The 461,373-nt window shown below is 29.6% G+C and carries 435 protein-coding genes, 10 tRNA genes, 2 other RNA genes, 1 pseudogene, 1 riboswitch and 2 other annotated features (2 of these 451 only partly in view); of the genes and pseudogenes, 138 read left to right on the top strand and 310 right to left on the bottom strand.

Going from position 1 to position 461,373, the window contains the following annotated elements; all coding sequences use genetic code 11:
* The 7 genes in view from LN42_RS09650 to LN42_RS09620 are tightly spaced (at most 45 nt apart) and all read right to left on the bottom strand, a layout consistent with a single transcriptional unit that may run on beyond the window.
* Positions 1 to 101, bottom strand: partial view of a hypothetical protein gene (locus LN42_RS09650; protein WP_014297326.1) — the beginning only. The gene continues 1,192 nt to the left of window position 1, outside the view; only the first 101 of its 1,293 coding nucleotides appear in the window; its start codon is at positions 99 to 101; the stop codon falls past the left edge of the window.
* Complete coding sequence (locus tag LN42_RS09645) at positions 77 to 2,617, bottom strand: hypothetical protein (protein WP_014297325.1); 2,541 nt, start codon at positions 2,615 to 2,617, stop codon at positions 77 to 79. The genes LN42_RS09650 and LN42_RS09645 overlap by 25 nt, the downstream gene beginning before the upstream one ends.
* Positions 2,618 to 2,619: 2 nt before the next feature.
* Complete coding sequence (locus tag LN42_RS09640) at positions 2,620 to 3,471, bottom strand: polyprenyl synthetase family protein (protein ID WP_198029612.1); 852 nt, start codon at positions 3,469 to 3,471, stop codon at positions 2,620 to 2,622.
* Positions 3,461 to 4,009, bottom strand: coding sequence for a bifunctional nuclease family protein (locus tag LN42_RS09635; protein ID WP_014297323.1), 549 nt, complete (start codon positions 4,007 to 4,009; stop codon positions 3,461 to 3,463). Before LN42_RS09635 ends, LN42_RS09640 begins: the two co-directional genes overlap by 11 nt.
* Positions 4,009 to 4,782, bottom strand: coding sequence for a 1-acyl-sn-glycerol-3-phosphate acyltransferase (locus tag LN42_RS09630; RefSeq protein ID WP_083635693.1), 774 nt, complete (start codon positions 4,780 to 4,782; stop codon positions 4,009 to 4,011). The genes LN42_RS09635 and LN42_RS09630 overlap by 1 nt, the downstream gene beginning before the upstream one ends.
* Complete coding sequence (gene thiI, locus LN42_RS09625; protein WP_014297321.1) at positions 4,779 to 6,002, bottom strand: tRNA uracil 4-sulfurtransferase ThiI; 1,224 nt, start codon at positions 6,000 to 6,002, stop codon at positions 4,779 to 4,781. Before thiI ends, LN42_RS09630 begins: the two co-directional genes overlap by 4 nt.
* A gap of 45 nt (positions 6,003 to 6,047) precedes the next feature.
* Positions 6,048 to 6,896, bottom strand: a complete 849-nt coding sequence (locus tag LN42_RS09620; RefSeq protein ID WP_014297320.1) for a YitT family protein — start codon at positions 6,894 to 6,896, stop codon at positions 6,048 to 6,050.
* A gap of 149 nt (positions 6,897 to 7,045) precedes the next feature.
* On the opposite strand from LN42_RS09620, the gene LN42_RS09615 reads away from it, so the two are divergent.
* From LN42_RS09615 to ileS, 3 genes are read left to right on the top strand one after another with little or no spacing between them, the layout of a single operon-like run.
* A complete protein-coding gene (locus LN42_RS09615; protein ID WP_014297319.1) occupies positions 7,046 to 9,799 on the top strand; it encodes an ATP-binding protein in 2,754 nt (917 codons plus the stop codon).
* Between the two features lie 15 nt (positions 9,800 to 9,814).
* Positions 9,815 to 10,171, top strand: a complete 357-nt coding sequence (locus LN42_RS09610; protein WP_014297318.1) for a response regulator — start codon at positions 9,815 to 9,817, stop codon at positions 10,169 to 10,171.
* Positions 10,172 to 10,186: 15 nt separating this feature from the next.
* Entirely contained in the window at positions 10,187 to 12,940 is a 2,754-nt protein-coding gene (gene ileS, locus LN42_RS09605) for an isoleucine--tRNA ligase (RefSeq protein ID WP_075780742.1), read from the top strand.
* A 41-nt stretch (positions 12,941 to 12,981) separates the two neighbouring features.
* Here the strand turns inward: ileS and LN42_RS09600 are convergent, their stop codons facing one another.
* The 9 genes from LN42_RS09600 to LN42_RS09560 form a co-directional block, all read right to left on the bottom strand.
* Positions 12,982 to 13,713, bottom strand: coding sequence for an SDR family oxidoreductase (locus tag LN42_RS09600; protein ID WP_014297316.1), 732 nt, complete (start codon positions 13,711 to 13,713; stop codon positions 12,982 to 12,984).
* A 36-nt stretch (positions 13,714 to 13,749) separates the two neighbouring features.
* The gene (locus tag LN42_RS09595) at positions 13,750 to 14,082 is read right to left on the bottom strand and encodes a hypothetical protein (RefSeq protein WP_014297315.1); all 333 of its coding nucleotides are present in this window, start codon (positions 14,080 to 14,082) and stop codon (positions 13,750 to 13,752) included.
* Positions 14,083 to 14,157: 75 nt separating this feature from the next.
* Positions 14,158 to 14,574: a biotin/lipoyl-containing protein gene (locus tag LN42_RS09590; protein WP_014297314.1), complete on the bottom strand. Its 417-nt coding sequence runs from the start codon at positions 14,572 to 14,574 to the stop codon at positions 14,158 to 14,160.
* Between the two features lie 7 nt (positions 14,575 to 14,581).
* Positions 14,582 to 14,956 (bottom strand): OadG family transporter subunit, encoded by a 375-nt coding sequence (locus LN42_RS09585; RefSeq protein WP_050899166.1) that lies wholly within the window; start codon positions 14,954 to 14,956, stop codon positions 14,582 to 14,584.
* A gap of 12 nt (positions 14,957 to 14,968) precedes the next feature.
* Complete coding sequence (locus LN42_RS09580) at positions 14,969 to 16,519, bottom strand: acyl-CoA carboxylase subunit beta (protein WP_014297312.1); 1,551 nt, start codon at positions 16,517 to 16,519, stop codon at positions 14,969 to 14,971.
* A 24-nt stretch (positions 16,520 to 16,543) separates the two neighbouring features.
* Positions 16,544 to 16,948, bottom strand: coding sequence for a methylmalonyl-CoA epimerase (gene mce / locus LN42_RS09575; RefSeq protein WP_041638618.1), 405 nt, complete (start codon positions 16,946 to 16,948; stop codon positions 16,544 to 16,546).
* Positions 16,929 to 17,861 carry a methylmalonyl Co-A mutase-associated GTPase MeaB gene (gene meaB, locus LN42_RS09570; RefSeq protein WP_014297310.1) on the bottom strand — a complete coding sequence of 311 codons (933 nt, stop codon included), beginning with the start codon at positions 17,859 to 17,861 and terminating at the stop codon, positions 16,929 to 16,931. The genes mce and meaB overlap by 20 nt, the downstream gene beginning before the upstream one ends.
* Positions 17,839 to 18,237 (bottom strand): cobalamin B12-binding domain-containing protein, encoded by a 399-nt coding sequence (locus LN42_RS09565; RefSeq protein ID WP_014297309.1) that lies wholly within the window; start codon positions 18,235 to 18,237, stop codon positions 17,839 to 17,841. The genes meaB and LN42_RS09565 overlap by 23 nt, the downstream gene beginning before the upstream one ends.
* Before the next feature lie 31 nt (positions 18,238 to 18,268).
* Complete coding sequence (locus LN42_RS09560) at positions 18,269 to 19,951, bottom strand: methylmalonyl-CoA mutase (RefSeq protein WP_014297308.1); 1,683 nt, start codon at positions 19,949 to 19,951, stop codon at positions 18,269 to 18,271.
* Between the two features lie 222 nt (positions 19,952 to 20,173).
* Here LN42_RS09560 and LN42_RS09555 point away from each other — a divergent pair, with 222 nt between their 5' ends.
* From LN42_RS09555 to LN42_RS09535, 5 genes are read left to right on the top strand one after another with little or no spacing between them, the layout of a single operon-like run.
* Complete coding sequence (locus LN42_RS09555; protein ID WP_014297307.1) at positions 20,174 to 20,785, top strand: septum site-determining protein MinC; 612 nt, start codon at positions 20,174 to 20,176, stop codon at positions 20,783 to 20,785.
* 12 nt (positions 20,786 to 20,797) lie between these two features.
* Entirely contained in the window at positions 20,798 to 21,832 is a 1,035-nt protein-coding gene (locus LN42_RS09550; RefSeq protein ID WP_014297306.1) for a M20/M25/M40 family metallo-hydrolase, read from the top strand.
* On the top strand, positions 21,825 to 22,859 hold the full coding sequence (locus tag LN42_RS09545; protein ID WP_014297305.1) for a M42 family metallopeptidase: 1,035 nt from the start codon (positions 21,825 to 21,827) through the stop codon (positions 22,857 to 22,859). Before LN42_RS09550 ends, LN42_RS09545 begins: the two co-directional genes overlap by 8 nt.
* Positions 22,859 to 23,863 carry a M42 family metallopeptidase gene (locus LN42_RS09540; protein WP_014297304.1) on the top strand — a complete coding sequence of 335 codons (1,005 nt, stop codon included), beginning with the start codon at positions 22,859 to 22,861 and terminating at the stop codon, positions 23,861 to 23,863. The genes LN42_RS09545 and LN42_RS09540 overlap by 1 nt, the downstream gene beginning before the upstream one ends.
* A 25-nt stretch (positions 23,864 to 23,888) precedes the next feature.
* Entirely contained in the window at positions 23,889 to 25,589 is a 1,701-nt protein-coding gene (locus LN42_RS09535; protein ID WP_014297303.1) for a cache domain-containing protein, read from the top strand.
* A gap of 43 nt (positions 25,590 to 25,632) precedes the next feature.
* Here the strand turns inward: LN42_RS09535 and eno are convergent, their stop codons facing one another.
* From eno to LN42_RS09495, 8 genes are all read right to left on the bottom strand, one after another.
* Positions 25,633 to 26,925, bottom strand: a complete 1,293-nt coding sequence (gene eno, locus LN42_RS09530; RefSeq protein WP_014297302.1) for a phosphopyruvate hydratase — start codon at positions 26,923 to 26,925, stop codon at positions 25,633 to 25,635.
* A gap of 41 nt (positions 26,926 to 26,966) precedes the next feature.
* Positions 26,967 to 27,665 carry a UMP kinase gene (gene pyrH / locus LN42_RS09525; protein ID WP_014297301.1) on the bottom strand — a complete coding sequence of 233 codons (699 nt, stop codon included), beginning with the start codon at positions 27,663 to 27,665 and terminating at the stop codon, positions 26,967 to 26,969.
* Between the two features lie 53 nt (positions 27,666 to 27,718).
* Entirely contained in the window at positions 27,719 to 28,318 is a 600-nt protein-coding gene (tsf, locus tag LN42_RS09520; protein ID WP_014297300.1) for a translation elongation factor Ts, read from the bottom strand.
* A gap of 64 nt (positions 28,319 to 28,382) precedes the next feature.
* On the bottom strand, positions 28,383 to 28,871 hold the full coding sequence (gene coaD, locus LN42_RS09515) for a pantetheine-phosphate adenylyltransferase (RefSeq protein WP_014297299.1): 489 nt from the start codon (positions 28,869 to 28,871) through the stop codon (positions 28,383 to 28,385).
* Between the two features lies 1 nt (position 28,872).
* Positions 28,873 to 29,964 carry a tRNA 2-thiouridine(34) synthase MnmA gene (gene mnmA, locus LN42_RS09510; RefSeq protein ID WP_014297298.1) on the bottom strand — a complete coding sequence of 364 codons (1,092 nt, stop codon included), beginning with the start codon at positions 29,962 to 29,964 and terminating at the stop codon, positions 28,873 to 28,875.
* Positions 29,924 to 30,403, bottom strand: coding sequence for an Rrf2 family transcriptional regulator (locus LN42_RS09505; RefSeq protein ID WP_014297297.1), 480 nt, complete (start codon positions 30,401 to 30,403; stop codon positions 29,924 to 29,926). Before LN42_RS09505 ends, mnmA begins: the two co-directional genes overlap by 41 nt.
* A gap of 4 nt (positions 30,404 to 30,407) precedes the next feature.
* Positions 30,408 to 32,495 carry a LysM peptidoglycan-binding domain-containing protein gene (locus LN42_RS09500; protein WP_014297296.1) on the bottom strand — a complete coding sequence of 696 codons (2,088 nt, stop codon included), beginning with the start codon at positions 32,493 to 32,495 and terminating at the stop codon, positions 30,408 to 30,410.
* On the bottom strand, positions 32,495 to 33,151 hold the full coding sequence (locus LN42_RS09495; protein ID WP_014297295.1) for a DUF2225 domain-containing protein: 657 nt from the start codon (positions 33,149 to 33,151) through the stop codon (positions 32,495 to 32,497). The genes LN42_RS09500 and LN42_RS09495 overlap by 1 nt, the downstream gene beginning before the upstream one ends.
* A 149-nt stretch (positions 33,152 to 33,300) precedes the next feature.
* Here LN42_RS09495 and ftsY point away from each other — a divergent pair, with 149 nt between their 5' ends.
* A complete protein-coding gene (gene ftsY / locus LN42_RS09490; RefSeq protein WP_014297294.1) occupies positions 33,301 to 34,209 on the top strand; it encodes a signal recognition particle-docking protein FtsY in 909 nt (302 codons plus the stop codon).
* 28 nt (positions 34,210 to 34,237) lie between these two features.
* Here ftsY and LN42_RS09485 read toward each other — a convergent pair whose 3' ends face one another.
* Genes LN42_RS09485 through aroQ form a run of 4 tightly spaced genes read right to left on the bottom strand, consistent with a single transcriptional unit; the run spans position 34,238 to position 37,946 of the window.
* Positions 34,238 to 35,455 (bottom strand): U32 family peptidase, encoded by a 1,218-nt coding sequence (locus tag LN42_RS09485; RefSeq protein ID WP_014297293.1) that lies wholly within the window; start codon positions 35,453 to 35,455, stop codon positions 34,238 to 34,240.
* A gap of 29 nt (positions 35,456 to 35,484) precedes the next feature.
* Positions 35,485 to 35,910, bottom strand: a complete 426-nt coding sequence (locus tag LN42_RS09480) for a peptidylprolyl isomerase (protein ID WP_014297292.1) — start codon at positions 35,908 to 35,910, stop codon at positions 35,485 to 35,487.
* A gap of 2 nt (positions 35,911 to 35,912) precedes the next feature.
* Entirely contained in the window at positions 35,913 to 37,514 is a 1,602-nt protein-coding gene (locus LN42_RS09475) for a DEAD/DEAH box helicase (RefSeq protein ID WP_014297291.1), read from the bottom strand.
* Between the two features lie 3 nt (positions 37,515 to 37,517).
* A complete protein-coding gene (gene aroQ / locus LN42_RS09470; RefSeq protein WP_014297290.1) occupies positions 37,518 to 37,946 on the bottom strand; it encodes a type II 3-dehydroquinate dehydratase in 429 nt (142 codons plus the stop codon).
* Between the two features lie 290 nt (positions 37,947 to 38,236).
* On the opposite strand from aroQ, the gene LN42_RS09465 reads away from it, so the two are divergent.
* Positions 38,237 to 40,201, top strand: a complete 1,965-nt coding sequence (locus LN42_RS09465; protein ID WP_014297289.1) for a methyl-accepting chemotaxis protein — start codon at positions 38,237 to 38,239, stop codon at positions 40,199 to 40,201.
* Between the two features lie 120 nt (positions 40,202 to 40,321).
* Positions 40,322 to 41,011, top strand: a complete 690-nt coding sequence (locus LN42_RS09460) for a hypothetical protein (RefSeq protein WP_014297288.1) — start codon at positions 40,322 to 40,324, stop codon at positions 41,009 to 41,011.
* Between the two features lie 11 nt (positions 41,012 to 41,022).
* Here LN42_RS09460 and LN42_RS09455 read toward each other — a convergent pair whose 3' ends face one another.
* The 3 genes from LN42_RS09455 to LN42_RS09445 all read right to left on the bottom strand — a co-directional run bounded on the left by LN42_RS09455 (position 41,023) and on the right by LN42_RS09445 (position 43,595).
* Positions 41,023 to 41,391: a hypothetical protein gene (locus LN42_RS09455; protein WP_014297287.1), complete on the bottom strand. Its 369-nt coding sequence runs from the start codon at positions 41,389 to 41,391 to the stop codon at positions 41,023 to 41,025.
* 108 nt (positions 41,392 to 41,499) lie between these two features.
* Entirely contained in the window at positions 41,500 to 41,895 is a 396-nt protein-coding gene (locus LN42_RS09450) for a hypothetical protein (RefSeq protein ID WP_014297286.1), read from the bottom strand.
* 113 nt (positions 41,896 to 42,008) lie between these two features.
* Positions 42,009 to 43,595 (bottom strand): DUF4350 domain-containing protein, encoded by a 1,587-nt coding sequence (locus LN42_RS09445; protein ID WP_075780741.1) that lies wholly within the window; start codon positions 43,593 to 43,595, stop codon positions 42,009 to 42,011.
* A gap of 109 nt (positions 43,596 to 43,704) precedes the next feature.
* Between LN42_RS09445 and LN42_RS09440 the strand changes: the two genes are divergently transcribed.
* The 3 genes from LN42_RS09440 (at position 43,705) to LN42_RS09430 (ending at position 46,321) form a co-directional block, all read left to right on the top strand.
* Positions 43,705 to 44,481, top strand: a complete 777-nt coding sequence (locus LN42_RS09440; RefSeq protein ID WP_083635690.1) for a DUF368 domain-containing protein — start codon at positions 43,705 to 43,707, stop codon at positions 44,479 to 44,481.
* Between the two features lie 618 nt (positions 44,482 to 45,099).
* On the top strand, positions 45,100 to 45,846 hold the full coding sequence (locus tag LN42_RS09435; protein WP_014297283.1) for an undecaprenyl-diphosphate phosphatase: 747 nt from the start codon (positions 45,100 to 45,102) through the stop codon (positions 45,844 to 45,846).
* A 34-nt stretch (positions 45,847 to 45,880) separates the two neighbouring features.
* Positions 45,881 to 46,321, top strand: a complete 441-nt coding sequence (locus LN42_RS09430; protein ID WP_075780740.1) for a nucleoside-triphosphatase — start codon at positions 45,881 to 45,883, stop codon at positions 46,319 to 46,321.
* Positions 46,322 to 46,345: 24 nt separating this feature from the next.
* Here the strand turns inward: LN42_RS09430 and LN42_RS09425 are convergent, their stop codons facing one another.
* The 19 genes from LN42_RS09425 to LN42_RS09335 form a co-directional block, all read right to left on the bottom strand.
* Entirely contained in the window at positions 46,346 to 47,263 is a 918-nt protein-coding gene (locus LN42_RS09425) for an MJ1477/TM1410 family putative glycoside hydrolase (protein ID WP_075780739.1), read from the bottom strand.
* Positions 47,256 to 48,044, bottom strand: coding sequence for a nitrilase-related carbon-nitrogen hydrolase (locus LN42_RS09420; protein WP_014297280.1), 789 nt, complete (start codon positions 48,042 to 48,044; stop codon positions 47,256 to 47,258). Before LN42_RS09420 ends, LN42_RS09425 begins: the two co-directional genes overlap by 8 nt.
* A gap of 4 nt (positions 48,045 to 48,048) precedes the next feature.
* Positions 48,049 to 48,588, bottom strand: a complete 540-nt coding sequence (locus tag LN42_RS09415; protein WP_075780738.1) for a 5-formyltetrahydrofolate cyclo-ligase — start codon at positions 48,586 to 48,588, stop codon at positions 48,049 to 48,051.
* Complete coding sequence (locus LN42_RS09410; RefSeq protein ID WP_075780737.1) at positions 48,554 to 50,890, bottom strand: DUF2194 domain-containing protein; 2,337 nt, start codon at positions 50,888 to 50,890, stop codon at positions 48,554 to 48,556. Before LN42_RS09410 ends, LN42_RS09415 begins: the two co-directional genes overlap by 35 nt.
* A gap of 1 nt (position 50,891) precedes the next feature.
* Entirely contained in the window at positions 50,892 to 52,304 is a 1,413-nt protein-coding gene (gene pelG, locus LN42_RS09405; RefSeq protein ID WP_075780736.1) for an exopolysaccharide Pel transporter PelG, read from the bottom strand.
* Complete coding sequence (pelF, locus tag LN42_RS09400; protein WP_014297276.1) at positions 52,304 to 53,710, bottom strand: GT4 family glycosyltransferase PelF; 1,407 nt, start codon at positions 53,708 to 53,710, stop codon at positions 52,304 to 52,306. The genes pelG and pelF overlap by 1 nt, the downstream gene beginning before the upstream one ends.
* A 14-nt stretch (positions 53,711 to 53,724) precedes the next feature.
* Positions 53,725 to 54,228, bottom strand: a complete 504-nt coding sequence (locus tag LN42_RS09395; RefSeq protein WP_014297275.1) for a hypothetical protein — start codon at positions 54,226 to 54,228, stop codon at positions 53,725 to 53,727.
* Positions 54,229 to 54,234: 6 nt separating this feature from the next.
* On the bottom strand, positions 54,235 to 55,173 hold the full coding sequence (locus LN42_RS09390) for a hypothetical protein (protein ID WP_075780735.1): 939 nt from the start codon (positions 55,171 to 55,173) through the stop codon (positions 54,235 to 54,237).
* Positions 55,170 to 56,384 carry a hypothetical protein gene (locus tag LN42_RS09385; protein ID WP_014297273.1) on the bottom strand — a complete coding sequence of 405 codons (1,215 nt, stop codon included), beginning with the start codon at positions 56,382 to 56,384 and terminating at the stop codon, positions 55,170 to 55,172. The genes LN42_RS09390 and LN42_RS09385 overlap by 4 nt, the downstream gene beginning before the upstream one ends.
* A 2-nt stretch (positions 56,385 to 56,386) precedes the next feature.
* The gene (locus tag LN42_RS09380) at positions 56,387 to 57,058 is read right to left on the bottom strand and encodes a flagellar brake protein (RefSeq protein ID WP_075780734.1); all 672 of its coding nucleotides are present in this window, start codon (positions 57,056 to 57,058) and stop codon (positions 56,387 to 56,389) included.
* 169 nt (positions 57,059 to 57,227) lie between these two features.
* Positions 57,228 to 57,422, bottom strand: coding sequence for a 50S ribosomal protein L28 (gene rpmB / locus LN42_RS09375; protein ID WP_014297271.1), 195 nt, complete (start codon positions 57,420 to 57,422; stop codon positions 57,228 to 57,230).
* A 106-nt stretch (positions 57,423 to 57,528) separates the two neighbouring features.
* Positions 57,529 to 59,043 (bottom strand): lysine--tRNA ligase, encoded by a 1,515-nt coding sequence (gene lysS, locus LN42_RS09370; protein ID WP_041638612.1) that lies wholly within the window; start codon positions 59,041 to 59,043, stop codon positions 57,529 to 57,531.
* Positions 59,030 to 59,530, bottom strand: a complete 501-nt coding sequence (gene greA, locus LN42_RS09365; protein ID WP_014297269.1) for a transcription elongation factor GreA — start codon at positions 59,528 to 59,530, stop codon at positions 59,030 to 59,032. The genes lysS and greA overlap by 14 nt, the downstream gene beginning before the upstream one ends.
* A 16-nt stretch (positions 59,531 to 59,546) precedes the next feature.
* Positions 59,547 to 60,011 carry a transcriptional regulator NrdR gene (nrdR, locus tag LN42_RS09360; RefSeq protein ID WP_014297268.1) on the bottom strand — a complete coding sequence of 155 codons (465 nt, stop codon included), beginning with the start codon at positions 60,009 to 60,011 and terminating at the stop codon, positions 59,547 to 59,549.
* Positions 60,008 to 60,901, bottom strand: coding sequence for a DNA-binding protein WhiA (whiA, locus tag LN42_RS09355; protein WP_014297267.1), 894 nt, complete (start codon positions 60,899 to 60,901; stop codon positions 60,008 to 60,010). The genes nrdR and whiA overlap by 4 nt, the downstream gene beginning before the upstream one ends.
* 32 nt (positions 60,902 to 60,933) lie before the next feature.
* Positions 60,934 to 61,803, bottom strand: coding sequence for an RNase adapter RapZ (rapZ, locus tag LN42_RS09350; RefSeq protein WP_014297266.1), 870 nt, complete (start codon positions 61,801 to 61,803; stop codon positions 60,934 to 60,936).
* On the bottom strand, positions 61,800 to 62,579 hold the full coding sequence (murI, locus tag LN42_RS09345) for a glutamate racemase (RefSeq protein ID WP_075780732.1): 780 nt from the start codon (positions 62,577 to 62,579) through the stop codon (positions 61,800 to 61,802). Before murI ends, rapZ begins: the two co-directional genes overlap by 4 nt.
* Before the next feature lie 13 nt (positions 62,580 to 62,592).
* The gene (locus LN42_RS09340) at positions 62,593 to 62,862 is read right to left on the bottom strand and encodes a hypothetical protein (protein WP_014297264.1); all 270 of its coding nucleotides are present in this window, start codon (positions 62,860 to 62,862) and stop codon (positions 62,593 to 62,595) included.
* A 20-nt stretch (positions 62,863 to 62,882) separates the two neighbouring features.
* The gene (locus LN42_RS09335) at positions 62,883 to 63,221 is read right to left on the bottom strand and encodes a hypothetical protein (RefSeq protein ID WP_014297263.1); all 339 of its coding nucleotides are present in this window, start codon (positions 63,219 to 63,221) and stop codon (positions 62,883 to 62,885) included.
* Positions 63,222 to 63,367: 146 nt separating this feature from the next.
* Here LN42_RS09335 and yajC point away from each other — a divergent pair, with 146 nt between their 5' ends.
* From yajC to secF, 3 genes are read left to right on the top strand one after another with little or no spacing between them, the layout of a single operon-like run.
* Positions 63,368 to 63,751 carry a preprotein translocase subunit YajC gene (gene yajC, locus LN42_RS09330; RefSeq protein WP_014297262.1) on the top strand — a complete coding sequence of 128 codons (384 nt, stop codon included), beginning with the start codon at positions 63,368 to 63,370 and terminating at the stop codon, positions 63,749 to 63,751.
* Between the two features lie 18 nt (positions 63,752 to 63,769).
* Positions 63,770 to 65,179 (top strand): protein translocase subunit SecD, encoded by a 1,410-nt coding sequence (secD, locus tag LN42_RS09325; protein WP_075780731.1) that lies wholly within the window; start codon positions 63,770 to 63,772, stop codon positions 65,177 to 65,179.
* Complete coding sequence (secF, locus tag LN42_RS09320; protein WP_014297260.1) at positions 65,179 to 66,087, top strand: protein translocase subunit SecF; 909 nt, start codon at positions 65,179 to 65,181, stop codon at positions 66,085 to 66,087. The genes secD and secF overlap by 1 nt, the downstream gene beginning before the upstream one ends.
* Positions 66,088 to 66,204: 117 nt before the next feature.
* On the opposite strand, the gene LN42_RS09315 is transcribed toward secF, so the two are convergent.
* Positions 66,205 to 67,389 (bottom strand): flagellin, encoded by a 1,185-nt coding sequence (locus tag LN42_RS09315; protein ID WP_075780730.1) that lies wholly within the window; start codon positions 67,387 to 67,389, stop codon positions 66,205 to 66,207.
* A 128-nt stretch (positions 67,390 to 67,517) separates the two neighbouring features.
* On the bottom strand, positions 67,518 to 68,702 hold the full coding sequence (locus tag LN42_RS11200) for a flagellin (RefSeq protein ID WP_075780729.1): 1,185 nt from the start codon (positions 68,700 to 68,702) through the stop codon (positions 67,518 to 67,520).
* Between the two features lie 252 nt (positions 68,703 to 68,954).
* Here LN42_RS11200 and LN42_RS09305 point away from each other — a divergent pair, with 252 nt between their 5' ends.
* A complete protein-coding gene (locus LN42_RS09305) occupies positions 68,955 to 69,728 on the top strand; it encodes a carboxylesterase (RefSeq protein ID WP_014297257.1) in 774 nt (257 codons plus the stop codon).
* 15 nt (positions 69,729 to 69,743) lie between these two features.
* Here the strand turns inward: LN42_RS09305 and LN42_RS09300 are convergent, their stop codons facing one another.
* Together LN42_RS09300 and LN42_RS09295 are read right to left on the bottom strand one after the other, a co-directional pair.
* The gene (locus LN42_RS09300) at positions 69,744 to 70,619 is read right to left on the bottom strand and encodes a hypothetical protein (RefSeq protein WP_014297256.1); all 876 of its coding nucleotides are present in this window, start codon (positions 70,617 to 70,619) and stop codon (positions 69,744 to 69,746) included.
* Positions 70,620 to 70,632: 13 nt separating this feature from the next.
* Positions 70,633 to 72,048: an Rne/Rng family ribonuclease gene (locus LN42_RS09295; RefSeq protein WP_014297255.1), complete on the bottom strand. Its 1,416-nt coding sequence runs from the start codon at positions 72,046 to 72,048 to the stop codon at positions 70,633 to 70,635.
* Between the two features lie 140 nt (positions 72,049 to 72,188).
* Here LN42_RS09295 and LN42_RS09290 point away from each other — a divergent pair, with 140 nt between their 5' ends.
* From LN42_RS09290 to LN42_RS09225, 13 genes are all read left to right on the top strand, one after another.
* The gene (locus LN42_RS09290; RefSeq protein WP_014297254.1) at positions 72,189 to 73,070 is read left to right on the top strand and encodes a hypothetical protein; all 882 of its coding nucleotides are present in this window, start codon (positions 72,189 to 72,191) and stop codon (positions 73,068 to 73,070) included.
* Between the two features lie 91 nt (positions 73,071 to 73,161).
* Positions 73,162 to 73,821, top strand: a complete 660-nt coding sequence (gene fsa / locus LN42_RS09285; protein ID WP_014297253.1) for a fructose-6-phosphate aldolase — start codon at positions 73,162 to 73,164, stop codon at positions 73,819 to 73,821.
* A gap of 23 nt (positions 73,822 to 73,844) precedes the next feature.
* Entirely contained in the window at positions 73,845 to 74,432 is a 588-nt protein-coding gene (locus tag LN42_RS09280) for a hypothetical protein (protein WP_075780728.1), read from the top strand.
* A 2-nt stretch (positions 74,433 to 74,434) separates the two neighbouring features.
* Positions 74,435 to 75,262 (top strand): hypothetical protein, encoded by an 828-nt coding sequence (locus LN42_RS11005; protein WP_014297251.1) that lies wholly within the window; start codon positions 74,435 to 74,437, stop codon positions 75,260 to 75,262.
* Between the two features lie 141 nt (positions 75,263 to 75,403).
* On the top strand, positions 75,404 to 75,730 hold the full coding sequence (locus LN42_RS10880; protein ID WP_075780727.1) for a hypothetical protein: 327 nt from the start codon (positions 75,404 to 75,406) through the stop codon (positions 75,728 to 75,730).
* A 24-nt stretch (positions 75,731 to 75,754) separates the two neighbouring features.
* On the top strand, positions 75,755 to 76,777 hold the full coding sequence (locus LN42_RS09265) for a phenylalanine--tRNA ligase subunit alpha (RefSeq protein WP_075780726.1): 1,023 nt from the start codon (positions 75,755 to 75,757) through the stop codon (positions 76,775 to 76,777).
* A gap of 13 nt (positions 76,778 to 76,790) precedes the next feature.
* Entirely contained in the window at positions 76,791 to 79,151 is a 2,361-nt protein-coding gene (gene pheT, locus LN42_RS09260; protein WP_075780725.1) for a phenylalanine--tRNA ligase subunit beta, read from the top strand.
* A gap of 70 nt (positions 79,152 to 79,221) precedes the next feature.
* A complete protein-coding gene (gene flgM, locus LN42_RS09255; protein WP_014297247.1) occupies positions 79,222 to 79,509 on the top strand; it encodes a flagellar biosynthesis anti-sigma factor FlgM in 288 nt (95 codons plus the stop codon).
* A 1-nt stretch (position 79,510) separates the two neighbouring features.
* Complete coding sequence (gene flgN / locus LN42_RS09250) at positions 79,511 to 79,993, top strand: flagellar export chaperone FlgN (RefSeq protein WP_075780724.1); 483 nt, start codon at positions 79,511 to 79,513, stop codon at positions 79,991 to 79,993.
* A 10-nt stretch (positions 79,994 to 80,003) separates the two neighbouring features.
* Positions 80,004 to 82,928 (top strand): flagellar hook-associated protein FlgK, encoded by a 2,925-nt coding sequence (flgK, locus tag LN42_RS09245; RefSeq protein WP_014297245.1) that lies wholly within the window; start codon positions 80,004 to 80,006, stop codon positions 82,926 to 82,928.
* A gap of 17 nt (positions 82,929 to 82,945) precedes the next feature.
* Positions 82,946 to 83,851 (top strand): flagellar hook-associated protein FlgL, encoded by a 906-nt coding sequence (flgL, locus tag LN42_RS09240; protein WP_014297244.1) that lies wholly within the window; start codon positions 82,946 to 82,948, stop codon positions 83,849 to 83,851.
* A 14-nt stretch (positions 83,852 to 83,865) separates the two neighbouring features.
* Positions 83,866 to 84,846: a flagellar assembly protein FliW gene (gene fliW / locus LN42_RS11075; protein ID WP_014297243.1), complete on the top strand. Its 981-nt coding sequence runs from the start codon at positions 83,866 to 83,868 to the stop codon at positions 84,844 to 84,846.
* 1 nt (position 84,847) lies between these two features.
* A complete protein-coding gene (locus tag LN42_RS09225; protein WP_041638606.1) occupies positions 84,848 to 85,087 on the top strand; it encodes a carbon storage regulator in 240 nt (79 codons plus the stop codon).
* A gap of 29 nt (positions 85,088 to 85,116) precedes the next feature.
* On the opposite strand, the gene LN42_RS09220 is transcribed toward LN42_RS09225, so the two are convergent.
* From LN42_RS09220 to LN42_RS09170, 10 genes are all read right to left on the bottom strand, one after another.
* Positions 85,117 to 87,291 (bottom strand): methyl-accepting chemotaxis protein, encoded by a 2,175-nt coding sequence (locus LN42_RS09220; RefSeq protein WP_075780723.1) that lies wholly within the window; start codon positions 87,289 to 87,291, stop codon positions 85,117 to 85,119.
* A gap of 177 nt (positions 87,292 to 87,468) precedes the next feature.
* Positions 87,469 to 87,822: a PadR family transcriptional regulator gene (locus LN42_RS09215; RefSeq protein WP_014297240.1), complete on the bottom strand. Its 354-nt coding sequence runs from the start codon at positions 87,820 to 87,822 to the stop codon at positions 87,469 to 87,471.
* Positions 87,823 to 87,941: 119 nt separating this feature from the next.
* Positions 87,942 to 89,597 (bottom strand): nucleoside kinase, encoded by a 1,656-nt coding sequence (locus tag LN42_RS09210; protein ID WP_014297239.1) that lies wholly within the window; start codon positions 89,595 to 89,597, stop codon positions 87,942 to 87,944.
* Positions 89,598 to 90,356: 759 nt separating this feature from the next.
* On the bottom strand, positions 90,357 to 90,596 hold the full coding sequence (locus tag LN42_RS09200; RefSeq protein ID WP_014297238.1) for a glutaredoxin family protein: 240 nt from the start codon (positions 90,594 to 90,596) through the stop codon (positions 90,357 to 90,359).
* A gap of 141 nt (positions 90,597 to 90,737) precedes the next feature.
* Positions 90,738 to 91,052 (bottom strand): STAS domain-containing protein, encoded by a 315-nt coding sequence (locus LN42_RS09195; RefSeq protein ID WP_014297237.1) that lies wholly within the window; start codon positions 91,050 to 91,052, stop codon positions 90,738 to 90,740.
* 49 nt (positions 91,053 to 91,101) lie between these two features.
* Positions 91,102 to 93,096 carry a glycoside hydrolase family 13 protein gene (locus LN42_RS09190; RefSeq protein ID WP_014297236.1) on the bottom strand — a complete coding sequence of 665 codons (1,995 nt, stop codon included), beginning with the start codon at positions 93,094 to 93,096 and terminating at the stop codon, positions 91,102 to 91,104.
* Between the two features lie 4 nt (positions 93,097 to 93,100).
* The gene (gene abc-f / locus LN42_RS09185) at positions 93,101 to 94,897 is read right to left on the bottom strand and encodes a ribosomal protection-like ABC-F family protein (protein ID WP_014297235.1); all 1,797 of its coding nucleotides are present in this window, start codon (positions 94,895 to 94,897) and stop codon (positions 93,101 to 93,103) included.
* 2 nt (positions 94,898 to 94,899) lie between these two features.
* Positions 94,900 to 96,972 carry a sensor domain-containing diguanylate cyclase gene (locus LN42_RS09180; protein ID WP_075780721.1) on the bottom strand — a complete coding sequence of 691 codons (2,073 nt, stop codon included), beginning with the start codon at positions 96,970 to 96,972 and terminating at the stop codon, positions 94,900 to 94,902.
* A 79-nt stretch (positions 96,973 to 97,051) separates the two neighbouring features.
* Positions 97,052 to 98,062, bottom strand: a complete 1,011-nt coding sequence (locus LN42_RS09175; RefSeq protein ID WP_014297233.1) for a 6-phosphofructokinase — start codon at positions 98,060 to 98,062, stop codon at positions 97,052 to 97,054.
* A 17-nt stretch (positions 98,063 to 98,079) separates the two neighbouring features.
* Positions 98,080 to 100,059 (bottom strand): sodium-translocating pyrophosphatase, encoded by a 1,980-nt coding sequence (locus LN42_RS09170; RefSeq protein WP_014297232.1) that lies wholly within the window; start codon positions 100,057 to 100,059, stop codon positions 98,080 to 98,082.
* Between the two features lie 132 nt (positions 100,060 to 100,191).
* On the opposite strand from LN42_RS09170, the gene LN42_RS09165 reads away from it, so the two are divergent.
* Complete coding sequence (locus LN42_RS09165) at positions 100,192 to 100,542, top strand: STAS domain-containing protein (RefSeq protein ID WP_014297231.1); 351 nt, start codon at positions 100,192 to 100,194, stop codon at positions 100,540 to 100,542.
* Between the two features lie 52 nt (positions 100,543 to 100,594).
* Here LN42_RS09165 and LN42_RS09160 read toward each other — a convergent pair whose 3' ends face one another.
* From LN42_RS09160 to LN42_RS09125, 8 genes are read right to left on the bottom strand one after another with little or no spacing between them, the layout of a single operon-like run.
* A complete protein-coding gene (locus LN42_RS09160) occupies positions 100,595 to 101,029 on the bottom strand; it encodes a hypothetical protein (protein ID WP_075780720.1) in 435 nt (144 codons plus the stop codon).
* A gap of 1 nt (position 101,030) precedes the next feature.
* Complete coding sequence (pth, locus tag LN42_RS09155; protein ID WP_014297229.1) at positions 101,031 to 101,606, bottom strand: aminoacyl-tRNA hydrolase; 576 nt, start codon at positions 101,604 to 101,606, stop codon at positions 101,031 to 101,033.
* A gap of 7 nt (positions 101,607 to 101,613) precedes the next feature.
* Positions 101,614 to 102,237 (bottom strand): 50S ribosomal protein L25, encoded by a 624-nt coding sequence (locus LN42_RS09150; protein WP_014297228.1) that lies wholly within the window; start codon positions 102,235 to 102,237, stop codon positions 101,614 to 101,616.
* A gap of 29 nt (positions 102,238 to 102,266) precedes the next feature.
* On the bottom strand, positions 102,267 to 103,223 hold the full coding sequence (locus LN42_RS09145) for a ribose-phosphate pyrophosphokinase (protein ID WP_075780719.1): 957 nt from the start codon (positions 103,221 to 103,223) through the stop codon (positions 102,267 to 102,269).
* 5 nt (positions 103,224 to 103,228) lie between these two features.
* Complete coding sequence (gene glmU / locus LN42_RS09140) at positions 103,229 to 104,578, bottom strand: bifunctional UDP-N-acetylglucosamine diphosphorylase/glucosamine-1-phosphate N-acetyltransferase GlmU (RefSeq protein ID WP_075780718.1); 1,350 nt, start codon at positions 104,576 to 104,578, stop codon at positions 103,229 to 103,231.
* A 60-nt stretch (positions 104,579 to 104,638) separates the two neighbouring features.
* Positions 104,639 to 105,196 carry a Holliday junction branch migration protein RuvA gene (gene ruvA, locus LN42_RS09135; protein WP_014297225.1) on the bottom strand — a complete coding sequence of 186 codons (558 nt, stop codon included), beginning with the start codon at positions 105,194 to 105,196 and terminating at the stop codon, positions 104,639 to 104,641.
* The gene (locus LN42_RS09130; protein ID WP_014297224.1) at positions 105,196 to 106,512 is read right to left on the bottom strand and encodes a folylpolyglutamate synthase/dihydrofolate synthase family protein; all 1,317 of its coding nucleotides are present in this window, start codon (positions 106,510 to 106,512) and stop codon (positions 105,196 to 105,198) included. Before LN42_RS09130 ends, ruvA begins: the two co-directional genes overlap by 1 nt.
* On the bottom strand, positions 106,513 to 109,131 hold the full coding sequence (locus LN42_RS09125) for a valine--tRNA ligase (protein ID WP_014297223.1): 2,619 nt from the start codon (positions 109,129 to 109,131) through the stop codon (positions 106,513 to 106,515).
* A 202-nt stretch (positions 109,132 to 109,333) separates the two neighbouring features.
* Here LN42_RS09125 and LN42_RS09120 point away from each other — a divergent pair, with 202 nt between their 5' ends.
* Entirely contained in the window at positions 109,334 to 109,687 is a 354-nt protein-coding gene (locus LN42_RS09120; RefSeq protein ID WP_198029611.1) for a hypothetical protein, read from the top strand.
* A 40-nt stretch (positions 109,688 to 109,727) separates the two neighbouring features.
* Here LN42_RS09120 and rplT read toward each other — a convergent pair whose 3' ends face one another.
* From rplT to LN42_RS09055, 13 genes are all read right to left on the bottom strand, one after another.
* A complete protein-coding gene (gene rplT / locus LN42_RS09115; protein WP_014297222.1) occupies positions 109,728 to 110,084 on the bottom strand; it encodes a 50S ribosomal protein L20 in 357 nt (118 codons plus the stop codon).
* A gap of 25 nt (positions 110,085 to 110,109) precedes the next feature.
* Positions 110,110 to 110,304, bottom strand: a complete 195-nt coding sequence (locus LN42_RS09110; protein ID WP_014297221.1) for a 50S ribosomal protein L35 — start codon at positions 110,302 to 110,304, stop codon at positions 110,110 to 110,112.
* 22 nt (positions 110,305 to 110,326) lie between these two features.
* A complete protein-coding gene (gene infC, locus LN42_RS09105) occupies positions 110,327 to 110,851 on the bottom strand; it encodes a translation initiation factor IF-3 (protein ID WP_014297220.1) in 525 nt (174 codons plus the stop codon).
* 29 nt (positions 110,852 to 110,880) lie between these two features.
* Positions 110,881 to 111,013, bottom strand: a sequence feature (ribosomal protein L20 leader region).
* A gap of 19 nt (positions 111,014 to 111,032) precedes the next feature.
* Positions 111,033 to 111,108, bottom strand: a tRNA-Lys gene (locus LN42_RS09100).
* An 8-nt stretch (positions 111,109 to 111,116) separates the two neighbouring features.
* Positions 111,117 to 111,192 (bottom strand) — tRNA-Trp (locus LN42_RS09095).
* Positions 111,193 to 111,211: 19 nt separating this feature from the next.
* Positions 111,212 to 111,285: transfer RNA gene (locus LN42_RS09090), tRNA-Gln, on the bottom strand.
* 52 nt (positions 111,286 to 111,337) lie between these two features.
* The gene (locus tag LN42_RS09085) at positions 111,338 to 112,138 is read right to left on the bottom strand and encodes an ATP-binding cassette domain-containing protein (RefSeq protein WP_014297219.1); all 801 of its coding nucleotides are present in this window, start codon (positions 112,136 to 112,138) and stop codon (positions 111,338 to 111,340) included.
* Positions 112,129 to 112,908, bottom strand: a complete 780-nt coding sequence (locus LN42_RS09080; protein ID WP_075780716.1) for an energy-coupling factor ABC transporter ATP-binding protein — start codon at positions 112,906 to 112,908, stop codon at positions 112,129 to 112,131. Before LN42_RS09080 ends, LN42_RS09085 begins: the two co-directional genes overlap by 10 nt.
* Entirely contained in the window at positions 112,905 to 113,627 is a 723-nt protein-coding gene (locus LN42_RS09075) for a class I SAM-dependent methyltransferase (RefSeq protein WP_014297217.1), read from the bottom strand. Before LN42_RS09075 ends, LN42_RS09080 begins: the two co-directional genes overlap by 4 nt.
* Before the next feature lie 4 nt (positions 113,628 to 113,631).
* On the bottom strand, positions 113,632 to 114,312 hold the full coding sequence (locus LN42_RS09070) for a hypothetical protein (protein ID WP_075780715.1): 681 nt from the start codon (positions 114,310 to 114,312) through the stop codon (positions 113,632 to 113,634).
* Between the two features lie 22 nt (positions 114,313 to 114,334).
* Positions 114,335 to 114,434: signal recognition particle sRNA small type (ffs, locus tag LN42_RS09065), an RNA gene on the bottom strand.
* Positions 114,435 to 114,478: 44 nt separating this feature from the next.
* On the bottom strand, positions 114,479 to 115,804 hold the full coding sequence (glnA, locus tag LN42_RS09060; RefSeq protein WP_014297215.1) for a type I glutamate--ammonia ligase: 1,326 nt from the start codon (positions 115,802 to 115,804) through the stop codon (positions 114,479 to 114,481).
* A 92-nt stretch (positions 115,805 to 115,896) separates the two neighbouring features.
* Positions 115,897 to 118,215, bottom strand: a complete 2,319-nt coding sequence (locus LN42_RS09055) for a methyl-accepting chemotaxis protein (RefSeq protein ID WP_075780714.1) — start codon at positions 118,213 to 118,215, stop codon at positions 115,897 to 115,899.
* A gap of 245 nt (positions 118,216 to 118,460) precedes the next feature.
* Here LN42_RS09055 and LN42_RS09050 point away from each other — a divergent pair, with 245 nt between their 5' ends.
* Positions 118,461 to 120,149 (top strand): hypothetical protein, encoded by a 1,689-nt coding sequence (locus LN42_RS09050; protein WP_014297213.1) that lies wholly within the window; start codon positions 118,461 to 118,463, stop codon positions 120,147 to 120,149.
* 44 nt (positions 120,150 to 120,193) lie between these two features.
* Here LN42_RS09050 and rd read toward each other — a convergent pair whose 3' ends face one another.
* The 3 genes from rd to LN42_RS09035 all read right to left on the bottom strand — a co-directional run bounded on the left by rd (position 120,194) and on the right by LN42_RS09035 (position 122,847).
* Positions 120,194 to 120,355 (bottom strand): rubredoxin, encoded by a 162-nt coding sequence (rd, locus tag LN42_RS09045; protein ID WP_014297212.1) that lies wholly within the window; start codon positions 120,353 to 120,355, stop codon positions 120,194 to 120,196.
* Between the two features lie 112 nt (positions 120,356 to 120,467).
* Complete coding sequence (locus LN42_RS09040; RefSeq protein WP_014297211.1) at positions 120,468 to 121,499, bottom strand: L-Ala-D/L-Glu epimerase; 1,032 nt, start codon at positions 121,497 to 121,499, stop codon at positions 120,468 to 120,470.
* Positions 121,492 to 122,847 carry a transglutaminase-like domain-containing protein gene (locus tag LN42_RS09035; RefSeq protein WP_014297210.1) on the bottom strand — a complete coding sequence of 452 codons (1,356 nt, stop codon included), beginning with the start codon at positions 122,845 to 122,847 and terminating at the stop codon, positions 121,492 to 121,494. Before LN42_RS09035 ends, LN42_RS09040 begins: the two co-directional genes overlap by 8 nt.
* Positions 122,848 to 123,051: 204 nt before the next feature.
* Here LN42_RS09035 and LN42_RS09030 point away from each other — a divergent pair, with 204 nt between their 5' ends.
* Positions 123,052 to 123,954 carry a deacetylase gene (locus LN42_RS09030; RefSeq protein WP_014297209.1) on the top strand — a complete coding sequence of 301 codons (903 nt, stop codon included), beginning with the start codon at positions 123,052 to 123,054 and terminating at the stop codon, positions 123,952 to 123,954.
* A 21-nt stretch (positions 123,955 to 123,975) separates the two neighbouring features.
* Here the strand turns inward: LN42_RS09030 and LN42_RS09025 are convergent, their stop codons facing one another.
* The 6 genes from LN42_RS09025 to LN42_RS09000 all read right to left on the bottom strand — a co-directional run bounded on the left by LN42_RS09025 (position 123,976) and on the right by LN42_RS09000 (position 132,653).
* The gene (locus LN42_RS09025; protein WP_014297208.1) at positions 123,976 to 124,344 is read right to left on the bottom strand and encodes a response regulator; all 369 of its coding nucleotides are present in this window, start codon (positions 124,342 to 124,344) and stop codon (positions 123,976 to 123,978) included.
* 14 nt (positions 124,345 to 124,358) lie between these two features.
* On the bottom strand, positions 124,359 to 128,594 hold the full coding sequence (locus tag LN42_RS09020) for a PolC-type DNA polymerase III (RefSeq protein WP_014297207.1): 4,236 nt from the start codon (positions 128,592 to 128,594) through the stop codon (positions 124,359 to 124,361).
* A 30-nt stretch (positions 128,595 to 128,624) separates the two neighbouring features.
* Entirely contained in the window at positions 128,625 to 129,974 is a 1,350-nt protein-coding gene (locus tag LN42_RS09015; RefSeq protein ID WP_014297206.1) for an FAD-dependent oxidoreductase, read from the bottom strand.
* Between the two features lie 41 nt (positions 129,975 to 130,015).
* A complete protein-coding gene (locus LN42_RS09010; protein ID WP_014297205.1) occupies positions 130,016 to 130,612 on the bottom strand; it encodes a hypothetical protein in 597 nt (198 codons plus the stop codon).
* 24 nt (positions 130,613 to 130,636) lie between these two features.
* Positions 130,637 to 131,182 carry a macro domain-containing protein gene (locus tag LN42_RS09005; RefSeq protein ID WP_014297204.1) on the bottom strand — a complete coding sequence of 182 codons (546 nt, stop codon included), beginning with the start codon at positions 131,180 to 131,182 and terminating at the stop codon, positions 130,637 to 130,639.
* Positions 131,183 to 131,381: 199 nt separating this feature from the next.
* Positions 131,382 to 132,653, bottom strand: coding sequence for an SLC13 family permease (locus LN42_RS09000; protein ID WP_014297203.1), 1,272 nt, complete (start codon positions 132,651 to 132,653; stop codon positions 131,382 to 131,384).
* Between the two features lie 237 nt (positions 132,654 to 132,890).
* Between LN42_RS09000 and LN42_RS08995 the strand changes: the two genes are divergently transcribed.
* The 6 genes from LN42_RS08995 to LN42_RS08970 are packed head-to-tail and all read left to right on the top strand — an operon-like array spanning position 132,891 to position 139,919.
* Entirely contained in the window at positions 132,891 to 135,389 is a 2,499-nt protein-coding gene (locus LN42_RS08995; protein ID WP_014297202.1) for an ATP-dependent Clp protease ATP-binding subunit, read from the top strand.
* Positions 135,389 to 136,744: a DNA repair protein RadA gene (gene radA / locus LN42_RS08990; protein WP_014297201.1), complete on the top strand. Its 1,356-nt coding sequence runs from the start codon at positions 135,389 to 135,391 to the stop codon at positions 136,742 to 136,744. Before LN42_RS08995 ends, radA begins: the two co-directional genes overlap by 1 nt.
* Before the next feature lie 13 nt (positions 136,745 to 136,757).
* Positions 136,758 to 137,855 (top strand): DNA integrity scanning diadenylate cyclase DisA, encoded by a 1,098-nt coding sequence (disA, locus tag LN42_RS08985; protein WP_014297200.1) that lies wholly within the window; start codon positions 136,758 to 136,760, stop codon positions 137,853 to 137,855.
* Positions 137,852 to 138,301 (top strand): SsrA-binding protein SmpB, encoded by a 450-nt coding sequence (smpB, locus tag LN42_RS08980; RefSeq protein ID WP_014297199.1) that lies wholly within the window; start codon positions 137,852 to 137,854, stop codon positions 138,299 to 138,301. The genes disA and smpB overlap by 4 nt, the downstream gene beginning before the upstream one ends.
* Positions 138,302 to 138,312: 11 nt before the next feature.
* Positions 138,313 to 139,242 (top strand): ABC transporter ATP-binding protein, encoded by a 930-nt coding sequence (locus tag LN42_RS08975; protein ID WP_014297198.1) that lies wholly within the window; start codon positions 138,313 to 138,315, stop codon positions 139,240 to 139,242.
* Entirely contained in the window at positions 139,242 to 139,919 is a 678-nt protein-coding gene (locus tag LN42_RS08970; RefSeq protein ID WP_014297197.1) for a pseudouridine synthase, read from the top strand. Before LN42_RS08975 ends, LN42_RS08970 begins: the two co-directional genes overlap by 1 nt.
* Here LN42_RS08970 and LN42_RS08965 read toward each other — a convergent pair.
* Together LN42_RS08965 and LN42_RS08960 are read right to left on the bottom strand one after the other, a co-directional pair.
* Positions 139,875 to 140,375, bottom strand: a complete 501-nt coding sequence (locus tag LN42_RS08965; RefSeq protein ID WP_156865427.1) for a prepilin peptidase — start codon at positions 140,373 to 140,375, stop codon at positions 139,875 to 139,877. The two genes, LN42_RS08970 and LN42_RS08965, sit on opposite strands and share 45 nt — an antisense overlap.
* Positions 140,350 to 141,423, bottom strand: a complete 1,074-nt coding sequence (locus tag LN42_RS08960) for a lipopolysaccharide assembly protein LapB (protein ID WP_075780712.1) — start codon at positions 141,421 to 141,423, stop codon at positions 140,350 to 140,352. The genes LN42_RS08965 and LN42_RS08960 overlap by 26 nt, the downstream gene beginning before the upstream one ends.
* 166 nt (positions 141,424 to 141,589) lie before the next feature.
* On the opposite strand from LN42_RS08960, the gene LN42_RS08955 reads away from it, so the two are divergent.
* The 3 genes from LN42_RS08955 (at position 141,590) to LN42_RS08945 (ending at position 143,103) form a co-directional block, all read left to right on the top strand.
* The gene (locus tag LN42_RS08955; RefSeq protein ID WP_014297194.1) at positions 141,590 to 142,354 is read left to right on the top strand and encodes a metallophosphoesterase; all 765 of its coding nucleotides are present in this window, start codon (positions 141,590 to 141,592) and stop codon (positions 142,352 to 142,354) included.
* A gap of 106 nt (positions 142,355 to 142,460) precedes the next feature.
* Positions 142,461 to 142,676 carry a 50S ribosomal protein L31 gene (gene rpmE, locus LN42_RS08950; protein ID WP_014297193.1) on the top strand — a complete coding sequence of 72 codons (216 nt, stop codon included), beginning with the start codon at positions 142,461 to 142,463 and terminating at the stop codon, positions 142,674 to 142,676.
* Positions 142,677 to 142,722: 46 nt separating this feature from the next.
* Entirely contained in the window at positions 142,723 to 143,103 is a 381-nt protein-coding gene (locus tag LN42_RS08945; protein ID WP_050899165.1) for a S1 RNA-binding domain-containing protein, read from the top strand.
* 60 nt (positions 143,104 to 143,163) lie between these two features.
* On the opposite strand, the gene LN42_RS08940 is transcribed toward LN42_RS08945, so the two are convergent.
* On the bottom strand, positions 143,164 to 143,391 hold the full coding sequence (locus LN42_RS08940) for an FmdB family zinc ribbon protein (RefSeq protein WP_014297191.1): 228 nt from the start codon (positions 143,389 to 143,391) through the stop codon (positions 143,164 to 143,166).
* Positions 143,392 to 143,610: 219 nt separating this feature from the next.
* On the opposite strand from LN42_RS08940, the gene secG reads away from it, so the two are divergent.
* The 4 genes from secG (at position 143,611) to LN42_RS08920 (ending at position 147,708) form a co-directional block, all read left to right on the top strand.
* Positions 143,611 to 143,850, top strand: a complete 240-nt coding sequence (secG, locus tag LN42_RS08935) for a preprotein translocase subunit SecG (RefSeq protein WP_014297190.1) — start codon at positions 143,611 to 143,613, stop codon at positions 143,848 to 143,850.
* A gap of 7 nt (positions 143,851 to 143,857) precedes the next feature.
* Entirely contained in the window at positions 143,858 to 145,048 is a 1,191-nt protein-coding gene (gene tyrS, locus LN42_RS08930) for a tyrosine--tRNA ligase (protein WP_014297189.1), read from the top strand.
* 87 nt (positions 145,049 to 145,135) lie between these two features.
* Positions 145,136 to 145,999 (top strand): S-layer homology domain-containing protein, encoded by an 864-nt coding sequence (locus LN42_RS08925; protein ID WP_075780711.1) that lies wholly within the window; start codon positions 145,136 to 145,138, stop codon positions 145,997 to 145,999.
* 119 nt (positions 146,000 to 146,118) lie between these two features.
* Positions 146,119 to 147,708, top strand: a complete 1,590-nt coding sequence (locus LN42_RS08920; RefSeq protein ID WP_014297187.1) for a hypothetical protein — start codon at positions 146,119 to 146,121, stop codon at positions 147,706 to 147,708.
* 95 nt (positions 147,709 to 147,803) lie between these two features.
* Here the strand turns inward: LN42_RS08920 and LN42_RS08915 are convergent, their stop codons facing one another.
* The 3 genes from LN42_RS08915 to LN42_RS08905 are packed head-to-tail and all read right to left on the bottom strand — an operon-like array spanning position 147,804 to position 150,654.
* Positions 147,804 to 148,469 (bottom strand): HesA/MoeB/ThiF family protein, encoded by a 666-nt coding sequence (locus LN42_RS08915; RefSeq protein ID WP_075780710.1) that lies wholly within the window; start codon positions 148,467 to 148,469, stop codon positions 147,804 to 147,806.
* 14 nt (positions 148,470 to 148,483) lie between these two features.
* Complete coding sequence (locus tag LN42_RS08910; RefSeq protein ID WP_075780709.1) at positions 148,484 to 149,797, bottom strand: hypothetical protein; 1,314 nt, start codon at positions 149,795 to 149,797, stop codon at positions 148,484 to 148,486.
* On the bottom strand, positions 149,794 to 150,654 hold the full coding sequence (locus LN42_RS08905; protein ID WP_075780708.1) for a DMT family transporter: 861 nt from the start codon (positions 150,652 to 150,654) through the stop codon (positions 149,794 to 149,796). Before LN42_RS08905 ends, LN42_RS08910 begins: the two co-directional genes overlap by 4 nt.
* Positions 150,655 to 150,816: 162 nt before the next feature.
* Here LN42_RS08905 and LN42_RS08900 point away from each other — a divergent pair, with 162 nt between their 5' ends.
* From LN42_RS08900 to LN42_RS08890, 3 genes are all read left to right on the top strand, one after another.
* A complete protein-coding gene (locus LN42_RS08900; RefSeq protein WP_014297183.1) occupies positions 150,817 to 151,623 on the top strand; it encodes a type I phosphomannose isomerase catalytic subunit in 807 nt (268 codons plus the stop codon).
* The gene (locus LN42_RS08895; protein ID WP_075780707.1) at positions 151,620 to 152,243 is read left to right on the top strand and encodes a CoA pyrophosphatase; all 624 of its coding nucleotides are present in this window, start codon (positions 151,620 to 151,622) and stop codon (positions 152,241 to 152,243) included. The genes LN42_RS08900 and LN42_RS08895 overlap by 4 nt, the downstream gene beginning before the upstream one ends.
* A 63-nt stretch (positions 152,244 to 152,306) precedes the next feature.
* Complete coding sequence (locus LN42_RS08890) at positions 152,307 to 153,536, top strand: HAMP domain-containing sensor histidine kinase (RefSeq protein WP_075780706.1); 1,230 nt, start codon at positions 152,307 to 152,309, stop codon at positions 153,534 to 153,536.
* Between the two features lie 23 nt (positions 153,537 to 153,559).
* On the opposite strand, the gene LN42_RS08885 is transcribed toward LN42_RS08890, so the two are convergent.
* Both LN42_RS08885 and LN42_RS08880 read right to left on the bottom strand, forming a co-directional pair.
* The gene (locus tag LN42_RS08885) at positions 153,560 to 155,005 is read right to left on the bottom strand and encodes a radical SAM protein (protein WP_014297180.1); all 1,446 of its coding nucleotides are present in this window, start codon (positions 155,003 to 155,005) and stop codon (positions 153,560 to 153,562) included.
* A gap of 12 nt (positions 155,006 to 155,017) precedes the next feature.
* Positions 155,018 to 155,593, bottom strand: a complete 576-nt coding sequence (locus tag LN42_RS08880; protein ID WP_014297179.1) for a TetR/AcrR family transcriptional regulator — start codon at positions 155,591 to 155,593, stop codon at positions 155,018 to 155,020.
* A 271-nt stretch (positions 155,594 to 155,864) separates the two neighbouring features.
* Positions 155,865 to 155,975, top strand: a riboswitch (TPP riboswitch).
* Between the two features lie 73 nt (positions 155,976 to 156,048).
* Between LN42_RS08880 and LN42_RS08875 the strand changes: the two genes are divergently transcribed.
* On the top strand, positions 156,049 to 157,020 hold the full coding sequence (locus LN42_RS08875; RefSeq protein WP_075780818.1) for a thiamine ABC transporter substrate binding subunit: 972 nt from the start codon (positions 156,049 to 156,051) through the stop codon (positions 157,018 to 157,020).
* A gap of 44 nt (positions 157,021 to 157,064) precedes the next feature.
* Here the strand turns inward: LN42_RS08875 and LN42_RS08870 are convergent, their stop codons facing one another.
* From LN42_RS08870 to LN42_RS08800, 15 genes and pseudogenes are all read right to left on the bottom strand, one after another.
* Positions 157,065 to 161,801 (bottom strand): DNA-directed RNA polymerase subunit beta', encoded by a 4,737-nt coding sequence (locus LN42_RS08870; RefSeq protein WP_014297177.1) that lies wholly within the window; start codon positions 161,799 to 161,801, stop codon positions 157,065 to 157,067.
* 23 nt (positions 161,802 to 161,824) lie between these two features.
* On the bottom strand, positions 161,825 to 165,433 hold the full coding sequence (locus LN42_RS08865) for a DNA-directed RNA polymerase subunit beta (RefSeq protein WP_014297176.1): 3,609 nt from the start codon (positions 165,431 to 165,433) through the stop codon (positions 161,825 to 161,827).
* 110 nt (positions 165,434 to 165,543) lie between these two features.
* Positions 165,544 to 165,927 (bottom strand): 50S ribosomal protein L7/L12, encoded by a 384-nt coding sequence (rplL, locus tag LN42_RS08860; protein WP_014297175.1) that lies wholly within the window; start codon positions 165,925 to 165,927, stop codon positions 165,544 to 165,546.
* Positions 165,928 to 165,955: 28 nt separating this feature from the next.
* Entirely contained in the window at positions 165,956 to 166,504 is a 549-nt protein-coding gene (rplJ, locus tag LN42_RS08855; protein ID WP_014297174.1) for a 50S ribosomal protein L10, read from the bottom strand.
* 9 nt (positions 166,505 to 166,513) lie between these two features.
* Positions 166,514 to 166,657, bottom strand: a sequence feature (ribosomal protein L10 leader region).
* A gap of 19 nt (positions 166,658 to 166,676) precedes the next feature.
* A complete protein-coding gene (gene rplA, locus LN42_RS08850) occupies positions 166,677 to 167,378 on the bottom strand; it encodes a 50S ribosomal protein L1 (protein WP_014297173.1) in 702 nt (233 codons plus the stop codon).
* Positions 167,379 to 167,392: 14 nt separating this feature from the next.
* Positions 167,393 to 167,821, bottom strand: coding sequence for a 50S ribosomal protein L11 (gene rplK / locus LN42_RS08845; protein WP_014297172.1), 429 nt, complete (start codon positions 167,819 to 167,821; stop codon positions 167,393 to 167,395).
* Positions 167,822 to 167,866: 45 nt separating this feature from the next.
* Positions 167,867 to 168,925 carry a transcription termination/antitermination NusG family protein gene (locus LN42_RS08840; RefSeq protein WP_014297171.1) on the bottom strand — a complete coding sequence of 353 codons (1,059 nt, stop codon included), beginning with the start codon at positions 168,923 to 168,925 and terminating at the stop codon, positions 167,867 to 167,869.
* A gap of 21 nt (positions 168,926 to 168,946) precedes the next feature.
* The gene (secE, locus tag LN42_RS08835; protein WP_014297170.1) at positions 168,947 to 169,174 is read right to left on the bottom strand and encodes a preprotein translocase subunit SecE; all 228 of its coding nucleotides are present in this window, start codon (positions 169,172 to 169,174) and stop codon (positions 168,947 to 168,949) included.
* Positions 169,175 to 169,244: 70 nt separating this feature from the next.
* Entirely contained in the window at positions 169,245 to 169,409 is a 165-nt protein-coding gene (gene rpmG / locus LN42_RS08830; RefSeq protein WP_014297169.1) for a 50S ribosomal protein L33, read from the bottom strand.
* 36 nt (positions 169,410 to 169,445) lie between these two features.
* Positions 169,446 to 169,532: transfer RNA gene (locus LN42_RS08825), tRNA-Tyr, on the bottom strand.
* A 24-nt stretch (positions 169,533 to 169,556) separates the two neighbouring features.
* Positions 169,557 to 169,632 (bottom strand) — tRNA-Thr (locus tag LN42_RS08820).
* 120 nt (positions 169,633 to 169,752) lie between these two features.
* Positions 169,753 to 172,719: a DEAD/DEAH box helicase gene (locus tag LN42_RS08815; protein ID WP_075780705.1), complete on the bottom strand. Its 2,967-nt coding sequence runs from the start codon at positions 172,717 to 172,719 to the stop codon at positions 169,753 to 169,755.
* 18 nt (positions 172,720 to 172,737) lie between these two features.
* A pseudogene (locus LN42_RS08810) lies at positions 172,738 to 174,324 on the bottom strand (AAA family ATPase).
* 84 nt (positions 174,325 to 174,408) lie between these two features.
* Positions 174,409 to 175,080 carry a thioredoxin fold domain-containing protein gene (locus LN42_RS08805; protein WP_075780704.1) on the bottom strand — a complete coding sequence of 224 codons (672 nt, stop codon included), beginning with the start codon at positions 175,078 to 175,080 and terminating at the stop codon, positions 174,409 to 174,411.
* A gap of 5 nt (positions 175,081 to 175,085) precedes the next feature.
* The gene (locus LN42_RS08800) at positions 175,086 to 175,772 is read right to left on the bottom strand and encodes a cytochrome c biogenesis CcdA family protein (RefSeq protein WP_014297166.1); all 687 of its coding nucleotides are present in this window, start codon (positions 175,770 to 175,772) and stop codon (positions 175,086 to 175,088) included.
* Between the two features lie 208 nt (positions 175,773 to 175,980).
* Between LN42_RS08800 and LN42_RS08795 the strand changes: the two genes are divergently transcribed.
* The 4 genes from LN42_RS08795 to LN42_RS08780 all read left to right on the top strand — a co-directional run bounded on the left by LN42_RS08795 (position 175,981) and on the right by LN42_RS08780 (position 180,873).
* On the top strand, positions 175,981 to 177,192 hold the full coding sequence (locus tag LN42_RS08795) for a YgeY family selenium metabolism-linked hydrolase (protein WP_041638591.1): 1,212 nt from the start codon (positions 175,981 to 175,983) through the stop codon (positions 177,190 to 177,192).
* A 64-nt stretch (positions 177,193 to 177,256) separates the two neighbouring features.
* Positions 177,257 to 178,252, top strand: coding sequence for an ornithine carbamoyltransferase (locus LN42_RS08790; RefSeq protein WP_014297164.1), 996 nt, complete (start codon positions 177,257 to 177,259; stop codon positions 178,250 to 178,252).
* A gap of 24 nt (positions 178,253 to 178,276) precedes the next feature.
* The gene (locus LN42_RS08785) at positions 178,277 to 179,590 is read left to right on the top strand and encodes a dihydroorotase family protein (RefSeq protein WP_075780703.1); all 1,314 of its coding nucleotides are present in this window, start codon (positions 178,277 to 178,279) and stop codon (positions 179,588 to 179,590) included.
* Entirely contained in the window at positions 179,584 to 180,873 is a 1,290-nt protein-coding gene (locus LN42_RS08780) for an amidohydrolase family protein (RefSeq protein ID WP_075780702.1), read from the top strand. The genes LN42_RS08785 and LN42_RS08780 overlap by 7 nt, the downstream gene beginning before the upstream one ends.
* 31 nt (positions 180,874 to 180,904) lie before the next feature.
* Here the strand turns inward: LN42_RS08780 and rpsO are convergent, their stop codons facing one another.
* From rpsO to LN42_RS08735, 9 genes are all read right to left on the bottom strand, one after another.
* Positions 180,905 to 181,180, bottom strand: coding sequence for a 30S ribosomal protein S15 (gene rpsO / locus LN42_RS08775; protein WP_014297161.1), 276 nt, complete (start codon positions 181,178 to 181,180; stop codon positions 180,905 to 180,907).
* A 114-nt stretch (positions 181,181 to 181,294) separates the two neighbouring features.
* Positions 181,295 to 182,179 (bottom strand): DUF1385 domain-containing protein, encoded by an 885-nt coding sequence (locus LN42_RS08770; RefSeq protein ID WP_014297160.1) that lies wholly within the window; start codon positions 182,177 to 182,179, stop codon positions 181,295 to 181,297.
* Complete coding sequence (locus LN42_RS08765) at positions 182,157 to 182,411, bottom strand: hypothetical protein (protein WP_014297159.1); 255 nt, start codon at positions 182,409 to 182,411, stop codon at positions 182,157 to 182,159. The genes LN42_RS08770 and LN42_RS08765 overlap by 23 nt, the downstream gene beginning before the upstream one ends.
* A 17-nt stretch (positions 182,412 to 182,428) precedes the next feature.
* A complete protein-coding gene (locus tag LN42_RS08760) occupies positions 182,429 to 182,725 on the bottom strand; it encodes a stage V sporulation protein S (protein ID WP_014297158.1) in 297 nt (98 codons plus the stop codon).
* 134 nt (positions 182,726 to 182,859) lie between these two features.
* The gene (locus LN42_RS08755; protein ID WP_014297157.1) at positions 182,860 to 184,020 is read right to left on the bottom strand and encodes a 2-oxoacid:acceptor oxidoreductase subunit alpha; all 1,161 of its coding nucleotides are present in this window, start codon (positions 184,018 to 184,020) and stop codon (positions 182,860 to 182,862) included.
* On the bottom strand, positions 184,013 to 184,234 hold the full coding sequence (locus tag LN42_RS08750; protein ID WP_014297156.1) for a ferredoxin family protein: 222 nt from the start codon (positions 184,232 to 184,234) through the stop codon (positions 184,013 to 184,015). The genes LN42_RS08755 and LN42_RS08750 overlap by 8 nt, the downstream gene beginning before the upstream one ends.
* 28 nt (positions 184,235 to 184,262) lie before the next feature.
* Positions 184,263 to 185,399, bottom strand: coding sequence for a sodium ion-translocating decarboxylase subunit beta (locus tag LN42_RS08745; RefSeq protein ID WP_014297155.1), 1,137 nt, complete (start codon positions 185,397 to 185,399; stop codon positions 184,263 to 184,265).
* Positions 185,400 to 185,568: 169 nt separating this feature from the next.
* Entirely contained in the window at positions 185,569 to 186,792 is a 1,224-nt protein-coding gene (gene pepT, locus LN42_RS08740) for a peptidase T (protein ID WP_014297154.1), read from the bottom strand.
* A 30-nt stretch (positions 186,793 to 186,822) separates the two neighbouring features.
* The gene (locus LN42_RS08735) at positions 186,823 to 187,812 is read right to left on the bottom strand and encodes a hypothetical protein (protein WP_075780701.1); all 990 of its coding nucleotides are present in this window, start codon (positions 187,810 to 187,812) and stop codon (positions 186,823 to 186,825) included.
* Positions 187,813 to 187,860: 48 nt separating this feature from the next.
* On the opposite strand from LN42_RS08735, the gene LN42_RS08730 reads away from it, so the two are divergent.
* The 7 genes from LN42_RS08730 to trxB all read left to right on the top strand — a co-directional run bounded on the left by LN42_RS08730 (position 187,861) and on the right by trxB (position 196,140).
* The gene (locus LN42_RS08730; protein WP_198029610.1) at positions 187,861 to 188,844 is read left to right on the top strand and encodes an alpha/beta hydrolase; all 984 of its coding nucleotides are present in this window, start codon (positions 187,861 to 187,863) and stop codon (positions 188,842 to 188,844) included.
* On the top strand, positions 188,834 to 189,850 hold the full coding sequence (locus LN42_RS08725; protein WP_014297151.1) for an alpha/beta hydrolase: 1,017 nt from the start codon (positions 188,834 to 188,836) through the stop codon (positions 189,848 to 189,850). The genes LN42_RS08730 and LN42_RS08725 overlap by 11 nt, the downstream gene beginning before the upstream one ends.
* Positions 189,851 to 189,860: 10 nt before the next feature.
* Positions 189,861 to 191,519 (top strand): GGDEF domain-containing protein, encoded by a 1,659-nt coding sequence (locus LN42_RS08720; protein WP_014297150.1) that lies wholly within the window; start codon positions 189,861 to 189,863, stop codon positions 191,517 to 191,519.
* A 12-nt stretch (positions 191,520 to 191,531) separates the two neighbouring features.
* Entirely contained in the window at positions 191,532 to 193,964 is a 2,433-nt protein-coding gene (locus LN42_RS10875; RefSeq protein ID WP_014297149.1) for an HD domain-containing phosphohydrolase, read from the top strand.
* 158 nt (positions 193,965 to 194,122) lie between these two features.
* Entirely contained in the window at positions 194,123 to 194,482 is a 360-nt protein-coding gene (locus LN42_RS08695; protein WP_014297148.1) for a PadR family transcriptional regulator, read from the top strand.
* A gap of 20 nt (positions 194,483 to 194,502) precedes the next feature.
* The gene (locus tag LN42_RS08690; RefSeq protein ID WP_014297147.1) at positions 194,503 to 195,183 is read left to right on the top strand and encodes a thioredoxin family protein; all 681 of its coding nucleotides are present in this window, start codon (positions 194,503 to 194,505) and stop codon (positions 195,181 to 195,183) included.
* A gap of 3 nt (positions 195,184 to 195,186) precedes the next feature.
* Entirely contained in the window at positions 195,187 to 196,140 is a 954-nt protein-coding gene (trxB, locus tag LN42_RS08685) for a thioredoxin-disulfide reductase (RefSeq protein ID WP_014297146.1), read from the top strand.
* Between the two features lie 110 nt (positions 196,141 to 196,250).
* On the opposite strand, the gene LN42_RS08680 is transcribed toward trxB, so the two are convergent.
* The 10 genes from LN42_RS08680 to LN42_RS08635 all read right to left on the bottom strand — a co-directional run bounded on the left by LN42_RS08680 (position 196,251) and on the right by LN42_RS08635 (position 209,216).
* Entirely contained in the window at positions 196,251 to 196,973 is a 723-nt protein-coding gene (locus LN42_RS08680) for an N-acetyltransferase (protein ID WP_014297145.1), read from the bottom strand.
* A gap of 66 nt (positions 196,974 to 197,039) precedes the next feature.
* Positions 197,040 to 197,834, bottom strand: a complete 795-nt coding sequence (locus LN42_RS08675; RefSeq protein ID WP_014297144.1) for a cyclase family protein — start codon at positions 197,832 to 197,834, stop codon at positions 197,040 to 197,042.
* A gap of 12 nt (positions 197,835 to 197,846) precedes the next feature.
* A complete protein-coding gene (locus LN42_RS08670) occupies positions 197,847 to 199,250 on the bottom strand; it encodes a DUF1116 domain-containing protein (protein WP_014297143.1) in 1,404 nt (467 codons plus the stop codon).
* Positions 199,247 to 200,788: an acyl-CoA synthetase FdrA gene (fdrA, locus tag LN42_RS08665; protein WP_014297142.1), complete on the bottom strand. Its 1,542-nt coding sequence runs from the start codon at positions 200,786 to 200,788 to the stop codon at positions 199,247 to 199,249. The genes LN42_RS08670 and fdrA overlap by 4 nt, the downstream gene beginning before the upstream one ends.
* On the bottom strand, positions 200,751 to 201,482 hold the full coding sequence (locus LN42_RS08660) for a DUF2877 domain-containing protein (RefSeq protein WP_075780700.1): 732 nt from the start codon (positions 201,480 to 201,482) through the stop codon (positions 200,751 to 200,753). The genes fdrA and LN42_RS08660 overlap by 38 nt, the downstream gene beginning before the upstream one ends.
* Positions 201,475 to 202,776, bottom strand: a complete 1,302-nt coding sequence (locus tag LN42_RS08655; protein ID WP_014297140.1) for a uracil-xanthine permease family protein — start codon at positions 202,774 to 202,776, stop codon at positions 201,475 to 201,477. Before LN42_RS08655 ends, LN42_RS08660 begins: the two co-directional genes overlap by 8 nt.
* A gap of 45 nt (positions 202,777 to 202,821) precedes the next feature.
* Positions 202,822 to 205,170, bottom strand: a complete 2,349-nt coding sequence (locus LN42_RS08650) for a xanthine dehydrogenase family protein molybdopterin-binding subunit (protein WP_075780699.1) — start codon at positions 205,168 to 205,170, stop codon at positions 202,822 to 202,824.
* The gene (locus tag LN42_RS08645; RefSeq protein WP_014297138.1) at positions 205,170 to 205,640 is read right to left on the bottom strand and encodes a (2Fe-2S)-binding protein; all 471 of its coding nucleotides are present in this window, start codon (positions 205,638 to 205,640) and stop codon (positions 205,170 to 205,172) included. The genes LN42_RS08650 and LN42_RS08645 overlap by 1 nt, the downstream gene beginning before the upstream one ends.
* A 1-nt stretch (position 205,641) precedes the next feature.
* Complete coding sequence (locus LN42_RS08640; protein WP_014297137.1) at positions 205,642 to 206,508, bottom strand: xanthine dehydrogenase family protein subunit M; 867 nt, start codon at positions 206,506 to 206,508, stop codon at positions 205,642 to 205,644.
* A 287-nt stretch (positions 206,509 to 206,795) separates the two neighbouring features.
* Complete coding sequence (locus LN42_RS08635) at positions 206,796 to 209,216, bottom strand: hypothetical protein (protein ID WP_014297136.1); 2,421 nt, start codon at positions 209,214 to 209,216, stop codon at positions 206,796 to 206,798.
* 299 nt (positions 209,217 to 209,515) lie between these two features.
* On the opposite strand from LN42_RS08635, the gene arcA reads away from it, so the two are divergent.
* A complete protein-coding gene (gene arcA / locus LN42_RS08630) occupies positions 209,516 to 210,724 on the top strand; it encodes an arginine deiminase (RefSeq protein ID WP_014297135.1) in 1,209 nt (402 codons plus the stop codon).
* Between the two features lie 28 nt (positions 210,725 to 210,752).
* Positions 210,753 to 212,162, top strand: coding sequence for a basic amino acid/polyamine antiporter (locus LN42_RS08625; protein WP_075780698.1), 1,410 nt, complete (start codon positions 210,753 to 210,755; stop codon positions 212,160 to 212,162).
* Between the two features lie 42 nt (positions 212,163 to 212,204).
* On the opposite strand, the gene LN42_RS08620 is transcribed toward LN42_RS08625, so the two are convergent.
* From LN42_RS08620 to rplU, 9 genes are all read right to left on the bottom strand, one after another.
* Complete coding sequence (locus LN42_RS08620) at positions 212,205 to 214,181, bottom strand: ATP-dependent helicase (protein WP_075780697.1); 1,977 nt, start codon at positions 214,179 to 214,181, stop codon at positions 212,205 to 212,207.
* A gap of 12 nt (positions 214,182 to 214,193) precedes the next feature.
* Positions 214,194 to 215,435 carry an RNA polymerase sigma factor RpoD gene (rpoD, locus tag LN42_RS08615; RefSeq protein ID WP_083635711.1) on the bottom strand — a complete coding sequence of 414 codons (1,242 nt, stop codon included), beginning with the start codon at positions 215,433 to 215,435 and terminating at the stop codon, positions 214,194 to 214,196.
* Between the two features lie 17 nt (positions 215,436 to 215,452).
* Complete coding sequence (gene dnaG / locus LN42_RS08610; protein WP_075780696.1) at positions 215,453 to 217,177, bottom strand: DNA primase; 1,725 nt, start codon at positions 217,175 to 217,177, stop codon at positions 215,453 to 215,455.
* Between the two features lie 88 nt (positions 217,178 to 217,265).
* Positions 217,266 to 217,673, bottom strand: coding sequence for a 30S ribosomal protein S9 (rpsI, locus tag LN42_RS08605; protein WP_014297130.1), 408 nt, complete (start codon positions 217,671 to 217,673; stop codon positions 217,266 to 217,268).
* Between the two features lie 14 nt (positions 217,674 to 217,687).
* Positions 217,688 to 218,134, bottom strand: a complete 447-nt coding sequence (rplM, locus tag LN42_RS08600) for a 50S ribosomal protein L13 (RefSeq protein ID WP_014297129.1) — start codon at positions 218,132 to 218,134, stop codon at positions 217,688 to 217,690.
* 17 nt (positions 218,135 to 218,151) lie between these two features.
* Positions 218,152 to 218,682, bottom strand: coding sequence for an ECF transporter S component (locus LN42_RS08595; RefSeq protein ID WP_041638581.1), 531 nt, complete (start codon positions 218,680 to 218,682; stop codon positions 218,152 to 218,154).
* Between the two features lie 12 nt (positions 218,683 to 218,694).
* Positions 218,695 to 218,970 (bottom strand): 50S ribosomal protein L27, encoded by a 276-nt coding sequence (gene rpmA, locus LN42_RS08590; RefSeq protein ID WP_014297127.1) that lies wholly within the window; start codon positions 218,968 to 218,970, stop codon positions 218,695 to 218,697.
* Entirely contained in the window at positions 218,967 to 219,263 is a 297-nt protein-coding gene (locus LN42_RS08585; protein ID WP_014297126.1) for a ribosomal-processing cysteine protease Prp, read from the bottom strand. Before LN42_RS08585 ends, rpmA begins: the two co-directional genes overlap by 4 nt.
* 8 nt (positions 219,264 to 219,271) lie before the next feature.
* On the bottom strand, positions 219,272 to 219,583 hold the full coding sequence (gene rplU, locus LN42_RS08580) for a 50S ribosomal protein L21 (RefSeq protein ID WP_014297125.1): 312 nt from the start codon (positions 219,581 to 219,583) through the stop codon (positions 219,272 to 219,274).
* Positions 219,584 to 219,885: 302 nt separating this feature from the next.
* Between rplU and LN42_RS08575 the strand changes: the two genes are divergently transcribed.
* Complete coding sequence (locus LN42_RS08575; RefSeq protein ID WP_075780695.1) at positions 219,886 to 221,757, top strand: DUF1858 domain-containing protein; 1,872 nt, start codon at positions 219,886 to 219,888, stop codon at positions 221,755 to 221,757.
* Positions 221,758 to 221,936: 179 nt separating this feature from the next.
* On the opposite strand, the gene LN42_RS08570 is transcribed toward LN42_RS08575, so the two are convergent.
* The 6 genes from LN42_RS08570 to LN42_RS11190 all read right to left on the bottom strand — a co-directional run bounded on the left by LN42_RS08570 (position 221,937) and on the right by LN42_RS11190 (position 226,043).
* On the bottom strand, positions 221,937 to 222,659 hold the full coding sequence (locus LN42_RS08570) for an ABC transporter ATP-binding protein (protein ID WP_083635682.1): 723 nt from the start codon (positions 222,657 to 222,659) through the stop codon (positions 221,937 to 221,939).
* Between the two features lie 11 nt (positions 222,660 to 222,670).
* Positions 222,671 to 223,483 (bottom strand): ABC transporter permease, encoded by an 813-nt coding sequence (locus LN42_RS08565; RefSeq protein ID WP_014297122.1) that lies wholly within the window; start codon positions 223,481 to 223,483, stop codon positions 222,671 to 222,673.
* 163 nt (positions 223,484 to 223,646) lie between these two features.
* A complete protein-coding gene (locus tag LN42_RS11000) occupies positions 223,647 to 223,796 on the bottom strand; it encodes a hypothetical protein (protein ID WP_014297121.1) in 150 nt (49 codons plus the stop codon).
* A 13-nt stretch (positions 223,797 to 223,809) separates the two neighbouring features.
* Positions 223,810 to 225,138, bottom strand: a complete 1,329-nt coding sequence (locus tag LN42_RS08560) for a radical SAM protein (RefSeq protein ID WP_014297120.1) — start codon at positions 225,136 to 225,138, stop codon at positions 223,810 to 223,812.
* Positions 225,139 to 225,676: 538 nt separating this feature from the next.
* Positions 225,677 to 225,820 carry a hypothetical protein gene (locus LN42_RS10995; RefSeq protein WP_014297119.1) on the bottom strand — a complete coding sequence of 48 codons (144 nt, stop codon included), beginning with the start codon at positions 225,818 to 225,820 and terminating at the stop codon, positions 225,677 to 225,679.
* Between the two features lie 91 nt (positions 225,821 to 225,911).
* Positions 225,912 to 226,043 carry a hypothetical protein gene (locus LN42_RS11190; protein WP_255370588.1) on the bottom strand — a complete coding sequence of 44 codons (132 nt, stop codon included), beginning with the start codon at positions 226,041 to 226,043 and terminating at the stop codon, positions 225,912 to 225,914.
* A gap of 296 nt (positions 226,044 to 226,339) precedes the next feature.
* Between LN42_RS11190 and LN42_RS08555 the strand changes: the two genes are divergently transcribed.
* Positions 226,340 to 227,779 carry a hypothetical protein gene (locus LN42_RS08555; RefSeq protein ID WP_075780694.1) on the top strand — a complete coding sequence of 480 codons (1,440 nt, stop codon included), beginning with the start codon at positions 226,340 to 226,342 and terminating at the stop codon, positions 227,777 to 227,779.
* 47 nt (positions 227,780 to 227,826) lie between these two features.
* On the opposite strand, the gene LN42_RS08550 is transcribed toward LN42_RS08555, so the two are convergent.
* The 26 genes from LN42_RS08550 to LN42_RS08425 all read right to left on the bottom strand — a co-directional run bounded on the left by LN42_RS08550 (position 227,827) and on the right by LN42_RS08425 (position 248,744).
* Positions 227,827 to 229,434, bottom strand: a complete 1,608-nt coding sequence (locus LN42_RS08550) for a hypothetical protein (protein ID WP_075780693.1) — start codon at positions 229,432 to 229,434, stop codon at positions 227,827 to 227,829.
* 12 nt (positions 229,435 to 229,446) lie between these two features.
* On the bottom strand, positions 229,447 to 230,199 hold the full coding sequence (locus tag LN42_RS08545; RefSeq protein WP_014297115.1) for an ABC transporter ATP-binding protein: 753 nt from the start codon (positions 230,197 to 230,199) through the stop codon (positions 229,447 to 229,449).
* Between the two features lie 21 nt (positions 230,200 to 230,220).
* Positions 230,221 to 230,967: a LytTR family DNA-binding domain-containing protein gene (locus LN42_RS08540; RefSeq protein ID WP_014297114.1), complete on the bottom strand. Its 747-nt coding sequence runs from the start codon at positions 230,965 to 230,967 to the stop codon at positions 230,221 to 230,223.
* A complete protein-coding gene (locus LN42_RS08535) occupies positions 230,964 to 231,986 on the bottom strand; it encodes a sensor histidine kinase (protein WP_075780692.1) in 1,023 nt (340 codons plus the stop codon). The genes LN42_RS08540 and LN42_RS08535 overlap by 4 nt, the downstream gene beginning before the upstream one ends.
* On the bottom strand, positions 231,976 to 232,620 hold the full coding sequence (locus tag LN42_RS08530) for a hypothetical protein (protein ID WP_014297112.1): 645 nt from the start codon (positions 232,618 to 232,620) through the stop codon (positions 231,976 to 231,978). Before LN42_RS08530 ends, LN42_RS08535 begins: the two co-directional genes overlap by 11 nt.
* 14 nt (positions 232,621 to 232,634) lie before the next feature.
* A complete protein-coding gene (locus LN42_RS08525; RefSeq protein ID WP_014297111.1) occupies positions 232,635 to 233,276 on the bottom strand; it encodes a hypothetical protein in 642 nt (213 codons plus the stop codon).
* A gap of 13 nt (positions 233,277 to 233,289) precedes the next feature.
* On the bottom strand, positions 233,290 to 234,120 hold the full coding sequence (locus LN42_RS08520) for a hypothetical protein (protein ID WP_014297110.1): 831 nt from the start codon (positions 234,118 to 234,120) through the stop codon (positions 233,290 to 233,292).
* 12 nt (positions 234,121 to 234,132) lie between these two features.
* Positions 234,133 to 234,771, bottom strand: a complete 639-nt coding sequence (locus LN42_RS08515; RefSeq protein ID WP_075780691.1) for a hypothetical protein — start codon at positions 234,769 to 234,771, stop codon at positions 234,133 to 234,135.
* 158 nt (positions 234,772 to 234,929) lie between these two features.
* Entirely contained in the window at positions 234,930 to 235,658 is a 729-nt protein-coding gene (locus LN42_RS08510) for an AIR synthase related protein (protein WP_075780690.1), read from the bottom strand.
* Positions 235,655 to 236,206 carry an alpha-ribazole phosphatase gene (gene cobC / locus LN42_RS08505; protein WP_075780689.1) on the bottom strand — a complete coding sequence of 184 codons (552 nt, stop codon included), beginning with the start codon at positions 236,204 to 236,206 and terminating at the stop codon, positions 235,655 to 235,657. Before cobC ends, LN42_RS08510 begins: the two co-directional genes overlap by 4 nt.
* The gene (gene cobS / locus LN42_RS08500) at positions 236,206 to 236,946 is read right to left on the bottom strand and encodes an adenosylcobinamide-GDP ribazoletransferase (protein ID WP_083635680.1); all 741 of its coding nucleotides are present in this window, start codon (positions 236,944 to 236,946) and stop codon (positions 236,206 to 236,208) included. Before cobS ends, cobC begins: the two co-directional genes overlap by 1 nt.
* 10 nt (positions 236,947 to 236,956) lie before the next feature.
* Positions 236,957 to 237,517: a bifunctional adenosylcobinamide kinase/adenosylcobinamide-phosphate guanylyltransferase gene (gene cobU, locus LN42_RS08495; RefSeq protein ID WP_014297105.1), complete on the bottom strand. Its 561-nt coding sequence runs from the start codon at positions 237,515 to 237,517 to the stop codon at positions 236,957 to 236,959.
* Between the two features lie 141 nt (positions 237,518 to 237,658).
* Positions 237,659 to 238,465 (bottom strand): 30S ribosomal protein S2, encoded by an 807-nt coding sequence (gene rpsB, locus LN42_RS08490; protein WP_014297104.1) that lies wholly within the window; start codon positions 238,463 to 238,465, stop codon positions 237,659 to 237,661.
* Between the two features lie 96 nt (positions 238,466 to 238,561).
* Entirely contained in the window at positions 238,562 to 238,921 is a 360-nt protein-coding gene (gene rsfS / locus LN42_RS08485; protein WP_014297103.1) for a ribosome silencing factor, read from the bottom strand.
* 15 nt (positions 238,922 to 238,936) lie between these two features.
* Complete coding sequence (gene glmS / locus LN42_RS08480; protein WP_014297102.1) at positions 238,937 to 240,763, bottom strand: glutamine--fructose-6-phosphate transaminase (isomerizing); 1,827 nt, start codon at positions 240,761 to 240,763, stop codon at positions 238,937 to 238,939.
* Between the two features lie 12 nt (positions 240,764 to 240,775).
* Positions 240,776 to 241,768 carry a phosphate acyltransferase PlsX gene (gene plsX, locus LN42_RS08475; protein ID WP_075780688.1) on the bottom strand — a complete coding sequence of 331 codons (993 nt, stop codon included), beginning with the start codon at positions 241,766 to 241,768 and terminating at the stop codon, positions 240,776 to 240,778.
* Positions 241,769 to 241,770: 2 nt separating this feature from the next.
* Positions 241,771 to 241,956 carry a 50S ribosomal protein L32 gene (rpmF, locus tag LN42_RS08470; protein WP_014297100.1) on the bottom strand — a complete coding sequence of 62 codons (186 nt, stop codon included), beginning with the start codon at positions 241,954 to 241,956 and terminating at the stop codon, positions 241,771 to 241,773.
* A gap of 32 nt (positions 241,957 to 241,988) precedes the next feature.
* Positions 241,989 to 242,543, bottom strand: a complete 555-nt coding sequence (locus LN42_RS08465) for a DUF177 domain-containing protein (protein ID WP_014297099.1) — start codon at positions 242,541 to 242,543, stop codon at positions 241,989 to 241,991.
* Positions 242,544 to 242,613: 70 nt separating this feature from the next.
* Positions 242,614 to 243,537, bottom strand: a complete 924-nt coding sequence (locus LN42_RS08460; RefSeq protein WP_014297098.1) for an RluA family pseudouridine synthase — start codon at positions 243,535 to 243,537, stop codon at positions 242,614 to 242,616.
* Positions 243,516 to 243,974, bottom strand: a complete 459-nt coding sequence (gene lspA, locus LN42_RS08455; RefSeq protein ID WP_014297097.1) for a signal peptidase II — start codon at positions 243,972 to 243,974, stop codon at positions 243,516 to 243,518. Before lspA ends, LN42_RS08460 begins: the two co-directional genes overlap by 22 nt.
* A gap of 2 nt (positions 243,975 to 243,976) precedes the next feature.
* Positions 243,977 to 244,795 (bottom strand): protein-glutamate O-methyltransferase CheR, encoded by an 819-nt coding sequence (locus tag LN42_RS08450; RefSeq protein WP_014297096.1) that lies wholly within the window; start codon positions 244,793 to 244,795, stop codon positions 243,977 to 243,979.
* A gap of 11 nt (positions 244,796 to 244,806) precedes the next feature.
* Entirely contained in the window at positions 244,807 to 245,595 is a 789-nt protein-coding gene (locus LN42_RS08445) for a hypothetical protein (RefSeq protein ID WP_075780687.1), read from the bottom strand.
* 63 nt (positions 245,596 to 245,658) lie between these two features.
* Positions 245,659 to 246,411 (bottom strand): YebC/PmpR family DNA-binding transcriptional regulator, encoded by a 753-nt coding sequence (locus LN42_RS08440; protein WP_014297094.1) that lies wholly within the window; start codon positions 246,409 to 246,411, stop codon positions 245,659 to 245,661.
* A 12-nt stretch (positions 246,412 to 246,423) separates the two neighbouring features.
* Entirely contained in the window at positions 246,424 to 247,836 is a 1,413-nt protein-coding gene (locus LN42_RS08435) for a PP2C family protein-serine/threonine phosphatase (protein WP_014297093.1), read from the bottom strand.
* The gene (locus LN42_RS08430; RefSeq protein WP_014297092.1) at positions 247,829 to 248,197 is read right to left on the bottom strand and encodes a response regulator transcription factor; all 369 of its coding nucleotides are present in this window, start codon (positions 248,195 to 248,197) and stop codon (positions 247,829 to 247,831) included. The genes LN42_RS08435 and LN42_RS08430 overlap by 8 nt, the downstream gene beginning before the upstream one ends.
* Entirely contained in the window at positions 248,190 to 248,744 is a 555-nt protein-coding gene (locus LN42_RS08425; protein WP_075780686.1) for a TIGR03936 family radical SAM-associated protein, read from the bottom strand. The genes LN42_RS08430 and LN42_RS08425 overlap by 8 nt, the downstream gene beginning before the upstream one ends.
* An 89-nt stretch (positions 248,745 to 248,833) precedes the next feature.
* Here LN42_RS08425 and LN42_RS08420 point away from each other — a divergent pair, with 89 nt between their 5' ends.
* The 5 genes from LN42_RS08420 to LN42_RS08400 all read left to right on the top strand — a co-directional run bounded on the left by LN42_RS08420 (position 248,834) and on the right by LN42_RS08400 (position 254,536).
* Entirely contained in the window at positions 248,834 to 250,822 is a 1,989-nt protein-coding gene (locus LN42_RS08420) for a transglycosylase domain-containing protein (RefSeq protein ID WP_075780685.1), read from the top strand.
* Between the two features lie 4 nt (positions 250,823 to 250,826).
* Positions 250,827 to 251,663 (top strand): cyclic nucleotide-binding domain-containing protein, encoded by an 837-nt coding sequence (locus LN42_RS08415; RefSeq protein ID WP_014297089.1) that lies wholly within the window; start codon positions 250,827 to 250,829, stop codon positions 251,661 to 251,663.
* 2 nt (positions 251,664 to 251,665) lie between these two features.
* The gene (locus LN42_RS08410; RefSeq protein ID WP_014297088.1) at positions 251,666 to 252,160 is read left to right on the top strand and encodes a hypothetical protein; all 495 of its coding nucleotides are present in this window, start codon (positions 251,666 to 251,668) and stop codon (positions 252,158 to 252,160) included.
* A 141-nt stretch (positions 252,161 to 252,301) separates the two neighbouring features.
* Positions 252,302 to 253,339, top strand: coding sequence for an L-threonine 3-dehydrogenase (tdh, locus tag LN42_RS08405; protein WP_014297087.1), 1,038 nt, complete (start codon positions 252,302 to 252,304; stop codon positions 253,337 to 253,339).
* 12 nt (positions 253,340 to 253,351) lie between these two features.
* The gene (locus LN42_RS08400) at positions 253,352 to 254,536 is read left to right on the top strand and encodes a glycine C-acetyltransferase (RefSeq protein ID WP_014297086.1); all 1,185 of its coding nucleotides are present in this window, start codon (positions 253,352 to 253,354) and stop codon (positions 254,534 to 254,536) included.
* Positions 254,537 to 254,582: 46 nt separating this feature from the next.
* Here LN42_RS08400 and LN42_RS08395 read toward each other — a convergent pair whose 3' ends face one another.
* Positions 254,583 to 255,758, bottom strand: coding sequence for an ABC transporter permease (locus tag LN42_RS08395; protein WP_014297085.1), 1,176 nt, complete (start codon positions 255,756 to 255,758; stop codon positions 254,583 to 254,585).
* A 116-nt stretch (positions 255,759 to 255,874) separates the two neighbouring features.
* Between LN42_RS08395 and upp the strand changes: the two genes are divergently transcribed.
* Positions 255,875 to 256,510 carry a uracil phosphoribosyltransferase gene (gene upp / locus LN42_RS08390; RefSeq protein WP_014297084.1) on the top strand — a complete coding sequence of 212 codons (636 nt, stop codon included), beginning with the start codon at positions 255,875 to 255,877 and terminating at the stop codon, positions 256,508 to 256,510.
* Positions 256,511 to 256,543: 33 nt separating this feature from the next.
* On the opposite strand, the gene LN42_RS08385 is transcribed toward upp, so the two are convergent.
* The 3 genes from LN42_RS08385 to LN42_RS08375 are packed head-to-tail and all read right to left on the bottom strand — an operon-like array spanning position 256,544 to position 260,216.
* Positions 256,544 to 257,641 (bottom strand): extracellular solute-binding protein, encoded by a 1,098-nt coding sequence (locus LN42_RS08385; protein WP_014297083.1) that lies wholly within the window; start codon positions 257,639 to 257,641, stop codon positions 256,544 to 256,546.
* The gene (locus LN42_RS08380) at positions 257,638 to 259,098 is read right to left on the bottom strand and encodes an HD-GYP domain-containing protein (protein WP_014297082.1); all 1,461 of its coding nucleotides are present in this window, start codon (positions 259,096 to 259,098) and stop codon (positions 257,638 to 257,640) included. Before LN42_RS08380 ends, LN42_RS08385 begins: the two co-directional genes overlap by 4 nt.
* Positions 259,099 to 259,100: 2 nt before the next feature.
* Positions 259,101 to 260,216 carry a class I SAM-dependent RNA methyltransferase gene (locus LN42_RS08375; protein WP_014297081.1) on the bottom strand — a complete coding sequence of 372 codons (1,116 nt, stop codon included), beginning with the start codon at positions 260,214 to 260,216 and terminating at the stop codon, positions 259,101 to 259,103.
* 148 nt (positions 260,217 to 260,364) lie between these two features.
* Here LN42_RS08375 and LN42_RS08370 point away from each other — a divergent pair, with 148 nt between their 5' ends.
* Both LN42_RS08370 and LN42_RS08365 read left to right on the top strand, forming a co-directional pair.
* Complete coding sequence (locus LN42_RS08370) at positions 260,365 to 262,146, top strand: ABC transporter permease subunit (RefSeq protein ID WP_075780684.1); 1,782 nt, start codon at positions 260,365 to 260,367, stop codon at positions 262,144 to 262,146.
* A complete protein-coding gene (locus LN42_RS08365) occupies positions 262,146 to 264,755 on the top strand; it encodes a sugar ABC transporter permease (protein ID WP_075780683.1) in 2,610 nt (869 codons plus the stop codon). Before LN42_RS08370 ends, LN42_RS08365 begins: the two co-directional genes overlap by 1 nt.
* Before the next feature lie 62 nt (positions 264,756 to 264,817).
* Here the strand turns inward: LN42_RS08365 and LN42_RS08360 are convergent, their stop codons facing one another.
* The 9 genes from LN42_RS08360 to LN42_RS08320 all read right to left on the bottom strand — a co-directional run bounded on the left by LN42_RS08360 (position 264,818) and on the right by LN42_RS08320 (position 275,102).
* On the bottom strand, positions 264,818 to 266,461 hold the full coding sequence (locus LN42_RS08360; protein ID WP_075780682.1) for an ABC transporter ATP-binding protein: 1,644 nt from the start codon (positions 266,459 to 266,461) through the stop codon (positions 264,818 to 264,820).
* A gap of 4 nt (positions 266,462 to 266,465) precedes the next feature.
* Complete coding sequence (locus tag LN42_RS08355) at positions 266,466 to 268,022, bottom strand: ABC transporter ATP-binding protein (RefSeq protein WP_075780681.1); 1,557 nt, start codon at positions 268,020 to 268,022, stop codon at positions 266,466 to 266,468.
* A gap of 325 nt (positions 268,023 to 268,347) precedes the next feature.
* Complete coding sequence (locus LN42_RS08350; RefSeq protein ID WP_232223895.1) at positions 268,348 to 268,647, bottom strand: AAA family ATPase; 300 nt, start codon at positions 268,645 to 268,647, stop codon at positions 268,348 to 268,350.
* Positions 268,648 to 268,818: 171 nt separating this feature from the next.
* The gene (locus tag LN42_RS08345; protein ID WP_075780680.1) at positions 268,819 to 269,403 is read right to left on the bottom strand and encodes a hypothetical protein; all 585 of its coding nucleotides are present in this window, start codon (positions 269,401 to 269,403) and stop codon (positions 268,819 to 268,821) included.
* Complete coding sequence (locus tag LN42_RS08340; RefSeq protein ID WP_075780679.1) at positions 269,381 to 270,409, bottom strand: hypothetical protein; 1,029 nt, start codon at positions 270,407 to 270,409, stop codon at positions 269,381 to 269,383. Before LN42_RS08340 ends, LN42_RS08345 begins: the two co-directional genes overlap by 23 nt.
* Positions 270,410 to 270,982: 573 nt before the next feature.
* Positions 270,983 to 271,726 (bottom strand): hypothetical protein, encoded by a 744-nt coding sequence (locus LN42_RS08335; RefSeq protein WP_075780678.1) that lies wholly within the window; start codon positions 271,724 to 271,726, stop codon positions 270,983 to 270,985.
* Complete coding sequence (locus LN42_RS08330) at positions 271,719 to 272,564, bottom strand: ABC transporter ATP-binding protein (protein ID WP_014297535.1); 846 nt, start codon at positions 272,562 to 272,564, stop codon at positions 271,719 to 271,721. The genes LN42_RS08335 and LN42_RS08330 overlap by 8 nt, the downstream gene beginning before the upstream one ends.
* A gap of 17 nt (positions 272,565 to 272,581) precedes the next feature.
* Positions 272,582 to 273,868 (bottom strand): hypothetical protein, encoded by a 1,287-nt coding sequence (locus LN42_RS08325; protein WP_075780677.1) that lies wholly within the window; start codon positions 273,866 to 273,868, stop codon positions 272,582 to 272,584.
* 4 nt (positions 273,869 to 273,872) lie between these two features.
* A complete protein-coding gene (locus tag LN42_RS08320) occupies positions 273,873 to 275,102 on the bottom strand; it encodes a radical SAM protein (RefSeq protein WP_075780676.1) in 1,230 nt (409 codons plus the stop codon).
* A 517-nt stretch (positions 275,103 to 275,619) separates the two neighbouring features.
* Here LN42_RS08320 and LN42_RS08315 point away from each other — a divergent pair.
* A complete protein-coding gene (locus LN42_RS08315) occupies positions 275,620 to 277,218 on the top strand; it encodes a hypothetical protein (RefSeq protein WP_075780675.1) in 1,599 nt (532 codons plus the stop codon).
* Positions 277,219 to 277,260: 42 nt separating this feature from the next.
* On the opposite strand, the gene LN42_RS08310 is transcribed toward LN42_RS08315, so the two are convergent.
* Positions 277,261 to 278,787 carry an AAA-like domain-containing protein gene (locus LN42_RS08310; RefSeq protein ID WP_075780674.1) on the bottom strand — a complete coding sequence of 509 codons (1,527 nt, stop codon included), beginning with the start codon at positions 278,785 to 278,787 and terminating at the stop codon, positions 277,261 to 277,263.
* Between the two features lie 178 nt (positions 278,788 to 278,965).
* On the opposite strand from LN42_RS08310, the gene LN42_RS08305 reads away from it, so the two are divergent.
* Positions 278,966 to 279,703: a hypothetical protein gene (locus LN42_RS08305; RefSeq protein ID WP_014297073.1), complete on the top strand. Its 738-nt coding sequence runs from the start codon at positions 278,966 to 278,968 to the stop codon at positions 279,701 to 279,703.
* Between the two features lie 36 nt (positions 279,704 to 279,739).
* Positions 279,740 to 280,351: a hypothetical protein gene (locus tag LN42_RS08300; protein ID WP_075780673.1), complete on the top strand. Its 612-nt coding sequence runs from the start codon at positions 279,740 to 279,742 to the stop codon at positions 280,349 to 280,351.
* Positions 280,352 to 280,392: 41 nt separating this feature from the next.
* Here LN42_RS08300 and ssrA read toward each other — a convergent pair.
* From ssrA to LN42_RS08280, 4 genes are all read right to left on the bottom strand, one after another.
* Positions 280,393 to 280,753: a transfer-messenger RNA gene (gene ssrA, locus LN42_RS08295) on the bottom strand.
* A 31-nt stretch (positions 280,754 to 280,784) separates the two neighbouring features.
* Complete coding sequence (gene mtnA, locus LN42_RS08290; protein ID WP_014297071.1) at positions 280,785 to 281,822, bottom strand: S-methyl-5-thioribose-1-phosphate isomerase; 1,038 nt, start codon at positions 281,820 to 281,822, stop codon at positions 280,785 to 280,787.
* Positions 281,819 to 282,640, bottom strand: coding sequence for an Mrp/NBP35 family ATP-binding protein (locus LN42_RS08285; RefSeq protein WP_075780672.1), 822 nt, complete (start codon positions 282,638 to 282,640; stop codon positions 281,819 to 281,821). The genes mtnA and LN42_RS08285 overlap by 4 nt, the downstream gene beginning before the upstream one ends.
* A 1-nt stretch (position 282,641) precedes the next feature.
* Positions 282,642 to 283,058, bottom strand: a complete 417-nt coding sequence (locus tag LN42_RS08280; protein WP_014297069.1) for an OsmC family protein — start codon at positions 283,056 to 283,058, stop codon at positions 282,642 to 282,644.
* Between the two features lie 187 nt (positions 283,059 to 283,245).
* Between LN42_RS08280 and LN42_RS08275 the strand changes: the two genes are divergently transcribed.
* Positions 283,246 to 284,292 (top strand): hypothetical protein, encoded by a 1,047-nt coding sequence (locus tag LN42_RS08275; RefSeq protein WP_075780671.1) that lies wholly within the window; start codon positions 283,246 to 283,248, stop codon positions 284,290 to 284,292.
* Here LN42_RS08275 and LN42_RS08270 read toward each other — a convergent pair.
* Positions 284,276 to 285,289, bottom strand: a complete 1,014-nt coding sequence (locus LN42_RS08270) for a polysaccharide pyruvyl transferase family protein (RefSeq protein ID WP_014297067.1) — start codon at positions 285,287 to 285,289, stop codon at positions 284,276 to 284,278. The two genes, LN42_RS08275 and LN42_RS08270, sit on opposite strands and share 17 nt — an antisense overlap.
* A gap of 62 nt (positions 285,290 to 285,351) precedes the next feature.
* On the opposite strand from LN42_RS08270, the gene flgB reads away from it, so the two are divergent.
* Genes flgB through LN42_RS11065 form a run of 4 tightly spaced genes read left to right on the top strand, consistent with a single transcriptional unit; the run spans position 285,352 to position 287,011 of the window.
* Positions 285,352 to 285,756, top strand: coding sequence for a flagellar basal body rod protein FlgB (gene flgB / locus LN42_RS08265; RefSeq protein WP_014297066.1), 405 nt, complete (start codon positions 285,352 to 285,354; stop codon positions 285,754 to 285,756).
* Between the two features lie 5 nt (positions 285,757 to 285,761).
* Positions 285,762 to 286,187, top strand: coding sequence for a flagellar basal body rod protein FlgC (gene flgC, locus LN42_RS08260; protein WP_041639029.1), 426 nt, complete (start codon positions 285,762 to 285,764; stop codon positions 286,185 to 286,187).
* 16 nt (positions 286,188 to 286,203) lie between these two features.
* On the top strand, positions 286,204 to 286,512 hold the full coding sequence (gene fliE / locus LN42_RS08255; protein ID WP_014297064.1) for a flagellar hook-basal body complex protein FliE: 309 nt from the start codon (positions 286,204 to 286,206) through the stop codon (positions 286,510 to 286,512).
* Between the two features lie 16 nt (positions 286,513 to 286,528).
* On the top strand, positions 286,529 to 287,011 hold the full coding sequence (locus tag LN42_RS11065; RefSeq protein WP_014297063.1) for a cupin domain-containing protein: 483 nt from the start codon (positions 286,529 to 286,531) through the stop codon (positions 287,009 to 287,011).
* A gap of 32 nt (positions 287,012 to 287,043) precedes the next feature.
* Here the strand turns inward: LN42_RS11065 and LN42_RS08245 are convergent, their stop codons facing one another.
* Both LN42_RS08245 and tig read right to left on the bottom strand, forming a co-directional pair.
* Entirely contained in the window at positions 287,044 to 289,197 is a 2,154-nt protein-coding gene (locus LN42_RS08245) for a Tex family protein (protein WP_014297062.1), read from the bottom strand.
* An 81-nt stretch (positions 289,198 to 289,278) separates the two neighbouring features.
* A complete protein-coding gene (gene tig / locus LN42_RS08240; RefSeq protein ID WP_014297061.1) occupies positions 289,279 to 290,565 on the bottom strand; it encodes a trigger factor in 1,287 nt (428 codons plus the stop codon).
* Positions 290,566 to 290,861: 296 nt separating this feature from the next.
* Here tig and LN42_RS08235 point away from each other — a divergent pair, with 296 nt between their 5' ends.
* Genes LN42_RS08235 through purB form a run of 3 tightly spaced genes read left to right on the top strand, consistent with a single transcriptional unit; the run spans position 290,862 to position 294,462 of the window.
* Complete coding sequence (locus tag LN42_RS08235; RefSeq protein ID WP_041638575.1) at positions 290,862 to 292,460, top strand: GGDEF domain-containing protein; 1,599 nt, start codon at positions 290,862 to 290,864, stop codon at positions 292,458 to 292,460.
* A gap of 46 nt (positions 292,461 to 292,506) precedes the next feature.
* Complete coding sequence (locus tag LN42_RS08230) at positions 292,507 to 293,166, top strand: MBL fold metallo-hydrolase (RefSeq protein ID WP_014297059.1); 660 nt, start codon at positions 292,507 to 292,509, stop codon at positions 293,164 to 293,166.
* Between the two features lie 3 nt (positions 293,167 to 293,169).
* Positions 293,170 to 294,462 (top strand): adenylosuccinate lyase, encoded by a 1,293-nt coding sequence (purB, locus tag LN42_RS08225; protein ID WP_075780670.1) that lies wholly within the window; start codon positions 293,170 to 293,172, stop codon positions 294,460 to 294,462.
* A gap of 35 nt (positions 294,463 to 294,497) precedes the next feature.
* Here purB and atpC read toward each other — a convergent pair whose 3' ends face one another.
* From atpC to LN42_RS08170, 11 genes are read right to left on the bottom strand one after another with little or no spacing between them, the layout of a single operon-like run.
* Positions 294,498 to 294,893 carry an ATP synthase F1 subunit epsilon gene (gene atpC, locus LN42_RS08220; RefSeq protein ID WP_014297057.1) on the bottom strand — a complete coding sequence of 132 codons (396 nt, stop codon included), beginning with the start codon at positions 294,891 to 294,893 and terminating at the stop codon, positions 294,498 to 294,500.
* 12 nt (positions 294,894 to 294,905) lie between these two features.
* Positions 294,906 to 296,315 (bottom strand): F0F1 ATP synthase subunit beta, encoded by a 1,410-nt coding sequence (atpD, locus tag LN42_RS08215; protein ID WP_014297056.1) that lies wholly within the window; start codon positions 296,313 to 296,315, stop codon positions 294,906 to 294,908.
* Between the two features lie 24 nt (positions 296,316 to 296,339).
* Positions 296,340 to 297,176, bottom strand: a complete 837-nt coding sequence (gene atpG, locus LN42_RS08210) for an ATP synthase F1 subunit gamma (RefSeq protein ID WP_014297055.1) — start codon at positions 297,174 to 297,176, stop codon at positions 296,340 to 296,342.
* A 14-nt stretch (positions 297,177 to 297,190) separates the two neighbouring features.
* A complete protein-coding gene (gene atpA, locus LN42_RS08205) occupies positions 297,191 to 298,708 on the bottom strand; it encodes a F0F1 ATP synthase subunit alpha (RefSeq protein ID WP_014297054.1) in 1,518 nt (505 codons plus the stop codon).
* 6 nt (positions 298,709 to 298,714) lie between these two features.
* On the bottom strand, positions 298,715 to 299,269 hold the full coding sequence (atpH, locus tag LN42_RS08200) for an ATP synthase F1 subunit delta (RefSeq protein WP_014297053.1): 555 nt from the start codon (positions 299,267 to 299,269) through the stop codon (positions 298,715 to 298,717).
* Positions 299,266 to 299,757: a F0F1 ATP synthase subunit B gene (gene atpF, locus LN42_RS08195; RefSeq protein WP_014297052.1), complete on the bottom strand. Its 492-nt coding sequence runs from the start codon at positions 299,755 to 299,757 to the stop codon at positions 299,266 to 299,268. The genes atpH and atpF overlap by 4 nt, the downstream gene beginning before the upstream one ends.
* 44 nt (positions 299,758 to 299,801) lie before the next feature.
* Positions 299,802 to 300,098 (bottom strand): F0F1 ATP synthase subunit C, encoded by a 297-nt coding sequence (locus LN42_RS08190; protein ID WP_014297051.1) that lies wholly within the window; start codon positions 300,096 to 300,098, stop codon positions 299,802 to 299,804.
* 42 nt (positions 300,099 to 300,140) lie between these two features.
* Entirely contained in the window at positions 300,141 to 300,965 is an 825-nt protein-coding gene (gene atpB, locus LN42_RS08185) for a F0F1 ATP synthase subunit A (protein ID WP_014297050.1), read from the bottom strand.
* 16 nt (positions 300,966 to 300,981) lie between these two features.
* Positions 300,982 to 301,341 (bottom strand): hypothetical protein, encoded by a 360-nt coding sequence (locus tag LN42_RS08180; protein WP_148265164.1) that lies wholly within the window; start codon positions 301,339 to 301,341, stop codon positions 300,982 to 300,984.
* A complete protein-coding gene (locus LN42_RS08175; protein WP_014297048.1) occupies positions 301,277 to 301,576 on the bottom strand; it encodes an AtpZ/AtpI family protein in 300 nt (99 codons plus the stop codon). Before LN42_RS08175 ends, LN42_RS08180 begins: the two co-directional genes overlap by 65 nt.
* Positions 301,573 to 302,043, bottom strand: a complete 471-nt coding sequence (locus tag LN42_RS08170; protein WP_014297047.1) for a chemotaxis protein CheX — start codon at positions 302,041 to 302,043, stop codon at positions 301,573 to 301,575. The genes LN42_RS08175 and LN42_RS08170 overlap by 4 nt, the downstream gene beginning before the upstream one ends.
* Before the next feature lie 209 nt (positions 302,044 to 302,252).
* Here LN42_RS08170 and LN42_RS08165 point away from each other — a divergent pair, with 209 nt between their 5' ends.
* The 4 genes from LN42_RS08165 (at position 302,253) to LN42_RS08150 (ending at position 306,137) form a co-directional block, all read left to right on the top strand.
* Complete coding sequence (locus LN42_RS08165; RefSeq protein ID WP_014297046.1) at positions 302,253 to 303,275, top strand: 6-phosphofructokinase; 1,023 nt, start codon at positions 302,253 to 302,255, stop codon at positions 303,273 to 303,275.
* 31 nt (positions 303,276 to 303,306) lie between these two features.
* Entirely contained in the window at positions 303,307 to 304,203 is an 897-nt protein-coding gene (gene ribF / locus LN42_RS08160) for a riboflavin biosynthesis protein RibF (protein WP_014297045.1), read from the top strand.
* A gap of 146 nt (positions 304,204 to 304,349) precedes the next feature.
* Positions 304,350 to 304,952 (top strand): hypothetical protein, encoded by a 603-nt coding sequence (locus LN42_RS08155; protein ID WP_014297044.1) that lies wholly within the window; start codon positions 304,350 to 304,352, stop codon positions 304,950 to 304,952.
* 21 nt (positions 304,953 to 304,973) lie between these two features.
* The gene (locus tag LN42_RS08150; protein ID WP_014297043.1) at positions 304,974 to 306,137 is read left to right on the top strand and encodes a S41 family peptidase; all 1,164 of its coding nucleotides are present in this window, start codon (positions 304,974 to 304,976) and stop codon (positions 306,135 to 306,137) included.
* Between the two features lie 11 nt (positions 306,138 to 306,148).
* Here LN42_RS08150 and lepA read toward each other — a convergent pair whose 3' ends face one another.
* On the bottom strand, positions 306,149 to 307,969 hold the full coding sequence (gene lepA, locus LN42_RS08145) for a translation elongation factor 4 (protein WP_014297042.1): 1,821 nt from the start codon (positions 307,967 to 307,969) through the stop codon (positions 306,149 to 306,151).
* 145 nt (positions 307,970 to 308,114) lie between these two features.
* Between lepA and LN42_RS08140 the strand changes: the two genes are divergently transcribed.
* Genes LN42_RS08140 through LN42_RS08100 form a run of 9 tightly spaced genes read left to right on the top strand, consistent with a single transcriptional unit; the run spans position 308,115 to position 315,716 of the window.
* Positions 308,115 to 308,954 carry a hypothetical protein gene (locus LN42_RS08140; RefSeq protein ID WP_075780669.1) on the top strand — a complete coding sequence of 280 codons (840 nt, stop codon included), beginning with the start codon at positions 308,115 to 308,117 and terminating at the stop codon, positions 308,952 to 308,954.
* Complete coding sequence (gene hemW, locus LN42_RS08135; RefSeq protein ID WP_171814213.1) at positions 308,944 to 310,080, top strand: radical SAM family heme chaperone HemW; 1,137 nt, start codon at positions 308,944 to 308,946, stop codon at positions 310,078 to 310,080. The genes LN42_RS08140 and hemW overlap by 11 nt, the downstream gene beginning before the upstream one ends.
* A complete protein-coding gene (locus tag LN42_RS08130; protein ID WP_014297039.1) occupies positions 310,077 to 310,598 on the top strand; it encodes a dCMP deaminase family protein in 522 nt (173 codons plus the stop codon). Before hemW ends, LN42_RS08130 begins: the two co-directional genes overlap by 4 nt.
* 14 nt (positions 310,599 to 310,612) lie before the next feature.
* Positions 310,613 to 311,440: a 2-oxoacid:ferredoxin oxidoreductase subunit beta gene (locus tag LN42_RS08125; RefSeq protein WP_014297038.1), complete on the top strand. Its 828-nt coding sequence runs from the start codon at positions 310,613 to 310,615 to the stop codon at positions 311,438 to 311,440.
* A complete protein-coding gene (locus LN42_RS08120) occupies positions 311,437 to 312,033 on the top strand; it encodes a 2-oxoacid:acceptor oxidoreductase family protein (protein ID WP_014297037.1) in 597 nt (198 codons plus the stop codon). The genes LN42_RS08125 and LN42_RS08120 overlap by 4 nt, the downstream gene beginning before the upstream one ends.
* Positions 312,033 to 312,476, top strand: coding sequence for a diacylglycerol kinase family protein (locus tag LN42_RS08115; protein WP_014297036.1), 444 nt, complete (start codon positions 312,033 to 312,035; stop codon positions 312,474 to 312,476). The genes LN42_RS08120 and LN42_RS08115 overlap by 1 nt, the downstream gene beginning before the upstream one ends.
* Positions 312,469 to 313,515, top strand: coding sequence for a chemotaxis response regulator protein-glutamate methylesterase (locus LN42_RS08110; RefSeq protein WP_014297035.1), 1,047 nt, complete (start codon positions 312,469 to 312,471; stop codon positions 313,513 to 313,515). The genes LN42_RS08115 and LN42_RS08110 overlap by 8 nt, the downstream gene beginning before the upstream one ends.
* Complete coding sequence (locus tag LN42_RS08105) at positions 313,515 to 314,339, top strand: M23 family metallopeptidase (protein WP_014297034.1); 825 nt, start codon at positions 313,515 to 313,517, stop codon at positions 314,337 to 314,339. Before LN42_RS08110 ends, LN42_RS08105 begins: the two co-directional genes overlap by 1 nt.
* Positions 314,340 to 314,342: 3 nt before the next feature.
* Entirely contained in the window at positions 314,343 to 315,716 is a 1,374-nt protein-coding gene (locus tag LN42_RS08100) for an N-acetylmuramoyl-L-alanine amidase (RefSeq protein ID WP_014297033.1), read from the top strand.
* A 128-nt stretch (positions 315,717 to 315,844) separates the two neighbouring features.
* Here the strand turns inward: LN42_RS08100 and pgl are convergent, their stop codons facing one another.
* Positions 315,845 to 316,537, bottom strand: a complete 693-nt coding sequence (gene pgl, locus LN42_RS08095; protein WP_014297032.1) for a 6-phosphogluconolactonase — start codon at positions 316,535 to 316,537, stop codon at positions 315,845 to 315,847.
* 202 nt (positions 316,538 to 316,739) lie between these two features.
* Between pgl and LN42_RS08090 the strand changes: the two genes are divergently transcribed.
* Both LN42_RS08090 and LN42_RS08085 read left to right on the top strand, forming a co-directional pair.
* Positions 316,740 to 317,309, top strand: coding sequence for a methionine synthase (locus tag LN42_RS08090; RefSeq protein WP_014297031.1), 570 nt, complete (start codon positions 316,740 to 316,742; stop codon positions 317,307 to 317,309).
* Positions 317,310 to 317,313: 4 nt separating this feature from the next.
* The gene (locus LN42_RS08085; RefSeq protein WP_014297030.1) at positions 317,314 to 319,662 is read left to right on the top strand and encodes a homocysteine S-methyltransferase family protein; all 2,349 of its coding nucleotides are present in this window, start codon (positions 317,314 to 317,316) and stop codon (positions 319,660 to 319,662) included.
* Between the two features lie 16 nt (positions 319,663 to 319,678).
* On the opposite strand, the gene LN42_RS08080 is transcribed toward LN42_RS08085, so the two are convergent.
* From LN42_RS08080 to LN42_RS07995, 18 genes are all read right to left on the bottom strand, one after another.
* Positions 319,679 to 321,646: a peptidylprolyl isomerase gene (locus tag LN42_RS08080; protein WP_014297029.1), complete on the bottom strand. Its 1,968-nt coding sequence runs from the start codon at positions 321,644 to 321,646 to the stop codon at positions 319,679 to 319,681.
* 83 nt (positions 321,647 to 321,729) lie between these two features.
* Positions 321,730 to 322,704, bottom strand: coding sequence for a thiamine pyrophosphate-dependent enzyme (locus tag LN42_RS08075; protein WP_014297028.1), 975 nt, complete (start codon positions 322,702 to 322,704; stop codon positions 321,730 to 321,732).
* Between the two features lie 15 nt (positions 322,705 to 322,719).
* Positions 322,720 to 323,889, bottom strand: a complete 1,170-nt coding sequence (porA, locus tag LN42_RS08070) for a 2-ketoisovalerate ferredoxin oxidoreductase subunit alpha (protein ID WP_014297027.1) — start codon at positions 323,887 to 323,889, stop codon at positions 322,720 to 322,722.
* A 15-nt stretch (positions 323,890 to 323,904) separates the two neighbouring features.
* A complete protein-coding gene (locus LN42_RS08065) occupies positions 323,905 to 324,213 on the bottom strand; it encodes a 4Fe-4S binding protein (protein WP_014297026.1) in 309 nt (102 codons plus the stop codon).
* Positions 324,206 to 324,781 carry a 2-oxoacid:acceptor oxidoreductase family protein gene (locus LN42_RS08060; protein ID WP_014297025.1) on the bottom strand — a complete coding sequence of 192 codons (576 nt, stop codon included), beginning with the start codon at positions 324,779 to 324,781 and terminating at the stop codon, positions 324,206 to 324,208. The genes LN42_RS08065 and LN42_RS08060 overlap by 8 nt, the downstream gene beginning before the upstream one ends.
* 24 nt (positions 324,782 to 324,805) lie before the next feature.
* Complete coding sequence (locus LN42_RS08055; RefSeq protein ID WP_014297024.1) at positions 324,806 to 326,392, bottom strand: glycoside hydrolase family 57 protein; 1,587 nt, start codon at positions 326,390 to 326,392, stop codon at positions 324,806 to 324,808.
* Positions 326,389 to 327,183, bottom strand: coding sequence for a DUF4912 domain-containing protein (locus LN42_RS08050; RefSeq protein WP_014297023.1), 795 nt, complete (start codon positions 327,181 to 327,183; stop codon positions 326,389 to 326,391). Before LN42_RS08050 ends, LN42_RS08055 begins: the two co-directional genes overlap by 4 nt.
* A 140-nt stretch (positions 327,184 to 327,323) precedes the next feature.
* Entirely contained in the window at positions 327,324 to 327,779 is a 456-nt protein-coding gene (locus tag LN42_RS08045) for a ComF family protein (protein ID WP_148265163.1), read from the bottom strand.
* A 148-nt stretch (positions 327,780 to 327,927) separates the two neighbouring features.
* The gene (locus LN42_RS08040) at positions 327,928 to 329,202 is read right to left on the bottom strand and encodes a HEAT repeat domain-containing protein (protein WP_014297021.1); all 1,275 of its coding nucleotides are present in this window, start codon (positions 329,200 to 329,202) and stop codon (positions 327,928 to 327,930) included.
* A gap of 1 nt (position 329,203) precedes the next feature.
* Positions 329,204 to 329,644, bottom strand: coding sequence for a type II secretion system protein (locus tag LN42_RS08035; RefSeq protein WP_014297020.1), 441 nt, complete (start codon positions 329,642 to 329,644; stop codon positions 329,204 to 329,206).
* The gene (locus LN42_RS08030; RefSeq protein WP_014297019.1) at positions 329,641 to 330,183 is read right to left on the bottom strand and encodes a hypothetical protein; all 543 of its coding nucleotides are present in this window, start codon (positions 330,181 to 330,183) and stop codon (positions 329,641 to 329,643) included. The genes LN42_RS08035 and LN42_RS08030 overlap by 4 nt, the downstream gene beginning before the upstream one ends.
* The gene (locus tag LN42_RS08025) at positions 330,183 to 330,425 is read right to left on the bottom strand and encodes a DNA-directed RNA polymerase subunit omega (RefSeq protein ID WP_014297018.1); all 243 of its coding nucleotides are present in this window, start codon (positions 330,423 to 330,425) and stop codon (positions 330,183 to 330,185) included. The genes LN42_RS08030 and LN42_RS08025 overlap by 1 nt, the downstream gene beginning before the upstream one ends.
* Before the next feature lie 2 nt (positions 330,426 to 330,427).
* Positions 330,428 to 331,051, bottom strand: coding sequence for a guanylate kinase (gene gmk, locus LN42_RS08020; RefSeq protein WP_014297017.1), 624 nt, complete (start codon positions 331,049 to 331,051; stop codon positions 330,428 to 330,430).
* Positions 331,048 to 331,341, bottom strand: coding sequence for a DUF370 domain-containing protein (locus LN42_RS08015; protein WP_014297016.1), 294 nt, complete (start codon positions 331,339 to 331,341; stop codon positions 331,048 to 331,050). The genes gmk and LN42_RS08015 overlap by 4 nt, the downstream gene beginning before the upstream one ends.
* Before the next feature lie 29 nt (positions 331,342 to 331,370).
* On the bottom strand, positions 331,371 to 332,246 hold the full coding sequence (locus LN42_RS08010) for a YicC/YloC family endoribonuclease (protein ID WP_014297015.1): 876 nt from the start codon (positions 332,244 to 332,246) through the stop codon (positions 331,371 to 331,373).
* A gap of 52 nt (positions 332,247 to 332,298) precedes the next feature.
* Entirely contained in the window at positions 332,299 to 333,633 is a 1,335-nt protein-coding gene (locus tag LN42_RS08005; protein WP_041638569.1) for a cell wall metabolism sensor histidine kinase WalK, read from the bottom strand.
* Complete coding sequence (locus LN42_RS08000; protein ID WP_014297013.1) at positions 333,608 to 334,270, bottom strand: response regulator transcription factor; 663 nt, start codon at positions 334,268 to 334,270, stop codon at positions 333,608 to 333,610. The genes LN42_RS08005 and LN42_RS08000 overlap by 26 nt, the downstream gene beginning before the upstream one ends.
* 10 nt (positions 334,271 to 334,280) lie before the next feature.
* Positions 334,281 to 334,730: a hypothetical protein gene (locus LN42_RS07995; protein ID WP_075780668.1), complete on the bottom strand. Its 450-nt coding sequence runs from the start codon at positions 334,728 to 334,730 to the stop codon at positions 334,281 to 334,283.
* Positions 334,731 to 334,850: 120 nt separating this feature from the next.
* Between LN42_RS07995 and hslV the strand changes: the two genes are divergently transcribed.
* Genes hslV through ispE form a run of 3 tightly spaced genes read left to right on the top strand, consistent with a single transcriptional unit; the run spans position 334,851 to position 336,732 of the window.
* On the top strand, positions 334,851 to 335,384 hold the full coding sequence (gene hslV, locus LN42_RS07990; RefSeq protein ID WP_014297011.1) for an ATP-dependent protease subunit HslV: 534 nt from the start codon (positions 334,851 to 334,853) through the stop codon (positions 335,382 to 335,384).
* A complete protein-coding gene (locus tag LN42_RS07985) occupies positions 335,381 to 335,965 on the top strand; it encodes an NUDIX domain-containing protein (RefSeq protein WP_014297010.1) in 585 nt (194 codons plus the stop codon). Before hslV ends, LN42_RS07985 begins: the two co-directional genes overlap by 4 nt.
* Positions 335,965 to 336,732 (top strand): 4-(cytidine 5'-diphospho)-2-C-methyl-D-erythritol kinase, encoded by a 768-nt coding sequence (gene ispE / locus LN42_RS07980; RefSeq protein WP_014297009.1) that lies wholly within the window; start codon positions 335,965 to 335,967, stop codon positions 336,730 to 336,732. Before LN42_RS07985 ends, ispE begins: the two co-directional genes overlap by 1 nt.
* A 10-nt stretch (positions 336,733 to 336,742) precedes the next feature.
* Here the strand turns inward: ispE and LN42_RS07975 are convergent, their stop codons facing one another.
* Positions 336,743 to 337,273, bottom strand: a complete 531-nt coding sequence (locus LN42_RS07975; protein ID WP_014297008.1) for a GNAT family N-acetyltransferase — start codon at positions 337,271 to 337,273, stop codon at positions 336,743 to 336,745.
* A 406-nt stretch (positions 337,274 to 337,679) separates the two neighbouring features.
* Between LN42_RS07975 and mnmE the strand changes: the two genes are divergently transcribed.
* From mnmE to LN42_RS10990, 9 genes are all read left to right on the top strand, one after another.
* On the top strand, positions 337,680 to 339,023 hold the full coding sequence (gene mnmE / locus LN42_RS07970; protein ID WP_014297007.1) for a tRNA uridine-5-carboxymethylaminomethyl(34) synthesis GTPase MnmE: 1,344 nt from the start codon (positions 337,680 to 337,682) through the stop codon (positions 339,021 to 339,023).
* 11 nt (positions 339,024 to 339,034) lie between these two features.
* Positions 339,035 to 339,742, top strand: a complete 708-nt coding sequence (locus LN42_RS07965) for a hypothetical protein (protein ID WP_014297006.1) — start codon at positions 339,035 to 339,037, stop codon at positions 339,740 to 339,742.
* 92 nt (positions 339,743 to 339,834) lie between these two features.
* Positions 339,835 to 339,910: transfer RNA gene (locus tag LN42_RS07960), tRNA-Pro, on the top strand.
* A 20-nt stretch (positions 339,911 to 339,930) separates the two neighbouring features.
* Positions 339,931 to 340,006: transfer RNA gene (locus LN42_RS07955), tRNA-Gly, on the top strand.
* Positions 340,007 to 340,083, top strand: a tRNA-Arg gene (locus tag LN42_RS07950).
* A 20-nt stretch (positions 340,084 to 340,103) separates the two neighbouring features.
* Positions 340,104 to 340,178 (top strand) — tRNA-His (locus LN42_RS07945).
* Between the two features lie 253 nt (positions 340,179 to 340,431).
* Positions 340,432 to 341,016, top strand: coding sequence for a CPBP family intramembrane glutamic endopeptidase (locus LN42_RS07940; protein WP_014297005.1), 585 nt, complete (start codon positions 340,432 to 340,434; stop codon positions 341,014 to 341,016).
* A 99-nt stretch (positions 341,017 to 341,115) separates the two neighbouring features.
* Positions 341,116 to 341,733, top strand: a complete 618-nt coding sequence (locus LN42_RS07935; RefSeq protein WP_014297004.1) for a hypothetical protein — start codon at positions 341,116 to 341,118, stop codon at positions 341,731 to 341,733.
* Between the two features lie 11 nt (positions 341,734 to 341,744).
* Positions 341,745 to 341,888 carry a hypothetical protein gene (locus LN42_RS10990; RefSeq protein ID WP_014297003.1) on the top strand — a complete coding sequence of 48 codons (144 nt, stop codon included), beginning with the start codon at positions 341,745 to 341,747 and terminating at the stop codon, positions 341,886 to 341,888.
* A gap of 63 nt (positions 341,889 to 341,951) precedes the next feature.
* Here LN42_RS10990 and oraE read toward each other — a convergent pair whose 3' ends face one another.
* From oraE to lon, 7 genes are all read right to left on the bottom strand, one after another.
* A complete protein-coding gene (oraE, locus tag LN42_RS07930; RefSeq protein WP_014297002.1) occupies positions 341,952 to 344,150 on the bottom strand; it encodes a D-ornithine 4,5-aminomutase subunit OraE in 2,199 nt (732 codons plus the stop codon).
* Positions 344,147 to 344,518 (bottom strand): ornithine aminomutase subunit alpha, encoded by a 372-nt coding sequence (locus tag LN42_RS07925; RefSeq protein WP_014297001.1) that lies wholly within the window; start codon positions 344,516 to 344,518, stop codon positions 344,147 to 344,149. Before LN42_RS07925 ends, oraE begins: the two co-directional genes overlap by 4 nt.
* Positions 344,518 to 345,930, bottom strand: a complete 1,413-nt coding sequence (gene ortB / locus LN42_RS07920) for a 2-amino-4-oxopentanoate thiolase subunit OrtB (RefSeq protein WP_014297000.1) — start codon at positions 345,928 to 345,930, stop codon at positions 344,518 to 344,520. Before ortB ends, LN42_RS07925 begins: the two co-directional genes overlap by 1 nt.
* On the bottom strand, positions 345,927 to 346,232 hold the full coding sequence (gene ortA, locus LN42_RS07915) for a 2-amino-4-oxopentanoate thiolase subunit OrtA (RefSeq protein ID WP_014296999.1): 306 nt from the start codon (positions 346,230 to 346,232) through the stop codon (positions 345,927 to 345,929). Before ortA ends, ortB begins: the two co-directional genes overlap by 4 nt.
* Before the next feature lie 20 nt (positions 346,233 to 346,252).
* The gene (gene ord, locus LN42_RS07910) at positions 346,253 to 347,266 is read right to left on the bottom strand and encodes a 2,4-diaminopentanoate dehydrogenase (RefSeq protein ID WP_014296998.1); all 1,014 of its coding nucleotides are present in this window, start codon (positions 347,264 to 347,266) and stop codon (positions 346,253 to 346,255) included.
* Between the two features lie 241 nt (positions 347,267 to 347,507).
* Entirely contained in the window at positions 347,508 to 348,086 is a 579-nt protein-coding gene (gene yihA, locus LN42_RS07905; RefSeq protein WP_075780667.1) for a ribosome biogenesis GTP-binding protein YihA/YsxC, read from the bottom strand.
* Positions 348,087 to 348,088: 2 nt separating this feature from the next.
* The gene (lon, locus tag LN42_RS07900) at positions 348,089 to 350,449 is read right to left on the bottom strand and encodes an endopeptidase La (protein ID WP_014296996.1); all 2,361 of its coding nucleotides are present in this window, start codon (positions 350,447 to 350,449) and stop codon (positions 348,089 to 348,091) included.
* Between the two features lie 199 nt (positions 350,450 to 350,648).
* On the opposite strand from lon, the gene LN42_RS07895 reads away from it, so the two are divergent.
* Entirely contained in the window at positions 350,649 to 351,383 is a 735-nt protein-coding gene (locus LN42_RS07895) for a WecB/TagA/CpsF family glycosyltransferase (protein WP_041639012.1), read from the top strand.
* A 35-nt stretch (positions 351,384 to 351,418) separates the two neighbouring features.
* Here LN42_RS07895 and LN42_RS07890 read toward each other — a convergent pair whose 3' ends face one another.
* Positions 351,419 to 353,506 (bottom strand): methyl-accepting chemotaxis protein, encoded by a 2,088-nt coding sequence (locus LN42_RS07890; RefSeq protein ID WP_014296994.1) that lies wholly within the window; start codon positions 353,504 to 353,506, stop codon positions 351,419 to 351,421.
* Between the two features lie 211 nt (positions 353,507 to 353,717).
* On the opposite strand from LN42_RS07890, the gene LN42_RS07885 reads away from it, so the two are divergent.
* Positions 353,718 to 355,853: a hypothetical protein gene (locus LN42_RS07885; RefSeq protein ID WP_014296993.1), complete on the top strand. Its 2,136-nt coding sequence runs from the start codon at positions 353,718 to 353,720 to the stop codon at positions 355,851 to 355,853.
* 40 nt (positions 355,854 to 355,893) lie between these two features.
* Complete coding sequence (locus tag LN42_RS07880; protein WP_014296992.1) at positions 355,894 to 357,096, top strand: flagellin; 1,203 nt, start codon at positions 355,894 to 355,896, stop codon at positions 357,094 to 357,096.
* Positions 357,097 to 357,138: 42 nt separating this feature from the next.
* Here LN42_RS07880 and LN42_RS07875 read toward each other — a convergent pair whose 3' ends face one another.
* Positions 357,139 to 359,262, bottom strand: a complete 2,124-nt coding sequence (locus tag LN42_RS07875; RefSeq protein ID WP_014296991.1) for an RND family transporter — start codon at positions 359,260 to 359,262, stop codon at positions 357,139 to 357,141.
* Positions 359,263 to 359,275: 13 nt separating this feature from the next.
* Complete coding sequence (locus LN42_RS07870; protein ID WP_014296990.1) at positions 359,276 to 359,872, bottom strand: TetR/AcrR family transcriptional regulator; 597 nt, start codon at positions 359,870 to 359,872, stop codon at positions 359,276 to 359,278.
* 184 nt (positions 359,873 to 360,056) lie between these two features.
* On the opposite strand from LN42_RS07870, the gene LN42_RS07865 reads away from it, so the two are divergent.
* Positions 360,057 to 362,579 carry an adenosylcobalamin-dependent ribonucleoside-diphosphate reductase gene (locus LN42_RS07865; RefSeq protein ID WP_014296989.1) on the top strand — a complete coding sequence of 841 codons (2,523 nt, stop codon included), beginning with the start codon at positions 360,057 to 360,059 and terminating at the stop codon, positions 362,577 to 362,579.
* A 22-nt stretch (positions 362,580 to 362,601) separates the two neighbouring features.
* Here LN42_RS07865 and LN42_RS07860 read toward each other — a convergent pair whose 3' ends face one another.
* The 18 genes from LN42_RS07860 to LN42_RS11185 form a co-directional block, all read right to left on the bottom strand.
* Positions 362,602 to 362,829, bottom strand: coding sequence for a hypothetical protein (locus tag LN42_RS07860; protein WP_014296988.1), 228 nt, complete (start codon positions 362,827 to 362,829; stop codon positions 362,602 to 362,604).
* Positions 362,830 to 362,995: 166 nt separating this feature from the next.
* Positions 362,996 to 365,203 (bottom strand): methyl-accepting chemotaxis protein, encoded by a 2,208-nt coding sequence (locus LN42_RS07855; RefSeq protein ID WP_014296987.1) that lies wholly within the window; start codon positions 365,201 to 365,203, stop codon positions 362,996 to 362,998.
* Between the two features lie 62 nt (positions 365,204 to 365,265).
* Positions 365,266 to 367,998, bottom strand: a complete 2,733-nt coding sequence (locus tag LN42_RS07850) for a hypothetical protein (protein WP_014296986.1) — start codon at positions 367,996 to 367,998, stop codon at positions 365,266 to 365,268.
* Positions 367,995 to 369,137 carry an Ig-like domain-containing protein gene (locus tag LN42_RS07845; protein WP_014296985.1) on the bottom strand — a complete coding sequence of 381 codons (1,143 nt, stop codon included), beginning with the start codon at positions 369,135 to 369,137 and terminating at the stop codon, positions 367,995 to 367,997. Before LN42_RS07845 ends, LN42_RS07850 begins: the two co-directional genes overlap by 4 nt.
* A gap of 28 nt (positions 369,138 to 369,165) precedes the next feature.
* Positions 369,166 to 370,932 carry a lipopolysaccharide assembly protein LapB gene (locus LN42_RS07840; protein WP_014296984.1) on the bottom strand — a complete coding sequence of 589 codons (1,767 nt, stop codon included), beginning with the start codon at positions 370,930 to 370,932 and terminating at the stop codon, positions 369,166 to 369,168.
* Positions 370,929 to 371,198: an EscU/YscU/HrcU family type III secretion system export apparatus switch protein gene (locus LN42_RS07835; RefSeq protein WP_014296983.1), complete on the bottom strand. Its 270-nt coding sequence runs from the start codon at positions 371,196 to 371,198 to the stop codon at positions 370,929 to 370,931. The genes LN42_RS07840 and LN42_RS07835 overlap by 4 nt, the downstream gene beginning before the upstream one ends.
* A complete protein-coding gene (locus LN42_RS07830) occupies positions 371,191 to 372,363 on the bottom strand; it encodes a hypothetical protein (protein WP_014296982.1) in 1,173 nt (390 codons plus the stop codon). The genes LN42_RS07835 and LN42_RS07830 overlap by 8 nt, the downstream gene beginning before the upstream one ends.
* 54 nt (positions 372,364 to 372,417) lie before the next feature.
* Positions 372,418 to 373,242, bottom strand: coding sequence for a ribosome biogenesis GTPase YlqF (gene ylqF / locus LN42_RS07825; protein ID WP_014296981.1), 825 nt, complete (start codon positions 373,240 to 373,242; stop codon positions 372,418 to 372,420).
* A gap of 54 nt (positions 373,243 to 373,296) precedes the next feature.
* Positions 373,297 to 373,371, bottom strand: a tRNA-Arg gene (locus tag LN42_RS07820).
* A gap of 214 nt (positions 373,372 to 373,585) precedes the next feature.
* On the bottom strand, positions 373,586 to 374,308 hold the full coding sequence (locus tag LN42_RS07815; protein ID WP_014296980.1) for an ABC transporter ATP-binding protein: 723 nt from the start codon (positions 374,306 to 374,308) through the stop codon (positions 373,586 to 373,588).
* Positions 374,309 to 374,319: 11 nt separating this feature from the next.
* The gene (locus LN42_RS07810; RefSeq protein ID WP_014296979.1) at positions 374,320 to 375,132 is read right to left on the bottom strand and encodes an ABC transporter permease; all 813 of its coding nucleotides are present in this window, start codon (positions 375,130 to 375,132) and stop codon (positions 374,320 to 374,322) included.
* A gap of 2 nt (positions 375,133 to 375,134) precedes the next feature.
* Positions 375,135 to 375,296 carry a hypothetical protein gene (locus LN42_RS10985; protein ID WP_156865423.1) on the bottom strand — a complete coding sequence of 54 codons (162 nt, stop codon included), beginning with the start codon at positions 375,294 to 375,296 and terminating at the stop codon, positions 375,135 to 375,137.
* Positions 375,280 to 376,620, bottom strand: a complete 1,341-nt coding sequence (locus tag LN42_RS07805) for a radical SAM protein (protein WP_014296978.1) — start codon at positions 376,618 to 376,620, stop codon at positions 375,280 to 375,282. The genes LN42_RS10985 and LN42_RS07805 overlap by 17 nt, the downstream gene beginning before the upstream one ends.
* On the bottom strand, positions 376,617 to 377,912 hold the full coding sequence (locus tag LN42_RS07800; RefSeq protein ID WP_041638561.1) for a radical SAM protein: 1,296 nt from the start codon (positions 377,910 to 377,912) through the stop codon (positions 376,617 to 376,619). The genes LN42_RS07805 and LN42_RS07800 overlap by 4 nt, the downstream gene beginning before the upstream one ends.
* Positions 377,913 to 378,565: 653 nt before the next feature.
* Positions 378,566 to 379,834, bottom strand: a complete 1,269-nt coding sequence (locus LN42_RS07795; protein ID WP_014296976.1) for a radical SAM protein — start codon at positions 379,832 to 379,834, stop codon at positions 378,566 to 378,568.
* A gap of 11 nt (positions 379,835 to 379,845) precedes the next feature.
* Positions 379,846 to 380,577 (bottom strand): GNAT family N-acetyltransferase, encoded by a 732-nt coding sequence (locus tag LN42_RS07790; protein ID WP_014296975.1) that lies wholly within the window; start codon positions 380,575 to 380,577, stop codon positions 379,846 to 379,848.
* A gap of 60 nt (positions 380,578 to 380,637) precedes the next feature.
* A complete protein-coding gene (locus tag LN42_RS10980; RefSeq protein WP_014296974.1) occupies positions 380,638 to 380,781 on the bottom strand; it encodes a hypothetical protein in 144 nt (47 codons plus the stop codon).
* Between the two features lie 201 nt (positions 380,782 to 380,982).
* A complete protein-coding gene (locus tag LN42_RS11185; RefSeq protein WP_014296973.1) occupies positions 380,983 to 381,114 on the bottom strand; it encodes a hypothetical protein in 132 nt (43 codons plus the stop codon).
* Between the two features lie 299 nt (positions 381,115 to 381,413).
* On the opposite strand from LN42_RS11185, the gene LN42_RS07785 reads away from it, so the two are divergent.
* On the top strand, positions 381,414 to 382,856 hold the full coding sequence (locus tag LN42_RS07785; protein ID WP_075780666.1) for a hypothetical protein: 1,443 nt from the start codon (positions 381,414 to 381,416) through the stop codon (positions 382,854 to 382,856).
* Between the two features lie 12 nt (positions 382,857 to 382,868).
* On the opposite strand, the gene LN42_RS07780 is transcribed toward LN42_RS07785, so the two are convergent.
* Positions 382,869 to 383,735 (bottom strand): VIT1/CCC1 transporter family protein, encoded by an 867-nt coding sequence (locus LN42_RS07780; RefSeq protein WP_014296971.1) that lies wholly within the window; start codon positions 383,733 to 383,735, stop codon positions 382,869 to 382,871.
* A gap of 627 nt (positions 383,736 to 384,362) precedes the next feature.
* Between LN42_RS07780 and LN42_RS07775 the strand changes: the two genes are divergently transcribed.
* Together LN42_RS07775 and LN42_RS07770 are read left to right on the top strand one after the other, a co-directional pair.
* Positions 384,363 to 385,439 (top strand): chorismate synthase, encoded by a 1,077-nt coding sequence (locus LN42_RS07775; protein ID WP_014296970.1) that lies wholly within the window; start codon positions 384,363 to 384,365, stop codon positions 385,437 to 385,439.
* Entirely contained in the window at positions 385,387 to 386,850 is a 1,464-nt protein-coding gene (locus LN42_RS07770; protein WP_014296969.1) for a shikimate kinase, read from the top strand. The genes LN42_RS07775 and LN42_RS07770 overlap by 53 nt, the downstream gene beginning before the upstream one ends.
* Positions 386,851 to 386,873: 23 nt before the next feature.
* Here the strand turns inward: LN42_RS07770 and LN42_RS07765 are convergent, their stop codons facing one another.
* From LN42_RS07765 to panC, 13 genes are all read right to left on the bottom strand, one after another.
* A complete protein-coding gene (locus LN42_RS07765) occupies positions 386,874 to 387,965 on the bottom strand; it encodes a tungsten cofactor oxidoreductase radical SAM maturase (protein WP_014296968.1) in 1,092 nt (363 codons plus the stop codon).
* A gap of 670 nt (positions 387,966 to 388,635) precedes the next feature.
* Positions 388,636 to 389,901 carry an IS256 family transposase gene (locus LN42_RS07760; RefSeq protein ID WP_075780256.1) on the bottom strand — a complete coding sequence of 422 codons (1,266 nt, stop codon included), beginning with the start codon at positions 389,899 to 389,901 and terminating at the stop codon, positions 388,636 to 388,638.
* A 220-nt stretch (positions 389,902 to 390,121) separates the two neighbouring features.
* On the bottom strand, positions 390,122 to 391,351 hold the full coding sequence (gene glp / locus LN42_RS07755) for a gephyrin-like molybdotransferase Glp (protein ID WP_014296967.1): 1,230 nt from the start codon (positions 391,349 to 391,351) through the stop codon (positions 390,122 to 390,124).
* 4 nt (positions 391,352 to 391,355) lie between these two features.
* The gene (locus tag LN42_RS07750) at positions 391,356 to 391,844 is read right to left on the bottom strand and encodes a molybdenum cofactor biosynthesis protein B (protein ID WP_014296966.1); all 489 of its coding nucleotides are present in this window, start codon (positions 391,842 to 391,844) and stop codon (positions 391,356 to 391,358) included.
* Positions 391,841 to 392,323, bottom strand: coding sequence for a cyclic pyranopterin monophosphate synthase MoaC (moaC, locus tag LN42_RS07745; RefSeq protein ID WP_014296965.1), 483 nt, complete (start codon positions 392,321 to 392,323; stop codon positions 391,841 to 391,843). The genes LN42_RS07750 and moaC overlap by 4 nt, the downstream gene beginning before the upstream one ends.
* A 4-nt stretch (positions 392,324 to 392,327) precedes the next feature.
* Positions 392,328 to 393,272, bottom strand: a complete 945-nt coding sequence (moaA, locus tag LN42_RS07740) for a GTP 3',8-cyclase MoaA (RefSeq protein ID WP_014296964.1) — start codon at positions 393,270 to 393,272, stop codon at positions 392,328 to 392,330.
* Between the two features lie 5 nt (positions 393,273 to 393,277).
* Positions 393,278 to 394,054: an ABC transporter permease gene (locus tag LN42_RS07735; RefSeq protein ID WP_014296963.1), complete on the bottom strand. Its 777-nt coding sequence runs from the start codon at positions 394,052 to 394,054 to the stop codon at positions 393,278 to 393,280.
* Entirely contained in the window at positions 394,026 to 394,688 is a 663-nt protein-coding gene (locus tag LN42_RS07730) for an ATP-binding cassette domain-containing protein (RefSeq protein WP_050899164.1), read from the bottom strand. Before LN42_RS07730 ends, LN42_RS07735 begins: the two co-directional genes overlap by 29 nt.
* A 2-nt stretch (positions 394,689 to 394,690) precedes the next feature.
* On the bottom strand, positions 394,691 to 395,611 hold the full coding sequence (locus tag LN42_RS07725) for an extracellular solute-binding protein (protein WP_014296961.1): 921 nt from the start codon (positions 395,609 to 395,611) through the stop codon (positions 394,691 to 394,693).
* Between the two features lie 21 nt (positions 395,612 to 395,632).
* Positions 395,633 to 396,076 (bottom strand): MOSC domain-containing protein, encoded by a 444-nt coding sequence (locus tag LN42_RS07720; RefSeq protein WP_014296960.1) that lies wholly within the window; start codon positions 396,074 to 396,076, stop codon positions 395,633 to 395,635.
* Positions 396,077 to 396,212: 136 nt separating this feature from the next.
* Positions 396,213 to 396,677, bottom strand: coding sequence for a chemotaxis protein CheW (locus LN42_RS07715; protein WP_014296959.1), 465 nt, complete (start codon positions 396,675 to 396,677; stop codon positions 396,213 to 396,215).
* Positions 396,655 to 398,541 (bottom strand): methyl-accepting chemotaxis protein, encoded by a 1,887-nt coding sequence (locus LN42_RS07710; RefSeq protein WP_014296958.1) that lies wholly within the window; start codon positions 398,539 to 398,541, stop codon positions 396,655 to 396,657. Before LN42_RS07710 ends, LN42_RS07715 begins: the two co-directional genes overlap by 23 nt.
* An 11-nt stretch (positions 398,542 to 398,552) precedes the next feature.
* Positions 398,553 to 399,395: a pantoate--beta-alanine ligase gene (gene panC / locus LN42_RS07705; RefSeq protein WP_014296957.1), complete on the bottom strand. Its 843-nt coding sequence runs from the start codon at positions 399,393 to 399,395 to the stop codon at positions 398,553 to 398,555.
* Between the two features lie 211 nt (positions 399,396 to 399,606).
* Between panC and LN42_RS07700 the strand changes: the two genes are divergently transcribed.
* Positions 399,607 to 403,377 carry a glucodextranase DOMON-like domain-containing protein gene (locus tag LN42_RS07700; RefSeq protein ID WP_014296956.1) on the top strand — a complete coding sequence of 1,257 codons (3,771 nt, stop codon included), beginning with the start codon at positions 399,607 to 399,609 and terminating at the stop codon, positions 403,375 to 403,377.
* A gap of 65 nt (positions 403,378 to 403,442) precedes the next feature.
* On the opposite strand, the gene LN42_RS07695 is transcribed toward LN42_RS07700, so the two are convergent.
* The 5 genes from LN42_RS07695 to LN42_RS07675 form a co-directional block, all read right to left on the bottom strand.
* Positions 403,443 to 405,119, bottom strand: a complete 1,677-nt coding sequence (locus LN42_RS07695; protein ID WP_014296955.1) for an ABC transporter permease — start codon at positions 405,117 to 405,119, stop codon at positions 403,443 to 403,445.
* Positions 405,120 to 405,132: 13 nt separating this feature from the next.
* Entirely contained in the window at positions 405,133 to 406,110 is a 978-nt protein-coding gene (locus LN42_RS07690; RefSeq protein ID WP_014296954.1) for an ABC transporter permease, read from the bottom strand.
* A 117-nt stretch (positions 406,111 to 406,227) separates the two neighbouring features.
* Positions 406,228 to 407,970, bottom strand: a complete 1,743-nt coding sequence (locus LN42_RS07685; RefSeq protein WP_014296953.1) for an ABC transporter substrate-binding protein — start codon at positions 407,968 to 407,970, stop codon at positions 406,228 to 406,230.
* Between the two features lie 20 nt (positions 407,971 to 407,990).
* Positions 407,991 to 409,154 (bottom strand): ABC transporter ATP-binding protein, encoded by a 1,164-nt coding sequence (locus LN42_RS07680; protein ID WP_014296952.1) that lies wholly within the window; start codon positions 409,152 to 409,154, stop codon positions 407,991 to 407,993.
* Positions 409,154 to 410,179, bottom strand: a complete 1,026-nt coding sequence (locus LN42_RS07675; RefSeq protein ID WP_014296951.1) for an ABC transporter ATP-binding protein — start codon at positions 410,177 to 410,179, stop codon at positions 409,154 to 409,156. Before LN42_RS07675 ends, LN42_RS07680 begins: the two co-directional genes overlap by 1 nt.
* Positions 410,180 to 410,305: 126 nt before the next feature.
* Between LN42_RS07675 and LN42_RS07670 the strand changes: the two genes are divergently transcribed.
* A complete protein-coding gene (locus LN42_RS07670) occupies positions 410,306 to 410,542 on the top strand; it encodes a S4 domain-containing protein (RefSeq protein ID WP_014296950.1) in 237 nt (78 codons plus the stop codon).
* On the opposite strand, the gene LN42_RS07665 is transcribed toward LN42_RS07670, so the two are convergent.
* Both LN42_RS07665 and LN42_RS07660 read right to left on the bottom strand, forming a co-directional pair.
* Complete coding sequence (locus LN42_RS07665) at positions 410,539 to 411,765, bottom strand: replication-associated recombination protein A (RefSeq protein ID WP_014296949.1); 1,227 nt, start codon at positions 411,763 to 411,765, stop codon at positions 410,539 to 410,541. The two genes, LN42_RS07670 and LN42_RS07665, sit on opposite strands and share 4 nt — an antisense overlap.
* 17 nt (positions 411,766 to 411,782) lie before the next feature.
* Positions 411,783 to 412,661, bottom strand: a complete 879-nt coding sequence (locus LN42_RS07660; RefSeq protein ID WP_075780664.1) for a DegV family protein — start codon at positions 412,659 to 412,661, stop codon at positions 411,783 to 411,785.
* Positions 412,662 to 412,774: 113 nt separating this feature from the next.
* Between LN42_RS07660 and LN42_RS07655 the strand changes: the two genes are divergently transcribed.
* The 6 genes from LN42_RS07655 to LN42_RS07630 all read left to right on the top strand — a co-directional run bounded on the left by LN42_RS07655 (position 412,775) and on the right by LN42_RS07630 (position 418,964).
* Positions 412,775 to 413,383: a CBS domain-containing protein gene (locus tag LN42_RS07655; protein WP_014296947.1), complete on the top strand. Its 609-nt coding sequence runs from the start codon at positions 412,775 to 412,777 to the stop codon at positions 413,381 to 413,383.
* Positions 413,384 to 413,402: 19 nt separating this feature from the next.
* Entirely contained in the window at positions 413,403 to 414,017 is a 615-nt protein-coding gene (locus LN42_RS07650; RefSeq protein WP_075780663.1) for an MBL fold metallo-hydrolase, read from the top strand.
* 31 nt (positions 414,018 to 414,048) lie between these two features.
* Positions 414,049 to 415,506, top strand: coding sequence for a glycogen synthase (locus LN42_RS07645; RefSeq protein WP_075780662.1), 1,458 nt, complete (start codon positions 414,049 to 414,051; stop codon positions 415,504 to 415,506).
* A gap of 14 nt (positions 415,507 to 415,520) precedes the next feature.
* Entirely contained in the window at positions 415,521 to 416,525 is a 1,005-nt protein-coding gene (gene galT, locus LN42_RS07640; protein WP_014296944.1) for a galactose-1-phosphate uridylyltransferase, read from the top strand.
* 5 nt (positions 416,526 to 416,530) lie between these two features.
* Positions 416,531 to 417,730: a hypothetical protein gene (locus LN42_RS07635; RefSeq protein ID WP_075780661.1), complete on the top strand. Its 1,200-nt coding sequence runs from the start codon at positions 416,531 to 416,533 to the stop codon at positions 417,728 to 417,730.
* Positions 417,731 to 417,797: 67 nt separating this feature from the next.
* The gene (locus LN42_RS07630; protein WP_014296942.1) at positions 417,798 to 418,964 is read left to right on the top strand and encodes a MalY/PatB family protein; all 1,167 of its coding nucleotides are present in this window, start codon (positions 417,798 to 417,800) and stop codon (positions 418,962 to 418,964) included.
* A 20-nt stretch (positions 418,965 to 418,984) separates the two neighbouring features.
* Here LN42_RS07630 and LN42_RS07625 read toward each other — a convergent pair whose 3' ends face one another.
* From LN42_RS07625 to LN42_RS07585, 9 genes are all read right to left on the bottom strand, one after another.
* Entirely contained in the window at positions 418,985 to 420,259 is a 1,275-nt protein-coding gene (locus tag LN42_RS07625) for an SLC13 family permease (protein ID WP_014296941.1), read from the bottom strand.
* 153 nt (positions 420,260 to 420,412) lie between these two features.
* Positions 420,413 to 420,913 (bottom strand): biotin transporter BioY, encoded by a 501-nt coding sequence (locus LN42_RS07620; RefSeq protein WP_075780660.1) that lies wholly within the window; start codon positions 420,911 to 420,913, stop codon positions 420,413 to 420,415.
* Between the two features lie 30 nt (positions 420,914 to 420,943).
* Positions 420,944 to 421,867: an ABC transporter permease gene (locus LN42_RS07615; RefSeq protein ID WP_014296939.1), complete on the bottom strand. Its 924-nt coding sequence runs from the start codon at positions 421,865 to 421,867 to the stop codon at positions 420,944 to 420,946.
* Positions 421,864 to 423,009, bottom strand: a complete 1,146-nt coding sequence (locus tag LN42_RS07610) for an ABC transporter permease (protein WP_198029609.1) — start codon at positions 423,007 to 423,009, stop codon at positions 421,864 to 421,866. The genes LN42_RS07615 and LN42_RS07610 overlap by 4 nt, the downstream gene beginning before the upstream one ends.
* Positions 423,010 to 423,014: 5 nt before the next feature.
* The gene (locus LN42_RS07605; RefSeq protein ID WP_014296937.1) at positions 423,015 to 424,565 is read right to left on the bottom strand and encodes an ABC transporter ATP-binding protein; all 1,551 of its coding nucleotides are present in this window, start codon (positions 424,563 to 424,565) and stop codon (positions 423,015 to 423,017) included.
* Between the two features lie 93 nt (positions 424,566 to 424,658).
* A complete protein-coding gene (locus tag LN42_RS07600) occupies positions 424,659 to 425,738 on the bottom strand; it encodes a BMP family ABC transporter substrate-binding protein (RefSeq protein WP_014296936.1) in 1,080 nt (359 codons plus the stop codon).
* Between the two features lie 72 nt (positions 425,739 to 425,810).
* On the bottom strand, positions 425,811 to 427,532 hold the full coding sequence (ade, locus tag LN42_RS07595; protein WP_014296935.1) for an adenine deaminase: 1,722 nt from the start codon (positions 427,530 to 427,532) through the stop codon (positions 425,811 to 425,813).
* A 23-nt stretch (positions 427,533 to 427,555) separates the two neighbouring features.
* A complete protein-coding gene (locus LN42_RS07590; protein ID WP_075780659.1) occupies positions 427,556 to 429,499 on the bottom strand; it encodes an ABC transporter permease subunit in 1,944 nt (647 codons plus the stop codon).
* Positions 429,489 to 430,706: an extracellular solute-binding protein gene (locus LN42_RS07585; RefSeq protein WP_075780658.1), complete on the bottom strand. Its 1,218-nt coding sequence runs from the start codon at positions 430,704 to 430,706 to the stop codon at positions 429,489 to 429,491. Before LN42_RS07585 ends, LN42_RS07590 begins: the two co-directional genes overlap by 11 nt.
* A gap of 66 nt (positions 430,707 to 430,772) precedes the next feature.
* On the opposite strand from LN42_RS07585, the gene LN42_RS07580 reads away from it, so the two are divergent.
* Both LN42_RS07580 and hpf read left to right on the top strand, forming a co-directional pair.
* Complete coding sequence (locus tag LN42_RS07580) at positions 430,773 to 431,330, top strand: NTP transferase domain-containing protein (RefSeq protein ID WP_075780657.1); 558 nt, start codon at positions 430,773 to 430,775, stop codon at positions 431,328 to 431,330.
* Between the two features lie 106 nt (positions 431,331 to 431,436).
* Complete coding sequence (gene hpf / locus LN42_RS07575; RefSeq protein ID WP_014296931.1) at positions 431,437 to 431,982, top strand: ribosome hibernation-promoting factor, HPF/YfiA family; 546 nt, start codon at positions 431,437 to 431,439, stop codon at positions 431,980 to 431,982.
* A gap of 51 nt (positions 431,983 to 432,033) precedes the next feature.
* Here the strand turns inward: hpf and LN42_RS07570 are convergent, their stop codons facing one another.
* From LN42_RS07570 to LN42_RS07555, 5 genes are all read right to left on the bottom strand, one after another.
* Positions 432,034 to 433,107 (bottom strand): Gfo/Idh/MocA family protein, encoded by a 1,074-nt coding sequence (locus LN42_RS07570; RefSeq protein ID WP_014296930.1) that lies wholly within the window; start codon positions 433,105 to 433,107, stop codon positions 432,034 to 432,036.
* The gene (locus LN42_RS07565) at positions 433,104 to 434,408 is read right to left on the bottom strand and encodes a nucleotide sugar dehydrogenase (RefSeq protein WP_014296929.1); all 1,305 of its coding nucleotides are present in this window, start codon (positions 434,406 to 434,408) and stop codon (positions 433,104 to 433,106) included. The genes LN42_RS07570 and LN42_RS07565 overlap by 4 nt, the downstream gene beginning before the upstream one ends.
* A gap of 130 nt (positions 434,409 to 434,538) precedes the next feature.
* The gene (locus LN42_RS10975) at positions 434,539 to 434,715 is read right to left on the bottom strand and encodes a hypothetical protein (protein ID WP_014296928.1); all 177 of its coding nucleotides are present in this window, start codon (positions 434,713 to 434,715) and stop codon (positions 434,539 to 434,541) included.
* 79 nt (positions 434,716 to 434,794) lie between these two features.
* The gene (locus LN42_RS07560; RefSeq protein ID WP_014296927.1) at positions 434,795 to 435,931 is read right to left on the bottom strand and encodes a DegT/DnrJ/EryC1/StrS aminotransferase family protein; all 1,137 of its coding nucleotides are present in this window, start codon (positions 435,929 to 435,931) and stop codon (positions 434,795 to 434,797) included.
* Positions 435,932 to 435,934: 3 nt separating this feature from the next.
* A complete protein-coding gene (locus LN42_RS07555; protein ID WP_014296926.1) occupies positions 435,935 to 436,585 on the bottom strand; it encodes a MarR family winged helix-turn-helix transcriptional regulator in 651 nt (216 codons plus the stop codon).
* A 131-nt stretch (positions 436,586 to 436,716) separates the two neighbouring features.
* Between LN42_RS07555 and LN42_RS07550 the strand changes: the two genes are divergently transcribed.
* Positions 436,717 to 437,463 (top strand): hypothetical protein, encoded by a 747-nt coding sequence (locus tag LN42_RS07550; protein WP_014296925.1) that lies wholly within the window; start codon positions 436,717 to 436,719, stop codon positions 437,461 to 437,463.
* 19 nt (positions 437,464 to 437,482) lie between these two features.
* Positions 437,483 to 438,541 (top strand): hypothetical protein, encoded by a 1,059-nt coding sequence (locus tag LN42_RS07545; RefSeq protein WP_014296924.1) that lies wholly within the window; start codon positions 437,483 to 437,485, stop codon positions 438,539 to 438,541.
* Here LN42_RS07545 and LN42_RS07540 read toward each other — a convergent pair.
* The 6 genes from LN42_RS07540 to LN42_RS07515 form a co-directional block, all read right to left on the bottom strand.
* Positions 438,538 to 439,626 carry an HD-GYP domain-containing protein gene (locus LN42_RS07540; RefSeq protein WP_014296923.1) on the bottom strand — a complete coding sequence of 363 codons (1,089 nt, stop codon included), beginning with the start codon at positions 439,624 to 439,626 and terminating at the stop codon, positions 438,538 to 438,540. The two genes, LN42_RS07545 and LN42_RS07540, sit on opposite strands and share 4 nt — an antisense overlap.
* Before the next feature lie 11 nt (positions 439,627 to 439,637).
* Positions 439,638 to 440,711 (bottom strand): HD-GYP domain-containing protein, encoded by a 1,074-nt coding sequence (locus LN42_RS07535; RefSeq protein ID WP_014296922.1) that lies wholly within the window; start codon positions 440,709 to 440,711, stop codon positions 439,638 to 439,640.
* Entirely contained in the window at positions 440,708 to 441,727 is a 1,020-nt protein-coding gene (locus tag LN42_RS07530) for an HD-GYP domain-containing protein (RefSeq protein WP_041638557.1), read from the bottom strand. Before LN42_RS07530 ends, LN42_RS07535 begins: the two co-directional genes overlap by 4 nt.
* A gap of 32 nt (positions 441,728 to 441,759) precedes the next feature.
* Entirely contained in the window at positions 441,760 to 442,983 is a 1,224-nt protein-coding gene (locus LN42_RS07525; RefSeq protein ID WP_014296920.1) for a pitrilysin family protein, read from the bottom strand.
* Positions 442,976 to 445,138, bottom strand: coding sequence for a polyribonucleotide nucleotidyltransferase (pnp, locus tag LN42_RS07520; RefSeq protein WP_014296919.1), 2,163 nt, complete (start codon positions 445,136 to 445,138; stop codon positions 442,976 to 442,978). Before pnp ends, LN42_RS07525 begins: the two co-directional genes overlap by 8 nt.
* A 154-nt stretch (positions 445,139 to 445,292) precedes the next feature.
* Complete coding sequence (locus LN42_RS07515) at positions 445,293 to 447,479, bottom strand: methyl-accepting chemotaxis protein (protein ID WP_075780656.1); 2,187 nt, start codon at positions 447,477 to 447,479, stop codon at positions 445,293 to 445,295.
* A 174-nt stretch (positions 447,480 to 447,653) separates the two neighbouring features.
* Between LN42_RS07515 and LN42_RS07510 the strand changes: the two genes are divergently transcribed.
* Both LN42_RS07510 and LN42_RS07505 read left to right on the top strand, forming a co-directional pair.
* A complete protein-coding gene (locus LN42_RS07510; RefSeq protein ID WP_014296917.1) occupies positions 447,654 to 448,811 on the top strand; it encodes a TrkA family potassium uptake protein in 1,158 nt (385 codons plus the stop codon).
* Between the two features lie 8 nt (positions 448,812 to 448,819).
* Positions 448,820 to 449,332: a cyclic nucleotide-binding domain-containing protein gene (locus LN42_RS07505; RefSeq protein WP_014296916.1), complete on the top strand. Its 513-nt coding sequence runs from the start codon at positions 448,820 to 448,822 to the stop codon at positions 449,330 to 449,332.
* Between the two features lie 28 nt (positions 449,333 to 449,360).
* Here LN42_RS07505 and udk read toward each other — a convergent pair whose 3' ends face one another.
* Together udk and LN42_RS07495 are read right to left on the bottom strand one after the other, a co-directional pair.
* Entirely contained in the window at positions 449,361 to 449,966 is a 606-nt protein-coding gene (udk, locus tag LN42_RS07500) for a uridine kinase (protein WP_014296915.1), read from the bottom strand.
* Between the two features lie 5 nt (positions 449,967 to 449,971).
* Positions 449,972 to 450,691, bottom strand: a complete 720-nt coding sequence (locus LN42_RS07495; protein ID WP_075780655.1) for a hypothetical protein — start codon at positions 450,689 to 450,691, stop codon at positions 449,972 to 449,974.
* Positions 450,692 to 451,585: 894 nt separating this feature from the next.
* Here LN42_RS07495 and LN42_RS07490 point away from each other — a divergent pair.
* Positions 451,586 to 452,041: an Hsp20/alpha crystallin family protein gene (locus tag LN42_RS07490; RefSeq protein ID WP_014296912.1), complete on the top strand. Its 456-nt coding sequence runs from the start codon at positions 451,586 to 451,588 to the stop codon at positions 452,039 to 452,041.
* Positions 452,042 to 452,103: 62 nt separating this feature from the next.
* On the opposite strand, the gene yfcE is transcribed toward LN42_RS07490, so the two are convergent.
* Positions 452,104 to 452,652 (bottom strand): phosphodiesterase, encoded by a 549-nt coding sequence (gene yfcE, locus LN42_RS07485; protein WP_075780654.1) that lies wholly within the window; start codon positions 452,650 to 452,652, stop codon positions 452,104 to 452,106.
* Positions 452,653 to 452,768: 116 nt separating this feature from the next.
* On the opposite strand from yfcE, the gene LN42_RS07480 reads away from it, so the two are divergent.
* Positions 452,769 to 453,593 (top strand): MBL fold metallo-hydrolase, encoded by an 825-nt coding sequence (locus tag LN42_RS07480; RefSeq protein WP_075780653.1) that lies wholly within the window; start codon positions 452,769 to 452,771, stop codon positions 453,591 to 453,593.
* 40 nt (positions 453,594 to 453,633) lie between these two features.
* On the opposite strand, the gene malE is transcribed toward LN42_RS07480, so the two are convergent.
* The 7 genes from malE to LN42_RS07440 form a co-directional block, all read right to left on the bottom strand.
* Complete coding sequence (gene malE, locus LN42_RS07475) at positions 453,634 to 454,839, bottom strand: maltose/maltodextrin ABC transporter substrate-binding protein MalE (RefSeq protein WP_014296909.1); 1,206 nt, start codon at positions 454,837 to 454,839, stop codon at positions 453,634 to 453,636.
* A gap of 154 nt (positions 454,840 to 454,993) precedes the next feature.
* Positions 454,994 to 456,076 carry a hypothetical protein gene (locus LN42_RS07470; RefSeq protein ID WP_014296908.1) on the bottom strand — a complete coding sequence of 361 codons (1,083 nt, stop codon included), beginning with the start codon at positions 456,074 to 456,076 and terminating at the stop codon, positions 454,994 to 454,996.
* A 5-nt stretch (positions 456,077 to 456,081) separates the two neighbouring features.
* Positions 456,082 to 457,062, bottom strand: a complete 981-nt coding sequence (gene dprA, locus LN42_RS07465) for a DNA-processing protein DprA (RefSeq protein WP_014296907.1) — start codon at positions 457,060 to 457,062, stop codon at positions 456,082 to 456,084.
* Positions 457,049 to 457,408 (bottom strand): DUF1622 domain-containing protein, encoded by a 360-nt coding sequence (locus tag LN42_RS07460; RefSeq protein ID WP_014296906.1) that lies wholly within the window; start codon positions 457,406 to 457,408, stop codon positions 457,049 to 457,051. The genes dprA and LN42_RS07460 overlap by 14 nt, the downstream gene beginning before the upstream one ends.
* A gap of 449 nt (positions 457,409 to 457,857) precedes the next feature.
* On the bottom strand, positions 457,858 to 458,739 hold the full coding sequence (gene speE, locus LN42_RS07450) for a polyamine aminopropyltransferase (RefSeq protein WP_014296905.1): 882 nt from the start codon (positions 458,737 to 458,739) through the stop codon (positions 457,858 to 457,860).
* 13 nt (positions 458,740 to 458,752) lie between these two features.
* On the bottom strand, positions 458,753 to 459,148 hold the full coding sequence (gene speD, locus LN42_RS07445; RefSeq protein WP_014296904.1) for an adenosylmethionine decarboxylase: 396 nt from the start codon (positions 459,146 to 459,148) through the stop codon (positions 458,753 to 458,755).
* Positions 459,149 to 459,184: 36 nt separating this feature from the next.
* Positions 459,185 to 459,718, bottom strand: a complete 534-nt coding sequence (locus tag LN42_RS07440) for a cupin domain-containing protein (RefSeq protein WP_075780815.1) — start codon at positions 459,716 to 459,718, stop codon at positions 459,185 to 459,187.
* Between the two features lie 351 nt (positions 459,719 to 460,069).
* On the opposite strand from LN42_RS07440, the gene LN42_RS07435 reads away from it, so the two are divergent.
* Together LN42_RS07435 and fliS are read left to right on the top strand one after the other, a co-directional pair.
* Entirely contained in the window at positions 460,070 to 460,678 is a 609-nt protein-coding gene (locus tag LN42_RS07435; protein WP_014296902.1) for a hypothetical protein, read from the top strand.
* A gap of 9 nt (positions 460,679 to 460,687) precedes the next feature.
* Positions 460,688 to 461,146 (top strand): flagellar export chaperone FliS, encoded by a 459-nt coding sequence (gene fliS / locus LN42_RS07430; protein WP_075780651.1) that lies wholly within the window; start codon positions 460,688 to 460,690, stop codon positions 461,144 to 461,146.
* Between the two features lie 56 nt (positions 461,147 to 461,202).
* Here fliS and LN42_RS07425 read toward each other — a convergent pair whose 3' ends face one another.
* Positions 461,203 to 461,373, bottom strand: partial view of a hypothetical protein gene (locus LN42_RS07425; protein ID WP_014296900.1) — the final stretch only. The gene runs 423 nt beyond the window's last position; only the last 171 of its 594 coding nucleotides appear in the window; its start codon lies beyond the right edge, outside the window; its stop codon occupies positions 461,203 to 461,205.

The following is a 461,373-nucleotide window of genomic DNA, read 5'->3' as shown; positions in this document are numbered from 1 at the left end:
AAATAATACACTTCAGCCTTTTCAAGAAGTGTCTGGGAAAAAATCACTATATTCAAAATTATAAAAATTAATAATATTAAAACTTTACTTTTGCTTTCCATAATTCAAATCCCCCGTCTTTTTTTATAAGAAGCAAAAACGTATCTTTTTCTATTCCTATTATATCTATAATTTCAAAATCTGTAATTGAATCATAAACACCTGGAAACACCTTGTTTTTTAAATCTATATATGTTGCAAAATTTCTATCAAATATCCATAATCTATTGTTATTTTCAAGTAACTTCATCTTGCCTACATCGCCATCTCCAACAAATTGAACTTTTGAGTTTTTAGTATCATATACCACCAATCTATAATCAGATGTAAGCAGGAAAATATAATATGATCTTGAATAATAATCAATTATATTACCTATAGGTTTTCTTGTTAAATCTTCTATACCAGCTCTGGTAACTACTGTAACCCATTTATCTTCTTTTCTTTTTAAGACCTTATTTCCTAAAATTATATAAAAGTCATTATTTATTACTTTTATAGAGTCAAAAGGGGTCTTTTCAGATATAAGTTCATTATTTTCATATACTTTTGCAAGACCATCCTGATAATCAACATATATATATTTCCTGATTTCCGGAAGGTAATAAACGTTATTATGGACTTCAAAATCTATATTTTTTATTTTCATAAATTCATTTGAACTGGCATCTATAGCATAAACCCCATCTATTGTAGTTACATATAAACGTTTTTTATATTCTATGCTTCCAAGTATTTTTTTATTTAATATATTCCTTCCATCAAGATCATATACCCCATTATCTGAAACCACAAAGGCATTATCTCCAAGCATATATATTTTTCCATAAGTTAATTTAGAAATATATAACAATTGTTCTTCTAAATCTATCATGTGAAGTTTCATATAGGAGCTGGATTTTACAAATATATTTGCCAGTGATTCTTTTTCTGTTTTTAATTCCATTTCTTTTTTCTTTTCTTCTAACTCTTTTTGTGATTCAACAAAATCATCGTCTTTTATTTGAGGGATTTTTACCGTTTTTATATCTTTTGACAATAATTTTTGAACAGTTTTTAAAACATTGTTGTCAGAATATAGTTTGTCATAGGATAAATCAAATGTAAACATCCTGGCGTTTTTTAATTCGGCACTTTTTAATGTAACAAGCCCATCTCCTATACCATCAATTAATTCTGGATAAAAATCTTTTAACTTTGAATTTTTTAAATAAGCATTTAAATCTGGTTTTGTTCCCATTATTACATAATAGTCAATATCTTTTCTTGTTTTCATATTATTTAATTTTCTTATAAACTTTGAATCCGGAAGCAAATCTTTATAATATGATGCATACATTTCGATTTTGGAGCTAATATTTAAAAATAATGAATTATAATCCTCTTTGTTTATACCATAAGAGAGCTCCATAACCTCAGGATTCTTCTTGTATATGATGTTGTAATATATAGGATTAACTATATTCATTCCTTTATTTGGTGGTGAAAATAAGGTTAAAGTTCTAACATTTTTTATTTCAGGATGTGTTTCTAATGCATATCTTACAATTAATGCTCCTATCCCCTGAGCAATAATATCAAATTGTTTATTCTGTTTTGCTTTTAATTCTGCGGCAAATCTTTCTGCTTCAAACTCTAAAAAACTATTACTTCCAGTTCTTATATAAAATCCAAAATATGAATCCATATAATTTTTTGGTTTGGATTCAAGAATTGGGTATTTATAATACCATATTGTTCTATTTGGGAAATACAAGCTCCATACATTTTCACCATAAAGGTTATTAATAGTTTGTGTGTTTGGAATATATCCAAGAAAATCATTGTCAACTCCAGGCACCAGCAAAAGATCAGGTTCCAATGATGGCGGTTTTTCTATTAATGTTTTTATACCATATGAAACCTCTTTTGGATTTGAATCTACATACAATCCAAATTTTGAAAAATGGAATACATTTGCCTGAACTATATATTGCCCAAGACTTTCGTCTTTAAATATTTCGCATCCTGGTAATTTTTTTATTATTGGCGGATCATCATTTGAGGCATACATAATCGCAAAATTATTAAAATTATCTCCATAATATAAATCCAATGGTATTCTATATTTTATTTTTATGGGTTTTAACGAAGATTCTTCTTTATTATCATCTGGTATTATTTCATATATTGGACCATAAAAATTACCAAAGGTTTTAAGATTCTGATATTCTGCAGAATTTTCCTTCAATGCCTTTATAGTAAAGGTTTTTCTATATTGAAATGCTCCAGGCGGAACATATAAAAAGAGATTGGATACAGATGCAGACTTAGCTTCATCTTCAACCTGTAATTTTTTTGTTCTAAATGTTGGAATTAAGATTAAAGAGATTATAAATATAATAAAAACCAAAAAACCTCCAAGCAACGTGATTTTCTTCTTTTTAGGTAGTTGCTTGAAGTTTTTTATATCTGCTATTAATTGTTTTATATTTATTTTTTTTATTATTCCAGTTATCTTGGAAAAATCTATTTTTTTCTTTTTTCCTTCCTTTTTTTCTTCCTTTTCTTCCTTTTTTTTCTTCTCTTTTTTGGCCATTTTTACTTCCTTTCAATTAGCTGTTTTATTTTTAATATCTCATTTGAAAAATCTTTAAAACCTAATTTCAATAATATATCATTTGCCTCTTTGAAAAGAAATTCAGCATAATTTTTAGCTTTTTCGTCTGAATATAGTGCTATTAAAGTAATTTTGTTTTCGTCATTATTTAAATCTTTTCCAACCTCTTCGAATTTGCCATATTTATCTTTTAAATCATCATATATTTGAAATGCAAGTCCAAAGTTTTTACCTGCTTTTTTCATTAATTGATATTCCTCTTTAAGATCCTTTAAATAAGGAATTACACCAAACGAAAATTCAAATAACGCCGATGTTTTTTTTCTATACATTTCTTCAACAGATTTTTGCGATGGTAATATCATGCCTCTTTCAAATGCTACATCAAGAGCTTCTCCTTGTATAAGATCTAACATAATTTCACTGAAAAATCCTGTTAATTTATATGATTCATCTATAGAAAAATTATTGGAAAACACCTTAAATGGAATAACAAATCCTGCATCCCCTGTAAGTATGGCCTGCCATTCTGAAAATTGCTTGTGATTGGTTAATTTTCCACGCCTATAATTACTATTATCTATTGCCGGTAAATCATCATGAATTAACGATGCAGTATGTAATATTTCTACAGCAAAACCTATTCTAAGCAATTTTTCCTCTTCTATATTATAATATCGTCCAATATTATATATTATCCATGGCCTTAATCTTTTTCCTCCAGCAAAAAAAGAATATTTAAAAGGTTTTTCTATTTCTTCAAGCAAATTTAGTTCAGAAAAAATCTCTTCTGCCTTTTTTTCAAAAATCTCTTTAAACTCTTTAATCTCCATCTTCTTTCTTCCCTTCATCAAAGAAATGTTTTTTTATCATATCAATATCAAAATTCTCTATAAATTCTTTAAATTCCTTTCTTTTTTCTCTCTCTTCATCTGTTTCTTCATCATCACGTTCACCAATTGGAATAAAGGATATATCTATGCCATTTTCTATGATTATAGAATCTTTAATATATATTGGAACTCTCGTTTTTACAGCCATTATTATTGCATCTGAAGGTCTTGAATCATATATTAATTCATCACCATCTTTTTCAAAAACTATATTGGCATAATATATGTCTTTCTCCATATTTATTATTTCTACTCTTTCAACTGTATATCCCTCATTCTCTAAAAATTTTAAAAATAAATCATGTGTAAGCGGTCTTGGCGTTTTTTGCTCGTTTATAGATAATGCAAGATAAGTTGCTTCACAGGCTCCTATCCATATTGGAATTCCTATATTTGTATTTTCTATTCTTAAAAAGATTACCGGAGAGTTGGATACTTTATCTAACCCCATTGTAATTACATCTACCTTTTTAAACATTAAACCACTTCCTCAAATTCTTCCTTTTTATTCACTTTTGAGGCAATTAATTTATATATATAATCCCTTAATTCAGCTTCGCTACCAAATTCTTCAGGATTTACAGGCTTAAATATAGTGATGTTTATTGGGTGTGGTGTAATATATAAACGTCCCTTTTTAGCAATTTCATAGGCTCCATCAATTGCAACAGGTAATATTTTTACCTTATATCTGTATGGAATCATCAATGAGCCACGTTTAAATGGCTTAACTTCACCATCTAAGGTTCTTGTCCCTTCTGGAAATAAAACAAGTTTCTGGCCATCTATTAATTTTTTTCGCAGTTCTCTTAATGCTTTTGCACTTTGAGTTGCATTCCCTCTTTCAATAAATACAGATCCCAATGCCTCAATAAAAAATGAAACAATAGGAACTTTAGAAAGCTCTTTCTTTGCTATAAACGCTGTTGGGAATACATATCCTATTATAAGAGGAATATCAAGTAAACTTTGATGATTTGCCACTATCATATACGCTTCATCGCCCATTTGAGACAGATCAAATTCACTTTCTACATATACCTTAACTCCCATTAACTTAAATGCATTTTTCCCAAATTTTTTTAAAACATTTATAATATATTCTTCTGCCTTTTCTTTTCCTTTTGTTTTTTCTATGATTTTAGATCTGATTATAACCCAGGTACCATAAATTCCAACATACCATATTAATCCCAGATAAAACCATATTGTTAATAAAATCCTTTTAAAAAACAGCACTATTTTATTCACTTATCCACCACCTCTCTCTCATGAAAGATGTATTTTTCCTCTACTTCCCCGTTTTTAATAACATATACAATGCTATTTTTTATTGCTTCTTCTTCTAAAATTTCAAGATTTTCTATTCTTTCTTCGTATTTTTTCATTTTGTCCGGAAATGATTTTGTAGCTGGTTTTTTAGGTAAAAATGCCACACAGCTATCATTATATGGCCATATAGAAATGTCATAAGTTCCAATTTCCTTTGATTTATTAACAATATCAAGCTTCTCAAAAGCCAATAATGGCCTTAAAATCAACATATCAGTTGCGTCTGAAATGGATATCATATTTTCCAGTGTTTGTGAAGCCACCTGACCTATATTTTCACCTGTAATTAATGCCTGAGAACCACTTTTTTTAGCAATAATTGTTGCAATTCTCATCATTGATCTTCTCTGCAAAATCAACGAATATGATTCAACGTTAATATTCTTTATAGCCTTTTGAACTTCAGTGAAAGGAATTATATAATGATAGAATTTAAATGGATAATACGTACTTAAAACTTTACTCAACTCCACTAATTTCATAACAGTTTTTTCACTATTATTAGGCGGACTATAGAAAGAAATAGCATTCATCTTCATTCCACGTTTCATCATCATCCATGCAGCCACAGGACTATCAATACCACCAGATAATAAAATACTTGCTTTTCCTCCTGCACCTACAGGATATCCAGCATGACATTCAAGATTTTCAAAATACACAAATGCCATTTCATGTCTTATTTCAATTCTTATTAAATAATCAGGATTATGAACATCAACCTTCATCCCAGGAAATTTTTCAAGTATTTCTGCACCAATATCTTTATTTAAATCAAAGCTTCTAATAGGAAACATTTTATCAACACGTCTCGTATCAACCTTAAATGTACCTGATTCTATATTTTTTTCTTTTAATAAACTTATTATTTTATTTTTTATATCTTCATAATCCTTTTCAACCTTTACAGCTGGAGATATTGACTTTATACCAAAAACCTTTTTTATTCTATTTAACATTTCATCATTTATTTTTTTATTATCCTTTGGAATAATTATGATTCTACCATAAATCTTCTTTGCATTTACTTCATGATTCAATTGAAGTACTATATTATTCATTAATTTATTCTCAAACACATTTCTATTTTTCCCTTTCGTTCCTATTTCACTATATTTTATAACAACAAAATCGTACATTAAAATATTCCTCCTTAATTTTATTTCATATTAATTATATCATATTTAAACTCTCAATTTTTCAAATCCAAAACCATAAACACCTGTTGCAGAAGTCATGGAAACAAATGCATTTTTATCGTTATTTTTTATTATTTTTAATACAGTTGGCAATTCGCGTCTTCTTACTATTGTAAGAATAACATTTTTATTTTCTTTTGTATACCAACCCATGCCAGGTAAGATTGTTACCCCTCTTCCAAGAGTTGATGTAATTTCATCTGCTATAGCTTTATAATTATTGCTGAATATGAAGAGCTGAACAGAAGATTTTTCACCTTCAAGCACAAGATCTGTTGCATACCCAGCAATAGCCATCGTCACATAACCATATATAATTTTTTCAAATGAACCAAATACAAAAAATGAACTACCTATAATCAATACATCAAATAAAAATAGTGTTCGTCCTGGACTGAGATTTTTATATTTATTTATAATCATAATAATAATTTCTGTTCCACCAGTGGTTCCTCCTGCAAGAAAAACTATACCTACACCACTTCCAAGTAGTATTCCGCCAATAACCACTGATAAAAATTGATCATTTATAATAGGAGAATGAAAATAGTTCTGCAGCAAGGTAATGAAAAATGAAGAAGCAGCAATTCCATATATAGTTTTAAAACCAAAGGATTTGCCTATAATTCTCATTGCAATGAAAATAAGAATTACGTTCATGGCGAGATAACTTAAACCAACTGGAATACCGGTAATGTAATAAATCATTGTACCAACACCATTTAATCCCCCACCAACTATTTTCCAGGGAATTAGAAACAATGTCCAACCAAGAGCATTTATAAATGTACCTATTGTTATTAACAATACCTCTTTTAAAACTTCTTTTTTCACTAAAATCACCTCCAATAAAAAATACAATTAATTATATCAAAATAATTTTAATTTATGATTTTTATTGTTAAAAAATTGCTTTTTTTATAGTATAATAAAGACAGAGAGTTTAATTTGTCCCTTAATTTATAAAATCCGGGAGTGATTATATGCTTAATAACTTACTCAGAAGTTTTTCAAATGAACCTCCTACTAAACTTTTAAAAACCATATTGAATAATACTGCAAAAAGTCTGGCTGAAAAGTTCAATACAGATATTTTTATATTTATCCATGAACCGCCAAGAAATCTAATAAAACTTCTTGGTGCATCAAATGATTGTCAGGCAATTGAAAAATTTAAAATTTATTTTTCTGATAATAAGGGATTATATGAGTCTCTTTTAAAAAATCAGATTTTTAAAATAACTGTAGGTGATTTTGAAGAATTGCATTGTTTAAAATATAATGAAATTTTTTTAATTCCTATTAATATAAATGATTCTTTAATAGGTGCTTTCGGTGTCCCAAAGCACTTTTCAGAAAAAGAATTGGAAAAATTTCACGAAGAAACTATAAGCTATAGCGTTATTCTGAAAATGACCATGGAGTTTCTTGTACTTGAAGAAACAAGAAACAGACTTGATTACGTGGAAAAAATAACTGATTTATTTGAAAATATCCTTGATGAAAAAAAATTAATGAAAGAAATATTAAAAACAATTCAAGATATGCTTCATGCTGAAGGTGTTATTTTCTGGAAATATGAGGGAAATAAACTTATATTAAAAGAATATACTGGATTTAAAGAAGAAGTTATTTCAGATATGATGCTTGATACCGAATCTTCTCTTGAAGGAATGGCAATAAAAAATAAAAAACCTTTTCTTGTTGTTGGAAGAAAAAGATTTAAAGAGTTTAAAATTCCTATAGCTAAAGAGTTACTTTCAGCATTATACGCTCCTATATTAATTGATAACATTGAATATGGAGTGATAAGTGTATATAATCGTGAGGAAGGATACGGATTCAGACCTTATAAACATTTTGATGAATTTGATTTATCTTCATTAAGAAATATCACAAGACGTCTTGGTCTGGCTTTAAGCAGGATATATTTATATGATAAATTAAAAGACGAAATAGAAAAACTTATTACATTAAAACAAAATCATGAAAATCTTATAAAAGTGCAACGAGACCATCTTGATAAACTTAATTCACTTCATAAAATCAGTCAGGCTGTTAGAACAACTTTCGATAAGACTAATGCTATAAAAATTATGCTTATGGGGTTAACAAGCGTTAGAGGTTTAAAATTTAATAGGGCTTTATATTTAGAAAGAGATAGAGTTCGAGGAATTTTAATACCTAAAATATGGATTGGTCCCGCAGATGATGACGATGTTGAAGCAATATGGAAAAACGCCAATAAAAGAGCTTTAAAATATGGTGATATTGTTCAATATTTAAGAGAAGAGGCAATACAATTACCGACTAATAATAAATTAACCGAAAGTGTTAAAAATAAGGTTATTGTTTATAAGGGACAGACAATTTTAGAAAGAGCCGTAACCAAAAAACATATTATTCATGTTGTTCCGCAAATGCTAAAATTTAAAAAAGATGAATTGCAATACTTATATGATATTATTCAGTATGATGAATTTGTTATTATTCCAATTACAGGAAAATGGGAAACAAAAGGTATTGTTATTGCAGATAATAAATTCACAGGACAGGAAATTTCTGCTACGGATATTGAAATTTTAAGATTATTCCAGGATAGTATAGGGTTATCTATAGAAACCATTGAAAATTACGAAGAATTAAAGGAAAAAACAAAGTCACTTGAAGAACAAAAAAATCTTATAGATTTTTATAGACGTTTTAATGAAAATATACTCCAAAATCTCGCCATGGCTGTTATTGTTATTGACAGAAAAGGTAAAATATTAGAATGGAATAAAAAGGCAGAAGTTTTTTTTGATAAGCCTCGCGAGCATGTAATAGGAGAGACAACTGATATTTTATATGAAAAACTTGGAGCAGATGTTGTTAATTCAATTGAAAGCATTTTTTTCACCCGTGAAGAAATGAAAATGCCAAAATATATAATCTCCACAGGCGATGAAGAAAAAGTTTTCGATATTCAACTTTCACCTTTATGGAACAGAGATTTAGATGTAATCGAAGGAGTTATTGTTACTTTTGATGATGTTACTGAAAATTATAAAATGGAAAAGGAAATTGCAAGAAGAGAAAAATTAGCGGCAATTGGTGAAATGACAGCAAGAGTGGCTCATGAAATAAAAAATCCTTTGACTATTATAGGCGGTTTTGTAAATAGGATGATGAAAAAACTGGATAACCCTGAAAAAATAAAACAGTATTCAAATATTATAAAAGATGAGTTAGAGCGTCTTGAAAGCATTGTTTCTGAAATTTTAGAATTTAGTAGAGGTAGTAGAATACCGACATTTGAAATTGTTGATATGAATGAAATGATAGATGAAATAATAATAATGTACCATGATTTTTTAAGTCAAAAAAATTTAGATTTGAAATTTGAGAAAATGTTTGATAAAATAGAGGTAAAATGTGATAGAAGCAGAGTAAAACAGGTACTTATTAATTTAATAAAAAATGCCATAGAGGCCACTAATGATGGTGATTATATTAAAATAAAAACAGGATATGAAAACAATTACGCATTTTTTGAAATTGAAAATAATGGTGATCCAATACCAGAAGATGTACAACAAAAGATATTCTCTCCGTTTTTTACCACAAAAGTTCAGGGAACAGGTTTAGGATTGCCTATATGTAAAAAGATAATAGAAGAAGAACATAAAGGTAAACTTTATTTAGTAAAATCAGATGAACAATCTACTGTATTTAGATTTGAAATTCCTTTAAATTAAAAGGGAGGGGTTAAAATGGCAAGAATTTTAATCGTTGACGACGAAGATAATATAAGATTATTATTAAAGGAAGAATTGGAAGATTCCGGTTTTGAAGTTGTAGAGGCAAATGGCGCAAAAAAAGCTCTTGAAATTCTTTCAAATGATCAGAATTTCGATGTTATATCTCTTGATATTGAAATGCCAGAAATGAATGGCCTTGAACTTGCAAGCGAAATTAGAAAAAAATACCCGGATAAAAAGATCGTTTTAATGACAGCTTATAGTCATTACAAAAGCGATATGGCTTCATGGGCTGCAGATGCATATGTTGTAAAATCACTTGATCTTACTGAATTTAAAGAAACAATAAATAGACTTTTAAATATGTGATGGAGGTGTGTTAAATTGGATTATAAGGATACTTTGAACTTACCAAAAACGCCTTTTAGTATGAAGGCAAACTTAAAAAAGAAAGAACCAGAAACATTAAAAAAATGGGAAGAAATGGATCTCGAACATTATGTAAGAAAAGAAAGAGAAAAGGCTCCTGTGTATATTTTGCACGATGGACCTCCATATGCAAATGGTCATATTCATATTGGACACGTATTAAATAAGATTTTAAAGGATATAATTATTAAATATAAAACTATGCAGGGGTTTAATGCTCCTTATGTCCCTGGCTGGGATACTCATGGATTACCAATAGAACATAAGGTTACAACAGAACTTGGCGACAAAGCAAAACAAATGTCAAAATTAGAAATAAGAAAATTATGTGAAAAATACGCTCTTGATTTCGTAAAAATTCAAAAAGAAGAATTTAAAAGATTGGGAGTTAGAGGAGATTGGGAACACCCTTATGTAACTCTTGAACCTGCTTATGAAGCAAAAGTACTTGGAATAGTAAAAAAACTTACTGAAGACGGAAATATTTTTAGAAGCAAAAAACCTATATATTGGTGTCCAAGTTGTGAAACAGCATTAGCCGAAGCAGAAATAGAATATCATGACCATACATCCCCATCAATATATGTAAAGTTTGAAATGGAAGATGAACCAGGTACATATATTGTAATCTGGACAACAACACCATGGACATTACCTGCTAATGTTGCAATTGCCCTTCACCCTGAATATGATTATGTAAAAATCTCTGTTGGTGAAGAAAAATGGATTCTTGCAGAAGCATTAGTGGAAAATTTAATGAAGGTTGCAGGTATTGAAAAATATGAAGTACTTGAAAAATTCAAGGGAAAAGATCTCGAATACAAAAAGGCTAAACATCCATTTATGGATAGAGAATCATTAATTGTATTGGCTGATTATGTAACTCTTGAAGATGGTACAGGGTGTGTTCATACAGCTCCTGGACATGGTGCTGATGACTATCAAACTGGTTTAAGATACAAACTTCCTGTATTGTCTCCAGTAAACCATGAAGGCGTATTTACAAATGAAGCTGGCAAATATGCTGGCTTACATATATGGAAAGCAAATAAGATTATTATTGAAGATTTAAAAGAATCTGGTCATTTAATTGCAAGAGCAGATATTACTCACTCTTATCCACATTGTTGGAGATGTAAAAACCCTGTTATCTTCAGAGCTACAGAACAATGGTTCATCTCTGTAGACTCTAATAATCTCAGACAAAAAGCTCTCGATGAAATTAAAAATGTAGAATGGATTCCAGAATGGGGAGAAAATAGAATCACCGCCATGGTTCAGGACAGACCTGATTGGTGTATTTCAAGACAGAGAGCATGGGGTATTCCAATACCTGCATTATACTGTGAAGATTGTGGTGAAACATTCCTCGATCCAGAAGTATTGGATAAAGTAATAGAAATAGTTGAAAAAGAAGGTACAAATGCATGGTATGAAAGACCTGTAGAGGATTTCTTACCAGAAGGCTATAAATGTCCAAAATGCGGAGGAACACATTTCAAAAAAGAAGAAGATATTCTTGATGTATGGATCGACTCAGGTTCATCATGGGATGCTGTAGTAAATGTAAGGGAAGACCTTGGTAAATATCCTGTTGATCTTTATCTTGAAGGTACAGACCAGCATAGAGGTTGGTTCCAGAGTTCATTATTCCTTTCAGTTGCAAAAAATGGCAAAGCACCATTTAAAGCTGTATTAACTCATGGTTTTATAAAGGATAAAGATGGAAGAAAGATGTCAAAATCCCTCGGTAATGTTATAAGCCCATTTGATGTTATAGATAAATATGGTGCAGACATTTTAAGACTCTGGGTTGCTTCAAGTGATTACAGAGGAGATATAAAGGTTTCATTTGAAATCTTAAAACAGCAAACAGAAGTATACAGAAAATATAGAAATACAATAAGGTTCTTATTAGGAAATACATCTGACTTTGATCCTGAAGTAGATGCTGTTCCATACGAAGAAATGGAAGAATTGGATAAATGGGCAATGATGAAGATTCATCAGTTAATTAAAAAGGTAACCGAAGCCTATGAAAATTATGAATTCTTCAGGGTTCATCATTTAATTAATAATTTCTGTACAGTAGAAATGAGTTCTATGTACCTTGATATAATTAAAGACAGAATTTATACAGAATTACCAAAATCAAGATTAAGAAGATCTGCACAAACTGTAATGTATGAAGCTCTTGTAGCTTTAACAAAATTAATGGTTCCATTACTTGCATTTACAACAGAAGAAATATATTCTTATTTACCAACTAAAAAATATGAAACTGTTCAGCTTGAAGAATGGCCAGAAGTAAACGAAAAATACTTTGATAAAGAACTTGAAGAAAAATGGAATAAAATATTCCAGTTGAGAGAAGACGTAACAAAAGCACTTGAAGAAAAGAGAAGAGAAAAATTCATTGGACATCCACTTGATGCCAAAATCATTGTTGAACCAAAATCAGAAGAATTAAAAGAAATTTTGGCTTCTTACGATCCATACTTTGTCGCTGATCTATTTATTACTTCACAATTTGAATTGGGAAGTGTTGATGAAGGTTATGAAGGTGAATTTGCAAAAGTTAAAGTTGTAAAAGCAGAAGGAAAGAAATGTGAAAGATGTTGGAAAATACATCCAGAAGTTGGAAATAACGAAAAGTACCCTGACGCTTGTCCAAGATGTATTGCTGTTTTAGAAGAATTAAATAAATAATAAAATAAAAAATGCTGGTCTTCTTGACCAGCATTTTTATTTTATAATGGAAACTTTGCCAATCCACCATCAACTAATAATGTTTGACCATTTATATAAGATGCTTTTTCTGAGGAAAGGAAGATTACTGCATTTGCAATTTCTTCAGGTTCTGCCATTCTTTTTAAAGGTATGTTATTTGCTATTTGAATTTCCTTTTCCTTGTTTACCAATTCCTTTACCCTTTCTGTTTTTGTCCAACCTGGTGCAACAGCATTAAAGGTTATATTATACTTTCCGTATTCTAATGATAATGTCTTCATTAAACCTGTTATTCCCAATCTAATACTATTTGAAACATACAGATTTTCTATAGGTGTTTTTACAGATAACGAAGTTAAAAAAACAACTCTTCCCCAATTTTTTTCTTTCATTTTAGGCAAAAAATAATTCAATATTCTCACAGTACTCATAAAATTTTGTTCAAATGCATAATACCATTCCTTTTCTGAAGTTTCCTCAAAATATCCGGATTTTGGACCTCCGGCATTTAAAAATATTACATCAGGAACACCATATTTTTCTTCAAATTCCTTCATCATAAAATCTATTTCTTCTTTTTTGGATAAATCACATTTTATATAAGGTAATCCTGTATTTTTTAATTTTTCTTCATTTCTTGATACTACAACCGGTTTAGCATTTTCCAATTCAAATCCTTTTGCTACTGCTTTTCCTATGCCAGAACTCCCTGCTGTAACCAACACTATTTTATCTTTTAATCCTAAATCCATATTGTTCCCCCCTTATTTTGATAAAAAAGAGCGAGATTATAAAAGTTCTCGCTCTTTTTTTAATAATTCATCTGTATTTACTCTTGTCCCAAATTTTATAATTCTCGTATTGTTATTACATTTTGGACACGGAATAGAACTACTTATATCTATCTTTTCTAAATATTCACCACTTTCACACTTTGGACATACAGGATTATACTTTTCCACAGAACCTGTCCAATAACTTGACTTTACCTTAAAAGAAAATATTTCTCTACATCTTTTGCATTTATAATGCGAAAACTCTTCCTCTGCATGTTGCTCTTCCTGTTCCAGTGTAAATTCATATCCACAAAGATCGCATTTATATGTAAAGAAGACGCTCACTTATTTACATCCCCCTTTCTTTTTGCGAAAACTACTTTAATTGTAATAGAAAGGGGTTAACAAAAGTTTAAAATCTTATGAAATAATTATTAAATCCTGATCTCCTTCTATGCTATCTCCTTTTTTAACAAGTATGCTTTCAACAACTCCATCATAATCACTTAATATTTCGTTTTCCATTTTCATTGCTTCAATAACCAATAACTTTTGCCCTTTTGTAACCCTTGCACCTTCTGCAACATTTATATCAACAACAACTCCTGGTAATGGAGCTTTAACTACATTTTTACCAGCTGGTGCTGTTGAAGCAGGTTTTGATGGTGCTGGCTGTGGAGCTGGTTGTGGTTTAGGTGCTGGAGCAGGTGCTGTTGCTGGTTTTGGTGCTGGAGCTACTGGTTGTGAAACTGTCTGTGATGAGCTTTCTACTCCTAATTCTTCAACTTCAACCTCGTATGATTTTCCATTTACCTTTACATTGAATTTTCTAATCATCTCTATTCTACCTCCCGATCTTTTTTACTCGCCAAACTGTAGCGGCTGGTAATTTTCCCCACATGCTTACGGTTCTTGATTTTAAATTATTTTTATTTACTTTAATATTATTTATTTTAAATCTATTATGCCCTAACATGGCTGTAATAGCTCCCATAATAGCTGCAACTACTTCTTCATCTTCATCAAATTCTTCAGACTTTATTGCTGCTGGAGCTGTTACAGGTTTTGGATTTGTATGTGGTATATTAATTTCACGTTTTACTTCTCTATTGTTCCCTTTAGAAAAATATTTAAATAGAATAAAGAAACCACTCAGGATTGCAAGAACTAAAAATACTATAATAATGCCCACTATTGTTATTCCCAATACATCACTCATAATATCACCAACTTATAATGGAATATTTCCATGTTTTTTATTCGGTCTTGCTTCTGCCTTGGTTTCTGCAACAAACAATGATTGAATTAATATTTTTCTTGTATCTTTTGGATCTATTACATCTTCAATATAACCTCTTGATGCTGCTACATATGGATTTGCAAATTCTTTTTTATATTCTTCAATCTTTTCTTTTCTTACCTGTTCAGGATTTTCTGCATTCTGTATATCTTTCCTGAAGATAATATTTGCAGCACCTTCAGATCCCATAACGGCTATTTCTGCTGTTGGCCATGCATAGACAAAGTCTGAACCTATATGCTGTGAAGCCATTGCAATATATGCTCCACCATATGCTTTTCTTAAGATAACTGTTAATTTTGGCACTGTTGCTTCACTATATGCATATAATAATTTAGCTCCATGTCTGATTATTCCACCGTGTTCCTGACTTACCCCTGGCAAGAATCCCGGAGTATCAACAAATGTTACAATTGGAATATTAAATGCGTCACAGAATCTAATAAATCTTGCAGCTTTATCTGATGAGTTTATATCCAATGAACCTGCAAGAACCTTAGGCTGATTTGCTATAATTCCTACACTTTTTCCACCTAATCTTGCAAACCCAACTACAATATTCGGTGCAAAGTATTTGTGTACTTCAAAAAATGTTCCTTCATCCATTACTAAATTTATTATATCCCTTACATCATATCCTTTTTTAGGATTAGGAGAAACAATATCATATATTTTTTCAGGTAGTTCCACGCTGTCAAAATCTGTTTCCTCTGGTGTTTCAAGATTATTTGAAGGTATATATGATAGTAGTTTTTTTATTATTTCTGTTGCTTCCTGATCTGAAGAAGCTACAAAGTGTGCTACACCACTTTTTGCATTGTGAGTCATAGCCCCACCCAATGCTTCTTTATCAACACTTTCTCCTGTTACCGCTTTTATTACCTGAGGACCTGTAATAAACATCTGCGATGTGTTTTCAACCATAATTATAAAATCTGTTATTGCTGGTGAATATACTGCACCACCTGCACATGGACCGGCAATAACAGTAATCTGTGGTATTACACCAGATGCAAGTGTATTTCTATAAAATATTCCACCATAACCATATAAAGAATCTACACCTTCCTGAATTCTTGCTCCTCCGGAATCATTAATACCTATTATTGGCATTCCATATTTCATTGCCATATCCTGGAGTTTCATTATTTTCTTGGCATGCATTTCACCAAGAGAACCACCCTGAACTGTAAAATCCTGTGAATAAATAGCAACTTTTTTACCGTTTATTGTTCCAATTCCTGTTACAACACCATCATATGGAAATGACTTTTTATCCAATCCAAAATTTGTACTTCTATGTTTTACAAATAAATCTGTTTCTACAAATGAACCTTCATCTACTAGTAACTCGATTCTCTCTCTGGCGGTTAATTTACCCAATTTATGTTGTTTCTCGATTCTTTCTTTTCCGCCACCTTCGTAGAGCTTTTCTCTTCTTTTCAGGAATTCTTCGTAAATTTCCTGGAATTTTTCGTCCATTAAACAACACTCCTTTCGAGGTAATTATCTATGTTCAACTAATTCTGTAAGCACTCCATTGGTTGTTTTTGGATGTAAAAATGCAACCTTTGTATTGTGTGCTCCATCTTTTGGCTCATCGCTAAGCGGTTTTATTCCCAACTCTTTTGATTTATTTATCATTTCCTGAACATTATCAACAGCATATGCTATATGATGAATACCTTCTCCTCTTTTAGCAAGAAATCCAGAAATTTCAGAGTTTTCATTTAATGGTTCTAACAATTCAATTCTTGTCTCACCAACCTGAACAAAAACCACTCTAAGCCCTCTATCTTCTAAAACTTCTTCACCAGTAACTTCTAATTCAAGAAGATTTTTATAGAGATTTAATGCTTTATCAATTGATTTTACAGCTATACCAATATGATCAATCTTTTTCATTTTCATCCACCTCACAGATAGATTTTAGTATTTCTTTTTTTAATTCTACCATATTTTCAAAATTAAAACTATAGTTTTCTATCATATTGTCAATATTTCTTATTATTGAACTCCTTACTCTTCTTTTCATTCTTCTTTTTTTTCTATATTCGTATTCTCCAGAGAGTTTTAACTCTTCAAAGTGTTTATTTATCCAGCTAATGCTCTCCTTTATTCCTTCATTTCTGATAGAACTTACAGGAAGTATTGTTCTTGATTTCGACTCATTTTCAAGAGCAAGTGTATTTTTTAATTGTATCATAAATTTATTTGATTCTGGCAAATCCATTTTATTTATTACATATGCATCTGCTATTTCCATTATTCCTGCTTTAAACATCTGTATTTCATCGCCAGTATTTGGAGATAATACCAGCATTATGGTATCTGCAACGAATATTATCTCTATTTCTGACTGCCCTGCACCAACTGTTTCTATGATTATTTTGTCAAAACCAAATGATTTCATTACATCAACTATATCATAAACTGAATCACAAAGTCCTCCAACACTGCCTCTTGAAGCAACACTTCGAATATAAACATTTTCCTTGCTTGAAATATTTCTCATTCTTATTCTGTCGCCAAGAAAGGCTCCACCTGTAAAAGGACTCGAAGGATCTATTGCCAGAACTCCTACCTTTAATCCTTCTTTTGCCCATTCATTAACAAGTTTGGAAACATATGTGCTTTTTCCTGCACCTGGACTTCCCGTTATTCCAATAATTTGAGTATCCTTTGAAGGTTCTGGTAATTGTTCTATTATTTCCCAGGCGTAATTTATATTATTTTCAACAAGTGAAATTATCTTTGCAAGCGCATATTTCTCACCATTTTTAAAGTTTTCAATCAGGTTTTCAAGCTTTTTTTGAATTTGCAATTTCCCTCACCTTGCTAATAATTACTTCTAATGATGTACCTGGACCAAACACTTCTTTTATTCCCATTTCTTTTAATGCCGGTATATCGTCTTCAGGAATAATTCCTCCAAGAAATACCGGTATATCTGCATTTTTTTCTTTTAATAAGTTTAAGACCTTTTCACATAATTTCATGTGCGCTCCAGATAAAATAGAAAGACCTATAATATCAACATCTTCTTCCATTGCTGTATTTACTATATCTTCAGGTGTTTGTCTTATACCTGTATATATTACTTCCATACCTGCATCTCTTAAAGCTCTTGCAACTACTTTTGCACCTCTATCATGACCATCTAATCCTGGTTTTCCTACCAAAACCCTGATTTTTTCCATTTTTATGTCCTCCTCTTATTATTTATATAAATTATAATATTACAGCTTCATGATATTCGCCATATACTTCTCTTAAAACATCTGTAATTTCCCCAAGTGTAGCATATGATTTTACTGCTTCTAAAATATATGGCATAACATTTTCTTTGCTTTCTGCTGCATTTCTGAGCTTTTCAAGATTCTTTTTAACTGCTTCATTATCTCTTTCTTTTCTTAATTTCTTTAATTTTTCTTTTTGTCTTTCTTCAACTTCTGGATCAACTTTTAATATTGCTTCGTTTTTACCTGTTTCTTCAACAGTAAATTTATTTACACCAACTATTACCTGATCACCATTTTCTACAGCTAATTGTGATTCATATGCTGAATTTAATATTTCTTTCTGTATATATCCTTCTTCTACTGCTCTTACCATACCGCCCATTTTTTCAATTCTATCTATATATTCCATTGCTCTCTTTTCTATATCGCTTGTAAGAGCTTCTATCACATAAGAACCTGCAAACGGATCTATTGTTTCTGTAACTCCAGATTCATACGCAATAATCTGTTGAGTTCTTAATGCAATTGTTGCTGATAATTCTGTAGGTAATCCCAACGCTTCATCATATGAATTTGTATGTAATGACTGAGTACCGCCAAGCACAGCTGATAGCGCCTGTAATGTAACCCTAATTATGTTGTTTAATGGTTGCTGTGCTGTTAATGTTGAACCAGCAGTTTGAGTGTGGAATTTAAGCCTTAATGCTGCAGGGTTGGTTACTCCAAATTTATTTTTCATCAATTTTGCCCATAATCTTCTTGCTGCTCTAAACTTAGCAATTTCTTCTATGAAATTATTGTGAGCATTGAAGAAGAATGAGAGGTTTTTACCAAATACATTTGGATCAAGCCCTGCTTTTATAGCCGCTTCAACATATGCAAGACCATCTGCAAGTGTAAATGCAACTTCCTGCACAGCATTTGCACCTGCTTCTCTTATATGATAACCACTTATACTGATTAAATTAAACTTTGGAAGATTTTTTGAACCGTATTCAAATATATCTACAATAATCTTCATTGAAGGTTCTGGTGGAAATACATATGTTCCCCTTGCAATATATTCTTTTAAAATATCGTTTTGAATTGTACCTCTGAGTTTTTCCTGAGGAACTCCCTGCTTTTCTGCAACAGCTATTAACATTGATAATAATATTGAAGCTGTTGAATTAATTGTCATTGAAACACTAACTTTATCAAGCGGAATTCCATCAAAGAGAATTTCCATATCTTTTAATGAATCTATTGCAACACCAACTTTACCAACTTCTCCTTCTGACATAGAATGATCAGAATCATATCCTATTTGTGTTGGCAAATCAAAAGCTACTGATAATCCTGTCTGTCCCTGTTCCAATAAATATTTATATCTCTTATTTGATTCTTCAGCAGTAGCAAATCCTGCATACTGTCTCATTGTCCAGAATCTTCCTCTGTACATTGTTGGTTGAACACCACGTGTAAAAGGATATTCTCCTGGAAATCCTATATCTTCAAGGTAATCTATATCCTTAATGTCTTCAGGAGTATAAAGGCGTTTTAATTCTTCACCATAAGTTGTTTTAAATTGTTCCTTCCTTTCTGGAAATTTTTCAAGCGTCTTTTTTAACGTTGTTTCTTCCCAGTCTGTTTTTTTCTCGTTAATTTTCTTCAAATATTCCTCTGAGTACATAATGCACCTCCAATGGATTAATGAATTTATTTTTCAGAAACCATAATATATTTTACAATATTTTTCACTATTTTTCTAATAAAAAAATCAGCAATAAAAGCTAAATTCAGGCAATAATTAAGGATTATCAATCTTATATTAAGAATAATAAATTGGAATTAGCTTCATTTATATGTTATTATAGTATATAGAGATTAATTATTTTTTACGGGAGGTTTTTATATGACGTCAAATAAAGAGTTTGTCTATCCTAAGTTTATCGATGGAGACATCATTTTTTTCATGGAATCAAACGTTACTCAAAAGCAACTTCTAGAAGAACTTTCTGTTAACTTGGATAAATTAAGCAATTTTTTCTCAGAAGGTGACGGTTTTTATGTATTAATTAAAAATCCAGAAATGTATTCTATTGTTCCTAAAATAGGTAAAATCGCAAAAGAAAAAAAGCTACAATTATTAGGTGCATATTTTGAAGACCTTCCCGAGGTAAAAAAGAAGAAGAAAGAATTTAGATTAAGTGCTACAAATATTTATAAAAAACATGTACGTTCAGGACAGATTTTAGATAATCCCGGTGATATAATAATATTTGGCAATGTAAATCAGGGGGCAGAAATTAGAGCCGGGGGAAGCGTTATTGTATTCGGAAAGGTAAAAGGCACTGTTAGAGTGGGTATGACTCAAAAAAAGAATACCTTTATTGTAGCAGCAGAAATGGATTCTCCACTTGTTGAAATATCAGGAATAGTTTTAAATAATTATGCCTGGCCTCAGGGTCCGGTTTCTATACATTACGATGATGATCAAATTAGTGTGGAACCTATTGAATTATAATGGAGGGATAAAATGAAAACAGGAGAGATTTTAAAGGATTTGAGCAACGCTTTCGGGGTATCCATGTATGAGAATCCTGTTAAGGAAAAAATTATAGAATATGCAAAAAAAATCTCTACAGATGTAGAGATTTTTGATGCAGGAAAGGGTTCTCTTGGTTTAAAGCTTGGTAATGGAGAAAAAAGATTTGCATTATTTGCACACATGGACGAAATTGGTATCGTTATTACCAAAATTGTCGATGAGCAATTTGCAATGGTTCACACTATTGGAGGTGTGGATCCAAGAACATTAATTTCAAAACGCGTAAAATTCAAAACAGAAAATGGAGAAAAAATTGGTGTCGTTGGAATGTTAGCTCCGCATCTTCAAAAACCTCAACATCGTTCTTCTTCGCCAGATTTTGATAATATCTATATAGATTTTTCGATTTCTGGTGGAACCAAAGACATTGAGGTTGGAGATATTGGAACTGTAGATATTGAAGCTATAGAATTAAACGGAAAAATTTCCGGTAAAGCTTTAGATAACAGAGTTGGATGTGTTGTATTATTAAAAACACTTGAAGAATTAAAGAAATTTAATCTTGAAGGAAAAAGCATATATTTCCTCTTTAATCAGGGTGAAGAAATTGGTTTGAAAGGAGCAAAAAGAACTGCTGAGGATATTGCTCCTGAAATTGGAATAGTTATAGACGTTACCTTTGGTAGCGATATACCTCCATATTATGAAAAGGTTGAAATGGGCAAAGGTCCAGCTATCGCGCTTGGCCCAAGTATGCATAATGAAGAGACTCAAAAAATGATTGATACAGCAAAGAAATATGGAATTAATCATCAACTTGAACCTGCTCCAATGAGAAGTGGAACAGAATCTGATATTGTACAGATAGTAAAAGAAGGAGTTAAAACTATTCTTATTTCAATACCAATATTAAATATGCATTCTTCCGCAGAGGTTGTAGATCCTTCTGATATAGATACGTCAGCTATATTAATAGCAAATTATATTGCTAATTATTTAGAAGAAGGTGAAAATAATGAATGAACTTCTAAAATATCTTCCAGAAATAACTGAATTACCAGGAATTTCCGGAAAAGAAGATAAAGTAAGAGAATATATAATCGAAAAAATTAAAGATAAAGTTGATGAATATCATATAGATGTTATGGGAAATCTTATAGCTAAGGTTTCCGGCAAGGATTCTTCAAAAAAGATTATGGTTCTTGCTCATATGGATGAAGTTGGTTTTATGGTTACAAAGGTTAATGATGATGGAACTTTTCATATTTCTCCGGTAGGTGGAGTTGACCCAAGAGTTGTATTTTCACAAAGATTGTTGGTTAATGGCGAAATACCTGGAGTAATACAGGTAAAACCCATACATCTTCAGAAGCCTGAAGAAAGAAAAGCAAAACCTGACTATTCACAATTTAAGGTTTATACTGGTTTAAGCAAAGAAGAAGCAAAGAAAAAAATAAAGGTTGGAGATATGGTAACTTTTGATACAAAATTTTATATAGAAGGAGACAGAGCTGTTTCAAAGGCTTTTGATGACAGAGCAGGTTGTGCGTTAATGTTAAACCTTATTGATAAGATTGAAAAAGAAGGAAAACCTCAATATGATACATATTTCGCTTTTGTTGTTCAGGAAGAGGTTGGACTCAGGGGAAGCGGTGTTGCAGCTTATCAGATAAAACCTGATGTTGCTCTTGTTCTTGAAGGTACAACGGCAGGGGATTTTCCATTGCTCGATGAGGATAAATGGGCTACTCATCTTGGAAATGGACCTGCTACATTCTTTATGCATTCTGGAGTTGTTTTATCAAAAGAAATATTTGAAAAGATTGTTTCTCTGGCAAAAGAAAATAATATAAAGTTACAATTTAAGATGAGGACTGCTGGTGGAACAGACGCAAGAAGACTTGCCACTACATTGGATGGTATTCCTTCTGGTATATTGGCTGTTCCTTCAAGATATATTCACTCGCCAAATACAATCATAGATGTAAATGATTATATAAATGCTTATAAACTTGTTGAACTTTTAATCTTTGAAGGGAGGATTATTTAATGAAAGAATTAATAAAAAAATTAACTGAAATAACTTCACCAAGTGGAAGAGAAGATAAAATAAGAGAAGCTATTATTGAAGAAATAAAGGATTATGTAGATGAAATAGATGTTGACAAACTTGGAAATTTAATTGCTATAAAAAAGGGAACAGGAGATAAAACAATTTTATTTGATGCACATATGGATGAAATAGGACTTGTTGTTACTCATATTACAGATGATGGTTTCTTAAGGATAGAACCTGTTGGCGGGGTAAATCCAAGGGTATTAATTGGAGCAATGGTTCAGTTTAACGGTTATGTGGGTGTTGTTGGATTTGAAGGAGAAACTGTTGAAGAATATTCAAAAAATCAAACAAATCTCACTTTTGATGTATTATATGTTGATCTTGGCTTTAAATCAAGAGAAGAGGCTGAAGAAAAAACACCAATTGGAACATTTGGAACATATTATGCACATTTTAATGATCTTGGAGATAAGGTAGTTTCAAAATCTCTTGATGATAGAATTGGTTGTGTAGCATTAATTGAAACTATTAAAAAGCTTGATAAACCAGAAAATAATGTAATATTTGTATTTTCAGTTCAGGAAGAAGTGGGATTAATTGGAGCTTCTGTTGCTGGATTTAATTATGATGTGGATATGGCAATTGCTGTTGATGTTACAGCATCTTCTGATACACCAAAGTACTTTAAAAGAATTTCTATGAAGCTGGACGAAGGTCCAACAATAAAGGTTAAAGATTCTGCTACAGTAAGTGACAGAGTGGTAGTTGAACACCTTAAGAAAATAGCTAAAAAGGAAAATATTAAACATCAGATGGAAGTTTTAATTTTTGGGGGAACAAATGCTGCCGGTTATCAATTAACAAAATCAGGAATTCCATCAGGTACAATTTCAATTCCTACAAGATATATACATACACCTCATGAAATGGTTTCAATGTTTGATGTTGAAGAAACAGTAAAATTCCTTGTTGCATTGGCTAATAATAGTTTGTAAAAATACTCTTAAATCTGGTGATTAAATGGAAGATTCAAAACTTTTTAAAAACTTTTTTATAGTAAGTTTAATATTTTTTGCAGCAACATATTTAATAATATTATATTCAAATATTCAGTTTATAAATAGAACGGTTGAAAACATCGTCAACCGTTCTTCTGTTATTGGTATAAATTTTATAAAAGAATATAAAAACAGATATATAAATTTCATAAATACATTTAAAAATGATATAAAAATAAGTAGTTACGCAAAAATACTCTCAAATATGAAATCAAATGAAATTATTATCGATTATGAAAACTACTCAAGATTATACAAAAATCTTGATCTATATATTAAAGAGAAAAAAAGTATAATAAATTTTACAGGTAATATCTATATTACAGATTTTAATAAAAACTTTATTTTCCAGGAAACAAAAAGTATTTCAAACTATACCGCTTTTAATAATTCGCTTGAAAAACTTGAAAAAACCTCTTCTGATTTTGTTTTTTCAAATCTATTTGAGAAAAACGGAAAATTAAAATTTTATATCTCCTCTATATTATATGATACATCTCAAACACCCATTGGATATATTATTTTTGAATTTAATTTTGATTTTTCTTTGTTAAATACATTAATCGAAAATACAGAAGAAATGGATATGATAATTGTTGATTCAGAAACAAATCTTATGTATCCTTCAAAAAAACTTCCATATTTTATATACTCTAAGATTTTTCTGGGAAAAAATTTAGAAAATATAGTCTTAAATTACAATGGTATTGCCTATTTTATTAAAAATGTAGATTTTTCAAATTCAACATATTTAATCACTGTATATAACAAATCCAGATTTTTTACATTCTCAATTATATATGTTATGGCTATTACTATATTTTTTGTTGCTATTTTAAATGTATGGCTTAAATCATATTTTAGATATAGTCAATATATTTCAAAAGAATTATTAAATCTTACAGAGATTTTAGAGTTAAATTCTTATAATGAATTAATGCCGACTCTTAATAATATTAAAAAATTAGAAGGTTTATTATTTAAAGAAATATATTATCCAAAGGATATATCAGATATAATTTATAAAATTTCTGACATATATGGCGATATTATCTTTATTTCATTATTTAAAAAATCTGCATTTAATATAAATTATCTTTCATGGATTTTATTTAATTCGCCAAATTATACTATAAGCAATGAATCAATCTCTCTAATCATGGAATCAAAAAATACTTATATATATGAATTTAATCGAAAATTCGTTGATACCGATGGATTTATAATCATAAAAGAAAATCCCATGAGTCAATTGGAATATAATCTCTTTAAAGACGGTATCATTTTTATGTTAAATTCACTTGAGAAAAAAATAGGAAAGATTTATGATTTTGAAAGTTTTTATGATTATTATCTTTCATATGAATTTTCTTCTATTTTAATTGCAAAATTCCAGAATGAATATATTTACCTAAAAGATCCTCTATTTTTCAGGAGTTATATATTTAAATACAAAAATAATCTAATTTTCTTAAATACTTTTGATTTTAATTATAACAAAGAATTAATAGATTATCTAACAATAATCGGGGAATTCAATGAAAACTTTCCAAAATTCATGTATTCAAAACTTTCAAAATATCCAAGCAGAAAAAAGAAACTTTTTTCTGAGATTGAACTTATTTTAAATACTGAATGGGAAGATTTTAAAGATATGTATTAAATGAAAAAGGCAGCCTTAACAGGCTGCCTTGATTTTTAATAAATTACTTTTTTATTGAATAAAATGATTTTAATCCTCTGTATTCTGCAACTTCTCCTAATTCTTCTTCAATTCTTAATAATTGATTGTATTTTGCAATTCTTTCACTTCTTGATAATGAACCTGTTTTTATAAATCCAGCATTCATTGCAACTGCTAAATCAGCAATAAATGTATCTTCACTTTCACCTGATCTGTGTGATACAACATTTGTCATATTGTTTTTCATTGCTAATTCCATAGCATCTAATGTTTCTGTTACTGATCCAATTTGATTTAATTTGATCAAAATTGAATTTGATGCTTTCATATCAATACCTTTTTGTAATCTCTTTACGTTTGTAACATAAAGGTCGTCTCCAACAATCTGTACTTTCTTTCCAACCTTTTCTGTAAACTTCTGATAAGCTTCCCAATCTTCCTGATCAAATGGATCTTCTATTGAAACAATTGGATATTTATCAACTAACATTTCATAGTATTCCATAGCTTCATCAGCAGTTAATTCTTTTCCATCAATATTATATACTTTCTTTTCTTCATCGTAGTATTCAGAAGCTGCACAATCTAATGCAATAAATACATGTTCTCCTGCTTTGTATCCAGCATCTTCAATAGCTTTAATAATAAACTGAATTGCTTCTTCGTTTGAATTGAGATTTGGTGCAAATCCACCTTCATCACCAACTGCTGTTACATGTCCTTCTTTCTTTAACAATGATTTTAATGAATGGAACACTTCTGCACCAGCTCTTAATGCATCAGAGAATTTTTCAAAACCTGCTGGAACAATCATGAATTCCTGAATATCAAGATTGTTATCAGCGTGTTCTCCTCCATTGATTATATTCATTAAAGGTACAGGTAATACCTTTGCATTTGGTCCTCCAAGATATTTATAAAGTGGAAGTCCCAATGAATCTGCTGCTGCTCTTGCCACAGCCATTGAAACAGCAAGAATAGCATTTGCACCAAGACCAGATTTATTTTCTGTTCCATCTAATTCAAGCATTACTTTGTCAATTAATGGCTGGTCAAATGCATTTAAACCCACTAATTCTTTTGAGATTTTTTCATTTATATTTTTAACAGCAGTTAAAACACCTTTTCCTTTAAATCTTGATTTGTCTCCATCTCTTAATTCTAATGCTTCAAATTTTCCTGTTGAAGCACCTGATGGAACAATAGCCTTTCCTTCTGCACCACTTGCTAATTCTACTACTGCTTCTACTGTTGGGTTACCCCTTGAATCCAATACTTCTCTTGCATAAACGGAAACGATTTCATCATACCACATGTTTCTCTCCCTCCTTCAATTATAAAAAATGCATTTATTTATCAGGGTTTGACAAATGTGCCAACTCTATTGTTTGATAATGCTTCAAGTAAATTACCTTCTTTAAAGAAATTTAATACTATTATAGGCATATGATATCTTTTACATATGGAAAACGCCTCTGTATCCATTATTTTAAGCCCAAGATTTATTGCATCATCATAAGTAATTCTACTATATTTTTTCGCATCTTTAAACTTTTTAGGATCTCTATCATAAATACCATCAACCTTTGTAGCCTTTATCAAAACATCTGCTTTCATTTCAACTGCTCTTAATGCAGCTGCGGTATCTGTTGTAAAGAATGGATTTGATGTTCCACCTGCAAAAATTACCACATATCCAGCATTAAAGTATAATTCTATATCGTCATAATGTATAATTCTTACAGATGGAAGATTAACAATTTGAGATACAACTACAGTTTTAATTCCTTTTTTCTCAAAGTAATCTTTTAAATAAAGGGCATTTATTACTGTCCCTAACATTCCAATATGGTCACCTATACTATTAGTTACATCCTGCAACTCTCTTCCTCTAAATAAATTTCCTGCTCCAATTACCATTCCAAGCTTAATTCCATGTTGAACAACCTTTTTTATTTCATTAGAAAGATACTCAAGCGCCTTTTCATCAAAACCTTTTTTATCCTCACCGGATAACACTTCACCACTGAGCTTTAATAATATTCGCTTATACATACTCCTTCCCCCTTTTTCTCAAAAAAAAGGGTGGACAAAGACCACCCTATATATTATTCACCTATTTCGTATCTTACAAATCTTGATACTTTTATGTTTTCTCCTATTTTTGCAATTGCATTTGTAATGAGGTCTTTAATCTTTGTACCTTTTTCATCTGCAAATACAAATTCCTGTTCTAATAAACAATTTGTTTCGAAGAATTTATTTAATTTGTTTTCAACGATTTTTTCAATTACATGTTCTGGTTTTCCTGAATTTTTCATTTCTTCTGCATAAATTTCCTTTTCTTTTGCAATTATTTCTTCAGGAACATCTTCTTTCTTTAACCATTTTGGATTCATTGAAGCAATCTGTAATGAAATCTGTTTTGCTAATTCATGGAATTCATCAGTTCTTGCAACAAAATCTGTTTCACAGTTCAATTCTAATAATACACCAATTCTTTCATTGTGGTGAATGTATGAATAAATAATTCCTTCACCTGTTGATCTTCCTGCTTTTTTAGCAGCTTTTGCAGCACCCTTTTTTCTTAAGATTTCAACTGCTTTGTCAAAATCTCCATTAGCTTCTTCTAAAGCTTTTTTACAATCCATCATACCTGCGCCTGTAGCATCTCTTAATTTTTTTACTTCTGCAGCACTTATAGCCATTTATATTCCCTCCCAGTATTATCTTATTTTCCTGAACTATTTTAACACAATTATTTTTCTTTTTTTAAACATTGTTATTACTAATTTTTTTAAATATTGCTTCTTCAACATTTTTAGGTACCCACTGAGAGATATTTCCATTAAATCTCGCAACCTCTTTTACAATTGTTGAAGATACAAATGAGTATTCTGTATCTGTCATTAAAAAAAGGATTTCTATATCTTTATTCAAAGAACGGTTTGAATTTGCCAATTGCAATTCAAATTCAAAATCCGAAACTGCTCTTAATCCTCTTATAATAACATTTATATTTTTCTGTTTTGCATAATCTACTAATAGTCCTTCATAACATTCAACCTTTATATTTTTATAATCTTTTAATGATTCTCGTGTTAATTGCATTCTCTCTTCACAATCAAAAAAATATTTTTTATTTATATTATGCATAACCACAACATATAATTCATCAAATATTTTCGCTGCTCTTTGTATTATATTTATATGACCATATGTAATGGGATCAAAACTTCCAGGATATATAGCTTTCAACATTTCATACCTCCAGATATTGTTCTATTTTACCTGCTCCTAAAATCACTCCTTCATTATCATAAACAACGGCAAATTGGCCAGGAGTTACAGCAAAAATAGGTTCTTTAAATATAACTTCCACTTTATTTTCGCCTATTTTTCTTATATATGCATCTTTTTCCTCATTTCTTTTTCTTATTCTACATCTTGCTTCAATTTCGTTAAAATCAACCAAAAATTCAAAATCCGTACTAATAAGCCCTTTAAAGTAAACCTTTTCTGTTGGAGCTACTATTATTTGATTTTTTTCTGGAATTATTTTATACACATGCATTTTTATATTTGGATTTTTGAAATATTTTATTCCTGTTCTTTGACCTATAGTATAATTGGTATAACCAGTATGTTCTCCTATTATATTCCCTTCCAAATCAAGCACTTCACCTGTTGATACATTTATTCCATTTTCTCTTAAAAATCTTCTATAATCGTTATCTGGAATAAAGCACAATTCCTGACTATCAACTTTTTTAGCTATATTTATATCTAATTTTTCTGCTATCTTTCTTATCTCATCTTTTGTATAAGTTCCATTCGGAAAAATAATATGTGGTATTGCTTCTTTTTTCATATATGCAAGAAAATAAGATTGATCCTTGGACACATCGATCCCTTTTTTTATTACCTCTGTATTGTATTTTTCAGAAAATTCTCTAATTGCATAATGCCCTGAAGCAATATAATCTGCATCATATTCTTTTAATATATCAATTGCCAATCCAAACTTAAAATATTTATTACATAGCATACATGGATTAGGAGTTCTTCCTGCTTTATATTCTTTTATAAAATAATCTATTATTTTTTCCTTAAATTCCTCATATATTTTTATTACCTTTAATTCAAACCCCAATTTATCAGCAATTCTCATTGCATCATAGGTATCAGATGGACTACAACATATTTTCTTTTTTTCAGGAATCTTTATAAATACTTCATCTGGTATTGTTTTAAAATGAATTCCTATTACTTCATAACCCATCTCTTTCGCAAGATATGCAGCAACAGAACTATCAACCCCGCCGCTCATCAGCATTATTAATTTTTTCTTCAACTGTATTTCCTCCCATTAATTCCAGTTTTTCTCCTATTTTTAATAAATCTGCAAGTGTAATCTTTGAAAGTTCGCTCATAAGAATTGTATTTATTTTTTTCCAGACATATCCCACTGCGCATTCAGAACCAAGTGTTTCACATTTTCCGGTAACAACGCACTCATATGATTGAAATGGTCTATCTAAAATATAAATTACTTCACTTAATTTTAAATCTTCTGGTTTTCTACTTAAAGCATATCCTCCGTATCTTCCGCGCACCGAATCAACAATTTTATATTCCCTTAATTCACTGAATATTTTTTCCAGAAAATCCTTCGGTATTTTTTGCTTTGCCGATAATTCATTTATAGAAACTCTTTTCACTCCATTTTTATGAAATAAAGCAAGTTCATACAACGCTCTTAATGCATAACTGCTTTTTACTGTTAGTCCCATTTTATTACCTCCTGGCCTTTTTCCCTACTACATAAACACTAACTTCCTGTGTATTTTGCGCAAGTCTTACATCATTAATATATATATCCAATCTATTTCCAACAATTTTCGAACCAATATCTTCCACTTCAAAAAATCCCATATTAGGGGTATTTCTAAATTCTGGAATATATACCACAGTTCCAAGAGGTAAATACTTCGGATCAGCAGCTACTGTTACCCATGGTCTTGGAACATTTCCAGACTTTGTTAATCTAAATGCTGGATAATATATAATTTTATCATCCCATTCTGTGTAAAAAGTTGCTCTGAAATTCCCTGCAAATTTAAAGAATAATTTCATAGGATCTCGCGGCTCACCATTTTTCCAGATTTCAAAATTAAACAACTTATCCTTTTTCACCTTTCCCATTAACGTTTCTGTATCCACCCATTTTCCTTCTTTAATAGAAGGATCAATATTATAAATATTGGAATAAACTGTCATTACCCCATTCCCATGATCTATCTTTACATATTTACTCTCATTAACAGCCTTTCCTATTTCAACAACTCTTCCAGGCAATGTAGGCCTTACATATTCATCTTTTAATGGTAATATTCCCAATCCAACTGATACACCCGTTGAAATTCTATCTCCAAACCTTACAACTATTCTATCGTAATCAGAAGGTTTTGTATATGTAAGAGGCCATGTTAAAAACTCTTCTATATTGTTAACAGGAATTATTATTTTTTGTCCTACTCTTATACTCCTTGGATCATCAATGTTATTCGCAACTTTTATTAAATCTACTCCATTATACCCCAATCCAAAAGCCAATGCTATTTGGCTTAAAGTATCACCTGGTTTTACCTGATAAATTATTTGGTCTGTTGAACCAAAAAGATCTTTTATTTCAGCTTTTGAAAAACTTATTAATGCATTTGTTAATTTTCTTTCCAGTTCATCCAGCTGTGTTTTGTATTTTTCATCAAATGTACTAATAGGTCGTGATGTTATCATTTCAAATGAATTTTCAAGATTTTTTATATTCTTCTCAAGCTGCGCCATCTGATTTTCAAGACCTTTTATTTTTAATAGTTCATCACTTTTGGTTTTATAAAACAACTTTGCAACTTCTCTCTGTGTTTCTGCAGAAACGGATTCATATACGTATTTTTTCAAATTTTCCTCATCTATAATTGCTCCAACTTTTCCTTTAAATGAGTTATAATCATTTTTTAAATTATCAAAATCCTTTTCTAATGTTTCAAAATTAATCTGCCACACCTTATCTAAAGAATTAACAGTTTTCAACAATTCGTCTATATTATTTTTAACAGCAACATCTATGTTGTTTTTTATTTCAGTTGAAGATAATGTTATACCCGCAAGGGTTTTTTCTATATTATTTATTTTTCCTTCCAATATTAATCCTTTATTTTGCATATTTTTTAGAGATACTTCTATATTTGTAATAGAAGAAGAAGTTGTATGTATCTCTCTTTTTAAATCATCTATTCTTTTTTCTTCATTTGTTATTTTGATATTTAATGCTTCAAACTTTTGCTGTAATTCTGTTGAGTCTCTGGTTATAAATTCATTCTTTAGTGTATTTAAATCGGAAATCCTTACAGCTTCATTATTTAATATTTTTATGTTATTTTCAATATTTGTGATCCTTTGATTAATATCAGACAATAAATTTGAATATACACCTTCATTATCAATATTCTGAATATCTCCAATCTTTTTTTGAAGATTATTTAATGTATTTTGATATAAAATAAGCTCACTTTTATATTTATTTAACTCATTTGCAATTTCTGCATTAGAAGCAGATAATGTATCTTCTATTTTTTTTATTTTCGCTCCTAAATTTGTTATATTTCTATTCAAATCTTCTATTCTACTATTGTATGTTTCTACAGTTTCCTTATAATAATTTAATTCAGATTCATAATTTGTCAATTTTAATTTCAATGTTGAAACTTCTGTTTCTAAATCATTCAATCTTTCGTTGTCTGATGCAACTCCCTGTAATAACGAACAGGATGAAAAAAACTGTACTAAAATTATTAATAGAACTATGTAACTCAATCTTTTCATCACAGATCCCCTTTCAACTTTTCTGCCTGTTTTACATATGGATTCTTTGAATTTTTATATCTTCCAACCAATTTATTAAAAAATTCTTTGGCTTCTTTTTTCTTTCCTATCCTATAATTTGTATATCCTTTAAAGAAGTAATACATTATTAAATCCTCATCAGAATTTAAATCCTTAAAATTCTTTTCAAGGATTTCAACTGCAGAAACCAGCATCTTTAATTCTGCCATTTCTTTTCCTTCTTCTCTGAATATCCATGCTAAACGTATAAACGTTCTCGCTATTCTTCCAGGATTATTTACTATTTTATACACAATTCCAGCAAGTGCATACTGTTTTTTCAAAAAATCTATACTTTTATTCTTACTATTATCTATTTTCCCCATTTTATCTCTAACTCTTTTTAAATATTCTTTTAAATCTTTTTTTGTATCCTTACCTATTCTCTTAAACAGGTCATCATCACCATTAAAGTAAGTAAATCCACATTTAGGACATGTTAAAATTGAAAAATGAAGAGGATTAGGACCTCTATACGTCGGCTTTAAATCATCATCGTACTTTTCAATTCTAATACTATCAATTTTTATTTTTGTATATGGAAACGCTTTGCCGCACAACGGACAGGATGTGGTATCTTCCCAGAAGTCACCCATAGTATTATCTCCTTCTTATTTTTTTTAATACTCTCATAATCATATTTTACCATAATAGTCATAAAATTCAAACTATAATGTTTGCAAAATTATTATCTTAATGGTAAAATATATCCGAAGTTAACAAATTAGATGTAGGAGGATAAAGCATGGGATTCTTTAATAAAATTGCAGAAGGACTTAAAAAAACAAGAGATAAATTTTTTGGAAATATTAAAACACTCTTTGCTGGAAGAAAACTTGACGATGAAGTCTTAGAAGAATTGGAAGAAATTATGATTCTTTCAGACATGGGAGTCGAAGCAACAGAAGATATTCTTAAAGAATTAAAAGAACGATATAAAAAAGAAAACTCAGACGATCCTTTATTACTATTAAGAGATATTATGGTTGAACATTTAAAAGATGAACCTTTGTCATTTAATCCAGATAAAAAACCGTTTGTAATACTTGTTGTCGGTGTAAACGGAACAGGAAAAACCACTACCATTGCAAAACTTGGAAAATTATACAAAGACAAAGGACATGATGTGGTATTTGCTGCAGGTGATACATTTAGGGCAGCTGCTATTGAACAATTAAAGGAATGGGGTAATAGATTAGGTATTGATGTAATAGCCCATACACATGGTGCTGACGCTGCTGCTGTAGCTTTCGATGCATTAAATCATGCTGTCGCTAAAGGAAGAGATATAGTAATAATAGATACTGCCGGAAGATTGCATACAAAACAGAATCTTATGGAAGAGTTAAAGAAAATAAAAAGGGTTATTCAAAAGGTTATTCCAGATGCTCCACATGAAACCTTACTTGTACTCGATGGAACTACCGGCCAAAACGGTATTATTCAGGCAAAGGTGTTTAAAGAAACAACTGATTTAACCGGAATTGTGGTTACAAAATTAGACGGAACAGCAAAAGGCGGTATTGCTTTTGCTATTAATCAGGAATTGGATATTCCTATTAAATTAATAGGCGTCGGAGAAAAAGCCGATGACCTTCAAATTTTTGATCCAAAAACATATTGTAATGCTCTCTTAGGAATTGAAGAAAAATAATAATAGAAAAAAATAAAAGCTCCAGAATTTATTTCTGGAGCTTTTTTCTTAATATATCCATTTCTTCTAGATCAAGATCGACTTTTACTATTACATTTGGATTAGCTATTTCTATTTTTCCTTCTTCCTGGCCCTTTCTCATTTTAATCATTTCCGGCATTTTTATTTTTATTGGATCGCCAACTGGTTTTATAATTTCAACTTCTTCGCCTACTGCAATCTTACTTCTAATTTCAAGTATTGATTTACCATCTCGGCTTTTACCAAGGACCTTTGCAACAATTTCATGTGTTTTATTATATGATGAAGAATCATAATTTTGACCTTCTGCTCCAGGATTGCCAAAGAAGAATCCTTTTGTATATTTTCTGTTACTTACAGAATTTAAATACTCCATCCATTTAGGATCATATTTAAAATTACCTTCATAATATTTATCTATTGCTTCTCTATATACTTTTGTTACTATTGCACCGTAGTATATTCCCTTCATTCTTCCTTCTATCTTTAAACTATCAATACCAGTATCCAAAATCTGATCAATAAACTCTATTGTACAAAGATCCCTGGAATTCATTATAAATGTTCCTCTTTCATCTTCATAAATAGGATAGTATTCACCTGGTCTGTTCTCTTCAACAAGATGATACTTCCATCTGCAAGGTTGAGCACATGCTCCTCTATTGGCATCTCTTCCTGTTAAATAATTACTCAACAAACATCTTCCTGAAATAGACATACACATTGCACCATGTATAAAAACTTCCAACTCAACATCAGGTACTTTTTCCCTTATTTCGCGAATTTCTTTTAATGATAATTCACGAGCTAAAATAATTCTTTTTGCTCCCATTTCATGCCACACTTTTACGCTCATCCAGTTGGTATTACTTGCCTGAGTACTTACATTTATTTCAAGATCTGTATTGTCCCTAACTATTTTAAAAACACCTAAATCTGCAACTATAACAGCATCTACACCAGCAGATTCGAGAAATTTAGCATAATCTGCAACCTTTTCAATTTCATTATTATGAGCTATTATATTTAAAGTAACATATATCTTTTTCCCAAGAGAATGAGCATATTTTACAGCTTCTACTATCTCTTCATTTGAGAAGTTTCCAGCCAGAGCTCTTAAATTGAAAAATTTTCCGCCAAGGTAAGCTGCATCAGCACCATAGCGGAAAACCATTTTTAATTTTTCCATATTTCCGGCTGGAGAAAGAAGTTCAACCTTTTTCATACTTTCTCCTCCAGTGATTTTAATTATTTTTAGTTAATTTCTACAATTTCAATTTCAAAGGTTAAATCCTTACCTGCAAGAGGATGATTTGTATCCATTTTTACCATTTCATCTGTAACTTCAAGGATTTTAGCAAGGAATACATTTCCTGATTGATCTGCAAGTTGTACTGTTTGGCCAACTGCTTCATCTATATTAGGTGGAAAACTCTGTCTTGGTAATTCAAATACTTTTTCTTCAGAATATTCTCCATATGCCTCTTCAGCAGGAATAGTGAATGTCTTTTTTTCTCCAACTTCCATATCCATAACAGCTTTATCAAATCCTGGAATTACCTGTCCTGCACCTGCTGTAAATTCTAATGGTTCTCTTCCTTCTGATGAATCAAAAACAGTTCCGTCATTTAATGTCCCTTTGTAGTGTAACTTTACAGTATTTCCTTTCTGTACTTTCATAATTATTCCGCCTTTCTGCTTTTTTCTTTTGCTTTCGCAATTATTGGTTTTCTTCCTCTTCTTTTCTTTTTAAAAGATTCAAGTATAATCTCTGCATCTTCAAAAGACACAGTAATAAAAGAAAATTTATCGAGTATCCTTACATCTCTTAATCTAACATTATCAAGTTTTGTATAATCTTTTATTAATTTTAATATTTTTTCCTTTGTGATTCCGTCATCTTTACCAAGGGCTACAAATAATCTTGTTTTACCTTTCTTATCAACAAATGATTTTCCTTTAACTTCTCTAATTTCATTATAATTTCTTTCATCAAGTTCATCCTGAAAAGCATATTTTAATACTGCTGCAAGTACTTCATTTGCATTTCTATTTTCGAGCATTTCATTTGCTAATTCAAGATAGTTTTCATATGTTTCGCTTTCAAGGATATTATTTATTTCTGTTTTTATTCTATTTTTCTTTGATTCTATAACATCCTTTATTTTAGGAATTCTCTTTTTCTTTATATCGCTTTTTGAAATTCTTTTTATAAACAATAACTTTCTATATTCTTCTGGTGTAACAAAAGTAATAGCTGTTCCTTCTTTTCCTGCCCTTCCTGTTCTTCCAATTCTATGAACATACGATTCAGGATTTTGAGGCAATGAATAATTTATTACATGTGTCAAATCTGAAATATCAATACCTCTTGCTGCAACATCTGTTGCTACAAGAATATTTGCTCTCTTTGTTTTGAATTTCCTTAAAATTCTTTCTCTTTGATATTGGGATAAATCTCCATGTAATGCCTCTGCACTATATCCCCTATCAATAAGTCTGTTTGAAACAGTATCAACATCTACCTTTGTTCTACAGAATACAAGACCGTAAAACTCTGGTTCTATATCTATAATTCTACATAACGCCTCAAATTTATCTGATTCATTAACCTCAAAATATATCTGCTCTGTTAATTCCGTTGTTAATTGTTCTGGTTTTACAGAAATTATCTTGTAATTGCTCATATATTTTTTTGCAAGCTTTAAAATTCTTGATGGCATTGTAGCTGAGAATAAAAGTATTTGCTTTTTTTCTGGTGTATTTGAAAGTATTTCCTCTACATCATCTATAAATCCCATATCAAGCATCTCATCTGCTTCATCAAGAATTACATAAGAAACATGTTTTAAATCCAATGTTTTTCTTCTAATATGATCCAATATTCTTCCCGGTGTTCCAACTACGATATCAATACCTTTTTTAAGTCTTGAAATTTGGTTTTCTATTGATTGTCCACCATAAATAGGAAGAATATTTAACTTTTTTCTTCCTTTTAAAGAATTAATCTCCTCTGCAACCTGAATAGCCAATTCCCTTGTAGGAGTTAAAATTAAAGCCTTTACCTTTTTTGAAGGTTCTAATTTTTCAATTAACGGTAATCCAAATGCTGCTGTTTTACCTGTTCCAGTCTGCGCCTGACCAATTACATCAATACCTTCCTGTAAAAGAATTGGTATAACCTTTTCCTGAATTGGTGTTGGTTCCTCAAACCCCTTTTTCTTTAACGCCTTTAATGTACTTTCTGATAATCCTAAATCCTCAAACTTTACTAGCTTTTCCATTTTCTACCTCTTTCCTATGATTTTTTTCAGGTATTCCAATGCCAGGATATACCCATCGAGTCCTAACCCTGTAATCTGTCCATCGCATACAGGGGCTATTACACTTTTCTTTCTAAATTCTTCTCTTTTATATATATTAGAAATATGCAATTCGATTTTAGGAACATCAATTATTTCCAGAGCATCCTTAATTGCATAACTATAGTGTGTATAAGCACCTGCATTAATTATAAGCCCATCAAAATCCATTTTCTGAAGTCTGTTAATAATTTCTCCTTCAAAATTTGACTGAAAAACTTCTGTTTTTATTTTGTTCTTTTCAGACCAATCTTCGATCAATTTCAAAAGATCCTGATATGAAAAATTACCATATATTTCTTTTGGGCGTTTGCCTAACATATTAAGGTTAGGACCATTAACTATTAATATCATACCATAATTCCTCCATAAAAAAATTTTATATTTCCATTCTTAACTCAACCTTTCCAATATTGTTACTGCAACTCTTTAAAAACTCATAACATAGTATTATATCATAATAATCTTTCAATTAAAGACAAATCCTTCCAAATCCAGAACACCCGTTAAACTTATTAATATAACATTAATAATAAATAATGGATATTTAATATTAATATATTTTTTTTGAAATTTTTTATCATATATTTTATGATATAATTTCCTTGCAAAAATTCGAATTTTTAACAATCGGAGGTGTAATTGTGAATTCTATTAGAAGAAAAATACTTATAGTATTCTCAACAATTATAATTTCTGCTGGAGCTTTTGTTGGATTTTTTCTGTATTTTTATTTATCAGCATCACTTGAAAGTCTAATTGAAGAAAATTCATTTTCCATTTTAGAACAACAGGCATCACAGGTAGAAATGTTCTTTAATTCGTTAATTCATGAAATGACACTTATCTCAAACAAAAAAATCTTTAAAAATATGAACATGACTGATTCAATTGCAATCTTAAAAAAAGATAATGAAATTTTAGATGATTACAGCATGTTATTTATAGCAGATAAAGATGGAAATGCCTACACAACAACAAATGTAAAAACCAATATTGCTGATAGAGATTACTTTAAAAAAATAATGAACGGAAACGATATTGCTATAAGCGACGTTTTAATATCAAAAGCCGACGGAACATCTATAATAGTTATTGCACATTCGATTAGAGATGAAAATAATAAAACCATAGGTTTAGTTGGTGGTACAATTTCTCTTGAAAAATTTCTGAATTTTGTTAGCACTTCAGCAGAAGGTAATTATAGTTTTATCTTAGATTCACACGGAACAATGATTGCACATACAATAAAGAAATTTATAGGAAGCAGTGTTTTTAATTTAAATTATAAAGGTTTAAGTGAAATTGCGCAAAAGATGATCAATGGTGAAAAAGGTTATGGTGAAATTACTGTTGAAAACAATCAAAAAAGAATATTAATCTATGCACCTATAAAATCAATGAATTGGTCTGTTGCAGTTTCAATTCCAAAAAGCGCTTTACTTGCAAAACTAAGAGGTATTGTTAATTTCTTTGTATTAATTGTAATTTTAGCTGCTTCAGTTGCAGTTATTGTTTCAATACTACTTGGAAATTCTATTGCTAAACCTCTTGAAAAACTCTCAAATGATGTTAAAAAATTTGGCGAAGGTGATTTAACCATTAAATTTAGCGCAAGAGGTAAAGATGAAATTGCAAGAATTGCAGAATCATTAAATTACATGGCAAATAATCTCAGAAATTATTTAATTAGTGTAAGAAAATCTGCTTCTGATCTGGAAGAATCAGCCGTAGAACTTGAAGAAAATGCAAGAATTCAGTCAACACAAATGGCAAAAATTACAGAAAAGACTGAAGATATGGATAAAAGCTCAAATTTAGTTTCTTCTTCCATTGAAGAAATGAATTCCGGAGTAGAAGAAATTTCCGCTTCAGCACAAAATATATCAGAAAATTCACAGAACTTATATGAAGAAGCAAAAGATGTTTCTCAAACTGCTACTGAAGGTAGCGAATCAATTTCAAAAATAATTACAACAATAACAAATGCTGTTAAACAGTCTGATATTACAATAAATACCGTTCAAAATCTCGCAAACAAAGCACAAAATATTGAACAGATAGTAGAAACAATAGAAAATATCACAGAACAAACTAATCTCCTTGCTTTAAACGCTGCAATAGAAGCAGCAAGGGCTGGAGAAGCCGGGAAAGGATTTGCTGTTGTTGCTGATGAAATAAGAAAATTAGCAGAAGAAAGTAAGAGGGCTACAGAACAAATTGCTGAAATATTAGGAGAAATAAAAGACGGTGCAGACGATGCAAGCGATGCTACATCAAAAACAGGTGAAATCATAAAAGATGTAGAAGCTGAGGCTAATATTGTTGCAGAGAAATTCTCAAATATTACTCAAAAAATCCAGAATATCACCGTAAATATAGAAAATCTCAGTGCAAGTGCTGAACAACAGGGTTCATCTACAGAAGAAATTGCAATGGGAATGGATAGGATTACACGGGAAATTATAAATATCTCAGATGAAATCACAGAAATTGCCGATTCAATTGAAAATCAAAATATAAGCTTGCAAAAATTAGAAGATATTACTGAAAGACTTTCTGAAAAAGCTCAAATCCTTGTAGATGGTTTAAAGAAATTTAAGATTTAACCCTTTTAATCAAGTCTCAAAAATGAATCTCCCTGATTTTCAGGGAGATTTTTTATTTATTATGATATAATATTAATATAACAGTAAAAATAGACGAATTATATAAAGGAGGTGATTCTGATGAGAATAAACGGAGAAAATTTTAATTATTTTAAGTACACTGAAATAACAAAATTAGAAAACACAAAGGAATTTGAAGAAAAAAATAAATCAAAAAACAATGAAAACAATAAATCTGCAAATAAATCCCCTAAAGGCGATGTTTATGTAAAGACAGAAATAGAGTATATGAAAGCTACTTATTCCAGCGTAGTTGGAAAAAAGATTGAAATTGATCCTTCAAAATGGAAGGATATGAAGGAAGAATCTCAACAGATGTATGATAAGTTTAAAGCATGGGTTGAAGATAAAATAAAAAAGCAATTAGGTATTACAGAAGATGAAAGAGCAGAGATGAAAAAAGAACTTGAAGGTGATGGGTATTGGAGTCCTGAGTCTGTTTCAGATAGGCTTATTGAATTTGCAAAATCCATATCTGGTGGTGATAAATCAAAAATCGATTTATTGAGAAATGCCGTAAAAGAGGGATTTCAGAGCGTTAGAGATATGTTAGGAGGAAAACTTCCAGAAGTTAGCGAAAAGACTTATGATCTGGTTATGAAAAAATTTGAATTGTGGGAAAAAGGTGAAGACGAGAATATGGAAATAACAACAGAAAGCGGAGGAGTCGAATACATAAAGGTTAATCAGGAAGTTATAATTGAAAACAACAATGAAAATAAGGATAATAATTTACCAGAAAATAAATAAAGAAAAGCTGCCTACGCAGCTTTTCTTTTATAGTTAATGAATTTTTTTGAAATATAAAACACCAAAATAATTGATAAAATACCAAGATAACTTGCAAAAGAATCATATAATGAAAATTGCCTGTATGGAGAAAGCGCTTGAATATACTCACTTGCAACTGGAAGCGTTAATATTAATCCTATTGAAGGTATAATATACCATTTTTTGTTAATCAATCCTTTTAAAAATAAAAACATCCCTCCAGCATATGCAAGAAAATGCCATATTTTATCTTCTCCATAAAATCTCGAATAATTAAACGGTGGTTTTGGAGTTACTGAAAAATATATTAATACTAACAGATATAATACAAATAATATATTCCATATAATCTTTTTCATAACCAAAACCTCCAGAATATTTTTTATATATTATAACATGTTAATATTTCAAATAATTAAAAAATATAATAAATAAAAAAAGCTCCCGAAGGAGCTTTTAGTTTTTTATCAATAATAAACATCCAAATCAATTGAAGTATCATCAGGATTTACCCATTCAGAATCAAATGCTTGATCGTCATCAGAATATTTTTTGTCTCCATCTTTATCCTGATATACAAAAACTGTTGCATTTCCTCCAGCTGGTACCGATACTTCTATGCTATATTCAGATTCATCTGGAGTTATTTCTTTTAAATTAGTAACACCTTCTTTTGGAATATTATCTAATGTTGTACTGAATGTTCCTACTACATACGCGAGATAATAAGTGCTATCATCTGTATAATAACTTCTATCATCCCAATTAATTTTTACAGTTGCATTTACCTTTGCTGGCCCCAAACAACTTGTTAAACTCAAAGCAAGAATTAAAATACCTAAAAATACCAATGTTTTTTTCATAAAAACCACTCCTTATAAATTTAAAGTAGATATGTATTAATATTACTCTAAAATTATTAAGGAGTGATGTCTTTTTGGTTAATTTTAAAGATAGTTAATCTTTTTTTAAAAAATTAATAAATAAAATATTTGATTACATTTATTGCTAACTTAGCATCATCGCCCCATTGCCAGCCATTATGCAATAAATCACCAGAAGCTCCTGTTCCATCATCAAAAGGCGAGCTATCTCCTATTGCAACAACCTTACCTTTGCCATAATTAGTTACTATCATATATGGTTTATTTTCAGAATTAGCAATTAATACTTTAATATTATCATTTAATAGTTTAATTGATGAACCATTCCATACTCCTATTTTTCCAATTCCTTCTGTAATTGGATGATTGTAAATATGTGCAAGTGGTGCTTCTTCAAGGTCATCGCCTGTAAATTTAAATCCAAAATTTTCTACAAATGTATTAAATATCTTAGGTGAATCCCAACCATTGCCATTTCTATCAGAACCACCATGATCAGATATAATAAATAATGATCCGCCATTTTTTACAAAATTCAAAATTGCTTTAATTTCTGTTTCCTTAAATGGTTTATTTGGTTCTGGAATTACAAGCACATTATACATATTTAATATTTCTTCTGTTATATCCTCTTTTATTTCATTAACCTTTAATCCCATATTTCTTATTACATCTGCAAAATCCGAATATCCCCCATCAATAACCCAGTCGGCATTTCCAGCAGTTTGGCCATGATTATTATCAAATAACACTCTATTTTTATATGAATCCTTTTTAAGATCTAATTTTATTATCTTCATACCCATTTTATTATTGTTTTTATCCGCTACTGATCTCAATACAAGCTTTGTAGCTTTATTTATGTCTTCCACTTCTAATTTCAATATTTTTTGTGTTTTGTCCAATTTATAATCTTTTATATTGGTTTTTAATATTCTAATGGTTTTATTCAATACAACTGATTTTTCACTTATTGGTTCATTGAATTCAACATAGATATAATTTCCTTTTATTGCATAATCCTTTACTTCAGGCGGGAAAACATCATCAACAACTATATCGTTTATATCCCTTGGCCATAATTCATATGCTGACATATATTGTCCAAGGACACCTATAACTTCCATTGTAATTCCAACTTTATAGTAAGCAGGATTAATTCCTGTATTTTCTCTTATAAATACCATTCCTTTACCGCTTCCATCGTCAATGTATATCTTCCTCATATCAAATTTGTCAATTTCTACAATTTTTCCTTTTGTTTTAAGATATAATCCTTCATACTTTTCATTATTGATATCTGCAGTTTTTATAATCAATGGTTCTGGCAATGGATTATTATGAGATATTATTTTATAATAGTGTGAAGGATTATCACTTTCAAGAATTAATTCTTTATTATTTTTATGAGTCCACAGATATCCTTTTGCTTCAACTAAATCCCCTCTTTTTACATCTTTAAACTGACCACCTCTATAATATAGATTAATTCCTCCTGTTTTATCCTGCAAGAAAATTATATTAACATCAAAAGGTCCTGGTTCAACTGTTACAACACCTCTAACAACAACTGTTTTTAAATCTTTTAAATCGCGAGCATCAGAAATACTGGTAATAGCAGAAAATGCAAAAATACCTATAAATAAAAACACAACTAACATTACTATACTTCTTTTCATTCTTAATCCTCCCTTTTTAAATTTTTAAATTTAACATAACATTATATCATAAAAATAGCTGAATAATAATGTATAATAAATAAGAAATATTTTGATTGGAGGGATATTATTGAAGGATTTTATTTTAGGGATTTTAATGGGAATTGCAAATTTATTACCTGGTATAAGTGGTGGAACTATTGCTGCTATTTCTGGAAGATATGAAATAATTTTAAAAGCTGCTTCTGATATAATTTCTTTTAAATGGAATAAAGAAGCATTTAAGATTTTGACCTCATTAATTGTAGGTATGGGCGTTTCAATAATATTCCTTTCAAAAATTTTATCTTTTTTGTTTGAAAAATATCCTGAATATTCATATGGAATATTTATAGGACTAATTATTGGAGGCCTTTTTTACCTTATTTCACAGATAGAAATTAAACAAAAATCTAATATATCAATAATAACTATATCTTTTGTTTTAACATACTTTTTATTAAGATTTGCCGAGAATCTGGAAACATCAAACGGAAATGTTAGTATGTGGTATTTATTTATAGGAGGCATAATAGGCGCTGCAACAATGGTACTTCCTGGAATAAGTGGCTCTTCAATGTTGTTGATTATGGGAATATACAAACCTATTATTGATGCTATATCTAATATGAACTTTTCTATTTTAATTCCTTTTGCATTTGGTGTTGGTGGAGGATTGATTTTTGTTATACTTGTTCTTGAAAAATTGCTTGAAAGGTTCAGGGATCAGGTTTTATCTTTTTTAATTGGTCTAACAATAGCGGGAATGGTGATTATCTTCCCAATAACCTCAAAATTATTGACTTATGTATTTTTAATTGTGGGTATTTTTCTTTCAAAATATCTTGAGAGGATTCTTAATGAGTAGAAAAGTTGCAATTGAAAAAATAAAAGTTCTTTAAAAATATCGTTATAGAAAACTTCATAAAAAGATTCATTCAAGCAGGTGAAATTTCTTATAATTGTGAAAAATAAAAACTCATTCAGACAACTCGAACGCTAATCCTCAAAAATTCTCGTTCCCGCCGGTCGTTACAGACTCACGTCCATGTTCGTCCTTTTGTGTTGTTGATTGAGAAAAATAATATGAGCGAAGACTAAGAATTTCCCGCAGCGGGGATTAAAGATAGTTGGAAAAAATAAAAGCGAGTGAAGGCTCGCAGAGTGCCTGAGAAAATTGCGAGTGGAAGGGGTCAAAATCACACGGATGTGATTTTGAGTGAAGACGAACATGGATGTGAGTCTGCAACGACCCCTGAGAACGAGCAATTTTCGAAGATTAGCACTCAAGTCGCCTGAAAGAGCTTTTATTTTTTCCAACACAAAAATTTTTCAAGGATTAGAAATTCTTGCCGTCTGAGAGAATATTATTTTTCTACTTTCAAAAAAAATTTTCGAGGATTAGCAACCAGCTTGTTTGAGGGAGTTTTTATTTTTCTCAATTATCAACAAAAATAACAATTATATAAAAAGAGAGGTGGAGGATGTGCAGGAAATTATTTTGGGTATAATTCAGGGATTAACGGAGTTTTTGCCAGTTTCAAGTTCAGGACATCTTGCTTTATTTTCAAAACTCATTAACTTTAATCCCGACGTTTCTTTTTTCGCTTTTTTACATTTAATGACATTTTTCGCAGTTTTATTGTTTGTTTATAAAGAAGTGTGGTTTATTTTAAAAGGTATGTTTACAATGGATAAAAGTGCCTGGAATCTTGCTTTGAAAATTATTGTTTCTTCAGTGCCAGCTGCAATAATTGGTATTTTATTTGAAGATCAGATTTCTGAGGCATTTTCTTCGCTTAGACTGGTTGGATTATTCTTTTTATTTACATCTGTTGCAATGATTCTATCCGATAGATTTGATGGGAAAAAGGAATTAATGGATATTTCATATATAGATGCTATTATAATTGGTTTATTTCAAGCAGCTGCTATTTTTCCTGGTATTTCAAGAAGTGGATTTACCTTATTCGGTGCTTTGCTTTTAAATACAAAAAAAGAAGCAGCTTTAAAATATTCCTTTTTAATGAGCCTTCCTGTAACCTTTGGTGCTGGATTACTTGAAATAAATGACGTTACATTTACAGCACCTGTAATATATTCAGGAATATTTACCTTTATTTTTGGCGTTATAGGATTGTTTATTTTAAAGAAAACCGTTATAAATGGAAAGCTTAAATATTTTGGTTACTATACTGCTCTCGCAGCAATAGTAAGTTTTATTGTTGGATAATTTTTAATTATTAATAAAAAAAGGGGGGCTGGTTTTGAAGGTATTACTAACTGGAAAAATGGGGGTTGGAAAAAGTACTATATTAAATAATGCAATAAAAAAATATAATATAGAACATGGGATTTTCACCAGAAAAATAGACGATTATGTTTATGCCTGGTTTTTGAATAATGAAAATCAAAGATTTATTATAGGCGAAAAAAGTATATATGGAATGAAATCCGTTGATAAAGGTTTTGAATCTTTAATAAAGCAAATGAAGAATATCAATAAACCAGATTTTTTTGTAATTGATGAAATTGGTTATATTGAATTATCTCAACAAAAATATCTTGAAGAGCTAAAAAGAATTATCGATGAAAGCCAGAATTTTATAGGCGTTATAAGATTATTCTTTATTGAACGATATGAGTTTTTAAAAGATTTAGAGATTATTGAAATTACAGAAGAAAATCGAAATAATATTATTATATAAAAATAGAGAAGGAATTTTCCTTCTCTATTTATTTTGATTAAAATATTTTATTCCTGGCGATATAGTATATAATTTTTGGTCTTTTGTTGCAGGATAGGCTAAAAATCCATATTCTTCACATAAGGAAATAAAATCTTTTACTTTCTCTATATCTGACTCTTTTTCATTATAAATATAATCTATCACTATAATTGTTTTATTATGCTCTTTAAACTTCGTTATATAATTTAATCTATAATCTATTTGTTTTTCTTTCCGTTTTTTCCCTTTTATATAAAACAAACTCTCAATTCCCAATCCATCTATAGATTCCATATATTTTCCGTTATAATCATAATCAATTATGGATTCCGCATTTTGAACAAATATTTTAAAATTTTTCCTTTTACTCTTTGCATATTCTGATAAATCTGCTATAAGGTTTATCATCTCTTCTGCTGTTGCATATATATCATAACCATGGTCAGCCCAATATAAATATGAATCAACAAGATCTATATAAACTCCATCAAATCCCTGATCTATTATTTTATCTATATATTGGTGCATAATTTCCTTCCATTCCCAATGCCAGTATTTTACCTTATAATTACCAGGCCACTTTGAATTCTCTTCACCTATAAAATCTGGAGGATTATTATTCCACCATTTTTCCCAATAAAACCTGTAGTCTTCTGCTTCTCCTACGCTGAGATAAGACAAAACTGTACTTCCATTTGTTTGTAACTTTCGTATTTCATATCTGGAAAATTTGTTTTTTTCACTACCATCATGTGAATAATCAATTATTATATATTCTGGTTTGTAATATAATGTAATTTCATTTATATCAACATTACCAAGCTGATAGATAACAGGAACTTCCTGTTTTTCAATAAATAGCGGCATTAAAAAAGGAATCGTGAGTACCGAAATTAAAAGTACTATAAATATTCTATCCATTGAAATAAAATTCCGGCCTCCTGTCTTCGAAGATATTATTCAATTTATTTAATTGCTTGTTATTAGCTTCTTCAGGATTAATTTCAATAGCTTTCACCATATCTCCTTTTTCCGGAAATCTAATTATTACTTCTCCTTTTGGATTGGTTATCTGACTCATACCAGTAAAATTATTTGTATTTAATGCATTTATCTCTTCGCCCCATCTGTTTGAGGTTACTATAAACACATGATTTTCAAGAGAGCGGAATTTATTTGCTTCCTGACAATATGGCATAACAAGATTGGCACTATGCGCTATAACCTGTGCACCTTTTAATGCAAGCGTTCTAAATGATTCTGGATAAAACCAATCAAAACATATTGCAAGTCCTACTTTTACTCCATTAACTTCCTCTACCCAAAACCCTGTATCCCCTTTTTCAAAAAACACCTTCTCTTCATAGAATAAATGTGTTTTTCTATAAATTCTTGTTTCTCCTGTACTTTTTATTAAAACAGAAGAATTATACAATTTACCCTCGTCTTTTTCAACAAATCCAAAAACTATATTGGTATTTTTTTCCTTAGCTATTTTCTTAAATGTTGTGATAGAATAACCATTTTTATCTTCAGCAACCCATTCAACTTCTGTATGTGTATTAAATGTATAACCTGTAAATGTCAGTTCCGGAAATACAAACAAGTCTGCTTCTTTATTTTCTATTAACTTTATCGCTCTTTCTATATTATCTTTTACCTGAAATAATTCCGGTTTAAATTGCACAAGCCCTATTTTCATATCTTTATCCTCCTAAAATTCGTTTTTCAGTTATCACAAGATTCATCTGTATATCATGGTCATCAACAGGCAATTTTTCTAATATCTGGAAGTCAAATCCAACTCCTATTAACTGAGTTTTTTTGTGTACTGAAAAATATCTGTCAAAAAATCCTCCACCATATCCTAATCTATATAAATCAAGGTCAAATGCCACTCCTGGAACAATATAAATATCTATATCTTCAGTATATTCCGTCCCTTCTGGTTCCATTATTCCAAACTTTCCTTTTTTCAGTTTATTAATATCATTAACAGGAATAAAAATCATTTTTTCATCGCTTATTACTTTGGGAAAAAGGAATATCTTATCTTTGAATAATTCCATTAAATTTAATACGTTTACCTCTTTCCTGTATGGATAATAAATCGCTATTGTTTTGAAATTTTTGGATTTTAAATAATTATATATTTTTTCAACGATTATTTTATTATTTGATTCATATTCTAATTTAGAAAGATTTTTCCTTTTAGCGATTATTTCCTTTCTTATTCTGCCCTTCATAATAACTATCATCTCCACTGAATTTTATATTCATAATGTTATCATCCATTTCAATAACATATAATTTTGATTCTGGATAATAGTCAATTATTTTTCCGTTTATAATATCATCAATACCACTCTGGGATTTTACATAAAAATACTTTGGAAATATGGAAGAATCAGGAATTACAACTGTTAAATTATTTCCATTCCATTTATATTTTACATTTTGTGTTAAATAATCAAAATATATTTGATATGCTTCTGAAGCTGTATGATTTCTTAACCATGGGAATTTTTTCTTAATAGTTAAATAGAATGTCCTTAAACTGCTGTACATCTCCATCCATGTTTTATTTTCCGGATTTCGACCTTTATCAAATAAATCATCAGGATGAATAAAATGCTGAAATGCACCAAAATTTGCAAGTATATTTATTGTAGCTATATATATTCTTTTTAAAGGATAATATCCATATGTAGACCTCGGAATTACAAGTGTAAAATTATTTATAATCTTATACTCAGAAAATTCATCTTTTGCTTCATATGATGTACCTATTGTTTTTATTTCCGGAATTGCTTTTAAAAGCTGATTTGCCCCAAAATCATCTATTATGTTATTAGGAGCAACATAACTTGATAATTCTATTGGATGTCCCAATATTTTTTCTATAAATGTTTTTGCTGCTCTTAAACTGAGTAATATATTGTTTGGATTTGGCCATCTGTCTTTTGTTAATGAATTATGATTATAACCATGTAATCCTAATTCAAACTCTGATTTATCTATTTCTCTAAGTGCTTTTAACGGAGAATTGGTATTACTCATTAAAAATTCCGAAAATTCAAATGGTGGATTGCTTGAACCATTATAACTTAGAGGTGTAACAAAGGTATATTTAATATTGAATTCTTTGGAAAATTTCTTTATAGACGGCCACCAGATTGTATAGTAATATTCATCATCTGTGATGTCTTTCCCATTAATCTTTGCACGAACAACATTGTATGATGGCAATGGAAAATCATCTATATAGAACATAAATGAATTCAAAAATCCACTTATGCTATTTTTTTGCATTGACATTATTGACTGAAAAATCAATCCTCTTATATTCTTTAAATATACATCTGGATTTATATAACTTCTATATCCCTTTCCTTCTTTTTGATACCATATCACCGGAACACTTTTTCCATCTCCACAGAAAAATGCCAGAGGTTTTATATTTCCCGGTAAGTCTATATGATAATTTAATTCAAAATACATATTTATATATGATTCTGTTGCTGTATTAGTTAAAGGGAATAAGTCTTTTGTAAATGAAATTTTGTTTATATTGATATTATCTTCTTTTACATAGCTGCTCCATGGCGTATTAAATAATTGTGTGGAATATATAAATGTTCCCCCACTATTTATAAATTTCTTTATTGTTCTTGTTTCAACATATTTTGCATCTGTATTCCATATTATATATTTATATGGAATAAGGTCAAAGAAAGAGAGTTTATAAAATTGTTCTACGCTTATCACATCAAAATTTTGTTTTGCATATAATAATATCTTTTTTATTTCATATTGAGAATCCAGGTATTTTTGATTGTCGTATTTTGTATTGACTATGAGAAATTTATTTAATGTTCCAACTTCATGATTTATAAATCTATGTATAAGTTTATTAATATTGATTATGAGATTTCCATTTTTATCAACAAAACTATTGAATATTGCAGCACCACCATTATCTGTCAGAAATATCATTGGATACTCTTCATTGTCAATTTTATAGGTTAATATATTTTCCATATGATTGTCAAAGGTAATATACTTTTCAACAGGAACTTTATATTCACTATCCGGTTTTTTTAAAAAATAGTCTGAAATACATTCAATTGTATAATCTTCTAATTCTCTATATCCATATTTATACTGAACACCAATTTTATTTAATAAATTATTCATTTCCGAAATATCTGCACTTGCACCTATATTGTTAAAAAAGAAGTATATTCCTCCATTTTCAACAAATGTTGCCAGTTGCCTTAAATATAATTCGGGCTTAGCCATCTCAGAAGAATAATACCATGTAATTACTCCAAAATACTTTTCATTTGTTATCTTATAATAATTCATCTCTTCAACATTCTTTAATTCGTATCTAATATTATTTTTTTCCAGAATAGGAATAATATGATATTTAAACATCATTTCACCATAGTTTTCTGATTGTTTATATAGCAATAAAAGTTCCTTTTGAGAAAAGGATAAAACCGCAATAATAATTAATATTAATAATAAAATTTTCTTTTTCATATTATTCCTCCATTAAATATTTTATATCTTTAAAATGCATATAAAAACCATCTTCAACTCCTATTTCCTGTCTAAAATATTCTATTCTTATTATATCATCAACTTTTTTTATTAATATTTTATATCCTATAAAAGTTCCAAGAGTAAAAGCTATAGAATATCCTGCTCCAAGAGAATAATATCCAATTTTATCAACAAATATAAAACTTAATATTATATTTGAAAATAGAGTAAATAGATTTAATTTCAGGGCATCATCTCTAAAATCAAAATATAATAATAATAGCATTATCATTAAATAAAAAGAATTCATCATTGCACCTATGAATCCAAGCCTTAAAATAGGTTTGGATATTTCACTTACAAATGGTAATAAGTTTAATTCATTAAACATTAATAGAATGGATGTAATTACAACCTGAACTTTTATTGTAAGGGATATGTTCAATTTTAATTCCTTAAACATTTCTTTTTTTCTTAATTCTATTTCTGAATAATTATAACCATTTATCAACGAATCATAGAATAATTTGTATTTTTTATAAAATCTTGTCTCTAAAATTAAAATAAACATAGTAGCAGTTGGAATTATCGTTAAATATGCAAGAAACATAGGATAATCATATATATATGAAAAATGAAATCCTTTTAATGGTTCTTCACCATAAATAGGAGATGTCCATGTAATAAAATCATCTGCCCATAATGCCAGATAATATGTAACTCCAATAAATATATTCTGCCAGTATTTTCTTAAATCATGTATCCATTCAACAGAAATTTCTATATTTGTTCCAAAATGAAATATAATAATTAAATAATGAATAAAACTACCTATATTAACACCAAACGCAAATCCCATTAAATACCCTATTTGATTATTTTCATCTCCAAGAATTTTAGATAATATAATAGATGAAAATCCCATAACTATATATGCAAGAATATACCAGTTTACAGCATCTGTTGAAATAGAAGCTATGGAAATTATCCATAATATTAATAAAGAAATAGTTAAATAAGAAAAAGAAAAAATAAACCACCATTCATGAGGATTAATAAGAAAAAATATAGCCAATAATATTATCGTAAAAAGAGATGCATAAAGGATAATTCCAAATACTTCAGGCAATATTTTTTTATATTCTTTTAAATATATTAAATCCGATAATCTTCGTGATTCAAACATAACAACAAGACCGGATATTATTATGGAAAACACAAAAGAATATACTATTCCTATATTAAAGTACATGCTGTTAATATTCATTATATTGAGTATTATCCATAAAGATGTTGTTGTGATTATCCATGGTCCGGAAGATACCACAACGGAATAGGCTATTGCAAGTAAATCTGTTGATACTCCTCCTTTATGAAACATCTTTGTAAGTCTAAAACCTACACCAGCCATTATTTCACCGCCGATATGTATAATTTTTTATAGTTCTTTATCATTTGATCAAGTCTATATCGTCTTTTAACCCGTTCTCTTGCAATTTTTGAAGCATTTAATCTAAACTCATCATCTTCATATAGTTTCATAATTCCTTCAGCTAATCCTACAAAATCCTTAGGTTTTACAACAACTCCTGCATCACCTATTATATCTTCTTTAGATCCATATATCATTTCTGAACATGCACCAACATCTGTTGTAACAACTGGAATTCCAGCTGCAAATGCCTCTAAAATTACAAGCGGCTGTCCTTCACTAACGCTTGATAATAATAATACATTTAATTTAGGATAATAATCAAGAACATTTACTTTACCTGTAAACTCTATAGTATCTTCCAATTTAAACAATCTAATCATCTGTTTACATTCTTCATAGTATTCTTTCTCTTCATCTGTTGGACCTATTATATACAATTTAAAATTTTTTATTTTTTCCTTGACCATTTTGGCTGCTTTTATCGCCGTTTTTATATCTTTTATTTCAACTACTCTCCCAACAAGTCCTACAATAAACGGATCTTTTTCTTCTCTATATTTTAATTTTGAAAATCTATCGTAATCTATGCCATTTGGGATTACCTGCATTTTGGATTCATCTTCACATAATTCCTTTTCAAACATTTGATTTTTGCTAAATAATGTTGTTATCTGTTTTGATCCTTTATATACCAGAGAACTAATAGTATTAAATAATTTTATCCATGCTGTTCTATATTCATCCTTTATCCAATTTGCCTTTAATACTTCTAATTGCCTTTCCCTGTGATATATACCATGTTCTGTCAAAATCACAGGAATATTGTATTTCAAACCATTCATAATTGCACTAATTCCAGCATAACCAGTAGTAATTGTATGATAAACATCGCATTTTGGAAGATCTACTGTCATGGAGTTTAAAAAAGGAAGCAACATTGATTGCAATGTCCAGTAATAATTTGTAAAGTTTTCATATGGAATATATGATTTATAGAAGTTTAGCATTGTTTCCCAATAATATTTTGTCTTTAAGATAGAAGTAAAATCATAATCGGAATAATCCTTAAACAAATTATACAATTTCTGAGCCATAACCCTTTCGTCAAAGGGATAAATAATAATCTTTCCCAATTTATTTAAAAAATCATCAGGAATTTTTTTCTTTTTGGAAAAATCATATTTGGCAAATAAAAAGTATTCAAAATAGTCTACAACATTTTCTGGAAATTTATATTTTGGATATCGTAATTTAGGAACATCCCCAATTTGTATTACACAAAAATCAACGTCTTTCATTGATTTCATTAAAGTATTTCCCCAGCTGGATACCCCACCTGTAACATATGGATATGTTCCTTCAAATATTATTCCTACTTTCATATTTTCCCCTCAATTCAATGTTCTGTTAATACTTCGAGAATTTTAGAAAATTTTATTTTTTCAAATTCATTTGATTTTTCTATTATGTAATTCATTAACCTTTCATCCTTTGTTAAAAGATACAGAGAAACCTTTTCATTAAAGGATAAATCATCTATATACTCATAATTTTTTGAATCTTCCAATAATTGTTTTATATGGCTCAAAAGATATTTTATTTTTAGATCATGTGCATATTCAAGAGTTTTATTATCCTCAAGGTTTTTTGATATCAATATAAGCTGATTAATATAAGTTAATACATTTTCATCATTTAAAGATATATGTTTTAATTTTGATAATAATTCAAGTTGTTTTATATACACACTTCTTTTATTCCACGGAAAATCATTTATTTGCCTGGAACTTAAAGATGTATTGGCATTTTTATTTATTATTATTACAAGAAATATCAATCCCAGAACTACTGCAAATAAAAGATTATATGCGCTAAATATCTTTTTAAGATTTTCTTTCATTTTAATTTATCCTCCCAATAAGAATTTTAATGCTTCACTTTCAGGTTTAAAACCCAATAATATATAATCAGACACCAATCTTTGAACATTCTTTGGCTTTTTTCGTTTTATATAATAAAATATAGCATATTCCATTATTTTTTGTGCTTTGAAGTTTTTTATTTTATCTTCAAGTACCTCTTCCAGTTCATTATATTCCTCTAATAATTCCAGCGTTTTTAAAAGATATAATATTAGTTCCGGACTTTCTGGAAACACATGAACTGCTGTTCTGAGTATTAAAGCACTTTGCCATAAGATTTCCTGTTTATGTTCTCCTGCTAAAAATCCAGATTTTGCATAGTAATATGAAAATTTACCAAAATTTATATAATCCTCCAGCGTATTTAAATTTTCATAATAATATGATATCTTCTCAATAAGAAAATTCTCAAGATTTGTAATTGCATCAGATGCATATAACACTACATCAGGATGTTCATCTATTTTTATTGCTTCATTTAATAAATGAATCCCTGTAGAAAAATCTATAGCTTCATTTTTTATTGCATCATACACCAATCTTACAACAAATTTTCTTTGTTCAGGATCACCGTATTTTAAAACTATCATAAACGGTGCAAGATCCACCGAAGAAAAATTTACCCTTTCGCTTTCCTCTTCTTTTTTTTCTGATATTTCAACTGGTTTATATCTGGATTCTATTTTAATATTCTGCAAATATTGAATAAAAGGAAAAAACGGAAAGAAAAGAACAAAAAAAGGAAGTTTTTTAAAAATATCAGAATATCTTTTTTTATATGAATACGAAATAATTATTGCTAAAAGAAAATATATGGCTATAAATAAATAGCCATATTTGTTATTTTTTATTATAAAAATTAACCCTAAAGTTCCAGATAATATAGAAAGGATAAGTATTATAATTTCTTTTCGCATTTTCATTCTTTTGAATAAGCCTCCAAAACCTTTATGCTTTTTATTTTTTCAATATTTTCGAGAACTCTTTTTAATCCTGTTTTACCACATGATGTTAAAATAATAGCGCCTTTTTTATCTTCTGGATCATAAAAAACAAAGTCTGTATCTCTAATTATCTTTCTATATTTTTCTATTTCAACATTTTGAGTAACTGTAAAATAAATTATAGAATAAGGAATTTCAAAACGTTTTCTCCTCTCTTCTATGTATTTAAGGGTAATTTCAAACTCCTCATATGGTTTTATAAACATTTCCTCATCTGATTCTGCCAATTCTTTAGATGCCATTAACAACGTGCTAAGCCAGTCTGATAATATCTTTAAATATGTTTCTGTATTTTTATTAACCTTTTCTGGATCAATAAGTTCAATAATAACAAAACCGAGAATATTCTTTCCAGCTGAAATAGATACAGCCATTGCCGGTTCAAACTCAAAGTTATACTCCATTTCTGTAAGATAAAGAACATTTACATTTGCAGCACCAAATTCTTTTGCCATTGAGATAACGACAGATTTTTCAATATCAAATGAATTTGGAAGATACTGTGGCCCTTTTCTAACTCTCATTCTTAAAAAATTATTTTTACTTAACGTGTAAATTGAAACTGTCGTAGCTTCAATAAAATCAAAGATAAGGTCTATGGATTCGTTAAATATATCTTCTGCACTTTCATAATCTATTTCCTTTAATCTTTCAACTAATAGTGAAACTCCCTTTCTTTCAAGAACAAGCTTTTTCTCAAGATCTACAGTAACGTTTTTATATTTTCTAATTTCATTTTCAAGATCTTTTACCTTTTCATTTAAAACCTTTATTCTTTCATCTCTATTTTCAATTTCCTGTATATACATATCTCTAAAAAAACCTATTATAAAACTCAATGAAAATGTAAAAAGCGGTATTTTTAAAATTTGCCAGCTAACTATAAGCCCCGTAAAATTTTCCTTTGCCTGAATATATAATGAAAAAAAGAGATATGCTGTACTTAAAAAACCTGAAACCAGCGCAAGGTTAATACCATATCTTATAGCTATAAACAAAGAAAAAATAAAATACGGATTTGGATCAATAAACGCATATCCAAAATATTTTCCATATATGTCAACGATTAATATTAATGTATATATAATAAATAATTCTATATAACCATAATAACCTTTCTTCTTCGCCATTATTATTCCCCCACAGCACCATGTCTTGCTTTTATCGAATATAAATTAGCAAATCTTACTATTTTCTTCTCCAGTTTATAATTAACATTTAAAAATTTCATTCCATATATATTTTCTTTATATAAATTCTGCCCTAAACTTCTAACAACCATCGTTTCAATATCCTCTAGTATTAAATCATCTGTTATTGTCAGGTTTTTTAATATATATCTTTTATCTTTTTCCAGCGTACTTTTTGTTATAATTTGCATTCCACCAGCACTAAAATCCCTTGTCTCAAATCTAATTTTTTTATTATTTTCTTCATCAAGTAATATCCCCTCTCTTATTATGGAAACTCTAAAAAACATTCTTTTTTGAATTCTATACGCAATACGTGGAAGATAGATAATAATACCTTCCATACTATTTTTTAAAATATGAGATTTAAATAAAACACTCGCTGAAAAATCATAAAATCTAATTATTATTTTTTCCCTGCTATATGTTTCTATCTTTCGATTTTTATGATAAGGTGGAAGTATTACTGCGATCCTTTTCTGAAAACTCATATCAAGTATTCTGCTATTTGCTACAATATGTTGTTCGGGAAATTCAACATCTATTAAATCCCCAGGATACAGTAATTTTCTTAGATTAACTTTTTCGATAAATACATTTTCGTTGTAAGTCATTCTATCCCGCCTTTTTGTAATTATATCATTTTAATGTTAATCATAGTTCTCCAATTATACATACTAATATATTTTTCTATTTAAATCATACTCTATCCTTTTATTAATCGTAGATTTTAATCTATATATTTAATAAAAAAATGCCCCAAAAGGGGCATTATTATTTTTGTTATATTGCTCTTTTTACTTTACCAGCCTTTAAACAGCTTGTACATACATTCATTCTCTTAATTGTTCCATCTTCTAAAACAACTTTAACCTTTTGAATATTTGGTTTCCACCATCTTCTTGTGGTTACCTTTGAATGAGCAACATAGTTTCCAGCTGTTGGTCTTTTTCCACACACTTCACATACTCTTGCCATTTTCATCAGCCTCCTGTTTATGTTATTTTATTTTATTATTTTTTGAAAATTATACCGTATATATTATATACAAAAAGATGAAATTAATATTTAAATAAAGTTAATTTTATTCGTCGGATTCCATTAATTTTTCTTCATCTTCAAATTTCATTGGTCTAACAATTGGATACGGGATAACATCCCTGATTGTTTCAGCACCTGTTAAGAACATAATAAATCTGTCTATACCTATTCCCAATCCACCTGTTGGAGGTAATCCATATTCAAGCGCTCTAATGAAATCAAGATCCATCATTTGTGCTTCTTCATCACCTTTTTCCTTCATTTCAACCTGTTTTTTAAATCTCTGAAGCTGATCAACTGGATCATTTAATTCACTAAATGCATTTGCAAGTTCTCTTCCATATATTATTAATTCAAATCTTTCTGTAACCCTTGGATCTTCCCTATGTCTTTTTGCAAGAGGTGAAATTTCAACAGGATGTTCTAAAACAAATGTTGGTTGTACAATTTTATCCTCTACCAATGACCATAATTCATCTATATAATGTGCTTTATCTTCAAATTCCACTTCCACTCCATGATCCTTTAATACCTGAGACAACTTTTCATCTGGATCTTCTAATATATCAACACCAAGATGTTCTTTTATAAAATCTCTCATTTTTACTCTTTTAAACGGAGGTTTAAAATCAATCTCTACACCATCATATACAATCTTTGTTGTTCCGTGGATTTTTTCAACAACATATGATAATACTTCTTCTGTTATTCTCATCATATCTGTATAATCAGCATAAGCCTGATACAATTCCATCATTGTAAACTCAGGATTATGCTTATATGAAACACCTTCATTTCTAAAATTCTTACCAATTTCAAAAATCTTTTCCATTCCACCAACTACTAATCTCTTTAAATATAATTCTGGTGCAATTCTTAAATACATATCAACATCATAAACATTTAAATGTGTTACAAATGGTCTTGCATTTGCACCACCAAGTATTGGATGTAATGTAGGTGTTTCAACTTCTGTAAACCCTTTCGAATATAAGAATTCCCTGATATACCTAATTGCTTTAAATCTTGTAACAAAAGTTTTTAAACTTTCATCATTTGCTATCATATCTACATATCTCTGTCTATATCTAACTTCTCTATCCTTTAAACCATGCCATTTTTCCGGTAATGGTCTTAATGCTTTTGATAAAATTTCAAAATCAAGAACAAGTATTGTTAACTCACCTGTATGAGTTTTAAATGGGAATCCTTCTACTCCAACCCAATCTCCAATATCCATATATTTCTTAAATTCATTGAATTTTTCTTCTCCAACTTTATCTTTTCTAATATACGCCTGAATTCTTCCTGTATCGTCTTTTAAAACCAAAAATGCTGATTTACCGTGTTTTCTAATTGACATTACTCTTCCGGCAAATTTAAAAACTTCCTCTTCTTTTAATTCACCAGATTCAATATTTCCATACTTTTCTTTAATTTCTTCAACCTTCATTTCTTTATCGAATCTGTAAGGGTAAGGATTCTTCCCTTCTTTTCTAATTTCTTCAATTAATTCTAATCTCTGTTTTCTTACGTCGCTCAAATCAAGCACCTCCATATTTCAATATAGCAATAATTTCAAGTTCCTTTATCTTATTAGATGGAGTTTTGAACTTTACCTTATCTCCTATCCTCTTTTTCAACAATGCCTTACCTAATGGTGAATCTGAACTGATCTTTTTTGGTTCTGAAAAAATGTCTGCTTCCTGAGAATTAACTATTTTATATGTTTCTTCTATATTCTTTGATAAATCTCTAACTATAACAGTATTCCCAAGATTTATCTCTTCAGTGTTACTTTCTGACTCATCAATTATTTCAGCATTTTCAAGTATATAATCAATTTCTTTAATTCTTGAATCTATTTTACCCTGTTCATTCTTTGCTTCTTCATATTCACTATTTTCTGAAAGGTCTCCCAATTCCCTTGCTTCTTTAATTCTTTCTGCAATTTCTGTCATCAATTTATTTTTCAACTCTTCTTTTTCTTTAACAAGACTTTCATAACCTTCTCTGGTTAATTGTATTTTTTCTCCTGGAACCATATTTGAACCTCCTTAATTAATTATTTTCTTCTTTTTTTCTTAAATCATTGATTATTTTAACGAAATGATCTAAATCTCCAAATTCCTTATATACCGATGCAAATCTTACATATGCAACATGATCCAATTCTTTTAACCTTTTCATCACAAGATCTCCTATTTTAGCGCTTTCTATCTCAGAAGTTCCCATCTTTCTAATTTCTTCTTCTATCTGACCTGCAACATTTTCCAATTGTTCATAACTTATTGAACGTTTATGACATGCTTTGATTAATCCATCTAAAATTTTCTGTCTATCAAACAATTCTCTTTCTCCATTTTTCTTTATAACAAAAACCTTATGCATTTCATATCGTTCATATGTGGTAAATCTACTATTACATTTTAAACATTCTCTACGCCTTCTTGTAACAGTTCCATCTGCAATTGTTCTGGAATCAAGCACTCTTGTTTCATCATGTCCACAGTAAGGGCATTTCATTCTATTTCACCCCTTTTTATTTTCGAAGCAATTTTTGATATTTTCTTCATTTTATAATAAAGCGTAGATTTTGAAATGTTCAAACTTTCTGCCATTTCACTTAAACTTTCGCTTTCATTATCCAATCTATAAAGAGCTATTTCTCTTAAATCATCAGGAAGATTTTCCAGCCCCATCTTTTCAGCTATTATTTCTATATCTTCAATCTGTTTAGAAGCGCTTTCTGCTGTTTTTGTCGCATTTGCTGAAATAAAGTTAAAGGTTCGCGAGACATTGCTTTTTAATTCGCGAACTTTTATTGTATTTGATATCTTTTCCACTGATTTGTGGGCTCCAAGTAATTCAAGTGTATTCAATATATCCTTAGACGATTTCACGTATATCTTTATTTTATTATTTTTTGTTATATAATTGGCTTTGATTCCAATAAGATTTTGTAAATTTTCTATTATAATTTGCGCAAACTCCTCAGAAAAATCTGAATAAAACTCAAGATGATAATTTTTTGTAATGGAAACCGAACCACAACTTAAAAATAATCCCTTTAAAAATATACCAAAAATATATGGATCATCTGATATATATTCAGGCACTTTATCTGAAAATAAATCTATCCCCTTTTCTTCAAAAATCATTTTAGCATGCATCAAATTAAAAATCAATTCCCCCATTCGTCCAATATGTAAGCGTTTTTCATTCTTTATATAAGTTGTTATCCATTCACCAAATATTTCTTTGGAAATTTTATATAATCTTTTTAAAGTATTCATTGAAGAAATTGATATTTTTAAATATCTGTTATTTTCCTCAATAACAAAACTTCCTTTTCCTTTTATAAATCCATATAATTCAACTTCAGGATATTCTATTTTCGACATTATCAATTCCATTTTTACCTCTTCAGAAAAAACAGACATTTTTATCACCTATTAATATCTCTATGTTCAATAGAAGCTTTTACACCTTTTTTAATTAATGCTGAGTATAATCTTTCTGCAATATATACAGAACGATGTTTTCCACCTGTACATGCTATTCCAACATTAATTGAAACACGTCCAGTTGAAGAATACCATTCCTGAACCTTTGAAATAAAATCAAATATTTTTTCAAAAGTTTCATTGGTTTCTGGGAAATGTTCCAGAAACTCCTGTATTTCCTTATCCTTCCCGGTTAAAACATACAATTCTTTTATATAATACGGATTCGATAAAAATCTAACATCAAATAAATAATCCAGATCATTTGGAACTCCATATTTAAAACCAAAACTTATTATCTTTACAGCTGTGGAATATTTCTGTTTCTTTTGCTCTATTAATTCAAGAACCTTTTCTCTAAAATCTTTGGGTTCAAGATTGGTAGTATCTATAATAATATCAGAAATTTCCTTTATTGGTGTCATTAATTCAATTTCTTTTTCTATTGCTTTTTCAAGTGATGGTTGTAAATCCTGCAAAGGATGCTTCCTTCTTGATTTTTTAAATCTTATTTTTATTGTTTCAGGTGATGAATCAAGAAAAATTACCCTGAAATCTATATTTTTATTTTTTTTCTTTTGAAGCTTTAATACTGCTTTTTTCAATTCATCAGGTGCATTCCAGCGAATATCACTAACAAAAGCTATATTTTCTATATCGGTACTTCCCAAAATCATGTTCATAAATTCTTCAATTAGATGTGGTGGAACATTATCAACTGTATAGAATTTTATATCTTCAAGTATCTTTAAAATAGTTGTTTTGCCTGCCCCGGACAAACCGGTAATCAACAATACATTTCTCTGTTTCATATTTCCACCCCCATCTCCCCAAAAACTTTATGAATATATGAAATTTTATAATTATTCTTCCCTAAAATTCTTTCAACATTGTATTTAAATTTATTAATATATCCCGAAACATAAAAAGTAATTTGCGGTATATCATTAAAATACGGAATATCATTTCTTACATAATCAACTATATAATCAGCTGGGTCAATTATTTCTCCTATTACTGCTTTTTTTATGTGTTTTTCCAATATTGGATAATGGGTACATCCTAACAAAATTTTACTAAATTTTTTTTGATTTTTCAAATAAAAATTTACTATAGACTCTGCTATGGGTCCATGCCAGATCCCTTCTTCTATTAATGGTACAAATAAAGGACATGGAATCTCTTTAAGCTTTTTTACATCTTTTGACAATATTAATTCTCTATATGTTCCCGTATTAATAGTATTTTCAGTTGCCAGCAATAAAACTTCATCATTTTTTTTAATTGACCTTACTGCATTTTTTAATATGCTAATATACTTAAAATTATATTTATTCATATTCATATATCCACGAGTGATTAAAGAATCCGATGTATTACATGCAGCAATAACAATATCCAGGTTGTTTGAATCGTAGAATTCAAACAACTCCTCTAATACAGATATTATTTTATTTACAGGTTTTGAACCATAAGGAACATTTAATGTATCTCCAAAATAAAAATACTGGTGGCCTCCAAAATTCCCGACCACCTTTTTTAATACGGTTAATCCGCCTATTCCAGAATCAAAAAAACCTATTTTCATTGTTTACACCCCATTATTCCTTTTTGCGGGAGACATCAGAGGCTTTGGAAATTAATTTTTTTAATCCTTTCTTTAATTCTATCTTTTCAAGATGCTCATTTAATAGCAGGTAAAGCAATATGTGCACAGGCTCCATATTGCTTGCTTGACTGTATATATTTTCAACATCTTTTTTTATATTATCAAGAATTTCATTTACAATTTCTTCCGGTTCATCAGTAAGAAATTCATATGTTTGTCCAAGGAAATCAAAATGTATTTTTTTCAGCCTCTTATCTCCCACAAATGTCACCGCCTAAAATTTTACCATTTCTGTTCTTCATATCCCTGATTTTCGTGAGATTCTGCAGAAGGATTTTCAACAGTTTCTTCAACAACCTCATTTACAACCTCTTCCACTTCATCACCAATAATTTCCTTTAACTTATAATTAATTTCCTGAATATACTTTTCTGTTTCTTCTTCTTTTCTTTTTAATTCTTCAAGTTGTGATTTCAATTCATCTCTTTCTCTTGATAATTTTTCATATTCAGCATATAATTCATCATTTTCCTTTTTTAAGGCTTCTTTTTCTTCTTTTACCTTTTTATATTTTTCTGCGAGATTTTCAATAACCTTTTCTAATTCTTTTAAAAGTTCCATAATAATCAACCCCCTTAATTTTTTCGTCATTAAATTTTTCTATATTTTTTTAAGAAATCCTGGTAGAATTATACCACAAAAATTTTCAGAAATCATAATTCTGTGTTATAATATTGTAGAAAAAATATATCGGAGGTGAAGTTTTCATGAATTTTAATAGCATAAAAGAAATTTTATTATTTGGTCCACCAGAAGCAGCTGCGGCTCCACAAACCGCAACAACAGCGCAAACAGGAAGTATTTGGGGGTTACTATTCCCATTATTACTTATGTTTGGTTTAATGTATTTCTTAATTATAATGCCACAGAAAAAACAGGAAAAGAAACACAAAGAAATGATCTCAAAGTTAAAAAAGGATGATAAAATCCTTACACAATCAGGTATCATTGGTAAAATTGTAAACATAAACAACGATTTCATAAGAATTAGAACTGCAGATAGAACAGAACTTGATATTACAAAAAATTCTGTAGTAGCAGTTTTATCAAAATCCAACAAAGAAGATAATAAAGAAAACAGCAAAAAATAGTCAAGGGGGTAGATTTTCTTGAAAGCACACAAAGTTAGAGTAACCGTTTCAGTACTTGTTTTTGTAGCAGCTTTATTGATGTTTTTCTGGCCAACAGGCACTAACAACAACGAAGAAGGTATTTTAAAGTATTTTTCAAATATCAAGCTCGGGCTTGATATTAAAGGCGGAAGTATGCTTGAATATGATATGAAGCTGGATGAAGGAACAGATCCTAACGAAATTATTGACAACGTTATCCTCGTATTAAGAAAAAGATTGGATGCAGCTGGATATACAGAAGCAGTTGTTTCAAAAGTTGTTAGTGGAAACAAAATAAGGGTTAGGGTGGAAATCCCCGGTATTACAGACATAGAAACAGCAGAAAAATTAATTGGTAGTAGAGGTAAATTATATTTTGCCGAAGTTATTGATGTTCAAACCTCAGATGCAAAACCTGAAATTAGAAGAAATAGATATGTAACCATAAATGGAAAAGATGAACCTTTATATGATTATGTAAGAGATATGTATGATGAAACAACATGGTATAAAGTACAGAAGATATTTACATTTGGTAAAGAACCATTTGAATTTACAGGAACAGATGTTGTTGATGCAAATGCAGATATCAACACAAGAGAAAAAGGTTTTCTTGTTAACTTAAAATTCAGTTCACAGGGAAGCAAAAAATTCGAATTAATTACAGGTAATCTCGTAGGAAAAAGATTGGCTATTATTCTTGATAACAGAGTTATAATTGCTCCAGTTGTTAACCAGAAAATAACAAGCAGTTCTGCTGTTATTGAAGGAATTCAGACTATTGACGAAGCAAGAAATGTTGCTGCTTTAATTAAAGCTGGAAATCTTCCTGTAGATCTTGTTAAATTCCAGGAAAGAACAACTGGACCAACATTGGGTAAAGATGTTGTTGAAACAATAGTAAAAGCAGGTTTATTAGGGCTTGCAGTTGTTATGGTTTATATGATTGTATTCTATGGTTGGATGGGTGTAGTTGCAGATATTGCTTTAATATTCAACTCTGTATTATTACTCGGTGTTTTAGCCGGAACACACGCAATTCTTACATTACCTGGTCTTGCTGGTATTATCTTAACTTTTGGTACAACAGTTGATGGTAATGTTATTATTTATGAAAGAATTAAAGAAGAATTAAGACACGGAAGACCTCCTCTAACAGCCGTTAGATTTGGTTTTGATAAGGCTTTCTGGACATTATTTGATGCTAACTTAACCACAGTATTAGCCGGTGTTGTATTATACTACTTTGCAACTGGTACAGTAAGAGGATTTGCTATTACTTTAATTATTGGTGTTCTTGGTAGTATGTTTACAAACCTCGTTGTATCAAGGTCTATTCTTGAAACAACAAGTCATCTAATCAACGTGAAGAAGTACCAGAAAACGGCTGTAAAGGAGGGAAACTAATGATTGATTTCGTTGGAAAAAGAAAACTATTTATAACACTCTCTCTATTATTAATATTGGCAAGTTTAATTTTTGTATTTACAAAAGGTTTTAATCTCGGTGTTGATTTTGCCGGTGGAACAGAATTTGTTATTTCAGCTGACAAAGAATTAAAAATAGATGAAATAAGAAATGTATTAACAGATATAAATTCTAACTACGCAACAGCAAAGATAGTAAAACTCAAAAACCTAAATGTTGAAAATGCAAGTTTATTTCAATATTCAATTGTTTTAAAAGAATCATTATCAGGTTCCACAGCATTAAAGGAAAACTTAATAAAAACAATGAAAAATTCATTTAAAGAAAAAGGCATAACAATAGATTTTCTTGAATTCAACGATGTTTCAGGTTATGCTGCAGAAGAAATTAAGTCATATGCATGGTATGCTGTTATTATTTCTTTAGTATTATTATTGGCTTACATCACATTAAGATTTAAATTCTCATTTGGTGTAGGTGCTATTATTGCTCTTGCACATGATATAATAATTACTCTTGGTTTTTATTCATTATTCGGCATTGAAATTAATGTAGCAGCCATTGCAGCATTCTTAACACTTGCAGGTTATTCATTAAACGATACTATTGTTGTATATGATAAAATCAGAGAAAATATGAAGAAATTAAGAGGTAAAAAAGATATAGAAGAAATAGTTAATATTAGTATAAACGAAGTTATTGTTAGATCATTAAATACATCTATTACAACATTCCTTGTTGTATTGCCAATTCTTCTCTGGGGCGGAAAGGCAATTGCTCCATTTGCATTTGGTCTTGCAATAGGTGTTATAGTTGGTACATATTCATCACTTTACATTGCAAGTCCTATTGTTATTAACTGGATCAAAAAATCAAAGGTATATTGATATTTATTACAAAAACCCTCCTATTGGAGGGTTATTTTATTTTTATTATATAAAGAAAAAGGGCGAATCCCTTCGCCCTTTTATTACGCCTGGATTGAATTATTAAATTAAATATTATTATCTCAATAATTGTAAAGCCTGTTGTGGTAATTGATTTGCCTGTGATAACATTGCTGTTCCACTCTGCAACAAGATCTGCTGTCTTGTATAATCTGCCATTACCTTTGCAACATCTGCGTCTCTGATACGTGATTCTGCTGCTGTTAAGTTTTCTGATGCTACTCCTAAGTTCTTAATTGTATGTTCAAGTCTGTTTTGAGCTGCACCAAGTTTTGCCCTGAATGCTGATACTTTATATATTGAAGCATCTATAGCACTTATTGCAAATTCTGCATCGCTCTGTGTATCAATCTTTAAATGTGTTGTAATTCCTATATCATCTGCTTTCATACTTTCAAATCCAAGGTTTATTACCTGTCCTTCATTTGCTCCTATATGATAATTTAATGGATTTACTCCTGTTGCTCCTGCTGTTACCTGTCCATATACTGCAACTGCTCCTCCATCTACCTTTGTTCCTTTTGCAAGTGTTCCTCCAAAATCATCAATAGATGCTATTTGTGTTTTATCCCATGTAATACTTACCTGAGCACTTCCAACTGTTATTGCTATGCTTCCTGCCTGAACATTTGTTGTTACTGTTTTTGTTCCTCCTGCTGTAACAAGAGTTGCTTTAACTTCTAATGTACTGGTTGCAGTTCCTGAGAATTGTCCAACTTCTAAAACTATATTTCCATCGATTAATGTTGTTCCTGTTGTTCCTACTTCAAAGTGTGCTGAACCTGGTGATACTAATTTTGCATATGCATCTCTTGTTTCTCTTAATGATCCATCTAATAAATTCTTTGTGTTGAACTGTGTTGTTTTTGCTATTCTATTGATTTCGTCTCTTAATTCTGTAAATTCATTCTGTAGCTGTACCCTATCTGCATCTGTGTTTGTATCTGTTGATGCCTGTACTGCTAGTTCTCTCATTCTCTTAAGAATTGAATGAACTTCATCTAATCCACCTTCTGCTGTTTGAATCATTGAAATGGCATCCTGTGCATTTCTTACTGCTGTGTCTAAACCCTTTATCTGGTTTCTCATCTTTTCAGAGATTGCCAATCCTGCTGCATCATCTGCTGCTCTGTTGATTCTTAAACCAGATGATAGCTTTTCCAATGATTTTCCCATGTTTGTCTTTACATTACTCAATGTTCTCCAGGCGTTTAAAGCCTCAATGTTGTGATAAATTCTCATAATTCCACCTCCGTGTGAAATGTTTTGATTTGGGAATCCTCCCTAAATTATTAATCGACGGTAATATATAAAACTTTAGTCTATGCAGAAAATCGGGCGAAAGATTCCGCCCGAAATTATATTATTTATTATCTCAATAATTGTAATGCCTGTTGTGGTAACTGATTTGCCTGTGATAACATTGCTGTTCCACTCTGCAACAAGATCTGCTGTCTTGTGTACTCTGCCATTACCTTTGCAACATCTGCATCTCTGATACGTGATTCTGCTGCTGTTAAGTTTTCTGATGCTACTCCTAAGTTCTTAATTGTATGTTCAAGTCTGTTTTGAGCTGCACCAAGTTTTGATCTAAATGCTGATACTTTATATATTGAAGCATCTATAGCACTTATTGCAAATTCTGCATCGCTCTGTGTATCAATCTTTAAATGTGTTGTAATTCCTATATCATCTGCTTTCATACTTTCAAATCCAAGGTTTATTACCTGTCCTTCATTTGCTCCTATATGATAATTTAATGGATTTACTCCTGTTGCTCCTGCTGTTACCTGTCCATATACTGCAACTGCTCCTCCATCTACCTTTGTTCCTTTTGCAAGTGTTCCTCCAAAATCATCAATAGATGCTATTTGTGTTTTATCCCATGTAATACTTACCTGAGCACTTCCAACTGTTATTGCTATGCTTCCTGCCTGAACATTTGTTGTTACTGTTTTTGTTCCTCCTGCTGTAACAAGAGTTGCTCTAACTTCTAATGTACTGGTTGCAGTTCCTGAGAATTGTCCAACTTCTAAAACTATATTTCCATCGATTAATGTTGTTCCTGTTGTTCCTACTTCAAAGTGTGCTGAACCTGGTGCTACCAATTTTGCATATGCGTCTCTTGTTTCTCTTAATGATCCATCTAATAAATTCTTTGTGTTGAACTGTGTTGTTTTTGCTATTCTATTGATTTCGTCTCTTAATTCTGTAAATTCATTCTGTAGCTGTACCCTATCTGCATCTGTGTTTGTATCTGTTGATGCCTGTACTGCTAGTTCTCTCATTCTCTTAAGAATTGAATGAACTTCATCTAATCCACCTTCTGCTGTTTGAATCATTGAAATGGCATCCTGTGCGTTTCTAATTGCTGTATCTAAACCCTTTATCTGGTTTCTCATCTTTTCAGAGATTGCCAATCCTGCTGCATCATCTGCTGCTCTGTTGATTCTTAAACCAGATGATAGCTTTTCCAATGATTTTCCCATTTCTGTTTTTACATTACTCATAGTCCTCCATGTGTTTAATGCCTCTACGTTATGATAAATTCTCATAATTCCACCTCCGTGTGAAATTTATTTAATTTTTTATTTTCATCTCAATTTGTGTTCACAATATATTTCGTCGGAAATTTTTTTTACTTTAGTTTTTCTTTAAAAAATTTTTTAATTAAGTCTAAAAACTGATATTTTCGTTGTTTTATATGTCTTCATATTATATTTCGTCATTTTTTCTGGGGACTTTAATAAATTTTATAAAATATTCTGTGATATAATAAAATCAGATAATCAAAGGAGAGTGATATTATGTTTTTTGATAATATTCCAGAAAATTCCCATATACTTTATGAAAATTCTCAACCTTTGTTTTTAGAAGGTGGAAAAACTGCTGTTTTAATTATACACGGATATACTGGCACTCCACATGAAATGTATTATCTTGCTCATAGACTAAATGAGGAAGGATTTACTGTATATGTACCAAGATTACCAGGCCACGGAACAAATTTTGAAGATTTTTTAAGTACTTCATGGAAAGACTGGTTAAGAAGAGTTACTGATGCATATATCGAATTGAATTCAAAGTATGAAAAGGTTTACATCACCGGACTTTCTATGGGAGGAGTATTAACATTAATACTTGCATCTAAATTTAATCCTGAAAAGATTGCACTTGCAGCACCTGCCATAGAAGCGAGCGATTGGAGATTAAAATTCACCCCCGTATTAAAATTCTTTACAAAAAAAATAAAAAGAAAAAAGGTTGAGCATTTTGAAGAAGAAGGATTAAATAAAATTGCTAAAGAATATTGGAGCTATGATTGTCCTCCAAAAGCTGCTGATTTATATTTCTTACAAAAAATGGCAAAGCGTAGGCTTATGAGTGTAAAAAGCGATACATTAATTATTGTTTCAAAAAAGGATAAAGCTGTACCAATGAGTGTAGCCAGTACTATAAAAAATAAAATCTCTTCAAAGGTTATAGAAACAGTGGTATTAGAAGAAAGTCCTCATGTTGTTACTAATGATATTGAAAAGGAAAAGGTTGCTGATGAAATTATAAAGTTCTTTAAAAAATAAAAAGATGGAAATGGTTCAACCATTTCCATCTTTTCTTTTATAAAATTCTTCATATAATAAGTTTCTTGATATTTGTTTTCCTTTATTTTCAACAGCATATGAATAGGCTATATTTCCAAGAAGTAGTGAATCTTTTAAATTTTTCCCATCTAACAATGAATTAATAATTATACTTTTAAATGCAGATTTTGCTTCAAAAATATACTCTTTTTTTTCAGAAAAAGGTATTATTTCTTCTTTTATGTCATCAAATTCAAAAACAATATTTCCATTTTTCATAAATGTTATTTTATATAGATATTTTACATTTTTCAATTCCAGTTCTTCATTTATAAAGATGAAATCTCCAAATATTTCAGAATCTTCAGGGAAATTTATTGTTTCTTCAAAATCCAAAAAGATAAATTTGCCCAATAATTTTAGATTCCTTATTAATTTTGTATTCCAGTTGCTTAAAATAATATATACGCTTTTTACTTCATTTATTATTTCTGAAAGATTGTTTAATATAAATGTATAGTCAATATTTTCTATGTTTCTATAATCTTTATAGACTTTATTGAACCCATCACCATATAGCTTTAAAATTCTTCTGGTTCCATATGGCTGTCTTGACCAGAAAAATAATATCTCCTTTTTTTCAAAATAGCTATTTATTAATTCATTAAATTCATCATTGCCAATATAATCAAATAACACAGGACTTATTCCTATTTTTCTTAAATGAGTGGCTATTCTCGTTCCTATTCCATCAACAGCTAATTCAATATGTGGAAGCGTTAAATCAGATTTTATAACTATCTCCACACCCCCAACAATTAAAACATCTGCCTTTCTTTTCATTTCATATACAGAAAACATCTGTTCCTGTATCTGGTAATGGATTCTCATATACATCCCTCTTTTACTTTCTATATCTTATATTATATGAATTAGGATCGGGCCAATTGAAATCAAGATCTAATTTTACATCAAATTTTTCTTCTATTTCTTTTTTCTTCTCTTTGGTGAAATAACCTGAAAGATTATGATATACACTTGTATATACTTCTTTAATATTATGCCCTCTCTTTAAGTCCTCCAAAGATTCTTCTAACTCTTTTATAACCCTTCTAAAAACAATCCTTGGCGATGCTATTTTTCCTGTCCCCTGACAAATTGGACATTGTGTAAATAACAAAGCATCAATTGAAGGAGTTGTTCTTTTTCTTGATAATTCCAATAACCCTAATTTTGTAAATCCAGAAATTGATATTTTCGCTTTATCTTTTTTTGATTCTTCTCTAAAAAGATTTATTATTTCTTCTTTATGTTTTGCATCTTTCATATCTATAAAATCTATTAATATAATTCCCGCTATATTTCTCAGCCTTAATTGTCTTGCAATTTCAACCGTTGCTTCTAAATTTGTTTTGTACGAAGTGTCTTCAACATTTTCTCCAAGCACATTACCTGCAGAATCTATATCAAAAACAGTAAGCGCCTCTGTTTTATCTATTGTTATAACCCCTCCACCTGGAAGTTCTATTTTCCTTGCAAACATATCGTCCATCTGTTCATATACATTAGTCCATGAAAATGCATCTATATCGACTTTTCTTATTTTCACATTTTCATTTATTTCCTTTATCTCTTTATTAAATCTCTTAAAAAGCTCTTTATCATCTGTTATAATCTCATTTACCGAATGATCAAATCGTTCCCTTAATATATAATCAACAAAATTTTCGTCTTCATATAAAAGTGCCGGTTTATTTGAATTTTTAGCTTTTTCCTTTATATTCTCCCAGATTTCCTTTAATTGAAAAAATTCTTCTTTTAAACTTTCAAAATCAACATTTTCGCTGTTCGTTCTAAAGATTATACCTTCTTCTTCGTTTTCTATTAACATTTCCCCAATTTCCCTCAGTCTATCTTTTTCGGATAATGACATAATTTTTTTTGAAATTCCTATGCTATTTTCGCCAAATGGCATATATACCATATACTTTCCGGGAATATTAATATGCATGGTAAGCTGTGGCCCTTTTCTGACATCGCCATCTTTTTTTACCTGCACAATTATAAATGATCCTCTTCTTAATGTATCAGGATCTATAGTTGTATCTTTAAATCGCAGAAAACCGTTTTTTTTCGCTCCAATATTTACAAAAAAGGATTCAAGAGCCGGAACAACATTTTCTATTCTTCCGTAAAATATTTTTCCTGTTAATTTTCCAACTTCCAGATCTTCAAAAAAGATTTCCATTAATTTTTCATTTTCAAGTAGTGCTACGCGCATTTCGTCTGAATGATTGCTAAATACAAGAGTCTTTTTCATCTGTATCACCTACTCAATATTTTTCCTTATTATTATAACATCAAATTTCGTATTTTTAAAATTAAAAGTATTAAAAAAATCCGCCGATATATAATTCGGGAAAATATTATTTAATTATATCTTTCAAGGAGGAGGATATTATGAGGAAAGGATTTCTGTTTGTTGTTCTGATTTTATTAGGAACTATGGTATTTCCAGAAACATATTATGTTATTGGAAATACTGTTTTTAGAGGCTCTTTACTGGATTCATCAAATCAATATGAAGTTACCGTTGTATCGCCAGAAAATGATTTAACAGGTTTTTCTGATAAAAGAATCATAGTTATCGATGATAATGTAAAAGAGCTGTTAAATCAATATTATCTTGTAAATGGAAACGATATGGCAAAACAAGCTGTAAAAAAAGGAGATATAACTGTAAATGGAAATATTGTTCCAGAATCTGCAAATATGAATTTAAAAACCATTTATCATGAATTTAAATTCTTCATGCCAAAAGATTATTCATTATGGAAAATTGGCGGAAGAAGAGAAGATGAAAATAAAAATGAATTATCTTCTTTAAATAACACGGTATGGTATAGAATCCATAAAAATGGTTTTTCTGAAAATAATTTATATAAAGATTTTGAGTTACCTTATTGCGAAGATACACATGTAGAATTTTATGCAGAAATTGCAGGATTGGTCACAAAAGGAAAAAATCTTGATCAAAAAGCTTATAGCGTTGCAGGGATTATTTTTGCATTTTTAGATGAAAACAAAAATACTCTTGATAAAATTGCTTTTGTGTGGAGTTCTTCAGATTATCCGTTTAAAGAATACTTATGGATTAACCCAATGCCTTTAAAAAATTCTACTGATTTTAGAGTAAAATTTAATGTTAATGATCTTGCATATAAAAAACAGATTAAATATTTAAGAGTTATTTTCTGGACTTTTGGAAGCTCTCATTCTAAAACATTAAACGCCGATTTATGGATTAGAAATATAAGATTAGTTGTTGCAAAAGAAAAATAATTTTAATACTATAAAATATAAGGGTTCGCATTTGCGAACCCTTATATTTGTGATATAATAAATATATACAAACTATTGCGGAGGTGGCAATATGAAGATTTTTCTGGATACTGCAAATATTGAACAGATTAAAATAGCAAAGGATTGGGGCATTATTGATGGAGTAACCACAAATCCAACACTTGTTGCAAAAGAAGGAAATATTGATTTCGAAACAAGAGTAAAGGAAATTTGCGATGTTGTTCAGGGACCGGTAAGTGCTGAGGTTGTATCAATGGACTATGAAAATATGGTAAAAGAAGCAAGGGAATTAGCTAAAATAAGTGAACATGTTGTTATAAAAATTCCCATGACAAAAGATGGAATAAAAGCTGTAAAAACTCTCTCTTCCGAAGGAATAAAGACAAATGTTACTCTTGTCTTTAGTCCTTTACAGGCTCTATTAGCCGCAAAAGCCGGTGCTACATATGTAAGTCCGTTTATAGGTAGAGTTGATGATATTGGAAACCAGGGACTTGAATTAATAGAAGAAATTTTACAGATTTTCTATAATTATGGCTTTGAAACTGAAGTTATTGCCGCAAGTGTAAGACACCCATATCATGTTGTTGAAGTTGCAAAGATGGGATGCGATGTTGCTACAATACCATTTAGTGTTTTAGAAAAACTTTTTATGCATCCATTAACAGATAGAGGTATAGAAAGATTTTCAAAAGACTGGGAAGAATATTTAAAATTAAAAAACAAATAATAAAATAGTATGAGGAATGATAAATGGAAGAACTTTTATTAAAAATTTCAAATACATCTATAGAATTTCCTGATATAGAATTAAATACAGGAGAAAGGTTAGGGATTTTGACAAAAAATCCCTCTTTTCTCTTTGAAAAATTATTTAAGATAATTATTTCTCCAAAAAAATATACCGAAGAATATCTTTTAGAAGGAATAGATGCTGAAAATCTTTCTTTTTTTAGCCATAGAATTTTTCATATTATTTCAAAAGAATTATGGAACACAACAGATTTTATAAAAATATTAAAAAATAAAACAAAATTCAGAAAGATTATAGTTTTAATATTAGATGAAACAGATGTGGAAATCGAGCAATTAATCGTCTTAAAAAACTTCTTTGAAGAAAAAAATAATCTAAGTGTAATAGTTATTACAGATTCTAAATTAGCAATAGAAGCAATATGTAATAAAGCTATTGATGAATCTGGAACTTCTTTGGAATTTAATGAAAAGCTGTTATTTGAAGATATAATTTCCGGCGAAATCTTTGAAAATTTTGAAGAAATAAATAATAATTTTGCTCTGGGCATTTTAAAGAAAAGAAGCATTTCTGAGGGGCGAATATAAATATGCATTTAAAAAAAGAATGGGTTACTTTTATAATTATGCTATTATCTTTTACTGGAATCATGCTACTGTCGAATATGATATTTGATCACATATTCCAAAAAGAACCATATTTGTATTATGGTTCTTTGCCTATTGAAAGTAAAAATTTAAAATATACAAAAACATTTCCCAAAAAAGCAAAGGCAGTTTTAAGCCTGGAAGATAATATTATGAAAATATATATTCCCAAAAATACCAGATATTTTGATAATATTTTTAAAGATATAAAGGTTTTTTTATACGATGCATCGTTGAAGAAAAATACAATTGTAAAACCATATTTTATAGATTCTCCATTATTAAAACCACCAGATATATATAATCGATATATTAAAATACTGGGAATAATAATATTTGTGTTTATTTCATTGAGTGGATACATATTTTCCTTTTTCAACAAAAATAATCTAAGATTATTGTTATTACATTATTATCCAGAAATTCTAAAAAGGTTTCTTATATTTATCGCTATTACTTTTAGTTACATTGGAATACTTTTTATACTCAGAAATGACTTAAATCTCTTTCTATTATATATTGTGATGGCATTTGTAGCAATATTATTAACCACAATTTCTAACAAATCTTTCTTAAATTTAATTATCTATGTAGCTGTGTATAATAGCCTATATTTCTTTGAATTTTATAATCCAAACATTAAAGCTTTGACAGCAATTTTAATTGTTGCTCTTGTTATAAATATATCTCTAAACTATTTTCAAATAATAAAAACAAATAATAAGCCAAACAACAAACTTAATAAGGGGGATGCAAATGGGATATTATGATCAACTATTCAAGGAAATATTTCGAAAAAAGAAAAAGAAAAGTTTGGTGAATACATAAACGGAATAATAAAAGTATTGGTAAAACGAGAAAAGATAATAGACACGGATATAGAATTTGAGGAAATTAAGGAGGTGAATTATATGTTTGAAAATTTTGTAAGAACTGTTGAGGAAGCAATAAAAGAAAGTAAAGAAAAAGCTAAAATAGAAGGTTTAGAAGAAGGTAGAAGAGAAGGTTTGGAAGAAGGTAGAAAAGAAGGTAGAAAAGAAGGTAGAAAAGAAGGTAAAGAAGAGAGTAGAAGAGAGATAGCTAAAAAATTATTATTGAAAAAATTTGGAAATAAAATCGAATCTATAATCTATAAATTGGATTACGCCGATAATGATATTATTGAAAAAATTATTGATAACATTTTTGATATTGAATTTCAGGATATAGAAAAAATTCTAAAAAAAATAGAAAATTAATTATTAGTAAGGAGGAAAAGCACATTGAATGATATAAGAGAAAGGATTATTGAATCATTAAAAGGGGAAATTGATAAAATTAAAAATATTCAGGAATTTCAGGTTCTAAAATCAAAATATGTCGGTAAAAAAGGCGAAATATCAAAATTAATGAAAGAAATTGGAAAAATCGAACCTGAAAAGAGAAAGGAATTTGGTGCCTTTGTAAATAACTTAAAAAAAGAGGCAGAAGCAATACTTGAGGAAGGTCTGGAAAAGGTTAAACAACACTTAAAGGAAATGGAAGAAAAGAAAAGTTGGGTTGATATAACCTTACCAGGTGCTAAAAGAAAAATTGGGTATGAACATATATTAAAACAAACAATAAGAGATGTATATGAAATATTTTCAAGTATGGGATATAAAATTGTTGAAGGTCCAGAAATTGAAACAACATGGCATAACTTTGATGCATTAAATACGCCAGAATGGCATCCAGCAAGAGATATGCAGGATACATTTTATATAGAAGGAAAGGATAATATAATCCTGAGAACACACACATCACCTGTTCAGGTTCGTACTATGTTAAACACCGAACCTCCATTGGCTATTATCTCACCTGGAAGAGTTTATAGAAAAGATGAACCAGATGCCACACATTCACCTGCTTTTAATCAATTTGAAGGTTTATATATAGATAAAAATGTAACTGTTGGTCATTTAAAAGCAACTCTTGAACAATTTTTAACTATGTATTTTGGCGGTTCAAGAAAGGTATTATTAAGACCAAGTTATTTCCCATTTGTTGAACCGGGTTATGAAGTTGATGTTGATTGTATGTTCTGTGGCGGAAAAGGTTGTAATGTATGTAAAGGGACTGGTTGGATAGAAATACTCGGTGCAGGTCTTGTTCATCCAAATGTGTTGAAAAATGTTGGATACGATCCAGAAAAATGGCAGGGATTTGCTTTTGGAACAGGAATAGAAAGAATAGCTATGTTAAAATATGGAATTTCAGATATGAGAGAATTTTATAGGAACGATATGAGATTTTTAGGGCTTTAAAGGAGGAATTCTGGTGAATATATCAAGAAATTGGATCTCAGATTATATAGATTTAAAGGTTGATACTGGAACACTTATTGATAAAATAAAAAAACATTCAACTAATGTGGAAGGTGTGGAATATTCCGGCAGAAATCTAAAAGGTGTAATTGTAGGCCGTGTTGAAGAAATAACGGATCATCCTGATGCAGATAGAATCATAATATGTAAAATCAACGTCGGAGATAAATATTTACAAATCTTAACTGCTGATAAATCGGTAAAGGTTAATGACCTTGTACCAGTTGCAGTTGATGGTGCTGTATTACATGGAAACTTTAAAATAAAGGCGAGAAAAATGAGAGGAATTCTTTCAGAAGGAATGCTATGTTCTCTTGAAGAGCTTGGACTTGAAGAAAAATCAGAATTTGTCTATAGAATTCCTGAGGAAGTTGCACCGGGAACAGATTTTATTGAATATTTAAAATTAAAAGATGATATAATTGATATAGAGATATTCCCAAACAGGCCTGATCTCTTATCCTATTTAGGTGTAGCAAGGGAATTTATAGTTATAGATGCAGCAGAAAATTTAAAATTACCTTTAATTGAAAAAATTGAAAAAGGTAACGGATTTCCTGTTAAAATCGAATATGAAGGTTGTAAAAGATATGCAGCTTTAGTTATAGAAGATGTTGAAGTAAAACCTTCACCTTCATGGCTTGTAAAGAGACTAGCTACTGCTGGAATAAGAAGTATAAATAATATTGTAGATATCACAAATTATGTATTGCTCGAAACTGGACATCCTGTTCATGCTTTTGATCTTGATCTAATTGGAAACGAAATTGTTGTAAAAAAAGCTGTTGCAGGTGAAAAAGTATTATTATTAGACGGAAATGAATACGAATTAAACGGAACAGAAACCTTAATTACAGATGGCAATAAATTCCTTGCACTTGGTGGAATTATGGGTGGAGAAGAATCAGGCATAAACGAAAATACAAAAAGAGTATTATTGGAAGTAGCTTATTTTGATCCTGTAAATATCAGAAAAAGCGCAAGATATCATAAAATCTCAACAGATTCATCATATAGATTTGAAAGAGGCGTTGACCCAAATGATACAGAATTTGTAATGGGACGTTTAGCCTACTTAATTAAAGAACTGGCAAATGGAAAAATCAGTGGTCCTATGACAGATGCATATCCAGAATATATAGAACCAAAGAAAATCTTTGTAAGATCTTCTTATGTTTCAAACAGATTGGGAATTGAAATTTCAGAAAATGATATAGAAAACTCTTTATCAAAACTCGATTTTACATTTGAAAAGAAAGAAAACGGATATGAAGTTACTGTTCCTACAAGAAGACCTGATATTTTTGAAGAAATAGATCTTGTAGAAGAAATTGGAAGAATTTATGGTTATCATAATATACCTTCTGTATTGCCTTCCCATAACCTTGTAGGAGGTATTTCAAAATACATTAAATTCAGGGAAAAACTTTCTGAGTTAATGAGATTAAATGGTTATAACGAAGCTTTCACTTTTGCTTTTATGGACAATTCAAGAATGTGGTTAAAAAAAGGAGAAGTATTCCTTGAAAATCCTATTTCATCAGAATTAGGTACAATGAGACCTTTACTTGTATACGGAATTCTTGAATCTGCATCATATAACTTTAGAAATCAGAGTAGAAATATTAAATTATTTGAAATTGGAAAAACATTTTTAAATGACGAAAAATCAGAAACCTCTGTAAAAGAAATAGAAAAACTGGCCTTTGTCGCTGTTGGTGAAGAAAATCCATATGACTACACAGATAAAAGAAATGTTTCATTCTATACATTTAAAGGCGCTTTAGATAATTTATTCGATTATTTAAATATTGATGTAGAATATAAAAGAGAAAATATTGAAGGATTATCCTTTGCGCAAAGCGCAAAAATTTATTCTGGTAAAGAAGAAATTGGTTTCTTTGGAAAAATAGAAAATGAAATTGCTGAAAATGTGTATAGCATAAATCAACCTGTATTCATAGCAGAAATAGATATTGAAAAATTATTTGAGTTATATTCTGGAACAAGAAAGTATTCTGTTGTAAATGCTGAATATCCTTCGATGAGAAGAGATTACTCATTACTGGTTGATGATAAAATAACCTTCTATGAAATAAAAGACGCTATTTTAAAAGCAGGAAAAAAACTTGTAGAAGAAATAAAGGTTTTTGACGTATATAAAGGAAAAAATATAGAAGAAGGCAAAACAAGCATCACAATAACTGTTACATATAGAGCTAAAGATAGAACCTTAACAGACGATGAAATAAATAGAATAGCAGAAAAAACTATAAATTTATTTGAAAAAATGGGAATATCTATAAGACATTAATATCCGATGCATTTTAGACGATATATAGTATGACCGGGATTCGAACCGAACCGTTACTGGAGGTGTAATTATGGATATAAACAGATTAGGCGGAGCTTATCAGCAATATGTAAAAAATGAATCATTAAAAAATGAAAAGGTTGGGAAAAACCATAATTCAAATAGAATAATTAATCAGGATACAGCTCCTGTAAAGTTGTCAGTTGACGGTTCTTCTAAAAAATATATAGAAATGGCCAAAAATGAAATCCCTGATATCAGGGAGAACCTCGTGGAGGAGATGAAAGAGGCCATAGACCAAGGACTATACAAAATAGATGCTGACAAGATTGCAGAAAAACTTCTTGGAGGTTTCTAAAATGCATCAGGATATTGATATAAAGAAAATAATCCACGAGGAGTTGTCTATCCTCGTGGATATTTTTTATTATATGGAAAGTTTAAAGGACAAAATTTTAAAAAGCGAAAAGATTGAAAAATTAAACAGGGATATTTCCCAAATTAGCAAATTGGCTCTCCAGCTTTCAAAAGTTGAAAAGGAGAGGATTTTATTATTTGACAATTTTGCTAAAGAAAAAGGTATTAAAGACTCTTTAGATGATTTTATTGAATATTTTAAAGAAGATAAAGAAATGACAGACATACTTTTAGATCTAAAAGATAAATTAGTTGATGTTTCAACGATTTCTGAAGTATTAAAGGAATTATTAAAGGCAAGAATGGAATACAACGATATATTAATAAAGCTATTTATGGAACCTGCAAAACCTGCTCCTACATATAACAAAAACGGAATATATAAAAATGTGGGGCAGTCCAATAAAATTAACTGGCAGGGTTGAGGTGATTTAAATGTCATTATTCGGAACGCTTCACACAGGAATGTCTGGGATATTTACAAACAAAACAGCTATGAATGCAATATCTCAAAATATTGCAAATGCCAATAATCCAGAATACTCCAGAAGAGAAATAAATATTACCACCAATGTTACAGTAACCCAGGGTGGTCTTGAACTTGGAACCGGTTCAAAGATTGAATCCATAAAAAGGGTAAGAGATAAATTTCTTGATGTTCAATATAGAAAATATAACAGTGAATATGGATATTGGAAAACAATGAATTCCAATTTAAATTATGTGCAATCACTTTATAACGAACCATCAGAAGACGGAATAAGAAAGTCTTTTGATGAATTCTGGGGTTCTATCCATAAAATTTTATCTGAACCAACAGTTCCTGAAAATAAAAGGGAATTAATATACAAGGCTCAAAATTTAGCTAAAAATTTAAAGAGTCTATATGTTGATATTGAAGGAGTAAAAGATAACCTGAATTCTGATATAGAATCAATGGTAAAGGATATAAATTCAAAATTAGCAGAAATTTCCGGATTAAACAAACAGATTAAAGAATTAACTTCTGTTGGTATGACTGCCAATGATTTAATGGACAAAAGAGATGCCATATTAGATGATCTCTCTGAAAAATTTGGATTTACCGTAAAAGAAAAAAATGACGGTCAAATTAGCATAATGCTCAAAAATTATGAAATACTAAATGGTGAATATTACACAAAAATGAGCGTAAAAAATATTGACGGAAAAAACTATGTATATATTAATAGTGGACTATTGGAAATAAAAGATGGGGCATTAGGAGCCACCTTCGAATTAAGAGATAATGTTTTAAACGATCAATTAAGTAGATTAGATGAATTGGCTGCAACATTTTATGACACGTTAAATTTAATTCACGAAGAAGGATACGATTTAACAGGAACAATTAGAGGAATGAACTTCTTTAATGAAATACCAGAAGGTAATCTTGCCACAGATAAATTAAGAAGAATTGCTGGAAATATAATGTTAAGTGGACAACCTAAAAACTATATAGATAGCTATTTAAAATTTAATCAAAATACAATAGATGACATAAAAGTTAATTTCGATCTTGGTTCTGCAGAGTTAATAAGTGTGGAAGATGGCTTTGAAGATACTTCTGATTATGTAGCAACAATAAATTCTGGAAACTCTCTTGATACATTAAATACCGGTTCAAAATTCAGAGCCAATTTTAATTATAAATACAGCGCTCAAAATGGAGGATTGCTTACCTTTGCAAATGAAGGTGGTTCAGCTTTTAGTGATCGTCTAATAATAGACTTTAATAGAAATCTCTTTAAACAATTGGGAATTCCAAGTAAGGATATAAACGCCTTAAAATGGACAAAAATTCCTCCTCAGGAAATGCAGGGAATTATGACATTTAAAGGTCCGGGAAATTATACAGAAACCTTAAATCTTGATGGAGTTACATCTTTAAATGATATAGCAAATAGAATTAACACAGATGCTGATGGTGACGGAACAAAAGACGGAGGATTAAAACTTGTAAGAGCTTTTGTAAGAAATGGAGAATTATATGTAGTACCTACAAGCTCTGCATATTCAGATATGAATAACGTTGTAATAGACGATCCAAATGGAATGTTACATGAAATGAATTCATCAAATGTAAATTTATCTGTTTTAGACACTTCGGAAAACTCATTAAAAAATGCTCTTGGATTATATGCATATAAAACAAAAAGCATTGATTTATCAAAATATTCAAATTCAGATACTGTTAGTTTTACAATAAATTATAAAGACTCCACCCCTTCTTATTCTGGAAGTATTACAAAAGGGGCATTAAATGGTTCAACAATTGGTACAAATAATGAATTTCAAATTGTGCAAAATGGAGATGAATTTGAAATATTACCTGGCGCTGATGGTTCGACTTTCAGCTGGGCAAATGTAGATAGCATACAAATAAATATTGGAACAGATACAATAAAAATAGAAAACTTTTATTATGATGAAGACTCTGCTGCAAGAAAAATCGTTTCACAGGGTTGGGCAGCAAATACAACTGCCGCTAAATTAACCTTAAAATCAGATGATGACCTTAAATGGAGAATGGACTTCCTTGATTTTGGCGCATTTATGTCCATTCAGGGGAAAAAGGTCCAAATTGATTTTCATAGAGATACTCTTGATTCATTGGTTAATAAAATCAACGAAACAAATACCGGACTTATCGCTTTTTACACTCCAGGAGGAAGACTTGCGCTTAAAGCAGATAAAACTTTAAATTATGATTTAAAAAATGTAGAAATAAAAGGACCTGAGAGATTGTTTGAATTATTAGGATTATGGAAACACGATGATCCATCACAACCATATTCGGAACATTTTTCATTAATTGATAAAACTATGGATATATCAGATTTAGCAGAAAGATTAAAATATACATCTAAATTTATTTTATCAGATGATACCAGCGTTGCAAAAAATCTAAGTGTAAAGGATTATCTACTTAATAACCCGGATATGCTTGCAATGGACCTTGGAAAAATGGTGGATACAGATTATGACGGAGATATTGACAGCATTATACCTTCCGGGGAACATTCATCGACATTATGGGAAGATGGTTATTTGCTTAAATCTACAAAATTATTATCAGATGGACGCCATGATTTTGAAGATTATCTTTCAGATATAATTACTGATGTTGGTATTTCAGGAGAAAAAGCAAAAAGAATGGAAATAAATAGTGATAGTTTAAAAACGGAATTTTATAATCAAAGAGAAAGCGTAAAGGGCGTGTCGCTTGATGAAGAAATGACAAATCTTATAAAATATCAACAGGCATTTAATGCCGCTGCCAAAGTTATCAATGTTGTGGACAATATGTTAGACAGAATTATCAACGGGCTTATGCGATAGAAAAGAGGTGAGTTAATATGAGAATAACTCAATCAATGATAGCTAACAGAGCTTTAAACGATATAAGGAATTCTATGCTTAAAAGAGAAGAATTAAGTGAGCAACTTTCCACTGGAAAAAGGGTAAGAAAACCTTCTGATGATCCTGTGGCAGCTGGAAAAAGCAGTTATCTTATGGGAAGAAACAGAGTATTAAATGAATACATAAACAATATAAAAAATACACGTTCAGTACTTGTCTATTATGACACTGCTTTACAGGAAATGCAGGATGTCAATCATAGAATAAAAGAATTAACTGTAAAAGCTGCAAATGATACTCAAACACTGGAAGATAGGCAGCATATAGCTGAAGAATTAAAGCAATTAAAGGATCATTTATATAAAATCGCAAATACACAAATTAATGGAAAATATATCTTTGGTGGAGCTAAAACAGATTTACCTCCAGTAAGAAAAGATAACAATAAAATTATTATAAATACTCCACGAGAAGCAAATGTTCGTGCAAAACTTCCATTAGAACATGTGGAAATAGAATACGGAGTCACCGTTTATGATGTTTTTAGAACAGATTCAGGCGAAACGGTATTTGGAATTTTAGACAGATTAATTGACTCTGTTGAAAATGCCGATAAAAATAGCGATGAAAATATAGAAAGAGATCTTGGATCTCTTGATGAAATATTAAACAAAGTAAATGCAAACCTTGCAAGAGTTGGTAGTACCGATAACATGCTCGAATCAATGGAAAAAAGGTTTGAAAGAGTTGTTGATAACAATACAGATATAATAAATGAACTTATTGGAACAGATATGACAAAAGCATTTAGTGATTTTACTTTAGAACAAAATATATTACAGGCAGCATTAAAAACTACAGCACAAATACTTCCACAATCCCTTGTGGATTTCATTAGATAAGGGGGAAAGACAAAGTGGCATTAAAAATGTATAAAACACGTATAGGAGAAATTGAAGTAGATGATAGCGAAGTAATAGTTTTTGATAAAGGTATTCCTGGATTTGAAAATTTAAAAAAATTCGTTATATTAACTGCAGAGGATACTTATCCAATAATGTGGCTATTATCACTGGAAGATGAACTTGTTGCATTTCCTATTATAGATCCAAAATTAATAAAGGTTGATTATGTTGCAAAGATTCCTGAAAATGTTGTAAAAACACTTGGAATAGACTCACCAGAAGATGCTGCATTATTTGCCATTATGACTATACCTCAGGAAAATCCTGAAAATGCAACTGTAAATTTAAAAGCTCCTCTGGTAATATCCAAAAAAACAAATAAAGGTTTACAGTATATATTAGACGATGAAAATCTTTCAGTAAAACATAGCGTTAATGATGAGATATTATTAAGCCAGAAAATGCTTGAAAGGCAGATAAAAGAAGTTTCAAAATTCACTGAAAAAAAGAAAAAATACAATACAAGATTTGGAGAATTGGAAATTGCAGATGAAGATGTAATTACATTTGAATTTGGAATTCCCGGATTTGAAAACCTCAAAAAGTTTTATATACACTTTTCAAAAGATACATTCCCTATACAATGGCTTTTATCACTTGAAGATGAAGCTATTTCATTCCCTGTAATTGATCCGGTACTTGTACGTGTGGATTACACATTTGATTTACCAAAAGACATGGTTGAATATCTCGAGATTTCCAAACCAGAAGATGCTCAGATATTTGCAATTATGACCATTCCTCAGGGCGATCCAGACAATATAACAGTCAATTTAAAAGCTCCTCTTATTATCTCAAAAATAAATAAAAAAGGTGTCCAGTTAATTTTAGACAATGATGAATATCATTTAAAACACAATGTAAAAGAAGAAATAGAAAGAAGCGACAAAATACTTAAAAATCAGGCACCTGATAATGAAAGGGGTGCGTGATATGTTAGTCTTATCAAGAAAAATAGATGAAGGTATAACAATAATGATAGACAATAAAATTTTAAAATTAAAGGTATTATCTGTTGAAGGGAATGCAATAAAATTGGGATTTGATGGTCCAAAAGACTTTAAGATCTACCGTGAAGAGGTTTATGATAGCATTATGAAAGAAAATATTTCTGCTACACGTGTAGAGGATATTTCAGGTTTAAAAAATATTTTCGATAAAAGCAAAAAATAAAATGGGGCTATCATAAATGCCCCATTTTTTTATATCCTGAATTTCTTTGTAATAGAATGTAATTGTTCAGCTAATTCACTTAATACCTGACTTTCCTTTGCGACTTCTTCTGCTCCATCACGTTCTTCTTCAATTGCCTGAACTATATGTTTTATCTTTTCTGTTATTTCAGCAATACTCTTACTTACATTTGTAACAGCGCTTGCCATTTCTTCTGTTGATGCACTCTGTTCTTCAGAAGCTGCAGTAATATTTTCTGATAATTGTTTAACCACATCTATCTTTTCTGCAATTTCATGGAACTGTTTATTTGCCACTTCAATAATTTCATTGGTTTTTTCAACCTCTTTCTTAGCCTTTTGAGTGGCTTCATTTGCTGTATTAGCACTTTCCTGAATTTCTTTTAAAATATCTGCTATTTTATCTGTTGCATTTCTACTTTCTTCTGCAAGCTTTCTAATTTCATCAGCAACTACAGCAAAACCTTTTCCTGCTTCTCCAGCCCTTGCAGCCTCTATTGCAGCATTTAATGCCAATAAATTTGTTTGTTCTGTAATGCTACCAATTGTTTCAACAATTTCACCAATATTCTGAGCTTTTCCTGCTAAATCAGAAACTATCTTTGCTACATTAGATGTTTCTTCCGAAACACCTTCCATACTTTTAACAACATCATTCATACTCTTTTGCCCTATATGAGCAAATTCTGTAGTTTCTTCTGCACTCTGACTCATTTCCTGTGTTGATTCAGAAATATTCTGTGAACTTGTTGCTATTTCTTCTATTCCTGAAGATACCTCTTCAACTGCTGAAGAAAGATTTTCTGTATTCTCGCCAATAACCTCTGCCTGAGATGAAATTTCCTGAACATTTGCGCTGTTTTCTTCTGAAACTGCTGCTAAATCAGTTGAAGAAGAATTTAATTTCGTAGAAATATTAATAAGCTCTTTCATTGTATCATTAAGATTTTTAACCATTGAATTTAAACTTCTTCCCAATTCAGCAATCTCATCATTACCTTTTACATCAATTTTAACTGTAAGATCACCTTTAGCAATTTCCGCAAAAGCTCCAACAGCCATTTTTAATGGTTTTAATAAATTTTTTGTAAATACATAACTAACCACTATACTTATAACAATTATTATCACAAGAGTTATAATACTTATTCTAATTAATGCTTTAGCATCTGCTGTACTTTCATCATAATCAATTTCACCAATTAACGCCCAGTTTAATTCTGCATGTTTAAAAGGCATATAAGCACTTATTACCTTTATCCCTCTATAATCTTTAATTATATTCCAGCCTTCTTCACCATTTAAAGCCTTTTGAACAGAAACAGTGTCAACCATTTGCTTTAATATTGTTCCTTCTTTAAACCTTGAATCACTTCGCATTAATTTATCAGGTCCCACAACATATGTTTCTCCGCTTTCTCCCATACCAGCTGATTCATGCAAGACCTTATTTATTTTATTAATTGGCAATTGAACCACAAGATATCCAATTGTGTTTCCCTTACTGTCTTTAATAGAAATACCTGCAAACCCTGCTGGTATCCCATTTGAAGGAGCATAAGATGCAAAATCAACATAGTGCACATTATTATCGTCTTTTTCTTTTAATAATCTCACAAGACTTCCTAAATTTGTATCCTTCCATTTGCCTTCAAGTATATTAGTTGCAAAATCTCTTTCCTTATAATATGTATACGGAATATCCCCATCAGCACTAATTAAGAATAAATCATAAAAGCCATATGTATCTATCATATTTTTGACTATTGGATGTAAAACCTTATGTATTTCATTATATTCCTTTAACTCCTGAGCATGAACCCCCGATAATTCTGTCAATTTGTATTTTTCACCAACAGGATAAGGATTATCATCAATAAAAGCTTTTTGTAATATCTCACTTACTTCTCCATGTTCTTTTTCAAGTTCATGGAAAATTTCTTCAAACATTACTACATTTTTTATAAACAAATTTCGTTTAGAATTTAATCTTAAAAAATCATCTACCTGACCAAAATACATGTTTAGTTCATTTGACGATTTTTCTGAAACAGCTATTAATTTTTCTGCACTGGAATTTGTCATTGAATTAACAGACGATTTAACTGTAAAAAAAGTCAGAGAAATCAGGGAAAGTATTGTTATCCCCAAAACCATAGTGAGAACTTTGCCAGTTAATTTCATACTCTCTCCCTCCTTTTAATCCTTTCATTAAAAATTATAACATATTTTCATCTTTTTGAAACACTTTAATTTTTAACCCGGAGTTGCAATACGGTAAATAAATAAATAAATAAATAAATAAATAAATAAATATGATAAAAAAATAAAAAATAAGGGCTTAAGCCCTTATTTTTTATTTTACAACCTCTCCACTCTATCAATAAACACATCAATTATATGTTTAAACTCTATAAAATCCTTTTTTGAATTTTCAAGGAATAACATTCCATCATGTGTAATTTTATAAATCTTTTTTGATGGGCCTGGTTCTGAGGTATCCCAATCTGTAACAACAAGTCCCATCTCTTCCAGTTTTGCAAGGGTTCTATATAAATTACCCATTTGCCCTATACCGTTGAGCATAACACCAAATTCAGAGAGTTTATTTGCTATTTCATAGCCATGAGATGGCTTTTCAGCTATTATTAATAATACAAAGGATTCTATCCAGCCTCTTCTAAACCTTCCCTGTCCTCTACCTCTTCCCGGCATTTAATTACCTCCTACTGAAAAAATTAATACAAAATATTAATTAGCAATTTGAAATAACTTTTATTTACCCAATCATAAAAACTTCATTTTTATTATATCATAAAATTTTTTCAGTAATATTAATATTCAAATGTGCTATCGCCTATAAACTCCCTTAAAACTGAGATATTTGGTACATGTTTTATTGCTGGAAGAGGAAGGAAATAATCTAAGAATCTTAGCAATCTTTTTGCTTCTGTATATTCAGGTAAAGTATTGTCTATTTCAAGCAATAATGGTTCTGCATATAATTTTAGTATTGGCAATTCATATATTAAATATGAATTGAACATAATATCTGCTTCTTCCTGATATGGAAAGATATTTGCTTCTTCACCTTTTCTTACTTCTGGCCATAATTGTAAAGTTCTTAATGCTGTTGCGCCTCTAAAATTATAATCTCTAACTATTCTTCTTATTAATCTTGTGTCTGTTGTAGGTATTCTATTCATTTCATCAAGATTCATCTGTATTAAAGCGCTAACATATACCTTGAATTTTTGATCTCTTGGTATGCTTTCTGTGAGTTTTTCATTTAGACCATGAATTCCTTCAATAATAATAGGTTGATTTTTCCCTGCTTTTACTTTCTTTCCTGTCCACTCTCTTTTTCCAGTTACAAAGTTATATCTTGGTAATTCAACTTCTTTACCTTCAATTAAATCCTTAAGATTTCTATTTAATAGATCAAGATCCAGCGCCTCTATTGATTCAAGATCTTTTTTCCCTTCTGGAGTCAAAGGTATTTTTTCATAATCCATATAATAGTCATCAAGAGATATTTGCAATGGTTCTTTACCGTTTACCTTTAATTGTAAAGCTATTCTTTTTGCACTTGTTGTTTTACCAGAAGAGGACGGACCTGCAAGACATATTAATCTTACATGTTTTCTTTTCATAATTTGATCTGCTATATTTGCATATTTTTTTTCATGAAGGGCTTCTGCTATTCTTATTAATTCTCCACTTTTATTTACACCTTTTGCAATTAATGAATTTAATTCTCCAACATTTTGTATATTTAATATATCAAGCCATTTTTTATATTCAATAAAGGTTGCTGAGAGTTTTGGCAAAGGTTTAAATTCCGGAATCTTATCTGGTGATGATTGATTTGGATGCAATAATACAAATCCTTTGTCATATGCAATAACATCAAATAATTCTATATACCCTGTTGAAGGCGGCATGTATTCATAGAAATAATTTATATACTCGCCACATTTATAAACCTTTACTGTTGTTTTTTTTCTGTATTTAAATAAAATAGCCTTATCCTTTTCGTCATTTTCATCAAAATATTTTATGGCATCGAATTTGCTTAATGTTATTTTTTCAAATAACAAATCCTCTTCTATTATCTTTTTCATTTCAGCTTTTAATTTCTCAATATTTTTTTCTGAATTTTTTACTCCTTTTATTTCAAAATACAATCCGCTACCAATAGAATGATGTACAACAAGTTTTGATTTTTTAAATTTTCTTTTTAATGCAATATATATAATAAATAATAAAGCCCTTCTATATATCCTCATGCCTTCTGTTGAAGTTACATCAACTGGTTCAGCATATCCGCTTCCATGAACCTTTTTCCATAATTCTTTAATTTCATTGTTGAATTTTACTGCAAGTACAGTATATTTATTTTTCTTTTGCAATTCTTCAGCTATCTTAAAAAACTGCTCTCCTTTTTTTATTTTAAATTCCCCGTTTTTAGTTTTTACTATATAACTCATCTTATCCCTCCCTAATAATGATTTTATTTATATAAATTGAAAAATTTAGCTTAAAAAATAAAAATGAACGAAGACAAAAATTTCCCACAACGAGGATTTATAAAGAATATAGTCAAGAAAACTTCTTAAAAAGATTCATTTATGCTATTAAATATTTGTATATCAAAAACTTTTTTCGAAAATAGAAATAATAATAATCGCTCAAACGGTAGAAAATTCTAATCCTCAAAAATTCTCGTTCCCGCCGGTCGTTGCAGACTCACATCCATGTTCGTCCTTTTGTGTTGTTGATTAAGAAAAATAAAAACTCCCTCAAACAACTTGGTTGCTGATCCTCGAAAATCACTCATTCCCGGCTGTCGCTTAGATTCTGCATCCCTGCAGAAGCTGCGCTCAAAAAAACATCCTGTTTTTTTGACAGCCTCCATTCGTGATTTTCTCGGGCAACCTGCGAGTTTTCGTTCGTTTTTATTTTTCTCAATCATAGTTGTTTCTCTTCGGAATTTTCAAGTTTTCGCTCATATTATTATTTCTATTTTCTTATTTCTTATTATATTTTATTATATAAGTTAAACATAAAAAACACGAGTAAAAAGGTGAATGAAGGCTTGAAATTTCACCGCCTGAATGAACCTTATCACAAACTTTTATAAAAAAAGGTGACATTAATTATACTACAAAATTTCTTCAATGTCAAAACCTAAAACAAAAGAAGTCCGCTTCACCAAAATTAGTGAAGCGGACTTCTTTTGTTTTAACTTATATTCCAAGCAATCTTTCAATTTTTGCTTTGTCAAATCCTACAATTGTCTGATTTCCTATTTCAATTACAGGAACACCCATTTGCCCTGTTTTTCTCACCATTCTTTCAGCTGCCTTTTGATCCTTTTCAACATTATATTCTTTAAAAGGAATACCCAATTGCTTGAAATAATTTTTTGCTTTTCTACACCATGGACATCTGGATGTTGTGTATATTGCTATTTTTACATGTGGCATTATTATACCCCTCCTTTATATACAATTTGTATATATTTACAGATAATTTATGCCATATTTGGGTTAAATCTAAAAGTCTATTTATGTAAAATTTTTATAAAAATAAAAAAAGCTGCTTTAAAGCAGCTTTAGAATTCAAATTTATTCAACATCATATTCTCTTACAGGGATGATTTTATCTAATTTTACTATTTCAATTACTTTTTTCACATTTTCATTTCTTACATTATGCAATTCCATTGAACCACCTTTTTTCTTGTAGTTCATAAAGAAATATAATATTCTACCCAATCCACTACTATCTATATAGTCAAGTTTTGACATATCAATAAATATTCTTTTTATTCCGTTTTCTGCTAATTCGTTTAGTTCATCCCTTAATTCTTCTGAATTAGTTATATCAATTCTGCCTTGAAGAAATATTGTTGCACTGTTTCCATAAATTTCTTTTTTCATGTTTTTTCCTCCTCTCATTTTCCTTTATACATATTATAACACATTTTTATTATTTTCCAAGAAAAATAATAAAACTTTTTTTGTTTATTGTACCTTTTATACTCCCGTTTTCTACATTTATTTCATCAATTTCATTATTTTTTATTGATATGCCTTTTTTCATTTTCTTTTCTTTTACTTCGCATAACCATACTGGAATTTCAAAGTCTTTATCTTTATCTGATATATTCACAATTACAACAATTTTTTCGTCATTATTCCATATTCCATAAGAAACAAAATCCTTTTCCCATTTTAAAAATTCTATTGAACCATTTCTCAAAACCGGGTGTTTTTTATAAAAATCAATTACTTCTTTAAAAAAATTCAGTTTTTCCTGCGATTCTTTTTCCTTTAATTTATCCCATGGAAATGTTCTTCTATTGTCAGGATCTGTCCAGCCTGGCAATCCTATTTCATCACCATAATATATTCCCGGAGAACCCGGCAATGTAAATAACATTATAATTCCAATTTTAAAGATATCCCAATCTATACCTTTTTCAGCTTCCTCTGGACCTAAGGAATAACTCCTTCCTACTTTTTTAGTAGTTCTTGTTGCCCATCTTGAATGATCGTGATTGCTCAATTGATTCATGGACAAATATTTTGAATTCATTGGCATTTGACTCCATGCCCAACGCAATTGTTCAATAAACCATTCAGAATTTCCCAACAATTCTGGCTTGTAATCATCATTATGTTTTTCCATACCGGTTAAAAAGTAACTTATAGGATCCATAGCTCCAATATAATTCATTATACCATCCCATGATAAATTCTCAATCCATTCTTTAGGAGATTCATAATCTTCAGCAAATATTATGCTTTCAGGATTTTTCCTTTTTACAATTGTTCTGAAATATTTCCAGAAATTTTTATTGACCTGTTTTGTTTTTCCTAAATCTCTTGCAACATCTAATCTCCAACCGTCAGCATTATACGGATATGAAACCCATTTTTCCCCGATTTGAGATATGTATTTCCATAGTAATAATGTTTTGTCGTAATTTAACTTCGGAAGTGATTTATATCCCCACCAGCCTTCATATTCATTATTTTTGTCCCAATAAAAGTATTCGCTTTCTGGCACTTCTTTGTTATTTGCAACGCCAACATCTTCACCATATATTTTATATTCATTTACCCATTTATGATATGAACCACAATGATTAAATACACCATCAAGAATTATTTTTATATTTCTTTTATGAGCTTCTTCAACTAATTTAGCAAACAGTTTATCACTGGCTTCAAGATTTTTTTTAGATGTTGTTCTTATTTTGTATTTTTCTGTTAAATCCTCTGTATCTTCTACTATTACTCCTAAATGGGGATCTATATGTTCATAATCCTGTGTATCGTATTTATGAGGACTTGGAGATACAAATATTGGATTTAAATATATTACTTCTATTCCTAATTCCTTCAAATAGTCCAGTTTATCTATTATTCCCTGTATATCCCCACCATAAAATTCTGTGTGTCCTTTTGTAGGATGTGGATATTCATTCCATTCTTTTTTTCTTATTTTTTCACCATCATATATATATTCGCCATCTACTGGATCATTTGTTTTGTCTCCGTTGTTAAATCTATCCGGGAATATTTGATAGTAAATTGCTCCTATTGACCATTCTGGCACTTCAAAATTTGGAATTATAATAAAATCTTCTACGTGCCTGTGCTCAACTATTCCTCTCGAATCGTATTTTATTGTTCTGTTATCGTTTTCAAAATGTATTTCAAAATGATAGCGTATAATCCTTTCTGTTAATTTAAACTTTGTACTGAAATATTTAAAGTATTCATCTTCTTTTTCAAGGTGCATTACTGTATGTTTGTATTTATTATGATGCTTTTGAACAAGAAAATTTAATCTCCCCTTTACTTTACCATATTTTTTTGGTATTCTTATTTTTATTGTTATTTCGTCACCAACTTTGGGATTTACTGGCATTAAAAAGTTTTCGCTTTGATCGGAATATATTCCGAAATAATTCATGCAATCATCCTCCAATTTTTACTAATTCTTTTAGTTCTTTATTTATTTCATCTTCTTCTAAGGTTATTTCATCCATTCTTTTTTCAAGTTGTTGTTTTTCATTTTCAAGTTCCATTAATTTTTGATAGTTTTGAGAATATTTTACCATTTCATTTTCAATTTTTTCAATCTTTTCTATTAATTCTTCAAATTCTTTTTCAAGATTTATTTTTTTTCTTTCCAGTGTTTTTATTCTATTTTTTATCCTTTTGGCTTCTTTATATTCAAGATTCTCAGAAGAGGATTTTTTTATTTTAAATGTTTCATTTTGCTGTTCGTTTATTATATCTTCAAATTTACTATACTCTTTAATATACCCGTTTTTTATTACAAAAAATCTATCTGTTATGTTTTTTATTAGTTTCTCATCATGCGAAACCATAATAATTGAACCTTTAAATTCTTTTAATGTTTCTTCAAGGGTTTGAACTGTAAAAATATCAAGATGATTGGTAGGTTCATCAAGTATAAGCACATTTGGTTTTTGAAGTATTACTTTTGCTAGCGCAAGTCTGGTTAATTCCCCACCACTGAGATTTTTAATACTTTTAAATACATTATCTCCCGAAAAGCCGAATCTTCCAAGATATTTTCTTACTTCAAAATCCTGCCACTCAGGTACATCTTCCCATATTACACTCATAATATCCTTTTCTTTTCCCAAAGAAGAAATAACCTGATCAAGATATCCGATTTTTATGTTATATCCCCAATTTATTTTCCCTTTTTCAGTTTTTAATTTTCCCATTAATAATTTTAATAATGTTGATTTTCCAGAACCGTTTTTTCCTATTATTGTTATTTTTTCTTTTTCATTTATTTCAAAGGATATATTGTTTAAAATTGTTTTTTTATCATATGAAAACTCAAGATTTTTAACTTCCAATACTTTATATCCCGTTCTTTTTGGTTCAGGAATCTTTATTTTTATTACCTGTTCTTCTTTTAAGGAATCTATTTCTTCATATTCTTTAAGTAATTTATCTCTTAACATTTCCCTGAACTTGGCCTGTTTCATCATTTTTTCGGTTCCCCATTTTCGGAAACGCTCTATCATTCTGTTTAATCTTTCTATTTCCTTTTCCAGATTTTTCTTTCTATTTTCTATGTTTATAAGCATATTTTCCCTTAATTTTAAATATTCTTCATATTTTCCATGAAAATCCCATAATTTAAAATTATTTATTTCAAAAAAGCGATTTGCTAATTCTTTTATGAATTTTCTGTCATGAGAAACAAATATCATTGCACCTTTGTAATTTTTTAAATAATTTATCAGCCAATTAATAGAATAAATATCAAGATGGTTTGTTGGCTCATCTAAAATTAAAAGATTATAATCTCCAGCCAATACTCTTCCTAAGGCTAAACGCGTTAATTCTCCACCACTTAATGTGCTGATTTTTCTATTCCACTCTTCTTCCTCAAATCCCATTCCTTTTAATACAGAACGAACTATTTTATTTTTCATTTCTTCTTTTATATTTGATTCAATTTCTTTTAAAACGTATTCATATAGATTTAAATCCATTTCGTCTGCTCTAAATTGTTTTAAAAATCCTATTTTTAGATTTTTGTTTTTTATTATATTTCCTTCTAATGGCTCTAATTCATCATTTAATATTCTTAATAATGTTGTTTTTCCTGAACCATTTGGACCTATTAAAGCTATTCTATCGTGCTCATAAATTGAAAATGAAACATCGTAAAAAAGATCTTGAGTACCAAAATTATACGATATATCCTCAACTTTTAGTAGCATATTTATTCCTCCGGCTTTTTTCTTTTATTTATATACATTCTTTTATCAGCAATATCAAGTAAAATATCAATGTTTTTTCCTTCATCTGGATATATACTATATCCAATACTTGAACTTATATTTATTTTTATATCCTCAAAAATAAACGGTTTTTCTTTGAAAACTTTTTTCATTCGTGAAATAAATGATTCTATTCCCTCTTTATCTGTATCCATTAAAGCGACGGTAAATTCATCTCCGCCTATTCTTCCAAATAAATCGCTTTCTCTAATCATTGAGGAAACCTGTTTTACAAAGAATTTTAAAACTTCATCTCCTACTTTATGTCCATATGTATCGTTAATATGTTTAAATTTATCTATGTCTATATACAACAATCCCATTCTACTGCTGTTGTGTCTTGACAGGTATGACATCATCATTTTCACTCTTGAAAAGAATGCCTGCCTGTTGTATATCCCGGTTAAATAATCAAGTTCTGCTGATTTTTTCAGCTGTAATTCAAGGAATACTTTTAAAATTAGATATTCAAGATTACTTTTTATTATATTGGCAAAATTAAGATCTATATCTGAAAATTTCTTTTTTTCATCAAAGATATCCAGTGTAAGTAAGCCATATAATTTTCCTCTTAAATAAAAAGGTATGATTAAACTCTGTTTTATCTCTTTTAATCTTCCGTATTTTATAAGTAATTCATATTCGTATTTTGGTGGAATATATATATCATCCCAATCATCTATAATTATTGGCTTTTTTATGCTTAGCGGTAATTCCGGGTACTTTATTTCTTTTAATTTTTCAAAGTTATACCCCTGAACAGCTTTATATGTGAATATTCTTTGATTTTCCTCTATTGTAAGTAAACTACCTGCTTCTGCAGATGGGATAATATCTATTACCGTATCCAATATTAATTGATACATACTTTCATTCCATGGTTTTGTCAGAATTTCATTGTTTAGATTAAGAAATTTTGTTGCGAATTTTGCATTGTATTTTAGTGTCTCAAGATATTTCTTTTCTGCTGTTATATCAAGCCCTGAGCTAAATGTCTTATCTATATTTCCATCTTCATCAAGTAAATATGTATTATGCCATGATATATTTAATATTTCACCATCTTTTGTTATTATTTCGTTTTCAAAATACTCTACTCCCTCAAGCTCACCGGACATTATTTTATTAAAAACTTCTTTTACTTCATCTCTAATATTTTCCGGTATAAAATTTTCAAACCAATTTTCTCCTATAACCTCTTCTTTTTTTACTTTTAATATTTCACAGGCTTTGAGATTTAAGTCTTCTATATTTCCATTTTTATCAAGAATAACATACATTACCTGTGCATATTCAAAATACATTCTGAATTTTTCTTTTTCTCTATATAATTGTTCTTCAAGTTTTTTTCTGTCAGTTATTTCATGATCAATTTCCTGGAAATAATATTCACCATTTCCTTCCTGAACATTTATTGCATGAACTTCAACCCATTTTATTTCTCCATTTAATGTTTTATATTTCCTTTCATACGGTTCAATTTCTTCTTTATTATCCAAAAGTTTTTTTATTTTATTTACATGTTCATAATCTTCCTTAAAGACGTGTTTTTCAACTTCTATCCCAACCATTTCTTCAGGTGAATTATATCCCAATAATTTTGCTGCTCTTGGATTGGCTTTTATTAATTTTTTGTCTTTACCCCAGAAAAATATGGCCTCGTTTGAACGCTTAAATATTCCGTTGAATGTTTTTTCTAATTCAAAATATTTTTTATAGAATTTATACAATCCAAACATCAAAAATACTGTTCCATATATAATTAAAATATTTTGCCAGAAAAAGATATTAAAAGGTTTAAATTCATTTATAATTTCAAGGGTGTTTTCTACTAAAAACATTATTATTCCGGCGGTAAAAAATTTATTTACATATTTTACAGAAAATGCTGCTAAAAAAACAAGTAATATGGAAGTTAAACCTTCCATTATATAATAAGCATAATTAATATTAATAAAAGATATTATACTTATTATTAACAGAAATAGAAGAAAATAAAAATGTGGTTTTTTCATTTTATCACCGCCTTCTATCCATATTATACCATAAAAAAATATTGGACAGCTGTTAAGCTGCCCAATATTTTTTACTTAATTAAAAGAATATTTTAGCCATATCATATATTTTTGGTTCAATATCTTTATTTTCTAACAATTCTTTTGAGAACGGTACATCTGTAATTTCAAATCCTTTTAAAGATAAAGCTACATTAACTTTTCCTTTTTTAACATATTCTATTGCCGCTGTTGAGAACATTGTAGCAATAAGCCTATCAAATGAAACAGGTGCTCCACCTCTTTGCATGTATCCAAGGTTTACATTTCTACATTCCACTGTTGGTAATTTTTCTTTTATATATTTTGAAATTATGTCTGAAGGGGTTGAACCTTCTGGCAACTTTTCTTTTATATCCTTTAATTTTTCGTCAAGAGGGCATTTTTCTTCAACTACTACTATTGAGAATTTTTTTCCTTCATCGTATCTTTTCTTTATGTTTTTTAATAAATTTTCCGGATTAAATTCAATTTCTGGTATAAGTATATAATCAGCTCCTCCTGTTAACCCTCCTATTGTTGCAAGCCATCCTGCTTCATCACCTGCAACTTCAACAACAATAACTCTATGTCCTGCACTTGCTGTTGAATGAAGTGCATCCAATGTTTTAGTAACAGTTTCCAATGCTGTAAAGAAACCTATGCTAAAATCTGTCCATGGAAGATCATTGTCTATTGTTGCTGGAATAACTACAGATGGCATACCTTCTTCAGAAAGCTTTAAAGCTATTGATGTTCCTGTATGCCCACTCATAATAACAAAAGCTGTAATCTGGTATTTTTCAAAATTATCTTTCAATTTTTTAAAGTCTTCAGGATTTTTTGTGGGATCGAATTTTGAAGAACCTAAAATAGTTCCTCCTCTTTCCAGGATACCCGAAACGTGTTCTTTTGTCATTATAAATACCCTATCTTCAATAAATCCCTTAAACCCATCATATACTCCAAGTACTTCAATATCTTCAATTGCAGATTTTCTTACTAAAGCTCTAATTGCAGAATTTAATCCCGGACAATCTCCACCTACATTCAAAACAGCTATTCTTTTCATCTTAATCCCCCTTTCATTTATTGAAAGATTTTTATTAATATAGGAATAACAACAATAGAAACTATAGACATTAATTTAATAAGTATGTTAATAGCAGGGCCTGCGGTATCTTTAAATGGATCTCCTACAGTATCTCCAATAACTGCTGCCTTATGTGCAAATGAACCTTTACCGCCAAATTCGCCTGTTTCAATATATTTTTTTGCATTGTCCCATGCACCACCAGAATTTGCCATGAATATTGCAAGCATTACACCTGATACTGTTGTTCCAACTAACATACCGGCTACTGCCTCTTTTCCAAGTATAAAGAACATTATTATTGGCATAAATACAGCTAATAATGAAGGTAATACCATTTTTTTCAAAGCGCCTTTTGTTGCTATGGCAACACATGATGAATAATCAGGATCAGCTTTTCCTTCCATTAATCCTACAATTTCTCTAAATTGTCTTCTTACTTCTTCAACCATTATTTCTGCAGCATCACCAACAGCTTTCATTGCCATTGATGAAAAAAGAAATGGTAACATTCCACCAACTAATGCACCTATAAATACCTGCGATTTTGCAAGATCTATTATTTCAAGGTTTACAACCTTTGTATATGAAGCAAATAATGCTAAAGCAGTTAATGCAGCTGAACCTATTGCAAATCCTTTACCTATTGCAGCTGTTGTATTTCCAACTGCATCTAAAGCATCGGTTCTTTCTCTTACATATGGTTCAAGTTCTGCCATTTGTGCAATACCACCTGCATTATCGGCAATAGGGCCATATGCATCTATTGCTAAAGTAATTCCAAGTGTTGCAAGCATTCCTACACCTGCAAGCGCTATTCCAAATAATCCAAGAAGATTATACGATACTATTGTTGCCAGAGATATTAATATTACAGGAATAGCTGTAGATTCCATACCAACAGCCATACCATTTATTAGTAATGGCGCAGCTCCGCTTACTGCACTTTTAGCAAGATGTTTTACAGGTTCTTTTGCTGTATAGTATTCTGTTATTGAACCTATTAACATTCCCACTACCATCCCCAGAAATATAACATAAAAAGGTTTTAATGTCTTTAAGAATATTAATGATAGAAAAAATACTCCTATTAATGTGAGTATATTTGCTATATACATTCCAAAATGTAAAGCTTTTGAAGGATCTACATTTTCTTTGTCTTTTAGATTAAAATTAAACACCAAAATTCCTATAATTGCAGATATTATACCTATTGATACTACAATAAATGGAAATGTTGCACCTTTTTCGCTGAATAATATAACCCCTAATGCAGAAGCAGAGAATATTGAACCTACAAATGATTCATATAAATCTGCTCCCATTCCAGCAACGTCACCAACATTATCACCAACATTATCAGCAATAACAGCTGGATTTCTTGGGTCGTCTTCTGGAATTCCTGCTTCTGTCTTTCCTACAAGGTCTGCACCAACATCTGCAGCTTTTGTAAATATACCTCCTCCAACTCTTGCAAATAACGCTACCAATGAAGCTCCCATTGCATAGCCACTCATTGATATGGTATCGCCATTTGTGAGATAAAAAACGAGTCCTAAACCAAATAATCCCAATGAAGCTACTGTCATTCCCATTATAGCTCCACCATTAAATGCTATTTTTAATCCATTACTCAAAGAATGAATTGCTCCCTGAGCTGTTCTGGTATTTGTTTTTGTAGCAATACTCATACCAAAGAAACCTGATAAAACTGATAAGGTTGCACCCAGGAAAAATGCAAGCGCCATCATCCAGCCATTGGTAAGTCCCAATAATATAAATATTATTCCAACAATTACATAAAGGATTTTATATTCTGAAATCAAAAATGCTCTTGCACCTGTCTGAATGGCACCAGAAATTTTTTGCATTTTTTCGTTTCCCGGTGAATTTTCAAGTACTTTAAAGGTTAAAAAGATTGTAAATACAATCCCCACAAGACCAAATACAATTCCGCTTAGATTTAGTATTGTCATTTTGCCCCTCCTTTTCATTTTGTTATTTTTTATAGAAATATTATATCATAAATTATATAATTATTTCACTTTTTTTGTTTATTAAAGCAACTGATTTTATAGACGATATATTTAATGTCGGAGGTGATGGAAATGAAGAAATATTGTGATATAGAAAAATTTAATAATTATTATCTTTTAAAATTTAATGATAATTTGAATATAGAAAATGGAAAATTTGTAAAAAAACAATTAGAGGAAATTTTAGATATAAAGGATAGTAATATTATTGTGGATTTTTCAAATGTATATTATATGGATAGTAACGGACTTGGAATAATTATTACTTTAATTCAAAAAGCCAGACATTTTAATAATAAATTGATTTTTATAAATATAAATTCTATGATTAAAAATATCTTAAAAATTACCAAGGTTATTAATCTTATGCTTATTTTAGATACAATAGAAGAAGCTAAACGTTATAGTAAAACTGCTATTTAAATTTAATATTTATAAATCCCCTCTATCTGGTTTTCCAAATAGAGGGGATTTTTTATTTAAGCATTCTTTTTAATTTTTTTATAATCTTTTCTATTGCTTCCATTTTATCTATATCGTTGTTTTTTCTGGCTGCCTCATATTCTTTAGATAAATAATATAATGTTCTTTCAATTACTGTTTGCGTATCTCGTATTTTTGAGTTTTCATCTTCTTTAAATATTAAACGCTTTGAATGTATAGGCCCTTCTGATAATACCCATGTTTTTACCCCGCTAATTTCAACCGAGGATTCCATAAAATTTGAATGGTTTTTGAAAAAAAGTTTTGTAGTAAAGAATTTTATCGTTGTTTCATTTACTGGAGAAAGATGAAATCTCATAATTTCCTTCATACATTTCTGACAATATCCAATTTCAGTCATTATTCCGTCATAATCAAATTTCTGGACTATTTCCGCTTCATTGGTTTTGCATAATTGACATTTCAATTTAATCATCTCCAGTTAAATCACGATTGTTATATTTGTTCATTGCATCTGTTATTTTTCCTCCGAGAATAATGTTTATTGCATCTACTGTTTTATCTATTACTTTGTATAATTTATACATTTCTTCATTTGTAAACTCACTTAATACATAATCTGCAAGGTCTATTCCTTCTGGTTTTGGCCCTATTCCAACGCGTATCCTTGGAAAGTCTTTTGTACCAAGTACGGAGATAATGGATTTTAATCCATTATGGCCTCCAGCAGAACCATTTGGTCTTATTCTAATCTTCCCAAGATCAATGGATATATCATCATATATTACCAGTATATTCTCCGGTGATATTTCTTCTATATAATTTTTCAGTTCAAAAAACACCTTTCCGCTTAAATTCATATATGTAAGCGGTTTTATTAATATTATATCATCATTTATATATCCTTCAAAGGTGTTTTTTTCAATTTTTTTGAATATCTGCTTATTTAACTCATAATATCTATCGATAACCAAAAACCCCACGTTATGCTTTGTAAAGACATAACGTGGGCCTGGATTACCTAATCCTATTATTATTTTCATAGTTTAATTAAGCTTCTTCTCCTTCTGCTTCTTCTGTTTCTTCTTCACCTGTTGTTTCAGCTGCTCTTGGTTCTGTAACAGCTATAACAACTTCTTCTGGGTCAAGTAATACATCTATTTCTTCAGATATGTTGAGGTCTTTTACTGTAATATGATCTCCAAGATCTAATTCTGAAATATCTACTACGAATTTTTCTACAATATCTTTTGGTAATATTTCAACTGGTAATTCGTGGTAGTGGATTTCTAACATACCGCCTCTTGATAATCCTTTTGCTTCACCTGTAAATTCAATAGGAATGTTAAGGTGCATTTTATGTCCTGCTGATGGAACATAGAAATCAATGTGAATTGGTTTATCTGATACTTTGTGTCTCTGTAATGTCTTTAAGAATGTTGTTACTGAATATGTTTCACCATTTTCCTTTTCAATGTTTAATTGAATAGGTGTTGTTTCTTCAATTTTTTCAATCATTAAGAATGCATCAACAGAAGAAACCTTTAAAGCAATATTTCCGCCTTCTAAACCAGGTCCATAGACTATAGCGGGAATAAAACCTTCTTTTTTGATGTGATTTGCTTTTTCTCCTTCTTTTCTTTCAATAGCTTTTAGCTGGTATACTTTTGCCATTTTAATCCCTCCTATGTTAATAAATTATTTTATTTAAAGAGTATACTTACTGATAAATTATTTTTGATCCTTGCAATTGTTTCACCGAGAATTGAAGATACGCTTAATACTTCAAATTTGTCCGGCAAATCATTATGATATATTGTATCTGTAACATATATTTTTTCAATTACTGAATTTTGTAACTTTTCCTTTGCATTTTTGGAAAGAACTCCATGAGTTGCACACGCTATAACCTTTTTAGCGCCATTTTTTACGAGCATTTCTGCTGCTCCAACTAACGATCCTCCTGTATCTATTATATCATCAAATATTATAGCTACTTTATCATTTACATCACCAATTATATTGACTATCTCTGCTACATTATCTTTTGGTCTTCTTTTATCGAGTATTGCAAGTGGTAAATTCATTTTTTCTGCAAATTTCCTTGCTCTTTTTACTCCACCAACATCTGGTGAAACAACAACGGAATTTTCTTCATCAAAATCTTCGCATTCATTTCTAAAATAATTTACAAATACAGGAAATCCCATAAGATTATCAACAGGTATATCAAAGAATCCCTGAATCTGTTCCGCATGCAAGTCTATTGTTACTATTCTTGTTGCTCCTGCAACAGTCAATAGATTGGCTACAAGTTTTGCTGATATTGGATCTCTACCTCTTGCTTTTCTATCCTGACGCGCATAACCAAAATATGGAATTACAACAGCTATTGAATTTGCTGATGCTCTTTTTAATGCATCAATCATTACAAGTAATTCCATTAAGCTTTCATTTACAGGTGAAGAGGTTGACTGAATAACAAATGTATCAAGTCCTCTAACTGTTTCACCAATTCGAAGATTTACTTCACCATCAGCAAATCTTCCAAGTTCTACTTCACTTAATCTTGTTCCAAGATACTGAACAATTTTTTCAGCTAATGGCTGATTAGCTGAACCGGAAAATATTTTAATTTCGTGGGCCATTGAAAAAGGCATAATTTTTACTCTCCTTTCTCCCTCTTATTAAATACCCAATTTTCTTTTGTTACCTGCCTTGCTCTTCCAAGTGCAAGTGAACCTTCAGGTATATCTTCTGTTATTGTTGAACCAGCACCTATTAAAACATCATTTTCTATTTTTACTGGAGCTACCAATGCTGTATTGCTACCTACAAAAACTCTATCTCCAATAAATGTTTTATGTTTATTTTTTCCATCATAATTACATGTAATTGTTCCAGCACCTATATTTACATCTTCACCTATTGTTGCATCACCAAGATAGGTTAAATGTTGTGCTTTTGAACCTTTACCCACTATTGTTTTTTTCGTTTCAACATAATTTCCTATTTTTACCTTTTCATTTAATACTGTTCCGGTTCTTAATCTGGAGTATGGCCCAACGGATACATTATCTTTCACTATAGCATCTTCACATTCTGAACGCAATATTTTCACGTTATTTCCTATTTGACAATTATTTATTCGTGTCATAGGACCTATTTCGCAATCTTCACCTATTTCTGTTTTTCCATATATAAATGTCATTGGATAAATTATTGTATCCTGCCCTATTTTTACGTCAGGACCTATATATACTGTATCGGGATCTGTTATTGTAACTCCGTTTAGCATTAAATTTTCAAGTATTCTTTTTCTTAATATTTTTTCAGCATTTGCCAGCTGAATTCTATTATTAATTCCCAACGCTTCTGAAAAATCTTCTAAAACATATGTTTCCACATTTTCTAGCATTTTAGGAACATCTGTTAGATAATATTCACCTTGATTATTATTTGGTTTTAACTCTTTTAATGCATTTTTTAGCTTATCTCCCTTAAATATAACGAAACCTGAATTTATTTCTTTTATTTTCTTTTCTTCTTCTGATGCATCAGCATCTTCTACAATATTTATGAACTTTCCATTTTCATCTTTTACTATTCTACCATATCCAGCAGGATTATCTAAAATTGCGGTTAGAATTGTAGCATCTGCATTTGTATTTTTATGTTTATCAATTAACTTCGACAATGTCGAAGCGGTAATTAATGGTGTATCTCCATATAATATTAATATATCTTCGTCATTTAAAAATTCTTCAGCTGACATTACAGCATGACCAGTTCCCAATTGTTCTTTTTGATAATATATTTTTATTCCTTCTGGAAGTATTTTTTCAACAAGTTCTCCTTTATATCCAAGAACAACTCCTATTTCTGTAGGATTTAATTCTTTCGCAGTATCTATTACCCAATTTACCAATTCTTTTTCAAGAATTTTGTGCATTACCTTTGGATATTTTGATTTCATCCTTTTTCCAAGACCAGCTGCCAGAATTAATACTTTCATAGCACACCCCCGACATTTTATATTTTAACATTATTTTCATTAATTAAAATTAAGATATTATCACAATTTCTTCAAAGCTTGTGTAATTATATTCTCAAGCGTCAATTTTTCTATATCTATTTCCTTTAATACATTAAATACTTTGTTTTTTTCAAATCCCAGAGCTTCAAGAGCTTCAAGAGCATCTTTTAATTTTGTACTTTCTCCACTTACAGGTAAGGTTTCAAGATTTTCACCCAATTCGTTGATTATTCTTTCTGCTGTTTTTTTACCTATTCCAGGAAGTTTAGATAATCCCTTTACATCCTGAGAAGCTATCATATTTATTAATTGTTCTACATCTATTTTTTGAAGAATTTTCAATGCACTTTTCCCACCAAGTTTTGAAACCTTTTTTAAATTAAGAAATATATTTCTTTCAATATCATCATAAAACATATAAAAAGCTATGTTCCATTCTGATATTTCAAGATGTGTTTCAAACACATATTCTTTTCCTATTTCACATCTTTCTAAAATCCTGTATGTTGGAATACTTTCAAAAAACATATTTCCAGATTCTATTATTATTTCGTCTGGAGTTAATTTTTCCACTTTTCCTCTTACTTTTCTAATCATTATATTTCCTCCAGATTTAACATATATCCTCTTATTTTTCCAACCAAATAAAGAGAACCTGTAACAAAATAATAATCATACGGAATGGTAAGTAAATAATCAAAGGCTTTTATTGGATCCTGAATATATGTAACGTTTCTTGAGTATTTTTTAAATGCTTTATATACTGCTTCTGGATTTGAAGATCGTTTATTTGGAACCTGAGTAACTATTATATAATCAAAGTTATCTGCCATTAACTTTACCATTCCTTCAAAATCTTTATCATCTAATATTCCAATTAAAGCTGCTTTTTTGAAGTTTTTTGTGTATATTTTAATTGAATTTTTTAATGCCAAAGCTCCAGAAATATTGTGCGCTCCTTCTAATATAACCTTTTTATCATTATATTCTATTAATTCAAAACGCCCTTCCCATAAAAAGTTTTTTAATCCTTTTTTTGTTTTTTCAATATCAAATTTTAACTCTTTTTTTTCCATATATGCCTCTACTGCCATAACAGCTGTGGATACATTATATGGTTGATATGTTCCATTTGCTTTGAATACAAGCCCGGGAATTTCTGTATATATGCTCTTATAATCAATTGAATTCCAATTCAATGAATATATGGGATTTTTAAAATTATAGTCCTTTTCAAATTCAAATACTTTTCTTATTCCAACTTCATTGGCTCTTTCAAATATTACCTCTTTTGAAGATTCATTTATATTCCCTAATACTAAATAATTATCAGGTTTTATTATTCCGGCTTTTTCATAGGCTATTTGTTCTAATGTATCTCCAAGTAAACTTGTATGATCATATTGTACTGTTGTAATAACAGAAACTTCAGAATTCACAACATTAGTAGCATCAAGTCTTCCTCCAAGTCCTACTTCAAGTACAGCTACATCAACATTTTGTTCTGAAAAATATTTTAATGCCAATGCGGTAATAATTTCAAAAAATGATGGTGACATATCTTCTGACATGGCATCCATTTTTTCAATTGGAATAATCATATCATTAAGAATTGAAACAAATTCCTTTTCTGTTATGGATTTTCCGTTTATTTTTATTCTCTCTTTTATATTGGTTAAATGCGGAGAGGTAAATATTCCTGTTTTTAACCCATGAGCTTTTAATATCTCATGTATAGCTTTTGATGTACTTCCCTTACCATTTGTTCCTGTTACATGAATAACAGGGAAATCCCTTTGAGGATTCCCCAATAATTCACATAATTTGTTTATTCTATCTAAACCATACTTTATTCTTGTGCCACCACGCCTATCGTATATATACTCTACAGCCTTTCGAAGTGACTCTATCATTTAATCTAACTCCCTTAATAATTTTTCTAATTTTTCAATCTGGCTTTTTACCATTTCAAATTTTTCTTTTGTTTCTTCTATTACTTCTTCAGGAGCTCTTTCAATAAAGTTTTTGTTATTTAATTTTTTATCGTATTTCTGGAATTCTTTATTGAGTTTTTCAAGCTTTTTGTTTAATCTTTCTTTTTCAGCTTCTATATCAATAAGTTCCCCAAGCTTTACGTATGCTTCAACATCTTCATCAACATATGATGTTGCAGATTTTTCAGGTTTTTCTGAAACTATTTCTATATTTGTTACAAATGCCAATTCTTTAACTGTCTTTTCATTTCTCTTTATCCAGTCATTATCGCTTAAAGTTTTATATGCTATTTCAACCTTTGTTATCTGTGGAATATTTATATCAGCTTTTACATTTCTTATACCTCTAATAAATGCTTTTATCTTTTCAAATTCTGCTTCTTCATTTTCAAATACGAAGTTTTCATTATACTCTGGCCATTTTGCAGTTACAAGATACTTTTCATCTGTAATCTTTGGTAAATTCTGCCATAATTCTTCTGTTAAAAATGGCATAAATGGATGCAATAATCTTAACGAAGAGTCTAAAACACGAACCAATACATTTTGTGCAAGTTTTTTATCTTCTGATTTTAATCTATTTTTCACAGCTTCTATATACCAATCACAGTATTCATTCCAGAAGAAATCGTATAATGCTCTTGCTGCAATGTTAAACTCGTATTTTTCTATTGCTTCTGTAACTTCTTTTATTGTTTTATTCAATCTTGTAAGCATCCATTTGTCTTCAAGGGTTAAGTCTTCCGGTTTTAATTCCATCTTTTCAAAATCATCCATATTCAACAATACAAACCTTGTAGCATTCCATATTTTATTTGCAAATTTTGAATATGAATCAATTATTTGAAGATCTAATTTTATGTCCCTTCCCTGTGCCGCGAGAATTGCCAGTGCAAATCTCATTGGATCAGCACCATATTTTTCAATAACTTCAAGTGGGTCAATACCGTTTCCAAGGGATTTTGACATTTTTCGTCCATGTTTATCCCTTACAAGTTGATGAATATATACATCTGAGAATGGTTTATCTCCCATGAATTTTTCTCCCATTACAATCATTCTTGCTACCCAGAAAAAGATTATGTCAAAACCTGTCATTAACAGATCAGTTGGATAGTATTTTTTGAGATCTTCTGTTTCTTCTGGCCAACCCAATGTTGAAAATGGCCATAATGCAGAGCTAAACCATGTATCAAGTACATCTTCATCCTGCCTTAGATTTGTGGATCCACATTTTTCACATTTATGTACATCTTCTTCAGAAACATTTATATGTCCACAATCTTCACAATACCATACAGGTATTCTATGTCCCCACCATAATTGTCTTGAAATACACCAATCCCTTATTTCATTCATCCAGTTAAGGTATACCTTTTTCCATCTTTCGGGATAGAATTTTATGTCTCCGTCTTCTACAGCTTCTATTGCTTTTTCTGCAAGTGGTTTCATCTTTACAAACCATTGATCTAAAAGGAATGGTTCAACTACAGTATCACATCTGTAACAATGACCAACTGAATGTTCTAATTCTTCTATTTTTAATAAATATCCTTCTTTTTCAAGATCTTCAACTACAGCCTTTCTTGCTTCTTCTCTTGTCATTCCGGCATATTTTCCACCATTTTCATTTATCTTTGCATATTCATCCATTATTTGAACTGATTCAAGATTATGTCTCTGACCAAGTAAATAGTCATTTGGATCATGTGCAGGCGTAACCTTTAAAGCACCTGTTCCAAATGATGGATCAACATATTTATCTGCAATTATTGGTATTTCCCTTCCTACTAATGGTAATATAGCTACTTTTCCAACATAATCCTTATATCTTTCGTCTGATGGATGTACAGCTATTGCTGTATCTCCTAACATTGTTTCTGGCCTTGTTGTTGCAATTATTATATAATTATCCTCACCTTTTATTGGATATTTTATATGATATAATGCACCTTTTTCATCTTTATGTTCAACCTCTTCATCTGATAAAACTGTGCCACAGCTTGGACACCAGTTTACTATATATTTTCCTTTATATATATATCCTTCATTGTATAATTCAACAAATACCTTTCTTACAGCTTTATTTAAACCTTCATCAAGTGTAAACCTTTCCCTTGACCAGTCAACAGATGCACCTATTGCCATTATTTGCTTTTTTATATGTTCTCTATATTCATTTGCCCAATTCCATACTCTTTTTATAAATTCTTCCCTGCCATAATCTTCTTTTCTTTTTCCTTCGCTTTGCATAAGGAACTTTTCTACAACATGCTGAGTCGCAATACCTGCATGGTCTTCACCAGGTAACCATAATGTATCCTTACCCTGCATCCTTTTAAATCTTGTCACTATATCCTGAAGGGAAATATTCAAAGCATGTCCCATATGAATTTTTCCAGTAATGTTAGGAGGAGGTATCACAACAGAAAATTTACCATTACCTTCACCTTTTGCTTTAAACAATTCTTCGTCAAGCCAAACTTTGTACCACTTTGTTTCTATTTCATTTGGAGTATATCTTTTTCCAATATCCATATTTCTCCCTCCCAGTTCTCGAAAATTGATTATTACCTATATTATACTTTAATGTTGTTAAGAATTCAAGGGAATTTTTTATACAATATAGAATTAATTATCAGGGGGTGATATTATCAAATCAAATTTTTTGAAGAATATAATTATTATTATTTCTGCTTCATTTATAACCGTCACAATTACGCTATTTATAATGTATAACGTGTTTCTAAAAGATCTTTTAAATAATACAAATTTAACTGACAATGAATGTATTAAAATAATTAAAAATAGTAATTTCTATGGATTTCCCGATAAAAAAATCGGACCATATTTTAATGCTTTTTTCTCTAATCCAGAATGGAAATGCGTTAGAAAACCCGGAAAATTATATGTAATCTTTCAGGGTGATGCTTATTATTTTGGAAAATATGTGAGGTTTAAAATTACTTTTGATGTAAATAAAACAATAAAAACAAAAACCATTCAACCAATTTCTTATTATGCAGGTGATGAGAAAATATTATATACCGATTTTCTCAATCTCATTAATACTATATTTATGAGAACACAATAAATATAAAATATAAGCCACCTTTTATAGGTGGCTTTTTATATTACCTGGATATAGCTTCTTTAGCAATTGTTACATATTCTTTGAATGCTTCGTAATCATTTACAGCAAGTTCTGATAACATCTTTCTGTTGATATTAACACCTGCTAATTTTAAACCATGAATTAATTCGTTATATTTTAATCCTTCATTTCTTGCAGCTGCATTAATTCTTGTAATCCATAATCTTCTGAAATCTCTCTTTTTCTGTTTTCTACCTGCATATGCATATTTTCCTGATCTGAAGAATTGCTGTTTTGCTAATACATATCTTCTGCTTAAAGCTCCTCTGTAACCCTTAGCAGCTTTAAGATATTTTTTTCTCTTTTTTCTTGCATGAACTGCTCTTTTAACTCTCATTTATGTTCTCTCCTTTCTATTTTTATTATTTTAAACCGAGTAATCTTTCTACTTTTTCATTTAATCCTGCTGGAACATCTTTATAGTTGTGTAACCTTCTCATTCTCTTTTTTCCTCTAATTCTTGTGTTATGTCCAACATTTGATCTTCTCATTCTGATTTTTCCTGATCCTGTAACCTTAAATCTTTTGCTTGATGCTGAATGTCTTTTAACTTTCATAATTATTCCTCCTTTTTAAACATTATTTTTTTGTTTTCGGAGATAAAATCATATCCATATCTCGCCCTGCCATTTTTGGCGCTCGAGTTACTTCTGCAATATCTTCAACCTTTTCGATAACCCTATCTAATATTTCTTTACCTTTGTCGGTAAACATTATATCCCTACCAAGGAACATTACAACAGCTCTAACTTTATTACCAGCTTCGAGAAAATCTCTAATTCTTTTTACTTTTGTATTAAAATCATGTTCATCGATTCTCAATCTGAACTTCATTTCTTTTAATTGCTGTTTTTTCTGCTTCTTTTTAGCTTCCTTTTCTCTCTTTTCCTTTTCGTATTTGTATTTTCCATAATCCATAATTTTGGCAACAGGTGGATTGGAATTAGGTGCAACCAATACTAAATCGAGTCCTTCCTGATAAGCTAACTGTAATGCTTTTTTTGTTTCCATTATTCCCAGTTGACTTCCATCACTTCCAATAACCCTTAATTCCTTCGCCTTAATGTCTTCGTTTCTAATCGTTGTATCTTTCGATTTTTTAATACTTATCCCTCCTGTTCGTTTGTATTAAAAAAAATAAACAAAAATGGGTGGATAGAATCCACCCATATATTTCCCAGATATATTATTATACGCTAAATAATAAACCCCTGACGGCTTATTTGCCCGAGGTGGGAAGCATATGGGTGGCTTCCGCTTTACACTTTGACTTTAATAAATAAAATGGTGGGCCATGCGGGATTCGAACCCACGGCCTACTGATTAAGAGTCAGCCGCTCTACCAGCTGAGCTAATGGCCCACTTTTTTTGGCACGCCCGGAGGGACTTGAACCCCCAGCCTGCGATTTTGGAGACCGCCGCTCTACCAATTGAGCTACAGGCGTGTACCTAAAATTAGGTGAATGGCTGGGAGGGGAGGACTCGAACCTCCACCGGCGGATCCAGAGTCCGCTGTCCTGCCATTAGACGACCTCCCAAGACTGATAGTATTATAACATGATTTTTCTAATTAGTCAACGTCTATTCTTTTCAATATTGAAATAATTTTTCTAACGTTATATTATTTTTTAATGAACAATAGTATAATTTCAATTTTTCTGATAGTGAGATACTTCTTTTTTTCAATTCTTCTTCACCAAGCATTATAAAATCATTAAATTCACCTTTAAAGCTTATTTCTCTATTTTGAATGTGTAAAACTTTCGGCTTAAATGAAATTAAATCATCTATCCAATGTGTAACAATTATTATTGTTTTACCTGCTTTTCTTAAATTTTCAATAATCTGCCATATTTTTTTTCTACCATTATAATCAAGCCCGACAGTAGGTTCATCAAATACAATATATTTAGGATTATACGCAAGGACAGAAGCTATTGCCACTCTTCTCATTTCGCCACCTGAAAGACTAAAAGGATTTCTGGTTAAAAATTCTGGAGTTAATCCTACTATTTTTAAAATTTCCAGCAATTCATTTTTTGAAATTTCTATTCCAAAATTTTTCGGCGCATATAAAATTTCCTCTAATACTGTTGGTAAGAAAAATTGATTTTCTGGATATTGAAATACTATTCCTACATTTTTTCTTATATCCTTTATATTAACGTTTTTATCTGATGTTTTTAATCCGTCTACTATAACTTCACCATTTTTGGGTATTAATAAACCATTAATATTTTGAATAAGTGTGGTTTTACCCGAACCTGTTTTTCCAAGTAATAACCACATTTCTCCTTCATTTATTTTCCAGTTTATATTTTTTAATGCAATGCTTTCAAATGGTGTCCCTTCTGCATATGTATAGTTTAAATCCCTGATTTCTATTGACATATTTTTCTCTCCATGTCTTCATATGTTCGTCCTGTATATTTTTTGACTATATTTTCAAAAGGTATTTCAACATTAAACCTTTTGCTTTCAGACCAGTTATAAAATCGTTCTCTATCACCATTAAATGCTATCTTTCCTTTTTCAAGAGCTATAATTTTTTTGACAACCTTTAAATCACTTGCATGATGAGAAGCTATTATTACAGTTTTCCCTATTGAAATCAGATTTTTTATTACTTTATATATTTCTTTTCTTCCTTCTGGATCAAGCATGGTTGTTGGTTCGTCCATTAATATATATTCAGGTTGCATGGCAACTATCGAAGCTATTGCCAATCGCTGTTTTTGACCTCCGGAAAGCGTATTTGGATCCTTTTTTTCAAGGCCTATTAATTCTGTTACTTCAAGTACCCATTTTATTCTTTTTTTCATTTCTTCTCTTTCAAGACCAAGATTTTCCAATCCAAAAGCTATGTCTTCTTCTACTGTAACTCCAACTATTTGATTTTCTGGATTTTGAAATATATATCCAACATTTCTTTTTAAAAACAAAAGAGAATTTATATCATTATGATTTATTTTTGTGTTGTTATAATATATTTCACCTTTTTGTGGAATTAAAATACCACACATCATTCTTAGTAATGTAGACTTACCGCTTCCATTTGCACCAACTAACCCCACGGGAACCCGTGGTTCAAAAGAGAGAGTAAAATTATTAAATATTGTTTTATTTTCATATCCAAAAAAAAGATTTTTTACTTCTATCATTTTTCTTTCACCGATTTGTATACTCTAATTCCGCCTTTTTTGGTTAATTCAATTACATTTCCAAATACCTTTTTCATATATTCTTTTATTCTACTTCCACCTTTATTGTGAAAAGCAACAAGTTGCAATGAACCTTCATTATTTAAATGTTCATATGCTCCATCAATTAATGCCATCCATACTTTTTTCCCGGCTACAATTGGCGGATTGGAAATTATTTGATCAAATTTCTCATTCTCCCACGGCTCATATAAATATCCCTGCCTTATATCGGCAAAAACATTATTATTTTTTGCATTTATCTTTGAAAATTCAACTGCTCTTTTGTTTATATCGCTCATGTATATTTCAATATCAGGATATTCTTTTTTTAATGTAATGCCAATTACTCCATAGCCACATCCTATATCCAGTATTTTTTTTCCTTCTATTTCTGCATATTCAAGTAATACCTTTGTAGCTTTGTCTATGTCTTTTTTTCCATAAACACCTGTAGGTGCTTTAAATATATATGTGTGTCCATTTTTTAAATTGAGTTCCAATTCTTTTACCCTTAACTCAGATTCTGGATTTTCCACATAATAATGTTGAAAGGTTGTTGGTTTTTTCTTTTCAACTTTCTTTTTTTTATTTGTTTCACCATATAATTTTATTACCTGTTCCGGCGTTAAATCCCTTAAATCTTCAGGTCCAAAAATCCTCTCATTTTTTTCACGCATTAAATTATTCCTCCCGATTCTCAGTGTTAATGATTTCATTTAAATCAACTAACACTCCAAAATTGTATTTCTTTTGAAATTGATATAATGTCAACCCATTTGGAAAACTTATATAACTGCTTCCAAAATTGAAAAATATAATTATATTATTTGCATTTATCTGTACTTTATATTTTATTCCAAAAGTTATTAACAACGTATCTTCAAATGTTCCTCTAATTGCAGGTAATGTGGTAATTATATCTCCTGTTTTTATCCAGTTTAATGTTTTTAAGTTTAACTGTAAATATGCAGATACCGGATAACTATCAAGAAGAATTCCTGAATAAGCCATTATATTACCTATATTTGCCGTAGCGGTGGAATCTCGCGAAGATATTTCATTAAATGTATTGCTTATTCCTGAATAAATGTTTAAATTGTTTGTTTTTATTCCAAATGTTGCAGAGACATAATTATTTAACTGCGGATTATCGAGATTAAAATCTGCTGTAATATCAAATGTTGTTAACGATGTATTTGTAAAATACGATACACCAAAAGTGGGATATCCTCCCTTTACTTTAACGTTATTGTATGTTTCTTCAAGAAATATTCCATCTGAATATATCCCAAGATTTAACGAAAACAGATAAACAGGTATAAAGATTATAAAAAAAAGAAAAAACTTTTTATTTATATTCATAAAAATCCCCCTTATAAATAAAGATGGCTGGGCACCCCCGCGGCACACAGGAAGTACCGCTTATGGCTGCTCCCTTCCGGGCCTGACCAGGTTCGCGGGTTCCCGTTGCGCGGGACCCAGCCGATTGTAGGTCCCTAAAACCATATTATATTATAATAGAAAAATGTTACATAATCCATAAGTATTTATTAATTTCCCAATCAGTCACATTAATTGAAAATTCTTTCCACTCATGTTCCTTCATTTCAATATATTTTTCAAATATATGCTCTCCTAATACTTCTTTCATTAATTCATCTTTTTTCAATTCTTCAATTGCTTCTTTTAAATTGCCAGGAAGATGGTCTATTCCTATTTTATCCCTCTCTTCAGGTGTCATATGGTAAATATTCGATATTACAGGTTTTGGTGGTTCCAATTTTTCCTGAATACCTTCAAAACCAGCTGCAAATAAAGCTGCTAATAATAAGTATGAGTTTGCTGTTGGATCAGGGCTCCTTACTTCAATTCTGGTTCCTTTTCCTCTTGCTGCTGGAACTCTAATTAACGCACTTCTATTGCTTGGTGACCAGGCTATATTTACAGGAGCTTCATATCCCGGAACAAGACGTTTATAACTGTTAATTGTAGGATTGGCTATAGCGGTTATCGCTTTTATATGTTTTAATACACCGGCTACAAAGTATTTTAATTCATCGCTTAATTCATAATCATTTTCAGGATCAAAGAATATATTTTTTCCATCTTTAAATAAACTGAGATGTGTATGCATTCCTGAACCATTGACGCCGAAGAATGGCTTTGGCATAAATGTTGCATGTAATCCCCTTAATAATGCTATTGTTTTTACAACTAATTTAAATGTCTGTATATTATCTGCTGTTTTTAGCGCTTCATCATATGTAAAATCAATTTCATGTTGAGAAGGGGCAACCTCATGATGGGAAGCTTCAACATTTATTCCCATATCTTCCAGGGCAAGAACTATATCTTTTCTCGTTTCTTCACCCTGATCAATAGGAAGAAGATCAAAGTAACCTCCATTATCGAGGAATTGAAGGATAGGTTTATGTGTCTGAGGATCTTTGGGAAGAAGGAAGAACTCTGGTTCTGGTCCAACAAAACCTTCATATCCATGTTCTTTTAATCTGGATAATACTTTTTTTAATCGATATCTCGGATCCCCTTCAAACGGTTTTCCATCAGCTGTATAAACGTCACATATAATTCTGGCAGATTTATACCCCTTGTCTGTCCATGGATAGATTGCAAATGTTTCCGGGTCCGGTTTTAAATACATGTCTGATTCTTCGATTCTTACAAAACCTTCAATAGATGAGCCATCAAACATCGTTCCTTTTTCAAAGGAATTTTTTAGTTCATCCCAAGGTATTTCTACATTTTTCAGCAGACCATTAATATCTGTAATCTGCAATCTGATAAACTTCACCTTTTCAGCTTCGACAATCCTTAACACATCTTCATGATTCATAAAAAAACACCCCCTATACATATTGTATAGAGGGATTATATCATAAATTTAGATTTTTTTCAATAATCAACTTTAAATTCTTTTAACCAAGTTTAATCGACTTTGAAAAATGAAATTATAGATGTAAGCTTTTCTGAACTTTTTTGTAATCTTTCTGATTGGGCTATCAGAGTATTTATTATTTGAGTTTCATTGTTTATTACTTCAGAAAATCCTAATATTTCTTTTTTCGAACTTTCAACAAAATTGTTTAAATCATTTTTTCTTGAATCAAATGAGTTTAATATTTGATTCTGGTCTTCTATTATACTCTTTAATACATCAAATACTTTATCAAGTTCATTGGTTAATTCATTTATTTCTTTCATTCCATTTTCAAATTTCAACATTGTATTTTCAAGTGAAACAACATTTTCTTTTGATGACTGAACTTCTTCAAGTAATTTTTTCATATCTTCTGTTATTACTTTTACCTGATTCGCAATATCTATTGCTGTATCATTGGTTTCTTCAGATAAACTTCTTATTTCATCTGCAACTACAGCAAATCCTTTACCAGCTTCCCCTGCTCTTGCTGCTTCTATTGCCGCATTTAATGCAAGAAGATTTGTTTGTTTTGCTATATCAGTAATTTTTACAACAAAATCTGAAATTTGATTTACCTTCACTGTAAATTCATTGAAATTCTCTGCAAGATTTAAAATTAAATTATTTATCACATTTGTTGTTTCTTTTGTATCAGAGGTTAGTTTTTCTGTTACTGTATTAAATTCACTTAATTTATCAATTGTAGCTTCAATTGTATTTGCTTCGTTTGAAAGGTTTCCGCTATTTTCAAATAATACTTCTATGCTATTTTCAAGAGAATCTATAAAATCTTCGAGATTACTCATAAGGGATTGAACGCTATTTACTATGTTTTCTATTGATTCTTTTGTATGTTCAAGTTTTTCAGAGGATTCATCTATTTCATCTGAAGCTTTATTTAAGCTCTGTACATTTTCATTTAAATCCTTAAACATTTTAATTAGAAAATCCAGAGTTTCATGTATTTTATTCATCATTAACCCTATTTCATCGTTTTTCTTTTTGTGTAATTGTTTTATATTATTAAGATTCCCTTTTGAGATATTATCAAGATTATCTGCCACAAGAGATAAATCCCGAGAAAGTCTATTTCCTATTGCTATAGATGTAATTATTGAAATTACTATTATTATTAATATAATTACTGCAATAAGCTGTAAAACGTTGCTCATGTCTATTTTCAAATTGAGATCTATATTTTCTGTTTTAAATGGTGGTAATTCAAAGTCGCTTTTTAAATTAATATTGATATCTGTCTTTGTATCTATTAAATTCTTTGATATTTGAATATACATATCAGGAAGAATTTTTGATTGTGTATAATAACTTCTTGCCTTCTTTTTCAATAATGTTTCTGTAATAAACTTATTGGAATTTGAAGGGTTAAATTTTAATCCTGATGTTGGAATATTTCCAAATAACGGATTCCCACTTTTATCATATACAACTATATATGCATTTATTAGATTTCCAAGAGAAACTATATCATTATAATCAAAAGCTCTTAATCCAACCAATATTCCAACTATTTTTTGAGTTGAAACAGGATCATAAACAGGTACTATTGATACATAATACGGTTTATTTTCAATGGTAATAATTTCATTTTTCCCAAACGAGATATTGTTTTCTATAATATTTTTACTTTCTTCTTTTACAATATTTGTTATATTTAATTTTTTTAATGTATCTTTACCCGGAGAATAGCTTTCTGCTTTTCTTTGAATTTTATATGTTGTATCTTTTATATTTATTGTAAATGCATTCTTTCTGGTAAAGACTTTTGGATTAACGAGCCACAGTTGCAATCCATCGAATTTATTTAATTCAACATATGGTTGTAAAATTTTATATCTTTCTATTATCGATATACTTCTCGAAGCTGCTTTTTCTTTTATTTTTTCACTTCTGGAAATTGCATTTAGAAAATCGCCAAGGTTTTGCGTATTTTCTTTTATTTTATTTTCAAAAACAGAAAACAATGTAGCTAATGTATTATCATAATTTTCAAGAAAATATTTTTCTATTTTTCCATTTATATCCTTTTGCAATAATTCAACCTGAGAGGTTATATCTTTATTATATTTTTCAATTTGTGTTTTTAATAAATTATTATACGATTCAAACTGTTTTTTATAACTCTCCTGTATAATATTAATCTGATTCTCAAAATTATGCGAAATAATCTTTTCCTGCTTTTTTATTGAATAGTTTAATACAAAAGAAGTTATTAATAAAGGTGTAATTGATAAAAAAACTATCAATATACCTATTTTAAAACTAAATGAATTAAACAAAGAAACCTTTTTTTCGTCTTTTTGCATTTTTCCACCTCCAAAAATTTGTCAAATTATATTATACCAAATTTAATCTTATAAATATTTTAAGATTTTCATAAAAAAATATTTTCAATCGTATTTATTCTTTTATATTTTCATTCAATAACATATAATCAATGCTAATAACAAAAATTAATTAAACGGAAAACTATTATTTTAAAGAAAGAATAAAAATCAAAATAAGTATGATATAATACTAGTAGTAAAACCGGGAAGGAGGACTTAATAGAATGACTGAATTTAAAAGAAATGAAAATCTTGAAGTAAAAAATATGTCCAATACACCATCACCAAACAAAAAGAATAAATCCAATATTGAGGAAAACAAAAATTTCACAAAACTCCTCAGGTTTATGTTGTTTCTAAATATATTATTTATAGGAATTATTATTTATGTAATTTCCATACGTTATAAAAATGAAGCCATAATTTTAGAGCGTTTAAATAATATAGAATATAATCTTTCTTCTCTTGGAACACTAAACACAAATTTAGAAAAATTAAATAATAACTTCCAAATACTTGATATAATAAATTCTAATGTAAGGAAAATTCCTGATATAGAACTCGATCTCGCCGAAACAAAGGATACTTTAAAATCATTAGACACAAAAGCTTTAAATAATACTATCGATAGATTGGAAAATGCTTTAAAAAATCTTGAAAAAATTGAAATTAAACCAGTTAATATTGATTATAATTCTTTAAAAGAGGATATTGTTACTTCAATAAAAGATGAATTGCAAAAAAAATTCTCAACACTTGAAAGCACTCAAATAATTAATAATATGAATAAAAATACCTCTGAACCTGTAATTTCCAAAGAATTTAATTCAAAGATTGAAAGTATTGAGGAAAAATTAAACCAGATTAATTATCTTATTTCTGATCTTAATAAAAAACAAAAAGAACAGGACATTTTAATTTCTAAAATTGCATCTTCCATTATCAATATTACAAAGAATTCTAAAAATGATGACTTTTATGCTCAATATATTAATAAATTAAATATTTTCGATTCTAAAATAGAACAGCTTTCAAAGAATTTTGAAAGTTTATCAAGTGATAATAATGAAATTTTATCCAACATAAAAAATCTCAATAATAAAATCAATTCCAGTTTTATTAATAAAAATGATTTTATAACTCTAAAAAAATCATTTGAGAATATTGATAAAAAAATAAATTCTCTTGAAACCTCTTTAAAGATTAACAATTCAAATATTAATAAACTCGTAAAAGACATAAAGAATATAAACGCTGAAATTTCCGGAATTCAGTCATATTTCTCAAAAATACAAATGGATATAACAAAGGAAATTAAAAATTCCGAAAAGAAAATGCTTATTATAGACGAAATTAAAAACCTTAATAAATTTATTGATAGTGATGATTTTAAATTAATAAATATGGTTGAAGGATATAATGAAATATGGAATTATATACAAAAAGGACAACTTTCGAATGATCAAACTCTCAATACAGAATTTTCAAAGTTAACAGAAAAGGTATTTGATAAGTTTATAGAAATAGTAAAGATTGAGTATGAAGATTTAAATTCAAGAAGATACAATATAAACTTCCAGAAAGATATCAAATACATTAATTATTCGTTTAATAAACTTATTAAAAACCCCTTTAATGAAAAGAAATACAATATATTAAAAGACGAAATTAAAAAATTAAATATTCTTGAAAGCAAAAGAATTGAAGAGTATAATAATAACGCAAAATTGAAAATAAAAGAATATCTTGACTTATTTAAAAATAAGGTTATTATTAAAGATGAAATTATAAAAAGTTTTAAAGAAAAAATTCTTACCATTGACCCTGAATTGTTATATCCTGAAATTAAAAAGGAATATCAACAGGTTATAACAGCTACAAAGGATATTTTAAAAGAAAAATATATCTGGTGATAAAAAAGAGGTGCTTCTTAAAAAAGCACCTCTTTAATTAATTATTATTCCTGTACTTCAAATAAGTCTTTACCTACACCACACATTGGACATACCCAATCTTCTGGTAAATCTTCAAATGATGTTCCTGCTGGAATACCTGCTGTTGGATCTCCTTCTTCTGGATCGTAAATATATCCACAAACTGTACATACATATTTTTTCATAATCCCGCCTCCTAATTAGTTATAAAATTGTAATTAATACAAATTTATTATATCCTATTTTCTCCAAAAAGTCAAGAGGTATCATGTTAAAATTGGATAAATTTTATCTGTTTTATATTCCTTTGAATACTGGTGGTTCTGAAATGTATTTCCCTCTAAAGGTATCTTCTTTTAAAAGTAATGCTGAATCAAGATCATGATACACAAAAGCTCCTGTTCCAAGCGCAAAATTAACGCTTTGATTAATTCCAACACTTGATTCACCCATACAACCTATCATTAATTGTAAATGAGCAGATTTTACCATTTCAACTATAGCTAAAGCATCGGAAATACCTGATTTCATTAATTTAATGTTTATAAAGTCTACAGCTTCCATTTTTATTAATCTCATAATATCATATTTAGTTTTTGCACTCTCATCTGCACCAACAGGAAATGGACAATTGTATCTTACAAATTTTAATCCTTCAAAATCGGTAGCCTTTACTGGTTGTTCCAATAACCCTAAATCTATCCCTTTTGAATATAATACCTTTGCAAATTCAATAGCCTCTTTTGGTGTATAACCCATATTTGCGTCAACTATATATTTTGCTCCACTGGTTAATTTAGCTATTTCTTCAACAGCTTCTATATCTTTCTTTAAATCTTCACCTACCTTTATTTTTATTACCCTATGACCGGCATTATATATTTCAACAGCATCTCTAACCATATTTTCGACTGTATCTATACTTACAGTTTTATCAATTTCAATCTCTGTTCTTGCACCACCTAAGATTTGATAAACTGGAACATTTATTTCTTCTGAAAATGCATCAAGTGTAGCGTATTGGACAGCAGCTTTAATACTTGGAGATGCAAAGTATTTGTCCATTAAATCAAATATCTGTCTGTAATTTCTAACTTCCATACCTACTAATAATTCATTTATAGAAGATTCCAAAGCATATAACGCTTCAACCTTTTCACCATTTACCCTAAATGAGGGTGAAGCCTCGCCATATCCTTTTGCACCATCTTCCGTTTCTAAAACAACTTCTATATTTGTTGCATAATTTGAAATGCTACCTGTAACATGAAATGGTTTATGAAACTCGTATTTTTTTACTTCAAATGTAATTTTTTTTATTTTACTCATTTTTCTCCCCCCTTTTAAATTCTATGACCTCAATTTTATATTCATAATTATTTGAATAAATATTTTCAACTTCCGTTTCTAATTCCCCCACCTGATTATCATATGGATCGCTTCTATAATACTTTTTATTTTCAAAGTCTTCATAATAATCATTATTTGCAACCATCCTAAAACCATCAAGATTTCCAAAGTAAAACTCTCTATATTCAGGGATATTTCGTCTTGCTCCCCCAAAAGACAAATCTGCTGGTAACCAGCCATATGGTTCAACATAAAATAATGCCCAATCATGCGGAGATGCAAAATATTTATTTATATACCAACCTGACTGCCATCGTGCTGGAACTCCAGCTATTCTACAAAGGGTGATAAACAGTAATGCCTGAAAACCACAATCACCTTTTAGATTTGTTGCCACAAATTGAGGAATATTTTCATATATGCTATATGGTTTTACATATGAATAATTTACATTTAATGTAATCCAGTCATATATTTTTTTAGCTTTTAGATATGGATTTTTCTCGTCTCCAATAATATCCTTAGTAAGTTTTTTTAAATAATATGTATATAAAATATGTGGTGGCTTCTCTTCAAGAAATTTTTTATATTCCGCAGGATAACCTTCTTTTACTTTTTCAGGATCGATATTATTTATCAGTTCTGAAATTTCATATTCAAATTCAACAAAAAAATCTTTTTGATTTTTTGTCAGATCTTCAAAATATATTGTTTTTTGAAGATTTTTATTAAAAACTTTATACTCTTCGTGACTTGTTTCAAGAATTTTTACATTTTTTACCTGGAATTTTTCATCTGGTAAAGGTAACCATGCTTTTATTATATCACCTTTAATATTTTCATATATAGGAGAAATTTTAATTTTTGCTCTAACATTATATTTTTTAGCAGGTGAATTTTCTTTTATAATTTCGTCCAATCTACTATGAAGCAATTCCCGCGCTTTTAAGGAACTTTCATCATTTTTCACAAACTTTTTATACTTCTCAAATTTAAACCCTATATTATATGCAAATCTTTTTTCAAAATATGCTTTCCCATCAATTATAATATAATCCAATTCCCCTTTTTGAAACAATTCTTCAAATCCTATATCTTTAAATCCTCTAATTCTTTCTTTTGCAATTTTACGTGCCTCTTCTATTGTATATGGATAATCAAGTATTAATCTGTTTATTCTTTCTTTTTCATAATTTAACCGTTTACGCAATAAATCTGGCAAGTCTCTTTCAAGCATTTTATTAATTAAATACAACGCATTTCCAATATTACCTACACTTAATTCCCTTTTTATATCTTCTGGTACCCCGACGCTCAAGAATTCCATTTTATCCCCCCTCGTATAAGTTTATGCACAACATAAAGTTTGTTATGCTAATTATTTTGATTTTATCACATAAAAATATAAAATTCAACTTTTGTTAATATAGCTTTTCGAAGAAAAATGTATTAATTTTGAGGTATAATATAATTATCTACAATAAATATATATTATCAGAAAATATAACTTTCTATAATGAGAGGTGATTTTATGATTAATATTATCTGGGATGAAAGATTGATGGAATATGATTTTGGTCCCGGTCATCCTTTGAGAAGCATCAGGTGCAAAAAAGGTATTGAAAGACTAAAAAAAGAGGAAGATTTGGAATATAATTTAATTTCTCCAGAATACGCAGAAAAAGAGGAATTAGCTTTATTCCACACTTTAGATTATATAAAAAGTATTGAAGAAAATATTGGCGGTTCTGCTGAAACACCTGTAAAAAACATGTATAATCCTGCAAGGCTTTCTGTTGGCGCAACATTAACAGCAATAAATTCAATTACTGATGATGCAAGAATTTCTGTTAACCTCTGTGGAGGTTGGCATCACGCTTTTGAAAATAGAGCAAGAGGGTTCTGTATTTTCAATGATGTTGTTATTGGCGCTAAATATGCTCAAAAGAAAGGATTTTCAAAAGTTATGATAATTGATTGGGATGTTCATCATGGCGATGGAACACAACGAGCTTTTTTAAACGATGATTCTGTGTATACCATATCTATCCATCAGGATCCTTCTACACAATATCCATATGTAAGCGGATTTACTTCTGAAAATAAAAAAACAAACCTTAATATTCCAATAACTCCTGGTGAATCCGAACAGGAAATTATGACAAGGGTTTTATCCACAATTCCAAATGAAATTAGATTCTTTAAACCGGAAATGCTTATAATTCAAATGGGTGTAGATGGTGATATGTATGATCCAATGTCATCAATAAACCTTAGCGAAAGGTTTTATAAATCCATATCAGTTGTACTGGCAAGATGTGCAAAGAAAAATAAATTTCCTGTAATCTTATTAGGCGGCGGAGGATTTAACTTTCCGAGAACTGCAGAATTATGGACATTAATTGTCAAAACTTTTTATGAAAATGTGAAATAAAAATAGCGGGAGTAAATCCCGCTATTTTGCTGATAATATGTTTTCTATTGCTTCTATTAACTTTTTTTCTTTAATAGGAATAACAAGAAAATCCTTTGCACCGTTTTTTATTGCTTCGGTAACGTATTTCTTTTCACTTGAAGATGATGTAACTATAATATTCGCCGATGGATCATTCTCAAGTATAAATGTCATAGCTTCTATACCATTCATAACAGGCATCATAAGATTCATTAAAACTATATCTGGCATTGTTTTAAAATACTCTTTTACAGCTTCTTTTCCATTTTCTGCTTCTCCAACAACCATATATCCCAGATTTTCAAGCATATCCTTTAAAATAATCCTATCAAATTTTGAATCATCTACAACCAGCACAGTTACCGGCATACTTCTCACCAACCTCACATAAGACTTTCAAATAGATTTACCTGATTTCTTTCTGGCAATCCTTTTAATATACCCATTTTTTTAAATGTTTCAACAGTTGTTTTATTTATTCCTGTTCTATTTAACAAATCCTCAATTGAAAGAAATTTCCTTTCTTCTCTTGCTTTTACAATACTAATTGCAGCTTTTTCTCCAAGATTTGGTATTTTAATAAACGGAATTCTTAATTTATTACCTTCTATAATAAAGTTTTTTGCATCTGATTTATATATATCTGGCGGTAAAAAGTCAAAACCTCTTAATATCATTTCATATGCCAATTCAAGCACAGTTAATTCATTTTTTTCCTTTACATCAAGTGACTTTGATGCCTTTAATTCAAAGATTCTTCCCTTAATTGCTGGTTTTCCTCTTAAAATAATAGCGGTATTAAATTCATCACCTTTAACAGAAAAGTATGTTGCATAAAAAGCAAGTGGATAATGCACTTTAAAATATGCAATTCTGAACGCCATACTTACATATGCCGCAGCGTGCGCTTTAGGGAAAAGATACTTTATTTTTTTACATGAACCTATAAACCATTCAGGCACTTTGTTTTTTACCATGGCCTCTTCATCTTCCGGAGCTAATCCTTTTCCCTTTCTAACCTTTTCCATAATGAAGAATGAGTGTTTTTTATCTAACCCTTTCTGTATTAAATAATTCATAATATCATCACGACAGGCAATAACTTCATCAACTGTAGCTTTTTTAGCAACAATTAAATCTCTTGCATTGTTAAGCCATACATCTGTTCCGTGGGAAAGTCCTGAAATTCGAACCAAAGCTGCAAATGTTTTGGGTTTTGTTTCTTCTAACATTCCCCTAACAAATTGTGTTCCAAATTCCGGTATTCCCAATGTCCCTACTGTTGTTTTCAATTCACTTTTCAAATCTATTCCCAGTGCTTTTGTTGAAGAAAAAATAGACATAGTTTCTTTGTCATCCATTTTTATATTAAAATATTCAACACCAGTGAGATCACTGAGCATTTTTAAAAATGTAGGATCATCGTGCCCAAGTGCATCGAGTTTTACAAGATCATCGTGGATAACATGATAATCAAAATGCGTTGTCATTGTATTTGCTTTTTTATCGTTTGCTGGATATTGAACAGGTGTAAAATCATATACATCCATATTTTTTGGAACTATCATTAAACCACCTGGATGCTGACCTGTGGTTCTTCTTGCACCTTCAATTTTTTTTGCAATTCTTAAAATTTCTGAATTTCTCATTCCAGGTGCAAATTCTTCAGCATATTTTTTTACATATCCATATGCAGTTTTTTCTGCAACAGTAGATATAGTACCAGCTCTAAATACATGTTCAGAACCAAATAACTCTTCAATAAACTTATGTGCTCTTGATTGATATTCGCCAGAAAAATTCAAATCAATATCAGGAACTTTGTCACCTTCAAATCCCATGAATGTTTCAAAAGGTATATCCTGACCATTTTTCTTCATTTCAATTCCACAATGTGGACACTTTTTATCAGGCAAATCATATCCCGAATCATAAGAACCGTCTGTAATAAATTCGCTATATTTACATTTAGGACATACATAATGTGGTGGCAAAGGATTAACTTCTGTAATCCCCATCATTGTTGCTACAAGAGATGATCCTACAGATCCCCTTGACCCAACAAGATAACCATCATCATTGGATTTTTTTACAATTTTCTGGGCCATTAAGTATAAAACTGCATAACCATGATTTATAATAGAATTTAATTCTCTTTCAATACGCGCTTTTACTATTTCCGGAAGAGGATCTCCGTATATTTCCTTTGCTTTTTCCCAGCTCATTTGTCTTACTGTATCATCTGCACCCTCAATAATTGGCGGATGCAGCTTTCCTTCAAGCGGCTGTATTTCTTCTATTAAATCCGCAATTTTATTTGTATTTTCAATAACAATTTCTTTTGCTATATTTTCATCTTCAAATATTTCGTATGCTGCATCTAACATTTCTTTTGTTGTTCTAAAGTATTTATTGGAATTATATACATGCTTTTTCTGTCCTTTAGTGGCAGAGCCGATTATTAACGCATCTCTTATTTTTTTATCCTCTTTATTTAGATAATGCGCATTAGATGTCATAACAACAGGTATATTAAAATCTTTCGCACTATTATATATTACCCTATAAAATTCCTTTATCTGTTCTTTATCAACATTTTTATGTTCTATACTGTCAAGAGGTTGTATTTCTATATAATCATACATACTAATCAACGAATTTATTTCATCCTGTGAAGCTCCTCTTGAATATTCTTCATAAATAAGGTTTTTTGTACAGCCACTACCTATTAAAAGCCCTTCTCTATTTTCAAGTAACTCACTTAATAAAACTGTGGTATCCCTATAAAAATATTCTGTATGTGCTTTAGAAACTAATTTATATAAATTTTTCAAACCTATTCTATTTTTTACCAACACAGTAGCATGATGCTTTCTTAACTTTTTAAAATCAATCATTTTTTCAAGATTCATTAAGGAATTTATTTCTTTTATTCCTCTTCCTCTGGCTTTTTCAAGGAGTTTTAAAAATACCTTGGCTGTTATTTTAGCATCTTCATGAGCTCTATGATGTTCAAAATTTTCCAGGCCCAAAGACTTAACCACTTTATCAAGTGAATGCCCACCTTTAAGATTTAACAAAGCTCTCGCCATAGCCAATGTGTCTATATACGGTTTTACAAGATCTATATCCATTATTTCTTTTACCCATCTTCTTAAAAACCTGTAGTCAAAATTGGCATTATGAGCAACTAAAATGCTATCTCCTATAAAATCCATAAATTCTGGGAGAACATCGGATATATCCGGTGCGTCTTCCAGCATTTCATTGGTTATTCCTGTTATTTGTTGAATCTTCAAAGGAACAGGTTTTGATGGTTTTATAAGTTTATGGAAAATATCTGTAATTTGTCCATTCTCAATCTTTACAGCACCAATTTCTATTATTTCTTCTGCATTTGGATCAAAACCGGTAGTTTCAAAGTCAAATACAACAAAATCTGCATCAAATCCATATTCTTTATCTAAATTATATGCAATTGAAACCTTGTTATTTACAACATTAATTTCACAACCAAAAATTGGTTTTATACCCTTCTTTTTAGCAATGCTATAAAACGTTGGTATTGATTGAACAACTTCATGATCAGTAATCGCAACAGCTTTATGCCCCCACTTAGCTGCTGTTGAAACTAACTCTTCTACATCAAGAACCGAATCAAGAGCACTAAACTTAGAGTGCGCATGTAATTCCACTCTTTTTTCTTCACAATCATCTATTCTTTCTTTTGTTTCTGTTTTTAGTATATTAAAAGGTATTATTACATATTCTTTCTGAAATTCATCATATTGTATCTTACCTTCAACCTTTATGCTATCTCCTACAGATATTTCATTATTTACTTTTTCAGCATTATTTTTAAACGATTTGATTGTTATTGAATCCCTATTATCAGTAATATATAAAGTAACAATAATTGCCCTGTCGTTAAATTCTTTGAAAAACACCTTTCCTTCAACTACAACATTAGATGTATGATACATTACTTCATTTAATTTATCAATAGGCACAGATACCTTCTTAAAATAAGAACCTATAATCACTTTGTCTTTTTCATTATCTTCATTTTTTATATTATCTGAAAATTCATTATTAACTACAGCCTGAGGCACTGTATTTACAGGTATATGCTCATTATTATATTCATTATTGTGATAATCAAAATCATTTTCGTCAGATAATTCATTATAATCTATGTTTAAGGATTCATCGTAAATAAACTCATATTCTGGTAAATACCCCAATGTCCTCGAAACAATATTTTCTACATTTTTTCTATATTTTCTAACTCTATCAAATGCAAATTTATTAGCCACTCTAAATACAAGGGAATTATTTTCTATATCTGGAACTATAAACCTTAAATAATTTTCTTCACTATTACCGGCAATTAGGTCCAGCCATTTTTCTAATATATACGCTGGTTCCTTCTTATTAAGAAGTTTTATTTTAACAGGTTTCTTTGATAGTCTTGAAAAGAAACGCTTATATAATCTTTCTTCTGATTCGCTAAGTGGATCAAATAACTTTAAAATTAAATATGAATCTTCTTCAATTTCACCATCAAAATCAAAAGGATAAAATCCCAATTTAGAAATAACATATTCAGAAATTTTCACGGAGTACCCTCCATATTATTTTTTTATTTTTTATATTTTTTTCATTGCCTGAGTAGCTGCAACTAAATCAATATCCCAAACTGGTGAGAACGGTGGTGAATATGCTAAGTCCATATTTCTTAACATATCAACTGTACCGTTATTATATATTAATGAAGTTATTGCATTTAATCTTGGATGAATTTCGCCACCTACAAATTGAGCGCCTAAAATCCTTCCTGTTTTCTTTTCGAAAACCAATTTCATTAATATTTTCTTTGAACCTTTATAATAATGTGCTTTACTACCTGATTTTATAACAACTGCTTCAGCATCAAATCCTTTTTCAAGCGCTTCTTTAAGTGTTAAACCTGTCTTTGCATACTCAATATCTTCAAATTTAGTAATTAATGAACCAACAACACCTATAAATGAGTCATTGCCTCCTGAAATATTTTTACCTGCAATTCTTCCCTGTTTATTAGCTGTTGTTCCAAGTGGAATATATACATTTTCATTTGTTATAAAATGATTTACAGTTGCACAATCTCCTGCGCTATATACGTCTTTTATATTGGTTTCCATTTTGTTATTAACTATAATAGCACCATTTTTAGCCATTTCCAATCCTTTACCCTGTAAAAATGCCGTATTTGGTCTAACTCCAATTGAAACAATTACCATATCTGCTTCATATGTATTTTCATCGGTTAATACTTTAAATTTACCGTTTTCTTTTATAATATCTTTTGCAAAGGTATTAAATACAAGTTTTACACCTTTTGATTCAATTGCTGTTTTAAACTCTTCATGAATTTCTGGCTCAATACTTCCCAATAAATGATCCATTCCTTCAATTATTGTAATTTCTATACCATGTGATTTTAAAGCTTCTGCTGTTTCAACACCTATAAATCCTCCACCAATAACAATTGCCGTTTCTGGACTTTTTTCATTTATAAATTTTAAAATTGAAGCTGCATCATCAGGATTTCTTAATTTAAATATTCCTTCTTCTCCCCATGCTTTAAAATCAGGAATTATTGGTGAAGCACCTGTTGAAATAACCAGCTTTTTATATGAAACCTCTTTTTCTTCATCACCTGATTTTACATATAAAATCTTATTTGAAAAATCAACTTCATATACTTCATGATTTACAAATACATCTGCACCTTTTTTTTCTTTAAATGTTTCTGGTGTTAAAGCTATTACTGCTTCTGGAGATTTTACGTCGCCACTAATTACATATGGCAATCCACATCCACCATATGAAATATATGGTTCTTTTTGAAATATAGCAATTTTTAAGTCTTTATTACCTCTTTTTGCACTTGCAGCGGCACTTGTTCCAGCTGCTACTCCTCCAATAATTACAACATCATATTCCTGTTTTACCATTGCAACAACCTCCTATAGTCATTTTATTTTTAATTATTTATTTACTTTAATAAATCATAATACGATAAAAGAGAAAGATATATTGAATATGTAAGATATACAATACTCGGAATATAAAATAACTTATTTTTACCAAGCGTTGTATTTCCAAATAACGATATACCAAACCATTGAATTCCGCTTTTCGATATCAAATAAACAATAGAAAAAATCATCAATAACGAAACTATAAACTTTAAAATACAGGTTATTCTATACCATTTTAAAGATTCTTTTAAATAATAAATAGCATTAAATTGTTCAATTATACTATATAATAAAAACAATATACCCAGAATCATTATCCCTTTTGTTTCAAAAGAAAAATGCGTTCCAAGCATACTTTGAAGTAATTCTTTTTCAAAATTTATAAAAAGAATTATTGAAATTAAAAACAACGAAATTAAAAAATTAAAGCTGGAAAATACAATTTTCAACCATCCAACTCCAGCATTTGAGGAAAACGAAAGTTTTTTTAATTCCTTATGAATTTTTTCTTCATCGCTTTTTTGTGCTTTTATTGTTTTTAAATGTTCGGATAAAGTATTTCTTTTCTTTTTTATGGGTTTTTTTTCCGGTCTAATTTTTAAAGTTGCCATTATAACCTCCAGATACTATACATATTAAAATATTTTAGAAAATCGTTGAGCCCTTGTGGCATCTATAAAGCAAAAACGGATTAAATTTGGTTGGTTAAATTCCTTTGAAAAATCTTCAATAGCCTTTTTATAAACATCGCAGGCTTTATCAAAAGGATATCCAAAAATACCTGAACTTATCGCAGGAAATGATATGGATTTTATATTTAACTCATTGGCTTTTTTTAACGAATTATATATTGCATTATATAATAATTCTTCTTCATTTTCATTGCCGTCATGCCATACCGGTCCAACAGCATGAATTACATATTTTGCCTTTAAATTACCACCTGAAGTTACTCCAACATTTCCAGTTTTAATTATACCATTCTTTTTTACCAATTCATCGCTTTCTTTTTGAATAATATATCCTCCTGCTCTCACAATTGCTGCTGCAACCCCGCCACCATGTGAAAGATAAGAATTAGCTGCATTAACAATTGCATCTACATCTTCTTTTGTTAAATCACCAACAACAATCTGAAATTGAATACTATTTATTTTTTTCTCAAAGATAACTTTATTCATACTTATCACTCCCATAACAAGAGTTATATTAATTATACATATATAGAATAAAAGTTATTTTACTAAAATATTATATCATAGAAAAATGAACTAAATAAAAAAGCCAACCCTGAGGTTGACTTTAATTAATTTTTGAAGATTAGCAATCAAGGTTTGAGTGTTTTTAATTATTGGACAACCTAATTCATTTTTATAATATTTAAAAGAAAAATATTAAATATGCTGTTCCGAGGATTAAAGGTATCAAAACTGGAAGCACAGACATTTTCATATATTCGGCAAAGGTTATGGTTTTCTGGTAGTTTTTTTCTAATAATGAAACACCTACAAGATTTTGTACTGCTCCAAGCGGTGTTAGGTTTGTTCCAAGGTTTGCCCCTATTGCATATGCATACCACAAATCAAATGGCGCTCCATTCATTACAAGTAATTTTATAACAGGTGCCATAATTAATGTCCCTGGAACTGCACTTAAAAACGGAATAGTAAACGCTGAAATCCATGCTATAACTATCATTAATACTTTTGGTGTTCCCATTAACGGATCAAATAAATGTGCAATTGCCTGAGTAACACCAATCTCTTCAAGAGAATAAGCTATAGTAAATAATCCTGCATAAAAGAACATTGTGTCCCAATCTAAATCTTTTGACATACTTTCAAAATCTTTTTGGGTTAATAACATCAATGTCAATGCACCAATAACAGCAATTAATGCAAGATCTATATTTATAGCTGAGTGAAACATAAACCCTGCCAGAACTATTGCAAAAACAATAATCCCCTTATACATTAATGATTTATTTTCAATTGCTTTTGTAGGATCAATAGTTGAAAGCTTTTCTTTTAATCTCTGATTATACACCTTTGAATCCACTTTATTTGTAACCTTAAATATAAATAATACACTTAAGAACGAAATAGCTGTTATTGGAAGCATTTTACCTAAAAACGTGGCGAAATCCAATTCACCAATTGATCCAAGAACAATATTTAAAGGACTACCTATCAATGTGCTCATACCGCCAATATTATCTATATAAATGGATAACATTAAAAATGGTATGGGGTTAACTTCTAAAGTATCAGCAATCAAGAAGATAATTGGAGCCATAAGCATAATGGTTATAAGATTATCAAGAAAAGCAGAAAATAAAGCTATAACAAGCATAATAAGAAAAATAACAACCCAGAATTTATACCTGCTCATTTTTATGGCATTAATTGCAACAAATGTAAAAAAACCACTTTCTTTTAAAATTTCTACAATAATCATCATACCAAGTAAAATACCAAGTGTTTCAAAACTAACTATGTTACCAACATTTTCAAATTCAAGTCCTTCAACAGGTTTTAATATAAATAATAACGTTCCAAAGAAAAAAGTAATAATCGATTTTTTTACATTTCTTGCAAAAATAATAAAATAATACGCCACAATAGTGATTCCCAAGACCAAGAGCTCTGACATCATATCGCCTCCAATTGATAGAATAGTCTATCGTAATTAAACTCCTTTATTTTAAAATATACTTGAAATATTTTTTAAGGTTTAAAAACGTTTTTATAAGTAGAATTGGATAAATTTTATCATATATTATTTTTTTTGATATTTTTGTATGTTAAACACAAATTTTACTGAAAGAACTTCATAATTTTCATAAAATGTGTTAGAATTAATAGTGATTCGCAAAACGGAGGTGATAATATGTTTGATAATTTTACAGATAGAGCTGCAAAAGTATTTATCGAAGCACAAAATGAAGCAAGATTTATGGGCCATCCATATGTTGGAACTGAACATTTATTACTTGGCTTATTAAAAGTTGGAGGAAAATATCTTTCTCAAATATTCTCATATTACAATCTTACATATGGAAAAATAAAAGCCGAAATAACTAATATCGTTGGTGTAAATGCTACTCATAATATTGTTGGCGCTTCACCACAGCCAACTCCAAGAGCAAAAAGAATTATTGAATTAGCATACGATGAATCAGAAATCTTAGGAACAACGCAAATTGATGCTGAACATCTATTACTTGGCATTTGTAGAGAAGGCGAAGGTATTGCTGCACATGTTTTAAGAAGAATAGGCATAAATCTTGTTGAAATGAGAAAAAAACTTGCCGATTTAATGATGAATAAAGAAAAAAACGAAGAAACTGATATTACTATGTTTGAAGAAGAAAATGAAGAAAAATTAAGACAAAAGCAAAATGCCATAAAACAATTAGAAGGATATGGTTCTGATCTCACCGAAAAAGCTGCTAAAAATCTGCTCGATCCTATTATAGGAAGAGAAGTTGAAATTAGAAGAGTAATGGAAATTCTTGCAAGGAGAAAAAAGAACAACCCTGTTTTAATTGGTGAAGCTGGTGTGGGAAAAAGTGCAATAGTTGAAGGATTAGCCGAAAGGATTGTAAAAGGGGATGTTCCAGAAGTATTAAAAAATAAAAGTATTTTCTCGCTTGATTTAACCTCACTTGTTGCTGGAACAAAATACCGTGGAGAATTTGAAAAAAGAATGAAAAAATTAATGCAAATTCTTGAAAAAAATAAAGACATAATCTTATTTATAGACGAATTGCATATGATAGTTGAAGCTGGAGCTGCAGAAGGATCTTCAATGGACGCTGCAAATGTTTTAAAACCAGCTTTAGCAAGTGGAGATATAACTATAATCGGTGCAACCACACCTTCAGAGTATAGAAAATTTATAGAAAAAGATCCTGCATTGGAAAGAAGATTCCAGAAAATATATGTAAATGAACCAACATATGAAGAAGCAATTGAAATCTTAAAAGGAATAAAATCAAAATACGAAGAACATCATAAGGTAAAATATACAAATGAAGCAATTGAAGCTGCTGTAAATCTTTCACTAAGGTATATTACAGATAGATTTTTACCGGATAAAGCTGTTGATTTAATAGATGAAGCTGGTGCACGATCCAGATTAAATGCTTTAACATTACCAGCAAATCTTAAAAAGATGCTAAATAAAATTTCTGAGCTTGAAAACAAAAAAGATTATTACGCTCAAAATGATGAGTATGACAAAATAGAAGAAATAAAAACAGAATTGGTAAAATTAAAATCAAAATACAAAAAGAAATATAAAGAATGGCGCGAAAAAGCCGAAAAGGAAATTATAGAAATCACAGATGAACATATATCTGAAGTTGTTTCTGATTGGACTGGCGTTCCACTTAAAAAGCTTGAAATGTCTGAAATGGAAAGATTGCTTAATCTTGAAGCTGTATTACACGAAAGAGTTATTGGTCAGGATGATGCAATAAAAGCCGTTTCCAAGGCAATTAGAAGAGCAAGAAGCGGAATCAAAGATCCAAAAAGACCAACAGGAGTATTTTTATTCCTTGGACCAACAGGAGTTGGTAAAACAGAATTGGCAAAAACAATTGCTGAATATCTTTTCGGAGATGAAAAGGCACTTGTTAGAATTGATATGTCTGAATACATGGAAAAATTCAATGTTTCAAGACTTGTTGGAGCACCTCCAGGATATGTTGGATATGAAGAAGGAGGTCAGCTTACAGAGGCTGTAAGAAGAAGACCATATTCTGTAATACTTCTTGACGAAATAGAAAAGGCACATCCTGATGTATATAACTTATTATTACAGATAATGGATGATGGAAGATTAACTGATTCACAGGGAAGAATTGTGGACTTTAGAAACTCTATAATTATCATGACAAGTAATCTTGGAAGTGAATCAATTAATAAATCAAAACGTTCAATGGGATTTGTCGATGAAGAATCAGAAGAGAAAAAATACAAAGAAATAAAACTATCTGTAATGGAAGAAGTTAGAAAAGCCTTTAAACCTGAATTCTTAAACAGACTTGATGAAACAGTAGTATTCCATCCATTAACCAAAGAACATATGAAAGAAATTATAAAAATTCAATTAAATGATCTTGAAAAAAGACTTAAAGAAAAGGACTTACACATTAAAATAAAAGATTCAGCTGTAGAATTATTAATTGAAAAAGGATTCGATCCTATCTTTGGCGCAAGACCTCTAAAAAGAGCCATTCAAAGATATCTTGAAGATCCGCTTTCAGAAGAAATATTAAGAGGAAGATTTAAAGAAGGAGACAAAATAATAATAGATACTAAAAACGGCGAAATACACTTTAAAAAAGGACGAAGTTCTAAACCAAAACAGAAGGTGTCATAATGAGTAAAAAGAGACAAAATTACTTTGTTTGTTCTAATTGTGGATACGAATCAACAAAATGGTTTGCAAAATGTCCTTCATGTAATGAATGGAATACCGCGGTAGAATTTACCGCGGATCTTTTTGATGATAAAGCAAACATAAACATAAAAACAGAACCAACAGAATTGCTATTTTTAGACGATGAAATAAACGAACCGGAAAAATTAAAAACAGGATTCAAAGAATTAGACGAAGTCTTAAATGGCGGTTTTGTTGAAAGTGGTGTATATCTATTAGCCGGTGAACCTGGCATAGGAAAAAGCACTTTACTTACACAAATATCCTCATCTGTTGGTAGTGAAAATATGGTAATATACGTTTCCGGAGAAGAATCTGCAGAACAGGTATTTCAGCGATTTAAACGACTGGGAATAAAAAAAGATGGAAGTAAAATTGGCTTAATCTTTGAAAATTCACTTGAACGGATAATATCTGTAATTGAAAAATTAGAAGAAAAACCAACTATGTTAATAATAGATTCAATACAAACATTAAAATCAGAAAATTTTTCTTCTTTTGCCGGGAGTATTCTTCAGGTAAAAGAAGTTACACGTTATTTATCCGAATATTGTAAAAAGAAGGGCATCACGCTTATAATAGTGGGCCATGTAACAAAAGGCGGCATTATCGCCGGACCAAAGGTTTTAGAACATATGGTTGATGCTGTTTTACAATTTGAACTGGAAAAAACTTCTGGTTTAAGAATGCTTAGAATTTTAAAAAACAGATATGGTCCCACTGACGAACTATTAATGTTTGAAATGACACAAAAAGGATTAATTCCAATATCTGAATATACAAATTATTTTCTTAAAGATTATAAAACTGCTTCTGGAAATGTTTTGACAATTGTAAAGGAAGGAAGCAAATTAATTCCAATAGAAATACAGGCACTGGTTAGCAAACCTGTATATGGAAACCCAAGGCGTGTAACCTCAGGTGCCCCTTTAGATAGACTACTAATGATTATAGCAGTTTTAAGCAAGAGATTGAGGCTTCCAATTGAATCAAAAGATATATTTTTAAGTACATCGGGAGGATTTAAAATTTCCGATACTTCAAGTGATTTAGCAATTGCATACGCATTGCTTTCTTCGCTATTTGATATATCAACTGGCGGTTCTATTGTTGTAATGGGAGAAATAGGACTTGATGGAAATATAAGAAATATAAACAATCTTGAAAAAAGAATTGAATTTTCAAAAAAATTAGGAATTGATTATATTGTAATACCAAATTCTAAGAAGATTAAAAATAATGAACACATAAAAATTTCAAATCTCAGTGAATTAGTAAAAAGATTCTTTGCATAAGGCAGGTGATATAATGACTCCAAAAAACGACATTACAGACATACTTTCATTACTTGCTCCTGGTAAAAAATTAAGGGATGGAATAGACCTTATAATTTCAGCTAATTTAGGAGCCCTAATTTTCTTAACTGATAATGCAGAAGAACATTTAAGCAAAGGATTAATCCAGCTTGGTTTTGTTATAGATACAGAATTTGAGCCGGAGAGAATGTATGAACTTGCAAAAATGGATGGAGCAATTGTTTTAAATAAAGATGCCACAAAAATCTTATATGCAAATGCTCAATTAAATCCTTCAAGTAATATTCCGAGTTTTCAAACTGGCATGAGGCATAGAACGGCAGAAAGAATGGCAAAACAAACAGATGAAATACTCATAGCAGTTTCAAAAAGAAGAAATCAGGTTTCAATATATTACGGTACAAACAGCAGGGTACTATATCCAGAAACTATAATCCTTCCTCGTTTAAACCAGGAAATAGCCGTTGCACAAAGATATAAGCAAAGCTTCTTTGAATTGCTTTCAGAAATTAATATTGCAGAAATGGAAAACAGGGTAATATTATCCACAGTTGTTGAAGCAATATCAAAAGGATTCATGACATTAAAAGTAGCTCAAAAAGCAGAAAAATACCTTCTCGAACTTGGAGAAGCTGCAGAAAGTTCAAAATTGGAAATAAATGAAATATATAGAATCACTCCAAGATATCTTGGAGCATTAATTATGGATTATTCAAAAGATCTTCTCGATTTCCAATATCCCCAGGAAGCTTTAAAATTATTTGACGGATTTAAAACAGAAGAATTTTTAAATATGAAACTAATCTCTCAAAAACTTGGGTATGATATAGAAACAGAAAATGACCTTGAAGAATTCTTTGTAACTCCAAGAGGATTTAGACTATTATATTCAACGAGAATACCTTCAATTATTGTAAGAAATGTTGTTGAAACATTCAAAAATCTCGAAACATTAATGAAAGCAAACATGGATGAATTAATAAACGTTCCGGGTATAGGTAAAAAACGCGCTGAAAGAATCAATAGAGCCATAAGAAGGAAAAATGAATTCTCAGAAAAATTAAGCTCAGAAATGGAGGATCATAAATGAAAATAGTCGCCAATAACAAACAGGCAACCTTTCAATATCATATTCTTGAAAAATATGAAGCGGGAATAGAACTTTTGGGTTCAGAAGTGAAATCCATTAGAGATGGAAGAGTAAATTTAAAAGATGCTTTTTGCAAAATAGAAAAAGGGGAAATTTTCTTATACAACGCTCATATTAGTCAATATAAAAACGCTTCTGTTTTCAATCACGATCCAGAAAGGCCAAGAAGATTGCTTATGCATAAATATGAAATATTAAAACTGGATCAAAAAGTTAAAGAAAAAGGATTAACAATAATTCCTCTAAAGATGTATATTAATAGCAAAGGGCTTGTAAAGGTAGAAATAGCTCTCGTTAAAGGTAAAAAATTATATGACAAGAGAGAAGATATTGCAAAACGCGATCTTGAAAGAAGATTAAGAAAGAATTTAAAATACGACATGTGAGGTAATAAAGTATGGAAAAAGCCATTGAAATGAAAAACGTAACAAGAAAATTTGGAGATGTGATTGCTCTTAACAATATAAACTTTACAGTTGACGAACAAAAAATTGTCGGATTATTAGGACCAAACGGTGCAGGAAAATCCACTTTAATGAAAATCATCTCTACATTAATATTACCTTCATCAGGAAGCGTTAAAGCATTTGGATATGATGTTGTAAAAGAAAAGGATAAAGTAAGAAAAATTATTAGCCTTGTATCAGACTACACAGTTCTTGAAGATGAGCTTACACCATATGAAAATTTAATTTTATTTGGAAAAATAAGCAATGTAAGAGACGATTTAAAATCACGAGCAATTGAATTACTGGAAGATTTTGGACTTTCAATATATAAAAACAGACTCACAAAAAATCTTTCATCTGGAAATAAACAAAAATTAAATATAGCCCGTTCTTTAATAAAAAATCCAAAATTACTTCTTTTAGATGAACCAACTATAGCTATAGACGTTGAAACATCTCGATTTATAAGAGAATATATATTGGATGAAAATATTAAAAACAAAAAGACAATACTCATTTCTTCGCATTATATGTGGGAAGTTGAACAAATAGCTTCAGAAGTTGCTATTATTGTTGATGGAAAAATCGTTGAATACGATAAAATGATAAACCTCATGAAAAAATTTGAAGACAAACTCTCCATTATAGAAATAGAGCTGGAATCTCAGGAATACCTGAAAGATATTGAAGAACTTAAAAACAATGAAAATATACTTGGATTAAAAATTATTTCCTCAACAACAGCAATTATAGAAACTCCATTAAAAATAAATGAATTTGAAAAATTATTAAAAGATAAAAATATAAAATGTTCCTTCAGACAAATGAAAATATCCCTGGAAGACGTATATTCATCGGTAACAAAAGGAAGATTTTAATGGAGAGATTGGATAAATTCCTTGCAAATGCAAAGGTTGGAACACGTTCTGAAGTAAAAAAAATTATTAAAGCCGGTGTTGTAAAAGTAAACGGTAAAACAATAAAAAAGCCCGAATTTAAAGTCTCAGAAAACGATGAAATAACGGTCAATAACAAAAAAATAATACCACACAAAAACATTTATATTATAATTAACAAACCAAAAGGCTACCTTTCAGCAACATACGATAAAAAAGACAAATACGTCCTTCAATTAATAAACCACCCATATAAAAATGAATTAAAAATAGCAGGAAGACTTGATAAAGATGCACATGGTCTATTAATACTTACCAATGACGGTGAATATATACATAAAATTATTTCTCCCAAAAAAGACATTTACAAAACCTATGAAGTAATAGTAAAAGGAGAGATTACTGAAGAAAAATTGGAAAAATTAAAAAAAGGAATCAAATTAAAGGATTTTACCACAAAACCTGCAATAATAGAAAAGGTAGAAAACCAAAAAATTACAATTAAAATCTCCGAAGGAAAATTTCATCAGGTAAAACGTATGATGAAAGCTGTTGGGCTTGAAGTAATTGATCTCAAAAGAATTGCTATAGGAAATATAACCTTACCAGAAAACTTAAATGATGGAGAATGGATAGAACTTATTAATAATAAGATATAATGCGGTTCCTATGGATACAAAATATCCATATGGAACCTTTTCTTTTCCCTTTTTTAATTGATAAAATAACGCTATCAACAAGGAAATCAACATAATATCAAAAACCGATTCGCCAAAACACATCCCAATTCCTGCAAGCAGTATTTGATCACCTTTCCCTAACTTTCCTTTTCTAACAAATATCCATAATGTCAAATACAAATATATGGCAACGAAGATATTTTTCGCTGAAAAGCTAAAAATAACACCTAAAAATAAAATTGCATAATTTAAAATATCCGGTATTAAAAACGTATTAAAGTCTATAATTCCTATCATCATTATTATAATATAAACAAAAAAATCCATTGAAAGTCCATATAATAAAAGAACAAAAAGAGCTCCCGATAAAATCGGGAGTAAGTATAAATTATTAATTTTATTTTCATCTTTAATCCTGTAAAATATCTCTTTCATTACCTTCAAGCAACTCCTCCAGAATATTTTTCATACCATAATAATACCATGGATACTTTTCCTTCATTTCCCTAATAAGCAATTTTGCCTCTTCTTTTTTCCCAGTTTTTAACATCGGTATAGCCAATAAAATTCTAAAATGTTCATAATCTTTATTTTTATCAAGGAACTTATTAATAAACTTCTCAACATTTTCATACTTTCCATTCTGGAACATTACCTTTGCCCAGATTTCAACATCACTCACATATTCAGGCTGGGAATTTGCAATCTCTTCCTGCAATTCATCAGCTTCAATAGTTCTTTCAAGTTTTCTATAAATATCTATTAACTCATATTTTGCCAGAATACTCTTTGGATATTTATTTAAAAATTTCTCCAATATTCTTGCAGCTTTCTTAAAATTCTTTGATTGCCTATATGCATCAGCAATCATAAAATATGTTACCGTATTTTCTGGCATTAACTCAACTTCTTTTAACCAGATCTCTGCGGCTTTTTCATATTCTCCAAGATTAAAATATGTTTCTCCCAATTCTGACAATGCTGCTATATTCCATGGATCCTGTTTAACAGCCAATTCCAAATATTTCTTTCCTTCTTCAAGATTCCCCTCTTCAACAAGCACAGAACCTAAAATTTCATATGCTGGTGTATAATTTGGATCGATCTCAATCATAAACTTGACAATTTCCTTTAATTCATCGAAATTGTGATGGTCTGCATAATCAAGAATTATATCATAAAGTTCATTAAGCGTGGCATGATTAAAATCAGAAGGTTTTAAATCAAACTCTTTTAAATAAGCAAGAAATTCGGAGAAAATGAAAGGCTGGGTAACAAAATTTGAAGAAATTCCAGGAATATTATCAGCAAGTATTTTTATCTTCTTTGCTTCGTTCATTAACTTCTTATTCGACTTTAAGTCTGCCATTAACAAATCTAAATCTCCTTCATACATAACTTCTGCGAGCATTACAGGAAAAACTGTATCTGTATTTATTTCAATCTTTTCTCCATCTAAATCTAAAATTGTCACTGTGTCCATAACTATCTCCCCCTATATTTAATATTGTCGTAATTTTATTTTATCATTTTTAACATAAAATAATAAACAGGATATTGTGCAATCATTATCAATCATCTCATCTTAGAATTGAATATTTATGATTATCAAAACAAATTTAAGATGTATCTACGGAAAGGAGCAAAACATGAAGAATTTTAAAGCTTTTATCTCATTAATTATAATTATATCAATATACTCAATAATAATAGAACCATTTTCTTTGCAAAAAAGCTATCTCAGCATTGACATTCCTGAATATAATGGAAATATAAAAATAATACATATTACCGATCTGCATATGTATAAATACATATTTTTTCATGACAAGATTTTAAATGAAATAAAAAAAGAAAATCCTGACTTAATATTATATACCGGAGACTCTATAATAAAAAATACAGAACAAAAAGACTTAACCCTCTTTTTCAAATTGCTAGGTGAAATTGCACCTGTTTATTTAATATATGGAAATTGGGATTACTATGATATAAATAAAGTAAATAATGCCTACAACAACAAAAACATTCACATAATAAATGACAATACCACTATACTTAAAATAAAAGAATTAAATCTAAAATTAATAGGGCTTCCTATATATAAACAAATAACCAGAATCGACACAACACCAGCAAGCTACACAATAACCCTCGAACATATCCCAGACACAATATTTTATAACAAAGAAGTCTTTGATCAATCAAATCTCATCCTTGCCGGTCATACACATGGCGGACAGATATACATTCCTTATTTAACAAAAAAAATACTAAAAAAATATGCCTTTTATTTAAGAGGAAAAAAAGAACTTGATAAAGATAAAATCATGTATATAAACAGAGGCCTTGGAGCATGGTTTAATATAAGGCTTTTCTCATCACCAGAAATACTGGTAATAGAATTACATTAAAATTTAATACAATTGTTTATTAAAATATAAATACTTCCTTGACTAAGAAAGGAGAATATGTTATAATTTGCTCAGACAAAAAAATTATAATATAGAGGTGAATAACATGAAAAAAGGGATACACCCAGAAATGAAGCTTATTACTGTAAAATGTGCATGTGGAGCAGAACATCAACTTTACAGTACAGAAGATAATTTCCGTGTTGATGTTTGTTCACACTGTCACCCATTCTACCTTGGTGAAACAAGTTCACAAATCATCGACACAGAAGGTAGAGTACAGAAGTTTAAGAATAAGTATGCTAAATTCCTTAACTCATAAGTGGGAGGTTAACCTCCCATATTAATCATTTATAAATCACTTTATTATGGAGGTAGTATTTGTGACTAAAAGTACGGCATTTGGGGAAACTGTGAAAGTAACGGTAAAAGACATTAAAAAATTCGGAGCTTTTGTTACATTAGAATCTGGTGAAGAAGGATTTATTCACATTTCTAAAATTTCAAATGACTACGTAAAGAACATCTCAGACTTTTTAAAGGTTGGACAGGAACTCGAAGGAAAAATTATCGGAAAAACAAAAGACGGAAAAGTTGAACTCTCCTTAAAAACTGAAGATGCTCAGGAAGAAAAGAAAGATGAAGAATTCGAAAAGAAACTTTCAAGATTCTTAAAAGACAGCGACAGGAAACTTTCTGAGTATTCAAGAAGACTTGATAAGAAAAGAGGTGGCAAGGGGAGAAGATAATAAAACAAAATTATTGGGGGATTAAAAAACGGTCCAGATTTATCTGGACCGTTTTGTTTATTACTTACTATTACTACCAGTTGTCGATGTCGTAGATTTAGAAGTTGAAGATGACTTTGAATCATTTATATAAAAACCGCTTCCTTTAAATGCAATACCCACTCTTCCTATACCTTTTTTAGCAACTCCACCGCATTTTTCACAAAAAACTTCAGGAGTTTCATTCATTCCATGCATTACAGTAAATTCATGACCGCATTCCTGACAAACATATCTATAAATTGGCATCTTTTCACCCCCGTTCTAAAATTATTTATTATGATTTCAAGTGAATTTTAACAATATTATATTTATATAATATGTCACATCTTTTAAAATCAAAAAAAATTTTATCCACCTCTTTCAGAAAAAATCATATCAATTAACTGAAATTTAATTTTAACTTGAATTAAATAGAGATTTAGTGTATAATATTTTTTGAGAATACGAAAAAAGGAGGAATTTTTTGTGTCAGCATTAACAGTATTAGCCATTATAGTACATATAGTTTTATCCATTGCTTTAATCTATTTTGCATTACACAGAATGCAGAAAAATGCCGAACTTGGTGGAGCATTTGGTTCAGGTGCAGCTCATACAATGTTCGGTAGAGAAAAAGGATTTGATCCAGCTGCAAAAATGGCATTATGGACAGGAGTATTGTTTATGATTTCTTCATTTATAGTTACTGCACTTCTTGCGAGGTGATTAAGTAGTGGACGTAGAAAAGCAGCTTGAGATAATAAAAAGAAACACAGTTGATTTAATCAATGAAGAGGAATTAAAGGAAAGACTTAAAGAAAAAAGTAAATTAAGAATTAAATTAGGAGTAGATCCATCAAGGCCGGATCTACATCTTGGTCATGCTGTAGTATTAAAAAAATTAAGAGAATTTCAGGATTTAGGCCATCAAGTTGTACTTATCATTGGTGACTTCACTGCAAGAATTGGTGATCCTTCAGGAAGATCAAAAACAAGACCTATGCTCACCCTTGAAGAAGTAAAGAAAAATGCAGAATCCTATCAAAAACAGGCATTTAAAATCTTAGACAAAGAAAAAACAGAGGTTAGATATAATGGTGAATGGTTTGACAAAATGACATTCCACGATGTAGTTAAACTTTCCTCACATTACACCGTTGCAAGAATGCTTGAAAGAGATGATTTTGCCAAACGTCTTGCAAACAATGAACCTATTAGCGTATCTGAATTTTTATATCCTCTTGCTCAGGCATATGATTCAGTAATGGTTGAGTCTGACATTGAAATAGGGGGAACTGATCAATTATTTAATTTATTGGTTGGAAGAAAAATTCAGGAAGCATATGGCCAGAAATCACAAATTGTATTAACAATGCCTATAATTGAGGGAACAGATGGCCATCTAAAAATGAGTAAATCATATGATAATTACATTGCATTTGAAGATGAACCATTTGATATGTATGGAAAAGTAATGTCTATTCCTGACACATTAATATTGAAGTATATGAGACTTGCCACAGATGTTCCAGAAAACGAAATAAAAGAATATGAAAAACAAATGAAAGAAAATTCCGTAAATCCAAGAGACATAAAAATGAAACTCGCATATGAAATTGTAAAATTCTTCCATGGAAAAGAAAAGGCGGAATATGCTCAAAATGAATTTGTAAAAGTTTTCCAGAAAAAGGATATTCCCGATGAAATGGAAGAATTAACAGTTGAAAAAGAAATAACAGCTATTGATTTATTAATGAAAACGAATTCAATTTCAAGTAAAAGTGAAGCAAAAAGATTAATAAAGCAGGGTGGAGTTAGAATAAATAAAACGAAAATCAATGATCCTTTCCAATTATTGGAAATTAAAGACAATGACATTCTAAGAATTGGAAAAAGAAGGTTTTTTAACCTCAAAACAAAGTAAAAAATTAAAAAAATTTATAGTATAATATAAATAGTGTGTATTAACAACTATTTAAAATTCAAAAATTTAAAAGAGGGGGTAGAGCGTATGCGTAAAGCACTTTTAGTAATGGCATTAGTACTTTTTGGTATCTATTCATTTGCGTTTGTTGATGTTCCAGAGGATCACTGGGCATATGAATACGTTATGGATTTAGCAAACAGAGGTATTCTTCCTATGGAAGATAACTTCAATCCAGATGTTGTTTTAACAAAAGCTGAAGTTGCTGAATTATTATCAGACACATTAACTTACATTGAAAACGACCCTGTATTGGCAAAAGCAGAAGATATAAAAAGAGTAGAAACAGTTATGGAATTATTAAACAAAAAATTAGATGATGCTTTATCAGTAAAAAGTGATGTATCAAAACTTAAAGGTGAAACTTCAAGAAAATTATTGGAAACAAAATACATGGTTCTTGATTTAGGAGATAGAGTAACTTCTCTTGAAAATGCATTAAGCAAAAATACTGATGATGTTTCTGTAAACACAGAAAATATTGATGGTTTATGGGAAGAATTAGAAACATTACAGAGCGATCTTGACTATGTATCAGGTGAAAATGTAAAAGCTCATGAAGAATTAAAAGCTTTAATTGCTAAAAAAGCTGATGTTGAAAAAGTTAAAGAACTTTCAGAAGAATTAAACAAGGTTTCTACAAAGTTAGAAACAATAACGAAAGTTGCTTACAGAGCATTTAATAATGCAGATATGGTTGTTGAAGATATGTTAGATTTAAGTGATTCAGTTGATTCTTTAAATACAAAAGTTTCTACAATTGAAGGAAATGTTAATGCTAACACAGAAAAAATAAATGCAGTAGAAGAAAAAGCTAATTCCGCAAATACCATGGCCATGGTTGGAATTGGAGCAGCAGTATTAGCAGCTGTATTAGCATTTGTATTTTAATAAGTAAAACATGTGATTAATTAATTTAATGTTAAAAAAGACTTGACATTTTTGCAGAGTTATGATAGAATAATTACAGTTTAAGTCAAAACAAAACTATATTTAAGGAGGTTGTTTGAATGAAGAAAGTATTGGTGTTTTTAGTAGCATTATTATCCGTAGCTATGTTTGCTAATCCTGCACTTACAGTTAGTGGATCAGCAAGCTTCGAATTAGTATTTGATGAAAATGGTTTTGATTTAGTTGCTGGCCCAGCTGGTAGCGGAACATGGGGTGCAGAAGGAACTTTTGAAGCAGCAACAACAGATGGAACATGGACAGCAGCATGGGAATGGGATGGTTCAGATGTTACAGTAAGCGGTGTTGCATTTGAAGGTAAATTATTCGATTTATCCTTGGCTAAAAACGCATTAACTATTGAACCTGCAGCAGTTGCTGGTTTATCAGTAACTTTAGAAGATTTAGGTGCAAAAGATTATGTTAATAAAACAAAAGCTGTTAAAGATGCAAAAATGGAATTTGCTGACTACTCATTAACAGTAGAATACGCATTACCAGTTGCAAAATTTGGTTTAGATTCAATATTCTCAGATGTTAGCGTTGCTGGTAATTACGGAGTTAACTACTTCTCAAAAGACGCTGAAGTATTAGGTTACTTCGATGCATCAGGAAAAGAATGGGAATTACCTGCAGCTAAAGAAAGCGTTGCATTAACAGGAACATCAACATACACATATACAAAAACAACATGGAAATTAGATGATTTAACACTTTTAAGCGGTGCTTCATATACAGCTCCATTCTATGGTGTAGACTTCTCAGCTGACTTTGCTGTAGTTGCTGGTTTATCAGTATCAGCTCACTATGGAATGTCAAATGCTGGTGGAGATTTTGTTTCTTCAATAAAAACAACTACTTTAAAGGCTACAAAAACAACATATACATCAGAAGTAGCTGTTGGTAAAAGTGCAGATTATGACGACGGAACAAAAACAGAAGATGCTACAGATATTACAGCAGTTTACAAAAATTACACAGCAAAAAGCAAACATGAATTAGATAAAGAATATGTTCTTACATTATCATACTCAAATGAATTTGCTTTAGGTGAATTATTATCATTAACACCACACGTTAAATTCTTTAACAAAATCAATCAGACACCTGCAAAAGCTACAAAAGATAAAGGTTATACATCACAGAAATTCGCTATTATTGAAGAAAAAGCTACAAAAGCTACAAGTTCAGATGCAACACAGATCGAAGCTGGTTTAGACTTATCAGTTAATGTAGCTGGATTAACATTAGGTGTAGAAGATACATATTACTACTCATTAGTAAAAGATGATACACAATATGCATTTGTAAATGTTTCAGCTGGTTACGATATGGATATGGTTTCATTATCAGCATTATTAAAATCAGCTATTACAATGGAAAAAGGTAAAGACATGGATTACATTGCTAATGTAAATGTAAATGCAACAGTAACTCCATTAGAAAATGTAACAGTTGCTGCAGATGTATACTACGACTTAGATAAAGATGACACAAACAATGATAATGCAATGGGTTACTCAGTAACTGCAGATTATGAATACTCAATCTTCAACTTTGGTGTTGTTGCTGGTACATACAACGGCAAATTCAGCGCTAATGACGAAGATATGCACTGGTACGCATACGTAAAAGGTTCAGTAGAATTTTAATCTGGATTTAAATTAATACAATCCCGGCGTTAGCCGGGATTTTTTTATGAATATAATAAAAAACTTAATAAACTAGCCTTTCCGTTTTGGAAAGGCTAGTTTATTTCTATTATATCAAATGTATTATATTTTAAATCCATTATCATTAATTTGTTTATAAGTACGTTTTCATAATCTCCTGTGATAATTTTTATGGCTTCACTTACCTGAATTGAAGCTATTATGGACACTGCATATGGAACAACATATTTTGTTTCTCCTGTATCTTCAATATCTCCAAAGATTTCAAATAGTCGCTTTGTTTTCCCGGGAATAATATCTGTTACCTGCCCATAATCCCCTTCCACACCACCATGAATATAAGGAATATTTTTTTCAAATGCTCTTTTATCAATTATTTTACGACCTTCAAAGTTATCCAGACAATCTATTATTATATCTACATCAGGGAATTTAGTGTCTTCTGTTATTTTTTCATCATATATATAATACTTTACTTCTGGATTGATTTTTTCTAACTTTTCTTTTGCAGCAATAACCTTCTTTTTTCCAATATCTTCAATATCGTATAATATCTGTCTATTTAGATCAGGTTCATCGAGAATTCCATTGTCATATATATGTATTTTCTTTACACCTAATCTTGAAATTTGCATTAAAACGTTACTTCCTAAACCTCCTGCACCACAAACCATAATACTTGAGTTTCTTATTTTTTCAAAATCTCTTCCAAATAGGATTTCATGTCGATTATATCTCAAAGGTTTTCACCTCTTTAAAATTGAAAGTTAATAATGAAATACATAGAAAAAGAGTTAATATTCTCATTTACTCCTTTCTGTGGTTTCCAGTATAAATCATCAACTAATGCTATTTTATTTATATATTTAGTGTATTTATAATCTGTTCCTAAAAGAATGTTTGAAGTTAGCTGATATTTTAATTGTGTTTCAAAGCTATACATATATTCTTTTACTTTTTCTTCTAAAAAATGTGTTCCAGGAATATAATTAGATTCTTCATGCCATGGATCATGTGGCGATTTTGAACCGGATATTACATATTCTCCACTGGCTTTCAACCATAATTTATCAAATGTATTTTCGTACTCTAATAATGTGGATAATGAATCCTCACCATATAAATATCCAATATAATTGTCCTTGTAATCTATAATTCCGCCAGGATATACAGACGCTGGGTATTGCGTATATTCATATGGTTTTGGAAGCCTTTCATATGTGTATTTTGTTGCACCAGCATTATAAATACCAAACTTTCCAGAATTAGTCCTGATATTTAATCCCGTGGACCATGCAACCTTATCGGGATTTTGATATGAGTCTGGATCAAAATATCTATTCATATTTAAGTCATCAGCAAGAACCTGAAGGAAATATTTATATTTTTGATTATCGTATTCCATGAATAATCCCACAATAGAATTGTCGTTTACATATTCTCCCCAGGGTGCAATCATTGAATTTTTATAAGCCTGAATAATAGGCACAGGAAATGGTGAAAATAGATAATAGATATCTACAGTTCTATCTGTATATATAACAGAATCTTCATAACCAATTTTAAAATTGCCAAATTTTATCCCAAAGGTTTTAAAATTCATTCCTCTATCTGGATAACCGTATTTCGAATATTCATTTAATGGTACCCAGAAGGCCCTATAAAAGGCGTTGTCATTTTCAAATGATAGTTCTATATTGGTTTTATAAATATTTTGATTTATAAATAATGCATATTTTGAATCTATTGTATCTTTTAACTGGCTCTGACCAACTCTTAAATAAAAATCTTTATTAAAATAAACCTTTAAATATCCCTGCTGTATTAAGAAATAATGGTTTAGTATAAAGGATGAATGGTCTGTAAATACATATTTTCCATCTTTTCTTACCGGAAAGTCTATAATTGCTTCAAAGTTGTCTGAATAATATCCACCAATTAGTTGAAGATAATCGCTTGTAGCTGAATTGGTAATTGTATAATCTGCAATAAAGTTAAAGGAAAAGTTAGCAAAACCGTTAAAAGATACTAAAAGTATAGCTATAAGTATTAATACTATTTTTTTCATATTTCTTCTTCAACTCCTTTTTCAATATAATTCTCTTTATTTGTTTTTCTGGTAAAGTTTAATGATGCAATTACAAGAGCTATAATGAGTATTATTCCGCCTATTATTTGTGTTGACGTCATTCTTTCGTGCAATATTATAAATGATGATAGCATTGCAAATATTGGTTCTCCAATAAATATAAATGCTGTGGTATTGGTGGAAACAACTTTTTGATATTTTAATTGTACAAGTGTTGCAAATATTGTAGCAAGAACTGCTGTAAACAATGCTGTGCCAATCATAGGAAGAGTTATATGAATGGGTTTTGTTAATGATAATGCACCATTTAATACTGCAACAAATAAGAATTGATATCCAAGTAATGATGTTTCTTTTTCTATCTTTGAATACTTTGTAATATATACCATTGATAATGCAAAGAATATTGCGCATAATAATGTGAGAAAATCGCCAAAATTAAATCCTGAAATTCCTCCTGATAATAGATAAGAACCTGTAATTGCAAAAGGTAATGCTATAATATGGTTTAAATGCGCTTTTTCTTTTTCTACAAGATACGAAAAAAATGGAACCATGATTATATATAATGATGTTATAAATCCGCTTTTTGAAGCTGTTGTTAAGGTTAGTCCTACTGTCTGTGTAATATATCCAAGAGCAATGAATATTCCTATTATCATACCGTATTTAAAGTTTTGCTTTTTCCAGATTAGAAATGAAAGCAATGATGCTATTGCAAATCTTAAGGTTAAAAAGATATAAACATCATTTTCTCCAACTGTCATTTTTATTAGAGGAAATGTACTTCCCCAGATGAAGGTTACAAATAGCAATAAAAAGTATGCTTTTAACATATAACTCCTCCTGTTTTATTGTTTGTTTTTCAAATTATTTTATATGATAAATTATATCATATGATACACTTTTTTATAAGAGATTTTACCGCATGAGTAATTTTTTTTATGATATAATATTATTATGTAGTAATAAAAATTATATTATGAAGGGTGATTTATATGTTTGATGAAATATTAAAGTCAAAACCTATTTTTGTTGAAAAGGTATGGGGTGATTTTTCTTTAAATAAAGATTTTAATATTGAAAATATGGATAAAATAGGAGAAGTATGGTTATTCTCCGGATTTGAGGGTTATGAAACGGAACTTTATGGTATGGAATCAAATAATTCTTATGGAAAGCCTTCTGAATATATAAAAGATATTTTTGGAATGGAATTACCTCGTATTCCGTTATTGTTAAAGTTAATATCAACCACTCAATGGCTTTCAATTCAGGTTCATCCAGATGATGATATTGCAAGAAACGCTGAAAATGAACCATGGGGAAAGACTGAAGCATGGTATTTTTTAAATGAAAAGAATGAAATTTTTATTTCTAATGATGTTGAGAAAAATAAAAAAGCTATTGAATCTGAAAATTGGGATGAAGTTTTTAAACCAACTATACTTAATAAAAATGATTTATTATTTATTCCAGCAGGAGTTGTTCATACACTTGGTCCAGATTCAAAATTGCTTGAAATTCAACAAACTTCAAATCTTACATATAGATTATATGATTGGGGAAGGCCAAGGGAAATTCATGTTGAAAAAGGTAAAAATGCTTTGAAGAATTGTCCATTTGTAATTGCTAATTCACCAAAAGAATTTAAAACGCAATATTTTACTATATTTGAAAAAGATAATGGTGAAACTATTAAAGGACCTGGAATTTTTGTGGAATTTGAAACATATGAAACATTTATAATTCCTTTTAATTTAGAATATACAACAAAAAAGAAAGGACTATTCTTTACATTATGAATATAGAAAAGATCAAAAATATTTATAAAGATTATAAACCAGATTTGATTTCTGAATTTAAACGATTTGCTGTAACAATACCTCTTGTGGAAATAGATAATGAGGTAAATATTGTTTTTGAAATTCGTGCAGATCATTTACCTCAACCTCGCGAGGTAAGTTTGCCAGGAGGCGCTGTTGAAAAAGGTGAAGAAATATATGATGCTGCTTTAAGAGAATTAAATGAAGAATTGGGGATTAAAAAAGAAAAGGTGAATTTTATTTCTCAACTTGATTATTTTACTACACCTTTTAATTTTGTTATATATCCATTTCTTATAGAAATTAAAGATTTTGATATTTCTGATATTCGACCTAATGAAGAAGTGAAAGAGTACTTTTTTGTTCCTTTAAAATTTTTCTTAAATAATGAACCATTGAAGTATAAGGTAAATATAAAAATGGAACCACCAGAAGATTATCCTTATCATTTAATTCCAAATGGCAAGAATTATAATTGGAGAAAGGGATATTATAAAACACTTTTTTATCTTTACGAAAACAAAATTATATGGGGCTTAACAGCAAGAATTATAGATGATTTTAAAAATACATTGAAAATTTTTTCATTAACATTTTGATTATGAAAAAAGATATGTTATAATTTTAAAATGTGTGAGTTTTTATACAGGGGGGCACCTAACATGGACTGCGAAAACGATATTTTATCTAATTTTGAGTTAATGGCAGAACTTTCTTCACAATTAACCGGTGAAGAAAATGAAAAGGAATTTATGAAAAAATTATTGTCTGTTGCTATTAAAAGTATCCCTGAAGCTGAAGCCGGGACAATCTGGCTTATAGATAATACATTATATAAGGCCGTTGTTGGTTATAATTACGATGAAGATATTGTTGAAAAACTTATAGTTCCTCTTGAAGATTCATATATTTATAGATATATGGATGTTCAGGATATTATCGAAATCGATGCATTTAAGGAATTTAAGAATCCATCGAGAATTTTCCATGAAAATGTAAAACAATTACATGAAAAACATGAAAATATGATTACCCTTGCTTATCCTTTAAAGGTTGGAGATGAAATTAAAGGGCATATATATGTTGATAATTTCAGACTTAAAAAGTTCAGTGAAACTGCTAAAAAATCTTTAAAAATATTTGGAAGTTTTGCCTCAACGTTTTTAACTTTAAAATCTCTTCGTGATGAGGAAAAGAAAGCAAATGAAATGAACAGTGTATATTTAAGTTTTATTACACATGAGGTTAGAACACCTTTAACTGCTATTTTAGGGTATTCTGAAAGTATTTTAAGGGGAAAGGATAATTTAACAACAGAAGAAATTTTCGATCTTGTAAAACGTATTTATCTCAGCTCAAAACATATGAACTCCCTTATTTCTGATTTATCAACCTTTAATAAATTAAATAGAGAAGAAGAAATGAACTTTACTGAGGTTCATTTGAAATTCCTTGTTTATGAGTCAATATCTATTGTTGAGCCACAACTTTCACCAGAAGTGGAATTAAATATTAAATTTGAAAATAATATCCCTGAGATGATAGAAACCGATCCATTAAAGATGAAGCAAATACTTGTAAATATCGTTGGAAATGCTATAAAATATACTGACGAGGGATATGTAAATGTTCATATTTCATTTGATAATAAAACAAAAGAGTTTGTTATTGTGGTAAAAGATACAGGTCCTGGAATTCCAGAAGACAAACTTAATGATATATTCAAACCATTTGTTAGATTGGCTAAAAATAAACCCGGTAGTGGTTTAGGTCTGGCAATTGTAAAACGTTTAATCGAAAAACTAATGGGAAGGATTCATGTTGAATCTGAAGTTGGAAAAGGTACAACTATTGAATTGAGATTCCCACAAAAAATAACAGCTGAGGTTTAAATACCTCAGCTGTTTTTTATTTATTATGCTTTTTTATCAAGAGCAAGTTTTTCTTCGTTATCTGCATATCTTCTCATACGTGTTTCATAATTATATATACCTCTTTTTGCTGGATATTTTTCTGCATATCCCTTTTCATACCATAACTTATCCGCATATTCTTTCCAGCCTTCTGCAAGTTTATCAAGTTCTGGTGCCAATTCTGTTATGACTTTTTCGCTTCCTGAATGCTGTGGAATTGCATTGAATTTCTTTACCATTGATCTTAATACTCGTGGATTGTCTATAATTGGACATGGTCTAAAGAGATTGTTTGAATATGGTATTGTTCTCTTATATGCTTCAAAGAATGGTGATTTTAATATTTCTATAATGCTCTTTTCTCTAATGCTATCTACTGCAAATTGCTGGAATACACATGGTTCTACATAACCTTTTGCATTAATATGCAAATATTTTGAACCAGCTGCTAAACAACCATGAGTTAAGAATCCGTGATTCCAGAAGTCTGCAACAAATGCAAAGTCTCCATTAAGTCTCTTTTCTTCTGTTATAAGGAATCTTTCATATCTCTGTTCTGGTGTAGGAACAAGATCCATTGTTGGATCCATTCCAACAGGCATAAACTGGAATATCCATGCATATGCAACATTGTGCTCTTTTAAGAAGTTCCAGAATTCATCGCTTGTAATTAGGTCATGATTCTTTCTTGTTGCAGTAATTGAAGCTCCATATATTACTCCATGTTTGGTTAATAATTCCCATGCATTTAATACTTTTTTGAATACACCTTTTCCTCTTCTCCAATCTGTCATTTCTTCAAAGCCTTCAACAGATACGGATAATGTTGCATTTCCAAGTTCTGCAAGTCTTTTTGCTTTTTCTTCATCTATTAATGTACCGTTTGTATAAATCATGAAATATGAGTCATTAAATTCTTCAAGAACATCGAATAAGTAAGGATAAATAAATGGTTCACCGCCGGTAATTATGAAGAAGTATATTCCAAGATCATTGAATTGTCTTATTACGCTAAATATTTCTTCCTTTGAAAGTTGATATTTATGACCATAAAGTCCTGCATAACAACCTACACATCTTAAATTACATGCATACGTTGGACTTATAACAGCAAGTTTTGGAAGAACAACTTCATATTCATGCATTTTTTCCTGCCTTACCTTTTCACCAACTGCAAATTCATTGATAATAAGATTGTTTATTATCTTTTCTACAACTTTTGGACTGGCTTTTTTGAATAACTCTGACCATTTTACAAGCATTGGATCTTTTCTTTCAGCGCCTTCGGCAAGTTTCCTTAAACCGCTTTTTGTTGGTTCTTTTGCAAATTTTTCCAGTGTTCTCAATAATTTTGCAAGATCTTCAACCTCTGAGTTTCTAACAACATTTGTTACCAATTTTGAAGCCTGTTTCATCATCATGTTTTTCATATTATCAAGGATTTTCATAAAATCCCTCCTTTATGAAATTATTTTTCCTATTATATATTCAAAAGCTTCACATAATTCCCCTTCTTTAAACTCAACTCCAACAGATTTATATATACTTATACCATCAAACATAGCCTGTAAAACAACTGCAGCGGTTTTTGACGGCACAAATTCTTCCCACATTTCAAATAGTTGAGAATAATATTCATGAAATAAATTGGTTAATTCTTTAGCTCTATTTTTATTATGTATAGAATTAATTAATATCTCAAATAATCTTAATAAATCATCTGATGGAAATTCTTTTAATACTTTCACATATAATTTTATTACTGCACGTGCTTTTTCTTCTTTTGAAGTATTTTCAGGAATCATAATTTCAAGTGATTTTTTTAACCTTTCAACAAGTATGGAAAATGCCGTTATTATTAATGAATCTTTGCTATCAAAATATAGATATAATGTTCCTTTTGATACTCCAGCCTCTTTTGCTACTTCATCCATGGTAAAACTGGACAATCCCTTTTTTATTATTAAATTAAGAGCTTTTTCTGCTATGCTTTTTCTTTTAGCTTCTTTATAATTTTCTTTACGGTCATTATTCATATTACCACCTCATACATGACTGACTGTTCGGTCAATATTATTATAATACTTTTTTCATTTTGTTTCAATTATGACATAAAAAGTCATAAAACTGAACGGTCAATTTACTATTACCTTAAAAATAGAGATATCCGATATTTTATATATCAAAAAACTGACTGACTATACAGTCAAATATTTCAAGAAAAATTAACCTTTATGTTTCTAAAAATTATTAATTTATACAGTTTTTTAGTAATTGATGAGTATAATAAAATTGTAAGTTAATACAGTAACCCGCCGGGGGAGCTGCTGATACCGCAGCTGAGATTAAGGTGGAAGCCTTAGACCCCAGCACCTGATCCGGGTAATACCGGCGTAGGGAGTGCGGTAAAAAGGATAATTCAATCACGCCTTCCATGCCGGAAGGCGTTTTTTCTTTTAAAAATTATAATTTATTATTTGGAGGTGAGTGCATGAAAAAGGGTATTGTTTTTTTAAGTGTTTTATTATTATATTCTTGGCTATTTGCAAAAAGTCTAACTGTTTATGTTTATGACAGTTTGGACTGGATTAAGAAAGGGGTTATTCAGAAATTTGAAAATATGTATAACGTAGATGTAAATGTTGTTGTTCTTGGAGACGGGGGAACTTTGCTTTCACGACTTAAACTTGAAAAGAAAAATCCAAAGGCTGATGTAGTTATTGGTCTTGATCAGTCGCTTTCTGTGTTGGCCATTAATGAAGATCTGGTAATGCCATATAAACCTTTAAATATTTCAAAGATAAAAGATGACTTAATCTATGATAAAAGTTATCATTTAATTCCATATGATTATGGTGCAATTGCTATTGTTTATGATCCAGAAAAATTAAAATCCGTTCCTAAAAGTTTTGAAGATTTAACAAAGTTAAAAAAGAAATTGATTATTCAGGATCCACGAACTTCCAGTACAGGTCAGGCATTTTTGTTATGGACAATAGCAGTATATAAAGATCAATGGAAAGATTTCTGGAAAAGGTTAAAACCAGCAATACTAACAGTTACACCAGGTTGGGGAGAAGCCTTTGCAAAATTTGAAGCTGGTGAAGCGCCTATGATGGTAAGTTATGCTACAGATGGCGCTTATTCATATTATTATTATAAGAGCACCAAGTATAAAGCTTTTATTCCTCAAGAGGGAGCTTATATACAAATAGAAGGCGCTGGTATTGTAAAAGGAACAAAGAATCCTGAGCTTGCAAAAAGATTTATTGAATTCTTATTGTTTGATGATTTTCAAAAAGAAGTGCCTTTAAATCAGTGGATGTTCCCGGTAACTAACGTAAAACTTCCTGAAGCATTTAAGTATGCTCTTGTTCCTGAAAAGGTTTTAACAATAGATTCAGAAGAATTGAACAAGAATCTTGAAAATTGGTTAGATGAATGGGAAGAAATTATGTATTAATTACAAAAAAGGCTCGGAAAAATCCGAGCCTTTTTTATTATCTATTATGATGCTGCGCTTTCGCTTTCATCTGTTTTTGTATCTTCTGTTGGATATGTTGGTAATTCGAATATTGAGATTTCTGATTCTAAGAATGCTTTTAATCCTGTTCCAGCTGGAATTGGCTGTCCAACTATAACATTTTCTTTTAATCCCAATAAGTAGTCTTCTCTTCCTTCTAATGCTGCTTCTGTTAATACCTGAACTGTTTGCTGGAATGATGCTGCACCTAACCAACCTTCTCTTTCAAGAGATGATTTTGTTATTCTTAAAAGTTTTCTTTCGTATCTTGCTGGTTCTTTTGGCGCAATTAATAATGTTTCTTTTTCTCCAACAAGCCTAATTTCTTCATCTTCATTTTCGAGTAATTGAGGTTCTGATTTGAATACTTCAATTTCTTTTATTCCAGCTGCAATTATTCTATTTAATAATTCTTCTGTTACTGTATCTCCTATTTCTCCTATTGTTTCATTCTCTTCATCAACTTTTACAATGATTTTTTCTGCTAATTTTTTACCTATTGCCATTTCTCTGTTTTCTTCAACCTTTTTATTTGCTTCATAGATTTGTTTGTTTACCTTTTCAACTGTTTTGAGGTTTACAAGGTCTTTTGGCATAAAGTCTGTATCTCCAGCATATGTTATTTCAACTTTGTTGAACATTTGTTTGATTATTATTTCAAAGTGTTTATCGTGAATTTCAACACCCTGTTCAGCATATATCTTTTTAATTTCTTTTAATAGGTAATCAAAGGTTACTTCCGCACCAAGCTCTTCAAGTAATCTTCTTGGTTTTATATTACCTGAAGTTAATCTGTAGCCAGGTTCAACCTTGTCACCTTCATTTACTGTTGGTTTAACCTTAGGATCTGCTATATATGTATATAGTTCTCCTTTTAGATCTTCAACAATAATTACAAGTCTTCCTTTTTCATCTCTGTTCACTTTTCTTACTATACCTTTTACTGTTGAGAATTCTGCTTCAGGACCTTTTAAGTTCTTTCTTGCTTCAAATAATTCTTCTGCTCTTGGAAGACCCTGGGTAATATCACCTGCTGTAGCAATACCCCCTGTATGGAATGTTCTCATTGTAAGCTGTGTTCCAGGTTCACCTATAGACTGTGCTGCTATGATACCTACAGATTCACCTATATTTACTATTTTGTGGTTTGAAAGATCCATACCATAACATTTAGCACAAACACCATGTTCTGCCTCACAGGTTAAGATTGATCTTACATAGATTGAAGGTCTTACCTCTATTGTTTCTATATTATATCTTTCTAATTTTCTTGCTGTATCAGCATCAATTTTTTCCTGATAATTTGCAAGTGTGATAATCTTTCCGTTTTCATCTTCAACTTTAATTGCATCACCTACATGAACGAAATTAACTACTTTATATTCTTTTACATCAACTTCTTTTATATTATGCTGTTTTAATGAAACTATTATATCATTGTCTATTACTGTTCCTTTTGCATATAATAATTCTCCATCAACAAGGACATCACTATTGAGAATATTGTATAAGTAAAGATTGATTTTATCTACGCTTAATTTTTCATGTACTTCATAAACAGGAATTGTTGATCTGTAATTTGCAAGGAATTCTGCATCTTCTTCATCTAACATTACATCTTTTACATATTTCTTTCCTGTTGTTGGATTTACAATTATTTCATCTGTTACAGGGTCTACAACATCTGATGCAAGTACTCTACCAAAGAGATAATCTGCAAGTTTTTCTATTCTCAATCCGTCTGCTATTAATTCTCTTGCTTCTATACCCTTTGATGTTCCACAATCTGGTTCTGTTACTGTAATTGATTGTGCAACGTCTACAAGTCTTCTTGTAAGGTAACCTGCTGTAGATGTTCTTAATGCTGTATCTGCAGAACCTTTTCTAGCTCCGTGTGTTGAAATAAAGAATTCAAGTTCAGAAAGACCATTTCTAAAGTTTGATTTAATAGGTAACTCAATAACTTTACCTGATGGATCAGCCATAAGACCCCTCATACCTGCAAGCTGTTTTAACTGGTCAATGTTACCCCTTGCACCGGAGTCAACCATCATCCATACAGGATTAAATGGATATTTTCTAAATTCTTTACTTGTTACTTCTGTAACGTCCGCTATTGTCTTTTCCCAGACTTTAACTACTTCTTTATATCTTTGATCATCTGTAAGGTAACCTTCTTCATAATACTTTTCAATTTCCATAACTATTTGTTCTGACTTTTTGATAATTTCTATTCTTTCTTTTGGTTCTACTATATCCCTTACAGATATTGTTAATCCTGATAATGTTGCATAGTGGAATCCTAAGAATTTAATATCATCAAGCAAGTCTGCTGTTCTGTCAATTCCATGGTATTTAAATGTATCGAATATAAGATTTTTGATTTCTTTTTTCTTGTATATTTTGTTGAAATCTGGATTAAATCTTCCAATTGGTTCTGGCAATATTTCCTTGAAGATCAATCTTCCAACTGTTGTCTTGATTAATTTTCCGTCAAGATACAATCCAATTGGTTCATGGAGTATGAGTGTTGGTTTTTCCCATCTCAATTCATTATCTTCAACAACTATTTCATTTTTTATTACCTTTTCATATTCATGAACGTATAATGCGTGTAATTCATCATTAAATAAATATTTTATTGTGTCTTTATTTTCAAAGTCTTTTATATTTGAAGGTAATTTTCTTGATTCAAAGTATTTTGGATCAACTGTTGTAAGGTAATATGCACCAGCTATCATATCTTTACCTGGCATGGATATTGGTTTTCCATTTGCAGGTGATATGATATTGTATCTTGATAACATCAAGAATTTAGCTTCAGCTTGAGCTATATTTGAAAGCGGTACGTGTACAGCCATCTGGTCTCCGTCAAAGTCTGCGTTAAATGGAGGACATACCAATGGATGTAACTGTATTGAATTACCTTCAATTAATCTTGGGATAAATGCCTGAATTGAAATTCTATGCAATGTAGGTGCCCTGTTTAATAATACAGGATGACCTTTTATTACTTCTTCAAGCATTTCCCATGCTTCTGGCATTTCCTTTTCAATAATTGTTTTCTTTAATTTTCTTGCGTTTTTACTTGATGCATTTGAATCTTTAAGTAATTTATTGAGAACAAACGGCTTGAATAATTCCATTGCCATTTTCTTTGGAAGACCACATTCATGGATTTTTAATTCAGGACCAACAACAATAACAGCCCTTCCTGAGTAATCCACACGTTTTCCAAGAAGATTTCTTCTGAATCTTCCTTTTTTACCTTTAATTAAATCTGTCAATGATCTTAAAGGCCTTCCACTTCTATCTGTCATAGCTTTTCCAACACGGCCATTATAGATTAATGAATCTACTGCCTGCTGGAGAATTCTCTTTTCATTTCTAACAATTATTTCTGGTGCTTCTATTTCAAATAATTTTTGTAATCTGTTATTTCTATTGATAACTCTTCTGTATAAGTCGTTTAAGTCTGTAGCTGCAAATCTTCCACCATCTATTTGAATTAATGGTCTGATATCTGGCGGAACTACTGGCAATGCTTCTATAATCATCCATTCAGGTTTATTACCTGATTTTAAGAAGTCTTTTACAACCTTTAATCTTTTTAATAATTTTAAAGCTTTTGCGCTTTTCTTGTCTAATTTTGATAACTCTGATTCAAGCTGAATCTTTAATTCATGTAAATCTAAACTTCTAAGAAGCTTCTTTATTGCTTCTCCACCATAATCAGCTGTTATTCTGTCATGATATAACTCTTTATATGCTTCATATTCTTCCTGTAATAATGTGCTACCTATACCTTTTCCAATTTCTTCCTGAATTTCAGGATCAATTTCTGTAATTACAAGTATAGGTGTATCTCTTTCTATATCTCTTTCTATTTCTATTGCTGATGGATAGAATTGTTCAAATATTAAATATTCGCTTGCTGTTAATATTTCTTCTTCATATAAGAATGTATCTGCAAGTTGTGTTCCTTCTTCTACTTCTTCACCATCTTCTACGTATAATGTTGCACCTTCAAAGATTGGCCATTTTTCTTCTACACCGTTTTCATCTTTTATTTTAACCCATGTGATTTCATGTTTTGTCTGTGTAAGTTCTGTTTCAATGCTTACTACACCGGATCTTTTAGCAACAGGCTTTTCTTTTACATGTAATACTTTTACTGCCTGTTCAACATCAAAATCCATTTTTTCTTTAAATATTTCATACTCTGTATTATGGAGAAGATCTCCATAATCGAACATATCTGTGTCTTTTGGATCTGTAATAAGCCATATTTTTTCTACTACCCTTTTTGATCCGTAGTAGATTATGTTTTCCAATTCTTTTACAGGTATATTTAATAATATTGATAAAATAGATGGAGATGATTTTAAGAACCAGATATGTACTACAGGAGCAGCTAATTCAATATGCCCCATTTTTCTTCTTCTGGCTTCTTTTGACTCTACTCTAACTCCACACTTTTCACATACTGTTCCTTCATACTTTTTACCTTTATATCTTCCACAGTTACATTCGTAATCCTTTACAGGACCAAATATTTTTTCACAGAAAAGTCCATCTCTTTCTGGTTTAAATGTTCTGTGATTAATAGTTTCTGGTTTTTTTACTTCACCAAATGACCATTCTCTAATTCTTTCTGGTGAAGCTATACCTACCTTTATTTTTGCGATTTTCCTTTTGAAAGAAGAAGTCATTTTACCCATGCTTTACCCTCCTTGAGGGGATTTTATAATTTGTCAACATCTAATTCGTTACCGTCCTCATCATACAAACGAACATCGAGCATTAATCCCTGTAATTCCTTTACAAGAACTTTGAAACTTTCTGGAATTCCAGGATCAGGTAAATTCTTACCATTTAAGATTGCTTTATATACTTCATTTCTTCCTTTAATATCATCTGATTTGTATGTAAGCATTTCTGTTAATGTATGTGCTGCACCATATGCTTCCAAAGCCCAAACTTCCATTTCACCAAATCTCTGACCACCAAAGTGAGCTTTACCTCCAAGTGGTTGCTGGTGAATTAATGAATATGGACCTGTAGAACGTGCGTGCATTTTATCTTTCGCAATATGCACAAGTCTTAACATGTACATATATCCTATTGCAATAGGATAATCAAATGGTTCTCCTGTTCTTCCATCTCTTAATACGATCTTCCCACTTTCTGTTTTTGGATCGTCACCAAGATCAAGACCATATTCTTTACGAACTGCATCTAATTCGTCCATTCTGTTGTTCTTTCTTGCTTTATATAATTCTTCCATTATTTCATATTCTTTTGCACCATCAAATATTGGTGTTGCAAAATGTCTTCCTGTTAATTTTGCTAACCAACCAAGGTGCATTTCTAAAACCTGCCCAAGGTTCATACGTGATGGAACCCCTAAAGGACTAAGGATCATTTCAATTGGCTTTCCATTTGGTAGGAATGGCATATCTTCTTTTCTCAAGATGTTTGAAACAACACCCTTATTACCGTGACGCCCTGCCAATTTATCTCCAACATTTAATGTTTTCTTTGAAGCTATATAAACTTTTACGTATTGATTTACACCTGTTTCTAAATCTGGAATATCTTTTCTTGTATATACTTTAACATCAATAACTCTACCTTCAATTCCATGAGGTACTGTTAATGATGTATCTTTTACATCCTTACCTCTATCTCCAAAAACGGATCTTATGAGTTTTTCTTCTGGTGATGTTTCTGATTCTCCTCTTGGTGTAACTTTACCAACAAGTATATCACCTGAAGTTACATATGCACCAACTCTTACAATACCGTTTTCATCGAGGTTTCTTAATGACTCTTTCTTTACGTTAGGAATATCTGCTGTAATTTCTTCTGGACCAAGTTGTGTATCCATTGCTTTTGTTTCATATACTTCTATATGTAATGATGTAAATGTATCCCTTTCAAGTAGTTCTTCATTAACAAGGATAGCATCTTCGAAGTTGTATCCTTCCCATGGCATAAATGCTACAAGAACATTTTTACCAAGCGCTAATTCTCCCATATCTATTGCAGGACCATCTGCAATTGGATCTCCTTTTTCTACAACTTCACCCATTTCAACAATTGGTCTTTGATTTACTGTTGTATCCTGGTTTGATCTTATGAATTTCCATAATGTATATTTGTCCTGAACTGGATTTCCATTTTTATCTAATATTTCATTTCCTTCTTCATCTATTCTATTTATTATTATTGTTTTAGCATCTACGTATGAAACCTTTCCTCTATGTTTTGCCTTAATTACATAACCTGAATCCCTTGCTGCTAACCATTCAACCCCTGTCCCAACAAATGGTGCTTCTGTAATCATTAAAGGTACTGCCTGTCTCTGCATGTTTGAACCCATCAACGCACGGTTAGCATCATCGTGTTCAAGGAATGGTATTAATGATGTTGAAACAGATACAATCTGTTTTGGAGTTACTGCTATAAATTCTACATCTTCTCTATGAACATATGTAACTTTACCGGCATGCCTAATTTCAACATATTCAGCTTTAATCATTCCATTTTCATCTATTTCAACAGATGCAGGAGCAATTATTTTTTCTTCTTCCTGATCTGCAGTTAACCAATATACTCCTTTATCATATAAAACCTTACCATCTTTTACTTTATAATATGGTGTTTCAAGGAATCCAAATTCATCAACCCTTGAAAGAATTGCCAATGAAGTAATTAAACCGATATTGGCACCTTCTGGTGTTTCAATAGGACACATTCTTCCATAATGTGAATGGTGAACGTCCCTAACTTCAAACTTTGCATGTTCTCTCTTTAAACCGCCCGGACCTATTGCTGATAATCTTCTTTTATGTGTTAATTCAGAAAGGGGATTTACCTGGTCCATAAACTGCGATAACTGACTTGTTGCAAAGAATTGATTTATTGTTGTCATAATAGCTCTTGAATTAACGAGAGTATTTGGATTTAATTTTTGTATATTTTGAACTATACTTAATTTTTCATTCAACACAGGAAGCATTTTTGAGAATGATCTTTCAAATTCAATTTGCATTAATTCCCCAACTGATCTTACACGTTTATTACCAAGATGATCTCTTGTATCAAGGAGTTCCGGGTTATTTTTCATTTCAAGTAAATGTCTTGATGCAAGAATTAAGTCGAGTTTTGTTAATGTTTTTTCATCTTTATGAGGATATTCTACATCTTCACTTTTATCTATATCTTTTCCCTCTACTTCTATTAAATATTTCCTGTATACATCGCCCATTCTGTTGACGATTTTCTTTCTACCAATTAATGAGAAATCGAATGTATTAGGATTAAAGTAGAGATTATTTATGTAATCTGTAGCTATATTAACTCTTGGAATTTCACCAGGTCTGAGTTTTTTGAATAATTCTTTATAAGCTTCTTCAGGAGTTAATAAATTTCCATCTGATTCATATGATTTTTTAAACATTTCAAGTGTATTTTGCGCTACAATATGTGCAACTTTTATTTCTGTTACATTTAAATCTAAGAGCATTTCAACTATTTTTTCTGTTAATTTTACTCCTCTAAATGTTTTTGTTTCTTTGTATAATTCTGAGCCTTCTGGAACTTTTATGTCTGAAAGGATTGTTACGCCTCTTTCAATATATTCTGTTAGATCATAATTTAAACTAATTGTTTCTGGATAGAGATCTAACAAAGCTAAATCTGAGTCGTAACCCAAAGCCCTTAAGAATAGGAAGTAATTGAATTTTCTTTTTCTATCGATTCTAATTTGTAAGAAATCTTTACCTGGATTTGGATTGTATATTATTTCAAGCCATGCCCCTTTTACAGGAAGGAAATGAGCTACAAAATGTGGTCTTGTTTGTTTCACGCTTTTTTGTTCTTCACTAACAAAGTATACACCAGGCGATCTAACAAGCTGGTTAACTACTACCCTCTCCGCACCATTGATAATAAAGGTGCTTCTATCTGTAATCTTTGGAATATTCCCAAAAAATAACGAATCACTGGGTTCAATGATTTCCCCAGTACTGTGATCTGTTATTCTTATTTTTGCTTTTAGAGGAACTACGTAAGAAAGTCCTTTTTCCTTACATTCCATTTCCTCAAAAAGCGGATCTTCAATCCATACATCTGTAAATTCAAGCGAGATTTTTGCTTTTCTCTTCCCTTTTAATTCAACGGTAATTGGTGCATATTTATCAAGCACCTCTTTAACTCCATGTTTAATAAACCATTCATAGGAGTTAAGCTGAATCTCCAACAAATCATGATAAAGGTTTAAATCTTCCTTTACCTTACCAAAAAAATGCCTTTCTCTTTTACCCACTTTTAACACCCGGGTGTTCACAAAGAATCACCTCGTCTTCCTGAAATTTTATTAGCAAAACAATACCGCATCAGACGTTAGTCTGATGCGGAACAATTATATCATATAAAAGTTTATTTTTCTTTAAGAAATTACTTCAATTCTACTTCTGCGCCAGCTTCTTCTAATTTTTTCTTTAATTCTTCTGCTTCGTCTTTTGAAGCTCCTTCTTTAACTACTGCGTCTGGTGTTCCTGCTTTTTCTACTAAGTCTTTTGCTTCTTTAAGACCTAATCCTGTAATTTCTCTAACTACTTTAATTACGTTTATTTTCTTTGCACCGAAGCTCTTTAATACAACATCAAATGAATCTTTTTCTTCTGCTGCTGGAGCTGCTCCACCTGCTACTGGTGCTGCTGCAACTGCAACTGGTGCTGCTGCTGATACTCCAAATTCATCTTCTAATGCCTTTACCAATTCTGCTAATTCTGCTACTGTCATTTCTTTAATTGCTTGAATTAATTCTTCTCTTGTCATTCCAAAACACCTCCTGAAAATATTTAAATTATTGTTTTTCTTTTTCTTCTTTAATAGCGTTTAAAGCATATACGAACTTTCTCAAGATACCGCTTAATGCACCAACCAAACCTGAAATAGGAGCATTTAAGCCACCAACAAGCATAGCAAGCAACTGTTCCTTTGATGGAAGTTTTGCCAATTCTTCTGCTTCTTCTGGTGTGAAGAGTTTTCCTTCAAGAATACCTGCTTTAATAGCTGGTGTATCCTTCTTTAATTTTTTCTTGAATTCTACCAATACTTTTAATGTTTCAATTGGATCAGCTTCCTTTGTGTAAAGTAAAGCTGTGTTACCATTTAAGAATTCTTCATAGTCTTCAAGGTTTAAACCTGCATTTTTAATAGCTGTTTTTATCAATGCATTTCTATAAACCCTGAATACAACCTTGTCTTCGAATTTTTTGAACAAATCTGTTCTGAAATCATTTGATTCAGCAACAGACATACCTTTAAAATCTACGAAAACAACTATTGAAGAATCTTTAAATGCACTTTCTAATTCTTTGAGCATTTCTGCTTTTTGAGCTCTTGTTAACACCGAATCGCACCTCCTCCAAAAAAATCTGCGGTCCTGACGAGGACCGCAGAAGGACTAAAACATTTATTGTTTTATCTTCAGCGTACCTCGGCAGGCGGGTTTTCACCACATTATAATATTACCTGCTGTCTTCAGTACTATTTATTTCCTGAGGTATTATAACCAATAATTATTACTTTTCAGTTAAAAACTCTGAAACGTTTATTTTCATTCCAGGACCCATTGTAGGTGCTAAAGAAACTTTTCTGATAAATTTACCTTTAGCTGCTGATGGTCTCATTTTTTCTATTTGTTGTAATGCTTCAACGATATTTTCTTTTAATTTTGCTGGTTCAAATGATTTTTTACCTACAGCAACATGTAAGTTACCTGTTTTATCGTTTCTAACTTCAATTTTACCAGCTTTAAATTCTTTTACTGCATCAGCAACATCATTTGTTACTGTTCCACCTTTTGGTGATGGCATTAATCCTCTTGGACCTAATACTTTACCTAATCTTCCAATTTCTCTCATCATATCAGGTGTTGCAATTGCAACATCAAAGTCTGTCCAACCTTCGTTGATTTTCTGAATTAATTCGTCTGATCCTGCATAATCAGCACCAGCATCTAATGCTTCCTTAACTTTTTCACCTTTAGCGAAAACAAGAACTCTTACATTTTTACCTGTTCCATGTGGTAATGAGATGTTACCTCTTACCTGCTGATCACTTTTTCTTGGATCAATTCCAAGAATTATATGTAATTCAACACTTTCATCGAATTTTGCAGTTGCAATTTTTGGTAATAATTCTAATGCTTCATCAAGTGAATAGAATTTTTCTCTATCAATTAATTTTCTTGCTTCTAAGTATCTTTTACCATGTCTTGACATTCACATACACCCCCTTAACCTTCTACTACTTCGATGCCCATGTTTCTTGCTGTACCTTTTATTATTTCCATTGCAGCTTCAATTGTTCTTGCGTTTAAGTCGGGCATCTTGATTTCTGCGATTTCTTTTACCTGTGTTGTTGTGATCTTTCCAACAATTTCTCTTCCTGGGTTGTTTGCACCTTTTTTAAGTCCAGCTGCCTGTAAGATCAAGAAGGAAGCTGGGGGGGTTTTCAATGTAAATGTAAATGATCTGTCTTCAAATACTGTAATTTCAACAGGAATAATCATTCCAGCTTTATCAGCTGTTGCTGCGTTGAATTTTTTACAGAATTCCATCAAGTTTACACCATGCTGACCTAATGCAGGACCAACTGGTGGCGCAGGTGTGGCTTTACCTGCAGGTAATTGCAATTTAACTACCCTTGCAACTTTTTTTGCCATAATGTTCCCTCCTTCGTGGTATTAGCGGGATAACCCTCCCACTTATTAGCTAATTTTTTCTATTTCAGTTAAACCTAATTCTACATCTGTTTCTCTACCAAACATATTAATTGTTACTTTAACAGTTTGTTTATGTAAATCAATTTCTGTAATTTTACCTGTAAAGAATTCAAATGGACCATTTATTATTCTTACATGTTCTCCAACTTCATAATCAACTCTTATTTTACTTTCTTTTACTTCATATGATTCTTCACCTGTTAATCTTAATAAAGCTTTTACTTCTTTATTTTTCAATTGCACAGGCGTTCCGCCTATATTTATAAAGTTTATTACATATGGAATATTTTTTACCATTTCCTGTGTTTCTTTGTTTAAAATCATTTCAATAAACATATAACCCGGAAATAACCTGGATATTCTTGTTTTTAATATAATTATCTGTTTCCATGATCCAAAATCTCTAATTTCAACCTTACCAGAAGATTTTGCTTTAAATTCTTTTTTATTTGATAACATTTGACCTTTTTCTACATATGTCCCTTTTCTAAAAGCAGCTGAATCAAAATTATCTTTATATATATAGTATAAATCTTCACCATGATCATCAGTACTTACAACTATTCTTTTTAATTTTTCAACAGCTACAACAGTACCATCAAAAGCTGATTCATATCCTCCCTCTGCTGCAAGAGGCATTCCTATTTCTACAGGAGTATTAATTTTTAATCCTCCCATTATTTTTGCACTTTCTGGTATTGTATAATCTTTTAAATACTTTCTATCTTTTGTTTCAATAATTATTCTTCTAAAATTTTTTATTTCAGAAATAACTCCTGATCTTTTTACTATTACTTCCGGCTCTTCAGCAATAATATCACCTTTTTTGACATTATCGCCATTTTTTACATGAATTATCGCATCTTTTTCAACAACAATTCTATCAACTTTTTTATTTGTTAAGTCTATTTCACTTTCTTCAGGAATAAGAATTTTACCAAAGAACTTTTCCTTTTCAAACAATCTGGCTTTTTCTTCAATTAATTCTTTTACTTTATTCTCCATTCCTGAAAAAGTTTGCAAAATATACCATTTTTTACGCATTATTATCCACCTGCTTTTTTATCATTGAGTTGATCCGGTTCCCATTCCTGTCTTTATACCAATTAAGGGATATATGAATTTAGTAAATAAGTTTAAGAACCCATAATCAATTAAGAACAAATAAACTGATACAAATATCAATATCGCAACAACTATTAATGTTGATGTTAATGCTTCTTTTTTATTTGGCCATTTTACTTTTTTTGCTTCCTGCCATACTGAGCTAAGGAATATCCAGAACTTTGACATCAAAACACCCCCAGAATTTAATCATGACCCCCTGTTAAGGGGGTTAATTTTCTTCGAAATTTCTTTTAGTTTATATCTTTGATTCAACATGTAATGTGTGCTTGTTACAGTGTGGACAGTATTTTCTGAATTCCAATTTCTTTTTAAATGTTCTTTTTCTTGTTTTGTAGTAATTTCTTCTATTACATTCTGTACATTTTAATGATACAGTTAAAACAGGACTTTTAGCTGCCATTTTATTTCACCTCACATGCCATTATAATTGATAAAATGGTGGTGAGGGAAGGATTCGAACCTTCGAAGGCAATCCGCCAGCGGATTTACAGTCCGCCCCCTTTGGCCGCTCGGGCACCTCACCACCGATAAAAAAAGAAAAAAAATTTGGAGCCGACGAAGGGACTCGAACCCCCAACCTGCTGATTACAAGTCAGCCGCTCTGCCAGTTGAGCTACGTCGGCATCTCAACTTTCCGGAGTTTATTATAACAGATAATCAACCTTCTGTCAATTACCTAATGATTAAGAAGTTATTACTCCTTTGAAACATCATCCGGTGGTTACCCTTTTATGTTTGATAAATTATTCGAATAACTGATAAATATCTTCCCGACTCAAATTCTTTAGAACACCTTTTTCTGTGGATATTGCAAGATTGTATAAATCTTCCTTTGCTTCCTTTAATTTCATTATTTTTTCTTCTATTGATTCTCTTGTTATAAACTTGTATACAAATACAGGTTTATTCTGACCAATTCTATAGACTCTATCGGTGGCCTGGTTTTCAACCGCCGGATTCCACCACGGATCGTAATGAATAACATAATCTGCACCGGTAATATTTAATCCTGTTCCACCGGCTTTTAGACTTACAAGAAGTATTTTTATATTATTTGTATTATTAAATTTTTCCACTATTTCCACACGTTTTTTGGTTTTTCCAATTATTTTAAGATACTGAATTTTTTCCTTTTCCAGCCATTCTTCCATTATTTCAATCATTTTCACAAATTGTGAAAATATCACTATTTTATGATTTTCTTCCAATACTTCTTTTATAAAATTTTTAAACATATTAAATTTTGAGGATTCTATATTTACACCAAGCAATTTAGGATGATTTACAATTTGTCTTAGTCTTAGAAGTCCTTCAAGGACGCTAAAGTTTATGGTCCCCTGTGACATTGCAATTTTTTGCCTGTATTCTTCTGCTATTTGATGATAAATCTTTTTTTGATGTTGTGTCATTTCATTGAAAATATACTCTTCTGTTTTTGGCGGTAATTCTTTGAGTACATTTTCTTTTGTTCTTCTTAGAATAAATGGATGGATTTTCTTTTTTAATCTTTCAATACTTTCTTTATTTGCATAGTTGTATTTTCTCAAAAAATCCTTTTTATTTCCAAAAAATCCCGGCATTAAAAACTCAAATATGTTATATAAATCCGTTAATGAATTTTCAAGCGGCGTTCCTGTAAGTGCGAGTTTATGATTTGATTTGAGTTTTCTTATTGCCTTATATAATTTAGTTTCGTCATTTTTGATAAATTGTGCTTCATCAAGGATAATATAAAAATATTTTGTTTTCTTTAATTCTTCTATGGAATTTCTCAATGTATTATAAGTGGTTATAATTACATCTGTATCCTCAGGTATATCCTTTTGAGAATTATGATAAATGTAATATTTTATATTCGATGTAAATTTATCTATTTCATTTGCCCAATTGTATATAACTGAACGCGGAGCAATTATAAGGAATTTTCTGTCTTTTCTTTTTAATGATAGAATTAAAGCTATAGTTTGAAGCGTTTTACCAAGCCCCATATCGTCAGCAAGAATACCATTGAAATTATATTCCTGAAGATATCTTAAAAATCTATAACCTTCAATTTGATATTTTCTCATGGGAATTTTCAATTCAGGAATTTCATACTCTTTTATTTTTTCAAAACTCTTTACTTTTTCTATATATTTCTTTGTTTTTTCATCGAGAGTATCTATTTCTATATTTTCAGAATTTAATAATGAATATATGTTATAACTTTCAACTGTGATTTTTTCCTTTTTTACCTTTAAATCATCAAGCTTTTCCAGTATATATTCTGGAATTTTAATAAAGGTTTCATCTTTAAGGACTATAAAGTTATTCTTTCTGTTTCTCAAATAACTTATATCTATACGTTTATTTCCTTTTAATTCAAGACTACCTTCCACATCAAACCAACTATTTTTCATATTTAATTGCATCTTTATATTTTCAACTTCATGGAACTTTATGTTCTTGTTCATTTTTATAATAATATTTTTATCCAGCTTTTTCATGCCATTTTCAAGGAATTCAAAGAAATCATTTATCTCCATTGAATATTGCCCTTTTTCATCGAGAAAAACATTAACCTCTTCAAGATTTTTTAATAACTTTCTTTCTAAATCATAATTTCTATATTTATATTCATCATAAAAATTAATTTCCTTTCCATACAAAAACCTTCCTCTAAATGTAAATCTATCCTGAAGAAAATTAATATATAAATTTAATTTTGGAATAAATATCTCTTTTTTTATCCCAAATCTCTCGTCTATATCTATTTCAAATCCAAATCTTTCATAAGGTAAAAGAACATCTTTTATATAATTTTCAAGATCACTTTTATTTTCAAATGAAAATTCACTTTCTATATTCTTTAAATAAAAGGGGATATTTAATTGAGTCTTTATATCAATTATTGATATACTTTGTTTATTAAAATATGCCATATCGCTATATGTTTTCACAATTCTTTCCTTTTCTGGTATGGGAAATAATTTCATTTTACCTTTTTTACTTTCTAAATCACCTTCTAAAATTATCTTTATTTTTATATCTTCTCCCCATTTTAATTCTTTTTTATTTGGAAGAAGTATTTTACTGCTTTTTATTTTTTTTAATTCTCTAAAACTCATTAATCTTAATTCATAATCGTGTTTTCCATAGTAATTATCTATTTTCACAGGCACTATTAGTTTTTTTATCTCATATTCATCTTCCGGTACAGCTGTTTTTAGAAATTTCAATATATCATTATATGTTTCAATATCTTTTCTCAATTTTATTTTACCGTCAATTTTTTCTGCTAATTTTATTTTTGTATATTGTTCATCAGGATATACAAGATAATAGGTTTCTCCATAATCATAAATTCCAAGAAATTCCGCAATATCGCTTTCCACATGAATATTACTCTGTGTTTTACTTTCATTATTTAAATAATCTATTACTTTTAAGCTTAATGATACAAGATGCATACATGATGTGCTTTTTCCATAATTGCATGAACAGGAAAAATATATTTCTTCTATTTCCTCATCAATACTAATTATAGGTCTAAAAAATTTTCCGCCATCATTGATAATGGCGGTAAAATTTGTTTTATTATTGCTTTTAAAAACAGAAAACTCTTCTACTAAATTATTTTCATAAAAGTCTTTTCCCGTTCTATATTCAAAATCATTAGCTTCTAATATCTTTTCATTTAATTTATCTATTATTTTATATATATTTCTCACCTTATCACCTTTTTTAATTTACAACTTCTCTATTATATATTCCTCAATATTCCTTTTTTCTGAATTTATATTTATTCCTATGAGATATATTTCTTTTCCGCTGTATTTTTCATAATACTTCATTTCTTTTATCTGTTTTAATGCTTCGTAGCTACTTTGATCCAGTTTTATTTCAAATAAATATATCCTGTCGTCAAAATCTATTACTAAATCACTTCTTCCTAAGTTTGTCAATTCTTCTGCTTTTACATCTATTCCTGCTGAGGCTATTATTGTAAATATCAATACATTTCAGATAATAAAAAAGCAAATTCGTTCAAACAAGTAGAAAATTCTAATCCTCAAAAATTCTTGTTCCCGCCGGCCGTTGCAGACTCACATCCATGTTCGTCTTCACTCAAAATCACATCCGTGTGATTTTGTCCGGCTCCACTTCGAATTTTTTCAGGAATTTTCAAGTTTTCACTCATTTGCTTTTTTATTATCTTTATTTATCTCTTCAAGTATTTTAAGAAGACTTTCTTTCACTTCAAAATTTGGATAGTCCAGTATATATTTTTTCTTTAATCCATATTTTTTTATTCCTTTAAAGGTTAAATACCCTGCCTGCGTAAAGAAGATATTTGCTTTTGCATCTTCTATTTCCCTTGTTGAGAAATCTTCTGCACTTACAGGTATTTTTACTAAATCCTCATATTCTATCTTTTTTCCTTTTATATACTCATACAAAAAACTCGGTGAGCCACTTTCAAACCAGAAGTTTTGGAATTCTTTTTCCGAAAAAAATCTCAATATTGAATATGGATTATATACTGTATGTTCTCCGTCAAATGAAAATCCATTATAATATCTTTTCATTTCTTCAAGCAATTCTTTTTCTGTTATTCCCATTTCTTTTGATAATTCTTTTATGTAATCCTTAAAGTAATATTCCAATTCTTCCTGTGTATACCCAAACATCTGTGAATATTTTCTGTTTAAGGATATATAGCTTAAATTGTTTAATGCTGAGAATACTCCTGTTTTTGTGAATTTTGTTATCCCCGTTATGAATACAAATTTTATATGCTCGTCATTTGCTTTTATATTTAAATAGAAATTTCTTAATACTTCTCTGCATTTTTCTGCCATTTTTTTGTTTGTTATATTATCCAATATTGGTTTTTCATATTCGTCTACCAGTATTACTACCTTTCCTTTTTCTGATAGCTTCATTATTAATTCATCAAATGCGAAACTATAATCTGTTTCTTCTATCTTTACTCCATTTCTTTTTCCTTCCTGAACTATCATTTTTGTGAGGCTTTCTTTAAGTTTCTCTATACTTTCTGATTTTGCTTTTAATAGATTTAATCTTATTATTGGATATTCTTTAAACTCCAATTTGTCGTATATATATGTATCTTTAAATAATTCTCTTTCCCCTTTAAATAAATAATAGAATGCCGATATAGTTAAACTCTTTCCGAATCTTCGAGGTCTTGACATAAAATAAAACTTTCCACTATTTATTAAATCATATAGATACTTTGTTTTATCTACATATATATAATTTTCTTCTATTAACTCCTTATAATCTGATATTCCTACCGGTAATTTTTTCATCACTTCCACCTCCATATCAAAATTATATCATATTTATAATATAAAACGCTCCAGCATATTAGCTATTGCTGAAGCGTTTTGATTCTACTTACTATAAATTACTACATAAAATTTACTTTCTATTTCCTTTGATTTTTCTTTAACAATAACATTTACAAAATTATCTAGAGAATCACCTTTTTGATATTCCACTGTATTTGGATCATTTTCAAGCAAATATTTTATCTCTTCATCTGTTAAGTTCAAAACCTTTTTTTCTATTGAAACCTTTATATTCTTTTTTACAAATGTATTATAATCTATATTATGATTTGAGGAGTATTTAAAGTATTTTAAGATAGAAATAAAAGTTGTAGGATCTACATATCCTGGCAATTGAGCTTTAGCTTCTCCTTTACTATCAAAGAAGAAAAATGTCGGTGTCCCTCTTACTCCAAATGCTCCAAATAAATCCCTGTAATTTAATGTTTTCCCTTTATAATTGGCAATCTTTTTCTTATCAGCATATATCTCTGCAAAGATATATTCAGTTCTTAACCACTTTTGTACCTCTTCATCATATAAAGTTTCTTTTTTAAACTTATTACAATAATAACAACTTCCTGAAGAAAACATAATTATAACCTTTTTCCCTGTTATTTCACCAATTTTCAATGCCACATTAAAATCATGAACAATAAATTTATCTGGAAGGATTGAACCATACATAATTACACCTGATATTATTAATAAAATAAAAAGACTTATTTTTTTCATTATCCTCACACTCCCTGTAAATTATTGAACTTTCCAAGTATTACCAGAATCCCCATTAAAACCAATAATAAACTCCCTGAAACCTTTAAAATCTTTTGCCATTTTGGTGTCCCAAATGTAATTCTGGATAATAATTTACTTACTACACCGCTGAAAAATAAAAATGGAATAGAAATCCCCAATGAATATAAGAAAAGCATAAATCCACCTTTAAATATGTTTGTTGTTGTAGATGCAAAGGTCAATACTGCTGCGAGAACAGGTCCTGAACATGGAATCCATATAAATGAAATTAAAATTCCCATTATAAAAGCACCTAAAAAAGTTGTTCCCTTATATTTTGATAAATCCAGCTTAAATCCTTTGAAGATCTCTTTATCAAGGAGATAATAAATACCCATTATTATAATAAATATTCCTGCAACCAGATTAAAGACGTCTTGATATTTTGAGATAAAAGTTCCCAAACTTCCTGCTAAAACACCCAGCATCGAGAAGAATATCGATAAACCAAGAAAAAAAGCTAATCCACGTTTCAAGGTAAGTTTAAAATCCTTCAAATCTGGCATTAGAATTCCAAAAAATAATGGAACTAACGGCAATATACAGGGACTAAAAAATGAGATTATCCCACCTAAAAAGGCACCAAAATATCCTATTGTTGGTTGAACAGCAACAGCTAAATTCTCCATATTCATCTCCTTTCTATTGATTATAACTAATAGTAGATTAATTATATCATAATTACAATTATAAATTATACTCCCTCAAAAATCTTTGAATAATTGAGATAATTAAAAATATTTAAAAATTCCAATTGCTAAAGTAATGTTAATTTAGTTTTTATGGATTTTAAATTTTAATATTAAAGTTATATAATGTTATATAAAGAATTTTCATATGGGAGGGATAGGATTGACAACTTTAGAATTGGCAGAAAAATACCGAGAAGACATAGTTAAATTTATGAGCAAACTCATAAAAGCCAGAAGTTATTCTGGTGATGAAAAAGAAGTAATTCAGGTAATTAAAGAAGAGATGGAAAAGGTTGGATTTGACGAAGTAAAAATCGATGGTCTGGGAAATATTCTCGGAAGGATTGGCAGTGGAAAAACTGTTATAGCTATGGACGCACACATTGATACAGTTGAAGTAGGAAATCCTGATTTGTGGGATAAGGATCCATTTAGTGGTGATTGGGATGAAGAATGGGTTTATGGTCGTGGTGCTTCTGATCAAAAAGCCGGTATGTGTTCTATGGTATATGGTATGAAAATACTTAAGGATTTAAATTTACTTGATGATTTTACAGTATATGTAACTGGTACAGTTATGGAAGAAGACTGTGACGGATTATGTTGGAGATATATTGTAGAAGAAGACAAGTTAAAACCTGATTTTGTAGTTATTACAGAACCTACAAGTTTAAATGTCTATAGAGGCCATAGAGGAAGAATAGAATTTAGAGTAAAAACAGTGGGGCTTTCAGCACATGCAAGCGCTCCAGAAAGAGGCGATAATGCTATATATAAAATGGCAAAGATTATAAATGAAATAGAAAAATTAAATGAAAACTTGCATTATGATCCGTTTTTAGGTAAAGGCACAATAGTTGTTTCTCAAATATTCTTTAAATCACCTTCACATAACGCTGTACCTGATGAATGTGTTATTCACATTGATAGAAGATTAACAGCTGGAGAAACAAAGGAAAGCGCATTTGAAGAGATAAGAGAAATATTTAAAAAGACCGGTATAGATGCTGAAATTGTAGAATTAACCTATTCAAAACCTGCTTATACAGGAGTAGAATATCCAGTTGAAAAATATTTTCCAACATGGGTTGTTGAAGAGGACTCTACTGTAGTTCAAGCTGCAAAAGAAACGTTTGAAAAAACATTTAATGATGAACCATTTATTGATAAATGGACATTTAGTACTAATGGAATTGCAACAGCTGGTGTTTATGGAATACCTACAGTTGGATTTGGACCTGGCGATGAAAAATATGCTCATGCTCCAAACGAAAAGGTAAAGATTGAACATCTTGTTAAAGCTGCAGCATTTTACGCTAATTTCCCAAAAACATTGGTAGAGAAACTTAAAAAGTAAATTTTTTTCAGTAAAAAAGAGAACGTTTTCAAATTAAAAAATTAAAACTAAGGGGGAGATATTTATGTCAGCATTTTTTAAGACAGAAAAAAGTAGACATTTCATTACAACACAGGATTTTACAAATGAAGAAATAGAAATGATGTTAGATCTTGCAAGGGATTTAAAAATCAAAATGGCATCCAACATACCAACACCATATTTATTATATAAAACTTTATTCTTAATATTCTTTGACCAATCTACAAGAACAAGAAACTCTATGGAAGCTGGTATTGCACAATTAGGAGGTCATGCTAATTTCTTAAACCCAAGTACAATGCAATTATCTCATGGAGAAACACCTGAAGATACTGCAAGAGTTTTAGCAAGAATGGGACACGGAATTGCAGTTAGAGCATGTGAATTCGGAAAAGGAAATAAATATTTAAGAGGAATGGCTTCTGTTTCACAGGTACCTGTTATGAATTTACAGGATGATGTTTATCATCCGTTCCAGGTATTGGCCGATGTAATGACAATGCAGGAAAGATTTGGAAAGAATTTAAGAGGCTTAAAGGTTGGTATAAGCTGGGCATATGCTGAAAGTCATTTAAAACCTTTATCAGTTCCTCAATCACAAATATTACTGTTCACCAGATTGGGTATGGACGTAACTCTTGCTTATCCAGAAAAATTCGATTTAATGCCTGATATTGTAAAACAGGCTCAGGAAAATGCAGAAAAATATGGTGGAAAATTGAATATTTCACATAAAATGGAAGATGCATTTGTTGATGCACATGTTGTTATACCAAAGAACTGGGGAGGATTCTTTGTGTCAGATGATCCAGAAGAAATTAAGGCTGAAACCGCAAAACATAAAGATTGGATCTGCGATGAAGAAAAGATGAAATTAACAAGACCGGATTCAGTTTATATGCATGCATTACCTGCAGATAGAGGAAAAGAAGTTGTAGATTCTGTTATTGACGGACCACATTCAATAATATTTGATGAAGCAGAAAACAGATTGCATACAGCAAAGGCTGTAATGACATTATTAATGGGTGGAAGATAATATAATAATTGGGATGTGATTGCCATGTTTGATCTTGGGATATTAAATGGCGAAATATATATAAATAATGAATTTATAGAAGGAAACCTTTATGTTAAAAATGGAAAGATATGTGATATTACTACATCATATTTAGAATCAAAGAAAGAAATCAATGCTTCCGGGAAGTTTATACTTCCCGGTTTTATAGATCCACATGTTCATTTTGAACTAACCGTTGGAAAATATACTTCTGTCGATAATTTTAAAACAGGCTCAATTTCTGCAGCATATGGCGGAATTACTTCATATATCGATTTTCTCGATCCAATAACTACAATGGAAGAACTGAAAAAAGCTTTTGAAACTCGTATGAATTTAGCCCAAAAAAGTCATACCGACTTTGCATTTCATGCCACTATAGCAAACCCAACTATAGAACCCCATAAATTAATCAAAAAATGTAAAGAATTAGGCGTAGCAAGTATTAAATTATTTACCACGTATGGACAGCGAATGACAAAGGATAAATATATATCAGAATTGCTTTCATTATCTTCTGAAGAAGGAATTGTCGTTACAGTGCATGCTGAAAATGATGAGCTAATAGAAAATAAGGAAAAAATAAAAATGAAGGAACATTCCAGCATTAGATCTACTCTTTCTGAAACTACAGAGGTTATAAAATTAGCTGAAATGGCAGAATATTATGAAGGACAACTGTATATAGTCCATTTATCAAGTGGATATTCCCTTGATGTCTTAAAGAAAAAATTTTCTGATATCATAGGAAAAAATATGGTTCTTGAAAGCTGTCCGCATTATTTTTATTTTGATGACAGTTTATATGAAAAAAAACACGGATATTTATTCTCAATGACACCACCTTTGAGAAGCGAAAAGGAAAAGGATTTGCTCGTCGAAAATTTTGATTATTTGCAAACAATAGGAACGGATCATTGCCCATTTAATTCAAAGGATAAAAATAAACGATATACAAATATTATGCCTATGGGAATAGGTGGAGTGGAATTTTCATTCTCATTAATGTTTACACTTTTTGGAGAAAAAGTTATTGATAAATTCACCTCTAATGTTGCTAAGTATTATGGATTATATCCACGTAAAGGTAACCTTTTACCGGGCGCTGATGCAGATATTGTAATCTTCGATCCAGAAGTTGACTGGATAATAGAAAAACATCATTCTGCAGCAGATTACACAGTTTATAAAGGTCTCCCTGTTAAAGGCAAAGTTATAACAACAATATCAAATGGTAAAATAATAATTAACAATGGAAAATTTATCGGTTCAAGGAAAAAGGGAAGATTCCTGAGAAGGGAAGAGATAAGATGGTAAAGGTTATTGTTAATTGTAATATCTTTGATTATGAAACATATAGAGAAAATCAATATATTAGATTTGATAAAGAAATAATTGAAACAGGTTCAATGGATAATTTCAAAAAAAAAGGAAATGAAGAAATTATTGATTTTAAAGGAAAACTCGTTATGCCAGGATTTGTCAACGGACATACACATATTTATTCCACTTTTGCAAGGGGAATGGCTGTTGAATTTAATCCAAAAAGTTTTTCTGATATCTTAAAACAGTTATGGTGGCGAATGGATTCAAAAATTGATCTTGAAACTACATATTATAGTGGTCTTGTGAGCGGTATAGAATTTATAAAAAATGGAATTACAGGAATTATAGACCATCATGCAAGCGGGCAAGCAATAAAAGGAACATTGAACAAATTAAAGGAAAGCGTTACAGAAAAAATTGGTGTAAGAGGTGTTTTTTGTTTTGAAACCAGTGATAGATTTAATATTGACGAATGTATTGAAGAAAATACAGAATTTTTAAAGAATAATTCTGAAAAATTTGCCGGAATGTTTGGTTTACACGCTTCACTCTCTTTATCCAACGAAACATTAAAAAAGGTATCAGAAAATTTAAATGGTGCTCCCATACACATTCATGTAGCTGAAAGTTTAGAGGATGAGGAAGATTCAATAAAAAAATATGGAAAACGTGTTGTTGAAAGATTAGAAGAATTCAATTTGTTAACTGATAATTCCATATTATCCCATTGTGTCCATATTGATGAAAATGAAGCTGATATAATTTCAAATTACAATGTATATGTTGCACTTAATCCTACTTCAAATATGAATAATGCCATAGGAATGCCAAATTATAAATTACTCAAAGATAAAAATATAAAAACAATAATAGGCAATGACGGCTTAGGATTTAATATAACAAGAGAATATTTAAACCTTTATTTCACCCAGAAATATAGATATGAAGATCCAACATTCTTCAATTTTGATGATTTAAAGAATAATATTGATAATGTATATAACCTGTTTGGAAAAATGTTGAATATAAAGGTTGGTAGAATAGAAAAAGGATACAAAGCCGATATGATTTCTTTTGAATATGCACCATTTACACCTTTAAATGAAAATAACATTTTTGGGCATGTGTTTTTTGGTATCTGGGATAATCTCGATGTTGTTGATACAATTATTGACGGTGAATTTTTAATGGAAAATAGGAAAGTAAATTTTGAAGTTGAAAAAATTTATAACGAAGCAAAAGATGTTGCTGAAAATTTATGGAATATCATTTAAAAAACTCCCGCTATTGAGCGGGAGTTTGATATTATCCTCTGATTCCTAATTTTGAAATTAATTCTTTATAAACTTCTGGTCTTTCTTTCTTGAGGTATTTTAACATTTTTCTTCTTTTACCAACCATTTTCATAAGACCTCTTCTTGAGTGGAAATCCTTTGGATGTGTTTTTAAGTGTTCTGTTAAGTGTCTGATTCTTGCTGTTAATAAAGCAACCTGAACTTCTACTGAACCTGTGTCTTTGTCGTTAATTTTGAATTCTTCAATAACGTTCTTTTTTACTTCTGGATCTAATCCTCTTGACATCTTCTTTCCCTCCGTTTATATATTCCTCTGACCAAGATAAGGTCTATGCCATTATCTGAGTCAGGGTATTTATATTATATTATAAGTTATGTTAAATGTCAATTGATATTTTATTTAAATTTCAACAACTTCTTCTCCATCAAAGTCTTCCTTTAAAGCATATTCAAGGGATATTAATGCTACCTTTAATTGTTCTTCATCAGGTTCTGATGTGGTTATTTTTTGAAGCATTAATCCTGGAGAAGCTAAAATCTTACCAAGAGATGTATCTATTATTTTTGCTGTAAATCTTTGAAATTCATATGCAACTCCAGCTACCAACGGCAATAAAACTATTCTTGTTATTGTTTTTTCTAACAATGTTGTATAACCCATAGCTCCTGTAATGGAAAAAACTATTATCGAGGCAAAAACAGTTATTATAAGAAAACTCGTTCCACATCTGGGATGTAATGTTGTATATTTTTTTGCGTTCTCAACAATTAATTGTTCTTTGTTTTCGTAAGTATAAACTGCTTTATGTTCTGCACCATGATATTCAAAAACTCTTTTAACATCCTTAAATAATGAAATTACCCATATATAAAGTATAACAAATATTGCCCTTATTACACCTTCAGCAAATGAAAACCAGAATTCATTGTTTATATTGAATAATTTTGTCAAATACATCGGTGCCAATCCAAATCCCCCAACAGAAAAAAGTATAGCTAATAATATTGATATAATCATATCTTTTTTTGTTATTTCCTCTTCATCTGATACATTAGCCGAATAAGTTAAAGCTCCCATTCCTATTATCATCGCTTTTAATAATACAAAAAAACCCCGTATAAAGGGTATCTTTTCAAGAAAACCGAAAGAAAATTCATTTAATTTTTTTATCTGAACCTTTCCATCTGGCCTTTTTACAGCAACTACAGTATGTATTCCCTTCATCATTACGCCTTCAATAACTGCCTGACCTCCAACATATTTAGGCATTTTCTTTTCGTTCATTATTTATCCTCCTCAATATTTCCTCTGCTACACCATTTTCTGTAATTACAAAATAAAAGGTTAGAGCTTCCTTATCAACAGTTTTTTCTTTTTTCAATACCATGGAAGCCTTTCTTCGTATTTTTAATCTTTCATTTATATTTAATTTAGAAATTTCTTCAACTATAGAAAAAAGCCGCGCGTCATTTATACACGCGGTCACTATTTCATTGATGATTTTATCATCTATCACTTACAATTCTCCTCGTATTATTCTTCTGTAGCTTCGTCTGTTTCTTCTTCTGTTATTTCTGCAAAAACTCTGAATTTTATACCTGTTCTCTTTTCGTCACCAACAGTAACTTCAACAAATCCTGGTACTACAAAAATCTTTTTTCCTCTTGTTTCAACGAATCTTCTGGCAATAGCAATAGCTTTTACTGCCTGATTAACAGCCCCCGCTCCTATAGCCTGGATTTCAACTTCGTCTGTTTTGCTGAGAACTCCTGCGATAGCTCCAGCAACTTTGTTTGGAGATGAATTATGACCAACTTTTAAAACTTCCATGAATAGCTCAGCCCCCTTTATTATCATTATCACATTTTATTTTACCATAAAATTTCTTTTTTTTCAAATACAATTTTTAATTGTTAATATACATATACCAAAAAACAAATCCCCCTTTTGAAAAGGGGGATTTATTAAAATTCTATTATATGTCTCCATACCTGTGTTATTGAATCCAATATTTCTTTTGGTGAAATTAAATCACCATCTACTCTATTTACAAGTGCTATATGTTTTCCAAATTTATTTACCCTTGATATTTCAAGTGCAAGTTGCCCTAAATTCATTTCAGCCACAATTATAGCCTGTGATTTCTTCAAAAGATTTTTCATTTTTGATACAGAGAATGGCCAGATTGTAATGGGTTTAAATAACCCTACAGGTATTCTATCTTCACGTGCCATTTTTACAGCCTTCATTGCACTTCTAGCAACTGAACCATAAGCTACAACTATAATTTCAGCGTCTTCTGTCATATATTCATCATAAATAGCAATTTCTTCTGTATATAATCTGATTTTGGAATCAAGATGTTTAATTACTTTATCTGCAACTGAAGAAGATCCCACAGGGAACCCTGTTTCATCATGAACTAAACCTGAAACATGAAATCTTGCCTTTCCCATTTCTATTAAAGGATTTACAGGATAATTTTCTTCCTGGAATCCAAAAGGATGGAATAAATCTTCTTCTTCTATTTCTTCTTCACTCATTCTTGCCACTATTTCAGGATTTTCGTATTCATCACTTAAGTAAAAACTCTCTCTCATATGTCCTAATGTTTCATCCATTACAAGCACAACTGGTGTTCTATATTTTTCAGCATAATTAAATGCCGTAATTGTATATTTATAAACCTCTTCTACTGTTGAAGGATAAAGAGCTATTATCTGCTGATCGCCATGCCTTCCCCATCTTATCTGCATTATATCTCCCTGTGATGGCTTTGTTGGCAAACCTGTACTTGGTCCTCCCCTCATAACATCCACTATTACACATGGCGTTTCAGTCATCGTTGCGTATCCAAGAGCTTCCTGCATTAAACTAAAGCCTGGACCACTTGTAGCTGTCATTGACTTTACGCCTGCTAATGATGCACCAATAATGGCTGCAGCACTGGCAATTTCATCTTCCATTTGTATGAATTTTCCTCCAACTTTTGGTAATTCTCTTGCCATAACCTCTGCTACTTCTGAAGAAGGTGTAATAGGATATCCTGCAAAAAATCTACAACCTGCTTTTACTGCTGCTAATGCACATGCTTCATTTCCCTGCATGAATACTATTTTACCCATTGGCCTCAACCACCTTTTTCTCTGATATATCAATAGCAATATCAGGACATAATCTTTCACACATTAAACAACCTATACATTTGCTTTCATCAACTATTATAGGTTTTCCCATTTCTGCTGAGCCAAGGGCTTTTGTTGGACAAACATGATAACATATACCACAGTTTTTACAGTAAGAATAGTTAATGGTAATCTCATAGCTTTTTTTTGCCATTTAGGATTTTCACCTCTTTATAAAAGGATTAGAGTATTGATAAAAATACACCTGCTGCTACAGCTGAACCAATTACACCTGCAACATTTGGACCCATTGCATGCATAAGAATAAAGTTTCCTGGATCTTCTGACTGAGCAACAGTTTGTGCAACCCTTGCTGAATCAGGAACAGCTGAAACTCCAGCAGCACCTATTAAAGGATTTATTTTATCTTTTGTAAATAAATTCATGAGTTTTGCAAAGAATATCCCTGACATCATTGCAATAATAAATGCAACAGCACCAAGTAAGAATATTTTTAAACTTGTTGGCTTTAAAAATACATCTGCCCTTGCTGTACTTCCAACAGAAAGCATTAATAATATGGTAACTGAATCGAGTATATATCTTGAAGCAGCTTCAGCAAGCCTTTTTGTAACTCCAGATTCTTTTAACAAATTACCAAGCATTAACATTCCCACAAGTGATATAGCCTTAGGTACAAGTAACGCAACAACTATTGTTGTAGCAATTGGGAATATAATCTTTTCTTTTTGTGTAACATGTCTCATTTTTTTCATTCTTATTAATCTTTCTTCTTTGGTTGTCAATAATTTCGAGACAGGTGGCTGCAATATCGGTATTAAAGCTATATACGAATATGCAGCAATTGCGATTATTGCCAATAAATCAGGTGAAAATCTTGAAGCAAGATAGATTGAAGTAGGTCCATCTGCACCACCAATTATAGCTATAGATGCAGCGCTATGAATATCGAATCCCATCATATTTGCAACTATAAATGTTCCAAATATTCCAACCTGAGCTGCAGCACCTAAAAAGATTAATCTCGGATCTGCAATAAGGTATGAGAAATCTGTTAATGCACCTATTCCTAAAAATATCAATGGTGGATATATTCCTAAAAACATTCCCCTTTGTATATACCATAATAATCCTCCAACCTGGCCATCCATAGGTGGATTTAAAATACCGGTAACTTCCGGTGGAATATTCGCAAGAATAATTCCAAATCCAATAGGTATTAATAATAACGGTTCGGCATGTTTAACAATAGCAATGTAAATTAACACGGATCCAATAGCAATCATCAATAGATGCTGCCAGGTAAAATAGGCAAAACCACTGTTTGCAAAGAATGCGACAAAATTAGACAAATCCATTTCAAATCCTCCTTGTAAATATTTTCAAATTTAATTATAACCCTTTATGTTAATTAATTCAACCATCATTTTTTATAAGATTAACAACTTAAAGTTTAAAAAGCACAGGATTTTGGATTACTTTACTGCTAATCCTAACTGATTAGATTTAACAGGAAGATTTTATCTTTTAGTTTCTTGCAACCAATTTAGAAATTTCTATAATAACTTCCACAGCCTTTTCCATTGAAGGAATTGGAATGTATTCGTATCTGCCATGGAAATTGTGACCACCTGTAAAGATATTTGGACATGGCAATCCCATATAAGATAGTCTTGCACCATCTGTTCCGCCTCTTATAGCTTTTATAATTGGTGTTACACCTACATTTTCCATGGCTTTTTTAGCTATTTCAATTATTTCTGGATTTTTATCTATTATTTCTTTCATGTTGTAATAAGAATCTTTTAGGTTTAATTCAACTGTATTTCCACCATACTTTTTGTTTAAAAGCTCCGCATTTTTTTCACATAACCATTTTTTATTTTCAAATAATTTTTTATCATGATCTCTAACTATCATTACAACTTCTGCTGAATCACAATCACCTTTAATGCCTACTACATGAAAAAATCCTTCGTATTTTTCTGTATTCTGTGGAGTTTGTGCCTGAGGAAACATCATTATTAATTCTGCTGCTATTTCAGCTGCATTTATCATTTTATTTTTAGCTGTTCCTGGATGTATACTTTTTCCATTTATTTTAAAATGTGCTGTGGCAGCATTAAAATTTTCTGCTTCAAGCTCTCCAATTTCTCCCCCATCTATTGTATATGCAAATTTTGCGCCAAATTTTTCCACATTAAATCTATCGGCTCCTCTACCTATTTCTTCATCAGGAGTAAATCCTATTCTTATCTTTCCATGTTTTATTTCTGGATGCTGAATTAAGTATTCCATAGCTGTGATAATTTCAGCAATACCGGCTTTGTCGTCTGCACCCAACAATGTATTTCCATCTGTAACTATTATTTCCTGTCCAATATAATTATTTAATTTTGGAAATTCCTCAGGACTTAATACAATATTCTTTTCTTCATTTAATACAATATCTCCGCCCTCATATTTTATAATCTTTGGTTTTACACCTTTGCCTGTTAATGCAGGTGCTGTATCCATATGAGCAATAAAACCTATTACAGGAATATCTTCTTCTGAATTTGCCGGTAAAGTTGCATATACATATCCATTTTCATCTACTTCAACTTCACTCAACCCTATTTCTTCTAATTCTTTTTTTAAATAATTTGCAAAAACAAGCTGTTCTGGTGTTGAAGGACATGTTTCAGAATTTTCATCAGACGTGGTATAAAATTTTACATATTCCAAAAATCTTTCCTGTACTTTTTTCATAGTAATGCCCCTTTCTTTGGTATTCTATATTTATATAAACCTTTTGATTTCCAATATCTTTTCTTTATCAAAATCATATTCTTTAAATTTATCATTTGATAATACAAAATATCCATATTTTTTTGCTATTTCTATTATTTTTTCATCTGCCGGAGAATATAAATATACTCTTTTTTTCAACAGAAAATTTTTTAATATTTTCCTTTCTTCTTCTTCTAAAATGTATTCGATATTTTTATCAAAAACAATATGAACAGGATAAAATACATATTTTTCTGTATACAGATTTTCTATTATTCCCAGCAAAAACTGTAAGGAATTTTTATTTTCATATCTTACAACATTGCTTCCATCAATAACCATCCCTTTTATTCCCGAAACATTGAATAGTCTATAATGATAATATGAAAAACTCCTTAACTGTAGATTAAGTAAATGTTGTTCAAAATCACTAAGACTTTTATAAATTTCCAAAAATCTTTTTAAGGTTGCATTTTTATCTTCAAGTGGATTTAATTTTAATATTTCATCTAACAAATTCTGAATAAAAATATTTTTTTCGTCAAGAGGAATATAAGTCATTAACGCGTAAAGATCTATATAATCCTTAAATGGAAGTTTTTTAAAAATAACTTTTGGTGTGTATAATTCTATACCATATTTTTTCAATTTTTCTTCATAACCACCTGGAGGAAATTTATCGGGAAACATTATAAATTTTATCATTTCTATATCTTCATCTTTTAATCCATAATATTTTTTCAAATCGTTAAATCTATTTTCTTTTGGTTTTTCTACAATATGAATTAATAAAAATTGCAAATCATTAATGTGTTTTGTCAGTATTTTTCTTTCTGCATTTTTACTTAAAAATCTAAATAGAGATATTAATTTTCTCTGATTTAATGTTCTTGGAGACAATAGATATTTTCTCATTTTCAATACGTCTTTTCTAATTCTATCGCTATGTTCTTTGTAGTCTTTTTCTTCTATAATATGCTTTATTTCTCCAAAACCCATTTAATATTTCTCCTTTTTTAAAATTTGGTGTATAATATTATAAAGAGGTTGCGAGGTGGTACTATAAATAAAAATATTTTAAAAAAAATTCTGGCTTTTTTTGTAATTATTGGAACGTTAACCTGGGGTGGAATTGTAATTGTATTTACATTCTTTTTATGGGCATCATTATATATTATAAACCTTCTAAGAAAAAAATTGCCCATTGACGCTTATGATTTTAGAGGTCCTTATACATATACATATAAAACTGAAGGAAAATTACAATTAAAGATGGATATTTATTATCCCAAAAATCACAATAAGGAAAAATTACCTGTTATATTTTTTGCGCATGGTGGTGGATGGGTTTCCGGGTTCAGAAATCAACCCAATAATGTTTCATGGTGTAAATTTATTGCTTCAAAAGGTTTTGCTGTAGTATCTATTGACTATAGATTTGGAATTTCACATACAATGGATGAAATATTATCAGATTATACAGACGCTTTAAATTTTATCAAAAAAAACGCCCAAAAACTGTATTTTGATAAAAATAATATTATTTTAATGGGACTATCCGCCGGAGGCCATCTTTCGTTATTATACTATTCTTATAACACATTTTTAAAAAAGAAAGATAAAATTTCTGGTATTAAAGGCGTGATTGCATACTATGCACCGTCCGATTTAATGGATCTTTTTGATAAAAATGTAAAATCGGTTTTTGCAAAGGTTGCAGTTACTGCAACTTTAAAAGGATTACCGGTAAAAGAAAAAACAGGAAAATATTTATATTATTCTCCTATATTCTGGATAAATGAAAATATGAATCCTGTATTATTGGTTCACGGAAAAGAAGATAAAGTTGTTCCTTTTTCGTCTTCTGTAAAATTGTATAAAAAATTAAAAGAAAAAGGTGTAAAGGTTAAGTTTTTTGTCCACAAATATGGTGATCATGGATTTGAATTTGAAAATAATGATATACAAACAATTAAAATTCTAAATGAAACAATAAAATTCATGAGGGGTTTGATTAAAAATGAAGGTTGATTTTACATATGAAAAGAAAGATTTTGATTATATTTCTGGATATATTTTTAAAGGAAAACATTATAGATGTAATTATATTCGATTTAAAACATTATACAGGAATCCTGCCAGAGGTACTGAAACTGTAGAATTATATAATTTTGAACCCAAAGAAGAAACTCTTGCTTCTGCATTAATTTTACACGGTCTTGGTAGTGCAAATGTAAAGTATATGATATGGCTTGCAAAACGTCTTGCATCTGTTGGAATAAATACCTCTATTTTAATCTTACCCGGTAATTATACCCGTGTTGATGAAAAATCTGTTAGTGGAAGAAATTATCTCTGGCCTGAAATAAGTGTAATGTATAGATTTTGGGAACATGGGGTTGTTGATACATTAAGTACAATTGATTTTTTAAAACAAAAAAAATTGTGGAAAAAACACAATATCCTGATTGGATATTGTTTAGGAGGAATGATAGGAACTATTGTAGAAGCTTTAAACCCACAATTAGATAAATTATTGTTAATGACAACAGGAGGATACTTACCGGAAATTTTATATAATTCTCCTGCAACAAAATTTGTTCGAAGAATGATAGATAAAGGTTTTAAAACAGATTTTGATATGCATAATATAGAAAAGATTTATAACATATACGAGGATCAATTCCAGATAGTAAAAAATATGAAACTTGAAGAAATATTAAATAGCAAAAAAATACATCCATTATTTAGAATAGATCCTCTTTCTTATGCTCATTTAATTAATCCAAAAAAGGTTACTTTTATTGAGGCAATATTTGATAAAACACTTTCTGTAAGAAGCAGAAAGATTTTATGGAAAGAATTTAAGAAAGGTGCAAAACATATTCACGCTCTTACAGGACATGTAATATGGCTACCATTTGAATTTATGTTAGCTAATTATGTTATTAAATTAATGGATATAGAAGATCTAAAGATCAGAGCAAGATTATATGGTTTTGATGAAATAGATGAAGTTTTAGATGAAAATTTTTAGGGGTGATTTTATGGAAAATTTCTTATTTAACGGAAAGTTTTTCAATAAACAGAATTTCATTTCTTTGTTCTTTTCAATTGTATTAATCTATTTTTTTCCTATTAATTTTTCATTTGAAATAAAAAAATTATTGGCTGTATTGTTGATTACATTTATATCCGATAATATTGATGTAAAATGGAAAAACAATATTAGACTTGTTACAAATATGACAGGATTTTTAGTTGCTTCTCTTTATGGAAGACAATATATTTTAGTTGCTGCAATAACCACTTTATTCAGGCTTGAAAGACTTGGATTAAATAAAAGAGTTAGTAAATTTCTGGGCTATTTTTTCATGAATTATGGAGGATATGTACTTGCCGATTTAATTACTGACAATATTTATTTAAAACTATTTTTGTTTGTAACCTTTTCAAAGCTAATTAACACATTACATACAGATTTAGATCGTTTTGATTTCAATATGCTGCTTACAGAATATGTATTTTTCTTAACTTTGTTGCCAAGTATGTATTTCTACCTTTTATGCCAGAACCATGTCTTAAAAATTTATTTTATCTTTCAAAATTTGATTTTTATTATTTTATATTATTTTATAATGAAACATCTAACTGAAAGAGAAGAAGAAAAAATCAAAAATGAAAGGCTTAAACGTTTCAATGATATAATGCTTCAATTTTCAAACATTTTATATTCATATTCTATGAATGTTTCAAAAGAAAAGATTTCAAAAGATGTTGCCAACATTTTAAATAAACAGTTTGGATATAAATATGTCTTAATCTCAGAAATAGACTATGAAAACGATAAGATTAATAGAATTACATATGCTGGATTATCAGAAATTGAATTCAATAAATTAAAGGAAACAAAAGTTAAGGCTTCAGATATTTTAAAACTTTTTGCTAATGAATATAGATATGGAGAAGTATATTTTATCCCTGCAGAAAAAGGGGATTTTGACGAACAGAATTATTATTTTCAGTTTGAATCAAATATAACTTTAAATACATATACACAAAAGAAAAACCAATGGCATCCAAATGATTTATTGCTTATAACAATAAGAGATAAAGAAAATGAAATCATTGGATATATCTCATGTGACCAGCCTAAAAATGGTTTAAGACCTACTGAAGAAGATATGAAAATACTATCTGTTCTTTCAAAAATAGTTTCTATAATATTGATACACAGTAAACAATTTAAATATATTAAAAAATTAAGTGAAACAGATTACCTGACATCTTTATATAATTCTTCAAAGTTAAATAAAGATATTAAATTCTATAATATTTCTAATATTCCTATTTCTCTGGCTTTTATTGACCTTGATGATTTTAAGAAAATAAATGATACATACGGCCATGTAATTGGAGATGAAAAATTAAAAGAGTTTGCATTTACCTTAAAAAGCTCCGTTAGAGATATTGACAAAGTTTATAGATATGGTGGAGATGAATTTGTAATAATTTTTGAAAATTTAAATAAAAAACAGGCTAAAAAGATTCTGGAAAGAATAAAAAGAAAATTAATTGAAACTGGTTTAAGTTTCAGCGTTGGTATTGAAGATACATATGAAACTGATATCTCAAATTTAATAAAAATAGCAGACAAAAAAGCTTATGAAGCTAAGAACAGCGGAAAAAATAAAATTATATTATAGCGGGGCGAAAATATGAAAAGGCTCTTGATTTTTGTACTTATAATCGTTTCTATATCCCTTTCTTTTTCAAAAACACTTAAAATAGGTATATACAAAGATATACCTATTGTATTTGATGAAAAAAGAGGCTTTTTTGTTGAATTAGCACGGAATATGTTTGAAGATTTAAATGTTGACTATAAATTTGTTTTTGATACACAGGCAAACCTTATTGAAAAACTTAAAAATAATGAAATTGATATTGTTGCTGACCTGGCAATAACCCCTGAAAGAAAAAAATTCTTTAATTTTAACAGCGAAGCTTTATTTTTCGACTGGGGAGTAATATATGTTTCAGGAAAAGAAAATGTCGATAATATAGTTGATTTAAAAAATAAAAAAATTGGCGTAATGAAAACAGATATATTTTACGATGGACCTGGAGGCATAAAAGAAATTCTTAAATCTTTTAATATAAAAGTAGATTTTGTTGAAATGAATGATTATATGGAAATACTTGATGCCCTCGAAAAACATGAAATAGATGCTGGTGTAATGCCAAAATTTCTTGGTTTATATCTTGAGAACAAGCATAACATTAAAAAAACTTCCATTATTTTTACGCCTATAAGTATTTATATGATGTATAAAAAAGATAAAAGTCTGGATGAATTTTTTCAGAGGTTTGATCAATTATTAAAAAAATTAAAATCAGATCCCGATTCATACTATTATAGTATTTTTGATAAATATTTTAATACAAAAACTCTTGAAAAAATACCTGACTGGCTTGTTCCTGCAATTGCTATTTTAGAAACTATACTTATTTTTATAATTATTGTGCTATATATAAATTCCAATCAACTTAAAAGAAAATTACAGAAAAAAAATTCAGAATTAACAGATGCTTTAAATGATCTCGAAAAAACACTTTCAGAATTAAAAAATTCTACAGATTTAATTGAAAAAATTGTTAATCTTTCACCAAATCCTATTTATATAAAAACTGTAGATCAAACTATTATTTTTTCTAATAAAGCTTTTGCTGAATTTTTTAATATGGAAAAAGATGAAATTATTGGAAAAAATTTAAACGATATTATCGGCAATACTATTGATGAAAAAACCAAAGAAAATGCTGTTATAAAAGATATACAGATTATATTAAATCATATTGAAAAAACTGTTTTAGAAGTTAAAATGAAAAAAGACGGAAAAATACGTTATTTCAGAGTTTTCAAAACACCTATAAGGCAACAAAATGGTGAAGATAAAATTCTTGTTTTATATATAGATGTTACAGATAAAGTAGAGCAAAAACTTGAACTTGAGAAAAAAAATAAAATACTTGATTCCACAAACAAAAAATTATTTAAGATGATTGAACTGATTTCCAATTTTGAAACACAGGATATTGAAAATTATTATACAAATCTTTTAAAATTTGCCAATGAACTTGTTGATGCATGTGATTACGGAAGTATTTCACTTGCTGAAAATGATAAATGGAATTTCATTGCAGCAATAGGTCATGATATAGAAAAATTAAAACAACTTAATCTTAAAAAAGATTGGATGGTTCAAACAAATGATGAAATAAAAATATTTAAATCAGATGAATTAATTAAAATTGACAAAAAAGGAATGGATGAAAAAACATTTAATAAATTTATAAATGCTGTAAAAAATATAAAGGAAATAATGATTATAACCTCAGAATTAGAAAAAGGAAAAATACTTAATCTTGCACTGGATATAGACGCCAGTAATCCTAAATCATTTACTGAATACGATAAAACAATTATACAGGCTTTAATGAATATTGCTAAAACCGTAATTAATTCAAAATATACCATAGATAGAGTTAAAAGTGCCTATCTTAATTTTGCCAATAAACTCGCTTTAATTGCAGAAGCACATGATGATATTACAGGACAACATATATATAGAGTTGGAGAGCTTTCGTATTTTATAGCTCAAAAATTAAATCTTCCAGAAGACAAAATAATTGAAATAAAGGAATTTTCGACATTACATGATATTGGAAAAATCTTTATTCCACTTGAAATTTTAAATAAACCCGGTAAATTAACAGATGAAGAATATGAAATTATGAAAAAACATACCATTTATGCAGAACGGTTATTGGGTGATGACCCATACTTTGAAACTGCATTAAAAATTGCATTATATCACCATGAAAAATATAATGGTGGAGGATATCCATATAATTTAAAAGGCGATGAAATACCTATTGAAGCTCAGATTGTATCTATTGTAGATGTATACGATGCTTTACGTTCTAAACGTCCATATAAACCGGCTATTCCACACGAAAAAGTGATGAAAATAATCATTGAGGGTGATAATAGAACTTCGCCAAAAGATTTTAATCCAAAAATCCTTGAGATATTTAAACAATACTCAGATGAAATCAATAATATATATAATAAATTTTCTGATTAAAGCACCTTTTCATGGGTGCTTTAATTTTTTGACTTCAAATTTTAAAAAAATAACAATAGAACCTTTATATTTTTTACTTGACAAATATATACATAATGTATATAATATAATCATGGATGGAAAAATTGACTTTTTTAGTACTATTTGGAGGGTAATAAATGAATTCGGCAAATAAGTGTAAAATATTTCAAAAGAGCGGAAAGTTAATATGCGATTTATTATTGATATTAATAGCCGAAAAGCCCAGTTATGGCTATGAACTATCCAATAGGCTATGCGAAATGGGTATAACAATTCCAGAAGGAATTGGGCAAAAAGGAAGAGTATACAGGGCTCTTTCAGATCTTGAAAAACGTGGCGAAATAGAGTTTGATTGGGATACAACATCAAGTCCACCAAGAAAAATTTATAAGGTGACAGAAAAAGGAAAAGAAAGAATGAAAAGATTTATTTCTGAAATGGAAGAACAGATAATAGTTTTAAAAAACTTTATTAATAAAGCAAAAGAAAATATATAAAACTTCGGAGGTGTAGTAAAATGGAAAGATTATTAGATGACAAAACATTAGAACAGGTAAAGGATTTATTAGGGGAAATGAAAGGTAGAGTAAAAATAATTTTATTCGAAAAAGATGATTGCGAATACTGTGAAGTAACAAAACAATTATACACAGAATTATCAGAAGGTGTAGATAATGTTGATTTAGAAGTTGAAAATATTGACTCTCCACTTGCAGAAGAATATGAAATTGATAAAACATTAGCTCCAGCAACAGTTATTCTTGCATCAAATGGTTCAGATTTAGGTGTAAGATTTTACGGAATTCCTTCAGGACATGAATTCAGCACATTATTACAGGATTTAATTCTCATGTCCAAAAATGGCGAAGAAGTAGATTTCTCAGAAGACACAATTGAAAAATTAAAGGGTATAAACAAAAAAATAAGATTAAGAGTATTTGTAACTCCAACATGTCCATACTGTCCAAGAGCTGTTTTATCAGCACAGATGGCTGCAATGATTAATGAAAATATAAACGGTGAAATGGTAGAAGCTAACGAATTTTACGAAATTTCAATGAAACACAATGTAAGTTCTGTACCACACACAGTTATTGAAGCATTTGAAAATGGTGAATGGGTAGTTAAAGGTGAATTTATTGGTGCATATCCTGAACCAAACTTCGTTGAAGAAGTATTAAAAGCTGTGGAGGGATAAGCCATGTTCTTTGATCTTGGATCATCAAAAAAACATGATTTAAAAGAATATTATGATATGGTAATTATTGGCGGTGGTCCAGCAGGTGTTGCAGCAGGGATTTATGCTGTTCAGGGCGGAATCCAGCCATTAATTATAGAAAAAGATTTAGAAGGCGGTCAGATTAACTTAACAGAATATGTTGAAAACTATCCTGGATTTAAATCTATTACAGGAGAAGAATTAGCAACAAAACTTGGAGAACACGCAAGAGAATTTGGCGTAGAATTTTACGATGGTGAAGTTATTAATGTTGATTTCAGTAAAGATGAAAAGATAATATCACTTGATAATGGAAGTATTGTAAAAGCAAAAACAGTTGTTATTGCAACTGGAGCTACTCCAAGGAAATTAGGTGTTCCTGGTGAAATGGAATTTGCTGGTAGAGGTGTTTCATACTGTGCTACCTGCGATGGACATTTCTTCAAAAACCAGAAAGTTGCTGTTATTGGCGGTGGCAATACAGCTGTTGAAGAAGCTCTTTATCTTTCAAAAATAGCAAAAGAAGTTTATATTATTCATAGAAGAGATAAGTTAAGAGCTGATAAAAGATATCAGGACAAAGCATTTAATACAGAAAATATTAAATTCATCTGGAATTCTGTAGTAAAGGAAATCAAAGGTGATAAGAAAGTAACTCAGCTTGTACTTGAAAACAGAGAAACTGGTGAAATTACAAACTTCGATGTAGACGGAGTATTCGTTTTTGTAGGACTTACTCCTGTAACAGAATTATTTAAAGGAAAAATAGAACTTGATGATTATGGATATATCCCTGTAGATGAACACAGAGAAACAAATGTGAAAGGTGTATTTGCTGCAGGAGATGTTATTCAAAAGGAATTAAGACAGATTATCACAGCAGCAGCTGATGGTGCTATTGCAGCATCTTTTGCTGTAAGAGAATACTTTAATTAATTAGCAATCAAAAAGGAGCTTTCCATAAGGAAGCTCCTTTTTTTATTTATTTTTTATTTATATTATCTTTTTTAAAAAAAGAGCAGGCCTTTTCGGCCTGCCAGCCCTATTTAAACGAGAGGACTTTCGGGGATTATTAATTCTTTGTTTGCTTCTGCAACTTCTGGTGTTGCAGGTACAAGATCTGTCTTTATATAATCGAGTAAATATTGTTTTACTGATAAATCCCAATATTCTCTTGTAATGTAATATACTTTTGCTCCACCTAATTCATGCTGTACATCTGGCCATGGATATGATGGTTGTGCCATACCTAAACCCCATCTCTTCCAACCATTATAACTTTCAAATGTTGACCACCATTCTTTTGCTCCCAGTTTTTCAAATGCATATTTAGCTTTTGCATAATACATAATAGCTCCTACTTTTAATCCTCTTACATATGCCATTGAGTGTAAACTAATATGAATTCCATTATTCATAACTCTTGCATTTGCAAAACCTGCTAATTTCCCATTAATTGTACCAATCATGAAATATGGATCCTTTAATCTATCTCTATACCATCCTAATAATTCGCCATATACTCTTACACCAACAATATCATAAAAGTCATGATCTACATCTAATAATTTCTTTATAAATGGTAATAATTGAGGTACTTCTTCTTTTTTCAATGGTCTGATATATAAATAATTTCCATCTTTTAATTTTGCCATTTCTGGTTCATATGGTTCTAATTTCAATGACGGTCCTGCTAACATTGGTTCTATTTCTCTAACATCAAATGTAATTTTTTCCTGTGATACTTTTTCCGGTATTTCTTTCCACATAATCTTTCCCCTCCATTTTTATCTTTTATCGTTTTCTGTTATTATTAATCAATTTTATCGTTTCAATTATCCTTCAATTTCAAATGCAGCTACACGAGCTATACTTGATTCACCATCAACAAGTTTCCATGGGAATATACCTATGTACATTCTTCTATTTAATACTTTATCAATTTCTCCACCAAGATTTTCAGCGTGTAAAATCAAGTGTGGGAATAAATCAATATGCATTAATTGATACGTTTCATCTGTAAAGTATTCATCTAATGGTTTTCCGTATTTTTTTCTAAAGTGTTCGTCTGCCATTTTAGCAAATTCAGGTCTGTATTCTCTTAATATTGTATTCATTGGGTGATCTGCAGAACCACAATCAACACCAACCCATTTAATTTCCATTTCTTTTAACCAATCAGCAAATCTTTGATCTGGTCCTGGGTGGAAGTAATAATATTTATTTTCATTTGCTTCTGGTTGATCCCATGCATATTTGTGATAACCAGTGTTAATAATTATAATATCGCCCTTTTTAATCTCGAGATTATTTTCTTTTGCAACCTTTAATAATGTTTCTGGTGTATAAATATCAAAATCTCCAACTTCTTTAGAAATATCTAAAATAACCCCTTCACCGAACAAATAACCATCAAGTGGCAATGAAGCTATATCTCTTCCGCCAGTCATAAAATGTCTTTGACCATCAAGATGTGTACCATTATGCATACTTGTTTGAACTATCTGTCCGTTAACCTTCTGAAGCATCATTCTCTTGAAATACCACAATTTCATTGGCTCATAACCTGGCCATGGTGGTGTTGTAATACCAATCTTCTGAGTTAAATCATACACTTTAATACCTGCCACAATAATCCCCCCTCAATCTGAGTATTTTTTTACAAATGCTTCCAATGCATCTATAAATATATTCATAGGTGGATAGGTTAAACCTGCTCCAACCTGCCCTATACCTGGTTCTTTATGGGCTATACCTGTATTAATTCTTGGTAATATACCCTTTTCAACAACTTTTTTAACATTTAATCCTGTTGGCGTTCCTCTAAAATTCAAGAATGGTATTTTATATGTGTTATTTTCTGCATCTGTAATTTCATACATCTTCTGTGTTGTTTCAATTGCTTCCTGAACACTACCTCCAACAAATTTAACTATAGCCGGAGCACCAGCCATTGCAAATCCACCAAATCCGCCTGTTTCTGTAATAGTACTATCTCCAATATCAGGATTTGCATCTTCCTTTGTAAATCCCGGGAAGTATAATCCTTCTACTTCCTGTGCTGGACCAACAAACCATTCTCCTGGTAACCCAGCTACTCTAATACCAAAATCAGTTCCATTTCTTGCCATTACTGTAACTATTGTACTTCCTTCAATACCTTCTGCTGCTAATGTTGCTGATTTTGCTGCTGGCATTGATAAATTAAGGAAGAAATGATCATTTGAATTAATAAATTCAATTACTTCTTTCTTTTCTTTATCAGAGAACGATGTATCAAGTATTGCAGGTGCAATTTCCCTGATAAACAAAGATGTTGCTGCTTTATTTCTATTATGACATTCATCGCCCATTTGAACTGCCTGAGCAATAAGATTCTTTAAATTAATTTCGCCTTTTATTTCAATAGCTTCTTTTAAAACTGGATATAACACTGATTCCATCCATTTAAGTCTATCAATTACATCAGGTCCATTTGCTCCATATCTTAAAACCTTTCCTAAACCTTCATTCATTGTACAATATGCTTTTATACCATATGTCTTGTTTTCAACTATAAACACAGGCATGGAAGGTGTTGCAACACCAGCCATAGGGCCTACACCATCATGATGATGCCATGGATCAAATTGAATTTCTCCTGATTCTATTAACTCAATAGCCTCTTTTTCATTTTTTGCTTTTCCTTCATAGATAAGCCCACCAATTATTGCGCCTTTTAATGGACCACACATTCTATCCCACGTAATTGGAGGACCTGCATGTAAAATCATATTTTCTTTCATTCCTGGAACTACATCTTTTGCCAATGCCATTCCAACAAGGGTTGGCTGTGAATTCATAATTCTTTCTACTGCTTTTGCATTTGCTGCTTCAACATCTACCTTAACATTTGAAAAGTCATTTAATATTTTTACAGCCTTTGAACCGCCAAGTGGTGGTTTCCAATCAACATGCACAACATGTGCTCCCTGTTTTTTTAAATCTTCATAGAATGATTTCAATCCGATATTTATGATTTTTAATTCTTCTTTAAATAAACTCATCTTCCCAACTCCTTCCAAACGCTAACTGCGAATTTTACTGCACTGGCATTACTTGGGAAGACAATAACACCAGCATCTTCGAGTTTTTTCTTTTGTTCATTATATTTTTGTGGATCCTCATATGTTCCACAAATATTTGCTATTACACATCTATACTTATCAGAAACTTCCCTGGCGTTCTTTACTGCTTCTGCAATTTCACCAGCAGGATCCATATGTGAACCCCAGCCTAACACTACGTCAACCAGTATTATTGCCGTATCTTTATCGAGATATTCTTTTACAAGTCTGGACTTTCTCATTGTAAAGTCAATCATAGGATGTGGTCTTCCAACTGTAAACTCGTCTTCACCCATATCCACTACTGTATTTTCCTTACTTTCATTTATATTCTCAAGCTTATATTCTGGATCTAATGGTGCTGGGGAATATATTGGACCTATCTCTTTTGCAAGCAATACCATTGCTTCATCAGCCAATGTTCCACCAGAATATAGTCCTCTTATATATTTTCCTTCTTTTATTTTTTCTGCTTCTTCTTTTACCTTTGTTTCAAAATCAAATGCTTCAAGGAAATCAAAATACGTATAAATATCTTTCTTTATTTCTTCGCCTTTACACAACAATGCAGCCTTTATAGCAGCATCTTCCAGAGTATGTCCAACTGTAATTGTGTCATCTTCCACTTTTCCGTTTACAAAATGAACGACATGCTTTTTATTTGTCTTTTTCAATAATTCAACAGCTTTTTCTACTACTTCTGGATATGGTGGTTTTGAAACAAGTACTATTATCTCTGTTTCATCATCTTCAATTAATCTCTTAATTCCTTCAAGGAACATTAATCCTCCAACATCTTTCTTTACATCTCTTCCGCCAGTTCCAATGAGCTGGGAAATGCCGCATCCAAGATTTGAGATGATAGAGGATACTTCTTGAGCGCCAGTTCCGGATGCGGCAACAATACCAATCTTCCCCCTGTTGACTACATTTGAAAATGCCATAGGTACTCCATTGATTATAGCTGTTCCACAATCTGGTCCCATAACAAGTAATCCTTTTTTAAGCGCATATTTTTTTAATTTTATTTCATCTTCCAGTGAAACATTATCACTAAATAACATTACATTAAGTCCTCTGTCAAGAGCCTTTTTAGTTTCAAGACCTGCATATTCACCTGCAATAGAGATTAATACCATATTTGCGTCTTTTACTTTGTTAAGTGCAGAATCCATTGAAGGATAGAATTTTTCCCCTTCATCTTCTTCTGTTTCTGTTTTTAGTAACTCTTCAACAGTTTTTTCTATTTCTTCCATGTCTATATTTTCGCCTTTTACAACAATCAAAAGATCATTTGGTGTAGAATTTTCAACTTCTTCTGACATCATATCCAATTCTTTTAAAAATTCCTTATTTGTGTCCGTCCCCATGCCAACCAAAGCTTCTTCAATACCTTCCATTTTTTTTATATCTTCGGTTATCAACATAAGGGTTACGGAATCATAATACGAATTCGGTTTTATCATTGTATAGACCATCCGCTATCCCTCCAAACTCAAAGTAATAGGTAATCCCCAATAACCATCCACTTCCAGATGTAGCTCCCATTTTTAATAAATCATCCTTATTACTGCTACTTAAATATTCTTTAACTGGCAATGGTGCTAATCCTTCGGCAGCATATTTCATTTGAAAATAAGAAATATCATTTGTTTTTTTTCTTGAAATAAAAATAATGTGATCTTTATCCACTAAATCTTTTTTAAAATAATGCTCCATTAAAAGAACTCCTGATAATATATCATCACCAAGTGGAGTTAATCCTGGACCAAATCCTATTAATGATTCATATTTTTTATCAAATAAACCTTTTATTATTTTCAAAGATATTCTGTTATCAACATTTTGTTTTATATAATTAATAGCTTCATCTATATTTACGTTTTTTCTAAAGTTTGTTATTGTTGGATCATACAATTTAAACTTGCTTAAAAAGAAAACGTTATCAAATACTAAAACCTTATTTTTGTTTACATATACTTTTTTGAATTTAAGGAATCGGGAGGGGGCTGTTAGCCCCAATGCCCCTACCCGGTTCGAATGAGTTGTCAGAGTCAATATATCCGAATCGTTAAATTTATAATATACTGTATGTTTTGTTTTGAAAAAGATTTTTGCTTCTTCATTTACATGTTTTTCAAAAACATTTTTTGAAACAATAATATCAGTCATCTGATGCTCCTGTTAATGATAATATTGCATTAGCTAAAATACCAACTATAGCTGCTAAACCCAATCCCTGTAATGCAAAGTTACCAGCCTGGAATACTGCTCCACCAAGACCTGTAACAAGCATTAATGACATAATAACAAGGTTTTTACCTTCTACTTTAACCTGATTGTTAATTAATGTTTTTGCACCTATACTTGCAATCATACCGAATAATAAGATTTCAATTCCGCCCATAACTGGAACAGGTATTGATCTAACAAGTGCTCCAACTTTTGGTACTAATGACATTAAAATTGCAAAAAATGCTGCTATTCTCATTATCCATGGATTAAATGCCTTTGTAAATGCAAGAACACCTGTGTTTTCACTATATGTTGTATTTGCTGGACCTCCAAGCAAACCACCTAATGATGTTGCAAGCCCATCACCCATTAATGTTCTATGCATTCCTGGATCTTCATAGAACTTTTTACCAACAACTGCTGATATAGCAAATACATCACCAAAGTGTTCTACTGATGGGGCTATAGCTACTGGTACAATTGCTGCTGCTGCATACCATGAGAATTTAGGTAAATACATTTCTGGCATACCAATCCAGCTTGCTGTTGATAATTCTGCAAAGTTAACATTACCTGTAATCAATGCTACAACATAACCTACTATAATACCCCAGATAACTGGAACAAGTCTATTAAATCCTCTCATATATAATCTTACAAATATTGCAGTAAATAATGAGATTAATGCTATTGTCCAATTACCGCTTGCCATATTAACTGCTACTGGACTCAAAATTAAACCAATAAGAATAATCATTGTACCGGAAATTACAGGTGGGAATAATTTTTCAAATCTTCTAATACCTATCCATTTTATTAATAAACCAAATACAAATTTAACAAGTCCTGCAAGAACAATACCACCTGTGGCATATGCCAGATAAGGTCTCAGATCTACCCCCGCTTGAACTGCATCCTGTATACTCTTGTATTCAAGTCCTCCCTGTTGCATGTAATAAGTTGTTACTGCTACTACTGGTGCAATATAAGCAAAACTTGATCCTAAAAATACTGGAACTTTCCATTTGGTAATCCAGTGGAATAACAATGTTCCTAACCCAGCTGTCAAAAGAGCTACATTAACTGGAATACCCGTTAAATAAGGCACCAATACTGTTGCGCCAAACATGGTAAATGTGTGTTGTAATCCAAGCAAAATCAATCCCCCAGTACTCATGTTCGCGCTTCTGTCTTCTTGAGGCGTAATGTTCAAATATTCGCTTTCGCCCATGCTTCTCCCCTCCTAAAAAAGATTTGGATAGACAATATCTAAACTTTAACTATTCTTTTCATCAAGTGCTTTTAATATTTTATCCGGTGATAATGGCAATTCATTTATATTTACTCCAAGTGCATCGTAAATAGCTGCTGCTATTGCTGGTGGTATTGAAATCATTGGATGTTCTCCTACACCTTTAGCACCAAATGGTGAAGATTCTTCAAAGGTTTCAACAAAGTCATATTTTATTTCATCTGGTATGTCGGCTATTGTTGGAATCTTATAATCAGTAAACGATACAGTTAATGGATAACCTTTATCGTTATATTTAACCCCTTCAAATAATGCTGGTCCCATACCCTGAATCATTCCACCAACTACCTGACCACCTGCTGTAATTGGATTTATAATAGTACCTGCATCAAACACCCCAACCATACTCAATACTTTTATTTCACCTGTTTCTGTATCAATTTCAACCTCTGCAGCCTGAGCTCCAAATGTCCATTCAGCTGCTGCATTACCCTGACCTGTTTCAAGATCAAGATTTGTAAGCATTTCAGGAACAAAACTACCTCTTCCAATTACCGGGCCACCAATGGCATGCCCATCTGGGTAGGTGTATCCCATTACAACATCTTTTAACAATAAATATTTTTCCGGTCTATATTTTACATATACTCTATCATCTTCTACTTCTAAATTATGAGGTGCAACGCCCAATACCTGTGAAGCTATATTTTTGATTTGATTTAATGCATCTTCCGCAGCTCTGTATAATGCATTACCTACAGTCCATAATGCCCTACTTGCAACTGTCTGCCATTCATATGGATTTACATCAGTATCAACAGGCATTACAAAGTGTATTTTATCCGGTGAAATATGTAATGCATCTGCAGCCATTTGCGTAACTGCTGTATTGAATCCCTGACCAATTTCCTGAATACTTGCCTGCAATGTTACTGTTGCATCTTCATGAAATTTAATTACAACGGCTGATGCTGCATTTGTCGGCATAGCTGGAGCCTTTACAAGACCTGCTATACCTTTACCTCTCTTTTTCTTTGGATCTGCAGGTTGTTCAGGTTTTTTATCGTATTCTATTAATTCTGCTGCTTTTTTCAAACATGCTTCTACATCACCAGTATCATGATGTATAGTTTGACCCATTGAATTTGTTAATCCTGGCTTTAATACATTTTTCAATCTTAATTCAAGTGGATCTATACCTAATTTTTGTGCAACTTCATCGAGATTTCTTTCTGTTGCCCAATGCAATTCTCCATGTCCAAATCCCCTAAATGCACCACCAATAAAGTGATTTGTATAAACACCAAAGGAATCTGTTTTAAGGTTTGGAACATAATATGGACCTGGAAGTGTATATCCAGCAGCTCTTACAACATTTGTTCCATATTCTGCATATGCTCCTCCATCGAATATTAATTCAGCTTCCATTGCCACAATTGTTCCATCATTTTTAACACCTGTTTTTATATGAGCATACATTGCCTGTCTAACAACTGTTGCGACATCTTCTTCTCTTGTATAAACAAGCTTTATATGTCTTCCTTTTACTTTTTCAGCTAATGCAATTACTATACCCTCCATATTTATACCAGCTTTACCACCAAATCCTCCACCAACATAAGGAGCTATAACTCTAACCTTATGTCTTGGAATCTTAAATGCATGAGCTATTAAATTTCTTAATGTAAATGGAGATTGTGCACTTGACCATACAGTAAGCTTTTCGTTATAATCCCAGAAAGCTATTGCTGCATGTGGTTCAAGTGGAGCATGATACATTTGAGGTAAGTAATAGTCACCTTCAACTATAACATCTGCTTCTTTAAAACCTTTTTCTACATCACCTTTTCTTGTTTTATGGTGATGAAATACATTTCTTTCAGGTTCTATATTATATATAGGTAATCTATCATAATTTGCAAGATCAGGATGTATTAATACTTCACCTTTTAAGGATTCTCTTGGATCCTGAACTACAGGTAATTCTTCATATTCAACTTCTATTAATTCAACAGCTCTTCTTGCAATTTCCAATGAGTCTGCTGCTACAGCTGCCACTGGTTCTCCAACATATCTAACTCTATCAGGAGTAATTACAGGTCTATCAACAAGATAAATTCCCTGTCTATATGGAACATCTTTCCCTGTAACTATTGCTCTTACACCCTGCAAAGCTTCAGCTTTAGAGGTATCTATCTTTTTTATAATTCCATGAGGTATTGGACTTCTTTTTACTGCACCATATAACATATTTGGGAAAAACATGTCTGTTACATATTTAGCGTTTCCAGTAACCTTCTCAAAACCATCTACACGATTCATAGGTTTTCCTACATGTTCAAATTTAATAGGTGGTTGATATTCGTATTTCATTATTTTGCACCTCCCATTTTCTGGGCAGCTAATTTCACAGCATCAATAATTACTGTATAACCGGTACATCTACATAAATTACCTGCCAATCTTTCAACAATAACTTCTTTTGTTGGATTTGGAACTTTTTCTAACATTGCTTTTGTAGACATAATAAATCCTGGTGTACAATATCCACATTGGAAAGCATTAGCTTCAATAAATGCTTCCTGAATAGGATGTAATTTATTATCCTTTGTTAAGCCTTCTACTGTTTCAATTACTGCGCCTTCTGCTTCTGGTGCTAAAACAAGACATGAATTTACAGGTCTTCCATTATATATAACTGTACAGGCACCACATTCGCCATTTCCACAACCTTCCTTAGCACCTGTAAGGTATAATTTTTCTCTTAATACATCAAGGAGGGTTTCATTTGGCTTTACATCAACTTCTACATTTTCATTATTTACTGTAAATGTAATTTTCATATTATATCCCCTCCTTCAACAAATTTAATTCTCTTAGCAATTTTATAGGTAATATTTTAGCCATTCTTTTTCTATATTCAGCTGTTCCCCTTGCATCTGTTATTGGAGAAACACTATCATGTATTATTCTTGCAAACTCCTCAACATTTTCCTTTGTTAATTCTTTACCCTTTATAAATTCTTCTGCTTCAAAAATTCTAACTGGTGTTGGAGCAACAGAAGCTAATGCAACTCTTATATCTCTCTTTCCTTCTGGATCAATTACAGTTAATGCCATTCCAATTGTTGAAAGGTCAACTGCTTTAATTCTTGAAATCTTGTAATATCTTCCTATACTTTCACCTTCAAAAGGCAAATGGATTGATTTTACAATCTCTCCTTTTTTCAATACAGTTTTTCCTGGTCCTACAAAGAATTCTGTTAATTTTACTGTTCTTTCGCCTTCCTTGCTTACAAGATTTAATTCCGCATCATATGTTAATAATGCTGGAGCTGTATCTGAAGCAGGTGAAGCATTACAAATATTACCAGCAACAGTTCCTCTGTTTCTGGTTTGATACCCTCCAACTACTCTTGCCCCCTGATACAATGTTGGATAATATTCTTTTACAAAATCAAATTCTTCAACCAATACATTGAGTTTTATTCCAGCACCAAAGGTTAATCCATTTTCTTTGGAAAAATCTACTTTAAATAATTCATCAATTCCTTTTAAATCTACTACAACTGTTGGTTTAATTCGATTCGCTCTCATTTTTACAATTAAATCAGTTCCTCCTAACATAGGATAAGCCCCGTCTTTTTGCAATAATTCAAGGGCTTCATCTAGCGTTTTGGGTTTTGCGTAATCATAAGAAAACGTTATCATAATTCCCCTCCTTTTACAAGAATAGACATACATAATATATTTAAAACTTTTTCAAGTTTTCTTCAAAAAATTATTAACTTAATTTCAATATCTTTAATCATATTATATATTTATTTTCGAAATATTACAAGTAACATTATGTTATAAAAAAAATAACCTACTAACAATAATCAACCATAACTCTCGTTAATTATCCGTAATCTTTCCAAGAAATCATTTTCATAATTTTTAAAATAAAAATAATCCCCCAATATCGGGGGATTATAGCTAATTAATACTTATATCTATTAATTTGAAAAATCAATTATTTTTATTGGAATTGGAACATTTGCCCAGTAAAATTCTGTAAAATTAAATATCAGAGATATTCCACATGTTGTTTTGTGAAAAGGAATATTATAGGATATATTACCTGTTAAATATAAATTATCAAATCTAAATTTTCCATCAAATATTGAAATATCAGGATTCCATATTTTTTTTGAAAAAGATGTTCCTAAAACAAGATTTCCAGATGTATCGTAATATCCATATGGTGTTGTAACAAATGAAAATACATAGAATGGCTTTGAAATATTTATTGATGTATATGCATTATTAATGTTCATTGATACATTATAATTATATAACTGAATGCTGTTTATATAATACGGATTATTTGTTATATTTATACTAAAGGTATTTGATACAGGGGATATATTATGCAACTGAAGATTATTTGAAATTGTCAGATAATATTTTGATTTTAAATAAAATTGAAAATCTTTGGATATTGAAATGTCCGTATATATTCCTTCATTTCCTATTGTAGATAAAATAAAATTATTAGTATATAAATTCAAATATCCTCCAACAATCATTGAAGTATTATTGATATCCGTTAACACACCTGCACCAAAACCGTAATTCAAACCTTCGCTTAAAGATATATATCCCACACCTATTTTATTATTATAAACTAATGGTATTATATAATTATATTTTGTTTTTTCCTCATATTTACTATATTTGTCAGGTTTCATATGATAAATTAAAGGTGAAACAGCTATATATTCATTAAATTCAACAGTCTCAATTAATTTTTTTGATAAATTATCTAGATTTAATGTTGAAATATGATACCCATTTTCATCGTAAAAAATGAAATATAATTTTTCTTTTATGATTACAGGATTAAATGTTCCGTATATGTGATTTGTTATTTTTTCCAATTTTTTATTTTTTATATTATACCTATATATGTTGTATATATTATCCTCATAATCCGCTGAGAAATATAAGTAATCGTTATACAGAAATAAATCTCTCTCAGTATATTGGTTTCTTGTTAATCTCAATAAATTTCCTGTTTCTATTTCATATTTATATATATCAGTGGTATTGTCAAAGTTAGCTGAAAAATATACTTCTTTACCATTAGATGTAAAATTATTTATTACATAATATCCTTCTGATATTATTTTTTCTTTATTTCCTGTTCTTAAATCCATTATATATGTAGTAGTAAAACCATTTTTTATTGTTGTATATACCACTCTATTATTATCAATAAAATTAAAGGATCTAACTCTGTTTGCAATTATTTTATCAGATAACGGACAATCACATTTTAAATAAAGAATATTTCTATTTTCATTATTATTAGTAATACTTGAAAGGTATAATAGCTTTCCATCTTTTGATATGCTAAATTTTCTATAATTGCCTACATATTCGTCACCTTTATATACCCCTTTAATTTTATTTTCAAATTCTCCATAATAATACAGCTTTTCTCCATCTGTATTAAGATTTCCGGTATAATGAAATGCATTATTTAAAGGTTTATAATTATCTTTATATCCTTTTTCAGATCTACCTAAATAAAGATTTTTATATTTCACCTTTATATATAATAAAAAGTCTTTCCATTTTTCTCCTGTGACCTTTTCAAAAGAATATTTTATCGTGTTAAAAAACAATTTTGAATTCATATCCTGTATGATTTTTTTTAATGTTTCTTCTCCATATTTTTCAGAAATCTCTTTTGTAAATATTGCACCATACATATAATTAAATCCTGCTGGTGACCATTTATCTGTCATTGAACCAGAACCAAGATAATATTCTGGATATTTATTTGAAATAATTTCTGCCATTAAATACATATTAAATATACTATCCTCAAATCTTCCCTTAAAATATTTGCTTTCCATATATATTGAAAGTCCTTCATGCAAATAACTTGGTTGCCAATTCATTGATAATAATCCTTTTTTGATAAAATCATATGGAATCCAGTCTATATATTTATTCCTCATATTGCCATAAAAAACGTGATTAAGCTCATGAGAAAAAACAAACGGCAGCCATGTACGTACATTTTCAGTTAACCCTATTGAAGAATCTGGTTGATTTACATATAATCTTATAATATTCAAATGCGGAATAGCAAATGAATTTACAAAGTCTACATCATCATATACAAATACTGTTATACTTCCTGGTGACGTTTCATAAAAATCTTCATAATTTTCATATAATTTGTCAGCTACTTTATTTAATACAGGAAAGATATAAGATAAATTTTTCTCAAATATAAATTTAAAATATTTTGTTTCTGCAACTCTTGAATTGTTTTTTAAAGAATATTCGAAATTATAAATGTTTGTCGAAAAAATCATTACATTTAATAAAGCAATTATTACAATAAGAATTTTTTTACCCATTTTACACCTCCATAATTATATTTTTTCTATTATATTATAGCAAATTTTAAATACATTAAATAACACATATTAGAAGAGAATGTAAATAATAATATGTGAAATTTTTTTCACGTTAAAAAGGAGCATACTCACGCATACTTACGCATACTCACGCATACTCCTGCATACTGATAAAATTTTATAATAACCATGAAAAATTTTTCTTAGCAATAAAATTTGGCTAAAATTGGAATTTTTAAAAAATACTTTAAAAATGTATAATATTACTGGATAATAAAATATCTACGGGAGGTATGATCATGGGAATAAATGTATATTCAGAAGTTAAAAGATTGAGGCGTGTGTTATTACACAGACCAGGTTTAGAACTTGAAAATATGGAACCTGATTTACTTGAAGAATTATTATTTGAAGATATTCCATTTTTAAAGAAAGCTCAGCAGGAACACGATTATTTCGCTGATGTATTAAGAACAAATGGTGTTCATGTAGAATATGTAACTGATTTATTGGCTACATCTTTAAGCGAAGATTCTATAAAAGAGCAATTTGTAAAAGAATATCTTGAATTAAGCGAGGTTAAAAATGAATATATAAAGGAAGCTCTTGAAGAATATCTTTTAAGCTTTGAAACAAAGGAAATGATAAATAAAATTGTTGGTGGAGTTAGAATTAATGAATTTAAATTAAAGAAAGAGAATTTTTCAACAAAGGTAAGGCTTAACAAACAGTTTTATTTATTGCCATTACCAAACCTTTATTTCCAGAGAGATCCTGTTGCTTTTGTTGGTAAAGGTATTGTTATAAACAGGATGAGAACAAAAGCAAGAAGAAGAGAATCATTATTTATGAAATATGTTGTAAAATATAATAACGACTTCAAAAATACTCCTATTTACTACGATATGACATTGCCTTTTGCTATTGAAGGCGGAGATGTATTGGTTCTTACCGAAAAAGTTCTTGCTATAGGTATTTCACAAAGAACAGATCCCGAAGCTGTAGAAATCCTTGCCAAGAAACTATTCTTTGAAACAGATGAATCATTTGAAACTATTCTTGCTATTAATATCCCAAAGAAAAGAGCATACATGCATCTTGATACTATCTTTACAATGGTTGATACAGATAAATTCCTCGCTCATTCGCAATTAGAATCCAGTTTATTGGTATATGTAATTAAAAAAGGAAAAGACGGTGATCTTGAAGTTATTGAAGAGAACAAATCACTTGAAGAAATATTACAAAAATACCTTGAAAATGGTCAGGTAAAAATATTAAAATGTGGTGGAGAAGATGAAATTGCAGCAAAAAGAGAGCAATGGAATGACGGTTCAAATGTTTTAGCCGTAAAACCTGGTGTTGTTATCGCATATGATAGAAATTATGTTACAAACACTCTTTTAAGAGATAATGGCATTAGCGTTATTGAAATACCTTCAAGTGAATTATCAAGAGGTCGTGGAGGACCACGATGTATGTCAATGCCTATGAATAGGGGGGATTAATTTATCCTATAAATATTGGAGGTGAAGTATGAGCAACAACAAAGTTTTAGGGTTATTTGCACTTACCATGCTGGTTATTGGTTCAATGATTGGCGCCGGGATTTTCAACTCACCAGCTGATCTTGGTAGCGTTGCAAACCCTGGAGCAATTTTAATTGGTTGGCTAATTACAGGATTCGGTGTTTTTTCTCTGGCAATGGTATTTCAGTTTTTATCCTATAAACGTCCCGAATTAGAAGGTGGTATTTACTCTTATGCCAGAGAACAATTTGGAGAATTTGTAGGGTTTAATTCTGCGTGGGGATATTGGTGGAGTGCGTTGCTCGGGAATATTGCTTTCTTTGCTGTAATAATGAAAATTCTAAGTGGATATTTCCCAATTTTAGAACAAAATAAAATTATCGCACTTGTTTTTTCAAGTATTATTCTATGGGTTTATCACTTTTTAATTGTTAGCGGAATTAGAACAGCTGGTACCACAAATGCTATTTTAACTGTTTTAAAATTAATTCCTCTATTTCTTGTTGCTATAGTTTCAATTTTTGCGTTTAATCCTGATCTCGTAAAAGATATATTCTTTTCAACAAAAATTGCTGCAACTGGAGAAACAGCATCTATTTTCAAGCAGGTAAATGATAGTTTTGGAACTATGTTATGGGCATTTATTGGTATAGAAGGCGCAGTTGTTCTTTCAAATAAGGCGAAATCACAAAAAGACGTCGGAAAAGCTACTATAATTGGTTTTATTATTACACTTATTGTTTATATTTCAGTTTCTGTTTTTACAATGGGTGTTGTACCACCGGGCGAATTGGTTAATTCAACTTCACCTCTTGGTACTGTTTTAAGTAAAGTTATGGGTAAACCTGGACAATATATTCTCGACTTTGGATTTTTATTCTCTGTTTTTGGTGCTTTGCTAAGCTGGTTATTACTTACTGCAGAGATACCGTATATTGCCGCAGTTAAAGATAATGTATTCCCTAAAAAATTTGCTCAGCAAAATGAAAATGCCACACCTGTATTTTCATTGACAATTACAAATATCATCACTCAGATTTTCTTATTATCTTTATTATCAGATACTTTACAAAATGTTTATAATACTATATTCTATATTGCTACAACAACAATATTATTACCATATTTCTTCTCCGCTGTATTTGGAGTTAAAGTAGCAAAAGAAGAAAATAGCGGATTGTATAAATTCTTTGCGTGGGTTGCTGTAATTTATACAGCATGGGTAATTTATGCAGTTGGATGGATATATATAATAACTGCATTGGTAATTTATTCATTTGGTATATTTGCATATCCTATAGCCAAAAAGGAAAGAGGCGAAGGTTTAACAGGTGGGCAAAAACTTACATATGGAGTAATGTGGGTTATTTCTATAGTTGTTATATTCCTCGTGGCAACAGGAAAATTATCTGTATAATAATAAATAAAATGCGAGAGATTTCTTTCTCTCGCATTTTATTTAATCTGAATATCCAATTTTCCAGTGTTCCACAAGTTCTTTTGGAATTTTATCTGTAAAATCTGGTAATTTCTGCCTCATGTAAAATGAATTGCCGTAATACGGCTTTGTCGTTCCAGTAAGCTGTTTTACTATATACAACTCATCTTTTGCTCGAGTTACAGCAACATAAAACAATCTTTCCTCTTCATCTATCTTTTTTTCTTTTAATGCCATTCCGTTTGGGAAATCTCCAGGGTTTACAGAAATTATTATTACAACCTTCCATTCCAATCCCTTTGCACCATGAACTGTAGTTAATGTAATTCTTTCATTTTTTCTATCTTTCTCGGCACTTTGTATTTCTATATTTTCACTTAATGCCAATTCTTCAAGAAAGGATTCTACTGACTTATATCTTGAAGCAATTTCCCCTAATCTTTCTATATCCTGTTTTCTTGAATATGCATCTTTAAAATTTAATTCCAGATATTCCCTATAAAACTCATTATATATATAGTCTATTAAATCCTGTGGATTTCCATCGCTATTTTCAAACAAATATAATATTATTTCTTTGGCTTTTGGATACTTTCTAAATTTAATCTGTTCAAATGCTCCATATGGTGTTGGATATTCCATAAGGTTTGCATAAAATTCGTTAACGATTTTTGTAAGTGTTTTTTGACCTATACCTGGAAACAGCTTTAATACACGTGTCCATGAAATATTATCATATGGATTTGCTAATATCTTTAAAAAAGCCATTATATCTTTTATATGTCTTGTTTCTATAAATCTCTTACCAGATAATAATTTATATGAAATCTTTTTTACGTCCAATTTTTGTTGTAGTACCATTGATAAACTATGGGAACGGTATAATATAGCTATTTCTTCTGGAGAAACACCTTCATCAAATTTATTTTCTATAAGTTGCACTATAAAATCTGCCTGTTCTAATTCATCATATGTTTTCACTATTACTGGTTTCATATGATAGGAACTTCTATATGGTTTTAATTTTTTTGGAATAGAGTGTGTTGGAATAAGATAATTTTCTAATTCAACTATTTCAGGAACACTTCTATAATTTGTTTGAATTTTAAATAATTTTACATCTTCATGTGACTGAAACTCTTCAACATTTTCAAATCTTGAACCCCTAAATGAATATATACTTTGCGAATCATCACCAACAACTATAAGATTTTTATGCACACTGGATAAAAATTCAACTATTCTCAATTGAACAAGACTGGTATCCTGAAATTCATCTACCAATACCCATTGATATTTTGAAGCTATATAATTTCTTATATCCTCATTTGTTTCTAAAAGATGCAATGTATTTATTAGCATATCATCATAATCCATTGCATTTATTTTTTTCTTCATTTCAAGATAATTCATATATATTCTTTCTATATCCTCTTGATAATCAATTAAATATGCAGCCATATCCAATATTGCTTCACGAATGGATTTTAACGTATTTGTGGCATATCCTATAATCTTTAAAATAACCCCTTCACCTGGAATTTGTTTGGCTTCTTCCTTTGTTAATGTTTCCTTATATTCATTTTTTGCTATTCTCATTAAATCCTTCGCATCTTCTGAATCGAGAATAGTAAAGTTATTTTCATATCCAATAACCTTTGCATATCTCCTTAAAATCATATTACACACATGGTGAAAGGTACCTGCAGTTAGTGAAGATGTATCTACATTGGTTACATTTCTTACCCTTTCTACCATTTCACGAGCAGCAGCTCTTGTAAAAGTAACCAATAAAATATTTTCCGGTTTTATGCCTTGAGAAAGCAAATATGCGATTTTATATGTAATGACCCGGGTCTTTCCTGAACCCGGGCCTGCAATTATTAATGATCTTCCTGTGGAGTTTATAACGGCATCAAGCTGTTCACTATCTAACTCTTCTTTGAAGAATTCTGGTATAGAATATTCACGTTTTATATTAAACACTTTTTCGTCCATATGAATCCTCCATTATAACTCTTTTCCAAGCATAGAACTTAATTCTTTTAATTGAGCGCTTCTGCTTGGATGTCTTAACTTTCTCAATGCCTTAACTTCAATCTGTCTTATTCTTTCTCTTGTTACATTAAAATACTGTCCAACCTCTTCAAGAGTCTTTACCTTACCATCAAGAAGGCCATATCTCATTTTCAATACCATTGCCTCTCTTGGCTGCAATGTATCAAGAATTTTTTCAAGTTCTTCTCTCAATAACATTTTCATAGCAACTTCTGCTGGTTTATCCAATGTATCATCTGCTATAAAATCACCTATTGTTGAATCATCTTCATCTGATGCTCCAAGCGGTGAGTCAGCAGATATTGTTTCCCTTGCTGTTAAAAGGATTTCATTTACCTTTTCAACTGGTTTTCCTGTTAATTCTGCAAGTTTTTCTGGTGAAGGATATTCACCATGTTCCTGCAAATATTCTCTGATAATTTTATTGAATTTGTTTATTGTTTCAACCATATGCACTGGGATTCTTATAGTTCTTGCCTGATCAGCAATAGCTCTTGTTATAGCCTGTCTAATCCACCATGTTGCATATGTACTGAATTTAAATCCCTTCTTATAATCAAACTTATTTACCGCTTTTATTAATCCTATATTTCCTTCCTGAATCAAATCCAGAAAGGATAATCCTCTTCCTATATATTTTTTTGCAATAGATATAACAAGCCTTAAATTAGCTTTTATCAATTCATCTCTTGCTTTTTTATTACCTTCTTGAGCTTTTTTTGCCAATCGTTTTTCCCTTTGAGGTGTTAACAACTTAATCTTCCCTATTTCTTTTAGATAAACCTTTATAGGATCTTTTAATGACATATTGTCAAAAATCTGAGTTTCTCCATCCCCTAAATAATCCATTAAATCAATTGCAGCAGCTCCTTCAGCTGCCATTACTTCTTCTATTTCATTTAAACTTTCATCATCAAGCTGGGTACCATCATCTATCATTATTCCTTCATTTTCAAGTGCTTCATATATCTTTTCTATTAATTCTGTATCCAGTTCAGCAGGAAGTGATTTATCAATATCCTCATACGTTAATACCATATTGTTCTTCTTAGCTTTTTTAACAAGATCCTTTACCATTTTTTCAAAGGTTTTTGGCTTTTTGTCTGAGGATTTTCTCTTTCGGGCTTTTACATATTCCTGCCCTTCGCTAACTTCGCCAATCTCCAGATTTCCTATTTCCTCAATGGTCTTCATCAAATCCTTATCTGCCACTAAAAACCACCTCCTCGCTTTTTGAGCGTAGCGAGTAAATCAAAGATTCTTTTCATTATTTCTTTTTTTTCTCTGTCATCTGTGGTATTCTTTAGTTTTTGTCTTAGCGCTTTAACCTCTCGCTCTTTACGCAACCTCTCCACTGTCTCTATTAGACTTGAAAAAACTTTATCTGGTTCTATATCATAATCAAAATTCCATGAAATTTTGATTAAATCTATTAACTCTTCACTTCCATTTTCAAGTATATAAGAAAGATCTTCTCCGTTTTCGGCAAAAGAAAAAAATTCCTTTCCAAGCCCTTCAAAATCTTCTGCTTTCAAATGCGTTAATAACATATCTCTATATTTTTTATGTTTTATCCATAACCATATTAACTGTTTATCAAGTTCATTATAATTTTTTTCGCTTTTTTCTTCAGCTTCAACAGATATATATGGAATAACCTTTTTATTGAACTTTTTATATTTTAAGATATTTTCTATTGCTTTTTTTATTGTATTTTCAGGTTTCAAAAGTATTATAGCTATTCTTTTTATAAACGCATCTGTTACTGCAACATGTTTTGATCGTTGAAATTTTATATACCATTCTGCCATTTTTTCAAGATATTGTTCCACACCAAATTCATCTTCAAGGTTGTATTTATCCTTAAAATATTCAGGTATGAAATCATAAAATTTTTTCGACTGTTCCAATGTATTTAAAATTCCATTTTCACCATGTTTTTGAATTAATTCATCAGGATCTTTTTCAGTATATTGCGCAATAGCAACCTGAAATCCATAGGATATGAGATAATCCAATGAACGTAATGTCGCGTTTCTCCCTGCTTCGTCCATATCAAACATGGTAATTATTTTATCTGTATATTTTATTAATTTTCTTGCATGCAATTGAGTAAAAGATGAACCTAAAACAGCAACGGTATTCTCAAATCCATTTATATGCATTTGAATTGCATCAAAATATCCTTCAACAAGAATAGAATATTTTTCTCTTTTTATTATATTTTTGGATTTATCAAATAAAAACAACAAATTAGATTTTTGAAAATACTTATTTTCAGGACTGTTTAAATATTTTGGTTTTTCATTGTTTATACTTCTTCCTGCAAAGGCTACAATGCGACCGTAATCATCTTTTATAGGAATTATTATTCTATTTGAAAAAACTTCGCTACCGTCTTTTCTGATAATTCCAAGAGATGCTCCTATATCCCTTGAAATATCCATTTTATCTAATATCAAAGATTTAATACTTCCATTTGAAAAACCAAGTTCAAACTTTATAGCATTATCTCTATTTATTCCTCTTTTATTTAAATATTTCCAGGCTACATGGTTATCTGGAAGGTTTAACAGGATTTCATGATATCTTTTATGATAATCTTCGAAAATTTGCAATTCAAGAGGCAATTCTCTTTTTTTCAAATATTTAGATACATCTATACCTGCCATAACAGCTGCCTTTTTTACAGCCTCTATAAAGGTAAGATGTTCATATTTTTGAATAAATGTTATGGGATCTCCATGCGCTCCGCAACCAAAGCAATGAAAGGTATTTGTAGCTGGAAAAACAAAAAAGGATGGAGTATCTTCAGGGTGGAATGGACATAAAGCAGTATAATTCTTTCCAGTCTTTTTTAAGGAAAGATAACTTCCAACTATATCCTTTATATCCAATCTTGAATTTATTTCATCAATAACTTCTCTTGGTATCAAAATACCATCTCCAGATAATCAAAAGTATGGGAACGGTAAAAACCGTTCCCTTATTAAATACAAAATTCTTCTCAAGCAGCGAACAAAATCATCTCTTTGAGAATTGTGGTGCTCTTCTTGCTTTCTTGAGACCGTATTTCTTTCTTTCTACTTCTCTTGGGTCTCTTGTTAATAATCCGTGTTTTCTTAAAACTGGTCTTAAATTTTCATCAAATTGAAGTAATGCTCTTGCAATACCCAATCTTATAGCACCAGCCTGTCCATTCATTCCGCCACCATTAACTGTAATAACAATATCGAATTTACCTTCATTTTCTGTTACTGTTAATGGTTCAAGTGCGTGTTTTGACCATACAGGATTATTGTTAAAGTATTCTGTTAAGTTTGCGTATTCTTTTTTGTTTACTCTTATTTTTCCTTCACCAGGTCTTAAGTGAACTCTTGCAACTGAAGCCTTTCTTCTACCTGTTCCGTAATAATCTATAAATTCAGCCATTTATTAATCCCTCCTTATAATTCCAACTTTTCTGGTTTTTGTGCTTCATGAGGGTGATTAGAACCAGCATAAACCTTTAACTTTTTGTACATATGTCTTCCTAATTTTGTTTTTGGAAGCATACCCTTAACTGCTTTTTCGATTAATCTTTCAGGGTATTTTTCAAGAATTTCTTTTGCTGTTTGTTCTTTTAATCCTCCTGGATATCCAGAATGTCTGTAGTATTTTTTCTGTGTTAATTTTTTACCTGTTAAAACCACCTTTTCAGCATTTATAACAATTACATAATCACCTGTATCAACATGAGGTGTATATGTAGGTTTGTGTTTTCCCTGTAAAATTCTAGCAATCTGTGCAGCTAATCTACCTAAAGATTTACCTTCTGCATCTACAACATACCATTTTCTTTCAACTTCTTCATTTTTAGCCAAATAACTCTTTTGAGTCATAATTGAAGCCATTTTACTGTCCTCCTTTCTTAGGAAAAGAAATTTTTTATTCTATTATATAACAAGTCTCCTAAAATGCCATTGGCAATAAACTTTATCATATTAAAAGCGATTATTGTAATTATCAATGTCCAGGTACTTAATCCAAAATACTTTGCTGCATCACTAAAAGACATCTTAAAATAGATTGGGATTATTACCATATTCATTAAAACCATCGCTATTCCAACCATTATAGAACTAATTATATATTTAATATATTTGTTCATATTTAATTTTAAAAAGGCTAAAACCGAAATAAAGGTTAAAATAGCTACAAAATCCATCGAAACTCCTATAATATCTCCGGACTTCACAAAATAAAACACTATATCTTTGGTTAATAATGAGAATACAGCTGTTCTCCAATCAAAAAGCAATAATGATGCAATTATCAAAAGAGCACTTGGATCATATTTCAAAAAACTTGCAAAAGGGAATATAGGAATTTCTATAAACATCAACAATACAGATAACGCTCCCAATATCCCTGCCGTGGATAACATTTTTACACGGCTCATTCTCTCACCAGCTTACTTTTCTGGATAAACGCTGATGTATTTTCTGTTATTCTTCATTTCAAACTTTACATAACCTTCTATTTTAGCAAAAATTGTATAATCTTTTCCCATTCCCACGTTATTTCCAGGATGGAAATGTGTTCCTCTTTGTCTTACAATGATGTTTCCTGGAATTACTTTCTGTCCATCACTTTTTTTAACTCCGAGGTACTTTGGTTTACTGTCTCTTCCATTTTTTGCAGTACCTCCACTCTTCTTTGAAGAAAAGAGTTGAAGATCTATTCTCATTTACTATTCACCTCCACTTTCAAGTTATCAGGATAACTTTCTTCAATGCTAATCAGTGCATAATAAAGATAATTAGCGAGTTTATCTATCATCTCATCTTTTGACCAATTGATTTTTAAATATCCGTCTTTCTTTATGTATTTACCGACTTTTTCACTTTTCACTATCTCTGCAATAAATTGCGTTAATACGCTTACAGCACTACATACAATATCTTTTCCATATTCATCAAAGTTTGCATGTCCTTTGATTTCAATTTCCCTTTTTTTTAGATTAAAACTTACTTTAATCATTTTTGGTATTAAGCTTCAATCTTTTTAATTTTTAAAGCTGTGTAGTGTTGGCGATGTCCTTTCTTTCTTCTGTAGTTTTTTCTACCCTGGAACTTTACAACTAATACTTTTTTGTCTTTTCCATGTTTTACAACCTCAGCAACAACCTTTGCGTTTTCTACATAAGGTTTTCCTATCTTTGCTGAGTCTCCCTTTACAAATAAAACTTTGTCAAGAACAACTTCTGCTCCTGGTTCGTATCCAACGAGCTTTTCTGTGTAAAGTTCCATTCCTTCTTCTACCTTGTACTGTTTTCCGCCAACTTCAATAATAGCGTACATAAAGTCACCTCCTCTTGGAATAATAATAGTGGGCTAAGGTACCATTCTGGCTTTAAGACCTTAGACCCGTTCCGAAATATTTTATCATATTTCTCACCCTAATTAATTAAAGTTATGTTAATTTTTAAATAAAGAATGAAAATATTATTCCAGTTTTGTTGTTCGACTTTTAGAAATAAATTCTTAACATAAATTTCAATTCCCTGAGTATTTCTTCACACAAATATATATACAAATGGTATATAATATAATTAGATAAAAATTATCGGAATTAATTTAAAAATATATAAGAGGTGATCTTTATGGAAAAATATAAGGTAATAAAAGAAAAATGTATTGCATGTAAGGCCTGTGTTAGAACTGCACCCGAGAATTTCAGAATCGAAGATGGAAAGGCTGTTGTTTTTAAACAACCTGAAAATGATGAAGAGTTAATCAAATCCAGGAAAGCTATGGAAATTTGTCCTACTGGAGCTATATTATATGAAAAGCCTGAACCAATTACGGGAAATTCTAATGTAAAAGAGACAATAGAAAAATATCCACAATTAAAAGAAATACTTGTAAAAATTTCGCCAAAATTCAAAACCATGCAAAATCCTGTAATGTGGAATACTGTTGCAAAATTTGCAACATTTAAAAATGCTGCTAAAATGACAGGCGTTTCATTGTGTGAAATATTACATACTGTAAATAAGGAATTAGGTCTTGAAAAAGAATTATACAAGCTTTTTCCTGAATGTATTAGGGAATCAGAAGAAGAGTTTAATAGCTCTGAAATTACCTGGAAAGAACCGGAAGAAATTATAAAAATACCTGAAAGTAATATTGAAAATCTTGGTGTTGTAATTGAGCAATTAAAAGACTTAAAATCCGGTGAATCCGTTGTTTTTGAAGGTAATATTGATTTAGAACCCGTTATAAAAATAATCGAAGATATGGAATACCTATATAACATAAAAAAATACAATACATTTAAAGTTAGGGTTTCTGTGTATAATCCTTCAAAAGAAAGCACAAATATTGAAGATTATGAGGTTCTTGACGTTAGAATGATGCAGCAGGATCCATTTGATATAATTATCAAGAAAGCTTATTCGTTAAATCCAGGAGAAGGATTTGTTCTTGTTCAAACCTTTGTTCCAACGCCATTAATTAACATGCTTGATGGAATGGGATTTGATGCGGAAATAGACCAGGTAAATCCATATGAAGTAAAGGTTTATTTCAAGCGAAGAATCGAAGATGAAGAAGAAAATGTTGAAGATAATGGAAAACCAACAGTAACCATTCAATCCGCAACACCTGTGGGATATCCGATAATAATGAGATTATTACAGTCAAAACGATTAAAAAAGGTTGTGAACATTAAAGAGTTAAAAATCTGGGAAGAAACAGAAAAACATCTTGGCTGGATTGTAAATGGCAAAGCTGATATTAGTTTTTCTGCTTTAATTACTGCTGCAAAATTAAGAGATGTTGATGTAAAAATGCCTGTTGTATTTGTATGGGATAATTTTTCTATTATAACCCGAGGCTATAAGGCTAAAAGCCTTGAAGATTTAAAGGGCAAAACCATACATCTACCTCTTTTTGAAGATGCACCACCAGCAAAAATAACAAAATACTTAATTCAGGCAAAAGGGTTAAATATAGAAGATTTCAACTTCTCATACGGTAATCCTTTTGGAAGACCAAAGGAGATTATGATGGATTTCCTTTCAGGGAAAGTTGATACCGTATTATTAAGAGAACCAGAAGCAGGTTTTGTTATGCAGGCACTCGAAGAAAGTAATATAGAATATTCTGAACTTGATTACGGAAAGATCTGGAATGAAATTAATGATGGTTTTGGTTTGTTACCAAATGCTGGAATGGTATTAAAAGGCGATTTAGTTAGAAACTATCCTGAAATTACAAAGGTATTATTGGAAGAATTGGAAGCTGCTATAAACTGGGTAAATGAAAATAGAAAAGAAGCTGCAAAACTTTCATTTGACATGATGAGAGCACCTATAAAGAATGTAGAAAAATTCCTTGAAAGGGTAACCTTTAAATATGTTTCTGGCAAAGAATTGGAAGAAAAAGTATATAATTTCTACGATATCCTCATAAAAAACGATATTATAAACGCTACACTCGATGAAGAATTAATGGAGATATTTAGAATTTAATTTTATAAAAACAGAGCCGTTTCTTTGACAAACTCATTGAGAGGTTTTTAAAATAACCCTTCCAGAAATCTGGAAGGGTTATTTTAATTCAATTTCGATGGACTTTCAAAGTTCGTTTTTATAAACCACACATTCTACTCTTCAATTATACCATATCAAAACAAAATGAGGCTTTCGCCTCATTTGATTAATTCCAGCAATTTTTCTTCATTTTTTCTCGTTGTTTTTTCCAGGATTTCTCCTGTCTTTTTATCTGCTGTTATTTTCCCTTTTTTTAATACCACTATCCTGTCTGTTTTTTCTATTTCACTTACATCATGACTGGCTAAGATTATTGTTTTTCCTTTTTGACTTAATTCTTCCATTATTTCATATATCTTCATTTTCGTTTCTATATCCACTCCATTTGTCGGTTCATCAAGCAAATATATTTCCGCTTCTTTTATTAATGCCCTTGCTAGATTTAATCTCCTTTTCATCCCCGTTGATGCTTCCATATACTTTATTTTCCTGGTTTCGTATAGCCCCATTTCTTTTAATCCCTTTTCTACTTTCTTTTTTAATTCTTTTCCTGTTAGATTGTTTAACATTCCAAAGAAGTTTAGATTTTCTTCCAGGCTCAATCTATAGTAGAATGACCTTTCATTTGATGTCGCTATTGATATTAATTTTTTTATTTGTTTTGATTCTTTTTTTATGTCATATCCTTTTATTGTTATTTCTCCTTTATCCGGTATTATGAACATTCCTATTGTTTTTATTAATGTTGTTTTTCCTGCTCCATTTGGTCCAAATATTGTTATTTTTTCTCCTCGGTTTATTGTTAGATTTATATTTTCCAGTGCTTTTATTCCATTTTTGTATATTTTTGTCAGGTTTTTGATTTCTATTATTTTTTCCATTGTTTCACTTCCTAATACTGCGATATTGTGCCATATTTCCTGGCTTTGTTAAATGATTCTCTGAACCAGTATATCCCTATTGGTAATATTATTGCTGTCATTATTATCAGGATTATTATATCCTCTTTTATTTCGTATAGACTGTATCCTTTTATTAATGTTTTTCTCAATCCATCCATTGCATATGTTGTTGGTAGTATATACGATACTCCCCTTATCCATTTTGGCAATATTTCCACCGGATAGTATATCCCTGAAAACATTCCTGTTAAGAATGAATATACCCAACTTACCGGGTCTCCTTTTTTGGTTAGCATTATGAACCCTGCACTTAATAACCCTATTCCACTTAAACTTATCATTGTTATTATCAATAATATTATTGATGCTATTATATTCATTTTTATTTCTACATCAAATGTGTATATTAAGAATATAAATACTATTCCTGTGTTTATTATTGTAAATACCAATCTTGAGAAGATTGTGTATATAAATACTTCCCATAATGGTGTTTCCGACAGGAGCAGGTATTCTATTGTTCCCATTACCTGCTCCTGTCTTATTACACTTTTGAATGTTGTTAAGGAGAGAGTAGTGTAACTCATGAATACGCTTCCTGATATGAAATATGCTAGTATGTTTCCTCCATACTGCTCTATCATTGGAAAGTAATTCCCCTGGGCTATAAACCTTCCCATGAATCCAAATTGCAATAATCCCAGGAATCCACTCAGTATCCCCAATACTGCCTGTGTTTTGTAGCTTTTCCATATTAATACATCTCTTACCAGAAAATACAGGAATTTTTTTATTGTTTTCATGGTTTCACCGGATTAATTAAAATTTTTTTTACAAAAGTTTTCACCTTTACAATCACATAAAATTATACATAGTTCACACCAATGTATTAAACAATGAGGTCCTTTACAAGGACACCATATTTCTTCTGAGAATTCATCATTTCTCTCAATCCACTTCATTATTTCACTCCCTTACTTCAAGACAAACTCCTTCGCCTTCACAATTACATTCAAAAATATGAAAAGTATGTTTAAACCAATCAAAAAAATCGTCTAACCATTTGAACCAGCAAATTTTTTCTTCTGGTTTTTTTGGTTCCTCTATCCATGACATAAAAATCCCCTCCTTATTTTACTGGTATTGGTAAAAAGCCTTTTTTCAATTTTGCTTTCAGATGCATTTTTAACATTTCTTCGAGATTATATTTATACATTGTACATCCTTCTTCTTGTATTCCATTATACTTAAATAATGTTTTATCCGGACAGCCCCCCATACATAATGGTAAAAACTTACAATTTTTACATTCTTTGTAATTTAAAGGATTAAATGTATTCCATTTTAAATATCTATCAAAATTTTTATTCTTTTCATTTCCTTTTATATTCCCTATCGCTAATGCTTTTATTCCCACTTCATGCCAGCATTTATACATATATCCTTCTGGATCTATTACAAAACTATTTGGTTTTACTGCACCGCATTGCGAATACATAGGAGTTGGATATTTTATAATATTTATACCTTCTTCATACGCCTCTTTTACTCTTTCTATCATATATTCTGAACGATTTTTTATATCAATACAATTTATTTCTATATCTCTACATACTTCTGTCGATACATCTACAAATGCAAGATATGGGCTACAATTTTCTTCTGTTAATCCTTCATTTTTTAAATATTTTAACAATTCAATTATTTTACCTTCGTTTGTTTTATCTATGTTAATCCTTATACTTATATGTTCAAAATATTCCTTTGCTCCTTTTATATTATTTATTATAGTTTCAAAGCTTCCTTTTCCATTTATTAAAGGTCTTCTTTTATCATGAATTTTTTTTGGACCATCTATTGTTATTTGAACAGTTTTTATTTCTAAATTTTTCAATTCTTTTGCTACTTTTGAATTTAATAAATATCCGTTTGTTACTATTGATGCGGTGTATTTTATATTATTACTTTGACACAATTTTATAAATTCTTTTGACAGTTCTTTTATAGTTTTTAAATCTAGTAAAGGTTCTCCGCCATACCATGACACTGATAAATAATTTATTTCATTTATATTTTGTTTTACAAAATCCACAATTGAGTTTTTTACTTCTTTATCCATAAATACTTTTTTTCTTAGTTCGTAACAATATTCACATGCAAAATTACAATTCATTGTTGGGGCAATGGTTAACCCTAATCCTTTTTTTTCAAATTTTAATGAGTTATATATAAAATTTATATATTTTAATTCATCAAAATCAACAATAAATTTCCCTTTTTTTAATTCTTTATAGATTTTTTTATTTTTTTCTTTGTTTATAAATTCTTCTAAATCTTTTTCTGAAGATAATGCTTTCTTAACTTCTGGTTCAATTATTGCAAAACCTCCGCTCAAAGCATTATATATAAGAATATTTTTTTCATATTCAAATATAAAATTATATTTTGAAGGTTTCATATTTCTCACCCTTTCTCATTACATATTCCATTTCCATCGCAATTACATGCAATTAAACATTGAATACCGAAACACAAACAAATAAATTTTAAAATTTTACATCCTCCACACATAAAATAATCATTATAATTTTTTTCGATCCATTTCATATTTATTCCCCTTTCTACATTTTAAGGAGTTAATTGAGAATAGCATACATGTTTCCATTCGCAATGATATTTACACGCCCCGCCATAACAGGTGCAACTTTTAAACAAACATATTTCTCCTCTACAAGGACACCAAAAACTATTTAATAAGTTATTATTTTCATCATTTTCAATCCAATACATTATCAATCCCCTTTCTACCTTAATTATTGCTTAAATTAAAAATGTTGCTCATGACATGAATGATCTCCCTGACAATGACACTTAAACAAGCAACTTTCCCCATAGCATGGACAAACGATTGGTAAAATATTACAAGAAAATTTAAAATCAAGTTCAAATTCATTGTCTTTTTCAATCCATTTCATAAATTCCACCTCCAAAAATTCTTATTGAACTATTGTACAGGCTTCATAACATCCTCCTGGTCCATTACAAGTACATAATATCCAACAATCTAAAAAACACACAGGTCCTTTGCATGGACACCAGAATTCTTCTGAATATTCATCATTTCTCTCAATCCATTTCATTTTATCACACCTCCTTTCTCCTATTTTGGTATTGTATATTTTTTGATATAATATCTACGTAGATATAAAATAGAAAATAGATTTTAGTTGATTACTCAGAAAATTCAATTTGGATTTGAGGATTGTATGAATCTGTTTTATATTTTTTATCGTTATCTCCTGCTAATACTATTGATGAAAACATGATTATTCCTATTAATATTAAAATAATTATCTTTTTCACTATCCCACCTCCTGCTTTAAATTTTACCATTTCTAACATGGTTTTCAAGTGTCTTTTTCAAAATAAAAATCCGCTTTTTATCAGTGTTTCAAAATTTCATTTTTGTTGTATTTTTATTAATTTTCTTTTTCTTAATCTTCGTAATTTAACCGTAAAGTTTTTATGCAGGGCTTATTTACGTTTTTTTAGATATTTCACATTTTCATCTGAGATTTTTTATATTCTAATTAAGCTTAAGTTCCTTAGATTTTTATTTTGTATGTAACAAAATAGTTAATTTAAAAAGGGTGATTGATATGAACTCTTCTACGAAGAATATTATTGATATTATTAGTTTTGGATATTTTTCTTATCCCGTAATCAATTTTTTATTTGAGAATACAAAAGATATTTCTTTAAAATTTTATTTTCTGTTATTAAAATCAAAATGGAAAAGAGATTTTGATTCTGCTATATTTTATGCAAATAAAACTATTTCAACAACAACAACAACAATATTAAAAGAATTAGCAAGATTTGAACTCATTTCTTTGTACTATAAAATAGGAAAATCTGATTTAGCGAAAAAAGAAGTTATTATATTAAGAAACAATTTTGAAAACCTTCCAGCTTATGCAAGATGTTTAATATTACCAGGATTGAATCTATTTAATAAATCATATAATATAACTAATGATTTTAAAATATATTCTGATAATTATGAAAAAAATAATGTAGATAAGGCTATTTTAAAATATTCTCATGCAAGAGAACATATTAAAAATGAAGAATATAATAAAGCATATGAATTATTCATAGAAGGTTATTTTCTTGCAGAAGACTTTCCACATCCAACTATGATGTGTAATGGTTTAAATGGTGCTGCATGGTGGATGAGAAATGAAGATAAAAAGAAGGCTTTAATTCCTGCAAATTTACTTGAATATTATATTGGCTATTATTTCGATGATTTAAATTATACCTATAACTGGTTTGATACGATTTTTGAGGTATATAAAATAAATAAGTCTTTAAATTTATTTGATATTTCATCCGTTGTTATGAATTATAAGAATAATGTATCTTTTGAGATTAAATCTGATTTTGAAGAGGTTTATAATAATAAAAGCTTTTTCAGAAATAGAAGTTTTAAAAAAATTATCTCTCATAATTTCAGAGATAACCTTTCCATCATAGAAAAAATTAAAAATCATAAAATCCCAATATTATTCTTCTCAGCATATACAGCATTAATAGAAAAACCATTTTTTACAAAGAGTCATATTTTGAAATTGATTTTTGAAGGTAATAAAGATAAAATCATTAAATTCTTTTCTGCTAATTATGAGAAGATGTATTTTTTTAATGTTATGATGAGTGATTTTAATTTGAAGAAAGTTGAAAGAAGATTATTGAATTCTGAAGATGTTGAAGATGCGGAATATAATATTTCACCATTTTATTTAGCAAGAAAAAAACTCATCACTGAGCTTTTTAAGAAAACAAAGAACTTTAAGGAATTTGTTTTTAATTATTTTAAGCTCAGTGATGAGGAAATGAGAATATTTGATGTGTTTTTAAGAAATTGCGTTCGATACGATATTAAATGGCCCATTACTCCTTATCCAAAAGGAAAGGTTCGTGATTTTGCTCTTAAATATGGTTTAGGCTATAAGCGTGTTGCTCTTGGTTATTACTCTTTTGAAGATGATGAAAGAGCTTTGATTGATGAGATTATTGAGAGGTTTTTAAAATAACCCTTCCAGAATTTCTGGAAGGGTTATTTTTAACTTCTCAAATTTTTTTATTCCCATGAAATAAGTAACTTGTGAATTTTCTTTGTTTCCTTTACAATTAGATATATTGTAAGGCAGAGTAGAAATATTGGTATCCCGGCGCCTATAAAATGATATAAAAATGGCGAATCAAAAAGCCAGTCTATAAATTTATCTTTCATTGAAGGGTTTTTTAATGATGCAATATAAAGATTTCCAAGAACAAAAATTCCCATTGTTAATCCCAGTGTTATACCTTCAAGCATAAAGACTTCTTTCCCATTTAATATATTTTTTTGAGACAAATCTCTTTTTGGGTTAGATAAATAAAGTTTTATACCAAGTATTGACGAATATATTAGAATTAAGGTTATTGGAAATACGCTATAAAATATTATAGTAGATGATTTTTCCATTGTTATTATAATAATCGCCAGAGCTATATATTCCAGAACAAAAATTATTACCGGTATAGCAACTTTCGAAAAAACTAATTCCTGAGATTTTAAAGGATATAATTTGGGATTTGGCCAAATTTTTCCTTCATAAGATAACGCATAAATAGCAATCATTGCTGCGTACATTCCAGATAGCATTATAAATATTGTTCCTATCATTTCAAGAGAATCAGATGTAAAAATCATTATTAGTGGCAAAAAGATAGGATATAAAATTAAAAAGAATGTCTGTGAATCTCTAAATAACAATTTGAAATCCTTTTTGAACATTGGAAATTTTGAATGTTTGAAATTTATTTCTACACTTTTCTTTTTCTTTTTTGATTTATTTGAAGAACTAAATTCTATTTTATCTGAAATTTTATAGATAAAGTAGCCCAATATAAATGTAGCCCCATATAATATAGCCATTGATATTAAATCTCCATTCATAGCTTTTAAGAACCATGTATGAGGCCAGAAATCATTTAAAATAATATTCAGTATCTTTTTAATAACATCCACAAAGTAATTCATATCCCTTCCAACACCTATTGATGGCATCATATTAACGCCACCTACATATAAGAAGATATTTATAAAATACATTATCATTGTCCATCTTTTAGCTGAGGTTTTTGTAAGATATCTTGATAGTATGGAACCAAACAAATTTGCAATAAAAAGCAACAATAATATATACCCAATACCAGATAAAATTGTAAAAAAGATATTTGTTTCTCTTAATATGGCATATATAACAAATACAGGTATCATCATACCTATTGGAATTCCAGCCATTATAAAACTATCTACAGCACTGGCTACATATATCTCAAATCTTCTTACCGGCATTACCAGTAATAGCTGAGTAATTTCACTTTCAAAGAGATTCGCAACTATTGCAGGAGCGTAATTTAAAACAAACATAAATCCCATTGTAAGAAACCAGCCACCAAATATAAGGTCTAATAAATTCCATGTAGTTTCTATTCCAAGTTCAGATAGAGGAAAATTTAAACTTTTAAACATCATATAAAATATTGGAGCAAGCATTCCACCAAATAATATTGGCGGGAATAAATATGCAAGTAATGCGCTCCATGGTCCTCTTCTTTTAATAATACCTTTTTTATTTTTTCTGGGTCTTACTTTATTTTGATATGAATATTTTAATATTAACCATATTTTGCTTTTCATTTTTTCACCCCATTATAGCTCTTTTATTATGTCATCCAATTCCCCAGCACCTGTTAATTCGAGGAATAAATCTTCAAGTGATTGTTTTTCATCTGTTTCAGATAAATGCTTTAATTCTTCCAATGTACCTTCGGCTATAAGTTTTCCTTTTGAGATAATCCCTATTCTATCACACATTTTCTCTGCTATTTCTAAAATATGTGTTGTCATAAATATGGTTGCACCTTCTTTAGCATACTTTTCTATTAACATTTTTAAAAGTTTTGCCGATTTTGCGTCAAGTCCAACTGTAGGCTCATCAAGGAATATTACTTTCGGTTTTCTCATTAATACAGAAGCCACCATTAATTTTTGTTTCATACCATGTGAATAATCTCCTATAAATGAATCGAGATAATTTATTTCAAATATTTCACATATTTCGTCAAATCTTTTTTTTGCTTCTGTTTTATCCACTTCATATATATTCATTATGAATTCTATAAATTCTGTTCCTCTAAGATTTTCGTACATTCTTGGTTCATCTGGAACTACTCCTATATTTGCTTTTATTTCAATTTCTTTTTCTTTCATGTTCATGTTCAATATTTCAACTTCACCACTTGTAGGTCTTAAAGTACCTGTTAGCATTCTTATAGTTGTTGTTTTTCCTGCTCCATTTGGTCCAAGAAATCCATAAATTTCTCCTGGTTTAATATTAAGACTTACATTATCAACTGCTGTAAAATCTCCAAATTTTTTTACTAAGTTTTTTGCTCTTATCACTAATTACACCCCCAGAATTTATTAAAATCCAAATTTTTCTTTTAATTCATGCAAATAGCTTCTTCCTATCTTTAACTCTGTGTTTTTTAAATCATTTAATTCAACGATATATTCTCTTATAAATAATCGTTTGAATTTTTTTATATAATTTATTGAAACTATATAGCTTTTATGTATTCTTATAAATACTTCTGGATCTATTTCACTTTCTAGTTGCTTTAATGTTCTGTTGTAATAATATTCCTTATTTTTGGTGCATAAAAAGACGTATTTTTCTTCCGCTTTAAAATATACTATATCCTTTTCCGGTATTACCAGTATTTCATCATTATCTTTTACTGTAAAAATCTTCTGGTAGTTCGCTTTTTTATTTATGAATTCATCGATTTCAACAATTTTTTCTTTTTTAATTCTTGGTTTTCGTTCATATATTCTTTCAATTGAGCTTTTTAATCTTTTTAAATCAAATGGTTTTAATAAATAATCTATAGCATTTTCTTCAAATGCTTTTATAGCATATTCCTGATATGCCGTTATAAATATCACAAATGGTTCATAGGAAATGGATTTTAAAACTTCAAATCCATTTTTTCCAGGAAGATTTATATCTAAAAATACAAGTTCTGGTCTTTCTTTTTCGATAAGTTCAACGCCTTCATCTCCATCAAATGCTTTACCGCATATCTGTATATCTTCAAAATTTCCCAACATCTTTTCAAGCCTATTTGAAGCATGAATTTCATCTTCAATTATAACACATTTTATCATTGTTCATTCCCCTTTATATTTTTCATTAAAATAATCACTTTTACGCCAGAAGGTTTATTTTTTAATATTTTTACTTCAGCATTATTTTTATATATAAGATTTAATCGCTCTATTACGCTGTTTATTCCAAAACCATACTGAATATTTTTATGTGTTCCTGAACCATTATCCCAAATTTCAAGAAAAAGCGTATTTTTTTCTAAGTATGTTTTTATTGTTATGATTCCTCCTTCTTTTTTTGGAGATATTCCATGAATAACCGCGTTTTCAACAAAAGGTTCCAGAATAAATGGAGGAATTTTTAATTTTAATGTTTCTTTTGAAATTTCAAAATTACATTTTAATCGACTTCCAAATCTAATTTTTTCAATTTCAAGATATTCTTTTATCAAAGATATTTCTTCCTCTACTGTACAAAAATCCTTATCTGATGAATATAATACCTTTCTATATATATCTGAAAGGTTTATCACCACCTGTTCAACCTTTTCTGGTGATGTGTACGCAAGATCAATTATGGTATTTAACGTGTTAAATAAAAAATGCGGATTTAGCTTTGAACGCAATGCTTTTAATTCAGCTTTTAACTTTTCCTGTTTTAACTTTTCATTTTCCTCTATCTTATTTTTAAGCTTATAATATATTATTATCAAAAGTAAAGTTAATATCAATACAATTATGCTATATATTAAAAGAACATACTTCTCCGTAGAAAAAAAAGTATATGATAGCAATCTTGAAATGAGGTCTTCAGCAATAAATACCCCTGAAAAAAAGCTAAATACAAAAATAAGAATTTTTATTATACGTCTTAAAAATTTTATTTCTATTTTTACTGTATGAAACAACATTTCTGTTGAGATATAGTATATTACACCTATAGTTGTAACAAATAATTCCGTAATAATCAGACTAATTTGTATATTAAAATATGGCGTATAAAGATATATAAAATATGTAATTGATAAGGCTATTAATTGTGTTATCAACAAAACCTTTAATAATCGTCTATTTTTCATCATACACCCTTTTATAATATATAGAATTTTTATACTCTTTTAATTCGTTAAAATATTTTTGAGATTTTATAGGAGAAACTTTTTTATATAATATTCCCAATTTATATAGTACTTCTCCAAAGTCATACCTTTTTAAAAATTCTTTCTTTTCCTGAACTCTTAAATATATGTATTCAAAATCTTTTAATGAAATTTCATGTGCAAAATTATATTCGGATATATCATATGCTGTTTTTGCACGAATATATCTATATGTTAAATTATCAAAATCCTCTTCTATTACATGTTTCATTTCAAGCATCCCGGTATATATATAATAATATTTTAAAGGTAAGAACCATTCATATTTTGCTTTTTTTACCAATAAGCTTCCCCTGATTTCTTTTAAAATAGCATATGAACAGGTATCTATTATTTCACTGTTTAACTCAAGCAATTTATCTATTAGTGATATATTTAAATCATTAAAATTCTTTATGTAAAAATCTTCCAGATCCTTTATGTATTCTTTTTTAAAAGGATTACTTTTAAGATTATTTTCTATTTTTTCAAACTCTTTTTCAATTGGAGTTGAAAAGGTAATAATATTTATCAGATATATAATTAAAAATATATAAATATTTTTATTTTTCACTTATCCATCCCCTTTTAAAATCCCCACATTACACCTGCACCTATTGTGTAATAATAATAATTAGTTGGTAATGTATCTTTTAAATTATATGTATTTTCTATTTTCCAGCCATCTGATGAAAAGCCATATATAAAATTACCATGTACTATTATACTAAAAAATTCAGCAAGATTTAAATATATTTTAGCCTGTGTATTTAATGCAAACATATCTGTATTTAAAGATACTATATAAGGCACTTTTTGAGGTGAATTTACGAAATCATCTATAGTATTTGCATCTCCATCAACAAATTTTTTTATTGCTATTTCGCTCCCACCAAATCCCAGACCAACTTCAAAAGATAATATTTTAAATGGATTTAAATGTGTTCCGAACATAAAGAAACCCTGATTTATACTAATTTCATATTCGCCTGTTCTTAAACTACCAGATTCACCCTGGCCTCCAATATAAATTCCATTTGCAATTCTTCCTGCACCACTGCCACCATATAATACCATTCCTCCATTAATTTTTAAATCATTTAAAGGTATTAATTGTTGCAACGAGCTTTCTGGAATAAACTGTATCTGGGAACCTCCCCAACCAAAATTAAATGCGAAAATTATACTGGTAGAAAGAATCATCATTAAAATTATTATATTTTTTTTCATAGAATTCACCTCTTTAATATTTTTTTATTTTTCCCTTGAAATCAATTATTCCGGGATTTTCTTTTTTTACATATATAATTAAATTATTTGAAATTTCATTACTTTCTAATCTACGAATTCCATCCCACATATCAAGATAATATATTTCACCACTAAGTGTTGTTGATGAAATTTTTATATTTTTTAAATTTTTACATTTAAAGTTAAGTTTAACACTTGTTCCATCTATATATAATTCATGTACATTTATTTCTCCTTCAACACTAATAGTTGTTCCATCAAGATCTATTAAATCAGCTGTTATTAGAGTATTTAAAAATTTTAAAGATGTTGTATCCATATATATCTTTTTGGTTTTAATATAACTGTTGATTATAGAAACGCTTGTTCCATCCACTTTAAATTCTGTATTGTTATTAATTTCAAAATCTCGAAATTTGATGTTCATAGAATCAATATCAAAAAATTCTGTATTTAACTTTCCATATATCTCTGCTGAAGCTGTATCTATAATTACATTTTTATATCTTTTTTTAGTCCCGATAACAATTTCAATAATGTTCTGACTTCCAAATAATGACGGGTTACTACTTCTTACTTCAACCATATTTTCTTTTTTCACAAGTATTATTTTATCTGAAAAATATATTTTATTACTTTCGGGATCAAATTTTATCCTAACCGCTGGATAATTAATCTTTATAATATCTATTCCATTAATTTCAATTGATTTATTCGGTTGTATTACCTGAGAACTCACATTATAATTTTCCAGATTAAAAGAGAAAATCATTAATATTAATGCTGTTATTGGAAATAAAAACCAATATTCTCTGATATTCATTTTGTTCCCTCCTTAATATAAGGAACCAATTTCAAGAAAGACAGAAATATCATACCATTTTAAAAAGTTATTCGTTTCACTGCTATCTCTTACTATATACAATGAAGGATCATCTTCAAAATACCATCCAGATTGAGAATATCCAAAATTATATGCTCCCTTTAAAAATAATCCAAAATGTTTTGTAAAATAAATATGCATTCCCATTGATGGAGATAATATATAATAATCTTTCGAAAGCTTTATATAATGAATAGCAGTATTATTTTTAAAATCTTCTAATGTCTTCCCACCATCAACTACTTTTAGAAAACTTTGAGTGTAATGTCCTCCTAATATCCCAAGATCCACTCCTATTTTGTTAAATATATTAAAAATATATCCAACTTTTCCTCCTTCATAAGATATTTGAAGACTATTGGTATTATTTTCCATATCCATAGTTCCTTCAATACCAAAATAAAATTTATCTACATTCATCCTAAAACCATACAAAGGATATAATACTCCATCATGTAAATCAATTGAATTATCAGGACTTTTTATTTCTGATACAGGAATATACGACATTCCCAAATAAAATCCACTGCTTCCTCCAAATACGATAAGTGATAATAAAAATATTATAATCAATAACCACTTAGGCTTCATTTTATCACCTCCACAATTACTATAATATATAAAAAATATTTTTAAAAACTTTTTCTGATATTCTGTCATTTATTGGAATAAAATTATTTTATTTCTTTTTATTCTGTCATAATACATAAAAACCGGTTTTATCACAACCGGTTTTTATGTGGAATTATTTACACTAACTTTCCTATTTCAACAACTGGAAGACTTATAGCTTTTTTTAATTCTGGAATATTTTCTTTTTTTAATGTAACCAGCACACATGTCGAAGGTCCTGCGCTTTTTGATAAATCTATTTTTATGTTTTTATTAAAAACAAATTTGTATTTCCCTGATTTTTCAATTTCCTTTATTTCATGAGTTATTCCTTTTGAACCAACTGGTATCATCTCATGCACAAATTCCAGATTTCTTATTTTTAATATATCTTTGATTGTCACAATATCCCTACTTTTTAGCACTTCTTCTCCAACACGCGGAATTCCAATTGCAACGCAATAATCATTTTTATTTGATACAAATTCTATACCTTTATTGGCAATTCCTATAATTGTCACACCTATTCCGGTTTGAACGGTAGGAAAATTTTCTTCGGTACTGCCTGTTATAATATTTTCTTCAATATTTATTTCCTTTAATAATTTTTTTATTCCATTTATAATCTTTTTTCCTGTATTATTCATTTCAACAGAAAGAGTATTAACTACAACTATTGGTTTAGCACCATAAGAAATAATTTCAGCCATTGCAACATGAGTAGCATAATATCCAACTATTTCAGGTTCTGTTTTTACTATATCAAATTCTTTATCACCTACTGCCCCTGAAGAATCGCAGGCTATTACAAGTTTTTTATTTTCCATATCAATAATAGTTAAATCTCTAAATTTTTTTATTTTCATTTTATATTCACCTCTATATATTTTCCATTTTCACATTGTATCTCCCACATTTTATCAATATCCCAATTATATATTTTTGTTAATATTACTCTAATTACACCAAGATGAGTAACTATTAGATATGTCTTATTTGCACCTTTTTCGATGCTTTTCAGGAAATAAGAAATTCTTTCATTAAAATCTTCAAAACTCTCACCTTCAGGAATTTTAAAGGTTTTATAATTATCCAACCATTGTTTACATTCATCAGGAAATTCTTTTTCTATTTCCTGAAAGGTTTTGCCTTCAAAATTTCCAAAATTAATTTCTCTTAACTCTTCATATACTCTTATTTTAATTCCTTTCTGTTCAGCAATTGTTTTTGCAAGATTATATGCTCTTGGCAATGGGCTGGTAAATACCCTATCAACAGGTATTTTTTCCAATTCTTTTACTATATTTTTCATCTGTAATTTCCCTTTTTCAGTTAATGGATAATCTTTCCAACCATTAAATATACCTTTTATATTTGCTACTGTTTCTGGATGTCTTAGCAATAATAATTTCATTAATTTACTCCTAATAAAATTATATATGATAAAAATAAATATATTCCTTGAGATGATTCTATAATTAACCCGGCTATATCTCCTGTTATTCCGTTTATTCTTTTTTCGATATACTTTAAAATCATATACGAAAATATGTATGTTCCTATAACGGCAAAAATTAATTTTATGTTTAAAAAAACAGCTACTAAAATTACCATTAAAAATGAAATTATGGATTTTTTTAAATTACAATTGTCTATAAAAATATTTCCTAATCCATCCTTTTTACCTGCATATATTGTTATTGAGGATATAAATATAAGCACACTTCTACTAACCATAGGCATTATAATTACAGAATATGTTGAATAATAACTCATAAGGATCTCAAATCCCAAAACAATTAACAGCCCAATCACTCCAAATGTTCCTATTCTACTGTCTTTCATAATTTCAAGAATTCTTTCTTTTTTTCTATTGCTAAACAACCCATCAAAACTATCTGCAACACCATCAAGATGTATTCCACCTGTAATCCATATATAAAAAATCCATGTAAAAAATATCACTATACTTTTATCTAGATAATTTGATAGTCTTAATATCAAAAACATCATTATACCTATAAATAATCCTACAATTGGAAAAAATATTATTCCCTTTTTAAAGTACTTTTCAGAAAATTCAAATTCATATTTTATTGGTATTCTTGTAAAAAAGGTTATTATAAGAATTATCCCTTTCATAATATCTTTCATTTTTACACCCCTATTTTAATTTAAGTGGTATACCTGAAATAGTGATATATACTTCATCTGCTCTTTTGGCTATATATTGATTCACTCTTCCTGCAATATCTCTGAAAATATTTCCAGACATATATGCCGGGACTATACCCATTCCCACTTCATTTGTTACTATTACTATATATTTATTATATTTTCTCACTAAATCCAATATAACCTCAACTTCTTTTATAATCTTTTCTTCTATATTTTCAAGCTTTTTATAGTCAATGTTTTCAAAATCTATCTTTTCATCCATTAAAATATTGGTTATCATTAGAGTAATGCATTCAAAAATAATCCCATTTGCATTTAAGAATTCTGGTTTTCTCTCAATATTTTCAAAGTTTTTGTATTGTTCTATTGTTTTCCATGTTTTTGACCTCATTTCCTGATGTTTTTTTATTCTATCTTTCATTCCTGCATCAAAAGGTATTGCAGTGGCTATATATAAGATATTTTTATATTTTTTGCTTATTATTTCCTGCGCAAATGTACTTTTTCCACTACGAGCTCCGCCTGTAATTAAAATAATTTTGGCCATTTTTCACCTCTTTATTTTATTATTAACTCATTTATTTTTCATTTAATCAACTAATATTATATCATGAATATTCAGTTTATGTATATAATATAAAAAATCCCGAGAATAAAATATTCTCGGGATTTATGTTAATTGTTATTATTACTCTTCTTCTTCAACAACATCTCCGTATTTTTCTTCTGCTTCTACTTTAGCTTTTGTTACTTCTTCTACTGCATCTACAACTTCTTCTTCTGCTGCTTCTGCTGCAGCTTCTTCTCCCATTCTTCCTTCTCTTCCTTCGATGTATGCATCTGCAATTTTTGAAGAAATTAATTTTATTGCTCTAATTGCATCATCGTTTCCTGGAATTACTATATCTATTGGATCAGGATCACAGTTTGTATCAACTAAAGCAATGATAGGAATACCTAACATATTTGCTTCAGCAACTGCAATTTGTTCCTTTCTTGGATCGATTAAGAATAATAAGTCAGGAATTCTTTTCATTCCTCTTAACCCACCAAGGTTTTTGTCAAGTTTTTCGTATGTTTTCTTGATTTTACTCTGTTCTTTTTTAGGTAATTTTTCAAATTCTTCTGAATTTACAAATTCATCTAATTCTTCTAATTTTTTAATTCTCTTTTTGATTGTTGGGAAGTTTGTTAATAACCCACCTAACCATCTGTTATTTACGTAGTATGCTCCTGCTCTTTTTGCTTCTTCAGCAATAATTTGCTGTGCCTGTTTCTTTGTACCAACGAACATAATAACCTTACCTTCTGCTGCTTGATCTCTTACAAATTCGTAAGCTTCTTCTACAGCCTTTAATGATTTTTGTAAGTCAATGATGTAAATGCCTTTTCTTTCTGTGAAAATATAAGGTTTCATTTTAGGATTCCATCTTCTTGTTCTGTGACCGAAGTGAACACCTGCTTCTAATAACTGTTTCATGCTAATAACTGCCATTTAAAAACACCTCCATTTTGGTTTTTACCTCCGCCGTTTTTCTGGCTTCCGACCCTTTTAAGGGCACCGGGGAAACCATATACCCGGCGTGCGAGGTTAATCTATTTTAATTCTTTCTGATTCCACCCATAATCCTTCTAAATCATAAAATTCTCTTGCTTTTTCACTAAATAAATGAACAACTATGCTACCGCCATCAACTATAATCCAATCTGTTATTCTATCTCTATCGTAATATAATAATTGATGATCATTTTTCTTAAACTCTTCAACAACAGCTTCTTTTATTGCATTTAAATGTGTTTCTGAATTTCCTGTTGCAATTATAAAGTAATCAACAAGAAGAGGGCTGTTTTTCATATCCAATACTTTTATATTTATTCCGTCTTTTTCATCAATTACTTTATATATTTTTTTTGCCAATTCAAAAATTTCCTCTTCTGATTTTATCTTCACTAATTTTCACCTCCATTACTCTACTGTAACACTTTTGGCAAGGTTTCTTGGTTTATCAGGATCTAACTTCCTTAATACTGCTACATAATATGAGAATAACTGTATAATCGGCGCTATTACTAATGGATATAACGCTTCTTCTGCTTCTGGTACAAATAGATATTCATTTGTAAGTTCTTTTATTTCGTCATTTCCTTCTGTTGTTATTGCTATTATATTTGCGTTTCTTGCTCTTGATTCCATTAAGTTTGATTTCATTTTTTCATATAATGAGTCTTTGGGTATTATTGCAAATACTGGAAATTGTTCATCTAATAATGCTATTGGTCCATGTTTTAATTCTCCTGCCTGATATCCCGCTGCATGTATATAACTGATTTCTTTGAGTTTTAACGCTCCTTCTAATGCTGTTGGATATCCAAATCCTCTTCCTATATACATCATGTGCTGATAATTTACATATTCTCTTGATAGTTCTTTTACTTTTTCTGCATTTTTTAATACTTCTTCATATATTTCTGGCATTTTTTCTATATCTGATAATATTTTTTCTATTTCTTCTGTTAATCCTTCTGTTATTTCTATTATTTTTGCACCCAATGCATATAATATTGCTATTTGTGCTGTATATGTCTTTGTTGCTGCTACTCCTATTTCTGGTCCAGTATTCATGTATATTGCACCATGTGATTCCCTTGGTATTGTTGAGCCAAATACATTGCTTATTGTTACTACTTTACTTCCTTTTTCTTTTGCTATTCTTATCCCTTCTAGTGTATCTATTGTTTCTCCTGATTGGGATATTGCTATTACTAATGTATTTTCATTTACATGTGGATTCATGTACCTGAATTCTGAGGCTACTTCTATATCCACGTCTATTTTTGAATATCTGTTCATGAAGTATTTAAATGCTAATCCTGCATGATAACTTGTCCCACAGGCTACTATGAATATCTTTTTTAAATCTTTTTTTATGAATTCTTCTAATTCTTTTATTTCTGATATTATTGGTTTCCCATTTTTTATCCTTCCAGCTATTGCCGATTTTAATGCTTCTGGTTGTTCAAATATTTCTTTTAACATAAAGTGTTCGTATCCGCCTTTTTCTGCTGCTGCTTCATCCCAATCTATGTGTACAGGTTCCTTTTCTATTTTTTCACCATTTACGTTATAAAATTCTATCTTTCCTGGTTCTAATACCGCCATTTCATTGTCATTCATAAAATATACGTCTTTTGTATATTTTAATATTGGTGTCACGTCTGATGCCAATAATGAATAATTTTCATTATGTGCAACTACTAACGGACTTCCTTTTCTAACTGATACTATTTTCTTTTCTTCAGCATGTATTACTCCTATGGCATATGCCCCATCTAATCTTTTTATTGCTTTTAATACCGCTTCAAATAAATCTCCCTCATAATATTCTTCGACTAAATGCGCTATTACTTCTGTATCTGTTTCTGATTTAAATTTATGTCCTTTTTCTTTTAATTCTTCCCTTAATTCCTGAAAGTTTTCTATTATTCCATTATGAACTAATGAAATTTTTCCTGTACAATCTGTATGTGGATGTGCATTTTCATCTGTTACTCCTCCATGCGTAGCCCACCTTGTATGTGCGATACCTATATTTATTTCTTTTTCTAATTGAGAGTTTAATTCTTTTCTTAGATTTTCTATTTTCCCTGTTTTTTTAACAAGCTCTACCTTCCCATTATTTGAAAATGCTATTCCTGCAGAATCATATCCTCTATATTCTAATTTTTGTAATCCATTTATTATATCCTTTACTTTTGCTTCTTTTTTCCCTACAAGTCCCACAATTCCACACATTTTTAATTCCTCCTATAACAATTCCTTTATCTTTGACACTATATCTTCTTCCACTGCTTTTTGAGCTACTTTTAGTGCATTTGCAATGGCCTCAGAATCAGAAGAACCATGTGCCTTTATAAGTATTCCGTTAATCCCTAAGAAGAAGGTTCCTCCGTATTGTCTATAGTCAAGACTGGATTTTAAGCCTTTTAATGCATTTTTCATTAATAACGCACCTATTTTTGCAAAAAATCCACCTTTTGATATTTTTTCCTTTAATTCAGAAAGAATATAATATGCTGTTCCTTCTACTGTTTTTAAAACAGTATTTCCAGTAAAACCATCTGTAACTATTACATCTACATTTTCTTCAAAAATGTCTCTTCCTTCAACAAATCCATCATATACTATTTTTGAATCTTCTTTAAATATTTCTGAAACTTCTTTAACCAATTTTGTTCCTTTTTCCTCTTCGGTTCCTATATTTAATATTTTTACTTTTGGATTTTCTATTCCCAGAAACTTTGCAAAGGCAATTCCTTCTTTTGCCAACGAAACAAAATGTTTTGGTTTTAATTCTGCATTTGCTCCACCATCAACAAGAACTCTTACCTTTCCTTTTTTTCCAGGTAATGGTATTACCAATGCTGGTCTATCAATTCCCTTAATTCTACCACAAACAAATGTTCCCGCTGCCAATAAAGCGCCTGTACTTCCAGCACTAACAAATGCATCTATTTCACCATTTTTCATCATTTCATTACCTATATAAATAGAACTTGTTTTTAGTTTTAATACATCTGTTGGTTTGGTATTATTGGTAACTGTGTTTTCTGCTTTTATAAATATAAATTTTTTATGTAATTCTTCTGGTATTTTTTCTTTTAAACTTTGATCTCCCCCAATTAAGTATACAGAATCGACAAAGTTATTTTTTAATGCAAAAATCGCGCCCTCAAGTGTAGCGTTGGGCGCGTTATCTCCACCAAATAAATCCAAGCCGATTCTGGCTTTTTCAGGCATTATTATTCTCCTATTTCTAAGATCTGTTTTCCGTTATAGTATCCGCAGTTTAAACATACTCTGTGGGGGAGTTTTGGTTCGCCACAGTTTGGACATTTTACTACATTAACCTTTACTGCTTTGTATAAATTTGCTGCTCTTCTTCTGTGTGTTCTTGCTCTTGATGTTTTTTGCTTAGGTACAGCCATTTATAATCCCTCCTAAAATTTATTTATTTTTATTATTCTTCGTCGCCAAATATATCAAGCAATTTAGCCATTCTTGGATCTATATACTGCTCTTCATGTTTATGATCTGGATTTTCGTTTAAATCTATCCCGCATATTGGACATAATCCTTTACAATCTTCTTTACACAATGGTTTTTCTGGAATTTCCATCATTATTGCTTCTATTATCCTATCGGTTATATCAACCTTCATATCAGAATAGAATATTATGTTATCCAGTGTTTCCAATTTTTCATTTTTGGTGAATATATCCTGAAGCCTATCGTCTATATAATATGCTTCTATCTCACCATTTATATCCTGCTCATATTCTTTTAAGCATCTTGAACAGACAAGTTTTACAGTTGTTTTTAGATTACCTTTTAATATATATCCCTGAGATGTTTTTGTTATATCAAATTGTATTTTTATAGGTTTTACTATATCCACTACACCTTCTGGTGTATCTAATTTTTCCCATGTTATTTCAAATGTATATTCTTCTTTTTCTTCTATTTTATCAAGATCATATATTAATTTTTGGTCATGTAATTTATCATTTAACATAAAATAACACCTCGCGCTTTATTTTACGACAATATCTTTTAATATATAACAAGAGTATGTTAATTTTCTGTTATAATTTTTCTATATTGACAATAGCTTTTTTAAAATCTTCTGGTAATGGTGCCACAAATTCCATCCATTCACCGGTTCTCGGATGAAAAAGACCTAATTTTAATGCATGAAGCATCTGTCTTTTTATTCCATATTTATAATCTTCATATGCTTTACCATATACTTCGTCACCAAACAATGGATGCCCAATATATTTAAAATGTACTCTTATTTGATGCGTCCTTCCTGTTTTAAGGTGTATCCATGCAAGCGACGCTTTATCTCCAAATTCTTTTATTATTTTATATACCGTAATTGATTCTTTTCCTCCCGGCACAACCGCCATTTTTATTCTTATTTGAGGATGTCTCGCAAGTGGTTGATTTATTTCACCCTGCTTTTTCTTTAAAATACCTTTTACCAAAGCTATATATGTTTTTTTAGTTTTTCTATCCTTAAACTGAGCACTTAGCGATTGATGTGCTCTATCATTTTTAGCAACTACAATTGCACCTGAGGTATCTTTGTCCAGTCTATGAACTATACCCGGTCTAATTTCTCCGCCTATTCCCTGTAAATCTTTGCAATGATAAAGTATAGCATTTACAAGTGTTCCACTAACCTTATTTGCAACTGGATGAACTATCATTGAAGGTGGTTTATTTATTACTATAATATCTTTGTCTTCATATATAATATTTAAAGGTATGTTTTCAGGTAACACCTCTATTGTTGGTGGTTTATCTGGAACTTCTATTGAAACCACTTCACCATTTTTTACTTTATATGATGGTTTTTTCAGTTCTCCATTTACTATTATTTGCCCCTGTTTAATAGCTTTTTGAACATATGTTCTTGATATCCAATCAGGAACCTTTTCCACTACAAATTTATCAAGTCTCCACCCATCTTCTCTATTAGTTACCAGGAAGTTTTCTTCCACGTATAATTTCTCTCCTTTTTTATAAAATATATTGCCAGTAAAATACCTCCAATTGTAACAAATGAGTCAGCAACATTAAAAACTGAAAAGTATTTTACACTAAACATATCAACAACATATTCAAATCTTATTCTATCATAAAGGTTTCCCATAGCTCCCCCTATAATAAAAACCGTGGCTATGTCAAATAATAACGACTTGTTATTATTCATATAAATTTTTCTATAAATATATATAATTGTCACAATTATCGTTGAAACTAATCCAAGATAAAAGGAATGGCCTTTTAACATTCCAAACGCCATTCCTGTATTTGTTACATATGTTAATGTTATATAATCTCCTATTATCTCTATGTTTTTTCCAATAAGATATTCTCTGGCAAGTACTTTTGTAATTTGATCTAAAAACAAGATTATAGGTATTAACCAGTCCAAGTTTAATCACTCACTTTTTGATAGAAGAACGGTTCAATTACTTCGAGGCCAAGACTTCTATAATTAAAAATTCTTTCTGTTGAACCAACGAATAACACTCCACCTTTTCTTAATGAAGCTGCAAAATTTTTATATAATCCATTTTTAGCTTCCATATCAAAATATATTACAACATTCCTACATACAATAAGATCAAGATTTTTTTCAAATGGATCCATTAATAAATTATGTTGTTTAAATACAACTCTTGATTTTATTATTGGAGATACTTCATATGAATCAGGCCCAACCTTTTTAAAGTATTTATTCTTTAGATCTTCTGAAATATTCACGAGCGATCTTGAAGAATAAACTCCTCTTTTAGCTTTTGCAATAACAAATTTATCAAGATCTGTAGCCATAACTTTTATGGTTTTTGGCGCTTTTAATTCTTCAAGTATTATGGATAATGTGTACGGCTCTTCACCTGTTGAACAACCTGCACTCCATAATTTGGTTTTTGATCCACTTTCTTTCATTAAACGCGGTAAAACATTTTTCTTTAAATATTCCCATTTTTCTGGATTTCTGAAAAATTCTGTAACGTTTATTGTGAGTTTATCAAGAAATTCATCCCATTTCTTAGGATCTTTTTTTAAGTCATTGAAATATGTTTTATAATCTTTATAAGAATATTTCCTCATAATCATGTCTATTCTTCTTCTAACCCTATGCTGTTTATAACCCCTTAAATCAAGTTCAAAATGTTTCGCTATGTTGTCCAATAGCCATTTATATTCGTTGTCATCATATGGTGATGTGTAAAGGCTTTTTTCGTTCATACTTATTCCTCCTACATTTCTAAATTAAAAGTAATTCCATAAACCTTTTTAGGCAGTATTGTAAAATATATTCTATCTTTTATTATTGGAATATTTATTTCAAATTTTCCAGAATTTATATTAAAAAATTCACTGTATATATTATTTTCATTTTTGGACAAAAATGTATATTTTAAATTTATATTTTTATTTATGATTTCTACATCTATCTCTTCTTTTGAAAAACCTATCATCCATGTATTTCCAACTACTAAAAAAATTCCATAATTATATTTTTTATTAATTGAATTTGAAAAAAAACCCACTTTAAGTTCAGATCCATTATAATAATATCCAATTGCTAATTCAGAAAAATTCGATGAATTTATCCAGTAATAAAAGTTGTTTTTTCCATTATACAAATTTAATCCCAACATTCCATTTGAAACTACATATGCCACTGGATATTTATAAAACGCATTTTCGAAAGTTATTATAAACGATTCATTTGCCCATTTAAAATAATTATAATCATCAAAATTTGGATTTTTATATTTATACTTTATACTAAAACCGGGTTGTGAGAAATCAAGATATTTTAAAACTTTGTTTAATTCAGAAACTTCAATATTATTTTCAAAATTTTCAGCCTTTAAATCTATATAAAAACTTAACCCGGCAACATATAAGTCTGTTGCTTCAAATGTAAAGTTAAATGTTGTTCTCAAATCACCATTATTTTTATATGTAAATTGTATGTTCTTTGAAAATGTAATTATTCCTAATGTTATCATTATTATTATAACAGATATTCTTTTCATTTTGACTCCTCATTTTATTTTTATTAAAAATAAAGGGGCATAGATGCCCCTGAATTATTGAAATTACATTTTTTGTGCTAATCTTTCCATTTCTTCATCATCAATTTCAAAATTTGCAAATACTTCTTGAATATCATCGCTATCTTCAAGAGCATCTATTAACTTTAACATTTTTTCAGCATCGCTACCTGCTATCTTTACTGTATTTTTAGGAATATATGTTAATGATGCTTTCACTGTAAAGCCTTTATCTTTTAATGTATCTCTTACCTGAACCATATCTTCTGGTGCAGCTATTACCTGTATTGTTTCGTCTTCTATAACATCTTCTGCTCCCGCATCTAAAGCTTCCATCATAAATTCGTCAAGATCTGCTACTTCTTCTTTTGGAACTGTAATCATAGCTTTTCTTTCAAAATTCCATGCAACAGCTCCACTTTCAGCAAGACTTCCTCCATTTTTTGAAAGAATATGTCTTACTTCTTGAGCAGTTCTGTTTTTGTTATCTGTTAATGCTCTCATTATTATTGCTACACCTGCAGGACCATAACCTTCATACATTATTTCTACATAAGAATCTGCATCTGTTCCTCCAGCACCTTTTTTAATTGCAGCTTCAATCTTATCTTTTGGCATATTTGCATCTTTTGCTTTTTCAATAGCTGTTCTCAATCTTGGATTTGCTTCTGGATCATCTCCACCTTCTTTAGCAGCAACTGTTAATTCTCTGATTAATTTTGTAAAGATCTTTGACCTTTTTGCATCCTGAGCTGCTTTTCTATGCTTTATATTTGCCCACTTGTTGTGACCTGACATAATAAAACCTCCTTATACTTTTGATTTAACTATCATTATTGTAGTATCATCGTGTTGTGGCGCCCCGCCAACAAATTCATCGAGTTTCTTTATAATTCGTTCCAGCGTTTCTTTAGAACTTAATTCTCTCGACTTAACGAATAATTCCGTGAGTCTCTCTAATTCAAATTCTTCTTTTTCCATATTTCTTGCTTCAGTTATACCATCTGTGTAAATAGCTATATTAATTTCATTCTCATATTCTAATGTTTGACTTTCAAAGAAAAAACCATCCATAATTCCAACAGGCATATATTCAGCTTCAAAACTAAGTAATTCTCCGTCTTTTATTATCAATGTCGGATTATGCCCACAATTTATCATTTCCAGTTTCTTTTCTTTGTAATCAAGAATAATGAATATTGCAGTAACAAACCTATCCTGCGGAATTTCTTTTGAAATGTAATTGTTTAATTTATATACTATAGTTGTTAGATCGTTATTAGACTCCAGTTCGTGCCTTAAAATAGATCTAAATGATGTCATAATCAATGCTGCAGGTACGCTTTTACCTGAAACATCTGCAAGAACTAAAAATGCCTTGTCATCATCCATTTTTACAACATCATAATAATCTCCACCTATATCATATGCTGGTCTATAAAATGCATGAATATCCACATTTTCAAATTCCGGTAAAGTTTTTGGAAGTAATGATTGCTGAATCTCCGAAGCTATTCTCAACTGTTCTTCTAATTTTTCCTGTTCAATTTTTTTGTTTAAGAAATCTAAAGTATCATAACTAAAAGCTATTTGTTCCGCAACAGATTCCATTATTTTTCTATTACCTGCTGTAAATAATCCTTTACTTGAACCATAAAAAAGGAAGAATCCCCATACTTTCATTCTGGATTCTATTGGTATAAACATTATAGGTACTTCTTCATGAGTTATTGGATGTTTTTCAAGAATTATAGGTTTTATTTTACCTTCGGCATTTAAGTAATCTATTATTTGAACTGTTTTTTCAAAATCCAATATGGTAAAATCAGCATGCAGTATACTAAAATCTTTTCGTGGAGGAAAATCGGAAAATTCTCCCACAATAATATCATTATAGCTTATTATATCTTTAATTCTTTTTATTATACTTTCCATCGAACCATGTGGATCTAATGTTTCATTTAAAATTTTACCTATATCAAGAACAGCGGTTAATTCTTCATATAGTTTGGATAACTCTTCAACCTGTGCTTCAAGTTGAAGCGAAAATTCCTCTAATTGCGTTCTATAACTTTCCCCTTCTTCAAAAAGCACATCTATCAAAACTTCTATACGTTTTTTTATTTCTTCTAAATCTTTGGGTTGATCTTCTTTTTTATAATATGCCAGCTTTTCGTTTAATTTGTTATATATTTCAAGTCCATACTGGGTACTTTTATCCATTTCCCCCCACCGCCTGTTTTATTATATCCACTATATTTTTAGGGCTAAATGGTTTTGTTGCAACTTTAAAAGCTCCTAATGAAAGAGCTAATTCCTCATCTTCTTCCCCACCTTTTGCTGTAAGAACAAGTATTGGAAGGGATATATTTTCTTCTTTTAATTTTTTTAAAACAGTAAAACCATCCATTTTGGGCATCATAATGTCCAAACATACTGCATCAGGTTTTAATTCTTTTATTTTTTGAAGTCCTTCTTCACCATCCCTTGCTTCGTGAACTTCAAAACCTTCTTTTTTAAAATTAAAATTTAATATTTTTCTCAACACATCAGAATCATCTACTATAAGGATTTTTTTACTCAATTTTCTCCCCCCAAATCGCATCATATACTATGGGATAAAACAAAAAGTCTTCTTTTGTATCGGAAAAAGTTTTCCATATATTATATACTTTATTGTACTCCTGCTTATATTTTAACACATAAATCCCTTTTTTGTTTATATAATATTCAAAATCAATAAATCGCTCTTTCATTTTGTTATATTCTTCAATAAATTTATCGAACAAATTTCTGGAAAGATAAACCCTGAAACTGTAATATTTTATTTTTATTTTAAAGTTATCCTCCACCTTTTTATAATCTAATAATCTAAATCCTTCTGACATAAAATCATTTAATCTGGAAAAATCATATTCTTCTATTGTATTAAGGGTTACATACAAGCTTCTATTTACATATCCCAGAGGAATAGCCTGGGCTATACTCATTTTTGGTTTTGAATGAAAACCTTTTGTAAATTCCATTTTTATTTTAGCACGTCTAAAGATACGTTCTATTTCTTCCAGTGTATCATTATGCGAAATATAAGCAGATTTCCCGGATTTCTTAAATCTCAAAAGATATTTCAAGTTCCCACTCCCAATATGATATAATATTAATAGCGTTTTTATTATATACTACTTTTATTAAAAAGTCTTTAAATATGGAGGAATATGCTTTGAAATATTTTTTTTCTGGTGTTATTGTCTCATTACTTATCAGTATTATACTACTTGGATACTCTTATTCTATATATAAATCACGTTCTATTTTTTCTATAAACAATAATTATAATACATATCTCTTTTCTGACGGAAATGAAATATTTCCACCTAAGTTTAAGTATATTGAGTTTAAAGATATTCCCGTAGATTTAACTTTTATATTATTATGGTCAGAAGATAGGGATTTTTATGGACATCCGGGGTTTAATTTAAAAGGGTTTACAAGAGCTATTATAACAAATATTTTGCACGGAACTTCATATGGCGGAAGTACCTTAACCCAACAAATTGTTAAGAATATTTATCTAACAAGAAAAAAAGTTATTACCAGGAAAATTATAGAAATATTCATCTCTTTCTGGGTTGAGAGAAATTACACAAAAAATGATATACTTGAAGCTTATATAAATACTGCTTATCTTGGTAATGATATAAATGGATTTGGCGCTGCAGCCAAAAGATACTATAATAAAGAACTAAAAGACTTAAATATGGCTGAAATTTCTGTACTCGTTGGAATATTAAATGCACCAGAATACTATAATCCTTATAAACACCCATTAAAAGCAAAAAAACAGGGACTTATTATACTTGACTCACTATTCACAAATAATTTTTTATCAAAAGAAGAATATAAAAATTATACTCAATTGTTAAATGAAATGACCTTTAAAAAACCTGATTTTGATGATAATAACTTACAACTTGTTCTTGCAATAAAGGAAGAAGCCGATAGATTGGGTATTAAAAATGGTGGGTATATTATTAAATCTACTATTAATAGAGATTTATTTGAAACAGTAAAAGATACCTGGGATGCTTCAAAAAATGCTATTTTATTAAATAACAAAACCGGAGAAATAATTTCTTTTTTTGGCAGCCAATATGATGTTTTTAAATCAAAACGTCAAATCGGTTCTAATATAAAACCTTTTTATTATTTACTGGCAATAGAAAAAGGTTTTTCTCCGGAAACTCAATTAATAGATGAACCTTTAAAAATTGGAAATTGGGCTCCTAAAAATTTTGAAAAGACATTTAGAGGCAGTGTATCTCTCAAAGAAGCTTTGATTCATTCTATTAATATACCTTCAATACAATTATTTCTAAAGCTTGGAAATAGTCCAACCGAATCAATAAAAATTGTTGAAAACTTTCTTAAAAATGAAATTGGTATGGACGCATATTATCCTGATGATATTACTATTTCTCTTGGAACTATTGAAAGTAATACCTACAATATAGCTCGTGCTTTTACAATATTCCCTAATTTTGGATTAATACCTAAAATTTATATAATCGATGAAATTATGGATAAAAACGGAAATGTTATTTATAAAAGACAACCTAAAATTGAAAGAAAGATTAAAACCATTTCTAATACTTCTTATAATGCAATGAATAAACTATTAAAAGAGGTTGTTGAAGAAGGAACTGCCAGAAATTTATTTGCGTCTAAAAGAGATTTTTATGGAAAAACAGGAACGGCTGATAACTCTGTTTGGTTTTCTGGATTTGACGGAAAGATAACTATATCCACAAGAGTTGATGGAAAATTCTTATTATCAACAACACACGCAATACCAGCCGCCAGAAAGATTTTAGGAAATTATTATTCATATAATTCATTTGCACATGTCCCATATTATTATTTAGAATTAAGCAATAAACAGAATGATTCATTAACAACGTTTTTATCTACAAAATTTAATATTTCAGAGTTGAGATATAGTAAATCAGGATATATAAAAAATATTCAAAATTATGAATTCCTATTTCCAGATTACTATTATAAATCAAACAAATTATTAAACAAAGATAGTAATCCTCATATTTTCGAATATGAAAATATTCCTAACCAAACACAAATAGACAAAGATTCAACTGATATATTATTCATGGATACAGAGTTTCCTGATTTATATTTTAAAATTAGAAGGTGATTTTATGAAAGACTTTTTTAATCCTGGCGAAGTAATTTTAAAAGAAAATGAAACGTATAATTTTTGTTATTATATTATCTCCGGAAAGGTTATGACTTCTCTAAAAAACAACGAATTACAGCCAGGTGATTTTATAGGTACAATGAGTTTTATTACTGGAAAACCTTTGCTTGAAAGTTATATAGCAAATACTCGGGTTGAAGTTTTAAAAATAAGCAAGGAAACGCTTATAAAATTAATTGATGAAAAAGAATTCGAAAAATTTTTTGAGCATATTTCAAATCTTTACATAAATTTATTTTATAAAAGTGTTTTTGGAGTTATTCCTGATATTTCAGAACTTTTAAAAATGAAAGCTCGCGCCCTTAATAAACGCGATGTATTGGATGATTTAATTTTAGATGAAACAGACGCATTATTATCAGAATTAGATCAAATCTTAAATGCCGGTGAAATATTTGAAACTGAATTGCCGGATGATCCTGATGTTGCAGCTGAAAGTTTTAAGGCTTTATTTGATAAAGATAATTTAGACCTTCCCGGAATAATAGTATATACAACAAATTATATAAGAAAGAATTTAAGCAATAATGTATTGTGTGAGGACTTAATATATGCTTTTGAGAAATCAATAGAAATAGAAGACAGAGCGCTTGTAAAATATTTTTTATATCTATCTACCATTTTTTGTAAAGATAGAGAAAGAATACAGGAAATTTTAGAAGAATACCTTGAAATATTGCGTTTCTGGGGGATTCCTTCCTGGGGAGAAATGTTAATTAGAATAGAAAATTATGAAATGTATCTTAACTTATTTAATAAAAAGAATGAAGGTGAATAATCATGGAAGTTTCTTTAATTACAAACCTTTCAAAAGAAGTTCAGGAAATTGCATATATACAAAGCGGCGTTGTAATTTCTGTATTAAAATATGGAAATGATGAAAAGATGGGGCAGGTATTTTGCGAAGATGATTATTTTGGTCTTGATTCATTAATTTTTGGATTAAATATTATTGATTATTATAAAGTTGGAAAAACTCGTTTTAAAAAAGATTCTTATTCTTTATTTAGAGACCTTTTAAAGGATCCAAATTACATGGAACAATTCTTTTTTAATTTAAAAATAATCTTTATGGAAATAGCTTCTTTTATGAAAAAACCAGAAGAAGAAATATTATTATTAAATTTAAAAAAATTACATAATAGAAGTCAAAAAATAAAAGGATTACCCAAAGAATTTGTTTTAACATATATTTCTCAGGATAAAATACAAAAATTACTATCCAGCGAGCTAATTACTGAAGATGAAGAATTGTATTATTATAATCCTAAGTAAATCACACATATTTAACCTTCATTGTTTTTTAAAACATCTAATTGCACGTAACCTGAAAAAAATGACATTGAAATTTTTTTCATTTTTGCGATAAACTTAAAGTACGAAAACTAAAAAGGATGGTGAACTCTGTTGGGAACAATGAAGGCTATTGTCAAAAAAGAACCTGGAAAAGGATTTTCGCTTGAAGAAGTTGAAATTCCTGAAATTAAAGAGCCAAATGATGTAAAGGTTAAAGTTTTAAATGCTTCCATATGCGGAACTGATTTACATATCTGGAAATGGGATGAATGGTCACAGCAAAGAATTAAAACTCCACAAATTGATGGTCATGAATTTGTTGGTGAAGTTGTTGAAGTTGGTCCTATGGTAAAAGGATTAAAACCGGGAGATATTGTTGCTGCAGAAACACATATTCCATGTGGCGTTTGTAAACAATGTAAAACTGGTAAAATGCACATATGTAAAAATATGCAGATATTAGGTGTGGATAGAGACGGTGTTTTTGCAGAGTATGTTGTAGTACCTGAAATTGTGTTATGGAAACTTGATCCATCTATACCAAGAGAGTTTGCTTCTGTTATGGAACCCCTTGGAAACGCTATACATACAGCTACTGCAGTTGATTTAAGAGGAAAAACCGTTTTAATTACAGGTGCAGGTCCAATTGGAGTTATGGCTGTTCAGGTTGCAAAGGTATCTGGTGCTGCTACAATAATAGTAAGTGAACCTTCAGAATATAGAATGAATATGGCTAAAGAAATGGGAGCAGATTATATTATAAACCCTCTTGAAGAAAATCTTGTAGAAGAAGTTATGAAATTAACAAATGATGATGGCGCAGATGTTTTACTTGAAATGTCAGGTAATCCTAATGCTTTAAATCAAGGAATAAATGCTTTAACTAATGGCGGAGATGCTGTTATACTTGGCGTTTTTCCAACTAATCCTGTTCCATTTGAAATGAATACTGCCGTATTTAAAGGTATAAATATACATTGTATTACAGGAAGAAAAATGTTCGAAACATGGCAAATAGCATCAGAATGGCTAAGAACAAAAAAACTCGATCTTTCAAAGGTTATTACACATGTATTACCAATGGAAGAATTTGAAAAAGGTTTTGAAATTATGAATTCTAAAAAAAGTGGTAAAATAATCCTTAAAATCTCTGAATAAGGGGGAGAGAAAATGAATTTCTATGAACAACTTGTAGCTGAAATGAATGAATTAAAGGAAAATGGATTATTTGTAACTATTAGAACACTTGAAAGTGCTCAGGGTGCATGGTTTGAAGTTGATGGAAAAAAAGTTTTAAATCTTTGTTCAAATAATTATCTTGGTTTCGCGAATAATGAAAGAATGAAAAAAGCTGCTATAGAAGCAATAGAAAAATATGGAGTAGGTCCTGGTGCTGTAAGAAGTATTGCAGGTACAATGGATATACATACACAACTTGAGAAAGAACTTGCTGCATTTAAAAAAACTGAAGCAACTTTAGTTGTTCAATCAGGATTTAATGCTAACCAGGCAGTTATTCCTGCAATTACAACTAAAGATGATGCAATATTATCAGATGAATTAAACCATGCAAGTATTATAGACGGTGTAAGATTATCAAAAGCAAAAAAATACGTATGGAAACATAAAGACGTTAAGGATCTTGAAGAAAAATTAAAAGAAGCTAAAGAAGCTGGAGCAAGAAGACTCTTAATTATCACAGATGGTGTTTTCAGTATGGATGGCGATTTAGCTCCATTACCAGAAATTGTTGAAGTTGCTGAAAAGTATGATGCTATTGTTATGGTTGATGATGCACACGGAGAAGGAGTTCTTGGTGAAAGTGGAAGAGGAATTGTAGACCATTTCCACCTACACGGAAGAGTTCATATAGAGGTTGGTACTCTTTCTAAAGCATTTGGTGTTGTTGGAGGCTTTGTAGCTGGTAAAAAGGAATTAATAGACTATTTAAAACAAAAAGCAAGACCTTTCTTATTTAGTAGTTCATTATCCCCAGCAGAAGCAGGCGCTGCTCTTGAAGCTGTAAGAATACTTGTTGAAAGCGGAGAAGTTGTAGAAAGATTATGGGATAATGCAAAATACTTCAAAGAAAAATTAAATGCACTTGGGTTTGACACATGGCATAGCGAAACACCTATTACACCTGTAATGTTATATGATGCAAAGGTTGCAAAAGAGTTTAGTTTAAAACTCTTTGAAGAGGGTATTTTCGCTCAATCAATTGGATATCCTACAGTACCAAAAGGATTAGCAAGAATCAGGGTTATGATTAGTGCAGCACATACAAAAGAAGATCTTGATTTCGCTGTTGAAAAATTTGAAAAAATCGGTAAAGAATTAAATATTATAAAATAAATAAAATAGCAATGCCTTTGGCATTGCTATTTTATTATAATTTTAATCATCTTCTTTCAACATGTGATAGAGATAAATAACTTATAAAAAAGGCTATAATTGTAAATCCAACCATAATGAATATATCTTTTTGAATCATAGAAAGATTATAATTTAATAAAGCTACTTTTCTTAAAGAATCTATGGAATATTTTATAGGTAATGCATATGACCATTTATACCATACAGATTCCTTAGGAATGGAGATTAATACATCGCCAAATAAAATCATAACTCCAATAAATATAGCGAGCATAAATGTTGTTGTTCTTGTAGTTTTGGCAATAGATGCTATTAACAGCCCAAAAGTAGCAAACATTATTACATTTAATGTTATTAAAATTACTAAATTAATTTCACTCCCAGCAAAATTTGTTCCATAATGTTCAAAAACATACCAGGTTATAAAACTTGAAATTAACCCAAGAAATACATATGTCAATAACTTATATACTGAAAATTCCCAGATTTTAAGCCCATTTGCTCTATATATATCAAGTAATCCATTTTCTCTTGTTTGTGAAACAGATATACCAATTCCTCCCATTGAAAATATCAATATTAATACGAGTATTGATGATGGAGCTAGCATATCCTGAAAATCCAATGATGCACCTTTAACATTTTTTAAAGATCCATCTTTTATATCGGGGATCTTTATGGTAATTTCCGGAGGTACTCTATCCTTATCTACTGAAATACCTCCTTTTAAAACAAATTGCGTTGTTGAACCAACTGAAATTTCAGGAATTCCTGCCAATTCATTAAATAATGCTTTTACCACGGTATAAATAGCAACACTGCTATTTAAATCGTTCGGGTTGGGAACAATTATTAATTGTGTTTTTTTGTAATTCTTTAAATCATTCATAAATCCTTTTGGAATAATTAGAATTGAATCAAATTTATTTTCTTTAATGGCTTCTGTCATCTCTGTTTTAGAGGAAAGCTGTACAGCATCTTTCCATTTAAAAAATTGACTTAAAAACATAAATCCAAATTTACCCAAAAATGAATTATCCTCATTATAAACAGCAATTTTATAATCTGCCAGCATATTTTCTGGAAACAAATTAGAACCAAGATATGCTAACAAAAACGGAATTAGAATTATTGATATAATAAATCCTTTATTTCGAAAAATTTTTATGAGTTCATATTTCATCAGGCTAAATATTTTCATTTTTTTCCTCCTTCTAATTTGACATCATCTTTTTATATTTTATCAAAATTTTTTCACACTTCCAAGTATATTTTATGATATAATGTTAAAGAATTTAAATATAGGAGGTTAAAGTTATGGATTTTAAAAACCTTACTGTGGTAAACCACCCTTTAATCAAACACAAACTTACAATTATGAGAAACAAAAACACCGGTCCAAAAGAATTTAGAGAATTATTAAATGAAATAACTCTATTATTAACTTACGAAGCAACAAGAAATCTGCCAACAATAGATGTAGATGTAGACACACCTATTCAAACAACAACAGGTCAAATGGTTGAAGATAAAAAAATCACCATAGTTCCAATATTAAGAGCAGGTCTTGGTATGATGGATGGTATTTTAAGCCTTGTACCAAATGCCAGTATAGGTTTTCTTGGAATCTATAGAGATCCTGAAACCTTAAAACCTGTAGAATATTATTTAAAATTTCCACCATTTACAGAAAATCACTATGTTTTCATAGTTGATCCAATGCTTGCAACAGGATTCTCAATTAAATATGCCATTAAAAAAGTTAAAGAATTTGGAGTTAAAAATATTATTGTTATGTCATTGTTAGCCGCTCCAGAAGGAGTTAAAAATGTAGAAGAGGAACATCCAGATGTTAAGATTTTTACTGCCGCAATGGATGAAAAATTAAATGATCACGCATATATTATCCCTGGACTCGGGGACGCTGGAGATAGGTTATTTAGAACAAAATAAAAATTAAATTAAAATAAGGGGTTTTAAAACCCCTTATTTTTTATATTTTATTTTATTAAGCCAGCTTTCAAATAATTTTTCCTCACTTATTTTATCGTTTAAATATTCCACAAATTCATTGGAAAAAAATTCATATAATATATAATCTGTGTTTTTATCTATTTTAACTGCATCTTTTAATTGTGAGGCTACAATATTTCCACTTTTCTCCAATCTTTCTATTAACCCTTTATTTGGCATCAGTGTACTGTTATATTCATAAAACTTTTCTGCAACATAATTAGAACCCAAATACTCAAATGCTTTCTCGGTATATTTATTATCTTTCAATAATACCCATTGCTGCCCACCCATAGGTGAAAATCTTCCAGAAAATCCACGAGGTGTATAATAAACTTTAAAATCTTTACCTTTTTCTCTTAAAGTTGAAAAACTCCATGGACCATTAAATATTATTTTTACATCACCAGAAATAAACATTCTCATCATTTCTTCATAAAAATCCGAACACACTCTCGGAATTAAACCATTTTTGTAATAATATTTTATTCTTCTTGATATAGAAATAAAATTTTCCTTATCGGCATTTTCCGTCAAAAAATTCCTATCATTACTTCCATATAAAACACTCATCCACCACCCAGAAACATATGGAATATAAACTGCATATTGCATAATTTTATCTTTATCAAAACCTTTATCCTTAATTGTCTTTCCATTAATATCTACAGTATTATTTTCAATAAAATCAAAAAAATCATTAATAGTTTCTGGCGGTTTTATTTTATCATTCGCATCATAAATCATTACAAGCGTGTCCACTGCCTGCAATACAGGTTCTGATTTTACATATTTTTTAAACCACTCCGGCATTTTTATATCAACACGTGCAATATCAATATTAATATTTTGTTTTATCATTTCCTGAATTCTTGAAAAATGGCCGGAAAAAGGAACTCTTATTATATTAAATTTAATAAAATGAAACATCTCATAATGTTTTAATATTTTTTCTAATCCTATTATTTCTTCTTCAGACATTTGAGTTACAATATTTATATTTTTTCTTGGATATAATATATATACCCCTATTAATACTAAAATCAGAGCTATTCCAAGAATTTTTTTCATTCTTTTTCCCCCATGTTTTTATACAGGTTTCTAATTTTATCTATGTTATTCACAAAAATCTCAACTATTTTCGGATCAAAATGTTTTCCTTCACCGCTCATAATTATTTTTACACCTTCTTCAAATTCAAAAGCTTTTTTATACGGTCTTTCTGATAACAAAGCATCAAACACATCACAAACCGCTACTATTCTTCCTTCTATAGGTATTTCTTCTCCCTTTAATCCTTCTGGATACCCACTCCCATCGTATTTTTCATGATGATATAAAGCTATTTTACTTGCCATTTCAAATAATTCATCATCAACCTTTTTTAATATTTCATATCCTATTGTTGTATGCTTTTTCATTATTTCAAATTCGTCATCATCTAATTTTCCGGGTTTTTGCAAAATTGAATCAGGAATACCTATTTTTCCAATATCATGTAATTGTGCAGCATAATAAATCATTTCTACCTTTTTTTTATCTTCAAATACCTCTTCTGCAATTATTCTTGAAACTTTTCCTACTCGTATTATGTGGTTTCCTGTTATTTCATCTCTAAATTCCGAAATATTTCCAAGGAGTTTTAAAATTTCCTGAATAAGCTTCTTATTTTTTTTCATATATTCTATATTTTGCAAAAACATCATAAATAATGTTTTCCCTATATCATCTATTTCTTTTATATTTGTCTTAGGCACTTCAAATTTTGTATCTTCACCATGAATTAATTTTTCTCCTATAATCTTTGATTTTTCAGAAAATTCTTCTATATTCCTTCTAATTTTTTCATAATGTGATTTTTCTATATAAAAAACAATTATAAATATAATAAGTAATATAGCAATCCATTGTATAGAGGTTTTTATAATATAATCCCATATATGCACATTAATATCTATTAATAAATAAAACGGATAATATGTAAATGTATCATTATTAAATCTCGAATAATAAAATGCATCACCTATTTTTACCAAACCTTTTAAATTAAGATTTTTATCTTTTAAATTTACGTTTTTTTCTATGTTAGAATAAATTATTTTTTTATTATAATCTACAACCATAAAATTCTCTTCAAACTCTAATTTCCTTGCCACATTTTTTATTATATTTGGAAGAAAAACTCTTTTTACATAGTAACTATCATTAACTTTATAAAACGTAAGCAGTTCCTTATCTTTAATTACCGAATATCCACCTAAAGATCCCACATCTTTTAATGCATTTTCAATATTATTTTCTACTATTGAGACCTTTTCAGCCTTTTCGGTTAATAATTGATTATTTATTTCTCTTGTAATTTCTGTAAAAAAGAAATTTGATATTTTATCGTAAATTTTTTCCTTATAACATGTTTCTTTTCTTATATTCATGTATATATTCGGTGGCAGTAAAAGAAGCATTATCAAAAATAAAAATATTAAACTCATTCTATCAAATAGCTCTCTTACTGAGTACTCTCTTCTCATTTTTATACCCCTTCAAAATAATATATATACGCCTCGTGATTTCCATTTATTATTTTCTTTTTATTCTTTGCTTTACTTCCAAAAAAATCTTCAAATTCTTCATGTGAAGTAATGATAGTATATTTAAAATCAGGATATTTTCTTTTTAAATATCTCATCTGTTCATAGATTTTTTCTGCATGATCTTTATCCTTTAATCTATCGCCATACGGCGGATTTGTAATTATATGTCCTTCTTTATAATCAAGATTTATACTTTCCATATTTGCTTTTACAAAGGTTATATATTTATTTATATCAAAATTTCCAGCATTTTTTCTGGCAATTTCTATCATTTTATATGCTTTGTCATAACCATATATTTTTAACTCTTTATTATAATCAATTTCTTTTAATAACTCTTTTTTCATTCCATCAAAAAGATTTGAATTAAAATTATACCAGTCATTAAATGAAAAATCTCTATAAATTCCCGGCGGAATATTTAAACCATACAATACACCTTCAATAGGAATTGTTCCGGAACCACAAAATGGATCTATTAAAGGATATCTTCTTTTCCATCCACTTTTTAATATCATCGCCGCTGCAATTGTTTCTCTCAATGGCGCTTCGCTCACATATTTTCTATATCCCCTTTTGTGCAAGCCATCTCCTGAAGTATCGAGCGCCAAGGTTACTTTATTGTTTTTTATATATACCCTTATTTTATATACGCCTTTTTCTTCATTATACGTGTTTATTTTATATCCTTTTTTTAAATTTTCAATTATTGATTTTTTTACAATTGATTGAATTGTTGATTTATTATATAACTTTGATTTTGAGCTTCTTACCTTGTCAATAATTATTTTTCCATTTTTTGGTAAATACTGTTTTAAATCAATATCCAAAATTCCATCAAATAATTCGTCAAACGTTTCTGCATAAAATTCTCCTATTTTAATCATAACTCTTTCTGCAGTACGCAATAAAATATTTAATTTATAATAATCATATTCTTTACCATAAAATTCAACAATTCCATTATTTGCATTTTTTAATTTATATCCCATTTTTTTCAATTCATTTGAGAGAATTTTTTCCAAACCTATTGAACATAACACCATATATTCCATAATATCACCACACTTAATTTTTTCTATATTATAACATATTTCTTTGTAAAAAGTATGGTAAAATAGCTATTTTTATGTTATAATTATTAAGTATCAACGTTTAAAAGGAAATATATAAAAAATTTACTTATTTTAAGGGAGGGACACCATGAAATTCATCGGCAAGGCATTGTTGTACTCATTTATCGCACTTCTAAATGCCGGATTAATCTGGACTATATTTATTTTATCTGGATTGGGAAATTACGGTCTGGCAGTTGTTATTGCAGCATTTACTATACTCGCAAATATTGCAATATTTTCAAAAAAAGGATACCCATATCGTTATACCTTACCTGCAATGTTTTTCCTATTTATTTTAACAGTATACCCTATTTATTACACAGTAAAAACTGCTTTTACCAATTATGGAACAGGACATTTATTTACAAGAGATCAGGCTATTCAAATTTTATTGGAAGATCCAAATTATTTATATGAACCACAAAATGGTGAAAATTTTAATTTTAAAGTATTTGTTGTTATGAAAGATTTTAAACCAACAGAAGATTTTTTAATACTTTTATATAACGATGATAAATTACTTTTAGCACAAAAACCTTCTGAAATAAAAACAGATGCAAAGGGAAATACCAAATTAGCAGTTTCAGAATTATATGAAATTTCTAAGGATAAATTAAAAGCAAATATTAATGGCGAAATTTATACAGCATTCACAAGAATCGCTATAGACGAAACCTTCAAAGAATTGCCTTTAGAAAAAAAGGCCGAAGAAATTATAGGATTTGAAACGGATTCTGGAAAGAAATATGTATATTTTTATTCACCTATAGACAGAGAAACTTTCAAAAATGCCGCGTTTTATAATTCTGTTCTCAGGCAAAAGTATATAGGAGCTCTTGAATTAAAAACACCAGAAGGAAAAAGTTACAGACTGTCTTCGAGATACATATATAAGAAATTTAATGAATCGTATAGAATATATGAATTAAGAGTCAAACCTATATACAAAAATAATAAAAAAACATACAAAACTATTATATTTAATACCAGAACCAATAGGGAATTAGTAGAAAAAGATGGTGCTTTCTGGGATTATAATGAGAACGGAAAATTAGAAAGACTTATAGGTTATTCGCATTTTGTGGGAGCATATCAATTCAAGCGTATAAAAGATGACCCAAAGATTTCCGGTCCATTTCTTAAAATCTTTGGTTGGACATTTACTTATGCAGCTTTAAGCGTGTTGTTTAGTTTTATTATAGGTATGATTCTGGCTTTAATCCTTAATGATAAAAATATGAAAGGTAGAATATTATATAGAACTCTTTTAATAATACCCTGGGCAGTTCCGGCATTTATTTCTGTATTAATATGGAGAAACGGCTTTTTCAATGAAACATATGGTATATTAAACAGATTTGTTATTACAACGTTGGGACTGGAACCTATAAAATGGTTAAATGACCCATTTTGGGCAAAGGTAGCTGTGTTGATTGTAAATACATGGCTTGGATTTCCATATATGATGACAATAACCTTAGGTGCTTTACAGAGTATTCCAGATGAACTTTATGAAGCAGCTTCTATTGACGGAGCAACACGTTGGACACAATTTAAAAAGATTACTTTACCATTATTAATGGTTTCCCTTACACCTTTACTTGTAAGCAGTTTTGCATTTAATTTCAATAATTTTGTTAATATATATTTGTTAACAGGTGGTGGCCCTGCAATGCCAGGAGCAACAACACCTGCAGGTTCAACAGATATACTCATCTCATATACATATAAATTGGCTTTTGAAGGTTCTCGAGGTCAGGATTTTGGTTTTGCAAGTGCTATTTCAATATTAATCTTTGCTATAGTATCCGGTATTAGTTATTTCAACTTTAAATTATCCGGTGCATTTGAAGAGGTGAGCAGATAATGGCTATGATACAGAAGAAAAATTATATATTAAGACATATATTTCTTATTATAATCACTATAATTGTGCTTTTCCCTTTAGTTTGGGTTGTTACAACATCTGTAAGACGAGATAATGCAGCATTTTCTCCAAAATTATTTTCATCAAGAATTACATTTAATTATTATAGAGATTTATTGTTCCCAAAAGCTACTGTTCCGGAATTAATAAAAGATATGAACAGTACTGCACATTTTATCGGTGAAAATTCTTCTCTTTCATTTGATGAAGCCAGAGAAAAGTTAAATACACAAATCTCTGATTTTGAAACATATATATCAGAAACAAAACAATATTTCGAAGATATAAATTTAAGATTTGAAAATATCCTTACTAATATTAACTCAAAATACTCAAATGAAATATTAAATGATATTAATACTGCAAGAAATAATGAAGTAAAAAATCTTTCCGAAATTGAAAAAGAATTAGTTACGGGAATGGATTTATCAGAAATAAATGAAAATATATCCTCTTTAAAAACTAAAATCAATGAATATTTGAAGCTTAGAGATGAAGCAAGAACCATATTAAACCAAATCTCTATAACTCCAGAAAATAAAACATATATATCTAAAACTTTTGATACAATATATGGCTTAAAACCAGGCTATACGCTCTGGAACATAAGAGTATATAAAAAATGGAAAAAGTTACAACCTGATAATTCAGAATTACAAAAATTACCAGCGATTATAAAATCACTATATGCAAATTGGAAGGATATTACTAAAACAGCTGAACAAGTTGATGCTTACTTTGCAACTCTTGAAAATGAAAAATACGGTAATGAGCTTTCAAAACTAAAAGATTATGAAAGTAAAATTAGTTCTTTACAGAAAAAATCAAATGAATTATCTTCAAAAATTAGCGAAAAGAATAAAGAAATATTAAAATTAAATGGTGACTTAAATGCATTATTGGAAATCTACGCTCCATATGGCGAAAAACTTTCCTCGGCAGTTGATATATTTAAAAAGTACAATTTAAAGGAAAAAAAGATTTATACATTGGAAATGCAAAAATTAATGGATAATGCAAAATATCTTTCAAATGCATTTACTACAATAAATGAAAATTTTGTATTATTCGATGATTTTAAAGAATACAAAACCTACATTGAATCATTTGCCAGTTCTTTCATATGGATAAATGATAATGCAGTAAAAATTTATTCAAATAAAGATGTGGAATTTTTAAATCCCGCATATAAAACAATTACAGGTGTAATTGAAGCTATTAATCCAACAATAAAAACCTTTGAAAATCTTGTTTTAACCTTAGCAACGAATATAAAAGAAGCTGAAACATTGGATAGCGAGTATTCAAGGATAAAAACTGAATTAGAAAAATACAATAATGAATATAACACTTTATACAATTCTCTTAAAACTGAATTTGATAAATTTGATAAATTAAAGAATTATGGCGAATTATTAATGGTAAAGGAATTTATAAACGCTGATGTTAATAATTATGAAGAAGCACAATTTATTTCAACGTTATTAAATTCTAAAATATTTAAATACTACAAGCCAGATAAGAAGGATATAAACATCTTCACATTAAAAGAAAATATTGAAGAAGCCAATGAAAAATTCCAGAAAAGTCTTGTTTCATTTAATAAAATAATAGAAGAATTTGAATCACAATTAGCAGAGTTGAAAAACAATTCTGATGATTACTTAAAATTAAATTATGGTGGATATACAGCAGATATTTTGCCTATTATGCAAATTTCATCTATATACAACTCAAAATACGGTCCTGCAAAGGCTGATCTCTCAAGATCCTCAAGAATTGTATCAGACCTTTCTGATTCTGTAAAATATAAGGCTTTAAAATCAGATTTAAGAAAAATAGATGGAAATATATATAATCTACTTGACAAATGGAATCCAAAGCAAAGAAAGCCTTTCTTAAGATGGCTCATGAACTCTATAATCGTGGCTGGAATTACTGCAATACTAACAGTTTTAATGACAGCTGTTGCAGCTTATCCATTTAGTAGAATGAGATTTAAAGGAAGAAAAGAAGGGTTATTATATTTAATGCTTATTCAAATGTTCCCTGCAATTATGTATATGGTTGCATTATATGGAATCCTTAAATTCATGGGTGATTATTTTGGATTTATAGGTCTCGATACGTTATCAGGGTTGATATTTGTTTATCTTGGTGGTGTTGCATTTAATATGTGGCTTATAAAAGGGTATTACGATACTATTCCAGATTCTCTTGAAGAATCTGCCATGATTGATGGCGCTACAAGATTCCAGACTTTCTGGTTAATTGTATTGCCTCTTGCATCACCAATTTTAGCAGTTGTAACTATATTATCATTTATGGGAACATTCAATGAATTTGTTATGGCAAGAATAGTTCTTGCAAGTGAACAGAACTTCACATATGCTGTCGGATTACAAACATTCTCATCAGGTCCATTTGAAACTGAATGGGGTCTATTTACAGCAGCAGCATTATTAGGTGCAGTTCCAATGGTTATTCTATTCCTTTCCATGCAAAAATATCTTGTAGGTGGATTAACTCAGGGTTCAGTAAAAGGATAATTCACATAACATAAATAAATCCCCGTGTAATTACACGGGGATTTATTTTATCAAATTTGATATCATTTTTCATTGCTATTTACTGTTAAATATTTTTCAATATCAATAATCTTTCCCAATTTAGTTATGTCATCATCATGTGTAGAAATTATAGCTATTTTGTTTTTGAAAAACTCGTTTAATCTATCCAATATTTTTTGTTTTGTTTTTTTATCAACTCCGGTTAAAGGTTCATCAAGCAATATTACTTCTTTTTCTTTAGCTATTAATGTTCTGGCAAGTAATATTCTTGATTTTTGCCCCCCGGATATATTTTTCCCATTTTCTTCTAATTCATAATCTAAATCAAAATCTTTTAAATCTAAAATTTGTAAAATCCTTTCCACTTCTTTTTTATCTATATCTCTTCCAAGAGATATATTTTCATATATACTTTCTTTAAATATATAATCATTTTGATTCATATATGCAGTTTTGTTTAATATACTTTCTTTTAATTCTTTGCCATTAATTCTTATTTTACCATCTAACAACGGAAGATTCCCCACTAATACCTCAAAAAATGTAGTTTTTCCACTACCGCTTTTTCCTTTTAATATAATCACTTCATTTGATTTTGCTTTAAACGTTAAACCTTCTATTATTTTTTTATCCTCATATCCATAACCCGCTTTATCAATTTCCAATGATTTTATACTCTCATTAAACTTTTCTATTTCATTTTTTTGTGAAATATCTGTAATTTTTTCTATTTCATTTTTGGTTGGAATGCTTATATATTCCTGTAAAATCTTTTTGGTTGACAATGCTTTTGAAATTTCACCTGTTATTAATGATAATTGCGATGCAATTATCAATATTGTTCCTGAATAACTCATTATCATCTGAAAGGTTCCAAAGGTTATTTCTCTCTTTATTAATTGATTAATTGATATTATTAAAATCAATACGAATGCTGTATTTCTAATAAATTCAGGAAACATATTTATATATTTATGATTAATTGAATATGCTTTTTTTGCTTTTTGAGTATAGCTTCCAAACCTATTATTCAATTTAACATCAAAAAAATGTTTTATCTTATTAAACAAATATAGATCAACCCTGGCTTTCAATAAATTTTCTGTATATGCTTTTATTTCCCTTTCTTCATTTCTTAATTTTTCAAAACCTTTTGAATTTATTTCCCAGGCTTTTCTGAAATACATAAATACTACTATTATATAGGCTATTAAAATTACTGTGTAAACCTTATTTATCTGGAACATTATATAACTTGATAATATTATATATATTATAGACAAAACACTTAAAACAATTCTTGGATTCATTATTGATAAAAATGTTTCTATATCAGTAAATATTATTGCCTGTATATATCCTATTCCATTTTTAGATATATCTTCTCTCTTATTTTCTATAATATTTTTCAGTATTCTTTTTCTTAATTCCTTTTCAGATAAAAGTTGAGAATATACAGATAAAACCTTTGAAATTGATTCCGATAGTTCTGATAATATATAATATAAAAATAGCATAATTATCAAATTTAATTCAAAATTTTTATTTTGAATTACTCCATCCAGTATTTCTTTTATTTGCATTGGAACCTTCACCTGAAAAATCATACTTGATACTCCAAATATTACTGAAATAAAAAAGAGAAACAGATTTTTATATCCAACATTTTTTATAATTTTCCACATACTCTCACCCTAACTCCAATATTTTGTCAGCTTTAGTATCAAGGATATGATCATGAGTTATTACTATACACATTTTCTTCTCTTTTATTTTTTCCAATATCTCAATTATTAATTCTTTATTTTTATTGTCTATATTTACAAATGGTTCATCAAAAATTACTATTTGAGAATCGTCTATTATAGTTCGCCCAATTAATACACGTTTTAATTGTCCTCCTGAAATATTTTCTCCGTTAAAATCTATTGTATAATTTACATCTAAATCTTCTAAGCCCGTTTTTCGCATTGTTTCTTTTATTTTCTCTTCTTCATGATTTCTTCCAAAATCTATATTTTCTTTTATTGTTCCTCTAATATGATAACTATCCTGCATCAAAACCTTTATATTTCTTTTCAGATATTCCGGACTAACCTCTTTTATATTTTTCCCATTTATTAATATATTTCCGTATTCTGGCTCAAAAAATTTTAATAGAATTTTTATCAATGTACTTTTTCCTATTCCACTTTTTCCTCTTATTAAATATAATCCTGGCCCTGAAAATTTAAAATCTAAATTTTCAAATATTTTATTCTTCCCATTATATCCAAATTTTAATTTTTCAACTGCAATTTCAGGCTTTTCTATATAATCATTTCCTACTATTTCATAAGTATTTTCCGTAGAAATTTCCTCTATTTCTTTAACTTTTTCTCTACTTACTTTTATCTTTTTAAATTCGTTTAATAAGAAATATAATACTTCTGGTGGATCTGTTATATCTTCTTTAAACTGGAAAATCATAAAATATGTTCCAAGAGTTAAAATTCCAGTTTTTATGTCATTTACCAATAAATATACCATCATTACATTATATATTACTGTTGATATTGAATTTAAAAGATTTCCAAAAACATATTTTATATAATATTTCATTTGCTCTTTTATATTCTTAATTTCATGTTTTTCCTTTAACTTATAGAAGCTATCAAATATATTATATTGGTATATAACCTTATTTCCAGAAATAAAATCCAGATAATGATCCATAAGATTTTTATATGCATTATTTATTTCGTCATACTTTATTTTATGAATAATATATGAATTTATTCCCAATACTGCTAAATATATCAATGATATTAAAAAATATTTTAATCCGGCTATATACCAGATTATTCCAAAAGCTATAAATGTTTTTATTAATCTTGCATATAGCATTGCAAAGAATATCTGTGTTGGTTCAACTACATTATATGAATCATCAAATATTATATTTATTAATTTTCCATTTTCATGTTTTTTGTTTTTATCATATAATCCCTTTAATATTAAACTTTTTATTTTCTCAGTATAAAAATGTGGCCATATATGCCTATTCTTCACTCCAAAATATAACAATAACATCAACTCAATAAGCACCATTGCTGAATATACATATGCTCCATACAATGCCTTTTCAGGACTTTTTATTGACATATCTATTATCCACTTTAGTAATAGGGGAATTGCTATTCCATATCCTACTCTCAATAATATTTCTAATACAAATAATATATTATTTTTTGTTTTTAGTTTCATATTTTATACCTCCTAATTTCCTACTGGTAATTTTAGTATATTAATTCAATAATCTCATTTGTATATAACTCAAAAAGATACTTATTATTTACAACATTGATCAAAAGCGTGTTGCTTTGGGATATTAGTTTTTTGAAGACGATGAAAGAGTTTTGATTGATGAGATTATTGAGAGGTTTTTAAAATAACCATTCCAGAAATTCTGGAAGGGTTATTTAAATAAATTATCTTAATTCACTTTCGATGGACTTTCAAAGTTCGTTTTTATAAACCACACATTCTACTCTTCAATTATACCATATCAAAACAAAATGAGGCTTTCGCCTCATTTGATTAATTCCAGCAATTTTTCTTCATTTTTTCTCGTTGTTTTTTCCAGGATTTCTCCTGTTTTTTTGTCTGCTGTTATTTTCCCTTTTTTTAATACTACTATCCTGTCTGTTTTTTCTATTTCACTTACATCATGACTGGCTAAGATTATTGTTTTTCCTTTTTGACTTAATTCTTCCATTATTTCATATATCTTCATTTTCGTTTCTATATCCACTCCATTTGTCGGTTCATCAAGTAAATATATTTCCGCTTCTTTTATTAATGCCCTTGCAAGGTTTAATCTCCTTTTCATCCCCTCTTCTCCTTTCGATGAGTTATATTTCTATTTTACTACTCATCGAAGTTTTTTTTAGGAGGTCATTTTTCCCTTTTTCCTCTGGAAGAGGCAAAAGATTTTACCATATGCATTATTTTACCATACCAAGAAGGGGGTTTTTATTTATTCAAAAATTTTATGGTCTCTTCATTTTAACAAATATACAGATTTCATCCAATCAATTTTTAATCCTTTCCATGTCCTCACAATATAAAATGTAATCTCTGCATTTTCCGGATATCTTATTTTTTTGAGTTCTTCTTTCTTTATTTCTTTATTTATTATATTACCTTTAGAATCTAAATCATAAGATACCAATATTTCATTTAAAAGATATACAATATATCCCCTCTTAACTTTTTTAATATTTATTTCAGCACCACCATTTATATTTAAAATATTTTCAATATCTTCATCTAGGTGAATATAATATTCTCTCATAAACTTTTCTGATTTTTCAGGGTCTAAAATATATTTTTTTCTTTCTTCGATCATTTTATTTAAATATGCTTTAAAAGCATCTTCGATAGTATTTGAAGAAAGAGTATTATCATTAAGAAGAGTATCATAATATATTTTGGTATAATACATAGTATCATAATATTTTCTTAATATATATAATGGATTAAAATATATATTGTATATAAATATTATTAAGAAATATAATAAAACTCCTAATATTAAATAAAAAAATATTTTAAATAAAATATTATGGTTTTTCATACCAAACATAATATGTTCCCCCATTTATGTAATTTAAATAAATTTCCTTTGCTATTAAACATAATTTTGAAGGTTTATTATAATTTGGAGAATCTTTTATATCAAGATTTTCTTTAGTTATAACAGTTCCATCGAGTTTTTCTCTAGTTTCTATTGTACCATTATCATTGTATTTATATTTTGTTTTTCCTTTAACAGTTACTCTTAAACTACTGTAATTTCGTTCAGCCACTGCAAAAAGTTTTTTCCAACTTTTTTTCCAATTTCCATTCTTATCAGAAACATAATGTATAACATATACCTTTTTTAATGTATAATGTCTTGCTTCTTCCGTTAATGTTTCAGTTATTTCAAAATTACTTCTAAGATAAGAAATAAAATCTCCAGTATATTGAATATATTCAATTATATTTCTTAATTTTGAAGCAATGGAATTTACAATTTTATTTGTAGCTATATTTAATAATGTATTTAAAGTTGCATTAAATATTCTTCTTGACATTTCTCCATCAGTATATCCAGTTTGTGAAGTATCAATTCTATATCCATAAGTATATCGTCCTGGATCTATTTGATCATATAAAGAAATATTATTATTTTTATTTTTTACATTAAGATAATCTTCAAAAGTAAATACTTTATTTAGTGAAAATGATTCTTTTGTATGACTAATATTATTATAATAATATATTTTATTTGTAGAAACTTTTTGTCCATTAGAGTTTTTAATAGAGTAAATTTTTTCATCTTTTATTTCAAATGTATAATCTATATTACCTTTATTATCAAATATTTCCTGTTTTACTAATTCTCCATTTTCAAAATAGTTTTTAAACACCAAAATACCATCTTTAGTATAATATTCCGAGGTTTTAATATTAACATCTTCTTTTAAAAAATTTTCTAGTTCTTTGTTATTTTCAATATTTTTTTCTTGCTTTTCTATATTAGTACAGGATATAAAAAATATACTAATAAAAATTATTAAAATATATACTCTCACCACTTTCTTCATCCCATCACCTCGATCTTCTTTAAATTTATAATTTTTTATAAAATTCTGGCACCAGAACAACTCAGCCGACTGAGAAATGAAAATCTTTTTGATAAATATCTGCTTAAATATATTTAAGTAATATTTTTTAACCATGCATGAGTGTAATTCAAAATTATTTTTTAAATTTATATCAGGTATTATATGTAATTTATTTAATAATATTATAGGCAAATATCGTGAATTTTATAACTTAATAATCCATGGTAAAACTCAATAAATGTATAATTTTTATATTATGTTACTGTATAATTAAAAGATATTATTTTTACTTATTTATTTCACAATAATTATATCAAAAAAAAGATGTCAATATATAATGTAAAATTCAAGTAAAATTACAATCAATTTTTCTTTTCCTAAATTCAATAAATTTACATATTTATTATATCACTTGATATATTTTTAGTGTTATTTTTTTATTTAATTTTGATGACAATAATAATCTCATGCGATTTTTCTTCATTTTTTCTCATTGGTGTATTATGAATTTTTTTATTGTTTTCATGATTTCACCTATTATTGCATATTATTTTAATATTTTGGTTCATATTTCCTGAAGAATCTATATCCTATTGTGAATATTAACATTGTGATTGCCATTGGTATTATTATTCTCCACAATCCCACGTATATTACAAACTCTATCCCTTTTGAGCTTATTAATTTTTTTGTCATTAAATATACGTAGTTTAATGGATGATATATTTTGTTGTATCTTGGCAATAGGAAATATGTGTATATTACAAATAACGATACCATTATTGAGAATAGGTTGTTTTTTACTATTGTATATATCATCATTCCCAGTATTGCTGTAAATAATATCGCTATTTCATAGTTTATATATATTACTATTGTCATTATTAAATCTTTTATTTCCGGTTTTCCTATTATTGTTATGTAATAGTAGCTGAAAATTATCAGGTTATATATACTGTATATTGTTGTTATCCATAGTAACGCTATGGCTTTTTTGCTGTAGAATTTTAATCTGCTGTTTTTCATGAATATGTATGTGTATAATCGGCTTTCTGTTGTTTCATGCAGTATTTTTATTCCAAATATTATTGTTATTAGCTGTATTAATCCTAAGAAGTTCCACATCCCTCCAAAGTATTTTGCTGCTATATATGACATTTCTGGTTGTCCATAATATGATCTTGCTATTAGATATACTATTCCTTTGGCTTTTATTGTTGAGAAGAAGTAATATATTATTAGCGATGATAGAAAGAATTTGTCTTTTTTTATTTTTTGTAGTTCCGCTTTAATCATTTTTTCCATCTCCCGAGGATATTTTTATGAATGTTTTTTCCAGTATTGATGTGTTTTTTTCTATGTCTTTTATTTTTATCCCTTCCTGTTTTAATTTTTCCAGCGTTTCCATTATGTTGTCGCTTTTTATTATCGCTTTTCCATCTTCTATTCGGTATTCCAGCCATTCTGGATATCTTTTTGCCTCTGCGTCTATTATATATTCATTCTGTTTATCAAAGTCTTCTCTTGACATTATTTTCTGTATTTTTCCATCGTATAATATTCCCACTCTATCTGCCATTTCTTTTGCTTCTGATAATACGTGTGTGCTTATTATTATCCCTTTTCCTCTTTCTTTTAATTCTTCCATTAATTTCATGAAGTTTTTTCTTTCTATTGGATCCAGTCCTTCTGTTGGTTCGTCGAATATGTATATATCCGGATCTATCATTAATAATAACGATACTGCCAGTCTTTTTTTCATTCCCGTGGAATATTTACCTACTTTTTTCTTTGCATGTTGCTGTATTCCTGTTATTTTTAAATATTTATCCATTTCTTCTTTTGTAACTTTTTTATATATACTTGAACTAATATATTTCATATTTTCATACGCATTCATGGTTTTTATGAACTGTGGTTCTTCTACAAAGCCCAGTAAATATTTCCCTTCTTTTATTTTTATTTCTCCTTCATCGGGATTATATACTTTTGTTAATATATAAAACAGTGTGGATTTCCCTGCTCCATTTTCCCCTAATATTACAAACTTTTCCCCTTCTTTTACGTCAAAATCCACGCCTTTTAATACTTCTTTTTCTTTGAAGCTCTTTTTTATCCCTTTTACTTCTATCATTTTTTCACCACCGTTCTTTACTCAATTTTTAATTCATAAATTTCAAATACAGAATAGTTCTTTCCATCTTTCTTTTCCGTTTTGTTTAATGCTCCATAATAATATTTATCTCTCATTTTAAAGAACCATATTGGTTTATCTGTTATTTCTGTTATCTCTCCTGTTTCGAGATTAACTTTGTAATTTTTTCCTTCGTCTATAAATATTTCTGTATTATCCATTAAATCAGAATCCAGTAAAAGTGCATTTTTCACATTTTTTACAAGAAATGCTCCTTCTTTTCTTTCTAATTCTTTTTTCCAGATTATTTTAAAATTATTATCTATTATTTCACCCATTACCAATTTCATAATATCCTCTTCATCTATTTCTATTAATACTTTTTTATTCTTATATACAAAATATGAATATTCAATCTTTCCTTCTTTTAATAATGGATATATTTCTTCCATGTTTATATCCTCTACTTTTCCGCTTTCAAGATCATATCTTTTTATATTTATCTTTCCTCCGTAATTCCCAAAATATGTATATTTTCCATCCTGATATATATAAATATAATATTCCATATCTGAAAATGCCTTTTCATCTTTTTTTAGAAGTTTATATGTCTTTGCATCAAAGGTATGTTTTAGTTTTATGTATTTACTATTTGATCCAAAGAATGACGATACGCTTTTTTCTGGTATGCTTTCAAATATATATAATTTATCCTTATACTCTGCTATTTCAAGATCACCTGAAAAATCCCTTAATGTAATTAACTCCTTATACCATTTAAGATTTTTATCAACCACCATTATTTTTCTTTCAGACTCATTTACTCCTAAACTTATTATTAATCTATCCTTTAGTTCTTTATCAATTATTACTATTCCAGATTTTACTCCTAAATTTAATTTTTTGTTGAATATATATTCATTATCCTTTTTTATATATTCATTTATCTCCATATCTCCATTTTTTCCATTCCCACATATTATCCAGAATTTATCTTCAAAATTAAAGGTTGTTATAAATGTCACACTTGTAAGTTCTCCGATTTCGTATAATGCAGGAGCTTCTTTTTTTATTATTTGTTCTGTATTATCTCTTAATGAATATATTCGTATTTTAAAATCCTTTCCAATTGCTACAAACGGCGTGATTATTACTTCATTTTTTGCAAATGTTGTGAGAAATTTTGATGGTTTTTTGGTATTTTCTATTTCTATCTCTATTTTCTTTATCATTTTTAAACTATCAGAAAACAACGAGATCGTTAGTGTCAATATAAATAAAATGATTAATCCTCTTCTTTTCATTTTCTCATCCCCCTATTTTTAATTTTTCTAATCCTATTTTTGTTAAATCACAAGAAATACTTCTACTATTGCTTTTTGTTAATAATTCATACGGACATCCTCCGCCGCATATATTTCTCAATTCGCATATTCCACAATCTTCTTCTATTTTTTTTACTACCTTTTTATAAAACTCCTTTTTGTTGTTGATAAATTCTTCCCACTTCATTCCCACTTCTCCAAGTTCATACTCTTTTTCCCCGGTAAATCTCTGACATGGATATATCTTTCCATCTATATCTATTGATACTATCCCCAACCCCGCTCCACATGGATATTTCTTTATTTCTCCTTTTTTTATCGTTTCCCATAATCCACTTATATTTAATGGAATAAATCTTTTATCTTTTTCTTCTATTATTTCTTCCACTTCTTCATATAATTTTTTCTTTTCTTCTTCTGTCCATTCTTTTGTATATGGATAGGATGCTACTGCAAATGAATATCCGCTTAAATTTTTTTCTTCTATAAAATGTCTTGCTATTTTTTTTATTTCTATTTCCTGATTTGTTACTGTTGCTCTAACGTTTAACTTTTTTCTTTTTTTCATTATTAACTCTATATTTTCCGATACCTTTTCATGTGATCCCTTTCCACCTACAAATGGCCTTTGAAAGTTTTGAATACTTTCACATCCATCCATACTCATCATCATTGAAAATTTTTCTTTTATTAAAAATTCTATTATTTCTTCATTCATTATTGTTCCATTTGTGGTTATTGAATATACAACCTTTTTGTTATATTTCTTTCCCAACTCTTTTGATAATGCAACGCTTTCTTTTATTTTTTCAAATTCAAGCAACGGTTCTCCACCAAAATACGTTATTGTTATTTTTTTCTTTTTTGTATTTGAAAATATATATTCCAGACTTTCTTTTATTAATTCCATTTTCATACTTTCTGGTTTTTCCTTATGAGCATAACAGTATATACATTCAAGATTACATGCTTTTGTTATATTTAATATAATATTTGATGGTTCAAATATTATTTCAGAATTATAGAATTTTTCACTTTCTTCTACTTTTTTATTTATTGCTTCTTTTAATATTTTTATATCTTCATCTACTTCTTCAGATTTTGCATCTTCAGTAAAATGTTTATATGCTTCATCATCGAGTTCTATTAATGTTACACTTTCCAGATCAAGAGCATATTTTTTATCGTTGTTGTCATATATTTTCCATTTCATCTTAAATCCCCTTTCCTTTCTCCTGTTATATATTTTTTGGTATAATATACACGTAAATATATATAGAAAATAGATTCTATCTAACTACTCAGAAAATTCAATTTGGATTTGAGGATTGATTGAATCTGTTTTATATTCATCATCATTATCTCCAGCAAAAACAATGTTTGCTGACATTAGTAGTAAAATAACAAATAAGGTTATTATTTTTTTCATTTTTTAAATCCTTCCCCCCTTTTATGTGTTTTATTTTTCAAGACACTAATATTTTACCAATTCTAACATGGTTTTCAAGTGTTTTTTCTAAAATAGAAATCCTCTTTTTATCAATGTTTTAGGATTTGCATTTGTTAATTTTATTATTAATCCATTTTCGTTATTTTATTGTAACAATCTAAAAAATAATTTTATAGCGATTATAAGAATCTAATACATTTATTTTTTTTGAGAATTATTACGAATTAAATAACAAAAATAGATGTAAAAAAAGAGTTACAAATTATTTGAGGTGTTTTTAATGAAAAAAGAAATTTCTCTAAAATCGATAATTGATATTATAAATTTTGGTTATTATTCCCATCCTCTAATTAATTTTTTGAGTTTAAACATATCAGATGTTTCTGTACAATATTATTTTTTATTGTTAAAATCAAAATGGAAAAAAGATTTGAAATCCGCAATATTTTATGCGAATAAAGTTATTGCAACAACAACAACAACAACAACAATATTAAAAGAATTAGCAAGATTTGAACTTATTTCTTTGTACCATAAAACAGGAAAATATAAAATTGCAAAAAGGGAATTTGCAATTTTAAAAAAACGTCTAAGTAATATACCGGTATATGCAAGATGTTTAATACTCCCTGGATTAAATTTGCTTAATAAAACCTATAATATAATTGATAATTTTAAAGTCTATTCAGAAAACTATGTTGAAAATGATTTAGATAAAGCAGTTTTTTTATATTCTAATGCAAGAATTTTTATCAAAAGGGAAGAATACTATAAAGCATATGAATTATTTATAGAAGGATATAATCTTGCAAAAGATTTTCCTCATCCTACAATGATGTGTAATGGTTTAAATGGTGCTGCATGGTGGATAAGAAAAGTAGATAAAAAGAAAGCTTTGATTGCTGCTGATTTATTAGAGTATTATATTGGTTATTATTTTGAGGATTTATCTAAAATATATAACTGGTTTGATACGATTTTTGAGGCAAAATATCTTAATAACGATATAACGATATTTGATATGTCAAATATCGTTATTAAATTAAATAAGAACAATAAGGTTAAAATAAAAAAGAAATTTTTTCATTTTATCCATGACTTTACTGCATCAACTTATAATATAACCGACGAATTAAAAAAATATATTTTAAAATATGCTGATTTAAAAATAAAAAAAGGAATTATAAATTCAAAAAGCTTACTAAAAATCATAAATTCAAGAAAAGTAAATTATACTTCCAGAAAACCTTATGCTATAAAAAATGAATTGTATAAATTACATCAAAAAAAATTGTTTAATCATTCTATAGAAAAATTAAAAAACAAAAAAGAAACAAAAATCCCCCTATTATTCTTCTCAACATATACAGCATTAATAGAAAAACCATTTTTTACAAAGAGTCATATTTTGAAATTGATTTTTGAAGGTAATAAAGATAAAATCATTAAATTCTTCTCTGCTAATTATGAGAAGATGTATTTTTTTAATGTTATGATGAGTGATTTTGATTTGAAGAAAGCTGAAAGAAGATTATTGAATTCTGAAGAATTTGAAGATACAGCATATAATATTTCACCATTTTATTTAGCAAGAAAAAAACTCATCACTGAGCTTTTTAAGAAAACAAAGAACTTTAAGGAATTTGTTTTTAATTATTTTAAGCTCAGTGATGAGGAAATGAGAATATTTGATGTGTTTTTAAGAAATTGCGTTCGATACGATATTAAATGGCCCATTACTCCTTATCCAAAAGGAAAGGTTCGTGATTTTGCCCTTAAATATGGTTTAGGTTATAAGCGTGTTGCTCTTGGTTATTACTCTTTTGAAGATGATGAAAGAGCTTTGATTGATGAGATTATTGAGAGGTTTTTAAAATAACCCTTCCAGAAATTCTGGAAGGATTATTTTTATTGAATTATCTTAATTCACTTTCGATGGACTTTCAAAGTTTGTTTTTATAAACCACACATTGATTTTTACTCCATCTATTTCTTCTATTTCATGTTTGAAATCTTCTATTGCTTCTGAATATATCACAAGCCAGCCTTCTTTTAAGCCACTTCTTTTTAAATATTCCACTAATTGCTTTTTCGATTTTTCATATTCATTTCCTGTTAGATTTGCTTTTATTTCTATTAGATATTCTCTATTATTTAGATTTATTAATAAATCTATCCTTCCTCCTCCTACCTGTGTTTCTGGATATACCTTTCCTTCTGCTGCTTCTACATATAAGCTTAAGAATTGGTCTAAGTTATATTGATATACTCCTTCATAATAATTCCTTCCTTTAAACATTATCGCTCCTCTTAATTTGATATATTCTGTATATCTTTCGAGTAATTTATTTAAATCAAGACTTCCGTCTTTTTTTATGTATGGCTTTATTGTATCATTTATTGTTGCCATATAGTTTTTTTCTCCGTTTATTTCCGGCATAAATCTTGTATATAACGCTTTGTAGTATAATGGTACTCTTACACAGCATTTACCTCCACAATTATCTATTACTCCGTGTTGATATAGAAAATTTATTCTTTTATCGTATATTGAAAATTTTACTTTTCCAGGCTCAAATAGTATTTTCATTATTAATTCCTTTTCTTTTTCTGCTTTATGCAATATATTGGCTATATTTTTATCAATATAGACATACATATAATCTTCAAGTGTCTTTTCAAAATGCTCCACTGTTATAATCTTTTCACCAGGAGCTTTTTTAGTAACTAAATCATATGCAAGACCATTGGTTAGTCCAGGTTGCCCTGCTGCGTTATGCCATATTAATTCTTTTACTTTTTCATCGAATATTTGCCCTGTTTCTTTTTCATGTTGGCTTAATAAATCATATACCTGTTCTTTTGTAAAGTATGGTACTTCCATATGTTCTGCTATGTTAAATGGACTTGCATTGTCTTCCAATACTCCGCTTAAATAACTTACACTGATTAATATTACACTTCTGAGTTTATATCCATGTCTTGAATGATATATTTCTCTTATTACGTGTAGAAATTCATTCATTAATGTTTCGTTTAACCTTTCAAATTCATCTATCATTAAAATTACATCTTTTCCAAACTTTTTATTTATGTCCATTATATACTCATCTAATTCACTTATAGCTGATATTTTTTTTGGTTCAAAATCTATATCCATATTAAACTTAAAAAAATTCTTAACCTTTTTATTGAAGTTTTTTATAAACATCTCTTCTGTTTTTATTCTTCCAAAACTTTCAAATGATATAAATATTGGCAAATATTTCTCTTTTACTTTTTCTACAATATCCATCAACAATGTGGTTTTTCCACTCTGTCTTGGTGCAGATACTGTAAAATATCTCCAGTTTTCTATATGATCAAGCGCTTCTGTCATTATATCCGGTCTTTCAACATAATAACATGTTTTCTTATCAACAGGTCCTGATGTACAAAACGTCCTCATCATTCCACCTCCGCTTCAATTATACCATATTAAAACAAAATGAGGCTTTCGATTTATTTTGTTTGCCTATAAATCTCTTTATATAATATGTTATGCTATAATTTACTTGAAGTTTATTCGACGAATATTTTTTATAAAAATTCTAAAATTAAATATTCTTCAGGAAGGGGAAAATAAAATGAAAAAAAAGTTTATTATCATTTTTATGATTTTAATATCTATCAACATTGTGGCTTTTTTTTCTAAAGTTCCATCTCCTTTTAGAGTTTCTTCATATAAAAAAAATACATATGTATTTATTCTCCTGGATAAATTTTCCTGGGAAAGCAATGATGATTATTATTTTCGATTTGGATTTTCAATTGAAGATTTTAATCTTCCAAATGAAAATGGCATCTATATAAAAAAAGACTTTCAAAATATATTTGAGTTACCTATTGACCTTTTAATAACACTGGGAGGTTATTTTGATTTTTCTGCTGATTTTGGTAATTTTATTGTAAGTTTAATGAGTTATAATGCATATACTTTTTTTCATCGCCATAATTCAAAATATATAAATATTAATATTGGAACAGAGCTTGAAAATACTATTTTTTCTCTTGGACTGGAAATAAGAAAAATTTATGATGTTAATTATAATACTTTAGAAATAATGAAAGAATATGAACCTATTTATACAGGTTATGGTACTTTTTCCTTTAAACTTAATTATGAAAATTATATTACTGTAGAATTTTCAAAACCTTTTTTTTATGAAGAAGATATACCGCTTTTTGATTTACATCCTATGATTTTTATTCATTTTAATAAAAAACTCTTTATAAATAATGAAAACAATGTTGAGATTTTAACAGGAGTTAAATGGATGGAAAATTCTTTCAAAGTTAGAACTGGTTTTTTAATTAATTTATAGGTGCTTTATACATAATATTAAAGCGAGTGTGATCCAATGAAAAGAATTATCTTATTTGTAATTATAATAAAATTGTTTTATATTATTTCATTTGGAATATTTATAGATTTTCACGAGCCATTTATTGAAGAATCTTCTTTTCGTTTGGCATATGGATTATCAACTCAATCAGCGATTATAAAACTTTATTATGAATTTGATAAAAAAATAGAAGGCGGAATAATTCTTTCTAATAATGATAGCAATACTTATCAAATAACTTATTTTTTATATGGTAACCAATATACTCTTTTTAATATTCCGCTTAATATTGCAATTGGTTATGAAGATTTTGTGGAGAACGATAATATTATGAATATGTTTTCTATTATAATTGGAAGAAAAGAAGATTTTTATTCATTATACGGAGGATTAAAAATAAGTCATTTTGATTTATTATATTCATATTCTGTATATTCTGTCAAACTCGTTGAAGATTTATTTTTAAATATTGGAATATCATTTGAAAATAAATTTGAAACTTTTAATTGTTTTGTTGGTTTTTCTATTTCTGAAGAAAACAAAAGTACACAAAAATTTCAGGCATTTTTTTCTACAAATAAAATAGATAAATTCCAATATGAATCAGATATTAATTTATTCAAATAAAAAAATCGTGCGGTTTTCCGCACGATTTTTTTATTTGATTTTGGTGGAGGCGGCGGGAGTCGAACCCGCGTCCGAAAGTAGAGTAAGCCGGACGTCTCCGAGCGCAGCCTGTGTTTTGCTTTCGCCTGGCGTTCGCCCACAGGCAAGCTAACGCCAGACTATCTCCCTGAATTGTCCCCGAAATCCCGGGAGAATGGATTTCAGGTAAGGGCCAATTTTATGACGCCCTTGCTAACCGCTCGGCCCCAACGGTTAGAAGGACGGCTGCGTTATATTATATTAAGCAGCTAATGCGTAATTTTCTTCGGCAATTCTCTTTTTGACCGATTGTTTTACGTGGTTACAGTCTTCCACGGCTCGCTTTCCGACTTACTCTACCCCCGTCGAAACCGTTTCGCCCCCGATACAACGCAATATTATATCATAAATTGTTTTATTTTTCAAAGAGTTTTTTCAAATTTTCATTATATGGTGGTCTTACAACGCCTTTTTCTGTAATAATCGCTGTAATTAATTCGTTTGGTGTAACATCAAAAGCAGGATTATAAACTTTTATTTCTTCAGGAACCATTTTTGATTTATGACAATACCTAACTTCATCGTGTGATCTTTCTTCAATTGGAATTTCATTTCCAGTTGGTGTATCAAGGTCTATTGTAGATAATGGTGCTGCCACATAAAATGGGATTCCATGCTCTTTTGCAAGCACTGCAACTGAATATGTTCCTATTTTGTTTGCAGTATCTCCATTTGCAGCAATTCTATCTGCACCAACAATTACAGCATTTATTTTTCCCTGTTTCATTACCCAACCGGCCATATTATCGGAAATTAATGTTACATCAAATCCGTCTTTATATAACTCCCATACTGTAAGTCTTGCACCCTGTAGATATGGTCTTGTTTCATCAGCATATACCTTTATATCTTTTCCCATATCCCTTGCGCCTCTGATTACTCCAAGTGCCGTTCCATAATCTACTGTAGCAAGGGAGCCTGTATTACAATGGGTTAAAACGGTATCTCCATCATTTAATAACTCGCCACCAAATCTCCCCATTGTTTTATTGGCTTCTATATCTTCAAATGCAATATCAAGAGCTTCTTTTTCAATTAATTCAACAATATTTTCTTCATTTTTTATTTCATTTAGTCTTTTTTCCATTCTTTCAAGAGCCCAGAAAAGGTTTACCGCTGTAGGTCGTGTGTTGGCAAGTGTTTTTTTAACCTCTTTCATTTTTTCTTCAAATTCTGGCTTACCTATAAATTCTTTTACGCCAAGAACATATCCAAAGGCTGCAGAGGCTCCTATTGCAGGAGCACCTCTAACAACCATATCTTTAATTGATTTTGCAACTTCTTCATATGTTTTACAGGTTACATATTTTTCTTCTAATGGTAAATATCTTTGATCTATTAATATGAATTCTTCACCAGTCCATTCCATGGACATAGTTTTTAACTTGCTCATTTTTCTTCATCCTTTTCCACTTCAGCAATTACCTTTTTAGCTAATTGAACATATGGAGCTACATGTTCTGGTTTTCCAAAGTATGCTGCAGGCTTTCCGTTATCCATATTTGTTCTTATTTCTTCACTAATTGGTATTTCTGCTAAAATTGGAAGATTATATTTTTCTGCCAGACTTTTTGCACCGTTTTTACCAAATATGTAGTGCTTTGTATGGCAATTTGGACATTCAAAGTATGCCATATTTTCAACAAGTCCCAATACTTTTTTGTTCATTACTGTAAAGAAATTAATTGCTCTTTCAACATCATCTTTTGATACTTCAGAAGGTGTTGTTACTATAATTGCACCATCAAATCTTTTTAACATCTGCATTACTGTTAATGGTTCATCACCTGTTCCGGGAGGTGCATCAATAACGAGATAATCTAAGTCTTCCCATTCAATATCGTTAAAGAATTGTTTTATAGTTCCTGTTTTTATCGGACCTCTCCATACTATTGGTTTTCCTGATTCCGGTACAAATTGAGAAACTGATATAACTTTTATTCCATTTACTTCTGGCGGTAAAATCTTTTCTCCAACCTGGTATGGATGATCTTTTTCTGTTCCACCAAGCATTCTCATTACGTTTGGACCATGCATGTCAATATCCATTAATCCAACCTTTCTTCCTTCGAGAGAAAGGGCTACAGCTAAATTTACAGCTATTGTAGATTTTCCAACTCCACCTTTACCACTCATTACCATTATTATGTGTTTGATATTTTTTAAATCATCCTGATTTGGTAAATTAAATTGAATTTTTTTATCTGCCATATTATTCCTCCTCAACAATTATCTCATATGTAACTTCTGCCACACCTTTTACAGTTGCAGAAGCAGAGCAATATTTTTCCTGAGATAATTTTACTGCTCTTTCTAATTTTTCCATTGGAAGATCTTTTCCTTTAAAATAATATTTGATATTTATTTTTGTAAATGCTTTTGGATGATCTTCTTTTCTTTCTGTTTCTAATTTTACTCTTAAATCTTTATAATTTACTTTCATTTTCTTTAAAATCAATGCTACATCTATTCCTGTACATCCACCAATTCCTGCTAAGAATAATTCAAGAGCTCTTGGCCCTGTATTTGCTCCTCCAACTTCAGGCGAGGCATCTATTATTACATCGTGTCCAGAAGGTGTCTTAGCTACAAATTGCATTCCACCCATATGTTTTAATTCTAATTCCATATTTAATACCTCCTGTTTTAAATATGATTTTTTCTGTCATATATATTTATATTATACATATATTGTGATTAATTTTAAATAACATAAAAATTAAGAGTTAAAAAAACTATAAAATATTATTTTGTTGGTAAATATAAAATTTTGATGTATAATTATAAGATGAATGTTATTATCCAGGAGGTTGAAGATGAAAAGATATTTATATATTTTTATAATAATTTTATTGGCAAGTATAAACATATTTGGTTCGCCTGATACATTTCAGGTTGTTGATAAGATCCCCGTTGGCGAAAGAACCTTTCATATAGACATTTATGGGAATTATGCTACAATTTGTAATTATAGTGGAACAGCTAAAGTAGTAGATTATGTAAATGGTGACACTGTATTGTATGTGGACAACGGAATACTTTCAATTCCAATGGCGGGATATTATATTAATAATTATCTATATGTTATAGACAACGGCGACCCTTCAATAAAGGTTATTAATAAATGGGGAAGTTTGAGCAGGAAATTAAAGCTTTACGCGAGACCTATTAATATGAAATATTCAAATGATAAATTTTATATTACTACAATTAATCCTTATGGTTTATATATAATAGACAAGCAAAAGCTTAAAATCGATAATTTTTATAAATTCCCTGTACGTGCTCCTTTTATTTCAATTATAGATGATGACATTATGGTTCCTATGTATGAAAACGAAAAGGATGACATTTTAAAAACTTATAAATTGCTTTTCGATCTTTCAAAAGAAGATTTTATAATAAACTTAAAACGTATTTTGTTCCCTATTGATATTGTAAAATACAATGATTATTATTATTTAGGTGAATATTTTGAAGGTGGAATTTTTGAATTTTCTGATAATTATCAAAAAAAGATCGCACAATTTGGAAAAAATCTTACGAATATAGGAATTTTCAATGATATGATTGTAGGTAATTCCCATTACGGCGGATTGTATTTTTATTCTTTTAAAGATAAAAAGATTAGACATATCCTAAAGGATATTCCTATTGTAGATTTTGCTTATAATAAATCAAATGACTTTTTATTTGCTATTTCTCATATTACAGGAGAATTTTTTGTAATTGATAAAAACCTCAAGGTGTATGAAAAACTAAAGATTGGAGATTATCTTATAGATATAGAGGTCCCAACAGATAATATAATACTGGTATTGGATACGGAAAATAAAACTCTTAATATTATAAGAAGGTTTTAATTAAATCCAGATGTTCGTGATGAGATGCGTTTAGCATTAATAAAAATTTACTTTGGAAAATCTCAAAATCAAAATCATTTAGCATTGCTATAGGATATAATATATCTTCCTCATTTGAAAAGAAGAGATTATATTTATAGTCTATAGATTTAAATACCCTGAAATTTTTCTTGTTTTTATATAAAATCACGGGAGTTCCCAGATATAATGATAATATCCCACCATGTAATCTATCAGAAATTACAAATTCGGATTTTAACATTTCATCTATTATTTTACTTTCATCTGTTATTGGAAAATTCATATTTATTTCTTTTTCAAATTGTTCAAAAAACTCATATGCATGTATGGAATCCTGAGATTTATTAAATACTATAGGGGTAAGTCTTTCAACTTTTAAATCTTTTAGTATTTTCACTATTTTAGACCAGTTTCTTTTGTTTTTTATTACTATAGAAACATGACCTTTTTGCGGATCACGCTTAAAGATTGTATTTTTATACTTCAAAACACCTATATCCACACCATATGCAAAGTTTCTAGAATATCTTTTTGCATATCTATAACTGGTTTTATCTCTTAAAATACCATAGAGATTTTTATATTTTAGAATTTTAGGTAATCTTCTTAATGCTGATTTGTGTTTAAAATGACCAAATCCCTGTGAAAAAAATACTATATTTTTTTTATAATGTTTTGCTATGTTTATTATAAATTCATAATACCAGAAACTTCTAAGAGAAGTCTCTGTTTGAAGAAGATTCCCTCCTCCAAATATAATTAAATTACTTTGATTTATTGTTTTTATTATACCTGGAATATCAAACTTTTCCACATTTGTAATTTTAAAATTTTCTTTTTCTAACGGTTTATCAGAAATAACATATATTTCTCCTATAAAACCTGATTCTTGAAGAAGATATAATGTTGATTCAAATAACATTTCATCTCCAAGATTCCCATGACCGTAATAACCTATAAGAAAAATTTTTTTCATATTTTTCTCTCCTTAGGGATTTTTTATGTATATATAGAATTATAATTCAGGAGGCGATTAAAATGTTTGTAAAAGACCTTGCATTAAATATTATACCAAAATCTCTCGATGCAGTTTCTGTTAGGCAGAGAGTTTATTCTCATAATATAGCTAATTATAACACACCCGGTTATAAAAGAAAAGACGTCTCCTTTGAAGAAGAGTTAAGAAAAGCTCTTGGAGATAGTAATGAAATAAAACTTAAAACTACAAATCAAAAACACTTAAAAAATATTCCAGATTTAAATGAAGTGAGTTATAATATAATCGAGGACAAATCAAGAAGCAATAGAGAAGATGGAAACAATGTTGATATTGACGTTGAAATGGTAAAAATGATGGAAAATACTTTACAATACAACGCTTTAACAAGGTTAATAAATTATAGATTTAATGATTACAAGACAGTTATAGGAGGCATTAGATAATGAATATAAACGCATTTAAAATAATGGATATTGCAGCAAGCGGGATGACTGCAGAAAGATTTAGATCAGAAGTTATATCAAATAATCTTGCTAATGCCAACACCACAAGAACAGAAAATGGTGGACCATATCGAAGAAAGATTGTAACCTTTAAAGAGGTTTTAAATAAAGAAAAAGCAACAAAGGATGAGCAATTATCTGGCGTAAAAGTCGGGAAATTGGCTGAGGATAAAAGCCCTTTTAGACTTGTTTACGATCCCGGACATCCTGACGCTGACGAAAACGGATATGTAAAGTATCCAAATGTTAATGTTTTACGTGAAATGGTCGATTTAATTACAGCACAGAGAGCTTATGAAGCAAATGTGGCTGTGGTGAATTCGGCAAAATCAATGTTTAATTCTGCATTATCTATTGGTCGTGGAGCATAGTTAGGAGGTGCAATAAATGATTGAAAAGGTACCAGGTATTTCAGGAATAAATGGAATTAATAATATAGCACGGACGCAAAAAAAGGATCAAACAAAACAGGGAAATCTCAATTTTGCAGATATCCTTAAAAACGCTATTGAAGATGTTAACAAAACGCAAAAGGTGGCTCAACAAATGAGTGCTGATTATGCAGCTGGTAAGATTGATAACATTCACAATGTTATTATTTCTGCCGAAAAGGCTTCTTTATCTTTAAAACTCACAACCGAAGTTACTAACAAGATAGTTCAGGCTTACAAAGAAATTATGAGAATGCAGATTTAATAAGTGAGGTTATTCGATGGAAAGATTGGAAAAAATTATTTCAATGGTTGATACTTTTTTTGAAGAGAATCCAGATGCATCATTTGATGATCTGGAGGATTTTCTTGTCAAAAATTTTGACAAAGAATCCATAGAAGAATATTTTCAACTACTTGGTGAAACAATGGTTAATCTTGAAAAAAAATTAAAGGATCCGGTGGTGAAAATGATGGATAATGAAATGGAAGTAAAAATAATTAAAAATCCTGATGAAGACTTATTAAAAAAACTGGATGTAGAAAAATGGCCAATTTGGACAAAGGAAGCTTCAAAATTTGATTGGTATTATGATGATTCTGAAGTTTGCTATATCCTCGAAGGTAAGGTAAAAGTATATACTGAAAACGGCGAGTATTTAATTGAAAAAGGTGACCTTGTACGATTTAAAAAGGGATTATCCTGCACCTGGGAGATTTTAGAAGATATTAAAAAACATTATAATTTCGGAATAAATATATAAGGCTCGAAAAATTCGAGCCTTATTTTATTATTTTAGCCACGTAATTTTAAATTTATTCTTTTTAATTCTTTATCCATATCAAGTATTTCTACATTTACTATTTGGTTTATGCTCACAACTTCTGAAGGATGTTTTATGTATTTTTCAGACATATTTGATTTGTGTATTAAACCATTTTCTTTTATTCCCAAATCTACAAATGCTCCAAAATCTGTTATATTTGTAACTCTTCCCTGTAAAATCATTCCAACCTTTAAATCATCAAAGGTTAAAACGTCTTCATACAATAATGGTTGAGGTAATTCATCTCTTAAATCCCTGCCTGGTTTTTGTAATTCTGTTATTATGTCTTTGAGCGTATATTCTCCTATTTCAAGTTGTTCGGCTAATTTTTTTAATTCATTTTCACCATAATATTTTTTTAACTTTTCTCTTAATGTTTCTAATTTTTCTGAATTTAATATATCTTCTGGTTTAAAACCTAAATATTCTAATAATTGTATTGTTTTTTCATAACTTTCAGGATGAATACCTGTAACTTCAAGCGGATTATTCCCATCAAAAATTCTTAAAAACCCTGCTGCCTGTTCAAAAGCTTTAGGACCAAATCCTTTTACTTTTAATAATTCCTTTCTTTCTTTGAAAAATCCATTTTCTTCCCTGTATTTTACAATATTTTCCGCAAGTTTTGGTGTAATACCTGAAATATATTGTAATAATGCTGCTGAAGCTGTATTTAAATTTACCCCAACAAGATTCACAACATGTTCCACTGTATTTTCTAACTTTTCTTTTAGCAACTTTTGATTCATATCGTGCTGATATTGACCTACGCCCAATGATTTTGGATCTATTTTTACAAATTCTGCAAGAGGATCCTGAATACGTCTTCCTATACTTATGGCTCCCCTAACTGTGACATCTAAATCTGGAAATTCCTTAGCTGCTAATTTTGATGCTGAATATACAGAAGCTCCGGATTCATCTGCAAATATATATTTAAGACCAAGATTATGTTTTTTTACAACATCTACTATAAAACTCTGTGTTTCTCTTGAGGCTGTTCCGTTTCCAATTACTATAAGGTTTAGATTATATTTTTTTATAAAATCCAATACTATCTTTTCTGATTTTTCAAATTCATTTTGCGGCGGAACGGGATATATTGTTGCATTTTCCAGAAATTTGCCAGATTCATCAAGAGCTACTACTTTACATCCTGTTCTATATCCAGGGTCTATAGCAAGAACTCTTTTGTTTTTCAACGGTGGGGTTAATAATAGTTCCTTTAAATTCTTGGAAAACAATTCTATTGAAGATTCTTCAGCTCTTTGTGTAAGTAAATTTCTTACTTCATTTGAAATAGACGGAAAGAGCATATTTTTAAAACCATAGTCAAGTCCTTCTTTTATTATTTTATTGTTTTCCTCGTATTTTGTAAGATAGAATTTGTAGAGTTTTTCTATATATTTTTCTTCCAATGAGAGTTTTACGCTTAAAACACCTTCTTTTTCCCCACGATTTATAGATAAAACCCTATAATTTGGTATTTTTCTTATTTCTTGAGAAAATTCATGATACATATCGTATTTTGTCTTTTCTTCTATGAACTTTTTCTTTTTATTTGATTCAATTCTTCCATATTTTAATAAGTCATCTCTTAAAATTTTTCTTATTTTTTCATTATGAGCAAAATATTGACCTATAATATATTTTACTCCTTCAAAAACTTCTTCAACGCTTTTTACTTTATCATTTATGTATTTTTGAGCTTCCTGCTCAATATTTTCAATTTCCTCGGAAAGTAATTTCTTTGCAAATGGTTCTAAACCATTTTCTATTGCAATATCAGCCTTTGTTTTCTTTCTCTTTTTATATGGCAAATATAGATCTTCTACTTCACTGAGTTTTTTAGCCTGTAATATTTTATTTTTTAATTCTTCTGTTAATTTTCCCTGCTCTTCTATTGATTTTAAAACACTTTCTTTTCTTTTTTCAAGATCTGTATAGTATTGGAATAATTCAGAAATTTTTCTTATGATTCCTTCATTTAAATTTCCTGTTGCTTCTTTTCTATAACGACTTATAAACGGTATTGTGTTTCCATCATTTAAAAGATTTACCGTATTTTTTACCTGCCAATCCTTTATTTTTAATTCTTCGGAAATATTTTTCAATATATCCATTCTATCACTCCCTTAAATTAATACCATGTAATTAAAACAGGGGATTTCTCCCCTGTTTTATTTAATTATACAATTATAAAATTAATTTTCTTCTGTATTTTCTTCTTTTTCTTTTTGCTTTTCTTCGAAGTTTTCAACTTCAACTATTTCTACTTTTTCCTTTAAGAAATCTGCAACCTTTTTGCTTAAGATATCCCACATAAGATTTCCTAAAATTTCTGCATTTGAATAAACAATTTCTCTTGCCTTGTCATGAGGAATTCTCCACATATGAGCAAATGAATGTATAGCTTCGCTTAATTCTTTTTCTTCAACCTTTAAATTATTATCTTCTGAAATTTTGTTAATTACTGTCATTTCCTTAATTGATCTTATAGCCTGTTCTTTTAATTCATCAAGATATTTTTCTTCTCCACCGTATTTTTCCACTTCTTCATCGTATTTTCCGCTATTTTTAACTCTTTCAAGAGTTTTTTCAACAAAATCTTCTATTGTTTCCTCTGATACATCTATATCAACATACTTGTGTAATTCTGCTAATATGTAATTTCTTACATAATCTTCCTTCCATACTTTAAATGATTCTGCTCCTTCTTTTGAGAGCTTTTCTTTTAATTCAAGAACTGAATTTACTTCGCTGTCTAATGTTTTTGCTATTTCATCTGTTAATTCAGGTACTATTCTTTTATAAACTCCTTCAACATTGATTTTATACACGTATTTTTTGTCTTCAAATTCTCTGTTTATTTCAACGTAATCTCCCTTTTTCTTTCCAACAAGATCCTGAACCATAGGTCTTTTATCTTCTTCGTATAATACATATTCGCTTTCTTTATCTTTATATAATTCTTTTCCGTCTTCTGTAACTACTGTATATTTTACTTTTACAAGATCATTGATCTCTGCTGGCTCTTCTTTTTCTTCAAGAATAGGATTTTCTTCTAATAAATCCTTTATTCTTTCTTCTACAAATTTTTCTACAACTTCTTTTTCTGTTGGGACCTCTACTTTCATTTCCTCAAATTTCATTGATGTAATTTCAGGATGCTCGTGAACTAATACTTCAACTTCTGCAAAATCATTATCAAGAGCAAATGATTCAATATATGGACCAAATAAAATCTTATCATCTCTAAATTCTTCTTCAACCTGATCTAATAATATTTCTCTAACCATTTCAACAAAATCTTCACCAAATTTGATTTTCATAACTTTCTTAGGCACTTTACCTTTTCTGAAACCATGAAATGTATATCTCTGGTTTAATTCTCTAACAATCTGGTCTTCTGCTTTTGTAATATCGCTTTTGTCAAATTTTACAAGATATCTTTTTACGTTTTTGTCTGTAGATAATACTTCTTTCTGCATTTTCAACACTCCTTTTTCTTATTTTGATTTATATATACTGATTATATTATACTTGCAAAATACTTTAATACTGTTAAAATTAAGTCAAATTAGGATTTCAGATAAGTAATAAATTTAATAAGAAGAAATATATTTTCTTTTGATTTTTTATAGAAAAAAAGGTATAATATGTATATAAAAACTTATTTCTGGTAGGGGGAAAAATTCATGGGGTAAATAATAAAAGTATTCGGGATATTTTATTTAAACAAAATCTGTTTATTATTATATCTATTGTTCTTGTTGTAGTAATCTTATTGCTATTTTCAATGAATATTATCTTTAAAAAATTATATACTTCAACAGTAACCAAAACATTAAATTCAATCACTTCTTTTTATAACTCTCAAATCCCGTTGCTAGATGTTTATAGTTTAAAAGCCGAAGAAATGACAGAAGTTATACTAAAAGAAGTTTTAGACGTATTTATAAATAATCCTGAAAATTTTAAAAACTTTTTTCAGGAATATAAATTTAACAAATTCAAAAACAATCCTTTTGTAAAGGACATAAACTATTATATTATCAATAAAAATGGAGAAATAATCGAGACTGATTATGAACCTGATCTTGGATTAAATTTGGCAAAAAGAATTCCTTCATACTGGAAGTTTATTCAAAAAAAGCTAAGTAAAACAGATCCATATATTAGTATGCTTTCTTTTGAAGTAAAAACAAACTTTCCAAGAATGTATGCTTATAAGACTTTAGATAACGGAAATATTTTCGAGCTGGGAATATTGTTAAATGAAAATTCTGTCCCTATATTCTTTAAAACAATTTCTGTTTTGAACTTTAATTTTATACAAAACATATATACTTATAATATAAACTATACACCTTTCTCAAGCAAGTTTCCTTTATTAAGCAAAGAAGAGAAAAATATTTTTGAAAATTCTCCTGTTAATACTGGAAAAGTTAATGATTACACTATAAGAGAATTATCAAACTGGAAAAAAGCTTATATCTACTTCAAATGGTCTCCACCAACTATAAATAATAGAAAGTTTAATTTTGTTGTTTTAACAAAAGTTGTAATGGATTTTTCTGAAATAATTTCTTTAAAAAATATCGTAGAAATTTTATTTATTATAATAACCTTTTCTGTTGCTATTATTGTTCTGATATTTAGTTACAGAAATGCTTTACGCGTAGAAAAACCTATTACAAATTTAATAAAAAATATTGAGGATGGCAATATTGGTAAAATCGATGATCATACCGGTGTTAGAGAAATAGATACTCTTATAAAATATTATTCGCATATAACAAAAACATTGGCGCAGAAATTAAGTGAAGAAGAAAGGGAATTTTCAAATCTTAAAAGAAAACTTGAATCAATGGAAAAAGAAAAAAACTTACTATACGATATGGCTTTAAAAGATACTTTAACAAAGCTATTTAATAAAAAAGGTGCAATGAATATAATTACTAAAATAATTAAAAATCAGGAAAGTTTCTGTGTTATTTATCTTGAAGTCGACAATTATTACCTTGTAAAAGATTCATTAGGAATAGAAGAAGCTAATGATATGATTTTAAATCTTGTGGATATCATGAAACAAACATTTAGAGATAGAGATTTTGTTTTCAGATTTACAGACTCTGAATTTGTAGTAGTTTTAAGATTTGTTAATCTGGAAATTTCTCAACGGGTTTTAAAAAGATTTGTTGATGCCATAAAGAAATTTAATATTACTACTGATGCCAAATACAAAATTTCAATAAGCTACGGTTTAATTGAATACAAAAATCAGAATATTGATAATTTATTTAAAGATGCACAGAAAAAAATGAAAGAAATGAAAGAATTAAAAAAGAGCCTGTTAAGAAAGATGAAATCTTCTAAACAATAAAAAATATTATCACCTAAATTAATTTTAAATTGAGGGTTGGTGTAAAATGGATTTAATACCTTTTTACGAAAAAGGGAATACAAAAGTATTTTTATTTATTCTTCCTCCTTTTGGCGTAAACACTTATGTTATTGACGATGATAATACATTGATTATAATTGATCCAGGAAAAGGAAATGATATAATATTTCAATTTTTTAATCCTGAAAATTATCCAGAAAAATATATTCTGATAACTCATGGCCATTATGACCATATTGCTGGTCTGGAAATACTAAAAGATAAAGGATTTAAAATTTTGGTTCCACATAAAGAAATAAGTTACTTAAACGATAGTTCTAAAAATCTAAGTTATATGTTTGGTGTTGATTTTAAATTAAACATTAATGTTGAAACACTTTATGAAGGTTATTATAAAATTGGCAATTTAAAATTTCTTGCAAAATATTTTCCGGGACATACTCCTGGTTCAATGATTTATGACTTTGGTAATTTTATATTTACCGGAGATTTTATGTTTAGTGATTCAATTGGCAGAACTGACCTTCCATATGGCGATGAGAAAATGATGAAAAGATCCATTTCCATATTTAAAGAATTTATAAAATCAAAAAAAGATACCACTATAATAATGCCCGGCCATATGAATATCTGTTATCTTGAAGAATTAAAAAATGACAATATCTTTTTAAAATATGGAGGTTAGAAAATGATTGAAAGGTATTCCCTATCCCCCTTAAAGGAATTATGGTCAGAAGAAGAAAAATACAAAAGATGGCTGGAAATCGAATTAGCAGTTATTGAAGCTTTTGAGGAAAAAAATATTGCACCAAAAGGTACTGCTGAAAAAATTAGAAAAAAAGCTGTTATTGATGTCGAAAAAATTCTTGAAATTGAAAGTGTAGTAGATCATGATGTCATTGCCTTTATTAAATCTATAACAGATGAAATGGGTGATGAAGCAAGATTCTTTCATAAAGGATTAACCTCTTCAGACATAGTAGATACAGCCTGGTCTTTGGGATTAAAAAGAGCTGGAGAAATAATTTTAAAAGAAATGTATACATTAGCTGATATTTTAAAAGATAATGCTGTTAAATATAAATATCTTTACACTGTAGGAAGGTCTCATGGTGTTCATGCAGAACCAACTTCTTTTGGTTTAAAGATGCTTTCCTATCTTGCTGAATTAAATAGAAATATTGATCGTTTAAAAAATTCTATAGATAATATTTCATTTGGAAAATTAAGTGGTGCAGTGGGAAATTACGCAAATATTGATCCGGAAATTGAAGAAATTGCTCTTAATAAATTAGGATTAAAGCCAGAAACTGTTGCTACACAGGTTGTTCCAAGAGATAGACATGCTGAATTTCTTTCAACACTTGCTTTAATTGGTGCCGGAATTGAAAGAATTGCAATAGAGATAAGGCATTTACAAAAAACTGAAATACTTGAAGCTCAGGAACCTTTCAAAAAAGGACAAAGAGGTTCATCAGCAATGCCGCACAAAAAGAATCCTATACTCTGTGAAAGACTGACCGGTATGGCAAGAATGCTCAGAAGTTATACTGTTGGAGGATACGAAAACATTGCACTATGGCATGAAAGGGATATTTCTCATTCATCTGTGGAAAGAGTATTTCTTCCTGATGCAACATTAATTGCATATTATATGGTGAAAAAAACACAATATTTAATGGAAAACTTAATTGTTTACGAGGATAGAATAAAGGAAACCTTTCAAAGATCATATAATCTTGTTTATTCGCAAAGAGTGTTATTAGCTTTGATTGATAAAGGGTTAAGCCGTGAAGAAGGTTATAAATTCGTTCAAAAATATGCTCTTGAAGCATGGGATAACAGAAATGATTTTAAAGAAATATTATGGAATGACGAAAAAATACGTTCCTTATTTTCAAAGGAAGAGTTTGATAAATTATTTACTCCTGACTATTATCTTAGAAATATTGACGCCATATATAAACGTTTTGGGTTATAATAAATAAAAGCGCGGATTAATCCGCGCTTTTATTATTATTTTTTCGCAATTGATATTCTTACCATGTTCTTCTCAATTTCTGCCTGGACTTTTGCTTTTTCAACAGAACTTTCTGCATGATTTAATTTTTCTTTTGCAGCTTCAATTGCTTTCATTGCAGTCTCTACATCTATTTCATCAGGCCTTTCGGCTGCTGTGGTAAGAACTATCATCTCTTTACCGTCCATTTCAAGAATTCCGCCATGAACAGCAAATACTTCTTCTTTTCCATCTTTGTGTCTTACCTTTAAAGGAGCTACTTTTAATTTGGCAACAATGGGCAATCTATTTGTTAAAACACCCATGCCACCTTCTATTGTTGTAAATTCGGCATATTCTGCTTCAATTGTTGTTTTTACTCCTTTGGGGGTTACTATTTTTAAATCAAACATTTTACCCCCTCCTTAAACTTTTATTCCCATATTCTTTGCCTTTTCCAATGCCTGTTCTATTGTACCAACCATATAGAATGCCTGTTCAGGAATATGGTCGTATTTTCCTTCTAAAATTTCTTTAAATCCTTTTACTGTGTCTTCAACTTTTACATATTGACCTTCAATTCCAGAGAACTTTTCTGCAACAAAAAATGGTTGAGTTAAGAATCTCTGTATTTTTCTTGCTCTTTGAACTGTAAGTTTATCTTCTTCTGATAATTCTTCAATACCAAGAATAGCAATAATATCCTGTAAATCTTTATATCTCTGCAATACCTGTTGAACACCACGAGCAACACTATAATGTTCATCACCAAGAACTGCCGGATCAAGAACCTTTGATGTTGAATCAAGTGGATCAACTGCAGGATATAAACCTAATTCTGCAATTTGCCTTGATAAAACAATTGTTGCTTCAAGATGTGTAAATGTTGTTGCTGGAGCAGGGTCTGTAATATCATCTGCAGGAACATAAACAGCCTGAACAGATGTAATAGAACCATCTTTTGTAGATGTAATTCTTTCCTGTAACTGACCAACGTCAGTTGCAAGTGTTGGTTGATAACCAACAGCTGATGGCATACGTCCTAAAAGAGCAGAAACCTCCGAACCAGCCTGAACAAATCTGAAGATATTATCTATAAATAATAATACATCTTTTTTCTGAACATCTCTAAAGTATTCAGCCATTGTCAATGCTGTTAAAGCTATTCTAAACCTTGCTCCTGGTGGTTCGTTCATCTGACCGAATACAAGAGCTGTATTTGGTAAAACTCCTGATTCTTGCATTTCAAGCCATAAGTCATTACCTTCCCTGGTTCTTTCTCCAACACCAGCAAAAAGTGAAAGACCTTTATGTTCAATAGCGATATTTCTTATAAGTTCCATAACAAGAACTGTTTTACCAACACCTGCACCACCGAAGAAACCTATCTTACCACCTTTTGGGAATGGTGCAAGAAGGTCAATAACCTTAATACCTGTTTCAAGTATTTCAATTTCTGTTGATTGTTCTTTTAATGTTGGTGGTTCCCTATGAATTGGCCAATATTCTTTTGCATTAACATCGCCTCTTTCATCAATTGGATCACCAAGAAGATTGAACATTCTACCAAGTGTAGCATCACCTACAGGTACCTTAATAGGTTCTCCTGTATCTACAACTTCAAGCCCTCTTTTTAAACCGTCTGTAGAATCAAGTGCAACACATCTAACTGTATTATCACCAATTAATTGTTCAACCTCTAAAACAAGTTTATGATTAGTATATGGATTTATAACTTCAAGTGCATTATAAACTTCTGGAAGTTTACCTGTATCAAATTTAACATCCACAACGGGGCCTATGATACTAACTACTTTTCCTATATTTTTTTCCACTTATTACACCCCCAAAAATTCTTATTATTCTTCTTGCAATGCCTGTGCTCCGTTTACTATTTCGATTAATTCCTGTGTAATTGAAGCCTGTCTTGCTTTATTATAAGCTAATGTGAGCTTTTCGATTAAGTTCTTTGCATTATCTGTAGCATTATGCATTGCATTTTTCCTTGCATATAATTCACTAATCTTTGTTTCATACAAAATCATATACATTTTTGATAAAAGATATAAATATGCAGCTTCTTCAAATAGTTCTTTTGAATCTGGTTCATATTCATATCTTGATTCATTTTTGCCTTCAAAAGATACAGGAAGCAAATCAACTATTTCAGGTTTTTGGACAAGGGCATTTTTAAATGCACCATATACTACTTTAACCTTTCCTATACCTTTTTCTTCAATAATATCAATTATATCATCAAGAACATATTCTGCATTTTCCTGCGTAGGAACATCGTATAGTTTGGTTCTGGATAATATTAATTTGCCTGTTTTTTTAAGTTCTATTTCACCTTTTGTTCCAATATTTACAAAACCAACAAAATCTTCTGTTTTATTTGCTAAGTTCATAGCTTCTTTCGCTAATTCCATCGGGAATGCTCCGCACAACCCCATATCTGGTGTAACTGTTACTATTAAAGTGCCAGGCTTTTTTGATGTATATATACTATCTTCAACAGGAGATAATTTTTTTATTACCTTTTCTGCATAATATGCATAATCTTTTAATGCCTGAATATCTTTTACAATCTTGTTGGCTTTTGCCGCAGCAACCATTTCCATTGCTTTTGTAATTTTCATAGTTGACTGCGTTGAAGCACGCCTTTGTTTTAATATTCTAAGTTTTCCACGACTCATGGCCTTTCACCGCCTTAAGCCTGAAAACCCTGTTTAAAGTCTTCAATAGCTTTTCTTAAGTCTTTTTCAAGTTCATCATCAATTTTCTTTTTAGTTTTTATTGCTTCTAAAATAGAAGGTCTATTTGATTTTAAGAATTGTAAGAATTCTTTTTCAAATTTTGATATGCTTGATGTTGGTATATCATCAAGATATCCATTTACACCAGCAAATACGACTGCAATCTGATCTTCAACATCCATAGGCATATATTGCCCCTGTTTTAATAGTTCAGAAAGCTTTTCACCTCTGATTAACTGTTTCCTTGTTGATTCATCAAGTTCTGTTGCAAATTGCGCAAATGCTTCAAGTTCACGGTACTGTGCAAGATCAAGCCTCAAACTACCAGCAACCTGTTTCATAGCTTTAATCTGTGCAGCACCACCAACCCTTGAAACTGATAAACCAACATTAACAGCTGGTCTTTGTCCTGCATAGAACAATGATGGTTCAAGATAAATCTGTCCATCTGTAATAGAAATAACATTTGTAGGAATATATGCAGAAACATCATTTGCCTGTGTTTCGATTATAGGTAATGCGGTTAATGAACCTCCGCCATATTTTTCATTTAATCTTGCTGCCCTTTCCAATAATCTGGAATGCAAGTAAAATACATCACCTGGATATGCTTCACGTCCTGGTGGTCTTCTCAAGAGCAATGAAAGTTCCCTATAAGCTGCTGCGTGTTTTGAAAGGTCATCATATACAACAAGTGCATCTTTTCCATTAAACATGAAATATTCGCCCATTGCACAACCTGCATATGGAGCAAGATACAATAATGATGCTGGATCACTTGCACTTGCTACAACAACTGTTGTATATTCCATTGCACCATGTTGCTCAAGTTTTGCAACTGTTCTTGCAACAGATGATGATTTCTGACCTACTGCAACATAAATACAGTGAACGCCTTTACCTTTTTGGTTAATGATTGTATCTATAGCTATTGCTGTTTTACCTGTTTGTCTATCTCCAATAATTAATTCCCTTTGACCTCTTCCAATAGGAATCATTGTATCAATAGCTTTTAAACCTGTCTGTAATGGTGTATCAACAGGCTTTCTTAATACAACACCTGGAGCTTTAAATTCTATTGGTCTTGTATTTTTAGCATTAATTGGACCTTTTCCATCTAAAGGCTGTCCCAAAGGATTAACAACTCTTCCTAATAATTCTTCTCCAACAGGAACTTCTGCAATTCTTCCTGTTCTAACAACTTTGTTTCCTTCCTTAATAACCTTATAATCACCAAGTATAATAATACCAACATTATCTTCTTCAAGGTTTAAGGCTATACCATCTATTACTTCACCTTCATCTGTATGGATTTCCACAAGCTCACTTGCCATTGCATCTCTTAACCCATATGCTCTGGCAATACCGTCACCAACCTGGATAATCCATCCAACTTCTTTTATTTCACCTGATTCATATGATTTAATACGTTCCTCAATTACCTTTTCAAGTTCATCAGGATTTATTCTCAAAACAAATCACCCCCGCTTGGAAGCGTACTCGCGTCCGATTTTTTCCAGTATTCCTTTTACTGAATAGTCAAATACTTTGTCTTCAAGTTGTAATTGCATACCACCTATTAATGATTCGTCTATTTCAGAATCTAACTCTGCTGTTCTACCGGTTTTTTTATGTATTAATCCTCTTAATTCTTCTATATTTTCTTTATTTAAGGCATAAGGTGTTATAACCTTTACCTTTACTACTTTTTTTAGTTCATTGTTTTTTTGTTCTAATAAAGTAAAAATCATTGGCAACATTAATTGCCTCTTCTTATAAACAATAGCTCTAATAAACTTATTAAAATCAACATCATCTATCTCTGCCGTTTTTGCTATCTCCATAGCAATATAATCCTTTGGAAGCAAAGGATTACCTATCATATCAGCAAACATATGATCATTTTCAATTTTTTCAACTATTTTCTTTATAGCATTAACATATTCTTCTAACTTATCCAATTTATTATTTTTTGATAAATATTCAAAAAAAGCATCTACATATCTTGTTGCAACTGAAATTGAAGCTTTCATAACTTTTCACCCTTATCCAAAGCTTCAAATGCTCTTTTAATTATTTCTTCGTTCACTTTTTCATCGATATTTTTCTTTAAAATCATTGATGCAATTGCAATTGATAATGAAACAACTTTATTTTGTATATCTTTATATGCTTCTTCTTTAATTTCAGCTGCTTCTTTTTCTGCTGCAGAAATTATTCTGCTTTTCTCATTCATTGCATCTTCTTTAGCTTTGGCAATTATATCTTTTGCAAGATTTTCTGCATCTTTTATAATATCTTCTTTCTTTGCTCTTATCTCTTCAAGCTCTTTATTTGCCTGAGCTAATTTCTCTTCAGCTTCTTTTCTGAGTTTTTCAGATTGATTTAACTCACTTTCAACTATTTGCCTTCTTTTCTCTGCAATATCAAAAAATGGTTTGTATAATGATACCCAGAGAAAATATAATAAAACAAAAAATCCTGCTAAATTAACCAATGACGTAAAATTTATATCTAACATTTACTTGCACCCCCTTTTATGGGGATTACTACCCCGAATATATATTATGGTAAAACGATTAACATCAATAATGCGATAACCAATGAATATAAACCTGTTGATTCTGTAACAGCCATAGCAAGCAACATTCTTGTTGTTAATGTACCAGCCATTTCAGGTTGTCTTGCCATAGCATCCATAGCATGAGCACCAACATTACCTTCTCCAACACCTGGACCTACAGCACCAATACCCATAGCTAAACCTGCACCAATAAATTTACCCATGTAGTATAAACCTGTACCTAATGCAGCTTCACTTCCTGATTTTACAATTTCCTGTGCTACCTGTTCAACAGCCATTTAAATCTACCTCCTTAAAAAGATTTATTGTTGATACAAAAATTATTCTTCAAGCAATGATCCCATATATGCTATTGCAAGCAACGAAAACACAAAAGCCTGTATAAATCCAACAAATATTCCAAAAAATCCCCATAAAAATACAGGTAATACAAAATATTTAATCATATAACTGATGATTAATACAAGAATACCTCCACCAAATATATTACCAAACAACCTTAATGAATGCGAAACTGGTTTTGCTATTTCTCCAATAAGATTCAAAGGAAATAACAAAGGTGTTGGTTCAAAAAACATCTTTATCCAGCTACCAATACCTTTAGCTTTAATTGCAAAGATATGACTTATTACCAAAACCATTACAGCAAATGTTCCATTTGTATTTAAATCTGATGTTGGAGTATACCATGTGTCTGTCAAAATTCCAAATTTTATACCTTCTTCCGTAGGAGCTACATTTATACCCGGAAAACCTGAAAGTAAATTAGCAACAAGAATAAATAAAAATAGTGTTGTTGAAATAGCAAATATTGCTTTTCTATATCTTTGATTTGGAACAGCGTCTTCCACTAATTCCCAAAAGTATTCCAGCAAAGCCTCCACTATCGATTGTTTCTTGTTTGGAATTAATTCAAATTTTACACCCGCAGCAAAAACTATCAATAATAAAATAATAAGTCCGGACATAATTAATGTCATTGGATTAATAGTATTCCAAAAAGAGGGTGTATCTCCAAACGTATAAGTCCATCTTAATCCTACACCTTCCAAATTAGCTGAAGGAAAAAAGATGAAATTTACAAGCCCTAATCCTAAATAGATCAGGAATAAAACAAGAAGTGTTTTTTTCTGACTTTCAGACATAATATATTCCTCCCCGTTATTTTGGTGAAAGTAGTGCAGCTATTTTCATATTTAATAATCCTAAAAATGTTAAAAACAATCCTACCTCAGAAAAAAGTGCTCCAACAAGTAATATTATACCAAAAAAAATATATCGTATAATATACCCTTTTGGAAATTTCTGTTTGCCGTTGGTTACTATTTTTTTAATATCTTCAACTATCATTAAAATTCCAATTACGGCTCCAAAGCTCCCCCAAAAAATCCATAATGATTTCAAACCAAAAAAAACAAACAAAATTACGACTTCTCCCAGAGAAAGGATTCCTATTTTAATCGCTATTTCCTTCATTTTTTCCAGTAGTTGTTTGTCTATTTCTTTGTTGTTTAAATTCATTATCCTGTTTTTCTGCCTCCTTCATTAATTCCATTATCCCTTGATATAAACCAGAAATAATACCTAAAAACAAAAAGATTATCTTCCACACCTCTGCATGTGTTATGGAAGATAATATATATCCTATTATGTAGCCAACAAATATATTTGCCAATACAGTTAAAGCAAAAAAATATACCAGATTAAGTTGCGCAAATATTTTAATATCTACTCCAAATTTATCTCGCCTTCTCATATCGCGCTTTTTAATACTACAAAAAACTCTTCAGAATACTTTCCTTCTATTGTTAACGGGAATCTCAAAGAAACACCATCTTTAATAAAGATAATGTTATTTCCATGCATAATCGAAGGAGGAGTAATATTTATCTTATAACCAAGCTGTTCAAGATTCACTGCTATCGCTCCGGATATCATATTTCCAAGTTCTCCTAAAGCACTTAAACTCATTTCATCAAGTTTTTCAACAGGCATTCCCATCATCATCTTAGAAACAACCGCTCTTGCTGATTCTTCAGAAAGACCTATATGAATATTCCCGTGTAAATCCCCTATAAAACCTATGGTAACAACAACTTCATAGGATCTTCCCTCTCCTTTATCAACAACAGGTTTCTGGATAGCAATATCCATATCATTTGTTGCCATCTTAAATGTTTTTGAGAAAGCATCGAGAATAGAATTAATTACTTTTACATTCATAGTATTCCTCCTTTAACTTATTCATACATATTATACTATAATTTTAATAAAATTACAATAATATCAAAAATAAATTTTATTAATTATAATTAGCCATTCTAACTATACAATATCTCCTGCATATGATATAATACTGTTAAGACGATTTGAATATTAAATATGAATTATAAATATTTTCTTTCATTTTAATATTTCAGGGAGGGAGAATTATGCGAATAGGAATTTTAACTGGTGGTGGAGATTGTCCCGGTTTAAATGCTGTTATTAGAGGTATTGTTAGATCTTCAGGCGAAGGTTATGAAATTTATGGAGTTTTAAACGGATGGAAAGGTATGTTATCAAAAGATGTTATGAAACTTGATAATGAAGATGTAGAAGGTATTCATATTTTAGGCGGAACTATTCTCGGAACTGCAAGAGTAAACCCATTTAAAAGAGAAGAAGATAGAATGCTTTTAGAAAAAAATTTTAAAGAACTTGGGTTTGACGCTTTAATAGCCATTGGCGGTGATGATACCTTATCAGTTGCTGCTAAACTTTCAAGTTTAGGATATCCTGTAGTTGGTGTTCCTAAAACTATAGATAATGATGTTTCAAATACAGATTATACTTTTGGTTTTCATACCGCTGTAAACGTTGGCGCAGATGCCATTGATAGATTGCATTCTACTGCGAAATCACATCAACGTGTAATGATTGTTGAACTTATGGGAAGAGAAGCTGGCTGGATAACCATTGAAGCTGGACTTGCGGCAGGAGCTCATTTAATTTTGATTCCAGAATTTCCAATGACTATAAATGAAATTGTAACATATGTCAATAGAAGAATGAAAAAAAATAGATATATGATAATAGCTGTAGCAGAAGGATTTAAACCAACAGAATTAGAAGAAGTGGTTGCAGATAAATCAACAATAGATGCCTTTGGACATATTAGATTGGGTGGTGTAGCTCATTATCTTGCAGAAATAATAGAACAAAAAACAGGTTATGAAACACGTTCTGTAGTTCTCGGTCATCTATTAAGAGGCGGAACCCCAACTGCATTTGACAGAATACTTGGAACAAGATATGGCGTAGAAGCTATGAATTTAGTCAAAAAAAGAGATTTTGGAAGAATGGTTGCATTAAAGGGAAATGAAATTATCTCCATCCCATTGGAATATGGTGTAGCAACCAAAAAACTTGTCCCTTTTGAATATTATAAACTTGCTCAAATTTTCTTTGATTAAAGATGTTAAATTATCAATATGAGGTGGAACTATGAATTATGCGGTAACAATTGGTACTTTCGACGGCGTACATAAAGGTCATCAGGTAATTTTAAAAAAAACTCTGGATTATGCGGAAAAACATCAATTAAAACCCAAAGCATATATAATGAAATATCCGGCTTTACATCATTTTTCCAATGATTTTGTTGGATTAATTTACCCATCATATAAAAGAGAAGAAATTTTGCAATCTATGGGTTTTGAAACAGAAGTATTTGAACTTCCAGATGTCATCAACATTACTCATGGAGAATACCTGGATTTTCTTTTAAATAATGGAATGAAATGTATAGTATGCGGAGAAGATTTTACATTTGGTAAAGGTAAAAAAGGAGATATAAATTTCCTTCTCGCAGAAAGACATAAGAAAGATTTTATAGTGGAAATAATAAACGATATAAAAACTTCAGAAACACGTATTAGTTCAACATTTATAAGAAGGTCTATACAAAATGGAAGAATTGAAGAAGCAAATAAGTTACTCGGAAGAAACTGGACATTGGAAGGCCCCGTATATGAAGATAGGCATGTTGGATTTAAACTGGGATTTCCAACAGCAAACATTGATATTAGATATAAAGAAAAAATTATTTACCCTAAATTTGGAGTATATCTTGTATATGGCGGGGTAAAAAATTCACCATACAAGTATTTCGGTCTTATGAGCGTTGGAATGAGACCAACCTTTAATCTGGATATAAAAGAACCAAAGGTTGAAATATATTTCCTTGATTATTTTGGTGATTTATATAATAAAGTCATTGAAGTTGAAGTTTTAAAATTCATGAGAGAAGAAATGAAATTTTCATCTGAAAAAGAATTAATCAGTCAAATGATAAAAGATGAAGACAATGCAAGAAAGTTATTGTCACAATTCCAAAACTAAAATTTCTTAACTATTGATTATTATAAAAAATCCTGAGAGAATTAACAACTCTCAGGATTTTTTTATTGAAAAAGATATTTTTTTTTGATATAATATTGTACAAGTTTGTTAAAAATATAATTTATTAACAAAAAAGGAGGGAAAATGTGGAATTTTATGATTCAAATGAAAAAAAAGATATTTTTTACTTCTTTGCTATTTTTCTTATGGTTTTGTATTCAAATATTGCATTATATATGCGTCTTCCTTATGGAAATGGCATTTTGAATTTTATTACAATATATATACTCTTTAAAAGCATAATCTCATTTACTAAAGAAGATGATTTATATTTTCTTAGAATAGATATCAACAGCGTACTAGAAAATTTTAAGGATACGAAATTGCTTTTGCTGATATTGGCATTAACGCTAATTCATGTTTTACATAATATTAAATATAACATATATGTTTTTTATAACAAATCCTCTATTATTTTTGCAATTATCCTAATTTATTTTCTATGTATAAAATTACGTGATGATATGGAACATGCATATCCAGACAGTATTATATCACCATTCTTAATAGCTTTCTTTGCATCATTATTTGTAAATGGATTGAAACTTACAAACAGTTCATTTTATTTTTCATTTAATAATGTTTTATTCACAGGATATATATATTCCTTTGTATTTTTTCTTTTGATGTATTATATTATAAAAAGATCCGATCATATTTATTGGGCACTTATTATTTATTTACTATAATCTTTTACAAGGAGGAATACTATGGGAAAAACAAAATTTATTTTAAATCTTTTAATCGTTGCTGCAATATTCTACCTTATATGGCTAAATACAGAATATAAACTTAAACTACATGAATCTAATATATTTGGAAAAATGTACAATTGCATAAAAAACAACTACTATCCAGAATTAACAGATGAAGAAATTGACGATATGTTATATAATGCTATACAGGGACTTCATACAAAATATAGCGATTTTATAAAATCCAATAAAGATTATGTTGATCTCGCATCAGATTATGCATATAAACTGGGTTTTACAGGAAAATATAATTTTAAAAAACAGGCAGTAGAGGTATCAGAGGTCTTTTTCGGTTCAAAGGTTTATAAAGAAGGTTTGCGTTCAGGAGATTATATAATAGCAATTAACGGCAAAGATGTTAGAAGAGATGATATTCCCTCATTCGAAAACACGGAAAATTTTACAATAACTGTTTTAAACAAAAATCGAGAAACATTTAACATTTCCTTTTCAAAAAGGACGGGTTTTTATAAAATGATGGATACAAAGGTCATTAAAGAAAAAGAAAAAAAATTTTTGATAATAAAAATAAACTATTTTGGTGAAGGATTATTTGAAGGATTTAATGATTATATTAATCTTGCAATTGAAAGAAAAATCGACAATATAATTATTGACTTAAGAAATAATCATGGTGGTTCTTTAAATGAAGCTCAAAAAGTCCTTTCGCTTTTATCTCCTCAAAATGTATTTTATAATATAAAACTTAAAAATAATTATTATATGCTCAGTCGAATTCAAAATATCAAATACAGAAAAGAATTAAATAATAAAAAAATAGTTGTAATTGTAAACAGATTTAGCGCTTCAGCTTCTGAATTGGTTGGATTATATCTCAGGGATAATAACCTTGCAACTGTTATTGGCGAAAGAACTTATGGAAAATCTGAAATTTTAAATACATTTTCTCTTGATGAAAATAGAAAAATAATAATACCTGTAGGACAATATATATCTTTAAATGGCGAAAATATTTCAGGAAAAGGTTTTGAACCAAACATAAAAATCGAAGATCCTGATTTTGGTATAATATATGAAAATATCAGAGAACCAGAAGAAGATCTTTTATTAGAAAAAGCTATTGATATTTGTTTAAAAAATCCCCCTTCATTATCCTGAAGGGGGAAAATTTATTTTTCTTCCTCATTTATTTTCAAAATTGCAAGAAATGCATTTTGAGGTATTGTTACCCTACCAATTTGGCGCATTCTTTTCTTACCTTCTTTTTGTTTTTCAAGCAATTTCATCTTTCTTGTTATATCTCCACCATAACACTTTGCAAGAACATCTTTCCTATATGCTTTAATTGTGGATCTTGCAATAATTCTTCCATCTGCTTTTGCCTGTATTGGAATTTCAAACTGATGTTTTGGGATGAGATCCTTTAATTTTTCTACCATTTTCTTCGACATTTCATATAATTTACTTCTATGTGCAATAAACGACAACGCTTCAACTGGCTCTCTATTAACAAGTATTGTAACCTTTAATAAATCAGATTTTCTAAATCCTATTAATTCATAATCCATTGAAGCATATCCGCGGCTAATCGCTTTCATTCTATCAAAGAAATCAAAGATTATTTCGCCAAGTGGAACTTCAAAATGCATAACTACCCTATCTTTACCAGCATTTGATACAGAAACAAATTCTCCTCGTTTTTCATTTTGAACTACACCCATTAAACCGCCCATATATTCTGTTGGTGTAATAATATCAAGTTTTACATATGGTTCATATACTTCTTCCAATAAATCCTGATCAGGAAATTGTGTTGGATCATGAATTTCTATTTCTTCGCCATTTTTCAATTTAGCCTTATAAACAACATTTGGAGCTGTTAATATAATGGCTAATTCAAATTCTCTTTCTATTCTTTCTCTTACAACATCCATATGTAATAATCCAAGAAAACCACATCTAAAACCAAATCCAAGCGCAGGTGAATGTTCAGGATTAAAGGTTAAAGCAGCGTCATTTAATTTTAGTTTATCAAGCGCTTTTCTTAATTCTTCATAATAATCTGGAACACCAGGATATATACCGGCATATACCATAGGTTTCACTTCTTTATATCCTGGCAATGGTTCATCTATTGGATCTGTTGCACTTGTTATGGTATCACCTACACGTGCAAGCTCAACCTCTTTGATTCCTGCGATTATATATCCAACTTCACCAGCAGATAATGAATCTGTTTTTTGCATTTCGGGATGGAATATTCCAACTTCAACAACTTCATATGTTTCTTTATTTGACATAGTCATTATTTTATCGCCAGTTTTAACTGTTCCTCCATATATTCTCGTATATATGATTACTCCTCTATATTTATCATACTTTGCATCAAATATCAAAGCCTTTAACTTATCTTCACTTGTTCCTTTGGAGGTAGGAGCTGGAATTCTCTTTATAATCTCTTCAAGTAGCTCTTCAACACCTTCACCTGTTTTTCCGGACACCTTTAACGCGTCATCTGCTGAAATACCTATTAAATCTTCTATTTCAGCCAATGTCTCTTCAACATTGGCATTTGGCAAATCGATTTTATTGACCGCAGGAATAATTTCAAGATCATTTTCTATTGCAAGATATGTATTTGCAACTGTTTGTGCTTCTACCCCCTGAGATGCATCAACGAGCAACACTGCTCCTTCACATGCTGCAAGACTTCTTGAAACCTCATATGTAAAATCAACATGCCCCGGTGTATCTATAATATTTATTTCATAGGTATTTCCATCTTTAGCTGGATACATAATTTTAACAGGTTGTGCTTTTATTGTAATACCTCTTTCCTGTTCAATATCCATCATATCAAGATATTGGTCATGCATTTTACGATTATCAATGCTTTTTGTTATTTCAAGTATTCTATCAACCAATGTTGTTTTACCATGATCTATATGCGCTATAATACTGATATTTCTTATCAATTCAGGATTATACATAACTTCACCTCCGTCTATTACAACAATGAAAATTTTCTATATTATATCAGAAAAGTTTTTCAAATTTGCTAATATGAAAATTAAAATTGTGATATAATTCTTCTTGGTGGAGAATTTTAAAATTTATTATATCAGGAGGTGCCTCATGAAAAAAAATATTTTAATCTCTCTTTTACTATTGTTATTTATCACTTCATTTTCCATTAATTATGAAATAACCAATAATTATCTCGAATTAAAAATACCGTTTTGGAGTACTAAAAATCAAAATCTTGGAATATCAGGAAAATATCCATTCTCTTACGATTTACACTTTCCAACACTTGGAACATATTATACTGGCTCCAAAGAATTTTATACATATCAAAAAATATTCTTTAAAAAAATAAAATTAAAAATCGGCGAAAGAATTTTTGATTTTGGAATAAAATACGATATAGAAAACAATTCTCCAGAAATTTTTTATTCTATAAAAAAATACTCCAATCAACTGGCAATGAAAAGCTTCTCATATTCATACAATTCAGTATTTAAAAACGGAAGTGAAACACGTAATCTTTCTTCTTCTAAAATATTAGCAGCTACTATATTAAAGCTCACCACATATTCAAATAGTTTCAAATATAAAAATACAGATTTTTCTGTGTCAAATTACTCAGTATATGCACAAAGATACATGAAAATACCTTTTATTCTAGGTGAATCCTCTTTAGGTATTTCGCTGAGTTTACCTGTTGGAATATTAGAAAACAAGTATTTTTCTGGATTTTGGGGATACGGAGTTTTATATTCTGAAAATAATTATTATCCTTATTTCACATTTCAATCACCATTTAAAATAGATAAAAGCGAATATTATATTGGCATGCAGATGAAGATGTCCGAAGATGCTGGGTTCTTATTGTATCTAAGCAAAAACGATATTAAAAATCCTTTAAGCATAATAATAACCAATAATGGATGGTGTTTCTTCATTGAATACTAATAAAATTGGATTATATATACATATTCCATTTTGCAAATCAAAATGTTTATATTGTGATTATCCCATGACAACAAATTTAAATATTCAGGATAGATATTTTGAATCGCTTTTTAAGGAAATAGATTTATATAAGGACAAAAATCTGAAAATCGAAACTCTTTTTTTAGGCGGTGGAACACCTACTTATGTTGATATAAAAAATATAGAAAAATTATTTAAAAAATTATCAGATTCTTTCAATTTTCAACCTGACGAAATAACTATTGAAAGCAATCCTGAAATTCTTACTGAAGAATTATTACATACATATTTCTCACTTGGTATAAATAGACTGAGTATTGGTGTGCAAACTTTTGATAATGAAATCTTAAAAAGAATGAATAGAAAATACAACAACGAAGTTATACAGGAAAAGTATTATCTTGCTAGAAGGTATTTTTCAAATATAAATTTTGATTTTATCTTAGGATTACCAGGAGATAACTGGAAAAGTTTAGAAGAAAATATTAAATATATAGAAAAAATGCAGCCTGATCATGTCTCATATTATATTTTTGATAGCGATCATGAAACTCCACTTCGGAGTTTACTAAACAAAGGAAAACTTTCATTACCTGATGATGCATTTATAGAAGAAGGTTATGATTTTGTTATTTCTGAACTTTCAAAAGTAGGTTATCAACGTTATGAAATTTCCAATTGGGCAAAAAATAATTTTGAATGTAAACATAATCTAAAATACTGGAATAACGAAAATTATCATGGTTTTGGAATTTCTGCCGGTGGTCATATTGGCAATATAAGATATACAAAAACATGGATATTGAAAGACTATATGGAAAAATTAGCAAACAATGAAATTCCATATGATTATTATGTTCAAAATGAACCTTTAAATGAATTAACAGAAGAATTATTTATGGGATTAAGACTTATAAAAGGAATAAGCGTTAAAAATTTAGAAAAAAAATACGGAGATTTATTTTTAAAATTCATCAAAAATTTGAGTACTGAGGTATCTGATATGATTATTGTTGATGATTACGTCAGATTAAACGAAAAAGGCCTGGATTTATCTAAAATGGTATTTGAAAAAATACTGGAAGTGAGGGAAAATATATTATGAGTTTAAGGGATAGGGTAGATGAATATATAAAAAAAAATAAATTATTGGAAATAAGTTTTCCTGAAAAGAAAAATATTGAAGATTGGGACATTTATTTTATGAAAATAGCTTTTCTTGTTAGTGAGAGATCATCGTGTACCCATAGAAAGGTTGGAGCTGTAATAGTAAAGGATAAACGCGTATTGGCAACAGGCTACAACCAGCCACCATCAGGTTTTCCTCACTGTGATCAAATTACCTGTATCAGAGATGAATTAAATATAAAAAGCGGTGAACATCAGGAAATATGTTATGGATTACACGCTGAACAAAATGCTTTAATGCAGGCAGCAAAATTCGGAATTTCAACTGACGGTGCAACAATATATGTAACTCATCAACCATGTTCTGTTTGCGCAAGGCTTATAATAAACGCCGGTATTAAGCGTGTAATATATGGTGGAGATTATCCAGATTCATTAACAAAATTATTTTTTAAACTTTCAAATATTGAATACAGGCTATTCCAATTAAAATAAATCGGAGGTGCGGCATGCCTACTCAAAAGTATTTTCAGTATCTCAGAAAAGATAGACTTCCAAATGTATGGTGTCCAGGCTGCGGAAATGGTATAATTATGAAATCTTTTATTGAAGCAGCTGCTAATTTAAACCTTGATAAAAATAAGGTTGCTGTTGTTTCTGGTATTGGTTGTTCTTCAAGAGTTACAGGATATTTAGATTTTAATACTCTTCACACATTACACGGAAGAGCTATTCCATTTGCTACAGGTGTAAAGCTTGCAAGGCCTGATCTCGAAGTTGTTGTAATGGGTGGAGATGGTGATATGCTCGCTATTGGTGGAAATCATTTTATACACGCCTGTAGAAGAAATATGAATCTAACAGTAATACTATTTAATAATACAATATACGGCATGACAGGTGGTCAATATTCACCAACCACTCCTCATGAAGCAACTGCTTCAACAGCACCATATGGAAATGTTGAGCGCTCTTTTGATCCTGTTCAAATGGCTATTGCTTCTGGTGCTACCTATGTTGCAAGAAGTACAGTATATCATTACATGCAAAGCGTTAAATATATAGAAAATGCTATAAAACACAAAGGTATGTCTGTTGTTGAAATAGTATCAAATTGTCATACTTACTATGGAAGATATAATGGAATGTCAAAACCAACACAGTTTATGGACTACTTTAAAAATAATGCTATTACAATAAACAAAGCAAAAGATATGTCAAAAGAAGAATTGGAAGGAAAAATAGTAATTGGAGAATTCCATAAAGATGATGCTAAAAAAACCTATTTAGACTTATACGCAGAAATCTCTGCTAAATTAGGTGGTGTTGCTAAATGAAATTAAGAGAACCTTCAAGCATAAGAATTAGCGGTATGGGCGGTCAGGGTAATATTTTAATGGGATTAATACTTGCTGAATCATTGGTTAAAGAAGGGTATTGGGTTGTTCAATCTCAACACTATGGTGCTCAGGTTAGGGGAGGTTTATCATTTTGTGACGTTCTTTTTTCTGAAGAAACCATAGATTACCCTAAAGCTGAAACATTTGATGTATTATACTTAATGCATGATATTGCATTCTCTCATCTTTCAAAAGTTAAAAATAATGGTATCATATTCTACGACAGCTCATATATAAAAGCATTACCTCAAACTGTTGCAAGGGTAACAAAAAAGATTATCCCAATTCCTGCTTCAAAATTAGCTTATGAAAAATTAGGCAATTCAAATGTTGCTAATATGATAGGTTTAGGGGCAATTGCTAAAAATTGTGGCATTGTTAGCCTTGATACATTAGTAGAAGTAATGAAAAAGAGAGTTAATGAGAGATTTTATGAAATAGATGAAAAAGCATTAAAGATTGGATATGAATTCGTCGAAAAGAAATATGAAATAAAAAATAACGGACATTCAGTAGGAAGAGGTTTTTAATGAGAAAATTTTCAAAAAGTTTAAAATTTGCTATCCAGGGATTATTTGAAGTTTTTACAACCCAAAGAAATTTCAAAATACAAACTACATTTGCATTATTGGCTTTTATATTGGCTATTATATTAAATCTTGATGAAAGTCAGATACTATGGATATCTCTGGCAATATTCATGGTACTTATCCTTGAAACAATTAATACACTTGTAGAAAAAATGATGGATTTAATGCATCCAGAATATAATGCAATTGTTGGTATTATAAAAGATTTAGGAGCAGCTGCGGTATTAATCGCAGCTACTTTTTCTATTGTTGTTGCAGCTGTAATATTCGGTGGCAAAATGTTTAATTGGCCTCCCAAATATGGTATAATTATAGGTATACTATTCATTTTATTTATAATTATCGGCAGCATCCTGAAAAAAGGGAGGGATAACAATGGATGATAAAGTAATTAAAATATTAATAGTAGACGATTCTGGATTCATGAGAATGGTTTTAAAAGACATTATTGAAAAACAAAAGGATATGAAGGTCGTTGGAATAGCCAAAACAGGTCTTGAAGGTGTTGAAAAGGCTATTCAATTAAAACCAGATGTAATTACAATGGATGTCGAAATGCCGGAATTAAACGGTCTTGAAGCTGTAAAAATAATTATGAAAAAAAGACCTACACCTATTATAATGGTTAGTAGTTTAACTTCAAAGGATTCTGAAATTACAATTGAAGCACTGGAAAATGGCGCTGTAGATTTTATACAAAAACCTGCCGGAAGCGTTTCATGGACATTCAGGACTGTTGCTGACGAATTATTGGAAAAAATAAGAAATGCTGCAAAGGTTGATGTGACTAAAATGACTATGAGAAGGATCAAACCTAAAAAACCAAGAATATCAACAATGTTAAGAGGACAAAAGATTGTTTTAATTGCTTCTTCTACTGGTGGCCCAAGATCATTAGATACAATTATTCCTAACTTACCAAAAGGGATAAATGTTCCGGTGGTTGTTGTTCAGCACATGCCTCCAGGATTTACCAATTCTCTCGCAAAAAGATTGGATAAGATTTCCGAATTGCATGTAAAAGAAGCTGAAGACAATGAAGAATTAAAACCAGATACTGTATATATTGCACCTGGAAATTACCATCTTGGTTTAAAAGCTTCCGGAAGCAAGGTATATACATTCCTTGATCAATCAGATAAAATAAATAATGTTAGACCTGCTGCAGATTTTACATTTGATCTTGCCGCAGAAATTTATAAATCAAATATAATTGCCGCAGTATTAACAGGAATGGGTAAAGATGGTGCAAAAGGTGCATTTAAAATTAAACATTATGGCGGAAAAATAATTGCTGAATCAAAAGAAACCTGCGTAGTATATGGAATGCCTAAAGCTGTTGTTGAAGAAAATTATGCAGATTTTGTTCTTCCAAATTATGAAATAGCAGATAAAATCGTAGAGTTGTTGGGAGGAAAATAATGAAAAATCGGATTTTTTTAATTATTTTAACATTATTAATTACAACTATATTTTCTGTTAATACATACACATACACAGTAAAATCTGGCGATTCTCTAGAACTAATTGCATATAAACATAATATTCCCTTATCATTAATTGTTGATTATAATCCCGAACTCGCTTATAAGAAATATATATATCCAGGACAAAAAATTAAAATCCCGGAAGAACCTGTTTTTATATATACAGTAAAATCTGGTGATAATCTTTCATATATTGCCAAATCGATGTTTACAGACTTAAATCTCTTAATAAAATACAATCATATAACAAATCCAGAAAAAATATATGTAGGTCAGAAATTATTAATACCTTACAATTATCTTGGATTATCCTACAATAAAAAGGTTACTGTTTCATGGCCTGTATGGGGAGAATTAACCTCACCTTACGGTTGGAGAATACATCCAATTTACCACGAAAAAAGATTTCATAGTGGAATAGATATAGCTTTAAGCGAAGGATTACCTATATTTTCTTCTATAACCGGAAAGGTTGTAGAAGTAAAAAAAGATAAAGGTTATGGAATATATGTAAAAATAAAGGCTGGAAAACATTATTATATATTTGCACACATGTCCAGAGCGGATGTTGTTCCTGGAATAATTGTTAAAAAGGGTGAATTAATTGGAAGAGTTGGAAGTACAGGAATATCCACAGGTCCTCATGTTCATTTTGAAGTAAGAACACTTGATGAAAAGAGCGTAAATCCTATGATCTTTTTACCAGGAATGAAGTTTGCACATGTTGAAATAGATAAAAACTATATGGGTGGCGAGTAATGCATGAATTATAATAAAAAATTACCTCTTTTAATTTTCCTAATAATTATATTTTCAATACAATTATTTTCAAAAGACTTGTTTTTACAATGGAAAAAAGTAGATAGACTTAATTACATTGAGGAAAATGGAAAGATTTTCCTCAATGTTTCTTATTTAAAACATCTTGAATACGACGTAATTTCTACATCTGAAAATCTATTAATAATAAAATTTCAGGATACATGGTCAGCAGTTGTATTTCCAAATGCACAAATTGCCATATTGAATTCTTCTGAATCACTAACACTAGACAAAAATAATTTTAAATATATAAATAAAAATTATTATGTTGAATTAAGCACATTAGCCCAAATTGCAAATCTTGAATATTTTACTAATTCAAAGGGTTATTATTTAAATTACAACCTTGCAAAATTAAAAAGTATAGACGGCTTTTTAATGAATGAAAGATTGCGTGTTATTATGGAATTTTCAATGAAACCGGAAAAATATGAAGTATATTCGCTCACATCTGCACCGGGATATTTAATAAAAATATATGGTGCTGAGATTCCTGAAGTTTCCTTTTCAAAAACATATAACAATAAATTCCTAAAACAGATAAAAGCCATGCAACATTCTAAAAAAGAAATATGGGTAACCATAATACTTGGTGCCGAAGCAAAAAAATATACCAAAATCACAGAAAACGGAAGAATTATTCTTGATATAGAATTAACAGAAAAATTCACTGCACCTATAGTGGTTTTAGATCCCGGACATGGAGACTTTGATCCTGGTGCTCTTGGATATCTTGGAACGAAAGAAAAAGATGTCGCTTTAAAGGTTGCATTAAAAACACAGGAATTATTAAAAAATAAAAATATAAGGGTTTATCTCACAAGAAGCTATGATAAATTTGTAGAATTATATAATCGTGCAAAATTTGCAAATGATGTTGGGGCAGATTTATTTGTAAGTATACATCTCAATTCATATCTTGAAAATCGAAGTGTTCGAGGTTCAGAAATTTATTATTTCTCATTTTCAAACGATAAATACGCCAGAAAAATCGCAAGGAAAGAAAACCTCGACATGAAAAAAAATAAGGATATAATAGAATCAAGAGTTATAGAAAAGAAAAATTCAATTCCAGAAAGCAAAAAATTTGCAGAATTATTAAAAAAACGCATCAAAGAAAATAACATTCCTTTTAGATCCATACATGCAGCTGAATTTGCAGTACTGGCATATACTAAATGCCCGGCAGTATTATTTGAACTTGAATTTCTTTCAAATCCAACAGTAGAAATAAGCTTTAAATCCGGTGTATATATAGATTTGTTCGCTAAAATAATATCAGACAGTATTCTGGAATATTTTGGATTAAAATAATGAGGCTGTTAAAGCCTCATTATTTTATTAATTGCAGGAATTTTTCTTCATTTTTTCGCCAATATACTGAGGTTAGATTGATATTTTGATAGAAATTTAATAATACACCTTCAAATCACTAATAAAGATTACTTAGATATAAAATATATCAAATTCTCACGTGGTTTTATATTTCCCACCGGATATTCTTTCCCTCTAAAAACTTCATTTAATACTTTTATTTTTTCTTTTCCAGAAATTAAAAAAACAACGTTTTTACTATTATTTATAGTATTATATGTAAAGGTTATTCTTGGAACTAATGGATTTGCATTTTTTGGTATAACATAATCAATATACTTATTATTTGAAATTTCAATATCTGGAAAAATTGAGGCAACATGTCCATCATTCCCCATTCCCAAAAGAATTAAATCAAATGAAACATCTTTATCTTTCTTCTCAAAAAATTTCAATATTTGGTTTTCATAATCTTCTACACATTTTTCAATAGGTTCGATTTCTGTTCTTATTCTAAAAATATTTTTTGGGGGAATATCTATTTTTGAAATCAACGTTTCAAAAGCCATTTTATAATTGCTATATTCATTTTCTTTATCCACATATCTTTCATCACCAAAAAATATATATACATCATTCCAGTTTATTTTTAAATTATATTCAGATGCCAGAATTTGATACAGTAATTTTGGAGTATTGCCCCCCGCTAAGACCAGAGAAAAATACCCCTGTTTTCTTATGTAATAATCATAAAAGTTAAAAACAGTTTTTGCAGTTTCAAAACTCATTTCATTTATATTTTCGTATTCAAATATTCTCATTAAAACCTCCAAATCCTCTTCTAAGAGTAGTAATTACCTTATACTTCTATTAAATTATATTATATCATATCATCTCAAAATAAATAAATAGTTTTTATATAACTCACAATACGTTATTTTATCTTTAAAAATATATATGCTATAATAAATAAAAACTTTAATACAAGCATTGATTTTATTATTTATTAGTAGAGGTGATACGATGAATTTTTCTGAAATAGAAGAATATATTCCACAAAAAAGCGAATACATGCCTTCAAAACAAATATATCTGGCGCGTGCTGGAAGTATATATAAAAAAATTATTGATGATGAAAATCTAAATAAAATTGTTACCGAAATATATCTTAAAGGTCTTGAACTTGCAAGTCCACAATTGTGGCATAATATATATGAAATAAATAAAGTTCCCAAAGAAATAATTCCTTCAAAGTTCGTTGGTTCAAAAAAATTATCTATATTTCTTTCAACATTAGGTGAGAGAATTGATAAAGAAATTGAAAGCTTAATGGAAAGAAATAAAGTTCTTGAAGGAACGTTACTTGACGCATGGGCTTCTGAAGCTCTTGAAAAATTAAATAATACATTTGACCAAAAATTACGAACTAAATATGGAAAAGGTACTATGCGTTTTTCACCTGGATATGGGGATATCGATATTAGAGTAAATAAAATTATAGTTGAAATGCTAAATTTAACAGATAAAATTATGGTTCGTGAAAGTGGTATAATGATTCCAGGAAAAACAACAACCTGTTTAATAGGCTGGTGATAAGATGAATAGAAAAGAATTTTCTGAATTGTTAAATCAAAGAGTTCTTTTTTTAGATGGTGCTTATGGCACAGAATTTTTCAAAATGGGTATTAGAGGTAGAATGCCTATTGAATTGTTGAATATAACAAATCCAGATGCAGTATACACATTACAAAAAGCTTATGTAAATGCTGGTGTTGATTTTTTATTAACAAATACTTTTAGTGCAAATAGATTAAAAATGCAATCATTAAAGGTTAAAGAGAATATTAAAGATATTAATTTTCATGCTGTAAAAATAGCGAAAGATGCTGCTAAAAATTCTAACGTAAAAATTCTTGGAGATATATCCTCAACAGGAATATTATTAACTCCCCTCGGCGAATTATCATTTGATGAAGCATATGAGGTATTTAAGGAGCAGGGAGAAATTCTCTTAAACGCAGGTATTGACGGTTTTATAATAGAAACAATGTCTGATTTAAAAGAATTAAAAGCTGCATTTTTAGCATTAAGGGATCTGGATAATAATATTCCTATAATTGCACATCTTACATTTGAAGAAAATGGACGAACAGTAACAGGAACAAGTGTTGAAATATTTGCCACATTATTTAATGATCTTGATGTAGACGTTATAGGAATGAATTGTACTTTAACTCCTGAAGAAATGATTAAGGTATTTCAAACACTTTCAAAATACTCAAAAAAGCCCATAAGCGTTGAACCAAATGCTGGAAAACCTAAACTTCAGCCAGACGGAAGTGTAATTTACAATACAACACCTGAAAAATTTTCTGTATATATGGAAGATTTTGTTCATCTTGGTGCAAATATTATTGGCGGTTGTTGTGGCACAGGCCCAGAACATATCAAACTTATGAGAGAATTTATTGGCAAGACAAGAGTTAGAAAAAGAGAGACTATAAAAAAACAGTTTCTCTCAAGTAGAACTATATTAAGAGAAACAGAACCATTTCTTATAATAGGCGAAAGGATAAATGCTTCAGGAAAGAAAAATTTCCAAAATGCTATAAGGGAATATAATTTTGATAGAATGGTAAATCTTGCAACAGCTCAGGAAAAAGAAGGGTCACATGTATTAGATATAAATCTTGGTATTGAAAAATTGCTTGATAAAAAACATTTTGAAAAAAGTATAATAATTCTTGATAAAATAGGTTCAATTCCTTTATCTCTGGACATACAACAACCCGAATTTATGGAAGTTGCTTTAAAGGAGTATGTTGGAAGACCTTTAATAAATTCTTCAACTGTTGAGAAAGAAAAATTGGATACAGCTATAAGATGGTTAAAAAGATACGGCGGAATGCTGATTTTGCTTACAATGAAAAATAAAATACCAGAAACTGCTCAGGAAAGATTTGAAATTGCTATGAAAGGCATTAAATACCTTGAAGAAAATGGTATTTCAAAAGATAGAATCTTTGTTGATCCATTGGTATTGCCAGTTGGAGCAAAAAAAGATCCTTTTGTTACTCTTGAAACTATAAAATTACTTTCAGAAAAAGGTATTAAAACATCTATAGGATTATCAAACTTAAGTTTTGGACTTCCAAGCAGAGAAGGCATTAATGCTTCGTTTTTATCCCTTGCAATACACAATGGTCTTAGTGGAGCAATACTTAACTCAAAAGAAAGCAGCACCATGAATATTGTTTTTGGTTCATTGATATTGCATGGAATGGAAGTTTCAAGAGATACATCTACCTCAACAGGAGATGAATTAGCTGACTTAATATTAAAGAAAAAATCCAGGGAATTAAAGGAAAAGATTAATTTGTTGCTTAAAGATTATACCCCTCTTCAGGTGAGTCAAAACATTCTTGCCAAAACAATGGAATATATCGGTGAATTATATTCAAAAGGAGAAATTTATTTGCCACAATTAATTTTAGCTGCTGAAACGGTAACTCCTATTTTTGAATATCTAAATAATATGCTTAAAAAAGAAGAAAGTTCATCAAAGGGTACAATTCTTGTAGCTACTGTTGAAGGTGATGTTCATGATATTGGTAAAAAGATAGTAGCTACAGTATTAAAAAGCTCAGGATATGAAGTAATAGATATAGGAAAGGATATTCCAGGAAAGATTATTTTAGAAAAGGTAAAAGAATTAAAGTCAGATCTTTTAGGACTTTCTGCAATGATGACAACAACAGTTGGAAAAATAAAGGAGGTTAAAGATTTATTACTGGAAAATGGTGTTGAAATACCTATAATTGCTGGTGGGGCTTCTATGAACAAAGAACTTGCTTCAAAGTTCGGTGTATTTTATGCCAAAAATGCAAATGAAGCTTTAAAATATGCAAAAAGGTTTATAAATAATAAAAAAATCAGAGAGCTTTAGATGCTCTCTGATTTTCTTATTTATTAGTTGATGTTGCATTTTTCGTTGCTTCATATTCTTTTTCTGTTTCTTCAATCATTTTGTCTATTCCAGGATATTTTGGATCAAGTTTTTTGATTTCTTCCAGGTATCCCAATTTTGTGAATGGATCTGGACTAAATGTATCTGTGAAATCTAATAATGTTTCAAGTGCTTCTAATCTTGTATCTGTCGATGCTTTAGAGAATGCAACTCTATTTAAATTGAAACTAATTTCTCTAAGCTGCTGACCAAAATACTGGAACATTGAATTTGCATCTATATACTGTAAGTATTGTTTATACATGTTAAATTTATTTTCTGAATATTTTAAAGCAACTTCTGGATTTTGTGGTTCTTCTTTATAATAGAAATCAACTGTTTTTGTTGAGCTTGGATATTCTGCAAATAATTCATCTAATACTTTTATCCTTTTTGCTTTTAAATTATCTAATTCTTTTTGTAGTTCTACTTTTCCATTTGCTATTTCTTCATCAGTATAATCTTTTAATTCTGCCTTTAATTCAAGAAAATCTTTTGCATCTTCATATTTAAATCTTTCTTTTAATAATTTTGTATATTCTTCACCTGATACATTTTTCATTTTAGCTGTTAATTCTTCTATTTTCTTTGTAATTTCATCATGGCTGAGTTTTATTATTTCCGGATCAACTGAATCTTTTAAGGTTAAGTATTTTGTAAATTTATCCAACCTTGTTTCGTATATATCTTTTAATAATCCAGTTGCATAAACGTATATAGCCATTTCATTAACTGATACGTTTATTGCCAATTCACCTTTATCATCAAATACATAATTTTCCATCTCTGAAATAAATTCTTTTATTTTATTTTCATCTTTATCCTGTGAAAGTTTTGTATATTCATCATATAATTTTAAATCTTCCTCGAGATATGATAAAGCCAATTTTTCGCTTTCTTTATAGTTTTTCAACCATTCTATAAATTTATCGTTTTTAAGTGTTTTTTCTATTTCAGAATATATTTCTGGATATTTATCCATTATATCTTCTGGTTTATTAAAGATTTTTTTATCCTGTACTCTTATAATATGATATCCATAATTTGTTTTTACAGGTCCTACTAAATCTCCTACTGTTGCGTTAAATGATGCATCTTCAAATTCTTTTACCATTGCTCCATGTTTGAACCAACCTAATTCTCCGCCACTTGTTGCATTTGATGTGTCTTTTGAATATTTTGCTGCTGCATCTTCAAATGTAATTTCTTTGTCTTCTATCATTTTCTTAATCTTTAATGCTGTAGCTTCATCACTAACAAGAATATGTTGAGCTTTTACTTCTTCGTATTTCTTTTTTAAATCGTCAAAATTATCTTTTAGATATTTTAACCCTTCATCTTTTGAAACTGCTGATACATGATCTTTTACTTTATCGATAATTAACTGGATTCTATACATATTTTTATAGTTTGATTTAATTAAATTTCTAAGATTATCTTCACTTTTATAATAATCTAAATATTTCTTCCATGTATCCTCATTTTCTTTTAATTTTGCAATTTGATCATCTATATATTTGTTAAACGCTTTTTCAAGTTCTTTATCTGATGGTGTTAATCCATTTTGATCAGCATAATATTCTATTACCTTTATATCGAATAATTGTTTTACAGCATTGTAATTTAATGCTAATTCATCAAATACAGGATCAATTTTTTGACCATATGCCGCATATTGTTGTCTCATCTGTGAAACTTCATCACTTACTTCATTATTCATAATCCAATAAGGATAATCAAGTTCAGTTCCATCTTTTGTTAACACTGCTACAGCATTATCTTTAGATGGTTTAGCATTTGCTGCTGCATTCTGTTTTGATGCCCCCATATATGCTGCAACAGACCACCATACTATACCTGCTGTAAATAATACAACGATTATTATAACTATAACCTTTTCCCATTTGACAAACCAATCTCTCATCTAATAACCCCCTCTGTTACTGCATTTTTAGTGTTGTTATTATAGCCTAAAAACCGGGGGCAAGCCCCGGTTTTTAAGTTTTATTATCTTAAGTACATATCTTTTGTAACTTCTTCAAGTTTTAATAATCTTTCCCATCTTGTATCTACATATTTTTGCATTTCTGCGATCATATCCTGATATTCAGGATGTTGTAATGCTTTTCTAAATCTTCCAATTGATCTGATATATTCTTCAATTGGTTTGAAGTTTCTTGGTTTTCTTGTAATTTTATATACTCCTCTATCAATTTCGTATAATGGCCAGTATTTTGTTTCTACTGCTAATTTTGTAATTTTTGGACCATCACTTTCAGGAATTCTCCAGAATCTTACACATGGTGCCAATACTGCAATAAATGCTGGACCTTCGTGTTTTAAACCTTTTTCAACTTTTGCCATAAAATCAAATGGATCTGAAGTTGAAGCTGTTGCAGCATATACGTTTTCATGAGCACCAATTATTTCAACAATGTTTTTCTTAAATTGTACTTTACCGTTTTTAACTTTACCAACAGGTTCTGTTGTTGCGTCTGCACCTGGAGGTGTTGATCCTGATCTCTGGTTACCTGTGTTCATATAACCTTCATTATCATAAAGGATGTATAAGAAATCATGTCCTCTTTCAATTGCACCTGATAATGATTGAAGACCTATATCGTATGTTCCACCGTCTCCACCAAATGCTATAAACTTTATTGGTTTATCTGTCTTTAATCTTCCTCTGTTTTTTAATGATCTATATGCAGCTTCTGCACCAGAAATTGTTGCTGCTACATTTTCAAATGCGTTATGGATGTATGGAATATTCCATGATGTAAATGGATATATTGTTGATGAAACTTCTAAACATCCTGTAGCTGCACCTACTACTGGTTCATATCCTAAAGCTTTTGCTGTCATTGTTGCCCATTTTGCTACCATTGGTGCGTTACATCCTGGACATAATCTATGTCCCTGTGTAAATGGCCAATCTTCTTTATCTACCAAATTAATTAATTGCTTTAAATTTACAGGCACTATTATTCACCTCCATTATTCTTTTAAACCGAGATATCTTTCTTCGTTTGGATCAAGGTCGCCTTTCATTGCGTCTTCGAATGGAATGTGTAACATGTGTGGTGTTACATCTCTTCCACCTAAACCATATACATATGAACCTATCATTGGTTTTTCCTTTGCTTCATATAATGCTGATTTTATCAATGAATATAATGGTGCTTCTTTACCAAATGACATAGCTCTATCAAGTACCATAACTGCTTTTCTACCATCAAGAGCTTCTAAAATTTCTTTCTTTGGGAATGGTGTGAATACCCATGGTTTTACTAATCCAGCTTTTATTCCTTTTTCTCTTAATTCATCAACAACATATTTAGCTGTTGATGCAGCTGAATTCATAACAACCATTACGTATTCAGCATCTTCCATTCTATATAAATCTAAGAAGTCATATTTTCTTCCTGAAATCTTTTCATATTCTGCAAATACTTCAGGTAATGCTTTGTAAGCATTTTTTAAACCTTCTTGTTGTTGTCTATGATGTTCGAAATAGTAATCAAATAAGTCTAATGGCCCATGTGTAATTGGGTTATCAATATCTAATAATGGATATTTTGGTTCCCAAATTCCAACAAAGTCTCTTACAACTTCGTCATCTAAAATTTCTACACCTTCAACACCATGTGATGTAATGAAACCATCAAGGTTAACCATTGCAGGTGTTAATACTTCTTCTCTTTCTGCTAATTTTGTAGCAATAATTGTCATATCATATGCTTCCTGTGAATTTTCTGAGAATAACTGAATCCATCCAGCATCTCTTACAGCGTAAGCATCTGAATGATCTCCGTGTATATTAATAGGACCTGATAAAGCCCTGTTAACTATTGGCATTACAATTGGTAATCTCATTGATGCTGCTATATATACAATTTCAAACATTAATGCTAAACCGTTTGCTGCTGTTGCTGTCATTGTTCTTGCACCTGCTGCAGCTGAACCAACAACAGCACTCATTGCTGAGTGTTCTGATTCAACAGGTACCATTACTGTATCAACAGCTCCATCTGCAACAAATTGTGCAAAATATTCAACTATTGGAGTCTGTGGTGTTATTGGATATGCAGCTACAACATCTGGATTTATCTGTCTCATTGCATGAGCAACTGCAGCTGCACCAGTAATTGCTAATGTTTTAGGCATCTATATTCAACCTCCTTATTTTAAAAATTCCGTTTCAGGCTTCATTGTAATTGCATTTACAGGACATACTTCTGCACATGTTCCACAACCTTTACAATATGTGTAGTTGAAGCCTATCATTTCTGTTTTTCCATCTTCTTTTACTTTTCCATCTATTGCCATGTCTGGACAGTATAACCAACATTGCATACAATTTATACATGCATCTTTATCTACAATTGGTCTCATTACTCTCCATGTACCTGTATTGTATTCTCTTGCTGTTGCTGGTTTATCTATTACACCAGCAATTGGCATTTCTTTCCAGCTATCGTATTTAGGCATCGCCTTTCACCTCCTGATAACCGCGGTCAACAGCTCTTAAGTTTGCTTGAACTACTTCTTCGGAGAATTTCTTTTCAAATGTTTTTCTAACCTTTTCCTTTACAACTTCCATTGGAACAACATTTGTCAATTTAACAAGAGCTCCAATCATAACTGTATTTGGAATACCTCTTTTTATTTCTTCTAATGCTATATCTGTTGCTGGAATTGTATATATTTTTCCCTTGAATCCTGTTTTTTCTCTTACTTCTTCTGGTGACATAACTGTGTTAACCAACATAATCTTATCTTCACCGAGACCAGCTGTAATATCTGGCAATCCTAACATAGTATCATCGAATACAACAACAACATCTGGATTTTCAATACCGCTTCTTATTCTAATTGGAACATCAGCAATTCTGTTAAATGCTTTCATTGGTGCTCCTGATCTTTCTGCACCGTATTCTGGGAATGCTGTTGAGTATTTTCCTGCTTCTACTGCAGCTTCTGTTAAAAACTGAGAAGCACTTTTTGCACCCTGACCAGCTCTTCCATGCCATCTGATTTCAAAGTATTTTTCTGGCACTTTATGCCCTCCTTTCAAAATTGATCACATTATTTTACTATAATCAATGTTCTCAAAAATCTTATCTACCCACATATAATATTTTAACTTATTTTTTTCAATTTTTCCACTGTCAAGCATTTCATTAAGTTCAAAAAAACGTTTCACGTGTGTTTTGATTCTGTTAACGGCATATTCTACTGTCGTCCCTGAACTTATAATAAACGCCCAATCACTTGATTGCGTAAGCATTAGCTCTGTTATCATTTGTTGCAAAACACGTTTTTCCTGCTCTGTAAATTTATTGTTAATTTTCTTTTTCAAAACTTCAACCATTTCATATATTGCCGGATATATCCAATCATTATTGCCATTTATCCACTCTTCAAAATATCCGTTTATTCCCCACGTTGATTTTGAAGGTGAAAGCATTTGAATTTCTTCTATATCATTTAAAATTTCCATTGGCGTTTTTGCATTTAAGTTTTCTACTGCATCAAGATTTTCAAAAACTTTTTGTAAAAAAATAATTCCTTCATACCACCAATGCCCAAAAAAATCTGTATTAAATGCATAAACCATTGTTGGTTCTATTTCTGGATATTCGTTAGATAGCTTTTTTAACTGTTTTTTCCTTTTTTCAACGAAATCTTTTGCATGTTCTTTTACAACGCTATATGCTTCATCTATATCATATAATCCTTTTTCGAATAATTCTTTTTCCTTTCCTGTTATTTTATGATATTTTATTCCTGTGTTGCATCTTACTCCACTTTTATCAATATAATCTTTTATATACTCATATTCCCTATCAAATCCTATATCTCTATAAAATTCTCTATATCTTGGATCCGATGTATATCCATATTCCGGATCAAAAATCTCAAAATTATTTTCTTTATCTCTTCCAAATACAAATAATCCTTCATGTGTCATTATTGGATTATATACATTATACAGTGGATAACTTTCACCGTGTATCAGAGCTTCTCTTTCAAGTATTGTATATTCTATTCCAAATTCCTTTAATATTGCATCAAGTCCTTCATAATAAGCTAATTCAGGAAGCCAGAAACCTTTTGGATAATATCCAAATGCTTTTTTAAATGTTTCAAGACCATATTTTACCTGCATTTTAACTATATCAGGATATTCCTGATATATTGGAAGAACCGCATGAGTTGCTGCTGTGGTAATTAATTCGAGATAACCTTTTTCTGCATATTCTTTAAATGCTTCAAGAATATTTTTCTCATATTCTCTTTCAAATATAACAAGAATTTCTTTAAACCTATTTAGATAATAGTCTGCCATTTTATGTTTTTGTATCTCTTCATCTTTTGTTTTTATATATTCATTTTCTGCAAGTTTTATAATCTTTTTTAAATAACGAACATACTTTTCCTGTAAATCAATGCTACTCAACATTTCAATTAATGTAGGCGAAAAACTCATTGTTAATTTAAATTCTATTCCTCTATGTTCAAGCTTTTTAAACATCTGAATTAATGGCACATATGTTTCTGTTATAGCCTCAAAAAGCCATCTCTCTTCCATAAACTCTTCATAATCCGGATGTCTTACATATGGAAGATGTGAATGTAAAACAAATAATATATTTCCTTTTTTCATTTCTTTATCCCCCTATTTAAAGAATACAAGTTCCAGATAAATGATCCTCCACCTGATATAGGGGGTTTATCTCCCAATTGAGAAAATATCATATTTCCATTAGAGACTCCGGAAATTTTTTCAATTATATTAAATTCTTTTTTATGCTTTATTTTTCTTTTTTTACCAGTTTTTAAATTATACATATATACTGATTCTGAAAAATTTGGCTTATCAGATGGCATCTTCACTCTATTACTTCTAATTATCGCTATAAATTCTTTTTCCTGTGTAAAATACCCTAATTCTGCAATGTATTCTTTGTTAGGAACTGGTAAATAAAAATAGTAGTTTGTATATTCTTTTAAATCATTTGGATATTCATATGTTCTATGAGGTACATCTATATCCATTTCTATTCCTGTTATATCATAAAATCTCATTATAAGTTTTGTACTTTCAGAAATTTTATTTAATTTTTCTATTATTTCATTTGAAAATTCCCAAAATGCATGAACCCAATTTGCATTTACACTTGTAATAACAAGAATATTTTTATTTAATTTCTTCCCGTATTTAAGTATAGAATTTTTATTAATTGACTTCGTTGTAAAACTGTTCATAACCGTTGGATCTGTAATTAATCCTTCTTCCTTCAATTGTAATAGCTTGTTTTTTATAACTTTTATAATATCTTTTTTTCTCATTGATCTTTTTAATTTAATGCCCATATTTTTGGCAATATTTCTTAACTCTTGAATGCTGGGCTCATCATTTTCAAGCAACATGGATAGTTTTTTGTCTATTATCATTTCTATGACCTCCGATAGAATTTTGTCATTTAAATTCTATCATATATTTTTTTTTAGCAAACAAGAGCATATTTAAAAATTTTTCTTATAACTATATTTAATTATTTGTAATAACCAGATTTTCAACATTATGAACAAATTCATTTCTTTACATTTTTGCAAAGAGTTATAACAGTAATTTTACCTTTTAGTATATTTAATACCTCTTCTATTGTAGCACCTGTCGTATAAACATCATCAATTAGTATATAATCTTTTTTTTCTAACTCACTGACCAATACGAATTTTCCTTTTATTTGCTTTTTTCTTTCTTCAATCGTATTAGCTTCTACCTGGGATTTATTATACCCTTTTTTTACTGAAATTGCATGATTTATTTTAAAGCCTGTATATTTAGAAAAATTCTTTGCAATTTCCTTTACAGGATTATATCCCCTTATTTTATAATGACGTTTTATTGACGGAATATATAATATTTCTGGTTCATTTGAAAAATCTATTTTAAAATATTTATATGTTTTTAATAGCATTTTTGAAAGAAAATCAGCATAATGTATTTTTTCACGAAATTTGAATTCCTGTACTATTCTTTTCATTGTTTCCTCATAAAACGAGGAATGGTATATAATTGTGTTATTTAATACTGTTATTGAAGGATCAAATAACTTTTCTTTGCATTCAATACAAAGAAATTCATAGAAAGGTATTTTTTTCCCGCAGGAAATACATTTATTTGGAAATATCTCATTCAAGAACACTTGGAACAACCTCTGGATTTAATTTTAAAAGTGTTGTTAATGCTGCTAATTTTAAAGCACCATTTTCATTTTCATCTTTTAAAATATTATATGGTGTTTCCCAGAAATTGTTTGCTTTTAATATTTTTAATATATTTATGGCATTTTTCCTTAAATTAACTGGATATGATTTATTTTCTGCGATTTTAGAAACTTCCATTAAAAATTGTTCTGCCTTTAATTTTCTTATTATTTGCAATGCATAACCTTTTCTCTTTACTGAAAGTGATTCTAAAAACTCTGGAATTTTATCAAGTAATGTATAATCAAGAAAATGTAAAAGATAACTTACCGCACCGCTCAAAAATTCATCTTCTACGGTATCCAATATTTCCCTTGCATAATCTACATAATTCATATCATCCTTATCTGCTGCAAGTTTAAATCCAAAATTCTTAATTTTAGGAATTTCTGATTTTATAAATTCGTCTATTACCCAATCTTCTACTATATCATTTCCGCATATTTTCTTACCTTTATTAACCAATTCATATAATAAATCTATATCTTTTTCTTCTTCAATATTCTTTGTAAAGAAATTCTTCGATATTTCACACGGCAATGCAGACATATATTTTATTATCAATAATTTTATCTCTTTTGATGCATTTAAATACGCCTCACCTAATGCATTATATACAGTAACAGAGTCATTCGCTTCAAAAAATCGTTTTAACAATAACTTTTTTAATGTCATGGATATTTCTTCTGATAATAGGCTATCGTTTATTGAATCGCTATAATCCAACAATACTTTTATTTGCGCATTAGGTTCATCTTTAAAATAAGGTTTTATTTTTTCTATATCTTCTGGATAGAACTCTATAAATGAATTAACCAATTGAAATCTAACCTTGAAATCCGGATCTTTTGAAAGAGGATATATTTTTTCAAAGTTCTCACATCCAAGAGCTAAATATAATTTTACACTTTCTTTTCTTATTACCGGAGAAATATCTGTAAACAATTCTTCTAATAAGTCGCATCTTAATTTCCCCATTTTTTCCAGATATTTTAACGCAGAAAGACGTACATTTGCATTATGGTCTTTTAACATTTCCTCTATATGAGTTACTTCAACCTTTTGTTTAGAAAGTTCCTGTATTGATTTTGCTTTAACTGTGGAAACCTTTGATTCAAGCAATTCAAGATATGTTCTCATGTTTTCAATTCTTATTTTTTCCTGTAATAATTTGTATGCCTCAATTATTGGATTTGCCATTTTACCACTCCTCAGAATATATATTTAATTCATAATTATCAAATCTAAATTTCATTATTTTGTTTTGATAGTTTAAATCTGACATATTTACACTTCTATATAAATAATCTCTAGTTTTTTGACCGGCTTCATTGATATACACCACACTTAAATCATTTCCATATTTTTCTATTATTACTGGTTTATCTTCATTATTTAAAAATATCATTTGTTTAGTAAGACTGTATTCTTTAAATTCTATTGTTTCAGGTTTTATATCGTATTTTAATAATTTAAACAATGATAAAATTGAATTTTCTGCATTAAGTCTTTTAAAATCTTTATATAAAATCTCTTTATACATAACAATTGTCCTTGCACTAATTGCAAGGACAATTGCTGATATTATTGATAGTATCATCAAAGATATTACACTTTCAAGAAGAATATATCCTTTTTTCATTGTATTGGCTCCGAAAAATATATTGAAAAATCCTTTCTTCCATTTAAAAATCTAAATTCAAGTTTTAAATCATCTATGAAATCTTCTGGTGGTGGAACTATATAAGTTATCTTAAAAAACATATAATCGCTTAAATTAGTGGAATATGTTTCCTGTGAAAGCGGATAACCAAACCCTGCTTTTAAACTTATATTTTCCATATTTAATTTCAATCCTGAATATAAAAGATAAATACTTCTATTTTCTGTTGCATCTTTTGTAATTCTATCATTAAACCATGCAACACCAAAATTTATATTACTGGTATCGCTTATTTTAAGAATAGAAGTACTTACATCTATTAATGTTATAAAAGATAATTCAGGCTCATTTACATATGAAATATCTGTTAAAAATTCAAAGTTATTTTCGTCTAATCCCAGACGCAATCCCATATTCCAATTATCTTTCCCTGTTAATATAGACATACCTATATCAAAATTAATAGCACTTGCTATAAATGCAATGATTAAAAAAGTAAATAGTAAAGTTTTTTTCACTATTTCACCTCTGGTTTTAAGTCAGAAAGTCTATCTTTGTTTTTTAATCTTACATGTCCTTTCTCAATTTCTTTAAAAGCTATGGTAACAAGGTTATTGTCAGAAGTCTCTACAAGTGGTTTTGATGTCGCATCAAAACCTTCATCTTTTAATATCTGTACTCTTTTTGCAACCATAATTGGCACAACATATTTGAACCCAACTTTTTCCATTATTTTATCATAGTTAAAATCCATTGACATACTCATTCCTCCTCAAATTTAAAGAATGAATAATTACCAAGATGTTCGGTAACCCTTTCAGTCTTTATTTGTTCAGCTATAAATATTGAAATTAATTGGTTGATTGATTCGTTTAAATCCTCATTTACTATTAGATAATCAAATTCATTTATTTTAGATAATTCCCATTTTGCATCTTCAAGACGTCTTTTAAGATCTTCCATCTTTTCTGTTCCTCGATTTAAAAGACGCTTTTTTAATTCAGAATATGATGGTGGTGCAATAAATATAAGAACTGTTTCTTTTCTCATTTGTTTTACCACATTTAATGCACCCTGAACATCAATATCCAGGACTATACTGAAACCTTCATTGATTTTTTCTTTTATAAAACTTTTTGATGTTCCATATTTATGACCATGCACTTCGGCATATTCAAGAAATTCGTTATTTTTTACCATTTCATCAAATGTTTTTTCATCTACAAAGAAATAATCCTTTCCATTTACTTCGCCAGGACGAGGTTTTCTTGTTGTATATGAAATGGAAAAAGTAAATCCCTTAAGTCTTTTCATTGCTTCTTTTATAATTGAAGATTTACCTACTCCACTTGGCCCACTAACGACATAAAGTATTCCTTTTGTCATTTAGAATAAACCTCTCTCCTGATTTTTTCAAGAGCACTTTCAACATCATAAAAATTCTGCATAAATCTTCCACTAATTGTTTCAGGTTGTATAGCACTTAATATGATATGGTTACTATCAGTAATTACAATAGCTCTTGTTTTTCTTCCATATGTTGCGTCAATTAATTTTCCTTCTTCTTTTGCAATATCCTTTAATCTTTTTAATGGTGAAGATTCTGGGTTAACAATAGCGATAACTCTATCACCAATTACAACATTACCAAAACCAATATTAATTAATCCGTACATACACACACCTCCGAATATTTTGTTTTATATCAATGTATATTTTGAACCTGCTCTTTTATCTTATTTACATATAGCCTTCCATCAAGCGAAAAAGCTGTAATTTCTTTTAATTTTGATTTAGAAGCTATTGTATTAAATTCTCTATGCATTTCCTGGGCAAGAAAATCAAGATTCTGGCCTATTGATTCTTTTTCAGAATTTACAACTTCCTTAAATTTCTTGGTATGCATTTTTAATCTATCGATTTCTTCTGTAATATCTCCTCTTTCAAGAATTAAGGCTATTTCATATTCCAATCTTTCTTTATTGTATTCAATATTTAAATCCAGGTCTTTTAATGATTCTTTTAATTTATTTTTATAATATTCCTTCATTTCTCCGCTTTTTTCTTCTATTAATGTAGTTAATTTTTCTATTTCTTCTACATATTCAAGAATAACCCCTTTAATCTTTTCACCTTCAGACTCCTGAACACTTATAACCTTATCTATAGCAATATTAACAGCCTCTTCAAGACCTTCCCATATTACCAATAATTCTTCTTCATCAATTGAATACCTCATTATTTCTTTAAATTTTACCAGTAAATCAAGAGATGGACTATCACTAAGGTGGAGATATTGTGCAAGTTCATTTAATGCATCGTAGTAAGATTTTGCTAATGGCTTATCTATTTTTATAATACTTTTGGGTTGAAGAAGTCTAATATCAATATATACACTTAATGATCCTCTTTTAAAATTCTTTTTTAGAAGATCATTTACTTTTAATTCCAGTGAAGAATATATCCAGGGGAGATTTGTTTTAATATTTAGATGCTTTCCATTTAAAGATTTTATTTCAACAGTATAACTATAATTACCTATATTTTTCTCTATTCTTCCATAACCTGTCATACTTCTCATATTTTCACCTCTTAATATCATTATACAACAAAAAAATAAAAAAACAAAATTTTCAAGAAAATTTAATCTTAAATGAACTTCCTTTACCCAGAATGCTGTTAACCTCTATTTTTAATCCTAATTTTTCACTTAATTTCTTTGCTATTGATAATCCAAGCCCAAATCCTTTACCTGTTCTTGATTTTTCAGATTTATAAAATCTCTCAAAAATTTTATTAATCTCATCTTCAGGAATTCCAGGCCCTTCATCTATAATTTCAATTGTAGAATTATACATTTTTATATATACATTGTTTTTATTATTTTGCTTTGTGTATTTTATAGCATTTTCAAGAATAACTTTTATTATAATTCCAAGGTAATTACTATTTGTCTTTACATATAAATCCTTTAATTCATAATGTATATTTATATCCTCGTTTTTATATATATTTATAATCTTTTCTACTACATCCTTTACATTTAATTCTTCAAAAACTATATCTTCTTCATTTTTAGTAAGCAATAATAAATTTTCAACCATATCTTTTAAATACTCTGCAGAGTTTTTTATATTTTCAAGTGATTCCTCAAAAATTTGTTTATCCTCTTTTCCCCAACGTTCTATTAATTTTATATATCCAATAATAGATGTAAGCGGCGTTCTTAATTCATGAGATACATCAGATACAAACTGTTTCTGCAACTTATAACCTTCATCTATTTTTTCAAGCATTAAATTAATATTCTGAGTCAACTTGTCAAATTCATAATAATTTTGCTCTGGCATTCGTTTATTTAAATTTTCAACATTAATCTCCGCTATTTCTTCAGAAATAATCAATAACGGTTTAAGAGAACGTTTAGCAAAGTAATACGATACTAATAGCGATATTAAAATACTCAAAAAACTTAAATTAAGTGCCATAGAATTAAATGTTTTCAATAATGCTGTATATTCAAGGGATGGCCCACCTATAATCAAATCTGAATTATCAAAAATTTTTGTTTTTATAAAAATATAATAGATATCATCTTTTTCATATACAGCATATTTTTCTTTCATATTAAATAATTTTTCATCTACTATTCCATATGGGTCATTTACAATAATGCCATCCAGGATAACAACCTTATTAGCCAACAAGCTTGCTTTCAATCTTTCAGCATCCTTTAAAAGCGAAGGTCTTGACATCATTCTTCCCATAAAGTGTTGAGGCGTGTCTGAAAAACGTTCAACCTGCTGTTTTAAATAAATGGCATAAGTTTTCACAGATGATTTTTCAACAAAATATCGAAGAGAAAATATGATAGCAAGTAAAACCACTATCATAATTCCTGTATATATAAATGTAAGGCTCCAGACCACACTTTTTTTATTATCAATCCTCTTTAAATACGTAACCAACACCTCTTACTGTCTTTATTTTTTTTCCTTCTTTTCCAAGCTTTTTTCTTAAATAATTAATATATACCTCTACCAGATTTATATTTTCAAGATCATCATATCCCCATATTTCTTCAAGTAATTTTTCTTTTGATATTACCACATTTTTATTCTGCATAAAATACTTTAATAGATTGAATTCAGTAAGTGTTAAGTTTACAACTTTTTCATTAACCTTCACTTCCATTTTTTCAAGATCCATTTCTATATTCCCAACCTTCATACTTTCATGTTTTCCCAGCCTTCTTAATAATGCTTCTATTCGTGCAACCAGCTCTTCTATTTCAAAAGGCTTTACCATGTAATCATCTGCACCTGTTTTTAATCCTTCAATTTTCGAAGGCAGATCGCTTTTTGCAGTTAGCATAATTATTCCAACATTATGATCATAATTTCTAATTGAGTCAGCAACTTCAATACCATCTATTTCAGGAAGCATTAAATCAAGTATAATAACATCGGGCTTGAATTCCTCGTACTTTTCAAGCCCCTCTTTTCCTGTAAAAGCAACTTCTACAATATATCCTTCATGTTTCAATTCAAGTTCTAACAACCTTGAAATACTTTTATCGTCTTCAACTACAAGAATTTTATACATTAATTACACCTCAATACGTAAAACCAACAAAAATATCCTTTAATGTTGTTGATATAATCACATTTCCATTGAGCCCTTCTACAAAAAATCTAATTCCATATTTTGTGGAATATTCCAGATCAGAAGTAATAGGTTGTTCAATAAACATTGAAGCTTCTCTTTTTCCAAAGGTATAAATCACAGAAAATTCTGTTTTATATTCCAATGTATTAATTGAAGTTGCAAAATCAAATGTACCATTTAAATCAAAAAGATTGTATTTTATAAAAGGTACAAAAAAACCTGAAGCAAATCCATATTTTATTTCAGATGGACTTTTAAAAGACAAAATTCCTTCCATTCTTCCATCCAAATCCCTTAATGTTGGAAACACAACAGACATGTTAAAAACAGTTTTTGCTGAAAATGCCACGTTAAATATTAATACTGTCATAGCCAAAAATAAAAATACTTTTTTCATAATCTTTACCCCTCCTGTGATATAATTTGTATTGTTGATTAATAAAATTATAAGCAAAATTCTTTACGAATTAATTAAAAATGAGTATATTAATAAATAATAGAAAAATGAGGTGAAAGTATGGAATTTAGAGGAACAACTATTGTAGGAGTAAAAAAAGACGGAAAAACAGTAATTGCTGGAGACGGACAAATAACTCTTGGAAATACTATATTTAAAGGAACTGCAAGAAAAGTTAGAAGATTGGGTGAAGGAAAGGTTGTTGCCGGGTTTGCAGGTTCTGTTGCAGATGCATTAGCTTTATTTGAACGTTTTGAAGCAAAATACAGAGCAAACGCTGGAAATCTTTTAAAAGCTGCCGTTGAATTATCAAAAGATTGGAGAACTGATAAAATTTTAAGAAAATTAGAAGCTATGTTACTCGTTGCTGATAAAAACTATCTTTTATTAATTTCTGGAAATGGTGAAGTAATTGAACCAGAAGAAAACGTTATGGCTATAGGTTCAGGAGGACCATATGCACTTGCAGCAGCTAAAGCTTTACTTAAAAATTCCGATCTCGATGCAGAAAAAATCGCTACAGAAGCATTAAAAATTGCCGGTGAAATATGTATTTACACCAATCAAAACATCACTGTGGAGGTTGTGGAATGAAAGAAAAAGTCTGGGTTATAGATAATGAAGTCCTAAACGATATTGAATTTGATAACAGTTTTGCAGTAGTTGAACAAACCATTCTTGAAAAAATCTTTAAAAATGCATACTTTATAGATAGAGATATAGCTGAAAATGATGAATCGAAAAAACAAATTATTCCATATGTTGTTTTAAAAAATGAAAATAATGAAATACTTGTTGTAAAAAGAACAAAAAAACAAACAGAAAAAAGATTGCATAATTTATATAGTGTGGGAATCGGCGGTCATATAAATCCCGTTGATGAATCTGAAAACCCTGAACAAACATTTTATAACGGCCTTAATAGGGAATTAGATGAAGAAACAGATATTGAAAAGATCAAATCATTAAAATACGTGGGATTAATACTTGATGATACCACATCAGTTTCAAGAGTCCACCTTGGAATATTGTTCATTGCATATATAACAAAAGCTGAAATAAAAGAAAAAGAAAATTTTGAAGAAACCTGGATATCAGAAAAGGAATTAAAGAATTTTGATGGAAAATTTGAAGGTTGGTCTGAAATAGCATTAAAAGCTTTAGAGGTGATCTAATGCTATTTAAAGCATATGCCAAGGTTAATCTCTATCTTGATGTTGTTAATAAACGATCAGATGGATATCATGATATACTCACATTATTCCAGACAATTCCAATATATGATGAAATTGAAATAGAATTTTCAGAAAAAGAAGAATTTCACTCAGAACCAGAATTGAATTTTCCCTGGGAAAAGAATATTATAAAAAAGGCTATTGATACATTTAAAAAACTCACAGGATATAAATTTAATCTCAAAATTCAATTGCAAAAAAAACTTCCTCAAGGTGGCGGAATTGGTGGTGGAAGTGCTGATGCTGCAGCTGTATTAAAATTTTTAAAAGAACATTATAATATTTCTGATAAAGACATTATTGAAATCGGTACGAAAATTGGTGGTGATGTTCCATTTTTAATATTTGGTGGAACAGCAATTGCTGAAGGTATCGGGGATAAACTTACATTTCTTAATCCATTAAACCTTAATTTTGAATTTAATTTTCCAGGAATACATGTTTCAACACCGGAAATGTATGGTGAAATAGACAATAACTGGAATGAATTACAAAGATATGGAGATCCATACAAGCTTTATGAAGCATTAAAAGAAAAAAATTTTATGTTAGCCAGAGAAAATGCGTTTAATATCTTTGAACAGGTTGTATTTAAAAAATATCCTGAACTAAAAAAAATAAAATATGATATGTCAAAAAAATCTGTATTTTCTTTAATGAGCGGCTCTGGAAGCACTATATTCGCAATAAATAAGGCGCAACCTTAAAGGTAGCGCCTTATTTATTCCATTCTTTCCTCAATATCCCCATTATTACTTCATCGTGATATTTTCCTTCTCTAAAAATTTGTTCTCTTAGTATTCCTTCAACTTTAAATCCAACTTTTTCATATGATTTTATCGCTCTTTGATTAAAACTAAAAACATGCAACTTCACTTTATTTATATTCATTTCTTTAAAAACAAAATCAACAAGCAACTTCATAGCTTCTGTTCCGTATCCCTTATTAAAAAAAGGTTTCCCTATAAAAATTCCGACAGTAGCTACAGAATTTTTCCAATCTATTTCATTTACCCCACAACCACCTATATATTCTCCGGTTTTCTTTAATTCAATAGCAAAATCATACTTTCCTCCACCAAAAGGATTGAGTTTTTCATACCACTTTTCTTCATCTTCCATTCTAAAAGGATAAGGAATCCCCGGCATTAAATTCTTTCTAACTTCTTCATCATTAATATATTCAAGAACCTTTTCTAAATCATTTTTTGAATAAGCTCTTAATTTCACTAATTTCCCTTCTAACATAATTCCACCCCCATATTTCGTTAAGCTAATTATATCAAAAATTCTTTTTTCTGTCAATAATATAGATTTACTGAAATTAAATCATCTTTTATATTAAAGTTATTTTTCTACTTTCAAAGAGATTTTTCGAAGATTAGCACTCAATTCGCCTAAAGGAGTTTTTATTTTTCTCAATCAACATCAAAAGGACGAACATGGATGTGAGTCTGCAACAACCGGTGGGAACAAGAATTTTTGAGGATTAGTATCGAACACCAAGAGTAAATCTTTTTATAAAGTTTCCTAATAAATATATTTTTACTTTAATTTCAGTAAATCTATATTTACAATAAAAAATTATAATATTAAAAAAAGAAACTACATTAATATGATATAATAAATCAGAAATTTTTCAAGGAGTGGTTATATGATTTTTGATACTATTGCTGCAATTTCTTCGCCTCCAGGAACTGGAGCAATTTCAGTAATAAGACTATCTGGTGATAAAGTTATTAAAGTTATTAAAGAACTATTTAATATGGAAAATCCAAAACCCAAATATATGTATTATAGTTTTCTAAAACAAAATAATGAATTAATTGATGAAGTAACGTGGGTATATCATAAGGGACCAAAAAGCTACACAGGCGAAGATATGCTCGAAATATTTGGACATGGTGGTATTCTCCTTACAAAAAAAATATTAAATATAATCTTATCTTTAGGTGTAAGAGAAGCCTTGCCTGGCGAATTCTCTAAACGTGCTGTAATGAACAAAAAAATGGATCTCATAAAAGCTGAAGCTATAAATGAAATGATACACGCTAACTCAGAATATTCCTTAAAAGCTGCAGCAAGTCAAATAGACGGAAAGCTTTCAAAAGATATAAAAGAATTAAAAAGCGTCTTATACAATATTGCGGCAAGAATTGAAGTTGAAATGGATTATCCTGATGATTTTGAAGTTGACAACTTTGAATTTTTGGATTCCCTTAATTCTGTAAAAGAAAAACTCAATTATCTATATGAAAATGCTGATAACGGAATTGCAGCAGTTGAAGGAATTAAAATGGCTATTGTTGGAAAACCAAATGCTGGAAAATCTACACTTTTAAATGCACTTTTAAGAAAAGATAGAGCTATAGTGACTGATATTCCTGGAACAACCAGAGATACTATAGAAGAAAATTTAAACATTCGAGGTATATATATAAAAGTAATTGATACAGCAGGAATTAGAGAAACAGGAGATATTGTAGAAAAAATAGGCGTAGAACGTTCGTTAAAAGCTATTGAGGAATCAAAAATGATATTATTTGTTCTTGATAATTCCACTGGAATTGAAGATTATGATCTTGAAATCTTTGAAAAAATAAAAAACTATACAGACAAAAAAATTGTAATTGTAATAAATAAATCAGATATAAAAAATACCGATAAAATTGATATCCCATGGAAGGAATATAAAATAGTGAAAATTTCCGCTGCAAATGGTGAAATCCAGGAATTAGAAAATCTTATTTATAACGAATTAAAAGATGTGGTAATTACAAAAGAGTATACCCTCACTAACGAAAGACAAAAAAACGCTGTTAAAAAAGCTATCGATTCTATTGAAAATGCTCTAAATGGTATTCATTTAGGTCTTACCAATGATGCTATAATGTTTGATGTAAGAAAATCTATCGAATCTTTAAATGAATTAACAGGCGAAGATTATACAGAAACACTTCTTGATAATATTTTTGGAAATTTCTGCGTAGGAAAATAGGAGGTACGAAAATGAATTATAGTATTTTAGCAATATTATTTGGATTAACCCCATTATTGCAGTATTTTATAAAAGGTTGGGCTTTTTTCGGTGTTTCATTAATACTTTTTATAATATTCTATAGAATATTAAAACTTCAAGGAAAACAGGTATTTTCCTTTTTGGCAGGAACAATTATAGCAGCAGAAGCTATTGCATTGTTATTTGGATTTACTAACTTATTTATACTTGCTTATTTAATAACAGTAGCTATTATATTTCTTGTTGCAGCAAATGATGAGAAAAAAATTGATATTTTAAAAGAATATTTATCAGAAAGCGGTGAAAATGAAAAAGATTGGAATTTCTATCATTTATTTTTTGGTCGTGGTGAAGTTTCTTCAATAGAAGAAATTGGAAAGTTATTAGGAAGCATTTTAGGTATAAAAGATGGAAAAATCGCTTTTTCTGTTCAAATGCCAAATGGCGATTATTATAAACGCATTATAAATAAATCAGATATAAAAAGTTATAATCTATATGATATAAAAAGCAATCAAGAATTATACTACGTAAAAATACGTGATTTATTTATGCCGAACAGAAGGCTCAGAACCCTTCATAAACCGCACCTTGAAACATTTTGTTTAACTATAGAAACAATAGATGGTGAGGTAGTTTCCTTTTATGAAGAGCCTGATGTGTTACAAAAAATTGTAAAACAGCTCGATGAGCTATAAACTTGTAAAAAACTTGAAATAATTTTTAACTTGACAGAATTTGATTTTTGTGGTATTATAATTCTCGGACGTCGAATGAAGACGGTAAGTGGCGGAGCGTAGCGCAGATGGTAGCGCGCCGGTCTTGGGAACCGGAGGTCGCTGGTTCGATCCCAGTCGCTCCGACCAGAAGGTGGCGGTTTTTCTGTGCGGCTGTAGTTCAATTGGTAGAACACTGGCCTTCCAAGCCAGGGGTTGCGAGTTCGAGTCTCGTCGGCCGCTCCAGCGCCCATAGCTCAATAGGATAGAGCATTGGATTTCTAATCCAAGGGTTGGGGGTTCGAGTCCCTCTGGGCGCGCCACCTTTTTTTATTTAGTGATGGTGGCATTAGTTCAGTGGTAGAACGCCTGACTGTGGATCAGGATGTCGTGGGTTCAAATCCCACATGCCACCCCAACAAAAAAAGACCCATTATTTGGGTCTTTTTTTGTTATTTCTATAATATTATTCTTCCATTTTTTCTTTTAATTTCTTTGCAATAAATGTTGCGATGCATCCATATTATATTGTTATTATTTAATCAGTTGATATATTAATTATAAATTTAAATATTGGAAATATAAGGTAAAATTTTTTATTTGTATTGATTTCTTTTTTTTCTTTTGATATAATTAAAAAAAATATAAAAATACTATAAATGTGAAAATTTATGATAAATAATATGGAAAATCAGTCATTTAGAATAAAAATAATAATATTTTTTCACATTATTGCTATAGCTTACGTTGGAATCACTTCTACTATTTCATATTTTTGGGCTATAATGTTTCTTTTATATCTTATAGCGGTTTATATTGAAATAAAAGGCGATGAAACGTTAAAATTCTATTTTAAATTTAATAATTTTACTATTATATTTAAAGATAAATTGCTTTTATTTATATTGATATTTTATCTTTTCGGAATATATATAAAGATTAAAAATTTTGATTTTAATGCTTTTTTTTCAATAGATTTAATGAGTATAACCTGGGCACCTATATATGAAGAAATATTATATAGATTAATAGTGATAAGTTTTTTGGAAATTATATTTAAAAATAATAAGTTAATTTGTTTTATTTCAGCATTTATTTTTGCTGTCGTTCATGAACAATATACATTGTTAGATGGGAAATTATTTGTCTTTATCTCTGCAATAATTTATTATTATTCATTTAAAAAGTCTAAATCAATATATTCACCTATGCTTTATCACTTTCTCAACAATTTTGTAAAAGGACTTTATAATTAATAAAAATTAATTTCTGGCGCCAGATAAAAATATAAAAATCAGGAGGGATTGTATGAATAAACGTATTTTTGGTAATCTTTGTACGGAAGTGTTTTTTTTGTGAAAAAATTAATAATTGTGTTGGTTTCATTTATGTTTATATTATTTTTTGCTTCTTGTATAACAAATAATGAAATTGATGAAATGAAGAGAATAGATGAAATTTCAAATAGATATAATTTAAAAACTATAAAAAAAGATGAAATTCCAAAAAACATTATACCGATTAAAGTAGAAAATTCTTTTGAATTGGAATATTTGCTTAAAGAAATTTCAAAAACAAATTTGAATAAAAGTAATGTTAGATTTGAATTGACAAATAAACTAACTACAAAAGGATATACTTCTTATTATACTGCTAAATTTTCAAAAAAAATAACTAAGAATAATCTTAATATCGCAAATATATATTTTAATGTAATGGCAGACTTAAAAATTTTTAAAGATGGTTCATTTGGAGAAATTTTAAGTTACTCAAATGAAAGATGTTCTTTAACCGGATGGACCTTAGCAGCAAAATTAGAATATCCAAAAGCTTCTGTAGAAATAAGTTCGGATAAGCAATCCGCAACTTTGAGAGGAAGTGGAACTGTAAATTTATATTTGCTAATACAAAATTTAATAAAACTTTATTCATATGATGTAAGTGTTTCAGGAACGTATAAAATAAATTATTAGGGGGGAGTATAATGGACTTTAATTTTACAAGTTTTATAAATATTTTGAATTTGCTCTTTTCAATTGTAATATTGGTTGCGATAATAAAATTATCTTATATAGTAATGAAATTGCCATTAAAAAATGAAAATAATAAAAGAAATGATAAAAAATAGGTTGTTATTTTGAAAATTACAGAAAAAAACAACCCCTCTGCAGTGGTGCAGAGGGGTTTTATATTATTCTTCCATTTTTTCTTTTAATTTCTTTGCAATGAATGTTGCAACATGAGCTCCTTTTGTTCCTCTTCCAAATCCTGCGTCCATTCCATTTTCTTTTGCTAAATCGTCATTTAGCTGTGTTCCTCCAACTATTAATAACAATTTATCCCTTACACCTTTTTCTATTGCTAATTGATGCAATTTTTTCATGTTTTCAACATGTACATCATTATGTGTAACAATCATTGAAGCAAGTACAGCCTGTGCGCCAAATTCAATTGCAGCATCTATTAATTTTTCTGGTGGAACACTTGTTCCAAGATATTCATATTTTATACCGTATTTTTCTATACCGCCATGTTTAATATCGAGAATTTCCCTGATACCAACATTGTGTTCATCATTACCAACTGTACCAGCTACAACCTTTACCTTGTTTTTAGCAAAGAATTCAAATAATTCATCATCTGACATTACTTCTGCTTTTTTAGGCAATACAAGTTCGTCCTTCTTAATAGCAAATGGTACTTTTGCCTTTAACTCAAGATATGTTCCTTCTGTTGGGTGAAGAACTGTTTTTGCAATAACCTGTGCGTCTTCAAGTCCCATTCTCTTACAGATTTCAAGAGCGGCTGCTTCTGCATATTCTGGTGATTCAGGAATTGTCATATCAAGCTGAATGTAACCGTCATAACTCCATTCTACTTCTGGTTTGATTAAGTTATTTTCTCTGTATTCCCTTATTTTTTCAAGTCTCTTATATACATTATCCTCTTCATCAAGTTCGTCTATGTATTGGATCTTATCAGGATTACATAATGTACATCCACCAATTAAGTCACATGGCTTTTCAAGACCTTCTGGAAGGTTGTTATAACCAAAGTGGTGACATACAGGTGCCATGTAGTCTTTGTCTCTTGGAACAACAGAACCTGCTCCAATTCCTCCATCTTTCTTTCTTACAATACCATCGCCCATTCTTTCTGGATATTCGCCATTGTCAACGAACATTCCATTTTCAACAGCTTCAAAGTATCCGCCCATTTCAATTATTTCTTCGAGCATTAATATAGCTCTCATCTTTAATTCTCTAACTTTGTCTCTTACATTATCCCAGTTAATCTGAACCATTTCTTTAATGCCGTCTAAAGCAATTAATGTGTGTTTTGCAGTTTCTACACCACGGATAGAGTTAATGTGCCATGGAACGTTTCTTCCTTCATCTGGTGTAATTGTTGATTGTATATCTGCCTTTGTTAATCTGGAAATTAATGTATCCAATACGTGTATTCTTGTTGCGTCAAAGAGATCGGATTCTATATATCTTGTATTCATTTGTGCCCTAAATTTATAATCTTTGAATAATTCCCTTATTGTTATTGCATATACGAAGTTTAATCTAAATTCTGGTGTTGGTGAAACTATTGGCGGAACTGTGGATAAAGCGATATTTTCTTTTTTCATTCCAGCCTTTACTGAGTATAATGAGTTAATTGCATGTTGTACCAACAATTCTGGCATAACCTTCCATGCAAATTTTGCTGATGCATTTGCATTGTGAGCTCCGTCAATTTGAAGCATATCAACCGATGCCATAATCTTTTTTGCAACAGCAGCATCAACAAATGATCTGATCATATTAATGCCTCTGTATAATACGTTGTATTGTGGATCCTGATGAGCTCCGTTTACACCTTCTTCAGCAAATAATACAGCAACTTCCGGACCTGCAACACCAGAAACATAACTGTGGAAGTTTATAGGTCTACCCACTTCTTCTTCTATTAAGTCAAGAGCCTTTCTTGAAGCTCTTAATTGCTTTCTTGTAATTGGTATACCACCAATACCCTCTGGTGTTCCTTCAATTAAACCGTCCATATGACTTTGACCTAATGTTCTAATAACCATAATATGGTCTGCACCATGCCATGCGGCCATTCTCATTCTTCTTATATCTTCTTCAAATCTACCTGAAGCAATTTCTGATGTAATTACTTCCTGTGGTTGTGGATCAATATTGTTGAAATAATGTGCTGCTGGTAATGCAACAAAGTTTTTTAGAGGTTCGCTTACTTCATAATATTCAAATTCTCCTATTTTGGTTCTTGGAGGTAATTTTTTTCTCCATGTCCAACCTTTTCTTTTTGGTCTGTATTTATCTAAATCCTTTAAGATTTCTTCTACATTTAATTTTTTGTTAGGCTCTAATTTCATCATTTATCGCCTCCATGAATAAAAATTCTATCCACATCGTCCCAGTATTTTCCTGCAATTAAGTCTCTTCCTGCCTGTATATAATCAATATTATGTTCTTTGGCTATTGTATATACAATATTTCCAGCACCTTTGCCAAGTATATTCTTTTCAAAGAATTTATCAACTAATGCTTTTGCTTCCATACTGTTAAAACCCATTCTCAATAATACAGATCTTTCAACAGATGGTGATGTATGTGTTGAAGCTAATTCAATTAGAGGATCTACTACTTTTTCAACAAGATCCCAGAAATATTTATCTAATTCCTCATCGGACATATTCATTAAATGTTTTGCTCTTTCTTCAAAATCTGATTTTCTTGGTTCCATTAGCTCAATACCTCCTTAATAAGGTTTTTCACTTCTTCTGTAGAAATCCTCAAATCTTCTGCAATAAATTCAATTTCCTTTTCTGTAAATTCTGTTTTTCCAAATCTCTTTTTTAATTCTTTTATATATGATTTTCTCATTTTTTCTATTGGATATTTTATTACCTTTAACTTTGATGGATGATCAGGCAATACTATGTTTTTACCTGGTTTATCCTCTTCAATTGGATCTCCAAATTTTATTTCAATACCATTTTCCTTTGCAAATGTAAGCTGTGCTGAAGGCAATTTACCTGCACCTGTATATTCTGTTTCGTTTACAACAATTATCTGGTCTTCTTCCATTTCCATTGCCAATGCAAATGCAGCAGCTAATGATGTGTTCCCGGCAGGTCCTCTCTGCATACCTTCTATATTTGCAAGCATTTCTGTAATATAGAAGACTTCACCCTGAGTTACAAGCACATATTCATCCATATATCTCAAAGGTCTTGCGGCATTTCTTGGAACATCTGATCTATCCGGAAATGTTGCAAATGGTATTCCAAATCCTGTATGACCTGTTGTAAATGATTTTTTGTTAAAGTCTGTATCTGATGCCATATGCAATCCATGAAGATCCACACTGGCACCTATAATTTTTGTATTAACAGCACCAGCTTTTTTCAATCCTCTGGCTGTTCCTGTTACATTACCACCACCAGCATGAGTAATAACAACAGCATCAGGATACTTTCCAAATTGATTCATTGATTGTTCTGCTATTTCATATCCCAATGTTTCAACACCAGCTATACCAAATGGTGTATAAAGTGAAGCATTAAAATACCCCGTTTCTTCAAGGAGAACGAGGAAATAGTAAAAGAGTTCGGGTCCAACACTTAATTGCACAACTTCTGCACCATATGCTTCACATGCTCTTGCTTTTTCAAGGATTTCTGGTTGTCCAATTCCTCTGCTGTCAAAACATTCTTGAACAATTATTGATTTTAATCCTCTTTTTGAAGCCTGAGATGCAACTGCTGCACCATAATTACCGCTTGTAGCAGCCATTACTCCTTTGTATCCCATAACTTTTGCTCTGTATGCACTAACAGATGCTCTTCTGTCTTTAAACGAGCCTGATGGATTTGTTGCTTCATCCTTTACAAATATTCTTGCACCTTTTCCTTTAGGAGCTATTTGTTTTATTAATTTATTTATATTCTTTAATTCTACAAGAGGTGTGTTTCCAACACCTGTTTCAAGCTGTATTTTTCTTATTTCTTCAATTGAATATCCAGCATCTTTCATCATTGCTTCATAATCAAAGGCTATTCCCTCTATTTCGTATTTTGTATAATCTACTCCTACTGATTGTTTCATTATTTCATTTTTTCTTGCCATTACTGCATCATAACTCATATCTCTCATTGCTGATCACCTTCGATCATATTTCTTAATTGCTTTCCCACTTCTAAAAGTTCTTTTACAGGTTTTCCAAAGTTGTGTTTATATTCAGGATATATTTCTTCCAATTTCCCTTCAACTTCTCTTCCAACTGGCGTTTCTATCTTTACAATATCTCCAATATTCGCTTCATCATTTAACAGAAAACCTTTTATTCTAATTTCCAGAGGAACACGTTTTGTGTCCTCTGGAAGATTAGCAGCTCTTTGCTGTGGATTTAATCCTACAAAATATATTTGAACCCAATCGCCTTTTCTGGCTATCATTGTATCAACTCCTTATGAGCTTATATTGTAAGATCACCTATTAATGATCTTGGAACTGGTAAATCTGCCATTGATAATAATCCTGATTCTGCTTCAATTACTGAAGGAATCATATTTGTAGCAACAGCAATTGTTCCTTTTCCACCAGGTATTTCTGGTTTTATTGCTAAGTTAAGGTTAGGATCTCCTATAATTTCAATATAATCTCCTGTATCTACATTTTCCAATTCAGGTCTTACCTGTTGTGGATGTTTTAATTCAATAACGAGTTTATCTCCCATATATGCTCTTGCAACATGATTACATCCTGCAACCATTCCTGGTTCAACCTTTACATATTTTGTTTCCCTTAAAACATTTGAAATTATTGGTTCTCTTGTCTGTTCAATTTTGTCTATATTCCAACCTAAGGCGTCTGCAATCATATAAATTGATTGTTCAAAACCAATATGTCCTACGATTTTTCCTGATTTTAAACCTTCTTCGAATTCTTCAACTGTTGTTCCAACACCCTGAGTTTCCATAACTGTTGGACCAAATGGTGATAAATCATTAATTCTTGCAGCCTTTATTTGTTCAACATTTAATGCTGCACCTGACAATGCAAGAATTAATGTATCAAGAACAAAACCAGGATTTATACCTGTTCCTAAAACAGAAACTCCATATCTTCTTGCAAGACTATCCATTTCTTCTGCTTCTTCTGGATGTGTATAGAATGGATATGCCATTTCTTCTGCAATTGTAATTACATTAATATGTCTTTTTACAGCAGTTATGATATGTTCTTTCACAACTTTAACAAATGAGTTTGTAGCAATTACAACTAAATCTGGATTTGTTTCATCTAACATTTTTTCTGGTGTGTCATAAACAGGTATATTGATATTTCCAATTCCCAATAATTCTCCTACATCTTTTCCAACATATCTTGTGTCATGAACACCTACCAATTCCAATTCATACTTTGATAAAATATTTTTTGCAATTCCGCTACCCATAGCGCCAAATCCCCATAAAGCTACTCTATACATGTTTTAGGCCTCCCTTTAAAATTTTTATGAATAATTTCTCAACAAAACCTTTACATATTAATTTTATGAAATTTCTTTCATATAGTCAAATTCGCATACTCAAACATACTCACTCATACTCAAGCATACTCTATATTTTTACTAATGATAGAATTTATTCAATAAATTTGACGATTTTTAAGCAAATTTGGAAATATGTACTATAAAATAAAGAAATCTCTCGAAAATTCGAGAGATTTCTTTATTTTAAAAACTTTATTATTTCATTTTTTAGCTGTCCAATACCTTCTCCTGTTTTGGATGAAACAGGGAAGTATATATAATCCCCATATTTTGACAAATGGGATTTTATAAGGTTTAACTGTTTTACTCTTTCGTTTTTCTTTAATTTATCCAGTTTTGTTAAAACAATTATAAATGGAATTTCGAGTTCCTTTAACCATTGTATCATTTCTATATCTTTTTTTTGCGGTTCATGTCTATGATCAATTAGAAGGAATACCATTTGTAATGAATATCTGTTTTTAAAGTAATCCTCCATTAAATCTGCCCATTTTTTCTTTTCGGATTTTGAAACGTTAGCAAATCCATATCCCGGTAAATCTACAAGATAGCCTTTATTATCAACATTATAGAAATTTATGGATCTTGTTTTACCAGGATTGGAACTGATTTTTGCAATTTTAATTCCAAATAATTTATTTAATAAACTGGATTTTCCAACATTTGAACGTCCGGCAAAGGCTATTTCCGCATTTAATATTGGTGGATAATCACCTTTCGTATAGGCTGTTTTTACCAGCTCAATTTTTTTAAACATTCCTATCCCTCCATTAAGGCTATTTTTAACACCTCATTTATATTCTCCACTTTATAAACTTTGAGTTTTTCTAATATTTCTTCTGGAATTTTTTCCAGATCCTTTTCATTATGCTTTGGAATTATTATGTTTGTAATTCCACTTCTATATGCAGATAAAAGTTTTTCTTTTATTCCTCCAACTGGTAATACTTTTCCCATTAAGGTAATTTCACCTGTCATGGCAACATCATTTCTAATAGGTATATTTAGAATAGAGGATATTATAGAAGTTGTTAAAGTTACCCCGGCTGATGGACCGTCTTTTGGAACTGCTCCTTCTGGAACATGTATATGAAAATCACATTTCTCAAATTTTTCCAATAAACTTTCATCTTTTTTTTCTATGATTTTTTTAGACAACGTCAAAGCTATTTGTGCAGATTCTTTCATTACATCTCCAAGTTTTCCTGTTATTATTAACTTTCCCTTCCCTGATGTAATTAATGTTTCTACCTGTAAAATTTCTCCTCCATATGCTGTCCATGCCATACCTGTTGCTACACCAACTTCTGGTTTTTCAAGTTTATCTGATCTGAAATATGGAGGTGTTCCCAATAACTCTTTGACATTATTTATTTTTACATGAACACTTTTTTCACCTTCTGCTAATTTTAAGGCTACTTTTCTCATTAGTTTTGCCAATATTCTTTCAAGGGAACGAACCCCAGATTCTCTTGTGTATTCTGAAATTATTTTTTGTAAAGCACCTTTTGTTATTTTTATCTGAGTTTTTTCTATTCCATGTTCTTTAAGTAGCTTTGGAATAATATAATCTTTGGCGATATAATATTTTTCTGCATCTGTATATCCTGGAATCTGTATAATTTCCATTCTATCTCTTAAAGCACCTGGTATAGTATGTAATACATTTGCAGTTGTAATAAATATTATTTCAGAAAGATCAAAGGGTATTTCAAGATAATGATCTACAAAAGCATTATTTTGTTCCGGATCAAGTACTTCTAATAAAGCAGAAGCTGGATCTCCCTGATATGAGATTCCCATTTTGTCTATTTCATCAAGTACTATTACTGGATTTTTTACACCAAGTTTTTTTATTAATTGTATTATTCTTCCCGGCATAGCTCCAACATATGTTCTTCTGTGACCTCTAATTTCAGCTTCATCTCTCATTCCACCAAGCGAAATTCTTCCAAATTTTCTTCCCAAAGCTTCCGCTACAGATTTACCTAATGAGGTCTTTCCAACACCAGGAGCCCCAACAAAACATAATATTGGAGAACGTGGTTTTTTTGATAATTTTCTAACTGCTAAAAATTCCAAAATTCTCTCTTTTGGCTCTTTAAGGCCATAATGATTTTTGTTTAATAATTTTTCTGCTTCTTTTATGTTTAATCTATCTCTCGTTTTCTGTTCCCATGGCAATTCCAGCAACCAATCTATATATGTTCTTGAAACATTAGCTTCAGGCGAAAATGGTGACATTTTCTCTAACTTTGAGAGCTCGTATTCCGCTTTTTCTTTTACATATTCAGGTGCTTTTAATTTTTTTATCTTTTCTTTTAATAATGTAAATTCATTTTCCGCTTCACCGGTTAATTCTTCCTGTATTACTTTAAGTTTTTCTCTTAAATAAAATTCCTTCTGACCTTTTTCTATTTTCTCACGCACTTTACTTTCAATTGTTTCTTCTATTTCCAGTAATTCAACTTCCTGAGTTAAAATTTCAAGTATCATTTCAAGCCTTTTTTTAGGATGTAACTCTTCAAGAATTTCCTGTTTTTCAGTATGTTCTATTGGCAATACAGAAGCTACTAAGTCACTTATTACTTCTGGATCCTCTGTTTCTTCTATAATCATTATAGCTTCCTGTGGAAATTTCTTTGTATGACTGATATACTTTTCAAATAATGATTTTACTCTTCTAACAAGAGCTTCTAAAACCTTTGTTTTTTTATATGAAACATTTAGTGGTTTAATTTTACATTTTATTACTTCATCAAATTCTGTAAATTCCTTTATTTCTGCTCTTTTAAGTCCTTCAACAAGAACTTTATATTCTCCTTCAGGTCCCCTAATTATTTGAACAACTTTTCCTATAGTACCTATTCTATAAAAATCATCTATTGTTGGCTCTTCTAATTCTATATCTTTTTGAGAAACAAAGAACATTAAATTGTTATACTTTTCAAGCGATTCTTCCAGAGCAGCTATTGATTTTTTTCTTCCTATTATCATTGGTATTATTGAGTTTGGAAATACAACAAATTTAGCCCTGGTAGGGATCAGAGGCAGTTCTTCAGGAAATGTTTCGCTTAATGTCTTGTCTATAAATTTATCTATAGCACTTTTTTCTGCCATATGCTCAACCTCCATTATTATTGTAATTTTAACAATCCTATCAATATTTTAATCATTTATTATGGTAAAATAAAAACAGAAATGCATAAAATATTTTAACACATATTAATGTAATTTATAGGTATTATAGGTAAAGATAAAGAAAAAATAAATAGAAGCGTTTATTAAAAAACATAAAGGTGGGAATATAGTGACTCAAATGGTTCAGTTGTTTGGTCTTAGATTGTTATCGGGGAAAAAAGAAGATATGTGGAATTTTATAAAGCATAAAATGGAAACAGATGAAAAGGTCTGGATAGTGACCTTAAATGCTCTTATGTTTCTTGAATATTTCAAAAATAATGAATATAAGTATGAATTGCAAAATTCAACCATTTCTATTCCTGACGGCATAGGTGTTGTAAAATATCTTGAAAAATGGGGATATCATACAGAGCGCTGTCCAGGAATTGATACAATGCTTAAAATCTGCGAATGGCAAAAACATAACATATTTTTACTTGGTTCAGAGCCAGGGATAGCTGAAAAAGCAAAGGAAAACCTTGAAAAAAGATTTGAAAATATTTCTATTGTTGGAACACATCACGGATATTTTAAAGATAATGAAACAGAAGATATTATCGATATGATTAATAATAGTGGTGCCGAGGTTTTATTTGTTGGTATGGGTGTTCCAAAACAGGAAGAATTTATATATAAGAACTTACATAGATTAAATGTTAAATTAGCAATGGGTGTAGGCGGTAGTATAGATGTAATTTCCGGAAAGGTTTCAAGAGCTCCAAGATTTTTCCAATTATTCGGTCTTGAATGGTTATATAGAATGATAAGAGAACCAAAGAGATTTAAAAAGTTTCCAGATTTAATGTATTTTTATTTTAAAATTTATCGTTCAAAAGAGGTTCCTGTAAATTTAGAGGTTATAAATTTATAATAAAAGGGCATGCGATTTGCATGCCCTTTTATTATTTATATTTTAAATTTTTTAATAAGTTCCATCAATGATTGCGATAATTTATTACTTTCTTCTGCTGCTTCATTTACCTGTCTTGAACTTTCTGTTTGTTGTTCAATCGCGGAAACCATATGTTTTACCTGCTGAGAAATTTCATCTATAACTCCAGAAATTCTATCCATAGCAGCAGCCATTTCTTCTGTTGATGCGCTCTGTTCTTCTGCTCCCGAGGATAATTCATGAACTTTCATATTTATATCTTCAACCTTTTCATGAATTGCTTTAAATTGTTCAAAAACATTTTCGGATTCAATATCAATATCTTTAATTACCTTTGCTATATCGTTCATAGCTTCATTTGCATCCTGAGCTCCTTCTTTTACTGATATAAGTATCTTTGCAATTTCTTCAGTTGCAGATTTACTCTGTTCTGCCAATTTTCTAATTTCATCTGCAACTACCGCAAATCCTTTTCCAGCCTCACCAGCTCTTGCAGCTTCTATTGCGGCATTTAATGCCAATAGATTTGTCTGTTCTGTAATTTTTGTTATTGTTTCTACAATATTTCCAATATTTTGAGCTTTTTCAGACAAAGCCTGTACTTTTTCCTGTGTAACTTTCGATTCTTCAACTGCTTTTTCTACTATTTCTACAATTTTTTCTACAGATTTTTCACCATTTTTAGCTGCTTCTGATGTTTCAGTAGCTTTAAACGCTAACTCTTCTGCACTTTGCGAAATTAAATGAGCTGAATCTGCGATTTCTTCAACACCTGATGATACTTCTTCAACAGACGCTGATGCATCATCTGTGTTACTTTCAATTATTCTGGATTGAGACTGTAAATCTTCAGAAATAGCATTTTGTTCTTCGGAAACTGAAGCCAAAGCGTCAGCTGATAAAGCCAATTTATTGGATGATTCAGATATTAATTGCATGGATTTTCTTAAATCTTTTGCCATTACTGCAAGAGAATTTGCCATCTGTGCAATTTCATCTTTTCCACTTAAAGAGAAGTCTACTGTTAAATCACCTTTACCAAATGCCTTTATCTTTTTCATAAGGATATTTATTCTCTTTGAAATATTTGAGCTTATAATAAGTCCAAGTAATATTGAAACTATCACACCTGCAATTATCCCTGTAAGAACCATAAACAATGCTTTTTGTGATTTAGAAAGAGCATCTTCGCCTTTTTTCTCCGCTTCTGCTTTATTATATTCAACTATTTTCTTTAATACTGCTGTGGATTCTTCAAACAACGGTAAATCTACATTTAAACTTTGATATGCCATTTGATCTTTTAACTTTAAAGCCTCATCTGAAATATTATTAATTGTATCAAAAACATCAAATATTTTATCTAAATATGGCATTAAAGCATTATTATATATTTTCTGCATCATTTGTGTTTTACTACTATCCTGCTTTTTTAAAAATCTGTTTATTGTACTTGCAGTTTTTAATAATCCAGAATTGTATTTTTTCATATCTTTAAACATATCTGCAAGATAATCATTTTCTGTCTGGTAACTATCAAGCCATCTTCCAAATGGGTTTTTGTGGGGATTTAATTCTTCATTAAATGGTTCATTTTCAAGTATGGATTTCTCCAGCATCCAGGCAAAGCGATATAAATCTGCTTCATATGTTTTTATATCTAACTTTAATGATTTTGGATCCAATATTTTGGTTTCATCTAATTTTTTTGATAATGCCATGAAATTTGCATGTTCTGTTTTCCAATTTTGTAATTTCTTTTTATATTCTACCCAATATTTTTTTTCCTGATCTGTCAATTTTATCTGTTCATATTCACTAATTAATCTGTCTATTTCCTTCCATGTTTTAGAAATTTTTCCATATTCTGCTGTTCTTAATTTTTGATCAGTAAATCCCAATAAAGCCATTTCTGATCTTTCAATTTCGGTTTGCAATTGATAAATTGACATAATCTTTTGTACTTTTGGAAGATTTTCGCTTGCAATTTCAATTACAGAAGTTTTTATATCGTTTGTAGAGTATATTCCAAGAACACCAATTATAACAGAAATAATCACAATAAGGAAAAAATCAAGTAAAATACGTTGTTTTAAATTCATCATATCACCTCTTCATAAAATTTTCTTTGGTAATTAATTATACTCTTTTTAGTTTAAATTTTAAAGTGTGAAAATTAAGATTAATATTGAATTAATACTCATTTTTTACATACAGGATAATATATTAATTATTTTTGAAGATTCTTATTTTTAGGAAAAAAATTTTTTCCAAAGAATGATATATTGAAAGAATTTCCATGGAGGGATCCGTATGAAATTAAAAAACATATATCTTCTTGTTTTTATATTTATTCTACTTTTTTCAGGGTGTACTAAACCTGCAAAATCAAAATTCGAAGTTAATGTGGAAATATCATATAGTAGCGAAAGTGTTTCTGTTATTAACAAGAGTGTTTCAGAAGCAAATGAATCTATCACTCTTAAAATTTCTTCTCCACTGGCAGATATTGGAAGTGCGACATTAAAAATTGAAGATATGAATAATACATCAAACATAAAATCAGTAAATATGACTGCTGTCGATCAATATACATATACTGCTTCTTTTAAAATTAATGAAGCAGGAAAATATAAGATTACAGGAATATTTTTGTTGGGTGGAGATACGTATGAAAGCAATAATTCATTAATTTTGAACATTTATGACTACCAAAAAGAACTAAACCCAAATTTGAAATTTAAAAATATTAAAACCAACGAAATTATTGATAGCACTGAATTATATGATCCATATAGATACTATACAGCTCTGGTTTCATTTGACAACAATCTATTATATAATAGCGATTTTACATATAAAATATACTTCGATTCTAATTTAATTGAAAGTGGCAGTTTAAAAAACAAAACCTTTGAATCAACTCCTATGTTTTTTGAAAATAAAAAACACACTATTAGCGTTGAAGTTTATGATACACAAAATAACGGTTTTGGAAGAACAACCGTTGAGGTTAACCCTAAAAATATAGATACTACTTTTAATTTTTCCTTTGAATTACATAAAGATTCTTTTAACGGAGACTTAGTTTCAAAAAATAGCACATTAACCACCAATGAACCGTTATATGCATTAATAAACTTAAATGAAAAATATGATTTACCAGCTTCGTATACATATAAGATTTCAACAGAAGATACAACTATTGAATCAACAATGTTAGCAGAAAAAAGTTTTAAGTATGGTCCATTTTATCTTAAAGACGGAGATATTAATCTGAATATTTCAGTAATAAATGAAGTTACGGAATATTCTACAGAAATTATTTATCCTTTAAAGGTTAAGCAATTTGATGAGTTTGATGCAACTCTTGAAATATATAAAAAGGATTATATGAATAAAAATATTTTAATTACTGATGATACTACATTAACAACCAGGGATCCTATATTTTTTAAAATAAGAGTAAATAAAAATTATGATTTTTCAAATGATTTGAAATACCAGATTATATTAAAAAAAGACGGAAAAGATTACAAAGAACCTATAGAATTAACCTCCAATGCAACAGAATTAGAAACAAATACCATGTTTTTTGAAAAAGGAAGCTATGAATTGGATTTAACCATTATAAAAGAAGATACAAAATATACCAAAAAATATTATAAGTATTTTAGAATTTCTGAAGTTATAAATAATTTTGAACTTGAATATACTTTAGAACAGAAAAAAAGTGATGGCTCAATTATTTCGTATTTTATGCCAGAAGAAATAAACGTTGACCCTCTGTCAGATAAGTTAAACGAATTCAATATTAAATTTAATTTAAAAACAGCTTATACATACCCAGCTACATATGTATATACATTTTCAGTAAATGGAAAAGATGAATATGTGTCTGAACCTATACAAACAAGAACCAATACAGTTTTTACTTCTTATAAATTCCCATCTGGTCATAACTTAGTGGAAATTTCTGTTAAAGATGTTGATAATAATTTTGAAGTAAAAAAGTATTTCGAAGTTCTTGTAAAAGAGGATCAACCACCAGATTTATATAGAGTTACCCTGGACAATCAACTTGTTTATTCTTATGATCCTGAGAATAATATATCAACAATAAATAATATAATCATCTCAACGCCAACAACAAATCCAATAATAAATATAGAATTTATAGATGAATCATTTATTAAAACAAGAAGTTCTTTAACTATTTCTGTAAAGGTTTATGAAACAAATAAAAATTATCAGTTTTCATTATTAAAGGATAATCTTCCAGAAGGTAAAAAAGTAGGTTTTTATGGTGTTTTAGAAGGAATAACTCTTGATTCAACCCAAACCTGGGAAATAAAAATTGATTCTTCCCAGATTGTTGATGAATTTGATAATTCTAAAGCTGATAAATATGACAGTGAGCCATATTCTGTAATATTCAAAACAAAATAAATATTATAATCAATTATAAAAACATGGAGGTGTAGTTTTTATGAGAATCTACCATAACATGGAGGCTTTAAATGCCTGGAGAACGTTAAGTAATGTAAAAGGTGAGATGAGCAAATCACTCGAAAAGCTTTCTTCTGGTCTTAGAATTAACAGAGCAGCAGATGACGCAGCAGGACTTGCAATTTCAGAAAAAATGAGAAACCAGATTAAAGGGTTAAACACAGCTATCAGGAATGCACAGGATGCTATTTCAATGATCCAAACTGCTGAAGGTGCGCTTGATGAAGTTCATTCCATTTTAAAACGTATGAGGGAATTAGCAGTTCAATCCTCTACAGATACTAACACAGATGTTGATAGAGATCAATTACAAAATGAATTCACTGAATTAAGAAATGAAATTAACAGAATTGCTAAGACAACTCAATTTAATACAAAAAATCTTCTTGATGGTTCAATTAGAGGAACAAGAAGTGCAGAAGCTAAACTTGTTTCTCCTGGTTCAGCTCATTTTGAAATTAAAAGTGGAGGAAATTTAAATAGTATAGACGTTAATGCTAATGTTATTATAGAAGTTGGACAATTTGCTGGTGGAGCAACAAGTCAACTTGATGTTAAGGTTACTGTGGTTAAAGAAGATGGAACAATTGATACATCAACTTCAATAGTATCAGTAAATGCTAATAGTATTACTGTTGATATAGGCAGTGGATCAATTATAATTGGATGGGATCAAACACAGATTTCTAAAATCACAGATTATGGTGGAACTCTTGCTTCTGGAACAAAAATCGATGGTGGTGCAATAGCTGTATATGGCCTTGTAACAGCAGGAGCAAATGGAGTAAATCCTATTCAGTATCATATTGGTGCCAATGAAGGTCAGGTTATATCTTTAGGTTTTGAAAGTATGAAAGCTGATAATATTGGTATTGTAAGTAGTTTGAAGATTAACTCTCAAAGTGACGCAGAATTTGCTGTAAGTGCTATTGATGCAGCTATTTATAAGGTATCTGCATTCAGGGCAAAATTAGGTGCCGCTCAAAATAGGCTTGAACATACAATTAAGAACTTAGGAGTAGCTTCAGAAAACTTAACAGCAGCAGAATCACGTATCAGAGATGCCGATATGGCAAAAGAATATGCAGAATATACAAAACAACAAATCTTACTCCAGAGTGGTACTGCAATGTTGTCACAGGCAAATCAATTACCACAACAGGTTACACAGTTATTCAGATAATATCCTCAATAAAATTAGAACCCTTCATACGAAGGGTTCTAATTATTTTATATCAAATCTCCTGAAAAAATATGGTAATAATATTAATGTAAACATTGATGCACTAAGCATACCAAACCACATTATTACTGAAAGATGTGAATGGAATGTAAATGGAGAAAGGTTTAATATAGACAATCCTAAAGACAATCCTATTGCATTTGCCATAATTGGTTTTTGAACAACATTAAATGTTTCCTCAATTGGATTTTCGCTTCGAGATTTATAATATCCATATGTTCCTATCATATGAATTGCATAATCAATTCCAATACCTATTGTAATGTTTGACATTAAAGCACTTATAATATTAAGCGGAATTTTAAATAATGCCATTACACCAAATTCTATAATTAATGCACCAAATAATGGTAATATTCCAAAAAATGATATTTTTAAACTTCTTACTATGACAAATAGTGATAGAAATACAAATACCACACTAATTATAAGACTGCTTATCTGACTGTGTAATACTGTAGTATTCATTTCATTGAAAACAAAAGGCATTCCTGTTATATTTATTGATTTAAATATTTTCTTATCTTTAAGTTTTAATACATCATTTTCTATTTCTTTTAAAGTTTCTTCTGAATTATCCTTTGGAGTTATTATTGCAAGATAATCCCTGTTTTTAACAAGATCAAATAATGGATTATTTTTCAAACCTTTTTTCATAATTAAAATCTGTAAAGCATTTGGATACATTTTAAAATTGTATAATTCCCTTCCCATTACATCTAAAAATTCCTGTGGATATGTAAAATCATATATTTTATCTTTAAGCGTTTCTTTTAAACTTCCCATTTCATTTAAATATATTTTATCAAGCGGTTCTCGGATTGTTCCAAAATCTACCATAATAGGAATATTAAAATCAAAAACAGAACTAAGTTTTTCATAGTCTTTTCTTACCTTTGTATATCGTTTAAACATGGAAATCTGATCAAATTTTATTGTTATATTAGTAATTAAATATCCAAAAATTAAAATAAAGATTATGTATATATACACACCTTTTATATTCCAATATTTTTTTACAAAAGAAACATCAAATACATGTGTTCTTTTTCTTTTTAATTCAACATTACCAAAAATAATAAGTGGTAATATATATAATGTTGCAATTCCTGCAAAACCTATACCAAATGATGTCCATATTCCCATTTCTTTCATCATATTTGAATTAATAAATACCATTGAAATAAAGCCAATTATTGTAGTTACAGTTGTCATAATCATTGCAATCCCGGTACTTTTTAATGTTTCAATAACAGCAGTTCTTTTATTAAGACCGCGTTCTATATATTCTATATAATGCGTTAAAAAATGCATTCCATCAGCACTTCCCATAATAATGGTAAAGATCGGAACCAGAACGCTGGCTATAGTTAATTCCTTACCATACCATCCCATTAATCCCAATGTCCACAACGATCCCATACCAGCAGGTATCACAGAGAAAAATGCAGCTTTTTTAGAACCTAATTGTAAAGAGAAAATAATAAGCATTATTATAAACGCAAGAGGCGGAAGATAAATATAAAGATTAAATAAATAATCAAATAATTTTTTTGTAAAATATACCGTTCCAGCACCGTAGTGATTTATACCTTCAAGTTTTTTTTCTATTTCATTAACCACTTTAAAGTCCTCTGTTTTTAATGGTATAGTAAACAGTGTATAGTATTTCCCATTTTTCTCTCTTAAAAACTTATCTTTAAACATTTCAATAGAATCTATCTTTTTTATAAAGTTCTCTGTAATTTCATCAGCATTTTTTATATTGTATCCCGGTAAGTTTTCTGGAAATAAACTGGAAATAAAGTTTACACCATCTATCTCTTCAAGTTCCCTCTGTAATTGCCACAATTTTTTATACGTATTGATATCTTTTAAAGGATCTTTATTAAGTTCAAACATTACAATTAATTGATCTGATAAATCATATTTTTTTTCTATTTCATCGTATGTTGTTAAATACGCAGAATCAGTTGGGAGAAATGTTTTCATATCAACATTCAATCTTATTCTAAATAACCCTATAAGCGCTACAATATTAATTATAGCAAGAAGAATTGATAAACCTTTTCTATGATTTCTTATAAAATCTACATATCTTTCCATATTTATCTCCCCTTTACTTATTTTTATTGATAATGCTTAATGCTCCATGAAGATATAAATCTGCAATATAATCTGCGTAAGTGTCATAAAAATTTTCTGGATATTCTATTCCTGAGACCTGGGGAATAATATCCTTTAAAATAAAATGCGAAAAAATCATACCGCTCAATGCTGGACCTAAAATTTCAAAATGTTTTTCATCTCCAAATCCTTCAAAATGATTTTTAAACACGCTATAAATAATTTCCCTTACCTTAGATGCCCTGTATTCAATTAAATCACTTTCTTCATCAGGAATTTGCATGAGCATAATTCTGAACATCTTTTCATTGTTTTTTATTGATTTTACAAGAGCTTTAATAGCAATTCTTATCCTCTCTTCAAGCGGTTTCCCATCAAGATTTGTAACTTTAAATTCCTCAATAAGCTTTTCAAAAAGAACTTCCATTATTTCTTTCAAAATCCCCATTTTTGAACCAAAATGATAATTAATCATTGATGTGCTTACACCAGCTTTTTTTGCAATTTCTCTAACTCCTGTTGCGGCAAATCCTTTTTTATAAAACAACTCTACTGCTGCATCCATAATCCTTTCCTTTACACCTTTCAAAATCTCACCCCGCTTTCGAACGAACGTTCGTTTTTATTATAATACAAAAAAATCTTTAAGTCAACTGTTTTTTTTATTAATATTATATTATAATATTCCACTATTTCTTGTGTAAATAATTGGTAACTCCCACCATATATTGTGGTATAATCTTTTTTGGAATAAAATCGAAGGGGGTAATGGTGTGACTGAAATTTTTAATCTTGATGATTTTCTTGACCATTTTATAAATATTTCTCCATCTGAAAATGCTGAAAGGATATTACGAGATAGATATTTTCTTAAAGATGGAGAAGGTAATTATCTTGAACATAGCTGGGAAGATATTACAAGGAGGGTTTCAAGATATATAGCCAGCGCTGAAATTTTATATACGGAAGATATTGAAGAAATAAGAAATGTTGAAAAGAAATTTTATAAACTTCTTAAAAGTCGTGTTTTCCTTCCCAATAGTCCAACATTATTCAATTCTGGAAAAACTTTGCCATTAGAAATATTTAAAAAGCCCTTAGAAGAAATGACTATTGAAGATTATAAAAGAATATATAATTCAAGAAATAGACATAATATGTTATCTGCGTGTTTTGTTGTTCCATTAGAAGACTCTATGGAAGGAATATTTGAAGCTGTTAAAGATGCAGCTTTAATTCAAAAATATGGCGGTGGTGTGGGATATGATTTTTCTGTTTTAAGACCAAAAGATAGTTCTATTGCTGGCACAGGTGGAAAATCATCTGGTCCAATAAGTTTTATGAATGTCTTTAATACTACCGCTTCAACAATAGAGCAAGGTGGAGCAAGAAGAGGCGCTCAAATGGCTGTTATGAGATATGACCATCCTGATGTAATTGATTTTATTAATTCAAAAAAGAATAATGATGGTAAGTCTGTATTAAACTATTTCAATATCTCCGTTAATTTCGATAATCCAGAAGAATTCTTAAAAAAGTTAGAAAACGATGAAGAAATTGAACTTAGTCATCCGAATTCAAATATAAAAAAAACAATAAAAGCAAGAGAGTTATTTGATTTAATTGCAAATAATGCATGGAAATCAGGCGATCCCGGAATGCTATTTTTAGGAAGGCACAATAAGTATTATGCACTAAGCGATGTAACTCCTGTAAGTGCTACTAACCCATGCGGTGAGGAACCTCTTCCTCCATATGGAAGTTGTAATCTTGGTTCTATTGATCTGGCTAAGGTTGTGGATTTTGTTAATCTTGGAAACCCTGATCATGAAAATAACGAGCTTTTCAAGGATTTAATTTACTGGTGCAGCCGCTTTCTTGATGATGTTATAGATATTAACGTTTATCCACTTGAAGAAATAGATAAGGTTTCAAAGGAACAACGATTTATTGGTCTCGGTATTATGGGCCTTGCTGATGCTTTGTTTAAAAAGGAATTAGCTTATAATTCTGAAGAAGGAAGAAGGTTTATGGCTGAAAGTACTGCACAGTTTGCATATTATTCACATCTTGCAAGTACTGAATTAGCTAAAGAAAGAGGAAGTTTCCCTCTATTTGACAGATCAAAATACAAAAAAGGATTTATTCCTTTTGCCATGCTCAAAGATGATTTTTCAGAAAATATAAGAAAGTGGAATGAGCTTATTAGAAAACATTTCTTTAATGAAGCAAAAGAATTTAAAAGAAATGTGCAGGTTAATACTGTTGCACCAACAGGATCAATTTCAAATATTGCAGATACTTCAAGTGGTATAGAACCAAATTTTATGCTTGCATATATTAGATATATGACAGACAAAGAAGGTAATAGAGTCCCTTTACCATATATGAACAGAATTCTAAAAGAAAAATTAGATGGAGAACTCACCAGTGAGTTAGAAGCAGAGATTATAGAAAAAGGGAGTGTTCAAAATATTGAAGGTATTTCCGAGGAAATAAAACGCGTTTTTGTAACTGCCATGGACATTTCAGGTGAAGATCACTTAATGGCTCAACATATGATTCAAAGCTATCTTGATGCATCATGTTCCAAAACCATTAACCTTCCTAAAGAAGCAACTGTTGATGATATTAAAAATATATATAAAATGGCTATGGAATTAAGTTTAAAAGGAATTACAATATATAGAGATGGCTCATTAGAAACACAGGTTTTAACCAAAGCAAAAAAGAAAGACGATAAAAAGGTTACTTTCTTTGTTCTTGATGAAAAGCATAAATTAAGAGCAAGGCCAAGAAAGGATACTTTAAAAAGCGTAACAAGAAAATATAAAACAGGATCAGGAACGGTATATATTACAGTTTCATTTGATGATAACGGTGAAGCAATAGAAATATTCCTTTCTGATGGTACAGAAACCGCAGAAATTATAGGAAGACTTTCATCCATCGCTTTGAGATCAGGTGTCTCAGCAGATGAAATTTTAGAGCAGCTGTCAAAAGTAAAAGGTACATATTGTAAAGGTATTTCTGGTGAAATTAAGAAAGCACTTGAGGATTTCGAAGATTTATGGAAAGACAACGAAGGAGATATTGAGGTATTTCATGTTGGAAAACCTTTAAGTAGAGAAGAAGTTGAAAAGTTTGTTCACGCTAATAAACTCGAATATACAAAAGGCTATTATATAGATAACGAAGGTAATACATATTGTCCTACCTGTCTAAGCAAAAATTCCCTGTTAATGACAGAAGGATGTATTTCATGTAAAACCTGCGGATGGTCTAAATGCTCTTAAAATAAATAAAAAGCGGATCTTCCTAATCTTTTTGGGAAGTTCCGCTTTTCTCTTTGATTTCTTCAGAATGTTCACTTAGAGCAATATGCCCATTTATAAGTTCTCCTAATCGGCTTTGAGACTCAGTTTTAATTAAATGACTTTCTTCATCTAGTAATTCTTCAACCTCTTTTAAAAGCTCATTTGCCTGTTTGATCTTATCAGCAATTATTCTTTCAATCTCTTCATGATTATATTGTTTCCCTTTCATACTATCATCCTCTTTGTTTAAACTTATTTTTCACATATGAATTATAACATACTAGTTTATCTCATGTCAAATAATTATTAAAAAGTCCTAATAATTTTACAAATAATTAATTAATCAATGATATATTAATTTAAAAAACACCACCTTAATTGGTGGTGTTTTATTTCTAAATCTTAAATTTTTTAAGTCTTTCGTTTAATTGTTCTACAAGTTTCGATAAATCCATAGCTTTTTCACTGACATTTTCTATTTCCAGACTTTCGTCCTCAATTTCTCTTGTTATATCTGATACTTCTTTTGATATTTCCAATATCATTTGTGCCGTTTTATCTGTAGCTGCAGCCATTTCTTCTGTTGAAGCACTTTGTTGTTGCGCACTTGCTGTTAAATCTTCTACTCTTGCATTAATGCTTTCAACTCTTTCAAGTATCTCTGAGAATTTTCTTTGAATTTCATCTGCACTTATTTCAACCTGACTTATAACTTTTACAGTATCATCTGTAGCCTGATTGGCTTTTGCAGCGCCATCTTTTATTTCATTTAATATTTTGGCTATTTCTTCAGTAGCCTTTCTACTTTCTTCTGCTAACTTTCTAATTTCATCAGCAACAACAGCAAAACCTTTTCCTGCTTCTCCAGCTCTTGCTGCTTCTATTGCTGCATTTAGAGCAAGTAGATTTGTCTGTTCGGTTATACTGGTAATTGTCTCCACAATTTCTCCAATATTCTGAGCTTTTTCAGCCAAAACTGCAACCGTTTTTTCTGTTTCCTTGGATTTTTTTACTGCATTATCTATAATTTCAGCAATTTTTATAATTGATTTTTCTCCATCCTGCGTCAATTGAGTTGTATTATTTACTGATCTTGAAATTTCAGCAGCGGTTTCAGAAACATTTTGAGCTGCTGTAGAAACTTCATTTACTCCTGAAGTTAATTCTTCTGTTGTTGCTGAAGCATTTTCAGAATTAGATTCAATTAATTGCGATTTTTTTAATACATTATCATTGAGAGAAGCCGTTTTTTCTGAAATTTTCGCTAAAATTTCTGAAGATTCTTCTATTTTTTTACCAGCTTCAAGCATCCATAATGTTGTATCTCTTAAATTATCTGACATATTTTTTAATGAATTTGCTATTAAGGCTACTTCATCTTTACCTTCAATTTTAAAATCCACAGTGAAATCTCCAGAAGCAAATTTATCAACTTTTTTGCTGAGATTTACAAGAGGATTGGTAATTTTCCTGGAAAAAATTAGAGACAATAATATTGAAATTAAAATAATAATCAAAGACATAAAAATCAGGGAATTTCTTATCTTTTTAGATGCTGCAAATGCTTCCTCAACAGAAACTTCTGAAATAAACGCCCATTTTACTTCTTTAAATTGAAATGGAGCATAAGCACTGAGGACTTTTTTCCCTTCAAAATTATTTGATACCATCCAGCCTGTTTCACCTTTTAATGCTTTTTCTACAGGCTTTGTATTGGCTTTTTGAGTTAATAATACCTCTTTATCTGGAAGATTGCTTCTTAAATATTTATCTGTTCCCACGATATATGTAATACCGGTTTTTCCCATTCCACTTTTATCTTTTAAAGCAGATTCAAGATAATTTGTATCAATATATACTATAAAATATCCAGATACTTCATCATAATCATTTAAGATTTTTATTCCTGCAAAAAAACCATATTTTTTATTGCCGGCATTATATTTACCTATATCTGAAAAATGTACTTTTGTATCTCCAGAACTTTCTAATATATTAAATAAAATTCCAAGTTGAGTATTTTTATATTTTCCATTTTTCAAATTTGTAGCAAAATCTTCATTCTTTTTTACAGAGTATAGTATATTTCCGTCTTTTGACACAAGATAAATATCATAATAAATATCTTTTGTATCAACAAATTTCGTTAAAAGAGGATGTAAATCTTCATGGGTTGAATTGTAGGGATATAAATCTGTTTGTGCAGCATCTGAAATTTTTGATTCATCGAAATTTTCATCGTAAAAAAAGTTTATCAGCTTTTCTCTTTCTTTATAAGGATTTTTTTCATAATATACTTCTCTTAATTCTTTTAAGAAATTTTCAGTATCCCCCATACTTTTAAACATTGTTTCCTGAGCTACAATATCATTAAAATCCTGCATTATTACTGGAAGTTTTGAAAAATACTCAAGATCTTTTTCTATTAAAGATAAGGTGTTTTTTAAAAACATACTCTTTGAATCACGCGCAACTATCAATTTACTAACAAAACTTTCTTCCAAAGCATTTTGCGATTGAATAACGCTATAAAAAAGAAAAACAGAAAAGGAAATAATAAGTATGAGAGAAACAAACAACAGAATCTTTCCGTTTATTTTCATTATTACCCCTCCCTGAAATAGAATACCCCTTCATATTTAATATTATAACATATTTTTTACTATTATTTTTCATCTGTAAAATTTGAAAGAATATACTTTTCTGTTGTTTGAATAAATATAATATCTCTTAAATTAGGACTTTTATATTCAGAAACTCCTGCAATTATCATTTTATTGTTTATAAATCCTATATCTGTAAAAATAGTATCCTGTTTTTTTATAGAAAAACTTTTTGCCCAGATTTTTTCTCCGTTAAAGTTGAATTTTGCAATAAATCCTTTTCTTATTAATGTATTTTTATCTCTAACCCAGCCAACAGTATATATATACTCTCCTTCTTTTATAGCTTTTACAATATTTATATCATTTACAAATGGAATAATTTTCCCATATGTTTTAAATCCATTTGAATCTAATCTAACAAAATATGGCTGAAGGACATCTCTAAATGATGTTCCAATCACAATAAATTCATTTTTAGAAATAGGAATTATATTTGAAACAAAATCGTCCTTTGAAGTACCTGCTGTTAAATCCCAGATTTTTTCACCTAATTCATTGGTTTTTATTATATAAAAGTCATATCCTCCATTCCCAAATGATTTTGTAGATCCTGCTAAAATAAATGAATATGGATCCAATTTTATTATTTTGGATGCAAATTCAAGATCATATCCTCCATACTCTTTTGACCATATTCTATAACCTGTTAAAGAATATTTTGAAATTTGTATATTTGTCTCAGAGCGATCATTCCCAATTGTACCTGTGGTGTATATGTATCCTTCATTTTTATCAAAATAAAAGTCTTCAAACGAATCCCTTTTGGTACTTCCAGCAAATGTTTCCCAGAGAATTTTTTTATCTTTTGTATTTAATAAACATAAATACATATCCCCGCGAATATCTTTTTTGCTGGAAAAACCTATAATCATTGCACTTGAGTCATCTGTAACCTCTATCTTTTTTCCATAATTTTCAAATTTCTCCAAATATATTTTTACATCTGGATTTGAAAATTTAAAATCAATTTCACCATATAATAAGTTCAATATTTTATATTCGGGATTTTCGCCATAACCTGTAAAATATACTTTTTCATTGTTGATATATAAATCCAAAAGCATCTGATCTGCTGCCATATTTAGCCTTTTTAAAACAAAGTCCATTTTGCCTGTTAAAAATTCTTTTTCAGAACTTTCAACTTTACGTTCATTTATAACAGCTATTACTTTCCAGATATATCTTTTTTCTGGTTTTAAATTTATTGTGTATTCATTATTTTTTATATTTTTTATTTTTTGTTCTTTTATATATCCATTTCCTATTTCTTTTAAAAATATCTCATATCTTATATTTGTCGCATTTTCTGAATGTGGCATTTTCCATTTTAGTGAAACAGTATAAGTATTTATAATATCTCCATTTTCAGGATATAAAAGTATAGGTGTTGATATTAAACTTTCTTTTGTTTCATTTTTTAATATATTTTCATCTGATATAGTATTTTCAGCTATGATTTCATTATTCTCTTTTTTACCGATATCGTAATCATATATTTCAACAATTTTATTGTAATTTCTGTCTTTTAATATAAATACAAAAGTTTGTCTTTCTGTTTTTATAACTTTTGAAACAATTATATTCCCCTGAAAATAATGTTTCCATATTATATTACCTGAAAAGTCCTGAGCATATGTGTATTCACCAAACACATAAATGATATTGTTTATTATTTTCACATCTAAAAAATCAGAAAAACTTTTAAATTCAAGAATTCTTTTGGTTTTATAGTTATAAAGCTTTAGATAGTTTTTTTCATAATATATAATATATCCATTTGAAATCTTTATTTTTTCTGCATAAAACGGTAATTTTATCATCTTCCCAGAAAAATCAGACATTATTAACGAATTTGCATTTTTAAAAACAATTATATTATTATCATATTCAAGTATTTGACCGGGAATTTTAAATTCTTTAATTATCTGGCCATTTAAATCAAAAACAGAAAAGTTTTTTTGGGTTTTTACTGCAAAAAAATCTTTTTTAAATATTACACTTTCTATTTCTGAATCGAAGGATATCCTAAAAACCACACTTTTTCCATTTAATTTTTCCAGTCTTTTGCTGTTGTATATAAATATATTATTATTGCTATCAATTTTAATACTGGCATATATGTTATCAAGATTAATTTGGTTAATTAAATTCCCACTTGAAATATCAAATAATTTTATGTATGAATTATTTAAAAGATATATAAATTCCCCTTTAATATCTATATCTACAAATCTTTCTTTTAATGAAAATTTTATTTTTTTATTTTCATCATATATATCTATAACGTTATTCCCAGCAGTAACAGTATAATTTTCATATGAAAAAATTTGAGTTTTATCCTTCACAAAAGCTACCCATATTAACTCGCCATTATTGTATTTTCTTGTTTTAAATTTCAAAATAGGGGTTTCATATATTTTTTCACCATTTTCTTTAACAGCAATTTTCCAGAAATATGTTGTTTCCGGTTTTAAAAATTTTACCGGATATATATTTGTTGGAAGATTTTCATTATACAAACGGGGAGAATTATTCTCCCCTAAATATATATCATATGTAATTTTTTTATTTTCCGTATTTTCAAAGTTCCATTTTAATATTACACCTGTTGGCGAAATGCCTTCGCTATTATTTTCTGGAAATATACTTTTTAATTTAAGTGATTGTCCAAAAAAGAGCTGGAATAATATAAGATAAAACACAAACAAAATATATTTTTTTATAATAATCACCACTCTTTTACTATTTTAAATCTCTTTGTTGGTGAATTTTCATTATTGACTATAACAATTTTAAATCCTTTCGAAACAATATTACCGGCTCTATCTTCAGCTTCGATTATAATCCTTGTTTCTGAATCTTTAAGCTCCACATTGTTTTTAGTTATAAAAACCTTTTTTACATATTCTTTCTTTTTAAATTCATCAAGCGTTAATGCTGGCGCATCAAGTGATTTTATATGTATATCTCCGTTTATATCTACATCATTAACCAATAATCTTACTGACTTTATTTCAACATCATCTGTAACCATTGCTTCTATATTAACAATTGTTGCACCTGAGGATAACATATTTGGTTTTATAATTGTTATCTCCGGAGCTTTTCCCCCAACTTTTATTTCCTTTTCTAAAGTTACTGTATTTGATGCTCTATCAGTTGCTGAAATTTTTAACTCAAGTGTATCGCCAACAGGATATCTATATGCTTCAAATGTTTGCGTTGTAACCGTAGCATCCTTATCGTGTTCATTGTATTTCATTTCAACTGGAGAAAGTGTTGAATCTATTAAATTACCTTTATGATATAAGTTTATTGAATATTCGCTTAAATCCTCTTTCCCTTCAGCATCTATATCTTTTATATATGCCATTATATCAAATGTACCTTCTACTGTGTCATATGCTTCTTCCGAAGGAAGTAATTTAATAATAGGCTTTCTAACAACCTTTAAGTCTTTTTCCAATTCTGTTTTATTATCAATATTATCTTCAGCTGTTATAAGTATATGTAATATTTCCCCATCAGGGATTTCATCTATAGGATATGGTTTTAATGATATTAATTCTATTGACTTATCGTTTAATACATTAATTTTAAAAGAACTCATTAAATCAAGGCCATCATTTAAAATACTAAATTCAGGATTTCTTACCACTTCTATTTTTTCAGAATTATTTATCATAATCGTCAAACCTTTTAAATATACATCATCTGAAATTTTTAAATGAAAATTAAAACCGCTATCTATAATATCAGAATTAGGCTCTACTAACTGAATAACAGGTTTTTGATCCTGTTTTAACGTACAACCTGCTACAAATAATATCAGGATAATTATCCCCAATAATATACCCCTTAGATTCTTCATTATACTGCCTCCCAACCTATTATTTTAATTAAATTTTTATTAGTTCATCAAGATTGGCTAACCATAATAATAGCGATTGAACTTTTGAATCTTCGAACTCTTCATTTTCAATTTCGCTTTTTAATGGCTTTATATGCATATATGAAATTATTACTTTTATTATATCCTCAAACTCACTTAAATTATATTCTATTAACCCATCAAAATCTATTAAATTTAACTCATAATCTGCAAGCAATCTCGAAAGGCCAAAATGCAAATCTTTCATTTCCTCTATTATATCGCTTATAAACACATCAAGTGTGCTAAAATTGCCAAAAACTTTATCCTGATAAATTCTTAATAAGAATCTTGTTATAAACAGTCCCTTTCCATCTTTCCATAAATATCTCGCCAATAATGTTGCAACTCTTTCGCCTAAACCATAATCTATACCACTTAATAATAACGCATTTGTAATTAATTCTAACCCAGAAATTTCCTCATTTATTTCATCATTTAATAAACTTTCTATTTCAATGTTATTTTTCTTTAAATTTTCATACAATCCTAATTTATCAATAAACCCTTCTTCATCAAAAGAATTGATTAGTGGTATTGTATACTTTTCATCTGCTATACTTTCTAAATAATCTACATACTTTTCAACCTTATCCAATATTGAAACCATATTTCCATACAAACCATAGTTATTTAACTCATTTGCCAGTTGTTTTGCCTTTTCAATTTCACCTTCTGAAATATATGCAAACATTAAAAATGTTTTTGCTGAAACCATAAATTCAGTATCCTTCAATTCGTTATAATATTTTTCTATATCTTCATAATTACCTATTATAGATAATATTTTTATCAAAAATAAAGCTATTAAATTTTTATTTTCTTTTTTAGCAACATTATATGCTTTCTTAGCTGTATCATAAGATTTTATATATTCTCCTATATTTCTATAGGCAATTGCCAATTCGTGTAATATATAATCTGTTTCTGAAATTTCTGCAGCCTTTTTAAGCACTTCTACAGCTTTAAGATGTTTTCCCAAACGTGCATAGGTAAATCCAAGATTATATAACAATTCCACATTTTCAGAATCTATTTTTAATCCTTTTTCCTGAATTAATGCAGCATCTTCATATCTTTGCAATTGATTGAATAATATTCCAAGACGAACATATGCTGCAACAAATCCCGGATCTTTTTCAAGAAGCTCATTAAGCTCCTGAATAGCTTCAGAAAATAACCCATTTTCAATATATACATCAGCTATCTTTAATTTTGGCAAAAGGAATTCAGGATTCAATTCAAGGGCATTTTTATATGCTTCAAGAGCTTCATCATATAATTTCCTTTCAAACATAAGGTTACCAAGTTCAAAATGACCAAGATGAAAATTTGGATTCTTTACAAGAGCTTCTTTCAATTCAAGTTCAGCTAATTCTTCCTGCTCGCTTTTTTTTAACAACAAAGCCCTATAAAAGTTAAAACGATAATCTTCACCACCAAGCTTTTTCGCTGCATTAAGATAATAATTTGCCTGTTCAAAGTCATCTTTATTAAGCGCTTCTTTAAATGCTTCATAATAGAAATATACAAGGTAACTCTTATAATATTCATCTTTTGATATTTCATATTGAGCTTCCAAACCCCTTAAGATGACATCGAGAGGCAATTTGTTTTTATTTGCAACCTTTTTCATATCTTCAACAAGCACTGGCAATTTTACTGGAAGATTATATAATTTTGCATATTCTGGTTTTAAATCAAGATATACAATTGCATATTTGTAATTTTTCATAAAATACCTCCTGTATTTTCATTATCGAGTTTCATAACATAAGCAATTATCTTTGCCACAATGGAATACATATCTTCTGGAATTTCTGAAGGAATATCCATTGAATACAGAGATTCCACTACTTTTGTATTTTTCATTATAGGAATATTGTTTTCCTTTGCTATTTCAAGTATTTTTTCAGCTATATGATTTATGCCTTTTGCAATAACTACTGGCACTTCATCTGTTAGTTCATCATATTTCATTGCAACAACCTTTTTATCCATATAAACCATCTCCAGAAAGGTTGGAATCTTCTTTTAATTCTGTAATCTTTAATCCTCCAACGGTAAATCCTTCTCTTCTTATTTCATCAATAAGCGTCTCTATTTTATCTGAAAACTTTTTGTTTTCTTTTTCAATTTCAAAGGAAAGATTCAGGGATTTATTGATTTCATATATAATACATTTGATATTTCCAAAATTTCTGGTTAATATGGAAAAGGAGATCCTTTTTACTTTCACTGTATTTTTAGTATGTTCATCTATTTTAAACTCATTGCCTATATTAAAAAATATTGGAAATCCGAAAAGTGATAAAAATATAAAGTTTTCTTCTGGTTTCATATTTGAAAAATTTTGATATGCATTTATTGCGTTTTTGACGATATTATTATGTGTTTGATTTTTTAGTATAGGAATATCTTTCTTTTCTCCTAAAATATCGTTTTCTTTTTTAATATCTTCATTACCCTTTCTATCTTCTTCTTTTTTTATCCCTGCATTATCAATGATTTTACTTTTATTAATATTTAACTGTTCTCCCTTATTTTCAAAACTCTGAATTTTAGAATTTTGAAAATTGTCATTATACTTTTGTTCATTATTTTTAGAAATTGTATTGCTTTTTTTAAGTTCTTCTTTTAAATCGGTTATAATCAAACTTTTTATTATATTGGCACTTTTAACAGGATCTGGAATCTTTAACGATTTATTATTTGTTAGAGAATTATATATCTCTTTTAAAAATGACATTAGGAAATTTTTCTGGCTTTTATTAAAAACTATCTTTTCCTGAATATTTTCATCGGATTTATAAACTTCTTCATTAAATGTATTAATGAACTTTCCAAGCCAGAATAAAAATTTTTTTGTGTTATTATTTATTGAATTATCAGGCAAAATTAAATCAATGTTATTTTTAGCGTTCAATAAATTAAAATGTATATACTTCCCATCTATTTTTAAAATTTCTCTGGTCTGTACAATATCTTTTTTTTCGCTTTCATTATTTAAGATATTTATATAATCACCGGGTTTTATATCTTTAAAATTCTTTCCGGGATTTTTTATAATAATCTGTTTGTTGTTATTAATCTTTAAATGGACAATATCAGAATCTATGGCTTCTACAATAGCCAGTAATGTTTTTATATTCTTCTGTTTTATCAATTCTTTAAATAGGTTTATTCCAAAAATATTTACCTCATTTAAAATATTAATCCCTCACTTTAATATCTCATAATCCTCCGGATAATCATATACAACCTTTCCAAATTTTCCATCTGACAATTCCTTTAAAAATGTACTCATGGCTCTTTCTATATCGTATTCATTTCCAGACTTTATAAAGTTTCTTTTTTTAGCAAACATATTTAAAAATTCATAATAGTCCTCCGGCGGATTATCTCCTTTAAGCGCTGTTTTTAAAATCTCTGGATATTTTTCCTTGAAAAAGTTAAATCCATACTCTATTGCAAACTCTTTTTCATCATCTTCTGGTTTTACTGAACCAATAAGTATTAATTTATAGAGAATTTTTTTATTGTATATATCAGAATATAAAATTCCAGGTGTATCAAGCAACATAAAATTATCATTCACACTTATCCATTGAACGCCTTTGGTAACTCCTGGTGTATTTCCAACGCGTAATGATTTTTTACCTTTTAAACTATTTATTAGCGTAGATTTACCAACATTAGGAATTCCAGCAACCATTACACGCAATTCTCTAAACTTTTTAGGAAATGTTTTATAAACAACTTTAGTTAAGAAGCTTTTTATACTTACCTTCTTTAAAGAAGTTTCTAAAACCTTATATCCTTTGGATTTATAATAATCTTTCCAGAATTTTAACTGTTTTTCGTCTGCAATATCAATTTTATTAAACAATATTATTCTATCCTTATCTTTAAATAAATCCTCAAACTCATAAGCCCTGCTGGCATATGGAGCTCTAGCATCAACTAATTCCAGAACACCCTGAACAGTTTTTAAATATGTTTTAATTTTCGATTTTGCCTTTTTTATATGACCGGGATACCACATAATGTCACACTCCTTTTTGTAATAACAAAAAATCCGGGAAGTTCCCGGATCTTGTGGTGCCCCCAGGAGGAATCGAACCTCCATTTGCGGATTAGGAATCCGCCGTTCTATCCATTGAACTATGAGGGCGCATATATTATTAGAACCAAATATAATTTTACCAGAATTTTTTTGTATTTGCAATAAAGGAAATATAAATAATTAATTAAAAAAACTATAGAATTTCAATTCTGCAAATTTTTAATTAGTTTCTCACTTTCGATGGATTTTCAAAGTTCGTTTTTATAAACCACACATTCTACTCTTCAATTATACCATATCAAAACAAAATGAGGCTTTCGCCTCATTTGATTAATTCCAGCAATTTTTCTTCATTTTTTCTCGTTGTTTTTTCCAGGATTTCTCCTGTTTTTTTGTCTGCTGTTATTTTCCCTTTTTTTAATACCACTATCCTGTCTGTTTTTTCTATTTCACTTACATCATGACTGGCTAAGATTATTGTTTTTCCTTTTTGACTTAGCTCTTCCATTATTTCATATATCTTTATTTTCGTTTCTATATCCACTCCATTTGTCGGTTCATCAAGTAAATATATTTCCGCTTCTTTTATTAATGCCCTTGCTAGATTTAATCTCCTCTTCATCCCCGTTGATGCTTCCATATACTTTATTTTTCTGGTTTCATATAGCCCCATTTCTTTTAATCCTTTTTCCACTTTCTTTTTTAATTCTTTTCCTGTTAGGTTGTTTAACATTCCAAAGAAGTTTAGATTTTCTTCTAAGCTTAATCTGTAATAGAATGACCTTTCATTTGATGTCGCTATTGATATTAATTTTTTTATTTGTTTTGATTCTTTTTTTATGTCATATCCTTTTATTGTTATTTTTCCTTTATCCGGTATTATGAACATTCCTATTGTTTTTATTAATGTTGTTTTTCCTGCTCCATTTGGTCCAAATATTGTTATTTTTTCTCCTTTGTTTATTGTTAGATTTATATTTTCCAGCGCTTTTATCCCATTTTTGTATATTTTTGTCAGGTTTTTGATTTCTATTATTTTTTCCATTGTTTCACTTCCTAATACTGCGATATTGTGCCATATTTCCTGGCTTTGTTAAATGATTCTCTGAACCAGTATATCCCTATTGGTAATATTATTGCTGTCATTATTACCAGGATTATTATATCCTCTTTTATTTCGTATAGACTGTATCCTTTTATTAATGTTTTTCTCAATCCATCCATTGCATATGTTGTTGGCAGTATATACGATACTCCCCTTATCCATTTTGGCAATATTTCCACCGGATAGTATATCCCTGAAAACATTCCTGTTAAGAATGAATATACCCAACTTACTGGATCTCCTTTTTTGGTTAGCATTATGAACCCTGCACTTAATAATCCTATTCCACTTAAACTTATCATTGTTATTATCAATAATATTATTGATGCTATTATATTCATTTTTATTTCTACATCAAATGTGTATATTAAGAATATAAATACTATTCCTGTGTTTATTATTGTAAATACCAATCTTGAGAAGATTGTGTATATAAATACTTCCCATAATGGTGTTTCCGACAGGAGCAGGTATTCTATTGTTCCCATTACCTGCTCCTGTCTTATTACACTTTTGAATGTTGTTAAGGAGAGAGTAGTGTAACTCATGAATACGCTTCCTGATATGAAATATGCCAGTATGTTTCCTCCATACTGCTCTATCATTGGAAAGTAATTCCCCTGGGCTATAAACCTTCCCATGAATCCAAATTGCAATAATCCTAAGAATCCACTCAGTATCCCCAATACTGCCTGTGTTTTGTAGCTTTTCCATATTAATATATCCCTTACCAGAAAATACAGGAATTTTTTTATTTGTTTCATGTTCAGGAATCACACCAATCCCAGAATCCTTTGTCTTCTCCTTTGCAACTCGCATTTTGCTCACATGCTTGATTAAAGCATTCGTCACAATTTTCAACTTTGTCTTTTCCAAAGTCACAGAATGAGAATAAATTTTCTTCTCTTGGTTCATTTACGAATTCCATTTTTTCGCCTCCTATATGTTTTTTCTGTTAATACTATCATTTCTTCCAGATTATATTTTATTGGAAGGCATCTTTCTCTTCCATATTCTATTACGCCATATTTTTCTGCCAGCACTTTTCCCAGTATGCATCCCCCCATACAATATGGCAATACTTTACAATTTTTACACTCTTCATCAAATGGTTCTAAGGCTAACCATATATTTTTTCTGTGATTTAATTCTACTTTACCGTTTTCCTTTAATTCACCTATTTCTTTTGATATTCCGCCTATTTCTCCCCAGCATTTGTATAATTTCCCATCTGCATCAATTACAAGAGAATTTACACTGGTTGCATCGCATCTTGCCTGATTTATTCTTACAAATGGATTGAAGTTATAATATTCTATTTTTTCTATTATATAATTATATAATTCACTTTCCACTTTCGCAAATTCTTTTAATGTAAATGATTTTAATTTATTGTTATCTGCCATTTCTCCCTGTCTTAAATCTATTTCAACTTTTAAATTATCTTCTGATATTTTATCTATCAATCTTTTTATGCTATTTACATTATGTGGAAATACATTTATTCTTATTTTTACAAATATTTCTTTTGATGCTTTTTTGATATTTTCATATATTTTTTCAAATGTCCCATTTCCATTTTTTAATATTCTTAATTTATTATGCTCTTCTTCTGTTCCATCAAGAGTTATTATTAATTTCCCTACTCCAGCTTTTTTTAGTTCTTTTATTGTCGTTTCATTAAGTAAATAACCGTTTGTTATTATAAATGCATCGTATTCTATATTTTCTTTTTCACAGATATTTTTTATATTCTTGCTTATTTTTAATATCTTATTTTTTTCAAGTAATGGTTCCCCACCCCAGAAGGTTACGCTGAATATTTTTGGCTTTTTTTCTTTTATTTTTTCTTTTACCAGCATTATTATTGAATCTATTGTTTGTTTTTTTATATTATTTATTTGAAATGGTTTTTGACTTATTTCTTTTGCCTGACTTTGATAACAGTATTTACAATTGAAATTACAGTTTGTGGTCATGGTTATTGTTAGATGAAAATATTCATTTGAAAATTGAAATTTTTTATATTTTGCTATTATATCGCTTAATTCGTCTCTGTCATTTTCTATTATGAATCCACCTTTTTTTAATATACTTATCTCTTCTTCATTTTCCAGTTTTCCGTTTAATATTTTTTTTATCCTTTCGGCATTCTTTTTTTCAACTTTTAATATTGCATTTGTTATTCCATTAAAAAGAAGAAGACTTCCGTCTTCTTTTTCTATAATGGTATTGTATCTGGAAGCTTTCATCTAACCACCATCTTTTTTTCAAACTTTTTTACCTTATACCATAATTTTATAAAGCTTTCTGTTTCTCGCTTTTCTTCAGGACATCCTCTATTTCCATTTAATGCTGCATTTCTACACCCACCATGACATAATGGTAATATTTTGCACTCTTTACAATTTTTATCTTCATATCCATTATGACTATGCCATTTTAAATGTTTTTTTGTTTCCAGTTTTATTTTTCCGTTTTCTATTTTCCCCATTTCCATTCCTTCTTCTACTGCAACTGTACATGGATATATTTCCCCTTCCGGTCCTATTACCATATTATATACATTATCAAATTCACAATACATATCTCCATTCAATATTGGCAACATTACTTTATAACCTCTGTTTATTGCCATTTCATATAATTTTGAGAGTTTAGTAAATGAATTTTCTTTTCTAAAATCTCTTACATGTACATGAAAATCTTTATTTTTTTCAGATGCTTGAAATATCCATCTAAAATATATTTTCATTCTTTCTTTTGGAAATTTTTCAAGATACTCAAACAATTCTTCTATTTTATCATAATTTTCCGGACCAACATTTACCCTTATTGATACATTTGTTTTTTCTGTATTTTCAAATAATTTTTCTATTCCTTTTATTATTTTATCAAATGTTTTTCCGCCACCTATTAATGGTCGATATTTATTATGTGTTTCTTCTATTCCATCAAGAGTTATTTGCACATTTTTTATTTTTAACTCATCAAATTTTGATACATCTATATAATTTAATAAATATCCATTTGAGGACATTGATGAAAATAATTCTGCTTCACTTTCTCCTATTATTTTCATATTTATATGTTCAATAACTTTAAAATTCATTAATGGTTCTCCACCAAACCACCCTATTGAAATCGTTTTTTTGTTTTTGCTTATATTTATAATATAATCTGCTATTTCTTCCGCTTTTTCTATTGTCATTATTTTATTTCTTTTTGTTTCATAACAGTATATACAATCAAAATTACACTGAAATGTTGGTATTATTGTAAACATTGCTTTTGAATTATCAAAACGCGCTTTATAATTTCTCATCTTTATTTCTTCATATTCATTATATCCTTCTTCTACTATATAACCACCATATTTTAATTGTTCAAATAATTCTTCATCAACTATATTCCCTTTTAATATTTCTTTTATTTTTTGAACATTTTCACGCTTTACTTCTGCTATCGCTCCTGTTCTTAAATTAACCAATACTGGAACTTCATCTATTTCTAAAAAATAATTGTAGTATGATTCCTTATACATTTTTTCACCTGCCATGTTATCTTTATAAGAACTTATTTTCATTAGTTTTCAATTATTTCTGTTCTTATATTTTTTGTTATAATAATTTATATATTTAAAAAAATATAAAGTATTTAATTAATGAAATTTATTTAGACAATTTAAATTACATCTCTTATTTTGAATTTTACCATTTCTAACATGACTTTCAAGTGTTTTTTAAAGTAAAAATTCATTATTCATCAGTATTCCAAAATCACATTTTTGACTTTTCCAAAAATTTTAAATATTTTTCAATATACCAATTTTTTTAGCTATTCCTTTTATTGTTCCTGTTTCCTTACACGTTGTAATAATTTCATGTGCTTCCATATTGTTTCATCACCCTATTCTTCTTTCAACGAGTTATATTTCTATTTTACTACCCATCAAAAATTTTTTCTTTCCAGGAGGGCAATTTTTTACCCTTTTCCTTATAAAGGGGCAATTTATGTTTTTTTTCGGAAAACACTTAAAAACTTTTATTAAAATACATTTATATACCAGGTTCAAATGAAAAATATAAAATTCTCCATATTATTTATTTAAACCTAAATATAATATTATTTTTAATCATTTTCATCAAATAAAATCAGAAAGAACCAATTTATTTTACCGTATACACTAAAAAACTATTATAACAATTTTGTATTTTTCCAAATGGTTTTCAAAGATAGTATAAAATCTTTTCTTTGTTCTACATTCAATTTAGTGATTAATTTAATAGTTTCTTCATATATTAAGGTTTTTTCTGTGCATTCTCTTTCAACAACATCAAATTCCGTTTTATTATTTATATATGAATAATGGTAACATGCTCCACCACATAAAAATAAAAATGGGCATTTATTGCATTTATGAGTTAGGCTATTCATATGATAATTAATAATATTTTTTCTTAATTTTTTTATATGATAATTTATATCTTTAATTTCAAGATTATTTATATTACCTAAAAGAAAATCTTTTTCATCTGTAAATCTAGGACATCTATATATATTACCATTTGTAGCTACCGAAAAATAGGTTAATCCTGCATTACAATGGTTTATTTTTTTTATTCTAAATAATATATTCATTAATACTCGAGTTATGTTCGTTATATCAATGTATTCCTTTTTTAATATTAAATTATAATAATATTCAAATAATGAAGATAAACTTTCTAAATATTTTTCAAAATTTTCTTGTGACAAATTATAATCAGGTGCAAAAGTAAATCTTCTAAAACCTAAATTTTTGAGTTCTTTTATACTCTTTAATATATTATAATTTTTATTATTAATTGTTATTCTTGCATTCACTACAAATGACTTTAAAAGTAATTCGAAATTATTTTGTATTACTTCAAAACTTCCTTTACCATTAATAAATTTTCGATTAGAATTATGAAGCTCTTTTCCTCCATCGATACTTAATGTAATTTGGAATTTGTACTTTTTCATAAATTTAATTTTTTCAAGGTCAAACAATGTTCCATTTGTTGTTATTAAATATTTGATCTCTAAATTATCACTTTTTGTTTTCTCTGCATAGTCAACTACTTTTTTTATCAAATCAAAATTTAAAAGTGGTTCTCCTCCAAAAAAAGCTATTGTTATTTCTTTATTACCGTTTTCTATTGCAGAATTCAATAACAGATCTACAGCCTTTTTAGCAATTTCAAATTTCATTACTGTTTTTCCATCTTTATAATATCCAAAATTTGCAAAACAATAATCACATTTTAAATTACAATCATTTATTACATTTAATGCTAAAGTTCTTAAACCTTTTTTATCTATAAAAATCGTTTCATCTGCATTTTCTATATTTTTTATATTATTTTCTTTTTTTATTATTATATTGTTTCCGTCAAATACATATTTAATAGAATCAATCTCAAAATTCCAAACTCTATTCATAAAAAATCCTCCTATTTCCTTACTTTTATTTTTAAAACTATTTCTCTTTTTTTAAATAAAAGTTCTATTTTTTCTGCAATACGGATAGAGTTACTATTATTTTCTGATACCCTATATATTGGTAAAATATTATTATTAATACACCATTTTACAGAGGCTCCTGCCACTTTTTTACCAAATCCCATATTTCTCCATTTTGGATTAGTATATACTATAATATTTCCTCCATTAAAATTAATATCAGAAATGTATGAATATGACACAATTTCACCATTTTTTTCTATGTAAAAAAAACGTTTTTCTAAAATTTTTCTTATATTTCTATTCCATAATTTTTCTAAAAGTATTTTATCGAATTTCTTATTTTTAAATATTGTAAAATATTTTTCTTTTTCTTCTAAATTTAATATCTTTACTTCTTGTGTATCAAAGGTATATTCATTACTTTCAAATGTATATATTCGCATCAAATCAATATTTTCATTTTTTAATCTATTTTTCAAAATATTATATAAAGATAATACTTCCATTTCTTTTTGTAATATAAAACTTGTATAAATTATGTATTCTTTATATTGTGGCGAAATCGAGATTAATAAATTATTATTTAAGTTACTTATAATAAAGGGATATTGGTATACATTATTTATTATAATATTTCTATTTTTTGTTAATATAATCTTCTTGCTTTTTGCTCTATTAATACCTATATAATTTAAATAATAATTTTTAAACTTTATCATTTTTCACCTCATTATAATACATAATCACATATAGATATACAGGGCCCTGTATTCATTATTTTATCCTAAATCTCCCTCTTGACCTCCTTCACATATTACAATAACACTTAATGAAAAAAGTTCATTTAATTCATCATTACTTATTCCAAAATCTAAAATCTCTTCTTTGTTTATTATATTTTCATCCTTTCTTTCATTTAACATAAAAAAGCACCTCCTTCTATTTATTAAGTTACACACTTATTACAATTTTATATATATACTCATAAAAAATGCTTTCAAATTTAAAGATATAAATAATGTATATGATAAAATAAAACAGATTTCTTTCAGCCGGCTGAAAAGATTTAATTTTTTGATATAATATCTACGTAGATATAAAAATTAAAATTAGATTGTGTTTAATTATTTAGAAAATTCAGTTTGAATTTGAGGGTTGGCTGAATGAGTAGCATACTCGTCATCATTATCCCCTGCAAATATTATTGTTGAAAACATAATAATTCCTACAATTATTAATATAATTATTTTTTTCATTGTCCCACCTCCTGCTTTAAATTTTATCATTTCTAACATGACTTGCAAGTGTTTTTTCTAAAATAAAAATCCGCTTTTATCAACATTTGAGAATCGGATTTTTATTCCATTTTAATTAATTTTCATTTTTTTAATTTTTGTTTTTTTTTTGTAATAATTATAAAAGAAGCTTATTTCCTATTTTTGACTATTTTTATATTTTTATTTTTCAAATTTCATTCCAAAAAGTCCATAAAGTTTCTTGGTTTTCGAATTTTATTGAAACATAATAATTAACTCTTTGTAAAAGGATGATTAACATGACTTCTCATATAAAGGATATTGTTTCCATTGTTAGATACGGATATTATTCAAATCCAATTTCTAATTACATTCTTTCTAAAACTAAAGAAAAATCTGTAGAATATTATTTATTATTATTAAAAAATATTTGGAAGAAAAACAAAAATATGGCAATATTTTATGCAAATAAAATTATTGCAACAACAACAACAACAACAATATTAAGAGAACTTGCAAGATTTGAACTCATATCTCTTTATGTAAAAAATAATCAATTTGATATGGCTAAAAAAGAATGTGAATATCTAAGAAATAACTTTAAGAATATTTCTGAATATGCCAGGAATTTAATGATTCCTGGTTTAAAATTATTGAATACAAAATATAATATCCTCGATAAGGATTTTAAAGCGTATTCTGATAATTATGAAGAAAATAATGTAGATAAAGCTATCTTAAAATATTCTCAAGCAAGAGAACATATTAAGAATAAAGAATATAATAAAGCATATGAATTATTCATAGAAGGTTATTTTCTTGCAAAAGACTTTCCACATCCAACTATGATGTGTAATGGTTTAAATGGTGCTGCATGGTGGATGAGAAATGAAGATAAAAAGAAGGCTTTAATTCCTGCAAATTTACTTGAATATTATATTGGCTATTATTTCGATGATTTAAATTATACCTATAACTGGTTTGATACGATTTTTGAGGTATATAAAATAAATAAGTCTTTAAATTTATTTGATATTTCATCCGTTGTTATGAATTATAAGAATAATGTATCTTTTGAGATTAAATCTGATTTTGAAGAGGTTTATAATAATAAAAGCTTTTTCAGAAATAGAAGTTTTAAAAAAATTATCTCTCATAATTTCAGAGATAACCTTTCCATCATAGAAAAAGTTAAAAATCATAAAATCCCAATATTATTCTTCTCAACATATACAACATTAATAGAAAAACCATTTTTTACAAAGAGTCATATTTTGAAATTGATTTTTGAAGGTAATAAGGAAAAAACCATTAAATATTTTTCAAGGGATTATGAGAAGATGTATTTTTTTAATGTTATGATGAGTGATTTTGATTTGAAGAAAGCTGAAAGAAGATTATTGAATTCTGAAGATGTTGAAGATTCGGAATATAATATTTCACCATTTTATTTAGCAAGAAAAAAACTCATCACTGAGCTTTTTAAGAAAACAAAGAACTTTAAGGAATTTGTGTTTAACTATTTTAAGCTCAGTGATGAGGAAATGAAAATCTTTGATGTGTTTTTAAGAAATTGTGTTCGATACGATATTAAATGGCCCATTACTCCTTATCCAAAAGGTAAGGTTAGGGATTTTGCTATTAAATATGGTCTTGGTCAAAAACGCGTTGCTTTAGGCTATTACTCTTTTGAAGATGATGAAAGAGTTTTGATTGATGATATTATTGAGAGGTTTTTATAATTGATTTTTCTACTAAACTTCTATATTAAAGAAAGCCCTTGCTATAAGACCTATTACAAAGGATAATGCCATTACTCCAAAGCTAATAAAGAGCATTTCAAAGAAATAATGTTTAAATGTTTTTTCCTGAACCACAGAAACAAAGAATGAAAAGAATACAATTACTATAACTGCATTAATCATTGTAAATATTAATGAAATCATTGGATTTGAGAAGATAAAATAAGGAGCAACAAGCAAAATTACAGTAAATATATATGCAATTCCCGTATAAATAGAAGCTTTTAAAGGATTCTTGGAATTTTTATCCGCTCGTTGAGATAAATACTCTGATGCCGCCATTGAAAATGAGGCTGCAATTCCGGTAATTAATCCTGATAATGCAACAAGTCTTGAATTTTGAAATGCAAAGGTTAAACCTGCTAATGTACCAGTTAATTCAACAAGTGCATCATTTAACCCCAAAACCATTGAACTTACATACTGTATTTTTTCTTCATCAATAAGACCTAATAATTTCTTTTCATGAACATTTTCATCAAGGATAATTTCTTTGAATTCAGGAATAACATCTTTTGCTTCTTCATAAACTCTTTGAGCATTTTCTTCTCCTTTTTCCATTGCATTTAAGGCAAAGGTTAGTCCAAAGATGTAGGATAATAAAACATACCAGAATACTAAAAATGAATTAGGAGATACTTCGGTTTCTGTATATTTTTTTAAGATGTTATAATGCTTATACTCATCTTTTGCTATGTTTTCTAAGATTTTAGCGTTTTTTCCTTTAATTCTTTTGGAAAGGTGTTTATAAACATGGTGTTCTGTAATTTCATTTTTCTGAAATGCCATTAATTTTTTCTTTAGCTCATTATCAATCATACTCTCACCTCAAATTTGTATTTAATATAATTTTTCAAGTTTAATTATATCATAAAACTGGAAATATATCCAAATTTGTCAGATTTTAAATGATATATTGTGAAAAATAAAAGCTTTTTCAGGCAACTTGAGTGCTAATCTTCGAAAAATCTCTTTGAAAGTAGAAAAATAATATTCTCTCAGACGGCAAGAATTTCTGATCCTTGCTCTATAAAAAACACTCCTAAAAAGGTTTCTTCAGGCGGTGAAATTTCTTATAATTGTGAAAAATAAAAACTCTTTCAGACAACTCGAACGCTGATCCTCAAAAACTGCTCATATTCGCGGGGTCGCTTAGATTCTGCATCCCTGCAGAAGCTGCGCTCAAAAAAACATCCTGTTTTTTTGACCCTCTCCATTCGCAGTTTTTTCGGGCGTTCTTCGAGTCTTCATTCGTTTTTATTTTTCACAATACTTTTGCTGTTCCGGCTCACGCAATATTTCCGTTAGGGAAATTTCAAGACTTCATTCACTTTTTTACTCGTGTTTTTTATTCTTAAACTTAACTTTTATTTTTCCAACATAAAGAAACTTCCAATGAAGATGGTATAATTTACACTGAAAACAATTGTTTATGGAGTTGATAGTATGGATTTTGTAATTTCAGGTGATTCTCATGGGCCGGTGATGATTGGCACTTTAACTGGATTTCCAGCAGGATTAAAGATAAATATTGAAAAGATAAATGAAGATTTAAAAAGACGCCAGGAAGGATATGGCCGTGGAAAACGTATGAAAATAGAAAATGATAAAGTTGAAATTGTCTCAGGAATATGGAAAGGCATCACCACAGGCGCTCCAATTTCAGTATTAATTGAGAACAAAGGTAAAAATACAGAAAAAGAAGTTAGAAGCATTCCTCGTCCCGGCCACGGTGATTATAGCTCATATATGAAATATAAGTTACCTGATTTAAATATATATCCTGAAAGGAATAGCGCTCGTTGGACCGTTGTTCTTACAGCTCTTGGAAATATTGCAAAGCAATTTCTCAATCTTTTAAATATTGAAATAGAAGGATATGTTGAAAGTATAGGGAAGATAAAATTAAAAAACGATATTTTAACAGAGGAAGCAAAAGAGTATATTGATAATGCTAAAACAAATGGCGATACGCTCGGAGGAAGCGTAAAAATCATTGTAAAAAATATAAACCCTGGAATTGGTGGATACTCAAGCATATTTGAAAGATTGGATTCACAACTTGGACAAATTATAATGACAATCCCTTCTGTTAAAGGATTGATAATAGGCAATAATGACTTTTCACTTTCAGGAAGAGAATATCATGATGAATTTTATTATGAAAAAGAAAAAAATAAAATCAAGAGAAAATCAAACAATGCCGGTGGAATTGAAGCAGGTTTTACCAATGGTGAGAATATTGAGATTACTGTTTTTCTCAAACCAATCCCTACACTTGCAAAACCGTTAAATTCCATAAATCTTGCAACAGGAGAAAATACAAAATCTCCATATATTCGATCAGATGTAACTGTTATTCCAGCGAGTGTGGTTATTCTTGAAAATGCTGTAGCATTAGTTATTGCAAAAAGTATTATTAATCAATTTGGAAATGATAATGTTGAGGAAATAGCAAGGAGGTATAATAGTGCCAATTTATCTAATTGGAATGATGGGTTCTGGCAAGACCACACTTGGTAATAAATTAAGCAAGATTCTCAATATGTCCTTTATAGACCTTGACAAAGAAATTGAAAAGATTGAAAACACCACCATTAATAACCTTTTTTCAAAAAAAGGAGAAGAATATTTTCGAAATTTAGAATCAAAGGTTTTAAAAAATACAGAAGCGAAAAATGCAATTGTAGCAACAGGTGGGGGAATTATCTTAAGAAAAGAAAATAGATTATTCTTAAAAAATCATAAAACTATTTTTTTATATGTTCCTGTTGAGGATTTAATCAAAAGAATTAATCCTGACAATCGTCCATTGTTAAAAGATGGAAAAGATAGATTGTATAAAATATGGGATATGAGAAAAGCTTTATACAATGAATTTAAAAAGATAGATTTAAGCAATTTAAATATTCAGGAAAGCCTGGCAAAGATTTTATATGAGATAATAGATGAAAAAGAAGAAATACTGGAAAATGATTTTCAGGAAGTTATTATAAAATACAAAGGATTAATGGATTTAAAGAATAAAAAATACGTATTTGCAAGTAAAAACGTTTATAGAATATACAGGGAATTTTTCAATAAACCATTTTTGCTTAAAGAAGGAGAAGAAAAAAAGGATTATAAAAATCTGGAATATATATATCAATATCTCATTGAAAATGAAATTTCACGAAAAGATGAAATTTATGGTGTTGGTGGCGGAAGCGTTACAGATTTAACGGGATTTATTGGTTCTACATTTAAAAGAGGGCTTGATTTTTATTTTTATCCAACCACATTATTATCCCAAATAGATGCATCAATAGGCGGAAAAACGGGAATAAACTTTTCAAAAATTAAGAATGTAATTGGAACATTTTCCATTCCTGAAAAGGTTATTATAGATCCTATTACCATTATTTCACAGGATGAAAAAAATTATCTCAGTGGAATTATTGAAGGATTTAAAATAGCGATAATAGACGGAAATACTTCATTGTTCACTGAAAATATAGAAAAAATAAAAAATAGAAATCTCAATATTCTGGAAAAGATTATTAAATACGCTGCAATTACTAAACTAAAAATAGTTTCAAAAGACCCTTATGATAATAATATAAGACGATTATTAAATCTCGGTCATACTTTCGGGCATGGATTCGAGAGTATTACAGGAATTACTCACGGATTATCCGTGGGATGGGGAATAAAAAAAGAAATAGAACTTTTTGAGGATAAAATCAAAGAAAAAGATAAAAAGATTATTCTGAATTTCCTTAAAAAAATATTACCTGAAGAAATATTCAAAAAAGATATACCAACTGAAAAACTTAAAAATTATATTATTCAGGATAAAAAGATTAATAATAATAGCATTATTGATTTTCCAATAATTAAATCTATAGGAAATGTGGAACTTGAAAAAATAAAAATAACTGATATAATAAAATGAAGCCATATATTGGCTTCATTTTATTATGGACACATAATTATATTTCTCCACCATATACAATCTGCGCATGAAGGAGTATTTCCCCAACAATCTAGATCGGTATTTTCTATAAAATGGCAACCATCCTTTAAATCGCAATCTGTACAAGAAGGGAATAATGCATTTTTTACCTTATATCTAAACCATGAATAATCCTTAGATGTCCATATTTCATATAATGATTTTTTCTCTACATTACCAAAGGAATATGCCCTTATTTCTTTTTTCTGACCATAAACATATTCTATTCCATCGTGTAAAAACCTATAGCATGGAACTACCTCTCCATCCCATCTAATTACAGTGGCATTATTTTCTATAAAATTACAATGACGTTCTGTTTTTAACCTAAAATTTGGTATTATAGCACTAACCTTTGCTGTAACTGCATCTGAAATCTGTTTTCTCAACATTAAATCCTTTTCTTTGCTATCTTCTCTATATAACTCAAGTCCAAGAAAATGCTCATATACAGGTATAATATTCGATATTACAACTTTACGTATTCCATATGGCAATAAAGTCTGAATAATTCCTGGAAAATCATTATGATTTTTTTCAGTTAAAACTGTTTCAATGGATAATGCCGGTTTTCCAGTATTTTTTTGTTTTTTGTAATTATCTATTTTTTCAAGAAGTTTTCTTACATATTTAAAACTCGGATGTCCTACGTCTCCTGTTTCAACAGAAATTACCATTTCATCAATTTTAAGATCTATAAGTTTTAAAATCTGAAGATCATTTAAAAAATATCCATTTGTGGTTACTGTAAGCATATACCCTTCTTCTTTTACCCTTTTAACCATTTCAAAGAAATGCGGATTCATGGAACATTCTCCAATACCACCAAAAACTATGTGCTCAACTTCTGGAAACTCTTTCAGGTCTTCCATTACTTTATTAAACGTTTTTTTAGTCATAAATCCTTCTGGATCTGTAAAGGTGTTTTTAAAACACATTGGACAATCGAGATTACACCTTGAAGATAATTCCAGATAAACCTTCTTTATATCCGGTTCAGGTTTTAAAATCAACTGAGCGCTTTTCATTTCAAAAATATACTCTTTCTTTTTCATCATGTCATCTCCAATCTTAACTCTCTATGTTGTGAGAAAAATATCTGATAAAGAAAATAGTACGAATAATGTGAGCGAAAACTTGAAAATTCCCAAGGAGAAACAATGATGATTGAAAAAAATAAAAGTGAATGAATACTCGCAGAGCACCCGAAAAAAACTGCGAATGAAGAGGGACAAAAAAACAGGATGTTTTTTTGAGCGAAGCTTCCCCATGGATGGGGAATCTGAGCGCCCCCACGTATATGAGCAGTTTTTGAGGATTAGTGCTCAAGTCGTATGAATGAACTTTTATTTTTTTCAATCTACAACAAAAAGGACGAACACGGACGTGAGTCTGCAACGGCCGGCGGGAACGAGAATTTTGGGACTATCCAAAATACTGTGTAAATTAATTATAGTTGGTTATAAGAGATTATTTGTGTTTAGGAATAAATATGATGTTTATTCTTAATAATTCAAGAAAATTCAATACTTTGTGAAATCAAAATATTAGAGTTATAATTTTTAATGAGATATTAAAAATTGTTTGAATAATTTTTTTAATAATCTTTTTGTTTTTTAAGAAGCTAATTTTTGAGTTTTCACTCCTTTTGCACAATTTAGTGCAATCTTTTAAGAAATATTCACTTTTCAAAGTTTAATATATACAGAATTTTGAATTTTCTTTTTAATCGTTTGTTCTGTAAATAGGCACTCTATCATCTCCAAAATATATTCTTAACTCATTTAATATTTGTCCCCAATCCCTAATTCTTGTAGTCCATTTTTCCGTTATTCTCATTGCTGCAAAATATATTGCTTTTATCAATGAGTCATCTGTTGGAAATACGCTTTTGTTTTTGGTTATTTTTCTAAATTGTCTATGAACATTTTCTATTGGATTGGTTGTGTATATCAGCCTTCTTATTGGTTCTGAATATTTAAAATAGGCTGATAATTTATCCCAATTATTTTTCCATATTTGTACTGCCAAGGGGTGAGTTTCGCCCCATTTTTTTTCGAAATCTTCAAGTGCAGCTTCAGCAGCTTCAAGACTTGGAGCTTGATATATAGGTTTTAAATCCTTAACAACAGCTTTTCTATGCTTATGAGGGACATATTTAAATGTATTTCTCAATTGATGGACAATACACATTTGAACTTCAGTATTAGGGAAAGCGGTATGGATTGCATCAACAAAACCATTTAACCCATCAACAGAAGCGATTAAAATATCTTTAACACCTCTGGCTTTTAAATCATTCAAGACATTCATCCAGAATCTTGAGGATTCAGTTTTTTCTATGTATATACCAAGGATATCCTTATATCCATCAAGATTAATACCTATGACGTTATATATAGCCTTTCTTTTAACAACACCATCTTCTTTTACTGAATAAAATGAAGCGTCCAGATATACAATAGCATATATCTCTTCCAAAGGTCTATTTCTCCAATCATTTATTAAAGGCATTACAGAATTAGTAATCATACTGATTTTCTCTGGAGAAACTTCCACATCATATATTTCTTTAATATGGTCTCTAATATCCCTGACACTTAATCCTTTTGAATATAGCGATAATACCAAATCCTCAATAACAGAAATATGTCTTTGTCTCTTTTTAACAATTTGTGGTTCAAATTCTCCATTCCTATCCCTTGGAACTGTTAATTCCATCTCACCATTTTTAGTTATTACAGTTTTTTTAGAATAACCATTTCGATAATTATCGTTATCCTCAGGTTTTCTGGAATACTTTTCATATCCAAGTTCATAATCCATTTCTGCTTTCAACATTTCTTCAAGCATTATTTTTACAAGCTTTTTGCTTATATCCTCAACATCATTCCAATCCTTAATTCCATTTTCTTTTATATATTGTTTTATGAAATTCCTATCCACATTGCCAAGAATCTGTTCATTTTCCTCTTTTCTTTTTCTCGGCATTACTATCCCCCCATGTAACCTTTTTTTCAAAATCCCCTTTCTCTTTCACCACACTCCTAGGCTTCCTTTTTTCACATATTCATTCTTTTTATTTTTCTATTTTTTTATTTACACACTTTTTATTATACTACCAGAATTTTGAGGATAAGATTTTTCTACGGTTTGGCGAACATTATTCGTACTATTTTCTTCATTAGTTATTTTTGTTTTTCTCACTCCATTAAAATCTATAAAATTCACACTCTTCATCTTTATATAATCCTTCTTTCCCAAGAGGAATTCTCACAACACCATCCGCCATTCTAAACGGCGATGCCAATCCTGATTCTCCAAGAATAGGATGTGCAATAAAACCTTTTTCCGTATATTCCAATCGCACAAATACAAACCTTTCTCTTCCCTGTGCTGCAGGAACATTAGTGCTAATTCTTACAATAGAATCTGGTTTTGGAAGATAATCTATATTCCCGGCAACCTTTCTTATTATTGGAAATAAAAATAAATATGAACTCACAACAAAGGATGTTGGATTTCCCGGTAATCCGAGAATTACCTTATTTTCTGTTTTGCCAAATATTACCGGTTTACCTGGCTTCACCTGAACGCCATTATATAACACTTCACCAAAATGTTCTATTGTTGATAACGCATAATCCCTTGCTCCTAAAGAACTTCCACCTGATATTATCACTATATCACCGTTTTCCAATCCCCATTCTACACCTTTTTTAAACTCATCAGGATTATCTTTCACCAACGGATGCCTTTTTACATTATATCCATAACTTTTTAGCCATGCCATTAATGCATAAGAATTACCATCTCTTATTTGTGTTAACTTCCTATCCTTTTCAGGTTCTACCACTTCATCTCCTGTTGGAATAATACATATTGTAGGTTTTTGATAAACCTTTACTTTTGTGATTCCCAAACTCATTAAATTATGAATATGTCCAATGTTTATTCTTTCACCTTTTTTTAAGACTATAGAGTCTTTTTTTACATCTTCATCTTTTTTTATTATATTTTCACCTGGTGCTACAGATTTATATATTTCAACACGTTTACCTATTTGACTGGTATTTTCTATCATTACACATGCATCAGCACCTTCTGGGAGCATTCCTCCTGTTGGAATTTTTACACATTCTCCAGGATTAATAGGTTTCCCGTCATATTCTTTTCCCATAAATACTTCTCCAACTATTTTTAATAATGCTGGATTTCCATCGGAGGCTCCAAATGTATCTGCAGCTTTTACAGCATAACCATCTATAGTAGCCTTATCAAATCCTGGAATGTTTTCCGGTGCATATATATCCTCTGCAACTGCAAATCCGAAACTTTCTGATACATGTTTTTCAATTACAGATGTTGTTATATTAAGTTTATCAATAAAATTTTCATATATTTCTGTTCTTGGAACAAATTTCTGAAATCTTTTTTTCATCCTTTCACTCCTCGTTGCCACATTCTACCGGTGAGTCATTTATTTTTTCCACAGCATGTGGAATTGCTGGCAATAATACTGCAAGGTTTTCCCTTACGGCCCTTGGACTTCCCGGCAAATTTATAATTAATGTTTTATTTGCTATTCCAACTACAGCCCTTGAAAGCATTCCATGAGGCGTATGTTTTAATGCCTCAATTATCATTGCCATTTCCATTCCATATATCCTTCTTTCTATTACTTCAAGTGTTGCTTCCGGGGTTACATCCCTTGTTGTTAATCCAGTACCTCCAGTTGTTAAAATAAGGTCAATATCTTCTTTTACCAGGTTTCTTAATTCTTCTGCAATTAATTCCTTTTCATCTGGCAATATTTTATATCCTGCCTTTTCTGCATTTATGCTATCCATTAATTTCTCTATTTCTTTTCCGCTTAAATCCTCTCTTTCTCCCTTAGAACCTTTATCGCTTAATGTCAGGATAAAATACTTCATCTCTTTTCCTCCCTTATATAATGACCGCTTTTTCCACCAGATTTTTCCATTAAATATACTTCTGATATTTCCATTCCTTTATCCATTGCCTTACACATATCATATATTGTCAAAGCACTTATGGAAGCCGCTGTTAATGCCTCCATTTCAATTCCCGTTTGTGATTCTGTCTTTGCCAAAGAGAATATTTCTATTGAATTGTTTTTTTTATCTATTTTAAATTCAACGTCTATCTTTGAAATAAATATATTATGGCACATTGGAATTAATTCTGAAGTTTTTTTAGCCCCCATAATCCCTGCTACTTTTGCTGTTGTTAAAACATTACCTTTAGTTATCTTTCCGCTTATAATTGCTTCCAGCGTCTCTTTTTTCATGGTTATTTTCGCATGCGCTTTTGCTATTCTTAAAGTGCTTTTTTTCTGGCTTACATCAACCATTTGTACATTTCCATTTTCATCAATATGCGATAAATTCAATTTATTATCCCCCCATCTTATGCATAGGTGTCTTTTTTCTTAGTTCTGTTAAAAAATGTTGTTTTGGTTTTTTAGAAATTGCAAATTCAATTCTTTCCTTTAATTTTTCTTCATCGTTAATTACATCCTTTATTGGAACATGATAATCAAAGGCTAAACATGGATATATATTTCCATCTGAAGAAATTCTAATTTTATTACATGTAGAGCAGAAGTTATGTGTTATTGCTGAAATAAATCCAACATATGAGTTTAATTCTTTTATTCTATAGTAATTTGATGGACCATATCCAAATTTTTTTTGAATTTTTTCCAGAGTATACTTTTCCTGTATTTTTGCTTTTACTTCATCTTCTTTTACAAACTCATCTTCATTATATTCGGTTCCTATAGGCATAAGTTCTATAAATCTTATAGGTATTTTCAATTTTGCTGAAAATTCTATTAAATCATGTATTTCATCAAAATTTTCCTTTTGCACTACTGTATTTAACTTTACAGGAACGCCTATTTCTAAAGTTTTGTATAATCCTTCTAATGTATTTTTCAACATATTTCTTCGTGTAATCTTTAAAAAGTTTTTTTCATTTAATGAATCCAAACTGAGATTTACAGAATCCAATCCATATTTTTTCAAATCTTCAACTATATTTGAAAGCATAGCTCCATTGGTTGTAATACTAAAACCAGAATAATATTTATTTATAACCTTTGCAATTTCTATAATATCCGTCCTGATGGTAGGTTCACCACCGGTAATTCTTATCTTTTCAATTTTCATATCTTTTAATGTTTTTACCAACTTCTCTATTTCCTCTAAAGACAATAACGCATTTTCTGGAAGAAATTCTGTATTTTCTCCCATACAATATATACATCTAAAATTACATCTATCGGTTATTGAAAGTCTTACATATTTTATTTTTCTGTTAAATTTATCTACATACATTAATATTACCTCGTTTCAGAATATTTCCAGAGATTTTGTATAACCCTTATTACTACAAATATAATCATTGACATTATAAAAATTAAAGCTGTAAGCGCAAGAGATTGTTTTAATCCATATCCCTGAAATCTATCATAGGTTAAAACAGATAATGTCATTGGATAATATGCCAGAATTGCTACAGCACCAAATTCAGATATACCTCTTGCCCACATTAATAATGCTCCAGTTATAATTTCATGTTTTACCATTGGAATTGAAATAAGAAAAAATACCTTTGATGGCGTTGCTCCAAGGGAACGTGCCACTTTTTCATATCTAATATCCAGTTTTCTAAAACCTTCTTTTACAGAATTAACAAATATACTAAAACTCAAAAATCCCATAGCGGCAACTACACCCCAGAATGTTTGAACAAAGGATATTCCAAAATTATCTGCAATTTTACCAATAGTTGAAGCTCTTCCAAGCGTCATTAATAATGCAATACCTGCTGCAGTATGCGGAATTGTTTGTGGTATATCTACAATAGCTTCAAGAATTGATTTAAATGGAAAATTATATCTGGTTATTGCATATGCAAAAGGAATTCCAAATATTATTGCTATAAACGTTGCAGTAAATCCAGCAAGAAATGTTGTTTCAACAGCATCTAAGAATTCCGGGCTTTTTGATATTTCAATTAATAAATTAAAATCAACATTTAAAAAAACAACTATAAATGGAAGGGTTACTGCCAGAACAAATATTATGCTAATAAATATTATTATGTGCTTGAACATTTAAACACCTCTTCTTTAATTCTCCATCTTTTATAATATATACAGGACTATTATTTATAATTTCTTTTTCATCATGAGTTACATGTATGGTGGTTAAATTATATTCCTGATTTAATTCATGCAATAATTTAAGAATTTCATTTTTTGTGTGTGCATCTACAGCTGAAAGAGGTTCATCCAACAATAATAACGAAGGTTTTATAGCAAGTGCTCTTGCTAAAGCTACTCTCTGCTTTTCGCCTCCAGAAAGCTTTTGAACTTTTCTATTGAGTAATTTTATTATCCCCAGCTTTTCACAGAGATAATTTATAAAATCTTTATCGTAATTATTTCTCATTCTTGTTCCAAATTCTATATTTTTTCTTACATTTAAATGAGGAAAAAGATGATAGTTTTGATACATAAACCCTATGTTGCGTTTTTCAGGTGGAATATTTATTACATTTTTTCCCTCAAAATATATCCTTCCTTCATCTGGACTTAAAAAACCTGCAAGTATTTCAAGAAATACAGTTTTTCCTGATCCTGTAGGACCAAGTATATATACATATTCTCCTGACTTTATATTCATCTCTTTTACTGTTAATTTAAATGCATCAATAGCTATTTCCAGATTTTCTATTTGTATCTTCAATCTCAATAACCCCACAATTCCTTAAATTCTTCTGGAAGATTTTTAGGTCTGTCTACATTTGCAAATAATTCCATTCCCATATTTTTAAATATTTCCTTTCCCTTTTCAGAATACATAAATTTAACAAATTCAATTGCAAGATTTCTATGTGGTGCATTCTTTAATAATGTAAAACCATAATTAATAGGTTTTCCATATATTTTTATCTTCTTTCCTGATTTTCCTGGCACTTCTACAAATGCTGTTTTATAATTTTCTTCATACTTCAAAGATGAAAGATCTATTTCTTCAGGCAATTCTATATACTTTAAATTATGCTGAAATGCTTCTGATTTATATAAAAATGCATAATCCATTTCATTTGCTTCAAGATATGCTATTAAATCTATAGATTTTTTTAACACCATACGATTTTTTGTTTTAAGAAATTTATCGTATATTCCTGGAAGATTGTAATATTTTTCCGCTAATTGCATTGTCATTAATGTTCTATAACCACATGGATCAAGATCAGGATTGGAGTGACCAAATTTAACTCCATTTTTAAATAGTATTTCATACCAGTTTTTTTCATTTATTTCTTTACTATATTTCGATTTATCGTTATACGCTATAATCATGCTGTTTGAAGAGAAAACAACGTTATAATCAGCATATTTATCAAAAAAGAATTTTGGTATTATTGTATAATCTGCCACAAATGCCAGATCTGCTCTTTGACCTAATTCTGTAATTTTTCTTGCAACAACAAGACTACCTGATCCCATTAGCTTCACCTTTACTCCAGGATTTTCCTTTTCAAATTCTCTGGCAACTGCATTTAATACATTGGTCAAAGAACCTGCATGAAAAATTACCAATTCTTCTGCCATCATAATAGATACGGTAAAAAGAATAACGAATAAAAATAACACTTTTTTCATCCATAATCCCCCTTTACTTTTTTATTTATTTATTAAAAACTCTACTTTATCTCCTATTTTTACTTTTCCCCCTTTTATTACTTTAAGAAATATTCCTTCTTCAGGTGTTATACATTTTCCCGTTAATTTCAAAACAAGATTATCTTCATGGCATTCTTTTCCTATTTGCGTTATTTCAAGCAATGCATCATTAATTTTAACCTGTGTTCCAACAGGAAATTTAAATATTTCAAGGTCTTTGACAACAATATTTGCAGCAAAATCTCCATATTTTAATTTTTTTCTTATTTCAGGATCAACTTTTTCAATACTAACTGTTGATAACATTGAAACCTGCCTATGCCATTTTCCTGCATGTGCATCACCTTTAATCCCCCAGTTCTCTATTAATTCACACTCTTTAACTTCTTCTTTTGGAACTCCTTTTTGCGATGAAACGTTTAATGATATTATCACACTTTTCATATACGCCCCCCTTTCTTTACAAATTATATCATATTTTTGCCATAAGTTTACGTTATCAATAACACGAATAAAAGATTAACTTAATTGAAAAAATAAAAAACTCGAGCTATCTTAAGCCCGAGTTTTTTATTAATATCTAACTTATTAGCTTTTCAGGATTTATCACCATAAATGTTTCCATATTATATGAAAAAATTTTATCCACAAAAAAATACTCTTTAAACTCTTCCCCGGCATCCTTTAATATATTTTTATCTATAGTTATTACATCTATTATATTATTAGTAAATATAGAATACATTTTATCTTCTATAGAAAATACAATATTAAAAGTTTTATCTGTATACTCCTGAGATTGCTGATTGAGAAGTATGCTCATATCTATTAACGTAATTGGAATATCTTCATAAATAATAGTTCCCTTAATATATTCTGGCATATTTTCTACATTTTTTACTTCTAAATATGGAAGTATATATTTAACATAATCTGTTTTTAATGCATATTGCATATCTTTAATCTTAAATATAATAAAGCTATCCATTTTATCTTTTAACAGAATTTTCTTTTTTAAATCTTTAAACGGATTGGTTTTCATCATTACTTTCACTTCCAATATTTTCCTTTTTTTCTATTTCTTCTAATTTTTGAAAAATCTCCTCAAGATTCTTTGTAGCTTTTTTGGTTACAAATGCCTTTTTCAACTCTTTAAAGTTTCTTTCTATCATTTCAAAATTCGATACAATATCGTTCATAATATTCTTATTCTTTCCTATTACTACTTTTAAAAGATTTAAAACGTTTTTAATTTGGGCAGCAGAAAGATTATGTTCTTTTATTGAAGTTTCTATTTCTTCGAAATTACCGGATATTTTTCTTAATTCAGAAATATTATTATCAATATTATCAAATAACTCATTAAGGTTTTCTTTATAGTCGCTGAGATTCTCATTAATATGATTTACATGAGAAACGGTTTTATTATTAAACTCTTTCAATGTATATGACATATCTCGCATATCTGCTGCAATAACAGCAAAGGTTAATGAAGATTTTTCTTTTGATGCTTCTAATGCTGCATTCAAAGACAAAATCTCTGTTCTATACGACAAATCACTAACCTTTTCAGATATATCTATAAGTTTTTTGGATAAATCAGAAAAATATGATATCTTCGATTTTGATTTCAGTAATATATGGCGTAATTCTTCTAATTCATCATCATAATTATTTAATTTGGATTTATAGCTTTCAGAAATCTTTTGTGAATCGGAAATGGATTTTGATATTGCTTCAAAGGTTTTTGAAAGCTTTTCTACTGTTTCCTCTTCTTCACCTATTCTCTTTAATTCTTCATTTATTAATAATCTATTTTGTGCAAGAAATTTTTCTAATGCATTTACTTTACGAGAAAATGATTCAAAATTTTCTTTCAAATTTACTATGGTAAGTTGCAAATTATCTGTAAAGTCTATAAACATAGGTTCCTTAACTGTAATATTTGTTGAATTGAAATTTAACTCATTTAATTTCTTTAATTCTGATTTTAATACATCTATTGATTTATTAAAACGTTTTTTCAATACTATATGATTAGCTAAAATTTCAAACAATATCAACAGTAGAGTAAATATTCCTCCATATATATAATATTTTGTAAATTTTGGGGAAATCATATCTTTTTTTACATAATATCCTATATTCCAATCAAGAAACGAAATCTTACTTAGAAACAAATAATAATTTTCCTTGTTCTTTTTTACTTCCATATAACCTTCTTCATTTTTTAAATCCCTTATAATATTATCTCTAAAATTTTTCGCAAATGTTCCAGAGTCAATATCTCCTTCATTTTTTATACTAAAATAATTTCCCAATTTATCTATAAAAAATATCTCTCCATAATCCTTGAATTTATATTTTTGAATTTTTGAAAATAAATCCTTTAAATTTAAAGCACCACCAAAAAGATATTTTTTACCATTCTTTTCTACAGAAGTTGCAAGGATAATTGCAACATTACCGGAAATTTTTGAAATATATAAATCACTTAAAGAATTTTTTTTATCTGTATTAAATATATCTCTGAAATATCTATATCTTGAAATATTAGTAAAGATATTTGAACTTGAAATACTTTCTCCTTCGCTATTTGCCACAAAAAATTCTTCAAATTCCGGAAACTCTTTAAGAGTATCTTTTAAACCTTTTAATGTTTCAATAGTATTGGTAGAACTTATAGTTATTTGTGAAGACGCAGTTTTGAGTTTTAGCATTTCATTTTCAAAATACATGGATATAAAATCTCCTGTCTGGGAGATTTCGTTCATAATGCTTTCTGAAAGCGGAGTATATACTTTTGATTCAAGATCATATTTTAAATAAAATATTGTAGCAAATACAGCAATTATTATAATTATCATTGAAAAAGTATTTAATAAAACCTTCATTGATATGCGAGACACTTTCGCCACCCCTATCCTAATATTATATTATCAATTAAACGCGCTTTACCAACAAATGCAGCAACAGCTACGAGAACTCTTTTTTCAATTTTCTCAACTGGTTCAAGATTATATTCATCAACAATTTCAATATAATCAACTTTTACAAGCGGATTTTCATCAAAAACCTTTTTCATTTCTTCTTTAATCTTTGTAGCATCTCTTTCACCATTTTCAAATAATTCTTTTGCTTTTAATAATGATTTATACAATGCTAATGCCTGAACTCTTTCTTCGCCTTTTAAATAAATATTTCTTGAACTCATAGCCAATCCATCTTCTTCACGAATAATAGGCATTTCAACCATTTTTACATCCATATTTAAATCATCAACCATTTTTCTTAATACTCTAAATTGTTGTGCATCTTTTTGACCAAAATAAGCTCTTGTTGGTCTAACGATATTAAAAAGTTTTGAAACTATTGTTGTTACTCCTTTAAAATGCCCAGGACGTGACTTTCCACATAATACATTTGTAAGTTTTGTTTCTTCAACATATGTAGAATATCCGTCTGGATACATTTCCATTACATCAGGATGGAAAATATAATCAACGTTAAATTCTTTTAATAACTCCATATCCCTATTTAAATCTCTTGGATATCTATCAAAATCTTCATTTGGACCAAATTGCGTTGGATTTACAAAAATACTCACAACAACAATATCATTATCTTCTCTCGCCTGTTTTACAAGAGATAAATGTCCTTTATGAAGATACCCCATTGTTGGAACAAAACCTATAGTTTTGCCTTCCATAATAAGCGAATTTCTAATATCCTTCATTTCATTAATAGAATTTATTACTTTCATACTTTTTCCCCCTCTATTCAAATTCTTTTTCTAAAAGAATTTTACCATATAAAAAACATAAATCAAAATATAATAGGTTATAAATATTTTATATAGAAAACAGTTAAAAACTTGAAAAAATATTATATTTTGGTGTATAATTATCTTTGAGTGAAGATATATATATTAAAATACCGTATATCACAAATTTTAAAAGGGGGTTAAAGAGTCTATGAAAAAGACACATCTTCGTCATGGCTATGTGCTCATGATCTTATTAAGTATTTTATCATTGGTATTATTTGTTGGTTGTGGTGCTCAACAGCAATCTACTACCACAGCAATTACACCACCAGAAACATCTGTTGAATCAAATGCAAAAGTAGAAAGCAACACCTCAGAAGTTACATTAACCTTTAAAGTAGCTTTACCTTCAAACACACCTGCTGATGAAAAGGTTTATATTGTAGGTTCCTTTAATGATTGGAATCCTGGCGATGACGCTTATGTATTAAACAGAGATGGCAATACAGGAACTGTTACTATCACTGTTAATAAAGATACAGAGATTGAGTATAAATATACACGGGGAAATTGGGGAACAGTTGAAAAGGATAAAGACGGAAATGAAATAGCAAATAGAAAAGTTATTGCTGATTCTAACAAAATTGTTGAAGATACTGTTGAAAGCTGGGCAGATATTCCTGCTGAAATAAAAACTGCTGCTCAGCCTGGTGAAAAAGCCGTTGTAAAATTTGAGGTAACCCTGCCTCCAAACACTCCAGAAAATGATGTTATCTATATAGTTGGTAATTTTAATAATTGGGATCCTGGAAAGCTGGCAATGAAAAGAAATGGATTAAAAGCAACATTTGAATTAGAAACAGAAGTTGGAAAAAGACTTGAATATAAATATACAAGAGGAAACTGGGATACTGTTGAAAAGGATGAAAATGGAGAGGAAATTCCAAATAGAGTTGTTATAGTAAAAGATATTGAACAGGAACAAAAGGATTCTGTTGCTTCCTGGAGAGATTTACCTCCTCAAGCTACAGCTTCTGATAATTCCAATGCACCAGAAATTAATGAAATTAATGAAAAAAGCGTAGAAGCATTTTTAAATTCAGTTCCAAAAGGAAATGAAGATAAGGAACCTTTAAAAGTAGTTATTATCTGGCATCATCATCAACCTGCCTATAAAATACCTGGCGAAAAGGATGCTGAAATGCCATGGGTTAGAGCTCATGCCGTAAACGATTATCCATATATGGCTGATCTTGTAGATAAATACCTTACCTCTGGAAGAGTAACCTTTAATATCACACCTGTATTATTAATGCAATTAATGGATTATGTAAAAAACGGCGGAGAAGATAAATATCTTAAATTATCATTAAAAGATAATCTTACAGATGAAGAAAAGGATTTTGTAAAGTGGCACTTTTTTGATATAAATCCTCAATTTGTAGATACACATCCAAGATATGTTGAATTAAGGGAAAAAAGAGATAAAAATGAAGAATTCAATTCTCAGGATTGGCTTGATTTAAAAGTAATGTGGAACTTATACTGGATAAATATAGAATATATAAATGCTGACAAAAGATTAAAAGCACTTATGGAAAAAGATAGAAATTATACAAAGGATGATCTTGATTACGTAATTTCAAAACATTATGAATTAATGAATAGTATAGTTGAAAAATATCAAAAATTATGGGAAGAAGGAAAAATTGAATTAACCACAACACCTTATTATCACCCAATTTTGCCATTATTAATAGATATGGGTTGGCCAGAAGACGCAAAAGCTCAAATAGAAAAAGGTTTAAGTTATTTCGAAGAAATTTTTGGAAAAAGACCTGAAGGTATGTGGCCTTCTGAACAGGCTGTAAGCACTCCACTTGTTCCAATGTTTGCAGATAATAATGTAAAATGGATAGTTACAGATAAACAAATACTTCAAAAAGCTGGAATAAATACAGGCGATCCACATCAATTATATAAACCATATAAAGTAACAGTAGACGGAAAAAGTGTAGTGGTATTCTTTAGAGATACAGACCTTTCAGACAGAATAGGTTTTAAATATTCTAATATGTCTAAAGAAGGAGCTGTAAAAGATTTTCTAAGCGCTTTACATAATATTCAAAAGATGAATGATGAAGGTGATATGGTTGTAACTGTAGCTCTTGATGGTGAAAACGCCTGGGAACATTACCCAAATAACGGTAATGATTTCAGAAAATTATTCTATGAAGCATTATCAAATGATCCATATATAGAACTTGTTACACCTGAAGAATATATTGAAAATTACGGAGTAAATAACGAATTAAATCAATTGCCAAAAGGTTCATGGGTTGGTGGAAGCTTAGATACCTGGTACGGAGAAAAGGAAGAAAATGAAGCATGGGATAGACTGGCAAAAGCAAGAGAAGTTTTAATGAGTAATAAAGATAATATATCTAAAGAAGATTTCAAAAAGGCATTAAATACATTATACGCTGCAGAAGGTAGTGACTGGTTCTGGTGGTATGGAAGCGATCAGGATGCCGGACCAAATGAAGTATTATTTGATATGCAATTTAAGAAACTTTTAATTCAAATATATAAACTTGCAGGAGTTCCTGAAGAAAAAATCCCTGGATATTTATATATAGCAAACAAACGCCCTTCAACAGCAAGTAAAGGTAATATTGGAAAAGTTGAAATTGTTCTCGATGGCGAAATATCCGATAATGAAATGGAAAAATCCGCATATTACCTTGATGATGATTCTGGCGTAATGTATAAAGAAGGAGATTTAATTTCAGGAATTTATGTGGGAAGAGATAATGCTAATTTATATGTAGCTGTAGAATTGAAAAAATCCATTGAAGATTTAAAAGGTAAACCTTATAAATTAGAAATCTACACAGATAAACCAGGAGCACAAAAATTAAATACAAGGACTGCATATTCCGGAGTAGGAGAAAAAGTAACCGATCTCGGTTTCGCACTGGCAAAGAGATTTTCTTTCAATTTACAAAAATATCCTAAATTATCAGATTTATATTATTATAATGCAAGCGGAACAGAAAGATGGATGATTGGTGGAAAGAAAAAGGATCTAATCGCAGTAAAAGGAAACATTGTTGAATTTAAAATTCCTTACGATTTAATTGGTGTAAAAAGCGGTGATGAATTTAATCTTGCAGTTGTTATGGCATATACTGAAAAAGGCAATTCAAAAGATGTTGATTTCGCACCAAATAGTGGTCCTGTACATGTAATGATTCCAAAAGAAATTGGTGGAAAATTAGTAAAAGAATTTAAAGATCCTATAGGAGACGAAGATGGTCCTGGAGGATATACATATCCAAAAGACGGTGCTTTTGAACCATTTAAAGGATTATGGGATATTGAATGGGTAAAGGTTTATGATGCAGATGATTCAATTGTATTTAAATTCAAATTTGGTGAAATTACAAATCCATGGGGAGCTCCAAAAGGTTTTTCACATCAGCTTATAAATATTTATCTCGATACCAAAGATGGTGGAAAAGTTTCTACTTATAAAGAAGGTGCAAGGGTTCAATTTGATACTGCACATCCATGGGATTATTTCATAAAAATTGCCGGTTGGCCTTCATATGGACAATTGCTTGCTGATTCAAATGATCAGGAATTTCCAGAAGGTGTTCAGGTAGAATGTGATCCTGGAGAAAAAATTATTTCAGTTATAGTAATGAAAAAATATTTAAAAATGGATTCAAATAAAATATTTGCATACTTTATGGTTGGTTCTCAGGATGGATATGGTGCAGATCACTTCAGAGCAGTAACTCCTGAATCAGGACAATGGACACTTGGAGGATATCCATCAGATGCTGGTGATTTTGGACCATTTGTTCTTGATATTATCGTTCCAGAAGGTTATGATCAGCATAAAGTATTATCTTCATATGATGCTTCAAAAGAAAAATATGCAACATTAATACCTGTAGAAATAGATTTTTAATATTAAAATATTAAACAAATCAGCCCTCTCAAAAATGAGAGGGCTGATATTTATATAACTAAATATTAATGTCCTAATGCTCTTGGATCAAGTGCGTCTCTTATAGCATCACCAAAGAGGTTAAATGCAAGAACTGTTATAAAGATAAATAAACCTGGCAATAACAACCATGGATAATTAGTTAATGCTGTAATATTTTGTGCCTGAGCTAACATTAATCCCCAACTTGCAGAGGGTTCCCTGATACCCAAACCAAGGAAACTAAGACCTGCTTCACCAAGAATATAACCTGGTATGGATAATGTAGCTGAAACTATAACATATGTAGCAGTATTTGGCAATAAATGTTTCCAGATAATTCTACCTGATGGATATCCCAATGCTACAGCTGCCTGAATAAATTCTGTTTCTTTTAAACCAAGAGTCATACCTCTGATAACCCTTGTCATTCCTGGCCAACCTATAAATGAAAGTATTACTATAATAAGAATATACTTTATAGCTGGTGAAAGTTCTGATGGCAATATTGCACTCAATGAAACAAGCAAATAGAAACTTGGAATTGACATAAGTATTTCTGTAAATCTCATTAACACTTCATCAATCCATCCACCAAAGTAACCTGCAACACCACCAAGGAATAACCCTATAGTAAATGTAATAGCAATACCTAAAAGACCTATTGTTAATGAAACCCTACTTCCAAATACCAATCTACTAATCATATCTCTTCCAAATTTATCTGCACCCCAGAGATAAATAATTCCATCTTTTGTTGCATAATCTTCTGCAAAATATGGTAATTTACTTTTTTCAACTCCAAATAAATGAAGATCCATTGGAATTAAACCAAGCCATTTATATTCCCAACCATGTGTAAAGAATTTAATGTTAAATGTTTTTAATTTTACTTTTTCTAAGTTTTCTGGATAATATTCATAAAAATCTTCTTCTGTTTCAACTGAGATTGTATCAAGTAAAACATATTTTTTAAATTCTGTAATATCTTCTTTCTTTAAATTATATCTATCAAGATTTCTTTTTGTTTTTGGGTTTTCTTCAAAATAAAATACCTTACTGAGATTACTGTTTTCTTCACTTAAAAGAACCTTATCTCCTTTTAATAACGGAATTTGATCTGTAGAAATATATCCATTTTCATCTGCTTCAACAGTTTTTCCTGCAATTCCTAATTCTTCAAAGGTTACTAAAGGTTCTTCTTTTATTTGAGAATCAATTTTGTATTCTTTTCCATTTTTATCAACAGCATATGTTTCATATTTTAAAACGAAAAGATAATTTGTTACTGTTGATTCGAAATCTGGATTATATTCCTGAAGGCTTAATTCTGTTTCCTTTTCTGTATCAAAATTTAAATCATCATATGCAACAAATCTATCAAAATATGTTGCTGGATTATATGTACTCTGAAATGTAACTGGATCCTTTACCCTTTTATATAAATATACATGAGGTCCTGTAGATTTTCCTGTTACATCCTTCCAGAATACCTTCATTGGAGGAGCAAACTTATATTGTATATGCTGTACCCTATAATCCATTGGAGATAAGAAATCTGCAAACAATGCAAAAATATAGAATATAATCAAAATCCACATTGAAACCATACCAAATTTATGTCTTTTTAAAGCTCTCCATATTAACTGAGGGGTGGACAAAAATTGTTTCTCAAAAACGTCCTGATTTTCCTGATTGTTTTTTATTTCTTTATTTTCAGCCATTATCTTCCCTCCGTTATCCTAATCTTAATCTTACTCTTGGGTCAACAGCAGCGAGTAAGATATCAGCAATTAAGTTACCTATAACCAACAATACAGAAGCTAACATAATATCAGCCATAATAACAAACATATCCTGTTGCATGAGAGCTTCAATAATTAATTGCCCCATACCTGGCCATCCAAATACGTTTTCTGTTAAAACAGCTCCACCTAAAAGACCGGAAATTGCAAAACCCAATGATGTAACTATTGGATTTATAGCATTTCTCAAAGCATGTTTATAAATAACAACCTTTTCTGGCATACCTTTTGCTCTTGCAAATTCAACATAATCCTGTTTTAATTCATCAAGCAACTGACCTCTCATAACCCTCATTGTACCAGCTAAACCTGAAGTACCAAGAGTAATCATAGGTCCTAATACGTGCCATACATGGTCTAAAAATTTCTTCCATGCTGGGAATGTATCGTAATCTAATGAGATATATCCACCAACAGGGAATATCTTTCCACCTGTCTTTGCTGCAAAATAGAGGAACAATAATGCAAAGAAGAAGTTAGGTATAGATAATCCTATGAAACCTATAACCCCTATAATCTGGTCACCAATACTATACTGGTGTAACGCCGCATATATACCCAGCGGGATACCTATCCCCCAGGTAAAAATGAATGTAGTGATACTGAGTAATAATGTTGCTCCTGCTCTTCTCCAGATTAAATCCCAAACAGGAACCTGATAGGTAAATGAATCTCCCCATTCACCTTGAAGAATATTCTTCAACCATAATAGGTATTGTACAACAGGGGATTTATCAAGACCAAATTTTCTTTCAAGGTTCTTTACCTGTTCAGGGTTAACTGCCGGATTCATTCTATAAGAATCCAAAAAGTCACCTGGAGCAAGTGAAATAATCATAAAAGAAAAAATGGAAACTCCAAGAAGTACAGGAATGGCTAATATAAGCCTCCTTAAAATATACTTTAACATTAAAACTGACCTCCTTATGGAATGAATTTAAAAGGGAGTGGAGAAATCTCCACATTCCCCCACTCCCAATTGAAATTAAAAAGATAATAATAAATTAATTAAACATAAAATTATGTATTATTGATCTTTCCAGATGTTCCATGCTGACCATAATACACCAGCTGCTGGATTTGGTTCTGGATTGTAGATATGAACTGTGTTCTTGTATGCTACTAAGTAGTTCTGTGCAACTGTGTATACTAAAATCTGATGTTCTGCTACTAACATCTGGAATTCGTTGAATAAGTCTCTAAGTTCTTTTTCATCAACTGCTCCAACCTGAGCTCTCATAATTTCGTCAATTCTCTTTTCGTAATCTGGTACCCAGTAATCTGCTTTTAATTCTTCGTCAAACATATCTGGTTTTACTTCTGGTGAGTAGTTCCAGAAATGTAATCCACCATCTAATTTCCATACGTTCCATCCTGATGCTGGATCTACAGAACCTGTTAAACCAATAATAATTGCTTCCCAATCTCCTGTTGATACCAATTTACCAACAAGTGCATTGAATTGCATTGGTGCAAAGTTAACTTCAATTCCTAATTTCTTTAAGTTTTCTGCTAAGATGTTTCCAATTTCTTCACGAACGTTGTTACCTGCGTTTGTTGTTAATTCAAATTTAACTGGATTTCCATCTGCATCGTATAATTTTCCGCCTTTTAATACAAATCCGCCTTTTTTAAGTTCTCTCTTAGCTCTTGCTAATGAGTATCTGTATCCTAATTCTTCAACTTCTGGATTATAGTATCCTGATGATGGTGATACAGGACCGTATAATGCAGCACCTAATCCATTGTAAAGAACATCGATTAATGTTTGTTTATCAATTGCGTATGCAATAGCTTTTCTGAAGTGGTCATTTCTGAACCATTTTCTCTTAACTGGATCTTTTGCATTGAAGTTGAATGTTACAAAGTTTGAACCTAAGTTTGGTCCACCCTGTCTTACTATCCAACCTTTTTCGTCAGCCATTGCCCTGATTTCTGGGAATTCTTCTGCTGTTGGTGAATAGATATCTGTTTCTCCAGCTTCGAACTTAAGTCTTGCTGTGTTTAAGTCTTTAACAACAATATAAATGATTTTATCTAAATATGGTAATTGTACACCATTTTTATCTTTTCTATAGTAATATGGGTTCTTTTCTAATACAACTCTAACGCCTTCTTTGTATTCTTTTAATACAAATGGACCAGAACCTACAACTTTATCTATTTCTTTTAATGACCATGCTTCTGAGAATTTACCTGCTTTGTAATATGGTTCTAATACGTGTTTTGGTAAGATTTCTGCCCATCCTATTGATTGATGACCTCTTCTGAATTTTGAGTTGTAAATGAATTTTACTGTGTAGTCATCAACTTTTTTAATAGTTGGTAATTCATCATTAGCATCAAGGTATCCACCATTTCCGTTTGCTGTCATGTTTGGATCGAACCAAATTTTTTCAAATGACCAGATAACATCGTCAATTGTTAATGGTTCGCCATCTGACCATTTTAAACCTTTTCTCAATACGTAAGTATATACTGTTTTTCCGTCTGCTGTAACTTCAGCTGAAAATTCCTTTGCTAAACCTGGTAATTCTGGCAAACCTTTGTTTGAAGAATGTACCAATGTGTCTAATACCCATCCAATAATTTCTGTTGAAGATGTTTCCTGTGCCCATGCTGGGTTCATAGTTTTTGGACCTGATGTTGTACTTAAGAAAAGTGTTCCCCCTGGTTTTCCAGCAACATCTTCAATAGCCCAATCTACTTCATCTGCAAACACAGCTAATGCTGTAACAAGAACAAACAACAATACTAATAACTTCTTCATGCTACTCCCTCCCTTGATTTTCATGATTTTGCTTCATACTTATAACAACTTACAAAATGATTATTACCTACTTTATAATAAGGTGGATATTTCTTTGAACATGGTTCAAATGCATATTTACATCTTGGTGAGAAGAAACATCCGCTTGGTCTATTAATTGGAGATGGAACCTGTCCCTGTATAATAAATTGTTTTCTGTCTCTTCTCTTTTTAGGATCCGGTACAGGAGCTGCATTTAATAAAGCTTCTGTATATGGATGTTTATAATGGTCAAATATTTCATCAGAATCGCCATATTCAACCATTCTTCCAAGATACATAATACCAACATAATTTGAAATGAATCTTACAACACCTAAGTCGTGTGAAATGAAGAGATATCCAGCTTCTAATTCCTTCTGTAAATCTTTTAATAATTTGATTATCTGTGCCTGAACAGAAACGTCAAGAGCTGAAGTTGGCTCGTCAAGAATGATTAAATCTGGTTTTAAAATAGCTGCCCTTGCAACAGCAATTCTCTGTCTTTGTCCTCCAGAGAACTGATGTGGATATCTATCAACATGGTATTTTTTTAATCCAACGTTTACAAGTATTTCTCTAACTATATCATACGCTTCATTTTTGTTTTTTGCAATACCATGGAATAAAAGCGGTTCAGCAAGTATCTGTCCAACAGCCATTCTTGGGTTCAATGAGGATGTTGGATCCTGGAAAACAATCTGTACCTTTCTTCTAAAATGCATTCTTTTTTGCTTTAAATCTGAAAGCATGTAATTTATAAATCTTGCTTCACCATTTTTTATAATGTATTCAAAATACTTTCTTTTATAATCTGGAATTGATTTTAAGAATTCTGATTCTGATTTTTCCTTTATTCCTTCATGTAATACATCTATATAATGTTTTTGAAGATACTTTCTTGCTTCTGATCTTTTCATGAAGAAATAACTTGTATCTTCGTCATCAATAAAGATTTCACCATCTGTTTGATTATATAATCTTAAAATTGTTTTACCGATAGTTGTCTTACCACAACCAGATTCTCCAACAAGACCATATGTTTCATTTTTATCAAGAGTAAATGAAACATCATCAACTGCTTTTACATATCCTACAGTTTTTTCAACAATAAATCCGTGTTTTATAGGGAAATATTTTTTTAAATTATTAACTCTTAAAAGCATTATTTATCTCCTCCCATTTTTGCGTCCAATACAGGATTCCAACATCTTACAAAATGTCCTGGTTCAAGTTCGTTTAAATCTGGTTTTGCTTTTCTACATTTTTCCGTTGCCATTGGACATCTTGGCAAGAATGGACACAAATCTGGAGGATCGAGCATTATTGGCGGTTGCCCAGGAATTGGTTCCAATTCATCTTTTTTTGCGTCGTGTCTTGGAATACAATTAAGCAACATATTTGTATATGGATGTGTTGGCTTTTCAAAGATTGTATTTACATCGGCAACCTCCATCTGGTTACCACCATACATAACCATAACCTTATCTGCTATTTCAGCTACAACAGATAAGTCATGTGTAATATATATCATTGCTGTGTTAAATTCATTTTGAAGATCTTTCATTAACTCAAGTATTTGAGCCTGAATTGTAACATCAAGTGCTGTTGTAGGTTCATCTGCAATCAATAATTCGGGATTACATGATAAACCTATAGCAATAACGATTCTCTGTCTTTGCCCTCCAGAGAATTGAAATGGATAATCATCTATTCTTTTGTCTGCATTTGGAATTCCAACTTTTCTTAATAATTCTACAGCTCTTTTTCTTGCCTCTAATTCAGAAACATTCTGATGATACATAATAGTTTCGATCATTTGATCAGCAACAGTATACATCGGATTTAAGGATGTCATTGGATCCTGGAAGATCATAGCAATATGTCTTCCTCTAATGCGTGTAAATTGCTGTGGGGTAAGTTTGGTTAAATCAACATACTCTTTTTTACCGTCTTTACTGAATTCATCAGTTAAGAATAAAATTCTACCTTCTGGAATATAGCCTGGTTTTTTTATAAGTCCCATAATGGTCTTCATTGTAACACTTTTTCCTGAACCTGTTTCCCCAACAACTCCTAATGATTCGTTGGGATTTAAAGTAAAGGATACGCCGTTTACTGCTTTAACTGTTCCTTCAGCTATGTCGAAATATGTTTTTAAGTTTTCGACTATAAGAACTGGCTCTGACAACTCTATCACCTCATAATATATATTTTAAAATATTTTAATTATTTTTACACGCTAAATATATTATAATTATTTTAGTCTTTTATGTCAAGGAATTTTTTCAATTAATATATTTTTGGGGGTGTTTTTATGAGATTGGATAAATTTTTAAAGGTAAATAGAATTATCAAAAGAAGAACTGTAGCCAATGAATTGGCAAAGGCTGGTAAAATATTAAAAAATGAAAAAACATTAAAACCTTCGTACGAAGTAAAACCTGGTGACATAATCAGCATAATATTATACAACAAAAAAATAATTTTTAAAGTAACAGATAACTATAAAATCGAAATTATAAATGAAATTTTTAACGATAATAAAGATTAATAGTCTTTAATACCTTTCCATAACTTTTTTAATCTTTGAGCTATTTTCCCTTCAAAACCAATTTCTCTGGGATTAAAGAATTGTTTATTTTCCAATTTATCAGGAAGATACGTATCTTTTATAAAACCGCCAAAATCATGAGGATATTTATATTCTTTGCCATACCCTTTATTTTTCATAAATTTAGTTACTGGATTTCTCAATTTCAAAGGAATTTCAAATTTTTCATTTATTGCATTTTTAGCATTAAAATATGTCTTCATTACAGTATTGGATTTTGGCGCTGATGATAAATATAACGTTGCTTCTGTTAAAGGATATAAACATTCAGGATAGCCAATTTCTTTTGTAGCAATAAATGCTGAAACTGCTATATTTAATGCCATCGGATCCGCAAGTCCTATATCCTCACCTGCAAGAATCATTAATCTTCTTGCTATATATACAGGGTCCTCTCCATTTTCGAGCATATATGCAAGATAAAAAACCGCCGCATCAGGATCACTTCCACGAATGCTCTTTATAAAAGCTGAAATAGCATCATATTTATTTTCTTTTGAAAATCCCCTGTACGAAGAGTTTATTTTACTTAACGTTTCAGGGGTTATATTTTTTTCTCCTATGTCAATTAAAGCTTCTAATATATTTATCATTTGTCTTATATCATGACCAAATATCTCTTTAAGAATTTCTGGCAATTGTTCCGAATAGGTCATATTATATTTCTTCTTTATTTTTTCCAAAATATTTTTTATTTCTCCTGTATCTAACGGTTTTATTTCAAATAACAATACCCTCGAACGCAAAGCAGGATTTAAGGAAAAAGAAGGATTTTCTGTTGTAGAGCCTATTAAAACCACGTCTCCATTTTCCACATGCAATAATAATACATCCTGTTCTGCCTTATTTAAGCGATGAATTTCATCAACAAATAATACAATTTGTTTCTGGAAAAGGGGATTTTTTGTATTAATTATATTTTTTAATGTTTTTGCTCCTTCTAATGCTCCAGAAATTTTATGGATTTCGTATTTATTTTTATCCAGTTCATTTAAAAACGCAGAAACCACCGTGGTTTTCCCGCACCCCGGTGGTCCATATATAACAAACGACTTTAATTTATTTGTTTTTATCCATCTTTTTAAAATCTTTTTTAATTCATCATTTCCCTCTATCTCTTCCAGATTTTTTGGTCTTAATTCTTCGTATAAAGGCCTATTCACATTAAACCCCTTTCAAATTATTCAAGAACTAATGCAGCTATTCCAAACATATCCGGTCCAGAATGAACACCAATAGTGCTTGAAACTTTACCAACAAGAACTTCTATATTATTTTCCAAAGATTCAATCTTTTTTACAAAATCTTTTTGTAATTTTTCCAATTCTTTTGATGTTCCACTTATATAAACTGCCGCCATATGTTTTCTTCCATCTACAAATTTTAAAAATTCCTGATAAACTTTATCATATGAACGTTTTAATCCGCGAACCTTTGTAACAGTATAATATATTCCTTCATCACTATTGGAAATAATGGGTTTTATGTTTAACATTTCACCTATTTTGGCTGAAACCTTACCTATTCTTCCGCCTTTGGCAAGATATTTCAATGTTGGAATAACGAAGAATATCTTTGACTTAAATCTATACTCATCAGCCCACTTTGCAACTTCTTCAAATGATTTTCCTTCCTCAAATATCATTTGCGCCGCTCTATATGCAACCAAACCTCCACCAATAGAAATGTTTAATGTATCAATATTTACTATCTCCACATCTTCGTATTTTTGCATAATTTCATTTGAAACTAATCTAAATATATTAAACGTTCCACTCATACTCCCTGATAGATTAAATGTAATTATTCTTTTTTTACCGTTTCTTATTAATTCTTCAAATGTATTCCTTATAATATCAGGATTCGGAAGAGATGTTTTCACATCCCCATTATCCATTCTTTCGTATAAAAATTCCTGAGAAAATTCACCTTCATTATATTCCTTACCATCGATGATAGTTCTTAAAGGAATGATTTTTATATCGTATTTCTCAACAATGTCTTTTGGAATACCGCAACCAGAATCAGCAACAATAGCTATTTTTTCTTTTTCACTCATTTTTAATTTCCTCCTTAAAATTACTGTATAAAAGTCGGCAATATCATTATAACATAAAAAACATATATTTTGGTGTATAATTATAATAAAAGAGTATTAAGGAGGATATAAGAATGTATGTCAAATTATGGATGAGGAATGATTTTAAAACATTAAATATTGATGATACCATTGATGATGCAATAAAACTTTTTTTCGAAAAAGATATTGATATAATACTTATTTTAAGAAAAAACGGGACTCTTTTTTCTTCAATTAGAAAGGAAGATATTGCTATTTTAAGAGAATATGATAGCGATGAATTTCTAATTAATGTTTTTGATCCTATTGAAGATTTTTTATATGAAGATGACTTAGTTGAAGACGTACTTCTTACAATGATGGAAACTAAATTCAAAGTTTTACCCGTTGTAGATTATGATATGAATCCTGTGGGATTATTTGGATTTGATGAGATAATCAGTGCAATGGTGAATATTACAGCATTAAATGAAGCTGGAACAAAAGTTATACTTACTCTCGACGATAAACCTGGACAATTAAAAAAAATAGTTGAAACTTTCAGCAATAATAATTTAAATATACTTTCCATGACTACATGTAAAATAAATAAAACCAGACGTATGATTTCTGTAAAACTATCTCTAAAGGATGTTAATGCTGTTTCTAATATACTTGATGATAATGATATAGAATATGATGGAATTTACGAAGAGGCTTAATATTTAAAGGAGGGAAAATATGAAATTCAGGATTATACTCGATGGTGGCTTGTTAACTATTACTGGAAGGGTACATGGAACATTTTCTTCTGTATTTTTACTCGAAGATGAAAATAGAAAGGTTTTAATAGACCCCGGCCATATCCATACAATCCAGGATATAGAAGAAAATTTAGATATTCCTCCAGAAGAAATTACTGATATAGTACTTACACATGTTCATCTTGATCATGCATATAATTCAATATTTTTCCCTAATGCAACAATAAGAATTCATGAAAATTATAAAGGAAAAAATTATCGAAAATTCGGTCCTTTAATTGGTCAGGCTTATCAACAAATGGTTGATTCCTGGGAAGGTCGCGTGGAAACTTTTAAAGGTGGCGAAAAACTTTTTAATGCCATTACCGTAATTTATACTCCTTACCACTCAAAAGAACATGTATCTTTATTTATAGAAAGTGAAAATTTCGGAAATCTCTTTTTGCCTGGAGATATATGTATGACAAAAATAGATTTTTATGATATTATGAGAAATTTGAGAACAGATAAAGTTGCAGAAATAGTAAAAGAATGGACGGAAAAGTCTGATTACGTAATATTCACTCATGATACACCATATAAGGTTAAATAATCTTTTTATTATTATATAAGGGGTGGGATATATGAATATTTCTTTTGTTTCATATGAGGTTGATCCTTTCGCGAAGGTTGGCGGACTTGCTGATGTTGCGGGAACATTGCCAAAATATATTAAGAAATATACAGACCAACTTAATATTATTATGCCATTTCATAAAGTTGCAGAAAAAAATATAAAAAGCAAAGGGTACCATTTAGAAAAGGTTGCGGAAAATCTTTATCCTTTCAGTCATTCCTTTAAATATTCATTTTCTGTATTTAAATCCTTTCTTCCAGATACAGATATTCCTGTATATCTGATAAAAAATGAAGAATTATTTTCAACAGATGACGTATATGAATATCCTCATAAAGAACATCAAACAACGTATTTTTCTGACGCAGTAATTTCATTTATAAAAAATTATTTGCCAGAAACAAATCTACTTCATTTGAATGATTGGCAAACAGCGTTAATTCCTGTTTATTTAAAAACCAATTACCGCGATGATGATGTATTATCAAAAATAGCCACTGTTTTTACTATTCATAATTTAGGCTATCAGGGAATCTTTCCACCTGATATATTAAGTATTGCAGGTTTACCGGGCTATTTATACAATATCGATGCACTTGAATTTTTTGGTCAAATTAATTTTTTAAAGGGTGGAATACTTTTCAGCGATATAATTAATACAGTAAGTAAAACATATGCAGAAGAAATACAAACAGAAGAATACGGGTATAAATTAGATGGTGTATTAAAGGTTAGAAATAATGATTTGTACGGAATAATAAATGGTGTTGATTATGAAAAAATAAACCCTGAAACAGATAAAAATATTCCATATAATTTCAGTAAAGAAAATCTTGAAAATAAATACAAAAATAAATTATCACTTCAAAAGGAATTGGGATTACCAGAAAATAAAAATATTCCTGTAATAAGTTTTATAGGCCGTATAGTAGAACAAAAAGGCATAGATTTAATCGCCGACATACTCGATTATTTAACTCTTTTAGATGTTCAGGTAATAATTCTTGGAACAGGAGAAGAACGTTTTGAAAAACAATTAAAGGAATTTCAGAACAAATATAATAATAGATTGTCAATAAATATACGATTTGATATTAAATTAGCTCAATTAATATACGCTGGAAGCGATATGTTTTTAATGCCTTCAAGATATGAACCATGTGGCCTTGGACAGATGTACTCCATGAGATATGGTACAATACCCATTGTAAGATATACAGGTGGTCTGGCTGATACAGTAAAAGAATTTAATTGTGAAAAAAATATAGGCAACGGTTTTGGATTTTATAATTACCATTCTTCAGATTTATTGGTTGCAATTTTAAAAGCACTTAATATATATTATAGAAAACCTGAATGTTGGAAAAATGTTGTTTTAAACGCTATGAATAGTAACTTTTCATGGGATAAATCTGCTGAAGAATACATACATTTGTATAAAAGAGCTTTGGCTAAAAAAGTCTAGGGCAGGGAGGTTTTATGCCAGAATATAGAAAAGATCCTATAACAAACAGATGGGTGATAATATCTTCAGAACGTTCAAATCGCCCTATTCAAAAAATTGAAAGAAAAGAAATATCCGAAGAAATATTTTGCCCTTTTGATAAGGGAAATGAACATTTAACTCCACCAGAAATACTGGCATTTAAACCTGAAAATTCAAAACCCAATGATGAAAACTGGTGGATAAGAGTAGTTCCAAATAAATTCCCTGCTGTAATACCTGATATATCACCAAAATTCAAAAAAAATGGCATATATTATTCATTAGATGGATATGGTTATCATGAAGTAATAATTGAATCACAAAAACACCATCATAAAATATATAATATGTCCGAAAAAGAAGTTGAAGAAATTATATGGGCATATTTAATACGGTTCAACGAAATAAAAAAAGATAAAAAAATAAAATACATACAGATATTTAAAAATTATGGAAGTGATGCCGGAGCATCTTTAGAACATCCACATTCCCAATTAATTGCAACTCCTATAATTCCTATATACATAGAAGAAGAATTAAAAGGTGCAAAAAATTTTTACTCTTTAAAGAAAAAATGTATTTTTTGTTCTATAATTGAACAGGAAAAAATAGATAATATCAGAATAATCGAAGAAAACGAACACTTTATTGCATTTGAACCTTTTGCCCCACGATTTCCATATGAAACATGGATAATTCCCAAAGAACATTCATCTGATTTTGGAATTTTAAGAAAGTTCCCTGAAAAAGTTAAAAGCTTTGCTGAAATCTTGCAGCATACTGTTTATAATCTTTATTCTTTATTGGGAGACATTCCATATAATTATATGATACACACCTCTCCCTTTGATAATTTAAATAATAACTTTTATCACTGGCATCTTGAATTAATTCCACGCCTAACACATGCTGCAGGATTTGAATGGGGATCAGGTTTCTTTATAAACTCAATATCTCCTGAAGTTGCAGCAAAAAATCTAAAAAAACAGAGGAGGTAGATATCATGAAAAAACTTATATCTATTATATTGATCGGCATTTTAGCAACTTTATCCTTTGGGGAATTTTATGTTCAACCATATTTCAACACAGTATCTGAAAACGGACAGGATTATCTTTTATATTCTATTAATGGTGTTTTCGAAAATGATTCTTTTGGGCTTGGGTTGGGTCTTAATGCATATCAAAAAGAAATTGGTGGTTCATTATATTATGGAACTCCAAATATGGAAGAAACAGATAATATTTTATCAGGATTAACAATAAATTTATTAAAATTAAGAATTGGACCTTTATATTTCAGATATGGAATTTCATATCCTAAAACTGCAGGATTGGGTATATTAATGTATAATTATACTAATAACTTCAAAAATGCTTTAGACTTAGGTTTTATAAGTGAAGATATAAAAGCAGAAGTTCATATGCCTTATTCATTGGATTCAATTATTCCTGTAAATTATAGTCAGAGCGGTTATTTATACTATGGAATATTAAAAACACATGTTGGCTTTATAAACCTTGAATTTTTTGGCGGTAAAACCATGGAAAAAGAAGATATAAAACCTTTAAGAGATGATGTCCTCGGTAGTGTAAGTGCATATCTCGGAGAAGGTATTTTAAAAATTGGTGGGGAAGCTGGTTATATCTCTTCTACAATTGACTCAACAACAGTTAATGGTTATGGCGCTGGTGCAGGAGGAATTTTAAATTTAGGTATAATAACATTAAAATCACTTCCTGTAGTTATACAGATGCCTTATTATAAATTGGGATTTGTAAATGTTGAATATGAAAATAACCTTGAAAATCCTGATACAGCTTACGACATTTTAAATTATGATACCATTAGATTTGGTGGAATTAATGAAATTGATATTCATCTTGGAAATATTATAAATGCAAATGGAAGATTACATTATGATTTAACAAAAACTTTTGAGGTTCAAAATCCTGAAATTACCGGCTCATTATATGCACAAATACCTTCTGAAGAATTTCCTCTAATTATTATTGGAAAATACTATAGACCTATGGAATCATTAGAAGATATTAATAATTGGTTAGATAAAAATACATCAGCCGAAATTTCTGTAGGTTATCCTGTATCAAACAATTTATTTATGTTATATACAAAATATTATGATTCATTTAATGACGAATTTAAAGATAAAATAGAATTTAGTGTAATAAATGAATTTTAATACTTTTATTTTACCGGGCAGAAAGCCCGGTAAAATCTTTTAATTTATAAAAAATGGGGGGAAGAAAATGGAATTTGTTGAAAGAAAAAACACAAACTCTATTAAATGGGATTGGAAAGATTGGAAAACAGATTTATTCTTTGATAATGAAGTAATACCCATGTGGGTAGCGGACATGGATTTTAAAGCACCTGAAGAAGTAATAAAAGCTTTACAAAAAAGAATAGATCATGGCGTTTTTGGTTATACTTATGAACCAAAAAGTTTAAAAGAAAATATTATAAACTGGCTTGAATATAAACATTCCTGGAAAGTAAAAAAAGATTGGATTTTATCAGAACATGGCGTAATACCCTCTTTAAACTTTTCAATAATGTTATTCACCAAACCAAAAGATAATATATTAATTCAAACACCTGTATATCCACCTTTTATGAGTTCTGTAAAAAATAATAACAGAAATCTTTTAATAAATGAATTAGTATTGAAAAATAATAAATATGAAATAGACTTTGAAGATTTAGAAGAAAAACTTAAAAACTCAAAAATGTTTATTTTATGCAGTCCTCATAACCCCGTTGGTAGAGTATGGACAAAAGAAGAATTGGAAAAAATTGGAGAATTATGTATAAAACATGACGTATTAATAGTTTCCGATGAAATTCATGCTGATCTTGTATTTAAAAATTCAAAACATATACCAATTGCTTCACTTTCTGATGAAATTGCAGAAAGAACTATAACTTTAATGGCTCCAAGCAAAACATTTAATATTGCTGGTTTTCATTATTCTTTTGCAATTATAAAAAATGAAAAATTAAGAAACACATTTGAAGCATGGATTCAAAAAGCTGGTTTATATTTACAAAATATCTCAAGTCTCGTCGCAGCAGAAGCTGCATATAAACACGGAAAAGATTGGTTAAATGAAGTTATGGAATATATAGAAGAAAATTATAAATTTGTAAAGTCATACTTTGAAAAAAATATTCCACAGGTAAAAGTGATTGATTCTGATGGCACCTTCCTGGTTTGGCTGGATTTCAGAGAATTAAATATGAAACAGGATGATTTAAAAAGATTCCTGGAAAGAAAAGCGAAGGTAGGTTTTAATTCTGGCGATACCTTTGGTCCTGGTGGAGAAGGTTTTATGAGAATGAATATCGCAACATCCAGAGAAATTGTAGAAAGAGCCTGTAAGCAAATTGAATACGCCATTAATAAATTGAACTGAGGCCTCTAATGGCCTCAGTTTTACATATATAATAAATATCCTACATATATTAATCCAATTACCAGAGATATTAAAACTGGTATTATCTTCCATCGCATATATTCAATAAATCCAAACTTTCTTCCTAAATTCTTTTCAAGATAATTAACTGCAACCAGGTTTTGAACAGCTCCCAATGGGGTTAAACTGGTAGCAAAATTTGCTCCTATTGCAAAAGCCCACCATAACACAGGTGTAATACCCTGATTTACAAGTATTCTTATAACAGGTGCCAGAATTAATGCCGATGGTACATTATTTAAAATTGGAATTGTAATAACAGCTATTAAATAAAAAACACCTATAAGCAGTAATTGATTGGATTCAAGTGGAATAAACATATTCGCAATCTTTTCCGTAAATCCTATTTCTTCCAATGCATATGAAGTCATATACAAACCTGCAAAAAAGAATAGCATATCCCAATCTATATCCTTTGCAACATCTTCATATCCATTTGCAAATTTAAATACTAAAATAGAACCACCCAAAAGTGCTATAACAGCTAATTCTAAATGCAAAGTAGAATGCAAAATAAATAATATAATTACTATTATAAAATCTATTAATGAATAAATCATCATTTTTTTGTCAGTAATAGCTTTTCTTTCATCGATTTCATTTAATTTAGCTATATTTTTTAATGTTTTTTCGTCTACTCTCAAATGCTTTTTAAAATAAAACAATACTCCTATGAAAGCCAGAATAGATACAGGACCCATTTTTACAATAAAATCATTAAATGAATATCCACTAATTGAACCTATAACAAGGTTTAAAGGACTACCTATTAATGTTGCAGCTCCTCCAATATTATCCATTAAAATAGTTAGCATTATCAATGGTATAGGACTAATTTCAAGCATATCTGCTATTAAAAAAATCATAGGCGCCATAACAAGAATAGTAACTACATTATCTAAAAATGCTGATGTTAACGCTACTATTATCATCAACATTGTAATTGTTAAAAAGAATCGTTTTCCCCCAAGCTTTATAATCTTAATAGAAAAAAACTCAAAAAAACCAGACTTACTTAAAAAAGCTACTATCATCATCATACCTGTTAATAATCCCAATGTATCAATATCCACAACATGACTGAAGTTTTCTGCATCTAACCCTTCTACCAATCTTAATCCAGAAATCAATAAAGCCAGACTAAAAACTACCACAGGTTTGTTCTTTTTTCCAAAAATAATATACAGATACGCCAATCCAACTATTACCAGAACTAAAATACCGTTTATAGTCATTTTATCCCCCTTTCTTTAATAAAAGGCAAAAAACATTTATATCTTATTCCTCTAATATAATGAAAATCTTTCGAAAAGATTTAAATAAAAAGAAAAAAGTATTACAAATTAAAAATAGCCTCTTCTTTAATAGAAGAGGCTATTATACAAAGATTATTTTACAATTTCTATATTATATTTTTTTGTAAGTACATATGTATAATATCCAAGTACAACCTTGATAACATCAAAAACAATAAATGGTAAAACACCTATTTGAATTGCTTTAATTAAATTTATATCCAACCTCATCATTAATCCTATTACGCCTGATACATAAATTATTATCAAGGCTAAAATTCCTCTTAATATTCCTTCAAAAGGCAAAAATGCAACAACAGTAGCCAATAAGAATCCTATTATATATCCACCAGTTGGACCTAAGATTGTTGCTATCCCAGCATTAAATCCTGCAAATACAGGAAGCCCAAGCATACCAAGCATTACATAAATCAAAACAACCTTCCATGCATCTTTTTTTAAGAAATAAATAGAAAGTATAATTCCAAATACCTGCAGGGTAAACGGCACACCAAATGGCGTTGGAATTTTTATCCACGCAGTAACAATTAAAAATGCGGTAAATAATCCTAACAAAGAAAGTTTTTTACTCACCCCGAAAACCTCCTTTAATCTTTAATTAAATTAAAAGATTTTTTCCTTACTTTCTCTAACCTTATTCCATGCATAAAACGCCAATGCGCCAACAGTAATTAAAAATGGCATTGATTGCGTTACTTCATATGGAATATTTAAAAATTGCAAAGAGAATGAAAGAGCTTCTGAAAAACCAAACAATAATGAACCTAACGCTACACCATATGCAGAAGTTCCACCTAACGCCTGAGCAGCAAGGGCTATAAACCCTCTACCTGCTGTCATATCCCTTGCAAACCATGAAACATAACCCATGGATAAAAACACACCTGCTAAACTTGCTAATAAACCACTAATTACAAGGGCTGTATATTGTGTTTTAAATACAGAAATCCCAACAGAACGTGCAGCATCAGGTGATTCACCAACTGATCTAATCCTCAAACCAAGAGGTGTTTTATACAACATATACTGAACAAGGAATATCATTAATACCGCAACATACGTAAGTACATGATGCCCACTTAAAATATTTCCCAAAATAGGTATATCCTTTATTATAGGTATATCTATATTTGGTAAAACAAGCGATTTAACAGAAGCTGATGAACCCTTATCGCCTGTTAATAAATACAGTGCATACACAGTTCCACCACTTGCAAAAATATTTAAAGCAATTGCTGCCATTATTATATCTGTTTTTAATTTTAAAGAAAAATACGCAAGTATTGATGACATTACCCAACCTGTTATTAATGCACCTATTATAGATAACCATATATTCTGTGTAAATCCGCTGATTATTACTCCAACAAAAGCAGAAAATAGCATTGTACCTTCAAGAGCTATATTAGGCGTTCCTGCAAGCTCAGCTACTAATGCACCAAGAGCTGCCAATAATATCGGCGTTGTTACCCTGATTCCAGCTGATAAAAAATCCCACGATAATATAGAACTTAAAACTCCATTCATGCTGTTTCACCACCATTCGCAATGGCATTTTCTGATTTTTTTGCTTCTTTTTCTATAGCTTTTTGTCTCATTCCTGAAAGGAATGCTTCAGCAGTTACAAGTAAGATTATAGTTGCCTGTAAAATCGATACCATTTCCGGTGGTATATTTGTATATCTTCCCATTGTTTTTGCTCCTACCCTGATATAAGAAAGGAATAAAGCGGCTAGTGGTACATATAACGGGTTATTTCTTGCCAATGTGGCAATAATTATACCGTCCCATCCATATCCTGGAGAAAACAACCATAAAAATCTACCGTGATATCCAATTAACTCAATAATACCTGCTGTTCCTGCAATTGCACCACTTACAACATGAGCCTGGAACAATGTCTTTTGTGTGTCTATTCCTGAATAATATGCAAAGTTCTTATTGTTACCGATTAATCTTACCTTATAACCCCATGTTGTTTTTTTCATAATAAACCAGAAAAGTAAACTCATTGCAAGAGCTATTAATATACCTATATGCCATCTATATCTTGAATTTAAAAGGTATAACATAGCTGTTTCTTTAAATTTATAAGATACCAATTGACCTGCATTGGGATCTCTTAAAAATACTTTGATTATAAATAATCCCATATATAATGCAACATAATTAAGCATTAATGAAGTTACTATTTCAGATGCATTCCACTTTGCCTTTAAATAACCAGGTATTGCTGACCATCCAGCTCCTACCAATGAAGCAACAAGAATAACAACAATAGGATGTAGAATTGGTATCGCCGGAAAGTATATTGCTGCAAAACTTGCTATGGCAGCACCAAGGAATAATTGTCCCTCAGCACCTATATTAAATTGTTTCGCTGTAAATATCAACGAAACAGCAAGACCTGTAATCATTATAGGAACACTTTCATTAATCCATTGAATGAAACCTCTAAGATTAAATTGCCAGTGTCCTCTTCTCTGCCTTGCAACAGGAAGTGTCAAAAACTTTACAAATGCATCATTTGCATCTGTAATAGCAACCTTTAATTTCTCCGAAAATGCCATGTCTCCTTTTGGTATAGCAGAAAGAAGTATTAATACATACCCTAAAGCAAGAGCTATGAGTATTGCTATAATAGTTCTATAAACTTCATATCTTTTCATACCCTTCATGATTTATCACCCATTTCTTCTGCTGACATCTTTTTTATACCAAGCATATACTCACCAAGTATTGTTTCTGTAAGTTGTGATACATCATCAAATTTTGCCACTATTTCACCATGATACATAACCACTATTCTATCCGAAGTTTCAAGTAATTCTGTTAAATCTGCGGAAACAAGAAGAACACCCACACCGTTATCTCTTTCTTTTACAAGTCGTCTTCTTATAAAGTCTGCAGCTGCTATATCAATACCCCTTGTAGGTTGATCAGCTATAATAATCTTTGAATTTGCAGTAAATTCCCTTGCTACAACAACTTTCTGGATATTTCCTCCTGAAAGCATTTTTACAGCAGTTTTAGGGCCGTCTGTTCTAATATCAAACTCCTTTATCATTTTTTTTGCATTTTCTGTTATTGCTTTATACGATAATACTCCTCGTTTGGAAAATGGTTCTTTATAGAATCTGTCGCTTATAAGATTTTCCTCTATTGTATCCTCTTTTGAAGCTCCCCAAATCATTCTGTCTGCAGGTATAAAACTCATACCAGCTTTTCTAAATTCATGTGGATTATCGCTATCTTTCATATTTTTTCCGAAGACGAAGATTTCTCCATCTTCAGGTTTTTCCATACCGGTGATTATATCAACTAATTCTGTTTGACCGTTTCCTTCTACACCGGCTATACCAAGAATTTCACCTTCACGCAAAGCGAGAGATACACCTTTTAACATCTTTACTCCGTCATTTCTTGTAAAGTGAAGATTTTTCACTTCTAAAACAACATTTCCTGGTTGTGCAGGTTTCTTTTCTATATTCAAATCCACATCTCTACCAACCATCATTCTTGACATATCTTTTTCGGTTATATTCTTTACTTCTGCCTCTCCTACTGTTTTACCTCTTCTTAAAACAGTAATTCTATCAGCAATTTCCTTAACTTCATTTAATTTATGAGTAATGAAAATTACAGTTTTCCCGGCAGCAGTAAGATTCTTCAACGCTTTAAATAATTCTACAGTTTCCTGTGGAGTTAATACAGCTGTTGGCTCGTCAAGAATAATTAAATCTGCTCCACGAACGAGAGTTTTTATAATTTCAACCCTTTGTTTCATACCTACACTGATATCCTTTACCTTTTCATGCAAAGGTACAGGTAATCCATATTTGTTCATTTCCTTTTCAACAAATTCTGTAGCTTTTTTTAAATCTATTGAAAAACCTTTTGTGGGTTCCATTCCAAGAACTACATTTTCCACAACTGTCAAAGAAGGAACAAGCATAAAATGCTGATGAACCATACCAATTCCCAATTCAATGGCTTTATCTGCGGTATGATTCTCCAATTTTTCACCATTATAATATATTTCGCCTTCTGTGGCTCTTTCAAAACCAAATAATATCTTCATTAATGTACTTTTTCCTGCTCCATTTTCACCAAGCAATGCGTGAATTTCGCCTTTTTTAACCTTTAAATCTACTCCTTTATTTGCAGTAACTCCATTGGGATATACCTTCCATATATTTCTCATTTCAAGGACATATTCACTCATACCTCTCACCTTTCCTAAATGAAATTAAAAATTTAATAAAAGTGGGGCTACGCGTAGCCCCAGATTATAATTTATTATATGTCTTTTATGTTATTATGGTCTTACAGAATTTCTAATTTTGTTTAACTCTTCATTGCTCATTCCATATGCAGTTGGAACCTTTATATCTCCTCTGATAATTCCAAGTTCAATATCCTTTAATTTTATTAATATCCATGGATCTACAGACATAACCTGCTGGAAATACTTGTTATCGGCAAGTCCTACACCTTTTTCCTTTAATCCCCATGCTTCAGCCTTTCCGAAAGGTAATTTCCCTTCTATGAACATTTCTATTGATTTATATAAAGAATAATCTACGTTTTTAAGCATTGATGTTATTGTATGTTTTACTATATCCATATCTTTTTCTTCATATAATAATTGCATATCTGAGTCAACTCCAATTGCCCATCTGTCCATATCCTTTGCTGCTGCCAAAACGCCATTTCCTGTTTCACCTGCTACTGCAAATACAACATCTGCCCCCTGCCTGTACATGGACAATGTAAATTCTTTACCTTTTGCCGGATCATTCCATACACCTACATATGAAATTAATACTTTCATATCTGGATCAATATATTTTGCACCTTCAATATAACCTACTAAAAAGTCATTAATAACAGGTATATCCATACCGCCAAGAAAACCTATTATCTTTTTATCTGGTAATGAATATTTAAATTTATCTGATTTTGAAACCATTGCAGCCATTGCACCAGCTAAAAATGAACCTTCGTTCTGTTTATATGTGATGGAATATACATTATCAAGATTTCCCTGTGAATAATCTACTGCATCATCATAAATTATATATTTTTGATCAGGATACATTGGAGCTATTCTCTGTAATAATTCAACCATTTGCCATGTTCCAACAATAATTAAATCATATTCTCCAAGATCAGAAATATCTTCCAATGTAGGTTCCCATTCTGTTGGATTATAACTCATTTCAATAATCTTTGCTTCTACACCTAATTTTTCTTCTGCCCATTTTACTCCTCTTGCTGCTGAGTCAAAGAATGATTTGTCTCCAAGAGTACCATTAATTAACAACGCAACCTTTACCTTACCAAATAAGGTAATACCAAGCAATACAACCATTAAAATAACCAATAACTTTTTCATATATATCCCTCCCTTTCGGATTCTAAATTTAATTAAATTATATCATAAAGACTATTCACGGTAAAATTCAATTTAAACAAATAATTCCACGAACTTCTGTTTATTCACATCTACAAGACCTCTATCAGTAATTTTTAATTCTGGAATAACTGCTAATTGTATAAAGGATAATGTCATAAACACCTCTTTTATTCCTCCAAGTTTCTTTAATTGCTCTTCCTGATATTCCAATTCCTCAACAACTTCAAACAATTCTTTATCTGCCATAAGACCTGCTATTGGCAACGGAACACGAGATAATACCTTTCCATCTTTTACAACAACCATACCACCATTCATTCTTTCTATCTCTTTAGCTGCAATATACATATCCTCATCGTTCGTACCAATTATTCCAATATTATGAGAATCATGACCTACACTGGTTCCAACTGCACCGCTTTTTAATTTGAATCCTTTAACAAACCCTTTTGAAAATCCTGAACCTGTATGTCTTTCAAAAATAGCTATCTTAATTATATCTCTTTCAATATCAGAAACTACTACACCATTTTCTACCTTTGGTTCTACTATTAACTCTTTGGTTAAAAGCGAACCTTCAAACACTTCTATTACTCTCATTTTATTGCTTTCAGGTTTTACTTTCAAATCTTCCACTGAAAATTCTGGCAATATAACCTTTCCAAAACGTTTTGGAAGGTCATCATATAGCCCTTTCATTTCATCTACTAATTCTCCATCTTTCACAACCACTTTAGAATCCTTTATAACCATTCTAATATTGAGGTTTTCTAAATCATCAACAACTATCATATCAGCCTTATATCCCGGTGCTATTGCACCCATGCTTCTAAGATTAAAATATCTTGCTGTATTTATTGTTGCCATTCTTATTGCTATTATAGGATCTACACCCTTTTGAATACTTCTTCTTACAAGATAATCTATATCGCCTTCATGTAAAATATCCAACGGTTCCCTATCGTCTGTACAGAAGGAAAAATTGTGGTGATTCATAATATTTACAGCACCAATCAAATCATCGAGATTCTTTGCTGCTGTTCCTTCTCTTATAAACACATGCATGCCTTTACTTATCTTTTCCAAAGCTTCTGGCTCTGTAGAACACTCATGATCAGATCTAATAAATGCATCTATATACGCATTTAATGCTTTTCCTGTTACTCCTGGTGCATGCCCATCTATCTTTTTATATTTATGTCTTAAGATTTCTATCTTTGTCAATAATTCAGGATCTCTATTTAGCACACCAGGAAAGTTCATAACCTCACCAAGGGCAATTATTCTATTGGGATATGTATCCACAAATCCCACCATATCTTCTGGTCCTAATCTGGCTCCTGTTGTTTCCATATTGGTCGCCGGAACAGCAGAAGGTATTGCTATATAAACATTTAAAGGAATTCCTTCTGTGGATTTTATCATATATTCAAGACCATCTAATCCTAATACATTTGATATTTCATGCGGATCTGCTATTACCGTTGTTGTTCCTCTTAACAATACTGCTTTAGCAAATTGTCTTGGGGCTAACATTGAACTTTCAATGTGCAAATGAGCATTAATAAACCCTGGAAGTATATATTTTCCTTTAAGATCTATTATTTCCTTACCCTCATTATAATCCCCTATACCTGCTATTCTTTTTCTAAATAATGCAATGTTAGTTTCCTCTATTTCCCCCGTAAATACATTTACCAATTTCGCATTTTTTATCAATACATCTGGCATTTCCTCTCCCAATGCCACAGGAATAATATCCTTTATTTTCATCTATTTTCCCCCCTATATTTCAATTAATATCTTTCTTTCAACACCCCATTCATTAATGGTTTTCTAATGGCTATAAATATTATTGCAAGGAATATCATATTAAGCACCGATGATGCAGCAAATAAATCCCAACGCGGATATGAAGTTCCCGGTTCTCCTATAAAGGAATATAGTTTAACAGATATTGGATATAAATTGTCTTTTGTTAATAACATCAATGATGGTATAAACCCATTCCAGCTTTTCATAAACCCTATCAATGAAGACACCAGTATTGATGGAATAGACAATGGAAATAATATATAAAAATATGATTTTATTCTTGATGTATCCATTATGGCTGTTTCTTCTATTTCCTTTGGAATCTTATCGAGATATCCTTTTATGAGGAATGTGGCCATTGGCAATGTATGTGTTGTATACACCAATGAAAGCCCAAATAATGAATTCAATAATTTTAATTTCTTAAAGACCATAAATAAAGCTATAATAGAATGCACTCCTCCAAGAAAATCCATAAATATAAGTATAGGCAATATCCATCCCATTCTATTTTTTGATATAAACAATGCTAAAGGATACGCAGTTAATGGTACTAATATTGCTGTTAGTGTGGATAAAATAAATGTATTTTTTAAGTTTAAATCTATATTTGCTTCTGTGAATATCCTTTTGTAATTTTCAAATGTTGCATTTTTCGGTAAAAGGTTCATTGTTATATCGTTATTTCCGGAAAGAGATATATTTATTATGCTCCATAATGGTAATAATATACTTAAAATTAATATTCCCAATACAATATATCTCATATAATTTGTCATGTTAAATCTAATTTGTGGCAACACAGGCGTTTTTTCTTTAAAAATCAGCCACATTAATCCTATTATAGGAACAAAATCAAATCCTTTCCAGAATCCATAATGATTTATGCTTAGCATCATTATTGCAAAATCTACAAATACTATTACTCCAAATAATTTTCTGTTTTTTAGCAACAAAAGATACATTGCCGCAGATAGCAATAATACTATATTATGATTAAACATATAGGTAAGAACCTTTATGGCTATAACAAAGGTTATAAATTTATTTAAAGATATAGTTCTTCTGGTAAGAAAGATAAAAGCTATAAGCATTACAAAAAATGCTGAAATAACGCTATAAGCTGATATTATTCCAAAATCATAATATGTATTTGAAACAAAATAATTGAATATTCCCATAGTTGTTGTAATACCAACAATACTATGACTACCTATCCCGTCCAATAATGGTGGTCCTCCCGCTGTTAAAAGAAATGGAACAGTAAAGTCCTTAAAATGTGCAGCAAATATTATCAGAAACCATGCAATAATCGTTGGCTTTATATATGGAATAGTAATATTAATAAGAGTATTCAGTGAGTTGGCACCATCTATCTCTGCTGCAAAATATAATTCTTTTGGAACTTCCTGATATGCAGAAATTAAAACCATTATTACTATCGGTAATTCAAGCCAGATACTTACAAAAACACCCCAACCAAATCCAGATAATACATCTGTAAATATATTTGTATTAATATGAAAAATATTTTTTATAATAGAATCTGTTCCATATCCATATATTAAAGCTCTCCATATCAATACACCTATATAAGACGGTACTATCCATGGAAGCATCGTTAAAAAGAAAACCAATTTTTTATTTCTAAATTTTTCCTCTATCAAATATGCTATTAAAATACCTATTATCATCACTATTGAAGAAATAATAGCAGACCATATGAAACTAATCTTTACAGCTATAGACATTCCAGAGTCTTTTAAAACCTCTATATAATTCTTAATACCAACAAAACCCCCATTCTCACCAAACGGTGAGGTATATAATGATGTTTTCAAGATCGAAAACATTGGTATTATTAAAATAAAGGTTATTAAAAATACCGCTGGTAATAAAAGAATATACTTACTTTTATTTTTCATCCATAAACCTCTGTGTTTTTTCTATAATAGAATCATCCATTTCATCTTTTTGCTTAAGAATTAATGTCATCATCGTTCGTATTCCCTGCCAGTATTTTGATTTAAAATATGCGGAATTTGGCAAAACCTTTCCTCTTTCCGCAGACATATAGGCAACCTTAAAATATTCATCCTTTTCTTTCAATTCATCAAAAGCACTTTTGGAAGAAGGAAATTTGTATAAGTCCTTACAAAATGTAATCTGAGATTCTTTCTTTGAAATATACTCAAGAAATTTCTCAACATCATTATTTAATTTCCCTTTTATAACGCTAAAACCTTTGTAATCCAAAACAGGTGTCATATAATTTCCTGCTTCTTTTATATATGGTAATGGTAATATTTTAAACTCTATACCGGATTTAATAAAATCAGGAATCATAAAGGTTCCAAAAAACATGGCTGCTATTTTGCCTTTTTTAAATCCAGAAACAAGCCCCTGCCTTTCTATGAGATGAGCACTACCTCCTGCAACTGTTGTAAATATAAAAGAAATTGCATTATAGGTATTATCATCATCTATTATTATTCTTCCATTTTCCATTAAATTTTCTTTTCCAAATGCCCATTGGAAAGGTGGGAACCAATAAGGCGAATTGGCGCCCCATGCAAGCCCAAGTGTTTTCCCCTTTGTTTTTTCTTCCACTGCATAACTTGCAAACAATAAATCTTCAAATGTATGTCCATATTCTAAAGGAAATCCTGAATCATAAAAGGTTTTATAATGATAAAATAATACCTGTGTATCAAAATAAAATGGTATGCCATAATAATGTACTTCCTTAGAAATAGATTTTCCATCTTTAACAATATGTTTTTCTATTTTAAATGCATCAAATGAGCCTTTTATAAATGATTTTCCATATTTATCTTTTAATGCATCTATATTTTCTAATAATCCTGCATCTGTTAACTTCCCTATCTCATCATTTTTTATTAAAACAATATCAGGAATATCTCCATCTCCTCTAAAAACTGTAAATAATTTCGAGGATATTTTTTGCTGTCTTATCACCTTCACAGTGATTCCAGGATTCTCTTTTTCAAATGATTTTACAATATCTTTAAATTGATCAAAACCTTCATATTCAAACCATACAGTAATTTCACCGGCAAATAAAAATGTAATCATTAAGACAAAAAGTATTAAAACTGAAAACCTTTTCATAAACAACCCCCTTAATCTGTGATATAATGTTAACATAATTATACATCAAATTGGAGGTTTTTTAAAATGAAAATATTGGGAGTTATACTTGCTGCAGGTTTATCAAAGAGATTTAAAGGCAATAAACTTATATATAATTACAATGGCAAACCACTTTTGCAATGGACCATAGATTTATTAAATCAATATGATTTTGATAAATTGCTTGTTGTAAATGAAAATTGGAATGAAATAGAAAATCATTTCAAAGACTATTCTAATTTCAAAATCATTTATAATCACGAATATAAAAAAGGAATTTCCTCTTCAGTAAAAACAGCAATACAATATGCTTTAAACAATAATTATGACAAAACCCTAATATTTCTTGGAGATATGCCTCTAATCACAAAAGAAACAGTTGAAAAAATTTTATATCAAAATACTAAAAAACCTATTGTTGCTCCGTATTATCAGGGACAAAAAGGATTTCCAACATTAATTGATAAACAATTATATAAAAATGTTTTAGATTTATCAGGCGATGCCGGTATAAAACAGATAATATATAAACAACCAGAATTAGTAGAAAAAATAGAAATTAATATATCTATGTCCGTTTTTGACATAGACACTCCCCTTTAGTTACTTTAAAGAAAACTATTTATTAAGAGAATTTGACTTTTTTTAAAAAAAGTGCTATTATTATAGTAGGAGATGTGGTTAGGGATCTTCCAAAGGAGGTGTTCTTATGGATTACAAATTATTCACAAAAAACATTGAGCTCACTAAAGCTCTTGAAGATTATTTAGAAAAGAGAATGGAAAAAATCGACAGAATGTTCAAAAAACACGATGATTTGTTAATGGGAACAGAAATTAGGGTAGAAAAAGACAGAGAAACTTATAAGGTTGAGGTTACTTCACATCTTAAATTTAAAGGCAGTATTTTCAAAGTAGAAGAAAGGGGGACAGACCTTTACGAGGTTATAGATAAAGTTTCTGACGCTTTTGAAAGAAAATTAAAGAAAGTAAAAGGAAAATTACAAAATCACGATGCTCCAAACCCATTAAAAGATGTTAAACCTGTAGAATTAGATGATGAAGATGAACTTTTCAGCAAAATTGAAAAAAGAAAAAGATTTGATATGAGTATGTTCTCATTAGAAGAAGCGATATTACAGTTAGAATTATTGGGACACGAATTTTTTGTATTTAGAAATTCAGAGTCAGAAGAAGTTAATGTTATTTACAAAAGAAAAGACGGAACATTGGGATTAATAGAATTTGAAGAATAATAAATAATAATAAGTCGGGCTGATTTTCAGCCCGACATTTTTATTTTATTATTACTTAAAATATTCCTTCATCTCAAGTGTTGAAAATTCAAATGGAAATTTTACTGGTTTTCCTTCCTTAGAAGATTTATAAATTGCAAGTACAATTTCAACAGCTTTTTTTCCATCTTCTCCAGAAATATATGGTTTTCTATTATTTATTATAGCTTCATAAAAGTCCTTATAAAGCGGCACATGACCTGCACCATAAACAGTATCAGGATCAGGCAAATTTTGAAATGGATGTGATTCTTCACCATCAAATCTCCAGGTTTCTATTTTATTTACTGCCAGACCACCTATTACAACCGTTCCATTTTCACCAAACACAGATAATGTTTCTTCAAGATTCTTTGGATAAACATTTGCTGTTCCTTCTACAATTCCCACAGCACCATTTTTAAACTTTATAATTGCACTTCCAAAATCTTCTGCTTCAATATATGGATGATTAAAGTTTTCAATTCTACCAGAAATCTCTTCTATTTCACCAAATGTCCATTGTAATAGGTCTATTCCGTGAGTACATTGATTCATTAATGTTCCACCATCAAGCTCCCACGTTCCTCTCCATGGTGCCTGTTCATAATATGATTTATTCCTGTTCCATCTTATGGAAATCTGTCCATGCAACAATTTTCCAAAATCACCATTTTCAAGTTTTTTTCTTAACTCCTGAATAGGTGGATTAAATCTGTTCTGAAAACACACACCTAATTTTAAATCCTTTTCTTTTGAAAGTTCTATCATATGGTCCATTTCTTTTGTGGATAATGCCATAGGTTTTTCAACAAGCACATGTTTTCCATTGCACATTGCATCTATAGAAATCTGATAATGATATCCACTTTCTGTAGCTATGGATACCATATCTATATCTTCTCTTTTTAAAACTTCATTATAATCAGTATATACTTCTGGCCTTTTTAATCCCGCTTCTTCTATTATATTAGCAATATTTTCTGCCTTTTCCTTTACAGGATCAACAACAGCTACAAGCTCAAATAATTCGCTATTCTTTATTATAGCTTCTGTATGTTTTTTAGTAGCAATTCTACCACAACCAATTAATGCCAGTCGAATCATAATAATATCACCTTATCCTTATTCTTTTCTATATTCTTTGTTTTATTCTTTGTATCAAATAAGAATGGAGCATGTTCAAGCACAAATTCATAATCTACATTAGAATGTGCAGTAGTTAATACCACAGCATCTACACTTTCAAGAAGCTCTCTTGTTAATTCCACACTCTTATATGTTTTTCCTTCATGTGTAAATTCTGGAATATACGGATCATGAATAATAATATCTGCATGTTTCTTTTCAAGGTGTTCTATAACCTTTAATGCAGGTGATTCCCTTAAATCATCTATATCGTTTTTATAAGCAACACCAAGCAATAATACCTTTGCTCCATTTAAACATCTCTTTCTATCGTTTAAAATATCCTGAAGTCTTGAAACAACATATTCAGGCATTGCATCATTTATTTCTCCAGCCATTTCTATTAATCTTGTATGATAATCAACAGCTCTTGCTTTATATGTTAAATAAAATGGATCTATTGGAATACAATGACCACCTACACCTGGCCCAGGATAAAAAGGCATAAAACCAAATGGTTTTGTAGCTGCTGCATCAATAACTTCCCAGATATTAATTCCAAGTTTTTTTGCAACTACAGCCATTTCATTAATAAGCGCAATATTTACAATTCTAAATGTATTTTCTAAAATCTTTGCCATTTCTGCTTCTTTTGGTGTTGAAACAGCAAATACCTCTGCTTCAAGAACATTTTCATATAACGCTTTAGCATGTTTTGTACATTCTGGTGTTACGCCACCAACTACCTTTGGTGTATTCTTTGTTTTAAACCTTAAATTTCCTGGGTCTACCCTTTCTGGTGAAAAAGCAAGATAGAAATCCTTACCAACCTTTAATCCTGTTTCTTCTAATATAGGAAGCATTACTTCCTCTGTGGTTCCAGGATATGTTGTACTTTCAAGGGTTACCAGCATATCTTTATGCAATCTTTTTGCAACCTCTTTTGTAGAAGCAACAACATATTGCAAATCGGGCTGCTTAAATTTATTTAAAGGAGTAGGTACACAGATCATTACTGCATCACATTCAGCTAATTTTTCGAAATCTGTTGTAGCTGTAATCTTTCCTTTTTTTACAAGATCTTCAAGTTCTTCATTTACAACATCACCAATATAATTAATACCTTTATTAACCATTTCAACTTTTTTTTCCTGAACATCAAAGCCAATAACGTTATAACCTGCCTTTGCCTTTTCTACTGCTAAAGGTAATCCAACATAACCAAGTCCAATAACCCCTATTTTTGCTGTTTTGTTTTGAATCTTTTCCATTAAACTCATATTCATCCCTCCGAATATATAAAATTTTGAATTTATTTTCATTCACTGAGTGAATTATATCATAAAAAAAAGAATGTGTCAATATAATTTAATTAAAAAGGCTCTTCAAATTGAAGAGCCTAATTATATACTATATATCCATCATCCACATAATAAAATTCGCCGCTAATACAAATAAAAAGGTTCTTAAAAGTCTAAATAAAAATTCACCAAAATATCCATCCTGATATGATTTCCATCCTCTATATATCAATAAAAAAAAGGCAACTATTAATAGCACTGTAAGTCCTGGAGAAAAACCAAACATTCCCATCCCTCCATCTTTGTGATTTTATCATCAATCATATTATATCATAAAATCCCGCTGTTTTTCAAGCGGGATTAGTTTAATTATTAAAATATTCTTTTATAGATTCTACTATATATTCAACCTCATTTTCTGTGAGTTCAGGGAATATAGGCAATGCCAATGTAGTTTCTGTTGCTTTTTCTGTTATTGGAAAATCTCCTTTTTTATAACCAAGATATTCAAAACATTTCTGTTCATGTAATCCCTTCGGATAATAAATAGATGTTCCTATGCCTTTTTCTGTTAAATATTCTCTTAACTCGTCTCTATTACCTTTTTTAAGCGTTATTACATATTGATGATAGACATGAGATTTATCTTCAAATACTCCTGGATACTCTACATATTTTTCTAATTTATATGCTTTAAATAACTCATCATATTTTTTAGCTATTTTTATTCTATTTTCTATGTACTCATCAAGATGTTTTAATTTTATTCTCAATATTGCTGCCTGCACTTCATCAAGCCTTGAATTAAATCCTACTTCATCATGATAGTATTTTTTTGCTGCACCGTGTACTCTTAATTTTCTTACTCTTGTTGCTAACTCTTCATTATTGGTAAATACCATTCCTCCATCACCATAACCTCCAAGGTTTTTGGTAGGGAAGAATGATGTAATGCTTAAATCTCCAACAGAAAATCCTTTTTTGCCCTTCCACATGGAACCTATGGACTGTGCACCGTCTTCGATTATATAAACTCCATATTTTTCTTTGAAATATTGAAGTCTTTCAAGATCTATTGTTTTACCAAAAAGATGAACGGGTATTATTGCCTTTATTTTTTCCCTTTCTGGATGATTTTTCAAAATTTCTTCTACCTTATTTAAATCCATGTTGTAATACTTTTCTTCAACATCAACAAATATAGGCTTTGCTCCATTTCTTGTTATACAGCTTGCTGTTGCAAAAAATGTATATGGTGTAGTAATTACATAATCACCTTCTCCAATATTTAAAGCCCTCACAGATAAAAATAATGCATCAGAGCCATTTGCAACACCTATTGCATATTTTGTCCCTGCATATTCTGCCAATTCTTCTTCAAGAGCTTTTACATGTGGTCCTAAAATTACCTTTCCTGTTTTAAAAATATTATCAAGAGTCTCCAAAACTTCTTCCCTTATTTTTTCATATTGCCTTGTCATATCAAATAATGGAATTTTCATTTTTTACTCCCCTTTCTCCAATGAAACATTACCTGTTTCATCAATATTAAAAATATATATATTTGATAATTCATTCTCTCTCGCATTTTTTAAAATATCCTCAGAATGTCTAAATGAAGCTATTATAATCATGTCATAATCCATATTTTTCACTTCTTCTGGAGAATATATGTTTATTCCATGTATTTTATCCCCCTGTTTTGAAATAGAATCATCTATAAACCCTATTACGTTTATATTTTCTCCGGTTAATACCTTTAATACTATTCCTCCAACAACTCCTGCACCGTATAATAATATATTCTTATACCCCATATCTTCAATTTTATTAAGAACTTTATTAAATGATTTCTTCGTCTCAGAATATATTTTTGAAACTTCGTTTATAAAGGAAACGGTCAAAAATTGCAGCCTCTTTTTCCCATCGTGCGTAATTTCATAATTCATATTTCTTCTGTTTCCGCCAGTTTTTATTATATATTTCTTATCTTCAAAATCTTTTAAATATCGGTTTACCATTGAAGGAACTATCCCTACGCTTCTGGCTATCATTTCCTGAGATACCTTTTCATTTTGCGAAATTATCTGTAAAATCATTAACTCCCTGAAATTAGGAGATGGATTAAAAAATGTATAGTCTTCAAAATCAAACATGCTTTCACCTCTTTTTATTCACTGAGTGAATTATAACAAATTAAAATCTATGTGTCAAGAATTATGTTCTAACTTTATGATATAATATTTTATATAACAATATAGTTTTTAATTTTGAAGGGGGGATTTTTATGAAAAAAACTTTAATCTTATTCACCGTATTGATTATTTCAGCAATTGGGCTTTCTTTTAATCTTGATAAGGATGTGGCTAATTATTATTATAAAATTTCACAGACTATAAAATCCGATATTAAAGATTATGTTGAAAATGATGCATATATTAAAATTAATACATTTGTGGACAATCGCTCTTATGATAATTTTAAGAATAATACTTCTGGATATAATGTATTACAGGTAAATCAATTTACACTCCCTATTGCAAAATATTCTGCTCCTGCTTTTACCGCGGCATTATATACTTTTTTTAATTTAATGAAGTCAAATAATGATGTTTTGTTTTATTCTTTTTTTATTCCTATTGGAGTTGATTTTTATTTATTGTTTAACCCATCATCTTCTTCTCTTAAAAATACAAATATAGATAATATACTTTTTAAAAATATATTATCAGAAAGTTTTAATGGAAATACACCTGAATCAAAAAAGAAAAAATTTTATTCTCTGGATATATACGTTCATAATATAACTATAAATTACAATTTTTATGATTATAGTTTATTTAATTATACTGTTGTAAAAGGGCACTATATAGTCTCTGCAATTTTAAGAGATAATGAAAATAACATTTTATTTCAAAAAACTTATAATAATTCCGATGAATTAGATAAATTGAAAAATTCATCTTTTTTGAGTTTTATAATGGATGTTTTTATGGCTTTAGCAGGAACAATTTTCATTTTCGAAAGTAATTAACAAAAATGGAGGATTTTTAATGGAAGGCTGGATACCCACAAAGAGACTTAAAAAAATTACTGAATTTGCTGATAAATTTTGCGGTACTGTTGAGCCAATTCATAGAAATATTTATCTTTATTTCGATAACGTTTTACGTGTGGCTATGACTGATGGTTGTGCCAATGCCGATATCTTTTTTTCAAAGGAATTTTTTCCTTTTAAAAATACATATGAAATCCCAATCCAACATTTAAAAGGACTCTTAAAAGGATTAAAAAGCAATTCTTCACCTTTTGTTAGAATGCTTGCTTTAGATGAAGGGTTGAAAATAGAATTAGATGAAATGATATTAAATATACATAGTAATAAAAATTCTACTATTCCTAAGATTAATGAAGATAAAATTACTTTTTTATTTGAAATGCGTTTAAAGAAATTTCTTGAATTGCTCGATTTCGCCAGCGTTCATTCTTATGAAGGGGAATTTATTCATTTTTTTTCAACAAAAAATAATGAAATATATGCTTTATCCGAAAATTTTAATATATCAGCTATATCTTTTTTTATAAAAAATAATATACATTTTAATAGACTTATTCCCTTTACAACTGTGCGACATATAATCAAATCACTCTCACTTATTTCTTCAAATGAAGTAATAAAAATATTTTTAGGAAAAGATCATATTATTTTAAAGGGACAGGGATTTATAATAAGTACATGCAGTGAAGTAAAAGAAGAGGTTATTGATTTTAAATTGCCTGATAATTTTATTGAAAATAAAAAAATAAAGATTTCTTCGTTGAAGAAATCTTTAAATCGTATTTATACTTCTATTCCACAAGGTTTACCTGTTTATATGGTATTTTCGAAAAAATCACATATTGTAAGCAAAGACAAAAATTCCACGCTTACATGGAATCTGGATCTTAATTTTAACCATAATTATTTAGTAGAAATAAAGCCAAGAAAATTAAGATCTTTACTTGCAAGGTTTTCAAATGATGAAATTAATATTGGTTTAAGTAAGAAGTTTATTGCTTTGTTTGATAATAATAAATATATTTTATTAAAGGTTTCTGAATATTCTGATTAATCTTCATCTATATATTTATATCCTAAAATTTTTACTATTCTCAACGTTTTGTCTTCTGCAGTATCAACAAGTTCATCATCTATTTTTACTATTGGTTTCATTTTATTGGCTTTATTAGATGCTACTACAATTCCTATTTTATTATTGCTTAACTGAACAACCATTCCAGCTGGAAATAATCCAAATGCATTTATTAAATGTTGAGTATATTCAGGGTCAAAACTTTTGGTTACATGTGATAATATAAAAGATAATGTCTTGTATGGCGTCCATGGATCCTTATATACCCTTTTACTTGTTAATGCATCATATACATCTGCAAGGGCTAATATTCTTCCAAATTCCGAGATATCCTTTCCTTTTTTCTTGAAAAAATATCCTGTTCCATCATATCTTTCATGATGCTCAATTGCACCTCGTAATATCTTATCGCTAACAAATCTATTATTTTCTAAAATTTCTTTTGTGTACATAACATGTTTTTTCATAACTTCAAACTCTTCTGCAGATAATTTTCTTGGTGCGTTTAATATTTCAAGATCCACCTTTGTTTTTCCAATATCATGCAATAATCCCGATAAAGCTAATTCTGTTAATTCATCACCTCTAATACCGGCCTCAAATCCTATTAAAGATCCCAGAATCATAACATTTAATGAATGAGAATACAGATATTCATCATATGTTTTTAATTTTTTCAAGGGTATATATATTTTGTCTGAAAAATTTTTTTGCATTTCATCGGTTACTGTTGAAGCAACCTCTGTTGCCTTGTCTATGTCAACATCTCCGCCTTTTTCCAGTTCAGCAAAAAGATCTTTTACCTGTGAAAAACTTCTTTCCAATACCTCTTTACTTAAAAAACTATGGGTATATGCCATTTCTTTTATATTCTGCACTGACTGTGCAGATTTTCTTTTTAATTCGTTTATTGGAACTTTTAATATATTATTTTTTTGAAGTGTGTTCAAAACATTGGAATCTATAACCTTACCTTTTTTAAATATGATATTGCCATCAATGTCTTTTACATCCATTGCCAATATCATACCGCTTTTTATTTTATTTAACGGTAAAAATTTCATTAAAATCCCCCTTATTCTATATAGATATAGTCTAAAACTTCAACTATTCTTATAGTTTTTTCTTCGGAAAGATCTATTGTATCGCCTCTATCGATTTTTATTAAAGGTCTGATTTTATTGGAACGATTTGAAGCTACTATAGTACCAAATTGTCCGTTACTTAATTTTACTCTCGTTCCAACAGGATAAACTCCAAAAGCATTTATTAATCCCTGAGCAAATCTTCCATCAAATTGTTTTTCAACATTACTTAATATAAAGGATATTGTTTTATATGGTGTCCATGGCCCCTTATAACTTCTTGTGCTGGTAAGCGCATCATATACATCTGCTATGGAAATAAGCTTTCCAAAATCACTTATCATTTCATTTGTTTTTCCTTCTAAATATCCTTTACCATCAAAACGCTCATGGTGTTCATATACCCCGGCAACAATCCCTATATCTTTAATATTATTCTGAATACATAATTCTTTACCAAACTTTACATGATTTCTCATTATTTGCATTTCTTCCTGAGTTAATTTTCTCGGAGCATTCATAATTTCAATAGGCACCTTTGTTTTTCCTATATCATGAAGTAATGCTGAAATTGATAAGCTTAACAATTCATCGCCTATAATACCCGCTTCTACACCCAGCAATGTACTTATAATCATAACATTCAAGGAGTGCGAATATAAATATTCGTCAAATGTTTGCAACTTTTTTAATGGAACAAATAGTTTATCTGAAAAGTTTTTTTCTATATCTTCTTTTATTGTTGAGGCAATATCCACTACGGTATCAATATCTATATTTCCAGAATCTTCCAGAACTTTAAATACACTTTTTATCTTTTTAAATCCTAAATCAAGATGCTCTTTGCTTACCACTCCATATTTTTGGGTTTCTTTTTGAAGACCTGTTATCGTATTTTTTTGATTTTTCACAGGAATGGTAAATATACCGCTTTTCTTTAAAACAGCAATAACCTTTTCGTCAAGCGGTGTATTTTTCTTAAATATTACTTTTCCCGTTGTATCTCTAACATCCATAGCTAATACCATTCCAAATTGTGCTTTATTCAAAGAAATTACTTTCATTTTATAACCTCCTGGATGTAGAGATTTGTATCGGGACCTGTTTGTATTTTTTCATTATCCACAAGAACCAATGGAAAAATTTCTATTTCATTTCGTTTTAGCACAATCCCTACCTGTCCATTATTCAATTTTACACGTGTTCCTGTTGGATAATATCCCGTAACTTCGTATAATTGTCCAACATAATACGGATCGAATAAAAAACCTGATCTTTTTAAAATCCATGATAAAGCTTCATATGGCGTATATCCTATTTCTGTTAATGAGGTATATGCGTCTGCAACCTGGGTAATTCTAACAAGCGGTGGAATTTTTTCACCTTTCATCTGAAATTTTCCTTTACCATCAAAGCGTTCATGATGATATAAAATACTATCCAATATTTCATGATTTAATACGTTTTTTAAACCCTGTAATTTTTTAAATGCAACAATTGTATGTAATGTGGCATTGGTTTCTTCACTTTCAAAATCGTTAATTACCCTATCACCGAGCATTGCATAACCAATATCATGAATTAGTGCAAATTTCACCGTTTGTTTATACATAATATATGGTAATTCCACTTTTTTGGCAATTAATGATACTAAAATTGCTGTATTCATTGAATGATATAGTAAACTTTCATTTCCTATTGAATTTAGAAAATTCAATACTATATTTTCTTTTTTTATATCAAATTTTTTATATATCTCTTCTGTTAAATTGTTTAAGGATATATACAACTCTTCTTTAGAAAAATGACTAAAAACATGCCCAACGGATTCAATCCATCTATTATAAACCTCTTCATCTATTATAGGTGGTAACTCTTCAAATTCCTTTTCTACAAATCCCGTCCCAAGCGATTCAGAGGATAAAATCTCTATTTCTGTGATATCTGAGGAAATGAGCATCTTTATGGTCTTTTCATCTAATTCCTGACCCTTTTTTAAACTTAATCTATTTTTTAAGTTATATATATCTTCTCCTACAATCATGCCGGGTTTTAAATCCGTAATTTTTACTTTGCTCAAGTTTTCAACCCCAATAATTTAGGTTTTAGATCTTAACCTTTAGGTTTAACAACCGATATATACGGTTCATTTTCAAAAATTTTTATTGCGTTGTCCAGTATATCTTTTTTGCTTTGGGCATTAATTATATTAACAATATTATCAATATCTATTATCTTATCAAATGCAAGATAATAATCCAGAGCCAAAAATCCAAAATTAAGGCTATTTTCTGTTTCAAGCATATATCTTCCTGATAATCTTTTTTTACCATATTCAATCCATTTTTCTATATCTTCCATATTTTTTAAATTATTGATAGTATCAAAGATTATACCGTTTAAACGTTCAAAGTTTTCCGGTACTGTGGCTGCAAATATATTAAATACACCTGTTTCATTATAACCAGAATAATCTGCAGATATTTCGTATGCAAGACCTGCTTCTTCGCGTATTCTGGTAAATAACAACGAGCTCATTCCGCTTCCTAAAAATGTTTTTAATACCATAGAAGGATAAAAGTCCTTTGACATTTTTGATGGAGCTTTAAATGCATATGAAACATATATTTGAGATAATTCTTCTTTTTCCTTTTCTTTTCTTTGCACAGATTCCTTAAAAACCGGACTGTTAAATTTGTTTTTCTTTCCTTTTCTTTCAGGTAATAATGAACCTATTTTTAAAACAAGCTTTTCAAGTTCTTTCCCAGGTCCAACAAGCATTAAAACTGTATTTTCAGGTGTATATTCACGACTATAATAATCTTTTAAAATTTCAGCATTTAATTTTGAAACGCTTTCTTTGGTTCCCAATATCGGATTGGCAAATGTATTTGAAAACATTATTTTATTTAATTGTTCAAAAACATTATCAACTGGTTCGTCTTCATACATTGCAATTTCATCTAAAACTATTCTTTTCTCTTTTTCTATCTCATTTTCATCAAATTTTGCATTAAAGATAATATCCATTATTATTTCCAGTCCTATTTCAGAAGCTGTTAATGGAACTTTTGCATAATATGCTGTAAGATTCTTTCCGGTAAATGCATTTATTGAACCACCAAATTCTTCTATAGGCCTTTTTATTTCAACCATATTTCGGTTTTCTGTACCTCTAAAAACGGAGTGTTCAATTAAATGAGAGATTCCCATTACTTCTTCTGTTTCATGTGATGAACCATTTCTTACTGCAGCAATAACAGAGACACTCCTGATGGTGTCTCTGGGAAGTAACAAAACTTCTAATCTATTATCTATAACAACTTTTTCAATCATTCTTTTCCTCCGGCTTTTTTTCATAATGTCTTCGATTATTATTATTTCTTCTTGGAGCTGTTGGTTCTCCAAATTTTTTTAACTGAATCTTTCCACTGTCATCTATACTGATTACTTCAACCTTTATTACATCACCTATTTTAAACCCTTTTATAGCTTCTTTGGCGTCTTTTCCAAGGTTTGAGATATGCAATAATCCCTGTTTCCCCGGCAATATCTCAACAAATAATCCGTAATTTTCAATTCTTACAACTTTCCCATCAAAAGCTTCACCGGCTTTTACTTCTTTTATGATATTCTGGATATAATTAATTGCTTCTTCTATTTTCTTTAAATCAGTACCACTAACCTTTGTAAGACCTGTTTCATCATCTATTGAAACCTCTACATCATAATCTTTTCCAATACCTTTAATTACTCTTCCACCTGGTCCTATTACTTCTGAGATTTTATCAAGTGGAATTGTCGTTGTTTTAATAAGCGGTGCATATGGTGATAACTCTTTTCTTGGTTCAGGAATTGTATTATACATAATGTCAAGAATATGCAATCTTGCTTTCTTAGCTCTATCTAAAGCTTCTGTTAATACTTCTTCATTAACCCCAGCAACCTTAACATCCATCTGGAACGCAGTTATTCCATCTCTTGTACCTGTAACTTTAAAGTCCATATCTCCAAGATGGTCTTCCATTCCGAGAATATCTGTTAAAACAACAAATTTATCGTCTTCAAAGATAAGCCCCATTGCAACACCGGCAATATGTTTTGGCATTGGAACACCTGCATCCATTAATGCCAATGAACCTGAACATACTGTAGCCATTGATGAAGAACCGTTTGATTCTAAAATTTCAGAAACCACACGTATAATATATGGGAATTCTTCTTCTGAAGGCAATAAATTCTTTAAAGCTCTTTCAGCAAGATGTCCATGTCCAATTTCCCTTCTGCTTAACCTTAAACCCTTTACTTCACCTGTGGAATAAGGTGGGAAATTATAGTGAAGCATAAATCTTTTTTCGCCTTCTTCGAAAACTGTATCTATTATTTGAACGTCAAATGGCTGACCAAGAGTTACAACACCTAAACTCTGTGTTTCTCCTCTTGTAAATAATGCTGAACCATGTGTTTTTTCAAATAATCCAACTTCACAGGTTATAGGTCTGATTTCATCTATTTTCCTTCCATCGGCTCTGGTATTTTCTTCTATAATCATCTTTCTCATTAACTTTTTAATAGCATCATCAAATGCTTCTTTTAAGAATTTTTTATTTGCTTCATATGTTTCATTGTCCCATTTTTCAACATATTCACTCTGGAATCTTTCAAGCAATTCTTTTTCATAACTTCCAAGAGCTTCATCTCTATCCTTTTTACCTTTTACAAGAATTCTTTTCTTTAATTCTTCATTATCTATTAATTTTTCAAAATCTTCAACAAAACCTTCTGGAATTTCCGGTGGAACAACTTCCCATTTTTCTATATTAAATTCAGAAATTACTTTTTCCTGAAATTCCACAATTTGCTTTATTGCATCATGAGCAAACATTAAAGCCTTTACCATTTCTTCTTCTGATACTTCTAAGGCTTCACCTTCAACCATTGTTATTGCTTCTTTAGTTCCTGCAACAACAATATCCATCCTGCTTCTTTTTAACTCCTCCTGAGTTGGGAATACAATAAATTCACCATCTACATATCCAAGTCTAACACCTGCAACCATACCTTCAAATGGAATTGGTGAAACATTTAATGCAAATGATGCGCCTGTTATACCCCATGTTTCTATACTATCATCATTATCCATTGATAATGCAGTTACAATTACCTGAATATCATTATGAAAATCCTTTGGGAATAATGGTCTTATAGGCCTATCTATAAGCCTTGAAGACAATATAGCCTCTTCACTTGGCCTTCCTTCTCTTTTTACAAATCCGCCAGGAATTCTACCTATTGCATAAAATTTTTCCTGGAACTCTACTGTTAATGGCAAGAAATCAACGCCTTCTTTTGCTTCTTTTGAGGCAGTTGCTGTAATAAGTATCGCTGATTTCCCATATCTTAACAAAACAGATCCATGAGCCTGTTTCGCCATCTTTCCATGTTCGATTACAAGCTTCCTTCCAAATAATTCTGTTTCCCATACCTTCATTTATATCACCCCTTTTATTAAATTATAACATAAATAGTAGATTTATCCAATATTTAACATATTATAAATCAAAAAAGTTTGCTAAAATATTCAAATATTTTTATTTTTCTTTACAATAAAAACAATCCCGGACCGTGAAAGCCCGGGATTGTTTTTATATCTTAAATTGATTTAATTTTTCATTTAATTCATCCACTAATTTCGATAATTCCACCGATTTTTCACTTACACTTTCCATATCTTCGCTTTCTAATTCTATTTCTCTTGTAATTTCAGTAATTTCATTTGAAATTTCAAGAATCATCTGAGCAGTTTTATCGCTTGCTGCTGCCATTTCTTCTGTTGAAGCGCTTTGTTCTTCTGCACTGGCAGTTAATCCTTCAACTCTCATATTTATGCTTTCAACTCTTTCGAGAATCTCTTCAAACTTCTCTTTGACCTCTTCTGCACTCTTTTCAACATTTAAAATTACATTTACTGTTTCGTCTGTTGCCTTATTTGCCTCAGCTGCACCGTTTCTTATTTCATTTAATATCACCGCTATTTGTTCTGTAGCTTTTTTACTTTCTTCTGCAAGTTTTCTAATTTCATCGGCAACTACAGCAAAACCTTTTCCTGCTTCTCCTGCTCTTGCTGCCTCTATTGCTGCATTTAATGCCAATAAATTAGTTTGTTCTGTTATATTGGTTATGGTATCTACAATCTCTCCAATATTCTTCGCTTTTTGAGCTAATACTGCAACAGTTTTTTCCGTCTGTTTAGATTTATCAACTGCTTCACTGATAATTTCTGTAATTTCAATTATCGATTTTTCACCATTTTGGGTTAGTTCAGTTGTTATATTTACCTCTTGAGAAATTTCAACCGCTGTTTCAGAAACATTCTGTGCTGCTGTTGATACTTCATTAACCCCAGAGGTTAATTCTTCTGTGGTAGCAGCAGCATTTTCAGCATTATTTTCTATTGTTCTTGCTTTATCTAAAATATCTTCATTTGCTGCACTGGTTTTTTCTGAAATATCTGCAAGATGATTTGATGATTTTTCAATTCTATCTCCTGCTTCTCTTAACCAGATAAATGTATTTCTAAGATTTTCCGTCATGTTCTTCAAAGAATTGGTAATCATTGCAACCTCATCTTTACCTTTAGCTTCAAACTTAACTGTAAAATCACCCTCTGCAAATTTATCAACTTTTTTACTTAATTCCATCAATGGATTTGATATTCTCCTTGCAAATATTACAGACAAAACAATAGATAAAATCAAAATAACAAAAGATGTGATTATAAGAATATTTTTTACGTTATTAGCAGATCTTAATGCTTCCAATACAGAAACTTCAGATACAAAAGCCCAATGAATATTTTTAAATTTAAAAGGTGCATATGCACTTAATACTGTTTTACCTTCAAAATTTTTGGTTATTAAAACTCCAGATTCACCATTTAATGCTTTTTTTACAGGTTCTGTTTCAACTTTTTGACTGAGAATTGTATTTAACCCTGCAATATTATTTCTCATTAAATAATCGTTTCCTACAATATAAGTTACACCTGTTTCCCCCATACCGCTATTATCCTGTAAAATTTTATCTATTTTTTCAATATTAATTCTTAATACTAAATAACCATATAATCCAAAATCTTCATCTTCAACCTTTATACCTGCAAAAAATCCCGGTTTACCAAAATAATTTCCTATTTTTGAAAAATGCACTTCATTGTCATTCTTTTCTTTTAAAGTCCTGTATAATTCAGATAAAATCGTATTTGCCTTATTTAAATCTGTTGCAAAATCTTCATTTTTACTTACCGAATACAAAACTAACCCTTTTGGAGAAATTAATAATAAATCGCTATACCCTTTTATATTAATAAAATCTCTAAAATCCTTCTGTAAATCTGAATGCATTACACTATAATCATAAAAAGTGCTCATAACTTCATCAGAAAAACCTGTTTTATCAAATTTTTCGTCATAATAATAGTCATATAATTGCGATTTGTCTTTGTATGGATTTTTTTCTATATAAATTTCTCTTAATGTCTTCATTATTGTATCCAATGTCATTACGTTCATAAAATCTTCAAAAAGATTTGAAGCATTAAAGAAACCATCCTTTATTTTTTCAAAATTTCTTACATATTCAAGATCAGAAGTTGTTTCTTCAAGTAAATTTCCTATAAATTCCATTTTTAAATTTCTCGCCATAATTAATTTATCTGTAAAACTCGCTTTTAAAGATTTTTGTGAATTTAAAATACTAATCCCCGAAAATGCCAATAATACCACCAAAAGCGATATTACAAAAAATGCCATAATCTTTCCCTGTATTTTCATGTTTTACCCCCTCGTTTAAATAATTTACAATTTATTATTATATCATCTGATACATTAATTTTCAAATAGCATCTTTGTTCTTTTTTTGGAAAATATAAATTCTTTCTTCAAATAATTGTGTGATATAATATCTATAGGCAAAATATAATAATATAATAATTGAAGGTGGCTTTAATGTTAAAAAAAGTAAAATTCTTTTTTAGAAATCTCTGGAAAGACCCTGGAAATAGATTATTAAGTATAATATTTGTTTTTATAATCCTTATAGGTTTTGTTTTATATTTTGCAGAAGTTGGTAAAAACCCGGAAATTAATAGCCTTTTTGATGCTTTCTGGTGGTTAATTGTTACTATCGCCACTGTTGGATATGGTGATATTGTGCCTTCTACTACTTTAGGAAAAACAATAGGAATGATTACAATAATTACCGGTGTAACTTTATTCTCTCTTATTTCAGGTAGTATTGCTTCAATTCTTGTTGAACTACGTATTCGAGAAAGGAAGGGGTTGGGTTACGTGAAATTTAAGAATCACATAGCAATATTGGGATGGAATAATCATCTTGAAAAAACAGTAGAAGCCATGAAAAAATTTATAAATGCCTCTGATTATAATCTTGTATTGGTAAACCAGGCGGAAGAAGAGGATTATGAAGATTTTCGTTCAAAATTTCCAGATTTAAATATAAAGTTTATTCATGGAGATTTTACAAAAGAAAACGTTTTAAACAGAGCAAATATTGCCCATGCAAAATATATTATAATACTTTCTGACACATATGGCGGACGAAGCCTGGAAGAATGTGATGAAAGGACATTAATAAGCATCCTTCTTATACGAACTATAAATAGTGAGGCTAAAATATTCGCTGAAGTTATAAAAGAAGAAAAAGCAAAATACATACTAAGAGCAGGAGCAGATGATATAATTTTAAGTAATGAATTTAATTCGGTACTATTATCTTCTGCACTAATATCTCCAGCATATCATATGCTAATGAGGGAAATTGTTTCTTTGGAAAATATGAGAGTAAAATTAATGCCAATTCCACGCTCTTTTATAGGAAAAACTTTCAAAGAGCTTTTTGAACACTTCAAACAGAAAGAAAACGCGCTTGTAATTGGTACATTAACAACCAAAAAAGAATTTACCATTAATGATCTTTTAAATTCCGATAGTTCTATTGACAATTTCATAAGACAGAAATTCGAAGAAGCAGAAGAAGACTTCTTTGAAGAAGAAGAAAAGAAAGAAAATTATGAATTAAATCTCAATCCAAATGACGATTATATTATTTCTGAAAATGATTCACATGTATTTGTGATAAAGTAGGTGATATTATGGCTGATATAGAATTTTTAAGCAAAATACAATTGTTTAAAAATTTAAACCACTCCCAAATAAAAAAAGTAGCAAAAATTCTAAAACCTATAAAATTTAAAGCCGATGAAATTATAATCGCCGAAGGAGAAAAAGGAGATACAATGTATATTTTCAAAAAAGGAAAAGTTCAAATAACCCATCAATTAACCCTTCGAACCGGTTCCAATCATTGGGAAGAGGGAGAAAAATCAATGGCCATTTTAGATGCCGAAAAAATTAATTTCTTTGGCGAAATGTCTCTTGTAACTGGTTCTCCACGTTCTGCAACAATAAAGGCATTAACAGAATGCGAGTTATATGAGATGTCAAAAGAGGATTTTGAAAAATTAGCAGAAGAGAATCCAGATATTGGATACAAAATCATGAAAGAAATTGCAGCTGTTTTATCACATAGAATTGAAGGATTAAACGAAAATATCTTAAAGCTAACAACAGCTCTAAGTATTGCACTTACCAAAAAGAAAAAATAGCCCGAAAAAATTCGGGCTATTTTTACAGTTATAACATTTTTCTAAATATATAATTTACAACAACCTGAATTGCTTTTTCATTAAATCCACCTTCGGGAATTATAATATCTGCATACTTTTTAGTGGGTTCTACATATGCATCATGCATTGGTTTAACTGTATTTGTATATTGCTTAATTACAGAATCCAAATCTCTTCCTCTTTCTTTTATATCCCTTTCAAGCCTTCTAATAAACCTTATATCGTTTTCTGTATCAACATATATAGCAAGATCATACATTTTTCTTAATTCTTCGTAATACAGGGCAAAAATACCTTCAACTATTATTATTGGTTTTGGTTCAAACTTCACAGATCCCACACGGGTAAATTGAGAAAAATCATATTCAGGTAAATCGATAACTTTATTTTCTTTCAGCATATTTAAATGTTCAAACATTAATTCATTTTCTATCATACTTGGATGATCATAATTATGCTTTTTTCTTTCCTCCAAAGTCTCATGGCTTAAATCCCTATAATAATTATCCATAGGCAATATCTCGCAATTTTCGGTTCCAAGAATTTCCCTCATTTTATATGCTACTGTTGTCTTTCCTGAACCGGTCCCTCCTGCTATACCAATAATATACATTTAATTCACTCCTTCATCTTTTTTGAATTGAACTTAATTCCAATTAAAATATATACCACAAATAATCCTATAATCCAATAACTTTCCTGAAGGCTTAAATTAGAATTTCTTTTTAATATTTCATTGGTTCCTATTTTCAAAGTTAGAATTTCTTCAAAAAAATAAACACTAAAAAACGATGCTATACCTGAAAAAATAATCAAGGTTAAATAAGAAATTATTTTATCAAAACTCTTAAATAATAAAATGGAAACAATTAATCCAAAAATGATTGAAAATCCCCAAGGAATATATTCAGGTTTTACAGATTTTAAAAAATCCAATTTATCCATTAGTCCGGGAAAAGAAGTACTGATAAAATCATATAATCCATAACCTATCATTCCACCCAAAACAAAACCGGCAATTTGAACAGAAGACTTAAAAAAACCATATGTTAATAATCCAATAATTATAGAAAAAATTAAATAAGCTATTCCTTCATTTCCCTTAATATATCCGAGAAATTGTTTTGAATATTCCCAATCAATAATAAATGGTATTATAAATAAATAACTGCTCAAAAATCCAATAATAAAGAAAATCAACTTTGAAACCTTTTTATAAAATAAAATAGAAAGCAGAGAAACTCCCAGAATTATATACCATGAATCGGCATATGTATATAATGAATTCAATGCTTCTGGAGCCATGTTTGTTATTGTAGCAATAATACTTTCCTCCATTTACTCACCCCCTGAATAATAAAAGATAACTTTTCTTTTATTATACCATACTACTATCATAAAACCATTGAAAAAATAAAAGTTCTTTAAAAATATTTATTTAGAAAACTGAATAAAAAGATTCTCTCATGCGACTCGATTGCTAATCCTCAAAAACTACTCATATACGCGGGGTCGCTCAGATTCCCCTTCCCTGGGGAAGCTTCGCTCAAAAAAACATCCTGTTTTTTTGTCCCTCTTCATTCGCAGTTTTTTTCAGGCAATCTTCGAGCATTCGTTCATCTTTTTATTCAGTTTTCTTTTTATTCTACTTATATAATAAAATATAATAAGAAAATAGATATAATAATATGAGCGAAGGTAAAAGGTTTTAGAAGCAGGTATTAAACAGTCGGAAAAAATAAAAGCGAGTGAAGGCTCGCAGAGTGCCTGATTATGTAAAAGAAAGTAGAAAAATAATATGAACGAAGACTAAGAATTTCCCGAAGCGTAATGCAGAAAATTCGGGTTGGAAAAACAGGACGTTTTGGAAAGCGAAGCACTTCATGGACGAAGTGTCTGAGCGTGCCCGAATTTTCAAATGGAGCAAGGATCAGAAATTCTTGCCGTCTGAGTGAATATTATTTTTCTACTTTCAAAGAGAATTTTCGAAGATCAGCACTCAAGTCACCTGAACAAGCTTTTATTTTTTCCATCCCCCTCTTTTTATCAATTAATAGTAACGATTGCTATAAAATTTAGTAATGATTATATTTAATAAAATAAAAATAGCTATATATAAATTATTATAAAAATTCTGAAATTAATTTTGAACCTTTGAACCTACAAAAAAATTTATCGTCATATATAGTGGAAGTCGATGAAAAAGAAAAAAATGAAAAAGGAGGGGATAATATGAGCGAAATCAGAAGATATGAAAACAGAAACTTCTTTGAACCATTTGAAACATTAAGAAGAGAAATTGAAAGATTATTCGATGATTTTGGAACATTAGATACATTAGAAAGACCTGTAATGCCTGTAGCAATGCCAAAATTAGACATTTACGAAACAGAAAAAGAAATAGTAATTGAAGCAGATGTTCCAGGATATGACAAGAAAGAAATCAACATAAAATTAGATGATGACATATTAACAATTTCAGCAGAAAAGAAAGACACAAAAGAAGAAAAAGGCAAAAATTACTTAAGAAGAGAAAGATTCTTTGGAAAATTTGAAAGAGCTATAAAACTTCCAGATTACATAGACTATGAAAAAATAAAGGCTCACTTTAAAGATGGTGTTTTAAAGATTGAAATTCCTAAACTTCCAGAAAAGGTTAAAAAGTTCAAAGAAATTAGTATTGATTAATAGATAAAATTACATTACCCCCTTTATTAAAACAACACCCCTGATTTTCAGGGGTGTTGTTTTTATTTTAATTCATATTTTTCATCTTTAATTATATCTATAAATTCGAATTTTATTGAGTCATTTATTTCAACTATTAAAATACTATGTGGAGTATTATTCTTTGGCAAAGAAACACTTCCCGGATTAATAATTGTTATATCTTCTTTTTCTTCAAATTTAGGAATATGCGTATGTCCATGTATTAAAAATTGGCATTTATATTTTTTAGCAAGATTTTCTGCATCCTCAATTGTAGGATCCCAGCCATGTGTGAAGAAAAAATTAAATGAGCCATAACTTTCCACAGCATATGGAACCGGTTCAGGTATATTTAATAATTTCATATCTATTTGAGAATCACAATTACCTGTAATAAACGTTTTTCTTTTAAATTCATTTAATTTTTTAGATAATTCCATAGGATTATAACCTTCAGGCAAAGGATTTCTTGGTCCATGATATAAATAATCACCAAGATGGATAACTCTATCTGCTTCTTTTAAATACTTATACGCCTTTTCAAAATAAAACAAAGAACCATGTGTATCGCTTATTATAGCAAGTTTCATTTTTGCACCTCCAAAAAATACTTTTATTTAGCACATTTATATTTTATCATAATTTTACAATAAAAATAAAAATATGATATAATTAAGAAAAATCAACTATTTGAGGGGGAAAAGGTATGGAAATTTTATTTCTTGGAACAGCCGCTTCAGAAGGATATCCAAATCCTTTTTGTTCCTGTGAAAACTGCCAGAAAGCACGTGAAGAAGGTAAAAAAAGCATTAGACTACGTTCAAGTGTTTTAATCGATGATAATCTATTAATTGATTTTGGACCTGATATAGTAGCTTCTGCAAATAGATTTGGAAAGGATTTAACAAAGGTAAAACATATGCTTATAACTCATGGTCATTCAGATCATTTATTCATAAAAAACCTCGATTACAGAAATCCTGTTTTTTCCGGAACGTTCGATCAATTAGATCATGTTGATTTAATTGTTCCAAACAAATTGGGTTCAATAATAAAAGAAAGAACCGAATTACATAAAATCAGTCTTATGTCAGTAGAACCTTTTATTACACTACATATAAATGGATATATAGTATATACATTAAAAGCAAATCACACTTCAGAATACGGTGAAACACCTTTAAACTTCCTTATTGAAAAAGATAATGACTGGCTATTATACGGAGTGGATACAGGCATTTTTCTCCCGGAAACAATAGAATTTATAAAAGAAAAATTAAATGGAAAGATTATAAATAAAGTTATTCTTGATGCCACAATGGGAATTAACAAAAAATATCAATTCCATATGGATTTTGAAGAAGTTATTTCAACAAAAGATTTTTTTGAAAAAATGGGAATTATCGATAATAACAGTAAAGTTATCGCTACACATTTTTCTCATCTTCACAATCCAATTCACTCAGAATTAGAAAAATTATACTCAACTAAAGGTATTATAACTGCTTTTGATGGACTTAAAATAAAATAATCGGACGGTTTTAACCGCCCGATTATTTTTTATATATTTATTACTTATTTAATGCTGTTTTTATCTTTTCAACTGCTTCTTTTAATGCCTGTGCAGGTTCTGCCTGACCATTGATAATCTGGCTTAAAGCATCACCCATTGGTCCCCATACTGCACCCATTTCCGGAACATTTGGCATTGGTTCTCCGCCAGCTGCACTCTTTACAAATCCATCTACTATTTCTTTTGGAACTGGTCCGCCTTTTTCTTCGATTATTGCTGCTACATCTGTTCTTGCTGGCAATCTTGGATCTGCAAGATAGAACTGATATACTCCTTCTTTTGTTGCAAGATAATTAATTACAAATTCTTTTGCCAATGCTTTGTTTTCGCTTCTTGCATTTATCATTAATCCCTGTACTCCAACAAATGGTTTTCCATAATGTCCATCTGATAATTCTAATTCTGTTAATGGTAATACTCCAAAATCAATACCAGCATTTATATAATCTTTTACTGCCCATGGTCCATTGATTATCATTGCTGCTAAACCATCTTTAAACATTGAATCCATTGTTCCATAATTTGCACCCTGTGGAATTAATCCTTCATCAAAGAATGATTTTATTAATTCTGCCCCTTTAACTGCACCTTCATTTGCAAGCCCTATATCTGTTGTGTCATATCCATTTTCTTTTGTCCATTTAAATACATATCCACCATTTCCTGCTATAAATCCATATGAGAAATAGAAGTTACCTGCATCATATACTAATCCTAATGTTTCATCTGTTGTATATTCTGCTGCTAATTCTTTTAATTCTTCTATTGTTTTTGGTGGTTCTTCAACATAATCTTTATTGTATAATAATGCAACTGCTTCAATTGCATATGGAACACCATATAATTTTCCATTTACTGTGAACGCATCTAGTCCTGATTTTGCAAATTTATCTGTTTCTATTGCTGAAAATGGAATTGAATCAATAAGTCCATTTGCTGCTAATTCTCCAACCCAGTCATGAGCCCCTATAATAATGTCTGGACCTTCTCCTGCCTGTGCTGCTGTTAAGAATTTTGATTTTATATCTCCAAAGTTTACCTGTTGTACTTCAACTAATATTCCTGTATCTCTTGTAAACTTTTCTCCATATGTTTTTATGAAATCTGCCTGTTTTTCTGAACACCATATAACAATTTTGTTAGATGCTGCAAATGATGTAATTGCAAAAATTACCAATAATAAAATAATACCAAACTTTTTCATCTAAAACCCTCCTTTGATGTTTATATATCTTTTTTGTAACAAGTTACAAAATTAATTATAACACAAAAAATACTTTTTTCATTTACTTTTTCCGGTATTGTAAAGCCAAAAATGTCGATAATATTCAAATATTCTTAATAAAATTTCAAATTCTTTATTTTATAACTAAAAATAGCATATTTTGGTATTCAATTTTATATCCAATAAAAAACCGATTATATATCTCATCTGTAAATAAAGTCGATTCTATATCAAAAGTTGCTGCATTATCTATATATGAAAAAGAATTAATATCAAAGTTTGTTTTAAGCATATTTTCTATTGTTTTATATTCTTCTGTTGAAATATCCTCAACTTTTATTCTTATTGGCAATCCATTTGCAAGATAATCCATCCATTTTTTTATTATTTCCATAGAAATATCATCGCTTATTAAAGAAGAAACCTTATTAATAGCTCTATTTATTGCACCATCAACAGTTATATCAGCACCACTGGAATTTTTCGCCATACCTGTTATAAGCTTTCCATTGCCAACCCAATATACTTTTAAATCCAGATTAGCTCTGGCTGTTTTTAAACCTTGATATTCTCCTAAATATTTACTATGTATATCTCCAACAATCAAAACATCAAAATCAAATAACTCCTTACTTAAGTCAATAGAATTGTAACTTTTCAATTTATATTTCATAAGTTCATTACTATGAACAACGTTAAATCCATATTTTTCAGTTAGTTCACTGGCAATTATATTTTCTGGAGAAAAATTATACTTAAGACTATTCTCTTCAAAAACATGTATTAATATTCCTATTCTTGGTTTTCTCATCTGTTGTAAAATATAGAAATAATCTTCATCTGGAATTTCTGGAGAAACATAATATTTTACTTTTACCGTGAATATTCCATCTTTTTCACTTTTTTCCAGAATTTCTGATTTCTTTATAAATCCATATGTTTTTGATAATATTTTTTTATCCACTAATTTATAATTTCTCACAGTTGTTTGACTATAAACCTTCATACCTACAATATTTTGCAACGCCTGAACCCTTGCATTGGCCTCAGCATCTTTATAACTTATTCCTTCTCCAATTACCACTATTTCTTTATATAATACTTCTGAAATATTGCTAAAACTTTTAAATATATCTTCCTTTTTATTTTGCTGACTCGAACATCCTGAAAAAATTATTAATAAAAATAATAAAATTAAAAAAACTGTTTTTCTCATTTACATTAACCTCCCAGATGATACCTACCATTTTCTTCAAATATAATCTTATTCATTACCAGAATTGTTAAACGTTGCAACACAAGAGGTGTTGAAAGCCTGGTATAACTAACAATACCTTCAAATGTGTTATATCCATTATCAATTGCCATAATTATTTTTAAATCATCTTCATTTTCTATTCTTTTTGTTTTTTTATTTTCTTCTATATTAAATATCTCTTTTAAAACCTTTTCAGAAATCAAAGGAATTGCTCCATTATAAATTAATTCATTTGTACCCTCTGAACTTTTTCTTGTTATATCTCCAGGAATAGCATATACATCTATCCCGCTTTCAACAGCCAATCTTGCGGTAATTAAAGAACCGCTTTTTTTAGCCGCTTCAACTACTATAATGCCTTCGCTTAAACCAACAATTATTCTATTTCTTTCTGGAAATCGAAATGGCGTGGCAGGCGTCCCCGGCCTATACTCTGACACAATACATCCACCATTATTCAGGATATCTTCATATAACTTCACATTACTTCTCGGATAAGCAACATCAACTCCACTACCAAGCACAGCAATAGTTTTTCCAGACTTTAAAGCTCCTTTGTGCGCTGCCGCGTCTATCCCAAAAGCCATTCCACTAACTACTACATACTTTTCAGCAAGTATCTTTGCAAAATTTGTTGATATATTTCTTCCATATGCAGTACATTTTCTAGAGCCAACAATTCCAATGGACTTCTCATATAATAAATCAATATTTCCTTTTACATATAATACCAATGGAGGATTGTATATTCTCTTTAATTTTTCAGGATATTCATTATCAAAATATGTTATTATTTTTATCCCTTTTGCTTCAACATCTTTATAAAATTCTTCCAATTTACCATAGTCTATTAACGGAATCCTATTTTCTTTCAAATGTTTTAGAATTTTTAAATTATCTTCTTTTAAAAATTCCTTCATCCATATAAGACTATTTCGATTCATTGGCAACATCCTTTTTATGTTCTTTAATTTCTCTTGTTAAAAAATAATTTAAAGTAGTTCTAATTGCTATAATAGATGCTAATTTACCAATATCATCCCATGTAGGCGCAACTGTTGTTTTTAATATACTCGCACCAATCAAAAAACTCAAACTCAAAGAAAATGAATGCCCTAATTCAAGCCTACTTTCCCAAATAGCATCTTCTGATCTATCCCCAAATAAAACATCCCTTATAAAAATTCTAAATGCCACTATCATTCCAAAAACAATTACAACAATAGCCAATATATATGAAAAATCGGCAATATAATCAACAAGAATTTCAACATAATGATGCAAATTCATAAAAATTCCCCCTCTTCTTACAGGCATTTATTATAATTATAACATAGGATGTTTAATAATAAAAAAAGTGAAAACTGAATACTCGCAGAACACCCATCTGTATATATAAAGAAAAATAATATGAACGAAGACTAAGAATTTCCCGAAGCGGGGATTACAGGATAGTTGGAAAAAATAAAAGCGAGTGAAGGCTCGCAGAGTGCCTGAGAAAATTGTGAGTGGAAGGGGTCAAAATCACACGGATGTGATTTTGAGTGAAGACGAACATGGACGTGAGTCTGCAACGACCCCTGAGAACGAGCAATTTTCGAAGATTAGCACTCAAGTCGTACAAATGAACTTTTATTTTTCTCAATCAACATCAAAAGGACGAACACAAACTTAAATCTGCACATAAAATAAAAACCGGTGAGAATTTTCTCACCGGTTTTTATTTTAATCATCTATAATTACTTTTCAACACCTATTAACTTCTTTACAAATGTTGGAAGCGCGAAACTTGCAACATGTATTTCTTCATTATAATATTTTAATGTATCTTTCTTTTCAAAATTCTTTAATTTTTCAGGATTGAAATCCTTTAATGGATCTAGTCCCTTTGAAGCAAATGTATAACTCCACATTCCTGATGGATATGTTGTCATGAATCCCATATAAACCTTTGCTACAGGAAATGCGTTCTTTATTCTGTTGTATGCAATTCCCACCCATGCTCTGTCATAGAAAGGATCTTCTGTTTCTGCTGAGAATACACCGTTTTCTGTCAATGCATCTCTACATGCTTTATAGAAATCTTCTGTAAATAAGTGTCCACCTTCACCTGCTGTTGGATCTGTTGAATCAACAATAATTACATCAAAATAATCTTTGAATTGCTTTATATATTCTGCTCCATTTTCATTAACTATTTTCAATTTTGGATTATCAAATTCAACACTTGTTGTTGGCAAATATTTTCTTGCTGCTTCAATAACCATTGGGTCAATTTCACACAAAATTACTTCTTCTACTGATGGATGTTTTAAAACTTCTCTTGTTGAACCTCCATCTCCACCACCAATTACCAATACCCTTTTTGGATTTGGATGAATGAACATAGGAACATGAACTAACATTTCATGATACATAAATTCATCTACTTCTGTTGTCATTGTAATTCCATCTAAAGAAAATACTCTACCCAATTCTGGATTTTCAAACACATCTACCCTTTGATATTCACTCTGACCAGAAAATAAAATCTTATTCATTTTCATGAATAATCCTACATCGCCACCTGTATACCATTCCATGTATAATAAATGTCTGCCTGGTTCTAAATTCTTTTCCATTCTTATCCCTCCCTTAAGCTTCTACCTTGTGTGGAGAATTTTCATCAATACCAATTTCTTCATAAACGCCTCTTAAATGTTCTACTGTTTGTGCCCTTTGTGAATTAAATGCTTTCTTTAAAAATTCAAATCCTTTCCATGGATCAACATGATCGCCACATGTATAGATATCAACGGATGCGTATCCATATTCTGGCCATGTATGAATAGCAAAATGTGATTCAGAAACTATAACAGCTCCACTTACCCCATGGGGCAAAAATCTGTGGAATGTTGAAGTTACAAGAGTTGCTCCTGATTCAATAGAAGCCTTTTTCATTAATTCTTCAATTTTATCTACATCATCTAAAATATCTTTATCACATTCATAAAATTCTGCTACAATATGTCTTCCCAATGATTTTGCCATATACAACCCTCCCCATGGTATCTATTTTATTTTTATTTAATGTATTTCAATCCACAAAACTCTTGCTTTCTTTTTTCTGCTTGCGTTTTTTATATAATGTTTTTTATCTGATTTAAAATAAAATGCATCTCCCGTTTTTGCTTTGTATTTTGCATTATCAAGCCACAATTCTATATTTCCTTCAAGGACATATCCAAATTCTGATCCTTCATGATAATCTTCTTCCTCTGTTTGAGACTGCGGTTCAAGCTCAACTATCATCGGCTCAATCTTCTTTACTTCAGTATCAGTCATTAATAATTCTTCTTTAACTCCATCTGGCGTATCATACAATGGGACTCTTTCGCTTTTTTTATATATAATCTTTTTTTCCTCAAAGTCAGAAAAAAATTCTTTTAAATTTGTTCCCAACGCTCTCAAAATCATTTCAAGACTTTCAAGTGTTGGAGACGTTAAATCACGCTCTAACTGAGAAATAAAACCTCTTGTTAAATCTGCTCTAACAGCAAGTTCTTCCTGAGTTAATCCCCGTGAAAGCCTTAATTTCTTCAGTTTCTCCCCTATTTTCATAATATCACCTGTATTTTTAAATGCGTTATTTATGTAACTTATATTAAACAATTCTATACCGCTATAATAAAGCTTTACAACATTTTTTCCAAAAAAAGTTCTTTTAAAAATCGTATTTTTAGATTTAAAAATGAACGGTATAATAAACAATACGTTTATTATTATAATCTTTTTTTCTTTATATGTCAACAAAAAAACATATCAAAATGTTAATATCAATATTAAATTTTTTTGACATACATACTTCGTATAAAATACAAATAGGAAATTCATCTATTTTTATAAAATCATAATTAATGATATAATAAAATTAGACGATAATACATATGGAATTTAGTAGGAGGTTATAATATGAACGATAAAATAAAAGTAAAGGTAATTTACGAATCTGACAATCAAAATTTTGACAGAGAATTTTCAAAAGAACAATTTTCAAATTTCAATGAATTAGTCAATTTCTTTCAAACAGAAAAATTGAATTCTGTTCTTGTTGGAATGAAAATAAACGGGAAAGATATACCTATGAAATTCTATGACGAATTAAAAGGTGCATATTTTGAAGGCGGAGAAGAGGTCGAACTTACATTTGATGATCTATATGGCCTTGTAAAAAAATTGCTCCTTGAAGGAAAAGAATATATAGATAAGATTGAAAAATCACTTGAAAATGTTTCCAAAGAGGTTATGTTAAACACAGAAGAAGGGCATAAAATGTTAAAAGCGTTAGCTGAAGGTTTGCAGGCAATGAATACAATAATAAATCAGGCTTCCAATGTATTAAACAAACAATTTATAAGTGATGAAGACATGGAAAAACAAAAAGAGATTTTGGAAAAAATAATAGAATCACAATCAAATGCAGATAATGTAGAAATTTCGGATATTTTAGATTATGATTTTCCTCAAATATTAGATATGTTTAAAGACGCTTTTGAAAGGGCTATAAATGAAATTGAGTGAGGTGATAAAATGTATCAACCAAACAGTTATTATCCAAATACTGCAAATGCAAACGATAGATACCTCGAAAGTATGGTTAAAACCGCAAGTCCTGCTAAATTAGTTGAGCTTTTGTATGTAAATGCCATTGAAAGGTTAAATAGAGCTATAAAATATATAAGGGATAAAAAACTACCGGAAGCACATAATCAAATTGTGCGCGTAGAGGATATTGTAATGGAATTAAATCTTTCTCTGGATATGGAAAAAGGTGGAGAAATCTCAAAAAATCTAAGAGCATTGTATAGCTATATGTACAGAAGATTATTAGAAGCAAATTTAAAAAAAGACACAGAAATTCTTGAAGAGGTTAAGGGACTTTTAAACACATTATTAGAAGCATGGAGAGAAGCCATGAAACAGGCTGGCGATGTTATAAAGCAACAGGTAAATCAGCAACCAAGAAAAGGACTTGATATTTCAACATAAAGAAAAATAATAAAACGCCTTCCAAATGGAAGGCGTTTTATTATTTTTAACAACAATTAAAATTGTAATTCTGCACCTAATAACAATGGCCATGGAAAGAACAATGGTTTTACATAAATACCATTTATTTCTATTGGTTCAATCTGGAATCCTATTCCATAATCAAAACTAAGAACCATATTATCAGTTAAAGCTATTCCACTCATGTTCTTTTTAGCTTCATCACT

It is taken from the genome of Marinitoga sp. 1137, assembly GCF_001941525.1.
Classification (GTDB): Bacteria; Thermotogota; Thermotogae; order Petrotogales; family Petrotogaceae; genus Marinitoga; species Marinitoga piezophila.
This window is presented reverse-complemented; position numbering and strand designations above follow the sequence as displayed.

Bases quoted from the DNA above. Each gene is read 5' to 3' on its own strand.
- LN42_RS09645 (WP_014297325.1), bottom strand. From the start codon at position 2,617: ATGGCCAAAAAAGAGAAGAAAAAAAAGGAAGAAAAGGAAGAAAAAAAG.
- LN42_RS09640 (WP_198029612.1), bottom strand. From the start codon at position 3,471: ATGGAGATTAAAGAGTTTAAAGAGATTTTTGAAAAAAAGGCAGAAGAG.
- LN42_RS09635 (WP_014297323.1), bottom strand. From the start codon at position 4,009: ATGTTTAAAAAGGTAGATGTAATTACAATGGGGTTAGATAAAGTATCC.
- thiI (WP_014297321.1), bottom strand. From the start codon at position 6,002: ATGTACGATTTTGTTGTTATAAAATATAGTGAAATAGGAACGAAAGGG.
- LN42_RS09615 (WP_014297319.1), top strand. From the start codon at position 7,046: ATGCTTAATAACTTACTCAGAAGTTTTTCAAATGAACCTCCTACTAAA.
- LN42_RS09610 (WP_014297318.1), top strand. From the start codon at position 9,815: ATGGCAAGAATTTTAATCGTTGACGACGAAGATAATATAAGATTATTA.
- LN42_RS09600 (WP_014297316.1), bottom strand. From the start codon at position 13,713: ATGGATTTAGGATTAAAAGATAAAATAGTGTTGGTTACAGCAGGGAGT.
- LN42_RS09590 (WP_014297314.1), bottom strand. From the start codon at position 14,574: ATGATTAGAAAATTCAATGTAAAGGTAAATGGAAAATCATACGAGGTT.
- LN42_RS09585 (WP_050899166.1), bottom strand. From the start codon at position 14,956: ATGAGTGATGTATTGGGAATAACAATAGTGGGCATTATTATAGTATTT.
- LN42_RS09580 (WP_014297312.1), bottom strand. From the start codon at position 16,519: ATGGACGAAAAATTCCAGGAAATTTACGAAGAATTCCTGAAAAGAAGA.
- mce (WP_041638618.1), bottom strand. From the start codon at position 16,948: ATGAAAATGAAAAAGATTGATCATATTGGTATAGCTGTAAAATCAATT.
- LN42_RS09565 (WP_014297309.1), bottom strand. From the start codon at position 18,237: ATGGAAAAAATCAGGGTTTTGGTAGGAAAACCAGGATTAGATGGTCAT.
- LN42_RS09560 (WP_014297308.1), bottom strand. From the start codon at position 19,951: ATGTACTCAGAGGAATATTTGAAGAAAATTAACGAGAAAAAAACAGAC.
- LN42_RS09555 (WP_014297307.1), top strand. From the start codon at position 20,174: ATGACGTCAAATAAAGAGTTTGTCTATCCTAAGTTTATCGATGGAGAC.
- LN42_RS09550 (WP_014297306.1), top strand. From the start codon at position 20,798: ATGAAAACAGGAGAGATTTTAAAGGATTTGAGCAACGCTTTCGGGGTA.
- LN42_RS09545 (WP_014297305.1), top strand. From the start codon at position 21,825: ATGAATGAACTTCTAAAATATCTTCCAGAAATAACTGAATTACCAGGA.
- LN42_RS09540 (WP_014297304.1), top strand. From the start codon at position 22,859: ATGAAAGAATTAATAAAAAAATTAACTGAAATAACTTCACCAAGTGGA.
- LN42_RS09535 (WP_014297303.1), top strand. From the start codon at position 23,889: ATGGAAGATTCAAAACTTTTTAAAAACTTTTTTATAGTAAGTTTAATA.
- eno (WP_014297302.1), bottom strand. From the start codon at position 26,925: ATGTGGTATGATGAAATCGTTTCCGTTTATGCAAGAGAAGTATTGGAT.
- pyrH (WP_014297301.1), bottom strand. From the start codon at position 27,665: ATGTATAAGCGAATATTATTAAAGCTCAGTGGTGAAGTGTTATCCGGT.
- tsf (WP_014297300.1), bottom strand. From the start codon at position 28,318: ATGGCTATAAGTGCTGCAGAAGTAAAAAAATTAAGAGATGCTACAGGC.
- coaD (WP_014297299.1), bottom strand. From the start codon at position 28,871: ATGTTGAAAGCTATATATCCTGGAAGTTTTGATCCCATTACATATGGT.
- LN42_RS09505 (WP_014297297.1), bottom strand. From the start codon at position 30,403: ATGGGACTAACAGTAAAAAGCAGTTATGCATTAAGAGCGTTGTATGAA.
- LN42_RS09500 (WP_014297296.1), bottom strand. From the start codon at position 32,495: ATGAAAAGATTGAGTTACATAGTTCTATTAATAATTTTAGTACAGTTT.
- LN42_RS09495 (WP_014297295.1), bottom strand. From the start codon at position 33,151: ATGGGTGACTTCTGGGAAGATACCACATCCTGTCCGTTGTGCGGCAAA.
- ftsY (WP_014297294.1), top strand. From the start codon at position 33,301: ATGGGATTCTTTAATAAAATTGCAGAAGGACTTAAAAAAACAAGAGAT.
- LN42_RS09485 (WP_014297293.1), bottom strand. From the start codon at position 35,455: ATGAAAAAGGTTGAACTTCTTTCTCCAGCCGGAAATATGGAAAAATTA.
- LN42_RS09480 (WP_014297292.1), bottom strand. From the start codon at position 35,910: ATGAAAGTACAGAAAGGAAATACTGTAAAGTTACACTACAAAGGGACA.
- LN42_RS09475 (WP_014297291.1), bottom strand. From the start codon at position 37,514: ATGGAAAAGCTAGTAAAGTTTGAGGATTTAGGATTATCAGAAAGTACA.
- aroQ (WP_014297290.1), bottom strand. From the start codon at position 37,946: ATGATATTAATAGTTAATGGTCCTAACCTTAATATGTTAGGCAAACGC.
- LN42_RS09460 (WP_014297288.1), top strand. From the start codon at position 40,322: ATGAGAATAAACGGAGAAAATTTTAATTATTTTAAGTACACTGAAATA.
- LN42_RS09455 (WP_014297287.1), bottom strand. From the start codon at position 41,391: ATGAAAAAGATTATATGGAATATATTATTTGTATTATATCTGTTAGTA.
- LN42_RS09450 (WP_014297286.1), bottom strand. From the start codon at position 41,895: ATGAAAAAAACATTGGTATTTTTAGGTATTTTAATTCTTGCTTTGAGT.
- LN42_RS09445 (WP_075780741.1), bottom strand. From the start codon at position 43,595: ATGAAAAGAAGTATAGTAATGTTAGTTGTGTTTTTATTTATAGGTATT.
- LN42_RS09425 (WP_075780739.1), bottom strand. From the start codon at position 47,263: ATGGATAGAATATTTATAGTACTTTTAATTTCGGTACTCACGATTCCT.
- LN42_RS09420 (WP_014297280.1), bottom strand. From the start codon at position 48,044: ATGAAAATAGGGCTTGTGCAATTTAAACCGGAATTATTTCAGGTAAAA.
- LN42_RS09415 (WP_075780738.1), bottom strand. From the start codon at position 48,588: ATGAAGGGCAGAATAAGAAAGGAAATAATCGCTAAAAGGAAAAATCTT.
- LN42_RS09410 (WP_075780737.1), bottom strand. From the start codon at position 50,890: ATGAAAAAGAAAATTTTATTATTAATATTAATTATTATTGCGGTTTTA.
- pelG (WP_075780736.1), bottom strand. From the start codon at position 52,304: ATGGCTGGTGTAGGTTTTAGACTTACAAAGATGTTTCATAAAGGAGGA.
- pelF (WP_014297276.1), bottom strand. From the start codon at position 53,710: ATGAAAGTAGGAATAATATTTGAAGGAACATATCCATATGTTACAGGT.
- LN42_RS09395 (WP_014297275.1), bottom strand. From the start codon at position 54,228: ATGAAAGAAAATCTTAAAAAGATATTTAGCGCATATAATCTTTTATTT.
- LN42_RS09390 (WP_075780735.1), bottom strand. From the start codon at position 55,173: ATGAAAATGCGAAAAGAAATTATAATACTTATCCTTTCTATATTATCT.
- LN42_RS09385 (WP_014297273.1), bottom strand. From the start codon at position 56,384: ATGGCGAAGAAGAAAGGTTATTATGGTTATATAGAATTATTTATTATA.
- LN42_RS09380 (WP_075780734.1), bottom strand. From the start codon at position 57,058: ATGACTTACAACGAAAATGTATTTATCGAAAAAGTTAATCTAAGAAAA.
- rpmB (WP_014297271.1), bottom strand. From the start codon at position 57,422: ATGGCAAGAGTATGTGAAGTGTGTGGAAAAAGACCAACAGCTGGAAAC.
- lysS (WP_041638612.1), bottom strand. From the start codon at position 59,043: ATGGAGGTGCTTGATTTGAGCGACGTAAGAAAACAGAGATTAGAATTA.
- greA (WP_014297269.1), bottom strand. From the start codon at position 59,530: ATGGTTCCAGGAGAAAAAATACAATTAACCAGAGAAGGTTATGAAAGT.
- nrdR (WP_014297268.1), bottom strand. From the start codon at position 60,011: ATGAAATGCCCTTACTGTGGACATGATGAAACAAGAGTGCTTGATTCC.
- whiA (WP_014297267.1), bottom strand. From the start codon at position 60,901: ATGGAATTGATAATGTCGAAAATAGAATATCCTGAAGTTGAATTATAT.
- rapZ (WP_014297266.1), bottom strand. From the start codon at position 61,803: ATGAAACAGAGAAATGTATTGTTGATTACCGGTTTGTCCGGGGCAGGC.
- murI (WP_075780732.1), bottom strand. From the start codon at position 62,579: ATGAAAATAGGTTTTTTTGATTCTGGAATAGGCGGATTAACCGTATTA.
- LN42_RS09335 (WP_014297263.1), bottom strand. From the start codon at position 63,221: ATGGAACTTTTAAAAGAATTAGAAAAGGTTATTGAAAATCTCGCAGAA.
- yajC (WP_014297262.1), top strand. From the start codon at position 63,368: ATGAATTTTAATAGCATAAAAGAAATTTTATTATTTGGTCCACCAGAA.
- secF (WP_014297260.1), top strand. From the start codon at position 65,179: ATGATTGATTTCGTTGGAAAAAGAAAACTATTTATAACACTCTCTCTA.
- LN42_RS09315 (WP_075780730.1), bottom strand. From the start codon at position 67,389: ATGAGAATTTATCACAACATTGAGGCTTTAAACGCCTGGAGAACATTG.
- LN42_RS11200 (WP_075780729.1), bottom strand. From the start codon at position 68,702: ATGAGAATTTATCATAACGTAGAGGCATTAAACACATGGAGGACTATG.
- LN42_RS09305 (WP_014297257.1), top strand. From the start codon at position 68,955: ATGTTTTTTGATAATATTCCAGAAAATTCCCATATACTTTATGAAAAT.
- LN42_RS09300 (WP_014297256.1), bottom strand. From the start codon at position 70,619: ATGAGAATCCATTACCAGATACAGGAACAGATGTTTTCTGTATATGAA.
- LN42_RS09295 (WP_014297255.1), bottom strand. From the start codon at position 72,048: ATGAAAAAGACTCTTGTATTTAGCAATCATTCAGACGAAATGCGCGTA.
- LN42_RS09290 (WP_014297254.1), top strand. From the start codon at position 72,189: ATGAGGAAAGGATTTCTGTTTGTTGTTCTGATTTTATTAGGAACTATG.
- fsa (WP_014297253.1), top strand. From the start codon at position 73,162: ATGAAGATTTTTCTGGATACTGCAAATATTGAACAGATTAAAATAGCA.
- LN42_RS09280 (WP_075780728.1), top strand. From the start codon at position 73,845: ATGGAAGAACTTTTATTAAAAATTTCAAATACATCTATAGAATTTCCT.
- LN42_RS11005 (WP_014297251.1), top strand. From the start codon at position 74,435: ATGCATTTAAAAAAAGAATGGGTTACTTTTATAATTATGCTATTATCT.
- LN42_RS10880 (WP_075780727.1), top strand. From the start codon at position 75,404: ATGTTTGAAAATTTTGTAAGAACTGTTGAGGAAGCAATAAAAGAAAGT.
- flgM (WP_014297247.1), top strand. From the start codon at position 79,222: ATGGATATAAACAGATTAGGCGGAGCTTATCAGCAATATGTAAAAAAT.
- flgN (WP_075780724.1), top strand. From the start codon at position 79,511: ATGCATCAGGATATTGATATAAAGAAAATAATCCACGAGGAGTTGTCT.
- flgK (WP_014297245.1), top strand. From the start codon at position 80,004: ATGTCATTATTCGGAACGCTTCACACAGGAATGTCTGGGATATTTACA.
- flgL (WP_014297244.1), top strand. From the start codon at position 82,946: ATGAGAATAACTCAATCAATGATAGCTAACAGAGCTTTAAACGATATA.
- LN42_RS09225 (WP_041638606.1), top strand. From the start codon at position 84,848: ATGTTAGTCTTATCAAGAAAAATAGATGAAGGTATAACAATAATGATA.
- LN42_RS09220 (WP_075780723.1), bottom strand. From the start codon at position 87,291: ATGAAATTAACTGGCAAAGTTCTCACTATGGTTTTGGGGATAACAATA.
- LN42_RS09215 (WP_014297240.1), bottom strand. From the start codon at position 87,822: ATGCCGGGAAGAGGTAGAGGACAGGGAAGGTTTAGAAGAGGCTGGATA.
- LN42_RS09210 (WP_014297239.1), bottom strand. From the start codon at position 89,597: ATGAGTTATATAGTAAAAACTAAAAACGGGGAATTTAAAATAAAAAAA.
- LN42_RS09200 (WP_014297238.1), bottom strand. From the start codon at position 90,596: ATGCCACATGTAAAAATAGCAATATACACAACATCCAGATGTCCATGG.
- LN42_RS09195 (WP_014297237.1), bottom strand. From the start codon at position 91,052: ATGAAAAAAGAAATTTATGGAAACAGTGCAACAATATTTCTTCAAGGC.
- LN42_RS09190 (WP_014297236.1), bottom strand. From the start codon at position 93,096: ATGAATTATTTCGGAATATATTCCGATCAAAGCGAAAACTTTTTAATG.
- abc-f (WP_014297235.1), bottom strand. From the start codon at position 94,897: ATGCTACTAAAAGTTGAGGATATATCGTATAATTTTGGTACTCAAGAT.
- LN42_RS09180 (WP_075780721.1), bottom strand. From the start codon at position 96,972: ATGAAAAAACCACATTTTTATTTTCTTCTATTTCTGTTAATAATAAGT.
- LN42_RS09175 (WP_014297233.1), bottom strand. From the start codon at position 98,062: ATGAAAAGAATAGCTGTTTTGAATGTAGGTGGAGATTGTCCGGGATTA.
- LN42_RS09170 (WP_014297232.1), bottom strand. From the start codon at position 100,059: ATGACAATACTAAATCTAAGCGGAATTGTATTTGGTCTTGTGGGGATT.
- LN42_RS09165 (WP_014297231.1), top strand. From the start codon at position 100,192: ATGAAGAAATATTGTGATATAGAAAAATTTAATAATTATTATCTTTTA.
- pth (WP_014297229.1), bottom strand. From the start codon at position 101,606: ATGAAAATAATAATAGGATTAGGTAATCCAGGCCCACGTTATGTCTTT.
- LN42_RS09150 (WP_014297228.1), bottom strand. From the start codon at position 102,237: ATGGCAAAAGTATACCAGCTAAAAGCTATTGAAAGAAAAGAAGGAGAA.
- LN42_RS09145 (WP_075780719.1), bottom strand. From the start codon at position 103,223: ATGCCTTTTTCAATGGCCCACGAAATTAAAATATTTTCCGGTTCAGCT.
- glmU (WP_075780718.1), bottom strand. From the start codon at position 104,578: ATGAAAGTATTAATTCTGGCAGCTGGTCTTGGAAAAAGGATGAAATCA.
- ruvA (WP_014297225.1), bottom strand. From the start codon at position 105,196: ATGATTAGAAAAGTAAGAGGAAAAGTGGAAAAATTAACTCCAGACGAA.
- LN42_RS09130 (WP_014297224.1), bottom strand. From the start codon at position 106,512: ATGATAGAGTCACTTCGAAAGGCTGTAGAGTATATATACGATAGGCGT.
- LN42_RS09125 (WP_014297223.1), bottom strand. From the start codon at position 109,131: ATGGATATTGGAAAAAGATATACTCCAAATGAAATAGAAACAAAGTGG.
- rplT (WP_014297222.1), bottom strand. From the start codon at position 110,084: ATGAGAGTTAAAAGAGCAGTTCATGCAAGAAAAAAGAGAAAAAAATAT.
- LN42_RS09110 (WP_014297221.1), bottom strand. From the start codon at position 110,304: ATGAAAGTTAAAAGACATTCAGCATCAAGCAAAAGATTTAAGGTTACA.
- LN42_RS09085 (WP_014297219.1), bottom strand. From the start codon at position 112,138: ATGTCAATAGAAATCAGGGATTTAAACTATACATATGCAGAAGGGACA.
- LN42_RS09080 (WP_075780716.1), bottom strand. From the start codon at position 112,908: ATGATAGAAGTAAAAAATCTTTTTTTTGGATATGAAAATAAAACAATA.
- LN42_RS09075 (WP_014297217.1), bottom strand. From the start codon at position 113,627: ATGCGTGAAAAAAATGAGAGGATTTTTGGACCTGAAGATTTAAGGGAT.
- LN42_RS09070 (WP_075780715.1), bottom strand. From the start codon at position 114,312: ATGAATATAAATAAAAAGTTTTTTCTTTTTTTTATAATCTTTATACCT.
- glnA (WP_014297215.1), bottom strand. From the start codon at position 115,804: ATGAATCATGAAGATGTGTTAAGGATTGTCGAAGCTGAAAAGGTGAAG.
- LN42_RS09055 (WP_075780714.1), bottom strand. From the start codon at position 118,215: ATGCAAAAAGACGAAAAAAAGGTTTCTTTGTTTAATTCATTTAGTTTT.
- LN42_RS09050 (WP_014297213.1), top strand. From the start codon at position 118,461: ATGACTGAATTTAAAAGAAATGAAAATCTTGAAGTAAAAAATATGTCC.
- rd (WP_014297212.1), bottom strand. From the start codon at position 120,355: ATGAAAAAATATGTATGTACAGTTTGTGGATATATTTACGATCCAGAA.
- LN42_RS09040 (WP_014297211.1), bottom strand. From the start codon at position 121,499: ATGAGTAAAATAAAAAAAATTACATTTGAAGTAAAAAAATACGAGTTT.
- LN42_RS09035 (WP_014297210.1), bottom strand. From the start codon at position 122,847: ATGGAATTCTTGAGCGTCGGGGTACCAGAAGATATAAAAAGGGAATTA.
- LN42_RS09030 (WP_014297209.1), top strand. From the start codon at position 123,052: ATGATTAATATTATCTGGGATGAAAGATTGATGGAATATGATTTTGGT.
- LN42_RS09025 (WP_014297208.1), bottom strand. From the start codon at position 124,344: ATGCCGGTAACTGTGCTGGTTGTAGATGATTCAAAATTTGATAGGATT.
- LN42_RS09015 (WP_014297206.1), bottom strand. From the start codon at position 129,974: ATGGTAAAACAGGAATATGATGTTGTAATTATTGGAGGAGTAGCAGCT.
- LN42_RS09010 (WP_014297205.1), bottom strand. From the start codon at position 130,612: ATGGCAACTTTAAAAATTAGACCGGAAAAAAAACCCATAAAAAAGAAA.
- LN42_RS09005 (WP_014297204.1), bottom strand. From the start codon at position 131,182: ATGAATAAAGTTATCTTTGAGAAAAAAATAAATAGTATTCAATTTCAG.
- LN42_RS09000 (WP_014297203.1), bottom strand. From the start codon at position 132,653: ATGTCAGAGCTCTTGGTCTTGGGAATCACTATTGTGGCGTATTATTTT.
- LN42_RS08995 (WP_014297202.1), top strand. From the start codon at position 132,891: ATGTTTGATAATTTTACAGATAGAGCTGCAAAAGTATTTATCGAAGCA.
- radA (WP_014297201.1), top strand. From the start codon at position 135,389: ATGAGTAAAAAGAGACAAAATTACTTTGTTTGTTCTAATTGTGGATAC.
- disA (WP_014297200.1), top strand. From the start codon at position 136,758: ATGACTCCAAAAAACGACATTACAGACATACTTTCATTACTTGCTCCT.
- smpB (WP_014297199.1), top strand. From the start codon at position 137,852: ATGAAAATAGTCGCCAATAACAAACAGGCAACCTTTCAATATCATATT.
- LN42_RS08975 (WP_014297198.1), top strand. From the start codon at position 138,313: ATGGAAAAAGCCATTGAAATGAAAAACGTAACAAGAAAATTTGGAGAT.
- LN42_RS08970 (WP_014297197.1), top strand. From the start codon at position 139,242: ATGGAGAGATTGGATAAATTCCTTGCAAATGCAAAGGTTGGAACACGT.
- LN42_RS08965 (WP_156865427.1), bottom strand. From the start codon at position 140,375: ATGAAAGAGATATTTTACAGGATTAAAGATGAAAATAAAATTAATAAT.
- LN42_RS08960 (WP_075780712.1), bottom strand. From the start codon at position 141,423: ATGGACACAGTGACAATTTTAGATTTAGATGGAGAAAAGATTGAAATA.
- LN42_RS08955 (WP_014297194.1), top strand. From the start codon at position 141,590: ATGAAGAATTTTAAAGCTTTTATCTCATTAATTATAATTATATCAATA.
- rpmE (WP_014297193.1), top strand. From the start codon at position 142,461: ATGAAAAAAGGGATACACCCAGAAATGAAGCTTATTACTGTAAAATGT.
- LN42_RS08945 (WP_050899165.1), top strand. From the start codon at position 142,723: ATGGAGGTAGTATTTGTGACTAAAAGTACGGCATTTGGGGAAACTGTG.
- LN42_RS08940 (WP_014297191.1), bottom strand. From the start codon at position 143,391: ATGCCAATTTATAGATATGTTTGTCAGGAATGCGGTCATGAATTTACT.
- LN42_RS08925 (WP_075780711.1), top strand. From the start codon at position 145,136: ATGCGTAAAGCACTTTTAGTAATGGCATTAGTACTTTTTGGTATCTAT.
- LN42_RS08920 (WP_014297187.1), top strand. From the start codon at position 146,119: ATGAAGAAAGTATTGGTGTTTTTAGTAGCATTATTATCCGTAGCTATG.
- LN42_RS08910 (WP_075780709.1), bottom strand. From the start codon at position 149,797: ATGAAAAAAATAGTATTAATACTTATAGCTATACTTTTAGTATCTTTT.
- LN42_RS08905 (WP_075780708.1), bottom strand. From the start codon at position 150,654: ATGTTAAAAGCATACTTTTTATTGCTATTTGTAACCTTCATCTGGGGA.
- LN42_RS08900 (WP_014297183.1), top strand. From the start codon at position 150,817: ATGTTTGATGAAATATTAAAGTCAAAACCTATTTTTGTTGAAAAGGTA.
- LN42_RS08895 (WP_075780707.1), top strand. From the start codon at position 151,620: ATGAATATAGAAAAGATCAAAAATATTTATAAAGATTATAAACCAGAT.
- LN42_RS08890 (WP_075780706.1), top strand. From the start codon at position 152,307: ATGGACTGCGAAAACGATATTTTATCTAATTTTGAGTTAATGGCAGAA.
- LN42_RS08885 (WP_014297180.1), bottom strand. From the start codon at position 155,005: ATGAAAATCCTTGATAATATGAAAAACATGATGATGAAACAGGCTTCA.
- LN42_RS08880 (WP_014297179.1), bottom strand. From the start codon at position 155,593: ATGAATAATGACCGTAAAGAAAATTATAAAGAAGCTAAAAGAAAAAGC.
- LN42_RS08875 (WP_075780818.1), top strand. From the start codon at position 156,049: ATGAAAAAGGGTATTGTTTTTTTAAGTGTTTTATTATTATATTCTTGG.
- LN42_RS08870 (WP_014297177.1), bottom strand. From the start codon at position 161,801: ATGGGTAAAATGACTTCTTCTTTCAAAAGGAAAATCGCAAAAATAAAG.
- rplL (WP_014297175.1), bottom strand. From the start codon at position 165,927: ATGACAAGAGAAGAATTAATTCAAGCAATTAAAGAAATGACAGTAGCA.
- rplA (WP_014297173.1), bottom strand. From the start codon at position 167,378: ATGTCAAGACATGGTAAAAGATACTTAGAAGCAAGAAAATTAATTGAT.
- rplK (WP_014297172.1), bottom strand. From the start codon at position 167,821: ATGGCAAAAAAAGTTGCAAGGGTAGTTAAATTGCAATTACCTGCAGGT.
- LN42_RS08840 (WP_014297171.1), bottom strand. From the start codon at position 168,925: ATGCGTAAAAAATGGTATATTTTGCAAACTTTTTCAGGAATGGAGAAT.
- secE (WP_014297170.1), bottom strand. From the start codon at position 169,174: ATGTCAAAGTTCTGGATATTCCTTAGCTCAGTATGGCAGGAAGCAAAA.
- rpmG (WP_014297169.1), bottom strand. From the start codon at position 169,409: ATGGCAGCTAAAAGTCCTGTTTTAACTGTATCATTAAAATGTACAGAA.
- LN42_RS08805 (WP_075780704.1), bottom strand. From the start codon at position 175,080: ATGAAAAAAATAAGTCTTTTTATTTTATTAATAATATCAGGTGTAATT.
- LN42_RS08800 (WP_014297166.1), bottom strand. From the start codon at position 175,772: ATGGAGAATTTAGCTGTTGCTGTTCAACCAACAATAGGATATTTTGGT.
- LN42_RS08795 (WP_041638591.1), top strand. From the start codon at position 175,981: ATGGGAGGGATAGGATTGACAACTTTAGAATTGGCAGAAAAATACCGA.
- LN42_RS08790 (WP_014297164.1), top strand. From the start codon at position 177,257: ATGTCAGCATTTTTTAAGACAGAAAAAAGTAGACATTTCATTACAACA.
- LN42_RS08785 (WP_075780703.1), top strand. From the start codon at position 178,277: ATGTTTGATCTTGGGATATTAAATGGCGAAATATATATAAATAATGAA.
- LN42_RS08780 (WP_075780702.1), top strand. From the start codon at position 179,584: ATGGTAAAGGTTATTGTTAATTGTAATATCTTTGATTATGAAACATAT.
- rpsO (WP_014297161.1), bottom strand. From the start codon at position 181,180: ATGTCAAGAGGATTAGATCCAGAAGTAAAAAAGAACGTTATTGAAGAA.
- LN42_RS08770 (WP_014297160.1), bottom strand. From the start codon at position 182,179: ATGAACGAAAAGAAAATGCCTAAATATGTTGGAGGTCAGGCAGTTATT.
- LN42_RS08760 (WP_014297158.1), bottom strand. From the start codon at position 182,725: ATGGAAGTTTTAAAAGTTGGTCATAATTCATCTCCAAACAAAGTTGCT.
- LN42_RS08755 (WP_014297157.1), bottom strand. From the start codon at position 184,020: ATGGGTAAAATAGTATTCATGCAGGGAAATGAAGCATGTGCATTAGCA.
- LN42_RS08750 (WP_014297156.1), bottom strand. From the start codon at position 184,234: ATGGCAAAAAAAAGCTATGAGATTACCATTAACTATTCTTACTGTAAA.
- LN42_RS08745 (WP_014297155.1), bottom strand. From the start codon at position 185,399: ATGGATTTGTCTAATTTTGTCGCATTCTTTGCAAACAGTGGTTTTGCC.
- pepT (WP_014297154.1), bottom strand. From the start codon at position 186,792: ATGAAAAAAGTACAGGAAAGATTTTTGGAATATGTAAAATTTTATACC.
- LN42_RS08735 (WP_075780701.1), bottom strand. From the start codon at position 187,812: ATGGGTTTTGGAGAAATAAAGCATATTATAGAAGAAAAAGACTACAAA.
- LN42_RS08725 (WP_014297151.1), top strand. From the start codon at position 188,834: ATGAAGGTTGATTTTACATATGAAAAGAAAGATTTTGATTATATTTCT.
- LN42_RS08720 (WP_014297150.1), top strand. From the start codon at position 189,861: ATGGAAAATTTCTTATTTAACGGAAAGTTTTTCAATAAACAGAATTTC.
- LN42_RS10875 (WP_014297149.1), top strand. From the start codon at position 191,532: ATGAAAAGGCTCTTGATTTTTGTACTTATAATCGTTTCTATATCCCTT.
- LN42_RS08695 (WP_014297148.1), top strand. From the start codon at position 194,123: ATGAATTCGGCAAATAAGTGTAAAATATTTCAAAAGAGCGGAAAGTTA.
- LN42_RS08690 (WP_014297147.1), top strand. From the start codon at position 194,503: ATGGAAAGATTATTAGATGACAAAACATTAGAACAGGTAAAGGATTTA.
- trxB (WP_014297146.1), top strand. From the start codon at position 195,187: ATGTTCTTTGATCTTGGATCATCAAAAAAACATGATTTAAAAGAATAT.
- LN42_RS08680 (WP_014297145.1), bottom strand. From the start codon at position 196,973: ATGTGGAAAGAAATACCGGAAAAAGTATCACAGGAAAAAATTACATTT.
- LN42_RS08670 (WP_014297143.1), bottom strand. From the start codon at position 199,250: ATGAGTTTATTTAAAGAAGAATTAAAAATCATAAATATCGGATTGAAA.
- fdrA (WP_014297142.1), bottom strand. From the start codon at position 200,788: ATGGTCTATACAATGATAAAACCGAATTCGTATTATGATTCCGTAACC.
- LN42_RS08660 (WP_075780700.1), bottom strand. From the start codon at position 201,482: ATGACTGATATTATTGTTTCAAAAAATGTTTTTGAAAAACATGTAAAT.
- LN42_RS08655 (WP_014297140.1), bottom strand. From the start codon at position 202,776: ATGGGCGAAAGCGAATATTTGAACATTACGCCTCAAGAAGACAGAAGC.
- LN42_RS08650 (WP_075780699.1), bottom strand. From the start codon at position 205,170: ATGAAATACGAATATCAACCACCTATTAAATTTGAACATGTAGGAAAA.
- LN42_RS08645 (WP_014297138.1), bottom strand. From the start codon at position 205,640: ATGAAAATTACATTTACAGTAAATAATGAAAATGTAGAAGTTGATGTA.
- LN42_RS08640 (WP_014297137.1), bottom strand. From the start codon at position 206,508: ATGATAACGTTTTCTTATGATTACGCAAAACCCAAAACGCTAGATGAA.
- LN42_RS08635 (WP_014297136.1), bottom strand. From the start codon at position 209,216: ATGGGTAAAAAAATTCTTATTGTAATAATTGCTTTATTAAATGTAATG.
- arcA (WP_014297135.1), top strand. From the start codon at position 209,516: ATGGGAATAAATGTATATTCAGAAGTTAAAAGATTGAGGCGTGTGTTA.
- LN42_RS08625 (WP_075780698.1), top strand. From the start codon at position 210,753: ATGAGCAACAACAAAGTTTTAGGGTTATTTGCACTTACCATGCTGGTT.
- LN42_RS08620 (WP_075780697.1), bottom strand. From the start codon at position 214,181: ATGGACGAAAAAGTGTTTAATATAAAACGTGAATATTCTATACCAGAA.
- rpoD (WP_083635711.1), bottom strand. From the start codon at position 215,435: ATGAAGACCATTGAGGAAATAGGAAATCTGGAGATTGGCGAAGTTAGC.
- rpsI (WP_014297130.1), bottom strand. From the start codon at position 217,673: ATGGCTGAATTTATAGATTATTACGGAACAGGTAGAAGAAAGGCTTCA.
- rplM (WP_014297129.1), bottom strand. From the start codon at position 218,134: ATGGCTTCAATTATGACTCAAAAGAGTTATTTGGCTAAAAATGAAGAA.
- LN42_RS08595 (WP_041638581.1), bottom strand. From the start codon at position 218,682: ATGAGCCGTGTAAAAATGTTATCCACGGCAGGGATATTGGGAGCGTTA.
- rpmA (WP_014297127.1), bottom strand. From the start codon at position 218,970: ATGAGAATAGATCTTCAACTCTTTTCTTCAAAGAAGAGTGGAGGTACT.
- LN42_RS08585 (WP_014297126.1), bottom strand. From the start codon at position 219,263: ATGATTAAAGTAAGTTTTAATCTAAAAAAAAGGGAAATTGAAATCAAA.
- rplU (WP_014297125.1), bottom strand. From the start codon at position 219,583: ATGTACGCTATTATTGAAGTTGGCGGAAAACAGTACAAGGTAGAAGAA.
- LN42_RS08575 (WP_075780695.1), top strand. From the start codon at position 219,886: ATGGAAAAATATAAGGTAATAAAAGAAAAATGTATTGCATGTAAGGCC.
- LN42_RS08570 (WP_083635682.1), bottom strand. From the start codon at position 222,659: ATGGAAAAAATAATAGAAATCAAAAACCTGACAAAAATATACAAAAAT.
- LN42_RS08565 (WP_014297122.1), bottom strand. From the start codon at position 223,483: ATGAAAACAATAAAAAAATTCCTGTATTTTCTGGTAAGAGATGTATTA.
- LN42_RS11000 (WP_014297121.1), bottom strand. From the start codon at position 223,796: ATGTCATGGATAGAGGAACCAAAAAAACCAGAAGAAAAAATTTGCTGG.
- LN42_RS08560 (WP_014297120.1), bottom strand. From the start codon at position 225,138: ATGAAACCTTCAAAATATAATTTTATATTTGAATATGAAAAAAATATT.
- LN42_RS10995 (WP_014297119.1), bottom strand. From the start codon at position 225,820: ATGAAATGGATTGAGAGAAATGATGAATATTCAGAAGAATTCTGGTGT.
- LN42_RS08555 (WP_075780694.1), top strand. From the start codon at position 226,340: ATGAACTCTTCTACGAAGAATATTATTGATATTATTAGTTTTGGATAT.
- LN42_RS08550 (WP_075780693.1), bottom strand. From the start codon at position 229,434: ATGAAAAGCAAAATATGGTTAATATTAAAATATTCATATCAAAATAAA.
- LN42_RS08540 (WP_014297114.1), bottom strand. From the start codon at position 230,967: ATGATAAAATGTGTTATAATTGAAGATGAAATTCATGCTTCAAATAGG.
- LN42_RS08535 (WP_075780692.1), bottom strand. From the start codon at position 231,986: ATGAAAAATAGACGATTATTAAAGGTTTTGTTGATAACACAATTAATA.
- LN42_RS08525 (WP_014297111.1), bottom strand. From the start codon at position 233,276: ATGAAAAAAAATATAATAATTTTAATGATGATTCTTTCTACCAGTATA.
- LN42_RS08520 (WP_014297110.1), bottom strand. From the start codon at position 234,120: ATGAATATCAGAGAATATTGGTTTTTATTTCCAATAACAGCATTAATA.
- LN42_RS08515 (WP_075780691.1), bottom strand. From the start codon at position 234,771: ATGAAGCCTAAGTGGTTATTGATTATAATATTTTTATTATCACTTATC.
- LN42_RS08510 (WP_075780690.1), bottom strand. From the start codon at position 235,658: ATGAAAATAAAAAAATTTAGAGATTTAACTATTATTGATATGGAAAAT.
- cobC (WP_075780689.1), bottom strand. From the start codon at position 236,206: ATGAAATTATTATTGCTAAGACATCCAGAAACAGTAGCAAATATAAAA.
- cobS (WP_083635680.1), bottom strand. From the start codon at position 236,946: ATGAAAGATATTATGAAAGGGATAATTCTTATAATAACCTTTTTTACA.
- cobU (WP_014297105.1), bottom strand. From the start codon at position 237,517: ATGGCCAAAATTATTTTAATTACAGGCGGAGCTCGTAGTGGAAAAAGT.
- rpsB (WP_014297104.1), bottom strand. From the start codon at position 238,465: ATGGCAGTTATTAGCATGAAACAGTTATTAGAAGCAGGTGTTCACTTC.
- glmS (WP_014297102.1), bottom strand. From the start codon at position 240,763: ATGTGTGGAATTGTGGGACTTGTAGGGAAAAAAGAAGCAAAAGTAAAG.
- plsX (WP_075780688.1), bottom strand. From the start codon at position 241,768: ATGCCTGAAAAAGCCAGAATCGGCTTGGATTTATTTGGTGGAGATAAC.
- rpmF (WP_014297100.1), bottom strand. From the start codon at position 241,956: ATGGCTGTACCTAAGCAAAAAACATCAAGAGCAAGAACACACAGAAGA.
- LN42_RS08465 (WP_014297099.1), bottom strand. From the start codon at position 242,543: ATGTTAAATGATAAATTACATGACCAAAAATTAATATATGATCTTGAT.
- LN42_RS08450 (WP_014297096.1), bottom strand. From the start codon at position 244,795: ATGAACGAAAAAAGCCTTTACACATCACCATATGATGACAACGAATAT.
- LN42_RS08445 (WP_075780687.1), bottom strand. From the start codon at position 245,595: ATGAAAAGAATATCTGTTATAATAATAATGATAACATTAGGAATAATT.
- LN42_RS08440 (WP_014297094.1), bottom strand. From the start codon at position 246,411: ATGTCAGGTCACAACAAGTGGGCAAATATAAAGCATAGAAAAGCAGCT.
- LN42_RS08435 (WP_014297093.1), bottom strand. From the start codon at position 247,836: ATGGATAAAAGTACCCAGTATGGACTTGAAATATATAACAAATTAAAC.
- LN42_RS08415 (WP_014297089.1), top strand. From the start codon at position 250,827: ATGAAAGACTTTTTTAATCCTGGCGAAGTAATTTTAAAAGAAAATGAA.
- LN42_RS08410 (WP_014297088.1), top strand. From the start codon at position 251,666: ATGGAAGTTTCTTTAATTACAAACCTTTCAAAAGAAGTTCAGGAAATT.
- tdh (WP_014297087.1), top strand. From the start codon at position 252,302: ATGAAGGCTATTGTCAAAAAAGAACCTGGAAAAGGATTTTCGCTTGAA.
- LN42_RS08400 (WP_014297086.1), top strand. From the start codon at position 253,352: ATGAATTTCTATGAACAACTTGTAGCTGAAATGAATGAATTAAAGGAA.
- LN42_RS08395 (WP_014297085.1), bottom strand. From the start codon at position 255,758: ATGAAAATATTTAGCCTGATGAAATATGAACTCATAAAAATTTTTCGA.
- upp (WP_014297084.1), top strand. From the start codon at position 255,875: ATGGATTTTAAAAACCTTACTGTGGTAAACCACCCTTTAATCAAACAC.
- LN42_RS08385 (WP_014297083.1), bottom strand. From the start codon at position 257,641: ATGAAAAAAATTCTTGGAATAGCTCTGATTTTAGTATTAATAGGGGTA.
- LN42_RS08380 (WP_014297082.1), bottom strand. From the start codon at position 259,098: ATGAGAAGAGAGTACTCAGTAAGAGAGCTATTTGATAGAATGAGTTTA.
- LN42_RS08375 (WP_014297081.1), bottom strand. From the start codon at position 260,216: ATGGAATATATGGTGTTATGTTCAATAGGTTTGGAAAAAATTCTCTCA.
- LN42_RS08370 (WP_075780684.1), top strand. From the start codon at position 260,365: ATGAAATTCATCGGCAAGGCATTGTTGTACTCATTTATCGCACTTCTA.
- LN42_RS08365 (WP_075780683.1), top strand. From the start codon at position 262,146: ATGGCTATGATACAGAAGAAAAATTATATATTAAGACATATATTTCTT.
- LN42_RS08360 (WP_075780682.1), bottom strand. From the start codon at position 266,461: ATGTGGAAAATTATAAAAAATGTTGGATATAAAAATCTGTTTCTCTTT.
- LN42_RS08355 (WP_075780681.1), bottom strand. From the start codon at position 268,022: ATGAAACTAAAAACAAAAAATAATATATTATTTGTATTAGAAATATTA.
- LN42_RS08350 (WP_232223895.1), bottom strand. From the start codon at position 268,647: ATGAAAAGGAGATTAAACCTTGCAAGGGCATTAATAAAAGAAGCGGAA.
- LN42_RS08345 (WP_075780680.1), bottom strand. From the start codon at position 269,403: ATGTTTGGTATGAAAAACCATAATATTTTATTTAAAATATTTTTTTAT.
- LN42_RS08340 (WP_075780679.1), bottom strand. From the start codon at position 270,409: ATGAAGAAAGTGGTGAGAGTATATATTTTAATAATTTTTATTAGTATA.
- LN42_RS08335 (WP_075780678.1), bottom strand. From the start codon at position 271,726: ATGATTAAAGCGGAACTACAAAAAATAAAAAAAGACAAATTCTTTCTA.
- LN42_RS08330 (WP_014297535.1), bottom strand. From the start codon at position 272,564: ATGATAGAAGTAAAAGGGATAAAAAAGAGCTTCAAAGAAAAAGAAGTA.
- LN42_RS08325 (WP_075780677.1), bottom strand. From the start codon at position 273,868: ATGAAAAGAAGAGGATTAATCATTTTATTTATATTGACACTAACGATC.
- LN42_RS08320 (WP_075780676.1), bottom strand. From the start codon at position 275,102: ATGAAATGGAAAATATATGACAACAACGATAAAAAATATGCTCTTGAT.
- LN42_RS08315 (WP_075780675.1), top strand. From the start codon at position 275,620: ATGAAAAAAGAAATTTCTCTAAAATCGATAATTGATATTATAAATTTT.
- LN42_RS08310 (WP_075780674.1), bottom strand. From the start codon at position 278,787: ATGAGGACGTTTTGTACATCAGGACCTGTTGATAAGAAAACATGTTAT.
- LN42_RS08305 (WP_014297073.1), top strand. From the start codon at position 278,966: ATGAAAAAAAAGTTTATTATCATTTTTATGATTTTAATATCTATCAAC.
- LN42_RS08300 (WP_075780673.1), top strand. From the start codon at position 279,740: ATGAAAAGAATTATCTTATTTGTAATTATAATAAAATTGTTTTATATT.
- mtnA (WP_014297071.1), bottom strand. From the start codon at position 281,822: ATGAGCAAGTTAAAAACTATGTCCATGGAATGGACTGGTGAAGAATTC.
- LN42_RS08285 (WP_075780672.1), bottom strand. From the start codon at position 282,640: ATGGCAGATAAAAAAATTCAATTTAATTTACCAAATCAGGATGATTTA.
- LN42_RS08280 (WP_014297069.1), bottom strand. From the start codon at position 283,058: ATGGAATTAGAATTAAAACATATGGGTGGAATGCAATTTGTAGCTAAG.
- LN42_RS08275 (WP_075780671.1), top strand. From the start codon at position 283,246: ATGAAAAGATATTTATATATTTTTATAATAATTTTATTGGCAAGTATA.
- LN42_RS08270 (WP_014297067.1), bottom strand. From the start codon at position 285,289: ATGAAAAAAATTTTTCTTATAGGTTATTACGGTCATGGGAATCTTGGA.
- flgB (WP_014297066.1), top strand. From the start codon at position 285,352: ATGTTTGTAAAAGACCTTGCATTAAATATTATACCAAAATCTCTCGAT.
- fliE (WP_014297064.1), top strand. From the start codon at position 286,204: ATGATTGAAAAGGTACCAGGTATTTCAGGAATAAATGGAATTAATAAT.
- LN42_RS11065 (WP_014297063.1), top strand. From the start codon at position 286,529: ATGGAAAGATTGGAAAAAATTATTTCAATGGTTGATACTTTTTTTGAA.
- LN42_RS08245 (WP_014297062.1), bottom strand. From the start codon at position 289,197: ATGGATATATTGAAAAATATTTCCGAAGAATTAAAAATAAAGGATTGG.
- tig (WP_014297061.1), bottom strand. From the start codon at position 290,565: ATGCAGAAAGAAGTATTATCTACAGACAAAAACGTAAAAAGATATCTT.
- LN42_RS08230 (WP_014297059.1), top strand. From the start codon at position 292,507: ATGGATTTAATACCTTTTTACGAAAAAGGGAATACAAAAGTATTTTTA.
- purB (WP_075780670.1), top strand. From the start codon at position 293,170: ATGATTGAAAGGTATTCCCTATCCCCCTTAAAGGAATTATGGTCAGAA.
- atpC (WP_014297057.1), bottom strand. From the start codon at position 294,893: ATGTTTGATTTAAAAATAGTAACCCCCAAAGGAGTAAAAACAACAATT.
- atpG (WP_014297055.1), bottom strand. From the start codon at position 297,176: ATGAGTCGTGGAAAACTTAGAATATTAAAACAAAGGCGTGCTTCAACG.
- atpH (WP_014297053.1), bottom strand. From the start codon at position 299,269: ATGAAAGCTTCAATTTCAGTTGCAACAAGATATGTAGATGCTTTTTTT.
- atpF (WP_014297052.1), bottom strand. From the start codon at position 299,757: ATGTTAGATATAAATTTTACGTCATTGGTTAATTTAGCAGGATTTTTT.
- LN42_RS08190 (WP_014297051.1), bottom strand. From the start codon at position 300,098: ATGGCTGTTGAACAGGTAGCACAGGAAATTGTAAAATCAGGAAGTGAA.
- atpB (WP_014297050.1), bottom strand. From the start codon at position 300,965: ATGTCTGAAAGTCAGAAAAAAACACTTCTTGTTTTATTCCTGATCTAT.
- LN42_RS08180 (WP_148265164.1), bottom strand. From the start codon at position 301,341: ATGAATTTAAACAACAAAGAAATAGACAAACAACTACTGGAAAAAATG.
- LN42_RS08175 (WP_014297048.1), bottom strand. From the start codon at position 301,576: ATGAGAAGGCGAGATAAATTTGGAGTAGATATTAAAATATTTGCGCAA.
- LN42_RS08170 (WP_014297047.1), bottom strand. From the start codon at position 302,043: ATGAATGTAAAAGTAATTAATTCTATTCTCGATGCTTTCTCAAAAACA.
- LN42_RS08165 (WP_014297046.1), top strand. From the start codon at position 302,253: ATGCGAATAGGAATTTTAACTGGTGGTGGAGATTGTCCCGGTTTAAAT.
- ribF (WP_014297045.1), top strand. From the start codon at position 303,307: ATGAATTATGCGGTAACAATTGGTACTTTCGACGGCGTACATAAAGGT.
- LN42_RS08150 (WP_014297043.1), top strand. From the start codon at position 304,974: ATGGGAAAAACAAAATTTATTTTAAATCTTTTAATCGTTGCTGCAATA.
- lepA (WP_014297042.1), bottom strand. From the start codon at position 307,969: ATGTATAATCCTGAATTGATAAGAAATATCAGTATTATAGCGCATATA.
- LN42_RS08140 (WP_075780669.1), top strand. From the start codon at position 308,115: ATGAAAAAAAATATTTTAATCTCTCTTTTACTATTGTTATTTATCACT.
- LN42_RS08130 (WP_014297039.1), top strand. From the start codon at position 310,077: ATGAGTTTAAGGGATAGGGTAGATGAATATATAAAAAAAAATAAATTA.
- LN42_RS08125 (WP_014297038.1), top strand. From the start codon at position 310,613: ATGCCTACTCAAAAGTATTTTCAGTATCTCAGAAAAGATAGACTTCCA.
- LN42_RS08120 (WP_014297037.1), top strand. From the start codon at position 311,437: ATGAAATTAAGAGAACCTTCAAGCATAAGAATTAGCGGTATGGGCGGT.
- LN42_RS08115 (WP_014297036.1), top strand. From the start codon at position 312,033: ATGAGAAAATTTTCAAAAAGTTTAAAATTTGCTATCCAGGGATTATTT.
- LN42_RS08110 (WP_014297035.1), top strand. From the start codon at position 312,469: ATGGATGATAAAGTAATTAAAATATTAATAGTAGACGATTCTGGATTC.
- LN42_RS08105 (WP_014297034.1), top strand. From the start codon at position 313,515: ATGAAAAATCGGATTTTTTTAATTATTTTAACATTATTAATTACAACT.
- LN42_RS08100 (WP_014297033.1), top strand. From the start codon at position 314,343: ATGAATTATAATAAAAAATTACCTCTTTTAATTTTCCTAATAATTATA.
- pgl (WP_014297032.1), bottom strand. From the start codon at position 316,537: ATGAGAATATTTGAATACGAAAATATAAATGAAATGAGTTTTGAAACT.
- LN42_RS08090 (WP_014297031.1), top strand. From the start codon at position 316,740: ATGAATTTTTCTGAAATAGAAGAATATATTCCACAAAAAAGCGAATAC.
- LN42_RS08085 (WP_014297030.1), top strand. From the start codon at position 317,314: ATGAATAGAAAAGAATTTTCTGAATTGTTAAATCAAAGAGTTCTTTTT.
- LN42_RS08080 (WP_014297029.1), bottom strand. From the start codon at position 321,646: ATGAGAGATTGGTTTGTCAAATGGGAAAAGGTTATAGTTATAATAATC.
- porA (WP_014297027.1), bottom strand. From the start codon at position 323,889: ATGCCTAAAACATTAGCAATTACTGGTGCAGCTGCAGTTGCTCATGCA.
- LN42_RS08065 (WP_014297026.1), bottom strand. From the start codon at position 324,213: ATGCCTAAATACGATAGCTGGAAAGAAATGCCAATTGCTGGTGTAATA.
- LN42_RS08055 (WP_014297024.1), bottom strand. From the start codon at position 326,392: ATGAAAAAAGGAAATATATTATTTGTTTTACATTCACATCTTCCATAT.
- LN42_RS08050 (WP_014297023.1), bottom strand. From the start codon at position 327,183: ATGATAATAGACAAAAAACTATCCATGTTGCTTGAAAATGATGAGCCC.
- LN42_RS08045 (WP_148265163.1), bottom strand. From the start codon at position 327,779: ATGAAAAGAATAGTACAGGAATTCAAATTTCGTGAAAAAATACATTAT.
- LN42_RS08040 (WP_014297021.1), bottom strand. From the start codon at position 329,202: ATGGCAAATCCAATAATTGAGGCATACAAATTATTACAGGAAAAAATA.
- LN42_RS08035 (WP_014297020.1), bottom strand. From the start codon at position 329,644: ATGAAAAAAGGATATATTCTTCTTGAAAGTGTAATATCTTTGATGATA.
- LN42_RS08025 (WP_014297018.1), bottom strand. From the start codon at position 330,425: ATGTCAATGGATTTTAACTATGATAAAATAATGGAAAAAGTTGGGTTC.
- gmk (WP_014297017.1), bottom strand. From the start codon at position 331,051: ATGACAAAAGGAATACTTTATGTCGTTAGTGGGCCAAGTGGAGTAGGT.
- LN42_RS08015 (WP_014297016.1), bottom strand. From the start codon at position 331,341: ATGTACGGATTAATTAATATTGGTTTTGGTAATGTTGTAATTGGTGAT.
- LN42_RS08010 (WP_014297015.1), bottom strand. From the start codon at position 332,246: ATGAGAAGTATGACAGGTTATGGAAGAATAGAGAAAAATATAGGTAAT.
- LN42_RS08000 (WP_014297013.1), bottom strand. From the start codon at position 334,270: ATGTATAAAATTCTTGTAGTTGAAGACGATAAAAGTATTTCAAGGTTG.
- LN42_RS07995 (WP_075780668.1), bottom strand. From the start codon at position 334,730: ATGAAAAAAGTATTTTTATTTTTGGCTATGACAGTATTAATATTTAAC.
- hslV (WP_014297011.1), top strand. From the start codon at position 334,851: ATGGAATTTAGAGGAACAACTATTGTAGGAGTAAAAAAAGACGGAAAA.
- LN42_RS07985 (WP_014297010.1), top strand. From the start codon at position 335,381: ATGAAAGAAAAAGTCTGGGTTATAGATAATGAAGTCCTAAACGATATT.
- ispE (WP_014297009.1), top strand. From the start codon at position 335,965: ATGCTATTTAAAGCATATGCCAAGGTTAATCTCTATCTTGATGTTGTT.
- LN42_RS07975 (WP_014297008.1), bottom strand. From the start codon at position 337,273: ATGTTAGAAGGGAAATTAGTGAAATTAAGAGCTTATTCAAAAAATGAT.
- mnmE (WP_014297007.1), top strand. From the start codon at position 337,680: ATGATTTTTGATACTATTGCTGCAATTTCTTCGCCTCCAGGAACTGGA.
- LN42_RS07965 (WP_014297006.1), top strand. From the start codon at position 339,035: ATGAATTATAGTATTTTAGCAATATTATTTGGATTAACCCCATTATTG.
- LN42_RS07940 (WP_014297005.1), top strand. From the start codon at position 340,432: ATGATAAATAATATGGAAAATCAGTCATTTAGAATAAAAATAATAATA.
- LN42_RS10990 (WP_014297003.1), top strand. From the start codon at position 341,745: ATGGACTTTAATTTTACAAGTTTTATAAATATTTTGAATTTGCTCTTT.
- oraE (WP_014297002.1), bottom strand. From the start codon at position 344,150: ATGATGAAATTAGAGCCTAACAAAAAATTAAATGTAGAAGAAATCTTA.
- LN42_RS07925 (WP_014297001.1), bottom strand. From the start codon at position 344,518: ATGGAACCAAGAAAATCAGATTTTGAAGAAAGAGCAAAACATTTAATG.
- ortB (WP_014297000.1), bottom strand. From the start codon at position 345,930: ATGAGAGATATGAGTTATGATGCAGTAATGGCAAGAAAAAATGAAATA.
- ortA (WP_014296999.1), bottom strand. From the start codon at position 346,232: ATGATAGCCAGAAAAGGCGATTGGGTTCAAATATATTTTGTAGGATTA.
- ord (WP_014296998.1), bottom strand. From the start codon at position 347,266: ATGTATAGAGTAGCTTTATGGGGATTTGGCGCTATGGGTAGCGGAATT.
- yihA (WP_075780667.1), bottom strand. From the start codon at position 348,086: ATGTTTAAAAAAATTGAGCTGGTAAAAACAGCCTATACGAAAGGTGAT.
- lon (WP_014296996.1), bottom strand. From the start codon at position 350,449: ATGGCAGAAAAAAGTGCTATAGATAAATTTATAGACAAGACATTAAGC.
- LN42_RS07895 (WP_041639012.1), top strand. From the start codon at position 350,649: ATGGTTCAGTTGTTTGGTCTTAGATTGTTATCGGGGAAAAAAGAAGAT.
- LN42_RS07890 (WP_014296994.1), bottom strand. From the start codon at position 353,506: ATGAATTTAAAACAACGTATTTTACTTGATTTTTTCCTTATTGTGATT.
- LN42_RS07885 (WP_014296993.1), top strand. From the start codon at position 353,718: ATGAAATTAAAAAACATATATCTTCTTGTTTTTATATTTATTCTACTT.
- LN42_RS07880 (WP_014296992.1), top strand. From the start codon at position 355,894: ATGAGAATCTACCATAACATGGAGGCTTTAAATGCCTGGAGAACGTTA.
- LN42_RS07875 (WP_014296991.1), bottom strand. From the start codon at position 359,262: ATGGAAAGATATGTAGATTTTATAAGAAATCATAGAAAAGGTTTATCA.
- LN42_RS07860 (WP_014296988.1), bottom strand. From the start codon at position 362,829: ATGAAAGGGAAACAATATAATCATGAAGAGATTGAAAGAATAATTGCT.
- LN42_RS07855 (WP_014296987.1), bottom strand. From the start codon at position 365,203: ATGAAAATAAACGGAAAGATTCTGTTGTTTGTTTCTCTCATACTTATT.
- LN42_RS07845 (WP_014296985.1), bottom strand. From the start codon at position 369,137: ATGAAGAATCTAAGGGGTATATTATTGGGGATAATTATCCTGATATTA.
- LN42_RS07840 (WP_014296984.1), bottom strand. From the start codon at position 370,932: ATGAAAAATTACAAATATGCAATTGTATATCTTGATTTAAAACCAGAA.
- LN42_RS07835 (WP_014296983.1), bottom strand. From the start codon at position 371,198: ATGGATAAAAAGGTTGTTGCAATGAAATATGATGAACTAACAGATGAA.
- ylqF (WP_014296981.1), bottom strand. From the start codon at position 373,242: ATGTGGTATCCCGGTCATATAAAAAAGGCAAAATCGAAAATTAAAACA.
- LN42_RS07815 (WP_014296980.1), bottom strand. From the start codon at position 374,308: ATGGAAAAAATAATAGAAATCAAAAACCTGACAAAAATATACAAAAAT.
- LN42_RS07810 (WP_014296979.1), bottom strand. From the start codon at position 375,132: ATGAAACAAATAAAAAAATTCCTGTATTTTCTGGTAAGGGATATATTA.
- LN42_RS10985 (WP_156865423.1), bottom strand. From the start codon at position 375,296: ATGGAATTCGTAAATGAACCAAGAGAAGAAAATTTATTCTCATTCTGT.
- LN42_RS07805 (WP_014296978.1), bottom strand. From the start codon at position 376,620: ATGAAAGCTTCCAGATACAATACCATTATAGAAAAAGAAGACGGAAGT.
- LN42_RS07800 (WP_041638561.1), bottom strand. From the start codon at position 377,912: ATGTATAAGGAATCATACTACAATTATTTTTTAGAAATAGATGAAGTT.
- LN42_RS07795 (WP_014296976.1), bottom strand. From the start codon at position 379,834: ATGAATAGAGTTTGGAATTTTGAGATTGATTCTATTAAATATGTATTT.
- LN42_RS07790 (WP_014296975.1), bottom strand. From the start codon at position 380,577: ATGATAAAGTTTAAAAATTATTATTTAAATTATATAGGTATTAATAGA.
- LN42_RS10980 (WP_014296974.1), bottom strand. From the start codon at position 380,781: ATGTTAAATGAAAGAAAGGATGAAAATATAATAAACAAAGAAGAGATT.
- LN42_RS11185 (WP_014296973.1), bottom strand. From the start codon at position 381,114: ATGAAAAAAATAATTATATTAATAATTGTAGGAATTATTATGTTTTCA.
- LN42_RS07785 (WP_075780666.1), top strand. From the start codon at position 381,414: ATGACTTCTCATATAAAGGATATTGTTTCCATTGTTAGATACGGATAT.
- LN42_RS07780 (WP_014296971.1), bottom strand. From the start codon at position 383,735: ATGATTGATAATGAGCTAAAGAAAAAATTAATGGCATTTCAGAAAAAT.
- LN42_RS07775 (WP_014296970.1), top strand. From the start codon at position 384,363: ATGGATTTTGTAATTTCAGGTGATTCTCATGGGCCGGTGATGATTGGC.
- LN42_RS07765 (WP_014296968.1), bottom strand. From the start codon at position 387,965: ATGAAAAAGAAAGAGTATATTTTTGAAATGAAAAGCGCTCAGTTGATT.
- LN42_RS07760 (WP_075780256.1), bottom strand. From the start codon at position 389,901: ATGCCGAGAAAAAGAAAAGAGGAAAATGAACAGATTCTTGGCAATGTG.
- glp (WP_014296967.1), bottom strand. From the start codon at position 391,351: ATGAAAAAAAGATTTCAGAAATTTGTTCCAAGAACAGAAATATATGAA.
- LN42_RS07750 (WP_014296966.1), bottom strand. From the start codon at position 391,844: ATGAAGTATTTTATCCTGACATTAAGCGATAAAGGTTCTAAGGGAGAA.
- moaA (WP_014296964.1), bottom strand. From the start codon at position 393,272: ATGTATGTAGATAAATTTAACAGAAAAATAAAATATGTAAGACTTTCA.
- LN42_RS07735 (WP_014296963.1), bottom strand. From the start codon at position 394,054: ATGTTCAAGCACATAATAATATTTATTAGCATAATATTTGTTCTGGCA.
- LN42_RS07725 (WP_014296961.1), bottom strand. From the start codon at position 395,611: ATGAAAAAAGTGTTATTTTTATTCGTTATTCTTTTTACCGTATCTATT.
- LN42_RS07720 (WP_014296960.1), bottom strand. From the start codon at position 396,076: ATGAAAAGTGTGATAATATCATTAAACGTTTCATCGCAAAAAGGAGTT.
- LN42_RS07715 (WP_014296959.1), bottom strand. From the start codon at position 396,677: ATGATGAAAACCAATCCGTTTAAAGATTTAAAAAAGAAAATTCTGTTA.
- panC (WP_014296957.1), bottom strand. From the start codon at position 399,395: ATGAAAGTAATAAATTCTATTAATGAAATGAAGGATATTAGAAATTCG.
- LN42_RS07700 (WP_014296956.1), top strand. From the start codon at position 399,607: ATGAAAAAGACACATCTTCGTCATGGCTATGTGCTCATGATCTTATTA.
- LN42_RS07695 (WP_014296955.1), bottom strand. From the start codon at position 405,119: ATGGCTGAAAATAAAGAAATAAAAAACAATCAGGAAAATCAGGACGTT.
- LN42_RS07690 (WP_014296954.1), bottom strand. From the start codon at position 406,110: ATGTTAAAGTATATTTTAAGGAGGCTTATATTAGCCATTCCTGTACTT.
- LN42_RS07685 (WP_014296953.1), bottom strand. From the start codon at position 407,970: ATGAAGAAGTTATTAGTATTGTTGTTTGTTCTTGTTACAGCATTAGCT.
- LN42_RS07680 (WP_014296952.1), bottom strand. From the start codon at position 409,154: ATGCTTTTAAGAGTTAATAATTTAAAAAAATATTTCCCTATAAAACAC.
- LN42_RS07670 (WP_014296950.1), top strand. From the start codon at position 410,306: ATGAGATTGGATAAATTTTTAAAGGTAAATAGAATTATCAAAAGAAGA.
- LN42_RS07660 (WP_075780664.1), bottom strand. From the start codon at position 412,661: ATGAGTGAAAAAGAAAAAATAGCTATTGTTGCTGATTCTGGTTGCGGT.
- LN42_RS07655 (WP_014296947.1), top strand. From the start codon at position 412,775: ATGTATGTCAAATTATGGATGAGGAATGATTTTAAAACATTAAATATT.
- LN42_RS07650 (WP_075780663.1), top strand. From the start codon at position 413,403: ATGAAATTCAGGATTATACTCGATGGTGGCTTGTTAACTATTACTGGA.
- LN42_RS07645 (WP_075780662.1), top strand. From the start codon at position 414,049: ATGAATATTTCTTTTGTTTCATATGAGGTTGATCCTTTCGCGAAGGTT.
- galT (WP_014296944.1), top strand. From the start codon at position 415,521: ATGCCAGAATATAGAAAAGATCCTATAACAAACAGATGGGTGATAATA.
- LN42_RS07635 (WP_075780661.1), top strand. From the start codon at position 416,531: ATGAAAAAACTTATATCTATTATATTGATCGGCATTTTAGCAACTTTA.
- LN42_RS07630 (WP_014296942.1), top strand. From the start codon at position 417,798: ATGGAATTTGTTGAAAGAAAAAACACAAACTCTATTAAATGGGATTGG.
- LN42_RS07625 (WP_014296941.1), bottom strand. From the start codon at position 420,259: ATGACTATAAACGGTATTTTAGTTCTGGTAATAGTTGGATTGGCGTAT.
- LN42_RS07615 (WP_014296939.1), bottom strand. From the start codon at position 421,867: ATGAATGGAGTTTTAAGTTCTATATTATCGTGGGATTTTTTATCAGCT.
- LN42_RS07610 (WP_198029609.1), bottom strand. From the start codon at position 423,009: ATGAAAAGATATGAAGTTTATAGAACTATTATAGCAATACTCATAGCT.
- LN42_RS07605 (WP_014296937.1), bottom strand. From the start codon at position 424,565: ATGAGTGAATATGTCCTTGAAATGAGAAATATATGGAAGGTATATCCC.
- LN42_RS07600 (WP_014296936.1), bottom strand. From the start codon at position 425,738: ATGAAAAAGTTATTGGTTATTTTAATGGTTGTATTGCTTGGTATTACC.
- ade (WP_014296935.1), bottom strand. From the start codon at position 427,532: ATGAAAATAAAGGATATTATTCCTGTGGCATTGGGAGAGGAAATGCCA.
- LN42_RS07590 (WP_075780659.1), bottom strand. From the start codon at position 429,499: ATGAAAAATAAAAGTAAGTATATTCTTTTATTACCAGCGGTATTTTTA.
- LN42_RS07585 (WP_075780658.1), bottom strand. From the start codon at position 430,706: ATGAAAAGGTTTTCAGTTTTAATACTTTTTGTCTTAATGATTACATTT.
- LN42_RS07580 (WP_075780657.1), top strand. From the start codon at position 430,773: ATGAAAATATTGGGAGTTATACTTGCTGCAGGTTTATCAAAGAGATTT.
- hpf (WP_014296931.1), top strand. From the start codon at position 431,437: ATGGATTACAAATTATTCACAAAAAACATTGAGCTCACTAAAGCTCTT.
- LN42_RS07570 (WP_014296930.1), bottom strand. From the start codon at position 433,107: ATGATTCGACTGGCATTAATTGGTTGTGGTAGAATTGCTACTAAAAAA.
- LN42_RS07565 (WP_014296929.1), bottom strand. From the start codon at position 434,408: ATGAGTTTAATGGAAAAGATTCAAAACAAAACAGCAAAAATAGGGGTT.
- LN42_RS10975 (WP_014296928.1), bottom strand. From the start codon at position 434,715: ATGTTTGGTTTTTCTCCAGGACTTACAGTGCTATTAATAGTTGCCTTT.
- LN42_RS07560 (WP_014296927.1), bottom strand. From the start codon at position 435,931: ATGAAAATTCCATTATTTGATATGACAAGGCAATATGAAAAAATAAGG.
- LN42_RS07555 (WP_014296926.1), bottom strand. From the start codon at position 436,585: ATGTTTGATTTTGAAGACTATACATTTTTTAATCCATCTCCTAATTTC.
- LN42_RS07550 (WP_014296925.1), top strand. From the start codon at position 436,717: ATGAAAAAAACTTTAATCTTATTCACCGTATTGATTATTTCAGCAATT.
- LN42_RS07545 (WP_014296924.1), top strand. From the start codon at position 437,483: ATGGAAGGCTGGATACCCACAAAGAGACTTAAAAAAATTACTGAATTT.
- LN42_RS07540 (WP_014296923.1), bottom strand. From the start codon at position 439,626: ATGAAATTTTTACCGTTAAATAAAATAAAAAGCGGTATGATATTGGCA.
- LN42_RS07535 (WP_014296922.1), bottom strand. From the start codon at position 440,711: ATGAAAGTAATTTCTTTGAATAAAGCACAATTTGGAATGGTATTAGCT.
- LN42_RS07525 (WP_014296920.1), bottom strand. From the start codon at position 442,983: ATGATTGAAAAAGTTGTTATAGATAATAGATTAGAAGTTTTGTTACTT.
- pnp (WP_014296919.1), bottom strand. From the start codon at position 445,138: ATGAAGGTATGGGAAACAGAATTATTTGGAAGGAAGCTTGTAATCGAA.
- LN42_RS07515 (WP_075780656.1), bottom strand. From the start codon at position 447,479: ATGAAAATACAGGGAAAGATTATGGCATTTTTTGTAATATCGCTTTTG.
- LN42_RS07510 (WP_014296917.1), top strand. From the start codon at position 447,654: ATGTTAAAAAAAGTAAAATTCTTTTTTAGAAATCTCTGGAAAGACCCT.
- LN42_RS07505 (WP_014296916.1), top strand. From the start codon at position 448,820: ATGGCTGATATAGAATTTTTAAGCAAAATACAATTGTTTAAAAATTTA.
- udk (WP_014296915.1), bottom strand. From the start codon at position 449,966: ATGTATATTATTGGTATAGCAGGAGGGACCGGTTCAGGAAAGACAACA.
- LN42_RS07495 (WP_075780655.1), bottom strand. From the start codon at position 450,691: ATGGAGGAAAGTATTATTGCTACAATAACAAACATGGCTCCAGAAGCA.
- LN42_RS07490 (WP_014296912.1), top strand. From the start codon at position 451,586: ATGAGCGAAATCAGAAGATATGAAAACAGAAACTTCTTTGAACCATTT.
- yfcE (WP_075780654.1), bottom strand. From the start codon at position 452,652: ATGAAACTTGCTATAATAAGCGATACACATGGTTCTTTGTTTTATTTT.
- LN42_RS07480 (WP_075780653.1), top strand. From the start codon at position 452,769: ATGGAAATTTTATTTCTTGGAACAGCCGCTTCAGAAGGATATCCAAAT.
- malE (WP_014296909.1), bottom strand. From the start codon at position 454,839: ATGAAAAAGTTTGGTATTATTTTATTATTGGTAATTTTTGCAATTACA.
- LN42_RS07470 (WP_014296908.1), bottom strand. From the start codon at position 456,076: ATGAGAAAAACAGTTTTTTTAATTTTATTATTTTTATTAATAATTTTT.
- dprA (WP_014296907.1), bottom strand. From the start codon at position 457,062: ATGAATCGAAATAGTCTTATATGGATGAAGGAATTTTTAAAAGAAGAT.
- LN42_RS07460 (WP_014296906.1), bottom strand. From the start codon at position 457,408: ATGAATTTGCATCATTATGTTGAAATTCTTGTTGATTATATTGCCGAT.
- speE (WP_014296905.1), bottom strand. From the start codon at position 458,739: ATGGAAAAGAATTTAGAACCAGGCAGACATTTATTATACATGGAATGG.
- speD (WP_014296904.1), bottom strand. From the start codon at position 459,148: ATGGCAAAATCATTGGGAAGACATATTGTAGCAGAATTTTATGAATGT.
- LN42_RS07440 (WP_075780815.1), bottom strand. From the start codon at position 459,718: ATGAAAATAGGGGAGAAACTGAAGAAATTAAGGCTTTCACGGGGATTA.
- LN42_RS07435 (WP_014296902.1), top strand. From the start codon at position 460,070: ATGAACGATAAAATAAAAGTAAAGGTAATTTACGAATCTGACAATCAA.
- fliS (WP_075780651.1), top strand. From the start codon at position 460,688: ATGTATCAACCAAACAGTTATTATCCAAATACTGCAAATGCAAACGAT.